The organism is Pseudomonas sp. C9 (assembly GCF_002000165.1).
In the GTDB taxonomy this organism is placed as follows: Bacteria; Pseudomonadota; Gammaproteobacteria; order Pseudomonadales; family Pseudomonadaceae; genus Aquipseudomonas.
The window spans coordinates 4111583-4545576 of sequence record NZ_MPAK01000001.1; the positions used below are offsets into that span (position 1 = coordinate 4111583).

A 433994-nucleotide genomic window follows, 5' to 3' on the forward strand; every position below is an offset into this window, starting at 1 on the left:
TATTAAATCCTTTAAAAACAAAGAATTAACTTATCTTTGAAAACAGCCTGCGTTGCAAATTGCAATGATGGCATTTTGAGAGGATGCAATTTGCACGGTAAACGAACCCGCCGCCATACGGGCGTCTGCCTACAGTTAAAAAGCCCTACGGACGACATGACAAACGCAGGCCTGCCCGTTAACATGCAGGCCCTCCATCGCACCGCGATGCGTGCGACTTGTGTCCCAGTAGCTCAATTGGATAGAGCATCCCCCTCCTAAGGGGAAGGCTGGCAGTTCGAACCTGCCCTGGGACACCACCTTCCTTTCCACACCGATGACGTTCCTTTTGCCGCTCCGGCCAAGGTCAGAAATCGTATTTCACCCCCAGCATGCCCTCATAGCTATGGCTGTCGCCATCAAAGGCCTTCTGATAGCCGGCTGAAATATAGAACGTGACTTTCTTGTCGGCCTGATAATCGACACCCAGGTTGGCCTCCCACCAACTCCCGCCAATATCCGCCTCGAAGGGCACGAAGCCGTCGGCCGAGGAGAATTCGGTTTTGGGTTGCCCCTTGAACTCATGCCAGACACTGGGACGCAGCCAGCCATTGGTGCGCAATGTTTCTCCTTTGTCATTTTCGCGGAACCAGTCTTTGGCAAGGCGCACGCCCAGGCGGCCAATCAGCGAGTCGACATCCCTGAAACGTACGTCGGCAGCAATGTCATTGCTGTCATCGAGGTCGATGTGCGAATAGATCAATTGGGCCTGCGGTTCGAGGTAGAGGTTTTCGTATTTGTCCTCACCTTCGCCCTTATCGATCAAGAACGGGTAGCCGCCTTCCAGTGAGGCTGTATAACCCCGGGATTGACGGCGTTGACTGTCACGGTTGTACCGACCGGTACTGTGCAGTTCGTGTTATTGGCCACCGCCGGTGACGGACAATCAACCGGCCATGCCGGCGCAACCAGGCCACCCAGCAGCGTCACGACGGTCGCGAACTGCCCTGGCAGGCGTATCTCTGGAGTAATGCTCGAGTCGGCGGACTTCGCCGGGAGGAGGTCTTCGTTTATACGCGTCGGGCCGGGGGGCGGTGGGGTTCTGACCACTCGCTCAAACATTTAGCCGACACTTGAGGCCTACTAATTCTCAAGGTAACGCCAGTGCTGGCCGATAACCCGAACGGTCACGCTCTTCTTCTTAAAATTGCCTGGAAATCTTCGATGCTGTCGTATCACCAAAAGAGTTTTCTGATCGTCGATGATTTCTCGGATTTCCGCAGTTCCGTCAGGTCCATGCTGCGTGAACTGGGCGTCAAGGACGTGGATACCGCAGATTCTGGCGAGCAGGCGCTGCGCATGTGTTCGCAGAAGTCCTACGATTTCATCCTGCAGGATTTCCACCTCGGCGACGGCAAGAAGAACGGTCAGCAAGTGCTTGAAGACTTGATGATCGAGAAGCTGATCAGCCATGAAAGTGTGTTTGTCATGGTCACTGCTGAAACCAGCCAGGCCATGGTCCTCAGTGCGCTGGAGCACGAACCGGATGCCTACCTGACCAAGCCGTTCAACCGCTCGGGCCTGGCTCAGCGCCTGGAGCGCCTGGAGCAACGCAAGAACCTGCTCAAGCCGATCCTGCAAGCACTCGACCGTGGCAAGCCACTTGAAGTGCTCAATGCCTGCATCGAGCTGTGCAAGAAAGACATCCGTTATTCACCACTGTGCTTGCGCTACCGTGCGGATGCGTTGCGCGACTTGAATCAGAACGAAGCGCTGGAGCGCCTCTACGACAGCATCATTGCTGATCGACCGTTGCCGTGGGCGTTTGCCGGGTTGGGCCAGTTGCTGTTCAAGCGCGGCCAGGTCAGCCAGGCCAAGGGCATCTACGAAAAAGCCCTGAAAGTGTTTCCGTTGATGCCTGCGTTGTATGACGGCATGGCCGACGTGCTGGTGGTCGAAGGCGACAACAAGGGCGCCCAAAAAGTACTGGAAGAAGCCATTCGTCTGTCGCCGCTGGCGGTTCGCCGACAAGCGCTGCTGGGCAAACTGGCGATGGCCAACGAAGATTTCGACACCGCCTCCCGAGCTTATCGCCAGGCGGTGAGCCAAGGGGCCCAGTCGCGTTTCAAGGATGCGGAAAGCAACCTGGGCCTGGCTCATGCCTTGATCAGCAAAGGCAGCGAGAAAGGCCTGGATACTCGCACCCGCCTGGAAATCAACACGACCCTGAGCCTGGTGGCCAAGGAAAATCCGAGCGACCCTGGCCTGCAGATTCGTGCGCGCCTGATGAAAGCCACCAGTCTGTTGCTCAACGATGCCGAAACTGCCGAGAAGCTCACCGAGCAAGCGATGATGCGCCTTGATGGCATGGAGCAATTCATGAGCGCCGAAGCGGCGCTGCTGGTGGCCAAACAATTGCAAATGCTCGGTCAGGCGAGTGCTGGCGCATCGATGTTGAAAAACTGCGCGGAAATCTACGGTGACGATCCGGTCGTGATGAAGGGCATCGCCAAACTGACTGACGACCCGACGATCCTCAGTTCCAGCAACGCCGCCGCCGAACTGAACCGCCAAGGCGTGCGGGTGTACAAGACCGGCAACCTGGTGGAAGCCCGCGCGGTGTTCCGCAAAGCGCTGGCAATGCAGCCGAAAAACATCAGTATCGCCCTGAACATGGCGCAGTCGCTGTTGCACGGCACTGACACCAGTGTGCCGTCGGCGGAAATAGAAGAATGTCGGGTTTGCCTGAAAATGGTCGGCTTGATGCCCGATACCGACGCGCGTTATCCGCGCTATCAGAAACTCAAAATCAAGGCGTTCAACGGATGAGCCAAGACAGCCCGGCATTGGATTTCTCGACGGTGATTGCCTCCACCGTGCATGACATGAAGAACTCGCTGGCCATGGTGATGCAGGCACACAGCCATTGGCTGGCGCGCTTGCCTGATCCGCAGCAGCACTGCCCGGAGCAGGGCGTCATCGAGTATGAGTTCGCGCACCTCAACGGCATGTTGGTGCAGTTGTTGGGCCTGTACAAACTGGGCGTCAATCAGCTACCGCTGCAGCCGGCCTACCACGATCTGGATGATTTCCTTGAGGCGCAACTGGCCAGTCATCAAGAAGTGTTTGCCAGTCGCGGCATCATCGCGACCTACGAAGTCGACCCGTTGAGCCCGCTGGGTTTCTTCGATCGGGAACTGGTCGCCTCGGTGCTGGGCAACATCATCAACAACGCCATTCGTTACGCGCGCGAGTCGCTGCTGATCAGCGTCAGTGACGAGGGCGGTCAACTGGTGCTGAGCATCAACGACGATGGCAACGGCTATCCGGCCGAGATGATCGAGTGTCAGGCGGATTATGTGCAGGGCATCAACTACAGCAGCAGTAGCACCGGGCTGGGCCTGTATTTTGCCGGGCGGATCGCCGCGCTGCACCAGCGCAATGGCGTCGGCGGACGCACCCTGCTCAGCAATGGCGGCCCATTGGGCGGCGGTATGTTCACCCTTTATCTGCCCTGACCGTTCTTTATTGTGTGGCACTGCTTGAAATTCTGAACAGGCGGAGCCTATTTTGTACGGGTCGCCGTTCGCGGCTCGCACAACAAAGGATTGCGTCATGACAACCGATGGCCATCGTTCACTCGCACAGCGATTGGCGGGCATTGATGAGATTGAATGTGTCACCCCGGACTTGAATGGCGTACCCCGGGGCAAAGTCATGACGGCCGAGGGTTTTCTCGAAGGACGACGCTTGCAGTTGGCGCGGGGTGTGCTGCTGCAATGCATCATGGGCGGCTATCCGCCGGCACGTTTTTACGGCAGCGATGATGGCGACCTGGCCTTGGTGCCGGACGTTGCGCACATCTATCGGTTGCCCTGGAGCCAGCAGCCTCGGGCGCTGGCCATTTGCGATGCGGACGAATTGAGCGGCGAGGGTTCGCGACTGTCGACCCGTGGTCAGCTCAAGGCTGTGATCGCGCGCTATGCGGCTCGTGGCCTGGCGCCGGTGGTAGCGACCGAGCTGGAATTCTTCGTGTTCGCGCCCAACCCCGATCCGACACAACCGTTCCAGCCTCCCGTGGGCCTGGACGGTCGTCGCGAGGACGGTCAGTCGGCGTTCAGTGTCAGTTCCAATAGCGGCTTGCGGCCGTTCTTCAGTGAAGTCTACGAATGCATGGCGGCGCTGGGTTTGCCGCGCGATACCTTCATGCATGAAATGGGTGTCAGTCAGTTCGAGATCAACCTGCTGCATGGTGATGCGCTGCTGCTGGCCGACCAGACATTGCTGTTCAAGCACCTGCTCAAGGAAGTCGCGCTCAAGCATGGCCTGACCGTGGTCTGCATGGCCAAGCCGCTGGCGCACACGCCGGGCAGTTCGATGCATATTCACCAAAGCATCGTCGACATTGCCACCGGAAAGAATGTGTTCAGTGACGAAGCCGGTCAGCCGACCGCCGCTTTCCGTCACTTCATCGGCGGTCAACAGGCCGGCATGGCTGATTTCACGGCACTGTTCGCACCCAACGTGAACTCTTATCAGCGCTTGTGCCATCCGTATGCGTCACCAAATAATGCCTGCTGGTCCCACGACAATCGGGCTGCCGGGTTGCGCATTCCGGCCAGTGCGCCGGTTGCTCGTCGGGTCGAGAACCGTTTGCCGGGGGCTGACGCCAATCCGTACCTGGCCATCGCCGCCAGCTTGGCCGCGGGCTTGTATGGTATTGAAAAAGAACTGGAGCCGAGTGAGGCGATCCAGGGTGAATTCGAAGTGCCGGATAATCTTTCGCTGCCGTGTACCTTGCATGCGGCTCTTGAGCGTCTGAAACGTAGTCAATTGGCGAAGGAACTGTTTGGCGCCGAGTTCATCGAAGGCTACGTCGCTTCGAAGTCCATGGAGCTGACCAGCTTCTTTGATGAAATTACCCCCTGGGAACGGCGTGTTTTAGCCGCCCAGGCCTGACGCTTCGTCGTCTTCGGGCTATCGTTTGGTTAGCCCGATCTTCACTGCAAGGAGCCGCTCGGAACGCCGATGCGCCAAATCTGGAAATCCTTTCGAGCGTTGTATTTCGCCTCGCTGATGATGTTGATCGGCTCGGGCCTGTTAAGCACTTACCTGGCCTTGCGCCTGGCCGCCGACCATGTCGACAGCCTGTGGGTGGGTGCGTTGATGGCGGCCAACTATTTCGGCCTGGTGCTGGGTGGCAAGATCGGTCACCGGCTGATTGCCCGGGTCGGGCACATTCGTGCGTATGCCGCGTGTGCCGGGATCGTCGGGGCGGCGGTGCTCGGCCACGGCTTGATCGACTGGCTGCCGGCCTGGCTGTTTCTGCGGGTAATCGTCGGCCTGGGCATGATGTGCCAGTACATGGTCATCGAGAGCTGGCTCAACGAACAGGCCGACGCGAAGCAGCGCGGCATGGTGTTTAGCGGCTATATGATCGCCTCGTACCTGGGCTTGGTGCTGGGTCAACTGATACTGGTCATGCACCCCGGCCTGGGCCTGGAACTGCTGATGCTGGTCGCCTTGTGTTTCGCCTTGTGCCTGGTGCCGGTGGCCCTCACTCGAAGGATTCACCCGGCGCCGTTGCACCCGGCCCCGATGGAGCCGCGTTTCTTCATCAAACGCGTGCCACAGTCGCTGAGCACGGTATTGGGTGCGGGGTTGATCGTCGGCTCGTTCTACGGTCTGGCGCCGCTGTATGCGTCCCAGCAGGGACTGTCCACCGAGCAGGTCGGTCTGTTCATGGGTAGCTGCATTTTTGCCGGCCTGCTGGTGCAGTGGCCGCTGGGTTGGCTGTCTGACCGTTATGACCGGGCGCTGTTGATCCGTTGTTTTGCCTTCAGCCTGGCACTGGCCGCGCTGCCGCTGGCGATTCTGCAGAAAGTGCCGTTGGAGGTGTTGTTCATCTCCGGCTTCCTTTGCTCGCTGGTGCAGTTCTGCCTGTATCCGTTGGCCGTGGCGTTCTCCAATGACCACGTTGAAGGTGATCGTCGGGTTTCGCTGACGGCGATGTTGCTGGTGACCTACGGTGTCGGCGCCAGTATCGGGCCGTTGGTCGCCGGGGTACTGATGAAGCTGTTCGGCAGCCAGAGTCTTTATGCGTTTTTCAGTTTCTTCGCGTTGGTGCTGGTGTGGCGGATCCGCCCGAAAGCGGTCACCAACCTGCATCAGGTCGACGATGCGCCGCTGCATCACGTGGCGATGCCGGACAGCATGTCGAGCTCGCCGCTGGTGGCGTGCCTTGACCCGCGTGTCGATGAGCAGGTAGTGCAGGAGCAGATGCACAGCCCGGTTCATCCTGAAGCGGAGCCGGACCCGACTCCTGAGCCCGAATCGACGCCACCGGAAGACCCGGACTCAGGTCGCGAGCCAAGTTTTACTGAGGCCAGGCCCTAACCTTGATGCATAAAAAAACGGGCAGTTCCGCAAGGGACTGCCCGTTTTTTGTTGAAGCGCTGGATCAGATATCGTCTTTGTCGAAGCGTCGGGCTTCACGCTGAAGCTGGTACACGAAGCGCTCGACCTGGCGCTGCTCCAGCCCGCTCATATTGTGAAAGCGGAGTCCGGCGAAGGTGGTGGAGATCTTTTCTTCGAAGTGCAGGTAACGCAATTCCACCGGTGTGGTCATGCTGCCGAAGGGCAGGGCGGCAACGAAGCGCTCGTAGACCTGGCCCAATTGCAGGCGGCTGGTGATGTCGCCCTCAAAACGCAATTTGCAACCGGTGGCGGAAATATCCAGCAACTTGCCACTGACCGGCGACTTGAGCTTTTCACCGCCCAGTTCGACATTGACCAGTTGCGCCAACTTCAACGCAGCCCGGAAGGCATTGCGGCGCTGGTGGTAGACCACTTGGTCGGGGAGTTTGCCGCGATAGCAGCGTGTGTTGCCGGATTCGTCGATGTTCAGCAGACCGTTGCTTTCCCAGGCGATGCGCACGCCCTCATGGAAGCCTTCGATCCGAAACGACTCGCCCGCCAGCAGATAGCGTTCGCCATCGCGGGGCACCATCTCGTCCAGGGCAATCATGTTGTTGTCACGGTCAACGTCCACCAGATAGCTCTGGAAGCGCTGTTTACGCTCGTGGAATGTGATGATCAGCGGATCATGGCTTTCTTGCAGTTGCCGCAGGTTACCCGCGATCTCCATGGGTGTGGAGAGTACCTTCGGTGGCTGCGGAGCATCTTCCGCGGTTAAGGCATTGGACACGGTTCATCATTCTCCGGACAAAATATGACTGCGCATAGCCAGCATATTGCCAGCATGTGACGCGTCTTGATAGAGCGAGCTATTCAACAGAATCAAGCCTGACTGAGCGGGCGCGGCTTCGCTAATTTGGAGGTTGATCCGCGGGCATCGTAAAGCGCAGGTGGTTCGCCGCCGGTGAGGATCTTCAGCTGATTGGCCGTGGCGGCCTGTTGTATCAGGATCGACTGACCATTATTGACATTGATCGCCTGGCACTGAGCCAAAAGGTCTGTCAGGGCATCGCTCTGCGCCAGCAATTGCTCACCCACGCTCGACTGGCTGGCGAGTTGCTCCAGGCCTTGGCGATTGGTGGGCAGGTTGAGGCTGGCGAGGATTTCGCTGCGCTTGCGGCCATGCTGTTCGAGCAGAATGATCATTGCCTGTTTGCGCGCCAGAATGTCTTCGAGCAGCGGCATGTCGCGACCATGCAAGGCGAGGGACTCGGTTTGCAATAACTCCAGCAAGTGTTGCGCTGGAGCAAAGTCGTCGATGATCAGTTGCAGTAAATTAGTGTCGTGCATGACTGGCCTTGGGGTTTAAGCGTCCAAAAGCCTGGCGCAGGCCGTGGCCTAGCGCTGGGCTTCGAAGTTGAGCAGTTTGCTGGCTACACGGTTGCTGTCGACTTTATAGCTGCCATCGGCAATCGCTGCTTTCAACTCGGCCACGCGGGCGTTGTCGACGGCAGGTTGATCGCGCAGCTTGTCAGTGACCTTCTGCAACTGTTGAGCCTCATCGCTGAGGTGTACCGATTCCCCGATATTGGCGGTACTGGCCTGTTGAGCCGCCGTATTCAGCGGCGCGGATTTGCCGGCTTCGGCAGCTTCCTTGTTGGCGCTGGTACGCGTACTGCCGGGCAGTGGCGAGGAACTGTTCAAACGGCTGAAATCGATGACCATGATAAAAAACCTCTGGGTATTTGGACGCTTGCCATGTTTTCGGCTCTCCCTGCAAAAACTTTAGACCCATTTATCAATGAGCTTGCATGCGCCAGCGCATTTCCTGCGTGCGGCACAGTTTAGGGAACAGCCAGGCAGCGCGCCATAGCTTTACCAAACAGAGCGCCTTACATGGAGACCTCCACCTGTCCCGGCGCGATCACCTGCGCCTTGATAACCCGTTGGGAGTTAAGGTTTTTCACCCGGATCTGTTCACGCAAGCCGCCGTTCGACAGCGCTTCGCCCGGCATGCGCACACTGAGCGTACCGCTGCGAGCGGTAATCACCACCTGGTCGCCCTTGGTGATGACTTCGGCCTGTTCGAGGTGGACCAGCGTCAGGACCTGATCAGCGACCGTTGGTCGGGTTAGTTTCTGTCCGATCGTTTGATCCGTAGAGGTGAAGTAGCCCTGGCCGATCAGGCTGATGTCTCGTTCGCGCAGCATGACGTCGCCCGGCTCGATAAAGCCGGCTCGCTTGAGTGGCCGAGTGGTGGTGACGACGTCTCGAAACAGGCGGACTTGAGCGGGCACGAAGACCGTCCAGGGGGAAGTGCTGTCACAACGAACCTTGACCGTGACGCGACCAATCGGGATCGCCGGGCTCTCCAGCGTGGCTGTCAATTCCTTGTCGCACATGGGCATGCGCAGGCGTGGATCGAGCTGCTTGACCTCAATCTCATAACGACCTTCGGTTTGACTGGTCGCCAAATAGTCTTCTACGGTGAACTCAAGAAAGCCCTGAGTGACGCCGATAAGCATGTCAGGCAAGGTAACTGCGTCAGCAAGGGCAGGGCTGCCAGCGTTGAACAGGCAGACGGCAGACACCGCGCAAAGCACTTGGCGAGCGTGTGATGTCAGGCGTCGGAAAAATGTCGGTTCTGTGTTCATAAGAGTTAAAAAGCAAGCGCCGTGCCGTTTAGCAATTAACGTGCGTCGCAACACACTTAGGCGTTGGTGTAGGAGTCTGTGCATGGCTGGTGTAATGGATGCGGTAAACCAGCGCACGCAACTGGTAGGGCAGAATCGCCTGGAGCTGTTGTTGTTCCGTCTCGACGGCCAGCAGCTTTACGGGATCAACGTGTTCAAGGTTCGGGAGGTGCTGCAATGCCCCAAACTCACGCTGATGCCAAAATCCAGTCCTGTCGTGTGCGGTGTGGCAAACATCCGGGGGGCGACCATTCCGATTCTTGATCTGGCGATGGCGACCGGTTCCGGCGCGCTGAAAGATCAAAGCAATCCGTTCGTGATCATCACGGAGTACAACACCAAGACCCAGGGTTTCCTGGTGCGCTCGGTGGAACGCATCGTCAACATGAACTGGGAAGAGATTCACCCGCCGCCCAAGGGCACGGGGCGCGATCATTACCTGACGGCTGTGACTCGGGTCGACAATCAGTTAGTCGAAATCATCGACGTCGAGAAAATCCTCGCGGAAGTGGCCCCGACACCGGAAGTGATTTCGGTCGGCGTGGTGGATGTCGAAACCCAGCACAAGGCCTTGTCCTTGAAGGTCCTGACGGTCGATGACTCGTCGGTGGCACGCAAGCAGGTGACCCGTTGCCTGCAAACCGTCGGTGTCGAAGTGGTCGCGTTGAACGACGGCAAGCAAGCGCTGGACTATCTGAAAAAGCTGGTCGACGAAGGGAAAAAGCCGGAGGAAGAGTTCCTGATGATGATTTCCGACATCGAGATGCCGGAAATGGACGGGTACACCCTGACGGCCGAGATCCGCAACGACCCGCGCATGCAAAAGCTTCATATCATCCTGCATACTTCGTTGTCGGGTGTATTCAATCAGGCGATGGTCAAGAAAGTCGGTGCCGATGACTTCCTTGCCAAATTCCGTCCTGATGACCTGGCATCCCGGGTAGTCGACCGGATCAAAGCAGCAGATATCAGCTAGGGGCCTTCTGCCCCTGGTGGTTAACACGATTTAAGAGGCGGCATCATTGTCTACGGGTAATTTGGATTTCGAACAGTTCCGGGTGTTCCTGGAAAAAGCCTGTGGCATTTTGCTCGGTGAAAACAAGCAGTACCTGGTCTCGAGCCGTCTCAACAAACTGATGGAACAGCAAGGCATCAAATCCCTGGGTGAGCTGGTCCAGCGCATCCAGACCCAGCCGCGCAGCGGTTTGCGCGAAATGGTGGTGGATGCCATGACCACCAACGAAACCCTGTGGTTTCGTGACACCTATCCGTTTGAAGTCTTGAAGAACAAGGTATTGCCTGAAGCGATCAAGGCCGCTCCCGGTCAGCGTCTGCGGATCTGGTCGGCGGCGTGCTCGTCGGGTCAGGAACCGTACTCGCTGTCGATGTCCATCGATGAGTTCGAGCGCGTCAACATGGGCCAGTTGAAGATGGGGGCGCAGATTGTAGCCACCGACTTGTCCGGCACCATGCTGACCAACTGCAAGACCGGCGAGTACGACAGCCTGGCCATCGGCCGAGGCCTGTCGCCCGAGCGTCTTCAGCGTTACTTCGACCCAAAAGGGCCGGGACGCTGGGCGATCAAGGCGCCGATCAAGAGCCGGGTGGAGTTTCGCTCGTTCAACCTGCTGGACAGCTACGCGGCCCTTGGCAAATTCGACATCGTGTTCTGCCGCAACGTGCTGATCTACTTCTCCGCAGAGGTGAAGAAAGACATCCTGTTGCGCATTCACAGCACGCTCAAACCGGGCGGCTATTTGTTCCTCGGCGCGTCCGAAGCGCTGAACGGTTTGCCGGATCATTACCAGATGGTCCAGTGCAGCCCGGGGATCATTTACCAGGCGAAGTGATTGTTCACCGGCAATACAAGAACGGGAGTCCTCAGGGGCTCCCGTTTTTTTTTGCCTGATGATTTCCCACCAACACCGCTAACCCCTGTAGGAGCCGGGCTTGCCCGCGATGGCGGTATGTCAGTCAAATTAACTTTGTCAGATATACCGCCATCGCGGGCAAGCCCGGCTCCCACAGTGTATTTCGGTGTTCTGAAAACCGGTGATAAGCGGCAGAAAAGCGGCAGCCAGCGGAAACCGGTTGCCGCTTTTCTGGCATTGCCGCTTTGCCACCGCCCGCAAAGCCCCTGTTTTCGGGCTTTTTCGAATTGGCACGCCGCTTGCTATGTCTCTGGTTACGAAAAATCAGGTCACCCGAAGGTTTCCCGACATGAGCATCAGCTTCGATAAAGCGCTCGGTATCCACGAACAAGCCCTGGGCTTCCGCGCTCAGCGTGCCGAAGTCCTGGCCAACAACATCGCCAACGCCGACACCCCGAACTACAAGGCTCGGGATCTGGAATTCTCCAAAGTGCTCGCTGCACAGAACGAGAAAACCAAGAACGGCACCTTTGCCTTGAACATGACCAACAGCCGTCATATCGAAGCTGAAGGCCTGGGCAATGGCGACGAGTCGCTGATGTATCGCACGCCGATGCAGCCATCGATCGACCAGAACACCGTGGACGCCCAACTGGAACAGTCGAACTACGCGGAAAACGCGGTCGGCTTCCAGGCCAGCTTCACCCTGCTCAACAGCAAATTCAAAGGGCTGGTGTCAGCCCTGCGCGGAGAGTAAGTCATGTCTCTATCCAGTGTTTTCAACATTGCCGGTAGCGGCATGAGTGCTCAAACCACTCGCTTGAACACCGTGGCCTCGAACATCGCCAACGCCGAAACCGTCTCATCGAGCATCGACCAGACCTATCGCGCCCGTCACCCGGTATTCGCCACCATGTTCCAGGGCGGCCAGAGCGGCGGCAGCAACTCGCTGTTCCAGAGCCAGGACGCTGCGGGTCAAGGCGTGCAAGTGCTGGGCGTGGTCGAAGACCAGAGCAACCTTGAAGCGCGCTACGAGCCGAACCATCCGGCTGCCGATGCCAAGGGCTACGTCTACTACCCGAACGTCAACGTCGTCGAAGAAATGGCCGACATGATTTCCGCGAGTCGTTCGTTCCAGACCAACGCTGAAATGATGAACACCGCCAAAACCATGATGCAGAAGGTCCTGACTCTCGGTCAGTGATAAGGGGCGACTCAGATGAGTGTTATCGATACCACCAGTGGCGTGAGCCTCAAGGATGTCCTGGCCAACTCTTCGGTCAAGGCCAATAAATCCAGCAGCGATGGCCTGGCTGCCGCAACCGGCAGCGCCACGGGCAAGAAAGCGTTGGGCAAAGACGCGTTCCTGCAGTTGCTGGTGACCCAGCTGAAAAACCAGAACCCGTTGGAGCCGCAGGACAACGGCGCGTTCGTCGCGCAGTTGGCGCAGTTCAGCAGCCTGGAAGGTATCACCACGCTGAACGATACCGTCAGCGGCATTGCCGGCAACTACAACTCCTCGCAAGCGCTGCAAGCGTCTTCGCTGGTGGGGCGTTCGGTGGTTGCCCAGACCGATACCGCAGTGGTCGATACCTCCAAGAGTTTCAACGGTACGGCGGTCGTACCGGCTTCGACGAATCCGGTGACGATCAAGATCACGGATACCGATGGCAAAGTCGTTCGCACCATCGATCTTGGCAGCCAGCAGGCCGGCAACGCCGGTTTCATCTGGGACGGCAAGAACGATGCGGGCGAAGTGGCCAAGGCTGGCACTTACAAGTTTGCAGCTACCGCGACTTACGACAGCAAGGCGACCTCGCTGGTGACTTACCTGCCGGCAACCGTCAACAGCGTGACCATCAGCCAGACCGGCGGTGAGTTGATGCTGAACCTGGCAGGCCTGGGCAGTGTTGCCCTGTCCAAAGTACAGACCATTGGTATATAGAGCCGACTAACACGGCACAAAGGAGTGGAATATGTCTTTCAATATCGGCCTTAGCGGTCTCTATGCAGCCAACAAACAACTGGACGTAACCGGCAACAACATCGCCAACGTCGCGACCACCGGTTTCAAATCGTCCCGTGCAGAATTCGAAGACGTGTACTCGGCCACGCGCCTGGGTACCGGCAGCAAGACCGTCGGCAACGGCGTGCGTCTGGCCAACGTTTCCCAGCAGTTCGGCCAGGGCGACGTGAACAACACCGGCAACGTGTTGGACATGGGTATCCAGGGCAACGGTTTCTTCGTCATGAGCGACAACGGCTCGCTGAGTTACACCCGTGCCGGTGCGTTCAAGACTGACGCCCAGAACTACGTGGTCGACAACAACGGCCGCCGCTTGCAGGGTTTTGGCGTAGACGCCAACGGCAAGATCATCAACGGCGTGCTGACCGACCTGAAAATCGACACCTCGAGCCTGGCGCCGCACGCGACCACTCGTGTCGACCAGACGATGAACCTGAACTCCTCGGACCCACTGCCAACAGTGACCCCGTTCAACGTCAAAGACACCAACAGCTACAACAAGACCATTTCCACCCCTGTGTACGACACGCAGGGTAACCAGCACACGATGGATCAGTTTTACGTTAAAAATGCGGCGTCCAACTCCTGGACTGTTTACACCTACATGGACGGCCGTAGCCCAACCAACCCGCTGACTGAGCCACCGGTGCCGATCCAGGCTGATATCACCTTCAATCCAGATGGCACCATCAAGACGCTGACGGGCGGTGCTGGCTGGACGCAAACCGGTACCACCCTGACCATGACAGGCTGGAAGCCGGGCGTGATGGTTAACGCCAACACCAACCCGCCGACCTGGGCCCTGAACGGTTCGGACGCAGCCGCGGCCGGTATCGCGTTCGACATGACCAAAACCACTTCTTACGCTTCGCCAACCGCACGTACTGCGCAGTATCAGGACGGTTACGCGACCGGCCAGATTTCCAGCCTGACCATCGACGAAAGCGGTGTCATGACCGCCAACTTCACCAACCAGCAAACCAAGGCCATCGGCCAGGTAGCCATTGCCAGTTTCGCCAACGAACAAGGCCTGCAGCCAATCGGTGGTACTGCCTGGAAAGAAACCTTCGCTTCAGGCGTGCCTGGCATCGATGCACCGAAAACCGGTACGCTGGGTTCGGTTGTATCCAACTCCCTGGAAGAGTCCAACGTCAACCTGACCAACGAACTGGTTGACTTGATCAAGGCGCAGAGCAACTACCAGGCGAACGCCAAGACCATCTCCACCCAGAGCACCATCATGCAGACCATCATTCAGATGACTTGATGCCTGATTGCGCTGCATAAAGACCCCCTCGAAAGAGGGGTTTTTTATGGACGGGATTTGTCTCAGGTGCTGACATTTTGGTTGTCTGTATTGGCCTCATCGCGAGCAAGCTCGCTCCCACAGGGGACCGAGTTGGCCCGGAGGAATGCGATCAACTGTGGGAGCGGGCTTGCCCACGATTGGGTGGCACAGTCGACGCTTTACTTGAGCCAAAAGAAAACCCCCGATCAATCCAGAGGAGTGATCGGGGGTTTTCGAGTAGCGTCTTGCGACGCCTACCGGCTCAGCTTATTGGCAAGCTTCGCAATCCGGCTCGTCGATGGCGCAAGCCTTTGGCACTGGAGCAGGGCCGGCAGGTGCTGCCAGGACCGAATCTTCACCGTGGTTGCCGCCGCTGGAAACAGCGTTCAGCTTGCCGGTGTTGATGGTCGACTTCTCGGTGCTGGTCGCAGCCAGGGCACGGAGGTAGTAAGTGGTTTTCAGACCACGGTACCAGGCCATGCGGTAGGTCACGTCCAGCTTCTTGCCCGAAGCGCCAGCGATGTACAGGTTCAGCGATTGAGCCTGGTCGATCCACTTCTGACGACGGCTTGCCGCGTCAACGATCCACTTGGTGTCCACTTCGAATGCAGTCGCGTAGAGCTCTTTGAGTTCTTGCGGGATGCGCTCGATTTGCTGCACCGAACCGTCGTAGTACTTCAGGTCGTTGATCATGACCGAGTCCCACAGACCGCGAGCCTTCAGGTCGCGAACCAGGTACGGGTTGATCACGGTGAATTCGCCCGACAGGTTCGATTTCACGTAGAGGTTCTGGTAGGTCGGTTCGATCGACTGCGATACGCCAGTGATGTTGGCGATGGTCGCGGTCGGTGCGATGGCCATGATGTTGGAGTTACGAATGCCTTTCTGTACACGGGCGCGAACCGGTGCCCAGTCCAGGGATTCGTTCAGGTCAACGTCGATGTACTTCTGGCCACGCTGTTCGATCAGGATCTGTTGCGAATCCAGCGGCAGGATGCCTTTGGACCACAGCGAACCCTGGAATGTCTCGTAGGCGCCGCGCTCGTCAGCCAGGTCGCAGGAAGCCTGGATCGCGTAGTAGCTGACCGCTTCCATCGACTTGTCGGCGAACTCGACGGCAGCGTCGGAACCGTAAGGAATGTGCTGCAGGTACAGCGCATCCTGGAAGCCCATGATGCCCAGGCCGACCGGACGGTGCTTGAAGTTGGAGTTCTTCGCTTGTGGCACCGAGTAGTAGTTGATGTCGATCACGTTATCGAGCATGCGAACGGCGGTGTTCACGGTGCGTTCCAGCTTGGCGGTGTCCAGCTTGCCGTTGACGATGTGGTTCGGCAGGTTGATCGAGCCCAGGTTGCAAACGGCGATTTCGTCCTTGTTGGTGTTCAAGGTGATCTCGGTGCACAGGTTCGAGCTGTGAACCACGCCCACGTGCTGCTGCGGGCTACGCAGGTTGCACGGGTCTTTGAAGGTCAACCATGGGTGGCCGGTTTCAAACAGCATGGACAGCATTTTGCGCCACAGGTCTTTGGCCTGGATGGTCTTGAACAGTTTGACCTTGCCTGGGTATTCGGTCAGGGCTTCGTAGTACTCGTAACGCTCTTCGAAGGCTTTACCGGTCAGGTCGTGCAGGTCCGGTACTTCGGATGGCGAGAACAGGGTCCACTTGCCGTCATCGAAGACACGCTTCATGAACAGGTCAGGGATCCAGTTGGCGGTGTTCATGTCGTGGGTACGACGACGGTCATCACCGGTGTTCTTGCGCAGCTCGATGAACTCTTCGATGTCCATGTGCCAGGTTTCCAGGTAGGCACAGACAGCGCCTTTGCGCTTGCCACCCTGGTTAACGGCGACGGCGGTGTCGTTCACGACTTTCAGGAACGGAACAACGCCCTGGGACTTGCCGTTGGTGCCCTTGATGTACGAACCCAGTGCACGAACCGGAGTCCAGTCGTTGCCCAGGCCGCCGGCGAATTTCGACAACATGGCGTTGTCGTGGATCGCGTGGTAAATGCCCGACAGGTCATCCGGCACGGTGGTCAGGTAGCAGCTGGACAGCTGTGGACGCAGGGTACCGGCGTTGAACAGGGTCGGGGTCGACGACATGTAGTCGAAGGACGACAGCAGGTTGTAGAACTCGATCGCACGGTCTTCTTTGTGCTTCTCTTCGATCGCCAGGCCCATGGCCACGCGCATGAAGAAGATCTGCGGCAGTTCGAAGCGGATACCGTCCTTGTGGATGAAGTAACGGTCGTACAGGGTTTGCAGGCCCAGGTACGTGAACTGCTGATCGCGCTCGTGGTTGATGGCCTTGCCGAGTTTTTCCAGGTCGAAGGACGCGAGGACCGGGTTCAGCAATTCGTATTCGATACCCTTGGCGATGTAGGCAGGCAGGGCCTTGGCGTACAGGTCGACCATCTCGTGGTGGGTCGCGCTTTCGGCAACGTTGAGGAAGCTCAGGCCTTCGGCACGCAGGGTGTCCATCAGCAGGCGGGCGGTTACGAACGAGTAGTTCGGCTCACGCTCGACCAGGGTACGGGCGGTCATCACCAGGGCGGTGTTGACGTCGGTCAGGGCCACGCCGTCGTACAGGTTTTTCAGGGTTTCGCGCTGGATCAGGTCGCCGTCGACTTCTTCCAGGCCTTCGCACGCTTCGGTGACGATGGTGTTCAGGCGACCCATGTCCAGAGGGGCCAGGCTGCCATCGGCGCGGGTGATGCGGATCGACGGGTGAGCGTTGACGGCTTCTTCGGCCGGGGCGTGGGCGGCGCGTTGTTTCGAGCGACCGTCGCGGTAGATCACGTAGTCGCGGGCTACTTTCTGCTCGCCGGCACGCATCAGGGCCAGTTCAACCTGGTCCTGGATTTCTTCGATGTGGATGGTGCCGCCCGATGGCATGCGACGCTTGAAGGTCGCGGTGACTTGTTCGGTCAGGCGGGCCACGGTGTCATGGATTCGCGACGAGGCGGCAGCGGTGCCGCCTTCAACTGCGAGAAACGCTTTGGTGATGGCGACGGTGATCTTGTCATCGGTGTAAGGAACGACAGTGCCGTTACGCTTGATCACACGCAATTGACCCGGCGCGGTGGCGGACAGATCCGAAGTCGAATCAGCGGCCTGCGGCAAGGTACCCTGCGGGTTCTCGCGAGTTGTGTCGGTTTGCATGGGGGGTTGTCTCCACATTCTCTATGTTTGTTTGGGCACCATTACGGCGCCCACCGTTCTGTCCTGAAGCACTACAACCGACGTGGTGTCGGGCATAACAACTTCGGGACAGTAGGAAAAAGGCTAATGATGCCGCTTCCTTGCCGAAGTCTTTGGCCGCGAGCCTGGGCTCGAAGCCGGATTCCTTTCAAGGGTGCCAGTTATGACTGCAACACCCGTACCGTTTCGGCTGTTCTGGCCTGAAAAAACGGTGCCATCCGCACGTGCGGTTTGGTCTTGTAAAATCGTGCTTGGTTCAACCATAAACAGGCAATAAAGCGCTTGAGTTTCTGGTCTGAAATGTGGTTGGGCTTTTAAGCTAAAACCCTACATGTAGGGGTTTTTTGGCGCCGGGGTACAAGATAGTGCGTTTTTGGAGGTGTTGCAACGTACTGCCTGTGGATAAACCTGTGTGTAAATTGTGCGTGAAAGGTGGAACGAGCGTGTAGGCCGCGACCTAGCTGGATCGAGCCGTTTTTCATCGTTTTTCAACGATCGAAAACAGCCGTTTGGATTTTTAAGGGCGCGAACCCTATCACAAAAAACCGGGTTGTCCGAACGCATTTGCCGGCTTGTGTTCTCGGCGGGCGGCGTTTATACAATCGGCCAGTGTATAAGCATTCTTATCCTCCCCAATCATTACAAAAAGACGGGCGGATCCTTCCTTATTAGTGTTGTTGGCAAGCAGAGGTCACCGTGGAGCAAGAAGCCTGGCAGGTATTGATTGTGGAGGACGACCGGCGTCTGGCCGAACTGACCCGCGACTACCTGGAAGCCAATGGCCTGCGCGTCTCGATCGAGGGCAATGGTGCGCTGGCGGCGGCACGCATCATCAAGGAGAAACCGGACCTGGTGATCCTCGACCTGATGCTGCCCGGCGAAGACGGCCTGAGCATCTGCCGCAAAGTCCGCGACAAGTATGACGGGCCGATCCTGATGCTCACCGCCCGCACCGACGACACCGATCAGATCCTCGGTCTGGACCTCGGTGCCGACGACTACGTGTGCAAGCCGGTTCGTCCGCGTCTGTTGCTGGCGCGCATCCAGGCGCTGTTGCGCCGCAGTGAAGGCCCCGAAGCCTCCCCGGAAAAACAACGGCGCCTGCAGTTCGGCCCGCTGGTGGTGGACAACGCGTTGCGTGAAGCCTGGTTGCATGACAACGGCATCGAACTGACCAGCGCCGAGTTCGACCTGCTCTGGTTGTTGGTGGCCAACGCCGGGCGGATCCTGTCTCGCGAAGAGATTTTCACCGCGCTGCGCGGTATCGGCTATGACGGCCAGGACCGTTCCATCGATGTGCGGATCTCGCGCATCCGCCCGAAAATCGGCGATGACCCGGAACACCCGCGGCTGATCAAAACCATCCGCAGCAAGGGCTATCTGTTTGTGCCTGAAGCCTGTGTAGATCCGTCGCTGTGAATTCGATCTTCCTGCGCATTTATGGTGGCATGTGTGCGGCGCTGGTCCTGGTCGCCGTGCTGGGCGTGCTGGCGTTGCACTTGCTCAACGAAGTGCGCAGCGAGCAATACCGCGAGCGCCTGGCCCACGGTACGTTTTCGCTGATGGCCGACAACCTCAAGCCGATGAACGAAACCGAGCGCCACCGCGCCTTGCTGGTGTGGGAACGCTTGCTCGGCATTCCGTTGGCGCTGACCACATTTGCCCAGACCGACCTCGACCTCACTCAGCGCACCCGCGTGCTGCGCGGGCAGGCGCTGGTGGAACAGACCGGCCCGCATGCGGCGAAGGTCTACCGACTGGTCAACGACAAGGAACAGTTGGTGCTCACCGGCGAGGTTCAGCAGATCAGCGAGCAACTGGCCCGGGCCACTATTTATTTGCTGGTCGATGAACTGGTGCGCTACCCGGTGGCTGAACAGCCCGAACGGCTGGCGCTGTTGAAAGAAGACAAAGGGTTTGGGTTTGACCTGCGCCTGGTCAAGGTCGAGCAGGCGGACATGGACGAGGACCAGAGCCGTCGTGTGTCCGAGGGTGACACCGTGATGGCGCTGGGCAAGGGCGGCGACTCGATCCGCGTGTTTGCCGGCATGGTCGGTACACCGTGGGTGCTGGAGATTGGCCCGCTGTACCAGATGAATCCTTATCCGCCCGAATGGCTGGTGTTGATCGCCGCCCTCGGTTTGAGCCTGATTGGCCTGATCGTTTACTTGTTGGTGCGGCAACTGGAGCGCCGATTGCGCGGGCTGGAAGCGGCCGCCACGCGCATCGCCAAGGGTAGCCTGGAAACCCGCGTACCGGCGCGCGGTGCCGACTCGGTGGGGCGACTGGCCGCCGCCTTCAACGGCATGGCCGAGCACTTGCAGCAATTGCTGGCGATCCAGCGTGAACTGGTGCGCGCCGTGTCCCACGAGTTGCGCACACCGGTGGCGCGCCTGCGTTTCGGCCTGGAGATGATCGGTTCGGCCACCACGCCACAGCAGCTGGAAAAATACTGCGAGGGCATGGATCACGACATCGAGGACCTCGACAAACTGGTCGACGAGATGCTGACCTACGCGCGGCTGGAGCAGGGCTCGCCGGCGCTGAATTTCCAGCGGATCGATCTGGATGCGTTGGTCAATCAAGTGATCGAAGAACTGGCGCCGTTACGCGCCGAGGTCACGGTGCAGCGCGGCTTGTGTTTGTCGGCCGCCGATTGCGACGACGCCTGGGTCGAGGCCGAACCGCGTTACTTGCATCGGGCCCTTCAGAACCTGGTCAGCAACGCCATGCGTCACGCCCACTCACGGGTGACCGTCAGTTATCAGGTGGGGCAGCAGCGTTGTCGGGTGGACGTCGAGGATGACGGGCCGGGGGTGCCGGAGTTGGCCTGGGAGCGAATTTTCACGCCGTTCCTGCGTCTTGATGACAGCCGTACCCGCGCCTCGGGCGGGCATGGATTGGGGTTGTCGATCGTGCGGCGGATTATCCATTGGCATGACGGGCGGGCGTTGATCAGCCAGAGTAAAAGCCTGGGTGGGGCGTGTTTCAGCCTGAGTTGGCCGCGCAATCAGGAGAAGCGTTGAGAGTTGTGGTGATAGTCAGGCCGCCATCGCGAGCAAGCTCGGCTCCTACAGGTGATCTTTGGTGTGTCAGAGATCCAATGTGGGAGCCGAGCTTGCTCGCGATGAGGCCAGTACAAACCCTGCAATTCTTCAGGCCTTGATACTGACCAGGCTCAACAACTGCCCATCCATCACCCCGAACTGCGCCTCAAGCTCCGTGCCATTGCGCCACTCGGCGGACAGGTCCGTCAGCATCCGCAACCGCACCTCACCGGCCTCGGTCCACTCCAGCACCTCGGCATGTTCAAAATAAAAGCGCTGCTGGACAATCGGGTACAGCGCCTTGAACAGACTTTCTTTTACCGAAAACGTCAGCGTCACCAGCAGTGCGAGGTCATCGCGACAACCGGCTGCCATGCGCTGCAACTCCGGCGGCGTGAGAATTTCCCCTGCCAGACGTTCGGCCCGGTCTGGGTTGAGCAGGTTTTCCAGGTCCATCCCCAAGCCGCGCCAATCAGTTTTTTTCGCGACGATGGCGGCCGCCCGGCCAGTGCTGTGGGTGATCGAGCCGGCGATGTGCACCGGCCAAACCGGCGCCCGGTCTTCGCCGATGGCCGGGCTGACACTCAGGCCTTCCAATTGTTGCAACGCCGCCCGGGCGCAGACTCGCCCAGCCAGAAATTCCGCCTGACGCTTGGCGACCGAACGCTGAATGCTCGCGGGCGGCTCAATGGCGCTGCGCTGGAAATCATCGCTGGCCAGTTGCGAACTATCAAAGCGGGTGCTCAGCAGCACCGTATTGGGCAGCACAAACGGCAGCGGCCAACGGGCGTCGAGCGGGGTGCAGCAAACGGGGAGGGCGGGGACGGAGTTCATGTCGGCATTTTGCCGGGTTGCCTTCTGGCTGGGTAGTAGCAAGATCGTTCCTACGCTCTGCGTGGGAATGCATCCAGTGACGCTCTGCGTCACATTCGCGAGGGACGCGCAGCATCCCGGGCTGCATTCCCACGGGGACCGTGGGAACGATCGCTGCGCTAACCAAATATCTTTTTGAAAAACGCCTGCATATCCGCCCAGGACTGTTCATCCGCCGCCTTGCTGTAGCCGATGTCCGGCCCGCCATGATCGCCGTGGCTCAGACGATCCGCATCAGGATTACTGAACCCATGCTTGGCGCCCTCAAGTCTGACGAACGTGTAGTCGGCGCCGGCCTTGTCCATTTCAGCCTTGAACGCGGCCACGTTATCCGGCGTGACCATGCTGTCCATCGCCCCATGCTCGACCAGGATTTTTGCCTTCACATTGCCCGGCGTCGCCGGTGACTGGGTGGCCAGCGCACCGTGGAAACTCACCACGCCCGCCAGTGGCACGCCCCGGCGAGCCGCATTGAGCACCACGCCGCCACCGAAGCAGTAGCCGATGGCGGCGATTTTATCCGGATTGGTCTGTGGCTGTTTCTTCAGCAAATCGAGCCCGGCCTGGAAGCGCGCGCTGGACGCGGCACTGTCTTTCAACGCGGCTTGCATGAAGGCCATGGCGTCCTTTGGATGTTCGGTGTTCTTGCCATCGCCATACATGTCGATGGCCAGAGCGCTGTAACCCAGGCCGGCCAGATCACGGGCGCGGCGCTTGGTGTAGTCGTTGAGCCCCCACCATTCGTGCACCACCACCACGCCTGGACGCGGGCCTTTGATGGCGTCGTCGTAGGCGTAGTAGCCAATCAGTTTTGTACCGTCGGCACTTTGGTAGGGAATCTCTTGAGTCTTGATGGCGGCTTGGCTGAACCCGCTCAAGGCCAGTAATACGAGGGCGAGGAAAACGCGCATGGTCGAATCTCCTGCAAAAAGTCAGCAAAACAGCTGGGTGGATTTGATTCAGCTCAGGTTCAGTGTGCGTTCAGGGGGAGTTCAGGGCGGGGTGGGTAACCTTGCCCCGTACCCAAAAAGCAAATAGCGCATGAGGAAACTCCCCAATGACTACTTTCAAAAAACTGCTTCTGGCCTTCGCCGTGATGGGCGCCAGTACCGCGGCTATGGCGACCGACGATAATTTCGCCAGCCTTACTCTTGGACAGACCAGCGACAAAGTCAAAAAATCCCACGCCCTGAACGACAACCTCAACCATCCGAACGCCGACGGCGTGATCGGCAAGGACACCACTTATGGTGTGCGTCTGGGCAAGCAAAACAGCGAGGGCCGCTACTACGCCACTTACGACAACGTGTCGGGCTCGCACAATGGCATTAAACTGCGCCAGGAAAACCTGCTGGGCAGCTACGATCTGTTCTACCCGGTGGGCGGCAGCACCAAATTGTTTGGCGGTGCCACGGCCGGTTTGACCAAGATGACGCAGGAGTCACCAGGCTTCAGCCGCGACAGTGACATCGGTTACGCGATTGGCGGCCAGGTCGGTGTGTTGCAACAGGTTTCGCAAAACACCTCGGTTGAACTGGGTTACCGTTACCTGCGCAGCAACGCCAGCACCGAGATGAGCGAGCGCGGCGGCAGCAAACAGGGTTCGCTGGACCTGACCAGCAGCGCCCAGACTTACCTGTCGGCAAACTACGCTTTCTGAACAGGTTGTGGGCATGTGCCAATGCCTTCAGATAAGCGAACCCCCTGTGGGAGCGGGCTTGCCCGCGATAGCGGCGGCACATTCACTATTGATGTGTCAGCCAGATCGCTATCGCGGGCAAGCCCGCTCCCACAGGTTCTGCGGCCTGACTGAAAACTGTGCTGTTGGAGATAACGATTTGCCTGGGAGAGCGTTATGAAACTGTTGGTCGTCGAAGATGAAGCGCTGTTGCGCCATCACCTGCAAACCCGCCTGACGGAAAGTGGCCATGTGGTCGAGTCCGTGGCCAATGGCGAAGAGGCGCTGTACCAGACCGGGCAGTTCAACCATGACCTGGCGGTGATCGACCTCGGCCTGCCAGGCATGAGCGGGCTCGATTTGATCCGCCAACTGCGCGCACGGGGCAAGACCTTTCCGATCCTGATCCTGACCGCGCGCGGCAACTGGCAGGACAAGGTCGAAGGCCTCGCCGCCGGGGCTGATGACTATGTGGTCAAGCCGTTCCAGTTCGAAGAACTCGACGCCCGGTTGAATGCCTTGTTGCGCCGCTCCAGCGGTTTCACCCAGTCGACCATCGTTGCCGGGCCACTGCTGCTGGACCTCAATCGCAAACAAGCCTCTCTTGATGATCAGCCGCTGGCGCTGACCGCGTATGAGTACCGGATCCTCGAGTACCTCATGCGTCATCACCAACAAGTGGTGGCCAAGGACCGCTTGATGGAACAGCTCTACCCGGATGACGACGAGCGCGATCCGAACGTGATCGAAGTGCTGGTCGGCCGTCTGCGCCGTAAACTCGAAGGCCCGGCCGGCTTCAAACCGATCGACACCGTGCGTGGCCTCGGCTACCTCTTCAATGAGCGCTGCACTTGATCCGTTCCCTTCGCGTCCGGTTGATGCTCGCCGCCACCCTGTTGGCGGTGTTGTTCATGCTGGCATTGCTGCCGGCGATGCAGGGCGCGTTCAGTCTGGCGTTGCAAGATTCCATCGAGCAACGTCTGGCGTCGGACGTCAACACGCTGATTTCCGCCGCACGGGTGGAAAACAACACCCTGCAAATGCCGGAGCAGTTGCCGGATGAGCGCTTCAACCTGACGGACAGCCGTTTGCTCGGCTACATCTTTGACCGCGATGCTCACCTGGTCTGGCGTTCGAAGGGCACCGGGCAGGAGATGATCAACTACAAACCGCGTTACGACGGACGTGGTAATGAGTTCGCGCGTATCCGCGAGGCCAGTGGCCAAGAGTTCTTCGTCTATGACGTCGAAGTCAAACTGCTCAGCGGCAAAAGCGCTGCGTTCAGCATCGTCGCCCTGCAACCGGTGAGCGAATACGAAACCACCGTCGAAGGTCTGCGCGAAAACCTTTACCTCGGTTTCGGCGCGGCGTTGTTGGTGCTGCTGGCGTTGCTGTGGATCGGCCTGACTTGGGGCTTGCAGGCGTTGCGCCGGCTCAGTCAGGAACTCGACGAAATCGAAAGCGGCGCCCGTGAAAGCCTCAGCGAACAGCACCCGCGTGAACTGTTGCGCCTGACCGGCTCCCTCAACCGCTTGCTGCACAGCGAGCGCGAACAGCGCAGCCGCTACCGCGACTCCCTCGACGACCTGGCCCACAGCCTGAAAACCCCGTTGACCGTGCTGCAAGGCGTCAGCGAAGACATGGCCCAGCGCCCGGAAAACCGCGAACAGGCCAGGGTTCTGCAAACCCAGATTGAGCGCATGAGCCAACAAATCAGCTATCAACTGCAACGCGCCAGCCTGCGCAAAAGCGGTCTGGTGCGCCATCAGGTGCGCCTGCAACCGGTGCTCAAAAGCCTGTGCGACACACTGGACAAGGTCTATCGCGACAAGCGCGTGCGGGTCGCTTTCGATCTGCCAGACCCATGTGATGTGCCGATCGAGCAAGGCGCCTTGCTGGAAATGATGGGCAACCTGTTGGAAAACGCGTATCGGCTGTGTCTGGGTGAAGTGCGCATCAGCGTGCGTGAAACCCTGAGCGGCGTTGAGTTGTGCGTCGAAGACGACGGCCCGGGTGTGCCGATGGATCAGCGCGCACGGATTCTCGAACGCGGCGAGCGGCTGGACCGTCAGCACCCTGGGCAGGGGATCGGGCTGGCGGTGGTCAAGGACATTATCGAAAGCTACAGCGCGAAGCTGACGCTGGGGGATTCGCCAATGGGCGGTGCGGCGTTCCGGATTCATTTTCCGGTGGTTTAGTGGTTGGCATTGCGGGCCCCATCGCGGGCAAGCCCGCTCCCACAGGTATCTTTGGTGAGCTCGCTATCTGTGAGCGATGAAGTTAATTGTGGGAGCGGGCTTGCCCGCGATGAGGCCCGAGCATCAAACACAAAACTGACAGATGCTCTGTAATAAACGGAGCTGTTTAAAAGACACCTCCAGACACTCTCTCAGGCTACACATCCTTGCGCCGCTGCCTACGACTACGCCAGAATCCGCCGGCTTGTGCGTCTAGGGCGTGGGTTCTATCGTTTGCGGGTCGCTGACGAATCAGCGATCGGGTTTAGCGATCCGATCCCCTACACAGACGCAAAGCTGCAGTTCGCGTAATGGCGGCTGTGCGTGGGAGACCTTCGAGGTCTACCCGGGGTTTCTGTGTCCCGGATCGCTAACCTGCGTACAGCCGCCACCTTTACTTGTTTAGCGATAGGTCGTGGCGGCTCAACCAACCACGGAGCTTCACATGTTCAAGATCACGCCCAACCCGCCCGAAACCGACGACGTTTCCCCCTACGAAACCCCCGACTCCAAAAAACTCAACAAAGCCGCCGACCGCGCCCTCGATTACTACCTCAAACCGGTCATTCCCAAAGACACCCCGCGCAAACCCAGCACCATCTACTTCGTCGGGGTCGACACCCATGATGAAACCCTGCTGGTCAGCGCCTGTGAAACCATGGCGTCGGCGAGTGTGATGCTCAATGAATTTGCGGGGCAGGTAGAGGGAACCCAGCGCAACACGGTGCTGGGGATTGCTCAGGTTGTGATGCTTGGGGAGTTGGCGGTGAACCGGATGCTGGATAACCTCGATCCACAAGGCTAGCCAGAAAAAGCAAAATCAAAAGATCGCAGCCTTCGGCAGCTCACAGGCGATTGCATTCCAAATGGGGAGTTGCCGCAGGCTGCGATCCTTTGATCTTCATGTTCGACTACCGTCCGTCGGAGACAGCCGCTGACCTGTTAGTTCTTACAGTAGTCAGCAAGGAGGCTTGGGTGTCTGATCCTTTTTGTCCAGGTGCATTGCACGCCTGTCCAGCAAGGAGCAAGTCCGATGACAAGCGATCAGCCAAACGCAGAGATTCTCATCAATTACCCACTGAAATTTTCCGGAGCTACCGCCGGCGTGATCGTCACTCCGCCACCGCCTGCCGATGTGCCGGTCGAGGGGCTGCCGCAGGCCAGTTTCAAAGTGGTCACACGGCGCGATGGCAGCCGGGAAGGGGCGGTGCTGGCAGTGGTTGATCCACCGCAGGGAGGCCTCTATCTCAATATTGCCCTTTATATGCAGGGCCCAGGCGATTCGCAGCCACAACTGCTCGAGCGTAAACCGGTGGCGCCGGCCGAGCAGAATGATGGGGTGTATTTCGACGTGTACCAGTCATTGTTCACTGACGGGGTGCACGTCTTTACTTATGAGGTGGAGCGCTCCAGTGGCAACAGCGGTCCCTCCACGGAGTCGTGGGCTCTCTACCATCGCGACCTGCCCGGCGAAAACGGAGTGCCAGGTAGCGGGGATCACCCCTACCTTTTCATTAGCTTGCCGGCGGAGTTGGGCGACCCGCCGCAGATCGGCAAAGACGAAGTGGACAACGGTGTCGTGTGCACGTTGTTCTACCCGTTCCTGAGGGCTTATGACCGGATTACCCTGGAACTCAATCGCGAACGGTTCTACTTCAACGTGCAACCCGGGGTTGACGATCAGCCTTACGAAATAATCATTACCCGAGCCATGTTCGAACAGGCCGGCAGCAATCCCAGGTTTGCAATTTCTTACACGGTGGTCGATCAGGTGAACAACCCGACGGACAAGCGGCGGTGGTCGCGGACGATTGAGGCGAATGTCGATACAGAGCGTGTCTTTCTGACGGCGCCGGATCTGAGTGAAGACCCTGATGACTCTGCGGATGATCCTGGCACCATCGATCTGGGCAAAGTGAAAGACTTTCTCTACGTACAGGTTCACGTGTTCAAGCCACTCTGGGCAGAAGGCGACGTGGTCAGGGTCAATTACACTTGTACGCCGCAAACCGGGCCTGCGGTGACGCACAGTGCCGAGGAGTCCGTCGGGCGATTGCCTTTCACGCACAAACTGAAGGTGCCTGTGGACAAGGTTCTGCTCGACAGCCGGGTGTCGGCGTTTTATGAGCAGGTCCGTGGGAGCGATGTGCTTGCCACCTCGTTTACCGCAACGGCTCAAGTGTTTGGCAGGGCGACAGGGCCGGTGGGAAACATCAATCTGGGGCTTACGCAAAGAGCCAATGGCATCAGCCCGGACGGGTTACGCGTTTATGTCGGGCACGTCGGGGCGATATCAGTGATCGACACCACGACCAATCGACGGACGGACACTATTGTCACCCCCAACACAAACTTTTTTATGGGCTTCGTCTTTACCCCCGATGGAACCAAAATGTACGGAGCTGCCTATGGGACGAATGAAATTCTGGTCATTGATACCGGATCGAACAGGTTGATCAAACGCATCGCGGCTGGAGGGCCTCCGCACTCGATTGTCATGACCCCGGATGGGAGGCGGGTCATTTTTCATTACGTCAGCTCTGTCAACGGGGCAGTCAGGGTGATCGATACGGGGTTGGACCAAATCATCAGTACCTTTCCTACCGGGAGCGACACCAGCGGTGGTGCAATCAGCCCGGATGGACAGCGTTTCTACTACCTCGAATACAAAAATCGGAATCTGGTTGCCATGGATCCAGCCACTGGCCGTCGGCTGAGTGCCAGTGCCATGCCGAACTACCGGGGACAGGTTTACGTGAGCCCGGATGGCCTGCGGCTTTATCTTCCTTCGTACAATGACACCTCCTTCGCTTTACTTGAGGTGGAGGCCAGCACCCTGAAATTGGTTCGTACCTTCAACCACCCCTACCCAGCTGATCAATACACGGCGGCACTCAATCCCGAGGGTTCACGGTTATATCTGTGCGGTTGGGGACTGCGCAACAATCTGATATTGGATACGGCTTCGGGAGCAATCATTCACGCCTTTCCATCTGGGGTTGCTCCTTGGGGAGTATCTTGCACACGTGATGGCAAGCGTCTGTATGTCTGTAATGCGGGAAGCAATTTCGTGACGGTGGTAGCCGCTGATTGAAGGTGCTTATTGCATTGGACAAAAGCCAAGGTACAGGGGCATTGAGCTTGGCACTCACTGCTCCTGCGCGCGATAGGCGCCGGGTGTCAGCCCCGTCCACTTCTTGAACGCCCGGTGAAACGCCGACGGTTCTGAAAACCCCAACTGTTCAGCAATCTGCTGCAACGATAAATCCGCGCGCCCCAAGTGATAAATCGCAATGTCGCGCCTTAGCTGGTCCTTCAATTCCTGAAAACTCGTGCCTTCCTCACGCAAGTGCCGGCGCAACGTCTGCGGGCTGATGTGCATATGCGCGGCCACGGCGTCGAGGTCCGGCCAGCGTGCGCTGTCGCGGCTGAGCAAGCGGCGCAACTGGCTGCTCAGGCTGTCGCCGTCATCCGGGCGCGAGAGCAGGTCGGCGGGGGAGTGTTCGAGGAAATGTTTGAGCGTCCGTTCGTCCTGCAACAGCGGCATGTTCAGGTAGCGACTGTGAAACAGCAGGCTGCTCTGGGTCGCAGAAAATTCGAGTGGGCAAGAGAACAACAAGTCGTATTCCGCGCCGTGCTCGGGCCTCGGGTAACTGAAGGTCGCCTGCTCCAGGCGAATGCGTTGGCCGATCATCCAGCTGCCCAGCCGATGCCAGACCAACAGTTGGCTTTCGGTGAGAAAATGGTCCGGGTCCTGGAGCTTCGAATCATCGAGGCACAGGCGGATCAGGTCGCCTTCATGGGTCAGGCTCAGACGCGGACTGCCGGGGAATAAGCTATAAAACAATAAGCCGCGATGCAGCGCTTTTTCCAGATTGCGGCAGTGGATCACCGCATGGCACATCATCGCGAAGCTCCCGGTTTTGCTCGGAGCGGGCCCGAATCCCAGGTATTCGTCGTCCAGGGCCTGCCACAAACCCTGGATCAATCGGGTGAATTGTTCAGGCGCAAGTCGCGCACGTGGCTCGTCCAGCAACTCGAGGCTGATGCCCAGTTGCTGTAACAGGTCTGAACAGTCGACACCCAGCCGGCGCGCGCCACCGAGGGCGGCGCGGGCGAAATGACTGGCGATGGTGCGTTCGCGCATAAGCAGGCAAGTCCGTCCATTGAGCGACGGATGGTAGCCGTGGTGGCTGGCAACGGACAAGGCGGATATCCGCCAAATTGTAGGACGAGGTTTGGCCGATGGGCGGAAACCCGCCACATTGTGCGAGCCGATGGATGACCACGACAAACCTGCAACCCTTGATGTCAAAAGGCTTGCCGGTGATTTTGTGAAGGTGGCACGGGCCTTGCGATACAACGAGCAGAAGCTTGCCTTCGCGCAGCTCGAAAACAAATCCCTCCAGAAGCAGGAGGGTTCGCAATTCAGGTGTCGTGGACAACAGATGGATGTTGTCACCGGGCACTCTTGAGGAACTTTGCAATGACGACTCGTCAGCCACTGTACAAATCCCTGTATTTCCAGGTGATCGTTGCAATTGTTATCGGTATCGCGCTCGGTCACTTCTACCCACAAGTTGGTGTGGCGGTTAAACCACTGGGTGACGGGTTCATCAAACTGATCAAAATGATCATCGCCCCGATCATCTTCTGCACCGTCGTCAGCGGTATTGCGGGCATGCAGAACATGAAGTCGGTCGGCAAGACCGGCGGTTACGCGCTGCTCTACTTCGAAATCGTTTCGACCATCGCTTTGCTGGTCGGTCTGCTGGTGGTCAACATAGTCCAGCCGGGCAACGGCATGCACATCGACGTGGCCACGCTGGATGCTTCCAAAGTCGCTCAATACGTCGCCGCGGGTGCGGATCAAAGCGTCGTCGGCTTCCTGTTGAATGTGATCCCGTCGACCATCGTCGGCGCGTTCGCCACGGGCGATATCCTGCAAGTGCTGATGTTCTCGGTGATCTTTGGTTTCGCCCTGCATCGCCTGGGTGCCTACGGCAAGCCGATCCTGGACTTCATCGATCGCTTCGCCCACGTGATGTTCAACATCATCAACATGATCATGAAGCTCGCGCCAATCGGTGCCTTCGGTGCCATGGCGTTCACCATCGGTGCCTACGGTGTGGGTTCGCTGGTGCAACTGGGTCAGTTGATGGCGTGCTTCTACATCACTTGCGTGCTGTTCATCCTGGTTGTGCTGGGCGGTATCGCTCGCGCTCACGGTTTCAGCGTGCTGAAAGTGATTCGCTACATTCGTGAAGAACTGCTGATTGTGCTGGGTACTTCCTCGTCGGAATCGGTACTGCCACGCATGCTGATCAAGATGGAACGTCTGGGCGCGAAGAAGTCGGTAGTGGGTCTGGTGATCCCGACCGGTTACTCGTTCAACCTCGACGGTACGGCGATCTACCTGACCATGGCGGCCGTGTTCATCGCTCAAGCGACCGACACCCACATGGACATCACCCATCAGATCACCTTGCTGGTGGTGTTGCTGCTGTCCTCCAAAGGCGCTGCTGGCGTAACCGGCAGTGGCTTCATTGTGTTGGCGGCGACCTTGTCCGCTGTTGGCCACCTGCCGGTTGCCGGCCTGGCGCTGATCCTCGGTATCGACCGCTTCATGTCTGAAGCCCGCGCCCTGACCAACCTGGTGGGTAACGCTGTGGCCACCCTGGTCGTGGCCAAGTGGGTTAAAGAACTGGACACCGACGTGATGAACGCTGAACTGGCGTCTGGCGGTCGCGGTATCGCTGATACCCGTCCTGAAGATGACCTGGGCGTGGCCGAAGGCCCTACCCCAAGCAACGTCAAGTAACCCTCGCTGCACTGAAAAACCCGCTTCGGCGGGTTTTTTCTTGCCTGGGATTTGAGCGCAACGGTCACCTTTGCTGACACTTCGGGTGATTGCTGCAATGCCATCGGCTGCCTAGTCTGGAGGCATCGTTCACGGAGATCACTCATGCCCGGTCCATTGGCATCACTCAAGGTTCTGGATTTCTCGACACTGTTGCCGGGGCCGTTTGCCTCGTTGTTGCTGGCGGACATGGGCGCCGAAGTGCTGCGCATCGAATCGCCGACCCGCCTGGATTTGCTGCGGGTACTGCCGCCTCACGATCAGGGTATTTCCGCCAGTCACGCCTACCTCAATCGCAACAAGCGCAGCCTGGCGCTGGACCTCAAGCAGCCCGAGGCGCTGGAGGTGATCAAGCAGTTGCTGGCCGATCACGACATCGTGCTGGAGCAGTTCCGCCCCGGCGTGATGGAGCGCCTGGGGTTGGGGTATGAGGCCTTGAAGGCGATCAATCCCAAACTGATTTATGTGTCGATTACCGGTTATGGCCAGACCGGCCCCTACAAGGACCGCGCCGGCCACGACATCAACTACCTGGCGCTGGCGGGGCTGGCCAGCTACACCGGCCGCGCCGACAGTGGGCCGCTGCCGTTGGGCGCCCAGGTGGCCGATGTCGCCGGTGGTTCGCTGCATGGGGTGATCGGTCTGCTGGCGGCCGTCATCGCCCGGCAGCAGACCGGGCAAGGCCAGCATCTGGATGTGAGCATGACGGACTGCGCGTTCAGTCTGAACGCGATGGCGGGCGCCGGGTATCTGGCCTGCGGCGTGGAGCCGGGGAGGGAAGACCAGGTGCTCAATGGCGGCAGTTTCTACGACTATTACCGTTCGCGGGACGGGCGCTGGTTGTCGGTGGGCAGTCTGGAACCGGTGTTTATGCAGCAACTGTGTACGGCGCTGGGGCGGCCGGAACTGGCGGCGCAGGGGTTGTCAGCGAAACCGGCGCAGCAACAGGCGTTGAAGAACGAGTTGAAGGTTGAATTCGAGAAGCATGACTTTGCTCAACTGTGCGAGCTGTTTGCCGGGGTGGATGCGTGTGTGGAACCGGTGTTGAGCATGAGCGAAGCAGTTCTGCATCCGCAGTTGCAGGCTCGGGCTTTGGTGACTGAAGTGCCGCGCGGGGACGGGACGAGTCAGGCGCAGATGGCGTGCCCGTTGAAGTTTTCGCAAGGGTTGCCAGCGCCTCGGTACATTGGCGCGACGCTGGGGCAGCATACCGATCAGGTGTTGGGGGAGTTGGGGTTCAGTGCGCAGCGGATCGAAGAACTGCGTCGTGCCAAGGTCATTGCATAGATCGTTCCCATGCTCCGCGTGGGAATGCTTCCCGTGACGCTCTGCGTCACAGTGGACGCAGAGCGTCCATGGCGGCATTCCCACGCAGAGCATGGGAACGATCATCCAACTACTCGACCCGCATCTCCCCACTGAACACCAAGGTGCTGCGGCAGCGCCGACACAAATACCGCCGCCCCTGCCGCACCAGGCCATGGCGTTGGGCCGAGAACGGAAAGTCGCTGTCCGCGCACGGGCATTTGTAGATGTAGCGCGTCACGCTGCGGCGTTTGACATCGTAGGTGTGGCAGCGATTGGGCGGCAGTTCGTACACGCCGCGCATGATCAATTGCCACTCTTCACCATGGGGCGCAATGCGGTCGCCAAACAGTTGATGAGCGATCAGGTGCGCGACCTCATGGGCCACGGTTTGCTTGAGAAAGTCTTCGGTGTTTTCCCGATACAGTTGCGGGTTGAAGCGCAGCAAGTTCTCGTGCAAATGCGCGACACCGGCTTTTTGACCGCGCAGCTTGAGGCTCACCACGGGGCGTTTGAAAGTTCGTTTGAAAAAGGATTCGGCGAGTTGGTAACAGTCTTCGACGCGGGTATTGAGTTGCTCGGGCATGCTTGATGGATCTCCAGAGACGTCGAGTATGCCGCAACCCTGTTGGCTTGCGAATCGCCGAGGCGCCGAATGGTCGCCGCCCCGCCTGCCCTGGACATTAGAAGGCCGCCTTGCGGCGGCCTGTATTGGCAGATCTGGTTATTTTGGGTGCAGAGTTTTTAATTCGTATAGACCGGCCCCACGCCGAGTCCCCAGACAATGACTGTGAACGCCATGATGGCTACGAGCACCACCAGGCCTACCGCAAGCACCGAACTTGAAAAAAGAAAGCCCTCGTCTGTTGGAATGTTCATGAAAGTGGGTAGCCCCACATACAACAGGTACACCGTGTAGCAGATGGCAGCCGTCCCGACGACCATCCCCAACCACATGTGTGGGTACAGCGCCGCCAGACCGCCAACGAACAGCGGGGTCGCGGTGTAGGTTGCAAACGCAACGCAACGGGCCAGGCTCGGGTTGGCGTCATAGGTGCGAGCCATCCAGTGGATGAACGCGCCCATCACTGCAACACCACCGAGCATCGCCACGTACGACATGATCGTCATCCATAGCGCGCTTTCTTGCGTCAACATCACCGGTGCACGGCTGCCAATCACCCAGCCGACCTGCGTGGTGCCGATAAACGCCGACACGGCGGGGATCGCCGCCAGAATCAGCGTGTGGGTCAGGTACATGTGGCTGATACTTTCCTCTTGGTCGCCACGGATTTCTTTCCATTCCTGGTCGGGGTGGGTGAAGAGCCCCACTACGTGATGGATCATGCCAGTCACTCCTCTTGTTTTTACCGTCGCCCCCCAGTGGAGCGCCTACCGGCCAAAGTGGCCACGTAAGTAAAGGTCTGGATTTAAATGCGACCTTATGTCGCAGTATAGAAAGGACTTAACCGCACAGGTGATAGGGGCTTAGAGCAAATCGCGCTGTAAAGATCTCTGTTAATCGCCGACGGGTCTGTGCACGCAGATCCCTACAGGAGACGGTGGGCACTTCGCCCCTGATGTGTTTTTGCGTAAAATGCCGGCCTTTCGTCACACCTCACGGATTTCGCGTCATGGGCACTCTTACGGTCAACCAGAACAAACTGCAAAAGCGCCTTCGCCGCCAGGCCGGCGAGGCTGTTGCCGATTTCAACATGATTGAAGACGGCGACAAGGTCATGGTCTGCCTGTCTGGTGGCAAGGACAGCTACACCCTGCTCGATGTGCTGATGCACTTGCAGAAGGTCGCACCGATCAAGTTCGAGATCGTGGCCGTGAACATGGACCAGAAGCAGCCAGGTTTCCCGGAGCACGTGCTGCCGGCCTACCTCAAAGAGCTGGGCATCGAGTACCACATCGTCGAGAAAGACACCTACTCGGTGGTCAAGGAGTTGATCCCGGAAGGCAAGACCACCTGCTCGCTGTGCTCGCGCCTGCGTCGCGGTACGCTCTACACGTTTGCCGATGAAATCGGCGCGACCAAAATGGCCCTCGGTCATCACCGTGACGACATCGTCGAGACGTTCTTCCTGAACATGTTCTTCAACGGCTCGCTCAAGGCCATGCCGCCCAAACTGCGCGCCGACGATGGCCGCAACGTGGTGATCCGCCCGCTGGCCTACTGCAACGAAAAAGACATCCAGGCTTATTCGGACTTCAAGCAATTCCCGATCATCCCGTGCAACCTCTGCGGTTCTCAGGAAAACCTGCAACGTCAGGTGGTCAAGGACATGCTGCAAGACTGGGAGCGCAAGACCCCGGGCCGCACCGAAAGCATTTTCCGCAGCCTGCAAAACGTAATCCCGTCGCAACTGGCGGACCGCAACCTGTTCGACTTCACCAGCCTCAAGATCGATGAGACGGCGGCTTCGCGCTTCGTCAATGTGGTGAACCTCTGACAGTTGCAATAGCTCTGACACACGGCGCTTGCGGGCGCCGTTTTCATTTCATTCTTTAGGAGAGGGCATGCGCGACTACAAGTGGCTGCACGAATACTGTCTGAACCGTTTCGGCTCGGCAGCTGAACTGGAAGCCCATCTGCCCGTTCCGAAAACCCCGGCACAGTTACGCAAGATCAGCGACGACCGTTACCTCTCGACCATGGCGCTGCGTGTGTTTCGCGCCGGGCTCAAGCACAGTCTGGTGGACGCCAAGTGGCCGGCCTTCGAAGAAGTGTTCTTCAAGTTCGACCCGGAAAAAGTCGTGCTGATGAGCGCCGAACACCTCGAACGCTTGATGCAGGACGCGCGGATCATCCGCCATTTGGGCAAGCTCAAGAGTGTGCCGCGCAATGCGCAGTTCATTCTGGACGTGGCGCAGGAGCACGGCAGCTTCGGCGCGTTGCTCGCCGATTGGCCCGTGACCGATATCGTCGGGTTGTGGACGACCCTGAAAAAGCGCGGCCACCAATTGGGCGGGCTGTCGGCGCCACGCTTCTTGCGCATGGTCGGCAAGGACACGTTTGTGCCGAGCTACGATGTGGTCGCAGCGTTGAATGCACAGAAAATCGTCGACAAGGTGCCGACCAGTTTGCGCGACCTGGCGACAGTGCAGGGCGTGTTTAACCAGTGGCATGAAGAAAGTGGCGGCCGGCCGATGAGCCAGATTTCAATGATGCTGGCTTACACAGTGAATCATTGACACCGAGTTGAACCCATCGCGGGCAAGCCCGCTCCCACACGGACCGCGTAAACCCTGTGGGAGCGGGCTTGCCCGCGATGGCGTCAGGTCAGGCGACGGAAATCTCACCTTCGCCCGCAAGCTTGCGATTGAGCTGAAACCGCCACCGCACATACAGCAACGCCGAACAGAACACTGCCAGGCTCGCGCCCATTTCCAGTAATCCGAACAGCTGCCGGTTGGGGTCATACGCCGCCAATGCGCCTTTGATGAAATACAGGTTCACCACAAAACACATCCACGAATGCCCGCGCGGGCTACCGATCAGCATCCCAGGTGCCAACAGCAGCAGCGGCACCAATTCGATCAGCAGAATTACCCACGGCCGTGCGCCATGCAGATCGGCAAACACCAGATAGTAGGCGCACAACAGCCCGACCAGACCGAAAAAGCACAGCAAGCTGACGGCGCGCATTGCCCGAACCCGCGGTTCAAGCCATTCGATGGAGGGCAGAATCTTCGGCTTCTTGGCCACGTCAGTTCCCCAGCTTTTGCGCAGTCTTCGCCAAGCGCAGGCCCAAGGCCCGGCACAGCGCGACTTCGTGTTCGTTCAAACCACTTTTGCCATCGGCCCCGGCGTGATGGCTGGCGCCGTAGGGCGTGCCGCCACCACGGGTTTCCAGCAAGGCCGACTCGCTGTAAGGCAGGCCGGTGATCAGCATGCCGTGGTGCAGCAGTGGCAACATCATCGACAGCAGAGTGGTTTCCTGGCCGCCGTGCAGGCTGGCTGTGGAGGTGAACACGCCAGCCGGTTTGCCCACCAGCGCACCGGTCAGCCACAGGTTGCTGGTGCCGTCGAGAAAGTACTTGAGCGGTGCCGCCATGTTGCCGAAACGGGTCGGGCTGCCCATGGCCAGGCCCGCGCAGTTCTTCAGGTCGTCGAGGCTGGCGTACAGCGCGCCTTCGTCCGGGATGTCTGGCGACACGGCTTCGCATTCAGTGGAAATCGCCGGCACGGTGCGCAGGCGCGCTTCCATTCCGGACTGCTCGACGCCACGGGCAATCTGGCGGGCCATTTCATTGGTCGAGCCGCTGCGGCTGTAATACAGAACCAGAATGTACGGTGCACTCACGGTAGCAACTCCAGCACGTTCTCCGGCGGCCGGCCGATGATGGCTTTGTCGCCGACTTCGAGAATCGGTCGCTCCATGAGTTTCGGATGAGCCGCGATGGCCGCGATCACTTGTGCTTCGCTCAGGCTGGCGTCAGCGAGGTTCAGGGTCTTGTATTCGTCTTCGCCCGTGCGCAGCAATTGCCGGGCACTGATGCCCAGCTTGCCCAGCAGACTCTGGATTTGTGCGGCGTCCAGCGGGGTTTCCAGGTAACGGACCACGGTCGGCGTCAGGCCACGAGCTTCGAGCAATTCGAGCGCACCGCGGGATTTCGAGCAGCGCGGGTTGTGATAAAGCGTCAGATCGGTCATGTGCGGGTCGCTTCTTGCGTAAGGTGGCGGCTATTCTAACTGGGCAGCGCGTAATCCAGAACCTTGCGAGGCGATGGGTCGCAGGCGCATTCAATTTTGAACAAGGATCACGACATGACAAGGCGACTGGCAGCGGCATTGGCGATTTTCGGGGCGTTGATGCTGGGGGGCTGCGGCAATGACTATGGTATTGACCAGGACGGTCACAAGGTTGCTGCCAATCGCCTGGATGGCAAATGGCTGGTGCTTAATTACTGGGCTGAATGGTGTGGCCCTTGCCGCACCGAGATTCCGCAGTTGAACGCCTTGGCCGATCAATTGAAGGACAAGAAGATCGGCGTGTTCGGGGTCAATTTCGACAACGTGCAGGGTGAAGAGCTGAAGAGCGCCAGCGAGAAACTGGGCATCAAGTTCACGGTACTGGCTTCAGACCCGGCCGATCTTTTTGAATTGCCGCGCAGTGAAGCCTTGCCGGTGACGTACATCATCGATAACAAAGGCAAGGTGCGTGAACAACTGATGGGCGAGCAGACCGCGGCGGGGGTGATGGCCAAGCTGGAGGCGTTGCAGGCGAAGAACTAGCCGTAACGCGATTTGTAGCAGCTGGCGCAGCCTGCGTCCGGCTGCGCAGCAGTCGTAAACCCTGAAAATGCAGTCGTTCTGTATGACCGCATAGCCTGATTTCACGGCAGCTTCGCAGCCAGACGCAGGCTGCGCCAGCTGCTACAGGGAGCTGCGTCGTCTTCAATCCTCACCTTGATAGTTCCCACGCAGAGCATGGGAGCGATCATCAGCGGGGGATCAACCCTCTTCGAGCCACAAACGCAGCGGCTTTCCTTCCGCCGGCCAGAAGCGCATCTGGTCGATCGGTGAAATATCCCAGCGTTGCACACCTTCCAGCGCCTCCAGGAAGCGCTTTTCCTGCTCCATGAGCGCGGGTGCGCAGAGTTTGCGGGTGCTGCCGATTTTGCCGAAGGTCAGATTGTCGCCATCCAGGGTATACGGCGCGAACCAATGGTTGCAGCCGCCATTGCCATAGGCCCGACCGTCGTCACCCAGGGTAATGGTCAGGTGGCTGTAGTCGATCAACGGACGATCGCCGATCCATTCCAGAATGTAGCTACGATTTTGTTGCAGTTGCACCGGCTCGGCGGCGCAGCCCAGCAGGCTGGCACCGACCATAGTGGTCAGGGCGAGGCGTTTCATCACACAGGCTCCTGGCATTTCGGGCACAGGTGTTTGTCGCTAACGGTGGCCCAGCCCAATTCGGCAATCCGCGCGGTGGCAGCGGGCTTTTCAGCCTTGTTGCCGAGCTTGGCGTCGACCGCGAACTCGAAGCTCAGTGCCTTGGCGCAACTGTCGCAATTGACTTCCCACGTGTGGATCCCCAACTCGCCGAACACCGGACCACTGCTCACCGCGACCCATTGGCCCGGCGGGTTGATCAAGTGACGAACAGTTTCGACGGTCAGGCGCATGGACAAGTCCTTGCTGCCTTTAAGGGTGACTACCAGCACATCGCCAATCCGGATCGAGCCGCCGTTGCCGGTGACTTGATAACGCCCCGGCACCAGGGCGCGGCATTCGGTAAGGGTGTGTTGCGGGCTCATCAGGGTGTAGCGGAAATCGTGTTCGACCATGGGTCCTCCAAATATGCGCGGTATGCTATCACGGGCCTGCACGCAGCATGGCGCGGGTAGATGACCTTCGATCAGGTTCAAATGACTTGCCGACTCATGGCACACTGCCGCTTTTGCATCTCTAAGGAACGGACATGGCGTTAATCGAATGTTATGAGTGCAAGCAGAGCATCAGCTCCACGGCGCCTGCTTGCATTCATTGCGGTGCACCCGCGGCAACGGTGCAAGCGGCCACTTCGACGGCAACGCCTGTGCAGGCGCCTCTTTCGTTCGGGCGTTTACCGACGGACGAGAAAGTGGCCCGGGTGACCCCGGCCGCGTTCGGGCGTAAGCGCAAAACCGCGGTCGAAGCCGACGTTCAGTCGCCGGCATCCGCACCGACACCGGCACTCGATGGGACACGTCCGGTAGAGCTGTGGCTGAAACTGATGATTTTCTTTCTGCCGCCGTTTTTTGTCTGGTTCCTGCTGCGCCGCGGGCATTCCCTCGGGCAGCGCCTGCTGGGTTTCGGCTGGCTGGCGTTGATGATCCTGTTGTCGAAGGCCTGACCCGGTCAGCCCTCGACCCGATTCTGCGGCGCACCGGCAGCCCAGGTTGCGATGTTCTGCAGGGTCGTCGCGGCAATCGCGCCCAGGGCTTCACGGGTCAGGAAGGCCTGGTGCGCGGTGATGATCACGTTCGGAAAGGTCAGCAGCCGCGCCAGCACATCATCCTGCAACGGGAGGTCCGAGCGATCCTCGAAAAACAGCTGCGCCTCTTCTTCATACACATCCAGCCCCAGATAGCCCAATTGGCCGTCCTTTAACGCGTCAATCAGCGCCGGCGTGTCCACCAGGCCACCACGCCCGGTGTTGATCAGCATCGCGCCGGGTTGCATGTGTGCCAGTGACTCGCGATTGATCAGGTGTTTGCTCTGCTCGTTGAGTGGGCAATGCAGGCTGATGATCTGCGACTCGGCCAGCAGCTGCGGCAAACTCAGATAACGCGCGCCCAGGGCTTCGACTTGCGGGTTGGGGTAGGGGTCATAGGCCAGCAACTGGCAGCCGAAACCATTCATGATCTTGGCGAACGTCGCGCCGATCTGCCCGGTGCCGACCACGCCGACGGTCTTGCCCACCAGATCGAAGCCGGTCAGCCCGTGCAGGCTGAAGTCGCCTTCGCGGGTGCGGTTGTAGGCTCGGTGCAAGCGGCGGTTGAGTGCCAGGATCAGCGCCACTGCGTGTTCGGCCACGGCGTGTGGGGAGTAGGCCGGGACACGCACGATCGTAAGGCCCAGGCGTTTGGCCGCAGGCAGATCGACATGGTTGTAACCGGCCGAACGCAGGGCGATCAGGCGCGTACCGCCCGCGGCAAGACGTTCAAGCACCGGGGCGCTGAGGTCGTCATTGATGAAGGCGCAGACCACCTCGTGCGCGTCTGCCAGCGCCACGGTATCCAGGCTCAGCCGCGCTGATTGAAAGTGCAGCTCGATTCCGGCGGGCAGGTCGGCGCCCAGAAAGCTGTCACGGTCGTAAGTCTGGCTGCTGAAAAGTATCGTGCGCATGTAATCCTCCATTTAACTCATGCTGTAGGTAGCAGCTGGCGAAGCCTGCGTCCGGCGGCGCAGCCGTCGTAAATCCGGCAAACGCGGTTTCCCTGAAAGAGCGCAGTGCCTGATTTTACGACGGCTGCGCCGCCGGACGCAGCCTTCGGCAGCTGCTACACGGGCCAGCTTAGCGCCGATGGTGATCGGCGCCATTGCGCTGTGTCAGGCATTGATCCGGGCGTGAGCGGCCAAGCGATTGATCGCTCGTTCGAGCTCCTCCAGTGCGCCGGGCGCTTTCGGGTCCTGTTGCTTGAGCAGTGTTTCACTGCGCTGGCAGGCGGCGCGCAGTTGCGGGACGCCACAGTAACGGGTGGCCCCGTGCAGGCGATGGACACGCTCGATCAATGCCGTCTGGTCGTTGCTGTCCCGGGCAATGCGAATGGCCTCGCGGTCGGCTTCAAGCGAGGCCAGCAACATCGCAAGCATGTCCGCCGCCAGATCCGCCTTACCCGCCGCCAGGCGCAAACCTTCTTCGGGGTCGAGTACCTGCAAGTCATGTGCGCTGCCGTGGCTGTCGCTGGAACGTTCCGGCCCGTGGTTGCGCAATGCCAGGCCTGTCCACTTCAGCACCACTTGCGCCAGTTGCCGCTCGCTGATGGGCTTGGTCAGGTAATCGTCCATGCCGCTTTGCAGCAGCGCACGTTTTTCATTGGCCATGGCGTGAGCGGTGAGGGCCACGATCGGCAGCGGTGTGCAATGCCGTTCACTTTCCCACTGACGAATCGCTTCGGTGCTTTGGCGCCCGTCCATGCCGGGCATTTGCACGTCCATCAACACCAGGTCGAAGGTTTCGGTCTGCACGGACTTGACCGCCGCGTAACCGCTGTCCACGGCCAATACCTTGGCGCCCATGTCTTCGAGCAGGGTTTGCACCAACAGCAGGTTGGCCGGGTTGTCGTCGACGCACAGCACCTTCGGCGCACGACTCGACACCGGTTCGCCGGGTTCGCTGCGCTGCTGGCGCGGGTTGACCAGATCGGACAAGGCACGACGCAGTTTGCGGGTGCAGGCCGGTTTGGCCTGAAGCTGACTGTGCGGGTTCGGCACCGAGAGATGGAACAGCGTCTGCTCGGTGGTCGGGCACAGCACCAGGACTTTGCAGCCCAGGTGTTCGAGGTCCCAGATGTGCTGGTTCAGTCGCTCCGGTGGCATGTCGTTGCTGGTGATGCCAAGTACCGCCAGGTCGATGGCCTGATCGGTCTGGTGCGCGCCGGTCACGCCATTGGCCAGGCTTTCCAGGGTGTTGAACGGCGTTACGCTCAGGCCGCAGTCTTCCAGTTGGTGCTGCAACGCCTGCCGGGCCAGTTCATGGTTTTCCAGCACGGCCACCCGACGCCCGAGCAGGGGCGCGGCAGGCAGGTCTTCGGCGTCATCGCGAGTCTTGGGCAGGCTCAGGCTGATCCAGAATTCCGAACCTTCACCCGGTGTGCTGTCGACGCCAATTTCGCCACCCATCTGTTCGATCAGTCGCTTGGAAATTACCAACCCCAGGCCCGTGCCGCCGGGTTGCCGGGACAACGAGTTATCGGCCTGGCTGAAGGCCTGGAACAGTGCGCGCACATCCTGGTTCGACAGGCCGATGCCGGTGTCCTGAATGCTGATGCGCAGTTGCACGCTGTCTTCATGCTCTTCTTCAAGCATGGCGCGGGCCACGATGGTGCCTTCGCGGGTGAACTTGATCGCGTTGCTCACCAGGTTAGTGAGGATCTGTTTGAGTCGCAGCGGATCGCCGACCAGCGACAGCGGCGTGTCGCGATACACCAGGCTCACCAGTTCCAGCTGTTTGGCATGGGCCGCCGGGGCGAGAATGGTCAGGGTGTCCTGGAGCAGGTCGCGCAGGTTGAACGGAATATTGTCGAGCACCAGTTTGCCGGCCTCGATTTTCGAGAAGTCGAGGATTTCGTTGATGATCCCCAACAGGCTGTCGGCGGATTTTTCGATGGTGCCCAGGTAGTCGAGCTGGCGCGGCGTCAGTTCGCTTTTTTGCAGCAAGTGCGTGAAGCCGAGAATGCCGTTGAGCGGCGTGCGGATTTCATGGCTCATGTTGGCCAGGAACTCGGATTTGATCCGGCTTGCTTCCAGGGCTTCCTTGCGCGCCAGGTCCAGCTCGATGTTCTGGATCTCGATGGTTTCCAGATTCTGGCGCACGTCTTCGGTGGCCTGGTCGACGCTGTGCTGCAATTCTTCCTGAGCGTTTTGCAATGTGCCGGCCATGCGGTTGATGCCGGAGGCCAGTTCATCCAGTTCCTGGCTGCCGAGCGGCGGCAGGCGGGTTTCCAGATGCCCGTCCTTGAGTTGCGCCACCGCCAGTTTGATCTGGCTGATCGGCCGGTTGATGGTCCGGCCCATCCGAAGGGCCAGCAGCGCCGCGCCGGCCAGGCCTGCGGCAATCATCAGCAGGCTGGCGAACAGGCTGCGGTAGCCGCGTAACAACATGCCGTTGTGGGATAACTCGATTTCGACCCAGCCCAGCAGGCGGTCGGCTTCTTCGGGGATCAAATCGCCGGCCAGGTTGCGGTGTTTGCCGAACACCGGCAGCAAGTAGCGCGTCGCATCATTGCCGCTGCGGCGCAGCATCTGCGAACCGGTGCCCAACGGTGCGCTGTTGAGCATGGTCGGGCCGGCATGGGCGAGCGACGTGCGGTCAGGGGCGAGGAACGTCACTGCGCGCACGTCCGCGGTTTCCAGCGCCTGGGTGGCAATGCGCTCCAGCAGTTCACTGTCCTTGTGACTCATGGCCGGAGCCACCAGGGGCGCCAGTTGTTCGGCAATCATTTCGCCGCGCTGCAACAGTTGGGTTTGCAGGTCGGATTGCTGCATCCAGGTGAAATAGCCGCCCAGGACCAATGCCATCAGAGTGGTTGGCAACAGGGTCAGCAACAGCACGCGGCCTTTAATTCCCAGTTTCGTGAGCACGCATCTCTCCTGCATCCAGCGATTGATTGACCTGCGTGTACGTCCGGTACGCGCCACCCGGGCAGTGTAGCGATTTGCAGGCAGGCAATCTTCGTAAAATTGATGTCGTCATTCGTCGGCTGGCGGGCGGCTTTTGCCTCAAAGGCAAACCTTGGGTTGCCCATCGATGGGCAATCTTGAATAATCATCAACTGAGAATTATTTGCAGATACTCATGACTCCCATCTCTATCGGCCACCCCCGAATCCTTTCCATCGAAGACGACCTGGTGCTCGGGGCGTATGTGCATGAGCATTTGGGCCGTTGCGGCTTTCAGGTGACCTGGTGCCAGAACGGCCAGGAAGGTCTGGCCATCGCGCGTCAGCAGGCCTTCGATGTGGTGTTGATGGATATTCTGTTGCCGGGCCTCGACGGGCTCAATGTATTGACGCAGTTACGCCAGAGCCACTCCACGCCTGTGGTGCTGATGTCCGCGCTGGGCGCCGAAGAGGATCGTATCAGCGGTTTTCGCCTGGGCGCCGATGATTACTTGCCGAAACCCTTCAGCATGGCCGAATTGCGTGTGCGCATCGAAGCGATCCTGCGCCGGGTGGCGCTCGACCGTCGACCGCCACCGGTGCCGTCAGCGGTTGAAAGCGAGACGGGCGGCCTGCGTTTTGACGATGAGCTGTGCGAAGTTTTTCATGGCAAACACGCCGCCGGCCTCACCCGCAGCGAGTATCGATTGCTGGAAACGCTTAACCGCAGCGGTGATGAAGTACTGAGCAAAGCCTTCCTTTATCAACACGTACTGCAACGCGGCTACGCGGCCCATGACCGCAGTCTCGACATGCACGTCAGCCAGATTCGCCGCAAGCTCAAAGGTATCGGCTACACCGCGCGCGAAGTGCGAACGGTGTGGGGCAAAGGCTACGTATTGAGTGCGGCCGATGAAGTGGTCTGACCTGCCGGGGCGGCACTCACTGTTCTGGAAACTGGCGTGTTTGCTGGTGGCGTTCTGTTTGCTGATGATCTGGCTGAGCTGGTCGTGGGGCCGGTACATGGAGCAGCGCAACCAGTTTCTGTCCGATGAGGCCCGACGCACCCTGGCGGGTTATGCCGTCGAGGCTGAACAGGCGTGGCGCCAGGGGCAAAGTGACGGCGTCGATCGTTGGCTGCAGGGGATGCAGGAACGCGAAAAGGGCTGGGTTGGCGTCATTGGCGGTGATTTGCAGACATTGAGCAATCAGCCACTGACGGGCAAGGAAATCGAGCGTCTGACCTTTCTGCGTGGCCTCGATTGGCCTATTCACAAGCAAGGCCGACCTTGGCTGCGCATACCGTTTCCCAGTGATCCAAGCGTCGGCAATCTGGTGATCGAACTGCCCCAGCGGTTCTTGCCCGGGCGTTACAGGACCTTCTGGCGCGTGATTACCAACGGGGTGATTCCAGGGCTGTTTACCTTGCTGCTGTGTGTCGGCCTGTATCGACTGCTGGTGGTGCCGTTGAACAGTCTGCGTGAACAGGCCAACGCCTGGCGCGCCGACCAGTTGAATGTGCGCTTGTCGAGCAGCACCACCAATCGTTCGGATGAACTCGGTGAGCTGGGCAGGGCCTTCGATCACATGTCCGAGCGCCTGCAAAGCACGGTGGCCCTGCAGCAACAATTGTTGCGCGACCTCTCCCACGAACTGCGCACGCCGCTGAGCCGCTTGCGGGTGGCCAGCGAAAGCGAGCAGGAGCTGACAGCGTTGCGTGAGCGCATTGGCCGGGAAGTCGATGGCATGCAGCGTCTGGTGGAAGACACGTTGCAACTGGCCTGGCTCGACACCGAGCGATCACCGCTGCCCGATGAGGCGATCCAGATTCAGGCTCTGTGGGAAATGCTCACGGAAAACGCCTGCTACGAAAGCGGTTGGCCGGTCAGTCAATTGCGCTGCACGGTGGACTCGACCTGCTGGGTTCGCGGCAACCTCAACACCCTGGCGCAGGCACTTGAAAACATCCTGCGCAACGCTATTCGTCATTCGTCCGAGGGCGGCGTTGTAAGTCTCGGTGGGCAGCGCGATGGCGATTTCTGGCATGTGTGGCTGGAAGATCAGGGCGGTGGGGTGGCCGAGGCGGATCTTGAACGGATCTTTTCGCCGTTTACTCGGCTAGACGGTTCGCGACCGGGGGATGGCGGGTTTGGCTTGGGATTGAGCATTGCCAGGAATGCGGTGCAGCGTCAGGGCGGGCAGCTTTGGGCCGAAAACACCGGGGTTGGGTTGCGACTAAATATGCGGTTGGTGGCTGAAATTGATGGTGTGAGTGATGACGCCATCGCGAGCAAGCTCGCTCCTACAGTACAGGTGTGTCGCCCACAAAGGGTGTGATCACCCCGATCCCCATGTAGGAGTGAGCCTGCTCGCGATGAGGCCCTCCCAGCCACCAAGAAGCTGGTTTTTCCGGAGTGTTCCCGTTCTTTTGTACGACCTTTCCTAAAGGGTATTGCCGACACCTACTGCCTGACTTAACGCAATAGACTCGCGTTTTTTCTCGGCCTCAAGGAGTTCGGCATTAATCCATCCAGCGTCCCCGACGACCGCTTCAATGAAGTGCTTGCACTGATTCAAAGTGCCAAACAGCAGGCGATGCAGGCGGTGAACACCCAGCTGATCGAACTGTATTGGTAGGTCGGTGCTTACATCAGTCGCAAGCTCGAAAAAGCCGAATGGGGCGATTCTGTGGTCGGTCAGTTGGCGGGACATCTGGCTCAGACTCAACCTGGGTTGCGCGGATTTACCCGGTCGAATTTGTTCCGCATGCGCCAATTCTATGAGATTTATTGTACGGAGGAGAAAGTCGCACCACTGGTGCGACAATTGTCCTGGTCGCACAACCTGATCATTTTCGGCCAGAGCAAACGCTCGGAAGAGCGGGAGTTTTACGTCCGTCTGTCGGTTCAAGAAAAATGGTCGAAGCGCGAACTGGAGCGTCAGTTCAAAGCAGCACTGTTCGAGCGAAGCGTGACCCAACCAGCAAAAACCTCAGCGATGCTGAGACAAACCCACCCGGCAGCACTTGAGATATTCCGTGACGGCTACATGCTCGAGTTTCTCGACCTGCCCGGTGGCCATGCCGAGACCGATCTGCAAAAAGGGTTACTGGCGCGCCTAAAAGAATTCCTGAGCGAGCTCGGTCGCGACTTCTGCTTTGTCGGTTCCGAGTATCCGCTGTAAGTGGGTGGGTGTGATTTTGCATTGGATCTGCTGTTCTTCCACCGTGGCCTTAATTGTCTTGTAGCCATTGAGCTGAAGGTCGGTCGTTTTAAGCCGGAGTACCTGGGCAAGCTGGACTTCTATCTGGAAGCGCTGGATCGCAATGTACGCAAGCCCCACGAAAATCCGGCCATTGGTGTGTTGCTGTGTGCCAGCAAGGATGACGAAGTGGTGGAGTACGCCCTGAACCGCAGCCTCTCACCAGCATTGATCGCCGAATATCAAGTCCAGCTTCCAGACAAGCAATTGTTGCAGGCCAAGTTGCATGAGTTCTATGCGTTGAATGTCGCGCATGAAGAGCAATGCTGAGGCAGCCGCTTATTCCCATAAGCCATAAGCACCGCACTTTGCGTGATATGGCCTGCGAACGTTTGCCGGTATGATAGGCGCCCCCGCAGTCTGGATTGCGAATACGCCATGACCTTGCAGTACCCAACCATCGCCGATTGCGTCGGCAACACTCCGCTGGTCCGTTTGCAGCGCCTGCCCGGCGTCACCAGCAATACCCTTTTGCTCAAGCTCGAAGGGAATAACCCGGCGGGTTCGGTCAAGGACCGTCCGGCGCTGTCGATGATCACCCGCGCCGAGTTGCGCGGGCAGATCCACGCCGGCGATACGTTGATCGAAGCGACTTCGGGTAACACCGGGATTGCGTTGGCCATGGCCGCCGCGATCAAGGGTTACAAGATGATCCTGATCATGCCGGATAACTCCAGCGCCGAACGTAAAGCCGCGATGACGGCTTATGGCGCCGAACTGATCCTGGTCACCCAGGAAGAAGGTATGGAAGGCGCCCGCGATCTCGCTCAGCGGATGGAAGCCGAAGGCCGTGGCAAGGTGCTGGACCAGTTCGCCAACGGTGACAATCCGCAAGCGCACTACACCACCACCGGCCCGGAAATCTGGCGTCAGACCGAGGGCACCATCACCCATTTCGTCAGTTCGATGGGCACCACCGGCACCATCATGGGTGTCTCGCGCTACTTGAAAGAGCAGAGCGAGAGCGTGCAAATCATCGGCCTGCAACCGATGGAAGGCTCGGCGATCCCGGGCATCCGCCGCTGGCCGCAAGAATACCTGCCGAAGATTTATCAGGCTGATCGCGTAGACCGCATCGTCGACATGGCGCAAAGCGAAGCCGAAGACGTGACCCGTCGTCTGGCCCGCGAAGAAGGCATTTTCTGTGGCGTGTCCTCGGGCGGTGCAGTGGCAGCGATGTTGCGACTGTCCAAAGAAGTTGAAAACGCGGTGATCGTCGCGATCATCTGCGACCGTGGCGACCGTTACTTGTCGACCGGCATTTTCGACGCGCCCAACTGATGGCCAAGCACGAGAGAGGCCTGCGCTTCCAACCCACGGGCGGCAGCAAGGCCCCACAAATCCCGACCGGCAAAAAGCAGCGTTTGACCATCGAGCGCCTGGCCAATGACGGTCGCGGTATCGCATTTTTCGAAGGTCGCACCTGGTTCGTCATCGGCGCATTGGCCGGTGAAGACGTCGAGGCGCGGGTGTTGGGCGCCCACGGCAAAGTGGTCGAGGCACGCACCGAACGCGTGTTCCAGGCCAGTGAACTGCGACGCCCGGCGCCGTGCCCGCATGCCGGTCGTTGCGGCGGTTGCAGCGTGCAACATCTGCCACACAACGAACAATTGGCCCTGAAACAGCGCATGCTCGCCGAGCAGCTGTCGAAGGTCGCCGGTGTCGAACCGCAAGAATGGGCGGCGCCGTTGAGTGGCCCGGAATTCGGTTACCGCCGTCGCGCCCGGGTTGCAGTGCGCTGGGACATGAAGGCGAAAAAGCTCGAGGTAGGTTTCCGCGCGGCGGGCAGTCAGGACATCGTCGCGATTAACGAATGTTCAGTGCTGGTTCAGCCATTACAGCCGATCATGACCCGCTTACCGGAAATGCTGCGTCGCTTGAGCAAGCCTCAGGCGCTGGGGCATGTGGAATTGTTCAGCGGCTCGTCGCTGGCGGTCTTGCTGCGGCACATGGCGCCGTTGTCTGACGCTGACCTGACGATCCTCAAGGATTTCTGCGCGTTCCACGAAGCGCAGTTGTGGCTGCACGGTGACGGCGAGCCGCAACCGGTCGATGCCGATCAGTCGCTGGGTTATCGTCTGGCGTCGTGGGATCTGGATCTGGCGTACCGGCCGGGAGATTTCATCCAGGTCAACGCCGGCGTCAACGAAGCGATGATCGCCCAGGCGCTGGAATGGCTGAAGCCGCAACCGGATGAGCGCGTTCTCGACCTGTTCTGCGGGTTGGGCAATTTTGCATTGCCGCTGGCCAAAGCCGTTCGCGAAGTGGTGGCGGTCGAAGGTGTGCAGACGATGGTCGAGCGTGCTGCCGCGAACGCCGCTAGCAATAATCTGAATAACGCGAAGTTTTTTCAGGCCGATTTATCCCAGCCTTTGGCTGATGCCGAATGGGCCCGCGAAGGCTTTTGTGCGGTACTCTTGGACCCACCGCGTGACGGTGCTTTCGAGGTGGTGCGCAAGCTCAAGACCTTGGGCGCCGAGCGATTGGTGTATGTGTCGTGCAACCCGGCAACGCTGGCGCGCGACACGGTTGAGTTGATCAAGCAGGGCTACCGGTTAAAACGTGCCGGGATTCTCGATATGTTTCCTCAAACGGCACATGTCGAGGCCATGGCGTTATTTGAAGCGAGCTAGGATGGCTCGTCTGGTCCGACTGGCCCGCCCGTGCAGCGCTCGCATGAGCCCCGTGAGCGCAATCGGGCAACGAAGGTCAGCGATTTGACGCATTGAATCTGCGTCGTAGGGAAGGTAAGCAAGATGGTACAGGTGAGAGCACACCAGCCGATCAACACAGACGGCAGTATCAATCTCGAGGCTTGGCTCGATCATGCGGTCAGTGTCGATCCGGCACTGGATCGCGAAGCCTTGAAGGAGGCGTGCGAGTTCGCTCGCATGTCGGAACAACAGGCCAATGCGGCGAAGAATCTCTGGTCCGAAGGGACCTCGAGTTTCCGCACGGGCCTTGAGATCGCCGAGATTCTCGCCGACCTCAAACTCGATCAGGATTCACTGGTCGCCGCGATCTTGTACCGTGGCGTGCGCGAAGGCCAGATCGAGTTGCCTGCCATCAGCCAGCGCTTCGGCCCGGTGGTGGCCAAGTTGATCGATGGCGTGCAGCGCATGGCGGCGATCAGCGACAGCTTGAGCCCGCGCAAATCCCTGGTGCTGGGCACTCAGGGCCAGGTCGAAAACCTGCGCAAAATGCTGGTTGCCATGGTCGATGACGTACGCGTCGCACTGATCAAGCTGGCTGAACGCACCTGCGCGATTCGTGCGGTGAAAACCGCCGACGACGAAAAGCGCAATCGCGTCGCCCGCGAAGTCTTCGACATCTATGCGCCACTCGCGCACCGTCTCGGTATCGGTCACATCAAGTGGGAGCTGGAGGACTTGTCCTTCCGTTACCTTGAGCCTGACCAGTACAAGCAGATCGCCAAGCTGTTGCATGAGCGACGTCTGGATCGCGAACGCTTCATCAGCGACGTGATGACCCAACTCAAAAACGAATTGCAGGCCACCGGCGTCGATGCCGACATCAGCGGCCGGGCCAAACACATCTATTCGATCTGGCGCAAAATGCAGCGCAAGGGTCTGGAGTTCAGCCAGATCTACGACGTGCGCGCCGTTCGCGTGCTGGTGCCGGAAATGCGCGATTGCTACACCGCGCTCGGCATCGTCCACACCTTGTGGCGGCACATCCCGAAAGAATTCGACGACTACATCGCCAACCCGAAAGAGAACGGCTATCGCTCGCTGCACACGGCGGTGATCGGGCCTGAGGGCAAGGTGCTGGAAGTGCAGATCCGCACCCACGCCATGCACGAGGAAGCCGAGCTGGGCGTGTGCGCGCACTGGCGCTACAAGGGCACCGACGTCAAATCCGGTTCGAACCACTACGAAGAGAAAATCTCCTGGCTGCGTCAGGTCCTCGAGTGGCATGAAGAGCTGGGCGATATCGGCGGCCTGGCGGAACAGCTGCGGGTCGATATCGAACCGGACCGGGTCTACATCTTCACCCCCGACGGTCATGCCATCGACTTGCCGAAAGGCTCGACGCCGCTGGACTTCGCCTACCGGGTGCACACCGAGATCGGCCACAACTGCCGTGGCGCGAAGATCAACGGCCGGATCGTGCCGCTCAACTACAGCCTGCAAACCGGTGAACAGGTCGAGATCATCACCAGCAAGCACGGCACGCCGAGCCGCGACTGGCTGAACCCGAACCTGGGCTACATCACCACCTCGCGGGCACGGGCGAAGATTGTCCACTGGTTCAAATTGCAGGCGCGTGACCAGAACGTCGCGGCCGGTAAAACCCTGCTCGAGCGTGAACTCAATCGTCTGGGCTTGCCGGCGGTGGACTTCGAAAAGCTGGCCGACAAGGCCAACATGAAGACCGCCGAGGACATGTTCGCCGCATTGGGCGCCGGTGATTTGCGCCTGGCGCAATTGGTGAACCTGGCGCAGCAACTGGTCGAGCCGGAACGCGGCAACGAACAGCTAGAGTTGATACCGCGCAAAGCCACCGGCTACAAACCGGGCAAGCGTGGGGACATCCAGATCCAGGGTGTCGGCAACCTGATGACGCAAATGGCCGGCTGCTGCCAGCCATTGCCGGGCGATGCCATCGTCGGTTACATCACCCAGGGTCGTGGCGTGAGCATTCACCGTCAAGACTGTGCCTCGGTGCTGCAACTGGGCGGGCGCGAGCCAGAGCGGATCATCCAGGTCAGTTGGGGGCCGGTGCCGGTGCTCACTTACCCGGTGGACATCATCATCCGCGCCTACGACCGCTCCGGGTTGCTGCGTGACGTGTCGCAGGTGCTGCTCAACGAGCGGATCAACGTGCTGGCGGTCAACACCCGCTCGAACAAAGAGGACAACACCGCGTTGATGTCCCTGACCATCGAGATTCCGGGACTGGATGCGCTGGGGCGGTTACTGGGGCGGATTTCCCAGTTGCCGAACATCATCGAAACCCGCCGTAACCGGACGCCGTGAAACCGATCCCTGTAGGAGCCGAGCTTGCTCGCGATGGCGATTTACCTGATGTACCGCTATCGCGAGCAAGCTCGGCTCCTACGGGTTTTGCGATTCAGATGCAGAGAATGATTGATGTATTCACTTGAAGACTTGCTGCACTTGATGAACCGGCTGCGCGACCCGCAGTTCGGTTGCCCGTGGGACATCAAGCAGACCTACGAAACGATCGTCCCGCACACCCTTGAGGAAGCCTACGAAGTCGCTGACGCCATTGAGCGCGGTGACTTCGATCACTTGCAGGGTGAGCTGGGGGATTTGCTGTTCCAGGTGGTTTATTACAGCCAACTGGCGCGCGAAGAAGGGCGCTTTGAATTCGCCGGCGTGGTCGACAGCATTACCCGCAAGCTGATCCGTCGTCACCCTCATGTGTTTCCTACCGGTGATCTGTATGCGCCGGTGGACATCCCGCGACTGAGTGAAGAGCAGGTCAAGCAGCGCTGGGAAGAGATCAAGGCCGAAGAGCGCGCCGAGAAGTCAGCGGCACCGTTGCAATTGTCGTTGCTCGACGATGTACCGGCCGCGCTGCCGGCATTGTCGCGCTCGGCGAAACTGCAGAAGCGCGCCGGGCAGGTCGGTTTCGACTGGCCAGACGCGTTGCCGGTGCTGGACAAGGTCCGCGAAGAGCTCGATGAAGTGCTCGAAGCGATGGCCGACAATGACTCGGCAGCGATTGCCGATGAGGTCGGTGACCTGTTGTTTTCGGTGGTCAATCTGGCGCGTCATCTCAAGGTCGATCCGGAAACCGCACTGCGTGGCGCCAACGGCAAATTTGAAAGACGCTTCCGTTTTATCGAACAGGCATTGCGCGACACCCACCGTCCCATAGAAGATTGCACCCTCGAAGAGTTGGACGCCCTGTGGGGTGAAGCCAAACGTCAGGAAAAGAATTTGACCAGCTGCGGTTGAGCAGTTGCCTAAGTGAGAAACAAGCACCATGAGCATTTCCCTTCGCGACCAGTTACTCAAAGCAGGGCTGGTCAACCAGAAGCAGGCCAAGCAGGTCAGCAAAGACAAGCAGAAACAGCAGCGCCTGGCCCACAAGGGCCAGATCGAACTCGATGATTCCCAGCAGCGTGCAGCGCAGGAAGCCATGGCCGAGAAGGTCAAGCGCGACCAGGAGCTGAACCGCCAGCAACAGGAAAAGGTCGAGGCCAAGGCTCGCGCCGCTCAGGTCAAGCAATTGATCGAAGTCTCGCGTCTGCCAAAGCTGACCACCGAGGACTACTACAACTTCGTCGACGACAAGAAGGTCAAGCGCCTCTGCGTCAATACGCTGATGCGCAACAAGCTCAGCAACGGATCGCTGGCCATCGTGCACCATGCTGGCGGTTACGAAGTGATCCCGCGTGAAGCGGCACTGAAGATTCAGGAGCGCGATCCACAGCGTATCGTGCAGATGAACGTGAAGACTGAAGAAGTGGCGGCCGAGGACGATCCGTACGCGGCCTATCAGATCCCGGATGATCTGATGTGGTAAGCCGTTAAGGGCTTCATCAACGACAAACCCCGCTCATGGCGGGGTTTGTCGTTTTCAATGCTGTAGTTGCTCAGGCGCAGCGGTCAGGCGGATAGCAGCGCTCTTTGCTGTTCCAGTGTTTCGAGTTCCGCTTTGTAGTTATGCGCGTCAGTCTCGGAGTGAAACATCCCCACCAGCATGTCTTGTTGGTGGACATCCCAAATGCGGATACCGGCGGCTACACCCTCATGGGATTTATGTGAATCGTCGCGTTCAGTTACTTTTACAGTCATCTGCTAGCTCCAATCTCAATTACCTGCACCAAGGCATGTGCAGGCCTCTGTTATATGAGTTGTTAGCTTGCTAAGTAAACTGACGGATCTGGAAACAGACTTTTGCAGATTTGAATAAAATCCTGCAGCCCTTTAAGTGCGCGACATTCGGTCGCAGGCCCGTTGGTTTCATGACAAAAGCTTCATGTTCGACGGGCTCTTTGTAGCAGCTGGCGAAGCCTGCGTTCGGCTGCGCAGCAGTCGTGAATCAGGCAATGCGGTGTGCCAGGAAGACTGGATGCTCAGGTTTACGACTGCTGCGCAGCCGAACGCAGGCTTCGCCAGCTGCTACAGGGGATATGTCAGGCACAAAAAAAACGCCCCGAACCAGTCGGGGCGTTTTTCAATACAGCGAAACGGCGGGTATTACTTACCAGCCCAGCGCTTGAGTACCAGCGTGGCGTTGGTGCCACCGAAACCGAAGCTGTTGCTCATCACGGTGTCGATGGTGGCGTTTTCGCGAGTCTTGGTCAGGATTGGCATGTCTGCCACTTCTGGGTCCAGCTCGTCGATGTTGGCGGAGCCTGCCATGAAGTTGCCTTCCATCATCAGCATGCAGTAGATCGCTTCGTGAACGCCGGCGGCGCCCAGGGAGTGACCCGACAGGCTTTTGGTGGAGCTGATGGCCGGAGCCTTGTCGCCGAACAGTTCGCGCACACCTTTCATTTCCATGACGTCGCCGACCGGAGTCGAAGTGCCGTGGGTGTTCAGGTAGTCGATCGGTGCGTCAACGGTGGACATGGCCATCTGCATGCAGCGGATGGCGCCTTCGCCGCTTGGGGCGACCATGTCGTAGCCGTCGGAGGTCGCGCCGTAGCCAACGATTTCCGCGTAGATCTTCGCGCCGCGCGCCAGAGCGTGTTCCAGCTCTTCGACCACGACCATGCCGCCACCGCCAGCAATGACGAAACCGTCACGCTTGGCGTCGTAGGCACGGGAAGCTTTTTCCGGGGTTTCGTTGTACTGGCTGGACAGTGCGCCCATGGCGTCGAACAGGAACGATTGGCTCCAGTGTTCTTCTTCGCCGCCGCCAGCGAATACGATGTCCTGCTTGCCCATCTGGATCTGTTCCATGGCGGTACCGATGCAGTGAGCACTGGTGGCGCAGGCAGAAGCGATGGAGTAGTTCAGGCCCTTGATCTTGAACGGGGTGGCCAGGCAAGCGGAAACGGTGCTGCTCATGGTCCGCGTTACGCGGTATGGGCCAACGCGCTTCACGCCTTTCTCGCGCAGGATGTCCAGCGCTTCCATCTGGTTCAGCGTGGAGGCACCACCGGAACCGGCGATCAGGCCGGTACGCGGGTTGGAAACTTGTTCGTCGCTCAGACCGGAGTCAGCGATGGCGTCTTTCATGGCCAGGTAGGCGTAAGCCGCCGCGTGGCCGACGAAGCGATAGATCTTGCGATCGATCAGCTCTTCGAGGGGAAGGTCAATGGAGCCGGAAACCTGGCTACGCAGACCCATTTCGGCATATTCCGGGTTGAACCGGATGCCAGGGCGGCTTGCACGCAGGTTAGCGGAGACGGTCTCTTTGTCATTGCCCAGGCACGAAACGATGCCCAGACCAGTGATAACGACGCGGCGCATGCGAATAACCCTTAGAAGTTGTCAGTGGAGGTAAACACGCCGACCCGAAGGCCTTCGGCGGTGTAGATTTCGCGACCGTCGACAGTGACCGAACCGTCGGCGATGGCCAGGTTCAGCTTGCCCTTCAGGACGCGCTTGATATGAATGTTATAGGTGACTTTCTTGGCGGTCGGCAGGACCTGGCCGAAGAATTTCACTTCGCCCGAACCCAGCGCACGGCCACGGCCCGGCAGACCTTGCCAGCCCAGGAAGAAACCGACCAGTTGCCACATGGCGTCGAGGCCCAGGCAGCCCGGCATCACCGGATCGCCCTCGAAGTGGCAGGCAAAGAACCACAGGTCCGGATTGATATCCAGCTCGGCGACCAATTCACCTTTGCCGTACTTGCCACCTTCTTCGCTGATCAGGGTGATGCGATCAACCATCAGCATGTTCGGGGCGGGCAGTTGCGCGTTACCTGGGCCGAACAGCTCACCGCGACTGCAGCGCAGCAGGTCTTCCCGGGTAAAGGCGTTTTGTTTGGTCATGCGAGCTCCTCAATAGTCCCATGCGGCAGGTGGGGCAAATCTTCCCGGCCGATCGAAGCGTTCATGCCTCGAACCGGCAGCCTACTCATAGACTATTGCGTTGTGGTGAAAGTCACAGCACCAAGGACATGAATGTACACTTGTGCACTGAAATTATTATTCAAGCCCCTTTTCGGGCCTGTTCGGGTGCCTAAGACTGCCGCACTTTCGCCTTTCACGCCAGTCGCAGATGGTCGAAAGGCCTGTACTACTGCACCCAGCGCTGCAGAATTTGCTGCAAATCAGTACGTTTGAAGGGCTTGGCCAGATAATCGTTCATGCCAGCCGACAAGCAGGCTTCGCGGTCGCCCTGCAACGCATTGGCCGTCAATGCGATGATCGGCAAGTCGGTGCAGCCGGGCAATTGGCGGATCTGACGGGTTGCTTCGTAGCCATCGATGATTGGCAGGCGGCAGTCCATCAGAATCGCTTCAAATACCAGGCTCTCGGCACTGCGCACCGCTTGCGCGCCATCGGTTGCGACGCTGACAGTAAAGCCCAGGCTGCGCAACATTGCTTCGATGACGGTCTGATTGACCGGGTTGTCTTCGACCAGCAGCACATTGCGCCCTTCGCCATCATCGTTGCCGGTCTGTGCCCGGGGTGTCAGTACGGGCAGCGGCTGTTTGTACAGTGCCAGCGGGATTTCCAGCGTAAACACCGAGCCCAGGCCTTCTTCGCTCTGAGCCCGCAAGGTGCCGCCCATGCGTTCAGCCAAAGTACGGGCAATCGGCAAGCCCAGGCCGGTACCACCATAGCGTCTTGAAATAGAGCTGTCGGCTTGCTGGAATGCATTGAACATCAGCTCCAGGCTTTCAGCGGAAATACCGATGCCACTGTCGCGCACGGTGCAGGTGAACCACAGCAGTTCGTGATCCAGCGATTGCCACTGCGGTTCGATGCTCACGCGGCCGTGCTCAGTGAACTTCAAGGCATTACCGACCAGATTGACCAGAATCTGCCGGATCCGCGTCGGATCACCCTGCACTTGAAGGGCGCGCATGTCCTCGGGGATTTGCAACTGCAGGTCGAGGCCGCGCTGCAACGCGCTGTGCTGGAACGATTGGGCGCAAGTGCTGATCAAGTCCGCGAGGTTGAACGGGATGTGCTCCAGTTCCAGTTCCGAGCGCTCGATGCGCGAGAAATCGAGAATATCGTTGATGACCTTGAGCAGGTGTTCGGTGGACTCCGACGCCAAAGCTGCGTATTCGATCTGCTCCTCGGTCATGTCGGTGGTTTCCAGCAATTGCAGCATACCGAGCACGCCATTCATCGGCGTGCGCAGTTCATGGCTCATCATTGCCAGGAAGTCAGACTTGGCATTGTTGGCCTTTTCCGCTTCCTCACGCGTCTGGATCAACTGTGCCATTGCCTGATGCTGTTCGCGGCTGGCTTGTTCGAGGCCGGCGGCGAGGTTGTTGATGTGTTGCGACAGGGCGCCCAACTCGGTGTCGTCGACAATCGGCAGGGGTGTTTTGTAATCGCCTTCCTGAATCGCTTTCACCGCGTCGCCAATATCGCGGATCGGTTGGGAGAGGCTGCCCGCCAGGCGTCGGGCAACGAGAAAGGTAAACAGCAGGGCGAACAGCGCGAGGATGGCAGCCTTCAACAAGATTTCCTGCTGGCGCTGGTTGAAGGCGTCGTTCGACAAACCGACGATCACCCGGCCCAGGTAGTCCTCGGAGGGGGTTGTGCTCGCCGCTTTGGAACCCTGGAAAAAATCATTGTTGAGCGCAATCCGCTGTAGCCGCACCGGTGCCTGAAACACTTCGACTTGCTGCGAGCGTCTGTAGGTTTCCGACGGCTGCTCGACATACACCAATATCCGGTTGGCGTTGTCCTGGACCTCCAGAAATCGCACGTTCGGCGTGGCGAGCGTGGCCTTGAGCAAACTTTCGAGCACCTCGTTGTTCCCCGAGATCACTCCGTACTCGGTGGCGGGTGCGAGCTGGTTGGCGATCAATTGCCCGGTGTGGTTGAGCTCCTGGCGCAAGTCCTGGATCCGCACAAAGGTAAAGAAGCTGATCAGCAGCAACGTCAGCAACAGGGCAGGGCCGAGACTGATCATCTGGGTGCGCGTACTGATGTCCCAAGAGCGTCGGAGGGTCATGGACGGCTTTCTCCTTCAGCCAACTGGGTGGCGACAGATGTTTCATTCACCTGTTCAATTCCTAATGAACGAGCCACTTGCGGATTGCTTAACACTTTGAAGTGCTGCGGATAGAGAGCACGCGGCCAGCTCGGGGGTGGCAGGTCGAGCACTTCGTCGAGCACTTGCAGCCAGTCGCTCTGATCGCTGTAAGTGCTGGCCAGGCTGCCCGCCTTGACGAACGCGGCGTTGGGGCCGACTAATGCCAATTGCCGGGAATAGCTGCTCAGCAGCAGATTTTTTGCAGTTTTCGGGTTGTAAAGGTCGGGATCGTCAAGACCCAGCAATACGTCGCAATTTTTCAGCAGGGCCTGCAAAGGACGGCTGTCGTTGATGTTATCCCAACGCTCGGTGACCACTTCAAGGCCCAGCCCAAGGGCGGCCTCCCGTAATTCATTGAGCAGGAATTCGCTGTGACTGTCGTACAGCACACCGATGCGCCTGGCCTGGGGCAGGATGAGCCGGGTCAGGCGCAATTGCCGATCCAGCGGCGGATCGCTCCAGAGCAGGCTGAGGTACGGTGGAACGTTACTCCCGAAACGTTGCCGGGCTTGCAGGCGGCTGATGCGCAGCACCAGCGTCGCCGGGCCCTGGGCCTCTTGCTGGCGCCAGTCGAGGCTCGGCAGGTCGAGCAGAATCAAGCGAGTGCCAGCGGGTAATTTACCGGGCATTGGAAGGCTCGCCAGTGGCTGGAAACGCACACTGTCGGCCGGGCGCATTTCACTCAGCGCATGGACGAAGGATTGCACACCGGGGCTGTCTTCGGCACCGGTCAATAGAATGTCGGCGGCTTGTGCCGGCACGGCGCCCAACAGGCAACCAACCGCCAGGCACAACCCGACCAGCAGGCGGCCCAGTGGCGGCGATTTCCATGCCAAGCGCTGCAGCATTTAAAACGTCAGCTCCGCACTGAAGTAAAGCACTCGACGCTCGTCGTAATTGTTGTCGATGAACGTGGTGGGCTGGTTATCCAGACGTTGTTGAAGGACACCGGCCAGTTCCAGGTTGGCCTTGCCCAAGCCGATGCGTTTGGCGATGCGCGTGTCGACGCGCTCGAAGCGGTAACCGTTGAGCGCATCGTCGCCATAGTAGAAGAGCGCGCTGTTCCAGCCATAGCCCCAATCGCGCAGCCAACCGGCAGAACCGCTGTTGCGCGCGGTCTGCTGCTCATCCAGCGGGTTACTCGCGTCGGCGTCGACATAGGCATAAGTCAGGCGTAGGCGGTCAGCGTTATCAAGACGCCAGTCCAGTTGCGTTTCAGCCCCGGAAAACCGCGCGTTGTTCGAGTTGCTGGCGATGTACTGGTTGTTGCGCAGCGGCTCGCTGATCATGTCGCTGATTTCGTCGTAGAACAGCTTCACATCGACGCTCAGCCCCAGTTTGGCGAAGTAGCCGTTGTAACCCAGCTCTCGCGAGCGCATGTGTTCCTTGTCGAGGTCACCCGGACCTCGGGTCTTGACGAAATAACGGGCGCTGGTCTGACCGTAGGCCGTGGGCCGCAGATTGGTCACCTGGTAACTCCAGTTGACGTTGTTTTCGAACATGTTCGGTGAGCGGATCGCTTCAGAGTATACGGCGCGCAAACCGTGACGCGGAGTGATCAGGTAATTGACCGCCACCCTCGGGGTCAGTGAGCTGCCGGTCAACTGCGTGTCCTCGAACATCGCCCCGCCCTGCAACAACCAATGCTCTGTGGCACGCCATTCGAGTTGGCCAAACGTGCGCCAAGTCGTGTCGTCGAGCGTGCCATTGAAATAGGTCTCGGAATCTGCCCGGTCATAACGATAGTTCATGCCGCTGACCAGTCGCAGGCTGTCGGACAGGCTGAGGGTGTCTTGCACTTCGAGGTCGTAGCGCGATTCACGGGCGCTCTGATCGATGTCACCACAGAGTGTTTGCCGCGCGCCGTTTTTCCATTGCGCCAGCACCTGATTGGCCAGCGCTTGTTCCGCTGGCGTGCCGCGAGGTGCGCCGGAACCGGTGAAGCGATCCATGTTGCGCGCCAGGCGTTCGGTGTAGTTTGGATTGAGCTGCCAGAGTCGGGTCAGTTCCGGGCTGAATGACACCTCGGCATCACAGGCGCGCCAGGTTTGCTGGCGATCCCAATGCTGGGCCGAACCCTGGATATAAAGGCTGTGCTCGGGATTCAAGTCCAGGTTCCAGCGCAAGGAGCCGGCGTAGTCTTTGGCGGTGACGTCAGAATTGTCCCCGGCGGCAGTAATCCCGGGGAACACCGGGCGGTAGGTATAGGGCCGCTGGTTGGTGCCTTCCTTCGCATTCAATTGCCAGTCGATGCTCTGGCTTTGCGTGAGCGTCTGGCTGACCGCGAGGTTAAAGCGGTTCAGGCGACGGCTGTCACGATAATCGGCCTCGTTGCGGTCCGAATCGAAACCGTCGTCTTGCTGGCCTGACAGGGACAGACGCAGGTCGCCACCGTCCCAACCGGTACCCTGGCTGGCGTAATAGTCGTTGATGCCGCGTTGGCCACGGGTCACTTTCACTCGCGTGCCATGGCTGTCGGCCGGGTTGCGCGTGATGATGTTGACCACCGCCATCAGCGCATTGGCGCCATAGCTGACGGTGTTCGGGCCGCGAAACACTTCGATGCGCTCGATGTCTTCCATGGCGACCGGGATATCACTCCAGTCCACCGTGGCGAGGCCCGCGCGGTATACCGAGCGACCGTCGATCAGCACTTGCATGCGCCGGGCCCCGGTGACGTTGGTGCCGTGGTAGTTCACGGCGGCTTGGTTGCCGCTGAGGTTGCCGACCATCATGCCGGGCACCAGCCGCAGTAACTCGCTGATGTCGCGCGCGCCGCTGTCGTTGATCAGTTCGCTGTCGATCACCGTCATGCTGCCCGGAACCGCCGCCGGCGACTGCTTCAGGCGGGTGGCCGTCAGCACTTGCGGGAGCGGTTCGTTGTCGAGAAACAAGTCGTCGGCCAGCAAGGACGGGCTGAAAATCAGCGCCAGGACCAGCGGCGAGCGGGGTGAAGGAGAAGCAAACGTCACGTCATACCCTTGATCGCGATAGGTTGGCGCGCATGTTAACCGAGCTTGTCTACTTTTCCATTGGCGATACCGGCATTTTCCTAGGATTTATCGGCCTTCTTCCTACATTTGTGGGTAATTGACGCAGGGGCTGGCCGCCACTGGGACGCTCCGTATAATGCCGACATCGCCACTGGTATGGATTAACGGATTGCATATGACTGAACAGCGCCCAATTGCGGTCCTGGGAGGCGGAAGTTTTGGTACCGCCGTGGCTAATCTATTGGCCGAGAACGGGCATCAGGTCCGGCAGTGGATGCGTGACCCCGAACAGGCCGAGGCCATTCGGGTCAATCGTGAAAACCCGCGTTACCTCAAAGGCATCAAGATTCTCCCGGCGGTAGAACCGGTGACTGACCTGCAAGCCACGCTGGATGCCTGCGACCTGTGTTTCGTCGCGCTGCCCTCCAGCGCCCTGCGTTCGGTCCTGGTTCCGCACGCCGAGCGGTTGAGTGGCAAGTTGCTGGTCAGCCTGACCAAAGGCATCGAAGCCCACACGTTCAAGTTGATGAGCGAGATCCTCGAGGAAATCGCTCCGCAAGCGCGCATCGGCGTGCTGTCGGGGCCGAACCTGGCCCGTGAAATCGCTGAACACGCATTGACCGCCACTGTGGTCGCCAGCGAAGACGAAGAACTGTGCCAGCGGGTCCAGGCTGCGCTGCACGGCCGGACGTTTCGCGTGTATGCCAGCGCCGACCGTTTTGGTGTCGAGTTGGGCGGAGCGCTGAAAAACGTTTACGCGATCATTGCCGGCATGGCGGTGGCGCTGGGCATGGGCGAAAACACCAAGAGCATGCTGATCACCCGGGCGCTGGCGGAAATGACGCGTTTTGCGGTGAATCAGGGGGCCAACCCGATGACCTTCCTCGGTCTTGCCGGCGTGGGCGATTTGATCGTTACCTGCTCGTCACCGAAAAGCCGCAACTACCAGGTCGGGTTCGCCCTCGGCCAAGGCCTGAGCCTGGAAGACGCGGTCACGCGTCTGGGCGAAGTGGCCGAAGGCGTGAACACGCTCAAAGTGCTCAAGGCCAAGGCTCAAGAGGTCGGCGTCTATATGCCGTTGGTCGCCGGGTTGCACGCAATTCTGTTCGAGGGGCGCACGCTTGAGCAGGTGATAGGGCTGTTGATGCGCGGCGAACCGAAAACCGACGTCGATTTTATTTCCACCAGCGGTTTCAACTAAGCACGCTTTAAAACAAAGCAGGGGACAGCGACATGAACGATCCGAAAACCGAGTCCAAGTACGAATCCATCCTGCTGCGGGTGCTGTGGATGATCGTCTTCCTGCTGGTCTGGCAAGTGGCGCAGTTCATCCTTGGCGCGGTGGTGCTGGTTCAACTGATCTATCGTTTGTTTTATGGCGCCCCGAGCGCCAGCCTGATGAACTTCGGCGACAGCCTGAGCCAGTTCCTGGCCCAGATCGGTCGGTTCGGCACCTTCCACAGCGACCAGAAGCCCTGGCCGTTTGCCGATTGGCCGGCGCCGCGTACACCGGAAGGTGAAGCGCCGCACGTCGTGGCACCCGCACCGCATCCGGTCAGAGATGAGGAACCCAAGCTATGAAACTCTGGGTATTGCGTCATGGTGAAGCTGAACCATATGGCTCCCGTCCTGATTCGGAACGGGAGCTGACCGACCACGGTCGCGAGGAAGTGTTGCGCACTGCTGCGCTGCTGATCGGGCAACCGCTGACGGCGATCTATGCGAGCCCCTACCTGCGAGCGCAGCAGACCGCGCAAGTGGTGCGTGAAGCGTTGGGTTTCGAGCCGGAGATTCGTACGGTCGAGTGGCTGACCCCGGAAACCGACCCGGACAAGGTGGCCGAGCAACTCGTGTCGGTGAGCAATGTGCTGCTGGTCAGTCATAACCCGTTGATCGGTCACTTGTTGAGCTACCTGCAACATGGCGCCGGGCATCCGCCGGAGAAAGTCAGCACCGCCGGGCTGGCCGAGCTCGACGCCGATGAGCTGCTGATTGGTTCGATGAAGCTCAACGGCATCAAACACCCATAAAATTTGCCGACGGGAAAATTTTGTACGAAATAGTCAACCAAGCACTTGCTTGGTTGGCTACGCTTGCTCCAGAACAAAAATTCAGGAGCGAGTCGCATGTCTGCTGCTTTTCGATTGCCGCTGGATGTTTTCTACGAGCGTGAGGCCCGCCATCCACGCCAGCGTTTCCTGGTCCAGCCCACGGGTGGCGGGCAGGTCGAGACCCTGACCTGGGCCGACGTCGGCCACCAGGCTCGCTGCGCCGCGCATTGGCTGAGGGCTCGCGAACTGCCACAAGGCAGCCACATTGCCCTGATCTCTAAAAACTGTGCCCACTGGATCATCGCCGACCTGGCGATCTGGATGGCCGGGCACGTCTCAGTCCCGTTGTACCCCAACCTGACCGCCGAATCCGTGGCCCAGGTGCTCGATCATTCCGAAGCGGCACTGGCGTTTATCGGCAAACTCGACGACTGGCCGAACATGTCCCGTGGCGTCAAACCTGACCTGCCGATAATCAGTCTGCCGCTGCACCCGCCCGGTACTTTCGACTTCAGTTGGGCCGACCTGCAGCGCAGTTCGCCCATCCAGGATGACCCCAAGCCCGGCGCCGATCAGTTGGCGACCATCATTTACACCTCCGGCACCACCGGGTTGCCCAAAGGCGTGATGCACAGCTTCGGTAATCTGGGCTTTGCCACCACGCGGGGTACGCAACTGTTTGGGCTCAACGAGTCGGACCGACTGCTGTCCTACTTGCCGCTGTGCCACGTGGCCGAACGGATGTTCGTCGAGCTGGCATCGATCTACACCGGGCAGACGGTGTTCTTTGCCGAAAGCCTCGATACCTTCCTGACTGATTTGCAACGTGCGCGGCCTACCGCATTGTTTGGTGTGCCGCGAATCTGGACCAAATTCCAGATGGGCGTGTACAGCAAGATCCCGGCAAAACGCCTCGATTTTTTGCTGGGCCTGCCCATTATCGGCAAGCGGGTCGGGCACAAAGTCCTCGCCGGGTTGGGGCTGGATGCGTTGCGTGTCGCCTTGTCTGGCGCGGCGCCTGTGCCGCAGACCCTGCTGCTGTGGTACCGCAAACTGGGGCTGGATGTGCTTGAGGTCTACGGCATGACCGAGAGCTGCGGTTATTCCCACATTGGCCGGCCCGGCGAGAATAAGCCCGGCTGGATCGGCAAGCCCTGCCCGGAGGTTGAAGTACGAATCGACGACTCGGGCGAGGTCATGGTGCGCAGTGGTGCGACCATGCTCGGCTACTTCAAGGAACCGCAGAAAACTGCTGAAACCATCACCGAGGATGGCTTCCTGCGCACCGGCGACAAGGGCGAACAGGACGCTGAAGGCAACCTGCGCCTGACCGGGCGGCTGAAAGAAATCTTCAAGACCAGCAAGGGCAAATACGTCGCGCCGGCACCGATCGAAAACCGCCTGGCGGTGCATTCGCGGATCGAGCAAGTGTGCGTGGTCGGTGATGGTCTGAGTGCGCCCCTGGGGCTGTGTGTGTTGTCGGCAGTCGGGCAACAGGATGCCACTGGAACGGCGAGGGCAGGGCTGCACTCAAGCCTGGAAAAACTGCTGGACGAGGTCAATGGCGTGCTCGATAAACATGAGCGCCTGCGGCGTCTGGTGGTGGTCAAGGACAGCTGGGCCGTGGACAACGGCTTCCTCACGCCGACCCTGAAGATCAAGCGTAACGTGATCGAAGCGGCTTACGGCGCCCGCTTCGAAGAATGGAGCGAGCGCAGTGAGACCGTGCTGTGGCAGGATTGAGCGACGAACAACACCTACAAAGGAAAGCAGCGATGAGTCTGTGGCGTACCACTCCCAACATCGAGCAGTTGAACGCAATCCAGAAAAACACCATCGGCGAAGTGCTGGATATCCGCTTCGAAGCGTTCGACGAAGAGTCCCTGACCGCGAGCATGGTCATTGACCACCGCACTCACCAGCCTTACGGCCTGCTGCACGGTGGCGCCTCGGTGGTGCTGGCCGAAAGCGTCGGTTCCATGGCCAGCTACCTGTGCATCGATGCCAGCAAGTTTTACTGCGTGGGCCTGGAAATCAACGCCAACCATTTGCGCGGCCTGCGCAGTGGGCGAGTGACCGCCGTGGCCAAGCCGATACACATTGGCCGCACGACTCACGTTTGGGATATCCGCTTGAGCAGTGACGAAGGCAAGGCCAGTTGTGTGTCGCGCCTGACCATGGCGGTTGTTCCATTGGGCGAACAACCGCCGTCTCGTTTGTAGCGTAAAGTCGTTTCGTTTACATATGCGTCATCATATGGCGCAGATTGGATCTCGAATAACTGCGTTGCCTGCGCGTCGTTTCGCTGGTGATGTAGAAAATTTCGGTGGCTGCCGGGTCATAGGCCTCATCGCTAGATGTCGGTATGCCTTCTCGGGTAATGCCGGCGCCGACCGTGTTTTTTTCCAGATCCCAGGATGTTTGCCCCAGTTCTGCACTTAAGCCGGGTGTTGCGGTGGTCACGAAGGTCGATCGCAAGTCGCCGATGGCACTGCCGACAGCTCGTGTCACCGCCGTTCGAGTGTTTTCGTCCAGTGTGTTGTATCCAGGTATCTGTGCGACGGCCAGATTGGCTAATTGTCCCAGAGAGCTGAAGAAGTGCCGACTGCTGGATCCGACAACAGCTTTGGCCGAGTCGAATGTCGGCCCACTGCCTTTGGACTGTTTGGTTGGCGTTCCACGCAACCCCCTCACGGCAGAGGCGCCGGCCGCACCGGCCGCCGTCGCCGTAGAGGCCGCGACGATGCTTTGCAGGGCTTTCCCCGCAGGTTCAGCTCCGAACAGCAGCGAGCCACCAAAGCCCACTGCACCTCCAATGCCTGCGACGGCGCCCATGCTGCCAAGTCCGGTTACGAAGTCTGCACGGCCGACGGAGGGATTGCTCGGGCCGGCATCGGCAAAATACTGGGCGCTCAATTCGCGAAACGCTGTCCCGAAAGCGCTGCCGATTTGAGAGGCAGCAGCTGTATTGCCTTTGGGATTGAGCATCCCTAACAGGGAGGGTGCTGCCCCCAGAGCGGCACCAAGAACAGCACCACCGACTTTCGCGGCAAGAGGCCCCCAGCCGGACGGATCGTCGACGGACACTCGGGATTGCGTCCAGTTCGCGCTCGCATACCCGCTGACGCCGCCTGAAATCGCGCCGGCCGTGGCGCCGGCAACTGTCACGGCCATGCTCATAGGCGACATAAACGCTATCATTGCATATTGCACGGCGGCGGCGATCAAGGCGCTTGGAAGTTCTCGGGCCGCGGTTGCACTGGCCGCGAAGACAGTGTCGACCCCTGCCAAGCCTTGAACATCGACAAATCTGACAGGATTGCCGTGCACCATCGTAAACAGGTTCAAGCCGTCGGCACTCCCTGCCGGGTCGGCATTGAGCCAGCGTTCCAGCCAGGGAGCGTAGTAACGTTGTCCGTAGTAATACAGGCCAGTGGCATCACGTTCCTGGCCTGAGAATCGCCGGGTTCTATAACTCGCTTGCACTTTGTCCCGGCCAGCCCACCATGAAGTGCCACCATAGGGGTAGTACATTTCCTCGCTGATCAGTTCTGCCAGTTGATCGAGTTCCAATGTACTGGAGCCCAGGTGATTGCTCAGGCTGTAACGATACTGATCGTCCTTGCCACCGCCCGGTTCCCAATGCAGAACCTGTACCGCACAGCGACCGGCCTGCACTGAAATAACGTGTAGAACTTCTTCGGGAGATGTGCGGATTTCCAGCCCTGGCAAATACCGCACTTCGTGCGTTCGCGTTGAGGAACCGGCTTGAGCAATGCGGATTTTTCGCTTTCGTTGGCCAGATTCGTCATAACGGTAGATTTCACTGTCATTGGGGCCATTCTCACGCGTCACTTGATCGACCTGCCGCAGGTGGTTGCTCAGGCTCCAAATCAGATCCTGACCCGCCATCAATTGCCTTTTGTTGCCGTTGGCATCGAATCCGGCGGTGATCTCACTCTCTCCGGGCAGCTCGCCGTCAGCCTTTTGCGCCAGTCCCCGATTGCTGTATTTAGATATCGCCGTCTGCTGTGTCCAGCTGTGGCTGGCAGCGCTGTGAACCAGTTTCTTGAGGTTGCCCGCACAATCGTAGGTAAAGGTCTGGCGGTAATTTTCCAGTTGTCCAGGGTCAGGAGGGGAAACGAAGACCGGCTCCTGAGGACCGTTGTGGCTATTGATCCGTTGCCAGCCGTTTGCCTCTATCAACTGATACAAACTGTTGTAGGTAAAGGTGTTGATCGGTTCGATCTTCTGGTTGCGAAAAAAACGGGTGCGCTGAGCCGCGTTTTTGATGCTGAGGATATTGCCGACCCGATCATAGTCGTACACCAAGTGTTGAAGCGGTGGCTGGCTGGGAAGTCCAGCCAGGAGTTCCAGTAATCGGCCGTCCTTCGGGTCGTATCGGGCTTCACTGATCACGCCGTTGCCGGCGGTCTGGCGCTCGATGTTGCCAAATGTGTTGTAGTGGATGTCGCTCAGCAGCGATATGTCTTGCGATCGCCCGGCGATTCTCAAGCGAACCCGACTCAGTTGGCCTGCGATGTCCAGATCCGAGAACCGTGCGTTGCCGTGCGCATCTTCCTGGCAGACCTGTATCCCCAGGGCGTTGTAGAGGGAGCGGGTGGTCGCGCCGTTGCCGGTTTCGTTCAACTGGTTTCTTTCAGTTTCGTCAATGGGCCAGTCTGGTTCGTCCAGCTTTTCGAGAAAATGTCGAGTCTGTGAGCTGACTCCGCCCGTCAGTGCGAAGTCGGTGAAGTGTAGGGTGCCGGCACTGTCGTCATGGCGGATCAGCTGACCGCATTGATTATGCAAGGCAGCTTCCGGGGTGTTGTCACCATAGGTGTAGAACGAACGGTTTCTTGCGGGTCTGCCATGAGCCTGCTCGACAGTTTTGATCGGGCGCAGCAACAGATCGTATTCGGTTCGAACCTGAGTGAGCAGACTGTCCCAGCCGAAGAGGTTTTGACCGGCCACACCGGGTAGGGTCAACCGGCTTCCCGCATCCACGCTCTCACTGTAGAGGGGCGCACCAGTGAGACTGAAAACTGTCATCAGGTTTGGCCGGGCGTCCGGCTCAGTCTCGAGCAGCTTGAGCAGGCGAGGGTCGCAGCTGATCGTCGGTTGACCTGCGCCATTGAAGGACTGGCGGTAAATCCAAGGTTCTGCTGGCTCGCCGGGTGTTTCACGGTAATAGGACACAGTGGCGACGTTTAACCCTCGCGGATCATTCACAGAGACTGTCGGGGTATTCTTGTGCATGGAAACAGCCTCACGAAAGAACTTCGGGTGGGGAATAGTTATTCGCGATTGCTCCCTCGCAGTCAACTGTCAGAAATAACAGGTAAGTTCGGTGTTCGACGCAGGCCCGGACTGTTTTTCATCGATGGAACGATGCTGTCATCATTCCTGTCTGTTACGGTCATTGCTGTCAGCCGTCGTCTTACGGACAATCAACACCTTGTCTCGCTCATGGATTTGCCGGTATGTCGCAACAGATATTTTTCGCCCACGCCAATGGCTTTCCTTCAGGGACCTACGGCAAGTTGTTCGCGGCGCTCGCGCCCGAGTACCAGGTGACGCATCTGGAGCAGCACGCTCATGACCCGCGTTTTCCGGCGGACGACAATTGGTACAACCTGGTGGACGAGCTGATCCATCACCTCAAGCAACAAGCAGAACCGGTGTGGGGCGTCGGCCATTCCTTCGGCGGTGTGCTGCACTTGCACGCGGCACTGCGTTGCCCAGAGTTGTATCGTGGCGTGGTGATGCTGGACTCTCCGGTCCTGACCCGCACCGATCAATGGGTCATCCGCGCCGCCAAGCGATTCGGTTTTATCGACCGCTTGACCCCGGCCGGTCGTACCTTGGGGCGTCGGGAAGAGTTTGCCGACCTGGAAAGCGCCCGCCGCTATTTCGCTGGTAAAACCCTGTTCCGCAGTTTTGATCCGGAATGTTTTGACGCCTACCTGCAACATGGTTTGCACAAGGTCGGCGATAAACTGCGCCTGCGCTTCGATCCTGCCACGGAAATCAGCATCTACCGTGGCGTGCCCCACACCAGCCCCGGTCGCACTCGGCAATTGAAAGTACCGCTGGCGGTGGTGCGCGGGCACAAGAGCCGCGTGGTAATGCGTCATCACGCCAGCTCCGTCGGACGCATGCCGCAAGGTGAATCCCTGACCCTGCCTGGCGGCCACATGTTTCCGCTTGAACGTCCACACGACACGGCCACGTTGCTGAAGACCTTGTTCAGTCGCTGGGACGGTCGCCGCCAACAGGATTGCGCATGAGCAACGCCGTCGAAGAAGTCCGCCTGAGCCTGCCGCACATCGAGCTGGCGGCGCATTTGTTCGGTCCTGAAGACGGCCTGCCGGTCATTGCGTTGCATGGCTGGCTGGACAATGCCAACAGCTTTGCCCGGCTCGCACCCAAGCTTAATGGCCTGCGCATCATCGCCCTGGACATGGCCGGTCACGGTCATTCCGGGCATCGCCCGCCCGGTGCCGGCTACGCGATGTGGGACTACGCCCATGACGTGCTGCAAGTCGCCGAACAGCTGGGCCTCAAGCGTTTTGCGCTGATGGGGCACTCCATGGGGGCAATCGCTTCGTTGATCATTGCCGGATCGATGCCGGAGCGTGTCACGCACCTGGCCTTGATCGACGGCATCATTCCTCCTACAGACAAAGGCGAAAATGCTGCCGAGCGAATGGGCATGGCCCTGCAAGCGCAGCTGGACCTGCGGGAAAAACGCAAACCGGTCTACACCACCCAGGACCGTGCCATCGAAGCGCGCATGAAAGGCTTGGTGGCCGTCAGCCGAGAAGCCGCCGAGCTGCTGGCCCAGCGAGGCTTGATGCCGGTGCCGGGCGGTTACACCTGGCGCACCGATAACCGGCTGACGCTGCCTTCACCGTTGCGCCTGACTACCGAACAGGCCATGGCCTTTGTCCAGCGGGTCAGTTGCCCGGCAAAACTGGTGGTCGCAGCGGATGGCATGCTCGCCAAACATCCTGAATTGCTGGAGCGTCTACCCTTTAGCCGTGAACAGCTGCCAGGCGGTCATCATTTGCACCTGAATGACGAACCCGGCGCCGACCTTGTCGCAGACTGTTTCAATCGGTTCTTCGCCGTTCCTTGACTTGCGCCGGGCAACTGTCGAGGCTGGGCGGGTTGAAATGGGAGACAACCATGATAGATCTCTACACCGCTGCGACCCCGAATGGCCACAAGGTCTCTATCGTGCTCGAGGAACTCGGCCTGCCCTACACGGTGCAAACCCTGAGTTTCGACAAGAAGGAACAGAAGTCCGAAGACTTCCTCAAGATCAATCCCAATGGCCGGATTCCGGCCATTGTCGACCGCGGCAATGGCGATTTCGCCGTGTTCGAATCCGGCGCCATCCTGATTTACCTCGCTGAAATGACCGGGAAACTGATGCCTTCCGACCCGAAAGGGCGCTCGGTGGTGTTGCAGTGGCTGATGTTCCAGATGGGTGGGATCGGTCCGATGCAGGGGCAGGCCAACGTGTTTTTCCGCTACTTTCCGGAAAAACTCCAGGGCGCCATCGATCGTTATCAGCATGAAACCCGGCGCCTCTATGAGGTACTCGATACGCGCCTGCAAACCGAAGAGTTTCTGGCCGGCGAATACAGCATTGCCGATATCGCGACCTTCCCGTGGGTGCGTGGCTATGAGTGGTCAGGTGTTTCCGTGGACGGCCTGACGGCGTTGCAACGCTGGATGGCGACCATGGAGGCGCGTCCGGCGGTGCAGCGTGGGTTGCAAGTGCCCCCACGCTCCGATGAAGCCAGTGTCATCAAGGGTGCCCAGGCCATGCTGATCCGATGAGTCTGACCATGCGTTCACTCAGTCTGTTGGTGCTGTGCTGCATCAGTCCCTTATCGTTTGCCGCCGATGTCCCGGGCAGTCAGGACCTGCCGATCCTGCCGCGTATGGAAGATGCGCAGATTGTCGACTTTCGCCCGGCGGCCGAGCTGGAGCGGATCTACCCGTTGGGTTCGATCCGTAAAATCAGCGGTCAATTGCGTTTCGATGGTCAAGTCAGCGCTCGTGGCACGGCCACTTCGGTGACCTACGAATTACCACCGGAACATTCTTCAACCGAGGCTTTCACTGCCGCTCGAGAGGCATTGCAGAAGCAAGGCGCGCAACTGTTGTTCTGGTGCCAGTCTCGCGATTGCGGTGAAAGCAGCCTGTGGGCCAATGAGGTTTTCGGCAACGCCAAGCTGTATGGCGCCGACGATCAGCAGGCGTACTTGCTGTTGCGTCTGGCGGCCCCTCGGGACAATTCGTTGGTGGCGCTTTACAGCATCACTCGCGGCAATCGCAAAGCGTATTTGCACGTCGAACAGTTCGACGCCGCGGCGCCGCTGGGGGAATTGCTGCCGACGTCGGCCACGTTGCTGCGCGAGCTCAAAAACACCGGTGAGCTGGATTTCCTCACGCTGACCGCCGAGCCTGATGAAACCTGGCTGCGTCTGATCTCCCGTGGGTTGAACCTGGACACCACGTTGCGGGTCAGTGTCTCTGGGGCGAACGCCGAAGCCTGGCGTCAGGCCCTGATCCAGCAGGGCGTGCGTGCGGCCCGACTGGAAACCGGCAACGTCGAAGGCTCTGGCCTGCACATCGAACTGTTGCGATAAGCTCTATCAGGCGAACGTGTCTTGCACGTTCGCCTATTCTTTTTGCGGACTGACTTTTTCGAGATTTAGATGATCAATAACGATCGACTGGTGGTGCAGATTCTGCTCCTGGTGTTGTTTGGCGCGAGCTTCTGGGTGATGGCGCCTTTCTGGTCGGCGATGTTCTGGGGCGCAGTGCTGGCGTTTGCCAGTTGGCCGCTGATGCGTTTGCTGACCCGTTGGCTCCATGGTCGCGAATCCCTGGCGGCCGCTTTGCTGACCCTCGGCTGGATGTTGCTGGTGGCGGTGCCGCTGGTCTGGCTGGGTTTCAACCTGGCAGATCATGTGCGAGATGCCACGGTGTTCATCAAGGATGTACAGGTTGATGGCCTGCCCGAAGCACCGGCGTGGCTGGGCGGTATTCCGCTGGTTGGCGCACGGCTGGTAGGAATCTGGAACAGTATCGACCAGCAGGGCGCGGCGATGATGGCGTCGCTGAAACCTTATGTCGGGCAGATGGGCAACTGGTTGCTGGCGCGCAGTGCGCAGATTGGCGGCGGGATTCTCGAACTGACGCTGAGCATTGTCTTCGTGTTCTTTTTCTACCGTGACGGCCCCCGGTTGGCGGTATTTGTACACGGGTTGCTGGAGCGGCTGATCGGCCACCGTGCCGGGTACTACATCGAACTGGTGGCCGGTACGGTACAACGAGTCGTCAATGGCGTGATCGGGACGGCGGCAGCGCAGGCCGTGCTGGCCCTGATCGGCTTCCTGATTGCCGGTGTGCCCGGGGCTCTGGTACTGGGTATTGTGACGTTCCTGTTGAGCCTGATCCCGATGGGGCCACCGCTGGTGTGGATCCCGGCCACGGCCTGGCTGGCCTGGAAGGGTGAGTACGGGATGGCGATATTCCTCGGTATTTGGGGCACGTTCATCATCAGCGGCGTCGACAACGTACTCAAACCGTACCTGATCAGCCGGGGCGGAAACTTGCCGTTGGTGATCGTTCTGCTGGGCGTGTTTGGCGGGTTGATTGCGTTTGGCTTTATCGGTCTGTTCATCGGCCCGACATTGCTGGCCGTGGCCTACAGCTTGCTGACCGATTGGAGCAAGGGGCCGACGCGGCTGGAAGATCCCCGGCTCTGAGTGATGATTGCGCCATGACAAAAAGCCCACTGGACCTGCGAAGGTCAGTGGGCTTTTTGCTTAGGTCGCGACGTTCAGGTACTTGCCCACCGTTGCCACGTTATCGAGCGAGTACTGCTTGCTCAAGTTGGCAATCATCTTGTTCAACGCTTCGTTGACATTGAACTGATCGGTGGAGCTGTCGCTGCTTTGTTCTCGGCCGGCTTGCAGGGCTGCTTTCAGCTCATCGCTGCTGACACCGCCGCTGCTATCTCTGTCCAGAACCTTGAGCAACGCGGCGCTGGTGTCCGTGCTGGTCGATGACGTGCTGTCGCTCGCCTGCAACGCGTTGCTCAATTCGGTGGCGGTCACGCTGCCATCGCTGTCCGAATCCAGTTGGCTGAACAGTTCCTCGCTGGACACCTGTTGTGGCGGCGGTGGCGGCGGGGTCAGGCTGGCGGCGAGTTCGTCCTTGCTGACGGTGCCGTCCTGGTTCTTGTCCAGGGCCGAAAAAATTTCTTTGCTGTCGGCACTGCTGCCGGCGCTGGTCAAGCCGGTGCTCAGCTCGTCGTTGCTGATGGCGCCGTCACCGTCGGTGTCCAGGGCGCTGATCAGCGCATCGGCCAGTTCCGTGCTCGGAGGTTGATCATGCGGCGGAGGCGGCGGTGGCGCCATCGCGGCCATTTCTTCGCTGCTCAAGTTGCCGCTGCTGTCGCTGTCGAGGTCGGCGAAGTTTTTGCTCAGGCTGACCAACAGACCGTCATCGGTTTTTTGTGACAAGGCACTGTTCAGCTCGTCCTGATCCACCGCACCGTCGCTGTTGCTGTCGAGCTTGGCGAGCAGTTCTTTCTGGAACTGCTGGCTGCGGGCGCTGTTGGTCGTGGTGCTGCTGGTGCTGCCGGTATAGCTGGTGTAGTTGCTGACGCTACCAATCATTGTGCTCACTCCCTGGAATGGAAAACCGGTGGGTGCACCGGCTTATGCAGCCTCAAGGGGCAAGGTGTCGTGGGTATGTGGGGTTTGTACCGGTCAGTACACACAGGTCTCATGCCTGGCATAGACCCTGTGGGAGCGAGCTTGCTCGCGATGGCGGTGTGTCATTCATTAGTGAGTGGGCTGATATACCGCTATCGCGAGCAAGCTCGCTCCCACAGGGATTTATGTGCGACTCAGATTCGGGGCAGGCGGATAATCGCGGTCAAGCCACCGCCCTGAGTTTCTTCCAGGCTCAATTGTCCACCCAGCCGTTCGGCGGCCTCGCGGGCGATGGTCATGCCCAGGCCGACACCGCCGGAGTTGCGGTTGCGTGAACCCTCCAGCCGAAAGAACGGCTCGAACACGGCTTCACGTTTGTCTGCCGCAATGCCCGGACCGTGATCAATCACTCGGATCACCAGGGTTTCGCGGCTGTCTTCGAGTTTGATCAATGCCTGCCCGGCATAGCGCAACGCGTTATCCAGCAAGTTGTTGATGCAAGAACGCAAGGCCATCGGTTGTACGTGCAGCGGGGCGCAGTGACCACTGGCCTGAACATCGGCGCCCTGGTCCTGGGCGTTTTCGCACAGGGACTCCACCAACGCTTGCACGTCCATCCATTGCAACGCCTCGCTGGTGCGCTGTTCGTGCAAGTAAGTCAGGGTGGCGTCGAGCATGTTGATCATGTCGTCCAGATCCTGACGCATCTGACCTTGCAGTTTTTCGTCGTCGATCTGTTCCAGGCGCAATTTGAGCCGCGACAGTGGGGTGCGCAGGTCATGGGACACCGCGCCCAGCATCCGCGAACGCTGCTGCACCTGTTCGATAATGCGTTTCTGCATCAGGTTAAAGGTGTAGGCCGCTTGCCGCGCTTCCCGTGGTCCCGATTCATCGAGTGGCGTGCTGTCGAGGTTTTCGCTCAAGCGCTCGGCGGCATCGCTCAGGCGCTGGATTGGCCGGCTCAGCAGTTTGGCGCCGTACCAGGCCGCAATGATCAGCGAAATCAATTGAAAGGTCAGCGGCACTAACGGTCCGCCGAACCACGGCCGAGGCGGCCGGGTTTCAAAGCGTGGGTCCATCGGCGGGCGTTTCCCGTCAACGCTTTCGGAAAACTCCGGTGGCGGTGGCGGAGGAGGTGGGCCGTAGTGGTGAAACCAGGCAAACGCCAGCAAGTGCGCGAGGACGATCGCCAGCAACAGCACACCGAACAGGCGGCCGAACAGCGTATCGAAGCGCGCACGCATCAGCCGATGTCTCTCGCGTCGAACAGATAACCCTCACCGCGAACGGTCTTGATCAGTTGTGGCGCTTTGGGGTCATCACCGAGTTTCTGGCGCAGGCGCGAGACCAGCAGGTCGATGCTTCGATCAAAGGCCTCAATCGAGCGGCCGCGAGCGGCGTCCAGCAATTGCTCACGACTGAGCACCCGGCGCGGACGTTCGATGAACACCCAGAGCAGGCGGAACTCGGCGTTGGACAGTGGGACCACCAGGCCGTTGTCGGCAATCAACTGTCGCAACACGCTGTTCAGGCGCCAATTGTCGAAGCGAATGTTCGCACGCTGTTCGGTGCGATCATCGCGCACTCGACGCAGAATGGTCTGAATCCTGGCCACCAGTTCACGGGGCTCGAACGGCTTGGCCATGTAATCGTCGGCGCCCAGCTCCAGGCCGATAATTCGGTCGGTCGGTTCGCAACGCGCAGTGAGCATCAGGATCGGAATGTCCGATTCGGCACGCAGCCAGCGGCACAATGACAAACCGTCTTCACCGGGCAGCATCAAGTCGAGCACCACCACATCGAAATGCTCGGCTTGCAGCGCCAGGCGCATCTCGGTGCCGTCGGTGACGCCGCTGGCGTGGATATTGAACCGGGCGAGGTAGTCGATCATCAGTTCGCGAATCGGGACGTCATCGTCGACGATCAGGGCGCGAATGCTCCAGCGCTTGTCGTCGCCGGGCGCTTTTTGATCGTCCTTCAAAGGGGCTTGGGAGTTGTGCATGCGTGCGTTCATCTGCCAGAGAGGCTGCCAACCACAAAGATGGGCTGCGAGGTTGTGGCTTCAGCATAGGCGTCCGGCCCGGAGGCGGGAAGTGCTGTAAGGACGTGTTGCGGCTGCCGAGGGTAGTGATGAACGATGTTGTGGACGTGTCGGGAGTGTATCGGGCTCGACACAATTGGCCAAAGGACTAGTCTTGCCTGAGCGCCGATGACGAATTACCGATCATCGGGTCCCGCAGCGTCGCTGGTTCCGCTACAATGCGCGCCGATTTCGTCCTGCCTGAGAGCCCGCACATGTCCGTCTGCCAGACTCCTATCATCGTCGCCCTGGATTTCCCCACCCGTGACGCCGCACTGAAGCTGGCCGATCAGTTGGACCCGAAACTGTGCCGGGTAAAAGTCGGCAAGGAACTGTTCACCAGTTGCGCGTCGGAAATCGTCGGCACCCTGCGTGACAAGGGCTTCGAAGTGTTCCTGGACCTCAAGTTCCACGATATTCCGAACACCACCGCCATGGCCGTCAAAGCCGCTGCGGAAATGGGTGTGTGGATGGTCAACGTTCACTGCTCCGGCGGTCTGCGCATGATGGCGGCCTGCCGTGAGGTGCTGGATCAGCGTACCGGGCCGAAGCCGTTGTTGATCGGCGTGACCGTGCTGACCAGCATGGAGCGTGAAGACCTGGCCGGTATCGGTCTGGACATCGAGCCGCAAGAGCAGGTGCTGCGTCTGGCCGCCCTGGCGGAAAAAGCCGGGATGGACGGTCTGGTGTGCTCGGCGCTGGAAGCCCAGGCCTTGAAGTCGGCTCACCCGTCGTTGCAACTGGTGACGCCAGGCATTCGTCCAGCGGGCAGCGCGCAAGACGATCAACGCCGTATCCTGACCCCGCGCCAGGCACTGGACGCCGGTTCCGATTATCTGGTGATTGGCCGTCCGATCAGCCAGGCGGCAGATCCAGCCAAGGCACTCGCCGCCGTAGTCGCCGAACTCGCCTGACCACCGCTACCCCTGTGGGAGCGAGCTTGCTCGCGATGAGGGCCTGTCAGTCGACATATTCGTTGTCTGATACGCCGCAATCGCGAGCAAGCTCGCACACATTGGTTTTGGGGTTGCTGAAAGTTTTGGGTTAAACCTTCAACACCAACTTCCCGAAGTTCTCGCCGCTGAACAATTTCATCAGCGTTTCCGGGAATGTCTCCAGTCCTTCGACAATGTCTTCCTTGCTCTTGAGTTGCCCCTTGATCATCCAGCCGGCCATTTCCTGCCCGGCGGCGGCAAACTGGGCGGCGTAGTCCATCACCACAAAACCCTCCATGCGCGCGCGGTTGACCAGCAGCGAGAGGTAATTGGCCGGGCCCTTGACCGCTTCCTTGTTGTTGTATTGGCTGATCGCGCCGCAAATCACTACGCGGGCCTTCATGTTCAGTCGGCTCAGCACCGCGTCGAGAATGTCGCCACCGACGTTATCGAAATACACGTCGACCCCTTTCGGGCATTCGCGTTTAAGACCGGCGATGACGTCTTCGTTCTTGTAGTCGATGGCGCCATCAAAACCCAATTCATCGATCAGGAACTGGCACTTGTCCGCGCCGCCGGCAATCCCGACCACGCGGCAGCCTTTGATCTTGGCGATCTGTCCGGCAATGCTGCCCACTGCGCCGGCAGCGCCCGACAGCACCACCGTGTCACCGGCCTTCGGCGCGCCGACATCGAGCAGGGCGAAGTAGGCGGTCATCCCGGTCATGCCAAGGGCGGACAAATAGCGCGGCAATGGCGCCAGTTTCGGATCAACTTTGTAGAAACCTCGTGGTTCGCCGAGGAAGTAATCCTGCACGCCGAGGGCACCGTTGACGTAGTCCCCGACCGCGAACCCCGGATTGTTCGAGGCAATGACTTGGCCTACACCCAATGCGCGCATGACTTCGCCCAAACCCACCGGCGGGATGTAGGACTTGCCCTCATTCATCCAGCCACGCATGGCCGGGTCCAGGGACAGGTATTCGTTTTTAACCAGAATCTGCCCCGACGCCGGGTCGCCGACCGGTACTTCCTGATAGGTAAAAGTCTCGCGGGTGGCCGCGCCCACGGGACGTTTGGCGAGCAGGAACTGGCGATTGGTCTGGGTAGTCATGACAGGCACTCAAGATGAATGAAGCCTTGTTGATAGCCCTTCATGATCAATGCCGCAAGTCTGGCTGATGCGGCGAATGCACCTCGATCCAGTGCAGTGATAGTCGGGGTCGGCGTTCTATCACTGTCACTCATGGGTACCCAACCGGCCACTTGATAGTGCTGCCGTGGCGCAGCCCTCTGTGGCTAGACTGAAAACAGTCAATCCCCCGCATTCTTCTCTTCGAGGACATAACAATGAGCATGACGTTTTCCGGCCAGGTGGCAGTGGTGACAGGCGCGGCGGCCGGTATTGGCCGTGCGACCGCCCAGGCGTTCGCCGCCGAAGGGTTGAAGGTCGTGGTCGCCGATCTGGACACCACCGGTGGCGAAGACACCGTGGCGCTGATTCGTGCAGCGGGCGGCGAAGCGACCTTCGTGCGTTGCAACGTGACGCTGGAAAGCGATGTAAAACATCTGATGGACGAAGTGGTAAACACCTACGGGCGGCTGGACTATGCCTTCAACAACGCCGGCATCGAGATCGAGAAAGGCAAGCTCGCCGAAGGCACGCTGGATGAGTTCGACGCGATCATGGGCGTCAACGTCAAAGGCGTCTGGCTCTGCATGAAATATCAACTGCCGCTGTTGTTGGCCCAGGGCGGCGGTGCCATCGTCAACACCGCTTCGGTGGCGGGCCTGGGGGCTGCACCGAAGATGAGCATTTACGCGGCGTCCAAACATGCGGTGATCGGCCTGACCAAGTCAGCGGCCATCGAATATGCCAAGAAAAAGATTCGCGTGAATGCGGTATGCCCGGCGGTGATCGACACCGACATGTTCCGTCGTGCGTATGAGGCGGACCCGAAGAAGGGTGAATTTGCCAACGCGATGCACCCGGTGGGTCGCATCGGCAAGGTGGAAGAGATCGCCAGCGCGGTGTTGTATCTGTGCAGCGACGGTGCCGCGTTCACCACCGGCCATTCGCTGGCGGTGGATGGCGGCGTTACAGCGTTCTGAAGTCAGGCACTTCACGTAGGAAAAAACCCGCATTTATGCGGGTTTTTTTACAGTTTCGTGATGGTGCCGGGCAATGTGTTTCAAAGGGTTAGAACCGAGGGTTTTAGCGGCGTTGTCGCACATTCCCATCGACGCTCCTGTGCTTAACTGTTTCCCGCAAAACAGACAGGAGTTTGCTTGCTCATGGAGTTGAGAATCGATCGACAGGCATTGGTGCCGGTCGTGCAGCAAATCGTCGATGCGCTGGCCGATTGGCTGCGTCAGGGCGATGTGTTGCCGGGAACGCGTCTGCCGTCCGCACGGCAAATCGCGCGGGTCAATCTGCTCAGTCAATCCTGCGTCGTCGAAGCCTGCGAGCGTCTGGTGGCGCAAGGTGTGCTGGCGCCGCGTCAGGGCACCGGTTTTGTTGTTGCCCTTCCAGCATCAATCGCGCAGAAGCGACAGGATGGCCTTTGGTTCGAAGGGGCGGACGTGACGCAGGGTGACGTCACGGGCGCACTCAAGCTGGGCTGTGGTTGCCTGCCGGAAAGATGGCGTGAAACCGACGATTTGAGCTACGCCATTCGCCAGGTGAGCCGCACCGACATGGCCGCTTTGTTCAACTACAGCACCCCCCTGGGGTTGCCTGCCTTGCGTGAGCAGATCCGCAAGCGTCTGCATCTATTCGACATCAACGTGGACGATCGACGGATTATGACCACGGCAGGGGCGACCCATGGGCTCGATCTGATCATGCGCACGTTGCTCAAAGCCGGCGACTGCGTGGTGGTCGAAAGCCCGGGGTATTCGTTGTTATTCGATCTGCTCAGGCTGAACGGCGTGACGATGATCGAGGTACCGCGTACCCCGCGCGGGCCTGACACGCAGGCGCTTGAAGCGCTATTGCGCAAGCACAAGCCTCGTGCGCTGTTTATCCATAGTTTCTGCCACAACCCGACGGGCAGTAGTCTCACGGCACTGGTGGCACAGCAGGTGCTGCAACTGACCAAAGCCCATGGCATGTTGCTGATCGAGGATGACGTCCATGCCGATTTGCACAGCGGCCCAGGCACGCGCCTCGCGGCACTGGGGATTGACGACAATGTGATCTACCTTGGCAGCTACTCCAAAACCCTCAGCAGTTCATTGCGCATCGGCTTCATTGTGGCCAGTGACGCGGTTGTGTCACGACTGGCCCAGGTCAAGATGACCAGCAGCATGGGCGCCTCGATGTTCTGTGAGGCGGTGTTGGCTAGCCTGTTGGCCAGCGGCGCCTATCGCAAGTTGGTGCAGCGTCAGCGCCAACGATTGCACGCCGACAGAGAGGCCGCCTTGCAAGTGCTCGAAGACGCCGACTGGGAGGTTTTCGGCAAACCGGTGGGAGGGCTGTTCATCTGGGCGCGATCACGCTTGTCCAGCTACGCTCAGGTGCGCACACAGGCCCGGCGCTTTGGTGTGTTGCTGTCTTCTGCCACAGCATTCAGTCCCGACGGTGAGGCCACGGACTGGCAACGCATCAACGTGGCTTACGCCTGTGATCCTCGTGCCCGGGCATTCTTTCAGGCCACTGCTTTGAATCGACCTCAAGCGTTCTGAAAACGACGCAGGCGTAGCTTTTTGCCATTATTCCGACGCCAGAGACTTGTGCTGGCGTATGCCCGTTGCGAATCTGCGTCAACAGACTATGTCAGGGGACTAAGTGCAATGATTTCGGCCGTGCAAGGACGTTTTGCCAACCTCGGTATGGCAAAAAAAATGGGTGTGGGATTTGTACTGGTACTGCTGCTGACAGCATTGGTCGCTGCCATCGGTGTATGGTCCCTGCAAACCATCAGTCATCGCTTCGACGGACTCAAGCAGATGTCGTCGCTCAATAGCGGTTTGCTCAAGGTGCGACTGCTTGAGCAGGAGTACGCCTTGCATGGCAACCCGAAAACCGCCGATGCCCTGCACGAGGGCGTTGATGGCCTGATTGCTCTGGCGACCCAGCTCAAGGCTGCATCGGCCGCCAACGTACCGGTGATGAATGACGTCGAACAGTCGCTGGGCGCTTATCGAAAGGCGTTCGATGAGTTCGTCTCGCTGAGTCAGGCCAAGGACCTGGCACTGGAAATGGCCAGTTGGTCGGTGTCCAGCGTGGCCAATAACCTTGATGTGTTGCAATCCGGTCTGGCCGATGACGGCGCCTATACCTTGAAGCAATCCGAAGGCAAGGACGGTGGGCAGTTCATCGAGCAGGCCAGCCAGGTCAGCCAGGTCTCGCGATTGATGTTGCAGGCGATGAACGAAGCGCGCGTGCGTCTGGACCAGAGCCGCAAGGGCGACGACAGCGCAGGCCAGGGCAAGATCGAACAGGCGGATCAAGCGCTGACCCAGGCCGAGCAGCTGAAAACCACGGTCAAGGACGAGGGCTATCAGACGGTCCTTAATGAAGTGACAGGCCACATTGGTAGTTTCAGCGAAAAACTGACGGAGTACACCGGCCTGTTGGCCCAGGAAAAAACCGTCTACGAACAACTGCATCAGCGCGCCGCGCAAGTGGTGGAGCGGGTCGATCAGGCCTATGTTGCCGAAGATCTGTCGATGCAGGCCGAACTGAAAAAGAACTCGTTGTTGATCCTCGGTTCCTCGGCCCTGGCGTTGCTGGTCGGCCTGGTGGCCGCGTGGGTGATTACCCGGTTGATCGTGGCGCCGTTGCGCAGTGTGATCCGTGTCGCCCAGCAGATCGCTGCGGGTGATTTGAGTGCGACTGTTGAAGTGACCCGCCGTGACGAGATCGGCCAGTTGATGCAGGCGATGCAGCAGATGGGCGCCGGGCTCAGCCGTATTGTCAGTGGCTTGCAGGCCGGTATCGAGCAATTGGCGAGTTCAGCGCATTCACTGTCGGCGGTGACCGAACAGACTAACCTGGAAGTCAGCAGCCAGAAAGAAGAAACCGAGCAGGTCGCCACCGCGATGAACCAGATGACGGCGACGGTGCACGACGTTGCGCGCAACGCCGAGGAGGCCGCACAGGCTGCACAGACGGCGGATGGCAAGGTTGAAAGTGGTCAGCATGTGGTGCGCCAGAGCATGGCGCGTATCGAGCAGTTGGCGGATTCCGCGACTTCGGCCAGTTCCAGCATCGAAAGCCTGAGCGCAGAGATCCAGAACATCGGCACGGTGCTCAGCGTGATCAAAAGTGTCGCCGAGCAGACCAACCTGTTGGCGCTCAACGCGGCGATCGAGGCCGCACGGGCGGGTGAGCAGGGCAGGGGCTTTGCCGTGGTGGCCGATGAAGTTCGGGCGCTGGCCAAGCGTACCCAGCAATCGACCGAGGAGATCGAGCGGCTGGTCAGTGCCCTGCGCTCGGCCGCTCAGTCGTCGGTGCAGCAGATTCAGAACAGCGGCGAACTGGTGAAGTTGGCGGTCAGTGATGCGTTGCAGACCGAAAGTGCACTGGGAAGTATTGCCGCTGCAGTCTCGTTGATTCAGCAGATGAACCAGCAGATTGCCGCGGCAGCCGAGGAGCAAAGCTCGGTGGCCGAGGAGATCAATCGCAGTGTCACGAGTATTCGTGCCAGCGCAGATCAGTCGTCGCTGGCGATGCAAGGCAACGCAGCGTCGAGTATTGAGCTGGCTCAATTGGGGCTTGAGCTGAAAGGGATGGTGGGGCACTTCCGGCTCTGAAGGTTCTCCCGGTCACCCATCAAACACAGTCCAAAAAAAAGCCACCTTCTCAGGTGGCTTTTGTGTTTTTGCTGATCAGTCGTAGATCACTCTCTTCTTCCAGTCGGCATCGGCGTCGACTTGTTTGAGGCCGGTGTTCAGCTGGTTTGCCTCGCTCTCAACGGCTGCGATGTTGTCCATCACCAAGGCATTGGCGCGAGCCAGGAGTTTCTCCAGGTACTCAAGCTGCTCGGAATAGGCCTGCGGGTCCTGCTGTTTGCGCAGGTATTGCACGCCGCGTTCGAACGCCAGGCGCGCCTGACCTGGCTGGTTCTGTTGCAAGCAATGCTGCCCGAGGTTGTTGAAGAACTCGATGTGCAGCAGCACCAGGATATGACGGACTTCGCGGATCCAGCGCTTCGCTTCGTTGGGTGGCAGGAAGCCGTCTTGTGCTGCGCGTGTGATCTGGCCATGCAGGGCTTCGAGCAGGAAACGTACGTCCTTGGCCTTGGCTTCGGTCTGGATGGGGGACGGCGGGTTGTTGACCGGGATCGATTGACCTTGGGCTGCCAGTGCTTCCAGCTCGGTAATCCGCGCCCTGAGGTTGGCGCTGGTTTTTTCCAGGTTGAGCAGGCGTTGGCAGACGTTGAGCTCCAGGCGGGTCAACAGCAGCTTGAGCGCAGGTGTCATCAACTGACCGGGGAAGGTCTCGGTGATTTCACCGCAGCGGCGCAGGCGGTCGTTGAGTTCAACCTTGGTGCGGGCCTTTTCCAGCTTGTTGTTTTCCACCACATGGTTCATGTAGCCAATGGCGATCAATAGTGCGATCCCGGCTACAACTAGCAGGGTGATCATGAGTGGTGTCACCGGTAAGACCTCTTTATAGGGTTTGCGTTCGAGTGTAGTGGCTTGCCATTGGGGCGCATAGGCCACTCGACGACTTGAATCAGCTATGGCCATAAATGTATCGGCCGTTGTTCTGCTTATATAAATGGTGGCGAAGATGTTTCAGATTGCCATCATCTTGATGGCGTGGACTATAACGTCTTGAAGGAGACCGGAATATAGGCGTCGGAGCCCAGGCTGCGCAAAAGCCCGAAACGCGTCTGAAAGCAGGGCGAAGTCATTGATTTAAATAAATTTATATCTGGGGGTTGACGACCCCTCAATCCATCCATAGAATGCGCGCCACTTACAGCGTAAAGCACACAGCGAAACGCGGTAGGGAGTGAATGTTGTACGTGTGTCCCCTTCGTCTAGTGGCCTAGGACACCGCCCTTTCACGGCGGTAACAGGGGTTCGAGTCCCCTAGGGGACGCCAATGCGGGAATAGCTCAGTTGGTAGAGCACGACCTTGCCAAGGTCGGGGTCGCGAGTTCGAGTCTCGTTTCCCGCTCCATTTTTAAGCAGCGTTGCTTTCGGGCGGCGTTGAGTGAAACCAGAACCGACATCTTCGGATGCGGATTTGGGCACTGAAATACACACCATGTGTTTCAGTTAGCGTGTCCCCTTCGTCTAGTGGCCTAGGACACCGCCCTTTCACGGCGGTAACAGGGGTTCGAGTCCCCTAGGGGACGCCATTTGCGGGAATAGCTCAGTTGGTAGAGCACGACCTTGCCAAGGTCGGGGTCGCGAGTTCGAGTCTCGTTTCCCGCTCCATATTTAACAAAAACGCCGCTCAGCAATGAGCGGCGTTTTTGTTTGTGCGTTTTTTATGGCATAGCAGGCGACAACGCACTTTGTAGCAGCTGGCGAAGCCTGCGTCCGGCGGCGAAGCAGTCGTAAAACCTGTGTGCGGTCTTTCTGAAACACCGCGTCATTTGATTTCACGACTGCTGCGCCGCCGGACGCAGGCTTCGCCAGCTGCTACAGATTGTGTCGTTCTCCGGTTTTGTGGTTTTGACCCGCCAGCAGGGCTGGTCCAAGAGGCGATCAGAGCTTCGGCAACTGCCCGATGCGCCCCATCATTTCGGTCACGATCTGCAGGTCCAGCAGGAACTGGTCGACCGTCTTGAACTCATTGTCGGTGTGGCCGGTGTATTTCACCTCGGGCCGGGCCAGGCCAAACTGCACGCCATTGGGCAGTTCATGGACCGAGGTGGCGCCGGCAGAGGTGCCGTACTTGTGCTCCATGCCCAGGTTTTCACTGGCCACGGCCAGCAAAGCCTTGACCCATTCACCCTCAGGGTTGCGGTACATCGGCTCGGCGATCGAGATATCGAAGGTCGGTGCGATGTGGCTTTTCTTGCTCCAGGTGGCCAGCTTATCGGTGATTTCGCTGTTCAGCGCTTCCGGGGACTTGCCCTTCGGTACACGCAGGTTGACCGCCAGTTTGAAAGCCTTTTCATCCATCCCGACAAAAGTCAGGGACGCGGTGAGTGGCCCCATGAATGAATCGGAAAAACCGACACCCAGTTTGCCGCCCAGGTAGTCCAGCCCCCAGTTGTCGGCGGCGTAGCGGGCGGCGTCAGTGATGTGGTTATGTTTGAGCGCGACCTTGCCGTCGAGGCTGTTGATGAAGTCCAGCATCCTGGCCACCGGGTTGACGCCTGACTCAGGCTCGGAGGAGTGGGCGGAAACGCCGGTAACCGTGAGTTTCACGTCCTTGCCGACGACCTTGGCCGTCACCTCAAAATTGCCGTCATTGCGCTTCGCATACTCAGTACCCGCTTTGTGCAGGCTGGCGGCCAATTCGGCAGGTTTGTCACTCACCAGGGTGGCAGCCGATGCCGACGGAATCTGGTTGGTGGCCAGTCCGCCCGTCATTGAGACGATTTCAGCACCCTTGCCCTCGGCATTACGTCGGGCAAAACTGGCCATGACGGTGCCGTAGCCTTTCTCGGCAATCACCACCGGGTAGCCGCCATCCAGCGCCAGGTTGTAGTTGGGTGTCGGATTGTGTTCGAAGTAGTAGGGAATGGCGTCCCCGGTGGTTTCTTCGGTGGTGTCTACCAGCAGCTTGAAGTTCCTCGCCAGCGGCAGCTTCTCTTCCTTGATGACCTTCATCGCATAGAGCGACACCACGATGCCGTTCTTGTCGTCCTCGGTACCCCGACCATACATGCGATCGCCGATCAGGGTGACCTTGAACGGATCGAGTCGGGTGCCGTCTTTCAGTACCCAGTTCTCCGGCGTCACGGGCACCACATCGGCATGCGCGTGAATGCCCACCACTTCATCGCCGCTGCCCTCAAGGGAGATTTCATAGACGCAGTTGTCGATGTTGCGAAAATTCAGGTTGAAGGACTGGGCCAGGTCTTTGATCTTGTCGGCGATCTTGATGAATTCAGGATTGTCGTGCTGAGCCACGCCGTCCACGCGGAAGGTCGGGATGGCCACCAGCTCACGCAGGGTCTCGGTGGCCGCGCTGCCGTATTTCAATCGTGCATAAAGGCCAAGCAGGCGATGGATTTCATCTTGCTGTTCAGAAGAAAGTGCCTTGTTATCGAGAAAGGCGCTGATGGCCGGGTCGAGGTCGCCTGATTTGGCGACGTCACTCTGGGCCAGGCGTCCCAGGAACTCCCTGAAATCGGTGACCGATGTTTCATTGAACGTCTTGAGGATGGCCGCGCTCTGTTGCGCCGTGATGTTGGCAAATGCAGAAGGGGTGAACGACGAAAGGCTGGCGATCATCAGGGTGGTCGCGGCCAGGTGCTTGAGTGAAAAGTCCATTGCTGGGGCATTCCTTTGCAGGCAGTTTGTGAGAAATATCTGATCGATTAATCAGAAACATTTCAAAGCTAACACCCGAAAGGCTTGATGCAGAGCCCTTGATGCAGGATCTGTCGCACAAAAATGCAAAAGCGACGCACAAATGAAAAAGGCCCGTCAGTCAGACTGAACGGGCCTTTTGGTTTATGCAGGTTTTACATCGACAAGATCAATCGACCGGCAAACAGGATCAGAATGACTCCCATCGTCCGTTCGAACCAATGCCCCATGCGCATGAACAGCAAGCGAACCCGGGCACTGGAAAAAAACAGGGCGACGATGACAAACCACAGTGCGTTCACAAAACACATCCACACGCCGTAAAGCGCCTGGACCTTCAACGGTGTCGTGGCACTGATGATGGTGGTGAAAATCGCCAGGAAAAACAGGGTCGCCTTGGGGTTCGTCGCGTTGGTCAGAAACCCGGTGGTGAATGCCTTCAATAGCGTTTGTTTGACGACAGGTTCGTCCACGGCCTGGTCGCCCTCAAGCGCGGACTTGGGTTTGCTGCGCAACAGGCTGACCCCGAGGTACAAAACGTAAGCGCCGCCCACGACCTTGGCCACGGTCAACAACCAAGGCGTTGTATGCATCAGCGCGCCGACCCCGAGCAGCGTGTAAAGCACGTGCACGGAAATCCCCGCGCCGATGCCCAGCGCCGTGCAAATGCCCACCAGCCGACCGAAGCGCACGCTCTGACGAATCGTGACGGCAAAATCCGGCCCGGGTGCGACCACGGCCAGAAAGTGAATGGTTGCCAGCGCCAGAAACTCGCCCAAGTAACTCGAAAGCATTTCAACTCCAGAAGGTAAGGGGTGAAGCATTGCCGCGATAGCCGACAAAGAACGAAAGGCTCAATCGTGGATCTGCCACACCCGGTGTCACCGAGTGCATGCAGCGCGAATTGAACATGATGAAATCACCCGGCTCGGGACGTATCTCAAGTGTGGGAGGGCCAAGCAGGGCAGGGTCGATGCCGTAACTGTCGCCGCGCATTTCGTCGAACTGGTCCGGCGAAATGTCGTCGTCCCACATCTGCAGCGCGCCGCCTTCGGTGGGCATGTTCAGGTAAACGTTGCAGGCGAACTGCGCTTCCAGGCTTCGGGCCTGGTAACTGTCCGGGGCGTCCTTGGCGAAAATGTCATGGTGGGCGAGGAAGCACACCCCCGGTTTCACTACCCGTGACAGCCCGACATACATCTTGCGACCGTAGAGGTTTTCCAGGTGAGCGCCTGCCGGCCAGGATTCGTCGAGCATGCAGCGCAGGGTGTCGACCGGGGACGAATAGGGCGCGCAACGGTTACGTAATTCCGCGATATTGCGGGTGGCGCGTTCGAAGTAGTCCTCGATCAGCAACGGCTGGTTTTCCGCCTCATAAAACGCCATGCCGATACGACCGATACTAGGCGCATTGATATAGCCTTCGAAGCCCGGGGCGAGGATCTTGTCGCCAATCTGAATCGCCAGCGGCTGGGGCAGCAAGCCTTTGACGCGGATGGCGAGGACTTCTTCGTTGGCCAGTTTTTTTATGCACGTCTCATCGAGACGCTCGACGTCAAGCATCATGTCTTAGGTCCATCTATCAGATAGTCAACAGAACCCGCGAGCGCAGGCTCCCCCGGCGTCAGGCGATGACGTTGCCGGCATCGCCCAAATGCTCAATCCACGGAGTAGTGGACTGACAGCGTTCCCTTTTTCAATGAAAGGGAAGCGATCGTGACCGTGCCTAATTCCTTCAGGCTACGTACATGGGTGCCGCCGCAGCCATAGGCGGGCAGTTCACCGAAACCGATTTCCCGGGCGCCTTCACGCAATGACGTCAGGCGCGGCCAATCCTGGCCAATAAACTGTGCGATGCCGAGTTGAACGGATTCGATATCGAGGTCCTGGGCACTTTCCAGCGCTTTGAACTGCACCCGACCTTCGCCCGGCCAGTGATGCGCCTTGGTCGGCATCCAGCCTCTGGCCTGGACGAAATGACCAATCAAATGCCCGGCGGAATGCATGCGCGTATTGAACTGGCGCCGCTCTTCGTCGATACGAATCTGGGTCATGCCGGGTTTAACCGGTTGATCGACGAAATGAATGATCCGGTCGGGATCCTGGACGACACGCAGTACCCGACTATCGCCGATCCAGCCGGTATCAAAAGGCTGGCCGCCACCTTGCGGGTGAAACAGCGTGGCGCGCAGCACCACGGCAAATTCGTTCTCGTGGGGCGTGCACTCCAAGACTTCCACATTAGCCTTGAGGTCATCACTATGGAAAAAGAGGCGAAGCGTCATATTCCATGCCCTGATTAAAGTTTCTTTTTTTATTATATGAAGCGTGGAATTGCGTGATAATCCGTTCAAACATCAAAGGACTGTTGCGCTGTGAGCATAAATCTTCCACTGCCGCTGCTCGGTGAAATGGCGATTTTCGTCAAGGTTGTCGAGACTGGCAGCTTCTCCGAAGCCGCCCGCCAACTGGGGGCTTCACCCTCGGCAGTGAGTCGTAGTATTTCGCGACTGGAGAAGGCCCTGGCCACGCGTCTACTGCAACGCACCACGCGCAAACTGCGCCTGAGCGACGGTGGCGAAGAGGTGTTCAAGCGTTGTCAGGAAATGGTCAGCGCGGCCAAGTCAGTGATGGAAATCAGTGGCCAGTTCACTGACGAACCCGAGGGGCTGGTGCGTATCAGCGTCCCGAAAGCGGTAGGCCGGATCGTGATTCACCCGCATATGCCGGAGTTTTTACGCCGTTATCCAAAAGTGGACGTGGAGCTATTGCTTGAGGACCGGCAGGTTGATTTGATCGACGACAACGTCGACCTGGCGATTCGCATTACCGACCGGCCGCCAGCAGGGCTGGTGGGTCGGCAGTTGCTCACCATCGACCATTTGCTCTGCGCGACACCGCAGTATCTGGCTGAACACGGTACACCGACTCACCCCCATGACTTGCTTAATCACAGTTGCATTTACCTGGGTGAAACCCCGAGCGATGCGCGCTGGAAATTCAGGAAGGGCAGCAAATCGGTGACCGTTGGTGTGCGTGGGCGATATGCCGCCAATCACACCGGCGTACGTTATGGCGCGGTGTTGCAGCATATCGGCATTGGCAGCTTGCCCTATTTCACTGCGCGCCATGCCCTGGAGAAAGGGTTGATGGTGCAGGTGCTGCCGGACTGGACCTTTCTGGCGTCCTACCACGGAGGTGCCTGGTTGCTGCATTCGCCAACCCGGTACCTGCCGCCCAAGATACGGGTGCTGATTGATTACCTGGTGGCGTGTCTGGAGAAGGAACCGACGCTGGGCAAGCCCGGTAAGTCCAATGGTCCGGTTTGGTCTTCATCGGAATATGAAATGCCAGAGAGTGACGGCTTGTTCTGAGCACAAAAAAAGGCCCGCATGTTAATCATGCGGGCCTTTTTCATTGCAGGACCGGGATCAGTGCTTGCTGTCTTCGTTCGACATCGACAGCAGCTGTTTTTCCTGATTCCAGTCGAACGGCTCGTCGTTTTGTTCCGCTTCGAAGCGACGCTCTTCCAGCGCCTGATACATATCGATTTCATCATCGGGCATGTAATGCAGACAGTCACCGGCGAAGTACCACAGCAGGTCGCGCGGGACCAGGTGGGCAATTTGCGGGTAGCGGGTGATCACCTGGCAGAGAATGTCCTGGCCCAGGTATTGGCTTTCGATCGGGTCGACCGGCAGCAACGCACGCAACTCGTCGAAGCGCTCCAGGAACAAGGCATGGCTTTCTTCGGGAACCTGCTCGGCCTCACCCACGGCGACCAGGATGCTGCGCAAGTGGTCAAGCAAGACGAGATGATCGGCAACGACATTGGACACGAGATAAGTCCTCAAGAGCAAAACGGGCGCGGGAGTATAAAGCGCCTGCGCCCTTTTTGCATGGACCGACATGTTCGGCTGGATCAGCGGACCTTTCCTTGAGCCAGTGCCAGCTCCTCTTTGTCGAAATCATCGACATCAATCACCTTGCGTCGGGCCGCTTCGGCGATACGCAGAGTCTGCGCTTCCATTGCCTGCAAAACACCGGCCTCCAGCGCGGCATCGATGATGTGTTCCCCGGCGGCCGGTTTGACCTGGCCACTTTTGAGGGCTACGTGCAGCTTTTTCTGCAGCGGCTGCGCAGCGTTGAGCAAATCGCAGGCATGTTGCAATGCGCCGACGGCATCATCGGCCGATTGCGGACGGTAGCAACCGCCCAGCAACTCCTCCAGGGTCGGGTCGCCCTTGGCGCGGCCAATCACGGCGGCCACGTCGGCGCCGAGCTTGTCCGATGGGCCTTTGTGTCGTCGGCCGAACGGAAACACGATCACCCGCATCAGGCAACCCAACACCTTGTTCGGGAAATTGGTCAGCAGCTCATCCAGCGCACGCTCCGACTGACCCAGGCTTTCTTCCATGGCCCAAGTGAACAACGGCGCCATGTGTTCCGGGGAGTCGAGATCGTGGTAACGCTTGAGGGCGGCAGAGGCGAGGTACAGGTTGCTCAGTACATCCCCCAGTCGTGCTGACAGGCGCTCGCGACGTTTCAGTTCGCCGCCCAGCAGCATCATGCTCAGGTCTGCCAGCAGGGCGAACGCCGCAGCCTGACGATTGAGGGCGCGGAAGTAACCCTGGCTGAGCTTGTTGCCCGGTGTGTGTTCGAAGTGCCCGAACCCCAGGTTCAGCACCAGTGTGCTGGCGGCGTTACTCACGGCAAAACCGATGTGCTTGAACAGCAGGCCATCGAACTCGGTGAGTGCCTGATCCTTGTCCTCACGACCGGCGAGGGCCATTTCCTTGAGCACGAACGGATGGCAACGAATCGCCCCCTGGCCGAAGATCATCAGGTTGCGCGAGAGAATGTTCGCGCCTTCGACGGTGATGAAAATCGGCGCGCCATTCCAGCTGCGACCGAGGTAATTGTTCGGCCCCATGATGATGGCTTTGCCGCCGTGAACATCCATCGCATGGCTGATGCACTCGCGGCCGCGTTCGGTGAGGTGGTACTTGAGAATCGCCGACAGCACCGACGGTTTCTCCCCCAGATCCACCGCGTTGGCGGTCAGCATGCGCGCCGCGTCCATCATCCAGGCGTTGCCGCCGATGCGCGCCATGGCTTCCTGAATCCCTTCGAACGCCGACAGCGGTACGTTGAATTGTTCGCGAACCTGAGCGTATTGACCGGTCACCAGGCTGGTGAATTTGGCGGCGCCGGTGCCGACGGCAGGCAATGAAATCGAACGCCCGACCGACAGGCAATTCATCAGCATCATCCAGCCTTTGCCGAGCATGTCCTGGCCGCCGATGAGGAAGTCGAGCGGCACGAACACATCCTTGCCAGCGTTCGGGCCGTTCATGAACGCGGCCCCCAGCGGCAGGTGACGGCGACCGATTTCAACACCGGCAGTGTCAGTGGGAATCAGGGCCAGGCTGATGCCAAGGTCTTCCTTGTCACCCAGTAAATGGTCCGGGTCATAGGCCTTGAAGGCGAGGCCGAGCAGGGTCGCCACCGGGCCGAGGGTGATGTAACGCTTTTCCCAGTTCAGGCGCAGGCCCAGCGTTTCCTTGCCTTCCCATTCACCTTTGCAGATGACCCCGGTGTCGGGCATTGCCCCCGCGTCGGAGCCGGCCAGTGGGCCGGTCAATGCGAAGCAGGGAATGTCGTCACCACGGGCCAGGCGAGGCAGGTAATGGTTGCGCTGTTCATCGGTGCCGTAATGCAGCAGCAACTCGGCGGGGCCGAGGGAGTTGGGGACCATCACGGTGGACGCAAGGTCGCCGCTGCGGGTCGCCAGTTTCATGGCGACCTGTGAGTGGGCATAGGCGGAGAAGCCCTTGCCGCCATATTCCTTGGGAATGATCAGCGCGAAAAAGCCGTTGTCCTTGATATGCGTCCAGGCTTCGGCGGGCAGGTCCATGTCTTGCCCGATCTGCCAGTCGGTGACCATGGCGCACAGTTCTTCGGTCGGGCCATCAATGAATGCCTGTTCCTCTTCGCTCAGTTGGGCTTTGGGATAGGACAGCAGTTTGTTCCAGTCGGGGCGACCGCTGAACAGCTCACCGTCCCACCACACCGTGCCGGCATCGATGGCGTCGCGTTCGGTTTGCGACATCGGCGGCAGGGTCTTCTGGAACCAGTTGAACAGCGGCGCGCTGAAGAACTTGCGACGCAGGTCGGGTAGCAGCAACGGCGCGGCAACGGCTGCGATCAATACCCAGAGCAACAGCAGCAGCCAGCCGGGCGCGCGGCCGAAAGCGCCCATGGCCACTACATAGACGGCAACGATGCAGAGAGCGGGCAGTGGGGCGATGCGACGATGGGCTAACCAGGCGATCCCGACAACCAGAACCAGTATCCACAACAGCAGCATATTTAATCCTCCGTGAACCAGGGTAAAACCAACCTTCAGAGCTTAGACGGCATCCGCCAAACAGGGTGGTCAGAGCGATGTGATTGAATTCGTGGGAAACCTTGGGTGTGTTTTGTAGGCTCGGTTGGCAACACGCTCGGGAAATGGTTCGTTTCCTACGCGACAATGCGCCCAAGTTTGGCCGAAACGTCGTTATCTCTGTGCTGAAGCTGTCGCTAGACTCGAGGCTTCCCCTGGAGATTATCCTCATGCACGAGTACCTGAACCCCGGCCGCTTCATCGATAGTGACCACCCCTCGGTGGTGGAGTTCGCCGAAATACATCGCGGCAGCCGTCGAGATCCGATCGAGCAGGCGATCAACCTTTATTACGCCGTGCGTGAGGCCGTGCGCTACAACCCCTACACGTTCAGCCGCGATCCGCAGACGTTGTGCGGCAGTTATGCGCTGGAAACCGGGGAAAGCTATTGCGTGCCCAAAGCCACGCTGCTGGCGGGCGCTGCCCGGCATTGCGGGATCCCGGCACGCATTGGTCTGGCTGACGTTCGCAATCACCTGTCGACGCCACGCTTGCTCGAATTGCTCAAGAGCGATGTGTTCGCGATGCATGGCTACACGGAGTTGTATCTGAACGACCGCTGGGTCAAGGCGACACCGGCGTTCAATCAAAAACTCTGTGAACTGTTCAATGTTGCGCCGCTGGAATTCGACGGCATCAACGACAGCGTCTTTCATCCGTTCAATCGCGATGGCGCGCAGTTGATGGAGTACCTGGTTGATCACGGCCAGTTCGCCGATGTGCCGGAAACGTTCTTTTTCGAGCACCTGGAAAAGTGCTATCCGCACCTGTTCAGCGACAAGCTACCCACGTTGCTGGGTGATATGCAGAGCGATTTGAGTCGCGCCTGATCCGGCGTATGCTGCCTGCCCACTTATCGAAAAAGAGGCGGTCATGCTGAAGATCTGGGGTCGGAAAAACTCGTCGAATGTCAGAAAGCCTTTGTGGGCCGCCGAAGAGCTGGGGCTGGCCTACGAGGCCATCGATGCGGGCGGTGCTTTTGGTGTGGTCGATACGCCGCAGTACCGTGCAATGAACCCCAATGGTCGCGTACCGGTGATCGAAGACGACGGTTTTGTGTTGTGGGAATCCAACGCCATCGTGCGTTACTTGATGGCCCGCCATGCCAACAGCACGTCTTGGTATCCAGCGAACCTGCAAGCCCGCGCCACGGCTGACAAGTGGATGGACTGGACCACTTCAAGTTTTGCCGGCCCGTTCCGCACCGTATTCTGGGGCGTGTTGCGCACGCCGGCCGACAAGCAGGACTGGCCTGCCATCAAGGCTGCGATTAAGGAGTGCGACGAGTTGCTGTCGATGGCCAATCAAGCGTTGTCGACCCAATCCTACCTGTCCGGCGATGAGATCGGCATGGGCGACATCCCCCTCGGCAGTTTTATTTATGCCTGGTTCGAGATGCCAATCGAGCGCGCGTCGCAGCCGCACCTCGAAGCCTGGTATGCCCGGTTGAAACAGCGTCCGGCCTATCAAAAAGCAGTCATGACCGCGTTGACTTAATACTCACTATCGACACACTTGACTGTACTTGTGTGGCGGCGACAAGCACCATTGCGCCCATGTGCCGCGGTGGTACCTGTCGCCGCCAGCCGTCTTTTATTCCTTTTTTCCTTCTTGGTGCGTAATCCGATATGAGTTCCGCTCTGTCCATCCGGCAGCTAACCAAAACCTACGGCAACGGTTTCCAGGCCCTGAGTGGTATCGATCTGGACGTTGCCGAAGGTGACTTTTTCGCCTTGCTCGGCCCGAACGGCGCAGGCAAATCCACGACCATCGGCATTCTCTCGACCCTGGTGAACAAGACCAGCGGAACGGTGAATATCTTCGGCCACGACCTGGACAAAAATCCCGCGCAGCTCAAACGCTCCATCGGCGTGGTGCCCCAGGAATTCAACTTCAACCAGTTCGAAAAGACCTTCGATATCGTGGTGACCCAGGCCGGTTACTACGGCATTCCGGCGAAAGTCGCCAAGGAACGCGCCGAGCAATACCTGACCCAACTGGGGCTGTGGGATAAGCGCGATACGCCGTCACGCTCGCTGTCCGGTGGCATGAAGCGTCGATTGATGATTGCGCGCGCGCTGGTTCACGAACCGCGTTTGCTGATCCTCGACGAACCGACGGCAGGTGTGGACATCGAGCTGCGTCGTTCGATGTGGACCTTTCTCACCGAGCTGAACAAGAAAGGCATCACCATCATCCTCACCACGCATTACCTGGAAGAGGCCGAGCAGTTGTGCCGCAACATCGGCATCATCGACCACGGCACCATCGTCGAGAACACCAGCATGAAACAGTTGCTCAGCCAGCTGCATGTGGAGACGTTCCTGCTCGACATCAAAAACACCCTGAACAGTGCGCCGCAGTTGCTCGGCTACCCGACCCGGCTGCTTGACGGCCACACGCTGGAAGTCCAGGTCGACAAGGCCATGGGCATCACTGCGCTGTTTACCCAGTTGGCGCAGCAGAACATCGAAGTGCTGAGCCTGCGTAACAAAACCAATCGCCTAGAGGAGTTGTTCGTGTCCCTGGTGGAGAAAAATCTGTCGAAGGTGGCGGTATGAGTTCCGAGCTGCAGCCCAACCTCGTTGCCCTCAATACCATCGTTTACCGTGAGGTCCGGCGCTTTACCCGGATCTGGCCGCAGACATTGCTGCCGCCGGCCATCACCATGGTTTTGTACTTCGTGATCTTCGGCAACCTGATCGGTCGCCAGATCGGTGACATGGGCGGCTTTACCTACATGGAGTACATCGTGCCGGGGCTGATCATGATGTCGGTGATCACCAACTCCTATGGCAACGTGGTGTCGAGTTTCTTTGGCAGCAAGTTCCAGCGCTCCATCGAGGAATTGATGGTGTCGCCAGTGTCACCGCATACGATTCTGATCGGCTACACCCTGGGCGGCGTGCTGCGCGGGTTGATGGTCGGGATCATCGTGACGATGCTGTCGCTGTTCTTTACGCATTTGCAGGTGCATCACCTGGGCGTGACTATTCTGGTGGTGGTGCTGACGGCGACGATCTTCTCGCTGCTGGGCTTCATCAACGCTGTGTTTGCACGCAACTTCGATGACATCTCGATCATTCCGACATTCGTACTGACACCGCTGACCTACCTGGGCGGGGTGTTCTACTCGATTTCCCTGTTGCCACCGTTCTGGCAGACCGTGTCCCTGGCGAACCCGGTGCTGCACATGGTCAACGCCTTCCGTTATGGCATCCTCGGTGTGTCGGACATCAAGATCAGCATCGCCATCACCTTCATGCTGGTGGCGACTGTCGTGTTGTACATCGGTTGCGCACGTTTGCTGGTCAGCGGTCGCGGGATGCGTACCTGATTCAGGATCGCCAAGACGCTTACCCAGACACCGCATAAAAAACGGCCTCCACATTGGAGGCCGTTTTGCATTCTACAGCCGGCTTTTCTTGCGCCGTTTCCACTGCCGCGCCACCCACCAGCGCCAGTACAGCATGGTCAGGCAGTAGGCGAGGGCGCCCAGCACCAGTCCGGTGACGACCGAGCCCAGCAAAAATGGTTGCCACAGTGTCGAGAGTTCGCTGCTGACCCATTCCCAGGTCAATGCATCTGGCAACTGCCGAGCGGGCACATCCAGCAGCCAGGCACCGGTCTGGTAAGTGCAATAAAACACCGCTGGCATGGTGATCGGGTTGGTCAGCCAGACCAGGCTCACCGCAATCGGTATGTTGCCCCGCACCATGATGGAAAGCACGGCCGCCAGCAGCATTTGAAACGGGATCGGCAGAAACGCCGCGAACAGGCCGACCGCCATCGCCCGGGCCACAGAGTGGCGGTTGAGGTGCCAGAGGTTGGGGTCATGCAGCAAGGTGCCGAGAAAGCGTAAGGACTTGTGTTCCCTGATGCTGGTCGGGTCTGGCATGTAACGTTTGAATAAGCGCCGGGGCATAAGGCTTCTCGGTCGGTTAAGGCGGCAAGTATGTCTGGATTCTACGAAGCGCCCATTCAGACTTTGTGACAATTAATAACGGCGCCTGTGCGGTTAGCCGGCTATGCCTAGGGAGGAACTCTCAAGGATGAGCGTATGCGCATAGGGATGATAGCGCTGGCGTTGGGTTTGCTGGCCCTGAGGTTTTTGCCGGAACTACCGCCGGTTGGGTTATGGGGGTTGCTGCCGTTAGTCGGTTTGATGGTGTTGCCGTTTCGCTCGTATCCATTGGCGTTTTTCCTGTTCGGCTTCAGTTGGGCGTGCGCGAACGCGCAGTGGGCGCTGGATGATCGGCTGCCACACACACTCGATGGCGAGACGCGCTGGGTCGAAGGGCGGGTAACGGGCCTGCCGCAACAGGCAGACGGCGTGGTGCGTTTCGAGCTGACGGACAGCCAGTCACGCCGAACCAAACTGCCCCGACACCTTCGTCTGGCCTGGTATGGCGGGCCGCCCGTCAATAGCGGCGAACGGTGGCGGCTGGCGGTCAAATTGAAGCGTCCTGCCGGGCTGCTCAATCCGCATGCGTTCGATTATGACGCCTGGCTGCTGGCTCAACGCATCGGTGCGACCGGCACGGTCAAGGACGGCGAATTGGTCGCCGAAGCCCGATGGGCCTGGCGCGACGGCATCCGCCGGCGTTTGCAAGCCGTAGATGCCCAGGGCCGAACCGGGGCGTTGACGGCGCTGGTGCTGGGCGATGGCGCCGGGCTGAGCCGTGAGGAATGGCAAGTGCTGCAAGACACCGGCACCGTGCATCTGCTGGTGATTTCTGGGCAGCACATCGGCTTGCTGGCGGGATTGGTCTATCTGCTGATCGCCGGGTTGGCGCGTTTGGGGCTGTGGCCAGGGCGTTTACCCTGGCTGCCATGGGCGTGCGGGCTGGCGTTCTCGGCAGCGTTGGCTTATGGGTTACTGGCCGGTTTCGACGTACCGGTGCAACGCGCGTGCGTGATGATCGGTCTGGTGCTGTTATGGCGGCTGCGTTTTCGTCACCTCGGTGCGTGGTGGCCGCTGTTGCTGGCGTTGAATGGCGTTTTGCTGCTGGATCCGCTGGCCAGTCTGCAACCAGGCTTCTGGCTATCTTTTGCGGCCGTGGCGGTGTTGATCTTCACCTTTGGCGGGCGGTTGGGCCCCTGGCGATGGTGGCAAACCTGGACTCGGGCCCAGTGGCTGATTGCAATCGGTTTGTGCCCGTTGTTGTTGGTGCTGGGCTTGCCGATCAGCATCAGCGGGCCCGTGGCCAATTTGCTGGCGGTGCCCTGGATCAGTCTGCTGGTGTTGCCACCAGCCTTGCTCGGCACATTGTTATTACCCGTCCCTTATGTGGGCGAAGGGTTACTGTGGCTGGCGGGCGGGTTGATCGACTGGCTGTTCAGGGCACTGGCATTAGTGGCCGGGCAACTGCCCGCGTGGTTACCGGCGGCGGTACCGCTGTGGAGTTGGGCGCTCGGCACATTGGGGGCCTTTCTACTCTTGATGCCGCGAGGCGTTGCGCTACGCCCTTTGGGTTGGCCGCTGCTGTTGATGCTGGTGTTTCCACCTCGGCCGTTGTTGCCTGAAGGCCGGGCCGATGTCTGGCAACTGGACGTCGGTCAAGGATTGGCCATCCTGGTGCGTACTCGCTATCACACGCTGCTGTATGACACCGGGCCTCGTTTCGGCGATTTCGACCTCGGTGAGCGGGTGGTCCTGCCTTCGTTGCGCAAACTGGGGGTGAAGGGGCTCGACCTGATGCTGATCAGCCACGCCGATGCCGATCACGCTGGTGGTGCGCGAGCAGTGGCCAATGGTTTGCCGGTCAGTCGGGTACTCAGTGGCGATCCCGAGGGGCTGCCTGCCGAACTGCACGCCGAGGGCTGTGAAAGTGGTCGGCAATGGACCTGGGACGGCGTGCACTTCGAACTGTGGCAATGGACGTCAGCCCATGATCGCAATCAGAAATCCTGCGTATTGCAAATAGAAGCCAGCGGCGAGCGACTGTTGCTGACCGGTGATATCGACACCGCTGCCGAGCGGGCGTTGCTTGAAAGTCCTCTCGCACAAAACACCGATTGGTTGCAGTCACCTCATCATGGCAGCCGCAGTTCCTCGTCGATGGCGCTGTTGAGCGCGCTGCAACCCAAGGCCGTGCTGATTTCCCGTGGGCAAGGCAATTCCTTTGGCCATCCGCACCCCACCGTGGTGGCGCGCTATAAAAAGCTCGGCATGATGATCTACGACAGCGCCGAGCACGGCGCCATTCATCTGCAATTGGGCCGTTTCAAACCGCCGTGGACGATGCGTCTGGATCGGCGTTTCTGGCGCGATCCGCCACCGCTCAACAAATAGCCGAGAGTTATTAAAGCCCGACCGGATGCGACATCACGGTCTTCGGTGCGCTCGGCCCCTATGTTAGAGTGGCGCACTTTTTCGAGGGGACTGTCACTGTGTGGGAATTGGTCAAATCCGGCGGTTGGATGATGCTGCCGATCATTCTGAGTTCCATCGCGGCCATGGCGATCGTCGCCGAGCGTCTCTGGACCCTGCGAGCCAGCCGTGTGACCCCGGAGCATCTGCTCGGGCAGGTCTGGGTGTGGATCAAGGACAAGCAACTCAATAAAGAAAAACTCAAGGAACTGCGCGCCAACTCACCGTTGGGCGAGATCCTGGCCGCAGGCCTTGCCAACTCCAAGCATGGTCGCGAGATCATGAAAGAGTGCATCGAAGAGGCCGCCGCCCGGGTCATCCATGAACTGGAGCGCTACATCAACGCCTTGGGCACCATCGCCGCCATGGCCCCGTTGCTCGGATTGCTGGGGACGGTGCTGGGCATGATCGATATCTTCAGCTCGTTCATGGGCACGGGCATGACCACCAACGCCGCAGTGCTGGCCGGCGGTATTTCCAAAGCCTTGATCACCACGGCTTCGGGCCTGATCGTCGGCATCCCGTCGGTATTCTTTCACCGGTTCTTGCAACGGCGCATCGATGAACTGGTGGTGGGGATGGAGCAGGAAGCCATCAAGCTGGTTGAAGTGGTGCAGGGCGACCGTGACGTTGATCTGGCTGAGGGCAAAGCGTGAAATTCCGCCGCAAGCAACGGGAGAACGTGGACATCAATCTCGTGTCGCTGATCGACGTGGTGTTTGTCTTGCTACTGTTTTTCGTTGTGACCACCACCTTTACCCGAGAAACCCAGTTGCGCGTCGAACTGCCGGAAGCGGTCAGCGGCTCGCCGGCCGAAGATCAGCAAGTCAAGCAACTGGACATCACCATCAACGCCGAAGGCGTGATCTCGGTGAACAATCATGTGTTGCCCAAGAGTGATCTGGTGACCTTGATGGAAGCGCTGCAAAAAGAATCCAACGGTGACACCAATTTGCCGCTGTCTATCAGCGCTGACGGCAAGACCCAACATCAATCCGTCATCACCGCCATGGACGCCGCCGGGAAACTCGGTTTCAGTCACTTGCGCATGACCACCGTCGAGGCGGCGCCCGCGCCCTGATGGCCATGTCTGATCGCTTGCTCGCCGCGTGGTACGAAGGTCATCCGGCCCTGAAGCTGTTGCAGCCACTGGAGTGGTTGTACCGGCAGGTGGTCATGAACAAGCGCAAGCGGTTTCTGGCGGGTGAGGGCGAGATCTATCAGCCGCCCGTGCCGCTGATTGTGGTCGGCAATATCACGGTGGGCGGCACCGGCAAGACGCCGCTGATTCTGTGGATGATCCAGCATTGCCAGCGCAGCGGCTTGCGGGTCGGCGTGGTCAGTCGCGGTTACGGTGCCAAACCGCCGCAGCTACCCTGGCGAGTCGAAGCCGATCAAAGCGCCGATGTGTCGGGCGATGAACCGCTGTTGATCGTCCAGCGCACCGGCGTGCCCTTGATGATCGACCCGGACCGCAGCAGCGCCATCAAAGCACTGCTCGCGAGCGAGCCGTTGGACCTGATCCTGTCCGATGACGGCATGCAACATTACCGGATGGCCCGTGACCTGGAACTGGTATTGATCGACGCCGCACGAGGTCTGGGCAATCAGCGTTGCCTGCCCGCCGGGCCGTTGCGTGAACCGGTCGAGCGCCTGCAAAGCGTCGACGCGGTGCTGTACAACGGCGCTAGCGATGATCGCGACAACGGTTTTGCCTTCCAGCTCCAACCCACCGCCCTGATCAATCTGCAAAGCGGTGAGCGGCGCCCCCTCGACCACTTTCCCGCAGGCCAGGCGGTGCACGCAGTGGCCGGGATCGGCAATCCGCAGCGTTTCTTCAAAACCCTCGAAACGCTACACTGCAAGCCAGTTCCGCATGCGTTTGCCGACCACGCCGAGTACAGCGTGCAGGCCTTGAATTTCACACCGTCATTGCCGTTGGTGATGACTGAAAAGGACGCGGTGAAGTGCCGTGCCTTTGCCGCCGCCGATTGGTGGTACCTGGCGGTCGATGCTGTGCCATCGCCGGCCTTCGTGGCCTGGTTCGATACGCAGCTGATGCGCCTGTTGCCGGATCGTCTTTTGCCTTAAAACCGTTTTTATCCAGGGAATGCTCATGGACACCAAATTGCTCGATATCCTCGCTTGCCCGGTCTGCAAAGGCCCACTCAAGCTCAGCGCCGACAAGACCGAGCTGATCAGCAAGGGCGCCGGTCTGGCATACCCGATTCGCGACGGCATTCCGGTGATGCTCGAAACTGAAGCGCGCACCCTGACCACCGACGAGCGTCTGGATAAATGACCACAGCCTTTACCGTTGTCATTCCATCGCGTTTTGCCTCCACCCGCTTGCCGGGTAAGCCGCTGCTGCTGATCGCCGGCAAGCCGATGATCCAGCATGTCTGGGAACAGGCCAGCAAAAGCAGCGCACAGCGTGTGGTGGTTGCCACCGACGATGCGCGCATTGTCGAGGCGTGCAACGGGTTCGGTGCTGAAGTGGTGCTGACCCGCGAAGACCACAATTCCGGCACCGACCGTCTGGCCGAGGTCGCAGCAAAACTCGGCTTGGCGCCCGACGCCATCGTGGTCAACGTCCAGGGTGACGAACCGCTGATCCCGCCGAGCGTGATCGATCAGGTCGCCGCCAACCTCGCTGCTCACACCGAAGCGCGCATGGCCACCCTGGCCGAGCCGATCGAAGACGTGGAAACACTGTTCAACCCCAATGTGGTCAAGGTCGTCAGCGACCTTAATGGCCTGGCACTGACCTTCAGTCGCTCGACCTTGCCGTGGGCCCGGGACGCGTTCGCCAAGAGCCGCGAGCAATTGCCGGAAGGCGTGCCATACCGTCGCCACATCGGCATTTATGCCTATCGCGCCGGTTTCCTGCAGGACTTCGTCAGCTGGGGCCCGTGCTGGCTGGAAAACACCGAGTCGCTGGAACAGCTGCGAGCCTTGTGGCACGGCGTGCGGATTCACGTCGCCGACGCGCTGATCGCACCACCGACCGGTGTCGACACCGTTGAAGACCTTGAGCGCGTTCGTCGCCTGCTGGAGGCCTGATGCGCGTTTTGTTCGTGTGCCTGGGCAACATCTGCCGTTCTCCAACGGCCGAAGGCGTGTTGCGGCACAAACTGCGCGAAGCGGGGCTGGCCGATCAGGTTGAAGTCGCCTCCGCCGGCACCGGTGACTGGCATGTCGGTAAGGCGCCGGACAAACGCAGCCAGGCCGCGGCCAAGTTGCGCGGTTACGACTTGTCCGCCCAGCGCGCCCAGCAAGTCACCCGTGCCGATTTCGCCACTTACGACTTGATTCTGGCGATGGACAACAGCAACCTGCGCCACCTCAAGTCGCTGCAACCGGCCAAGGGCAAAGCCGAGCTGGATTTGTTCCTGCGTCGCTACCAGTCGGAACTCGATGAGGTCCCGGACCCGTACTACGACGGTGACCAGGGCTTCGAACAGGTGCTGGACCTGATCGAGCGCGCCAGTGATTTGCTGGTGATCGAATTGAAGGGACGGCTATGAGTTTGCAGGTTCAATCACAGGTTTCGCTCAAACCGTTCAACAGCTTCGGTGTCGACGTTCAGGCTCGTCTGTTTGCCGAAGCCCACAGCGATGCTGACGTGCGCGAAGCCCTGGCGTATGCGGCGGCGCATGATGTGCCGCTGCTGGTCATCGGTGGCGGCAGCAACTTGCTGCTGACAGCGGATATCCAGTCGCTGGTGCTGCGCATGGCCACGCGCGGGATTCGCATCCTCAGCGATGACGGCAGCAAAGTCGTGATCGAAGCCGAGGCCGGCGAGCCTTGGCATCCGTTCGTGCAGCACACGCTGGCGCAAGGGTTGTCGGGCCTGGAAAACCTCAGCCTGATTCCCGGTACCGTCGGTGCGGCGCCGATGCAAAACATTGGCGCGTACGGGGTCGAAATCAAGGACGTGTTCTCCGGCCTGACCGCGCTGGATCGCCAGACTGGCGAGCTGCGGGATTTCACTCTCGAAGAATGCAATTTCGCTTATCGCGACAGCGTGTTCAAACAGCAGCCGGGGCGTTGGTTGATCCTGCGGGTGCGTTTTGCGCTGGACCGCGCCGCGCACCTGCATCTGGAATACGGCCCAGTGCGCCAGCGCCTGACCGAGCAAGGCATCGAGCAACCGACGGCGACGGATGTCAGCCTGGCCATTTGCAGCATCCGCAATGAAAAGCTCCCGGACCCGGCCTTGCTGGGCAATGCGGGCAGTTTCTTCAAAAACCCGTTGGTGCCCGCGGCACTGGTCGCACAGCTCAAGGGCGAATACCCGGACCTGGTCGCCTACGCACAACCGGACGGTCAAATGAAGCTGGCTGCAGGCTGGTTGATCGAACGGGCAGGGTGGAAAGGCTTCCGCGATGCCGACGCTGGCGTGCACAAGTTGCAGGCGTTGGTGCTGGTCAATTACGGCAGCGCGACGGGCCTGCAATTGCTCAGCCTGGCGCAGCGTATCCAGAAAGACATATCGGAACGTTTCCATGTCGACCTGGAAATGGAGCCCAATCAGTACTGAGGCTACGCTTTCAAGACTGATCTCAAAGCCCTGTACGCCTTCAACCGTACAGGGCTTTTTTGTTAATGCTGGGTTAACTTAGCCACCTAACGATGCTAGCACTTGCTCCACTAAAGGCCCGGTGCAGACGTTCCCGTCGCAAAAGAGAGCCTCAGCTTGAGTCGATCTGCGTGTTACGAACCAAGACCCAACGGCAGATTGCTCGACCCCATACCTCAAGAACTATGCGGGCGTGCCCATGAATACCCTGATTCTCAACGGACAACCTTACAAAATGGATGTGGCGGACGAGATGCCGTTGCTCTGGGCTATCCGCGATGTTGCGGGCGGCCATCCTGGCACGAAATTCGGCTGCGGCATGGGCCTGTGCGGCGCCTGTACGATTCATATCAACGGTCAACCCGCACGGGCTTGCATCACGACCGTCGGTTCCGCATTCGGGCAAAACGTCACGACCATCGACGAATTGCACAACGACCCGATAGGCAAGATTGTCCAGCAAGCCTGGCTCGACACCGCAGTGGCCCAGTGCGGTTTCTGCCAGGGCGGGCAGATCATGTCCGCGACGGCACTGCTCAAGACCAATCCCGATCCCACCGACGCGCAAATCGAAGAGGCAATGGTCGGCAACATTTGCCGCTGCGGCACTTACAACCGCATCAAGACTGCCATCCGTCAGGCTTCCATACACTTGAAGGAGGCCAAGGCATGAGCCAGTTACCGAATGATTTTGCCCTGAGTAATCTCAGTAATTTGAGTCGCCGGGGTTTTCTCAAGGGTGTGGGCGCCACCAGCGCATTGGTGCTGGCTGCGAGTTGGGGTTGGCAAGACGCTTTGGCCGAGGAGCCGAAGCAGTTTGGCGCCGAGGGCATGCCGCACGGTTGGGTCGATGATCCGAAGGTGTACATCAGCATTGCTGCCGACGGCATGGTGACGGTGGTCTGCAACCGTTCGGAAATGGGCCAGGGCGTGCGCACCAGCCTGACGATGGTGGTGGCCGATGAACTCGACGCCGACTGGTCGATGATGAAGGTGCAGCAGGCGCCGGGCGACGAAGTACGTTTCGGCAATCAGGACACCGACGGTTCCCGCAGCATGCGTCACTGGTTCGAACCGATGCGCCGTTGCGGTGCCGCCGCGCGAACCATGCTGGAACAAGCCGCTGCCGCGCAGTGGAAAGTGCCGGTCGCCGAGTGCCGAGCGCAATTGCATAAAGTGATTCACCAGCCGACCGGGCGTGAGCTGGGCTATGGCGCCCTGGCCGCAGCGGCGGGTGCGCTGGCCGTGCCGGCCCGTGACAGTCTGCGGCTCAAGCAGCCGTCAGAGTTTCGCTACATCGGCAAGGAAGGAATCAAGGCCATCGATGGCGCCGACATCGTCAATGGCCGCGCCATTTACGGTGCCGACGTGCATTTTGACGGCATGCTCTACGCCACCATTGCGCGTCCGGCGGTGTACGGCGGCAAGGTCAAATCCGTTGATTCCAGCGCCGCGCTGCAAGTTCCGGGCGTGATCAAAGTCCTGCAGATCGAAGGCAGCCCGCTGCCGTCCGAGTTTCAACCCTTGGGCGGTGTGGCCGTGGTGGCCAGCAACACATGGGCCGCGATCAAAGGGCGTGATGCGCTGAAGATCGAGTGGGACGACGGTCCGAACGCCAGTTATGACTCCATTGCCTATCGCAAGGAACTGGAAGCGGCGTCCCTCAAGCCCGGCAAAGTGGTACGCAATACCGGCAACATCGAAGAGGCTTTGAGCAGTGCCGACAGTACTTTCGACGCGTCTTACTACTTGCCGCACCTGACGCAGGCACCCATGGAACCGATGGTCGCCATTGCCCGCTTCAAGGACGGTGTCTGCCAAGCCTGGGGGCCGAGTCAGGCGCCGCAGGTGACCCGCACCAGGATCGGCGAACGCCTGGGCATTCCCTTCGATAACGTGACGTTCAACGTGACCTTGCTGGGGGGCGGTTTTGGTCGCAAATCCAAACCTGACTTCATCATTGAAGCCGCCATCCTCGCTAAAGAGTTCCCCGGCAAGGCGGTGCGGGTGCAATGGACCCGTGAAGACGACATCCACTGTTCCTATTTCCACACTGTGTCGGTCGAGTACCTCAAAGCCAGTCTGAACAAGGACGGCCTGCCATCCGCCTGGCTGCACCGCACCGTGGCCCCGAGCATCACCGCGCTGTTTGCACCAGGCATGAACCACGAGGCGGCGTTCGAGCTGGGCATGGGGTTCACCAACATGGCCTACGCGATTCCCAACGTGCGCCTGGAAAACCCGGAAGCCACGGTTCATACCCGCGTCGGCTGGTATCGCTCGGTATCGAATATCCCGCACGGCTTTGCGATTCAAAGTTTTGTCGATGAGCTGGCGCACAAGGCCGGGCAGGATCCGCTCAAGTACCAGATCAAGCTGATCGGCCCTGACCGTCAGATCGATCCAAGAACGTTGAGTGACGGGTGGAACTACGGCGAATCCCCCGAGCGTTATCCAATCGACACCGCGCGCCTGCGCACAGTGCTGGAAACCGCGGCCAAAGCCGCCGGTTGGGGCCGTGAAATGCCCAAGGGCCGAGGCCTGGGCCTGGCCGTGCATTACAGCTTTGTCACTTATGTGGCTGCCGCGATCGAGGTCGAAGTCAAAGACGACGGCACGCTGATTGTGCACAAGGCCGACATCGCCGTGGATTGCGGGCCGCAAATCAACCCTGAGCGTATCCGCTCGCAGTTCGAGGGCGCTTGCGTCATGGGCCTGGGCAACGCGGTGCTGGGAGAAATCAGCTTCAAGGACGGCAAGGTCCAACAGGACAACTTCCACATGTACGAAGTGGCGCGCATGTCCCTGGCGCCCAAGGAAGTTGCCGTTCATTTGGTCACGCCGCCAGGGGTTGTGCCGTTGGGCGGTGTCGGGGAACCAGGTGTGCCGCCGATTGCGCCGGCACTGTGCAATGCAATCTTTGCCGCCACCGGCAAGCGCATCCGCAACCTGCCGGTACGCTATCAACTGCAAGGTTGGCAGAAGGCTACCACCTGATGGATAGCGTCGATCTGAACGTCCTGCGCAGCGTGCTTGAATGGCGCCGCGCCGGTCAGCGAGTGGTGCTGTACAGCGTGGTCCAGACCTGGGGCACCGCGCCTCGGGCACCGGGTGCCATGTTGGCGTTGCGTGAAGATGGGGTGGTGATTGGCTCGGTGTCGGGCGGTTGTGTCGAGGATGACCTGATTGCCCGTCTGCACGACGGGCGTATCCCGGCCGACGGGCCGCCCGTTCAGTTGATCACTTACGGTGTCACTCGCGAGGAGGCCGCGCGGTTTGGTTTGCCGTGCGGCGGTACGTTGCGCCTGACCGAAGAGCGGGTCGGCGACCCGGCCTGGGTCGCTGAGTTGCTGGCGCGCTGCGAAGCCCATGAAATCGTCGCACGTTCGCTGGATATCGCGACCGGCGAAGTGGCTTTGCAGGCGGCGGACAAGGCCGATGTGCTGAGTTTTGATGGCCATACGCTGCGCGCTATTTATGGCCCGCGTTGGCGCCTGTTGCTGATCGGTGCGGGGCAATTGTCCCGTTACGTCGCCGAAATGGCGCGGCTGCTGGATTTCGAAGTGTTGATCTGCGATCCACGCACCGAATTCGTCTACGGTTGGGAAGCACAACACGGACGCTTCGTACCGGGCATGCCGGACGAAGCGGTGCTGAACATCCAGACCGACGAGCGCACGGCCATCGTTGCCCTGACTCACGACCCGCGTCTGGATGACATGGCACTGCTCACGGCCCTCGACTCCAAGGCCTTTTATGTCGGCGCACTGGGCTCGCGGGTCAACAGCCTGAAGCGCAGGGAGAACCTCGCTCAGTTGGGCTTGTCGCCACAATCCATCGAACGCCTGCACGGGCCGATCGGGTTGCACATTGGCAGCCACAGTCCGGCAGAAATCGCCTTGTCGCTGATGGCGGAAATTGTCGCGATCAAGAACGGCGTTGAACTGAAGCAGAAAAAGCCGTTGCGGGAGGCTTTATGAATGAACCCATCGGCGTGATTGTGCTGGCGGCGGGGCAGGGCAGTCGTTTTCGTCAGGTGGCGGGGGCTGAGAAGGACAAGTTGTTGGCCGATTGCACGGGGCGCGACGGTGCTGTTCGCTCGGTGATCGAGCAGGTATTGGTGAACCTGCCGGCTTCGCTGGATAAGCGCGTGTTGGTGACGACTGCGGATCGCCCGCAAGTGATTCGCATGGCTCAGGCGTATGGCTGCGAGATTGTACTGATCGAAGCGACGGGCATGGGTGACAGCATCGCAGCCGGCGTGGCGGCGTGTGCGCAGCTCAGTGGCTGGCTGATGGTGTTGGGGGATATGCCGTTTATCCTGCCGTCCACGATTGAAGCAGTGCTGGCGGGCGTGACTGACGATGCGATCAGCGTGCCGGTGCTGGAGGGTGAGTTTGGGCATCCGGTGGGATTTGGTCGCATCTTTTGCTCGGCGTTGATGGCGCTGTCGGGAGATCGTGGGGCCAAGCCGTTGTTTGCGCAGGGCAGGGTGATCGAAGTGGCAGTGGATGATCCAGGGGTATTGTGGGATGTGGATGTGCCTGAAGCGCTGATCTACAAGCCGGGATAGATCGCCTGTGGGAACGAGGCAACAGACATAAAAAAGCCCCGCCTGGATCACCAGGCGGGGCTTTTTAATAACCGAGGATGTTAGACGAGTGGTTTAGGCTCGTGCTCTTTTTCCTGGGCTTGTTCGTGTTGCTCTACTGCTTCCTGAACGGAGCGAGGTGCTTCCTCGATGACCGATTCGGCAGGTGCCGCTTCGACCACTTCAGCAACAACCGGCGCTGGATCTGCAGCGACAGGCGCTTCAACCGGAGCAGCAGTGGCAGCCAGTTCGGCTTCCCTCTGCAGACGCTCTTCTTCACGCTTGCGACGACGCACTTCACGCGGGTCGTTCGGTGCACGGCCGCTTGGCGTCAGGGCGCTGACTGGGGCCACTTCAACAGCAGGTTCAGCCACTTCGGCAACAACCGGAGCCGGTGCTTCAACCACTGGAGCAGGTTCGGCAGCCACGACTACTGGCTCGGAAACCATCGCTTCAGCCACTTCAGCTTCAGCCACCGGTGCTGGCGCTTCAACAGCAACCGGCTCGGCAACCCAGTTGAACGCGGTTTGTTCTTCACGAACTTCGCGAACAGCTTCGGTCACGGTTTCAGTGACGGTTTCGGCAGCAGGCTCGGCAGCAACCACTGGCTCGGCGACGACAGTCGCTTCAACTACAGATTGGGCTTCTTCACGAACGAACGCTTCACGAACCGGAGCCACTTCGATTTCCGGAGCGGCAGTCGCTTCGACCGGAGTCGTTGCTTCAACCACTGGCGCTTCAACCGGAGCCGTTTCCTGAACAGATGCAGTGGCACGTTCAGCTTGCTCGTGAGCTTGTGCTTCAGCCGGTGCGCTGATCACGGTGCTGGCAACGGCTGCGGTAACAGCCAGGCCGGCGGCCAGATCGGCAGTGGTTGGTGCTTCGTTGCTTTCGCCCGCTTCGTTACCTTCGGATTCTTCCGAACCTTCGATCACGTTGCCGTTGGCATCGCGTTGACGCTCGCGACGGTTGCTGCGACGACGCTGGCCACGGGAGCGGCGGCGTGGACGATCGCCTTCGGCGCCTTCCTGACCGCCTTCCTGCAGTTGCTCTTCGTTGGAGGTCAGCTCTTCTTCAGCAACGGCGGCAGCAGCTTGTTCTGCACGTGGCTGACGTTCTTCACGCGGTGGGCGTGGTGCGCGTTCTTCACGTGGCTGACGAGCCGGACGCTCTTCAGCGGTAGCCGCAGCGGCCGGAGCAGCATCCAGAGGCTCGCGCAGTTCACGAACCGGGCGTTCTTCACGATCGCCACGTGGCTTGCGGTCTTCGCGTGGAGCGCGCGGTGCACGTTCTTCGCGAGGGGCGCGTGGTGCGCGTTCTTCGCGTGGAGCACGTTCTTCACGAGCTACGGCCGGGGTTTCTTCACGGACTTCGCGTGGCTCACGTGGTGCGCGTTCTTCACGCGGTGCACGTTCCTCACGAGGCTTGCGCTCTTCGTCGCGGCGACCATTACGGTTGCGGCTCTGCTGACGACCGTTGCGACGTTCTTCGTTACGGGCCGGGCGCTCGGTGGTCGCTGGTTTTTCAACCACAACCGGAGCAACAGGCTCTTCCTTGGTCGCGAACAGGCTGACCAGTGACTTCACCAGGCCTTTGAACAGGCTTGGTTCTGGCACGGCAGCCGGTGCGGCTACTGGAGCGGCAACGACTTCGGTCGGAACCGGAGCGTTGGCGCGGGCCGGAGCGGTCTTGACTGCCGCTTCCTGGCGAACCAGGGTGCGGGTCGCAGCGGCTGGCTGGACTTCTTCGACTTCGGCAGCGGCAGCAGCGATTTCGTAGCTGGACTGATTGATGCCGGCTTCCGGGCTGTCATCGCGCAGACGCTGAACTTCGAAGTGCGGCGTTTCGAGGTGATCGTTCGGCAGAATGACGATGCGGGCACGGGTGCGCAGTTCGATCTTGGTGATCGAGTTGCGTTTTTCGTTGAGCAGGAACGCTGCAACCGGGATCGGCACTTGTGCGCGAACTTCGGCGGTGCGGTCTTTCAGGGCTTCTTCTTCGATCAGGCGAAGAATGGCCAGCGACAGCGATTCAACGTCACGGATGATGCCGGTGCCGTTGCAACGCGGGCAAACGATGCCGCTGCTTTCGCCCAGCGATGGACGCAGGCGTTGACGGGACATTTCCAGCAGGCCGAAGCGCGAGATGCGACCGACTTGCACGCGAGCACGGTCGGCTTCCAGGCATTCGCGGACTTTCTCTTCCACGGCGCGCTGGTTCTTGGCAGGGGTCATGTCGATGAAGTCGATGACGATCAGGCCGCCGATGTCGCGCAGGCGCAACTGACGGGCGATTTCTTCGGCGGCTTCAAGGTTGGTCTGCAGTGCGGTTTCTTCGATGTCGCTGCCTTTGGTGGCGCGCGCCGAGTTGATGTCGATGGACACCAGGGCTTCGGTCGGATCGATAACGATGGAACCGCCGGAAGGCAGTTCAACGACGCGCTGGAAAGCGGTCTCGATCTGGCTTTCGATCTGGAAACGGTTGAACAGCGGAACGCTGTCTTCGTACAGCTTGATCTTGCTGGCGTACTGCGGCATCACCTGGCGGATGAAGGTCAGGGCTTCGTCCTGGGCTTCAACGCTGTCGATCAGCACTTCGCCGATATCCTGGCGCAGGTAATCGCGGATGGCGCGGATGATCACGTTGCTTTCCTGGTAAATCAGGAACGGCGCGGAGCGATCCAGCGAGGCTTCTTTGATGGCGGTCCAGAGTTGCAGCAGGTAATCGAGGTCCCACTGCATTTCTTCGCTGCTGCGGCCAAGGCCGGCAGTGCGAACGATCAGGCCCATGTCGGCCGGGGCAACCAGGCCGTTCAGGGCTTCACGCAATTCGTTGCGCTCTTCACCTTCAATGCGACGGGAGATACCGCCGGCACGCGGGTTGTTCGGCATCAGAACGAGGTAACGACCGGCCAGGCTGATGAAGGTGGTCAGGGCGGCGCCCTTGTTGCCACGTTCTTCTTTTTCGACCTGAACGATGACTTCCTGGCCTTCGCTCAGGACGTCCTTGATATTGACGCGGCCTTCGGGGGCTTTCTTGAAGTATTCGCGGGAGATTTCTTTGAGGGGCAGGAAGCCGTGGCGCTCGGAGCCGAAATCGACAAAGGCAGCCTCAAGGCTTGGTTCGATGCGAGTAATCCGGCCTTTATAGATGTTGGCCTTCTTCTGCTCGCGTGCACCGGATTCGATGTCCAGGTCGTAGAGGCGTTGGCCATCTACCAGTGCAACACGCAACTCTTCGGGTTGAGTTGCGTTAATCAGCATTCTTTTCATGTAGTACCGTCGGTTTCCGGGCTGCCGGAAACGGCGTTCGGCACACACGACTTCTCACGGTCGGTGTCAGGTGCGTCAGGAGTGGTTGGCCACTCCAGTGTCTAGCGAACCCCGACCAATTGGGTCGGTGTCGCGACGTACGCGTCCTGCTTGCTGTGGCTACTTAAGCACTCAGTCAGGAGGAGGAATCAACCAGCGGCTGTGGACGAGATGAAGCGTCTTGATAAAGCCTATTGCTACACAGTCCAGCGGTTGTGCATCTCCACCCTACACGTATCCCTGATAATTCGGGTGCTGCCGCGCGCAGAATCCGCAGCGGGTTGGCATTTACCGTGAGCTCCGAAGGGGGAGGTCACGCATCATGGCTAATTTAGGCGTTGTTTCCGAAGCGTTCGCTCGGGGTCGTTCGTCGCTGACTGCACTTTGTGAACTGGCCGTGAATATTGGCTCGCAAGGCGAGTGAAAACTCTGCTTTGCGGCTTGATTCAGGCCTCATGTCACCTGCGCTCGTTACAGCTGCAAACTCCACCGTTACGTAGCGAAAGCCCCGTAGGACGGCCTCACGTCCTGGTGAATTGCGTTGGTCAGGGCCGGTTTTTGACCGTTGGTCCGCTGTCCAGGCCGCTTTTGGCGGCGTTCGCGACTATAGCAGCAATGATTAAGTGCTTCAATTCCATAAAAAATTGTTATCATCCGCGCCATGACGACTACAACCCCTCCGACCCCAGCGGTACAGCTGCTGGAGGTCTCGCCGGAATATGCCGGCCAACGTATTGACAACTTCCTTCTCGCTCGGCTCAAAGGCGTGCCCAAGACCTTGATTTACCGCATTTTGCGTAAAGGCGAAGTGCGTGTAAACAAGGGGCGGATCAAGCCCGAATACAAGCTGCAGGCGGGCGATATCGTGCGCGTGCCGCCGGTTCGCGTGCCTGAGCGCGACGAGCCGGTGCCGCTGGCCCAAGGCCTGCTGCAGCGCCTCGAAGCCTCGATTGTCTTCGAAGACAAGGCGCTGATCGTGATCAACAAGCCTTGCGGCATTGCGGTTCATGGCGGCAGCGGCCTGACTTATGGGGTGATCGAAGCCTTTCGTCAGTTGCGTCCCGATTGCAAGGAGCTCGAACTGGTTCACCGTCTCGACCGTGACACCTCCGGCCTGCTGATGATCGCCAAGAAGCGCAGCATGCTGCGTCACTTGCACACCGCGTTGCGGGGTGACGGCGTCGACAAGCGCTACATGGCGCTGGTCCGCGGTAACTGGGCGGCCTCGATCAAGCAGGTTCGTGCTTCGCTGGGCAAGAGCAATCTGCGCTCCGGCGAGCGCATGGTCGAGGTCGACGAGGAGGAGGGGAAGGAGTCGGTGACCGTGTTCAAGGTCCTGCGCCGCTTCGGCGACTTTGCCACCCTGATCGAAGCCAAGCCGATCACCGGCCGCACTCACCAGATCCGCGTCCATACCCTGCACGCCGGGCATTGCATTGCCGGCGACACCAAGTACGGCGATGACGATTTCAGCAAAGAGATCCGTGATTTGGGCGGCAAGCGCCTGTTCTTGCACGCCTACATGCTGACTGTGCCGCTGCCCGATGGTGGCGAGCTGAAATTGCAGGCGCCGGTGGATGAGATGTGGGCCAAGACCGTGGAGCGATTGAGTGAGCCCCTCTGATTACAAACTGCTGATTTTCGATTGGGACGGCACGCTGGCCGATTCCATTGGTCGGATTGTCGAGGCGATGCATGTCGCGTCCGAACGCTCCGGGTATCCGTTGCGTGACGACTTTGCCGTCAAGGGCATTATCGGTCTCGGTTTACCGGAAGCGATTCGCACCCTGTATCCGGAGATTGGCGACGCCGAACTGGTAGCGTTTCGTCAGCACTATGCCGATCACTACATCGCTTCGGAGGCGGTGCCTTCGCCGTTGTTCGAGGGGGTCGTCGAGTCGATGGAGGCGTTCCGTGCCGAGGGGTATCATTTGGCTGTGGCGACCGGCAAGGCGCGTCGCGGGCTGGATCGGGTGCTGAAGTCTCACGGGTGGGAAGACTATTTCGACATTACCCGTGCCGCCGACGAAACCGCGAGCAAGCCTCATCCGCTGATGCTTGAGCAGATTCTCGCCCACTGCGAGGTTCGCCCTGAGCAAGCGTTGATGGTCGGCGATTCGTCCTTCGACTTGCAGATGGCGCGCAACGCCGGCATGGATTCGGTTGCAGTCAGCTATGGCGCGCAATCGATCGAGGCGCTGAAAGTGTTCGAGCCGGCGCTGGCCATTGATCGTTTTTCAGAATTGCATGCCTGGCTGAATCAGCGGGCTTAACAGGTTTTTGCTGGGGTAGATGTCATGACCGACGAATGGAAGGCGCCTGACAAGTCGAGTGCGCAGAGCGGTGACGAGAAAAGCTGGAAGCTGCTGGAAAAGACTCTGCTGGCGGGTGTGCAGGAACAACGCAGGTCTCGCCGCTGGGGGATATTCTTCAAGCTGCTGACCTTCGTGTACCTGTTTGTCGCGCTGATCCTGTTTACGCCGCTGATGGACATGGAAAAGAGCGCGACCCGCAGCACCAACTACACGGCATTGATCGATGTGACGGGCATGATCGCCGACAAGGAGCCGGCCAGTGCTGACAACATCGTCGGCAGCCTGCGTGCTGCCTTTGAGGACGAGAAAGTCAAAGGCATCGTGCTGCGCATCAACAGCCCGGGCGGCAGTCCGGTGCAGTCGGGTTATGTGTATGACGAAATCGTCCGCCTGCGTGGCCTGCATCCTGATACCAAGGTGTATGCGGTGATTTCGGATCTGGGGGCTTCGGGTGCTTACTACATCGCCAGTGCGGCGGATCAGATCTACGCCGACAAGGCGAGCCTGGTGGGTTCCATTGGTGTGACGGCGGCCGGCTATGGTTTTGTCGGTACCATGGAGAAGCTGGGTGTCGAGCGTCGTACCTACACCTCGGGTGAGCACAAGTCGTTCCTCGATCCGTTCCAGCCGCAGAAGCCTGAAGAAACTCAGTTCTGGCAGGGTGTGCTGGACACCACGCACCAGCAATTCATCAACAGCGTGAAGAAGGGTCGTGGCGATCGCCTGAAGGACAAAGAGCATCCGGAGCTGTTCTCCGGGTTGGTCTGGAACGGTGAGCAGGCGCTGCCGCTCGGTTTGATCGATGGTCTGGGCAATGCCAGTTCGGTGGCCCGTGACGTGATTGGCGAGAAGGAGCTGGTGGACTTCACCGTTCAGGAATCGCCGTTCGATCGCTTCTCGAAAAAGCTCGGTGCCAGCGTCGCAGAGCAATTGGCGATGTGGATGGGGTTTCACGGTCCATCAATGCGCTGATCTCCTTTGGCATTAAAAACCGGCCCAGGTGGCCGGTTTTTTAATACCTGTGCGGTCTCTGTAGCAGCTGGCGAAGCCTGCGTTCGAGTGCGTAGCGCTCGCAAATCCGGATTTCGCGGTTTGCCTGACAGGTCGCGGCATATGGTTTGGCGAGCGCTGCGCACTCGAACGCAGGCTTCGCCAGCTGCTACACGATTGTGGTGGTCAGGGGATTTGCACGCCTTCGGCCAGCAACATATCGATCAGGCGGATCAGTGGCAGGCCGATCAGGCTGGTAGCGTCAGGGCCTTCTGTGCTTTGAAACAGGCTCACCCCCAAGCCTTCCGCCTTGAAGCTGCCAGCGCAGTCGTAGGGCTGCTCGGCGCGCAGGTAGCGTTCGATGCGCGCCTGATCCAGCGTGCGCATGTGCACGGTGAACGGCACGCAATCAACCTGGCATTCGCCTGTCTGGCTGTTGATCAGCGCCAGGCCGGTCAGGAAGGTCACGCTGGCACCGCTGGCGGCCAGCAATTGCTCGCGGGCCTTTTCGAAGGTGTGGGGTTTGCCGATAATCCGCTCGCCGAGTACCGCGACCTGGTCGGAGCCGATGATTAGGTGAGCGGTATGGCTGTCCATCAGTGCCAGGGCTTTTTCTTTGGCGAGGCGCTTGACCAGTTCAATGGCGGGCTCGCCCGGACGATGGTTTTCGTCGATATCCGGCGAGCTGCAGGTGAATGGCAGCTGCAGGCGGGCCAGTAATTCCCGGCGATACACCGAGCTTGAAGCGAGTAGTAAAGGCAGCATGCGCAACTCCAAAAGTCAGGTCCGGATTCTAGCGGAGGCTTGCAAGTGACGGACAGGGCTGAATTTCCTTTGACATGGCCGGGGGCATCCCTATAATGCTGCGCCTATGTTGAATGACCCGATTCCACCTCACGTTGACCCGCGCAAATTGGCTGACCGTGGCACCACCCTTCAAGGTGAACTGCTGCTGGCCGATTTGGAGAGACTCTGCGACCCGCTTTCCGATACTGTCGGTACGGTGCAGGCTAAATTCGTTTTTGAACGAGATGAACGTAAATCTGTGGTCATCCACAGCTTTATCGACACCGAAGTCAAAATGGTTTGCCAGCGTTGTCTTGAGCTGGTCACCCTGCCGATCCATAGCGAATGCAGTTATGCTGTGGTGAAGGAGGGTGCGAATACCCAGTCGTTGCCGAAAGGTTATGACGTGCTGGAACTGGGCGAAGATCCTTTGGATCTGCAGTCACTGATCGAGGAGGAGCTTCTGCTCGCCTTGCCCATTGTGCCTGCTCATCATCCGGAAGAATGCCAGCAGCCGGCGGGTCTCGATGAGCCCGAACCGAGCGAGGACGAGGTAACGCGGTCCAACCCGTTCAGTGTATTGGCGCAGTTAAAGCGTGACCCAAACGTTTAGGAGTTAATCAATTATGGCTGTTCAGCAGAACAAAAAATCCCGCTCTGCCCGTGACATGCGCCGTTCGCACGACGCTCTCGAGGCTAGCACCCTGTCTGTAGAAAAAACCACCGGTGAAGTTCACCTGCGTCACCACGTATCGCCAGAAGGCGTATACCGTGGTCGTAAAGTGATCGACAAGGGCGCTGACGAGTAATCCTTGTCTGCTCAAGTCATCGCGATTGACGCAATGGGCGGGGACTTCGGTCCCCGCAGCATTGTTCAGGCCAGCCTTGCTTGCCTGTCTGCAACACCCTCGCTGCACCTGACCCTCGTCGGTCAACCCTCTCTTCTTGAAGAATTGCTCTCTGGCCAGTCGGCTGTGGATCGCTCGCGCCTGTCGATTGTGCCTGCGTCTGAAGTCATCACCATGGACGAGAAGCCTGCGCAGGCCCTGCGCGGCAAGCCCGACTCGTCGATGCGCGTGGCGCTCGAGTTATTGCGCGATGGCAAGGTTCAGGCCTGTGTCAGCGCTGGCAATACCGGTGCGCTGATGGCGTTGTCGCGGTTTGTGCTCAAAACCTTGCCGGGTATTGATCGTCCGGCAATGGTGGCGGCGATTCCGACTCAGAAGGGTTATTGCCAGTTACTCGATCTGGGTGCCAATGTCGATTGCAGCGCCGAGCACTTGCTGCAGTTCGCGGTCATGGGGTCGGTGGCGGCCGAAACGCTCGGTATTGTCCGGCCGCGTGTGGCGCTGCTGAACATCGGCACCGAAGACATCAAGGGTAATCAGCAGGTCAAGCTGGCCGCCACTTTGTTGCAGGCGGCCCGTGGCATCAATTACATCGGTTTTGTCGAAGGTGACGGCTTGTACCGTGGCGAGGCCGATGTGGTGGTGTGTGACGGTTTTGTCGGCAATATCCTGCTTAAATCCAGCGAAGGTCTGGCGACCATGATTGCCGGGCGCATTGAAGCGCTGTTCAGGCAAAACCTCGCCTCGAAATTGGTCGGCGCCCTGGCGCTGCCGTTGATGAAGCGCCTGCAAGCCGATCTGGCGCCCGCCCGGCACAACGGTGCAAGCTTTCTCGGGTTGCAAGGAATTGTCGTGAAAAGTCACGGATCGGCCGGAGTTCAGGGGTTCCAGAGCGCCATTTCCCGAGCACTGATCGAGATTCAGGAAAACCTGCCGGAGCGTATTCACGGTCGGCTGGAGGATTTGTTGCTTTAGGTGTTTTCGTCGGACAATGCTTAAATGTGACCGCTCAGTTCATTTGGCCATCCAACTGTCAGTTTCTTGCGTCCCCCATAGCGGGACGTCAATTCTCCGACGACAAGATCATTAGGGGCTTGTTACATGTCTGCTTCCCTCGCATTCGTCTTTCCAGGACAGGGTTCGCAGTCCCTCGGCATGCTGGCCGAGTTGGGCGCGCAACATCCGGTTGTCCTCGAAACATTCAAAGAAGCTTCCGATGCCCTGGGTTACGACCTGTGGGCGCTGACCCAGCAAGGGCCGGAAGAGCAACTCAATCAAACCGATAAAACCCAACCGGCCATTCTGACCGCCTCGATCGCCTTGTGGCGTCTGTGGCTGGCTGAAGGTGGCGCGCGTCCGGCTTATGTTGCCGGTCACAGCCTGGGCGAATACAGCGCCCTGGTCGCTGCGGGCAGCTTGAGTCTGGGCGACGCGGTGAAGCTGGTTGAAACCCGGGGCAAGCTGATGCAAGAAGCCGTTCCGGCCGGGCAGGGCGGCATGGCCGCTATCCTCGGTCTGGACGACGCTGACGTGCTGGCAGCCTGTGCCGAAGCGGCGCAAGGCGAAGTGGTCAGTGCGGTGAATTTCAACTCCCCGGGCCAAGTGGTTATCGCCGGTGCCAAGGCCGCGGTCGAGCGTGCCATTGAAGGCTGCAAGGCTCGTGGTGCCAAGCGCGCCATGCCGTTGCCGGTCAGTGTGCCGTCCCACTGCGAACTGATGCGCCCGGCCGCCGAGCGTTTCGCTGCGTCGATCGCCGCGATCGACTGGCAGGTGCCGCAGATTCCTGTGGTCCAGAACGTCAGTGCCGATGTGCCGGCCGATCTGGAAACCCTCAAGCGCGATCTGCTTGAGCAGCTCTACAAGCCTGTACGCTGGGTCGAATCGGTCCAGGCGCTGGCAGCCAAGGGCGCGACCAATCTGGTCGAATGCGGACCTGGCAAAGTGCTGGCCGGCCTGAACAAACGCTGCGCCGAAGGCGTATCGACATCCAACCTCAATACCCCAGACGCTTTCGCTGCCGCCCGTGCAGCGCAGGCCTGAATCAGGAGAAACTTGCATGAGTCTGCAAGGTAAAGTTGCACTGGTCACCGGTGCGAGCCGCGGTATCGGCCAGGCTATCGCCCTGGAACTGGGTCGTCAGGGTGCCATCGTTATCGGCACTGCGACCTCTGCCTCGGGTGCCGAGCGTATTGCCGCCAACCTGAAGGAAAACGGCGTTCAAGGCACCGGTCTGGAACTCAATGTCACCAGCGACGAATCCGTTGCCGCGGTGCTGGCAGAGATCACGGCACAGTTCGGTGCGCCGGCGATCCTGGTCAACAATGCCGGTATCACCCGCGATAACCTGATGATGCGCATGAAAGACGACGAGTGGCATGATGTCGTCGATACCAACCTGAACAGTCTGTTCCGCCTGTCCAAGGGCGTTTTGCGCGGTATGACCAAAGCCCGTTGGGGACGAATTATCAGTATTGGCTCGGTAGTGGGTGCCATGGGCAACGCTGGCCAAGTAAACTACGCAGCCGCCAAGGCCGGTCTGGAAGGTTTCAGTCGTGCACTGGCACGTGAAGTCGGTTCGCGGTCGATTACGGTAAACTCGGTGGCCCCAGGGTTCATCGATACCGACATGACCCGCGAACTGCCCGAGGCACAGCGTGAAGCCTTGCAGACGCAAATTCCGCTGGGCCGTCTGGGGCAAGCACAAGAGATCGCGTCTGTGGTCGCTTTTCTTGCATCCGACGGTGCGGCTTACGTTACTGGGGCTACAATCCCGGTGAACGGCGGGATGTACATGAGTTAAATGTGACGGATCGCTTCAAAAAAATGTCATACGAGCTGTCTAAAATCCGTTATAAAGCTGCAATCTATTTATAGGCAGAGGGCTGACGGGTTTGAGGAGTGAAGCTTTCAGTTGAAAAGCTGAAAAGTCTTTCTATACACTTACCCACTGGCCAGCTGCCTGAATTTGTCCATTAGGAGTGAAAACAAGGTATGAGCACCATCGAAGAGCGCGTCAAGAAAATCGTTGCTGAGCAACTGGGCGTTAAAGAAGAAGAAGTGGTCAACACTGCTTCCTTCGTTGAAGACCTGGGTGCCGACTCCCTTGACACCGTTGAGCTGGTGATGGCTCTGGAAGAGGAATTCGAGACCGAAATCCCTGACGAAGAAGCTGAGAAGATCACTACTGTACAAGCCGCAATCGATTACGTTACTAACCACCAGGCTTAATAGCTTGTAATCGTTGCTTGCTGTCATGGAAAAACCGCACTGCCATCACGGCGTGCGGTTTTTTCTTTAGGCCTGATGCAAAGTCGTCATTTGAAAAAAGGAGAGTGCTGTGTCGCGTAGACGCGTCGTAGTCACCGGTATGGGTATGTTGTCGCCACTGGGCACGGATGTGCCGAGCAGTTGGCAGGGCATTCTGGCTGGCCGCAGTGGCATTGGTCTGATCGAACACACCGACCTTTCTGCCTATTCCACCCGTTTTGGCGGCTCGGTAAAGGGCTTCAATGTCGAGGAATACCTGTCGGTCAAGGAAGCTCGCAAGCTCGACCTGTTTATTCAATACGGTCTGGCCGCAGGTTTTCAGGCTGTGCGTAACGCAGGTCTTGAAGTCACCGATGCCAATCGCGAGCGCATCGGCGTGGCCATGGGTTCGGGTATTGGCGGTCTGACCAACATCGAAGAAACCAGCCGCACTCTGCATGACTCTGGCCCACGACGGATTTCTCCGTTTTTCGTGCCTGGCTCGATCATCAATATGATTTCCGGTTTTCTGTCCATCCACTTGGGTGTACAGGGGCCTAACTACGCCATCGCCACAGCGTGTACCACCGGTACGCACTGCATCGGCATGGCTGCTCGCAACATCATGTATGACGAAGCTGACGTGATGATTGCCGGCGGCGCCGAAATGGCGGCATGCGGTTTGGGCATGGGCGGCTTTGGTGCTTCCCGTGCGCTGTCGACCCGCAACGACGAGCCGACCCGTGCCAGCCGTCCTTGGGACAAAGGCCGTGATGGCTTCGTGTTGTCCGACGGTGCCGGTGCTCTGGTGCTCGAAGAGCTGGAACACGCCAAGGCGCGTGGCGCGACCATCTATGCCGAGTTGATCGGCTTTGGCACCAGTGGCGATGCTTACCACATGACCTCGCCACCGGCGGACGGTGCGGGTGCCGCACGTTGTATCACCAATGCCCTGCGCGATGCCAAGGTCAATGCCGATCAGGTTCAGTACATCAATGCCCACGGTACCTCGACGTCGGCCGGTGACCTGGCTGAAGCCTGTGCAATCAAGTCGGTGTTTGGCGATCACGCCTACAAGCTGGCAGTCAGTTCGACCAAATCCATGACCGGTCACCTGTTGGGTGCGGCGGGTGCAGTCGAAGCGATCTTCAGCGTGCTGGCGATCAACAGCCAGGTAGCGCCGCCCACCATCAACCTCGATGAGCCGGACGAAGGCTGTGACCTCGATTTCGTGCCGCACACTGCGCGCAACATGGACATCGATGTGGTGCTGTCGAACTCCTTCGGGTTTGGCGGGACCAATGGCTCTTTGGTGTTCCGTCGGTTCGCTGACTGATGGAGAGCTGGGTCGACGGTCAGCCGGCTGACGCTCTGTCGCTGAAGGATCGCGGCCTGGCTTACGGCGATGGTCTGTTTGAGACCATTGCCGTGCATGGTGGGCAACCGCTGTTGCTGGACCGGCATCTGGCGCGTTTGGCGCAAGGTTGCACGCGGCTGGCTATCACCGCCAATCACGAACTGATCCGCAACGAACTGTTGGCCTACGCCGCCACATTGGGTGAGGGCGTGCTCAAGCTCATCCTCACGCGCGGCGACAGCCTGCGTGGTTACGCCCCCGATCCTTCGGCCCAGGCCCGACGTATTCTGCAAGGCAATCCTCCTGCTGCTTATCCGGCTGTTCATGCAGAGCAGGGCGTTCGCCTGTTCCCCTGCACCACACGACTGTCCAGGCAACCGCTGCTCGCCGGGCTCAAACACCTGAACCGTCTTGAGCAAGTGATTGCCCGTGCCGAATGGCAAGACACCGAACATGCCGAAGGCTTGATGCTCGATCAGGCCGGGCGTGTCATTGAAGGTGTGTTCAGCAATCTGTTCCTGGTGCGCGATGGCGTGTTGATCACGGCCGATTTGAAACGCTGTGGCGTGGCTGGTGTGATGCGTGCGGAATTATTGTCTCAAGCCGAGTCGTCGGGAATTCCCACACAAATTACTGACATCACGCTCGAACAGCTGCAATGGGCCGATGAAGTCTTTGTCTGCAACAGCGTGTATGGCGTTTGGCCGGTGCGCGCCTATGCTGCGCTGAGCTGGCCGGTTGGGCCGCTCACCCGTAAACTCCAAACCATTGCCCGCGCGCTACTGGATGCTTGATACGTGAGACGTAAATTCTTGCTGCTGCTGGAAACCGGATTGGTACTGGCGGGGCTGTGTCTGGGCGCTTCTGCCTGGAAAATTCATTCGGCGCTGGAACAACCGCTAAACATCACCCAGGAAGAATTGCTGGAAGTGCTCAAAGGCACGACACCCACCCGCACCTTCTATCGACTTGAAGCCGACGGCGTCATCAAGGACGCGTTCTGGCTGCGTGTTTACTGGCGCTTCAATCTCCCCAAACAGCCATTGCACAGCGGCGAATACCGCATGACGCCGGGCATGACGGTCGAGGGGTTGATCGACCTGTGGAAGCGTGGGGAAATGGTTCAGTACAGCCTGACCCTGGTCGAGGGCTGGAATTTCCGTCAGGTCCGCGCAGCCCTGGCCAAAGACGAAAAACTTGAACAGACCCTGGACGGGTTGAGCGACACCCAGGTGATGGAGAAGCTCGGTCACCGCGGGATTTTCCCGGAAGGTCGATTCTTTCCAGATACCTATCGGTTTGTGCGTGGCATGACCGACGTCGATCTGCTGAAAAAAGCCTATGACCGCCTCGACGAAGTTCTTGCCAAAGAGTGGGATCAACGCGCTGCCGACGTGCCATACACCGAACCCTATCAAGCGCTGATCATGGCTTCGCTGGTGGAAAAGGAAACCGGCGTGCCGCAGGAGCGCGGGCAGATTGCCGGTGTTTTCGTTCGCCGCATGGCGATCGGCATGTTGCTGCAGACCGACCCGACGGTGATCTACGGCCTGGGTGATCGCTACAGCGGCAAATTGACCCGCGCCCATCTCAGGGAAGCGACCCCGTACAACACTTATGTGATCTCCGGGTTGCCGCCGACGCCGATTGCCATGGTTGGCCGCGAAGCGATCCATGCCGCGTTGAACCCGGTGGCAGGCAACAGCCTGTACTTCGTCGCGCGCGGCGATGGCAGCCATGTGTTCTCCGATGACCTGGACGCCCATAACAACGCGGTGCGCGAGTTCCAGCTCAAGCGTCGTGCCGATTACCGCTCCAGCCCGGCGCCGATCCGTGCGCCTGAGGCGGCGAGTGCCGAAACGTCGGATACCGAGGCGCCGATTCCGGCGGCTTCGCCTGATCCCGATCCCGAGGCAATGCCCCCGGTAGCACCGCAAGAAACTGCACCTGCACCGACGCCTGCACCTGAATCCGAGCCGGCTCCCGCACCTGAGCCCTCGCCGGATGCAGTCGCGCCGCAAAGCCCGCAATAATTCTGACTAAGGACTGCCTGTGACTGGCTTGTTTATTACCCTGGAAGGCCCGGAAGGCGCCGGCAAAAGCACCAATCGCGAATACCTGGCCGAGCGTCTTCGCGCTGCCGGTATCGAGGTGGTGCTGACCCGCGAACCGGGCGGCACGCCGTTGGCCGAGCGAATTCGCGAAGTGCTGCTGGCGCCGGTTGATGAAGTCATGAACCCCGACACCGAATTGCTGCTGGTGTTCGCCGCGCGCGCCCAACACCTGGCCGAGGTGATTCGCCCGGCGCTGGCGCGTGGTGCGGTGGTGTTGTGCGATCGCTTTACGGATTCAACCTACGCCTACCAAGGTGGCGGTCGCGGTTTGTCGATGGAGCGCATCGCAACCCTGGAAACGTTCGTCCAGGGCGATCTGCGCCCGGACCTGACGCTGATCTTCGACTTGCCGGTAGAAGTCGGTCTGGCCCGCGCCAGCGCTCGCGGTCGACTGGATCGATTCGAACTCGAAGGCCGAACCTTTTTTGATGCGGTGCGCAGTGCGTTCCTCAAGCGCGCGAAAGCGGATCCTGCGCGGTATGTCCTGGTTGATGCCGCCCAGCCACTGGCACAGGTTCAACAGTCCCTGGACGCCTTGTTGCCGCGCCTGCTGGAGTTGACCCGTGGCTGAGGCCTATCCGTGGCAGGACGGTCTCTGGCAGCAGTTGGCCGGTCGTAAGCAACACGCTCACGCCTATCTGCTGCATGGCCCGGCCGGGATCGGCAAGCGCGCGCTGGCCGAACGCTTGATGGCCAGCCTGCTGTGTCAGCGGCCCACCGCGCAGGACGCTTGCGGCGAATGCAAGTCCTGCCTGCTGCTGAAGGCTGGCAGCCATCCCGACAATTACATCCTGGAACCGGAGGAGGCCGACAAGGCGATCAAGGTCGATCAGGTGCGTGAACTGGTCAGCTTTGTGGTGCAGACCTCGCAGATGGGCGGGCGCAAAGTCGTGTTGATCGAGCCGGTCGAATCGATGAACGTCAACGCCGCCAACGCCTTGCTCAAAAGCCTTGAAGAGCCGTCGGGCGATACCGTTTTGCTGTTGGTCAGTCACCAGACCAGTCGCCTGCTGCCGACCATCAAGAGCCGCTGCGTGCAGCAAGCCTGCCCCTTGCCGAGCGAAGCGATGAGCTTGACCTGGCTGGCGCAAGCCTTGCCGGATTGCTCGCAAGAGGAGCGTATCGAACTGCTGACCCTGGCTGCGGGTTCGCCACTGGCGGCGGTTACCTTGCAAGCGCAAGGCGTGCGCGAGCAGCGGGCGCTGGTGGTCGATGGGGTGAAGAAGTTGCTTAAGCAGCAACAGTCGCCGACGCAATTGGCCGAAGGCTGGAATGCGATCCCGTTATTGCTGTTGTTCGACTGGTTTTGTGACTGGTCGAGCCTGATTCTGCGTTATCAATTAACCCAGGATGAAGAAGGCCTGGGTCTGGCGGACATGCGCAAGGTGGTTCAGTACCTGGCGCAGAAAACCAGTCAGGACAAAGTCCTCGGTATTCAGGACTGGATCCTCGCCCAGCGCCAGAAGGTGATGAGCAAGGCCAACCTGAACCGGGTGTTGTTGCTGGAAGCGCTCCTGGTGCAATGGGCATCCCTGCCTACCCAGAAGTGATCGTCCGGGCCTAGACTCTGTTCATCAGCAGTGGAGGTCAGCATGAATGAACTCGTCAACCCTGGGCCGCGTAACGGCATTTTGTCCCTGACCATCAAGGACAAGTCGGTGCTTTACGCGGCCTATATGCCATTCATCAAGAACGGTGGCCTGTTTATCCCGACCAACAAAAGCTACAGGTTGGGCGATGAGGTCTTCATGCTGCTGAACTTGATGGACGAAGCCGAGAAGATTCCCGTCGCTGGCAAAGTGACCTGGGTCACCCCCAAAGGCGCTCAGGGCAACCGGGCCGCCGGGGTCGGCGTGCAGTTCAACGACGGCGACAACACTGCGCGCAGTCGAATCGAAAACCACCTGGCCGGAGCCTTCAAGTCCGACCGTCCCACTCATACGATGTAAGTTGCAGCCCTTTTATGCTCGTAGATTCCCATTGTCACCTTGATCGTCTCGACCTCGCCGCCCACGACGGCTCTCTGGATGCTGCGCTCGATGCAGCCCGTCAGCGCGGGGTAGGGCATTTTCTGTGCATCGGCGTCAGCGTCGACAACGCCGCCGAGGTCAAAGCCCTGGCCGAACGTTATGACGACGTCGATTGCTCGGTCGGCGTGCATCCGCTGGATGTGCAACCGGGCGCAGCGCCGGCGCTGGATTGGTTGTTGCGCGAACTCAATCACCCGCGCGTCGTCGCGATCGGTGAAACCGGTCTGGATTATCACTACGAACCGGAAGCGGCCGAGTTACAGCAGGAGTCGTTTCGCCTGCACCTGCAAGCGGCCCAACAGACTGGCAAGCCGGTCATCATCCACACCCGGGGCGCTCGCGCCGATACCTTGAACCTGTTACGTGAAGCGGCGTTGCCTCAGGCTGGCGTGTTGCATTGCTTTACCGAGGATTGGGACATGGCCAAGGCGGCTCTGGATATGGGCTATTACATTTCCCTGTCCGGTATTGTCACTTTCCGCAATGCCGATGCGCTGCGCGATGTGGCCAGCAAGGTGCCTGCCGACCGGTTGCTGGTGGAAACCGATTCGCCGTACCTCGCGCCGATCCCGTATCGCGGCAAGCCGAACCTGCCGCAGTACGTGCGTGAAGTCGCGGAGTTTCTGGCAATGTTGCGAGGCGAGCCTTACGAGCGATTTGCCGAGCAGACCACGGCGAACTTCAAGCGGCTGTTCCCGCTGGCGCATGTGAAAGGTTAAATCGCAGGCAAAAAAAACCCGGGTTCTGGGGGGTGAATCCGGGTTAAGACCATTAGGAGTAAAACAATGGCACGCGGTCCGTTGGTACCAATATCGGCGCAACACTTGGGGGAGATGTCCCGCCGACATTTCAAGTATTGATCACTATTGCGCCTCGTCCAGTTTCCCGGCCAAGGTTTTTAAACAATTTTGGAATACGCCCGCTTCGGAAGCGTTCTCATCCACTGGCGACTCTGCGGGAAATCATCAAGAAACACAGATATGGTCGGATGATCCGTGCATTTTTGCGTAAGTTAGGCATAATACGCGGCTTCGAATTTTGACCCCAACAGACCTTTTCTTATGCATAAAGAACCTCGTAAGGTCCGTGAGTTTCGTCGCCGCGAGCAAGAAATTCTCGATACCGCGCTCAAGCTGTTCCTCGATCAAGGTGAAGACAGTGTCACCGTCGAGATGATTGCTGATGCCGTCGGTATCGGCAAAGGCACGATCTACAAGCACTTCAAGTCCAAGGCCGAGATTTATCTGCGCCTGATGCTCGATTACGAGCGTGATTTGAACGAGCTGTTGCATTCGGCCGATGTCGACAAGGACAAAGAAGCGCTGTCCCGGGCTTACTTCGAATTCCGCATGCGCGACCCGCAACGCTATCGGTTGTTCGACCGGCTGGAAGAGAAGGTGGTCAAGGGCAATCAAGTGCCGGAGATGGTCGAGGAACTGCACAAGATCCGCGCCTCTAACTTCGAGCGCCTGACCCTGCTGATCAAAGGCCGGATCAGCGAAGGCAAGCTCGAAGACGTGCCGCCTTACTTTCACTACTGCGCTTCCTGGGCGTTGGTGCATGGCGCCGTGGCGCTGTATCACTCGCCGTTCTGGAGCAATGTGCTGGAAGATCAGGAAGGTTTCTTCCAGTTCCTGATGGACATCGGCGTGCGTATGGGCAACAAGCGCAAGCGCGATACCGACACCCCGAGCAGTTGAACCATTCAGCCGCCTGATTGCGCCATGATTTAGCTATATGGCGCAGTACCGCAGGAATATACTCAGGCATGGGACTTGCTAAAACTTGATTTGTGAGTCAAGTTTTAAGCGTTCTATTACTTTCGCCGGAGTGATCCATGATCGTTGACCGTCAAGGCAGGCGTTTTCGCAATTTGCGGATCAGTCTGACCTCCGCCTGCAACTACGCTTGTACCTACTGCGTGCCTAACGGCAAGCGGCTGGTGGCTGCGCAGGATGAGTTGTCGGCCGAGGCCATGGCACGCGGCGTAGCTTATCTGATCGAAGCAGCGGGCATCGAACGCTTGCGCATCACCGGCGGCGAGCCGCTGGTCAGCCCCAAACTAGAAGCCTTCATGACGGCCGTCGGCAAGATGGGCCTGGAAGACATCAGCCTGACCACCAATGGTCAGCTCCTGGCGAAAAAGCTGCCGTTGCTGGTGGATGCCGGCATTCGTCGTATCAACGTTTCCCTCGACACCCTGGACGCTGGCGCCTTTCGCAGCATCGCCCGTGGGGGCGATCTGGCGACCGTGCTCGATGGCATGGATCAAGCCAAGGCCGCTGGCCTGAAGATCAAGGTCAATATGGTGCCGCTGCGTGGCCAGAATCTTGATCAGGTGATGCCGCTGCTCGATTACTGCCTGGAGCGCGGCTATGAATTGCGTTTCATCGAGCTGATGCGCATGGGCCATCTGGCGACCGACTCCAATGCGTTCCTGCAGCAGTTCGTCAGCCTTCAGCAGTTGCTGAGCCTGATCGGCGAGCGTTATGAGTATCTGCAAGCCGATGCGCCGGTCGATGCCACGGCGGTGCGTTACGAGATTTCCGGCCTGGGCCATTTCGGCGTCATCGCCAACGAGAGTGTGCCGTTCTGCCGCACCTGCTCACGCTTGCGTCTTTCGTCCACGGGCTGGCTGCATGGCTGCCTGTCGTCGAGCAATCGCCATTATGTCGGCGACTTGCTGGACAAACCGCGTCATCAAGCGCTGCCCGCCTTGCAGCGCCTGCTGGTGAAAGCCTTGGGCGACAAGCAGGAGGTGGCGTTCTCCGGTGGTGCAACCATCATGAAGATCATCGGCGGCTGAGCAGGCTCCCCTGTAGCAGCTGCCGAAGGCTGCGTCCGGCTGCGAAGCAGCCGTAAATCCTGTAATCAAAATATATCTGGAGCACCGTATCGCCTGATCTTGCGACCGCTGCGCAGTCGAACGCAGGCTTCGCCAGCTGCTACAGGGGCGTGCTTCTCCCGAGCTGGCGCGGAAGCTGCATCCCATGGCCATTCGCCGGTTTTCCGTCACCGGCCTCTGGAGGGTAGGATGCGTAGCCTGGTTTTGCTGCTGGCCGTTTTGGCGCTTGGTGGCTGCATGAAAGTCAGCGACATGGCTGAAGAGACTCACTACCAGATGAGTGACGTGGGACTGCTGGATCACAGCGACAGCCGTCGGGTGAACAATCTGCGCATTCAGCCGGACTCGTTCATTTACATCGCCCAAGGTCCTTTCGCGCCACCAGGTATCGTTTATCCGCGACCAAACGCGGTGGCTGAAGAAGCTTTCAACGGCTTTATCGAATACTTCCCGATGGTGCGCCGCGCCCAAACTCCCGAAGGCCTCGACCAGGCTATGGCGGACGCCCGTGCCGCCGGTGCGCATTACTTGCTTTACACCCGGTTCGCCAAGGCGGACGACCGTATTGGCAACACCGATGAGTGGATCGATCAGGAGTATGTGGACCGTCTCGGCATCGACAGCGGCGTGATTCAGATCATGTTGATCGAGACCAGCACCCAGTATTTGATTGATACTGCACGCATCAAGAGTCGTGGCGGTTTACTGACGTTCCACGACAACAAGCCAGAAGACCTGATTGGCCCACCGCTAGAGCAATATGCGCGCAGCCTGATCGGGATCAGTAACCAGTAATCCAGGGAGAACGCCATGAGTGGCCCGCAAAAAGCCAACGACTTGTTGGGGCAAATCCCCAAAACCAAAGGCTTGCCGCCGGTCCATCTGTGGAACCCCGATTTCTGTGGCGACATCGACATGCGCATCGCCCGCGATGGCACCTGGTATTACCTGGGCACGCCAATCGGGCGCAAGCCGATGGTCAAACTGTTCTCCACCATCATTCGCCGCGATGGCGACGACTATTTCCTGATCACACCGGTCGAGAAGGTCGGGATCAAGGTCGATGATGCACCGTTTGTGGCAGTTGCCGTTGATGTGGAAGGCGAGGGCGAGGCTCAGATCCTGAACTTCACCACCAACGTCGACGAAACTGCGCAGGCGGGTGCCGAACATCCGATCCGCGTGGTGATCGACCCGGTCACGCAAGAGCCTGCGCCTTACGTTCATGTGCGTACTAACCTCGAAGCCTTGATTCACCGCAATGTGTTCTACCAATTGGTGGAGCTGGCAGTGAGCCGTGAGATCGACGGGCAGCGCTGGTTGGGTGTGTGGAGTGGCGGGGAGTTCTTTCCCATCGGCCTGGAGCCTTGACGCTCCCAGTGTTCATCCAAAAATCAAATTGACACCTAATCGTATGATGATTAGCGTGGGGCTCCATCGCGCCCGGTTCTGAGGTATCCATGTCCAGCAGTTTTCATGCGTCGACCGTCGATTGGCTCGGTTGCTGGATTGCCGCAGGCCAGGTGAAGCCCGGCGAAACCCTCAAGGTAGAAGCCGATCTGGGCGAGCAATTAGGTGTCAGCCGCACGGTCATCCGCGAAGCTATCAAAACCCTGGTCGCCAAAGGCCTGCTCGAAGTCGGGCCGAAGGTCGGCACGCGAGTGTTGCCGGTGCGTCGCTGGAATCTCTTCGATCCGCAAGTCGTCGGCTGGCTGTCACGCAGCGGTTTGCCGGAAAACTTCGTCGACGACTTGCTCGACCTGCGCCGCACCATCGAACCCATGGCCGTACGCTGGGCCTGCGAGCGGGCCACTGTCGAACAGGTGCAAGCCGTGCTGTTAGCCTATAACGCGCTGGCGCGGGCGGTGGACAGCGGCGTCGATTACAACCGCGCCGACCGGATATTCCACGAGTGCATCCTCGCCGCCAGCCACAATCAATTCATCGAGCAAATGGTCCCGGCCCTCGGCGCGCTGCTGGCGGTATCCTTCGAGGTTTCCGCCGCTGATCCGGATGAGCTGCGTCGTACGTTGCCGATTCACAAAGACATGGCCGATGCCATCGCCGCCCGCGATGCTGCGCGCGGGGTGTGGGCCTGCATGACCCTGATCGACAACGCGGAGCTGGCGATCAAGCGTTACTACCCGCAAGTCATGGCCGACAAAAAGGTCAGCTGATCACATAAAAGCAATAAGAATGGAGGTTTCATGGCGTTGAATGCGGTTACCCAGCACCGTGCACGGCTTGGCGAAGGCCCGTTCTGGGACGTGCGCACGCAAGCCTTGTACTGGGTCGACATCGCCGGCAAACAGGCGTTGCGGCTGATCGGTGCCAACGTACAGATCTGGGAAATGCCGGAACACATCTCCGCGTTCATCCCCTGCGAAAGCGGTGATGCGTTAGTCGCGTTGAGCAGTGGCGTCTATCGGCTGGACCTCGACTCCCCAGGCCTTGAGCCACGCCTGACCTTGTTCTGCGTCGCCGACCCGCAACCCGGCAATCGCCCCAACGAAGCCCGTTGCGATGCGCAGGGTCGGCTCTGGCTCGGCACCATGCAAAACAACATCGGTGAAAACGGCGAAGACTTGCCCGTCACGCGTCGCTCCGGCGGTCTGTTTCGCATCGACCGCGATGCCCGGGTCACGCCGCTGCTGCGGGGGTTGGGGATTCCCAACACGCTGTTGTGGAGCGAAGACGCCACGACGCTGTACTTCGCCGACAGCCTCGACGCCACGCTGTACCGGTATTTCATCCATGCCGACGGCAACCTGGACACCGCTTATGTCTGGTTCGGTCCCGACAAACGGGGCGTTCCCGACGGCTCGGCCATGGATGCCGAAGGCTATGTGTGGAACGCCCGCTGGGACGGCAATTGCCTGATCCGACTGACGCCGGACGGCCATATTGATCGAGTCATCGAACTGCCGGTCAGCCGGCCCACCAGTTGCGTGTTTGGCGGCGAAGACTTGAAAACCCTGTACATCACCAGCGCTGCGAGCCCGCTCAACCACCCGCTGGACGGCGCGATGTTGTCCATTCGAGTGGACGTGGCTGGAAAGCCTTGTACGCGCTTCGCTGGATAAATCCCAAAATATGGGATGCAAAATTATATATTGAGATTTTTTATCGGGCAGGTTTATAGTCGGCCATCAGTTACACGCACTCACACTTAAAAAAACAAAACAGGTGAAGTGATGCAGCGATTTTCCATACAGCCTTTTGACCGGACATCGACAGATGCCCGGTTTTTTTCGTGCCCGAAAAAGGAGTCTTGATTCATGGCTGAACCCCTTTCCTTGCCGCCGGTGCCTGAGCCGCCCAAAGGCGAGCGTCTTAAAAACAAAGTGGTCCTGCTGACCGGTGCCGCCCAGGGTATTGGCGAGGCCATCGTCGCGACGTTCGCATCGCAGCAGGCCAAGCTGATCATCAGCGACATCCAGGCCGAAAAAGTCGAGAAAGTCGCGGCGCATTGGCGTGAGCAGGGCGTCGATGTAGTGGCGATCAAGGCCGACGTGTCGAGCCAGCAAGACCTGCACGCCATGGCCAGGCTGGCGATCGACCTTCACGGGCGAATCGACGTGTTGGTCAACTGCGCCGGGGTCAACGTGTTCCGCGATCCACTGCAAATGACTGAAGAAGATTGGCGCCGCTGCTTCGGCATCGACCTCGACGGCGCCTGGTACGGTTGCAAGGCTGTGCTGCCGCAAATGATCGAGCAAGGCATCGGCAGCATCATCAACATTGCCTCGACCCATTCCACCCACATCATTCCGGGCTGCTTCCCGTACCCGGTGGCCAAGCACGGCTTGCTCGGCCTGACACGCGCACTCGGCATCGAATACGCGCCCAAGGGCATTCGCGTCAACGCCATCGCGCCGGGCTATATCGAAACCCAGCTGAACGTTGATTACTGGAACGGTTTCGCCGATCCACATGCCGAGCGTCAGCGCGCCTTTGATTTGCATCCACCACGCCGCATCGGTCAGCCGATTGAAGTGGCCATGACCGCTGTTTTCCTGGCCAGTGATGAAGCGCCGTTCATCAATGCGTCGTGCATCACCATCGATGGTGGTCGCTCGGTGATGTACCACGACTGAACAAAACGGCTTTCAGGCGCGGAATTACGCCTGAAAGCCAATCATCATACGATATGACTATTAGCTTCACCGTTTGCACCGGCTTTCAAATAACGCTCAAAAAAAATAACAAGGAGTCTGCTTATGAATCGTCGTCGTGGGATCCGTTCCCTGTGCTGTGCCGCTTTGGCGGTTACTGCGGTCAGCCTGAGCAGTACGTTGCTGGCGGCCGAGGAAGTGAAAATCGGTTTTCTGGTCAAGCAAGCGGAAGAGCCCTGGTTCCAGACGGAATGGGCGTTCGCTGAAAAAGCCGGCAAAGAGAAGGGCTTTACCCTGATCAAGATCGCCGTGCCGGACGGCGAGAAAACCCTCTCCGCCATCGACAGCCTGGCCGCCAACGGTGCCAAGGGCTTCGTGATTTGCCCGCCCGACGTGTCCCTCGGCCCTGCGATCATGGCCAAGGCCAAGCTCAACGGCTTGAAAGTGATCGCCGTCGATGACCGCTTTGTCGATGCTGGCGGCAAGTTCATGGAGGACGTTCCGTACCTCGGCATGGCCGCCTTTGAAGTCGGTCAGAAACAAGGCCACGCCATGGCCACCGAAGCGAAAAAACGCGGCTGGGACTGGAAAGACACCTATGCGGTGATCAACACCTACAACGAACTCGACACCGGCAAGAAACGCACCGACGGTTCGGTCAAGGCGCTGGAAGACGCCGGCATGCCCAAGGACCACATCCTGTTCTCGGCGCTGAAAACCCTCGACGTACCGGGCAGCATGGACGCCACCAACTCGGCACTGGTGAAACTGCCGGGTGCGGCGAAAAACCTGATCATCGGCGGCATGAACGACAACACCGTGCTCGGCGGCGTGCGCGCCACCGAAAGCGCCGGTTTTGCCGCGGCCAACGTCATCGGAATCGGCATCAACGGCACCGACGCCATCGGTGAACTAAAGAAACCTGACAGCGGTTTCTTCGGCTCGATGCTGCCCAGCCCCCACATCGAGGGCTACAACACCGCCAGCATGATGTACGAGTGGGTCACCACCGGCACCGAACCGGCAAAGTACACCGCCATGGACGACGTGACACTGATCACGCGCGACAACTTCAAGCAGGAACTGGAAAAGATCGGCCTCTGGAATTAACGGCTGGTTGAGTTCAACGGCGGCCCTGGCGACGGGGCTGCCTGACCTGTGTGAAGAGGTGGTTTTATGCACGCGCAACTACAGACACACGAACACAGCGTTGGCGGCAGCCTGCGTTTCAACGGGATCGGCAAGACCTTTCCCGGCGTGAAGGCGCTGGATGGCATCAGCTTCGTCGCGCATCCGGGGCAGGTTCACGCCTTGATGGGCGAAAACGGTGCCGGCAAATCCACGCTGCTGAAAATACTCGGCGGCGCCTACTCTCCAAGCAGTGGCGCCCTGCAGATCGGCGAGCAGACGATGGTCTTCAAGTCCACCGCCGACAGCATCGCCAGCCGCGTCGCGGTGATCCATCAGGAGCTGCACCTGGTGCCCGAAATGACCGTCGCGGAAAACCTGTTTCTGGGGCATCTGCCTGCCAGTTTCGGCTTGATCAATCGCGGCGCCTTGCGCCAACAAGCGCTGGCCTGTCTTAAGGGGCTGGCCGATGAAATTGATCCGCAAGAGAAGGTCGGGCGCCTGTCCCTTGGTCAGCGCCAATTGGTGGAGATCGCCAAGGCACTGTCCCGCGGCGCTCATGTGATCGCGTTCGACGAACCCACCAGCAGCCTGTCGGCGCGAGAAATCGACCGATTGATGGCGATCATCGGGCGCCTGCGCGATGAAGGCAAAGTGGTGCTCTACGTCTCCCATCGCATGGAAGAAGTGTTCCGCATCTGCAACGCCGTGACGGTGTTCAAGGATGGCCGTTACGTACGCACGTTCGAAGACATGCGCGAGCTGACTCACGATCAATTGGTCACGTGCATGGTCGGTCGCGATATTCAGGACATCTACGATTACCGACCCCGGAAACGGGGTGCAGTGGCGCTTAAAGTCGAGGGACTGCTGGGGTCAGGCTTGCGTGAACCGGTCAGTTTCGAGGCGCACAAAGGCGAGATCCTGGGGTTGTTCGGCCTGGTCGGCGCGGGGCGCACAGAGTTGTTCCGCTTGCTCAGCGGACTGGAGCGCAACACCGCCGGGCGCCTGGAATTACGGGGCCATGAATTGAAACTGCGTTCACCCCGCGATGCCATCGCCGCCGGTGTGCTGCTGTGCCCTGAGGACCGTAAGAAGGAGGGGATCCTGCCGCTCGCCAGTGTCGCCGAGAACATCAACATCAGCGCTCGCGGTGCGCACTCCACCTTCGGCTGCCTGTTGCGCGGCTTGTGGGAAAAGGGCAATGCCGACAAACAGATCAAGGCGCTGAAGGTGAAGACGCCGAGCGCCCAGCAAAAAATCATGTACCTGTCCGGCGGCAATCAGCAGAAGGCCATTCTGGGTCGCTGGCTATCGATGCCGATGAAAGTCCTGCTGCTGGATGAACCGACTCGCGGTATCGACATTGGTGCTAAAGCCGAAATTTACCAGATCATCCATAACCTGGCCGAAAGCGGCATCGCGGTGATTGTGGTGTCCAGCGACCTGATGGAAGTGATGGGCATTTCCGACCGTATTCTGGTGCTCTGCGAAGGCGCGATGCGCGGCGAGGTGTCTCGCGCCGAGGCCAACGAATCCAATCTGCTGCAACTGGCTTTGCCGCGCCAACGCGCTGACGGCGTGGCGAACTGAGAGGTGACTATGATGACAACCCAAAACAACACTTTGCCGACCCAGCGCAAACCGCTCGACCTGCGGCGCTTTCTCGATGACTGGGTGATGCTGCTGGCGGCGGTCGGGATTTTCGTGCTGTGCACGTTGCTGATCGACAACTTCCTCTCGCCGCTGAACATGCGCGGCCTGGGCCTGGCGATTTCGACCACCGGGATTGCCGCGTGCACGATGTTGTATTGCCTGGCGTCCGGGCACTTCGACTTGTCGGTGGGCTCGGTGATTGCCTGCGCCGGCGTGGTGGCGGCAGTGGTGATGCGCGACACCAACAGCGTATTTCTCGGTGTGGTGGCGGCGCTGTTCATGGGGCTGATTGTCGGGCTGATCAACGGGATCGTGATCGCCAAGTTGCGGGTCAACGCGTTGATCACCACGCTGGCAACCATGCAAATCGTTCGCGGTCTGGCGTACATCTTCGCCAACGGTAAAGCGGTCGGCGTTTCGCAAGAGCAGTTCTTCGTCTTCGGTAACGGCCAGTTGTTTGGCGTGCCGGTGCCGATCCTGATCACCATTGTCTGCTTTTTGTTTTTCGGCTGGCTGTTGAACTACACCACCTATGGGCGCAACACCATGGCCATCGGCGGTAACCAGGAAGCGGCCTTGCTGGCAGGGGTCAACGTTGATCGGACCAAGATCATTATCTTTGCCGTGCATGGCGTGATCGGGGCGTTGGCCGGGGTGATTCTGGCTTCGCGCATGACCTCCGGCCAGCCGATGATTGGCCAGGGTTTTGAGCTGACGGTGATTTCGGCCTGTGTGTTGGGCGGCGTGTCGCTCAGTGGCGGGATCGGCATGATCCGGCACGTGATTGCCGGGGTGCTGATTCTGGCGATCATCGAGAATGCGATGAACCTGAAGAACATCGACACGTTTTACCAGTACGTGATTCGCGGTTCGATTTTGCTGCTGGCCGTTGTCATCGACCGCCTCAAGCAACGCTGACTGATCCGACGTCATCGCGAGCAAGCTCGGCTCCCACAGGTTATATGTCGGTCGCATAATCCGTGCACGACACAGGTCCTGTGGGAGCGTGGCTTGCCCGCGATGGAGGTGTACCTGACTCACCCCGCTATCGCGAACGACCGCATCCTCCCGTCACTTCCCTGAAATATCCCTTGCCCGCCGTCGCCCGTTTCGGTTATCACTTTGTACATGATTAGACAGGTACGATTTGACAAGAAACAACGGGTGGTCGACGAACTCATCCGGCGCATCGAAAGCGGCCTCATGGAGGACGGCTTTCTGCTGCCGGGCGAGCATCAGTTGGCTCAAGAATTCAAAGTCAGCCGAGGTACGCTGCGTGAAGCCCTGGCCGAGTTGAAACGGCGCAACTACATCGCGACGCAAAGCGGGGTCGGTTCCATCGTCACCTTCGACGGTGTGGTGCTCGATCAGCGCAGTGGCTGGGCGCAGGCACTGGCCGACAGCGGCGCGCTGATCAACACCGAAGTGCTGCGGCTGGAGGCGGTCACCCGTCCCGATCTGCTGCCACGCTTTGGCACCGACCAGTTCATCACCCTCGACCGTCGTCGCCGCTCCAACGACGGCACGCTGGTTTCCCTTGAACGCTCATTGATGCCCGCCACCGGAGGCCTGGAAAGCCTGCCGCGCGTTGGCCTGATCGACAACTCCCTGACCATCACTCTGGCCGCTTACGGCTACATCGGCGAGCGCGGCGATCAATGGATCGGCGCAGAACCCTTGAATGCCGAAGACGCCGAGTTGCTGGGCCGTCCGGTCGGCACGGTGTTCCTCAAAGCGTTGCGCACCACCTACGACCGGCAAAACCGCTTCATGGAACAGGTCGAAAGCCTGCTCGACCCCGTGCATTTTCGCCTGCACCTGCAATTTGGAACGTCACAATGACCGCGCTCAATCGTGCCCTTGGCGCGTTCTACGGACTGGCCCTGGGCGACGCGCTGGGCATGCCGACCCAGTCGCTGAGCCGTACCGAGATCAAGGCCCGCTTCGGCGAAATCACCGATTTGCAGGATGCCGGCCCCGATCAACCCATCGCCGCCAACATGCCCAAAGGCTCAATCACCGACGACACTGAACAGGCGATGCTGGTCGGGCAGTTGCTGGTTGAAGGCAAGGGCAGGATCGAGCCGTCGATGCTTGCGCAACGCCTGATCGAGTGGGAAGCCGAGATGCAGGCCAAGGGCTCGCAAGACTTGCTCGGGCCTTCGACCAAACGAGCGATCGAGATGATCCTGGCGGGTCATTCGCCTGAAGAGGCGGGGCGCTATGGCACCACCAATGGCGCCGCGATGCGTATTACGCCCATCGGGATTGCGGCGGATGTCGCCGACCCTGAGCGCTTTATCGACGCCGTGGTGCAGGCCTGTCAGGTCACCCACAACACCACGCTGGGCATCTCCAGCGCAGCGGCGGTGGCGGCGGTGGTTTCGGCCGGGATCAATGGCATGGACCTGGGCGAGGCATTGAACCTCGGTCAGCAAATCGCTCAAAAAGCCGAAGGTCATGGCCACTGGGTGGCGGGCGGGCGGATGGCTTCGCGCATCAGTTGGGCGCGCAGCATCAGTGTCGACAGTGACAAGGCGTTGCTGGCGGATCTGCTGTATGACGTGATCGGTACTTCGGTGGCCTCGCAGGAGTCGGTGGTGGTGTCGTTTGCCCTGGCTCAGCAAGTGGCCATCGGCGAGATGAGCGCCTTCGAAGCCGTGTGCATGGCCGCCGGTTTAGGCGGCGATACCGACACCATCGCGGCGATTCTCGGCGCCATGCTCGGGGCCTGCCTGGGCCTTGAGAGTTGGCCAGCGGCAATGATCGATACGGTCAAAGCGGTCAACGATCTGGAGCTGGAACCGTTGGTGCAGGGGCTGTTGGCCTTGCGCTGACCGCGCTGACGCCTTCGCGGGCAAGCCCGCTCCCACAAGTACGATGCATCCCCTGTGGGAGCGGGCTTGCCCGCGATGGGCGCGCCACCTATTTGAATTTTCCACCGCAACTTCCGTCATTGCCCACAACCACAAAAATGGCAACAGGAGTATTTTCATGAGTTCATCGACCGCCGGGCAAAGTGCCGGGCAACTGGAAACACGCGGCATCGAACCGGTGCCGGAAGCGGAGTGCAACGGTCATCCGCTGCAACTGTTCTGGGTCTGGTTCGCCGCGAACATTTCCATCCTCGGCCTGCCGCTGGGTGCCACGCTGGTGGCGTTTCGGGGGCTGGCGATCTGGCAGGCGATCATCGTCGCGATCCTTGGCGCCGCCGGTTCCTTCGCCGTCGTCGGGATCATCTCCATCGCCGGCCGTCGTGGTCGCGCACCGAGCCTGACCTTGTCGCGCGCGATCTTCGGTGTGCGCGGCAACATCGGTCCGACCCTGGTCTCGCTGATGTCGCGTCTGGGTTGGGAAACCGTCAACACCACCACCGCCGCGTTCGTGCTGTTGTCGCTGAGCTCGATCCTGTTCGGCTCGCCGGTAGAAGCCAAAAGCGCGCCGGTCCTGACGTTGGTGTTTATCGCGATTTTCGTGCTGCTGACGTTGTCGGTGTCCGGCCTCGGCCACGCGACGTTGCTGGTGATCCAGAAGTGGGCGACTTACGTGTTCGGCGCGTTGAACATTCTGGTCGGCGGTTTCCTCTGCGCCACCATCGACTGGAGTGCGGTGTTCAACGCCACGCCGGCGCCGTTGAGCGCGATGATCATCGGCGTCGGCACCATGGCCGCCGGCACCGGGATCGGTTGGGCCAACGCCGGTGCCGACATGTCGCGCTACCAGCATCGCAGCGTCAAAGCCGTGCGCCTCGTGGCCTCGGCAGCGTTCGGCGCGGGGATTCCGCTGGTGTTGCTGATCACCCTCGGCGGCCTGCTGTCGGTGGGTAACAACGACCTGGCCTCGGCCACCGACCCGATCGTCGCGATCCGCGACATGCTGCCGACCTGGATGGCGGTGCCGTACCTGATCACCGCGTTCGGCGGGTTGCTGCTGTCGAACAACCTGTCGGTGTACTCCGCCGGCCTGACCACGTTGACCCTCGGTCTGAAGGTCAAGCGCGTGCACGCCGTGGTGGTCGATATCGTCGCGATCTTCGCCGGTTCGATCTACTTCATGCTGATTGCAGACAGCTTCTACGGCCCGTTCATTACCTTCATTTCCTTGCTGGCGGTACCGATCACCGCGTGGGTCGGGATCTTCGTCGTCGACCTGATTCACCGTCACTACTACAGCCCCAAAGATCTGCTCGACGTCAGCCCGGGCAGCGCTTACTGGTACAGCGGCGGTATCGAATGGCGCGCGTTCGGGGCGTGGGCGGTGGCGATCGTGCTGGGCTTCAGTTTCACCACCATCGGCACCACCGAACAAACTGTGTGGTTCCGCGGCTTCCTGTCCGATTCGTGGCTGGGTCATAACGGCCTGGGCTGGATCGTAACCTTCCTGGTGGCCGGCGGGATCTACTGGGTACTCGGCGGCGCAAAAGATCGCCGCGCCGCCATGACCGAGAATGCTCATGCCTAGATTGCTGCACACCGGCCAGGTCATCATCGACCTGGTCATGGCCGTGGATAAACTGCCGCAGGCGGGCGGCGATGTATTGGCCCAGTCCGCCAGTTTCGAAGCCGGCGGTGGCTTCAATGTGATGGCTGCCGCGCAGCGTAATGGCCTGGCCGTGGTTTACCTCGGACGTCACGGCACTGGTCGTTTCGGCGACCTGGCGCGTGAGGCGATGAGCGCTGAAGGCATCCGGATCGGCATCGCCCACCGCGCTGAACGGGACACGGGATTGTGCGTAGCGGTGACGGAAGCGTCGGCCGAGCGCAGTTTCATTTCCTACATCGGTGCCGAAGGCGAGTTGACTGCTGGCGACCTGGCAAGTGTGCCGGCGCAGGCGGGCGACTTTGTCTACGTCAGTGGCTACAGCCTGCTGCAGGTTGGCAAGGCTCAGGCGCTGGTGGATTGGGTGTTGGAACTGCCGAAAGAGATCACGGTGATGTTCGATCCGGGCCCGCTGGTGGATTCGCCGGATGAGCCATTGATGCAAGCCTTGCTGGCGCGCATCGATATCTGGACCAGCAACAGTGTCGAAGCGCTGCGCTTTACCGGCGCGCCGGACATTGCCGAGGCGCTGGATCGCTTGGTCGATCATCTGCCGGCCGAGGTGCTGATGGTGGTTCGCGATGGCCCGCAAGGGTGCTGGATCAGCCAGCGTGGCGATCGTCAGCATGTGCCGGGTTTCAAGGTGGCGGCCATAGACAGCAACGGCGCCGGTGATGCACATGCCGGGGTGTTTGTTGCCGGATTGGCGCAAGGCTTGTCGGCGCTGGAGGCGGCACGCCGGGCGAATGCGGCCGCGGCGTTGGCGGTGACACGGTGGGGGCCGGCGACTTCGCCGATGGCGGATGAAGTGGATGCGTTGATTCGCGAGACGTTCGGCGCCTGATTTTTCGCCTTCGCGGGCGAGCCCGCTCCCACAATGAACGTCGTCGTACACAATTCTTGTGTTCACAACCAAACCTGTGGGAGCGGGCTTGCCCGCGAAGGGGCCAGTAAACTCAACATCAATCCTGGCCTTAACACGTCTTGCGTAACGCCTCGATCAGGGTATGTCTTTGCTTCCACGCTTCAGGGATGTTGATCGTTATGGGCTGAGGCCACCTTTTTTACCCGAACTATCACTCGAACCGAGACCGCCTTCGCTGGGTGTCTTGGTGTCCGGTAAATTCAACCCGCCCTGGCGGCCGGCATCATTGCCCTGAGTCCTCGGGTCCGTCCCGGTGGAGGGCGGCAGGCTGCTGTCGACACCTGTGCCATTGGTGTTCATGCCGGGGGCGCTCTGGATAGCGGGTGCCTTCGGGCCCTCGACCGGGTTGGTCGGGCCTGTGCCTTCAGCGAAGGTGGCGGCGAATGTGGCGCAGGACATCAGCGTGGCGAGAGCGAGGGCGGTCAACCTGGACAGGATCATGGCATCGTCTCCGTTTAATAGAGTCCTTACCTGATGTTGGTCCGCCCCAATCTGGATTGGTGCCTCATGAACGACGAATGGTCTAGGCCTGCTGCACGACTTTAGGTGCTGCCACCCGGCGCCAGATCAACCGGCCCACGGTGATCGACCAATTGACGAAGGCCACTGCCAGCACGGTCCTCAGCAGCGCCGGCATGCCTTGTTCGACGATGATTTTCCCCGCCAGCAACGGAAAGCCAAACACCCCGATAAAGTAGCAGAGGCTGAACAGCAACAAGGCTTGCGACGTGGTGCCATGCGGTGCTTCGTTGGCCGCGAGGCCGTTGATCACCGAATAGGTCAAGCCGTAACCGATCCCGAGCATCACGGCCGCCAGCACATAGCTGAACCCGCTGTCGACGACGAAACCAAACATCACTATCGACCCCATCATCAGGCCCGACAACAGGCAGGAGGCCCGCAACGGATCGCGCTTGACCACGATCCCGGCAATCAGCATCCGGCTGCTGATCGCCGCGCCCATGAAGCCGAAAAAGAACAGCGAGTAGTCCAGTGAGCGCGATGCGGCGTAACTGGTCTGGAAGCTCGACAGCCCGCCGAACACGCACCCGCCGAGGCCGACCATGATGATCGGGAACACCGCTTTGGACGACAGCACGTGCGCCGTCGCCCGCCAGGAAATCCTGGCGACCGAAGTGGACGGCGCGGGCGTTTTTTTCAGCTGTGCATCCAGTCGCCAGAACAGCAAAACACCGATCAGGCTGGCCAGCGCAGCAAGGTAAAACGCTGCCGTCACCGGATAGCCGAGCGCGCTGGCCGCCCGGCCGAGCAACGGCCCGCTGCCGATCCCGGTCATCATGCTGCCCGACAGCAGCGCAAAGTATTTCGCGCGTTGGGCCGGCGTCACCAGACTGGCGACAATGATCGGCCCGAGGGTATAGAACACGCCCCAACCCAGTCCCAGCAGAAGTCCGAAAAACAACAGCAGATTGCCGAAGCCAGGCGTCAAGGCGAAACCAAGGCTGGCCGCTGCCAGCAACACGCCAAACACGGCAATCGAACGCGCAGCGCCGAGCGCATCGGACAAGTGCCCGGAGACAATCACCGCAGCGAAGGTACTGAGCATGGCGGCCGAAATCACACTGCCGGCATCGTGTTCATTGCCGCCGCGTGAGCCGATCAGCAACGACAGCAAAAAGGTCGAGCCATAGGACAGCGACAGCAAATAGCTGGCGAGGCAAAACAAGCCGAACAACCGGCCGGAGACTGGGGGTGTTGCGCTGGACATGAAACGGTTCCTTGACCCGAAAGAAGTGAGCGTCCTCTATCTATCACGCATGGCGTCGATGTTAGGTCCCTGGTTACCGATTTCAGGGTTAGTGCTGGCCGGAGTATTGCCGTCAGCAGGCGCCGATCTCTTCCTTGAACTGCTCCATGAAACCCTTCAATCGTGCATGTCGGATCTGCGCCAGGCCTTGACCGGTCGGGGTCTGGAAACCGTCCGCCAGGTGCAGCAGCTTGGTCTGGAAATGGTCGAGGCAAAAACGCGTGTCGTCGTAGTCGCGGTGCTTCGCCTCTGGGTCGAGCGGGTCATACAAAGCGCTGCCCATGCGCCCGGCCACGTAGAACGTGCGCGCTACACCGAGCATGCCGAGGGAGTCGAGGCGGTCGGCGTCCTGCATGATTTTCGCTTCGAGCGAGGTGGGGGGGATGTTGGCGCTGAAGCTGTGCGCTTCGATGGCGTGGGCCACTTCGCTGACTTTTTCGTTTGGCCAATGCAGGTCGGCCAACACGGCGCACGCCTTCTCGGCAGCCATTCGCGACGCTTGCGATCGCAATGGCGAGTTCTTCTCGATCGCCACGCAATCATGCAAAAGCACCGCTGCCAGCAGCACCTCAAGATCACCCCCTTCCTGCGCGTGAAGTGTGCGCACGGTGTGCCAGACCCGCTGCAAATGCGACAGATCGTGGGCGCCGTCCTCCGAGGGTTCCAGCGCATGGGGCAGCAATTGAGCGGCAAGGGTTTGCAGAGGGGAGAAAGCATGAATTGTCATAACAGTCCTTTGAAGTGAAAGTGTTGTAGCCGCTGGCGAAGCCTGCGTTCGGCTGCGCAGCAGTCGTGAGATCAGACAATGGGGTATTACAGGACAACCGCGTGCTCAGGTTTCACGACTGCTGCGCAGCCGAATGCAGGCTTCGCCAGCTGCTACACATGCTCTACAGATCAGCTTTGAATTTCCAGTGTGACGAGCGCCGCGAGGCGACTTAGTATGGCGTTTTTCAACCTTTGACGAAGGCACGTCCCCATGACGATCGAGATCCGCCCGGCGACCCCCAGCGATGCTCCGCAAATCCTCGGGTTCATCACTGAACTGGCCGACTACGAACGTGCCCGCCATGAAGTCATCGCCAGCGTCGCCGACATCGAGCGCAGCCTGTTCAGCGAAGGGGCCACCGCTCACGGCCTGATCTGCCTGCGCGACGGCCTGCCGATCGGCTTCGCGGTGTTCTTCTTCAGCTATTCCACGTGGCTTGGCAGCAACTGCCTGTACCTCGAAGACCTCTACATCACCCCCGAACAGCGCGGCGGCGGCGCCGGCAAAACCTTGCTGCGCCACCTCGCAAAAATCGCCTGCGCCAATGATTGCGGACGGTTTGAGTGGAGCGTGCTGGACTGGAACAAACCGGCCATCGAATTCTATAAATCGCTGGGCGCGCAGCCGCAGGAGGAGTGGGTGCGGTATCGGATGGATGGGGCGGTGTTGCGAGACTTTGCCGAGGGTTAGTCACTGTCCTCCCAGTTGCCATTGATCATGCCATCGAGTGTTTTACTGACGCTGATCGTGAAAACCCCGGCCTTTCCTTCATCGAAGGCCGCTCTCCATGCCTCATAGCCCTGACTAAATTCGGGGATTTCAGTGGCATTTCCCACACGGTGGGTAATGCTGCGTTCTATCGCCTTTGCTTGGAATGGCAGGTGAGGCATGTCGTTGAACTCAGTGCCTGTCACTGGGTTGATCATTCGAAAACCGTCCACCCTGATGTGAACGACTTTACCCAGTTTCGGATACTCCTCGATTTTCAGGATCGTTAGTGTCGATCCATCCTCGCCCGGCCGGTGTTTGTAGGCCCAGATATCGCCCACCTGCAATTCTTTCGATGCGCTAAATGCTGCGACGGACCAGAGTGCGCTGCAGAACAGCATTGCCTTCAAGATTTTCATTTTCTTCCTTGGGGTGGCGGGTGGCTCCAATGGCGCGGCATTTTAAAGCGTTCGCAGACAAAGTCCTGTCATACTTGTTAATCCCTATATATGGGAGTGATATTTATATATTGAGATTATCCCGCTTCCGGGTTTATAGTCCCGCTCACTCACTGCCAATAAACAAAACAGGTGAAGCGATGCTGGCGCAATTGATCGCGCTCGATTGGGGGACAACCTCATTACGTGCTTACAAACTCGCCGACGGTGGCCAGGTGCTCGAACAGCGTGCGCTGTCGTCGGGGATCATGCAGTTGCCCAACACGCCGCGAGTGATTGCCGGTCAGGTGTGCGCTGACGGTTTTGAACTGGCTTTCGATGAGGCCTGCGGTGACTGGCTCGATGCGCAGCCGGATTTGCCGGTGATTGCCTGTGGCATGGTCGGCAGCGCCCAGGGGTGGCGTGAAGCGGCTTACCGCGATACGCCAGCGAACGTCGCCGCTCTCGGAACTTCCCTGCAGACGGTTCGCAGTCTTCGCGGTGTCGATGTGCACATCGTGCCGGGTGTGATTCAGCGGTCGCGATTGCCGAACGTGATGCGCGGCGAAGAAACCCAGGTGCTGGGTGTTCTGCAAACCCTGTCGAGCGAGGCGGGCAACGATCTGTTGATCGGCCTGCCGGGCAGTCATTCGAAATGGGTGGAAGTGGCCGATGGCTGCATCGTGCATTTCGATACCTTCATGACCGGCGAAATCTTCGCCGTGCTCAGCGAACACAGCATTCTGGGGCGCACCCAGCAGCAAGGCGCGTCCTTAGATGGCCAGGCTTTTGATCGTGGGGTGCAAGTGGCGTTGTCGGCGGACGGCGAGATCGGCCCGCTGTCGACGGTGTTCAGTGCCCGCAGCCTCGGACTGACCGGCGAACTGAGCGCCACGGCCCAGGCGGATTATTTGTCGGGCTTGTTGATCGGTCATGAGCTGGCGGCGCTGGCGACGGCCCAGCGGCGTCGACGCAACAGCGTGCACCTGCCTTCGATCGTCCTCATCGGTAATGCCCAACTCTGTGCCCGCTACAGCCGGGCCCTCGACGCCTGCGGATTTGCCCGGGTGACGCTGGCCGAACAAGCCACCGAACGCGGATTGTGGCAACTGGCACTCGCCGCCGGACTGATCACTTCCAACCCATCCCGTTAAACCTGACTGGAGGTCTGACATGCTCAAACACGCCTTGGCGCAAAACGGCCTGATCGCGATCCTGCGCGGCCTGCGCCCCGAAGAAGCGGCGGCCATCGGCGAAGTCCTGTACGCCGCCGGATTTCGCGTCATCGAAGTGCCGCTCAATTCCCCTGAACCGTACGAAAGCATCCGCATCCTGCGCAGTACCTTGCCCGCCGATTGCCTGATCGGCGCGGGCACGGTGCTGACACCGGAGCAGGTCGAGCTGGTGAAAGCCGCTGGCGGCCAAGTGATCGTCATGCCGCACAGCGATCCGAAAGTGCTGCGCGCAGCGAAAGCGGCGGGGTTGTTCCTGTCGCCGGGTGTGGCGACACCGACCGAAGCGTTCGCCGCACTGGCCGAAGGCGCCGACGTGCTGAAGATGTTCCCCGCCGAGCAGATGGGCCCGGCGGTCGTCAAAGCCTGGCTCGCGGTGTTGCCGGCCGGGACCATTCTGGCGCCGGTTGGCGGGATCACGCCGGACAACATGCAGGTGTTTATCGACGCGGGCGTCAAAGGTTTCGGTCTCGGTTCCGGTTTGTTCAAACCGGGAATGACCCCAGAGGACGTGGCGGTCAACGCCAAGGCCTACGTGGCTGCCTGGAAAGCCCTTCGCTAAGACTGTTTGGCGCTGTGAGCGCTGCCTCTAATAAGAGCTGCATCTACAAAAAGAGAGCACAAGATGAAAATCACCAAACTGACCACCTTCATCGTTCCGCCGCGTTGGTGCTTCCTCAAGGTCGAAACCGACGAGGGCGTGACCGGTTGGGGCGAACCTGTGGTTGAAGGTCGCGCCCACACCGTTGCGGCGGCCGTTGAAGAGTTGTCCGACTACCTGATCGGCAAAGACCCACGCAATATCGAGGACATCTGGACCGTGCTCTATCGCGGCGGCTTCTACCGTGGCGGCGCGATCCACATGAGCGCGTTGGCCGGTATCGATCAGGCGCTGTGGGACATCAAGGGCAAGGCCTTGGGCGTGTCGGTCAGTGATTTGTTGGGCGGTCAGGTGCGCGACAAGATTCGTGTGTATTCATGGATCGGCGGTGACCGTCCGGCGGACACCGCTCGTGCGGCGAAAGAAGCGGTTTCCCGTGGCTTTACCGCCGTGAAAATGAACGGCACCGAAGAGCTGCAATTTCTCGACTCCTTCGAGAAAGTCGACCTGGCCCTGGCCAACGTCGCGGCCGTGCGTGATGCGGTCGGGCCGAACGTCGGCATCGGCGTGGACTTCCATGGCCGGGTGCACAAACCCATGGCCAAGGTGCTGATGAAGGAGCTTGATCCGTACAAACTGATGTTCATCGAAGAGCCGGTGCTCAGCGAAAACTATGAAGCGCTGAAGGAACTGGCGCCGCTGACCAGCACCCCGATTGCCCTCGGTGAGCGGCTGTTCTCGCGCTGGGATTTCAAGCGTGTGCTGAGCGAAGGTTACGTCGACATCATCCAGCCGGATGCGTCCCATGCCGGCGGCATCACCGAGACCCGCAAGATCGCCAACATGGCCGAAGCCTACGACGTGGCGCTGGCGCTGCATTGCCCGTTGGGGCCGATTGCGCTGGCGGCGTGCCTGCAACTGGACGCGGTTTGCTACAACGCGTTCATCCAGGAACAGAGCCTGGGCATCCACTACAACGAGAGCAATGACCTGCTCGACTACGTGAAAGATCCGCGGGTGTTCGACTACGACAAAGGCTTCGTGAAGATCCCTAATGGCCCGGGCCTGGGGATTGAGATCAATGAGGAATACGTGATCGAACGCGCAGCGGTCGGCCACCGCTGGCGCAACCCGATCTGGCGCCATGCCGATGGCAGTTTTGCCGAGTGGTGATTGATCCCTGACACCACACCGCCCCTGTAGGAGCACGGCTTGCCTGCGATGGCGTCAGTACTGACGCCGCTGACCATCAGCTGGACCGTGTAAGGCCCAATCGCGGGCAAGCCTTGCTCCTACAGGGGTACGTTGCGCCCACTGACCTCAATAACCATAAGAAGAGGCACTCCTCATGCAACCGCAAACCCTCACTGGGCAAGCGTCGTTGGTGACGCCCAGTCGCAAGCGATTTTTCATCATGGTCCTGCTGTTCATCACGGTGGTGATCAACTACCTGGACCGCAGCAACCTGTCCATCGCGGCCCCGGCGCTGACCAGCGAATTGGGGATCGATCCGATCCACGTCGGGTTGATCTTCTCGGCGTTCGGCTGGACCTATGCCGCGATGCAAATCCCTGGCGGCTGGCTGGTGGACCGTGTGCCGCCGCGCATCCTCTACAGCGTCGCCTTGCTGCTGTGGTCGATCGCTACGGTGATGCTCGGTTTCGCCGCCAGTTTCATCGCGTTGTTCGTGTTGCGCATGGCGGTCGGTGCTCTGGAAGCACCGGCGTACCCGATCAACAGCCGCGTGGTCACCACCTGGTTTCCCGAGCGCGAACGCGCCACGGCCATCGGTTTCTATACCTCCGGGCAGTTCGTCGGCCTGGCGTTCCTGACGCCGGTATTGGCCTGGCTGCAACACGCCTACGGCTGGCACATGGTGTTCGTCAGCACCGGCGCAGTGGGGATTCTATGGGCGGTGATCTGGTATGCGGTGTACCGCGAGCCCCGGGATTTCAAAGGCGCCAACGACGCTGAAATCGACTTGATTCGCGAGGGCGGCGGGTTGGTGGATATCCAGGCTGAACAAGCCAAAGTCAAAGCGAAATTCAGCTGGACGGACCTCGGGATTGTTCTGACCAAACGCAAACTCTGGGGCATCTACCTCGGGCAGTTCTGCCTCAACTCGACGTTGTGGTTTTTTCTGACGTGGTTCCCGACCTACCTGGTGAAATATCGCGGCATGGACTTCATCAAGTCCGGCCTGCTGGCGTCGCTGCCGTTTCTCGCGGCCTTCGTCGGCGTGCTGTGTTCGGGTTTTTTCTCGGATTTTCTGATTCGTCGTGGTTACACCGTAGGCTTCGCCCGCAAGCTGCCGATCATTGGTGGCCTGCTGATTTCCACCTCGATCATCGGCGCCAATTTCGTCGAGTCGACGCCGTTGGTCATTGCATTCCTGGCGTTGGCCTTTTTCGGCAACGGCCTGGCTTCGATCACTTGGTCGCTGGTATCGACCCTGGCCCCGGCACGGTTGCTGGGACTGACCGGCGGGGTATTCAATTTCATCGGCAACCTGTCGGCGATTGCCACGCCCATTGTCATCGGCTTCCTGGCGACCGGTGATTCGTTTGCCCCGGCGATTACCTACATCTCGGTGCTGGCGTTGATGGGCGCGCTTTCCTACATCTTGCTGGTCGGCAAAGTCGAGCGTATCAAGTTGTAGTCGCAGGCATCGGGCGACCATAATGCCGCCCGTTCACTCGCTCAACGGTAAAGGCTGGATATGCAGGAAGACGCCCCAAAAATCGCCAAGGACGCCGCACCGACCGGCACCCAGACACTGCTTCGTGGTCTGGGTGTGGTTCAGGCCGTGGCCAGCGGCGCCCGCGATCTCAAGGAAATCGCCCGGCTGATCGGCACGACGCGCAGCACCACCCATCGTCTGGCCAGTTGCCTGGTGGACGAACGTTATCTGCGCGTGGTGCCGCAGGTCGGTTACCTGTTGGGGCCCAAGTTGATCGAACTGGGTTTCCAGGCGCGCGAAGAGTTGCCGTTGGTGACGCTGGCCGGGCCGTATCTGGATGAGTTGTCGGCGTTGACTGGCGACACCGTGCACCTGGCGATTCGTGAAGGTGACGAAGTGCTGTACCTGCACAAGAATCCGGGGCGCAATGGCCCGGAAATGCGTTCGCGGGTCGGCCATCGCATGCCGTTGGCGCGCACCGGGATCGGTAAGGCGTTGATGCTCGATGACACGCAGCAAGAGTGGCAACGGCTGTACGAAGTCAGCTTGCCGGCGGGTGGGAAAAATCAGTTCTGGCCGCTGCACCCGGAGCAGTCCTGGGAGCAGTTTCAGCAGCGCATGGTCGAGTACGTGGCGGGTGGTTACGCCTTTGACCTGGAAGACAACGAACCGTCGATCCGTTGCGTGGCGGCACCGATCCGTGATGCGAGCAAACGCATCGTCGCCGGCATCAGCATCGCCAGCACCGTGCCGTACATGCCGCTGGAAAAAATGGCCGAGCTGATTCCCCTGATCAAAGGGGTCACGGCCCGGCTGTCGGCGGAGCTTGGCCTGAAGGTTTAAACCTTGAGGGTCGCCATGTCGATCACGAAACGGTACTTGACGTCACCGGCGATCATGCGGGCGTAAGCCTCGTTGATCTGGCGAATGTCGAGCATTTCGATGTCGCACGTGATGTTGTGCTCGGCGCAGAAATCCAGCACTTCCTGGGTTTCGGCAATGCCGCCAATCAACGAACCAGCCAGCATGCGACGGCCCAACACCAGTTTGGCGGCGTGCACGGGCGGGTCCACCGGTTCGATCAAGCCGACCAGAATGTGCACGCCGTCGAAGCGCAGGGTGTCGAGGTAGGGATTGAGGTCGTGCTGCACCGGAATGGTGTCCAGCAGGAAGTCGAAATAGCCAGCCGCTGTTTTCATCTGCTCGGCATCGGTGGACACGATCACATGGTCCGCGCCCTGACGCCGGGCTTCTTCAGCCTTGCTCGCCGAACGGGTGAACAACGTGACTTCGGCGCCCATCGCCTTGGCGAACTTGATGCCCATGTGGCCGAGGCCGCCCATGCCGAGAATCCCGACTTTGTCGCCAGGCTTCACGCCGTAGTGTTTGAGCGGCGAGTAGGTGGTGATGCCGGCGCACAGGATCGGCGCGGCGCAGGCCAGCGCAAGTTTTTCCGGGATGCGCACCACAAAGTGTTCGCTGACGACGATGCTGTCGGAGTAGCCGCCCATGGTGTTGCTGCCATCGACCCGGTCCGGGGTGGCGTAGGTCATCGTCGGGCCTTCCAGGCAATATTGCTCAAGGTTGGACTGACAGGCTTCGCAGCTGCGGCAGGAGTCGACCATGCAACCGACACCGACCAAATCGCCGACTTGGTGTTGGGTAACGTTCGCACCGATGGCAGTGACTTTGCCTACGATCTCGTGGCCGGGCATTAGCGGGTACACGGCAATGCCCCACTCGTTTCGCGCCTGGTGGATGTCGGAATGGCAGACGCCACAGTAGAGAATCTCGATGGCAACGTCGTCGGCGCGAGGGCTGCGGCGTTCGAATTTCATCGGGGCGAGGGGAGTGGAGGGCGACTGGGCGGCGTATCCGATGGCGGTGTACATGAGGAACCTCGCAAAAGCAGTGACAGGTGAAGCGGCGCATTTTGGGCGCCACGCCGATCACCGGCCATGGCGATTCCTCCGGGTGTCATGCCTATTCCTCCGGCATCAGCCTTTGACCGATCCCATTGGTAACCAGACCTGCGATGATGCTTTCATCCCTTTTCTCGCGACTTTTTTGTGAAGAGCTTCCATGCAGTTGACCCGTCACCTCGATGCCAATGCCTCCCTGGTTTCGCTCATCGAGCCACTGTCCACCCGTGATGGCTTCGTGCCGACTGCATTGCCGGGCGTGCAGGTTTTACGCGCCAGTTGCGATGTCGCCCGTGGGCCACAGATCTATGAACCGAGCCTGGTGATCATCGCCCAGGGCAGCAAACTGGCGTATCTGGGGCCGCGCACCCTTGAATATGGCGCCGGGCATTATCTGATTCAGGCGCTGCCGGTGCCGTTCGAGTGTGAAACCTTTGCGGCACCCGGCGGGCCGATGCTGGGGGTGTCGGTCGCGATCGACAGGGTGATGCTGGGCGAGTTGGTGCTGGCAATGGGGTTGGCGCCGGGGCGTCATATTGCGGCGCAAACGCCAGAGTCCATGACTTCGGCGGTGCTCGATGATGAGATGCGCGGATGTGTCGAGCGGCTGCTGCGTTGTCTGCACGATCCGCTGGAGAGCCGGATCATGGGCCCGGCGAGATTGCGTGAATTGTTGTTTGTGGCGCTGCGTGGACCTCAGGCCGACGTGTTGCGGGCGCTGGTGGAGCAACAGGGGCAATTCGCCCGGATTGCAGCATCACTCAGTCATCTGCATGCGCATTACACCGAACCGTTGAATGTCGAGACCCTGGCCAGTTGCGCGAACATGAGTGCGTCGACGTTCCACGAGCATTTCAAGCGCAGCACATTGTTGTCGCCGGTGCAGTATCTCAAGCGTTTGCGGCTGCTCAAGGCGCAGGCGTTGCTGATGTCGGAGGGACTGGGCGTCGCGCAGGTGGCGCACCGTGTGGGGTATCAAAGCACGTCGCAATTCAGTCGCGAGTACAAGCGGTACTTCGAGCGTAATCCTGGGGAAGAACGTGTCGCCTGAGTTGGCAATGGATCCGCCTGTAGGAGCCGAGCTTGCTCGCGATAGCGGATTGTCATCCGACATCATTGTTGTCAGACACACCGCTATCGCGAGCAAGCTCGGCTCCTACAATATTAGCGGGCAACAAAAAGGCCCCCATTCGGGAGCCTTGATGTTCAGGCGTTCGGCTTACATATTCGGGTAAGTCGGGCCGCCAGCACCTTCCGGTGTGACCCAGGTGATGTTCTGTGCAGGGTCCTTGATGTCGCAGGTCTTGCAGTGAACGCAGTTCTGGGCGTTGATCTGGAAGCGCTTTTCGCCGTCTTCCTTGGTGATCACTTCGTACACGCCGGCCGGGCAATAACGTTGAGCGGGTTCATCGTACAGCGGCAGGTTTTTGCCGATCGGGATGCTCGCATCAGCCAGTTTCAAGTGGCACGGCTGCTCTTCTTCGTGGTTGGTACCGGAGATGAACACCGAGCTGAGTTTGTCGAAGCTGATCTTGCCGTCCGGTTTCGGGTAGTCGATCTTCTTGCAGTCGACCGCGAGCTTGAGGCAAGCGTAATCCGGCTTGGTATCGTGCAAGGTGAACGGCAGTTTGCCGCCGAAGATGTTCTGGTCCAGCCAGTTGAAACCACCGCCGACGATCGCGCCGAACTTGTGGATCGCCGGGCCGAAGTTACGGCTGGCGAACAGTTCGTCGTAGAGCCAGCTCTTCTTGAAGGCGTCGACGTAAGTGGTCAGCTCTTCGGTGCCGTCTTTCTCGGCGAACAGCGCTTGGGCCACGGATTCAGCGGCGAGCATGCCGGATTTCATCGCGGTGTGGCTGCCTTTGATCTTGGCGAAGTTCAGGGTGCCGAGGTCGCAACCGATCAGCGCGCCGCCCTTGAAGACCATTTTCGGCAACGAGTTCAAGCCGCCTTTGCAGATAGCACGCGCGCCGTAGCTGATGCGCTTGCCGCCTTCCAGGTACTGCTTGAGCACCGGGTGATGCTTGAGGCGCTGGAACTCGTCGAACGGCGACAGGTAAGTGTTGCTGTAGGAGAGGTCGACGATCAGGCCGACGACCACCTGGTTGTTTTCCAGGTGATAAAGGAACGAGCCGCCGGTGTTCTCGGTGCCCATGATGTCCAGCGGCCAGCCAGCGGTGTGAACCACCAGGCCCGGCTGATGCTTGGCTGGATCGATTTCCCAGATCTCTTTCAGGCCGATGCCGTAATGCTGGGCATCGGCTTCGCTGTCGAGGTTGAAGCGCTTGATCAGTTGCTTGCCGATGTGGCCACGGCAGCCTTCGGCGAACAGCGTGTATTTGCCACGCAGTTCCATGCCAGGGGTGTACAGGCCTTCTTTCGGATTGCCTTCACGGTCAACACCCAGGTCGCCGGTGATGATCCCGCGAACCACGCCGTTCTCGTCGAACAGCGCTTCCTGAGCGGCGAAGCCCGGGTAGATTTCCACGCCCAGGTTCTCGGCTTGCTGGGCCAGCCAGCGGCACAGGTTACCCAGGGAGATGATGTAGTTGCCTTCGTTGTGCATGGTCTTGGGCACAAAGAGGTCCGGAACTTTTTGCGCGCTTTCAGCGTTCTTGAGAACGAAGATGTCATCGCGGGTGACCGGCGTGTTCAGTGGGGCGCCGAGTTCTTTCCAGTCCGGGAACAGTTCGTTCAGAGCCCGAGGTTCGAACACCGCGCCAGAAAGAATGTGTGCGCCGACTTCGGAGCCTTTTTCGACCACGCAGACGCTGATTTCCTTACCGGCTTCGGCGGCCTTCTGCTTCAAACGGCAGGCGGCGGAAAGACCAGCGGGGCCGGCACCGACGATGACCACGTCGAATTCCATGTATTCGCGTTCCACAGGTTATCTCCTACTCAAGGCTCAACAGTTTTTTTTCTAATTGGAGGTTTGGTGTCGCATCCATGAATCCCGGCACAATGCCAGGAGAGGATAATCGATGAGCCACCTTTCTCTCTGGGTGGCGCATTATATCTACACCACTCTCAGCGTCCAATACAAACGTTTGTTTGAATTGGCTCAAAGCCAGAGAAATCAAAGTCACGCGGCTTACGAACGGCCATTTTGCCGTATTGACCGGAATAGGCGTTCCGGTCAAGATACGGTCGGTTTTGCGCTCGCCGTAGGCTGGCTGTTGGTTTCAAGAGCACTTCTAAAGACAGGGCGAAGGCCGTACAAGGTGATGCGTAGCGCAGGTTTGGCGCGCAGTTTACACGCCGCGATAATGAATGACTCCTCAGTCACTACTGACGAACGGTCATCATCATCGTGAGCGAAGGTCACTTGACACGATTGCCGGCGTTTTTAGAGGTGCCCTTGCGCCCGATGAGCATCAACCGCCAGGTTCGCCTAGGCGACTTTCTTTTCACCGGAGAGTAACGAGGAATCCATGAAGGTTCTTGTAGCTGTCAAACGCGTTGTGGATTACAACGTCAAGGTTCGCGTCAAGGCGGACAATTCCGGCGTCGACCTCGCTAACGTGAAGATGTCGATGAACCCGTTCTGCGAAATCGCAGTGGAAGAAGCCGTACGCCTAAAAGAGAAAGGTGTTGCGACTGAAATCGTCGTCGTCTCCGTCGGCCCGTCCACCGCTCAAGAGCAACTGCGCACCGCGCTGGCTCTGGGTGCCGACCGCGCCATCCTCGTCGAGTCCGCCGAAGACCTGACTTCCCTGGCCGTTGCCAAACTGTTGAAAGCGGTTGTCGACAAGGAACAGCCTCAGCTGGTGATCCTTGGCAAACAAGCCATCGACAGCGACAACAACCAGACTGGCCAGATGCTCGCTGCATTGAGCGGCTACGGTCAGGGCACGTTCGCTTCGAAAGTCGAAATCAGCGGCGACAGCGTTGCCGTGACTCGCGAAGTCGACGGCGGCGCGCAGACAGTTTCCCTGAAACTGCCGGCCATCGTCACCACCGACCTGCGTTTGAACGAGCCGCGTTATGCGTCCCTGCCAAACATCATGAAAGCCAAGAAGAAGCCTCTCGAAGTGCTGACTCCGGATGCTTTGGGCGTTTCCACCGCCTCCACCAACAAGACCGTGAAAGTCGAAGCGCCTGCTGCACGCAGCGCGGGTATCAAGGTCAAGTCGGTGGCTGAACTGGTCGAGAAACTGAAAAACGAAGCGAAGGTAATCTAAATGACTATCTTGGTTATTGCTGAACACGACAACAAAGTGCTGGCCCCGGCCACGCTGAACACCGTTGCTGCTGCTGCCAAAATCGGTGGCGACATCCACGTTCTGGTTGCAGGTCAGGGCGCTGGCGCCGTGGCTGAAGCCGCTGCGAAAGTCGCTGGCGTGGCTAAAGTGCTGCTGGCCGACAACGCCGCTTACGCTCACCAGTTGCCGGAAAACGTTGCTCCGCTGGTCGCTGAATTGGGCAAGGGCTACAGCCACATCCTGGCTGCCGCGACTTCCAACGGCAAAAACATCCTGCCGCGCGTTGCTGCCGCGCTGGACGTTGACCAGATCTCCGAGATCATCTCGGTTGAAAGCGCTGACACCTTCAAGCGCCCGATCTACGCCGGTAACGCTATCGCTACCGTTCAGTCGACCGCTTCGGTGAAAGTCATCACCGTGCGTGCTACCGGTTTCGACCCGGTGGCTGCTGAAGGTGGTTCTGCTGCTATTGAAGCCGTTGCTGCTGCTCATGACGCTGGCACTTCGAGCTTCGTTGGCGAAGAACTGGCCAAGTCCGATCGTCCGGAACTGACCGCTGCCAAAATCGTCGTTTCCGGCGGTCGCGGCATGCAGAACGGCGACAACTTCAAACACCTGTACGCCCTGGCCGACAAGCTGGGCGCTGCTGTCGGAGCATCGCGCGCCGCAGTCGACGCAGGTTTTGTACCCAACGACATGCAGGTCGGTCAGACCGGCAAGATCGTTGCTCCACAGCTGTACATCGCCGTCGGTATCTCCGGCGCGATCCAGCACCTGGCCGGCATGAAAGACTCCAAAGTGATCGTTGCGATCAACAAGGACGAAGAAGCGCCGATCTTCCAGGTGGCCGATTACGGCCTGGTGGCGGACCTGTTCGAAGCCATCCCCGAGTTCGAGAAGCTGGTTTAATCCAGCGGCCTGACTTATAAAGAGCCCGACCTTTTGGTCGGGCTTTTTTTTTGTTCTTCTGTAGGAGATGTCGAGTGAAACGAGGCTGCGATCTTTTGATCTTCCGCTTGGGATTCGAGTGGACCTGAAAATTCGCAGCCTCGTTTCACTCGACAGCTCCTACAGGCGATAACAGGGTTTTAGTGGAGAGTGTCGCCATGGATCTGCGCTGCGTAGTTGGCTGGTCATTACTGCTGGGCTTGACGGTGTTGCCGGCGTTGTCCAGTGCCGCGGGCAAGTGCGAGCGGCTGGTGGTAACCGGAAGTCCGGATGCGCCGCCGTACCTGTGGCAAGACCCGCAAGATCCAAAGCACCTGATCGGTGCCAGTGCTGATCTGTTGCAGCACGTGGCGGGGGAATTGGGCATCAAAGTCGAGTTGCTCTACGCCGGCAAACGCTCCCAGGCGCTGGACGAAGTGCGCAGCGGGCGCATGGACCTGCTGGCGGACACGCCATTGACGGTCACTGAGCTGGAAACCCTCGATTACATTCATCCGCCCCTACTGGAAAACGACTACCTGGTCTGGACACGTAAAGACTCGAAACTGGTCTACAACAACGTGCAAGACCTTCACGGCCATCCCGGCGCATTGTCGGAAAAGTCTCGAATGACCCCGGCATTCAGCACTTTTGCCGAGCAGCAACTGACGCTCAGCCGCACGCCCAACCTGACCCAGGCGTTTCAGAAACTGCTCTTGGGTGAAGTGGAGTTTGTTCTCGCGGGCCGCTATTCAGGCATGGCGGCCGCGCAGGCATTGAGCATGGCCAACGACCTGATCGCCCATGCCGAACCCGTCGACAAACCCGGCCTGTTCCTCGCGGTGTCTCATAACTCCGCCTGCAACGATCCTTGGTTGCGCGGACAGCTGGCCAAAAAGATGACAGAATTGCCCGCCTCAGGACTGGCGGACACCGCATTGCAGCGCAATATCGAGCGTTGGAAAGCGCAGCAACAGCAACAACCTGTCAGCGCCCCAAAACAGTAGGGATTTTTAGTGAGTATTCGACCTCTTTTCGCTGCCCTGGCCGTTCTGGCTCTGGCGGGTTGTGCAGCTGACCCTGCGCCGAATGAACAGATTCGCCTGACCGAACAGGCACTCGTACAAGCCAAAGCCGTGGGTGCCACCGCCGAAGACGTGCCGGAAATGAAGCTGGCCGAAGAAAAATTCGCCCGTGCCCAAGGCAACATGGCTGACCAGTCCTACAAACATGCGCGCATGCGGGCCGAGCAGGCCGAGCTGGACGCGCGTCTGGCTGAAGCCAAAGTGCTGACCCTCAAGAGCGAGGAGCAATTGAATGTGCTCAACACCCGCATCACTCGTTTGCGCAAGCAACTGGGAGATGTCCAATGAGCCTCAAGTCAACAGTTCTCGGCGGCTTGATCCTCGCCGGTTGTGCAAGCCTGTATGGGTGCGCCGGCCAACACAGTGAAGCCGCCTTGCAAGAGGCTGGCGCAGACTTCCAGAAGGTCAAGGAAGACTCCAATGTGCTGCGTATCGCGCCCAAAGACGTGATCCGCGCCGGTGAATCCCTGGCCCGCGCCGATCGTCTGTCCAGCTATTGGGGCAGTGGTTCGGACGTCGTGCATTACGCCTACTTGAGCCAGCGCTACAGCGAAATTGCGCGTGAGCACACCAATCAAGTGCTCAACGAAGAGCGCGCGGCGAAGCTCGAACTGGAGCGCCAGCGTCTGCAATTGGCTCTGCGTGAATCCAAACTGGTTAGCGTGCAACAGCAAGGCAAATGGCTCGAAGAACAGATCCTCGCATTGACCACTACTCAGACCGACCGCGGTCTGGTGATGACATTGGGCGATATGCTGTTCGATACGGGCGAGGCGGAGCTGAAGAACTCGGCCAACCGCGTGGTATTGAAGATCGTGCAGTTCCTGCAGCTTAACCCCAACCGCGTGGTGCGGATCGAGGGGTATACCGACAGCACCGGTGGCAAGCAGGACAATATCAAGCTGTCCCGTGACCGTGCACAGTCGGTAGCCGATGTGCTGATGGATCTGGGGATCGATGAAAAGCGCATTCATGTCGAAGGGTACGGGGATGAATACCCGGTGGACGTGAACGCCTCCGAGCGCGGTCGTGCGCAAAACCGCCGCGTGGAAATTGTTTTCTCCGACGAAAAAGGCCAATTGGGCGCTGCTCGCTAAGGGCTGCGTCATTGGAAAGCCCGGCCTGCCAGTCAGCGCCGGGTTTTTTTACGCCTGCAAACGGCTTCACGTTCTCCCAAAAAGCAGTACAGATTTTGCTGACACTGCACTGTATGGTCGACTATTGTGGCAACTGTCCCAGTACACTTCTAAACTGTTCCGGTATTGTTCCCCACAAGAATAAAATGCCCGTGAAATCGAGTGCTGCGTCATGACCAATCTTTTGCTCTACCAACGTATTGCTCAACAACTGGCCGAAGACATCCGCCGTGGTGTCTATCAACCGGGAGAGCGCGTGCCTTCGGTGCGCAAGATGAGTTCGCAGCTCAACGTCAGCCATGCGACGGTGTTGCAGGCGTATGCCAATCTTGAAGATCAGGGCCTGATCCGTGCCCGGCCGCAGTCGGGTTATTACGTTCACCAGACACCGGCCCTGACCGCGCCAACTCCCGACATTGCCCGGGTCGAGCGTCCAGGCCTGGTCACGCGCAGCAGCATCATTCAACAAGTGTTGGTCGAATCCCGCCGCGAAGGCGTTTTTCCGCTGGGCGCCGCAGTGCCCAGCGTCGATTACCTGCCGGTGCGGGCGCTGCATCAGCAATTGGCCAAAGTCACCCGATTCCACAGTCCGCGTGCCTTCAGCTACATGTTCAGCCCAGGTTTTGAACCGTTGCGCCGGCAGGTGGCGATCCGCATGCGCGATGCCGGTGTGGTGGTTGATCCCTCCGAAGTGGTCATCACCCACGGCTGCGTCGATGCATTGCAGATGTCATTGCGGGTACTGACTCGGCCCGGCGACCTGATCGCCGCCGAATCACCGACTTATTATGGTCTGCTGCAACTGGCCGATTTGCTCGGTCTCAAAGTGATCGAAATCCCTAGCGACCCCGCTACCGGCATGAGCCTGGAAGCCCTGCAACTGGCGGCCAATCAATGGTCGATCAAGGCGCTGGTGTTGACCACGCGTCTGAGCAATCCATTGGGCGGAACCATGCCCGAGGAACGCCAGAAACAATTGCTGCGCCTGGCGTCGGATTTCGACATCCAGATTGTCGAAGATGATATTTACGGCGAGCTGATGTTCGAGCAGGGGCGCACCAAATCGCTCAAGGCCTACGATCGGCTGGATCGGGTCATCTATTGTTCCAGCTTCTCCAAGACCTTGTCGCCGGGCGTGCGGATCGGCTGGATGATCGCTGGCAAGTACCAGCAGGAAATCCAGCGCTTGCAGACGTTCAGTACCCATTCGGCCTGCAGCGTCACGCAAATGGGCATTGCGGCTTATCTGGAAAACGGCGGTTACGACCGGCACTTGCGCTACATCCGTCAGGAATACCGCAAGAACCTCAGCGCCTTTCAGCTCGCAGTCCAGCAATACTTCCCGGAAGGCACGCAGATGACCCGGCCTACTGGCGGCTTCATTCTGTGGGTCAGTTTGCCGGGACGGGTAAACACACAGGAACTGCACGTACGGGCGTTGCAGCAGGGCATCAGCATCGCGCCGGGGCTGATCTTCAGTAACACCGAGCAGTTCAATCACTGCATTCGGCTGAACTGTGGCATCCCCTGGAATCGAGAAGCCGAACGTGCCTTGATGACCTTGGGGATGTTGGCGACGCAACTTTGCCAGGAGATGGCCGGCGGCTTCTAAGCCGTCGTGCGGTCGTTTTGCGCGGTGCTTGTCATGTGACGTGCAACAGGCGAGCATATGGCCCTCTGCCGTTAGCGCTGTTGGGTTCATGAAGCCGATTTTTCCTGCCGTCTGCCTGTCTTTTTGCCTGTTGATGACCGTTCAAGCCGAAGGCGTCATGGCGGCGGCTGGTCAGGAAAAACCGGCAGTCAGCGCAACGTCGAAAAAGCCGGCGCCCGCCAAGAAAGCCGCGCCAGCCAAAAAGAATGCGGCTGTGGTGAAAAAGCGACCACCCATTGCCTCCAAGTCGAAACCGGCCAGTGAAGTGGTGAAAACCCAGCTTCCTTCCGCCAATCTTGATTTGAGACTGCCCCCGCAAATGGCAGAAGAATTCAAACCGCTCGGCACTGTGCCTTTGCCCAGGCACGATCCGTTGTTGCCGCCCATGTTTGGCGAAAAAAAGCCGGACAGCAGCCCTTTTCAATTGAACGGCCGTTTGCTCAGCAACGAAATGCAGTTGCAACTGCGCAATGAAGAGCGCCGGGAAGTCGAAGGGGCGGCGCTGGATTTCGAGTTCAAGCAGTAAATCATTCCCATCCGTGACCCGCAGGCCAGACGCTTTGTCGGAGACTGGTCAGTCACGTTGATTTGAACGAAAAAACCCCGGTTCAGGTAATTTTAAACAACTGTTTTAGCGGTTACTCTGTGCCCCGTCCTTTTACATATCACACCTCGTGAGGAGCTCGTCGTCATGAAATGCCGTGAAGGCTGTGGCGCCTGTTGCATTGCCCCTTCCATCAGTTCACCGATTCCCGGTATGCCCAATGGCAAAGCCGCGGGCGAACGTTGCGTACAACTTTCGGTCGATAACCTGTGCAGCATCTTCGGCAACCCGGAGCGCCCCGCGGTGTGTTCGGCATTTGAAGCCGACGTCGAAGTGTGCGGAAGCAGCAGTGACGAGGCGATCAAATTGCTGGGATGGTGGGAGCAAATGACCGCGGCGTGATGTGTTCAAACAACGGAACTTCAACAATAAGGAATAAGACTATGGGTTCGCTGCATCGTATTGCTGTTTTGTGTGGACTGACCGCCGCGTTGGCCACCACGGCCGTTCAGGCTGAAGACTGGAAAGTCGCCAAGAACGAGGACGGCATCAAGGTCTCCCTGAGTGAAGTGCCTGGCTCGGACTACAAGGCCTACCAGGGCGTCGTATTGATGAAGACCACTGTTGCCAAACTGCGCGCACTGCAGGAAGACGTGTCCGGTGCCTGTGCCTGGATTCACGAATGCAAAACCCAAAAGCTGCTCAAGCATGAAGGTGACCAGAGCTGGACCTACACCCAATTCAATACCCCATGGCCGGTTACCCCGCGTGACTCGGTGCTGCACGTCACCACCGTCGAAGGTACCGATGGCAGCCTGACCCGCAAGCTCGAAGGCGTACCGAAATACGTCCCGGAAGAAAAAGGTTTCGTGCGCGTCACCAAGGTCGACGGCTTCTGGAAGTTCGTACCCAAGGGTGACCAGGTTGAAGTGACCTATCAGGTTCACACCGAGCCAGGCGGCAGCGTGCCGTCGATGGTTGCCAACAAGTTTGTGGTCGATGCGCCGTTCGATACTTTGAAAGCCCTGAAACAACGCGCCGAGAAGTAATCACAGCGTTGTTCTACAAAACGCCCCGACTGGTTCGGGGCGTTTGCGTTTTAACGCAGGCCCCGGTTTTATTGTGTTTCCGGATATGCGTTGCACAAAATTTTCACAATGGCTCCAAGACAATCCGCCCGCACCCGCCAGTCAAACAGTAATCAATGGCAATGAGGCGGGTGATCGTGCAACATTTGCGCACCGCGCAAGCCCCGGGGCCAGGTATTGGCTAACAGAGGGCAGGGCGCCGCAGTATTTTTTGAAACTTCAACTTCCAATGGGTCCTAAAACGACATGGCAAACCCGGACGCCCTGAATCAGCAGCGAGCTTCTAGTCGCCTGCTGCAACCGACCGTCAAATCGCACCTGGCCTACACGCTGCTGTGCGCCTTGATCATGATGGTCATGTTCAGCCTGCTGCGTGTTGCGCTGCTGGTCTACAACCGCTCGATGATCCTCGACACACCGGCTTCCACTTTCCTTGAAGCATTCGCCAACGGTCTGCGTTTCGACCTGCGACTGGTGGTCTACCTTTGCGTTCCGCTGTTGCTGGCACTGTTCAGCGCGCGGGCCATGGCTGCGCGCGGCTTCTTCCGTTTCTGGCTGACCATCGCGTCGAGCATCGCGCTGTTCCTCGGCCTGATGGAGATGGACTTCTACCGCGAGTTCCACCAGCGCCTCAACGGTCTGGTCTTCCAGTACGTGAAGGAAGACCCGAAAACCGTGATGAGCATGCTCTGGTACGGTTTCCCGGTGGTTCGCTATCTGCTGGCCTGGGCCTTTGGCACATTGATTCTGACCCTGGCGTTCAAGGGCGCTGATCGTGCGACCCGTCCTCGCGGCCCGTTCAGCGGCGGCAGCATCGGCACTCGCCAGATCGCCCCGTGGTATGCACGCATCGGCGTGTTCGTCGTTTGCCTGCTGATCTGCGTAGTGGCCGCTCGTGGCACTTTGCGTCAGGGCCCGCCGCTGCGCTGGGGTGACGTTTACACCACCGACTCGAACTTCGCCAACCAGTTGGGCCTCAACGGCACACTGTCGTTGATCGCGGCGGCCAAGAGCCGGATGTCCGAAGATCGCGACAACATCTGGAAAGCTACGCTGCCGCAGCCTCAGGCTCAGCAGACCGTGCGTGACATGCTGGTGATGAAAGACGAAAAACTGGTGGATGCCGACATCGCCGCCGTGCGTCGCGATTACATGCCACCGGCCGACAAGACCCTGCCGATCAAGAACGTGGTGGTGATCCTGATGGAAAGCATGGCCGGTCACTCGGTCGGCGCGTTGGGCGGCCCGGGTAACATCACCCCCTACCTCGACAAACTGTCGAAGGAAGGCCTGTTGTTCGACCGCTTCTTCTCCAATGGCACCCACACCCACCAGGGCATGTTTGCCACCATGGCCTGCTTCCCGAACCTGCCGGGTTTCGAATACCTGATGCAAACCCCGGAAGGCAGCCACAAATTGTCCGGCCTGCCGCAGTTGCTCAGTGCCCGCGACTTCGACGACGTATACGTCTACAACGGCGATTTCGCCTGGGATAACCAGTCGGGTTTCTTCAGCAACCAGGGCATGACCAACTTCATCGGGCGTAACGACTACGTGAACCCGGTGTTCTCCGACCCAACTTGGGGCGTGTCTGACCAGGATATGTTCGACCGTGGCCTGGTAGAGCTAAAGGCTCGTGAAAACGGCAAGCCGTTCTATGCCTTGCTGCAGACGCTGTCGAACCACACGCCGTATGCCTTGCCGACGCCATTGCCGGTTGAACGCGTGACTGATCGCGGCAACCTGAACGAACACCTGACCGCCATGCGCTACTCCGACTGGGCGCTCGGGCAATTCTTCGAGAAGGCGCGTAAAGAGCCGTACTTCAAGGAAACCCTGTTCGTGATCGTGGGTGACCATGGTTTCGGCAACGAACAGCAAATCACCGAAATGGACCTGGGCCGCTTCAACGTTCCGATGCTGATGATCGCGCCGGGTATCCAGGAAAAGTTCGGCCAGCGTGACCACACCGTCGGCACTCAGATCGACATCGTGCCGACCATCATGGGCCGTATCGGTGGCGAAGTGCGCCATCAGTGCTGGGGACGTGACCTGCTCAACCTGCCTGAAGGCGATGCCGGTTTTGGCGTGATCAAACCGTCGGGGAGCGAGCAGACTACCGCCATCCTTACGGCTGACCAGATCCTGGTGCTGCCAAAAGAAAAGGAAATGGAGCCGAAGGTGTACCGCTACGAACTGGGCGCCAACCCGCACGCCGAGATCGTTCCTAACGATCCGCGCACTGCCGAGTTGAAACTCAAGCTCGAGTCGTTCCTGCAAACGGCGACCAAAAGCCTGCTCGACAACACCGCCGGTGTGGTTGACGGCAAACCGGACTAAGTTTCCAGCGCATTAAAAAGAGGCCCTTTTCAAGGGCCTCTTTTTTTGCCTGTTAAACCGTTATATCCGGCCAAGCAAGAGCAAAATCAACAGCACCACCAATACCACGCCGATGATACCCGACGGGCCATAACCCCAACTTCTGGAGTGCGGGAAGACCGGCAGACCACCGATCAGCAAGAGAATGAGAATAACGATCAAAATTGTGCCCATGTCTATTACCTTGTTGGAAGTGTTATGGAAAGACCTGACTTTTAACTGTCTGCTGGAAGGTTAAAATTTCAAGCTGCTTACAAAGTCCGACTGATGCGCGAGTCGGAAAATTCCATGTTTTTTTAATGTTTTTTGAAGACCCGGCTATTTCTTTTTCACAGGATTAGTTGGAGCACACGCGCCCGCGGTTTGCTCGGGCCATTCAGCAATCTGATACAGCGTGGGTCGGGTTATGTCCTTCGCTACACTCAGCGCATCTTCCCCGGAACCACAAGGCTGTTTGCTATGCAAAATCGCATGATGATCACTGGCGCGGGCTCGGGCCTGGGTCGCGAAATCGCGCTGCGCTGGGCGCGTGAAGGCTGGCAACTGGCCTTGTCGGATGTCAGCGAGCCTGGCCTGCAAGAAACCCTCAAACTCGTTCGCGACGCCGGCGGTGATGGTTTTATCCAGCGTTGCGATGTACGCGACTACAGCCAACTGACGGCCTTCGCCCAGGCGTGCGAAGAGAAGCTCGGCGGCATCGATGTCATCGTCAACAATGCGGGCGTGGCGTCGGGCGGCTTCTTCAGCGAACTGTCCCTGGAGGATTGGGACTGGCAGATCGCGATCAACCTGATGGGTGTGGTCAAGGGCTGCAAGGCGTTCTTGCCGCTGCTGGAGAAAAGCAAAGGCAAGATCATCAACATCGCGTCGATGGCCGCCCTGATGCAAGGCCCGGCCATGAGCAACTACAACGTGGCCAAGGCCGGCGTTGTGGCGTTGTCGGAAAGCCTGTTGATCGAACTGGCACAACAGGAAGTAGGCGTGCATGTCGTATGCCCGTCGTTCTTCCAGACCAACTTGCTCGACTCTTTCCGCGGCCCGACCCCGGCGATGAAAGCCCAGGTCGGCAAATTGCTGGAAAGTTCGCCAATCACCGCCACCGACATTGCCGACTACATCTACAAGCAGGTGGCCGCCGGCGAATTCATGATCCTGCCTCACGAACAAGGCCGCATGGCGTGGGCGATCAAACAGAAGAACCCGCAACTGCTCTACAACGAAATGACCGTCATGGCCGACAAAATGCGCGCCAAGGCCAAACAAAACGCTGACTGAACTTGCCCATGGGTGTCAGCGTCGTTAGGGTGGCCGCCATCGGCCATCCTCACGAGGCATCTGCATGCTCAATTACCTGTGGTTTTTCCTCGCGGCGCTGTTCGAAATCGCTGGCTGTTTCGCGTTCTGGATGTGGTTGCGCCAAGGCAAAAGTGTTTGGTGGGTCGTGCCGGCACTGCTCAGCCTGACCTTGTTCGCGCTGCTGCTGACCCGCGTCGAAGCCGCCTACGCCGGTCGCGCCTACGCGGCCTACGGTGGCATTTACATCATCGCTTCAATTGGCTGGCTGGCGGTCGTCGAGCGGATTCGTCCATTGAGTTCGGACTGGATCGGCGTGGCGTTGTGCGTGATCGGCGCGAGCGTCATTTTGTTCGGCCCGCGCTTCTCGGTTTCCTGAAGGATTGTTCCTGCGTCCGAACGATTTGTCGGATGTTTCCGTCAGTGGTGGTCGTCCGGTGCTGTAGGGCCGGACTGATTTGTCGTCATCGCATTGAAGCCCTTCGATGCGCCGGGCATCTTCAAGGACCGGTAATCCTGAAGGACCAATGCCATGCTTGTACTCAGTCGTGTTGTGGGCGAGATGATTTCCATCGGTGACAACATTTCAGTGCGTATCCTCAACGTCAACGGCGCCAATGTGCGCTTTGGCGTCGAAGCGCCGCAAAACGTCAATGTGCATCGCGCCGAAGTCTATGAGCGCATCCAGGCCAAGCGGGCAAAGGCCAAGGGCCGCTGAACCGTTCAGTCAAACAGATGCTTGGGCACATCGTGCTTGAGCATCAATTGGCACTGCTCGCTTTCCGGATCGAAGACAATCAGCGCCTGGCCCTTGGTCAATGCCTGGCGAACCCGCAAAACGCGGGTTTCCAGCGGTGTATCGTCACCGTTGTCGGTGCCGTCACGGGTCACGAAGTCCTCGATCAGGCGGGTCAGGGTGTCGACTTCAAGTTGGTCGTGGGGAATCAGCATGGGCACCTCGGCTAAAACAATGTCAGGATGCTACGGCGAATGACCGCTTGCGACTAGCCTCGGCCTCATGCGTTGCCTGTGCGGACACCTTCGCGAGCAAGCCCGCTCCCACATTCAATTGCGTTCCTTCAGGAGGAACTCGGTCAAATGTGGGAGCGGGCTTGCTCGCGAAGGCGATCTGTCAGCCACTAAAGATACCAGGCCTGGAGTCAGCTATCGTTGCGCTGCCCGACAAGGCTATCCACCGAAGGCACCCGCGTATCACTTTCCATCTGCGTCTCATGTTCAAGCTGATGACTGAACCGGTCCAGCGAGCCCTTCGCCGGTTGCGCATCACTGGCAAACACTGGCGGACTCAAGATGTAGGCGCCGAGCAATCGACTCAACGCCGCCAAACTGTCGATGTGCGTACGCTCATAACCGTGCGTGGCGTCGCAACCAAAGGCGAGCAGGGCGGTGCGAATGTCATGCCCGGCGGTTACCGCCGAGTGCGCATCGCTGAAGTAGTAACGGAACAGGTCGCGGCGCACGGGCAGTTCATTGTCACTGGCCAGTCGCAGCAAATGACGCGACAAGTGATAGTCGTAAGGTCCGCCGGAATCCTGCATCGCCACACTGACGGCGTGTTCGCTGGAGTGCTGGCCGGGTGCGACGGGCGCAATGTCGATTCCGACGAATTCGCTAACGTCCCACGGCAACGCTGCCGCCGCGCCACTGCCGGTTTCCTCGGTAATGGTGAACAGTGGATGACAATCGATCATCAACGCTTCACCACTGTCGACGATGGCCTTGAGCGCCGCCAGCAGTGCGGCGACACCGGCCTTGTCGTCGAGATGGCGGGCGCTGATGTGGCCGCTTTCAGTGAATTCCGGCAACGGGTCGAAAGCCACGAAATCGCCCACGCTGATCCCCAGCGAATCGCAGTCGGCGCGGGTGGCGCAGTAGGCATCCAGGCGCAGTTCAACGTGATCCCAGCTGATCGGCATTTCGTCCACGGCCGTGTTGAAAGCATGCCCGGATGCCATCAGCGGCAACACGCTGCCGCGAATCACCCCGTTATCGGTGAACAGGCTGACCCGGCTGCCCTCGGCAAAACGGCTGGACCAGCAACCGACCGGCGCCAAGGCCAGGCGACCGTTATCCTTCACGGCACGAACCGCCGCACCGATGGTATCCAGGTGAGCGCAAACCGCACGGTCGGGGCTGCTTTTTTTGCCTTTGAGGGTTGCACGGATGGTTCCGCGCCGGGTCATTTCGAATGGAATGCCCAACTCTTCCAGGCGTTCGGCGACGTAGCGCACGATGGTGTCGGTGAACCCGGTCGGGCTGGGAATGGCGAGCATTTCCAGCAGGACTTTTTGCAGGTAATCGAGATCCGGTTCAGGGATTTTACTGGTCATGGAAACTCCTGATGGGTACAGAACATCGATGGTTTCGATGAGGGGGATAAGTTAGATTTTTGGTGCCTGGCACGCCGCCTTCGCGAGCAAGCCCGCTCCCACATTTGACCGAGTATCCCTGTGGGAGCGGGCTTGCTCGCGAAGGGGCCAGTTCAAGCACTACAGATCTAAAGGGCCGCCGGCTGACTGTGCGGAAACAACAAATCCACAAACCGCTCAGCCGTCGGCTGCGGTTCATGGTTGGCCAGCCCGGCGCGTTCATTGGCCTCGATAAACACATACTCAGGCTGGTCGGCGGCTCGCACCATCAGGTCGAGCCCGACCATCGGGATATCCAGCGCCCGTGCCGCCCGCATCGCGGCGTCGGCCAGGGTCGGATGCAGGATCGCCGTGACGTCCTCCAGAATCCCGCCTGTATGAAGATTCGCTGTCTTGCGTACGAACAGTTGCTCGCCCGCTGGCAGGACGCTGTTGTAGTCGTAACCCGCCGCATGCAACGTGCGCTGGGTTTCATGATCCAGCGGGATTTTGCTTTCACCACGGGTGGCGGCCTGCCGACGCCGGCTCTGGGCTTCGATCAATGCGCCGATGGCATGCTGACCATCGCCGATCACTTGCGCCGGGCGCCGAATCGCCGCCGCCACCACCTCAAACCCGATCACCACAATCCGCAGGTCCAGCCCTTCGTGGAAGCTTTCCAGCAGCACGCGACTGTCGAATTGGCGGGCGGCTTCGATGGCGTGCTGCACCTCTTCAATCGTGCGCAAATCCACGGCAACGCCCTGGCCTTGTTCGCCATCCAGTGGTTTGACCACCACGCGCTCGTGCTCATCGAGAAACGCCAGATTGTCATCGGCGTTACCGGCCAATTGTTGCGCAGGCAGGTTCAGCCCTGCGGCCTTGAGCACTTTGTGCGTCAGGCTTTTGTCCTGACACAAGCTCATGCTGATGGCGCTGGTCAGGTCGCTCAACGATTCGCGACAACGCACCCGGCGTCCGCCATGGCTGAGGGTGAACAGGCCCGCATCGGCATCATCCACCTGTACGTCAATGCCGCGCCGATGGGCTTCTTCGACGATGATTCGCGCATATGGATTGAAATTGGCCTGCGGCCCCGGTCCGAGAAACAGCGGCTGATTGATGCCGTTCTTGCGCTTGATGGCGAAGGTCGAGAGGTTGCGAAACCCGAGTTTGGCGTAGAGGCTTTTCGCCTGTCGGTTGTCGTGCAAAACGGACAAGTCCAGGCAACTGAGCCCACGGCTCATGAAGTGCTCGATCAAGTGACGCACCAACACTTCGCCCACACCCGGTCGTGAACACTGCGGGTCGACCGCCAGGCACCACAGGCTGCTGCCGTTTTCCGGGTCGTTGAACGCCTTGTGGTGGTTGAGGCCCATGACACTGCCAATGATTGCGCCGCTGTCTTCGTCTTCGGCCAGCCAATACACCGGGCCGCCCAGATGCCGTGGGGTCAACAGACTTGCATCGATCGGCAGCATGCCGCGCGCCTGATACAGCTGGTTGATGGCCTGCCAGTCCGCCTCGCTTTGTGCCCGACGAATGCGAAAACCACGAAACACGCGAGTGGCCTGACGGTAATCGCTGAACCACAAGCGCAAGGTGTCCGAGGGGTCGAGAAAAAGCTGTGCCGGCTCCAGCCCGAGTATTTGTTGAGGCGCGGCGACGTACAGCGCAATGTCGCGCTCGCCCGGCTGCTCGTTGAGCAACGCTTGGGCGAGGCTGGCCGGATCAGGAAAGGTGTGCCCGATCAGCAACCGGCCCCAGCCGCAATGCACGGCAATCGGCGCGGCGCTCAAGGCGCTGCCATCTTCGGCCAGACGCGCCTGCAAGCGTTCATAAGAAGGTGGCTGGCCGCGCAGCAAGCGTTGGCTATAAGCCGTGGCGTGGGGTTTCATCGATCAGATTCCTTGCTCGCTGAGCCACAGGTTCAGGGCCGCCAGTTGCCACAGCTTTGAGCCGCGTAACGGAGTCAATTGACCCTGCGGATCCGTCAGCAACCGGTCGAGCATGGCCGGGTTGAACAGGCCGCGATCCTGACTGGGGTCGAGCAACAGGTCGCGTACCCAGTTCAGCGTGTCACCTTGCAAATGCTTGAGGCCTGGCACTGGGAAGTAACCTTTCTTGCGGTCGATGACTTCGCTCGGAATCACCGATCTCGCGGCTTCTTTCAAGACGTGTTTGCCACCGCCCGGCAGTTTGAATTTGCCCGGCACGCGGGCCGACAATTCCACCAGGCGATAGTCAAGAAACGGCGTGCGTGCCTCCAGCCCCCAGGCCATGGTCATGTTGTCGACGCGTTTGACCGGGTCGTCCACCAGCATCACCGTGCTGTCCAGACGCAAGGCCTTGTCCACTGCCGCCTCGGCACCGGGCTGTGCGAAATGTTCCTTCACGAAGTCACCGGCGGCGTCATTCGCCGTCAGCCATTTCGGCTGCACAGTGGCTGCGTACTCCTCATGGCTGCGGTCGAAGAACGCCTCGCGATAAGCCGTGTACGGATCGCTTGCGCCATCGACCTGCGGATACCAGTGATAACCGGCGAACAGCTCGTCCGCACCTTGGCCGCTTTGCACCACTTTGCAATGCTTGGCCACTTCGCGTGAGAGCAGATAGAAGGCGATGCAGTCATGACTGACCATCGGCTCGCTCATGGCGCGGAACGCCGCCGGCAGTTGCTCGATGATCTCTTTTTCATCAATGCGTAATTGATGATGCCGGGTGCCGTAGTGGGTGGCGATGAGGTCCGAATACTGGAACTCGTCGCCGCGTTCGCCGCCGGCATCCTCAAAGCCAATGGAGAAGGTCGACAGGTTTTCCACGCCGACTTCACGCAACAGCCCGACCAACAGGCTTGAATCCACGCCGCCCGAGAGCAGAACGCCGACATCGACCGCCGCCCGTTGGCGGATCGCCACGGCGTCGCGCGTGCTATCGAGGACACGGTCACGCCAGTCTTCGAGGGTCAGGTCGATCTCGTCGGCGCGTGGACCATAGGGCAGCGTCCACCAGGTTTTCTGTTCGGTGCTGCCGTCCGCTTCGATGCGCATCCAGGTCGCCGGTGGCAGTTTTTCAATGCCGGCCAGCAGGGTACGCGGCGCCGGGACCACAGCGTGGAAGTTCAGGTAATGATTGAGCGCCACCGGGTCGAGAATCGGGTTGATGTCGCCACCCTTGAGCAACGCCGGCAACGCTGAGGCAAAGCGCAGGCGCTGACCGGTGCGCGACAGGTACAGCGGCTTCACACCGAGTCGGTCGCGGGCGATGAACAATCGTTGGGCGTCGCGCTCCCAAATGGCGAACGCAAACATGCCGTTTAGCTTGGGCAGCAAGGCTTCACCCCAGGCGTGATAGCCCTTGAGCAGCACTTCGGTGTCCCCGCCGGAGTAGAACGCATAACCGAGATTTTCGAGCTCGGTGCGTAACTCGGGGAAGTTATAGATCGCGCCGTTGAAGGCCAGGGACAGGCCCAGTTGATTGTCGATCATCGGCTGCGCCGAGCCGTCCGACAGGTCCATGATTTTCAAGCGCCGATGGCCCAGGGCAATCGGTCCTTGAGCATGAAAACCCCACGCGTCAGGGCCACGAGGGGCCAAGTGATGGGTGATTCGTTCAACGGCCGCGAGGTCCGCAGGTTGATGATCGAAGCGTAACTCGCCAGCTAATCCGCACATAAAATCCTTACCGGTTTTTCCGTTGGGGAGGGTCAATCGATACCCGGCCAAATCGGCGAGTACTCAGAAACTGACCCAGTGGGACTGTGGGAGTTTTAGATCGATAAGTAATAAGCCCGTGTGGTGGACGGGGCGGTCTTACCCGAAAAAAGGTGGGGGCGTGCGGTACATATTGCTGCCAAACATTGAAAATCCTGCTGTATCAACCACTGAACAGACCAGATTTTCGTGCTGTTAATCGGTCATTGAACGAGCTACTTCGGGGTCATTGACCCCGAATCAAACGCCGCAGCGCAAAACGGTTGGGATGACAGGCTTCGGCCACGGCCCTGGGCAGTGGCAGGGGTTCGTCATCGAGCCAGGCGGCAAGCAATTCGCCTGCTAACGGCGCGGTGATCAATCCCCGTGAACCATGGCCGCTGTTGACGTACAAGCCGTCCAGCCATGGGCAAGGGATGTCCGGCGTTTGCCGGGCATCCTTGCTCAGGGCGATGTAAGCGTCGGCGAAAGCCAGGCTATCGGCCAAGGGGCCGACAATCGGCAAGTAGTCCGGGCTGGTGCAGCGAAACGCCGCGCGACCTTCAAGTGCTTCAGGTTGCAGGGTGTGCGCGCCGAGCCGTGTGACCAGATCCGCCGAAATCTCTTCGAGCATGTTCAGGTTGCCGGCATGCTCGGCCGCCGTGGGTGTCAGGTCATCGCTGTTGAAATCGAAACTGGCGCCCAGTGTGTGTTCACCCATCCGGGCCGGCGCGACATACCCTTCGGCGCAGACCACAGTACTCAGGCTTTGGCTGCCAGGTGTCTGATGCAGACGAGTGATCTGTCCGCGAATGCGTTTGAGCGGCAGTTCGCTGCTGTAGGGGAAACGCTTGATCTCGGCTGCGCCGGCCAGCACCACGACCGGTGCGCTCGCCAGCAAGGTCTCGCCATCCCAGGCTTGCCACTGATTATCCTGGCGACGCAGTTCCAGGACCTCGTGGTGCATCAGGAGCTTGATATTCGGTTGCCCGGCTTGCCATTGGCACAAGGCGGGCGGGTGCACCCAACCGCCTTCGGGATAAAACAGGCCGCCCGATTGCAGGCCGATGCCGGCACGGCTCTGGGCCTGCTCTCGATCCAGTGTGTGCAATAAATCCTCGGGGAACGCCGCCGCCAGTTGCGCCTGACGCTGCGCTTCCTTGGCATTGAACGCCAGTTGCAGGACACCACAACCGTCCCAGTCGAGGCCCCGCTGCAAATGCTCAAGCAAACGTCGGGTGTAGCCAAAACCGCTGACAATCAATTGCGACAGCGCCGTGCCATGGGCCGAAAGCTTGAGGTAAAGCACGCCCTGTGGATTGCCCGAGGCTTCCTGCGCCAGCGCGTCGTGGCGCTCCAGCAGGCTCACCTGCCAACCCCGCGCCGCCAGGCTGGCAGCGCTTGCACAACCGGCCAGGCCGGCACCGATGACCAAGGCATGACGCTCGCCCGTCAACGGCGCCGGACGCGTAAACCAGGGTTTTACGGCAATGGGCGCAACGGCGTCCTCGGGCCATCCGAGGAACACGCCCCGCAGGATTTCCCACTTGTGGCCGATGCCCGGCGTGCGCTTCATCTTGAACCCTGCGCCATTGAGCAAGCGTCGCACCCAACCGGTACTGGTGAACGTGCTGATGGTCGAGCCGGGCGCTGCCAGCCGTGCCAGTTCGGCAAACAGTTCGGCGGTCCACATGTCGGGGTTTTTTGCCGGGGCGAAACCGTCGAGAAACCAGGCGTCAATCTGTGCGTCCAGCTGCGGCAACTGTTCAAGCGCATCGCCAATCAACAGGGTCAACGTCACGCGACCGTTATCCAGAATCAGGCGCTGGAAGCCTTGATGAATGGCCACGTACTGGGCGAGCAATTGATCGGCGAACGGTTTGAGTTCTGGCCACAACGCCAGGGCTCGCTGCAGGTCGGGCAAGCTCAGAGGGTACTTTTCGACGCTGACGAAGTGCAGCCGTGCACCCGCCACGGCGTGCTGTTCGAACAATTGCCAGGCACACAGAAAATTCAATCCGGTGCCGAAGCCCGTCTCGCCAATCACCAGTCGGCCGCCGTCCGCCAACGTGCTGAAACGCTCACGCAGAGCGTTTTGCTCAAGGAACACGTAGCGGGTTTCTTCGAGGCCCGACTTGTCGGAAAAATAGACATCGTCGAACACTCGCGAGTACGGACGACCCTGGTCATCCCAGTCGAGTTGGGCGTGAGGCAATACAGGTTTCATGGCAGGCTCGGCAACGGCAAGGCCGCCATTCTAGCCGATCGACGGGACGCTGCCTGATCCATGGCAAGGTCCATGGCGGTCCCGACAGTGAAAATCGGATTTCTCCCCCGCTGGAGGAATCAATCCGCTAGTCTTGCTCACATCTGGAAGGGAGCCGCCCATGTTTGAGTCTGCTGAAATCGACCACGCCATTGACAAAGAAACCTATGACGCCGAAGTGCCGGCACTGCGCGAAGCCTTGCTCGAAGCTCAGTTTGAGCTAGGCCAGCAGAGCCGGTTTCCGGTGATCATTCTGATCAACGGCATCGAAGGTGCCGGCAAGGGCGAGACGGTCAAGTTGCTCAACGAATGGATGGACCCGCGCCTGATCGAGGTCCGCACGTTCGACCAGCAAACCGACGAAGAGCTGTCACGGCCACCGGCCTGGCGCTATTGGCGGATGCTTCCCGCCAAGGGACGCATGGGGATTTTCTTCGGAAACTGGTACAGCCAGATGCTTCAGGGCCGGGTCCATGGCGAGTTCAAGGACCCACGACTCGACCAGGCCATCAACGCGGCCGAGCGTCTGGAGAAAATGCTGTGCGATGAAGGCGCGTTGATCGTCAAGTTCTGGTTCCACCTCTCCAAGAAACAAATGAAGGCCCGCCTTAAAGCGTTGGCCGACGACCCTTTGCACAGCTGGCGCATCAGCCCGCTGGATTGGCAGCAATCGCAAACGTATGACCGGTTCGTGAAGTTCGGCGAGCGGGTATTGCGTCGCACCAGTCGTGACTACGCGCCGTGGCATGTGATCGCCGGGATGGACGCGCGCTATCGCAGCCTGGTGGTGGGCAAGATTCTGCTCGATAGCCTGCACGGCGCACTGAAGCGGCCGAAGATACACCCGGAAAAAGTCAGTGCCGCGCCCGTATTCCCCAGCGTCGATCAAGTGAACCTGCTCGACAGCCTCGACCTGACCCAGCAACTGGACAAAGACGACTACGAAGAGCAGTTGGTAACTGAACAGGCGCGGTTTTCCGGGTTGATGCGTGACAAGCGCATGCGCCGACATGCGCTGGTGGCGGTGTTCGAAGGCAACGATGCGGCGGGCAAGGGCGGGGCGATTCGCCGGGTGGCGGCGGCGCTTGATCCGCGTCAGTACAGCATCGTGCCGATTGCCGCGCCCACTGAAGAAGAGCGGGCGCAACCCTATTTGTGGCGTTTCTGGAGACACCTTCCGGCGCGGGGCAAGTTCACAGTGTTCGATCGTTCCTGGTACGGACGGGTGCTGGTAGAGCGCATCGAAGGATTCTGCAGCCCGGCGGACTGGCTGCGCGCCTACAGCGAAATCAACGATTTCGAAGAGCAGGTCGCTGATGCCGGGGTGATCGTGGTCAAGTTCTGGCTGGCCATCGACAAACAGACGCAGCTGGAACGCTTCCAGGAGCGCGAACAGATCCCCTTCAAGCGGTTCAAGATTACGGAGGATGACTGGCGCAATCGCGACAAATGGGACGCGTACCGCGCCGCGGTCGGCGACATGGTTGACCGTACCAGCACGGAAATCTCTCCCTGGACCCTGGTCGAAGCCAATGACAAGCGCTGGGCGCGGGTCAAGGTGCTGCGCACCATTAATCTGGCGCTGGAAGAGGCGTTCGAAAAGTCCGACAAGAAGGCGAAGAAACACAAGGACTGAGTCGATGGTTACGCATACGCGGGATGAATGATTGTCGCGGTCGATTGTGAGGTGGACATATGCTCGGTCCACTCTCAACCGATAACAACAATGAGGTATGCCATGCGTGAAGTGGTGATCGTCGACAGCGTGCGGACCGGCCTGGCCAAGTCCTTTCGCGGCAAGTTCAACCAGACCCGTCCGGACGACATGGCGGCGCATTGTGTCGACTCGTTGCTAGCGCGCAACGGCATCGACCCGGCCAGCGTCGAGGATTGCATCGTCGGTGCGGGCTCCAACGAAGGCGCGCAGGGCTACAACATCGGGCGCAATGTCGCCGTGCTCTCGCGCTTGGGCATTGGCACCGCCGGCATGACCCTCAACCGCTTTTGCTCCTCGGGCTTGCAGGCGATTGCCATTGCCGCCAACCAGATTGCTTCGGGGTGCAGCGACATCATCGTGGCCGGTGGCGTCGAATCCATCAGCCTGACCATGAAAAGCGTCAACACCGATAACCTGATCAACCCGCTGCTCAAGGAGCAGGTGCCGGGCATTTACTTCCCGATGGGGCAGACCGCCGAAATCGTCGCCCGTCGTTACAACGTCAGCCGCCAGGAGCAAGACCTGTACGCCTTGCAAAGCCAGCAGCGCACCGCCCAGGCGCAGGCCGCCGGTCTGTTCGATGATGAAATCGTGCCGATGGCGGTGAAGTACCGCGTGGAAGACAAGGCCACCGGTGCGATTCAAATCCTCGATGGCATCGTTGATCGCGATGACTGCAATCGGGCGGACACCACGCTGGAAAGCCTGGCGGGACTGAAGCCGGTGTTTGCTGAAGACGGCTCGGTGACGGCGGGCAACTCCTCGCAGCTGTCCGACGGTGCCTCGATGACGCTGGTGATGAGCCTGGAAAAAGCCCTGGAACTGGGGCTCAAGCCGAAGGCGTTTTTCCGTGGTTTCACGGTCGCCGGGTGCGAGCCGGATGAAATGGGCATCGGCCCGGTGTTCTCGGTGCCGAAGTTGCTCAAGGCCAAGGGCTTGCAGGTTGCCGACATTGATCTGTGGGAGCTCAACGAAGCGTTTGCCTCGCAGTGCCTGTACAGCCGAAATCGGCTGGAGATCGATAACGAGAAGTACAACGTCAATGGCGGTTCGATTTCCATCGGGCACCCGTTCGGCATGACCGGCTCGCGTCAGGTCGGGCATCTGGTGCGTGAGTTGCAGCGCCGCAATTTGCGCTACGGCATCGTTACCATGTGCGTGGGCGGCGGGATGGGCGCGACGGGGTTGTTTGAGGCGGTGCGTTAAATTCGCAAAGCTGTGTCGCCTGATCAACCGCTATCGCGGGCAAGCCCGCTCCCACATTGGAATGCGATCAACTGTGGGAGCGAGTCTGCTCGCGAAGGTAGCGCCTCGGTCTAAAGCTGGGCACTCGATGCCTGCATCCGCTCGATGTACGCCTGAATCTCGCGCTGCGCCGCCTCTGCATTATTAAACGGCCCCTCCAGCGTGTTTTCACGGGTACTGAAAAACAACTCCCCATTCACGCGACACAACCGGTCACTGCGAAAGTGTGTCGCGGGGGCTTTGTCCTGGGCGCGCATGCCGTACATGGCGATTCTCCTGAAAGTGATCCGATGAGCTTATGCACGAACCCCTTGGCACGCCTGAGCAACTGATCGACGGCCGATCGTCAATTAGTTGCTGCGACCTGCACAGTTTCATTTGCGCCTGCTCGCCAACTGTCCCTGTGTGCCAGGCCTCTCTGCGCCTAGAATGACGATTCTCGCCATCTGGCTGTTGGGGTTCGCATGCACATTTCATCCGGTCGCTGGGTTTACGGTCTGTTTCTGGCCCTGCTGACTGCGCTGCTGTGGGGAATCCTGCCGATCAAACTCAAGCAAGTGCTGCTGGTGATGGACCCGGTGACCGTCACCTGGTTTCGCTTGATCGTATCCGGCGGGTGCCTGTTCGTTTATCTGGCGGCGACCAAACGTTTGCCGAGCCGCAAAGTGCTCGGCCCGCGCGGTGGCTGGCTGGTGCTGATGGCGGTGCTCGGTCTGGTCGGTAACTACGTGTTGTACTTGATGGGTTTGAACTTGCTCAGCGCCGGCACCGCGCAATTGGTGGTGCAGATGGGCCCGATCATGTTGCTGATCGCCAGTCTGTTTGTGTTCAAGGAACGCTTCAGCGTGGGGCAGGGGGTTGGGCTGCTGGTGTTGCTGGTCGGTTTCGCCCTGTTTTTCAATCAGCGCCTGGCCGAGTTACTCACTTCGTTGACCGAATACACCACCGGCGTGCTGCTGGTGTTGCTGGCGTCCACGGTCTGGACCTTCTACGCCTTGGGGCAGAAGCAACTGCTGACCGTGTGGAATTCGTTGCAGGTGATGATGGTGATCTACCTGTTCTGTGCGCTGTTGCTGACGCCGTGGGTGCACCCACTGGAAGCGCTGCAACTGAGCCCGCTGCAAGGCTGGCTGCTGCTGGCGTGCTGCATGAATACGCTGATTGCCTATGGCGCGTTTGCCGAAGCGTTGGCCCATTGGGAAGCTTCGCGGGTGAGTGCGACGCTGGCGATCACGCCGTTGGTGACGTTTGCCGCGGTGGCCGTGGCGGCATGGTTGTGGCCTGATTTTGTGCATGCCGAGACGATCAACGGTCTGGGCTATGGCGGGGCGGTGCTGGTGGTGCTGGGGTCGGCGCTGGTGGCGTTGGGGCCTTCGTTGATTGCCGGGCTCAAGGCCCGGAAGGTGCGGATGGCGGCCGGTTAAACCGCGTCATCGTTCATCGCGGGCAAGCCATGCTCCTACGGGTTTTGTGTCGATACCGGACATTTTGATCGACGCAAAACCCGTAGGAGCATGGCTTGCCCGCGATGGCTGACTGTCAGGCGCTACACATCTCAGCCCTTGGCCCCGGCCTCCAGCATGTTTTCCGGCCGCACCCACGCATCAAACTGTTCATCGGTCAGATAACCCAACTGCAACGCCGCCTCCCGCAACGTCAGCCCCTGCGCATACGCCTTCTTGGCAATCTCTGCCGATTTGTCATAGCCGATGTGCGGGTTCAACGCGGTCACCAGCATCAAGCCCCGCTCCAGATGTTCAGCCATTTGCTCTGCGTCCGGCTCAAGTCCGGCAATGCAGTGCTGCTGGAAGTTGCTGCAGCCATCGCCCAGCAGGCGGATAGATTGCAGCAGGTTGTGGATGATCACCGGTTTGAACACATTCAATTGCAGATGGCCCTGGCTCGCCGCAAACCCGATGGCGACGTCGTTGCCCAAGACCTGGCAAGCCAGCATCGATAGCGCTTCGCACTGCGTCGGATTGACCTTGCCCGGCATGATCGAGCTGCCCGGTTCGTTGGCCGGTAATTTCACTTCAGCAAAACCGGCTCGTGGCCCGGAGCCCAGCAGGCGCAAGTCGTTGGCGATTTTCATCAGGGTCACCGCCAGGGTTTTCAGTGCACCCGACAGGGTCGTCAGCGGCTCATGACCGGCCAGCGCGGCGAATTTGTTCGGCGCCGTGATGAAAGGCAGGCCGGAGAGGGCGGCCAGTTCGGCGGCAATCGCTTCGCCAAAACCGTGAGGCGAATTCAGCCCCGTGCCGACCGCGGTACCGCCCTGGGCCAGCTCACATACGGCTGGCAACGCGCTGCGGATCGCCCGTTCGGCGTAATCCAGTTGCGCGATGAACGCCGAAACTTCCTGGCCGAACGTGATCGGCGTGGCGTCCATCATGTGCGTTCGGCCGGTCTTGACCAGTTTCATGTGGCGCGCTGCCAGCTCGGCCAGGCCTCCCGACAATTCACTGATCGCCGGTAACAACTGCTGCTGAACGGCCTGCGCCGCGGCGATGTGCATGGCGGTGGGGAAACAGTCATTGGAGCTCTGGGAGCGATTGACGTGATCGTTGGGGTGCACCGGCGACTTGCCGCCGCGTGGGTTGCCGGCCAGCTCGTTGGCGCGGCCAGCGATCACTTCATTGACGTTCATATTGCTTTGGGTGCCGCTGCCGGTCTGCCAGACCACCAGCGGGAACTGGTCGTCATGGTTGCCATCGAGCACTTCGTCCGCCGCCTGTTCGATCAGCCGGGCGATGTCGGCGGGCACGTCGCCGTTACGGTCGTTGACTCGCGCCGCGGCTTTTTTGATCAGTGCCAGGGCATGCAGCACCGCCAGCGGCATTTTTTCGTTGCCGATGGCGAAGTTAATCAGCGAGCGTTGCGTCTGAGCGCCCCAGTAAGCTTCATCGGGGACTTCCACCTGGCCAAGGCTGTCGGTTTCGATACGGCTCATCATGCACACTCCTGTAGGTCTGATAGCGCAGTTTAGGCCGTGATCGTCGGCCGTGGTTCCATCTGACAGGTTTTTGAGCCTTCAACCCCTCTAATTCAGGCCCGACAAGGCTTGGGGTTGAGCGACACACTTTTTTAGGCGCAGAATGGACGCCCTTGGGGTTTTACCTCGCCTGCTAGAAAAGGAAACTCGATGACTCGTCTTCGTGCCATCTGTACCGCGGTTGCACTGGTTTGCGCCAGCGGCCCTGTTTTTGCCGATACCGCCAGCCATAACGCCAGTGCCGAAGCTTTCCTGACCCTGGCGCACGCTGACAAATTGGGCACTCCGGTGTACATGCAAGTGCAGCAAATGTTCGCTCAGCGCTTTGAACAGACCAAAGCCCCTGAATCGAAAAAAGCGTTGCTGGAAACGTATCAGGCCAAAGCCAACGCTGCGCTGGACCAAGCCATTGGCTGGAACAAGCTGAAACCGGAAATGGTCAAGCTCTACACCGCCAACTTCAGCGAGTCCGAGCTCAAAGACCTGGTTGCGTTCTACCAGTCGCCACTGGGCAAGAAAGTCCTGGAAAAGATGCCACAGCTGACTCAGCAATCGGCCCAGATGACTCAAGCCAAGCTGGAAAGCGCAGTGCCTGTAGTCAACAAGCTGCTGGCTGACATGACGGCCGAGCTGGAGCCGAAAGGCGCCGCCGCTCCAGCCAAGAAAAAGCCTTAAGCGGAGTTCGGTATGACCATGCAACAACGCATCGAATCGACACTGGGCCTGTTACAGCCGCAACACCTGCAAGTGCTGGATGAAAGCCACATGCACAGCCGTGGGGTGCAGACTCACTTCAAGGCCGTGGTGGTCAGCCAGCAGTTCGAAGGGCTGAATCGCGTCAAGCGTCACCAGAAAGTCTACGGCACGCTCGGCGAGTTGATGGGCGAGTTCCATGCGTTGGCGCTGCATACCTACACGCCCGAGGAATGGGCACAGATCGACGCGGCCCCGGCCTCACCGACCTGTGCTGGCGGCAGCAAGCATTAAACCCGCGTTTTTTGCTAGAATCCGCAACGCGCCGCTCACCCGGCGCGTTTTTTTTGAATCCGGTTCACCCTTTGCGAGGGTAGCCACCTGGAGAAACACCCATGACACAACAGATTGTCGTGGCGGCACTGTATAAGTTCGTCACCCTGCAAGATTACGTCGCCCTGCGCGAGCCACTGCTGCAAGCCATGGTCGACAACGGCATCAAAGGCACACTGCTGATCGCTGAAGAAGGCATCAACGGCACTGTGTCCGGTACCCGCGAAGGCATCGACGGACTGATGGCCTGGCTCAAGAACGACCCACGCATGGACGACATCGATCACAAAGAGTCGTACTGCGACGATCAGCCGTTCTATCGCACCAAAGTCAAACTCAAGAAAGAAATCGTCACCCTGGGTGTTGATGGCGTGGACCCGAACAAAAAGGTCGGCACCTACGTTGATCCGCAGGACTGGAATGCATTGATCAACGATCCGGAAGTGCTGTTGATCGACACCCGCAACGATTACGAAGTATCGATTGGCACCTTCGAAGGCGCCATCGACCCGAAAACCACCAGTTTTCGCGAATTTCCCGACTACATCAAAGCCAACTTCGACCCGGCCGTGCACAAGAAGGTCGCGATGTTCTGCACCGGCGGCATCCGTTGCGAGAAAGCGTCGAGCTACATGCTCAGCGAAGGTTTCGATGAGGTCTATCACCTCAAGGGCGGTATCCTGAAGTACCTCGAAGAGGTGCCGCAGGAAGAAACCAAATGGCAGGGCGACTGCTTTGTGTTCGATAACCGTGTGACCGTTCGTCATGACCTCAGCGAAGGTGATTACGATCAGTGTCATGCCTGTCGTACACCAGTCAGCGTTGAAGACCGCGCCTCAGAGCACTACGTGGCCGGCATCAGTTGCCCGCATTGCTGGGACACCTTGAGCGAAAAAACCCGGCGCAGCGCCATTGATCGGCAGAAGCAGATCGAACTGGCCAAGGCGCGCAACTTGCCTCACCCGATCGGCTACAACTACAAGCAAACTCCTTCCGAGGCTTGAACCATGTCAGCGCGCCGCCTGCTCTATGTGATGGATCCGATGTGTTCTTGGTGCTGGGGCTTTGCGCCAGTGGCTAACGCCTTGGTCGCGCAAGCACAGGCGGCGGGCGTCGACGTGCATTTGATCGTCGGTGGTTTGCGCACCGGCAGCGGGGCGGCGCTGGAGCCCACCACCCGGCGCTACATTCTTGAACATTGGCAAGCGGTCACCGAGGCCACCGGCCAACCGTTCAAGCTTGAGGGGGCGCTGCCCGACGGTTTTGTCTACGACACCGAGCCCGCGTGTCGGGCTCTGGTAACTGCGCGCAGCCTGGCGCCGGATTGCGCGTGGAAGCTGCTGGGCCTGATTCAGCACGCGTTCTACGCCGAAGGTCGCGACGTCACCCGCGCCAGCGTGCTGGTCGAACTCGCCGAGCAGGCCGGTTTGCCGCGCATTGAGTTTGCCGCCGCGTTCGACCGTGCCGATATGCACGCCGCCACGGCGGCCGACTTCACCTGGGTCCAGGACTTGGGCATCGCCGGTTTCCCAACCTTGCTGGCTGAGCGTAATGGTCAATTGGCGTTGCTGACCAACGGGTATCAGCCTCTGAGTGAACTGTCCCCGTTGCTCGGCCGCTGGCTGGAGCGTGCTGCCTGTGCATGATGTGCCCGATGACGTCCCGGCGCCCAAGCCTGTCGATCGATTGAGCTGGGCCGAAATCCGCCGACTGGCCTTGCACCATAAAAAATCCCTGTGGATCGCCAACGGCGTCGCCGTGCTGGCGACCTTGTGCAGCGTGCCGATTCCATTGCTGCTGCCGTTGCTGGTGGACGAAGTATTGCTGGGGCACGGTGACGCCGCGCTGAAGGTCATGAACCACGCCCTGCCCGAAGGCTGGCAGAAAGCGGCGGGCTACATTGGCCTGATGTTGCTCGTGACCTTGGTGTTGCGCTGCGGGGCCTTGTTGTTCAACGTCGTGCAGGCAAAGTTGTTCGCGGCGCTGGCCAAGGACATCGTCTATCGCATTCGCACCCGGCTGATCGAGCGGCTCAAGCGAATTTCCCTGGGCGAATACGAAAGCCTGGGCAGCGGCACCGTGACCACGCACCTGGTCACCGACCTGGACACGCTGGACAAATTCGTCGGCGAAACCCTCAGTCGTTTCCTCGTGGCGATGCTGACCCTGGTGGGTACCGCGAGCATTCTGATCTGGATGCACTGGAAGCTGGCGCTGCTGATCATGCTGTTCAACCCGTTGGTGATCTATGCCACGGTGCAGTTGGGCAAGCGGGTCAAACACCTGAAAAAACTCGAAAACGACAGCACCTCGCGCTTCACCCAGGCACTGACCGAAACCCTCGATTCAATTCAGGAAGTACGCGCCGGTAACCGCCAGGGGTTCTTCCTCGGGCGCCTTGGCCTGCGAGCCCGGGAGGTGCGCGATTACGCGGTGAACTCTCAGTGGAAAACCGATGCTTCGAACCGCGCCAGCGGCCTGTTGTTCCAGTTTGGCATCGATATTTTCCGTGCCGCGGCCATGCTCACCGTGCTGTTTTCCGACCTGTCCATCGGCCAGATGCTGGCGGTGTTCAGCTACCTGTGGTTCATGATCGGTCCGGTGGAACAACTGCTGAACTTGCAGTACGCCTATTACGCCGCCAGCGGCGCGTTGTCGCGGATTAACGAACTGCTGTCCCGGGCCGATGAGCCGCAGTACCCGGGTGGCGTCGACCCGTTTCAGGGCCGTGACACCGTGGGCATTGAAGTCCAGGGCCTGAGTTTCGGTTATGGCGACGAGTTGGTGTTGAACAAGATGGACCTGTCCATCGCCCCCGGGGAAAAAGTCGCCATCGTCGGTGCCAGTGGCGGCGGTAAAAGCACCTTGGTGCAGTTGCTGCTGGGTTTATACACGCCGCTGGCCGGGACCATTCGCTTCGGTGGTTCGACCCAGCAAGAGATCGGCCTGGAAACGGTCCGCGAAAACGTCGCTGTCGTCCTGCAACACCCCGCGCTGTTTAACGACACCATTCGCGCCAACCTGACGATGGGCCGTGAGCGCAGTGACGAAGCCTGCTGGCAAGCGCTGGAAATTGCGCAATTGCAGCACACGGTTCGAGAATTGCCTGACGGCCTCGACAGCATCGTCGGACGCTCCGGTGTGCGTTTGTCCGGCGGCCAGCGCCAACGCCTGGCGATTGCGCGGATGGTACTGGCCGATCCCAAAGTGGTGATCCTCGACGAGGCCACTTCCGCACTGGATGCTGCCACTGAATACAACCTGCACCAGGCGCTGGCACGGTTCCTGAGCAACCGCACCACGCTAATCATCGCGCACCGCTTGTCGGCGGTGAAACAGGCCGACCGGGTACTGGTGTTCGATGGCGGGCAGATTGCCGAGGATGGCGACCATCAGCAGTTGATTGCCGATGGTGGTTTGTACGCCAAGCTTTATGGGCATTTGCAGCAGTTGTAGCTTAGCGCCAAAGGACGTTAAGGGCGTTTTCCCCGCCGTCGTAACCGAACTCCTTCATCACCACTGAGCACGATGTGCAGGGCGGCATGGTGGTGGCGATGTTCACCGATTTGATTGCTTTTGGATCAGGGTATTTCTCGCGAATCACTCTGATCAATTTACTTTCGCTGTCCAGGGAAGTTGGCGCGCTGGTCAATGCTGGATGATAGGTTCCAATGTCTTTGATGGTGGGCGGCACAGCGAGTATTTTTCCGGTGTCAGTCACTTCCAGAGCGGTGCGCGGGAACTGCTGATTGATGTCGATATTGAAATAAGTTGTTGTGCCGACGTTGACCCGATCCGCGCCTAGATTATTCCTGAACAAGGGAAGATGTCCCGTCGCCCCTTGCGCTCCCGAAACACTCACGTAGATCTCCCGGTTTCCGGTGCTAGTGGTGACTTCGGCATAGGCGATATTCCTCGGATTGTAAGAGCGCTGATGACGAGGGATCAGTGCATGGAGCTTTCTCATCGTCTCGTCGATCCTCAAAGAGCTGGTCGTATTCTTCAGATTGATGGTTGGCTCAAGAAACAATGTATCGAAAATTTCTACTGTTCTTTGACGAAAGGCCTCGGGCGCTTCCTTGCTACGGGACCAGGTTGTTGCACCCTCTGGTAGTCGGGTGACAATCATTCGGGTCGAGTGATCAAACATCAATGCCTCACCCGGGCTTGTATCAACCTTCAACCATTTCATGTAGTTCGCAGGCGTGGCGGTCGTTCCAATGGGGATGGCGATTTTATCCATAGTCTTCATCGCGCGTTCAAGTGCAGGGAGGCCGTGGATACGTGCGATATTGTTAGCGTTCAGGGAGCCTGTGTACACGCGCAGCAGTTCTTCGCCGACAGTGCCATCGGCCAGTTCACCCTTCAACATCCGTTTCAGTGTCAGCGGCTCACGCAGACTTTGCTCTTTTGACAACGTCGCAACGTAGTACTTGTCTGTGTTGAATCGGCTGAAAACGTAGGTCGTCGATTCATCGGCGGACTGCACGATAATGGCGCCGACCTTATGCGAATCGGTAGCGCCTTCATAGGTTCCCCCGACCATGATGCGTCCGTAGATTCCTTTCTGAAACTCCAGTGCTGCCGGGATGGTTTTTTTAGGAACTGGCCATGACTTGGTGAAGCCCAGTGTTGTCAGGTCTGCGTCGAACTTCTTCAGTGTGTCTCCCGCCCCTTGATAGACGGCGCCGTCAATGACCAGGAAAGGCTCAGCGTGGCCGCCCCTGGCACCCGGTGTAGATATCCGGTCGCCGAACCAGGGGGCGTAGTCTTTTGTTTCATCGAATGAGCCAACGGCAGGGGTGGCAAAGGGGTCTCCGTTGACGTAGCTGACAGGACAGGTGGTCTCCCCTGGCGCACGACGCAGGCGACAGGGAACCAGCTTCCGCGCAAGGCTGTCGTCAATCAAACCGATGCGTCGCAGTTTGTCGCGATCGAGCCGATAAGGCACATCGTCGAAGAAAAAGGTCGTTCGGCCATCGACCTCAAGTATCTCCTGCACTCGAGTATCTTCCGGGATTTTAACCAGTAGGGAGTCGCCGCTCTTTCCAATGGGCGGATACAACGATGGCCCAATAGACAGTGCGTTTTCAGAAGTTGTCAGAGGATGTCCGTAGGGTTTGGCAGAAACAGGATCGATCAGATAGTGGACTGGTTTGGTCGTTGATCCGATATTGCGTACAGGGACATCGTCGAGTCCGCGAAAGGTCGCCAATTGATCGCTCTGTGTGAGGGGGCGCCAGCGGCCTGGATCATTGACCTGAGGCAAGCCTTCGATGAAGTTGTACGTGTTTGCTCTACCGAGTGCAGGCTTCAAGCTGTTGTAAGACTTTTTGGCTGCGAATTTAACGCCTGCATACAAACCTCTCAGAGTTCCGCGTGAGAGCCGTAGTGCCAGCGTCGGAAGGCCATAGAAAGGAATTGCGTTTTGTACGGATGAAATAAGCAGTTTTTCAGCCAGTGCGCCAAATCGCGGAAGTGCAGCGCGTACACCCGAGCGGACTGCAATGGAGGCCAGCTTCACTGAGCCCGATACGAATTTCCCCAAGGGAAGCGCGAACGAGACCGCATCCACAATCAAACCAAAAATGGCCCATACCCTTTTTTTCGGGTCGCCTGAAAGCAGGTCCTCTATGCCTCCCCAAAACGGTATGAATCCTTTGACGGAGACCAGCCAATGAGGGCGCGCGGCGATACGCTCAATCTCGGTTTCGCCCTTGGCCGAAGCATGAAGCAGTTTTTCGTCATGGTAAAAAAAGTGGTCGGCAATGTAGTTTGAAAGTTCCGTTGCTCGGGAACTCGTTACGCTTGGGCGCGCCGATTGCTCATTCTCGATGCCAATGGAAGGGGCGGTAAATGTTTTACCAAACTGATCAATAATTGCCTCACACGCTGCATCTTTCTTTGGAAAACTACCGGCTTCATGAGCTTGCCAATCAAACGGCACTCTTGTTTTATGGCGAAAAGAAACGGCTTTAAAGTTAACGAGGGGCACTGGGGTTAGCTGGGAGCTTACTGTTCCGCCAAGCATGGATAATAAAAAATCCGTACGCAGTCTAATAATTCCTGCACGTGGTAAACATTCGTAATAGGCAACCCGGTTCTTGTAAGAGATCTGCAAAATAAAGCCCATTCGAAGCCGAAGCGGTAGCGTGATGGCGGGTGTCTCGTCTTCTAGCTCTATCTCGTTGGTGGATTTTCTCAAGGTGTAGATCTTTACCTCGCCCAACTCTATGGCTTGGCGTTCATCATGGGGGAGTGATGTCAGCAGGCTTTTCAGCAGTGTTTGATACGCGCTTTTACTCAAATCGAGATAGCTTTTGAATTCCGCCTCAAATAACTGCGTCGCATCTGGCAGGGGTTTTCGCTTCAGTGCGGCAGGAAAACTGGGATCATTGGAGTTAATTGTACGGTCTGTGTTGAGGCTGATTCGATACGCGCTTTTGCGTGTTCCATCCTGCTGGGTGATGTGCCAGCTTCTGTTCAGCCTCCCTGACATGTAGACGTCTTGAAAGGTGTAGATTTTGTCCCGTAGCGGTGGTGTTCGTAAAAACCCACCTGCTTCACTGGATTCGAAGTCTTCAATTAACTTTCGCCCGTCAGAGATGAACGGAAAGTGGGTTCGGTTGCCAAAGACTTCTCTGAATCCTACAGGCGTCCAGCGTAAAGAGTCCCTGAAATACGTCCTCATCTCCCTCTCGGCGATAGAAGATCTTTTTGGGTAGTCGACGTCCAGTTGAATGATCGCTTTTCTCAAGGCGTCGGTGTGTTCGTCGAGTGACTTGATAGATTGAGTTTTTTCCTCAAGTGAGTAATCCGCGTCGGTTCTCTCAGTAACAACACCATTGGTAATCGCCCATTCGAGAGTTGCAGGCATTCTGCACAGGGTGATGAGTTCCAGCTCTTGTGGACTGGCTTGCATAGACTGCCGAAGCGGCAAATCCACCAATTGCTGGAAGCTCATGCGCTGGATCAAGTCCGGCTCCATGGCTTCAGCGAGCGTGACTCCGTGAACGAAATTGACCCAGACGACGGAGCTTCTATAGGGCAGGCCGGGCGGGATGTCGCAGACTTGAAACTCTGTTGGAAATTCGGTTTGGAACAAGCGAGCGAGCAAGATGGCCTCAACCATTGAGGACGCTCGTTTGCTGTCGAATAGATGCTGCTCGAATTCAGCCCAGATGTTCTGGTAACTCTTTCCCCAGTTTGAGCGCTGTTGCCAAGGGTACCCGGAAATGTTTTCTGGCTTGTCGTTCCTTGATGCATTTGTCCAGAGCCGAATGGCTTTACTGATCAATTTGATTCGTACCCCTGCAGAGGCATCCTCACCCGGTTTTCCGCCGTACCAGTTCAATCCTTCCAGCAATAAACTCCCTAGTCGCTGGGACTCCGCAGAGCGCAGAATTTTTTCGAGAAAAACCATAGGCGTCGCGCGAACTTGCTCGATGGTCGGGCGAGGGGAGGTGTTTTTTTCGAAGTGGCTAAAGAGTGAAGTTTGTGATTCGGGGAGGAATCGCTTAACGATGTCGATAATGTCCCGATCCGTCAGTTGAGCGATCAGGCTATCGAGGGTCATGCCATCTTTCGGTGAGGCCTTCTGGATGGTTGCCAGGAGCTTAAGGTCTTTTTTGTCTGGGGTGCGATTGATCGCTTCGATATCAACACCACTGTCCAGTTGCAGCGAGTAGCGGGCGCGCTTTTCTTCCAGGGTGTGAATCGTCGCACGATGTTCAGCGGCGTTTCCCGGATCCCAGGGGGAAATGCCGTAATGGTTGATCATTTGTACAAGCTTGAGGGTGCCTGGTTCTTTATCTTGGGCGCGGAGGAGGGAAGTAGATTGGAGAACTATGAAGGTTTCCAGGTCTTTTGATGAGAAATCGGGCTTTCTCAGAGCGGCGATAAGTGTGTCGTAGTCGGACAACACTTCTTGGTACTCCATGGCCGCGGAGAATGGTAGATGTTGTTCTTCTGATAAGTCACTCGGTGATGTTGTAGGTAACGGCATGTTCATGGGTGTCTCTCTATTATTGGCTGGACTCCTGTAAGGCGATGTTCAAGTTGTAAGCGCTTACAGAAAGACGAGCAGTTTTACGCCGGCAAAAAATAATAGTGAGGTACATATGTATCGCTCCAGATTCTTGGCATGAGGCCCCGACGAGAGCGGTTCATAGGTCGATATCCAGAGTGACTGTATTGGTTTGCGTGCATTGGCTTTTTAGTGTTTGAGAATGCGTCCACATGCCTCTGAGGGAGCACGGAGGGTGAAATGTCGACTCTGGCTTGCCTGTAGGGGCAACGCACCCTAGTCTTGGAGGAGCGATCACATTGGGATGATGATCTGGTAGTGCTAAAACAAGGGACCTCATGAATCAAACCCGGACTCTCGGAACGCCGCGGCTATTGGGCATTGTCTGGCCATTTATTGCCGTCGTGCTGTTTCAGGCCCTGTTGGGTGGCGTCAGCCTTTACGTTCTGTCGGCAGTGCGCGGCTATGTGGCCGGTGAAAGTTTGTGGTCGAAGGGGCAAAAAGACGCCATCTATTACCTCAACCTTTACGCGGACAGTCGCGACGAGGCAATTTTTCTCAAATACCAGAAAGCCATTGCTGTACCTCAGGGTGGCCACGAGTTGCGCCTGGCGCTGGACCACCAGCCACCTGATATCGAAGCCGCGCGAGTGGCGATCCTCAAGGGCGGCAACCACCCGGACGACGTTTCCAGTCTGATCTGGCTCTACCTCAACTTTCGGCACTTCAGTTACCTTGAAAAAGCCATCGACCGCTGGACGGTGGGGGACGCGTACCTGCTGCAGCTCGATGACGTTGCGCAAGAGATGCACCGGCGCGTGGCCGACAGTCAGGTCACATCTGCCGATATCAAACGCTGGAGAGACCAGATACTCGCCATCAACGATGCCGTGACGCCAGCCGCCAAAGCGTTCAGCGACGCATTGGGCGAGGGCTCTCGCTTGATTCTCCGGTTATTGCTGGTGACCAACCTCGCCACGGCGCTGGGCCTGATTGCCCTTGCGTTGCTGCGTACGCACAAGTTGCTCAAGCAGCGCCATGAGTTCGCCGAGGCGCTGCAACTGGAGAAAGACCGGGCTCAGATCACCTTGCAATCGATCGGCGACGGGGTGATCACCACGGATGTCGAAGGCGCTATCGCCTACATGAACCCCGCCGCCGAGGCCCTGACCCACTGGAAAGCCGAACAGGCGACGGGTTTGCCTCTGGCGGCGCTGTTCAACTTGCTGGACGAAAACGCCCAGGCTGACGGGTTCACCCTGATCGAACATATTCTGAGTGGTCAACTCAGTGGGGGCAGCGAACATTCCAAACTGATTCAGCGGCTCGATGGCAGCACGGTGTCGGTGACGCTGGTCGGTTCGCCGATTCGCAATGCGGGCAAGGTCAGCGGCACCGTTCTGGTGTTGCACGACATGACGCAGGAGCGCCAATACATTGCCAATCTGTCCTGGCAGGCGACACATGACGCCTTGACCGGGCTCGCCAACCGGCGTGAGTTCGAGTTCCGACTGGAGCAGGCACTGCACAACCTGACACGGCATTCCGGGCGCCATGCCCTGATGTTTCTCGATCTGGATCAATTCAAACTGGTCAACGACACCTGCGGCCACGCGGCGGGCGATGAGTTGCTGCGGCATATTTGTGCCTTGTTGCAATCCGGTTTGCGTGAAGGAGACACCCTGGCTCGGCTGGGGGGCGATGAGTTCGGTATCTTGCTGGAAAACTGCGCACCGGAGGCGGCCGAGAAGATTGCCGAAAGTTTGCGTCAGACCGTACAGAACCTGCATTTTGTCTGGAAGGGGCGACCCTTTGTCACCACGGTGAGTATCGGGCTGGTGCATGTCGCGCAACCGCCTACAACCCTGGAGGCTTCCTTGCGCGCCGCGGATATGGCGTGTTACATGGCCAAGGAAAAAGGGCGCAATCGGGTTCAGGTCTATCACGCCGATGACTCGGAACTGTCACTGCGTTTTGGCGAGATGGCGTGGGTGCAGCGCCTGCACATGGCGCTGGAAGAGAACCGGTTTTGCCTGTACTCCCAGGAAATCGCGCCGTTGGGGCATACCGAGCGCGGTGGCGGGCATATCGAGATTCTGTTGCGCCTGCATGATGAAGCCGGTCGTATGATCCTGCCGGACAGTTTTATTCCGGCGGCGGAGCGTTATGGACTGATGACCGCTCTCGATCGCTGGGTGGTGGAGAATGTCTTTAAGATCATTGCCCAATGCAAAGCCGAAGAGCGCAAGGGGCCGTACGCGATGTGTGCGATTAATCTGTCAGGCACAACTATCGGAGATGAGGCGTTTCTGGACTTCCTGCGTGAACAGTTTGTTAATTATTCAATTCCGCCTGAAATGATTTGTTTTGAAATCACTGAAACAAGTGCAATTTCCAATTTAGGCAGTGCAATTAGATTTATCAATGAACTCAAAGGTTTAGGCTGTCACTTCTCGTTAGATGACTTTTGTGCCGGAATGTCCTCGTTCGCTTACTTGAAACATTTGCCTGTAGACTTCCTGAAGATCGATGGGAGTTTCGTAAAGGATATGTTGGACGACCCGATTAACCGCGCCATGGTCGAAGTGATCAACCACATCGGCCATGTCATGGGTAAGCGCACGATTGCCGAGTTTGTAGAGTCACCCCAGATTGAACAGGCATTGCTGGAGATCGGGGTCGATTTCGCTCAAGGGTATGTGATTGAACGCCCGCATCTGTTTACCTGCGATAGTTTGCAAAGTCGTCCTGCCAGGCCCCAGCCTCTGTTGTTCAAGGCCCCGGGCACGTTCCGTTGAAATCTCTTGTTGATCCGAACAATCACAATCAAAAGGAGCCCGACAGTGATCGACACATTCAACCGAACCGGACCACTCATGGAAGCTGCAAGTTATCCCGCCTGGGCGCAACAGCTCATCAAGGATTGCAGCGAGAGTAAGCGCCGGGTTGTCGAACACGAGCTGTATCAACGCATGCGAGACAACAAGCTCAGTGCAAAAACCATGCGCCAGTACCTTATCGGTGGCTGGCCGGTGGTTGAACAGTTCGCGTTATACATGGCACAAAACCTGACCAAGACCCGCTTTGCCCGCCATCCAGGTGAAGACATGGCGCGTCGTTGGCTGATGCGCAATATTCGCGTCGAGCTGAACCACGCCGATTACTGGGTGCATTGGAGCAGGGCTCATGGTGTCAGCCTGGAGGATCTGCAAGCGCAACAAGTCGCTCCCGAACTTCATGCCCTGAGCCATTGGTGCTGGCACACCAGTTCAGCAGACTCGTTGATCGTCGCCATCGCGGCCACCAACTACGCGATTGAGGGTGCCACTGGGGAGTGGTCGGCGCTGGTGTGCTCCAGTGGCATCTACGCCGCAGCGTTCCCTGAAGAAGATCGCAAACGGGCCATGAAGTGGTTGAAGATGCACGCTCAGTACGACGACGCGCATCCATGGGAAGCGCTGGAAATCATCTGCACCCTGGCGGGCATGAACCCGAGCGCATCCCTGCAAGTGGAATTGCGCCAGGCCGTCTGCAAGAGCTACGACTACATGCATCTGTTTCTGGAGCGCTGCATGCAACTGGAACATTCAGAAAAAGCTGCGGTGGTGCGTGAGCGCATGGCGTTGGCGGAAAGTTGATCTGACGGTTGTGCACAAAAAAGGGGAGCCGATTGGCTCCCCTTTTTTTGAGTTTTCAAAGGCTTAACCCGCCATCGCCAAACGGTTACGTCCTTCGCGCTTGGCGACATACAACGCACTGTCGGCGCGCCGCAACAGGCTTTCGGCAGACTCACCTGGCAACAGGGTCGAGCATCCAAGGCTGACGGTCAGTTCAACGGCATTACCATCCGCCTGATAGTCCTGGGACTGGGCCGCAATCCGCAGTCGCTCGCCGACCATGGCTGCTGCTTCCCGAGTGGTGTTGGACAACAGGATCAGGAACTCTTCGCCCCCAAACCGAAACACCATGTCGACATTGCGCAGCTGGTTTTTGATTGCGCCGGCGACTGTCTTGAGCACTTCATCGCCAGCATTGTGACCGTAGCTGTCGTTGACGTTTTTGAAATGATCGATGTCCAGCATCAGCAACGACAAAGGCATCAAGTGGCGCCGCGACATCTCGATTTCGCGCTCGAGGGTCTGGTCCATGGCAATGCGGTTGCCGGTATCGGTCAAGGGGTCGCGTAATGCACTTTGGGTCGCCGCCCGGTACAGCAAGGCGTTGCGTATCGGAAAGAGCAGTGCGGACAGCAGCGACTCCAGGTTGCCCTGATCAAGTTCACTGAAACGTTGATTACGACGGAATACCAAGTCACCAAGGGGCTCGCCTTCATGGCTGAGGCTGTAACTGACCGAGTGATGGCCGCGCTGGCCAAACTCCAGGCGCAGGTCACTGGCCTGATGCTCGTATTTCAAGGCATCCAGCGGCACCAGGCGCTGAACTTCGCGAAAGAAAAGTCCGAGTATCCGTTGGGGCTCAAGACTGGTTTGCAGCTGCTGGCCCAGTTGCTGACGCAATTGCGCAAGGCTGACGGGCCGCTCCAGAAGGGGTGGCTGCTGACCAAGTCCCAGGCGTTGCAATTTCGCGCTATCGAAGTCAATTGCGTTGGTCTGGGGAGGTGATTTCATATGGCGTGAGCCCCTAAAGCAGTAAGACTGTCTTACAGGCTGGGTGAGAGCGGCTTTGGGCTGCGCGTCGTACTGGTCCATCAGTCCCGTAGGACATTTGGCGCAAGTTTAGTCTGCTTTGCCGAAGATTAGTAACCTATCGACTCAGACATCCCCCCGACTGCTTTCACACTGCGTGTTTGAGCAACGTTAGATCGAAAGTCGTGCCATTCGGTTCATTCAGATAAAAGGCTATTAAATTCAGCAGGTTGAACTTTGCAGGGAAGACGGCTGGCAAAGTGGGTGGCGGTTGTTTGACAGCTGAGGGAGTGTTTACGACGGGCTTTAAGTGCCGCGACGGGAAGTCGGCGCGGCACGTAAAAGCGACGTGTGGTTATTACTGCGCGTTAAAAGCCTGACCATTGATGCCGGTACTGTCCGGGCCCATCAAGTAGAGATAGACCGGCATGATCTCCTCCGGGGTCGGATTGTTCAGCGGGTTTTCCCCCGGATAGGCCTGGGCTCGCATGCTGGTGCGCGTGGCGCCCGGGTTGATGCTGTTGGAGCGAACGGGGGCCACGGTGTCTACTTCGTCCGCCAGGGTTTGCATCAAGCCTTCGGTGGCAAACTTGGACACGCCATAAGCGCCCCAATAGGCGCGCCCCTTACGGCCGACGCTGCTGGAGGTGAACACCACCGAGGCGTCCTGCGACAGCTTGAGCAGTGGCAGCAGGGTGCTGGTGAGCATGAACATGGCGTTGACGTTGACTTGCATGACCCGCATGAAGTTTTCGCCGGACAGCTGTTCGAGCGGCGTGCGCGGACCAATGATCGATGCGTTGTGCAGCAAGCCGTCGAGATGGCCGAATTCGGTCTCGATCATCGCCGCCAGTTCATCGTACTGGTGGGGCAGGGCGGTTTCCAGGTTGAACGGGATCACCGCTGGCTGTGGGTGCCCGGCCGCTTCGATTTCGTCATAAACCTGCGTCAGGTTCGCTTCGGTCTTGCCCAGCAACAATACGGTGGCGCCATGGGCTGCGTAGGTTTTCGCAGCGGCCGCGCCGATGCCACGGCCTGCACCGGTAATCAGAATGACCCGGTCCTTGAGCAATTCGGGGCGGGCGGAATAATCAAACATAAGAAACCTCTACGAGAGTTAGATCGTTCCCACGCTCCGCGTGGGAATGCAGCCAGTGACGCTCTGCGTCGTCGCTCAGCAGCCACACAGCGCGCTATCGAGCACCTTGCGCAACTCCAGCGGATGATCGACCACTACATCCGCACCCCAATGCCGCGGGTTATCGTCCGGATGAATGTAGCCATAGGTCACGGCGGCCGTCTTGGTGCCGGCGTCGCGCCCCGACTCGATATCACGCAGGTCATCGCCGACAAACAACACGCTGGCCGGGTCCAGATCGAGCATCTTGCACGCGAGAATCAGCGGCTCCGGGTCGGGCTTGCTGTTCTTCACGTGATCCGGGCAGATCAGCAGCGCGGAACGCTCGGCCAGCCCCAGCTGTTGCATGATCGGCTCGGCGAAACGCAGCGGCTTGTTAGTGACCACGCCCCAGATCAGGTTGCTCTTCTCGATGTCGGCCAGTAATTCGCCCATTCCGTCGAAGAGCTTGCTGTGAACCGCACAACCGGCGAGATAGCGCTCCAGGAATTCCAGTCGCAGCTCTTCAAAGCCTGGTGATTCCGGGTCCATCGAAAAGGTCACGGCGACCATCGCCTTGGCGCCACCGGATATCTCGTCACGAATGTGCTTGTCATTCATGGGGGGCAAGCCACGGTCGGCGCGCATTGCCTGGCAGATGGCAATAAAGTCCGGCGCGGTGTCGAGCAGCGTGCCGTCCATGTCAAAAAGGACTGCTCTGATACGCATCGGCTTACTCCTCGCGCAGGGTCTGGATCATGTAGTTGACGTCCACGTCGGCCGCCAGTTTGTAGTGTTTGGTCAGCGGGTTGTAGGTCAGGCCGATGATGTCTTTGACGGTCAGGCCGGCCATTCGACTCCAGGCGCCGAGCTCGGAAGGGCGGATGAACTTCTTGAAATCATGGGTGCCGCGCGGCAGCAGTTTCATGATGTATTCCGCGCCGACGATAGCGAACATATACGCCTTCGGGTTGCGGTTGATGGTGGAGAAGAACACTTGGCCGCCGGGCTTGACCATGCGGAAGCAGGCGCGGATGACCGAAGAAGGATCGGGCACGTGCTCGAGCATTTCCAGGCACGTGACGACGTCGAACTGCTCGGGCATTTCTTCGGCGAGGCCTTCGGCGGTGATCTGGCGGTATTCGACGTTCACGCCCGATTCCAGCTGATGCAGCTGGGCGACCGCGAGCGGTGCTTCGCCCATGTCGATACCCATGACGGTGGCACCGCGCTGGGCCATGGCCTCGCTCAGGATGCCGCCGCCGCAACCGACGTCCAGCACCTTCTTGCCGGCCAGGTTGACCCGCTCGTCAATCCAGTTGACCCGCAGCGGGTTGATGTCGTGAAGCGGCTTGAACTCGCTTTCACGGTCCCACCAGCGATGGGCCAGGGCTTCGAATTTGGCGATTTCGGCGTAGTCGACGTTGCTCATGATTCAGTCCTCTAAAACTTGAAAAATCCTGTTGCCCCGGTTTTCGGTCCGGGGATCTTACGATTCGGTACGGCCACTGATGCGCTGGCCCCAGGCTTTGGCGGTGGCACAAAGCTGTTCTTCATCCAGGCGGGTCAGGCGTCGGTCATCGAGCAGTTGCTTGCCAGCGACCCACAGGTGTTTCACGCAATCGCGGCCGGTGGCGTAGATCAGTTGCGAAACCGGGTCGTAGACCGGTTGTTGCGCCAGGCCTGACAGGTCGAAGGCAACGATATCTGCCGCTTTGCCGACTTCCAGTGAGCCGGTTTCAGACTCGATGCCCAGCGCGCGAGCGCCATTGAGCGTGGCCATGCGCAAGGCACGATGAGCATCCAGCGCAGTGGCGGAGCCGGCAACGGCCTTGGCCAGCAAGGCAGCGGTGCGGGTTTCGCCCAGCAGGTCGAGATCGTTGTTGCTGGCGGCGCCATCGGTGCCCACGGCCACATTGACGCCCGCCTGCCACAACCGCTCGACCGGGCAAAAACCACTGGCCAGCTTGAGGTTGGACTCCGGGCAATGAATCACACTGGTGTTGCTTTCTACCAGCATCACCAGGTCTTCATCGCTGATCTGGGTCATGTGAACGGCCTGGAAGCGTGGCCCGAGCAAGCCCAGGCGCCCGAGTCGGGCCAAAGGACGTTCACCACGCTGCTCGAGGGACTGCTGCACTTCGAAAGCCGTCTCATGGACATGCATATGGATCGAGGCGTCCAGCTCTTCGGCAATCACCCGGATTTTTTCCAGATTGTCATCGCCCACGGTGTAGGGGGCATGGGGCCCGAAGGTGACTTTGATGCGCTCGTGATGCTTGAGATCGCCAAACAACTCCACGCCCTGACGAATGGCTTCGTCCGCCGTGCTGGCGCCCGGGATCGGGAAATCGAGAATCGGAATGGCGATTTGCGCGCGTATACCGCTGTTATGCACGCGCTCGCTGGCAACCTTCGGGAAGAAATACATGTCAGAGAAGCAGGTGATGCCACCTTTGATCTGTTCGGCGATGGCCAGGTCCGTGCCGTCACGTACAAACGCTTCATCGACCCATTTGGCTTCTGCGGGCCAAATGTGGTTCTCCAGCCAGGTCATCAGCGGCAGATCATCGGCCAGGCCACGAAACAGCGTCATGGCGGCGTGGCCGTGGGCATTGATCAGGCCGGGGCTGAGTAGCACGTCTGGCAACTCGCGTACTTCAGTTGCGTTAAGCTTCAGCGCAGCCGAGCGTGGGCCGATAAACACGATGCGTCCGTCACGGATGCCCAGGCCATGCTCTTTGAGGACAACGCCAGCGGGTTCGACGGGTACCAGCCAGGTCGGCAGCAATAACAGGTCGAGCGCAGCGGCTGTGTTCGGCATCGAAGATCGGTTCCAGTGCTTTTGTAAAGGATGGCGAAGTATACCCGAGCGTCTTCGCGGGGGGATCGCTATAATCGGCGGCTTTTGTGCTTGAGTGCGGGGTGTGGGATGCGCGATCGACTGTTGGCTGCGGAGAAAGTGAAGGCCATCGATTGGCGTGATGGTGCCCTGTACCTGCTGGATCAGCGTATTTTGCCCTTCGAAGAGACCTGGATTGCCTACACCAGCGCAGCCGGTGTGGCCGAGGCCATTCGTTCGATGGTGGTGCGCGGTGCGCCGGCGATCGGTATCAGTGCGGCCTATGCCATGGTGCTTTCCGCCCGCGCCCGAATTGCCGAGGGCGGTGACTGGCAGGCCTCGTGGGAAGAGGATTACGCGTTGCTGGCCGATTCCCGTCCAACGGCGGTGAATCTGTTCTGGGCCTTGAGTCGCATGCGTGACCGCCTGGATCGCCTCAAGGAAGATGCTGATCCGCTGGCGGCACTGGAGGCGGAGGCTATCGCCATTCACGAAAGTGATCGCGAAGCTAACCTGACCATGGCCCAACTGGGTGTGGACCTGATCCGCAAACATCAGGGCAATGCCCAGGCAATCCTGACCCATTGCAATACCGGCGCACTGGCCACCGGCGGCTTCGGCACTGCTCTGGGTGTCATTCGCGGCGCTTTTATTGAAGGCATGGTCGAGCGCGTTTACGCCGATGAAACCCGTCCGTGGCTGCAAGGTTCGCGTCTGACGGCGTGGGAGCTGGCCAACGAGGGGATTCCCGTGACCCTGAATGCCGATTCAGCCGCCGCGCACATCATGAAAACCAAAGGCGTGACCTGGGTGATCGTCGGCGCCGACCGGATCACCGCCAATGGCGATGTCGCGAACAAGATCGGCACCTATCAGTTGGCGGTCACCGCCATGCACCACGGCGTGCGCTTCATGGTGGTGGCGCCGAGCTCGACCATCGACATGAACCTGGCCAGTGGTGATGAAATTCCTATCGAGGAACGTGACGGTCGCGAGTTGCTGGAAGTCGGCGGCAAGCGGGTCGGGGCGGACGTCGATGCGTTCAATCCGGTGTTCGACGTCACCCCGGCGGACCTGATTGATGCGATCGTTACTGAAAAAGGCATCGTCGAGCGTCCGGATACCGCGAAGATGGCGCAGTTGATGTGCCGCAAGCGCCTGCATTGACGCTTTGTGTTGTCGGATAAATTGCTGTCGCGAGCAAGCTTTGCTCCCACAGGTTTCACGTTCCTGTAGGAGCAAGGCTTGCCCGCGATGAACGATTACTCGGTCTACCCCCGCATTTCGCCTGCAAATCCGGACTTGGGATAGCTCTGAGCCTCTCTCGTCTCCTTCAAGCCTGTCATCGGTCAACTAACTATGCTCCATGCGCATCTGGGGGATAGGTGCGTGGCGGCTCTTGTGATAACATCCGGCGTTTTCCGAGGCTGCCCCACGGGGTTGTCTTTACTGCGCAAATCCAGGGTTCAACTTGTTGATTTGTCGTAAGTCGGTGTATGGCACTCAGCCTGCAGCGGCGAGCTTCGTTCGTCCCATATGGATGTGACGAAGTTTCACCAGAAAAAGGAATCGAGCTTCTCATGGGCGAACTGGCCAAAGAAATCCTCCCGGTCAATATCGAAGACGAGCTGAAGCAGTCCTACCTCGACTACGCAATGAGCGTAATTGTCGGGCGGGCCTTGCCGGATGCGCGCGATGGCTTGAAGCCCGTGCACCGGCGTGTGCTGTTCGCGATGAGCGAGCTGGGCAACGACTTCAACAAGCCGTACAAGAAATCTGCCCGTGTTGTCGGCGACGTTATCGGTAAGTATCACCCGCACGGTGATACCGCGGTATACGACACGATCGTCCGGATGGCGCAGCCATTCTCGCTGCGCTACCTGCTGGTAGACGGTCAAGGCAACTTCGGTTCGGTGGACGGCGACAATGCCGCGGCCATGCGATACACCGAAGTGCGCATGACCAAGCTGGCGCACGAGCTGCTGGCTGACCTGCACAAGGAAACCGTGGACTGGGTGCCGAACTACGACGGCACCGAAATGATCCCGGCGGTCATGCCGACCCGTATTCCCAACCTGCTCGTCAACGGCTCCAGCGGTATCGCCGTGGGCATGGCGACCAACATTCCGCCGCACAACCTCGGTGAAGTCATCGACGGTTGCCTGGCACTCATCGACAACCCCGAGTTGACCATTGATGAGCTGATGCAATACATCCCTGGTCCGGACTTCCCGACGGCCGCGATCATCAACGGTCGCGCCGGCATCATCGAAGCCTATCGCACCGGCCGTGGCCGCATTTATATGCGCGCCCGCTCGACGATCGAAGACATCGACAAGGTCGGTGGCCGCCAGCAGATCGTCATCACCGAACTCCCTTACCAGCTCAACAAGGCGCGTCTGATCGAGAAGATCGCCGAGCTGGTGAAAGAGAAGAAACTTGAAGGCATCACCGAACTGCGCGACGAGTCCGACAAGGACGGTATGCGCGTCGTGATCGAGTTGCGCCGTGGCGAAGTGCCTGAGGTGATCCTCAACAATCTCTACGCCCAGACTCAGTTGCAAGCGGTTTTCGGTATCAACATTGTTGCGCTGATCGACGGCCGTCCGCGGATCCTGAACCTCAAGGACCTGCTGGAAGCCTTCGTTCGTCACCGTCGCGAAGTCGTTACCCGCCGTACCGTGTTCGAACTGCGTAAAGCCCGCGAACGTGGTCACATTCTGGAAGGTCAAGCGGTTGCCCTGTCGAACATCGACCCGGTCATCGCCCTGATCAAGGCCTCGCCAACGCCGTCGGAAGCCAAGGAAGCGCTGATCAGCACTGCCTGGGAATCCTCCGCCGTAGTGGCGATGGTCGAGCGTGCCGGTGCCGACTCTTGCCGTCCAGAGACCCTGGACCCGCAATACGGTCTGCGCGAAGGCAAGTACTTCCTGTCGCCAGAGCAGGCGCAAGCCATTCTGGAACTGCGTCTGCACCGCCTGACCGGTCTGGAACACGAAAAGCTGCTGGCCGAGTATCAAGAGATCCTCAACCAGATCGGCGAGCTGATCCGCATCCTCAGCAGCGCCACGCGCCTGATGGAAGTGATCCGCGAAGAGCTGGAAGTGATTCGCGCCGAATACGGCGATGTGCGCCGCACCGAGATTCTCGATGCCCGTCTCGACCTGACCCTGGGTGACATGATCCCGGAAGAAGAGCGCGTCGTGACCATTTCCCACGGTGGCTATGCCAAGACCCAGCCTTTGGCTGCGTACCAGGCTCAGCGTCGTGGCGGTAAAGGCAAGTCGGCGACTGGCGTCAAGGATGAGGACTACATCGCTCACCTGCTGGTCGCCAACAGCCACACCACGCTGCTGCTGTTCTCCAGCAAGGGCAAGGTGTACTGGCTGAAAACCTATGAAATTCCGGAAGCGTCCCGCGCTGCCCGTGGTCGTCCGCTGGTCAACCTGCTGCCGCTGGACAGTGATGAATACATCACCACCATGCTGCCGGTCGAGGAGTACACAGAAGGTCATTTCATCTTCATGGCCACTGCCAAAGGCACCGTGAAGAAGACCCCGCTGGAATCCTTCAGCCGTCAACGCAGCGTAGGTCTGATCGCGCTGGAGCTGGACGAAGGTGACGTGCTGATCTCTGCCGCGATTACCGATGGCGAGCGCGAAGTCATGCTGTTCTCCGACGGTGGCAAGGTCACTCGCTTCAAGGAAACCGACGTTCGCGCCATGGGCCGTACCGCTCGCGGTGTTCGCGGCATGCGCCTGCCGGAAGGTCAGAAGCTGATTTCCATGCTGATCCCGGAAGAAGGCAGCCAGATCCTCACCGCTTCGGCGCGTGGTTTCGGCAAGCGTACGGCGATCACCGAGTTCCCTGAGTACAAGCGTGGCGGCCAGGGCGTTATCGCCATGGTCAGCAACGACCGTAACGGTCGTCTGGTCGGTGCAGTCCAGGTGCTCGACGGCGAGGAAATCATGTTGATTTCCGACCAGGGTACCTTGGTTCGTACCCGTGTCGACGAAGTCTCCAGCCTGGGTCGAAACACCCAGGGCGTGACCCTCATCAAGCTGGCCAGCGATGAAACGCTGGTCGGTCTGGAGCGGGTTCAGGAGCCGTCGGAAGTCGAAGGTGAAGAACTGGAAGGTGAAGAGGGTGTTGAGCTGGAAGGAACCGTAATCGGTGCCGAACCGGACGATGCTGTCGACAACCTGCAGGCGGACGCCGCAGACGAAGAAGAGCCGCAAGACTAACCAAAATCGTAGCAGGGCAGAGTGTTTGCTCTGTCCGCTACCGTGATTGCATAGCGAGAGTGGATGTGAGCAAACGAGCCTATAACTTCTGCGCAGGTCCTGCTGCGCTTCCTGAAGCTGTCCTGTTGCGTGCCCAGTCCGAGTTGCTCGACTGGCATGGTAAAGGTCTGTCGGTCATGGAAATGAGCCATCGCAGCGATGAGTTCGTGTCCATTGCCACCAAGGCCGAGCAGGATCTGCGTGATCTGCTGAATATCCCCTCGAACTATAAAGTGCTGTTTCTGCAAGGTGGCGCCAGCCAGCAATTTGCTCAGATTCCTCTGAACCTGTTGCCGGAAAACGGCTCTGCCGACTATATCGACACCGGTATCTGGTCGCAGAAAGCTATCGAAGAGGCTTCGCGCTTCGGCCACGTCAACGTTGCCGCTACCGCCAAGCCTTACGACTATTTCGCCATTCCTGGCCAGAACGAATGGAAGCTGTCGAAAGACGCGGCCTACGTTCACTACGCACCAAACGAAACCATCGGTGGCCTGGAATTCCAGTGGATCCCGGAAACCGGCGACGTTCCGCTGGTCGCCGACATGTCTTCGGACATTCTTTCGCGTCCGGTCGATGTTTCGCGTTTCGGCATGATCTACGCTGGCGCCCAGAAAAACATCGGTCCGAGCGGTATCGTGGTGAACATCGTTCGCGAGGACCTGTTGGGTCACGCCCGTTCCATTTGCCCGACCATGCTCAACTACAAGGTCGCCGCCGATAACGGCTCGATGTACAACACGCCTCCAACCCTGGCCTGGTACTTGTCTGGTCTGGTGTTCGAGTGGCTCAAGGAGCAAGGTGGTGTTGAAGCCATCGGCAAGCTCAACGAAGTGAAGCAGCGCACGCTGTACAACTTCATCGATGCCAGCGGCTTGTACAGCAACCCGATCAACACGCCTGACCGCTCGTGGATGAACGTGCCGTTCCGTCTGGCGGACGACCGTCTCGACAAGCCGTTCCTGGCTGGTGCCGACGAGCGTGGCTTGTTGAACCTCAAGGGCCACCGCTCCGTGGGTGGCATGCGCGCCTCCATCTATAACGCCGTCGATATCGTTGCGGTCAACGCATTGGTTTCGTACATGGCAGAGTTCGAGAAGGAACACGGCTGATGTCTGAGCAAGAACTCAAGGCACTGCGCCTGCGCATTGATGCCCTGGACGAAAAAGTCCTTGAGCTGATCAGTGAGCGCGCACGTTGCGCCCAGGAAGTTGCGCGAGTAAAGATGGCCTCGCTGGCCGAAGGCGAAGTGCCGGTGTTCTATCGTCCTGAGCGTGAAGCCCAGGTGCTCAAGCGCGTAATGGAGCGCAATCAGGGGCCGTTGGGCAACGAAGAGATGGCGCGGTTGTTCCGTGAAATCATGTCCTCGTGCCTGGCGCTCGAGCAGCCGCTGAAAGTGGCTTACCTCGGCCCTGAAGGCACGTTCACTCAAGCGGCGGCCATGAAGCACTTCGGCCACGCCGTGATCAGCAAGCCCATGGCGGCGATCGACGAAGTGTTCCGCGAAGTGGCGGCCGGTGCGGTGAATTTTGGCGTGGTGCCGGTGGAAAACTCCACCGAAGGTGCGGTCAACCACACCCTCGATAGTTTCCTGGAACACGACATGGTCATCTGTGGCGAAGTCGAGTTGCGGATTCACCACCACCTGTTGGTCGGTGAAAACACCAAGACTGACAGCATCAGCCGCATCTACTCCCATGCCCAGTCCCTGGCCCAGTGCCGCAAGTGGCTGGACGCGCACTACCCGAATGTCGAGCGCGTGGCGGTGTCCAGCAACGCCGAAGCGGCCAAGCGAGTAAAAGGTGAGTGGAACTCGGCGGCGATTGCCGGCGACATGGCTGCCGGCCTGTACGGGCTGACCCGCCTGGCCGAGAAAATCGAGGATCGCCCGGATAACTCCACGCGATTCCTGATGATCGGTAGCCAGGAAGTGCCGCCGACCGGCGACGACAAGACTTCGATCATCGTCTCCATGAGCAACAAACCCGGTGCGCTTCACGAGTTGCTGGTGCCGTTCCACGACAACGGAATCGACCTGACGCGAATCGAAACGCGTCCATCGCGCAGCGGTAAATGGACCTACGTGTTCTTCATCGACTTCGTCGGCCACCACCGTGATCCATTGGTCAAAGGTGTGCTGGAAAAGATCAGTCAGGAAGCAGTGGCACTCAAAGTGCTGGGTTCCTACCCGAAAGCAGTTCTCTAAGGGGTAGCAAATGAGTGGTGACTTCCTCGCTCTGGCACAGCCGGGCGTGCAACAACTTTCGCCTTACGTTCCGGGCAAGCCTGTGGATGAGCTGGCACGCGAGCTGGACCTTGATCCGGCGAGCATCGTCAAGCTGGCCAGCAACGAAAACCCGTTGGGCGCTAGCCCCAAGGCGCTGGCCGCGATTCGTGATGCACTGGCCGAGCTGACCCGCTATCCGGACGGCAACGGCTTTGCACTTAAGTCCCTGTTGGCCGGGCAGTGCCGTGTCGAACTGAACCAGGTGACGCTGGGCAATGGCTCCAATGACATTCTTGAGTTGGTCGCGCGTGCCTATCTGGCGCCGGGCCTCAACGCCGTGTTCAGCGAACACGCGTTCGCGGTTTATCCGATCGCGACTCAGGCTGTCGGCGCGCGGGCCAAGGTGGTTCCGGCCAAGGATTGGGGGCATGACCTGCCTGCAATGCTGGCGGCCATCGATGCCAATACTCGTGTGGTGTTCATCGCCAACCCGAACAACCCGACCGGGACCTGGTTCGATACCGAGGCGCTGGACGAGTTCCTGCAAGACGTGCCGGAGCACGTGCTGGTGGTGCTGGATGAGGCTTACATCGAGTACGCCGAAGGCAGTGATCTGCCGGATGGCCTGGATTTCCTCGCGGCTTACCCGAACCTGCTGGTTTCGCGCACGTTCTCCAAGGCCTATGGCCTGGCATCGCTGCGCGTTGGTTATGGCTTGTCCACTGCCGTCGTCGCTGATGTGCTGAACCGTGTCCGCCAGCCGTTCAACGTCAACAGCATGGCCCTGGCCGCGGCGTGTGCTGCGTTGCAGGATGTCGAGTACCTGGCTGAAAGCCGTCGCCTGAACGAATCCGGTATGCGGCAACTGCAAGCGGGTTTTCGTGAACTGGGGTTGAGCTGGATTCCATCCAAGGGCAACTTCATCTGTGTCGATCTGGGTCAAGTGGCCGCGCCGGTGTTCCAGGGTTTGCTGCGTGAAGGTGTGATCGTGCGTCCTGTGGCCAATTACGGTATGCCGAACCATCTGCGCATCACCATCGGTTTGCCGGCTGAAAACAGTCGCTTCCTTGAGGCGCTGACCAAGGTTCTGGCTCGTGGTTGATGTCACTGCACTGCAATCTGCTGCACCTATGATCGGTCGCCTGGTGGTGGTCGGTCTGGGATTGATCGGTGGTTCGTTCGCCAAGGGTTTGCGTGAAAGTGGCCTGTGCCGCGAAGTGGTGGGGGTCGATCTCGACCCGCAGTCGCGCAAACTGGCGGTCGAGTTGGGCGTGGTGGATCGCTGCGAAGAAGACCTGGCTGTTGCGTGCCAGGGCGCTGACGTGATTCAGTTGGCCGTGCCGATCCTTGCCATGGAAAAAATGCTGGCGCGCCTGGCTGCAATGGATCTGGGTTCTGCGATTCTGACTGACGTCGGTAGTGCCAAAGGCAATGTGGTGCGTGCGGCAACTGAAGCTTTTGGCGGCATGCCGTCGCGTTTCGTGCCGGGGCATCCGATTGCCGGTTCCGAGCAGAGCGGGGTGGAAGCCTCCAATGCCGAGCTGTTCCGTCGTCATAAAGTGATTCTGACGCCGCTGGATCAAACCGATCCGGCCGCGCTGGCAGTGGTCGACCGTTTGTGGCGCGAATTGGGCGCCGATGTCGAACACATGCAGGTCGAACGCCACGATGAAGTGTTGGCGGCGACCAGTCATTTGCCACACCTGTTGGCGTTCGGTTTGGTCGATTCGTTGGCCAAGCGCAATGAAAACCTTGAGATCTTCCGTTACGCTGCCGGCGGTTTCCGCGATTTCACAAGAATCGCGGGAAGCGACCCGGTCATGTGGCACGACATCTTCCTCGCCAACCGCGAAGCTGTCCTGCGCACACTCGATACATTTCGCAGCGACCTCGACGCCTTGCGCGACGCGGTCGATGCAGGGGATGGGCACCAATTGTTGGGCGTGTTCACGCGCGCCCGGGTTGCCCGCGAGCATTTCAGTAAAATCCTGGCCCGCCGGGCCTATGTGGACGCTATGAATTCCAACGATCTGATTTTCCTGGCTCAACCTGGTGGCCGCTTGTCCGGTCGGATTCGCGTACCAGGTGACAAATCGATTTCCCACCGTTCGATCATGCTCGGCTCCCTGGCTGAAGGCGTCACCGAAGTCGAAGGCTTCCTTGAGGGCGAAGACGCTCTGGCGACCCTGCAGGCCTTCCGTGACATGGGCGTTGTGATCGAAGGTCCGCACCATGGTCGCGTGACCATTCACGGCGTTGGCCTGCATGGCCTGAAACCTGCGCCAGGCCCGATCTATCTGGGTAACTCCGGTACGTCGATGCGCCTGCTGTCCGGCCTGTTGGCTGCGCAGAACTTCGACAGCACGCTCACGGGCGATGCTTCGCTGTCCAAGCGCCCAATGAACCGCGTGGCCAACCCGCTGCGTGAAATGGGGGCGGTGATCGAGACCGCTGCTGAAGGTCGTCCACCAATGATCATCCGTGGCGGCAATAAGCTCAAAGGCCTGACCTACACCATGCCTATGGCCAGCGCTCAGGTGAAATCCTGCCTGTTGCTGGCCGGTTTGTATGCCGACGGCAAGACCACCGTTACCGAGCCGGCGCCGACTCGTGACCACACCGAGCGCATGCTGCGCGGCTTTGGCTACCCGGTCACCGTCAATGGCGCGACCGCATCGGTTGAATCCGGTCACAAACTCACTGCAACCCACATTGAAGTGCCGGGCGATATCTCTTCCTCCGCATTCTTCCTCGTGGCGGCGTCGATCGCTGAAGGTTCGGAGCTGGTACTTGAGCACGTTGGAATCAATCCGACGCGTACTGGCGTAATCGATATCCTGCGTCTGATGGGCGCCGATATCACGCTGGAAAACCAGCGTGAAGTCGGCGGCGAGCCCGTTGCAGATTTGCGCGTTCGTGCAGCTAAACTGAAAGGTATCGAGATTCCCGAGGCGCTGGTTCCACTGGCTATCGACGAATTCCCGGTGCTGTTCGTGGCTGCAGCCTGTGCCGAAGGGCGCACGGTACTGCGAGGCGCTGAAGAGCTGCGGGTCAAAGAGTCGGACCGGATTCAGGTCATGGCTGATGGCTTGCTGGCGCTGGGCGTCAAATGCGAACCGACCCCGGATGGCATCATCATCGACGGCGGCCAGATCGGCGGCGGTGTGGTGCATGGTCATGGTGACCACCGGATCGCCATGGCATTCAGCGTTGCATCGCTGCGCGCGACTGCGCCGATCCGCATTCATGACTGCGCCAACGTTGCGACGTCGTTCCCGAACTTCCTCGCGTTGTGCGCACAGGTCGGTATCCGGGTTGCTGAAGAGGCTCAGTCGTGATCAACAAGTCGCCAGTCATTACCATCGATGGTCCGAGCGGTTCCGGTAAAGGCACCATCGCCGGGATATTGGCAAAGCGTCTGGGCTGGAATCTGCTGGATTCGGGCGCGTTGTACCGATTGCTGGCGTTCGCCGCGCACAATCATGGTGTTGATCTGACCAATGAAGAGTTGCTGAAAGCGCTCGCCGCTCATCTGGACGTGCAATTCATCGCTGCGACCGACGGTCAGTTGCAGCGAATCATTCTGGAAGGCGATGAAGTCAGTGATGTGATTCGCACTGAAAGTGTCGGCGCCGGAGCATCCCAGGTTGCGGCGCTGCCCGCTGTACGCGAGGCGCTGCTGCAGCGCCAGCGTGCTTTCCAGGAAATGCCGGGCCTGGTCGCTGATGGTCGCGACATGGGCACGGTGGTTTTTCCGGACGCGCCCTTGAAGATTTTCCTCACCGCCAGTGCCGAGGAGCGTGCGCGCCGTCGATACTTGCAGTTGAAGGGCAAAGTCGATGGTGTTAGTCTGTCGAGTCTGCTAGATGAGATACGTGTTCGCGATGAGCGTGACACCCAGCGAGCGGTAGCCCCGCTCAAACCGGCGGCTGACGCCATACAGCTGGATTCCACGGAATTATCCATCGATCAGGTGCTGGAACGCATCATGAGCGAGATCGCCATTCGCGATATCGCCGGGTGACCAAGAAGGCCGCAGGGGACCAGTCATAGTCCTGTGGTGGCTTCTTTTAAATGAAACTAACCCATACCGTCTGGGGTGTGGAGATGGGCGTAGTCTTCGCCCTCATCAACAGGAATTAAAATGAGCGAAAGCTTTGCGGAACTCTTTGAAGAAAGCCTAAAAACCCTGAACCTTCAGGCAGGCTCCATCATCACCGGTGTTATCGTTGATATCGATTACCAAGCTCGCTGGGTAACCGTTCACGCTGGCCTGAAGTCTGAAGCACTCATCCCGCTTGAGCAGTTCTACAACGACGCTGGCGAACTGAACATCAACGTCGGTGACGAAGTTCACGTTGCTCTGGACTCGGTTGAAGACGGCTTTGGTGAAACCAAGCTGTCCCGTGAAAAAGCCAAGCGCGCTGAATGCTGGATTGTTCTGGAAGCAGCCTTCGCAGCCGAAGAAGTGGTCAAGGGCGTTATCAACGGTAAGGTTAAAGGCGGCTTCACTGTCGACGTTAACGGCATCCGTGCGTTCCTGCCAGGTTCTCTGGTTGACGTCCGTCCTGTGCGCGATACTACGCACCTGGAAGGCAAAGAGCTGGAATTCAAGGTCATCAAACTCGACCAGAAACGCAACAACGTTGTCGTTTCCCGTCGCAGCGTCCTCGAAGCCGAGAACTCCGCCGAGCGTGAAGCTCTGCTGGAATCCCTGCAGGAAGGTCAGCAAGTCAAAGGTATCGTCAAAAACCTCACCGATTACGGCGCATTCGTCGATCTGGGTGGCGTGGATGGCCTGCTGCACATTACCGACATGGCTTGGAAGCGTATCAAGCATCCTTCCGAAATCGTCAACGTTGGCGACGAGATCGATGTCAAGGTTCTGAAGTACGATCGCGAACGCAATCGTGTTTCCCTGGGCCTCAAGCAACTGGGCGAAGATCCATGGGTTGCTATCAAAGCCCGTTACCCAGAAAGCACTCGCGTTACCGCTCGTGTAACCAACCTGACCGACTACGGCTGCTTCGCTGAGCTGGAAGAAGGCGTTGAAGGTCTGGTACACGTTTCCGAAATGGACTGGACCAACAAAAACATCCACCCTTCGAAAGTCGTACAAGTCGGCGACGAAGTGGAAGTTATGGTTCTGGACATCGACGAAGAGCGTCGTCGTATCTCCCTGGGCATCAAGCAGTGCAAATCTAACCCATGGGAAGATTTCTCTGGCCAGTTCAACAAGGGCGATAAAATCTCCGGCACCATCAAGTCGATCACCGATTTCGGTATCTTCATTGGTCTGGACGGCGGCATCGACGGTCTGGTTCACCTGTCCGACATCTCCTGGAACGAAGTGGGCGAAGAAGCCGTTCGCCGCTTCAAGAAGGGCGACGAGCTGGACACCGTTATCCTGTCGGTTGACCCAGAGCGCGAGCGTATCTCCCTGGGTATCAAGCAACTGGAAAGCGATCCGTTCTCCGAGTACGTTCAAGAGAACGACAAAGGCGCAATCGTTAAAGGCATCGTGAAAGAAGTTGACGCTAAAGGCGCCATCATCACTCTGGCCGACGATATCGAAGCGACTCTGAAAGCCTCCGAAATCAGCCGTGACCGCGTTGAAGACGCGCGTAACGTTCTGAAAGAAGGCGAAGAAGTAGAAGCCAAGATCATCAGCGTTGACCGTAAGAGCCGCGTAATCCAGCTGTCGATCAAGTCGAAAGACGTTGAAGACGAGAAAGAAGCAATCCAGAGCTTGAAAGACAAGCCTGCTGCTGACGTCGCTGCTGGTCCTACCACTCTGGGCGACCTGTTGCGTGCACAAATGGAAAAGCAGAACTAAGTTCTGTCAGACCATAGAAAAAGGGCGACTTCGGTCGCCCTTTTTTGTGCCTGCGATTTGGTGGGATTGCCGATGCATTTTGGGGGGGGGCAGTGATGTGATTGCTTGTGAAACCAACATCCCCTATAAACGGTCTTTTTGTATAGTCGGATCAAACGTTTGTTTGCAGCTAACCTTTAGCTTGAAGTGAACGACAGCCGGGCAGGGCGTCCGGCATAAGGAAGTGAATGAACAAGCTCATTGTCGCTATAGCAGTACTGACATTGGCGGGTTGTACTACTAATGCCAAGACTCACGTCGTGCGCGGGGTGAGTGGTATCGAGATTGATTGTTCCGGACTGGGGTCTGGGTGGGAGAAGTGTCGCAAGCGAGCAGACAAGGAGTGCAAAAAGCAGGGTTACAAGGTCCTGGCCCGATCTGATGATGTCAAGGATGATGAATTCCCCTTTGGTTTCAACCCGGCGGGATACCTCACGCGGACCATGCTTGTAATTTGTCGGTGAGGTTGAGTGTCTTGAGATCGCTTGAATTTGGGTGAGTTGTTTTGATAACGATTTGTCAAATCCTGGGCTGTTCAAATTCTTCCGGGCGTGCTAAAACCTCTGAAGCGATTTTCCTAGCTGCTTGAAAAAGAAGGGAAAAATATGACGAAGTCGGAGTTGATCGAACGAATTGTCACCCATCAAGGGCTGCTCTCATCCAAGGATGTGGAGTTGGCCATCAAGACCATGCTTGAGCAAATGTCCCAATGTCTGGCCACTGGCGATCGTATCGAGATCCGTGGTTTTGGCAGCTTCTCCCTGCACTACCGCGCACCGCGCGTAGGTCGCAATCCGAAAACCGGTCAGTCCGTCAGCCTCGACGGCAAGTTCGTTCCACATTTCAAGCCAGGTAAAGAACTGCGTGATCGTGTGAACGAGGATGAGGAGGAGGGGCTTTGACGGCTGCCATCTTTCAAGGAGCCATTCATGCGTAATCTCAAGCGTGTATTGCTCGCCTTGTTTGTGTTGTTGCTCGTATTGGTGATTCTGGCGTTTGTTTTAGAGAATCAACAATCGGTTTCCCTGCTATTTCTTGGCTGGGCAGGGCCGCAGCTACCAGTGTCGCTGGTGGTGGTTCTTGCGTTGCTGGTCGGCATGGTTATCGGTCCGATGCTTGGCTGGTTTCTGGGGCGCGCGGCCCGGGCTTCACGCAAGCGCCTGGCCTGACAGTCGAAACTCTGGCGAGTTGCTGAGGTATCGAGAGTGTTATCTCGGCAGCTGTTCGTCACATTCCCAACGATATCATTGACGCGGCCCTTAACGCCGATAGACTCATCCGTGGCCGATGGTTAGGGGGTGTCGGGCATGATCCTGCAACAACTTGGTTGTGGAAACCGTAATAGACAAATCTGCTTGCCATGAACACAACGCGCTCGTTATTCAGAAGCGGTTCGGCGTTCGCGGCTGAAGAGTAATGGAAGTTTTCAGGATGAATGTGGTGGGCAAGAGCAAATGAGTTGTTCAAAAGTCCTGGTGACGGGCGCGAGTGGGTTTGTCGGGTCCGCGGTTGTAACCAAGTTGTTGTCGAGTGAGAAGTTTTCCGCGGTGTGCGGTGTTCGCGGGTCGTCCCAAACGGACTTTCCCTGTGAGCATATCTTTTTTGAGTTGGGCGCCAACATTCCTGTAGATGCATTGGCAGGTGTTACGGCGGTCGTGCATGCAGCTGCGCGTGTGCATGTGATGACTGCGCAGGGGGCGGATGACCTTAGTGCCTTCCGGGCAGCCAATGTCGATGGAACAATCAAATTGGCGGCCATTGCCGCGCAGGCGGGCGTAAAGCGCTTTGTTTTCATCAGTTCAATCAAGGTCAATGGGGAGCATACCCTTCCTGGCCAGCCATTTACTTCGATTGATTTGCCGGCACCAGTCGACGCCTATGGCATCTCCAAGCGTGAGGCTGAGGACGCTCTAATGGAGTTGGGGGCGCGCACCGGAATGGAGATTGTGATAATTCGTCCTCCTCTGGTCTATGGCCCGGGCGTAAAGGCCAATTTCCTCAATATGCTTCGATGGGTCGAACGAGGAGTACCGCTGCCATTTGGTTCGATCAACAATCGACGCAGCATGGTTGCACTGGATAATCTGGTTGATTTGATCGTACGTTGCATTGAGCATCCCGCGGCCCCGGGTAATACCTTTCTCGTCAGTGATGGCGAAGATCTTTCCACGACACAGTTACTTCGACGTGTGGCGCAATCACTTGGCGTGCGCTCTGTACTGATCCCTTTCCCGCAAAAAATACTGTCTCTGGCGTTGGTTTTGATGGGGAAGCAGGCTCTTTCCGTACGCTTGTGTGGTTCGCTTCAGGTCGATGTGCGGCGAACATGTGAGTTGTTGCAGTGGGCGCCGCCTGTCGGTATTGAACAAGCGCTAGCAGGTGTGGCGAAACATTATCTGGATACGAAAACCAAATGATCTTTCTGTTGTTGGTAGGGGTGTTTGTCGCATCCTGGTTGATGACGTTTTATTTGCGACGCTACGCCTTGCGTAACAGTCTCATTGATATTCCCAATGCCCGAAGTTCGCACTCGATCCCTACTCCTAGGGGGGGCGGCGTATCGATAGTTGTTTCGTTCCTTGGAGCATTGTGTGTTTGCGTTTTATCCGGGGTGGTTTCGTGGGGCGCGTTTGCGGGATTGTTTGGGGCTGGTGCTGTCGTGGCCTTGATAGGGTTTGCTGATGATCATGGTCACATTGCGGCTCGATGGCGGTTGCTCGGGCACTTTTCAGCGGCCGCGTGGTTTTTGTTTTGCATTGGGGGGCTCGCCCCTCTGAACCTGTTTGGATTTGTTGTCGACCTGGGTTGGTGGGGAGGTGCGCTGGCTGCAATCTATCTGGTCTGGCTCTTGAACTTGTATAACTTCATGGATGGGATCGACGGTATTGCGGGGGCTGAGGCTATCTGTGTCTGCCTGGGTGGTGCATTTCTATACTGGTTGGGCGGCTTTACAGGTGAGTTGTGGGTGCCTCTTTTGCTCGCCAGCGCTTGTGCGGGTTTTTTGATCTGGAATTTTCCGCCTGCGAAAATTTTCATGGGGGATGCCGGCAGTGGGTTTCTTGGATTGATTCTCGGCGGCCTGGCTTTGCAGGCGGCTTGGGTTGCCCCGCAATTGCTGTGGAGTTGGCTGATTTTTGCGGGTGTTTTCATCGTGGATGCGACCTACACAATGCTGCACCGCTTGATTCGGGGAGAGAAGGTGTATGAGGCGCATCGTAGTCATGCCTATCAATATGCGTCTCGACATCACCTCAGCCACAAGAAAATCACCCTCGCGGTCGTTTTGATCAATGTTCTTTGGTTGGCTCCGCTCGCGATATGGGTTGGGATTGGGTCGCTGGATGGGGGGATCGGTCTGTTGGTCGCCTATTTGCCTCTTGTTGTGTTGGCGGTGAAGTACAACGCAGGCAAAGCCGAGACCTGATTCGAGCGGTGTTTGGCGCGAAGCTGTTTGTATGGGCTTATAGATGGCCACTGTCAAGCGCAGATCTTTGAGTAAGGTGCGCTTGCGACGATGGTGGTCACTTGGTCGCCAAGGCACAGAATCCGCGGATGGACGTACTGTAGCCGCCACTCAATTGCACAAAATTGTATGGTAAACTTCTCTGGTTTTTGCGGAGTGATGGCATAAAGCCAATACTCCGCTGGCAGATGTGATTCTCTTGCGTAGCCAACGCAGCATTGCTATGCGCAAGGGTGATGTGTTCGTTCGGGTGTAATGGGGTGGGTAACCTCCTTCGGGTTACGCCGGTCTATCCCGCAGTTCCTGGGTAGCATGGATGAGCAGTGAGCACTTGCTGGCGATCCTGTTGCAGGTATTCGAACATCGTCATTGTTTTTCAGGCATTGACGGTGAGCGGGGCTGCAAGAATGGATCGCTGCGCAAGAGGGCTCCAGCCCGTGTTGAGTACAGATTCGCGATATGTCCCCCTTTTGTTGCTCCTCTGGATGCAGCGGGTGTAGACGTTCAACTGATGAGTGGCAACCGGATGATGGAATCGGGTTTTTGGTCCGGGAAGTGAGGAGTAGGGCAATGAGAGTTATGGTGTTGGGTGTTTCCGGAATGCTGGGTAACGCAGCCTACCGAGTGTTGTCGGCTAACCCCGATTTGACCGTTTACGGTACTGCTCGGAGCGAGGGTTCCCGGAAATTTTTCTCAGAGGCCTTGGCCGAGAAAATCATTCTTGGCGTGGATGTCGAAAGTCAGGATTCGCTGATCAAGGCTTTCGGGACGATAAGACCTGATGTCGTGATCAACTGTGTGGGACTGGTCAAGCAATTGGCCGATGCAAATGATCCTCTTCAGGCTGTGCCAATCAATACATTGCTGCCTCACCGTCTGGCTGCCTTGTGCAAGGCGACTGGCGCGCGCCTGGTCCATATCAGCACCGATTGCGTTTTCTCGGGTGAGAAGGGTGGGTATCTGGAATCCGATTTCCCTGACGCTTACGACCTGTATGGGCGTTCCAAGCTGTTGGGCGAGGTTGATTATCCTCACGCCATTACATTGCGCACTTCGATTATTGGCCGGGAGCTGTCTGGACATCGCAGCCTCGTCGGTTGGTTCCTTGCGCAGCAAGGGACCGTTCAAGGATTTACCGGCGCTATCTTCTCCGGTTTGCCAACCATGGAGTTGGCACGAGTGATCAACGAGTACGTTTTGCCGCGCCCTGATCTGCATGGTCTGTATCACGTAGCGACCCAGCCTATAAACAAGTACGACTTGCTGAAGCTTGTGGCGAAAACTTATGGAAAAGACACTGAGATTGTCCCTTCGGACAGGTTGACGATCGACCGTTCGTTAAACGCGGACCGCTTCCGGGAGGCAACTGGTTACGTTGCCCCTGAGTGGCCGGTTTTAGTACAAAACATGCATGACTTCAATTAAGCGCAAGGTTTAGATAATGTTCGATAATAAAGTTTTGATGATTACCGGCGGTACAGGCTCTTTCGGTAACGCTGTTCTGAATCGTTTTCTGAAGACAGACGTCAAAGAAATTCGCATCTTCAGCCGTGATGAAAAAAAGCAAGAAGACATGCGGATTGCCTTGAACAATCCAAAGCTGAAATTCTACATCGGCGACGTTCGTGACTACGACAGCATCCGCGATGCGATGAAAGGCGTTGATTACGTCTTTCACGCGGCCGCGCTGAAGCAGGTTCCTTCCTGCGAGTTCTACCCGATGGAAGCGGTACGCACCAACGTCCTGGGTGCGGATAACGTCATGAAAGCGGCAATCGCGAACCACGTTGATCGCGTTATCGTGCTCAGTACCGACAAAGCGGTGTATCCGATCAATGCAATGGGCATCTCCAAGGCAATGATGGAGAAGCTCATGGTGGCCAAGGCCCGCATGCAGTCCGAAGGCGAAACCGTATTTTGCGCGACGCGTTACGGCAACGTCATGGCCTCCCGTGGCTCGGTTATTCCGTTGTTCATCGAGCAGCTGCGCGAAGGCAAGTCGATCACCATTACCGACCCGACCATGACCCGCTTCCTGATGTCGCTGGAAGACTCTGTCGACCTGGTATTGCATGCATTCGAACACGGCCGTCAAGGCGACATCTTCGTTCAGAAGGCCCCGGCATCGACCATCGAGGTGTTGGCTCAGGCGCTGAAGGAATTGTTCGCCAAAGAAAACGACATTCGCGTCATTGGTACTCGTCATGGCGAAAAACTCTACGAGTCGCTGGTTTCACGTGAAGAGTTGGCAAAAGCCGAGGACATGGGTCAGTACTATCGTGTACCTGCCGATAATCGTGACCTCAACTATGCAAAATTTGTCGTTGAAGGCGAGCTGGAAATCACCCAGTTCGAAGACTACACCTCTCACAACACGACTCAACTCGATGTCGAAGGCGTGAAGCAATTGCTCCTGAAACTGTCCTACATCCAGGAGCAACTCAATGCTTAAGGTAATGACCATTGTCGGGACTCGTCCCGAGCTGATCAAAATGTCGCGGGTTATTGCCGAGTTCGATGCTCATACCCAGCACATCCTCGTTCATACCGGACAGAACTTCGACTATGAGTTGAACCAGGTATTCTTCGATGACCTGGATATCCGCAAGCCGGATTACTTCCTCGGAGCAGTAGGCGCCAACGCCGCGCAAACCATCGCGCGCGTAATCGAGAAAGCCGACGAAGTCCTGGAGGCTGAGAAGCCGGACGCTCTGATGCTGTACGGCGATACCAACTCCTGCCTGGCAGTGATTGCAGCCAAGCGTAGAAAAATTCCGGTATTCCACATGGAAGCTGGTAACCGCTGCTTCGACCAGCGTGTTCCGGAAGAACTCAATCGCAAGGTTCTGGATCACCTCAGCGACATTAACCTGGTATTGACCGAGCACGCTCGTCGCTACTTGCTGGATGAAGGGATTCCACCCGATCGTATTATCAAATCGGGCTCTCACATGCAGGAAGTGCTGGAGCATTTCGAACCCAAGATCGTGGGCTCGCAAATCCTCGAAAAACTTGAGCTGAAGTCGAAGAACTTTTTCGTTGTCAGCGCGCACCGTGAAGAAAACGTCGATACGCCGGCCAACCTGCAGGACCTGTTGAATACGCTGCAGGCTCTGGTTGAAACCTATGACATGCCAGTCATTGTTTCTACCCACCCGCGTACACGTCAGCGTCTGGAAGCATTGGGGCTCGACGGTCTGGATTCGAGAATTCAGTTCCTCAAGCCATTCGGTTTCTTTGACTACATCAAGCTGCAGATGGAAGCGTTCTGCATTCTGTCTGACAGCGGCACCATCACCGAAGAGGCTTCGCTGCTGGGCTTGACCGCCGTGACGATTCGTAATGCACACGAGCGTCCAGAGGGTATGGACCAGGGCACACTGATCATGAGCGGCCTGAAGTCGGAGCGGGTTCTGGATGCTGTGCGTATTGTCACCAGCCAGGATCAGGCCGGTGCTATTCGTCGTGTGGTACCAGACTATGAAGGTGGGCTGGTGTCGCAGAAAGTGCTGCGGATTGTTTTGAGTTACGTAGATTTTATCAATCGGACCGTTTGGTCGAAGTAAATCCGAATTTAGCGCAAGCAAAAAAAATAGCGAGAGAAAAAATGAGCACGAATACTCAGACGTTGGACGCAATTTACAATGCAGGTGAACGTCTGGTTCCGGGAGAGACTCACGGTCGAGATGAAGTGGTTCGTCATAAAAGCAGTTATCAACTGTTTCGTGATGTTATTGAAGCCGACATCTTGCGTGATCCGTCAATGCTTGTGTCTGGTATCACTATCCTGGACATCGGCTGTGGCACAGGGCATGGGACCTTCATGCTCGGTGAAATTCTGGGCGCACAAATCGTGGGCATCGATCCAAGTATCGAGTCGGTTCAGTACGCAAAAGATAACTACGGCGCGAAAAACATTCAGTATGTGAACGGCGATGCCGAGTCATTCGTGCGCGATGCCCATTCATTCGACTACGTCGTCTCTCGCCATGCGCTAGAACATGTCGTGGATGGCCTGAACTTTGCGCTTAAAGTTCATTGCCGGAAACGTCTGATGGTTAACGTTCCATTTAACGAGGGGGATGGTAACGTCCACCACCTCGTTCACTGGATCAAAGAAGAGCATTTCGAAGCCTATCCGAATAAAGAGTTCTTTTACGAAGGACTGGATGGCGTTACCGAACTGACGCGTACCGAAGAAAATCCGCCAAACTCGATTCTTTGCATTTCCAGTGCTCCTGAACTGAAGCCTGTGCGCGAGCTTTTCGAGTTTCCGATCGCAGAATGGAAGCCTGAGTTCCTGCAGAACCTGGGTATTGAAAGTCTTGAGTCGGATCTTGAACAGCGCGAGTTGAACATTCAGCAGCTTCATGCGCAGATCCAGCAGCGTGAGCAGTATTTCATTGAGAAAGAAGCTCAACTTGACGCGCATCACTCAAATTTGCGCGACCTGGAAAATGACATTCGTCGTCGTGAAGCGTGGGTCGCAGAGAAAGAAACTCAACTCGCTACTCATGAAGCAAACCTGGCTGGTATGCAGGCAGACCTCGTACGTCGCGAAGAGATCATTGCCAATAGCAAGATTGCTCGTCTCGCACTGAAAGCAGGTTCTTATCGCAAATGAAGGTACTTCAGGTCAATGGTTACGAGTCACCAGGTCGTCGATTTAATGGTCTATCCATTACGCCGCTTCTGAAAAAATACGATGTCGAATCTCGACACCTTATTTGGGAGAAGGATACTCAGAACCCCGAAGTCCTGACTTTCGAGGGAAAGAACACAAGGAAAATCAACCGGATTATCAATCGGGTTGAACGCCTGACTTCAATGCAGTCGGTGTTGTATCCGCACGCCAAGCAGATGATGAAAATGCCTGCCTTCGAGGAGGCAGATGTACTGCATTTGCACATCATCCACTCGGGTTACATGAGCCTCGGCGACCTGCCGGAAATCACCCGTCGCAAACCGACGGTGTGGACGCTGCATGATCCGTGGGCAATGACCGGGCATTGCGTCTACCCGTTTGAATGCAAGCGCTGGATGACTGGCTGCGGTAAGTGTCCTGACCTGGATATTCACTTTCCACTGCTGATGGATACCACGCGGTTTTTGTTCAAATACAAAAAACGCGCTTACAACAAATCGAAGTTTGACGTAATCGTTGCCTCGAAGTGGATGCGCGATATGGTCGAGGCTTCTCCTCTTTTCGAGGATGTTGATATCCACCAGGTACCGTTTGGCCTGGACCTTGATTTCTTCAATCCCAAAGCCTCGCCGGATGCGCGTAAACGCTTCGGTATTCCCGATGATGCGTTGGTCATTTGCTTCAGGGCTGTGGATAACCAGTTCAAAGGGCTGCCATACATCATCCAGGCACTTGAGCGTATTAGCGCCAAACAACCGGTCTGTCTGCTGACGCTCAATAGCAAAGGTTTGATGGAGCAGTTTGCCGATCGATTCCAGTTGGTTGAGCTTGGCTGGACCAACGATGAAGAGCAGGCCCGGGATGCTTTTGTCGCGTCAGACATCTTCCTGATGCCGTCGATCGTAGAAGCCTTTGGCGTAATGGCCATTGAAGCGTTCGCTTGCGGCAAGCCGGTGATCGTGTTCGAAGGGACTTCGTTGCCAGAAGTAACTTTCGCTCCGGAGGTCGGGGTGTCCGTACCGATGCACGATGGAGAAGGACTCTACCGTGCCCTGCAACACCTGATCGACAATCCGGCCGAACGTGAAGAGCGTGGTCGCAAGGGACGAGAGATTGCCGAGTTGCACTATGGTGACGACTTGTATGCCCAGCGACTGGCGGAGATATACAAAACGGTTGCTGCTAAATGAAAGTACTGCTTTTAACTGATATTCCACCTTGCCGTAACTTTACTGCAGGTTTGGTACTGGATCGGTTGGTCGGTTTTTTGCCCAAGGACCAGATCGCAATTTGTGCGGTTGTTAATCCGGCGCTGAACCCGGAGATTCCGGCGGAACTTGACGCAGTCCCCAAGCTGATTTTAAAGAAGCCACGAGAAGCAGCTGTTCGAGTGTTGCCTCGTAAAGCAGGGATACTGTCGGCGTTTCCGTTTGAATTGGTACAGGCTGGTCGCGTTAGCAAAGAGTTGCTGCCGCAGATCGTCGAGTTTGCCAAGGCGCAGAAAGTTGATGCGGTGTGGGTCGTATTGCAAGGCCAGACGATGGTGCGTCTGGCCCGTCAATTGACCAAAGCCCTCAATGTGCCGCTACTGACTCAGGTCTGGGATCCCTTCGGTTGGTGGTTGCAAGCGAACCTCATCGATGGGTTTACTCGCCGTCGTTTGCTCAAGGAGTTCGACGAAGTCATCAAGGGTAGCGTTTCCTGTGCCACCGCGTCGTGGGCGATGTCCGAAAACTACACGAGCAAGTACCGCGTCGTTAATGCGCCGGTAATTGCCGGCCTGCCTCGTGAACTGGCATTGCCGCCCGCAACCCGCGCGCATGATAGCGATGAATTTATCATTGCCATGGCCGGGCAATTCTATGCACAGACAGAGTGGGAGTGCCTGCAACACGCCCTGAATGCCTGCAACTGGAAAATTGCCGGTAAACGGATTCGTGTGCGTGTCATGGGTGGGGCTTTCAAAGTATTCACTCAGAGTCCGTCAAACTTCGAGTACCTGGGTTGGCAAAGCCAGGAAGAGACCATTCGACTGTTGTCCGAGTCGGACCTCCTCTATTTGCCTTACTGGTTCTCGGGCGAGTACCACGAAGAATCCAGCAACAGCTTCCCGTCGAAGGTCGTCACTTACTTTGCCGCGGGCCGGCCGGTGTTTTGTCATGCGCCGACTTACGCCTCTCCAGCAAAGTACATCAAGGCCAATGATGCTGGCTTCCTTTGCGAGTCACTCGATACTTCGGCGATCATCAGCCAATTGGAGAGAGCCGTTCAGGACACCGAGGCGTACGGTCGTTTTGCCGCCAATGGCCATTCATGCTTCATGAAGGATTTCACTCTGGAACGCATGAAAGAATCCTTTCTTGCGTTTTTGGGAAATCACACCAAAGCATCAATGGGGCTTTCTAATTGAGTCAGAATATCCTCACCGCTCATGTAAGGCACTTCGATCTAATCAAGCAACTGATCAAACGCGATGTTGATATGCGATTCAAAGGGGCGCTGTTGGGCGTCCTTTGGCCGCTGATCACGCCATTGATGACGTTGGCGATGTATGCCGTAGTGTTTGGCTACTTTTTGCCTTCTCGTTGGCCTGGTGTCGAAGGCATCACTGGTTTTGCGTTGATGTTGTTCCCCGGTCTGATCGTATTCACGTTTTTTGCTGAATGCGTAAACCGCGCGCCCAACCTGATTACCTCAAATCCCAATTTCGTCAAGAAAGTGGTGTTTCCGGTCGAACTATTGGTTTGGGTACCCATCGGCTCAGCCGTGTTCCAGCTGTGCCTGAGTGTGGTCGCGTGGGCGGCTATTGCGTTGTTCGTCAACGGCGGACTGCAATGGACCATTGTATTTCTGCCAATCGTCATCGCCCCAATGGTTTTATGCCTGTTAGGCATTACGTGGTTCCTCAGTGCCCTCGGGGTTTTCCTGCGGGATATCGCGCAGTTGACCATCGTGATCACCCAGGCCTTGATGTTTTTCTCCCCAGTGCTCTATCCACTCGACAAGCTCCCTCAGTGGGCCAGTCAGTTGATCATGCTCAATCCGCTGTCGTTCATCGTTGAGCAGGCGCGATTGGTAATGATTAATGGCGTGCTTCCCAACTTTCAAGGGTTGTTGATCTACGCCTGCGTGAGCCTGGTCGTCTGCTGGCTCGGCCTTCGCTTCTTCAGATCTGTCAGACACGGCTTTGCGGACGTTTTATGAGTATGGACATGACTACAGAAGTAAAACCGCAACCGGTCATCGAAGTTGTTGGTCTTGAAAAGGCCTACCACATTTATGACGCGCCCCATGACCGCCTGAAACAGATCTTTCTCGGTTGGAAGCGCAATTACTATCGCGATTTCCTCGCACTGAAAGACGTCAGCTTCGAAGTGCTGAAGGGGCAATCAGTCGGTGTGATCGGTCGCAACGGTGCCGGTAAAAGCACTTTGCTGCAACTGTTGACCGGGACACTGACACCGACCAAAGGCTCGGTGAAAATTAACGGGAAGGTCGCCGCAGTCCTGGAGCTGGGTTCGGGGTTCAATCCAGAGTTCAGCGGGCGCGAAAACATCTACCTGTACGCCAGTTTGTTTGAACTGAAGAAGTCTTGCATTGAGGAACGGTTCCAGAAGATTGTCGACTTCTCGGAACTGGGCGATTTTATCGATCAACCTGTAAAGGCCTACTCCAGTGGTATGCAGGCTCGATTGGCGTTCTCCGTAATTGCTCATGTCGACGCAGATATTCTGATTATCGATGAAGCCTTGTCTGTCGGGGACGCGTTCTTCGCGCAGAAGTGCATGCGATTCCTGAGACAGTTTCAGGAGCAGGGCACGATTCTATTCGTAAGCCACGATCTTGCTGCAGTAACGGCTTTTTGCGATCACGCTATCTGGCTTGAAGGTGGTGTTGTTCGCGATGCTGGCAGCGCGAAAGACGTCTGTGAGAAGTACTTTGCGCAGCTCTACATGCAACATACCGGTGCCGAGGGCGCGGCTCCGGTGGCGGTTGAGGCAGGCGTCGAAGAAGAGATCGAAGATGTAGTCGAAGAAGAACCAATCGACGAAGTTATCGAGCAACGTATCGTCATGCATGACGATGAGTCCATCGCCAAAGGGGCTCAAGAAATCGAGAGCTTTGGCTTCAACCCACAGTCTTCAACATTCGGGACCGGTGGCGCAGAAATACAAAAAGTCAGTTTCACCAATGCCAACGGTCGCCAGCTCACGGTCTGTGAGGGGGGGGCTGAAGTTGTCGTCAAGGTTTCAGCCAAGGCGATCCACGATGTGGATTTGCCGATTATCGGTTTCATCATCAAAGACCGTTTGGGGCAGCCTTTGATCGGTGGCAATACCTACCACTCCTATAAAGAGTCACCGGTCAGGGTTGCTGCAGGCAAGCGAATTGATGCCGAATTCCATTTCAAGCTACCGATTCTGGCCGTTGGTGACTATTCGATCGTGGCCGCTATCGCCAACGGTACTTTGCATGAACACGTGCAACTGCATTGGATGCACGACGCCGTATTGTTCAAAGTAGTTGCTACGAGCATCGACGGCGTCATCGTCGGAGCGCCGTTGGACAAAATCATTCTTACCTCTAAGGCCTGACCCGACCATGACACAACAACAAGATCCAGGGCGGTTAGCCTGGGCGGATGCTTGCCGACTGATTGCGATGTTTGGGGTGTTGCTCATCCATATTTCGGCACCGATCTTTTACGATTATCGAAATATAGAACTCAATAGTTTCCTGGTCGCTAACGCCCTCGACTCGATCGCGAGGGTTTCTGTGCCGCTGTTTGCAATGCTTTCCGGGGCATTGTTGCTGGGGCGAGACATGTCCAAAGGGCTGGGCGGGATTGTGTCCAGGGTTCTGAAGGTCGCTATCCCACTCGCGTTCTGGAGTGTGCTGCACGTTTTCTGGCTTAACTACTGGACCGGGAAACCGCTCGATGTTCCGAATGCGCTGTTCCAAGCCCTGCAAGGACCGGTGATGTATCACCTGTGGTTTGTCTACATGACCATCGGTGTTTACATTCTGCTGCCTATTCTCCAACCGATTTCGGTAGCTCTACTGGCTAGCAAACGATTCGCGGCTTATTTCTTCGGCGTTTGGTTTGTGATCAACGCGGTGACAGTTTACTTTCCGGTCAACATCCTCACGCATCTAACGCTCTCCAACTTTTTGAGTTGGCCTGGCTACTTCCTGCTGGGGTTCTATCTCATTCGCTCGGATATTCTGAGTAAGTTTCCTGTCTGGTGCAGCGGGGTCGTCTTTTTCCTGGCGAGCCTGGCGACGTTCCTGATCAGTTGGCGCCTCAATTCGTTGTCACCCGTTCCGAACGAGACCGCCTTCCTGTATTTCAGTCCTAACGTATTGATTGCAGCGTGCGCCGCATTCCATATGATCAGGAAAATCCGGGTGACCGCTGTGTTGATCCGCCCTGTGGCGTTTTTGTCGAGCATCGTCTTCCCAGTCTATTTTATGCATTTGTTGGTAATCGACCTGATCAAGGCAGGGATGTTCGGATTTACCTTGAACCTTGCCGCCATGTCGACATTCACGGCAATTTTCAGTCTGTCGCTGGCAACCTTTGCCGTTTGTCTAGTTCTGGCTGCGTTGACTCGCGTGATACCTTATTCGTCAAAACTGGTTGGCTGACTATAAAATTTTGATAAAAGCCGCTTGAAGACGGCTTTATACGAGGGGGCAAAATGACCGTAAACGAATCGATGGGCTCATTGCAGCAGGATTCCTCGGTAGAGGATCCTATAGATCTCACCATTGTTATTCCTTGCTTGAACGAAGCGGAAAACATTGTCGGTATTCTTGATAGTGTGAAAGCAGCAGTCGCCGGGCAGCCGTTCACCACTGAAGTCATCGTTGTCGACGATAAAAGTGATGATGAAACGTACAGCCTTGCATCCGCCTGGGGGGATGCCAACAAAGTCCAATTGCCGGTTCGAGTGATCAGCCGTTCATTGCATCGTCGCGGCTACGGTGCCGTTGTTCGGTACGGTGCAGCCCACGGCATCGGTCGGTATTGCATATTTGTCTCCGCAGATGCCGTTGACCCGATTCACTTGATTCCAGCGCTCTACAATGAGATGCAGAAGGGCGCCATCCTGGCTCAGTGCTCGCGTTATATTCAAGCTGGTGATGACGGAACCATTCCATTCAAATACAAATTCTTTCAATTCTTCTTCCGAATTGGAGTGCGTGTAGCGTTGGGTCAATATATTCCGGACTCGACCTACGCATTCAAAATGTTTCGCAGAAGAGAGACCCTGGGCGTTGGGCTTAGCCAAAACAGATTCAGCATTAGCCCGGAGATCACCTTTAAATCTATTTTGATGGGCGGCGAAGTCAAATATATCGCTGGTGCGCAAGGTGTGCGCGAACGTGGGGTGTCAAAGTTTATCTTCCGAAAGGAAGGACTGGGTTTTGGGTATTGCTTGATTAGGGCTTTTTTGCACAAAACGAAATTAGTTTATTGGTTTTGATGTATTTATAGTCAATGTATTTGGAATCCCAGTGCCTAATTTTATTGTTTCGTTCTTCAGATGTTTGCCTGTAAGTCGTCGTGTTCTTGAGGCTTATTTAGTAGCGTTGATTCTGATCGTTGCTGCTTTTCCTGACGTGATTTTCAATCAGGCTAGCTTGCGATTAACGGATCAGATAACGGGTGCTTTTAATGGGGTTCCTTTAAAGCCTTTTTACCCTATTCCAAACTCGACTGGATGGTGGGCGGGCTACAATGATAATGGGGGGGCTACTTATCAATCGGAACCCATGATCCAGTTCATGGCAAACAGTATTAAAAATGGAGAGTCGCCTTATTGGAATCCTTATTCGGCGGCAGGGGCTCTAGGTCCAGAAGCGCTTGTTGATCAGAAATTTTCTTTTTTGACCCTTCTCAATGCGGTGATGGGTGGCAGTTCAATTGTCTATAATCTCGTTATCTTGGGGTTTGCCTATTTCGCGGTGTTCTTTGTTTACCGGATTGTCAGAGAGCGATTTGGCCTGACAGCACTGGCAGCGACGTCTGCCTGTATTTTTTACTTGTTAAATGGATACATCACTGCAAATTTTGGCTCGAATGTCACTCAGAGCTATTTTCTCGTTCCGCTGTGCTTGTATGCGGCGTTGTCGTTTGTTCAGTTTACGTCTGTGTTGAGATGGATTTCGGTAGTTCTATCCTTCGCATTGTTTTTTTCGTTTACATTTATGCCGACTACTATTACCTCGATCATTGCGATGGGGGTCGTAGTGATTGGTTTTATTGTGCAGGCGATGAGAGAAAGAGACTGGTCAATCAAGCATGTCACTTTACTGTTGTCCTTGCTGGCGGGCGGGCTGTTGGCGTCGTTGCTGTTGTTGGCGCCGCTGTATTTTCCGTTTGTGGAGAGCCTCTCCAGTCTCGGAACATTGGATGATTATTCGAAGCGCGTATTTTGGTCGCTAAATTTTCCCTATGCACTCGCATCGTTCTACTCTCCTTCACACTTGATTGAGTCTTATAATGCGATGGAGCCCGCGGCGATTCTTTGGGACACGGGTGCCAGCTCTAGCTCTATCATGGGGAATACTGTCTACCACAGCGGAGTCATCGCTATTGCGTTAGCGGGATGTGCTCTGTTTCGAAAGACGGATCACTTCAAGTGGCTGGTTCGATTGAGCTTCATCGGTATTACGCTTGTGGTGGTCAGATTGTTTGATCCGCTGTGGATCAACTTTATTTTTAAGTATTTGCCTGTTGTCGGTAATATTGGAAGCCAATATTGGTGGCCAGTCATCATGACGTTGATGACGTTTATGGTAGGTTTTGGTGTTGCTGCAATTCAGGCACAACGGTTCAGGTTGTTTCCCGCTTTCATCCTGATGCTGATTTGTTGTGCTTCTGTTGCAGTCATGTTCAAGGTTTACGGGCTTCGCGAGCCTCATATTGACTACAAAACCAACTCCTTGATATTTTTGGTTGGGTTGTTGATATTCATAATGTTTAGTCTACTGTTGATTAGGGTGTTTAATAATTCACGCTTTTCAAATCTGCTGATCGGAAGCGCTCTGATTGTAATGTTTACAGAGTTGCTGGTGGGTGGGAAGATGATTCGTTTTGAAAGAAATGATCTATTTACGAATATTCCTGTCGCATTGAAGTATGTAAAAGATAACGCCGGTTTGTACAGGTCGTTAAACTTTGGTCAAGGCGGGCTGTATCCTGAGTTGGGCTCTGCGTTTGGGATTCAAGAACTTACAACTATCAACCAAGGTTTATTGCCTGCCTTTAAGGACTACTTCTACGCGTCCATAAATCTGGAGAGTCGCCAGCGACTCGGCTTCCATCCGACGTTAGCACCGGAGGGAGCCTTTCCTTCATTGATACTCATTCAAGACACCCCCTCGAGTAATAAAATTGACTGGGCGGCTGTCAGTCTATTGGGCGTTAAATACCTGATCCTGCCTACCACTTACACTTCCTATCGAGCCGAACTAAGGTCGCTTGGCTTCTCGGAGGTTTTCGCAAGTGATGCAAGTGTGATTGTGGAAAATAAAGGTGTGTTGCCTCGGGCTTTTTCAATCGATAAACCAGTCGGGGACGCTGGCGCATTCAGTCTGGCGCGTGGTTTCGAGAGTACCTTGGCTCCGGCATCCATTGACTCTTATCGTAACGGGATGGTGTTGATCTCGGGAGCAGTCAGTCGCGAATCCCTGGTGGTACTGACGGATAACTGGCACAAAAACTGGTCCGCAACCTTAAATGGTAAAAAAGTACCTATCCTCAAGATCAACGGCACGCTGCGTGGCATTGTTGTTCCAGCAGGAGATTATCAAATTCGAATGGACTATCAGCCTGCTTCCTTGTCCGTGGCGATTGGCTCTTCTCTTTTTATTATCCTGTTTCTGATTGTCATTGGTTTCAAGCGAAGAGGTCTTGACACCGCAGTGCGGGCCCGCCTTGTCTCATGAGATGTGCTGGTCGTGGCAACCATCAGTTCAACAGGCAGATTCTGTTGTGGACAGTATTTGCGCTGCAAAGCTAGTTGTTTTCAAGCGCTCCTCTTTTTTGGATGAAAAGGGGAGTGGATCACCCTATACTCCCGCGCAGGGACGGGGTTTCAGAGTAATCCTGGCTGACAGATCAGTAGTATGAGTCAGTAAATCATTGTTTCACAAAGCCAGAGTTGAGAGTTGAGTTTTATGCGCCATATAAAAAAAGGCCACATCTTTTTACTTTTGAAAATTTTGGTAGCCGTTGCGTTGGTTGTCGTATTGTTAAATAGCGGCCAACTAGACTTTGGCTCGATTGTCGTTGTTTTCGATAATCTTAATTATTTCGTTCCGGCGTTGATTTGTCTTTTTTTAGGCATAGTGATCAGCGGGTTTCGTTGGTGGTTGCTGTTACGCGCAACGGGTAATAATATTCCGCTGGGGACGGTGATTAACCTTCAACTTATCGGTAGTTTTTTCTCTACCTGGTTGCCCGGGGCTGCGGGAGGAGACGCTGTCAGAGGGGTGCAGGTTTTTCGGTTGTTAAATAATGGCAGGTCCACGGCATTGTTATCTATTGTTACAGACCGTGTTTTTGCAATGATCGGTCTGATTTCAATCGCAGCGTTAATTAGCTTTTTTCTATCAGCTGCCATTTCTGCCGATGCGACTGTGTTTGAATACATGGGCTTACTCAAAGTTCTTGTTTATCTCTCCGTTGCAGGCGTGGTATTCGGCGTGCTTGGTGTGTATTTGGCATTGCGCTTTTCTGTGATTGGTTACTTCCCTGCGAAGGTTCGTCATTACCTGCATCCTTTCGGTGTCACCATTCTTATGTATCTTCGTGCATGGCCAACTTTGCTTCTGTGTTGGCTGGTGTCAGTGTTGGCAACGGGTATTGTCATCATTGGCATGGTCACAATCGCGTCTATTTTCCCCTTCGCCGCGAACCCACAGATCACGGCCATCGCAGGTGTTTTTGGTAACTTGTTTTCTGTCATCCCTATCACGCCTGGTGGGTTAGGGGTTGGCGAGTCCGTATTTTCCAAGGTTTGCGTCGAGCTTTCTGCTCGGATAGCCCCCTTCGCTACGATTTATTTCAGCTTCCGGGTAGGGATGCTGATCGTGAACATCCCCGGTATGATTGTTTCCTTGTTCTACAACACTGCAAAGCATCGAGAAAAAGCGGATTCTTTGAGTCGTATTCAGTGAGCTCTATTTTCAACGTCGGGCAAGGGCAGGGCGGTAGCTGAGATGAGTTTTTCCCCAGAGGCGGGTTTTGTTTCTGACCGATTTAATCCGTTGGTGACGATTGTTATACCGGTGTATAACGGCGCTGAGTTTCTGGCGGATGCTATTCAAAGTGCGCTAGACCAAACCTACAGTGCTATCGAAATTATTGTCGTCAATGACGGCAGCAATGACAGTGGCGCAACTGAACGTGTAGCCAGGTCCTTTGGCAATGCTATCCGCTATTTCTCAAAGAGTAATGGCGGTGTTGCATCAGCGCTAAATCTGGCCATTCTGGAAATGTCCGGCGATTATTTTTCCTGGCTCAGTCATGATGACCTCTACGTCGCGGACAAGATCACCAATCAAGTCGCGTTTATATCGGCGCATGGCGATTCTCAGACTATTGTTTACTCCGATTTCTCTATTTTCACGGATAATCGGGTGGACGGTGCTGTGCCTGTCGTTATGCCGGGTGTGCGTGCGGAACACTTTCGTTACTGGATCACGGCTGAAAGCGCATTACATGGCTGCAGTCTGCTAATACCGCGGTCGGCGTTCGACAGCGTTGGCCCTTTCAACGAAAGCTTACGAACTACACAGGACTACGAGCTTTGGTTTCGGATGGCGGCTCACTATCGCTTCGTCCATCTTCCTCAGGTCTTGATGGGCGCTCGTAGCCACGCCAATCAGGACACGCATAAGATTGCCGATGTCGCTTTTAAAGAGGCCGGGAATCTGTATCTCGAATTTGTAAAGTTGATTGAGCCTTGCGAAGTACCTGGTAATTCGCCGGTGGAAATAGGCATCAGCTATTTGCGGTTGGCTTCGAGTCTGTGGCAACGAGGTTTTGACGATGCAGCGGCTCATTGTGCCGCAATGGCGCGCCACTACGGCGCTTCTTTCGTTCAGGTTGTTGTCGCACAATTGATCGCTTACAGCGCCAGGATTGCCAGGCGAGTCGCCCGCACGTTATTTTCACCTCAAGCCAGACAGGTTATACGCCGATTTGTCGCTCGTATGCCTCCTTTCCAGCGAGGCCGATAGTTTCCTTGAACAATCCTCAAAAGCTGTTTTTGCATGCGCCTAACGTGCATGTCGGTGGCGGTCTGACGCTTCTGAAGGCTCTTTACTCAGCGCCTGAGTTGAGCATTTATTTTGAGCAGGTGGATACCCGAGCGATACAGCAACTGCCGCCATCACTTGGTGAAAGGCACTACGTCCGTCCATCCCTTTTTTCCCGATTGGCGGCAGAGGTTCGCCTGTGGCGCCGTGTCGCCAAAGACGATCTGGTGCTGTGTTTCCACGGATTGGTGCCTTTATTTCCATTGAAGGGCGAGGTAGTTGTTTTTCTGCAGAATCGAATTCTGCTTACTGAGGACAGCCTGCAAGATTACCCTCTTAAAACGAGAGTGCGCCTTTCGGTTGAACGCTTGATGGTCAAGAGACTGGCCCGCAGAGTGAAGAGGTTTATCGTCCAGACGCCTTCGATGGCGGTGCAGGCCCAATCCTTCCTGGGGCCTGGGGCAACTGTTGTGATCTGTCCTTTTGTTGTTGCGACTCCGGCGTCCGTTGAGACGCTTCAGGATAAACGCTTTGATTATGTTTACGTGGCCAGTGCCGATCATCACAAAAATCACCACAAGCTTTTAGAGGCTTGGTGTCTATTGGCACAACAAAATGTTCGACCCCGGTTGGCGCTCACCGTATCGCATGGCTCATCGCTGGCAATGGAAATTGAAAGGCTAAAAGAACAATGGCAGTTGAACGTGGTCAACTTTGGGCATGTAAGCCCGCTCGAGGTTACAGCGTTGTATGACCAATCAACTGCGTTAATTTATCCCTCTACCACCGAGTCCCTTGGATTGCCATTGATCGAGGCCAATGAACGAGGGCTGCCGATTATTGCTGCTGAACTTGATTATGTTCGAGACGTCGTTGAGCCGGTTCAGACCTTCGATCCCGATTCTCCTGTGTCCATTGCTCGCGCAGTGAAGCGGCATCTTCGAATAGTCGAATGCCCTCAACCGGTGCATGGACCTGAAGTGTTTTTGAAAGAAGTCCTTCGATGAAAGTTTTGGTGTGGACACAGTATTTTTGGCCTGAGAATTTTCACATTAATCAGGTAGTTGCCGAACTACGTGAACAGGGGATGGACGTCACCGTACTGACGGGTAAACCAAACTACCCCGATGGAGAGATTTTCTCGGGTTATCGCGCTTTGGGTATTCAGACCGAGCATCGCGAAGGCGTGGAAATTATCAGATTACCCTTGCGGCCTAGAGGTAAGAGTTCGGCCAAGGGGCTGATACTGAATTATCTTTCGTTTATTGCGTCGGGCTATGTACTGGGCCCATGGGCATTGCGCGGGCGATCTTTCGATGTGGTGTTTGTCTATGCCCCGTCGCCGCTGCTTCAAGCGTTGCCGGCAATATTTATTTCCTGGACAAAGCGTGCCCCTCTTGCATTGTGGGTACAGGATATTTGGCCTGAATCCTTGCAGGCGACAGGTTTTATCAATAATCGTCGTATTCTAAAATTAATTGAGTACGTTGTTCGTTATATTTACCGTTTTTCCGATTCGATACTTATTCAATCCGAAGGTTTTCGGAGCTCTGTTCAGCGGTTATCCAACGATACGAGCAAAATAAAATTTTTCCCGAATTCTGCTCAAGACTCCGCTGTTACGGTCGAGCCGAGTTCGCTGGACATGAGTCGTGTTTCTGGTCAGTTCTCGGTTGTTTTCGCCGGGAATGTTGGTATCGCTCAGTCATGTACGACTATCGTCGAGGCCGCGAGGATTTTGCAGGCCTACAAAGATATTCGGTTTTTTATTGTCGGCAGCGGAAGTATGGAGAATACGATTGCTGGCATGATTCACGATGAGCAGCTGGATAACATCGAGTTGATCGGGCGTGTGTCGCCTGAGGAAGTGGCAAGCATTTATGCTGCGTCCTCTGTGCTGCTGCTGACCCTGAGAGACGATCCGACATTGGCGGCCACAGTGCCTAGCAAGTTTCAAAGCTACCTGGCCGCGGGCAAGCCCATTATTGCATGTTGTAATGGGCAGACAGTGCAACTGCTGGCAGAAGCGAAGGCCGGGTTGAGCTGTGCCGCGGAGGACTCCCGGCAATTGGCTGAGTCAGTGCTTGAGTTGTATGGCAGTGAGGCTGCCCAGCTCGAAAAAATGGGTAAAAACGGACGCGATTTTTTTCTCGGTCAGTTCCATTTGCCGGCCAAGGTTTCTCAATTGATCAAGCACTTCAAAAGCTTGGTAAACAAACCCAGGGATTGAATCTGTAAGTAGCGCAGTGGGGAGAGGAAATACCTTTTCCCCACTTTCTGACGGCCTCAGGAAACCAGTTCTGGTTTGACTGATCGAGTCTGTACCGGTGCATTTTCGCTGTTGAGATATTTGTTCGCTTTGGCGATGCCGCGTTTGCGTAACGGGTTTTCGATCAGACGATAGTTGGCTTCGCAAAGTACCACGATGAGTACGATGGCGGTTGCCAGGAATCGTACAGTGTCCGAGCCGTTAAACTGTGCCTCGGGCCCTTCGATACGGAACCAGATTTCGCGTGTGGCCCAAAAGACAGGGTTGTGAATCAGATAGATCGCAAAAGAGCGAGTACCAATGTAAGCGAGAACTTTGCGGTACGTTCCCGACGGGAAAAGGTAGCCTGCGTTATAAGAGCCAACCCATACCAGAATCACACACATGATGCTGACCAGAGTAAACACGAACGGCACCACACCACCGTACGCAGGGATCATCAGAATGCAGAGCACCAGGAAGGGCGCCGCCACATACTTCATGATGCCATTCTTGAGAAAGGTAGGCTGGATAAGATGATATGTTTTGGTGTTCTGGAATATGGCGAGGCCTACACCCAGTAGAATGCCGTCAACCCTGCTGAACAATACATAAGTCATTGGTGTGATCATGTAGTACATGATGGCGGTGGCCAGCAGAATCACCCCGGTCAGAATTGAGATCCAACGAATTCTCAGAAAGAAGAGGAAAGGAAATAGAAAGTAAAATTGCTCTTCCAGGGAAACACTCCAATAAATTGAGTTGTTTCCACATAACTTGTCACCCAGCGTGTGGACATAGCAGCTTGCGAAGTGGAAGTTGGACAAGCTTAATACGATTGACAGGGCGTCAAACAAGTTTGCCTTCAGTGCGCCAAAGATTCCGGATTGGTTAAAGAAAACGGAGCACACGCAAACAACCGCAATCCATAACCACGCGGATGGCAGGATTCTGTAGGCGCGACGTATGTAAAAGGAAACTACTTCTTTCACAAAACGTGTTTTGTCTTCGCGTCTGGCGGTGGAATAAAATGTCTTGTAAAACGCGTTGGCAATCACGTAGCCGGAAATACAAAAAAAGATGTCAACCCCGGCCCACAACCCTAGCGTTATCTGGCCAATTGTCGGATTCCAGTAGAGTAGATTCCCCATATGGCCCAGAACTGGTAGAAATACGGCGATGGCGCGAAGCGCCTCGATTTCATGGTTTTTTTTATTCGCTGACATGGATGTCATGTGTAAACCTGTGGGGTTGATTTTCAGAATCGGTGTTTCTCTTTCGCGTGAAAATGACGCAAAAACCACGCCTCTGTTTTCAAGAGGTATGCTGCACGTCCGTTAGGGGCGTGTCGTCCGAGAGTTTCCCTTTTTATTTCTGCCCGATGAAGGCGTTTCAAAATGAGAGTGCTTTAATAGCATCATGCTCGTAATGTTAAAACGCCTGTCTCCGGGCGCGCGATGCTATCACTGACTTATCCTCTCGTCGTTTTTTTTCTGTGATGGCACACCCGACCTACGTACAATGAATTTTACCGGACCAGACAAGGGAGCAGGCAGATTGGGACAGGGGTATATGGATAGACTACGCATGTTTTTGCTGGAACTGCCGCGTCGACAGAAGCGGTTGATTCAGGTGCTGACAGACGTTGTTCTCGTTTGGATTGCCCTGTGGATGGCATTCATCGTGCGCTTGGGGATTGACGAGATGATCAATCCTTTCAAAGTCCATTTCTGGCTTTTCATTTGTGCTCCCGTAGTCGCTATCCCCCTGTTCATTCGATTCGGGATGTACCGGGCGGTCATGCGGTATTTTGGCAACGATGCGCTCGTCGCTATTATCAAGGCGGTCAGCCTTTCGTCGTTGATCCTGGCGCTGGTGGTTTACTGGTACAGCAACCACGAGGCCGTCGTCCCGCGCTCCATTATTTTCAACTACTGGTGGCTCAGCCTCGTGATCATCGGCGGCTTGCGTCTATGCATGCGCCAGTATTTCATGGGCGATTGGTTTACCGCTGCGCAGCATGTCCCCTTCACCAGTCGCGATGATGGCTTGACCAAGGTAGCGATCTACGGTGCCGGCGTGGCGGGCAATCAGTTAGTAGCCGCGTTGCGGATGGGCCGGGTGATGCGCCCGGTCGCGTTTATCGATGACGACTCCAGTATTGCCGATCGTTCTATCTCCGGGCTGCAGGTCTATAAGCCCAAGCATATCCAGCAGATGATCGATGTGACCGGTGCCCAGGAAATCCTCTTGGCGTTGCCGTCTTCGACGCGAGCCAGACGCCGGGAGATTCTTAATTTGCTGGAAGGTTACCCGCTGCATGTGCGCAGCGTGCCGAATTTCACCGATCTGGCCAGTGGTCGTGTGAAGGTCGAGGACATTCAGGAAGTCGACATCGCCGATTTGCTGGGGCGCGATGCAGTACCGGCGCAGCCTGATTTGCTTGAACGCTGTATTAAAGGCAAGACGGTCATGGTGACCGGGGCGGGTGGTTCGATTGGCTCTGAGCTTTGTCGTCAGATTTTCTCTTTAAGACCGACCACGCTACTGTTGTTTGAACACAGTGAGTTCAACCTTTACAGCATTCTCTCGGAATTGGAGCAGCGTGGTATTCGTGAGTCGGTTTCGATCAAGTTGTTGCCAATCCTTGGCTCCATCCGTCACCAGCACAAGCTTCTCGATGTCATGAAGACCTGGCGCGTGGACACCGTCTACCACGCCGCCGCCTACAAGCATGTCCCTATGGTGGAGCACAACATAGCCGAAGGCGTGCTGAACAATGTGATCGGAACGCTCAACACGGCCCAGGCGGCATTGCAGTCGGGTGTTTCCAACTTTGTGTTGATCTCCACTGACAAGGCTGTCCGCCCTACAAATGTGATGGGTAGCACCAAGCGTCTTGCCGAGTTGACCCTTCAGGCACTGAGCCGTGAAATTGCCCCTGTCCTGTTCGGCGATAAGGCAAATGTGTCACGCGTCAACAAAACGCGCTTTACGATGGTTCGTTTCGGCAATGTGCTGGGGTCGTCGGGGTCAGTCATCCCGCTGTTCCACCGCCAGATCAAAACCGGTGGCCCGTTGACGGTTACCCATCCGAAGATCACTCGTTATTTCATGACGATTCCCGAAGCTGCCCAGCTGGTGATCCAGGCCGGCTCCATGGGACAAGGCGGCGATGTGTTTGTACTGGACATGGGCGAGCCGGTAAAAATTGTCGAGCTGGCAGAGAAGATGATCCACCTGTCTGGCTTGAGCATCCGGTCAGAAAGGAATCCCCAAGGCGATATCTCCATTGAGTTTACGGGCCTGCGTCCAGGCGAGAAACTGTACGAGGAGTTGCTGATCGGCGATAACGTATCGGCCACCCAGCATCCAATGATCATGAGTGCCAATGAAGACCACCTGCCATGGGACGTCCTCAAAGGGCGCTTGACCGAACTGCTGGTTGCCGTAGAACAGGACGACTATTCCCGTGTCCGCCAGCTCCTGCGCGAAACCGTCAGCGGCTATACCCCTGATGGCGAAATCGTCGACTGGATCTACCAGCAACGCCGTCTCGAACCCTGATTGTTTCACATCCTGCAATAGACACATTTTTGACAGTTCCACCACATCGCCTAAGTTTGGAGAGCAGCTTCGGAAAAGCTGCTTTCTCAAACGATGTCATGGAGCTTCAATTATGCGTACTGGCTATTTCTACTCCCTGGTTTTTGCCCTGCTTACCAGCGCTTCTGTTGCCACCATTGCCGCGCCTGCGGCAAAACCGGAAGCTGTCACCCCTCCGTTGGTACTGGACGTTTCCGCCAAGGCGCAATCTGGCAAAGTCGATCTCAATGAAGCCGATGCCCCGACACTGCAGCGTGAGCTGGCCGGCATCGGTGAGGCCAAAGCCAAGGCGATTGTTGCTTATCGTGAGAGTAATGGGCCATTTTCATCCGTAGATGAACTGTTGGAAGTGAAGGGGATAGGTAAAGCGATCCTGGACAAGAACCGCGAAAAACTTCAAGTGAACTAAGCTTGTAACTCAACGCCAGAGGCCGGTCATTGACCGGCCTTTTTACATTCTGGCGACTGTGGTGGCGGGGAGCATTTCATTGCTCAGTAAAAAATTATGTCTATCATATTGCTCTTAAATTATGCCTATAATCCATTTGTCATGCGCCACGACGTGCTGGCATTTAGACGCTAACTTCCCTCAAGCCTCTCCCAGGAGCACAGTCATGACTTCTCCCCAGTCCCAAGGTACGGCCCTCGTCACCGGAGCGTCTTCCGGTATCGGTGCGATTTACGCTGAGCGGTTGGCAGCGCGTGGTTTTGATTTGCTTTTGGTGGCTCGCGATGAGCAGAGGCTAGAGGCTGCGGCGAGTAAATTGCGCGCCGAACATGGCGTTCAGGTGGAGGTGCTCAAGGCAGACCTGACGCAAAAGGATGATGTGTTGAAGATCGAGCAGCGTCTTCGCAGCGATTCAAGTATCAGCCTGTTGCTGAATAACGCTGGCGTCGCGGCGGATGGGCTGCTGGCGAATGCCGATATGGAACAGCTGGAGAAGTTGATTCAACTGAATGTCACCACGGTCACTCGATTGGCATCGGCGGCAGCCGCCAGTTTTGCCAAGGCAGGTCGGGGGGCGATCATCAATATCGCGTCGGTGGTGGCCTTGTTTCCAGAGCGCTTCAATGCGACCTACAGCGCCAGTAAAGCTTATGTGTTAAGCCTGACACAGTCCCTGAATGCCGAACTGGACGGGACCGGGGTCAAGGTTCAGGCCGTGTTGCCCGGCGTTACGCGTACCGAGATCTGGGAACGTTCAGGTATCGACGCTAGCCAGATTCCGGCGGACATGGTCATGGAAGCAAGTGAAATGGTCGATGCCGCCTTGTCGGGGCTGGACCAGGGTGAATTGATCACTATTCCTTCGTTGCCAAACGCGTCCGAGTGGGACGACTTTGTAAAGGCTCGCCTGGTAATGGCGCCCAATCTTTCCAAAAGTAAGGCCGCCGCACGTTACAAATGAGGCACCTTCCATCGGCTTGAGGTAATAACGGCATGAGTGATCGTCGAGTAGTTGTAACCGGCATGGGCCTGGTGTCTCCGCTGGGTAGCGGTGTGGAGACTGTCTGGGAGCGTCTGCTGGCTGGGCGTTCGGGATTACGAAATTTGCCGGACGAGGTGGTCGCCGATCTGCCGGCGAAGGTCGGCGGAGTGGTGCCGACGTTGGCGGAGGATGCCGAGGCGGGTTTTGACCCGGATCGAGCGACCCCCCCCAAAGAGCAGAAGAAGATGGACCGCTTCATTCTGTTTGCCATGGAGGCCGCGCGCCAGGCGTTGGAGCAAGCCGGTTGGCAAGCGCTGGAAGCACAAGCTCAGGAACGCACGGCCACTATTATCGGTTCGGGTGTCGGTGGGTTCGGTGCCATTGCCGATGCGGTGCGCACCACCGACAGTCGTGGTCCACGACGATTGTCGCCCTTCACCATTCCTTCGTTTCTGGTCAACCTCGCGGCGGGACATGTGTCGATCCAGCACGGATTCAAGGGCCCGCTGGGCGCCCCGGTGACGGCATGTGCGGCCGGGGTGCAAGCGATCGGTGATGCCGCTCGGTTGATTCGTTGTGGTGAAGCGGACATTGCCGTGTGTGGCGGCGCCGAGGCTTCGATTGATCGGGTCAGTCTGGCCGGGTTCGCGGCGGCGCGGGCCTTGTCCAGCGGTTACAACGACACCCCGGAGCGCGCTTCCCGGCCGTTCGACAGTGGGCGTGACGGCTTTGTGATGGGCGAGGGCGCGGGCCTTCTGGTGATTGAATCGCTGGAGCATGCCTTGGCTCGCGGGGCGCAGCCAATAGCCGAGTTAGTCGGCTACGGCACCAGTGCCGACGCCTTTCACCTGACAGCAGGCCCCGAAGATGGCAATGGTGCGCGCCGAGCGATGTCGCTGGCGTTGGCGCAGGCCGGGATTTCACCGTCTCAGGTGCAGCATCTCAATGCACACGCAACTTCGACGCCGGTTGGCGATCTCGGCGAGTTGGCCGCGATCAAATCGTTGTTCGGTTCTGACAATAAGGTGGCGGTGACATCGACCAAGTCGGCGACGGGGCATTTGCTCGGTGCGGCCGGTGGGATTGAGGCGATTTTCACGTTATTGGCGATTCGCGATCAAATCGTGCCGGCCACCCTGAATTTCGAGAATCCGGACCCGGCGGCTCAAGGCGTGGACATCGTCCATGGTCAGGCGCGGCCAATGGCGATCGAGTATGCGTTGTCCAACGGCTTCGGGTTTGGCGGAGTCAACGCCAGTGTGCTGTTCAAGCGCTGGCAGGGTTAATCCTGTGATCGCTTGAGGTAGGCGCGAGTCACGTCGAGGATCCGCTGAGCCAGTTCCGGATTCTCGACACTACGCGATAGCAGAAGCGCCCCGACCAGCGTCGACATGATGACAATGCTGTGGTCGGCGGCGTCATCTCGGTCCAGGGTTCCCTGGATTTGATCGAGCCGGGCGTGGAGCACCACATCACTGGTCGGGCTCGGCTGCCCGCGCAAGCCAAGTTCCGACGACATGGTTGGCAACGGGCAACCTTCTTGAGGTGAGGTCTGGTGCCATTCAGATAAGTAAGCGTCGATGAAGGCGTCCAGCGGGCGATCCTGGGCAAACAGCTCGGCACATTTGACGTCGACCTGATCGCCAGCGGCCTGGAGCGCCTTTTCCACCAGTTCGTCTTTCGATTTGAAGTGCGAATAAAAACCGCCGTGAGTCAACCCCAGCGCTTTCATGAGTGGTTGCAGGCCAGTCGCACCAATACCGTCACGACGAAATCGCGCCGAAGCTTCCTTGATGATGCGTTTGTGGGTCTGGGCTTTATGGTCCTGCGAGTAACGCATGTGAAATCTCCGCAACAATGCGCCATCTTAACCAATGAAAATTGAATGGTGACTGTACTTCTACTTCTAAAAAGCATGCAGATGCGTCCAACTCCGTCCTGAGTGCGACAAAAACATGGCATGAATAGTGATTACTCGGTAACTGGAGATTGTTGAACAATCAAGGGCGAAGAGCATGAGCAACGGACAGTCCCTGGCCGACCAGATCACATTGGAATTGCGCGCCGACATCATTGGCGGTCGTTTGCTACCCGGCATGGCATTGGTCGAAAACGATCTTGTGCTTGCCTACAGCGCGTCCCGCAACACGATCCGCGAAGCCTTGCATCGGTTGGGGCAGGAAGGGTTGACCGTGTATGTACGCAACAAAGGTGTGAGGGTGCGCAGGCTCGGTGTCAAGGATGTGGTGGACCTGTTCAAGGTCCGTCGCACTCTGGAGTTACAGGCCATCAACGTCAGTCAGCCGTTGGGCGATGACCAGTCCGACCAAATGCTCCTGGCCCTTGAAGCGACTGAATTGGCCAGGGAGCGCGAGGACTGGCGTGCGGTCGGCACCCACAGCCTGGCGTTTCATCAACACATTGTCGGGTTGTTGCGCAGTCCACTATTCGATGAGTTCTTCACCAACGTTGTCGCGCAATTGCGCCTGGTGTTTTTCGTCGCCCCCGATGAGTCGCGTTTTCAATCACCTTGGCTTGCGCGTGACCAGCAGATCCATCAATTGCTGGCCGAAGGCGACCAGCGTGCGGCGATGGAGGCCATGAGCCTTTATCTCGACGACTCCGAACACCTCCTGTTGCAAATGCTTGCCTCTTCATCCCATCACTGATCGAGGACTCGTGCCATGTACAAAGACTATCCGGCGGCCTATCAAGTCAGCAAAGGCTCGGCACTGCAGGTGGACAAGCCGTTCTACGAACGGATTCGTGACGCAAAGGAGGGGCGCACACTGATCGAGCAGTTCGAAGTACCCATCCGCACCGGCCGCGCCTGGAACGTGCCGGCAGGGCATGTGTTTCGGGTGACCACACCGGTGGGCCCGCAAGTGGGAGACTTCAATGTGTGGAATGCACACGACCCACGGGAGCGCTTGTGGGCGGCGCGAACCCGTCAATTGCAAGGTGCCCACGTCAGCACCCATGACCGGCTCTGGTCGAACCTGCCTTTTTTGCGCCCTTTGGTGACCATTACCGACGACAGCCTGGCCAGTTATGGCATCGACGAACATGGCGGGCGCTTGCACGATTTACTCGGCACCCGCTGCGATCCTTATGTGAACAAAATGCTCACTGGCGAGGACTTTCATCATCACTGCCACTCCAACCTGACCCGCGCCGTGTTGCCCCATGGCCTGACCGAGTTCGACGTGCACGACGTGCTGAATATTTTCCAGTGCACGGGCCTGAACCACGACGACCTGTACTTCATGAAAGCCTGTCCGGCGCAGAAGGGCGATTATCTGGAGTTTTTTGCCGAGATCGATTTGCTGTGCGCACTCTCGACCTGCCCCGGCGGTGACCTGTCGCTGGCCATGTGGGGGCCGGATGCGCAGGATCCGCTGACCGTGTGCCGGCCACTGGGCGTGGAGATTTATCGGTTGGAGGATTCGTTGTTGCAAGGCTGGAGCCAGCCGGAGCGTGCGGCCTACAAGGGGCTGCATGGCTTGCACATCGCCAAGGCCGATTGGGAGCAGTAGGCACGTAAAACCCTGTCATTCACTGAGAATGACAGGGTTTTTGGTTTAACGGTCCTGCGCTTCCTTGGCATCCATTTCCGCATTGCGTTCAGCGACGCGTTTACGTTGTTCGTCGCTCAGTTCGACCTTGTTGGCGGTGTCGCGCAACATCATCAATCCGCCAACGATCGAGCCGATGGCAACGATCAGAATCAACCAGGCATACCAGGGCATAGGGCTCTCCTTGAGGGCAGGCCGATTGGCGGAGATCGTCAATCGATCGTGCATACCACTTTGAGCGATGAGGTTTCGCCGTGGTTCCATTCTATGCCTGATCTGGCCAGTGCACCTGCGCCGTTTATAGCCCGGTCAACATGGCGTCCGCCGGTGCATCCGCGCGCAACTGCGCGGTCATCAGGAAGTACACGAAACCCACCGCCATGAAACCGAGGAAAATCAGTCCGATCAAGGTGTTGAACCAGGCCATGGCCACCAGGCAGACCACTGCCAGCAACAACGCGATCATGGGGACCAGCGGATAGCACGGCGCACGGAAAGTGCGTTCCAGGTTCGGTTCGGTTTTACGCAACTTGAACAGGCTGAGCATGCTCATGATGTACATCACGATCGCGCCGAACACCGCCATGGTGATCATCGCCGCGGTCAGCGTCATGCCACCGAGGTTGATCAGGCCATCGCTGTAAATCGCGGCGATTCCGATCACGCCGCCCACGATAATGGCTCGATGCGGGGTCTGGAAACGCGACAGTTTGGCCAGGGAGGCCGGCAGATAACCGGCCCGGGCCAACGCGAAGAACTGCCGCGAGTAGCCGAGAATGATCCCGTGGAAACTGGCCACCAGGCCGAACAGGCCGATCCACACCAGCATGTGCAACCACCCGGAGCTTTCGCCGACCACGGTTTTCATGGCTTGCGGCAGTGGATCGTTGATGTTCGACAGGGTGCGCCAGTCACCCACGCCGCCAGCAAAGAACATCACGCCCATGGCCAGCAATACCAGGGTCAGAATGCCGCTGATGTAGGCTTTTGGAATCGTGCGTTTCGGGTCCTTGGCTTCTTCGGCCGCCATGGCCGCGCCTTCGATGGCGAGAAAGAACCAGATGGCGAAAGGGATTGCCGCGAACATCCCGGCTATTGCCGGGGCGCCAAACACGTCGGAACCGGCCCAGCCATTCAACGCGAAGTTACTGAAGCTGAACGCCGGGGCGACCACACCCATGAACACCAGCAGTTCTGCCACGGCCAATACGCAGACGACCAGCTCGAAGGTGGCCGCGAGTTTCACCCCGAGAATGTTCAGGCCCATGAACACAATGTACGCGCCGACCGCTGCGTGCTTAGGGTCCAGCGCCGGGAATTGCACGTTCAGATACGCACCAATCGCCAAGGCAATCGCTGGCGGCGCGAAGACGAATTCGATCAGCGTCGCCAGCCCGGCGATCAATCCGCCTTTTTCACCAAAGGCGCGACGACTGTAGGCAAATGGGCCGCCGGCATGGGGAATCGCCGTGGTCAGTTCGGTGAAGCTGAAGATGAAGCAGGTGTACATGGTGGCGACCATAAAAGAAGTCACCAGAAAGCCCAATGTCCCCGCCACGCCCCAGCCGTAACTCCAGCCAAAGTACTCGCCGGAAATCACCAGCCCGACGGCAATGCCCCACAGGTGCAACGTGCCCAGCGTGGGTTTGAGTTGTGTGTTCATGCGCTTGCTCCCTGAACGGTTTGGAATGCTCGGGGGAGGGCGTGTGCAGCGGGCGTGCCAGTGTTGTGATTGCAGTCGTAAAGCGCAAAAAGGTGTCGTATCGGGGGATGTTCGCAGCTGGATGGGGGCATTTTTATGCGCTAGTTGGGTGCGATGTTGTTAGAACTGCCGCCATCGCGGGCAAGCCCGGCTCCCACAGGATTTGTGCCAACCGCATCATCTGTTTCCACCGCTGAACCTGTGGGAGCCGGGCTTGCCCGCGATGAGGCCCGTCGAGACACCGAAAAAACGGCCTGTAACAAACCCATAAACCCACTCTTTACGCTTTCTTTATGCCCCGCACACACCCTCGATCTCGTTCCTTTACAGCCTTCCTTCCGACAATGACTCCACACGCGGCAATACGCCGTAACACGGAGAACTTCCATGAGCGTTCTGGACGGAGTGTCACTGCTACTGGCAGTGGGGCTGTTCATTTATCTGTTGGTTGCGCTGTTGCGCGCGGACCGGAACTAGGAGCGGCTATGCACAGTTATGACTATTGGCTGATCCTCGCGTTTTTCGCGGTGGTATTGGTCCCGGCGCCGTTTCTAGGGCGCTTCTACTACAAGGTAATGGAAGGTCAGCGCACGTGGCTGACACCGATTCTCGGGCCGGTGGAGCGCGGCTGTTATCGCGTGGCCGGCGTTGATCCGCAGGCTGAACAGAGCTGGCAGAAATACACGCTGGCCTTGCTCGCCTTCAATCTAGCGGGCTTCTTGCTGTTGTTTGCGATCCTGTTGTTCCAGGATCACCTGCCGCTGAACCCGCAAAACCTGCCGGGTCAGGAGTGGACATTGGCGTTCAACACCGCCATCAGCTTCATGACCAACACCAACTGGCAGGCCTACAGCGGTGAAGCGTCCCTGAGTTACTTGAGTCAGATGGCCGGCCTCACCGTGCAGAACTTCGTCAGCGCCGCCACCGGCCTGGCGGTATTGGTTGCGCTGTGTCGCGGTATTGGTCGCAAGTCGACCAAGACCCTGGGCAACTTCTGGGTCGACATGACCCGCGCCACCCTCTACGGCTTGTTGCCGCTGTGCCTGCTGCTGGCGCTGTACCTGGTCTGGCAGGGCGTGCCGCAAACCTTCGCTCAGTACGTGAATGCCGTGACGATGCAAGGTGTCGATCAGGTGATCCCACTCGGTCCTGCCGCCAGCCAGATTGCGATCAAGCAACTGGGCACCAACGGTGGCGGCTTCTTCGGCGTCAACTCGGCGCACCCGTTCGAGAACCCGACGGCGTGGAGCAACTTGTTCGAAGTGGGCTCGATCATCCTGATCCCGGTCGCGCTGGTATTCACCTTCGGCCACTACGTCAAAGACTTGCGTCAGAGCCGCGCGATCATCGCCTGCATGTTGGCGCTGTTCCTGATTGGTGGCGCGACTTCGCTGTGGGCCGAGTACCAACCGAACCCGGCGCTGAACAACGTCGCCGTCGAACAGACCGCGCCGCTGGAAGGCAAGGAGGCACGCTTCGGCACCACCGCCACAGTGCTGTGGTCAGTGACCACCACGGCGGCGTCCAACGGTTCGGTCAACGGCATGCATGACAGCCTTAACCCGCTGAGCGGCATGGTCGCGCTGGTCAACATGATGGTCGGCGAAGTGATCTTCGGCGGTGTCGGCGCTGGCCTCTACGGCATGTTGCTGAACGTGTTGATCGCGGTGTTCCTCGCCGGCCTGATGATCGGGCGCACGCCGGAATACCTCGGCAAGAAACTGCAAGCCAAAGAAGTGCAGTTGCTGGTGGTGACGTTGCTGGTGATGCCGGTCGGCGTGCTGGTGCTCAGCGCGATTGCGGCGAGCCTGCCCGGTCCTGTCGCCGCTGTCAGCAACCCCGGCCCGCACGGTTTCAGCCAATTGCTTTACGCCTACACCTCGGCCAGCGCCAACAACGGTTCTGCGTTCGGTGGCTTCGGTGCCAACACGCCGTTCCATAACCTGATGCTGGGGCTTGGCATGTTGATCGGTCGCTTCGGTTACATCCTCCCGGTACTGGCCCTGGCCGGCAGCCTGGCGATGAAGAAATCCGCACCGATCGGCCCGAACAGCTTCCCGACCCATGGCCCGCTATTTGTGACGTTGTTGACCGTGACCATTTTGCTCGTGGGTGGTTTGACCTTCTTGCCGACGTTGGCGCTGGGTCCGATTGCCGAACACTTGAGCTTGGGCTTCTGAGGAATCAATGATGAATATGCCCGCAACTAAAGCCGCTGCCGTCAAAGCGCCGGAACAACCGAAAACCGCGATCTCGGCCCTCTGGCGGCCGGCGCTGGTGCAAGCCTTCGTCAAGCTCGACCCACGGCAATTGCAGCGTGCGCCGGTGATGCTGGTGGTCGAACTGACAGCCATCCTGACCACTGTGCTGTGCTTCATTCCCGACAGCAGCGTGCCGACCTTTGTCGCCGCGCAAATCGCCTTGTGGCTGTGGTTCACCGTGCTGTTCGCCAACTTCGCCGAAGCCTTGGCCGAAGGTCGTGGCAAGGCCCGCGCCGACAGCCTCAAGGCCGGCAGCGAAGGCTTGAGCGCCCGTCGTAAAACCAGCAACGGCACATTCCAGGTCGTGCCGGCCACGAATCTGCGCAAGGGCGATGTGGTGCGCGTCGAAGCGGGGGAAATGATCCCCGGTGACGGCGAGGTCATTGAAGGCATCGCGGCAGTCAACGAAGCGGCGATTACCGGTGAATCCGCACCGGTGATTCGTGAGTCCGGGGGCGACCGCTCGGCCGTCACCGGCAACACTCGCCTGGTGTCCGACTGGTTGCTGGTGAAGATCACCGCCAACCCCGGCGAGTCGACGCTGGACCGTATGATCGCGTTGGTCGAAGGCGCCAAACGCCAGAAGACACCCAACGAAGTCGCGCTCGATATTTTGCTGATCGGCCTGACCCTGATCTTTCTGCTGGTGGTCGTCACCCTGCAACCGTTCGCCCACTTTGCCAATGGCAGCCTGCCGCTGGTATTCCTCGTGGCGTTATTGGTCACGCTGATCCCGACCACCATTGGCGGTTTGCTGTCCGCCATCGGCATCGCCGGGATGGACCGTCTGGTGCGCTTGAACGTGATCGCCAAGTCCGGTCGGGCCGTGGAAGCGGCGGGGGACGTGCACGTCCTGTTGCTGGACAAGACCGGCACCATCACCTTCGGCAACCGTCGTTGCACGGCGGTGCATCCGGCACCGGGTGTCAACGCCAGGGAACTGGCCGAGGGCGCGTTGTTCGCCTCGCTGGCCGATGACACGGCCGAAGGTAAATCCATCGTCGAGTACCTGCGCGGCACTCAGCCTCAACCTGAACCCGCCACCGAATTGCTGACGGCCGTACCGTTCAGCGCTGAAACCCGCTTGTCCGGTGTCGACTATCAGGGCCGTGTGTATCGCAAGGGCGCGGTGGATTCGCTGCTGGCGTTCCTCGACCTGAAGCGCGCCGACCTGGCCGCGCCGCTGTCCCGGGAAATCGACAAAATCGCTCAGAGCGGCGGCACCCCGTTGCTGGTCTGTGCCGACGGTAAATTGCTCGGCGTGATTCACCTCAAGGACGTGGTTAAACCCGGCATCCGTGAGCGTTTCGCCGAGCTGCGCAAACTGGGGATTCGCACGGTCATGGTGACCGGCGACAACCCGCTGACCGCCGCCGCGATTGCCGCCGAAGCGGGCGTCGATGACGTGTTGGCCGAAGCCACACCGGAGAAAAAACTCGCGCGAATCCGCCATGAGCAAAACGACGGTCGCCTGGTCGCCATGTGCGGCGACGGTGCCAACGACGCCCCGGCCTTGGCCCAGGCGGACGTTGGTATGGCGATGAACGACGGTACACAAGCGGCGCGCGAAGCGGCGAATATGGTCGACCTCGACAGCGACCCGACCAAGCTGCTGGACGTGGTGCAGATCGGCAAGGAATTGCTGGTGACGCGCGGTGCGCTGACGACGTTTTCCATTGCCAACGACGTGGCCAAATACTTCGCGATTTTGCCGGCGCTGTTTGCCTCGATCTATCCGCAACTGGGTGTGCTGAACGTCATGCACCTGACCAGTCCGCAGAGCGCGATTCTGTCGGCCATCGTATTCAACGCCCTGATCATCGTGGTGCTGATTCCTCTGGCATTGCGCGGCGTACGCGTGCAGGCGGCCAGTGCGGCGGCGTTGCTGCGACGCAATCTGCTGATTTATGGGCTGGGCGGGATCGTGGTGCCGTTCGTGGGCATCAAGGCGATCGACATGCTGCTGACGGCGTTGCATCTGGTTTGACCGTGGCGAGCGCTTCGCGCTCGATCGCGGGCAAGCCTTGCACCTGCGACGCCAACCCGTAGGAGCAAAGCTTGCTCGCGATGAATGCACCTCGGTGCACCTGACTGAACGTTGTATTTGTTCTGCGAATTCGAGGATTTTGAAATGACCACAATGATACGTCCGGCCTTGAGCCTGCTGGTGCTGATGACCCTGATTACCGGCGTTGCCTACCCATTGGTTGTCACCGGCGTCGCGCAGGTCGCGTTCCCGGATCAAGCCAATGGCAGTCTGGTGCGCGATGCCGACGGCAAGGTCCGGGGTTCGTCGCTGATTGCCCAGGACTTTGTCGGTGACGCCTGGTTCCACCCGCGTCCATCGGCCGGTGCCTTTGCCACGGTGTCGAGCGGCGCCAGCAACCTGTCGCCGAGCAATCCGGCGCTGGCCACTCGGGTGATCGACGAGGCCAACAAGCTTCTGGTGCCAGGGCAGGGACCCGTACCGTTGGCCTTGTTGACCACCTCGGGCAGCGGCCTCGATCCGCACTTGCCACCGGCCGCGATTGCCTATCAACTGGCGCGAGTTGCCGCAGCGCGTAATCTGCCGGTGTCTACGCTGCAACAATTGTTGGACGCGCACATTGAACAGCCGTTGGTGGGGCCGCCGGTGGTGAACGTGTTGGCGCTGAATATTGCGCTGGAAAAGTTGTAAATCGGTGGCGCTGTCAATCGCAGGCAAGCCCGCTCCCACATTGGAATGTATACCCTTTTTGTGGGAGCGGGCTTGCCCGCGATGACGGTAGAAAGGTCACCCCATCAACACCTGAATAAAGAGAGCAAGCATGAGTGACTCCGGCCGCGCCGACGCGCTGTTAGCAGACCTGCCCCGCGATGGTCGAGGCCGGCTCAAGGTCTTCCTCGGCGCCGCGCCCGGGGTCGGCAAAACCTACGCCATGCTGCAAGCGGCACACACTCAATTGCGCCAGGGTGTGAAGGTCATGGCCGGTGTGGTCGAAACCCATGGCCGCGCCGAAACCGAAGCGCTGCTCGGCGGTTTGCCGCAGCAGCCGTTGGTGCGCTCGGAATACCGTGGGGTGATGCTCGAAGAAATGGACCTCGACGGTTTGCTCGCTGCCAAACCGAAACTGGTGCTGGTCGATGAGCTGGCCCACAGCAACGCCCCCGGCAGCCGCCATACCAAACGCTGGCAAGACATTCAGGAATTGCTCGCCGCCGGCATCGATGTCTTCACCACGGTCAACGTCCAGCACCTCGAAAGTCTCAATGACCAGGTCCGTGGCATCACCGGCGTACAGGTTCGTGAAACCCTGCCGGACTGGGTGCTGCAAGAGGCCTACGAACTGCTGCTGATCGACCTGCCTCCGCGCGAGCTGCTTGAGCGCTTGCGTGACGGCAAAGTCTACGTGCCGGAGCAGGCGCGAGCGGCCATCGATGCGTTTTTTACCCAGACCAACCTGACCGCCCTGCGCGAAATGGCGATGCAAACCGCCGCCGCCCAGGTCGACAACGACCTGGCCCAGGGTTATCGCCAACTCGGTCAGGCGGCGCCAGCGGTGCGTGGGCGATTATTGGTCGGCGTCGATGGCGATGCACAGGCCGAGCGCCTGGTGCGCCACGCCAGCCGCGTTGCCCAGCGCCGGCATTTACCGTGGAGCCTGGTGCATGTCGACAACGGCAGCGTGCGCGACGAGCAATCGCGCCTGCGTCTGCAAAGCGCCCAGCAATTGGCCGAACGCCTCGGGGGCGAGGTGGTGTTGTTGCGGGCAGGCGAGGTCGCAAAAACGCTGATCCAGCACGCCGCCGAACGCCGCGCCAGCCTGGTGTTGGTTGGCCAGTCCCGGCAACGTTTACGTCGGCGGTTGTTCGGCGGCGGCTTGGCGTCACGCCTGCTGCGTGATGCGCGCGGGCTGGAAATCAACGTCCTCGACAGTGCTCACACACCGCATCAGCCGCGCCAGCGGTCGGCGCAGACGCTGGTGTGGTTCGACTACGCGCTGGCGATGGTGGCGACGGTGTTGGCCAGCGCCTTGGCCTGGGGTGTGGCGAGTGTTTTGCCGCTGCCCAATATCTCGCTGGTGTTTCTCGCCGCCGTATTGCTGGTGGCGGTGCGCAGCAGCCTCGGCCCGGCGCTGGCCTGTGCGGCGCTGTCGTTTTTGACCTATGACTTCCTGTTCATACCACCGAACTTTTCCTTCAGCATCCAGCGCGAAGAAGACGTGCTGACGTTGCTGTTCTTCCTGTTGATGGCGGCGCTTACCGGCAACCTCGCGGCCCGGCAACGGCGGCAATTGCAGGCGCTGCGTGACACTCAGGAAGAGACCACCGAACTGCTCGACCTGTCGCGCAAGCTGACCGCCGCCACTGACCGCCAAGCCGTGGTCAGTGCCGCCGCACAACACCTCAATGGCTGGAGTGATCTGCAATTGTGCCTGCTCAATCAAGACGGGCAGGGTGGCTGGAAAGTTGAAACCGGCGGCCCGCTGGAGTTTTCCGAAGCCGAGCGCGCGGCCGCCGATTGGGCCTGGCAGCACGATCAACCCGCCGGTGCAGGCACCGGAACATTGCCAATGGGGCGTTGGTGGTGGTGGCCGTTGTCGGTGGAAGACGGGCCGTTGGCGTTGCTCGGCGTGTGCGCCAAAGAAGGCCAGACTTTAAGTGGCCAACGTCGGCGTTTGTTGACCGCGTTGAGCCAGCCGCTGGCGCAGGCGCTGGCCCGTGCGCAACTGGCCGAGGACCTCGAAGCGGCGCGACTGCATGGCGAAACCGAGCAACTGCGCAGTGCGCTGTTGGCCTCGGTGTCCCACGATTTGCGCACACCGCTGACGTCCATGCGCGGTAGCATCGACAGCCTGTTGGCCCTCGGTGAAGCCATTCCACTGGAGGATCGCCAGGAATTGCTCGAAGGCACCCGCGACGAAGCCGAGCGCCTGGATCGCTATATCCAGAACTTGCTGGACATGACCCGCCTCGGTCACGGCGCGCTGAAACTGGCGCGCGATTGGGTGTCACCGGCCGACATTGTCGGCAGTTCGCTCAATCGACTGCGCGCAGTGCTGACGCCATTGCAGGTCAGCACTGAAGTGCCGGCAGAGTTGCCATTGCTGTTCGTCCACGCGGCGCTGATCGAACAGGCACTGGTCAACGTATTGGAAAACGCTGCACGATTTTCACCGGCGCATGGGCGTTTGCAGTTGCGCGCCGGGGCCGACGACAGTGAGCTGTTTTTCTCGGTGAGTGATGAAGGGCCGGGGATTCCGCAGGAAGAGCGGGCGAAGATTTTCGACATGTTCTACACCGCCGCGCGCGGTGATCGGGGCGGGCAGGGCACCGGGCTGGGGCTGGCGATTTGTCAGGGGATGGTGGGAGCGCATGGTGGGCGCATCAGCGTCGGCGATGGCATCGATGGGCGTGGGACCTGCATCACCCTTCACTTGCCGTTGCAGGAACAGCCTGCATTTGAGGGTGAGCGATGAAAGTGAAGCCTGATACCCTTTGGACATCTTCACGCCGTGATCAGAAACCATGAGCCAGACCGCGACCATTTTGGTCATCGACGATGAGCCGCAAATCCGTAAATTCCTGCGTATCAGCCTGGTCTCCCAAGGCTATAAAGTGCTGGAAGCCGGCACCGGCACCGAAGGCCTGGCGCAAGCCGCGCTGAACAAACCGGACTTGCTGGTACTCGACCTCGGTCTGCCCGACATGGACGGCCAGCAAGTGCTGCGCGAGTTTCGCGAATGGTCGACAGTGCCGGTGCTGGTGCTGTCGGTACGCGCCAGTGAAGGGCAGAAAGTCGAGGCACTGGATGGCGGTGCCAATGACTACGTGACCAAGCCGTTTGGTATTCAAGAGTTTCTGGCACGGGTGCGCGCCTTGTTGCGTCAGGCACCGGTCGGGGAGGCTCAGCAAGCGGCGTTGACGTTCGGCCCGTTGACCGTAGACCTGGCGTATCGACGGGTGCTGCTCGATGGCAGCGAAGTCGCGTTGACCCGCAAGGAGTACGCAGTGCTGGCGCAGCTGGCGCGACATCCGGGGCGGGTGATTACGCAGCAGCAGTTACTCAAGGATATCTGGGGGCCGACCCATACCGAGGACAGTCATTACCTGCGGATTGTGGTGGGGCATTTACGCCAGAAGCTGGCGGATGATCCAACACAACCGCGGTTTATCGTGACCGAGGCGGGGGTTGGGTATCGGTTGCTTGATACCTGATCGCTGATCGTTCCCACGCAGCGCGTGAGAACAATCCTCAGAATCTCAGGGCTCGCGCTCATTCTCATAGCGGTCCAGCGTATCCCGCGCAATCTCCCGTCCCAGCGCGATCAGCTCCGGCGCCTTGTAGAACTCGAAAAACCGGCAGACCCGCTTCGGCACGTTGATCAGAATATCCGGCGGGTAACCGGCGATCTTGTACTGCGCCAGCGACGTTTGCATCACCTCGAAACTCTGGTTGATCAGGTCAAGCAGCGAGGCGGGGCCGACGTTGTCGATGATGAATGAGCCGGTGGCCGATTTCGGCGCACCGTCGCGTTCAGGGGCCGCGGCCGGTTGCTGCGCTGCGGGCTCGGCAGATTCGACCCAAGGGTTGATCTCGGCCGCTTCTGCCATCAGAGCTTCCTTCTCCAGCAGCAGCAATTGTTCGGCCTGTTTGCGGCGGAAGGGCAATTTGGAACCCAGCGAATTGATCAAGCTGTCGAAGCGGGTCTTGAACGCCGCCGGGCGCTGAATGACCGGCAGTTGATAATGGCGCTGGTTGGTGGAGTTGAGATTGACCGCGATGATCAGGTCGCAATGACTCGACACCACCGGCACGATCGGTAAAGGGTTGAGAATGCCGCCATCGACCAGCATCCGGTTGCCCTGCATCACCGGGGTGAAGAGGCTGGGGATCGCCGCCGAGGCGCGCATGGCCTGGTGCAGGCAGCCTTCCTGGAACCAGATTTCCTGCTGGTTGGTCAGGTCCGTGGCCACGGCCGTGTAAGGAATGCGCAGGTCTTCGATATTGATCTCGCCGACGATCTTGCGGATCTGCCCGAAGACCTTCTCACCGCGAATCGCGCCAAGCCGAAAGCTGACGTCCACCAGGCGCAACACATCGAGGTAATCCAGGCTTTCGATCCAGTTGCGATACTCGTCAAGTTTGCCAGCGGCATAAATCCCGCCGACCACCGCGCCCATGGAACAACCGGCGATGCAGGCGATGTCGTAGCCACGCCGTTCGATCTCTTCAATGACACCGATATGGGCATAGCCTCGGGCTCCACCTGAGCCCAGTACCAGTGCGATACGCTTTTTCATGAATCGCCCTCGTCTGACAAGGTTCAACAATGCACCCATTGAAGGGCGGGCTTCAATCGCCAAGGTCGCTCGATGGGCCGGGCGCGTCGTTTTTTCGACACTCCGTGGCGGCACATGGCTATTCTTCGCACGCTATAGTTTTGTTTGCCTTGTGTGGCCAAGGCACTTTTCACGTGCCGGACCGTCATACCTGCACGACTGTTGACCTATCTTGAGGTGGTATTGATGAAAGCCTGGATTTGCGTACCTTTGATTGCATTGGCGCTCGCCGGTTGTGCCGGTAAAACGGCTTACCGCGAAAGCTGTGGAAGCCAGATCGATGCGGCGTGGCATGAGCTAGACTTGGCCAAGGCCGAAGGTTTCGCCGGGACCGTCAGCTACTCCAAGGCTCTGTCGTTGCTGACCGGTGCCAAGACCCAGCAACAATTCGAAGCTTACGAAGGCTGTGCCAGCAAGGCCCAGAAAGCACGGTTCTATATTCGTGAGTCTCGTGCCGGCCGTTGAAGGCATGACGTAGGCAAGAGGGGAAGTTCGACTCAGGGAGCAAGCGATGTCTGATTTGGTTGATCGGTTGGTGGCTCATGTCCTGGGCCTTGAAGTCCGCTTGTTGGCCTGTCAGGCACGCTTGAGTGCTCGCACTGACCCTGAAGCGTTACACGACCTGCGCACCACGGTTCGCCATTTGCGCAGCCTGTTGCGACCCTTGCGTGGGCTGCCCGGCGTCGAGCAGGTAGAGGCAGCGGCGGCGCGGGTCGGCGAACTGACCACGCCGTTGCGCGATCGTGAAGTACTGGCGGCCTATTTGCTTGAACACGGTCAGTCCGAAGCCGCACATTGGCGGTTGGCGCAAATGGTCGAGGCTTATCCGGCGGTGGCGGTCAGCCCCGAGCTGGCGCAGCTGCTGATGATCTTCGACGCCTTTCCGCGTTTTTTACGCGCGTCCCAGCGTCAGGGTTTGCTCAAGGGTTTGCGTAAGCGCATCGAAAAACGCTTGGGCAAACAGTGGAAGAAACTGGACGTGGCGTTGCACGATCCGGCCCATGACCGACACCGTTTGCGCCTGTTGATCAAGCGCGTGCGCTATGGCATCGAAGCCTATCCCGAGCTCGACCGTTTGCCGAAGTCCGCGTTGTCCCGATTGAAGTCGGCGCAGAGTGCCTTGGGTGATTGGCACGACAGCTGGCAATGGCTGGCCAGGGCGCAAGAGGAAGCTGATTTGCAGCCGTGTGTCGCCGTCTGGAAAACCACCTTGGCCGAGGCCGAAAGCCGCGCCGATCGCGTTCTCGACAAACTAAGCGCCCGCTGTTTCAAATCCTGAAAGCACAACCGATCAAAAATGTGGGAGCGGGCTTGCCCGCGATGGCGGCAGCACAGACACCTTAATAGTGACTGTCAGACCGCTATCGCGGGCAAGCCCGCTCCCACATTTGTTTTGTGTTGGGTGTGCAATCCGTGTTCGCACCAGTCACGGCCCTTCTGTCAGTGCTTTTGGCCGGAATAAGTGCTGTATCCACGTCGCTGGCTGGTTAAGATCCCTCTCTACTTTTTTCCGTCTCTGAGGTTTTCATGCGCTTTTGCGATCTGCTCGACGCCGTCCGCCGGCAACCGCTGGAGCTGTCTATTCCGGCCGGATGGGCGCAGGGGCGTGCCAGTTTCGGTGGCCTGGTGGCGGCGTTGCAATACGAAGCCATGCGCGCAAAAGTCCCGGCAGACCGGCCGGTGCGTTCGCTGGCGATCACCTTTGTCGGCCCCGTTGAGCCTGAAGTGCCTGTCAGCTTTGAAGTCGATGTATTGCGCGAAGGTAAGGCTGTCAGCCAGGTGCTCGGCCGGGCGATGCAGAAGGGGCAAGTGGTGACGTTGATTCAGGGCAGCTTTGGTGCCTCGCGGCCTTCCGAAGTGGCGATCGCGGCAAAACCGGCACCCGACATGAAGCACTGGGACGAATGCCAGGAGTTGCCCTTCATTCCCGGCGTGATTCCAGAGTTCATGCAGCATCTGGCGATGCGCTGGGCGGTAGGTGGCATGCCGTTCACCGGCAACGACTCTCGCGAAATGGGCGGCTGGGTGCGTTTGCGTGGGGACGTGAAGGAGGAGGCTGTCACTGAGTCACATATTCTCGCGCTGGTGGATGCCTGGCCGCCGTCCTTGTTGCCTCATTTGAAAAAGCCGGCAATGGGCAGCACGCTGACCTGGACCATCGAATTCGTCCAGCCATTGCTGCCATTGAGCACGCTGGACTGGTGTAAATACCGGGTGGAAACCGAGCACGGCGCAGACGGCTACGGCCATGCGGCTGCAAAACTCTGGAGCGCGGACGGTCAGTTGATCGCCATGAGCCGGCAGACGGTCACGATTTTCGCCTGATCAGTGCCGACGGTGGCGCTCACGCCAGGCGCGCCACCAGCCACCGCTCAGAAAAAACCGTGGGAACGTCAGGAACTGCTCGACCAGCAAGCGTGACACCGCGTCTTTGCGATCACTGAACGGCTCGGAGGCTTGCGCCTCCAGACGGTGACCGTGACGTTGCAGGGCCAGGGCCGCGAACAGGCCGACCACACCGATGGCGATGTTTGCCAGGCTCAGGTTGAACACACCGGAAACAATCAATAGAAACGCCACAATGAACAGCGGCACGGCAATCAGGTGCAGCACCAGGTTGGTCGGGTGCTGATGATTGTTGGGGTACGCTCGCCATTGCCAGGCGGGTAGGTTGGGGTGACGTTTGCCCATGTTGGAACTCCTCAATCCGTGTTGACCATATGATTGAAGAATAGGCGGGGGGAGGACGGTCGGCGAATCGAGGTTGGCTATAGGGTTAATAGGTGGGCATGGCCAGGTTTGATGTGCCCCGGCAAACGCTATCGTCGGATCGCCGCCCGGACCAGGCCCGCTCCCACTGTGTATGTGTGTTGTCACCTAACGAGTGGTCACTGAAATCACATGTGAGAGCGGGCGTGCCCGCGATGGGGCCCTTACAATTTGAGCTGTCCGATCGCCTTACTCAATTCCCCGGCCAACGCCGCCAGTTCATGACTGGTGGTGGCTGAGTTTATGGTCTGCTGCACGGTGTTCTCCGTCACATCCCGAATACTCACCACCGCCCGGTTCATCTCTTCCGCCACATGGCTCTGCTGTTCGGCTGCCACCGCAATCTGCGTGTTGCTTTCACGCATCTGCGCCACGGCGCCGGTGATCTCCGCCAGCGCGGCGCCGGCCTCTTGAGCCTGCTGCACGCAGTCGTCGGCCTTGAAGGAGCTTTCCTGCATGAAGTCCACCGCGTCCCGGGTCCCGGCCTGCAAGGCGGACACCATCAAGGTGATCTCGTCGGTGGAGGTCTGGACGCTTTTGGCCAGGTTGCGCACCTCATCGGCGACAACGGCAAAGCCCCGGCCCATTTCACCGGCCCGTGCCGCCTCGATGGCCGCATTCAGGGCCAGCAGGTTTGTTTGCTCGGCGATGCTGTGAATCACGCTGACCACACCGTTGATTTTCTGGCTGTCCTCGGCCAGACGTTGAATCATCTCGGCCGTCTGCTGCACGCCGCTGGACAGCCCGGCAATCGACTTCTGTACCCTGATGACCACTTCCTGCCCGCTGCCGGCCAGGGTGTCGGCGGTTTGCGAGAGGTCGCGGGTCGCGCCGGCATGCTGGGCGATGTGGTGGACCGTCGCGGTCATTTCGTTGATCGCCGTGGCGGCCTGATCGGTTTCGCTTTGCTGGCCGAGCATGCCGTGGCGCACGTCGTTCATGCTTGAGGCCAGGCGTGCGGCGCCGATATCCAATTGCCGAGCCGTGCTGGCGACGGTGGTTACCACCCGTTGGTAACCGGCCTGCATCGCGTTGAAGGCATGCGCCATCTGCCCGACTTCGTCCTTGCTAGCCAGTGGCACACGGGCTGACAGGTCGCCGGTTTTCTCGACGTGAAGCATCACATCTTTCAGAGTGTTGAGCTGACTCAGCAGGAAGCGGATGAGCAGTTGCGATGCCCCCAGCATTGCCAGCATCAGGATAAAAACGGCGACCGCATAGTGGGTGAAACGCTCGCTGAATACTTGGTTCAGGCTCGGGCCAAAAGCGAGCAGCGCCACTTGCTGGCCATCGGGACGAGCGAACACTTCGGCGCCCATCAACGGGTTATCACCGAACAGCGGCATTGAGTTGATCTCGACCCAGCCATGGCTATCCGTCAGTTCCAGCAGCGGCTGACCGTTCAGCAGCGGCGCCTGCCCGCGCCCGAAGGTCAACAGGTTGTCGGCCTTGGGCAGCGGTTGCCCGGATGGCCAGGCGCTGAGCAATCGCACTTGCGCCTGAGCGCTCGCCTGAGCGGCATGACTGCGCGCCTGTTGTTCGAGCTGCACGGCGTACAGCACCAGCAACAGGGTCGTGAAGAAGGCGACCGCGTTGACCGCCCAAAATTTGTATTTCAGCGAGATGTTGCTAAGCCAGGCACCCATGGAGGTCTTCTCTGATAGCGGAAACAGCATTGGCAAGGTGCCAGCATTGTGTCGCTATCGAGGGGTTCTGCATTTGATATGGATCAACAACCCTCACCGTCCCCTGTAGGATTGGTGGTTACTGGGCGATGGTGGGCAGACCGAAGAATGCTCGTGCACAGGCGGTGCTGTGGGCGGCGAGATCTTCTTCGCTTTCCCCGCGATGCAACGCCACTTCCCGTAAAACTTCAGTCAAATACGCCGGTTCATTACGTCCATTTTTTGGCTTGGGCCGCAGGCTGCGTGGCAGCAGATACGGTGCATCGCTCTCCAGCATCAAGCGTCCGCGCTTGATCTCCTTCACCAACGGATGCAGGTGCGTGCCGCGGCGTTCATCGCAGATCCAGCCGGTGATGCCGATGTGCAAATCCAGATCGAGGTAGCTGAACAAGGCTTTCTTTTCGCCGGTGAAGCAATGCACCACGGCGGCCGGCAATTGGTCACGGTAATCACGCAGGATTTCCAGCAGTCGCTGACTGGCGTCGCGTTCATGCAGGAATACCGGCAACTGCAACTCGACTGCCATCGCCAGGTGTGCTTCCAGGACTTTTTCTTGCTGTGGGCGGGGCGAGAAATCACGATTGAAATCCAGCCCGCATTCACCCACGGCCACCACGTTCGGCTCCTTGAGCAAACTGCGCAGACGCTGCGCGCTGTCAGCATTCCAGTCAGTCGCCGCATGGGGGTGAATGCCAGCAGTGGCGAACAGCCGTTGAGCTGTTTCGTCCAGTTGTTGGCACAGCTCCAGGGCTTGTTCACTGCCCTCGACATTGGTGCCGGTCAGTACCAATTGGCAGACCCCCGCGGCATACGCGCGGTCGAGTACGGCCTGGTGTTTGTCGGCAAAACTGGGGTTGGTCAGGTTGACGCCGATATCGATGAGTTGCATGGTGCTACCTCGGACCAAAGGCCGGAAAGCATATCAGAGCTGTAGATTTATAAGAAAAGCCAAGAACTACAACGAGTTGAAGCTGTCTCTTGATGCCGCGAGACAGGTCAGGGTGGTCAAGGTGCCATCACTGTGCCAGTCTTTCGCACTTTGCCAGCGCTCATGGCGCTCTGTTTCTGTCGTTCGATTCCATGAAACTTGAGGAGTCGGCCCAGTATTCTTTCCGGAGAGTGGATGATACGTCCCTCGATATTGCTATTGCTGTGCTGTTCGTTGCTGCTGCCGATGCCGGCGGTTGCGCGTCTGGCCGGGCCGCTGCAAGCCGTGCCGGCGGCGCAGGTGCGCGACCTGGCAGAAATACGCAGCAGCCGCATATTGCGGGTGCTGGTCAACCAGAGCCGCAACAGCTCCGGCGAAGTCCAGGGCCAGGCCATCGGTGTCGAATACCACCGCTTGCGCGCCTTCGAGCAATACCTCAACGGTCATGCCCGTGACGGTCAGGAAGTCACCCTCAAGATCATCCCCAAAGCCAAGGATCAATTGCTCGGTGCCCTGCAGCGTGGAGAGGGGGATCTGGTCGCACCGGGGGAGTTGCTTGATTTACAGCCGGGCCACGCAGTCAGCAGCAGTGAGCCGATCGCCAGCAACATCCCGTTGGTGCTGGTGGGGATTAAAGGCGAGCGTCGCTACACCAAGGTCGAACAACTCTCCGGCAAAACCCTGGCGTTGCCCACGGGCAGTGCGGCCGGGGATGCGGTGAGCCAGATCAATTCCAAACTCGCACTGCACAAGCTGGCACCGATTACGATCGAGTGGGTCGATCCCAGTCTTGCCGTCGAAGATGTGCTGGAGATGGTTCAAGGCGGGATCTTTCACCTGACCATCGTCGAACAACCGATTGCCGAGCGCTGGGGCAAGATCCTGCCCAAATTGCGCTTCGACAAACAGGTGCTGATCAGCGACCCGGGCGAAGAGTTCTGGTTTGTGCGCCGCGATGCGGCAATGTTGCGGGCAAGCATCGATCGGTTTTTGACGACGTACAAGAAGCCTTCAGACCAGGACGTGGCGTTTCTGCGGATCTATCGGCGTCTGTACCAAGTGCACTATCCACTGGCCAAGGCCGATCGCCAACGCCTGGAAAAACTGCGGCCGGTGCTGCAGAAACACGCCGATGCCCAAGGCATGGACTGGTTGAACCTGGCGGCGCTGGCGTTCAAGGAGTCAGCCTTGCAGCCCAATGCCCGCGGCAGTGGCGGTCCCACCGGCCTGATGCAAATCACCCCGTCCGCCGCGCAGCGGGTCGGGGTCAACAACATTCAGGAGCTCGACGCCAATGTCCAGGCCGGTGCCAAGTACCTGGCCATGATCCGTCGCAAGTTCTTCGCCAGCCCCAAACTCAACGAACGTGAGCGCATGGCGTTTGTACTGGCGGCCTACAACATTGGCCCGGAGCGGGTTCAGGGAATGCGCGCCGAAGCCCGGCGGCGTGGACTTAACCCTAATCAATGGTTTTTCCAGGTCGAGCGCATTGCCATGGAGCAGGTGGGAATGGGACCCGTCAGCTACGTTAATAGCGTCAACAAGTACTACTTGGCATTCGATCGTGAGAGGGAATCGCTGGAGCCGCAGGGGCAAAAAGTTGTTTCTCGTAAATGATCGACTAAGCTGATTGTTATGGTGCAATTATTGCGCTTTTAGCATTCGTTTTATCGATTAATATGGCGCCCAACGAACACACACTGACAATGGATGACACAGCATGAGCTCACTGATCAACAAGGTACTGTTTACCCGCGCCGGTTTCGGCCTGACCGCCATACGGATCGTTGTCGGGATCATTTTTGCGGCTCATGGCGCACAGAAACTCTTCGGCATGTTTGGTGGCTACGGCATCGCCGGCACCGCGCAATACATGGAAAGCGTGGGCCTTGCACCGGGTCATCTGATGGCGATTCTGGCCGGGGGGACGGAGTTCTTTGGCGGTCTGGCCCTGATTATCGGTCTGCTGACACGTCCTGCGGCACTGGGGCTGAGCATCCTCTCGCTGGTTGCGATTTTCTCCGTGCATATCCATAACGGCTTGTTCATGGCCAACAACGGCTATGAATTCGCCCTGGCCCTGCTCGGTGGCAGTATCGCGGTATTGATCGAAGGTGCCGGCAAGCTGTCGCTGGACGGTGCCATCACCGACTGACCGCTCTGGCTCAACTAAAAGGCTCGCACTGCGCGGGCCTTTTTTGTTGCGCGTGATTCTTGACACTGCTGTGTCAGCTTCTCTAGGATGCTGCTCATGCGCCGATTTAAACAGCTACTTGCGGGGCGCCAGGTGACTCATTCAGTTGCCGATAGAAGCTTGAAACAAGCTTCGAAATACCGCTAAAGCGCTGGTTCGGTGTTGCCTCTCACCTGCCATGCAGACTTTTGAGGCAGAGACACGACTCGATGAACGCACTTAGCCCCGTTGTACGTCCCGCGCCGATCACGGCACATCTCACCCAGCGCAATCCAAAAATCCTGCTTGGCGGTCAACATCAGCCGACACTTCTGCGTTATCTCGATGGCTGGCCACGCCGTACCGGCGGCCCTGCGGCATTTCTGATCCAGTTTGTCGAAGACGGTGAATCCCTGGCTCGATTTGCCAACGACAGCTTTGATCTGGCAGTGATTCAATCGCCGAGTCTTGAAGACGCCCCTGAAGTGATCAGGCAACTGACTCGCGTTGCCCGGCAAGGTTTGATTACCCGACGCTAAGGTTCAAAGGTACTCAATCGCCACGATATACACGCATTGCTCACCGGTAGGTGTCTGGACGCGAACTTCGGCGTCCAGCGCCTTGCCGATCAGCGCGCGAGCGAGCGGTGAGTCGATGCTGATCAGCCCCAGTTTCAGGTCCAGCTCGTCCGGGCCGACGATGCGGTAGCGCGACTCTTTGCCGTCCTCGTCTTCGATGGTGACCCAGGCGCCAAAATAGACTTTGTTCGGGTCGCTGGGTTTCTCGCTAACCACTTTGAGCGCTTCCAGCCGTTTGGTGAGGAAGCGCACACGGCTGTCTATTTCGCGCAGCATTTTTTTGCCGTAGGTGTATTCCGCGTTCTCGGAACGATCACCTTGAGCCGCGGCCTCGCTCACAGACTGCGTTACTTGCGGTCGCCGTACATGCCAAAGTTCGTGAAACTCGGCCCGCATCCGCGCTTCCCCTTCGGGGGTGATCAGCGCGGTGCCAGCGGTGCGGGGGGGGCGATAGCGGCTCATGACAACTTCTTGTGATGGAGAAGCCTTGAGTCTATCAACCCTCGCGCAACACTGTCAGTGGGCTGGCGTTCAAGGCTCGACGCGTACCGAACACACCGGCGCTGCCAATCAGCACTGCGCCGATCAATGGCAGCACCAACAACCACGGATGCGGATGCCACGGCAGGTCGAAGGCATAGCGATAGAGCACCAGGCTCACCAGTTCCGACCCCAGTGCTGCCAATAGCCCGCTGACTGCGCCGAGTAATCCGAACTCGATCCGTCGGGCTTTCACCAGCAATTGCCGTTCGGCCCCCAGTGCTCGTAACAGGGCGCCTTGACGAATGCGTTCATCGAGTGTCGCCTGCAAGCCGGAAAACAACACCGCCATCCCCGCCGCCAGTACAAACAGCAACACATATTCCACCGCCAGCGTGACTTGGGCGAGGATGCTGCGTAGCTGCTGCAGCAAGGCTTCGACTTGCAGAATGGTGACCGCCGGGAAGCTGCGCGACAGGTCGACAATCTGCTGGTCATGCCCGGCCGCCAGATAGAAACTGGTCAGGTAAGTCGCTGGCAAATCCTTCAGAGTGCCGGGCTGGAAGATCATGAAAAAGTTTGGCTGGAAGTTGTCCCAGTTGATGTCTCGCAGGCTGGTGACTTTCGCTTCACGGTTGACCCCGCCCACAGTAAACACCATGTGATCGCCGAGCTTGAGTTTTAGGCTTTCGGCGACTTTGCCTTCAACAGAAACGCCAGGTACGGCTTCGAGTGCCTGTTCGCTCCACCAGTTGCCCGCCGTCAGTTTGTTACCTGCCGGCAAGTCGGCCGCCCAGGTCAGGCTCAGGTCGCGCTGAATCGCTCGATCACCCGCTGAATCCTTGCTGACGATGTCTTGCACGGGCACGTCATTGATGCTGATCAGTCTCCCTGGCACCACGGGATAGAGCGGCGCGGACTGCGCCGACAGTTCGATCAGGCGATCAGTAAAGGCCTGTTTGTCCGCCGGCAGAATGTTCAGCGCAAAATAGTTCGGCGCATTTTTCGGCAGTTGATTTTGCCAGGTATCCAGCAGTTCGCCCCGCAGCAACGCGATCAGCGCCATGGACAGTAGAATCAGGCCGAAAGCCAAGGCTTGTCCCGCGGCCGCCAATGGATGACGCAGCAGTTGGCCGAGCCCGAGGCGCCAGGGTAGCGAAGCACGGGCCAGCAGCCGCCGTAAGCTTTTCAGCAGCAGCAGGAGCAAGCCGCCGAGCACCAGCGCGGCGATCACGCCACCGCCGAGCAGAGCGAAGGTCAGCACCAGGTCGAGGCTCAGGCGCCACATGATCAGGCCTAGGGCACCCAACGCAGCGCCATAAACCATCCAGGTGCTGGAGGGGATCGGCAGCATGTCCCGACGCAGCACCCGCAGCGGTGGCACGCGACCGAGTGCGGCGAGCGGCGGCAAGGCGAAACCGGCGAGCGCCACCAGCCCTGTACCGATCCCGGCGATGGCCGGCAGCAGACCTCCCGGTGGCACATCGGTCGGTAACAAGTCATGCAGCAGTGCAAATAGCCCAAGCTGTGCCAGCCAGCCCAGGAGAGCGCCACTGAGGCTGGCGAGCAGTCCCAGTACCGTCAACTGCAAACTGAACAGCACCATGGTTTCCCGGCGCGACAGGCCCAGGCAGCGCAGCAAGGCACTGGCATCGAATCGGCGGGTAGCGAAGCGTGTTGCCGACAGCGCGACTGCCACGCCGGACAAAAGAACGGCCACCAGGCTCGCCATGTTGAGGTAGCGCTCGGCCTTGCCCAATGCGCCGCCAATCTGTCGGTTGCCGTCGCGGGCATCCTGCAGTCGCTGGTTGGCGGCCAGTCCTGGCTTGATCAATTGACGATAGGTTTCCAGCGCCTCGGCTTTGCCGCGCCAGAGTTCACGGTAGCTGACCCGGCTACCCGGTTGCACCACGCCGGTGGCGGTAAGGTCGTCGAGGTTGATCAGCACGCGTGGTGTCAGGCTGTAGAAGTTGCCCGCCCGGTCGGGTTCGTAGGTCAGCACGCGTGCCAGCTTCAGGGTTTTCAGGCCGACGTCGATGCTGTCGCCGATCTTCAGGTCCAGTGCTGTCAGCAAGCGTGCTTCGACCCAGGCTTCACCGGGTTTCGGTCCGCCACCGGGTTCTTCCGGGGCAAAGGGTGTCGGGGCGCTTTTCAGTTCGCCGCGCAGTGGGTAGACCGCGTCGGCCGCCTTGATGCTGGACAGTTGAATGCCATTGTCGGTGGCGATGACGCTGGAGAACTCCACCACTTGAGCGTGTTCGAGCCCCAATTCCAGGCCACTGTTGATCTGTTCGGGACGCGCCGGTGAACTGCCTTCGAGCAACAGGTCGGCACCGAGAAACTCGGTGGCACGCAACATCATGGCGCCGTTCAGGCGGGCGCCGAAGTAACCGATGGCGGTGCTCGCCGCCACGGCCACCAGCAAGGCGAAGAACAACACCCGCAATTCACCGGCGCGGGCGTCGCGCAGCAGTTGGCGGATGGCAAGGCTGAACAGGCGCAACAGCGGCAGGCGTGCCATCAAGGCTCCAGAGGGGCGACCAGCAGGCCGGCTTCAAGGCGGATCAGACGCCGGCAGCGATGTGCCAGGCGTTCGTCGTGCGTCACCAGCACCAGCGTCGTGCCGCGTTCCTGATTGAGTTCGAACAACAGATCGCTGATGCGCTCGCCGGTGTGGCTGTCGAGGTTGCCGGTGGGTTCATCGGCAAACAGCACGTCGGGTTCGGCGGCAAACGCCCGGGCAATCGCCACACGTTGCTGTTCACCCCCCGAGAGCTGGCGCGGCGAGTGCGTGAGGCGCTGGCCCAGGCCGACCCGTTGCAGCAATTCGGTGGCGCGCTCGCGGGCGTCTTTTCGACCATCGAGTTCCAGTGGCAACATGACGTTTTCCAGCGCGTTGAGGCTGTCGAGCAACTGAAAGGACTGGAAAACAAAACCGACATGCTCGGCCCGGATGCGTGCACGTTGATCCTCGTCGAGTGTGCTCAGCCCTTGCCCGGCCAGCGTGACTTCGCCGCTGCTGGGCAGGTCGAGGCCGGCCAGCAGGCCGAGGAGGGTGGATTTGCCGGAACCGGAGGCGCCGACGATGGCCAGGCTGTCGCCCTTGTTCAGTTCCAGGCTGAGTTCGTGCAGGATAGTCAGTTCACCTTCCGCGCTGGGGACCACTTTGCTGAGGTTCTTCGCGGTGAGAATGCTTGCGCCCATGGAGAATCCGATGCGTGTGTGGTTTTTGAGTGCTGGCCTGGCCTTGATGTGCATGGCCCAGAACGCAGCGGCGGGTACTGTCCTGATCGTTGGCGATAGTATCAGCGCCGGTTTCGGGCTGGATACCCGGTTGGGGTGGGTCTCACTGCTTGAACAACGGCTCAAGCGCGAAGGTTTCGACGACAAAGTGATCAATGCGTCCATCAGCGGCGACACCAGTGCCGGAGGCCAGGCACGCCTGCCCGCGCTGCTTGCAGAGCATAAGCCTGAGTTGGTCATCCTTGAGTTGGGCGGCAATGACGGTCTGCGTGGATTGCTTCCGACGCAATTGCAACAAAACCTTGCGGCGATGATCGACAGCTCTCAGGACAGCGGTGCCAAGGTGTTGCTGTTGGGCATGCAATTGCCACCCAATTACGGCGTTCGATACACCGAGGCCTTTGCCAAGGTCTACAGCAACCTGGCCAACGAGAAGAAAATCCCGCTGGTGCCGTTTTTTCTCGACGGTGTGGGCGGTCATCCAGACCTGATGCAGGCCGACGGCATACACCCGGCGGCCGGGGCTCAGGACAAGTTGCTGGAAAATGTCTGGCCTACGCTAAAACCGCTGTTATGAGACTTTTCTAGAAGCAGGCTTTCGGCTAAGGTGGCGCCCCCGATTTGGAGCCCCCGATGCCGCGTCCCGCCTGGTCACTTTTTGCCTACCAACTGATCGAGCCTGACGAACAGCTGGATCTGTTCGCCTGCCAGGAAGTGCGGGTGCATCTGGTGACGCGTCAGCTGGAACTGGGCGGCTCGGCGGACCGAACCTTGTGCGGCAGCCTGTTGCCGGCACAGCCACGCTGGTCGAGCGTCGACCGTCGTGTGTTTCAGGATCAGCGACTGTGCTCGCTGTGCCGAGCCATTCTGGAATCGCAAAAGCGCGGCACTTCGCCCATCTGGCCAGAGCTGCGATTCGAGCTCTAAGGCGTCAAGGATAGCTTGCTATCGACCAACTCCCCGAATTTACGGGCGGCGGTGTACAATCGCGCTTTTACCCTAGTCGACCTGCGAAGGACTTTCCGGATGTTGCCGCGTTTTCCTGCCGTTACCCGCTGCCTGACTCTTGCTGCGTTGTTTGCGGCCGGTCCAGTTGCAGCATTGGAGTTTCCCCTGCCACCGCCCGGTGAAGACATCATCGGTCAGGTGCAAGTGATCAAGGCCAAATACGAAGATACCTTCGCCGACCTTGGTACCGCCTACGACCTGGGCTACACGGAAATGGTCGCGGCCAACCCTGGAGTTGATGCATGGTTGCCGGGCGCCGGCACCGAAATCATTCTGCCAACACGTTTCATCCTGCCACCGGGACCGCGTGAAGGCATCGTGATCAACCTGGCCGAGTACCGCCTCTACTACTACCCGAAAGGCAAGAACGTGGTGTACACGTTCCCGTTGGGTATCGGTCGTGAGGGCTGGGGTTCGCCGATTGCCCACACCAGCATCACCGCGAAGACGCCGAACCCGACCTGGACGCCTCCAGCGTCGATCAAGGCCGAGCACGCCGCCGACGGCGATCCGCTGCCTAATGTGGTGCCGGCAGGCCCAGACAACCCTCTGGGGCCGTTCAAGTTCACTCTGGGTACACCGGGCTACCTGATCCACGGCTCTAACAAGAAGTTTGGCATCGGCATGCGTACCAGTCATGGCTGCTTCCGCATGTTCAACAACAACGTGCTGGAAATGGCTGGCATGGTGCCAGTCGGTACGTCGGTGCGGATCATTAACGACCCGTACAAGTTCGGTGTGAGTGCCGGCAAGGTTTATCTGGAAGCGCACACGCCACTGGATGACAAGGGCAACCCTTCGGTGGTCGACAAGCACACTGCGGTTATCAACGCGATGCTCAAGCGTGAAGACATCACTAACAACCTACGTATGAATTGGGATGTGGTGCGCGACGTGGTAGCCGCTGAAGATGGCCTGCCGGTGGAAATCGCTGTGCCGAACGGGGCTGCGCCAATGATGTCGAGTGCACCGCTCGATCCATTGCAGTAAGGCTTGAAAGAAACCCGCCGACGCAGGTTGCGTCGGCGGGTTTTTTATTGCCGGAAGAAAACACCCGGCAATAAAAAAGCCGACCCATAAAATGGGTCGGCTTGATAACAATCCCGAGGGATTATTACTTGCGGCTAGCTTTGTCCAGCATGCGCAGAGCACGCTCGTTAGCTTCGTCAGCAGTCTGTTGTGCTTTTTGAGCAGCAGCCAGAGCTTCATCAGCTTTACGGTAAGCTTCGTCTGCACGAGCTTGGGAGCGAGCTGCTGCGTCTTCAGTAGCGGTCAGACGTGCTTCTGTTTCTTTCGATGCGCTGCTGCAACCGGTAGCCAGAACTGCGGCCAGAGCCAGAGCAGAGAATTTCAGAACGTTGTTCATCGTGTTCCCCTTCAAGGACTTTCAATTAAGTAGCTGTCTCCTCAGAGTGAGGAAATAGCCGGCGTACATACTACCCATTACTACTCGTAAGTAAACTGACGTAAAGCAAGAAGCAAAAAAAATTGTAGGCGTTGATTCTTTTTCGAGCAACTTTTAACTGCATTGTTTAAAAAATATCCAGCTACGAGGCCCGAGCCTGAGCGAATCGTCGAGGAAAAGTTCCCGGCACTCACGGCGTTTTTTTTCAGTCTTGGCTAAAGTCTGGCTAGATGAACTCGTCCATACTTTCGTTCGAATTTTGCGCAGCGGCCCTCATAATCTTTATCCATGTAGAGGTGACTTTAAAATCGCGGGTTCGTCTTAAGTCTCAACATCCGGCAATGTTCAGGCTTTCGACCCGCAAAGACCGCCGGTCGAGCCGTCCCTGCGTTCCCTGAAGCAGCACCCGCCAGTTGAGCATGATGACGAGCGTACCTTGAGCATTTTTGCCAATGGTGCCTACTATTTGATACGTGCTCGGTTGCGCGAGATCGGTGCAGTTCTTCTCGGTGTCCATTGGCACGGGGTGGCGTAGATGTTCCTTCGCCGGAAAAACATCGGTAAGGTAGGGGTCAGAATTCAAGACCCGCGAGGAGTAGTGATGAGCGAGGCGTTGTCCATCCACCATGACCAGGCTGGTCATCAGTTCGAGACCAGTGTGGACGGTCATCGTGCCTACCTGACCTATATGGATCTGGGGAAACAGACCCTGGATATCTATCGCACATTCGTGCCCAACGCATTGCGGGGACGCGGCATTGCAGCAGCCTTGACCGAGAAGGCGTTGGAGTACGCAGACGAAATGGGTTACACCGTCATTCCATCGTGCTCCTACGTTGAGCGCTACATGGAGCGTCACCAACGGCACGCTGCCAAGCTGTGATCAAAACGAACGCATAAAAAAACGCCAGGTTTAAGCCTGGCGTTTTTGTGTGCGCTAAACGTTGATCAGTTGCGGTCACGTTTTGGCAGCACGTCCTTGAGCTTGGCATGCATGCTGCGCAAGGTGTTTTCGGTGGCGGACCAGTCGATGCAGGCGTCGGTGATCGACACGCCGTATTGCAGGTCGGCGAGGTCTTTCGGGATGGCCTGGCAGCCCCAGTTCAGGTGACTCTCGACCATCAAGCCGATGATCGACTTGTTGCCTTCCAGAATCTGGTTGGCGACGTTCTCCATCACCAGTGGTTGCAGGGCCGGGTCCTTGTTGGAGTTGGCGTGGCTGCAATCAACCATGATGTTTGGCTTGATCTTCGCCTTGTTCAGCGCTTGCTCGCAGAGCGCGACGCTGACCGAGTCATAGTTCGGCTTGCCGTTGCCGCCGCGCAAGACTACATGGCCGTAAGCATTGCCCTTGGTGGTGACGATCGACACGCCACCCTCCTGGTTGATACCCAGGAAGCGGTGCGGGCTGGATACCGATTGCAGGGCGTTGATCGCCACTGTCAGGCCGCCGTCGGTGCCGTTCTTGAAGCCGACCGCCGAAGACAGGCCGGAAGCCATTTCGCGGTGGGTCTGGGATTCGGTGGTGCGTGCGCCGATGGCCGACCAACTGATCAGGTCCTGCAAGTATTGCGGGGAGATCGGGTCGAGGGCTTCGGTGGCGGTCGGCAGGCCTTTTTCGGCCAGGTCCAGCAACAACTGGCGACCGATGTGCAAGCCGTCCTGGATCTTGAACGAGTCATCCAGGTAGGGGTCGTTGATCAAGCCTTTCCAGCCGACGGTGGTGCGTGGCTTCTCGAAATACACGCGCATGACCAGATACAGGGTATCGGACACTTCGGCGGCGAGCACTTTCAGGCGCTCGGCGTATTCGTGGGCGGCCTTGATGTCGTGGATCGAGCAAGGCCCGATGACGACGAACAGGCGGTGGTCGGTGCCATCCAGAATGTTGCGAATGACTTCGCGGCCCTTGGTGACGGTGCGCAGGGCAGCGTCGCTCAGGGGAATATCGCGCTTGAGCTGATCAGGAGTGATCAGAGTCTCGTTGGAGGCGACGTTTAGGTCGTTGATCGGTAAATCAGCCATCGTTTACTCGTCAGGTCACGGGTGCCGGCCGCCAGCGAACCCGCGCGGCGGAGCACAGCAAATTAAGCGCGTCGGGGAGCCGAACCTTAGCGCGTTATCCGCCTGCTCGACAATGGGTTTAATCCAGCATTGGCTGCGCAAATGCCTTGCGTACGGTGTCGTGAGAGAACTCGTCGGCGTGCTGCTGGACCCATTCGAGGGCCAGCGCCTGAATACCCTGCAAGTCGTCATGCGCGTCATGCAGGCGGCAATAGCGTTCGATCTGGCACACCTGCTCGCCCATCCGGGCGCTGAACAGCATCTGTTCATCGACGAAGGCAATACCCACCAGATAGCCGCGTTTGCGTCGCAGGCACCAAGCCACATAGCCCAGATAACGCATGTCGGGGTTCAAGGTGGGCATGCGCACTTCCAGCGCCGTGCCGTGGCGCCAGGCCCGGTGATAATTGCAAGCCATGCCCCCGAGGCTGATAGTGTGCAAGCGCTGTCGCGAGATGCACTCATGCGTCAGTAACGTTAATTCGACGGGCACATCGTCAGGATGAGGAATAAAACGTCCCATGAACACGGACTCCCTGTGTCGGCCATCTGACATTGTTTCCCCCAGTATAGTGGTCGAATTGGAGCTGACCGATTTCGATGCCGACCAACGGCTGCTGGCGATGAGCGGCGTATCCCTGGTGATTTTCACCAGCGTCGGTTGCGCCAGTTGCCGATTTGCCCGTGAGCAACTGCCAGGGCTCGATCTGAACGTTGATCGACTGTGCTGGATCGATGCCGGGAACAATGGCGGGGTGGTCGAGCGTTATCAGGTTTTTCATTTGCCAGCGCTGTTTGTCGTGCGCGACGGCGAGTTTTTCGGGGCACTAAAATCGCGCCTGACCGGTACCGAACTCAATGAGGCGGTCGGGCGGGCGCTGATGAAAACAGCAGAGGAGTTGCCATGATGGGGGCAGTCACCAAGCCGACAATCGGTGTAATCGGAACCGGTGCAATCGGCGGGTTCTACGGGATGATGCTGGCGCGTGCCGGTTTCGATGTGCACTTCTTGCTGCGCAGTGAGTTTTCAGCGGTGGCCGAGCGCGGGCTGCAACTCGACAGCGCGGTTCATGGCGCGCTGACATTGAACCCGGTGCAGGCCTATTCGTCGGCCGAAGACATGCCGCCCTGCGACTGGTTGCTGGTGGGCGCAAAAACCACCAGCAACGCGGACCTGGCACCGGCGATCCTTCAAGCCGCAGCACCCAACGCCAAGGTATTGGTGTTGCAAAATGGCCTGGACGTTGAAGACAGTCTGCGTGAGAGGCTTCCCGATTCGCTGCATGTGCTCGGTGGGCTCTGTTATATCTGCGTACATCGCGAGGGCCCGGGTGTCATTACCCATCAAGCCCTTGGCGCGGTGCATGTCGGTTACCACAGCGGCCTCGCGGCCGATGAGTTAACGCGCACCGCAATTGTCGAGGAGGGTGTTGGCCTGTTCCGTACGGCCGGCATCGATTCCCAGGCCATGGCTAACCTGCACCAGGCGCGCTGGCAAAAACTGGTCTGGAATATCCCTTACAACGGCCTGTCGGTGTTGCTGGGAGCCAGCACCTCGCCTTTGATGGCCGATGCCGACAGCCGGGAACTGATCAAGGCCTTGATGGCCGAAGTGGTTCTGGGGGCAACCGCCTGTGGACACGACGTGCCGGCCGGTTACGCCGACCATCTGTTCATGGTGACCGAGAAAATGCCGGATTACTGGCCGAGCATGTACCACGATTTTCTGCACAAACGACCGCTGGAGCTGGCCGCGATTTACGCACGGCCCCTGGCGGCTGCCAAAGCGGCGGGGTGCGAGTTACCGCTTATCGAGGCCTTGTATCGCAGTTTGAGTTTTATCGATCGACGTAACACCTGAGTCGATCAATCCGGGGGGAAGGGCATGGTAAAGGGCATAGACGACAAACTGGTGCTGGCGATTTCTTCGCGAGCACTGTTCGACCTGAGCGAGAGCCACAAGGTGTACCTGTCGAGTGGCGTCGAGGCTTACCGGCAATATCAGATTGAACACGAAGACGAAATCCTCGAGCCCGGTGATGCCTTCCCTCTGGTGCAAAAACTCCTGAACCTCAATACCCATCTCGGCCGCGCACGGGTCGAGGTGATCCTGGTGTCGCGCAACAGCGCCGACACCGGTTTGCGGGTGTTTAACTCGATTCACCATTATGGGCTGGCGATTTCCCGCGCGGCGTTTGTCGGCGGGCGCAGTCCTTATCCGTATCTCAAAGCCTTTGGCTGCGACCTGTTTCTGTCGACGCATGCCGAAGACGTGCGCAGTGCGCTGGACGCCGGTTTCGCGGCAGCAACCATTTTGTCGGGCGGTGCCAGCCGCGCGGCCAGCGATGAATTGCGGATCGCCTTCGACGGTGATGCGGTGCTGTTTTCCGACGAGTCGGAGCGTGTCTACCAGTCTGGTGGCCTGGAAGCGTTTCAGGCCAGCGAGCGCGAAGCCGCCCGTGAGCCGTTGCGCGGAGGGCCGTTCAAAGGCTTCCTGGCGGCTCTCAATCTGTTGCAGCGCGAGTTTCCCGACGACGACTGCCCGATTCGCACGGCGTTGGTCACCGCGCGTTCGGCGCCGGCCCATGAGCGAGTCATTCGCACGTTGCGTGAATGGGACATCCGGCTGGACGAATCGCTGTTTCTGGGTGGCCTGACCAAATCGGCCTTTCTCGAAGCCTTTGCCGCCGACGTGTTTTTCGACGATCAGGCCGGTCACTGCGAATTGGCCCGCGAAGTCGTCGCCACCGGTCATGTCCCGCATGGCATAAGCAACGAGCAAAAGATTTAAGCCCATCGTTCAACGCGTTACGCAGAGCATCGCACTCGCCAAGGCACTGCTAAGCTGAATCAATCTCCACCATGTTGGCTCGCGAGGAGGTCATATGATTCGGTCGATGCTGTATGCCACTGACCTCGGCCTGTACGCACCGTTTGTAATGCAGCACGCCTTGGCGCTGGCGCGGACATTCAATGCCGATTTGTATGTGGTGCATGCGGTTGAACCTATGGGCCTGTTTGCCGAGTCGGTGCTTCAGAGTTATCTCGATGAGCAGGCGTTGAACGAGTTTCACAGTCAGGGCCTGAGCACGGTGATTGCCAATATCGAGCAGCGGGTGCTCGACAGTTTTCGCGAAGAGTTGGGGGACGAAGGGGAGCAGGACCTGGCGCGGATTCAAGCCGTGCGGGTGCTTCAGGGGGATCCGTCGCAAGTGATTCTCGACCAGGCGCAGAAACTCTCGGTGGATTTACTGATCGTAGGAAGTCATAGCCATGGGGCCGGCGCGGAAACGCCTTTGGGCAGGACCGCAGCGCGCGTGTTGCAGCTGGCGAGAGTGCCGGTCTATCTGGTGCCGCTGGTGGAGCGTCGCCGGCAAGGTGATCGCTAGAACACGAATAATAGTGGCAATTTGACAAAAAAGTTCTAGATTTATTCTTCACGCCATTAATATAGTTATATACCGTCGCTGATGCCCGTGGCGTCTACCTGCTTTGAGGGATTCATATGAAGCTTCAACAATTGCGCTACATCTGGGAAGTGGCGCACCACGACCTCAACGTTTCCGCTACCGCCCAAAGCCTTTACACCTCGCAACCGGGTATCAGCAAGCAGATCCGTCTGCTGGAAGACGAATTGGGGGTTGAGGTTTTCGCTCGCAGCGGCAAGCACCTGACCCGTGTCACCCCGGCCGGCGAACGCATCATCACGACCGCTGGCGAGATTTTGCGCAAGGTTGAAAGCATCAAGCAGATCGCCCAGGAATTCTCCAACGAGAAGAAGGGCACCCTGTCGATCGCCACCACGCATACCCAGGCGCGTTATGCGTTGCCGCCGGTGATCAGCAGTTTCATCAAGCAGTATCCGGACGTTGCCCTGCACATGCACCAGGGTTCGCCGATGCAGATCGCTGAAATGGCCGCTGACGGCACTGTGGATTTCGCCATCGCCACCGAAGCACTGGAGTTGTTCGGCGACCTGGTGATGATGCCGTGCTATCGCTGGAACCGCTGCGTCGTAGTGCCCCAAGGCCACCCGTTGACCAAGCTGTCGAAGCTGACCCTCGAAGCGCTCGCCGAATACCCGATCGTGACTTACGTGTTCGGTTTTACCGGCCGCTCGAAACTCGACGAAGCGTTCAGCCATCGCGGCCTGACACCCAAAGTGGTATTCACCGCCGCCGACGCTGACGTCATCAAGACGTATGTGCGCCTGGGCCTGGGCGTGGGTATCGTGGCGAAAATGGCGGTCGATGCCAAACTCGACAGCGATCTGGTGGTGCTCGATGCCAGTGAGCTGTTCGAATCCAGCATCACCAAGATCGGCTTCCGTCGCGGCACTTTCCTGCGTGGCTTCATGTGCGACTTCATCGAGAAATTTGCCCCGCACCTGACTCGCGAAGTCATGGCTAAAGCCATTGCGTGCCACAACAAGCAAGAACTGGAAGAGCTGTTCGACGGCGTCGAACTACCGGTTCACTAGACCACCTCGGTAACAGAAAACTGTTGCCGGGCACCCGCCACCAGAATCTCCACGTCATCCCCTTCGAATTTGCCCAGCAGGCTTTTGCCCAGCGGCGAACGGGGGGTGATGACGGTAATCCATTGCCCCACCAGATCGACCTTCAGACCAGCGGCATCGGGGGCCAGAAACAGCCATTGCTCGCGGCCTTTTTCGTCTTCCAGGCCAAGCAATGCGCCGACCTCGATGCCGCGCTGATCGTCATAGGGGCGCAATGTCAGGTTCTGGCACAGCGTCAGTGACTGCCTGATTTCTTCCACCCGTCTGGCCTGTCCGGCCGCCAGATAGGAGGCTTCCAGGCCCAGGGTGTCGTACTTGTTTTCGGCGATGTTCTCTTCGTGGGTCGCGGTTTCGTACGCGGTTTGCGCGGCACGTTCGGCGATGTCGAGATCAACCCGCAGCTTGTCGAGAATCAATTGGTGGACAGTCTGTTTGTTCATGGTCAATCGCAGAACTGCAGGACATTGGCGCGGCTCTTTTCGCTCGGCGCAGTGTGGTCCTGTTGCAGCCAGAACTGGCATTTTGGGTTGGACAGATTGCGGCTGCTGCTGCGGGCCTGATCCATGCGTACCTGCTGCTCGTTCTTGCGCAGGTTCTCTTCATATTGTTCGAACAGCGGGCTCTGCGGCGGAATGTCCGGTACCGGTTGCACCACGGGCGGTTTGGCCAATTGCTCCACGGCGGCGGCCACTGGCGCCAGTTGCTCGCTGAAAAACAGGCGAGAGACGAGCCAGCAAGTCAGCGCGATGGCGAGAAATCCCAGCCACAATCCGAGGGCAATGCTGCCGATCAGTTGCAAGGCATTAGGCTGGATCTGCAACGTGCGGCGCGGAGTGGGACGAAAGGGCATGGCTGCCTCCTGGCGGATGGTCGCGGGATAGTGGCGATTGTCGCACGAAGATTAATCGCCGTCGGCTCTTCTGCGCGAGGTAATTTATGCGGACAATTGGTGCCTTTGCCAACGGGAATCCGCAATGCCTGAACTGAAAACCCGCTGGGATATTTTTTGCACCGTGGTCGACAACTTTGGCGACATCGGCGTGACCTGGCGCCTGGCACGACAACTGGTGGCCGAGTACCCGGTCGACGTGCGTTTGTGGGTCGATGACCTGCGCGCCTTCGAACGCCTGTGCCCCCAGATCGATATCCATGCCGCGCAGCAATCGCAGGCCGGTGTCGACGTGCGCCAATGGCCAGTAGCGTGGTTGGCCACAGAGGCGGCGGATGTGGTCATCGCCGCGTTCGCCTGCCAGTTGCCAAGTGCCTACATGGACGCCATGGCCGCACGGGAAAAGCCGCCGCTGTGGATGAATCTTGACTATCTGAGCGCCGAGGATTGGGTGAGCGGTTGCCACGGTTTGCCGTCGGTGAAATACAAAACGGTGCAGAAGTACTTCTTCTTCCCGGGATTCCAAAAGGGCACCGGTGGTTTGTTGCGTGAAAGAGGATTGCTTGAGCGTCGTCGACAGTTTCAGCAAAGTCGCGAGGCGCAACGAGAATTCCTTCAAGGCCTGGGAATAGATCCGGCCCCGAATGCCCAACTGATTTCGCTGTTTGCCTATGAAAATACCGGGCTGTCGAGTTGGCTGGATGTGATGGCGGCTGATCCGTTGCCGACCCATTTGCTGGTGCCCGAAGGGCGCATTCTCGGCGATGTCGAACGCTGGCTCGGTGTTGAAGGGTTGGCAGCAGGCGCCCGGCATGTCCGCGACGGATTGACCGTTCAGGTGCTGCCGTTCGTCCGACAGGATCAATACGATCATTTGCTCTGGTGCTGCGATTTCAACGCCGTGCGCGGTGAAGATTCCTTCGTCCGCGCCCAGTGGGCAGGCCGGCCAATGCTCTGGCACATCTATCAGCAGGAGGAAGACATCCACCTGGACAAGCTTGACGCCTTCCTCGAGTTGTACACAAAAGGCCTGTCCGCCCCTGCCAGCGAGGCGATCAGCGGTCTTTGGCGCGCGTGGAATGCGGGGCATGATATGTCCGCCCACTGGCGCATGGCCCGCAAACACTGGCCCCAGCTGCAAAAACACGCCGAGGCGTGGTGTCTGGAACAAGCCTTGCAGGCCGATCTTGCCGCGGCGCTGGTACAGTTTTATGTAAATTGGATATGATACGCGGCCTAGATTTTTGTAAATCCCATCCAAATTCGGATATTCGTAATGAAAACTGGTAAAGAACTGAAACCCGGGATGGTGATCCGTCTCGAAAACGATCCTTGGCTGGTTCAGAAAGCTGAATTCACCAAGTCGGGTCGTAACAGCGCGATCATGAAGACCAAGCTGAAAAACCTGCTGACCGGTTACAAGACCGAAATCGTTTACAGCGCCGACGACAAACTGGACGACGTAATCCTCGACCGTAAAGAAGCGACCCTGTCCTTCATCAGCGGCGACGCCTACACGTTCATGGACACCACTGACTACACCATGTACGAGCTGAACGCTGAAGACATCGAAGCCGTTCTGCCTTTCGTTGAAGAAGGCATGACCGATGTTTGCGAAGCGATCTTCTTCGAAGAGCGTCTGGTTTCCGTAGAACTGCCGACCACTATCGTGCGTCAGGTTGACTACACCGAAGGTTCCGCTCGCGGTGACACTTCCGGCAAGGTGATGAAGCCTGCCAAACTGAAGAACGGTACCGAGCTGTCGGTTGCTGACTTCATCGAAATCGGCGACATGATCGAGATCGATACCCGCGAAGGCGGTTCCTACAAAGGTCGTGCTAAATAAGCACTGCTTCAGGAATGAAAAAGCCCGGCCATTGAGCCGGGTTTTTTTATGCCTGAAAGGTAAAGATCATAAGATTCGCAGCCTCGTTTCACTCGACAGCTCCTACAAGGAAATGCAAAAACCATGTAGGAGCTGTCGAGCGAAGCGAGGCTGCGATGCTTTACTTCATTTCAAATGTTGCTTGAGCTCTTGCGACGCCTGCAGCATCGCGGAGCGCACCGCTGGCACCTGACTCACCACGTTAAGCAAACCGTAGTCGTGGATCATGCCGTTGTAGCGAACCGACGTGACCGGCACCCCGGCTTCATCGAGTTTACGGGCGTAAGCTTCACCTTCATCGCGCAGAACGTCGGCGCCCGCTGTCTGCACTAGCGCAGGTGGCAAGCCCTTCAGTTGTGCGGTGGTAGCCCGCAACGGCGAGGCGTAAATCTCATTACGCTGCTTGGCGTCGGTGGTGTAGTTGTCCCAGAACCACTTCATCATGTTTTTGGTGAGGAAGTGCCCCTCGGCAAACTGGTTGTAAGACGCCGTCTCGAAGCTCGCATCCGTCACCGGCCACAACAACACCTGGTATTTGATAGCCGGCGTGCCCTTGTCTTTGGCCATCAGCGCAACGACTGCCGCCATGTTGCCACCGACACTGTTGCCGGCCACGGCCAGGCGTTTGCCGTCGACGTTGATCTCTTTACCGTGCTCGGCCACCCATTGGGTCGCCGCATAAGCCTGATTGATCGCCACCGGGTAGTGCGCTTCCGGGGACGGGGTGTAATTGACGAACACCGCCGCAGCCCCTGAGCCGACTACCAGATCACGGACCAGTCGTTCGTGAGTCGGGAAGTCCCCCAATACCCAGCCACCGCCGTGGAAGAACATGAACACTGGCAACTCGCCCTTGACTCCGGCCGGCCGGACGATGGTCAGGCGCAGCGGTTGGCCGTCGACTTGAATGGTCTTCTCGCTGACATCGGCTTTTGGCAGCGTCAGTTTTACCCCGGATTGCGCACCCACCAGTACGGCGCGCGCGTCTTTGGGGGTGAGCTGTTCCATCGGTTTGCCGGTGCCGGCATTCAGAGCGTCGAGGAATGCCTGGGTGTTGTGTTCAACACCGTCGCCTGCGAACGCGTTACCGATGGACAGGGCGAGAAGGGTGCCGGTCAAGACTTTGCTGAAAGTGTTCATGTTCGTTTCCTGTACGGGCCTTGGGATCAACGGTTAGACGGTAACGTGCAGGCGCACATCGACGTTGCCACGGGTGGCGTTGGAGTACGGGCAGACCTGGTGGGCGGCGTCGACCAGGGCTTGCGCATCGGCTTGTTCCAGGCCTGGCAGGCTGATGTGCAGGTCGATGTCCAGGCCGAAACCGCCAGGGATTTGGCCGATGCCGACATGGGCAGTGATCGAGGCGTCGTTCGGGATGCTGCGTTTGGTCTGGCTGGCGACGAACTTCAGTGCGCCGATGAAGCAGGCGGAGTAGCCGGCTGCGAACAGTTGTTCAGGGTTAGTCGCTGCGCCGCCGGCACCACCGAGTTCTTTCGGGGTGGCAAGTTTGACGTCGAGGATGTTGTCGCTGGAAACAGCACGACCATCACGGCCACCGGTGGAAGTTGCGATTGCGGTGTAGAGAGTTTGCATGGTGTGAGCCTCATTTTGGTTTGGGTGTTTTGCGCTAAATGTTTGCGCGCTAAGTAAGTGCGAAATGAATGTACAGCGCAAGTATTTAGTGCGCAAGATAAAATTTTGAAAAAGTTGTGTTCGAAATTTTGGCGGGTGATGTGAAGGGCCGAGCTAGAGCGGTTGAGGCGGGATTTTCAGGGGTGAAAATTTTTTCTGGGAGGGGGGCGAACGTGGCTGGAAGGGTCGCCACAAAACCAATGTGGGAGATTCTATGTTGCAGGGGAACCCTGCAGCCTTAAATTTGGCTGGTATTCGCTCTGGTTTTTCATGAGAGCGAATGCCACCCGGCATAGCTTGCGGGCGAGGATCACCAGGGCTTGGGTTTTTGCCAAGCCTCTGACGAGATAGGACTCATAGTACGGTTTCCAGGTGGCAGACCGACAAGCCGCCATCGCCGCGTTGTGAGCCAGGCGCCGCAGCTCCGTATCGCNTAATGTGGGAGATTCTATGTTGCAGGGGAACCCTGCAGCCTTAAATTTGGCTGGTATTCGCTCTGGTTTTTCATGAGAGCGAATGCCACCCGGCATAGCTTGCGGGCGAGGATCACCAGGGCTTGGGTTTTTGCCAAGCCTCTGACGAGATAGGACTCATAGTACGGTTTCCAGGTGGCAGACCGACAAGCCGCCATCGCCGCGTTGTGAGCCAGGCGCCGCAGCTCCGTATCGCCTTTTTTGGACAGGTGGCGAGGGCTGTTCTTCTTGCCTGAATCCTTTGCTCGCAAGTCCATCCCCAAAAAAGCAATGAATGCATCGCCGTTGGCGAAGTGACCGCGCATGAATGCGGTCGCCAAGCCCATAGCCGTAAGCTCACCGATCCCCTCAATGGCTTTGCAGCGCTTGATGTTTTCGGTGATGCCTGCCTTTTTGCTGACTTTGTGCAGTAATTTCTGRATGGCTTGCTCCGCTTGTTTGAAGGACTTCAATTGCCGGGCCAATTCATCCTTCAGAAGCGGCTCACCTGACCAACTCAGCGTCATGCCCACACGCACATTGATAAGCTCTGCGCGTCTATGAAGCAGACTTTTCAACACCTTGTAGGCCTGCGGAGGTGGACTCCAGAGGCGCAGTCGATCCTGCTCGCTAGACAGGTAACGCGCGAGCAGGCGCGCATCACAAGGGTCGGTTTTCGCCCGTTGGCCAATGCTTTCGCGGTAGTGGCTCAGACGATAAGCATCCACAACGTAAACCCGGTGTCCCATTTCATGGGCCAGTTCGACCGTGTCCAAGTGGTAAATGCTGGTGGCTTCCAAAGCAATTGAGCTTTGCGCAGGCAGAGCTTTGAGCCAACGCCCAAGAGTCTCTCGGTCGTTGTTGATGTGTTGAGTGGTTTGCATGTCTTCGCGGTAAGCGACGATTTCGGCCTTGGCTACATCGATACCGATTACCGTTGGCGAGGTAAGGATTGTCATGACGAATCCTCGGAGCTAGGGTTTAAGGGCTTGTCGGGGTTTACCCTTGCGCTGGCTTGCCTCTATCGTCGGTTTTACCGATGAATTCCTTATCGGCGCTTCGGGTAGAAGGGGCGGGACGAGAAGTCTCCCACGGTCCGTACTGGCTAGAGTCGGAATCGAGCTTTTAGTCCCGCCCACCCCTTCAAGTCTAAACATACAAGCGGATTACCGTTGGCGAGGTAAGGATTGTCATGACGAATCCTCGGAGCTAGGGTTTAAGGGCTTGTCGGGGTTTACCCTTGCGCTGGCTTGCCTCTATCGTCGGTTTTACCGATGAATTCCTTATCGGCGCTTCGGGTAGAAGGGGCGGGACGAGAAGTCTCCCACGGTCCGTACTGGCTAGAGTCGGAATCGAGCTTTTAGTCCCGCCCACCCCTTCAAGTCTAAACATACAAGCGGGCTTGCTCGCGATAGCGGTGTATCAGTCAACATCAATGCCGAATGTCAGACCGCTATCGCGAGCAAGCTCGCTCCCACAGGGGATCTATGTTGACTGGGGAATTAGAGGCTGTCTTGCAGATTGCTGCGCAGCACTTGCAGTTCCGCCTGCAGCTTTTGCAGTCGCTCCAGCGTCATTCCGCTGGCGCCGAGGATGCACTGAGGAATGCTGCGCGCTTTTTCCCGCAAGGCGCGGCCCTGTTCGGTGAGTTCGACGATCACCACCCGTTCGTCTTCGCGACTGCGGGTGCGGCTGAGCAAACCTTCGACTTCCAGGCGTTTGAGCAGTGGCGTCAGGGAGCCGGGATCGGTCAGCAGGCGCGTGCTGATTTCACCTACGGTCAGACCATCGCGTTCCCACAACACCATCATCGCCAGGTATTGCGGATAGGTCAGGCCCAGCGCTTGCAACAGCGGCTTGTAGACCTTGGTCATCAGCAACGAAGTCGAGTGCAGGGCGAAACACGCCTGATTATCCAGCAGCAGGTGGTCGCAGTTGTCCAGGGTGTCGCGTTCGGTGGTCATCTCAAAAGCCTTGATCGGTAATCTTCATGAATCTAGCGGGCGAATCTTTAATGCGCCAGATAATTTTCGACTAATGGCGGTCCAGCGTGCTTTGCAGCGCCAGGTCCCACGGTGGAATCGGGCTGAAGCGCGTCTTCAAGTATTCCAGCAGCAAACGGCTGCGTGAGTTGGGCTGTTGCGCCAGCCGCAGCGCATAGATGCCGGCGGACTCCGGTTTGGGCAGGCCCTTTTCGCAGAACAGCGGCAGCAGTTCACCCCGCAGCAAGTATTCGCTTGCCAGCCAGGTCGGCAGGTGGGCAATACCCAGTCCGGCCAATGCGCCGCAGACCAGCGCCTCGGCATTGTTGGCGCTCATGCGGATCCGCGCCGGGCGGTGCAGATGCATCTGCCCATCGCGTTCGAAGCGCCAGGCGAAGGGCGGGGTCAGGCCGTCCCAATCGAGGCCGTCGTGATCGACTAACTGCGCAGGCTCGGTCGGCACTCCGCGGCGTTGTAAATAGTCCGGGCTGGCGCAGGCAATACGCACCATGCTTGCCAGCGGTGTGGCGACCAGGCGGGTGTCGGCCATTTGCCCGGCGCGCAGCACCAGATCGACCTTGCCCAGGTTCAAGCCTTGCATGTCGACAAAGCTGTCGATCAGGTGCAGTTGCACATCGAGGCCGGGGTAAAGCATCAGGAAGTCGGCAATCACCGGTGCCAAATGCCGGCGTCCGAACGCCGCGGGCGCATCCACTCTGATCAAGCCTTCCGGGGCACTGCTCAGGGACACCGCTTCGGCCCGGGCCAGCCGAAGCTCGGCGACAATTCGCCGCGCGCGCTCGGCAAAGGCCAGGCCTGCCGGGGTCGCCATGACGGCATGTGTACTGCGAATGAACAGCTGGCTACCGACGGCCTTTTCCAGGCTGTCGATGCGCCGCGCCACGGCCGAAGGGGTCAGCGGATGTCGGCGCGAGGCAGCAGAAAAACTCCCGGATTCCAGCACATCCAGAAAAAGCCCGAGCTGTTCGGTCAATTGATTGGGGTTCATGGGGTGTCCGCGCTTGTGCGAAGTTGGCACAGCCATTGTGCGTTGCTGTGCGTTTCCGCGCTATCGCCGACTGCGTAGGATGAACACCCTGACAAAAGGGAAATCGCTTGTGATCGAGTTCGTGATGTATCTGGTGTTTGGCGCGGCGTTGGGCACCCTCGGCGGGTTGTTCGGCATTGGTGGCGGCTTGATCGCCATTCCATTGTTGGGTGTGCTGTTCGGTCTTGATCAACAGATCGCCCAAGGCACGGCGCTGGTGATGGTGGTGCCCAATGTGATGCTGGCGCTGTGGCGCTATCACCAACGCAATCGCATCGAATTGCGTCACGCCTTGCCTTTGGCGTCGATGGGGTTCTGTTTTGCCTGGATCGGTTCGATCTGGGCGGTCGGCATTGATGCGCAAACCATGCGGATCGGTTTTGTCGCGTTCCTGGTGGCCTTGTCGGCCTACAACCTGGTGCGAATGTTCGCTGCCAGCACGCCGGCCTCGGCGCAAATGCATTTCGCATGGCCATGGCTGGGCGTGCTTGGCGCCGCCTCCGGGACCATGGGCGGCTTGTTTGGAGTGGGTGGGGCGGTGGTGGCGACGCCGGTGCTGACCAGTGTGTTTGGCACCAGCCAGGTGGTGGCACAAGGCTTGTCGCTGGCGCTGGCCTTACCCAGTACCGGCGTCACCCTGGTGACCTACGCGGCGCACCATCAGGTGGACTGGCTGATCGGTGTGCCCTTGGCCGTCGGCGGTTTGATGAGCATCAGTTGGGGCGTGAAAATCGCCCACGCCCTGCCGGAGCGACTGCTGCGCGGGTTGTTCTGCGGTTTTCTGGTGGGCTGTGCGGTGATGCTCGCGTTTAAAGTTTGAAGCCATCGACGATGTGTTCGGCCAGACACTCGGTGATCGGTGACGGGTTGTGCAGGTTGCGCACGAGCATGATGCAGGCTTCCGGCAACAGCGGCAGGTCTTCGGCGGCACCGAGAATGCGCATGTCCGGCGTGATCAGGCTTTCAAGTTGCGCGGTCACGGCCAGGCCGGCACTGACCACGGCCATCAACGCTGACAGGCTCGAACTGTTGTAGGCAATGCGGTATTCGCGGCCCATGGCATCCAGCGCATTACACGCCCACAAGCGGCAGAAACAATCACTGTTGAACATCGCCAGGGGCAGGGGCGTCTGCTCATGGGCGTTGAAACATTGCGCCTCGGCCCAGACGAAGCGCTCCTTGCGCAGCAACTGGCCAATTTCGGTGCCGGGCTCGCGGGTTACGATGGACAGGTCCAGATCCTGACGTTGCAGCAATTGTTTTGATGATTCGCAGTGAACCTCGATCTGGATCAGCGGATAGCTCTTGGCGAAGCGCGACAAAATGCCCGGCAGAAAGCGCATCACGTAATCGTCCGGCGTACCAATGCGCACGGTGCCAATCATGTGCGGTTCGCGCAGCGTATTGAAGACTTCGCTGTGAAGTTTGAGGATGCGCCGCGCATACCCCAGCAAAACCTGGCCTTCGGCGGTCAGTTTGACCTGACGCCCATCGCGTTCGAACAACTGGCGCTGCAAGACGTCTTCTTCCAGACGCTTCATTTGCATGCTAACCGCCGACTGCGTGCGATTGACCATTTCACCGGCGCGGGTAAATCCGCCCTGGTCGGCGATCGCGACAAAGGTGCGCAGCACATCGGTATCGATACTGGGGTACGCCGACATCCATCAATCTCCGAGATGGTTACCATCAGAAACATTCGTTGGATTGATCTTAACGCTGGCGCGAGACTTGGGCCATCCCCAACGGAGGACAACGAGATGAAAGGTCATAACGAGGTTGTAACTGAACAAAAATTCTCAACCCATGTGGTATCTGATCTGCTGCACAAGTTTAGTCGCTGGTACGAACTTCATCGTGAACGCGAGCTGCTGGCGAGTTTGAGCGATGAAGCACTGAAGGACATCGGTATGAGTCGTGCGGATGTGGAACATGAATCGGTCAGGCCGTTCTGGGATGATCCGATGCATAAATGATGAGGCCATTGCTACACAAACTCCTCTCTGGTGAGGTAGGTTGCGAGCAGACACGGAGGTATTCATGCCCGCAACGCTGTCCTTTTCCAACCAACAGGCTCGACGTCTGGCACTGGCTGCCCAAGGGTTCAACGGGCGCCAGCCGCCAGCGACGATCAAACCGGTGCAACTCAACCGACTGATCGAGCGGTTGGGCATCCTGCAGATCGATTCGGTCAATGCGTTGGTGCGTTCGCACTACCTTCCCTTGTTTTCCCGCCTCGGTAACTACTCCTCCGATTTGCTAGACCAGGCCGCCTGGAGTCAGGGTCGACGTCGCACGCTGTTTGAATATTGGGGACATGAAGCCTCGTTGCTGCCGTTATCACTGTATCCGTTGATGCGCTGGCGCATGCAGCGCGCGACGCGTGGTGAAGACATCTATCAGCAACTGGCGAATTTCGGGCGCGAGCAGCAGGACACGATCCGCCGGGTATTGGCCTCGGTTGAACAACTGGGGGCGTTGGGTGCGGGAAGCTTGTCAACCCGTCAGGAACGGGCAGGACCGTGGTGGGACTGGAGCGCTGAAAAGCATGCCCTGGAATGGCTGTTTGCCGCCGGAGAAGTGACGGTTGCCGGCCGCCGTGGTTTCGAACGACTTTATGATTTGCCCGAGCGGGTGATTCCTTCGGCGATTCTGCAGCAGCCATTGCTCAGTGAAACCGAGGCTCAGCGTGGGCTGTTATTGCACGCAGCGACGGCGTTGGGTGTCGGTACGGAAAAGGACCTGCGCGACTATTTTCGTTTGAACCCGACCGACAGCCGTCCGCGTCTGGCGGAACTGGTCGAGGCCGGGGAGTTGCTGACTTGCCAGGTGCAAGGCTGGCGGCAACTGGCTTATTGCCTGCCTGAGCCGAAAGTACCGCGCAAGGTCGAGGCCAGCGCGTTGCTTTCACCGTTTGACTCGCTGGTCTGGGAACGCAGTCGCACCGAGCGGCTGTTCGACTTTCGTTATCGGCTGGAAATTTACACGCCGCAAGACAAGCGTGTTTACGGGTATTACGTGCTGCCGTTCCTGCACAACGAACGGATTGCCGCACGCGTGGATCTGCGGGCTGAGCGGGCGTTGGGGCGGCTGGCGGTGCACGCCGTGCATGAAGAAGAGCCGGGGCTGGATGACGAAGGGATGCACGCTTTGGCTATCAATCTGCGGCAGATGGCGGATTGGTTGGGGCTTGCGCAGGTGCAGTTGAATTGTCAGCGGGTGAGTGCCAGCAGGTTAAGAGTGGCATTGGCTGGAATTGGCGGTACCTGAGCTAGCGCCTTCGCGAGCAAGCCCGCTCCCACATTCGACCGAGTTGCCCAGACGGACGCGGTCGAATGTGGGAGCGGGCTTGCTCGCGAAGGGGGCGACGCGGTTTAGCGCCGAACCTGCTTCAAGGTCTCAGCAATCAAAAACGCCAATTCCAGCGACTGATCAGCGTTCATCCGCGGATCGCAATGGGTGTGATACCGATCCGACAGCCCGTCCTCGGTAATCGGCCGAGCGCCGCCAATGCATTCGGTGACGTTCTGCCCGGTCATCTCGATGTGAATACCACCGGCATAACTGCCTTCAGCTTCGTGCACCTGGAAGAACTGCTTCACCTCGCCCAGGATCTGGGCGAAGTCGCGGGTCTTGTAGCCGCTGCTCGCCTTGATGGTGTTGCCGTGCATCGGGTCGGAGCTCCACAGCACCTGCTTGCCTTCGCGCTGCACGGCGCGAATCAGCTGCGGCAGGTGATCGCCGACCTTGTTGGCACCCATCCGCGCAATCAGGTTCAGGCGGCCCGGATCGTTGTCCGGGTTCAGCACATCGATCAGGCGAATCAAGTCTTCAGGGTTCATGCTCGGGCCGACCTTGACCCCGATCGGGTTATTCACCCCGCGCAGGAACTCAACGTGCGCACCATCGAGCTGACGGGTGCGATCGCCGATCCACAGCATGTGCGCCGAGCAATCGTAGTAATCGTTGGTCAGGCTGTCGCGACGCACGAAGGCTTCTTCGTAGTTCAGCAGCAACGCTTCGTGGGCGGTGAAGAAACTGGTTTCGCGCAGCTGCGGTGAAGTGTCCATGCCGCAGGCGCGCATGAACGCCAGGGTTTCATCGATGCGATTGGCCAGGTGGCTGTACTTCTCGGCCAGCGCCGAGTTGGCGATGAAGTCCAGGTTCCACTTGTGCACCTGATGCAGGTCGGCAAACCCGCCTTGAGCGAACGCGCGCAACAGGTTCAGGGTGGCGGTGGACTGGTGGTAGGACTGGAGCAGGCGCTCCGGGTCCGGCACGCGGCTTTTCTCGTCGAAACCGATGCCGTTGACGATGTCGCCACGGTAAGCAGGCAGTGTCACGCCGTCGATGGTTTCGTCATTGGCGGAGCGCGGTTTGGCAAATTGCCCGGCCATGCGCCCGACTTTGACCACCGGGCAACCGGCGGCAAAGGTCATGACGATCGCCATTTGCAGCAAGACTTTAAAGGTGTCGCGAATTTTCGCGGCCGAGAACTCGGCGAAACTTTCGGCGCAATCGCCACCTTGCAACAGGAACGCGCGGCCTTGGGTGACCTCGGCAAACTGACGGCGCAACTCCCGGGCTTCACCGGCAAACACCAGTGGCGGATAGCTGGCCAGGGTTTGCTCTACCTGCTGCAAATGCGCAGCGTCAGGGTAGAGGGGTTGTTGCTGGATCGGCAAGGCGCGCCAGCTGTCAGGGCTCCAGGGTTGGCTCATCACGTTCTCTAGTGTTTTACGCTCGGACGGTCATGTTATCAGCAATTAGTGCGTGACCTGTTCCCGTTGCTTCGCGGACAATCGCGCCTTTGCCGCGCGCCTCGCGGTTTAAGTGCGCTGCTGTTTATTGCATGCAGGCCCGGTAACGATTCTGGAGACGAAATGACTGAGGAGCGCGTCGAGCATTTGCTCGCCGAGGTACAGGATGAGTTCGGCGTGATACGCGTGCTGGAAGTGGCCGATTACCGCTTTCTCGAGTTCGGTGACGCCATTGAACAGAGCTGCGTGTTTACCGCTGATCCGAGCTGGCTCGAGTACGACTACACCCGGGCGATGCTGATTGGCGCGTTGTGCCACGAACAACCGGAAAGCGCACTGTTTCTGGGCCTTGGTGCGGGCACGTTGACCCAGGCCTGCCTCAAGTTCCTGCCGCTGGAAGATGTCGAGGCGATCGAATTGCGCCCCGACGTCCCGCGCCTGGCAATCGAATACCTTGGGCTGGATGATGATCCGCGCCTGTATATCCGCGTCGGCGATGCCCTGGAACTGCTCGATACCGCTGAGTCGGCGGACTTGATTTTCGTCGACCTTTATACCGATGTCGGGCCTGGTGTCGGGCATCTGGCCTGGAGCTTCCTGGAGAACTGTCAGAAACGCCTGAATCCGGGTGGCTGGCTGGTGATCAATCAGTGGGCCACCGATGACGGCAAACCGTTGGGTGCGGCGTTGCTGCGCGGGCTTTATCACCGGCACTACTGGGAGCTGCCGGTGAAGGAGGGCAATGTGATTTTGATCGTGCCTTCGGAGCTGGATCAGGTGCTGGACATGGACGGCTTGATGGCCCGGGCGGAAGGATTGGCGCCGCAATTGGGTTATTCGTTGCAGTCGTTGATCAAGGCGATTCGTCCGGCGACATAACGTGTTGTCTGCAATGGCCTCATCGCGGGCAAGCCTTGCTCCTACAGGGGGACGCGCAACCTGTAGGAGCATGGCTTGCCCGCGATGGCATTTTCCGCATCAACACAAATCTCAGACTCCTTTGAAGATCCCGGGTCGCTTCTCAATCATCGATCGCACACCTTCCTTGGCATCCTCACTGTTCAACAACTTCTTCACCATCGCCGGCAAGCCCTGTGCCGCAGCGGTTTCTCCTTCATAGCGCGCCTGCCGGGCAGACATCAGCGTCGCCTGTACCCCGAGCGGTGCCTGTCGGGCAATCCGCTCGGCCAATTCAATCGCCCTTGGCAGTAAGTCCTCGCTGGCCATGACTTCCTGCACCAGCCCCAGACGCAAGGCGTCATGCGCATCGAACTCATCCCCGGTCAGCAACCAGCGCATGGCATTGCCCCAGCCAGCCAATTGATGCATGCGCAAAGTGGCACCGCCGAACGGGAAGATTCCGCGCTGGACTTCCATTTGGGCGAACCGGGTGTTGCTGGCGCACAGGTTGATGTCGGCGGCCAGCATCAACTCGATGCCGATGGTCAGGCAATAACCCTGAGCGGCCACTATCACCGGTTTGCTGACGCGGGGGCCGGCAAAAACACCCCACGGATCGCAGCCTCCTGCCGGTGCTTGCCAGCCTTCGGCCAATGCCGCGCTGGCGTTGACCAGATCGAGCCCGGCGGTGAAGTGTTCCCCATGGCCAAACACCACAGCCACCCGCGCCTCGTTGTCCGCTTCGAACTCGCCATAGGCCAGGCTCAGCTCGTTGAGCAGGTCGAGGTCAAAGGCGTTGCGTTTGGCGACCCGATCCAGGCCGATCAGCAGCACATGGTCACGTCGTTCACGGGTTACACGACTGGAACAGGGCTGATTCATGCTGCATTTCCTCGGGAGGGAAGGGTGTGTCAGACCTCAGGTCTGCGTGATAACAGTGAACCGTTTTAGCGCCATCGCCAGCAGGGCCGGGCCTTTGCAAAATAGACTGCTGCACGATTATCCGCAAAGCCTGTGACACAACGGTGTATCCGTCAGTTTTCCGACAAATAATGCTCCCTTTTTGGGCGAATTCCGGTATAGTGCGCGCCGGCCTTTAACCGGGCCGCGTTTAGGTAGCGCAATTCCCCGAAGTCAGCTTCGGCTGCACGTCCGCACAGCGGACTCTTCCTTGACGAATCTTTTTCATTCATTCGTTTTCGCAAATCCCCGCCGACAAAGCAGCCAGGGCGACTCTTGAGTCTTACACGGCATGCGCAGCTTTGGAGCATGGGTCTTTGCGGATGCACTTAGAGGCAGACCCATGACCCAGGAAACCGGCGGCTTCGCCGCTTTTAATCTTAATCCGAATATTCTTGCAGCCGTCATTGCGACTGGCTACGAAGAGCCTTCGGCTATTCAGCAGCAATCGATCCCGATCATCATGGCCGGCCAGGACATGATTGGTCAGGCGCAAACCGGTACGGGTAAAACCGCCGCGTTCGCTTTGCCTATCCTGCATTGCATCGATCCTGCCAAGCGCGAGCCGCAAGCCCTGATCCTGGCGCCAACCCGTGAGTTGGCGCTGCAAGTAGCAACCGCTTTCGAAACCTATGCCAAGCAAATGCCGGGCGTTACCGTTGTGGCCGTTTACGGCGGCGCCCCTATGGGTCCACAACTGAAAGCAATCCGTAATGGCGCACAGATCGTTGTCGCCACTCCGGGCCGTCTGTGCGACCACCTGCGTCGTGACGAAAAAGTCCTGTCGACCGTGAACCACCTGGTCCTCGACGAAGCTGACGAAATGCTCAAACTGGGTTTCATGGACGACCTCGAAGTTATCTTCAAGGCCTTGCCTGCAACCCGTCAGACCGTATTGTTCTCGGCCACCCTGCCGCAGTCGATCCGTGCCATTGCCGAACGCCATCTGCGCGACCCGCAACACGTGAAGATTCAGACCAAGACTCAGACCGTTACCGCGATCGAACAGGCTCACCTGTTGGTTCACGCTGACCAGAAGACCTCGGCTGTATTGAGCCTGCTGGAAGTGGAAGATTTCGACGCCCTGATCATGTTCGTGCGCACCAAGCAAGCGACCCTGGACCTGGCCAGCGCCCTGGAAGCCAAAGGCTACAAAGCCGCTGCGCTGAACGGTGACATTGCTCAGAACCAACGTGAGCGCGTGATCGACTCCCTCAAGGATGGCCGTCTGGACATCGTTGTGGCGACCGACGTTGCTGCTCGTGGCCTGGACGTTCCGCGCATCACTCACGTGTTCAACGTTGACATGCCGTACGATCCGGAATCCTACGTTCACCGTATCGGCCGTACCGGTCGTGCCGGTCGCGAAGGTCGTGCACTGCTGCTGGTGACTCCACGTGAGCGCCGCATGCTGCAAGTGATCGAGCGTGTAACCGGTCAAAAGGTTGCCGAAGTTCGCCTGCCGGACGCTCAGGCCGTTCTCGATGCCCGCATCAAGAAACTGACCAACAGCCTGTCGCCGCTGGTTGGCGATGCCGAATCGACTCACGGTGATCTGCTGGATCGCCTGACTGCCGACATTGGTTGCACCCCGCGTGCACTGGCCGCAGCCCTGCTGCGCAAGGCAACCAACGCTCAAGCCCTGACCCTGGCCGCGATCGAGAAAGAACGTCCATTGGTGCCGAACAACGCTCCGCGCGGTGATCGTCCAGAGCGTACTGGTGATCGTCCGGACCGTGGTGATCGTGAGCGTCGTGCTCCGGTTCCATTGGCTGAAGGTCGTGCTCGTTGCCGTACCGCGCTGGGCGCGCGTGACGGTATCGCTGCCAAGAACCTGCTGGGCGCCATCCTGAACGAAGGTGGCCTGGCTCGTGAAGCGATCGGTCGCATCCAGGTGCGCGACAGCTTCAGCCTCGTCGAGTTGCCGGAAGATGGTCTGGAGAAGCTCCTGACCAAACTGAAGGACACTCGCGTTGCCGGTAAGCAGTTGAAGCTGCGTCGCTATCGCGAAGATTAATCCGCTCTTGAGCTGATTGATCGCACATAAAAAATCCCCGACTGGTTCGGGGATTTTTTTTGCCTGCGTGATCAGCCGAAGCGATAAATGTCCATGCCCAGCGCCCCCATGGTGAAACCCTGGTGGGCAACGCTGAACTCGCCCCCGGCACTGCGGGCGAAATAAAGTGGCAGTAAATGCTCGTCGCTAGGGTGGTTGCGCACTGCGTTTGGCGCTTGCTGGCGATAATCGTGCAGGGCCGTTTCGTCGTTGGCGGCCAGTTTCTCTACGATCCAGTCGCGAAATGCCTTGGCCCAGGGCTCGACGCTTTCCGGGCCGGCCTGCCAATCCAGTTCGCGCAGGTTATGGGTGATGCTTCCAGAGCCGATCAGCAGCACGCCGTGTTCACGCAGGCTGGCCAGCGCGTGGCCAACACGGGTTTGCAGGGCAGGGCCGCCACGGGTGGGCAATGAGACTTGCACCACCGGGATATCGGCTTGCGGGTACATCAAGGTCAAAGGCACCCACGCTCCGTGGTCGAAGGGGCGCTTGGTATCGATGCGCGCCGGCAGGTCGGCGGCCTTCAGCAATTCGACGACGTCCGCTGCCAATTGAGGATTTCCGGGGGCCGGGTATTGAACGTCGAACAGCGCCTGTGGGAAGCCACCGAAGTCGTGCCAGGTTTCCGGTTGTGGATGGCCGCTCACCAGCAGTTCGTGGCTTTCCCAATGTGCGGAAACAATGACGATAGCCTTGGGTTTCGGTAATTCTGCGGCCAGGCGCGCAAGGGCTGGCCCGCTGGCGCCGGGTTTCAGGGCCAGCATGGGGGAGCCGTGGGATATGTACAGGCTAGGGAACATGAATCAGCTCCTGAGAGTAAGATGGCATCATCTTCAGTCAGATCATTGATCTAAATCTAATATAAGTTTTAGCGTCTTTTGATCGAATTTTTGGGATTAATTATGCAGCCGGAGTTTTGGCACAAGCGGTGGACGACGAATCAGATCGGCTTTCATCTGCCGGAAGTGAATCCTTATCTGCAGCGGCACTGGCCGCAATTGGGCCTGGAAGCGGGCGCGCGCGTATTGGTGCCACTGTGTGGGAAAAGTCTGGATCTGTTGTGGCTGGGAAAATGCGGTCACGAGGTGTTGGGCGTTGAGTTGTCCGAAAAGGCGGTGGAAGACTTTTTTCGCGAGCATCAATTTGATCCGGACGTCAGCGATCAAGGCCCCTTCACAGTCTATCGGGCTGGTTCGATCGAGGTCTGGTGCGGTGATTTCTTCGCATTGACCGCCGGCGACGTTGCTGACTGTGGCGCCTTGTACGACCGAGCGGCGTTGATTGCACTACCACCGGTGATGCGTGAGCGATATGCAGCGCACCTGATACGAATTTTGCCGAAGGAGTCTCAAGGGTTGTTGATCACCCTGGATTACGACCAGGCGCAAATGGACGGCCCCCCGTTTGCTGTGCTGGATGACGAAGTGCAGCGCTTATTGGGCGGATCGTGGGACCTGAAGACTCTGGAAGATCAGGATGTTTTGAGCGAGAGCGGGAAGTTTCTCGACGCAGGTGTCACTCGACTTGAAGAGCGGGTGTATCGAGTGTCCAGTCGAGGAATAAAATAGACAAAAAAAGGCCCGCATTTCTGCGGGCCTTGATTTATTGCTGAACGATCAGCGCTGAAGACGATGCAGGGCGTTGATACGTTCTTCCAGCGGTGGGTGGCTCATGAACATCCGGGCGAACCCTTGTTTGATGCCACCGTTGATGCCGAAGGCGTTCAGTGTGTCCGGCATGTGCACCGGCAGGCCCTGTTCGGCGCGCAGGCGTTGCAGGGCGCCGATCATCGCGGCAGTACCGGCCAGGCGTGCACCGGCTTCGTCGGCACGGAATTCACGCTTGCGCGAGAACCACATGACGATGGAGCTGGCCAGAATGCCCAGGACCAGTTCGGCGAAGATGGTTGCCACGTAGTAGGCGATGCCTTGGCCTTCTTCGTTCTTGAAGATCACCTTGTCGACAAAGTTGCCGATGATCCGTGCGAAGAACATTACGAAGGTGTTCACCACGCCCTGAATCAACGCCAGGGTGACCATGTCGCCGTTGGCCACGTGGCCAATTTCGTGGGCCAGAACGGCTTTCACTTCATCGGGCGAGAAACGCTCCAGTAACCCCTGGCTGACCGCGACCAGTGCGTCGTTCTTGTTCCAGCCCGTGGCGAAAGCGTTCGCCTCATAGGCCGGGAAAATCCCGACTTCAGGCATCTTGATCCCGGCTTCCCGGGACAATTGCTCGACGGTTTGCAGCAGCCATTGCTCGTGACGGGTGCGCGGCTGGGTGATGATCTGGGTGCTGGTGCTCATCTTCGCCATCCACTTGGAGATGAACAGCGAGAACAGCGAACCGGCAAAACCAAAGACCGCACAGAAAATCAGCAGCTGATTGAGGTTCAGATCAACCCCGTTGGCCGCCATGAACCCGTTGAAGCCAAAAAGGCTCAGGGTGATGCTGGCAATCAGCACGACCGCCAGGTTAGTGGCCAAAAACAGCAGGATGCGCATCATGGTTGTAGAAGTCTCCTCGTGCTAAAGATGTAGCGTACTGCGGGGTATATAAGGTGATGCACCGGGCTATTCAACCGGGTGACTATTTCAAACTGTGTCCTACATCAACACTTTAGTCAGTTGCAGGGCTTTTCCGACTTTTTTGCAGGAGATTTTTGTAGGCCTAATGCAGTCGCTACCCCCGCCATTGTTAGGCGAGAGCGGGAGGTGTGTCATCAGCCGTCGGTTCGAGTGGTGAAAGCCGGCCGGGACAGCAGATATGTTGCTGAATCAATCAACGTGCGACTTTAACCCAAAGTCGCACGTAGACCCGCCGCTTACTGGCGATAGGTCTTGAGGAAGCTGCCGATACGTCCGATGGCCATCTCCAGCTCATCCACTCGCGGCAAGGTCACCACACGGAAGTGGTCCGGCCAAGGCCAGTTGAAGGCCGTGCCCTGAACAATCAACAGCTTCTCGGAGAGCAGCAGGTCGAGGACGAACTTCTCATCGTTGTGGATCGGGCAGACTTTCGGGTCGATCCGCGGGAACGCATACAGCGCGCCCATCGGCTTGACGCAGCTCACGCCCGGAATGTCGTTGAGCAGTTCCCAGGTGCGATTGCGCTGTTCCAGCAAGCGGCCCTGTGGCAGTACCAGATCATTGATGCTCTGGTAGCCGCCCAATGCGGTCTGGATCGCGTGCTGGCTCGGCACGTTGGCACACAGGCGCATGTTCGCCAGCATGTCGATGCCTTCGATGTAGCTTTGGGCGTGGTGTTTCGGGCCGGAGATGGCGATCCAGCCGGAACGGAAACCCGCCACGCGATAGGACTTGGACAGACCATTGAACGTCAGGCACAGCAGGTCCGGAGCCAGGGAGGCGGTGCAAATGTGCACGGCATCGTCGTACAGGATCTTGTCGTAGATTTCGTCGGAGAACACCACCAGGTTGTGCTGGCGGGCCAGCTCCAGCATGCCCAGCAGGACTTCCTTGGAATAGACGGCGCCGGTCGGGTTGTTCGGGTTGATGATCACCAGGGCCTTGGTATTCGGCGTGATCTTGGCCTTGATGTCGGCCAGGTCCGGCCACCAGTTGGCTTGCTCGTCGCACAGGTAATGCACCGGGTTGCCACCCGACAGGCTGACCGCGGCCGTCCACAGCGGATAGTCCGGGGCCGGCACCAGTACTTCGTCGCCATTGTTGAGCAGGGCCTGCATCGACATCACGATCAGTTCGGAAACGCCGTTGCCCAGGTAGATGTCTTCGATGCCGACGCCTTCCACCTGCTTTTGCTGGTAGTACTGCATCACGGCCTTGCGCGCACTGAACAGGCCCTTGGAGTCGCTGTAGCCCTGGGCCGTCGGCAGATTGCGGATTACGTCCTGAAGGATTTCATCCGGCGCTTCGAAACCAAACGGTGCCGGGTTGCCGATGTTCAGCTTGAGGATGCGATGACCTTCCTCCTCCAGGCGTTTGGCGTGCTTGAGCACTGGGCCGCGAATGTCGTAGCAGACGTTGGCGAGCTTGTTCGATTTGCTGACCTGCATGGCGATGTGTTCCCGAAAATGAACGATCCAGGCGGCGTATGAACAACCGTGCTGGGAATCCTGCGTATTCACACAGGCCTGACGCCTTCAGTGGCGGCACTCATAAATCCGTTTGAATGCGCGTGGTCTGGCTGCCAGACTGGCGTTTGACGAGGCGCAATCATACGTGCCGCCCGATCCGTGGAAAAGGTACAGATCGGGCTTTTTCAGCTGCTGAGGTGTGATGATGGAAAAGTTGGAAAAAACCCTGGAAGAATGGAGAGCAATGCTCGATCCAGAGCAGTACAACGTCTGCCGTCTCAAAGGCACCGAGCGACCGTTCTCGGGCAAATACAACGCAACCAAAACTGACGGTGTCTACCACTGCATCTGCTGTAACGAGCCGCTGTTCGACTCCAGGACCAAGTTTGACTCTGGCTGCGGCTGGCCGAGCTTCTACGCGCCGATTGGCGACAGCGCGATGACCGAAATCCGCGATGTCAGCCACGGCATGATCCGCACCGAAGTGGTCTGCGCCAAATGCGATGCACACTTGGGACACGTATTCCCGGATGGCCCGCCGCCGACCGGCCTGCGTTATTGCATCAACTCGGTGTGCCTGGACCTGGTGCCGCGCGAATAATGTGAGCCCTGTAGGAGCACGGCTTGCCGGCGATGGCAATCTCAAGGACGCCATCGCCGGCAAGCCGTGCTCCTACAGGGGGGTTTCGTGCTCCCATTGATTTATTAAATTGCACACAATTCAATTGCTCGCTATGTTTGTCTCAATCTATCCCATACAGAGTCAGAAACCATGAGCGACAACCTGCTGAACATCCCTTGCACCACCATCAAGGGTGAACAAAAGACCCTGGCTGATTTCGCCGGTAAAGCAGTGCTGGTGGTCAATACGGCGAGCAAGTGCGGCTTCACTCCGCAATACAAAGGGCTGGAAGAGTTATGGCAAACCTACAAGGACCAGGGGCTGGTCGTCCTTGGTTTTCCGTGCAACCAGTTCCGTAAACAGGAGCCAGGCAACGAAGAGGCGATTTCCGAATTTTGTGAGTTGAACTTTGGTGTCAGCTTCCCGCTGTTCAAGAAGATTGAAGTCAACGGTGCAGGCGCCCATCCGTTGTTCGTTCAACTGAAAAAACGTGCTCCGGGGGTGCTGGGCTCGCAGGGCATCAAGTGGAACTTCACCAAGTTCCTGATCGGCAAGGACGGTCAGTTGGTCAAGCGCTTTGCTCCGGCGACCAAACCGCAGGACTTGAGCCGCGAGATTGAAGCTCTGCTCAAATGAACAGCGTGTCAGTTGATTCGTTGAAGCTGGACAGCCAGCTCTGCTTCAAGCTGTACGCCGCGTCCCGGGCGGTGATCCGGGCCTACAAGCCGATGCTCGATCAGCTCGGCCTGACTTACCCGCAATACCTGGCCATGCTGGTGTTGTGGGAATGGCAGGAGGCCGCCCCCGAGCAACCGACGGTCAAGGCGCTGGGCGAGCGTCTGGCGCTGGATTCCGGCACCTTGACGCCGTTACTCAAACGTCTTGAGCAACTGCAACTGGTGCAGCGTCAACGTTCGGCCCGGGATGAGCGAGAGGTGCACCTGAGTCTGTCGCCTTCTGGCAAGGCATTGCGTGATCAAGTCGGCCCACTCAAGGCGAGCCTGCTGTGTGACAGCGGAGTGGATCTGGACCGCCTGAATGATCTGCGCGAGGGGCTTGACCATTTGCTGGGGCAGATCAAAGCGCTGTCGTAGTGGGAATCCACAAATCGAGCAGGGCGGCCAGCTCTTCGCGGCGGAAGGGTTTGGCCAGGTAGTCGCTCATGCCCGCCGCACGGCAGCGTTCGCGTTCTTCGGACATGGCGTTGGCGGTCAGCGCGACGATGGGCAATTGTGGCCAGCGTCCGCTGTGGCGAATTTGCCGACTGGCTTCGTAGCCATCCATCACCGGCATGTTGCAGTCCATCAACACCAGATCGAAATCGCTGTATTCAAGCTGATCCAGGGCTTCGGCGCCGTGAGCGGCGACGATGACCTCGCAGCCGAGTTTTCCGAGCATGCCCTTGGCCACCAACTGATTGACCGGGTTGTCCTCGACCAGCAACACGCGCCCGCGCCGCTGATGGGGAAGGGCTTCGATGCGCGCTCCATTGATTGTCGTGGTTTGCGCAAACAAGACCCGTTGCAAGGCTTGGTATAGCGCATTGCGCGCCAGCGGACGTGCCTGTTGCTGCAGCGGCGCGAGGGCGCTCACCTGTTCGCTGGGCATGAAGTTGCCATAAGCGGTCACCAGCAGAATCGGCGCGGCAAGGGTAGGGCGCAGGCCAAACAGGCATTCGGGGCAGTCGGTGATCAGTACATCAGGCTCAAGCCCCAGTAACGAGTCATCAATGGAGCGCTGTTGATAGTCGAGCCCCCAGGCGGGTAACAGGGTTTTCAGCAGTTCAGCCAGACCGCTGCTGGCGGCGGCGGTGATCGCAATGACCTTCCCGGGCAGCGGTGCCGGAGATACTGCGCGGGTGTGGACGGGCAGCGGCAGGTCGGCGCAGAACTGGCTACCGAAACCGGCTTCCGAGCTGATGGTCAGACGTCCCTGCATGGCTTCGCAGAGGTTATAGGTGAGGGCCAGGCCCAGTCCCGTACCGCCGAACTGTCGGGTAATACCTGCGCCTGCCTGGGTAAACGGCTGGAAGATCTTGACCTGGGCATCGTGGGCGATCCCGATACCGGTGTCGCAGACTTCGATTCTGACGCCGTCTTCGAACGTGGACAGGCGTAAATCGACCCGACCGAAGCGGGTGAACTTGAGCGCGTTGGACAACAGATTGCTGACGATCTGCCGCACGCGAGTCGGGTCCCCCAATACCAGCGCCGGAAATTGCGGCTCGATCAGGCACGTCAGCTCTACACTTGGCGCCGCATTCTGAGACAGCAGGTTGGCGGTGTCTTCGACCAAGGCGCCAAGGTCGAACGGAATGTGTTCGAGTTCCAGCTGACCGGCATCGAACTTGGACAGGTCGAGAATATCGTTGAGCAGTTCCACCAGCACTTTGCCCGAGTCATGGGCAATCGACAGTTGTTGCTGTTGCTCGGCCGTAAGTGGACCGTCCAGCGACAACGCGATCATCCCCAACAGGCCGTTAAGGGGGGTGCGAATTTCATGGCTCATGTTGGCCAGAAATACCGAGCGTGCTTCTGCCATCTCGATGGCGGTGGTGCGAGCGGTTTCCAGTTCCTGATTGGATTGGCTGAGCCGGGCATTGATCGCCTTGAGTTCCGCTGTGCGTGCCGAGACGATGTTTTCGAGTTGACTGAGGTAGTCGGTCAGGCGGTTTTCGGCGTTGCGTCGTTGCTGGATTTCGGTGGCGATGTTTTCGAATTGTTGGTTGGCGACTTTGACCAACACACCGATTTCGTCGTGTTCATGCCCCGCCGGGTATTCCAGCCAGGTCGGCTGCGCGCTACGCGGATCGCGGCCACTGAGTTCGCGAATAACCCGCACCAAGGGCTTGGTCAGCATCACGTAGAACAGCGCCAGAAGAATGCCTGTCAGGATCAGGCTTCGCGCAAAACCGTTGAGTAGCGTCACCTCGGCCCGACGCAGGAAGCGGCTGCCGAAGGCATAGGTATCGACTTCAAGTTGCAAGGTCCCAAGGGATTCGTCAGGCAGATGATCGAGAAAGAGGCGGTCTTCGAACTGCCGGTTGGCCCCAAACAGGAAGTCGCTGATCACTCGATAACCGCTTTGCAGACCCGGGCGCTTGACGCTGGCGAGCACGACATTGTTGTTGTCGGTCAGTTTCGCGCCGATGATTGCCGGCGAGCGCATCAGGCCCATGGCTAGTTCCTGGGCGAGTTCGGCGTCGATGTTGTAGGCGATGCGTGAGGCTGGGTTGTGGCTGATTTCCAGCAAAGACAATATTTCGCGGTTGATGGAGGCGTCTTCGCTGGCATAATCGATGCCTATTTGCAGCAGGCTGAGCAGCGTGCCCAGAATGAAACCGACCAGCACAGTCAGCCGGGCTTGCTTGTATGACAGCCGGTGGGTGAATTTGATATCCATGGGGTGTTGAACCACTTCCGTTTCCTTTCGCTGCTCAAGCATAGTCGATCATGCATGGATTCCGATGTTCTCGCGAACCCCTGAGCCTGGGATGAACCGGGCACCGAACGCTGTGTAGTCGTCGCTGTATCGCCATCATTACTGTGAACGTGCCCGAGGAGAAGACGTGGACGCCCGATTGAATGCTTTTCTTGAACGCGCCGATGCCGTCCTGGCCCGTATCGAACCGCTGTTGCCGGCCCACCGGCAAGCCATCGACTGGAATCAGTGCCTGGCGGCGCGCTGGCAACGAGAGGGGCGCAGCGGTTTTCTGTTGCCGCTGCACGTCAGCCTCGACATGCGCCTGTCCGACCTGATCGGCGTGGATCGTCAATTGGAGCAGTTGGGTCGAAATACCCAACAGTTCCTCGACGGCATGCCGGCCAACCACGCCTTGCTCTGGGGCTCGCGCGGCACCGGTAAATCGTCGCTGGTGCGTGCCTTGCTGGCCGAGCACGCCAACGCCGGCCTGCGCCTGATCGAGATCGAGCGCGATCACTTGGCCGACTTGCCGCGAGTGGTCGAGCAGATCGCCAAGTTGCCGCAGCGCTTTGTGCTGTTCTGCGATGACCTGTCGTTTGAGTCGGGTGAGGGCGACTATCGCGTGCTCAAGAGTGTACTCGACGGTTCCCTCGAGCAAGCGCCGGACAACGTTTTGCTGTACGCCACTTCCAACCGTCGCCATTTGGTACCGGAGAAGGAAAGTGATAACGAAAACTGGAAGCGCGTCGACGGCGAACTGCACCCCAGCGAGGCAGTGGAAGACAAGATCGCGTTGTCGGACCGCTTCGGCTTGTGGTTGTCGTTTTATCCATTTACTCAGGAACATTTCCTCAACGTCGTTGAACACTGGATCGGTCAACTGGCCGGCAAGGCCGGCCTTGAGTGGCAGCGTGACGAAGCACTGGACATCCTCGCGGTGCGTTGGGCCGGCGGCCGAGGCAATCGCAATGGACGTTGCGCTTATCAATTTGCCCGCTATTGGGTCGGGCTCAAGCTGTTGGAGCACAAAGCATGATTGATTTACAGAAGAGCGGCCAAGGGCTGGATGGTTACGGCATGTTGTGGGCGCAGCTGGAATCATTGCTGGCCGATGAGCGTGATTTCATTGCCAATGCGGCACAGTTCTCGGCATTCCTGTTCAACCAGCTCGATGACTTGAACTGGGCCGGTTTCTACCTCAATCGCAATGAAGAACTGGTGCTCGGTCCGTTCCAGGGCCAGATCGCTTGTGTGCGCATTCCATTCGGCAGGGGGGTGTGCGGCACAGCAGCGGCAACATTGCAGACCCAGCTTGTTGAAGATGTGCACGCATTTCCCGGTCACATCGCTTGTGACAGTGCGTCGAACAGCGAGTTGGTGGTGCCCTTGGTCAAGGACGGTCGATTGATCGGTGTGCTGGACCTCGACAGCCCGAAGCTTGCGCGTTTTACCGCTGAAGATCAGGCCGGTATCGAACGGTTGGCAGCGATATTCCTGCGCCTGACCGATTGCTGATCACGCTGGCAGGCCTGCCTTGGCCAGCAGGCTTGACGAGTCGACGGCGTCAATCTGCGCCGGATCGAGAAATCGTTTCGCGTACTGCAAATAGATTTGTGAGTTGATGAATAGCCCGAACAGCTCTGGGTCAATGTGGGCGTCACGGCACATGAAGGCCATGATGCCCAGCGCTTCGCTCAGGGTTTTGGCCTTCTTGTAGGGGCGGTCGGCAGCGGTCAGCGCTTCGAAAATATCGGCAATCGCCATCATCCTCGCCGGCAGGCTCATTTCTTCTCGTTTCAATTGTTTTGGATAACCGGTGCCGTCCATTTTCTCGTGATGGCCGCCGGCGATTTCCGCGACGTTGTTGAGGTGCGCGGGGAAGGGCAGGTGGCTGAGCATCAGGATCGTTTGCACCATGTGATGATTGATGATGTAACGCTCCTCGCGCGTCAGCGTGCCTCGAGTAATGCTCAGGTTGTAGAGTTCGCCGCGGTTGTACTTGTAGTGCGGTACATCGAGTTTGAAACCCCATGGGTTATCAGCCGGGATCAGCTCGCTTTCGGCGCGTTCGAACACGTGCTCGGGTTTGTCCGCCAGCAATGGCTCGCTGACCGGTAGCGTCGGCGCCGGAGTACGTGACTGGCGGCGATTCTCCTCCCATGAAACCCCGAGCCGATCATCCAGGGTTCGGGTCCAGGTGCGTTCAGCAATGCTGCGCAAACGTTGCAGGTCGGATTCAGCCATGGCCTCGCCGCCCAGATTGCAGTGGGCGATGAAGGCAAAATCATCATCCAGTTCTGCCAGGCGAGTATCGCGCAATTCGCTAAGCTGGCGTTCGTCGCCGCCCTGGACGATGGCCTGCCAGTAGTTGACCCAGGCATCGCGCTTGAGCACTTCGAAACGCGTGCGGATTTCGTGGATGCGGTCGTTCAGGGTTTCAAGTTTGGTGGCTTTGTCGACCACGTACTCAGGGGTCGTGACCTTGCCGCAATCGTGTAGCCAGGCGGCAATGTGCAGGGCTTCCCATTCATCTTCCGTGGGCTGATAGCCACTGAAGGCCGGCTCCTGACTGGCGGCGGCAGCCTGAGCGAGCATCAGCGTCAACGCGGGCACCCGCTGACAATGCCCACCGGTGTAAGGACTCTTGGCATCGATGGCGCCAGCCAGCAGTTGAATAAAGGAGTCCAGCAGCTGTTTTTGTCTGGCCTGCAGGCGCTGGCTTTCAATACTCACCGCCGCTGCGCCGGACACTGCCTGGAGAAACGCGATGCGGTCAGGACGAAGCTTTTCCAGGTCGCTTTGTGTGCCGCTGTCGGCCAACAGGAAGATCAGCAGGCCTACGGTTTCGTTATGCCGATTGTGCAACCGGATGCCGATCAGATGAACCCGTGGGCATTCCAGTACGAGCATCACTTTTTGCAGGTCGGCGGCATTTTCGTAGCCCAGGCTAGTGACGACGTTGTCGGCGCTCGACAACTGCTGCATCCACTGAGGGCTCTGTGGGTCATGAAGTTCGTGGCCTTCAATGCCGAACGCCTGCAACGCCTGGGAGGTATCGTTGATCACCAGACCATGAGGCTCCATGCGATCGCCATCCTGTTCGCGCAGGTAGATCAGACCCGCCTGGGCCTGCCCGATTTTCACGGTTTCGAACAACACTCGTTGCAGCAGTGGGGCGAAACGGGTCTCGGCGCTCAAGCTGTCAGTGATCTGGAAAAAGCTCGCCAGGGTGTCCTTCATGCGCGCCATCGACACACTCAATTGGTCAACTTCAAGTACTGGCGAGCGCCGGCTGACGGGAAAGTTGAAATCGAAACTGCGGATCGCATCGGCTTCCTGCACCAGTGCGCGCAGGGGCTTGACCAGAATCCTCGAGGTAAGCCAACCCAGCGGCAGGCACAACAGCAACGTGGCCAACGTCACCAGCGCCCCTTGCCAGCGCATGCGGTAGGCATCGACGAGCAATTCATCTTCCGGCACCAACAGCGCCAGCTGCAATCCTTCAGGCCCGCCTTCCTGCATGCTGCTGCGGGCCACGATCCATTGGCGACCGGCCGCGTCCAGGCGATTACCTTCGGGTGGATGGGTGAGAAAGGCAGCGAGTGCCGGGTTCAAATCGGTCGCCTTGATCAAGCGTGCGGTCTGGTCGTCGACGATCAGCCTGCTGCTATCGGGGTAGGCAACGGCATTGCCCTTGCTATCGAAGAGGACGATCTCGGTATGCGGCGTCACCACATGCTTGGCCAGCGTCGCGGAGAGTTCGGCGAGGGTAAGGTCGGCGCCCATTACCGCGTTCTCGCCACTGCGCAGGGCGAGGGTGGTGCCGACATTGTGGGTGGAGAAAAACACATAAGGTTCGGTCGTGATCTGGCCTTCATCACGGCGCGCGCTGGTAAACCAGGCGCGAGTGCGCGGATCGTAGGTTTCGTCGGGGTTATCCTGGCGGTTGATGAGGGCCAGCTTCTGATCAAAAAACAGTGACAGGGACCGCGCTTTCTCACCGCTAGCCGGACGCTCGATGCTCCAGACTTGATAGGCCGCCGAGTCCGGGGCATTAGTGAGTGTTCTCAGGGCCGGGGTTCGCAGGGGGCGTACCATGAAAAAGTCGCCATTGCTGTATCCCAGGTACAGCGAGGCCAGGTTGGGATTGCTTTTGAGCGACTGGCTAAAGGGCTTGAGCAGTGCGAGTCGTTGCTCCAGCGCGGGCGCCTCGGTTGCCGGATTGTCCACCAACAAGCTCAGCAGGTGGCGAATCGGTTCATAGGTGCCTTGCAGGTCCAGCCGGACATCCTGCTCGATGCGGTTGAACAGTTTTTCGCTGCTGGACAGGATGATCTGCGTGGTTTGGTGGTAATTAAAAATGCCCAGCACCACGCCCGTGAGCAGCAGCAGGAAAGTAAACATCACACTGATATGGACGTGCAGCGGAAGCCGTCGTTGATCGGTGCGCAGTGGGCTGGACATTACTGGTCTCTCCGTGATGGTTAACACACTGCTCAGCGCTCAAGCATAGTTAAGGCTCTTTCTTTCTGCTTCGGTCGTTGTGCCCTATTTGTTGCTGCAATGCCTGCTCCAGTTCGAGCATGGTGAGCTCTATGGCCTTGGTGCAATTGGCGACATCTTCGGGGTGGAAAACATCATGGCAGGCGCTTTCGAGTGCCTCACAACTGTCGATCACTCGACTCGCCTGGACGATGCGGGCCGCGCCCTTGATTTTGTGAGCGACGTCCAGGAACGACTGGCGGTCTTTGCATTGTGATAGCGCCAGCAATTCCTGGCGGTCCAGTCGATTGCTGTTCAGCAGTTCGGACAACAAACGCTGGTCCAGCTTCGGATTGCCGCCGGTCAGCAGTTGCAGCCCTTCGAGGCTGAATGCCGGCTCGCGGGCGATCGGTTTGATGCGCTCAATCCATTGCCTCAACGCCATCAAGCTGAGGGGCTTGAACAGGCAGTCGTCCATTCCGGCATTTTTGCAGCGCTGTATTTCTTCCGGCTGCGCGTTGGCGGTGAAGCCCAGCAAGGTGCAGGCCGCGCGCGGCTGTTGCCGTTCATGTTGGCGAATCAGACGGGCCAGTTCATAGCCGTTCATGACCGGCATGTTGCAATCGACAATCACCAGATCGAACCCTCCGTTTTTCCATGCGTCCAGCCCGGTCTGGCCATCCGTTTCAGCGCAGTAGTGGTGCCCCAGAAACTCCAGTTGCTGACACATGAGCAAGCGATTGGCCGGGTGATCATCGACCACCAGGACATTCAAGGGGGATGAGGTGGGGGGAACAGGCGCTTCGGCGGTGTTCGTTACCGGCTCGGGTGGCAACGTGGCCATTTGCAGCGAAATCTCGACCTGAGTACCGACACCGGGCTGACTGCGCAATTGCAGGCTGCCACCCATCATCTCGCACAACGTGCGGCTGATCACCAGACCCAGCCCCGCCCCCCCACGAGTCGACTGCGCGCTATGGGTCGCCTGAGCGAAGGGTTCGAACAGGCGCTGTTGATCCTGTTCGCTGATGCCGATTCCGCTGTCCTGAACCTGCAAACGCAACAAAACCCGATCGGTTTCGTCAGTGGCATGCAACTCACTCACAATCCGGACCTGACCTTGTTCGGTAAACTTGATGGCGTTGCTGACCAGATTGGACAGCACCTGCTTGAAGCGCATCGGGTCTAACAGGACGTCGGTTGGCATTTGGGCAGGGTTGAAGTCGAGCAGCAGGCGTAGGTTTTTCTGGCGGGCAAGGCCGTCGAAGATCCTGACCACCGAAGCCATCGTTTCGCCCAGGTTGACGCGTTCCGGGTTCAAACTCAGGTGCCCGGATTCGATTCGCGCTATATCAAGAATGTCCCCGATCAGTTCCAGCAGATCTCTTGCCGAGTTGTAGGCGACGTCGATGGCGGGTCGGTCTGGATGATTCGCTTCGATACGTTTGAGGGTCAGTTCCAGCATGCCGATGATTGCATTCATCGGGGTGCGAATTTCATGGCTCATGGTCGCCAGGAAGGTGCTTTTGGCCCGGTTCGCTTCATCGGCACGTTCCTTTGCGGCGCGAAGTTCATCGAACAGTTGTCGCCGTTCGCTGATATCGATCCAGCCGCCGATGATGCCCTGCACTTCACCGCTGGAGTCCCGGTAAGGCAAAACCCAGTGATAAATCGTCATCTGGCGATTGCCGATGTGCAGCGTGCGATCGAGAATCAGCGGTATCCCTTCACTCATGACGCGCTGGTAATCCGTCTCGTATTCACGCGCTTCGAAAGCATTGCTCATCTTGCCCTCAATGACGCTTTTGCCGATCACGTCTTCGTATTTCGCACTAAAGGCCTCCAGGTAACTGTCGTTGCAGCTTTGCAGTAACCCCTGCCGATCACGCACGTAGATTGGATGCGGCGTTCCATTGACCAGCGACCGCATGAACTCAAGTTGATCATTCAGCGCGAGCTCGGCCGACTGACGCTGTTTTATCTGACGACGCATGTAAGCGTTCCAGGCAATGGAAATCAGCAGCAGCACGCCTACCCCCAGGACCACCTGATAGAACACCCGGTGATAGCTTTGCCAGGTGTTTTGCGAAGTCGACGCGTAACCCCGCCAGCGGCTGTTGATGATGCCCAACTCTTCCGGGGTAATGCTCAGCAGCGCCTTGTCGAGGATGGCACTCAATTCCTTGGCATCACGCCCGGTCGCCAAAGAGAACGCCGCCTGCTGAGTGCCAAGAGTGGAAGTGATCTGAAGGGTGTCTTCGAAGATTCTGGATGAAACAAAGTAGTTGGCGATCACCAGTGAATTGACCGCACCGTCAGCCTGGCCCTCTGCAACTAGTTGCACGGCACTGAAAGTGTCCGGTGTTTCGATCAGATTGATGTGCGGATACTGATGGCGCAGGTAATCCACCATCGGGTTACCTTGGGCAATCGTCAGGCGCTTGCCTGAAAACTGTGTGAGGTTTGTCGAGCTGCCAGCCCCTTTGCGCGTCAGCAGGACAAAGGAGTTTTCCAGATAGGGACGGCTGAAGTTCAGCAGCGTTTCACGTTGTGTGCTGGGTAGCAGCGCGGCAATCAGGTCGGCCTGATGGTGACTGACTCGCTCGATCATCTCGTCATCGCTTCGAGTTCGATGGATCTCGAAGCGCAGTCCGGTGCGTAACCTGATCAGCTCCAGCAGGTCGGCGGTGACTCCCCGGAAATTGTCGTCGTTATCGAAAAACGTCAGCGGCGCAAACGCTTCATTGACCACTACGCGCACGACCGGATGTTGCGCCAGCCAGCGTTCTTCGCGACCGGTCAGTTGCAGCTTGTGATCGGTGAGAAGAATGTCACTGCCGGCACTCCAGCGCTTGGCGATGTTTTCTCGCTCGCTGGTGGGCGTGGCAATCAGTATCGCGTTGATAATCCCAAGAAGGTCCGGGTTGTTCCTGTGCACGGCAAAACTGAAGCCGTGGACTTCGTGCTTACCGAAGTTCGCCATCCGGATGTTGTTCAGGTAGCCCTTGTTGATCAGGTAATGGGTGGAAATGGTGTCGCCAAGAAAGACATCGGCCTGGTCGAAAGCAACGGCGTTGATTGCATTCTGGTAAGACGGGTAGGACGTGATGATCGCCTTTGGATACAGGGCTTTGACTTCTTCCATGGGCAAATAGTGGTACACCATGCTCAACCGCAACCCGGCAAGGCCATCGGTCAGGGATCGGGTTTCACCTTCCCGTGTCACCAGAACAGGTTGATCCGCGGCGTAAGGTGCTGAAAGCACAATATTGGCGTTACGTGCCTCGAATCCGTTGGCACTGCCGAGCATGTCGACTGCGCCGCTTTCCAGTGCCTCGATCGCGTCTTCCCGGGAGGCATAGCGCTGAACCTTGACTGGCAGGCCGGTGGCCTTGCCAAGGATACCCGCATAATCGGCGGTGAAGCCTTCATAGTCGTTGCCACTTTGCGTCAGGTCGAATGGCGGGTAGTCGGGGGCTGAAGTACCCAGGATCAGTTCACGTTTATTGTTGATCCATTGTCGTTGTGATGAATCCAGTTGGACTTCCATGTGCCCGACCATTGATCGACTGAGCAAGGTGAAATGTTCGCTGGCGGAATGTGCCGCAGACACTGAGGGGCTCAGACAAAAGCCTGCGGTTATCAGTATTAGATAGTCCTTTAAACGACTGGGCATCCGGTCTCTCACACTAAGGCGTTACGTTTTGCCATATCGATGAGTTCAACCAGTGATTTGGCTTTGAGTTTTTGCATCAGGCGCTTTTTATAGGTGCTGACCGTCTTGTTGCTCAGGAACATGCCCTTGGCAATTTCCTTATTGGTGCGACCTTGTGCAAACAGTTGCAATACCATCAACTCCCGGTCGTTGACCGACTTGAAGAGTTCCAGATCGGCGTATCGCGAGTCATCGCTACGGACAGGGTTCAAAGCCTGGCTGGGAAAGTAGTTGTAGCCCGAGAGCACCGCTTTGATTGCACTCACCAGTTCACTGAGGTCTTCCTGTTTGCATACATACCCCGAGGCACCGGATTGCATGCAGCGAATACCGAACAGTGTCGGGCACTGAGCGGTTAACACCAGCGTTTTTAACGGGGTGCACATGGCGTTGAAACGCGAGAGGACTTCCAGTCCATCCAGTTTGGGAATGCTGATGTCGAGAATCACCAGGTCCGGCATGCATTCGCGAACCATCTGCATGGCGTCGACCCCATTATCAGTTTCGCCGACGACTTTATACCCCTCATGTTCGAGCAACATTCGGACGGCAAGACGGATAACGGGGTGATCGTCGACAATAAATACGGAGTTCATAATCAGATCCCATGCGAGCTCAAATAAAGCGCGCACCTTAGCTCAGATAGTTGAGGGGGCGCATGAACTGACAAGCCGATAGCAGTGATATAGGACAAATCCTACAATCAAAGAGGATATGGACTACACCTCAACTAGGTTTTTAATGAAGATCAATGGAAATGCTATATGTGTGAGCAGGACTCTAAATCTATAGTTAGTGTATTAAGTGTGTTGGATTAAAGGACTTATAGTGAGGCCAGGGTCAACAAGTTTCTAAAATCTGATTGTTGCAATGGTTTTATCAAGTAACCCAGTAAGGGGAGATCATGTTCGTCGGCTATTTTTTTGAGCTCGTCCAGTTCTCGGGGTGTCAGACTGCTTAGAAGTATCGCTTGCTTGATCATTCCCTGGTGGCTGGCGAACTCGATCAAATCAAGGCCCGGGAGATCCGGCAGGCATTGATCACACAGAAGAATGTCGAAGGGCTGTGAAGACTCGAGCATCCGGCGTAAAGCGCTCGCGGCACTGTCCGAGGCGGTGAGTTGGGTGAAGCCATACGTCATCGTTCAGCAGATTCGAAGGTCACAAGCGTTGTTTTCATACGCTTTGCTTGATAGCGTGCAGTAGGCGGGAGATCGGACAGTTAATAGAAATGAGATTTTCCGGAAATCGCATAATCTGATGCGAGATTTTTCGACAGTAAGTATATCGATCTTGGGGCTCGCGGAGTAAATTTAACTTAGCGAAAGGTAATGGGGATATTATAGGTCGAAAAAATACTATTTTTATTTTTCGGGCGCATTTTTCCCGAATTCATTTTACGGAGTTTGGTGGCGTATTAGGTGATATTAGAGCTAAGCTGCAGGGTGATAATGCCTTTTGGTTTTTTAAAATCATTATGAGTTTTTGTCCGGAGCGAGTAAATAAAGGTGTTCCTGTTTTAAGTGCTCTTTTTTCGATAAGCAAATAAATAGTCTTACTTGTAACAGTAAGTGCGTCGGCCGCTTGTTTGACTGAATAATAACGGAAAAGATGATCTTTCATTCGGGCTACATCATCGGAGTGTATGTAGTTTGTTAGACCCCATGTTTCGGTGTTGATATAGTTAGTAGATTGAAATCTAGATCCTATTATCTCGTAAGTTATTCCTAATTCCCCGATTACCTCCGCGTATGAGTGGTGACAGCTTCGCCAAGTATCGATCAAGCTAATTTGATTCTCGCTCAGTCTGAAATAAGGAGGTCGCCATTTGAAGCGATTACGAATCAGATCTTTGAGCGTTCGGAAATCTAATGATAGCGACTCCGATTTTTTTGAAAGCCACTCTTCATCCACAGGACGCCCATAAGAATAAGTGCGAGGTGTAGGAATCGGATGATGAGTAAGTATTTCATATATCTCACTTCTGAAATATAATGAAGGAATCCAGTGCGTCAGTGATTCTAAGATGGGATATATGTCGAGTTTTTTCAGAAAGTTGGTGATGGTTTTGCTTGAGATACTATATTCTCTAGCGATCTCGTTTGCTGTGATATAGTTAGAATGGATGTTCTCAACTGAAGATTTCGGCATGTAATAAGTTCTATAGCTTATAAATGAGCCTTCAAAAAAACCCATATTAAATAGCTTTAAAACAGAGGTTTTAGTGGTTCTTAATATTTCGGCAGTCTGCGTTGCGTTTAAATAGATTGTCTCACCTATCTTTGCGACGTTGCTCTCTGTTTTTTTAGTTAACTCTCCTTGGATGATCGCGCATAGGTTGGGTGAGCTATAATAGATTTGACTGGAACTTGGTGTGGTATTAGTCTCAACTATTCCGTCCTGGATCATTTGTCTAACTCTAGCGCGTCCAGTATGGCAAGCATATCTAAGTTCTGTAAAATTTAGTCTGACTGTGCTACAGCAATTGGCAGTTTGGCATTCGACTACGTTACGTTTGAACTGGTGCACATATTTTAGAATTTCAGAGCGTAGCTTCTCTTCTCTTAATCGACGCCAAGGAGCCTCGAAGGCGCTTAGGGGCAATTTGCAATAAGTATTGAGTTCTTCTTTGATTAGATTTTCGATAGAGTGAATAGCAGGGAGTGCCAGAGTTGGATGGTCAGTACAGTTTGAAAAACTACACCTAAGAATGTGGTCATCAAAATGCTTATTAAAACATTTTGTGACATTGTTCTGCCCAAAGCTTGATGTCAAAGGGAAGAACAATGGCTTGGTTGTTGTGTTGTCTACACTGTCTTTGAAATTAAATCCACATCGGCACGTAAAACCATTTATTTCATACCAATGATTGCGTGCAGAGCATATGGGGCACTGAGTTAAATAAGGGATGTTGTGATAAGGGCAGTTTTCAAAAAAAATTAGATCTTGCGGCGATCGCGTATAACCCTCCTTAATGCATTGCGGGCACGGACGAAATATTGTCGCGAGGGAGTTTTTTGGAACTTCATTGCCGTCAACCAGTATTGCAGTGCTACGAGAAAAAGACTGTCTGGGCTGATCGAAAAAAATTTTTCGGAAGTCTTCTGCTAGATCGGGTGTTTCAGTGCAGAGTAATCTAAATAGCGGCCCTGATTGAAGGCGTAAGTTTAACCAGCGAGTGGCCCCAGTTTCTAATACATTAATTGACATGTGGCGTACGCTCAGGAAACCGTTTTTTTTCGCCGCGCGAATTAGTAAACTAGTGGGGCTTTCCAACGGCATTGGATGGGGGATGAATAAGAACCGATTCATGATGCCTTATCTAGTATGCGGAAGAGTTCAGAATCGTCTGTGACAAAAGGATTAATATCAGGCCGAATACGGCCCATAAACGCAATTTGGTCTGCCGTTTTTATAAAGTCTTCGCAAGTTAGAGTTCGGTCTCCTCGGATTAGTGCCTTCTTGAATGCGCCGTTTAGGAGGAGGCGCAAGCCGCGCATGTTGCCGGCGCAATAAACGTAGGTTGCCAAAGCGAAATGTTCATCGGCCAAAAAAACATAATCTTCTAACTTGCCAAGTTCACACATTGCGACACTGAACTTAGATAATACCATTTTCCATTCAGAATGCATCTGATCGGGTTTGCTGTAGTGATATTTCAAGTTTTGCAATCGAGTACGGTAAGGGTATCTTTGAGAGAGTTGTTCGTTGTCGTCTACGATGGCCTCTAACGACGGTATACCAGAAAGCAAAATCGCGATATGACTTTCGTTGAGTAACGTTTTAATACAATCACACACTGCGGATTTAGTCTTAGCTGCGCCTTTTTCAGCGAGAGTCTGAAATTCATCGATTATCACGAGTTTGGTTTCGCAGGTGCATAATAGTGTTATAACAGTGTCTAACAATGTTCGATTGCTTTTGGGTTGTTGAAAGTGTCCGAGACCGCAAAGCATTTGTTCGGCGAGTTTTTTAGTTGTGGGGTTAGATTGTATATTGCAGTATAAGCAAGGCATTGTTTTTATACGACCTTCGAACCGGTCTTCCTCGCGTGGATCGCCCAACAAATTCCTTATGCGTTTACAGACGCTGGACTTTCCGGTTCCTGGTTCGCCAAGCAACATTGCCGAAGCCGGTTCGCCCAGTTCGGACGTGGTTTCTATGCTTTCCATGACTCGCAAGATGGCCAGCTTGTACGCTGGGTGTTGAACAGTAAATCGACTAAATTCACTAAGTATTTCGGCAACGCTTTTCATGGTGTTTTGCTCCGTAAGGATTTTGGGGGCATCAGTTTTTTCAGTATGCGTCCAATTGAGTGCGGCGACGAGGCGCCAGTTGGTAGTTTCTAAATTTATATCTGATGAATTAAGCTGATATTCGATATGCTGTGCACAACGACTCGTATGTAGTCTTATTCAAGTCTTGGAATGTAGAAAGTTTCATAAGTGTTTTTATCAACTAAATGCTGTTCATCAATATCGATTGTTTGGGTGTGTTGTTTTTTTTCTAAAGTCAAAGCAGGGTTAACTTTGGAAATGTCTTTTGAATTGTTTCTCTTGTGTGAGGCGAACTGTGTTTTTGCTTCTATCAATTCTAAACGAATTTCATACAATGCATTGATTGCAAGCTTGGCTGTGAAGCTCTCTTGATGTTGTGTCATCCAAAGATTAACTAGCTCATGTTCGTACAGTGTTAAGTCATTCTGATAGGTAGGGAGAACTCCGGCAGCGCGAAATAGTTCTTCCATTCGGTCCGGTAGTGCGACATATATTTCACCAAGATTACAAGTGTTCACATAAATCACAGCTTTTTGTCCAGGTCTGAGGCGGCGTTCCATTTCAGCAAGTCCAGGTCCCGTCCATTGCAACCCGAACAATTTGACGCGACCGCCACAGATGGTGCGCCTGTGAACCTCGCGAAGGAGTTGGTCTAAGTCTCGCTCCGAAAATTTCTCGGGTGGCAACTGCTTTACGATTGTTCGATCCCATTTTTCATTAGGGGATGTTTTTTGATTGCCTTGAGGGTTGTTATGGTAGAATTCCTCCAACCATTTAGTAAAGAAATAGTGAAGTTGTTCCATTGTGAGGCACGCCTTGGACTTCGAATTGTAATCCCCTAGTTGTGTTATATTTGAGAAAGTCGTGCCAGGTAACCGATGAGTAAATTGGGTATTCATTGTATTGAAAAAACGTTCAATGTGCGGTTTAGCGTCCGGCGTCCTAGGGGGGACATAACGAATCTGAATACCCAAGACTTGTGCAGCGTTCTTAACCGTATTGTTGACCACCTCAGTACCATTATCGACAATCAATTCTTGCATTTTACCGCGTTGCAGTTCCTCTCCGGGCTGGACTTGAAATGCCATCTTCATGACGCGAAGTGTTTTTTCCGCGCAAGGGGGAGTGGCGGACAAGTCATAAGCAATAATCTTTTTCGACTTTATTTCTATCATGGCGGATAAGTGTGCAATTCGACCAATGGACTTCCCTTTATCATCAACCAGATGTATATCCATGGGCGTAGAGTCCATCTCAACTTGCTCTAGCAAGTTGACTGGCTCTGTCCACATTTTTCCAAATTTGTTGTTTTTTTGGGCGAGATGGTGGCCCAATCTACAACTGTCTGTACGAAATCCACATTGTTTTAGGATATGACGACGAACCGTGCTGAGTGACGGCTCTTGAATAAGTTTTATATTGTTTTCACTTCGAGCAATGTTGTCGTGGATGATCTGTCCTCTGATGAGTTTATGTACCAAGGCAATAGTATTTTTTTGATCTGATAGATAGGTTTCTTTTATATAACGCTCAATAATTAAATTGGTGCTTGTGGGCATTGATTTTCCACGTGATTTAGAGCTGTGCGATTTGATAAGTGCAAAAGGTGACCAGTTGTTTCTCATGCAGAGCTTGGTCCATTTGCAAACAGTAGAATAGCCCGGCGTGGATTTGTCACTAATTTTATTAGCCAGCTTTTTTATTTCAATGGTACTGGCTTTTCGAGGAAGTGATCCGTGAAACAGAGATTTTAATCCTGAGACGTAGTGGTATTTTCGCCTAGCCTCGAGTACATGAGGGTTTTCTGAGATGGTAAACAGTACTGCAATAGATTCTTGTAACGGCGCAGATTGATACAACGAAATGTGTTTATGAAAAAGCGCTCCCTGGAAATCATCCGGGCTAAAATACTGAGCGCGTTTTCCACGTATATCACGTAGCGAGATAAGAAGATTCGTAATATTGATGACTTCATAGGTACGGCCATCAATTAAATACTGCGCGCCGACCTTAACTTCGGTTGAGTTGTTCATGTTCAGGCCTCATGATTAATACGCTCTGGAGCGTTAAAGGTTCTCTCAAATTAGTTGACAGTTCTCCTTTAAACAGTGCCCTCGACAAGGCCCTAATAGTTGGTGGGTTTTGGGATGATAAGCACTCTTCGATGGTCAGGTTGCCGGGATGAGTAAGGATGAACTCATTGAGATGGCTAATTTCCCATTTTGAATAGCTGTGCATTCGGTTATATAGTAATTTTAAATTATGCAGACGGATGGGTTGCTGGATGCTTATACGGTCTGCTAATTTTAGATGCACGTTCTGGTGTTCTTCGTGCATCATAAAAGAGTCGAGGGTAAGTTTGAATTTTTTCGTGATCATATCAAAGTTTGGTTTGATCTCGGTAAAATGATTGGCCGAAGTTAGATGAATGACATAGAAGTCTGGTGTGTAGCGCATCTTTTCTTGGTGATCTATCCATCTAAAAGTATAGGGCTGTGGATAAAAAGCTATGACGTCACTGTCCCATTCCAGCCAAATACAATAATCGGCTTCTAGCGCACTTTCGCACACCAGTTGCGCGTTGTTCTTGATAGAAGGGAAATAAATCGTGTTACGCCCGAATCTACCGCGTCGGATATTTCGAGACGGAGTCGAGCCCTCGGCCAGCCAATTCTGTTCATTGAACATGAAAGTTGCCCTCCAATGCTGTCCTTTGCATGGTCAAGGGGAGAGTGCTGTGGCTCTCGCTGCGTGCCTATGACTACAGGCGCAGTGACTTTTGTGCTTCAAGACAAGGGTAATGCAAGCGCAAAATAAACCACTTGGTACGTATTAAAGCCTATACCTTTTGTGTACATCGTCTACTACAAAGCGACAATCGGAAAAAACTGAATAAATACAACTAGTTTCTTTATTTAAAAAAATTGCAGTTCATACTTAAGTGTATACTCTTGCATACGAAATATAGGGGTTTCGTGATGGTGATAATGGAAAAATCTTCGGACGATGCGTTCAACCATCCGTGAGAATTTTGCTCGAACGCACCTCTTGTCTACCTCCACTGGCAGGTGCCATCACTCCTATAAAAGTGTCGACACTTCTTGCGGTCGCCGAGTCTCACGCCATGTATATCAGTTAGGATCCGAAGGTTTTACTGGAATGCTCGAGATTGGAATCGATCACTGGGAGTGTTGGTGTCACGACCTTTTGGTGAGTGAGGGCTGAGTAGGTAAGCACGATACCTTGTTCGATTGAAATTGCGATCAACATGGAAATCAGCATAGAGCTCTATCAGCATTTTTGCTGAGGTTCTTCTACCGTTCAATGGAGATAGAGCGTGGTGGGGTAATCAAAAACTCTCACTTGAACTCCGTGCATGACCTTCCAAGTAATTCAAACTGTAGCGTCAATGTGAAATATTCTTTTACGATTTATTGGTGTAATCGTAGAAACTGTTGAACGTTTGTAATAGGCAGCAATCTCTCCATGAGGTTTTAACAGTGTTTTTTCTTATTAATTTGTCTGTCAATGTGGTGGGATGTTTTTCTTTCAAGTGCACCCCTATTAGGGCATATTTTTTTGCTAAAAGGCTTCTTGGTAATTAGGTGGGCTTGGTTGGCTGCTCTAAGGTTTTATTATAAGGCAAGTGCTGATTGTTAAGCATTGCAATCTGTGTGTATTTTTCCTGAAAAAACTTTGTTAGTTTTTCCGTCCGTTGTTTTACCAAGAGTACCTCAGCGGTCTATTGGATTTACCGAGCCGTTGCTTCCTGCCGTAGATACTGCTCGCTGAGCAGCCTGGCCTCCAGAATTCACGGGGAGTTGTTGTTGCTCTAGGCGTCTCTCCGAACTTTTCGACTGTAATTTCAGATAGTTTTTTCCATGGAAAATTGCGCCTGAGCCCAGGTCAATTGCTCATCGGCTTCAACCTGCAACTGTTCGCTCAAACCGTGGACCTACCGTGCCAACGGCTCGGTTAGACGCTCGAGGGTGGCTTTTGGTTTTTCCTCGAGTTCCTTGAGGTAGTGATAGATCGTGGATTTGAATTCCATATTACCGAGTGCGACGCGCACGGCGTCGATGGTAGGGCGCTTGCCTTGGGCCAGTAACGTCGTTTTGGCTTGTTGCACAAGTTGTTTATTGATGCCTTCACGAGCCATCATGTCCCCCTACTATTTTGTACTGTATTACGTTGCATGTAATTACAGTGTACAAAATCAGCAATCGAACGTTTGTATGTTTTAATCGCTAACGCGGGATAATCTAAAGTTACCCAAGGTGATGACCGTTCATCGACTTTGGAGGCGCAGTTTCCTGCAATTGAGGCGTTCGCCAGCGACTTTTGCCCTATCGGAAGTCAGTCTTGGCCAATGCCCTTATAACTGCCGTCGCTAATAAGGACTTCCTTTCATACTTCTTGGGTGATTAAAAAGTAGGTATCCCTGAATAACAGCCCGGAAAAGTTACGTATAATAATACGATACGGTGCAAAATTTTCGGAGAATAATTACGAGGGCGCTGATGGCTTGGTGCTCTTCAACCTTTTGATAGTCGGGGGATCATGGGGGGCACTGCGGCGAGTTGACCAATCGCACCTGAGCGTCACGGTAGGTGCGACCTTGACCAGCCAATGGGTTGATGCCCGGCGTTCCGAGGAGGAGGGCGGCAGTGCTACGCGTTGGGCAGTAATCAGCGTGCGTGCAAAATTGCTTCGGCAAAGTCGTCCAGTGAGGCATAGGTGCTGCGGCCCTGTCGGTCGAGCCAGTAACCGTGCATACCGTATGCGGTGGGGCCCTCACAGTCACAGCGTTTTGAATCGCCAACCATCCAGGCGTCAGCCGGCGAAACCGCTACCTGTTGCGTCGCATGCCGGTAGATGTCAAAGGAGGGCTTGATAGCGCCCACGGCAAAGCTGTAGCTGTAGCCGTCTAACCCCGGATATAGGCGCTCGATGGCAGCGGCATAGGGTTTCGCCAGATTGGAGCACACCCCGACTTTCACGCCGGCGGCCTGCAGCCGTTGTACTGCGCGCAGACCATCCGGGTACGCTCGGATATCAGCCAATTCACTGCACAGGTCTAACTCCCATTGCGCCATCACATCTGGATCGACTTGTATGCCAAACAAGTTGGCGGCTTGGCGCAGGCCTAGTGGCAACGACAGTAGCGCTTCCGCATCCGTAGGTTGGGGGCGGCGCCCCTGTTCAATCCCCAGCTTGAGGATTTTTCGATAAGGGTGGGAGCCTTCGCTGATTTTCACCAAGGTGCCGAAGGCATCAAAAATAGCCGCCAATACAGGCATACAAAAAATCCGCTCACAGGGTGGGTGGGGCGCGGCCGCTTGCGATGCCGGAATTTGAGGCGCCCCGCCGCCGCGAATGCCTCAGGCCCTTTTAATCAGAACAATCCCGCGGTTGATCCCGGTGTGGGCCATCTCTATGAATGAGCTTTTTGCCTGCTAACGGTCCTAAGGGCTCGAGCGATGGCTTGTTTGTCTGCAGATGTGCGATCAGCCAAAGATCGGTGCGGCTAGGCCTTCTGAGCCTGCGTTCCATCGACTCAAAAGCCCGTTGCAAAGCCCTTGCACGCTGTTTTTTGAGGGAGCCGACCATGGTCCTACGCATCGCATTCTTCCTCGGCAGTGTCCTAGCGTTGACTAGCTCAACAGTCACGCGTTTTCGCCCACGATTTTTGATACACGAGAAAGGCTTGAGGTAGATCGGCAATAAGGTTCCCATCGGAGCGAGAGTATTCTCTGCTTCAACTCATCGGCCGTCACCGAAAAAATCATCTTTAGTGATCAGGCCGAAATTGTTCCCGGCCATAGCCGTATCCGCACGTCCGTCATCGCTGAGCAGACACTGAGTACGTCGCTCCTGTTTCAGATTTGCAATTGTTTGAAAGAAGCAGTCTTCACACAAGTGCAGCTCGTAGCGCTCACCGTCATGTTTGGCGCCGTATCCCCAATGCGCTTGCAGCATCGCAAACTGAAGCCTACCGGTTACCACACGGGTGGAGAGTTGGCAGACGTCACACACCACGTCCATGACGGCTTCGACTTCTACCTTACGGTAATTTTCATTTCTACCTCTCACCCAAGTGCTCCTAGTACAACCATAAGCATACAGTCTGTGTTGCTGCTGACCGAAAACTGCCCCATTAGAGGCTGTTCTGCCGACTGAAAACTGACCTAGCTGTTCAACTGCTTCTGCTCACTTTTCGAGCAGGAGAACACAGGGTGATCAGCGTGGAAATGTTGGGAAAATCGGGCGGATGTATTTCCGCGACAAGCTCTCGCTGCGCCAGATAGCCAAACGCCCCTTAACCACATGAACTCGATTGCGCTCGGCCTCACGCTCAAGCCGGCGGCTGGACTGAATCCGATTGAGATAGCCGTAGATATAGATCTTCAGCAACACCGCTGGGTGATAGGCCGAACGACCAGTGGCGGCAGGATCGACGTCCTCAAAACCAAGTTCGCCCAGGTCGAGTTCATCGACGAAAACGTCGACCACACGGACTGGATTTTCTTGGGGTACGTAATCGTCCAGGCACTCCGCTAGCAAGGTGACTTGCGTCCGAGCCTAACCTTCAATAAATCGCTTCATGATCGCCCCCGCTATGATCTCGACGATCAGAAGATTAGACAATTGCGGGTGTTTTCACACAGCCTGGACCCAAAGCGGACGGTGGCGACAGGCAGCTATCGGCTAAATCTTGCTACTGTTGATAATGAGCGCGACCAGACTTGCCTTTGCTGGACGGTTTTCCCAGTAATGCCGGCGGTTGCCAAAAGTACGATTCGAACGCAGCATGAGTGTTATGACTTCGGACAACGATGGCTCGGGGCTTATAGATATGCGCGAAGACGAACGCTGGTTTTCGACATGCCAAGACGCTGGGGACGGAAGTGGCGACCTTGTCATCGACTTACCGTCCGAGTTGCTTTCAAAAATGGGCTTAAGCCTCGGGGACGAGTTGAATATCGAAGTGGTGGATGGGGTAATCGTCCTTACACCCATACGTCAAGACCATCGGTAAACTGAAGTTCCTACTTCCTCCTGTAAAATCGCATTTCCAGGTATCAACCTTATTTTGTCGCTACCCAACGTCGTAGGCAGAAATCGATTGTGAGCGGCTGCATTTGATCGAACTCTGCGGCTGCTGACCGGCTGTGGGTCGGATGCAGCCCTCCGCGACCAGCAGCAATCGGCCGATTCTGTTGAAAAAGTCGAGCGTGGTTTTCACGGCAGAAAAGTACGCGCCTGAGATTGAAGTCTAGAATCGGCGCAGAGGTACTCGGACTCAGATTTCACGTAGCAGCGCACAAAAAAGATGCTTTCGCCGATCAATATTCTGGCAGTTTGGGAAAACCGACTTTTTCAACAAAATCGGCCAAAAGTAGTCAGTCTCGATAGCTGCGGTCGACCCAATACGAATTTTCTCGTAGATAACTAATGATCTGTAGCGCTCATCGTTAGATGCAATAGACTTAATGTAGGTTGAGAGTTCGGATCTTTCCTTCATTGCCAAATTAAGTAAACGTAAACAATTGATTTTCCTAAAGAAAGTCAGGGGTTTGTGGTTTTTGGCGTCCAAAAAAAGGCTATATGGTGTCGGCGCTGATTGAAAACTGACCCACCCTGCCAACTTTAGACGCCCTAAGGCGGTCTGTGAAGGCACGCATAAGACCATCGATTACCGAGTATTCAGGTAGTTCAACGATTTCCGGCAGCCTGGGTCAAAACCGCATCAGCGCCAACATATTCGTGGAGATCGAGTGCATTCGTGTTGCTGGCGGCCCTGATTTCTATCGCCTTACCCAGGCATGCCGAGGCGATAGGAGACGGTCAGAAAGGACGGAGTGTGCCTCTTCGCGCTATACGCGTTGGAGGAGTACGTCCCGAGTTAACCGAAAACGCACTCCACAATCAAATAAACGAGCCAATGCCTACTGTCCAGGCTTGGCCGGTGGCTGCCCTTGCATGTAGTTTTGGTGCCTCATAATGTTATCCATCATCATCTGTTGCATCCCCGTGTACCTGTCCATCATGTACTGGCGTTGACTCTTTTGCTCCGGGGTCAAGTTTGAGTAGTCCTGCCACCCCATCATGTGGCTACCACCCATCATGTGTCCTTTGCCCATCATTCCCGGCCCCCACATACCGTTCATCATACTCATTCCATTTTGCATCGTACTCCAATGTTCCTGAAGGAGCTTCTGCCGCTGCTGGGGATCTTGGGTTTGCTGAATTTTCTCCATCTGTGTCTGCATCTTCTTAAAGGTGTCTTGTGCCTGAACCATCTGTTTATCGAACTCGGCAACACTCGGAGTTTGTTGCTGCGTCTGTGTCACTTGAGATTGCTCTGCTGCTGACGCCCATAGGGGGGTTAACAATGCGGCGAAGAAGAGCACGGTCAACCTGGTAATTTTCATGACTAGCTGCCTTAGTGGGGGTGAGCTGAACGAAATTCTGAATTAACCGATTGCGGTGTTTGCGTTAGGCCGCATTTGCCAGAATCAAAGACTTCAGCATGACCACTGAGTAATTAGCAGAGCTGTCACAAGCGACCTTGACATATATCAGATGCTGAAGTGTTTCCCCGGAATTTACATTTGCGGCGAGCACGAAAGGAGCCCCGTTGGGAGCGCGCACAGCCCGCCGATACACATGTCGACGGTGTCCAACATCCCCTCCCGCTAACAGCCCGCCGTAACCGACCAACCACAGCCTTGGCTCTTTGGTCGAGTGGGTGCCTTCGACCTCAACGCGGCCCTCGGTGTTGACCACCTCCAGTGAGTCCAGATGCTGTAGGGCTGGCCTGAATCCTGTGCACCAAATCACCGCGTCCACCGCAGATTCGGAGCCATCGCCCCAAGTAACCCCGCGGTGAGTGAAACTTTCGAAAACTCGTACAGACTTGAGAACATTGCGCTCTCGGGCTTCGACAACGGGCGGAACCATGACTATATCGCCCAGCCCACCCACTGGCTGCTCAATGACCCGCCCCTCCAATTGAGCTTTCCAGCGCTCGGTTGCGCGCTCGAATAATACCCGCCCATCCACATCGTCAGGCAAGAACATCGGTTCAACGGGGGTTCCCCACCTGGTCTCAGCGATCTTTGAGACTTCGGCCAGAATTTGTGCGCCTGAATTGCCGCCACCTACCACCAACACCTTCTAGCCCGCGAACGGTTGTGCTTCGACAACTCCAGGTGGACGGGGAGAATAGACGCAGCGAGTTCCAGCCATGTCGCCAGGCACCACCAGGCTCTTCCTGCGCATCAAGGATAACGAATGAAAGATGAGTTCGACGCAGGAAATACGCTACCGCCAAGCCTGATTGGCCCCCACCAACAATGACTACGTCTAATGTGCTGGCGAGTGAATGAGTCATAAGGAAAATCCTGGAGGGCAGAAACGGAAAATGCCAGTGCCCGGCGGCACTAAACCAATCCGCCCCCAATCGCCGATCACGCTGGGCAGACTGAGGCCAATGTGACGCAGGCCAGCGACAATGCGCAGGCTACGGTCAATGGTTCCAGTGTTTGCTTTCATGGCGATCTGCCGATCAATGGCTGCGCCGGCTCTCCAGCGCAGTAAACAACAACATGCCGGCCAGCGTGGCCAACATGAATACGATCACTTGCCAGTGTCCTGTCAGCAGAATTGCCACTGCGGGGCCCGGACAGATGCCCGCTATTCCCCAGCCGATGCCGAACAACAGGCTCCCGCCAATCAAGCGCGGGTCCAACTCACGTTTGATCGGTAGCTGCATTGGCCTTCAAACAACAACATGCCGGCCAGCGTGGCCAACATGAATACGATCACTTGCCAGTGTCCTGTCAGCAGAATTGCCACTGCGGGGCCCGGACAGATGCCCGCTATTCCCCAGCCGATGCCGAACAACAGGCTCCCGCCAATCAAGCGCGGGTCCAACTCACGTTTGATCGGTAGCTGCATTGGCCTTCCCAGCAGCGAACTGGATTGTTGTCGCGCCCAGGTTAGCGGGCCAATGGCCCCGACCATGACCAACGCCAAGGAAGGGGCCCAGGCACCGGTTAAATCCAAGAAGGACAATACTTTTACCGGATTGGCCATGCCTGCCAGAAGAAGGCCGAAGCCGAACAGTAAGCCTGCAATGAATGCACTCAGTTTGATCATGTTCACCCCCCCAGCAGATGACGCAAGACAAACACCGTGGCGAAACCACTGAACATGAAACACGCAGTGGCGACCATCGATCGCGGCGAAAGGCGCGAGATGCCGCAGACCCCATGGCCACTGGTGCAACCTGATCCGTATCGGGTACCGATGCCCACCAATACACAGGCGACGATCAGCCCGACCCCGCCACTTTTGAACTCGATCTATGGCAGCGTGGCGAACAAGCCCCATAGAAGCGGCGCGATGAGCAGGCCCAGGAGAAAAAGTGCTTCTCACTTACTCCCTCGCTCCCACGCTGTAAAAGACTGCCGATCAGGCCGCTGATGCCTGCGATGCGCCCGTTGGCGACGACGAATAGACTGGCTGCCAGGCCAATCAATGCGCCACCGGCAAGGGATGACCAGGGAGTGAAGTTGAGCCAGTCGACATTCATGAGATTTCTCCGGCGCAAAAATGTTGATACAGGGTTTGGATCACTGCCAATGCTGCGGGACTGCTGATGCGATAGAACACTTGCTTTCCGTCACGGCGGGTCTCCACCAGTCCTTCGCGACGAAGCACTGCCAGCTGTTGAGAAAGACCGAATAAGAATGATGAGCGTCCAAGCAACTTTGATCGTGGATACAATCAAGCCGTAACGATTTTCGATAGGTCGAATGCACTTTCCAATCACAGGAATCTTTGCCACACTGATGTTCATAGTGAGAGTGGTTCGTAGTGCCGAGCCAGCCCTGTCCGGATGGTAGGGTTATGATCGATATTGACGATTTCCGGTTCAAGTCTCACCACCTATTGTTGGAACTTGATGCAGCCACAAATCACTTGATGATGTTGGTGGTGGCAAAAGAAGTTTCAGGAAGTCGTTGGGACGAGGCTGCGTCGCGTCAGAAGGTGGCTTACGAGGCTTGGGCCACGATGCTTTATGCGATTGAAACAGATCCGATGCCTTGCTTTGATGGTCGCCTATCTGATGGCCTGGGGCCACTCTCAGAGTAACTTTTTGCTGATGGTTTCTCTGCATTTTTAATGCTCTGACGAAGCACCGCAGCTTCTCCAAGACCCCGATTGATCCAATGTAAGACCTTGGATGCACGCACCCAATCTCAGGAAAACAATAATCAACGCCTTGGTAGCATCCGATGGAGCAGGGACTGAACCGCCTGTGCCTATTGATCTGGTCCGCACCGATCGGGACAGCCAGATTCAGTTGACGCCCTGGTTGCTGAGTAAGGGGCTTGACCTGGTTTTTGATGTCTGCGACAACATCAGCCTTGCCAAAGTCGACCCCGCCGCGATCAATATTGTCTTGAACAACCTGATGACCAATGCGGCGAATTTCTCCCCCCGCAAACCAGCTACGAACTGTCCGTCGAGGAGGAGGGGCCGGGCATCAATGAGCGGGATCGCGATCGGCTTTTCGAGCGTTTCTACAGCCGCGGAAATGATCAGGGGACAGGGTTGGGGCTGACCATTGTCAAGGTCATTGCTGGGGCGACATCGAAACCTTGGTTTGCGTTGATTGCCAGTTAAAACTTTACACAAAATTTACGAGGCTTCGGGGGGCATTCGATACTGTGCGCGCTAATTTTGACAGGTTATTTTTATGTCTCTCTCGGCAATGCGGCTCATCGGTTTCATTTTAGGCATTTTTCTGATCACGCTGGCTGTCAGCATGGCTATTCCCATGATCACATTGGTGGCCCATGAGCGTAACGACGATCTGTCAGCCTTTCTCTGGTCGAGTTTGATTACCTTCATTTGCGGCCTCCTGTTGATCGTGCGTGGGCGCCCGGAAAGTGGCCAGCTTCGCCCTAGGGACATGTATCTGCTGACGACTGGCAGTTGGGTCGTTGTGTGCACCTTCGCTGCATTACCAATGGTGTTCATCAGCGATATCAGCTACACCGACGCGTTCTTTGAAACCATGTCCGGCATCACCACCACAGGCTCGACTGTAATCACTGGTCTGGATACCGCATCTCCCGGTTTGTTGATATGGCGCTCCATGCTGCATTGGTTGGGCGGCATCGGTTTTATCGGCATGGCTGTGGCGATCCTTCCACTATTGCGAGTGGGCGGCATGCGCCTGTTCCAGACAGAATCCTCAGACTGGTCGGAGAAAGTGACGCCACGCTCCCATGTAGCAGCTAAATATATCCTTTTGCTTTATCTGGGACTTACTGGCTTCAGTGCCCTGGCACTCTGGGTCGCCGGGATGACACCTTTTGAAGCGGTCAACCACGCTATGTCGTTGATTTCTACCGGGGGATTCTCAACTTCCGACGCCTCACTCGGGCATTGGACGAAACCAGCGATTCACTGGGTGGCGGTGGCCGTCATGATTCTGGGCAGTCTGCCCTTTACCTTGTACGTTGCGACATTGCGGGGCCATCGGCTTGCGCTGATCAAGGATCACCAGGTACGTGGATTCATTGGGTTCTTGACCGTTACATCGCTGGTCGTGGGTACCTGGCTTTGTTTTCGCAGCGATTACGGATGGTGGGATGCGTTTCGTATCGTGGCAGTGAATGTGACCTCGGTTGTCACGACCACCGGAATTGCGGTTGGTGACTACACGTTATGGGGCAGCTTCGCCGTCTTGCTGTTTTTCTATCTGACCTTCGTCGGTGGATGTTCCGGCTCCACTGCAGGCGGTCTCAAAATCTTCCGTTTTCAGGTTGCCGCCGCTCTCCTAGTCAGTAGTTTGAAGCAGTTGATCCATCCTCGAGCAGTGATTCAGAAGAAGTACAACGGTCATCCCATTGATGAGGAGATCGTGCGCTCGCTTTTGACCTTCTCGTTTTTCTTCACCATCACGATTGCCGCCATCGCCCTGGGGCTGGCGCTCATCGGGCTTGATTGGACAACCGCGTTGAGCGGGGCCGCTACTGCGGTGTGTAATGTCGGGCCAGGGCTTGGCACGATCATTGGGCCGGCCGGCAATTTCTCGACATTACCGGATGCCGCTAAGTGGCTACTGACCGTGGGAATGCTTTTGGGAAGGCTGGAAATCCTGACGGTGCTGGTGCTCCTGACGCCCGTTTTCTGGAGATACTGATCTTCAACCGAGACGCCAAAAAGCGTTTCCTGTGTCTTCTCTGAATGGATTTCGCAAGACTGTGAAACATTGACCAACCCTGCCCGCTCACTCGTGATGCTCGAAGAATGTGCGGGTATCGTTTGCGTTGGCGTCCTGATCGCGCGGCTTGCCAGTGTTATATGTCGCCGCTGCCTGAATCGAGCTAAGCCGGTACTAGCATCGTTCAGAGTACTTCTGGGGAAACCACCCACACGCTGCAGGGCAACTTGTACAATAGATGTTCCACCGTACTGCCAACCAACCGCTCCATACCGCGGTGACCTATGCGTCCCATGACAATCACATCGGTGTCGTAGGCCTGCGCGTAGCTGGAAAGCACCTTTGCCGGATTGCCCATGATCATGTGCTGGTGCTCCGGCGGGATGCCGTTGCGCTCAGAAAGCTTGCGAAACGCATCAGCTTGCGCCTCGAACAGGGTCTTGGCTTTTCCCGAGGAGAACAACGCCGAGCCATTACTGAAACCGAATTCTTCCGCACTGATGCTGGAAAGGTCATGGGCGTAGATTACGTCCAGTTCTGCATTGCAGGTGCTCGCCAGTTTGGAGGCCTCACGCAGAATTCTGTCGTTGAAGCCTTCGTATTGGCCATCGCAATGAAAAGGGTCAACGGCGGCGACGATCTTGCGCGGCAAAGCGTTGTGCAAATGACTGACAAAGTGCAGGGGAACCGGGCATTCACGTAGCAGGTGGATATCCAACGGCGTAAACATCAGGCGTGACAGCAGCGATTCGTGTTCCAGCGCCTTGATCAATACAGCCATCGGTTGTTCTTTGAGATGAATGAGGATTTCCTGCAAGGGCCTTTCGACCCAGACGACTTCCGTGGTGACGTGCACACCGATCTTGCGCAAGGGGCGAGCCTGGTCTTCGAGCCACTGGCGATGGCGATCGACATAGCCCAGTCGCATCTGTTCCAGCGCCTGTTCGTTGACCATTCCGGCAGTCGCCAGCCCTTCAAGATAATCAAACGCCACGATGTGCAGGGCAGCACCTGAAGCCTTGGCAAGGGCTGCGGCCCGGTCGAAGGCGGGGCTGTTTTCCATCAACGGCGAGACGACCAGCATGAAGCGTAATTGATTAGACATGACAGATCTCCGGTAGGTAATCGTGCAATCGCTTGGCCCAATGACGGCCGTGTTATTGGGTGAAGCCTTGTACCTAGCCTGCCGCTGTTCAGGGCGCCGGGTTTGATCTTTGTCAAATCGAAGGGAAAGGATGGTATTGCCCGACGTGCGGTAATCCAGGCTTCGTCCCTTGACGAAATTGTTGACCATTATCAATCTTTCGTCCGGCTCCTCAGCGCAGTCTTTGGGCTCGTACAGACTTTGGTCCGCATAAGTAAAGGAGGGATCACCATGACGACCATGAGAGCGGCTGTTTTCGTCGAAAAGAACCGGATCGTACAAGAAGACAAGCCCGTCCCCGAAGTCGGACCACTGGACGCGTTGATCCGTATCACCACCACAACTATTTGCGGCACCGACGTACACATCCTGCGCGGTGAGTATCCGGTGGCCAAAGGGCTGACGGTGGGCCACGAGCCGGTGGGCGTGATTGAGCGGCTGGGGTCGCAGGTGCGCGGTTTTGTCGAAGGGCAGCGGGTGATTGCCGGCGCCATCACGCCCAGCGGACAAAGTTACGCTTGCCTGTGTGGCTGTGGCTCCCAGGATGGGCCAGATACCCGCCATGGCTTTCGTGCTTCCGGCGGCTGGAAGTTCGGCAACAGCATTGACGGTTGCCAGGCCGAGTACGTGCTGGTACCGGACGCCCTTGCCAATTTATGCCCGATTCCCGACGGTCTCAGCGACGAGCAGGTACTGATGTGTCCAGACATCATGTCCACCGGTTTTTCCGGTGCAGAGCGGGGCGAGGTGAACATCGGCGATACCGTTGCCGTGTTTGCCCTGGGTCCAATCGGCCTTTGCGCGGTGGCTGGAGCACGGCTCAAAGGCGCGACGACGATTATTGGCGTCGATGCCGTGGCCGAGCGGATGAGCGTCGCGCGACAGTTGGGTGCGACTCATGTCGTCAACTTCAAGGACGGCAATGTGGTCGAGCAGATCATGGCGCTGACCGATGGCCGTGGTGTCGATGTGTCCATTGAGGCATTGGGCACACAGGGCACTTTCGAATCCGCGTTACGCGTGCTGCGCCCGGGTGGTCGACTATCCAGCCTTGGCGTTTACTCCAGCGATCTGCACATTCCCCAGGATGCCTTTGCCGCAGGATTGGGCGACTACAGCATTGTCACCACCCTGTGCCCGGGGGGGGGAAAGAGCGTATGCGCCGCTTGATGGCCGTGGTGCACAGTGGTGGTGTGGACCTGTCGCCGCTGGTGACCCACCGCCTCAAACTCGATGATATTGAAGCGGCCTATGAATTGTTTGCTCACCAACGGGACGGTGTCATGAAGGTCGCGATTACGCCGTGAGGCTGTGCGCACTGATTCTCTAAGTAGTACGGAGGTTTCTATGATCATTGATATCACGGAGAAGCCGGCAAGCCATTGCTGGATCGTGTGCATGGATGCCTTGAAAGTGAACTTCAACAGTCTGGGAGAAGCGCAGGCGTTTGTTGGCCAGCTCAAGGCACGTATCGAGGCGCCCCATGTCTGGCCAGGTGGTGTTTGCCTGGCAGACGACACAAGACGGATGCCTGACCGTCAAACTGCTTACCCCAATGGCAAACGGTTTTGCGTCGACCGCGTGGAGTAAAAACGTGGACCAGTGCGGGGCGCAGTTCAAGCAGATGACGATCCAATGAGCGGAGCCATCGGGCTGGCAGGAGCAGCCGCAGCTCTGGGGATTGGCATGCTCATCGGTCTTGAACGCGAACGGCACAAGGATCAGGGCGAGACCCGCGCTTGTGCCGGTTTACGGACGTTCGCCATTACGGCGTTGCTGGGTTATGTGGCGATGCAGGTCGGTGGCGGTTTGCTGGTGAGCATCGTGGCCATCGCTCTGGGATTGCTCGTCACCGTGGCTTACTGGCGAAGCCTGAGCGACGACCCCGGGGTGACCAGCGAAGTAGCATTATTTACGGTGTTGGTATTGGGGGCGTTGTGTGGCAAGAACCCCGAGCTGGCGATTGCTATCGGCGTGGTGATGGCAGGGCTGCTGACTTATCGAGAGAAGCTGCACCACTTTGCCCGCAGCCAATTGACTGATGCGGAGTTAGGCGACGGCCTTATCCTCCTGACGGCTGCGCTGGTCGTGCTGCCCTTGGCACCGGACCGCTTTATCGGTCCCTACGCTGCCATCAATCTGCGTACCATTTGCAGCCTGACCGTATTGCTGATGGCAGTGGGGGCAGTTGGGCATATCGCCGTTCGGACCCTGGGGACCCGGTACGGATATGCGATCAGCGCCATTGCCTCAGGTTTCGCTTCCAGCACCGTGACGATCGCTGCCATGGGGCATCTCGTCGCCCGGCAGCCTGACAATATCAAGGTCCTGAGCGCGGCCGCGATCCTGTCCAACATGGCCACCGTTACGCAGGTCGGCTTGATTCTGGGGGCGGTTGACCCTGGTTTGCTGCGCCATATGTGGGGGCCATTGATGTCCGGAGCCGCCGCCACGGCGTTGTATGGGGTATGCCTGATGTTTCCCAAGTCAGCGACCGAGGCCAACCAGCCGATTAAAGTCGGTGGGGCGTTCAACCTCAAGCTGGCCCTGATCGTCACATTGACCATGACCGGCATTACCTTTGTTTCGTCAGTGATGCTCAGCCATTTCGGCCAGGTTGGGGTGATGTTGACGGCCACATTCAGCGGTTTTGCCGATGCGCATGCTTCCACGGCGTCGATTGCCACGCTGGCCAAGTCCGGTCAGTTGCCCTTCGATGCCATTGTCGGGCCTGTGTTGATTGCGATCAGCAGCAACTCCGTCAGCAAATGCGTGGTGGCGTGGGTCAGCGGCGGGCGACGCTTCGCCGCTTACGTGATCCCAGGCCAAGTGTTGTTGACCATGGCGTTATGGGCGGGAATGGGGCTGTTCTGATGGATATCGCGGGCGTAACTGATAAAAATCAAGTGCTCGGAACAAGGAGCAATCAATCTGTGATTCTACTCCTGGATTGAATTGGCCGTATGCCGAGGTGCCCCATGTCGCAATCTCAGCGTTTACTCTTGATCGCTCCTTCAGCCATGACTCGGACACCGGCATTCGACCGGGCTGCTGCGCTTGCGCTCGCGATGCAATTGCCGTTGCACATCGTCGCGTTCGACTATTCACAGGCCCTGGCGGTGGCCGGGATGTTCGACCCGGAACAATTCAGCCAGGCTCGGGATGGCTACCTGAAAACCCATCGCCAATGGCTCGTGGAGCAGGCCGAATTGATGAGCAAGCATGGCGTCGAGGTCACCAGCGAAGTGGTGTGGGTACAGCATCCTTATGAGGAGACTCTGAACTTTATCAATGAGATGCCGCTGATACTGATCATCAAGGACGCCCAGGAAGAGTCGGCGTTCAAGCGTGTTTTTTTTACCCCGCTGGATTGGCAGCTGCTGCGCGATTGTCCTGTGCCGGTGCATCTGGTGACGACTCCGCTGAATGCCCGGCCACACAACGTACTGGCCATCATTGATGTGTTGCGCGATGAAGATCAGGACCGTGTGTTCAACGATCAGATTGTCGACGCCGCGGCGAAATTGGCCGCGGTCTGTGATGCCAGTCTTGAGTTGCTGCATGTGTATGACTGGACGGCTGTATACGTCCAGGACATGGGCTTTGCCGCATTGCCACTGGCCAGCGGGATTTATGAAATGTTGGGAGCGGCTCAGCATGAGGCATTTGCGGCTATCGCTGAACGCCACGGCGTGTCACCGGAGCGTCGTCACTTCATAGAGGGGGCACCCGTGCCGAGTATCTGTGAATTCGTCTCAGACCACCGTACCGATGTCATTGTCATGGGCACGGCGCAGCACAAGGGCTTGAGCAAATTACTCGGAACCACGGCCGAGCAACTGCTGCATCGGGCGCCGTGCAGTGTGCTGGCGATAAAGCCAGGAAGAATGCTGCAATCCTGAGGGCTTGATTGCCCCGCGATGAGCCGTTGGCTGGAATATCGCGGGGGCGATTTTCTACAGGTAAATTTGATGAATCACCTGACGGCTGTCGTCGGGATCATTGTGCGTTTCGAATCCGAGCGCCTTGGCAAGGTCACGCATGGGTGCATTGCTGGAGGAGTCCACTGAATACATCTGGCGAAAGCCGTTTTTGCGGGCCGCTTTGATCAGATGTTCCATCAGTAATGTGCCCAGACCCAGGTACTTCCATTCATCGGCGACCGTTACGGCACATTCACACTCATACGCGCGAGTGGCCGCGTAACGGCTGATACCGATCTCGACTAGTTGCCCGTTGTCATGGACCAGGGCGATATAGGCCACACGCTGTTGATTGTCAGTGTCCATCAATTGATTGAGCATCGCAGCGCTGGGTTCATTGATCTGCGCGAGAAAACGCATGTGTCGGGATTCGGGAGACAGCCGTTTAATGAACGCATATTCACGGTCGCGATCTTTCTCCGACAGTGGCCGAATCAGCACGTGGCGACCGTCCCTGAGCGCTTCGATCCAGTATTGGCCGTCGACTGCGACATAGGCGGCCGCAGCCCGATCATTGTGGTCTTTGACGGTAAGCATGGGGTGTTCCTCCAATGCGTTTAGAAAGATTAGCGCTCGGCAAAAGAGCCGCGTTTGATTTCGTTCTACGCCGTTGTCAGTCCCTAAATCTGATCTGGATCAGACACCCGTGTCGGCGGCGTTGATTCGTGCATGCTTGATGTAAATCAAACTGCGCAAGGTGATGGAGTGCAGTCTTGAAACATACCGGCACTGTATGACCGGAGTCGAACGGAGGTGTGTGATGGGGCGATATCAACGTTTTCTGCTGATCGCTGACCAAACCCTGCATCAGTCTCCCGCTCTACTGCGTGCCGTCGCCTTGGCCAAGGCAGCCGGGGCCGTACTGGATGTGCGGGTCTTTGTCGAACCGGCACCAGTGGTTCATTTATGGCAAGAAAAAGTCGATGACGCAGAGCAACAGCGCTATTTGCGTCGCTACCGTCGCTGGGAGGCGGAAGAGCTCGATCGGCTCAGCGACCTGGGGCTGGAGGTGACGGTCGAAGCCGTCTTCACCACCCATCCGCTGCTGGACATTTTGAAGACGGTCGAAGATCTGAAGCCCGACCTGTTGATCAAGGATGTAACCCTTGAACCTGTGCTCAAGCGGGTGTTCATTACCCCGCTTGATTGTCACTTACTGCGTGAATGCCCGATCCCCGTGCATCTGGTCAATCACGTCCGCTACGCCTTGCCGCACAGGATCGTGGCGGCAGTGGACCCGTTCGATCCGTCGACACAAATCAGCGGATTGAACGACATAATCATTCAGATTGCTAACGCCCTGGCCCTGCAATGCGATGCACCGTTGCACCTGCTTTACGCATTTGATTTATCGCCCGCCTTCAACAGCGATGCGCCATTGGCTGGGGGCGGTTGGGGCGTGGATCTCAGCGAAGAACTGCGTCAATCCTTGCACCAGGCGTTTATTACATTGGCAGAGCGCTATGGCGTGCCACCGGAGCGACGGCATTTCGAAATGGGGTTGCCGGTACCGGTGATCAATGAGTTTGTCGAGCAATACCTGGCCGATGTAGTGGTGATGGGCACGGTGCACCGTGAGGGGATCGACCGGTTGATCGGTAGCAACACAGAGCGAGCGCTGTACTCTGTGCCAGGCAGTATTTTGGTTGTCAGGTCGCGTGTCAGGGAATGAGCACTATCGTGCCGTTGAGCTGGCCGGCTGTAACAGTGCCAGTCAGAACCATGAGCGCTTCAATTTCTCAGTGTTGAAGAAAAACCTACTGTTTCTCGGGCGGAAAAGTCCATGAGTGATTTTTTGGGCACCGAGCAACTGGTGGGGACGACGTCCAGGCTGAAACGGCAAAGGACATTAGTGGCCAATCGCTGACGTCTACCCATTAGCAGTTTGCGTCGAATATCGACCTCACGGGAGATTTATCATGAGCCAGTATCAAAGCCTGTTACTGATCATCAACCCGGCCTTGCGCCATTCTCCAGCCATGAATCATGCAGCGGCGCTGGCCAAGGCCAGCGGTGCAAGTTTGCATATCGCGGCGCTTATCCCGTCGTTCAAATGGTTATCGCTGCTTGAAGAGGGTGATCGAGAATCGGCACGGGAGCGCTACCTGCAGGACCATCGCGGCTGGCTTAAGGCTCAGGCCGAAAATTTGCGTGACAGGGGGATAGAGGTGACCACCGAGGTGGCCTGGGCTGAGGACGTGAAGCAAGACATCATTGATCACGTCACGGACCTGCGGCCCGACTTGTTGATCAAGGAGGTTCAGCATGAGTCCGTGCTCAAGCGAGCCTTCTTTACCCCGTTGGATTGGCACTTGTTGCGTCACTGTCCGGTGCCGGTCTACCTGGTGGGCGGGAGCAGCTTCGTTTTGCCCCGCAAGGTTGTGGCAGCGGTCGAGGTATCGGATGTCGAGTCAACCGACAATGAACTGAACGACCGAATCATCAAGCAGGCTTGCGTCCTTGCAATGCAGTGCAACGCCGAGCTGCATTTACTGTACGCCTGCGATATCTCGGCTGCTTTTCTGGCGGACATGGGCGGCCTGACACTGGCTGACCTGACCAAAGCGCTTCGCAGAGACCTGGAAAATTCTTTCCTGGGGTTGGCAGGTCGGTTCGGAGTGCCCTCCGATCATCGACATTTGATTGAGGGAAACCCGGTCACGGCGTTGAGTGGGTTTGCTAATGAACACAACGTGGATGTGATCGTAATGGGCAGAGTCCACTCCCATGGTGTGGATAAGCTTCTGGGCAGCACGACCGAGCATATTCTGTATCAGGTGCCATGCTGCGTTCTGGCGGTCTAGATCGAGTCTGTATATGGCTTGATCGCCGACAGTTGAGTCTGATACGAGTGGGAAAAGGGATTATTTGCGCTTCCAGTACTTTTGCATTTCCAGAAACAGGAAGGATGCGGTCCATGTGATGAGCACCAGTCCGGTCAGGGCTTGCAGGCCGGTCAAGTATTTGAGTTTGCCCACAGGCGAAATATCGCCGAAGCCGATCGTCGTGTACGTCGTAAAGGAAAAGTAAACGCAGTCCATCAGCGTACCGTCGAAGTTGCCCGTCAGGCTGCCCCAACTCCCTGAGTGCACCATCAGGTAATAGACCAGCGCAAAGTACCAGACCTCTATTGCGTGGGCCAGGAGGGCGCCGAATACTCCAACTACGATTCTGAAGCGGCTCCACACTTTGAGCCGGGGCAGCCAATCATTCAAACGTAACAGGCATTCGTAGTGGATCAGTACGGCGATGATGACCACCAACGTATTGATCAGCGTGACTGCCAGCATGGCAAATCTCCAGCGAAAGGGGAGGCGGTGAATCAGAGTATTTCTACGCCAGGAAGCCGGAAAGTCGTTGAGCTGAATCAACAAGGGTTTTAGTAATCGAAAGCCAGTCGTTCCATTAACGATAGCTGCTGATTAGTTGATAAAAGTCAGGTCCCCCACGGCATAGCGCCAAATAATCGAACTGCCGCTTTCCAGTCGCAACAAGTCGACATGACGATTATGAAAACGTACTTGTTCGGTGTATTGCGGGATATTTTGCTGGCTGCAGTCACGAGCCTGCTCGAAGTCACAAGCGTTTGACTCAAGGCCCCGACAGCCAGGCGGGTTTGCACTCAGGCAGGTTTCAGGGCGAGGTATGTGATGCTCAAACTCAAACGCATTCTATTGATAGCTCCCAGAGAAATGACCCTGACCCCGGCGTTTGAGCGTGCGCATGCCTTGGCTTGTGCAACCGGTGCCTTATTGCACATTGTCGCGTTCGATTATGTCCAGGTCCTGGCGGTCGCCGGTCTGCTTGACCATGATGCGATGGCTCAGGCACGAGAAGGCTATCTGCAGGTGCACCGCCATTGGCTGGAGCAGCAGGCCCGATTTCAGCGATTCGGCGGCATACAGGTGACCACCGAAGTGGTCTGGGCCAAGTCGAGCCTGACAAACCTGCTTGAGTACGTGAACGACTTTCTTCCGGACCTGGTGATCAAGGACACCCATTACGTGCCGGCCCTAGATCGTGCCTTTCACCGGCCATTGGACTGGCGACTGCTGCGGGAATGTCCGACCCACCTGCATCTGGTTACCAGTGCCAGAAATCCCAAACCATTGAAAATTCTTGCGGCGATCGATCTGTCCCATCTGGAGGAGCTGACGCAGGGTTTAAATGACCGAATACTCGATCTGGCATCGACTCTGGCGGCCAGCTGCGGTGCCGCACTGCACTTACTTAATGTCTGTCGTTGGTCAGAGATGAGCGATGCGCCGATGAGTTTGCCAACGGGCAGTCTTGATGACAGTTTGAGGGACGCGATCGAGGATGCCCAGCAAGAGGCTTTCGATGTGCTTGCCGAGCGCTATTGCATCAACACCACGTGCCGACACTCACTGACGGGCGTCCCCCACAAGGTCATCGGACTTTTCGCTCAACAGAATGCCTTCGACATGGTGGTGCTGGGCACGGCTTATCACCATGGTCCTGACCGGTTTATCGGCGATACCGCCGAGAGCGTGTTAAACCGGGCGCCGTGCAGTTTGATGATCGTCAAGCCATTGGCCTTGCGCGATTGAATGGAACGCCGTCGAGCTTGCAGTTGATAAAAATCAACTGGCTTTGAGCCAAAAGGAGCGATCAATAGCGTTCCCCTGAATGCGCAAGGAAAACCGCCGTGCGAATCACATTTCTAGGTGCCGCGGGTACGGTGACGGGAAGCAAGTACTTGCTGGACCATCGCAACCAACATGTGCTGATCGATTGCGGTCTGTTTCAGGGCTATAAGCAACTGCGACTACACAATCGCGACCCGCTCCAGTTCCCGGTCAGCGATCTCGACGCCATTGTCCTGACCCATGCCCATCTCGACCACAGCGGCTATTTACCTGTCCTGGTGCGCAATGGGTATCGCGGCCCGGTCTACGCCACGCCCGCTACCTGTGAACTGGTGAAAATTCTGCTGCTGGACAGTGGCCGCCTGCAGGAAGAAGAGGCTGAGATTTGCCAATCTGCATGGCTTCTCAAAGCACACCCCGGCGTTGCCGCTTTACACTGAGCAAGATGCGGAGCGAGCACTAAACTGTTGCGGCCGGTGGAGTTGCACCACAAGGTGAAAATTGCCACGGATATGACCATCCAACTTCATTGCGCCGGGCATATCCTGGGTGCCGCGACGGTGGAGGTGATTGCTGGCGGCCAGGCCTTGGTGTTTTCAGGGGATTTGGGGCGGCCTGACGATCCTTTGATGTTCGCTCCGGAAGCTGTTGAGCAGGCGGATTATCTGCTGGTGGAGTCTACCTACGGTGATCGCCAACACCCGGACGAGTCGCCACAGGCGCAATTGGCCGAGGTCATCACCCGCACGACGCTTCGCCGAGGGATTACCCTCGTGCCATCGTTCGCGGTTGGACGTGCTCAACTGCTGATGTATCACCTGTATCACCTGTATCAGTTGAAGCGCAAACGGGCGATTCCCGATATTCCAATCTACCTCAACAGCCCGATGGCCACCGATGTCACGTTTTTGTACCAGCGTTTTCGGACCGAGCACAGACTGTCTATGGAAGATTGCGAAGGCATGTGCCATGTAGCGCAATTCGTACACTCCGTCGATGATTCGAGAGCACTTGATCAGCAACGCACCCCAGCGGTAATTATTGCCGCCAGTGGCATGGCGACAGGAGGGCGGGTGGTCCATCACCTCAAGGCACTGGCTCCCAATCCGATTAACACGCTGCTGATGCCTGGCTTCCAAGCCGGTGGCACGCGTGGCGCGCAAATTATTGCGGGAGCGTCTTCGGTTCGTATCCACGGCAAAGACGTGCCAATCGGTGCCGAGGTAGTTCCAATGCAAACACTGTCCGCACACGCCGACGCCGATGAAATCATGCAGTGGCTGCGTGGATTCAAGCGACCTCCAAAACATACCTTTGTCGTTCACGGGGAACCAAACGCGTCGGACGTGCTACGTCGGCGCATCAGTCTGGAGTTGGGATGGTCGGTTTCAGTGCCGGAGTATCGCGATAGCGTTGAACTCTCTAGCATTGATCTCGCTGCAAGCTCATCAAGGTAACCAAAAAAGCCACCGCCGTTTGAGGCATTGTTCCTTTGCAGGTCAAGAAGAAGGGACCCGGTCGCATACGGGTTGATCCAGATCAAACGGCACTTTTTGGTCGGCGCCATTGTTTTGATAAAAATGGCGAGAGAACCAGTCATGACAAACAATAAGCTTTTCAGCGGATATCGAGCGGTTCAGGACTGGAGCAGAGTTGCGGTGCACAGGTGCTTGCACCGGATGGGCACAAGTTCCTGGAAACGTGAGGCAGCCATCCTGCTGTCGGTCTTGGTGGTGGTGATGGCGGGATATCTCACGGTGTTTCACTTCGCCTCCCGCGCGGTGCAGGATTTGGTTGGCACGTGCACTGCGCGTTTAGAGAGCGAGCTTGAGAATGCCGGCACAGATTCCCTCACAAAAGCCCTGGCTCGGCCCTTGTGTGAATGTGTTGCATATTCCTTCCTCGACAAAAACGGTATTGTGCGTTTGGCCATGGTCAGCAAGCGCATGTTTGATCCGATGGATCTTGAACCCGTGACAGAAGAGGACGAGGAGGACTGCATCAGCGCCCTGTGGCTGCCCAATGCCGAACTGGCCAAGCGCCTGCCCTTTTGAATAGGGGGATTGTGTTTCGCTGGCAGCGATGTCCGGTTGACCGGGATCAATAGATTGGAGGGCGGTGGCAGCCGGCGATCAACTGTTTGAGGCCTTCAAGATTAAGAATTTTGACGTCACGGCCAGAAACTTCCACGAGTGCTTGATCCCGCAGGTGTGCGATGCCCCGACAAATGGTTTCCAGGCGCAGCCCCAGGTAGGAGCCGATTTCCTCGCGGCGCATTTTCAACACGAAATCCGTCGATGAATATCCACGGGCGTTCAAACGTTGCGACAGGTTCAGTAAAAAGGCTGCCAGACGCTCGTCCGAGTTCATGTTGCCCAGCAGCATCAGCATGTCGTGATCGCGTACGATTTCGCGGCTGAGAACTTTATTCAGATTGTGCTGCAGGGAAGGCAACTCATGGGCAAGTTCTTCCAGGTGAGCAAAGTGGATGGGGCAGACCTCGCTATCTTCAAGGGCAACAGCATCGCACGCATGCCGGTCCGTGCTGATCGCGTCAAGGCCGAGCATTTCACCAGGTATCTGAAAGCCGGTGACCTGCTCACGACCATCGACCGAAAGTACGCTGGTCTTGAATGAGCCGATTCGCACCGCATAAAGCGAGCGCAGCGGATCACTTGCACGGTAAAGTGCCACGCCCTTTTTGACCTTGAAACGTTGAATGATCAATGTGTCCAGGCGCTCGATTTCCTGCCCGGTCATGCCGATGGGCAGGCATAGCTCCATCACGCTGCAGCTTGAGCACACAGCCTTCAGGAAATGGGCTTGCAGAAAGCGGACGTCTGGCATGAGAAGTGAGGTCAATTGGGAGGACTCACTAAGAATAGGCGGTGCGGCATCTGACACGCACCGGATTCTCAGGATTGCCGGTGTAATCGACGAACGGAAACAGCCTTTACGGACATCGCTCCGAATGCCGATCCGGGAGTTTGATGTCAATCAAGTCTTATGCGCCTCAGATTCTCATAGTCGGTTATAAGCTATCAATAACCGGGTCTTTTGGCGGAGAAGTTCATGAGCAATTTCCTGAACACTGAGCAACTGGAGGGCCTGGATGCTTATTGGAGGGCATCCAATGATCTGGCCGTCGGACAGATTTTTCCGAGAAGCAACCCGCTGCTCAAACAACCTCTGACCCTGGCGCACATCAAGCCTTGATTAAGCGTTGTTGATCGTTCCTCAAGAACCTCGATTTTGATTGACTGACTTCCTCAGGGCGTGAGGCTGCCTGTCAGGTTCAACCCTCTTACAGATATTCGCGACTAGAGTTTCACTCCCAACTATTCTGAAGCAAGATCAGAATTCACCCGTGCAACGTCAAGTATCGAGCGTTACTTCGGCCTCAGGGAAGCCGGTATGACAAATCTGCAAGATAAAGCCGAATCCGACGCGGATTTAGCTCAGATGGTGATAGGACTGGGGCCCTGCACTTATCTGTTGCTGCTCTTGCTAGGGTTGATCCTTCTGTTGCCCTTTCTTGAGGAGGGTCTGATTGCTCGCATGTGGCTCGGCATTCTGTTTTCGGTCGTGCTGCTCGTGGGCGCTTTCGCCACCAGGCAGACCCGGTCGGGGTTCATCCTCAAACTGTGCCTGGCGTTGCTTGGGATTGGCCTTCAATGGGCGGCCTTGTGGACTGAGAGTATCGGGACTCTTGAACTTGCCGGGATAACCTATGCGGCGTCTCTTGCGGTTTCGTTCAGCGGAGTGCTTCGCTACCTTCTCAAGCGCGGGCCAATTACAGCCGACAAGCTGCATGGCGCGCTTGCGGGCTACATCATGTTGGCCTTCGTTTGGTCCTTCATCAATGCCCTGGTCGAGATTTCCGCCACTGGCTCATTCGGCCCTGGCAACTTCGATTTCAGACAACCCGGCACTTTCTTCAATCTGATCTATTTCAGCTTCACGACGCTTACGACCACCGGTTACGGGGATGTTATCCCGTTGACCAACCACGCCCGCTCACTGGTGATGGTCGAAGAGTTTTCAGGCGTCTTTTACGTGGGGGTCGTGATAGCGCGGCTTGCCGGTATTTATCCGTCGCATCAGGCCAGGTGATGCCCGATTTGCCAGAGCCATCTACGGGCATTGGTAAGCAACCGGCATCAGACAAATGTCCCACGAACGCATGAATGGAACGTAGCGTAAATCCTATGTTTCAAAGCCCTGCGCCGAAGCGATACATGCCAGACCATGCCAACAGCATCGTATTCGCTGCCCGTGCGGGTATGTCCGCCATTGCTCGCATTGAGCTTTATCGAATGGTTACGGTTCAACGGCAGCGTGAGGGTGCATCCGTAGCGGGTGTTTTCCTGAAAATCGTGGTTACTGACCCCATCGACCGAGCTGCTGCCGCCAGCGAAGTAGGTCGAATCCAGCGAAACCCAGACACCATTGCTGAAGGCGTAGATAAGATGCCCCTGTATCTGGTAAATCGGGTCCTGAGAAAGCACTTGGTTGCCGAGTAACTCGTCATTGTCGGTGAAAAAGGTTCCCGCGCCGGATAATTCCAGGGTCACTTGCCCCACACGTTTGGAAATCCCGAGTTCAGGCTTGAATGACCAGCGATTGTTGCCGAGATTTATCAGTCTGCTGTCGTCGAATTGCCCGAGTGGCGCCGATAATTACATCCTGTTGGTAGCTGGGGAACTCAGCCAGGGACATCGCCAGGGCGCCATACAAGTTGGCCGAGAAGCGAAATCTTGGATCGATCAACCCAGTGACATCACGCTCCTTGGGTTCACCGGCAAGCAAGGCTGAGCCGGTCAATTTTGCCTCGGGCACGACGATATCGAACTTCCCCGAGCGGCCCCAGACGTCCAGGGATCTGGCAAAGGCAAACACGACCGTCTTGATGTTGAGCTTGGCATCTTCGAGGGGGATCGAGGGGTTGGCCGTTACGGTGCCATGGAGATCGCTGTAGCCTATAAGCAGGAAATTGATACCGACCGGTGTATTGGCGTAGGACCTTGGTTCGAGATCCTCTGCCACTGCACCGGTGGCTAGCATGATGAGCGAAGCGGATGCGAACTGAACCAGCCTGACGACGCAGAGATTGTGTCTCATCCACATTCGCTCGCTTCTGTGAGGCCCCCGGAGTTCTATGAGTTGTAGCGCATCTGCATTTGTTTGGCACATGCAGCAGCATTGCGTGGTTGCACTTACAGTTTGATCGAATACTCTTGGCCGATCAGTGCCTGGGCACACTGTTTATTGGATGGGGTTTTTCCCCTAGTTTCGTGGACAACTCGAAGTCTTGTATCAAGGCGCTGCAATAGACAGGAAGTCTGGGTTTCCTCGGGCGAAATCGACAGGCAGCTGTGGCTGATTTCTGCCGCTGGAGAAGGGTGCCTGACGCCCCAGAGTTGCCGGTGGAGCGCAGCTATCGGTTGAGCCGTGTAAGCCCTCAGATCAGTCAACGAAACCAGGCGTGGCTCATCTGCCTAAAACATGGTCACAAGAGATTTGTATCATCACCCGCGGTTCCCCCAATAACCCCGTGGCCGGATTCTCCGTAGGCGGCTAGAGATCTATAATCGAAATAATACGATTAGCCGAAACGCTTGCTCCACGTTTGGCGAATGTGTGGTTGTAAGGCTTACAAATTATCTCGTGTGTAATTCAATATAAGTAATCCTACAAGCCAGTGGCGTATCATTAGGCGCCCACGCAAAGAATTTGTCAGGTCGAGTATTAAGTAGCCGCCTGGCTTTTAAGTAAGACGGTTGAAGCTCGTATTAATGCCACTGGTGCTTTATTTCCTGCCACTGGATATCTGACAACCACTTATCTGCCACCGGAAAGAAAATATTCTCCTCAGCATCCATATGATCGTAGTATTTCTTGATGAAGTCATCGATAGTGTCAGCGATTACTCTCACCTCCTGAGTTGAGTCCTCCAACATCTTGAGCTGTCCGGCAATGCGCGCAAATGCTTGATGATCTCGCTCGATATCCTTGACCCGTTGGTGGATCGGTGCCTCAGTCGCTAGTAAGGCCCGCCGAATAAGCTCTTCATTTTCATGGTGGTGTAGCTCTGCATCACCATGCAAGGCTTCCAGCAGCTTAAACAACAGCTTGCAGTCATCGGCACCAGCGGATTGATGCCTAACCCTCCCCAGCAATCCTTTGATCTGAGTGATTTTGATCGCCACCTCATGATGATAGGTGTGCAGCTCTTTCAACAAGGCGTTCATATAAAATCCTCACCACTACACCAAATCATCACAGGGAAAATATCATTAACCACCAACCTTCAGAACTATCCATGCATATCAATTCCCATAATTTTTAATACATCCATTCAGCAGCTATCACTCGTACGTATTTAACCTGTTTATTATAGTCGTGCTCAAAATTCTCGTCCCAATAAATTTGCCACCTTTGGATGAATTTGAAATATCAGGTGAATGTTTATATGCGCTATTTGTTTTACTTATGGCGACGCGAAAGAGAAAGCTAGCCGCTCCCTTGGCACACCGAAGCACTGTCAACCAGTCACCCTATCCGTGTGCCTTGTTGCGCGCCATGTAGAAGAACTTATCCAAACTCAAATACACCGGCAAGAAAAAGCAGACTCACCAAGATCGCTTCCTCGCTGACCTTGAACAACTGGTGTCCTGAGCACAGCTGGAGATGCAAGTGGCTTGGTTCTATAGCGACATCACAGGCAATCGCGGGCACCTTGCAATTGGGTTGCCGAGCAGACCAACCTACTGGCGCTCCGCCATCGAAGCAGGCCGGGCGGGGGAGCTGGGGCGAGGCTTTGTCGTGGTCGCCGACGAAGTTCGCTCTCTGGCACCGCGTACACCGACAGGCAGCTTTTGGCTAAGCTGTCGGTCGTACAGGATTTACAATCGCAGGCTCGGATGAGCTGCCCGGTAGCCTTCAAGACGGTGCATCCAAAGCGGCCACATCGAACAGGCAATTCAATCGCGATCTGAGCAAGCACGGCTAGGCGCGGGCACGCCGCTATAGGCGACTCTATTGCCTACCGTATTTCCCGGAGCCTCCATCCAGTGCCTGACTTGCCGAGCAACGCCGCCTACACAAAACGCTTCGACCTGGTACTCGCCTACATCGACGCCAATCTTGAAGGTGACTTGTCCGTGAAGACGTTGAGTCAAGTCGCGAATTTTTCGGCGTTTCACTTCCATCGACAATTCACCGCGTTCGTGGGCGTGCCTGTTTCACGTTATGTGCAACTGATGCGACTACGACGCGCGGCGCATTGCTTGTCTTCCCTCGCGGATTACTCGGTGCTGGACGCCGCTTTCGGTGCGGGTTTTGAAAGCCTCGAAGCATTTTCCAGGGCGTTCAGGCGGGCGTTTGGCATGACGCCGAGTGCATTCAGGAAGCAACTGAATTGGCAGGTCTGGAGTGCGGTGTTCACCATCCCTCATTTTTCCAGGAACATCATCATGCAGATACGAATTGTGGATTTTCGCGAAGTCAGGGTTGCAGCACTCGAGCATTGCGGAGCGCCCGGGCTAATTAATGAGAGCGTGCGTAAATTTATCGAGTGGCGCATGCAGAGAGGACAGTCGCCGGTGGCATCCAGTCGCAGCTTTGGTATTCCTTTCGGCAACCCCGATACGACCCCGGCCGAAGCGTTCCGGTTTGCAATCTGCGGACAGCATTGTTACGTGACGAAGCTTGAAGCCCTGCGCCAATTGGCCACTCGAATCCTTGGAGTTCGGGCTAATCATTGGTTTTTTTCTCTGCTGATCGACATTTAAGCGAATGTATGGGGGCAACGGATCATCATCGTTTCCTGCTGCCGCTTCCTGAAAGTGGCACCCTTCAAACGCTGTAGTTCTTATCAAACCCATCGTCGCGATGTGGTTATTTCTATGAAAAGAAGGCGCCACCTTACCCGGCTTGTTCGACAATTCAGTAGCCTGTTCACGCCACCTCCTTGCCTGATATCGACACGTGCCAATTTAGCGTTCACGGCTAAAACCAATTGGACACGAAATGGCCAAGTGCAATTATTTTGTTTTTTTGAGGATTCTGCTACAGCAGCAACGGATGGGGATTACTTGGAAGGTTCAAGCGGGCGAGAAGGTTTCGGGACGAGGGCGGCGAGATCTCTCTGGGAAGAGCGAACTGGATGATTACTGCCTGTCGCGACTTGTTGAAAACGACCCAAGGCCGTCATTAGGAGTATGTGGTATTGCGGCTCTGGCCACTGCCAAGCCTGCATTATTCACTCAGCATAACTGCGACTCTGCTTCATCAAATTTATCGGCGACTTTCAAAAAGTGTTGTCCACCCGCTGCTGAGACAGATTTCTTGCAGCGGGCTGTTGGGGAATGTAAAGCAAAGCGAATTTTTTCGGGAAGAACCCCAGCCCTGAGCGAGTTGATCAACCCAGCACGGCCCTTGATTGCTTAATGCTTTGACGAAGTACCGTTGCTCCCGAGTGTCCATTAATGACCCAACGCAAGCCCATGGACACACGCAGCCAAAATCAAGGCAAAGCCAGTTAACGCCTTGGTAGCAGCCGGGATAAAGTGTTGTCACCTACGTAATAATGATGCAATAGCCCTGCCGTTGCATGCAGGCCGATCAGCCAGTAACCGGCACTGCCGAGCAGTTCGTGCCAGTACTTGAATTGCTTGGCCAGGTCAGGATTGACCGCTAACGGCGCCGGCAGGAAAAACTCGAAGTAAGGTATCGGTTTATCTGCTGCTACCAGCATCAGCCAAGCCAGTAACGGAGTGACAATCATCAGCAGATACAGTGCCGTCTGCATCAGACGCGAAACCCCGGTCTGCCAGGCAGATGGCGCCGGAGTGATCGGTGGGCGCGGTGTCAGCCGTCCGAACAGGCGGACCCAGACCAGGGCGAAGATGCTCATGCCGAACAAACTGTGCAACCCGAGAAACATACCCCTCAAGGTATTTCCGCGGGGCAACAACCCCTTGATTTCGATGCAGGCGTATACGCCAACAAATAGCGCCAGCATCAGCCAGTGCAACGTGATCGACAGTGTGCCGTAGCGCTGTGGGATTTTATCGCGGGTCATCGTAGGCCTCGTGCAAGTCATTGGCCGCCGAGTCATTCGAGCGGCCTGGTTCCGGCTATCACCGAAACGAAGGTCGCCAAGCTGCCCGCGCAGCCTTAAGGCAATCTGAAGACCGCATTTGGTCAATCTTTTTGTCATCTTCAGACTTCGTTAAGACATGCCTTTGATAATTCTCCCCAATTGATATGGGGAGGCGTTTTCCAATGTCCGATTTCAACTGGAATATTCAGTTGCCGCTGCACTTCGGTAATGCCGAAACACCGAAGTCGCATCTCGTCAGAGCATTGCGGGACGACCCGCAACGGTCTGCCTTCGAAGCCTTTATCCAGCAACGTTTTCGCAAGGCCCACGGTGCCGACATTCGCCATTTCATGCCGGAACTCTTTGGCATGTGCGATGCGTCCGGCGTGCTGTGCGCGGTAGCCGGTGTACGTCTGGCAAGCGCCGAACCGCTGTTTCTGGAGGGTTACCTCGACGAGGCGATTGATCCGCTGATCAGTGATGCTGCCGGCCAGGCCGTAGATCGATCAGCCATTGTCGAGGTAGGGAATCTGGCAGCCAACGACACCGGCAGTGCACGGATGAGCATCATTGCAATGACCTATCTGCTAGCCATGGGTGGATTGGAATGGGTGGCCTTTACCGGAAACCTGGGGTTGGTGAACAGCTTTCATCGCTTGGGTTTGAAGCCTGTGACGCTGTGCGCTGCCGACCCTGCGCGACTGGGTGAGGACCGTCACGCCTGGGGCAGCTATTACGAAAGCAAACCCTGGATCCACGTTGGCAACATCCGCGCCGGATTCATTCATTTACGCAATATCGGCCTGTTTAGTCGCCTCGGTTTACCAACCTCTGTTGAGGGATCTTGCCATGTCGCCTGAAATGGAACGTTTTAGACAAACCCTGCGCAACCATGCCGAGCGTAAAACCAATGCTACCGCGTTGTGGGACGATCAGTTGAAGGTGGACTACTCCACGCTGTATGCCGAAGTTGTGTATCGCCAACAGCGCTTGCGCGATGAAAAGGTCAAGGTCGTTGCATTGGCGCTGGATAATGGCGTCGAAGCCATGCTCTGGGACTTGGCCGCGTTGTTCGAAGGCTTGACCTGCGTGACCTTGCCGCCTTTTTTCAGTCCGGCGCAACGCAAGCATTGCCTGGAACAAAGCCAGGCCGAACGGGTGATTGCCGGGCCGTCACTGCACGACGAACTGCAAGCGGCCGGGTATCAGAAGGTCGGCGAGTTCTGGCGCCGCACCTTCAGTGGCTCAAACCGGATGCATGAAGATACGGCCAAACTCACCTTCACCTCGGGTACTACCGGCACCCCCAAAGGTGTGTGTTTGAGTGCCGAGAGTATTTTGCGAGTCACCCGTGAGCTGGATCTGGCCAGCAGTCCCACCAATCCACAACACCACTTGGCCCTGCTGCCGTTGGCCATTTTGCTGGAGAACATCGGTTGTTATGCCGCGTTGTACGCGGGCGCGACCTTAAGCCTGCCTAGCCAGAAATCCTTGGGCATGCAGGGAGCCAGCGGTGTGGATGTGCAGCAACTGCTGGCATGCCTGGCCAGCCGATCCCCCCAGAGCCTGATTCTGGTGCCGCAGTTGCTGCTGGTGTTGGTCAGCGCAGCCGAACAGAAAGCTTTCGATCCACAGCACCTGCGTTTTGCCGCAGTGGGTGGTGCCCGGACTTCCGAAGATTTGCTCCAGCGTGCACAGCGCGTGGGAGTGCCGGTCTACGAAGGTTACGGACTGTCGGAATGTGCGTCGGTGGTATGCCTCAGTCAGCCGAAAGCACGGCGCCTGGGCAGTGTCGGACGGCCATTGCCCCATGTGACCATTCGTCTGGACAGTGACGGCGAAGTGCTGATCAAGGGGGCCACTTTGCTGGGTTACCTGGGCGAAGCGCCGCACACCGCCGAGTGGTGGCCCAGTGGCGATCTTGGTGAGTTCGACGCCGACGGTTTTCTCTACATCAAGGGACGCAGGAAGCATCAGTTCGTCACCAGTTTCGGTCGCAACGTGAACCCTGAGTGGGTTGAAGCAGAGCTGACTCAGCGTCGTCATATCGCTCAGGCCTTCGTCTATGGCGAAGCCATGCCACACAACCATGCATTGCTCTGGCCGCACCGCGCGGACTGCACGGATGAGCAACTGGCCGCCGCCGTGGCTCAGACCAACGAGGCGCTGCCCGATTATGCCCAGGTCCATCACTGGACCCGCTTGACTCAACCCTTCACGCCTACCAATTGCCTGCTGACTGCCAACGGCCGCCCTCGCCGTGACGCCATCGTCGAGCGCTATCTGGCACAACTGACCCCATCTGCATTTTCCGAGGAGTCCGCGCTATGAGTTTTTTCGAGACGCTGCAAGAAGCCACTGAACAAGAGCGCATTGAGTTGTTCAACTTGCCGATCATCCGAGATGCGCTGGAAGGTAACGTCAGTCTTGAAAGCTATCGGGCCTTTCTGACACAGGCCTATTACCACGTGCGCCATACCGTGCCGTTGATGATGGCCTGCGGTGCGCGCCTGCCGTTACGTCTGGAATGGCTGCGTGAAGCGGTGTGCGAGTACATCGAGGAGGAATATGGCCACGAACAATGGGTACTCAACGATATTGAAGCGTGTGGTGGTGACAGAGGGGCAGTGCTCAACAGGCGACCGTCCTTGCCCATCGAATTGATGGTCAGCTTCCTCTATGACCTGATTGCCCGGGACAACCCGGTGGGGTTGTTCGGCATGGTCAACGTACTCGAAGGCACCAGCATCGCCCTGGCTACCCACGCCGCCGGCAGCATTCGCGAACGCCTGGATCTGCCGGAAAGCGCCTTCAGCTACCTCAGTTCCCACGGCTCACTGGATATCGAACATATGCAGACCTACCGCCGACTGATGAACAGACTGGAGGATCCGGACGATCAGGCTGCCGTCGTTCACGCTTCCAAAGTGGTCTACCGGCTCTACACCGCTATGTTCCGTGGCTTGCCGCGGGACGGGGAGAATCTGCATGCGCTTGCCTGAAGCACGTGTCGTATTGACGGGTGCCAGTGGCGGCATTGGGCTGGCCATCGCCACAGCGCTGTGCGTCAGTGGCGCCCAAGTGTTGGCAGTGGCCCGGCATCGAGAACCGTTGGAACCTTTGCTTAAACGCTACCCCAAAAACCTGTGCTGGGTAGGCGTCGACCTGACCTTGCTCGCCGAGCGCCGCGAGGTGCTGGCAGAGGCCGAAAGCATGGGGGGCATCAACCTGCTGATCAATGCCGCCGGGGTCAATCATTTCGCCATGCTCGAACAATTGGATGACGGCGAGATCAATGCGATGTTGGCGGTAAACATCAGTGCGCCGATTTGCCTGACCAAAATCCTGCTGCCACTGCTCAAGCAGGCTGATAGCGCCATGGTGGTGAACGTCGGCTCCACGTATGGCTCCATTGGCTACCCCGGCTACGCCAGCTATTGCGCGACCAAATTTGCCCTGCGCGGGTTTTCCGAAGCCCTGCGCCGGGAGCTGGCAGACACACGAGTCAGTGTGCTCTATGTCGCCCCGCGAGCCACCCGCACTAGCATGAACAGCCCAGCAGCCCAAGCGCTGAATGATGCGCTCAAAGCCAATGTCGATGATCCGCAAACCGTGGCAGCCGCTGTGATGCATGCCATTGCCGGTGATCGTCGCGACTTGTACCTGGGCTGGCCCGAGCGTTTTTTTGTACGCCTCAACAGTTTGCTGCCCCACTTGGTGGACCGTGGCTTGCGCAAGCAGTTACCGCTGATCCGCCGCCTGAGCCAGAAAACAGACCCGGAGAATCTCAAACCATGAAAAAGCTCATCGTATGTCTGCTATTCGGAGCCTTGAGCCAAAGTGTCTGGGCGCTGGATGCTGCCGATCAGCAGCGCCTGAATGGTATCCAGCAAAGTTGGGCGCACATTCAGTACGAATTGCCGGAGGGGCAACGAACCGCCGCATTTGAAAAGCTTGCCGCGCAAGCTTCAAACTTTACTCAAGAACGCCAAACGTTGGCTGAAGCGTGGATTTGGTCCGGCATCGTCACCAGCAGTTGGGCCGGCGCCCAAGGCGGGCTCGGGGCGCTGAGCAAGGTCAAGGATGCGAAAGCGGATCTGGAAAAAGCGCTGGCCCTGGACCCCAAGGCCCTACAAGGCTCAGCCTACACCAGCCTCGGCGCCCTGTATGACCGTGTGCCGGGTTGGCCCATCGGGTTCGGCGACTCGGACAAAGCCGGACAGTTGCTCGAACTTGCCTTGCGAATGAACCCGAATGGTATCGACCCCCTGTACTTCTGGGGTGATCACCTCTACCGTCAAAAGCGCTACCCTGACGCCAAAGCTGCCCTGCAAAAAGCCCTGCTGGCTGCCCCTCGTCCTGGCCGAGAAACTGCCGATGCCGGGCGCCGCAAAGAGATTGAATTGCTGTTGGTCGACGTTAACAAGAAACTCAGCTGACAGGAGTCCGTGTGCGCTTACTACTGATAGAAGATGACGTGGCTCTCGGCGAGGGCATTGATCAGGCCCTCAGCCGTGAAGGTTACACCGTCGACTGGTTGCAGGACGGCAGTAGCGCTTTGCACTCGATGCTCAGTGAAACCTTTGATCTGGCAGTACTCGACCTTGGCCTGCCGCGCATGGACGGTCTCGAAGTACTGAGACGATTGCGTGACAGTGGCTCCGATCTGCCGGTGCTGATCCTTACCTCACGTGATGCCACCGAAGACCGCATCGCTGGACTGGATGCCGGGGCCGATGATTACCTGATCAAACCTTTTGACCTGGCAGAACTGAAAGCCCGTATACGTGCGCTTTTGAGGCGCAGTGCTGGCCGCGCGCAATCGTTGATCGAACACGCAGGCATCACCCTGAACCCGGGCACCCAGCAAGTGCGTTATAAGGGCGAGCCGGTAGCGCTGACACCCAAGGAATACCAGTTGCTCCACGAATTGCTCTCGCCACCCGGCCGGGTGATGACCCGTGATCATCTGATGCAATTACTGTACGGTTGGAGCGAAGAAGCCGAGAGCAACACACTGGAAGTGCATATTCATCACCTGCGCAAAAAATTTTCCACCGACCTGATCCGCACCATCCGGGGTGTCGGCTACCTGGTGGAGGAGACGTAAATGACTTCGATCAGGCGTCGCACTCTGACATTAATCATTAGCCTGATGCTCGCCGGTCTCGCGGTGATTAGCCTGTTCAACCTGCATGACAGCAACCACGAAATTGCCGAAGTCTATGATGCCCAGTTGGCCCAAAACGCTCGCCTGCTGCAAGGCATCATGCGCATGCCAATGGCCGGCAAAGACCATGCTGATCTCTATCAAGCCTTCAATCAGGCCCTGAGCGAGGCAGAGCCCAGAGTCGACGGGCATCCCTATGAAACGAAAATTGCCTTTCAGGTCTGGAATCGTAAAAGTGAAGTGCTGGTGCATACCGCCAGTGCACCCTCATTCAACGCTCCCCCGTCGATAACCGGCTTCAGTGATGTGGTGGACCTCAATAACCGCCACTGGCGTGCCTTCCTTCTGGTAGACAAGCAGAACGGTTTGCGCATCTGGGTGGGCGAACGAGATGACGTCCGATCGGACATGGTGGACCGGATCGTACGCCACACCTTGTGGCCAAATATTCTGGGAAGTCTTTTGCTGGCCGCCATGATTTGGCTCGCCATCGGCTGGGGACTGAAACCTTTGGTCAACATGGCTGCAACGTTGCGGGCCCGGCAGCCCGGCTCACTCGAACCCTTGCAATTGACGCCGTTACCCACTGAGCTTGAACCCATGCAGGCAGCCCTCAACCGAATGCTCGCGCAGATTCAGGAAGTCATGGGGCGTGAGCGGCGCTTTATCGCTGACGCCGCACACGAAATGCGTACACCGCTCGCCGTGCTCAGGGTGCATGCCCAAAACCTGATGGAGCCGGGGAGTGAAGAAGATCGTCGGGCATCGCTTGAACACTTGATTTCTGGCGTGGACCGTACCAGCCGATTGGTTAATCAATTACTCACGATGGCGCGCATCGAACCTCAAGCAGAAACACGCCCCCCTGCAGCGATTGATCTGACAGCCACCGTTCGCGACAGTCTGGTTCAATTAACGCCCTGGCTACTAAGCCGGGATCTCGAACTGGTTTTTGATGTCAGCGATGACATTAATCTGGTGAAAGTCGACCCGACAGCCATCGATATTGCCTTGAACAACCTGGTAACCAATGCGGCGAAGTACTCCCCTGCGCATGGATTGATCACTGTAAGGCTGACCAAAAAAGAAAACTGCTATGAATTGTCTGTTGAGGACGAGGGACCGGGTATCAACGAAGAAGATCACGATCGGCTTTTTGAGCGTTTTTACAGCCGCGGAAATGACCAAGGTGCAGGATTGGGACTGACCATTGTTCGGGCCATTGCGGAACGCTTTGGCGGCCAGATTGAACTAGAGAATCGTACCCCCACAGGATTGCGCGCCACGTTAGAGTTTTGCCGGTTTTGACGCTGCCATTCTTTTTTGAGCGACCGCTTTTGGCCGATTGTGTTGAAAAAGTCGGCTTCGGTTTTTGGGTCAGAAAAGTACGCGTCTGAGATTGAAATCCACACTACGCACAGAAGGATCAGGACTCAGATTTTACGTAGCAGCGTACAAAAATGAAGTTTTTACCACTCAATGCATTACCCATTTGATCCGGTCGACTTTTTCAACACAATCGGCCGTTTTCTGCCTGTCACGAAGGGTTGAATCCACAACCCTTTGCCGACGTTCATAACGCACCGTTGATGAAGGGGGGGAAAGCGTCTCTGGTCGACTTCTGCCTCTGACGAGGAACGCTAGCGAACCAGGCTGTGAAAACGTATGCGCCGTTGGTTCATGGTGAGTCTGGGATATCCCGACTAACCTGTTCTCTGCCTTCTACGCGAAGGGGGACAACTCGGACTGACAGGCGACTGGCTGCACTGCGCATGACGCGATCAGTTGCCCTGTTCTAACGGAGGAGAGCAACGTGGCGCGTTATCTACCTATCCTGGTGTTCACGATCGGATTAGCGCAGGTGTCACCGGTATTTGCCGAAACTTTCGTCTGGACGGGGTTTGGTTGTTATACGTGCCCCGGGTCTTGGACGCCTCAAGGTCCCCCCGATACAGCGGGAGAGGACGCTCTGTTTCGCGAGTTCGGCGCTAACAGGGTCGAAATGGCCTTCCCGCCAGGGGTAGGCCCATCATCTTGGGTATTCGCAGCCAACGGTCAAGATTACGTAATAGTAGGCTTTCCAATTGCCTTCAGCGGCCCCGGCCTGATCAGCAACTCTTCCGACCTGATCGTCATCGGTAATAACCTCATGGGGAACGGTGGTGTGACCCAGAACGGCGGTGGGACGCTGGTACTGAACGGAGACAATACGTACACCGGCGGCACCACCATCAACGCCGGTACTCTTTCAGTCAACGCGGATAACAACCTCGGGGCCTCAACTGGGTCGTTGACCATCGGCGACGGCAGACTCAACACCAAGCAGACTTTTGCGACAAGCCGCTCGGTCACCCTGACCGGCAACGCCACACTCACACAATCTGTCGATACCGGCTTCACCCTGAACGGCGTAATCAGTGGCTCCGGCTCTCTGGCCCTGGACGGTGATGGCGGTCCAGGCGGGCTGGTGACTCTCAATGCTGACAACACCTACACAGGTACGACCAACCTGAACAGCGGGTTGCTGTTCGTCAATGGCTCAATCGCAAGCTCCAGTCAGCTGATAACCAACTCGGGAACCCTCCTCGGCGGCACCGGCACACTACCGAGCAGCACCATCGGCGGCGTTGTTTCACCAGGCCCCGCCCGCAACTCTACCGGCACCCTCAGCATCGCCGGAAACCTGACCACCGCCCCCACGGCCAATTACATCGTGGACTTCAATCCAAGCGGCGCGCACGACCTGATTCACGCCACTGGCGTCGCTACGCTGAACAATGCCAACGCCACCACCGTACTCAACGGCTTTATCCCGGTGGTGAACCAGCGGTATGCGATCCTCACCGCCGACGGCGGCGTCAATGGCACGTTCAATTACCCGACCCGACAGCTGCCGCTGTCGACCGTCAGCCTCACCTACGACCAGAACAATGCCTACTTCCTCGTCGCCCGCAATCAGGTGCCTATTGGCGGCACACCACAACCGCCGATAGCGATCACCCCACCTCAAGAATCAACAGGGGGCGCCGTGGATGAGTTACCGCCAGACAACCCGATCCTCGGTGGGATCATCCTGTTGCCCACCGTGGGTGAAATCCGGGTTGCTCTCGATCAATTGTCCGGTCAACTCAACCCATCGCTCATGACCGTGATGCTGGAGGACAGCCACTTCGTACGGGACGCGGTCTTTGACCGTCTCAACACGCCATTGGGTGCGCCGATCACTCCCCACCAAGCGTCGGGCAACACGGTGCAACTGGCTCCGAACCTGACCGCATGGTTGCAAGGTGTCGGTGCCCACCGCGAACAAGGTGACCTGTCGGTTGATACCGGCGGGACGTTCCTGGGGTTTGACTCGCGCATCACCGACACCACAACACTGGGCGTTTTGCTCGGTTACACGCGGTCCAATGCAGACGCGCACTACGGCTCGGCCGATGGCGACAATTACACCCTCGGCGCGTACGTCGGTACGCTGCTCGGGCCGTGGTCGCTCAAGGCAGGCACCAGCTACACATTCAATGAGATCGATACTCGCAGGACGGTGAATTTCAACAGTTTCAGTGACTCTCCTCACGCCGATTACTCAGCCAATACCACTCAGGTTTTCAGCGATGTCGGGTACAAATTAAACGCGGGGCCCGTGGTGCTGGAACCGTATGTCGACATCGCATGGGTAAAGGTGAGCGCCGATGGGTTTACCGAACAAGGTGGGCCTGCCGCTCTCACAGTGGACAGCAGCAACAACGACGTGACGTACAGCACCTTGGGGGTGCGACCCAGCTACGCCTTCCTCGCCAATAACGTGCCCATGAGAGTGAAGGGCGGGTTGGGCTGGCGCCACACGTTCGGTGACCTCGAACCCTCCGACAAAAACGCATTCGCCCGGACCACCAATATATTCGCGATCCCCGGGGTACCGCTGGCCGAGGACGTGACGGTCGTCAATTTGGGGGTAGAAGCCGCTCTGACCCCGAGTACCAGCCTGGGCCTGATCTACAACGGCCAATTAGCCAGCGACACGCATGAGAACGGTCTCGTGGGTTTGTTGCGGGTAACGTTCTAATAGCCTCCCAAGTGTGCAGGTTGGCCGGAAGGTGGAGCGAGTGATCGGCAACGGCTGGTGAGCGCTCAACGTCTGGCCCGTCACGTAGCGTTCATTGCGAGCCTCAATTAACACCACATGAGAATCTTCGACAGGTTGAATCCACAGCCGAAAGCCGCCACCCCGGTGGCACCATCACCGCAAACGTCATCTCTTGAAGGAAGCCCTCGAACCCTGGTCCTTGGGTGGTTTAGCCCAAAATTTTGGGTGAGCGAACCCCTTGTAGGGGCATTTTTCACGACTCGAAGATACCGTTTGAGTGCAATTACTGAGCCCGGACTTTACCTATGCCAAATGGCTTGGATTTTGCTCAAGTGCTCATACTCAAGCATTCATTGAATGCGGTATCCGGAGATTCGAGCCATGTGGGCAAAAACTCTGCTTCTCGGCCTGATGTTTGGAATCGGGATCGTTACTAGCGGCTTGGCTACAAGCATGATCCTGTTTTGGTGCGAGTTGTGTTAGCCACCACTCCTTCCGCTGTTGGTCGCTTTCTTGGTTCGACCGTGCTGGTCAGGCCGGATGAAGGCAGTTGTCAGATCGGATGCAAATGACCGGTCAGATCAAGCACGCGGTCAAGTCAGTGCTTTTTCTGATCCATAAAGAGCTGTCCGTACGGTCTCGACCAAATCTATCAGAGCGCCATCGTACGCTGCGTTTGCTGCGCTCAACTCCTGGACGCGGACTATCCGCGTCGATTCATTCGCCGTACTCGCGGCATTCTCTAGCGCGTCCATAGCATCCAACACTGCTTGCTGAGCGGTGTCGACTATGGCGAGTTGGTCAGCCAACACTTTCGGATCAATCGTCAGCATCGCGTGGTTTCCTTTCCTATGTATGCGCACCGTTGTACGGTTCTGGCCCGGTGAATAATGTTTCCGGTTAGGGGTAAGTTTAGAGCGTGATGGGCTAAACGAGCGTACCGTGATACCAGACCAATAAAATCAACGTGATAAAACTGCGGTGAACGGAGCGGCTCTCATGACTCCTGTCGATAGGCTCACGTCGTGGCATGGAGTCTGGGTTCTCTCGGGCAATACCGTTATGTGCAGATCTTGCGGCGTTTGGCAGCCCGAATCAGAAAGAGAAAAGCTTTTTCCTCATACCCCGGAATGCCCGCGTTTAGGCGACAACCCATGGATAGGGCTGGATGAAGTTCAAGTCGGATTCAAAACTCAATGATGCATCAGGCCGCTTATGGCCGATTTCTACCTGTCGCGAAGGGCAGAAAATAACCCTTTGTCGCCTCTCGACTCATCACACCTTTAAGGGTGTCTACTTCTAGGTAGGCCCTGTAATTACAAAGAGGAGCGCGCGATGAGCGACGAACAGGCAGCACCTGAGACGAAAGGCGTTACGGTGAAGTTACTTTCAACGGTTGACCTTGGTCCTGAGATCGAGGGTATGGCAGGGCGCCAACTGAGAATGCGTATGGTGACCATCGAGCCTGGAGGCGTCTTCGGCCCGACTCACAACCATAAAGACAGGCCAGGCATCGTCTACATACTGCAGGGAACGATCACAGATCATCGTAGTGGAGTCGCCAGGGATTATGGGCCGGGAGTGGGTTGGCCCGAGGATAGAAACACCACACACTGGCTTGAGAACAGAGGCACGATTGCGGCGGTGGAGATCTCGGTCGATATTGTTAGGCAAGAGTAAGCTTTGATCCAACTGAAGTGGACCGGGTTTTATAGACAGATCCAAACGTCGAATTATGTCTGAAAACAACTTGGACTGACCGACTGCTCCTGGCCGTTTTCTGCCTGTCACGAAGAGCCGAAATCGACCAGCAGCAAGCGCTTGGCGCCCCCAGAAAACCATGAATCTGACGAATGGAAGCGGCTTGATTCAGTGACGGTGCGCTCGCATCTTCGTGATGCAAGTATTGGCGCCTCACACAGGAGCCGGCCGGAACTCACCATAAATTCCACGTGTAATCGATGTTAACCCGCAGCTCATTGTCATCTCGATGGCTGGCTTGTGCGCTGAAGTCGTTGCGGTACCAGGCGTTGCGCAACCGCAGCGCCAAGCCTTTCAGTTGGCCGCTCTGCAGCACATAGGACAGCTCGAAATCCTTTTCGCTCTCTGTCAGGTTGGAGCCTCCCAGCTTGGCTAGTTCGATATTGTCTCCACTTACGTAGCGCAGCATGCCATTCAGTCCCGGCACGCCAAGGCCTGCAAAATTGTAGTCATACCGTACCTGCCAACTGCGCTCTTTAGGGTTGAGGAACTCAGAGCTCAGAGTGCCTTCGGTGATCACTAACGGTTCGGTGCCGAACAGGTATGGCATGGCTGTCTTGCCTGTCAGTTGCATGTAGCCGGCACCGAATTTGTGGGCACCCAGGGCATACGTCAGCATCAGTGCCGCATTGCGGTTGTCCACCGGGCCGGCCCTGGCTGCACCGTCTTCACCGGTAACGAACAGACGAAAGTCGCTTTTCAGGCTGCCGGGGCCGATCGGGCGATTATCGACAAAGCCGTAGAAGTCCTTGCGGTACAGGTCAGCGAGCTCTGCGTGGTAGTACTTAAATGTCAATTGCGGCGACCAGGCATAGTCGCCGCCGAGGAAGGAAAAACGGTCCGACTCGGCGGCACCATTGAAGCGTCCATTGGGTGAGCCTACCGACATTTTCTGATAGTCGGTGGAGTCGCGCAGGTTGATGCGGTCCAGCCAGCCGACGTGCAGGGTCAGGTTGTCGATTTCCTGGGACTTGAGGTATGCGCCACGAAAGGTCTGTGGTAGCAGTCGGGTAGGGCTGGCGAAAGCGATCGGAAGAAACGTGCTTATGGTGCCCAATTGCAACTCGCTTTTCGATGCCCTGACCTTGGTCGTCAGACCCAGCTCCGAATATTCATCGGCCGGCTCACGGGTGGTGGCGCTGTACGGCAGCAGGCCGGTACCGGTGCGAGCGCGTGAAGAATCCAGGCGCACTCCCAGCAAACCTTGGGCGTCGAGGCCGAACCCCACTGGCCCTTCCGTATAACCTGAACGCACGTTGAGAATGAACCCCTGGGCCCACTCGCGGGCGGCGGCCTGGGGTGTGGCGTTCACGTAGTTACGATCGAAGTAAAAGTTTCGCATCGTCAGATCGGCGTGGCTGTCATCGACAAAACCGCTGGCACACGCCTGGCCAAAGTATAAAACGCAGGTGCAGGCGCTGAGCGCCCGAAGAGTAGTCTTGAGCATGCCGGTGTTCACTTTTATTGTTGTTGGGGATGAACCCGCACCGTTTCCGGCACGGGGTATTACGCGGGAGTTGTCAGTCAGGCTGAGCGCCGTTGCGGCGCACTGACAGGTAAAACATCGCGACTGCGGCGATGACGATTCCCGGCGCCGAAGCCAGCATCACTCCGGTCGTGCCGGTGCCCAAGGCGAGCATCTTGCCGGCCACCAGCGGGCCGCTCATTGCGCCGAGTCTGCCGATGGCCACCGCGCTGCCCACGCCCGTGGCGCGCACAGACGGGCTATAGAAATGCGGTGCCAAGGCATACAGCACGCATTGCCCGCCGGTGGCGAAAAAGCCCGCAATGAAACCGGCTGCCAGCATGCTTTCCAGTTGGCTGGCCATACCCAGAGCGGTCAGCGAAGCGAGAATGCCAATATAGATCAGGGCAGACAGGACCCAGGCTGGCAGTCGGTCCATTACCCAACCCAGCAGCAAGGTACCGACCGCAGCACCAAGCTGCAGAGCAAACATCACCCAACTGGCCTGTCGGCCGCTGAAACCCTGGCCGACCAACAAGCTGGGCAGCCAGTTGATCAATATGTACACGACCATGAGCGTAAAGAAATAACTCACCCAGATCATTGCGGTCGGCAGGGCCGCGCCCTCGCGGAACAGGCCCCGGACCACGCCGATGGGGGCGGTGTCCTGGACGCTGCGAAACTGCGCCGATTCCGGCAGATAAAGCCCTAGCAGAGGGACGATCAACAGCGGTACCAGACCACCGACGTAGAACACCACTTGCCAGCCACCGGCCAGTTGAGCGATGCCAATGCCAGCCGCCACCGCAGCACCCAGTGGCACGCCGCAATACATCAGGCTCACGGCCGTGCCGCGCAGACGCGGACCGGCCACTTCACTGGTCAGCGCGATCAAGTTGGGCAATGCGGCGCCCAAACCTATGCCCGTGAGGCAACGGGCAACCAGCAAGCTGTTGAAGTCCCAAGCCATGGCCGTGACTAGCGAGAACAGTCCGAACATCGCTACCGATGCCATCAGCACGCGCTTGCGGCCGATGCGGTCAGCTAGCAGGCCGCCCAGGAACGCACCGGGCAGCAGGCCGAAAATTCCGGCACTGAACACCCAGCTCATGTGCAATTTATCCAGTTCGAACGCGGCCGCCATGCCTTGGGCAGCGATCCCGGAGGCCTGTAGGTCAAGGCCCTCCATTAGGGCCACGAGGAAACACAGACCGATGGTCCGCGTGATGTGCAACGGTGTTGTCGGTTTTAGCGCAGTCATGGGTAGTACCCGTTTTATTGTTGTGTGGGCAAAGCAGGGCCGCCCGACCGCTGCGTGGGCGGTCAGTCGGTGTGGTGCTTGGTGTCAGCGCTTGAGCAGATCCAGCGCAACGTCGACGATCATGTCTTCCTGACCGCCGACCATCCGCCGTTTGCCCAGTTCGACGAGGATGTCGAGGGTCTTGAGGTCATACTTTTCAGCGGCAATTTCGGCGTGGCGCAAGAAGCTCGAATAGACCCCGGCGTAACCCAGTGCCAGGGTTTCGCGGTCGACCCGCACCGGACGGTCCTGCAACGGCCGAACGATGTCATCGGCCGCGTCCATCAGTGTGTAAAGGTCGGTACCGTGGTTCCAGCCCAGGCGCTCAGCCGCGGCGATGAACACCTCCAACGGTGCGTTACCGGCGCCGGCGCCCATGCCGGCGAGGCTGGCGTCGATGCGGTCGCAACCTTCCTCCACTGCGGTGATCGAGTTGGCCACGCCGAGCGACAGGTTGTGGTGAGCGTGCATGCCGGTTTCGGTGTCCGGCTTCAGCACAGCCTTGAACGCGCGGAATCGATCACGGATGTCCTGCATGTTCATCGCGCCGCCCGAGTCGGCCATGTACACGCAGGTCGCGCCGTAACTCTCCATCAGCTTGGCCTGGGCGGCCAACTGCTCGGCAGGGATCATGTGGCTCATCATCAGGAAACCGACGGTGTCCATGCCCAACTCGCGGGCGTATTCGATGTGCTGCTTCGACACGTCGGCCTCGGTGCAATGGGTGGCTATGCGCACCACCCGGGCTCCGGCGTTGTAGGCCGCTTTCAGGTCATGCACCGTGCCGATGCCGGGCAACAACAGCGTGGTGATTTTGGCGTGGCTAATCACATCGGCGGCGGCCTCGATCCATTCAAGATCAGTGTGCGCAGCAAAACCGTAGTTGAAACTCGACCCTTGTAGGCCATCGCCGTGGGCGACTTCGATACTGTCGACCTTGGCCTTGTCCAATGCGCGGGCAATGTCCTGCACATTCTGGATCGAATACTGGTGGCGAACGGCATGGCTGCCGTCGCGCAGGGTCACGTCGGAGATGTAGAGTTTTTTACCGGGATTGAAAGTCATTTCGGTCTCCTCAGGCGTTCAGCATCGACTGCGCCATCCGCTCGGCGGTGGCCAAGGCAGCGGAGGTCATGATGTCGAGATTCCCGGCGTAAGCCGGCAGGTAATGGGCGGCGCCTTCAACCTCGAGGAACACCGAAGTCTTCAGCCCGGAGAATTTTCCATGACCAGGAATGTTCAGCGGCGCATCTTCATGAATGACGTCGAACTGCACGTGTTGCTTCAGTCGATAGCCCGGCACATAAGCCTGCACGGCGGCCGCCATCTCGACGATGGAGGCCTCGACCAGCGCCTGGTCAGCCGCTTCGGACAATACAAACACGGTGTCGCGCATCATCAGTGGTGGCTCGGCCGGGTTCATCACGATGATCGCCTTGCCCTTCGCGGCGCCGCCGATCACTTCGATGGCCTTGGAGGTGGTTTCGGTGAATTCGTCGATGTTGGCACGGGTGCCGGGACCGGCGGATTTACTGGCAATCGAAGCGACGATTTCGGCGTAATGCACCTTGGCCACGCGGGACACCGCCGCGACCATCGGAATGGTCGCCTGGCCGCCGCAGGTGACCATGTTGACGTTGAGCTGGTCCAAGTTCTGTTCCAGATTGACCACTGGCACGCAATACGGGCCGATGGCAGCCGGCGTCAGGTCGATCAGGCGAATGTCGGGTTTGATCGAGCGCAGGAACGCATCGTTCTTGACGTGGGCACCGGCCGAGGTGGCATCGAAGACGAAGTCGATGTCCTTGAACACATCCATGCGGGTCAAGCCTTCAACGCCTTCGTGGGTGGTGGCCACCCCCATGCGCTGAGCGCGGGCCAGGCCGTCGGAGGCCGGGTCGATGCCGACCATGACCGCCATTTCCAGGTGCCTGGCGTTGCGCAGGATCTTGATCATCAGATCGGTGCCGATGTTTCCGGAACCGATGATGGCGACTTTGAGTTTGTTCATTGTTGTTGCCTCATTTGCACGCAAGTCACCGATCACTCGGCGGTGAACCCAATACCAACCCGACCAATGCCTTCGATCTCTGCCTCGAAACGATCACCGGCGGCGACCGGCACCATCGGCCCTAGTGCCCCGGTGAGAATGATGTCGCCCGCACGCAGCGGATCGCCCAGGCGAGCCATGGTGCAAGCCAGCCAGACGGCCGCATTGAGTGGATGACCGAGGCATTCGGTGCCACTGCCGCTGGACACTTCTTCACCATTGCGTGTCATGCGCATGCTGGCCTGGCGCAGGTCGAGCCCATCGATACGTCGAGCCGGGCCACCCAATACAAAGCAGCCACTGGAGGCGTTGTCAGCCACGGTATCAACGAAGCGGATGTTCCAGTCCTGGACCCGGCTGCCAACGATTTCCAGTGCCGGGACAACCCAGCCGGTGGCCGCCATCACGTCGGCAAACGTGGTGTCGGCGCGGGGCAGATCGTGTTCGAGGATCAAGGCTATTTCCGCCTCGATCTTCGGTTGCAGCACGCGACCTACTTTCACGCTTTCGTTGTCGCCGTAGCACATGTCGGCGAACAGGGTGCCGAAGTCCGGCTGGTCGACGCCCAGTTGCTGTTGAACCTTGGGGTTGGTCAGGCCGATCTTGCGCCCGACCACACGACGGCCGTTGGCCACGCCGTGGGTGACGTTGAGTCGCTGGATGGTGTAAGCGGCCTCGGCGCTGTCTTCACCAATCTGTTCGCGCAGAGGGGCGATGGCTTCGCCATCGGCCTCGGCATGGCGCAGGTCAGCGGCCAGTCTTTCCAGGGTGTGTTGAGTCAGGGTCATGTCAGCCTCGGTGGTCAGTGGGTCAGGAAATCCAGGACCATGCGGTTGAAGGTTTCGGCGTGTTCCCACTGGGCCCAGTGGCCGCAGCGATTGAACACGTGCAGTTGTGCATGGGGCAGGCCGGCCAGAAGGCGCAAGCCGGTGTCCATGGGCACGAAGCGATCTTCGCGGCCCCAGACGAGCAGCGTCTGGGCGGTGATTTCGTGCAGGCGGTGGCTGAAATCCGGAAATTGCTTGGGATTGAGAATGCTGCTCTTGACGAAATTTTCCAGGTGATCGCGGCGCGCCAGGATGTTGTCCAGGCGGGTCTGGAACAGTTCGTCGGTCAGACTGCTGGCGTCGAAGACGAAGACGTTCATCATCTTCTTCAGGTTTTCAATGGTCGGTTCGCGGTACAGCGCGCCGATCAGTTTGATGCCTTCGGTAGGTTGCGGCACGAAGGCGCTTGGGCCGCCGGTGCCGCCGCCCATCAGTATCAGTTTGCCGATGCGCTCAGGGTAGGCGAGGGCGAAGGCTACGGTGCTGTGACCGCCCATGGAGTTGCCGATGATGTGCACACGGTCCAGATCCAGTGCATCAACCAGCCCCTTGAGGGCACGGGCGTTGAGGTCTGAGCGCGAGCTGTCGCAAACAATCGGGTCACTTTTGCTCCAGCCCGGGCAATCCATCAGAATCACTCGGTAACCGGCGGTCACCAACGGTTCGATGTTGCGATGGAAGTTGGCCCAACCGCTGGCGCCGGGTCCGGAACCGTGGAGCATGACCACGGTTTCGACTCCCTGACCCACGTCGTTGTAATGCAGTCGCAGCTTCAACTCGCCTTCGCTGATGTCGACAAAACGGCTGGTAGAGGCTTCGGTGAAAGCTGGCGCAGTGGCAGTCATGGCAGTGTTCCTCGGAATCAGTGGTTGTTGTTCAGCGGCTGGGCGCCAAGGGCGGCGAAGCCTGCGATCCATTCGGGAATTGGGCGGTAGTAGCGCCCTTCGGTCTGATAAGGGCCGAAGGCGCAAAGGGCAGCGAAGGCGGCGACCCAGGTTTTCACTTCGTGAGTGGACTTGCCGGCCAGTTCCGACAGTTCGTCATTGCCCAGGTCATCGAGGTCGCTCAGGCGGCCCTGTTGGAGGGTGTCGAGAAAATGCTGATCCCACGCGGGATTAAGCGGATGCAGACTGTGTGGGTCTTCAACGAAATCCCGGGCGGCCTGGATTACTCGTTTTTGGCGCGCCTGTCGCTCATCAGCCGGCAATTGGCGACCGCTGCCCATCAGTCGATCGGCCATACGTGCATCGACTTTGGCCAGTTCTGGTACCGGAGGTTGATGGGACAGTCCCCCGGAAGCCAGGAACAGCACGCGCTTGTTCAGCGACTGCGCCCACTGGCCGATCGCTTCACCGAGCAGACGGGAACGCTTGAAGCCGGGCAACGGCACGGCGACCGAATTGATGAACACCGGAATCACTGGGCATTCCCTTAAACCGCCAAGTAACAGCTCCAGCGGTTGGGCGAACGCGTGATCGACCTGCATGCGATAGGAAACGGCAGCGTCGACACCGGCATCCAGGACCGCTTGGGCGCAGGACTCGGCCAGCGCTTTGGGTACGTCCAAAGGGCCGGCGGCGGTGTCGAAATCACCGATGGCGTGAGCGGCCATGCCGATGCAGAAGGCCGGCATCACGTCGTAGAAAAAGCCGTTGTAGTGGTCGGGGCCGAACAGGACGATCAGCTCCGGGTTGAAGCGCGCGATGCGCTCACTGGCATCAGCGATCATGGCGTCAACCTCGGCCAACACCTCAGGCGTCGGGTCGACGTAGCCCACCAATGGCGTGTGAGACAAGCAGTGCAGATAGGCGCTCATGTCAGGCCACCTTGCTGGCGAGGATCGCCACTTCGGGTTGCGGCAGCGCCTTGAGCGCCAGGGCCAAATCATCACAGGCCTGGCCGACGGTTTGCGGAATGGCCAGGCCGGCGAGGAAGCGATCCGGACGCACCAGGGCGATGGAGGCCGAGCCGCGGGCGAACCATTCCTTGAGGCGGCCGGTGCTGTCACCAATGCGGATCACACCATGGCTTACGTCACTGGCAGCTTTGAGCTGGACGTCCGGCAGCACCTGGATAAAACGCGTGCCCAGTGCTTGCCATTGAGCGATCTGTGCTGGCGTCAGGCCCCAAGTCGGGTCGCAGCCCCAGGCGATAATCGCGAAGTTCTCGCCGATCACCTCATCCAGCAACACGGTTTTGCCAGCTTCGGTCAGTACCTGGGGCTGAATGAACATCTTGCCCACCGGTGAGCCTTTTTCGCTAGGTACGATCAAGGCGCCCTGAGCGTATTTCGGCATTGGCTTGAAGCGCATTTCCACGAAGTAGCGTTTGACGGGCGGCACATAGTTGAGCAACCACGACACACCGTCACGCAAAGTGCCTTGCCAGCGCTTGGGCGGTGCCAGCACGTGGCCGGCCAGCACAGAAAGGTCGATCATCGCCTTGGCGTGGTCGCGGCGTTCTTGTTCATAGCTGTCGAGCAGGCTGTCGTCGGCCAGGCCTTTGATCACCAGTGACAATTTCCAGGCCAGGTTGGAGGCGTCGCGCATACCGCTGTTGTAACCCTGACCCTGCCATACCGGCATGATGTGCGCGGCATCGCCGGCCAGCAGCACCCGGCCCTCACGGAACCGACCGGCCAGGCGAGCGTTGTGGGTATAGACGCGGCTGCGGATCAATTCGATGCGATCCGGATTCGGCAGCACCTTGGCCAGCAGCTTGCGCATGTTCTCGGGTTTGCTCAGTTCGGCTTCGGTCTCGCCAGGCATGACCATGAATTCAAAACGACGCACGCAATGGGGAAGGGCGGCGGAAACGTACGGACGTACCGGGTCACAGCACAGGTAAACATGGGGTGTGCTCAAGGGGTCGTTGGCGATGTCTACGACGATCCACTGATTAGGCGCAGTCTTGCCTTCGAAACTGATGTTCAGACTGCGTCGCACCAGGCTGTTGCCACCGTCGCAACCAATCAGATAACGGGCCTGAAGACGTTCGCCGCGTCCGTTCTGATCCTTGAAGTTGAGCACCACGGCACTGTCACTTTGTTCGAAGCCTTCGAGCTCACGGCCGAACAACACCTTGACGTTATCAAAACGCTGCAAGCCTTCGAACAATACGCGATCGGCCAAGGGCTGGATGAAGGCGTTGCGGCGCGACCAGCCGAACTCATCCGTCTTGGGCTGTATATCGGCAAAGCAGCGACCTTTGGGGGTCAGGAATCGCATGGCGTGCCAGGGTGTGGTGTGCGGCAGCACGGCGTCGGCCAAGCCAACAGCCTGGAAGGTGCGCAGGCTTTCGTCGTCCAGGCCGATGGCGCGGGGGTAGTTGATCAGGCTGTCGAGCTTTTCCACCAAGGTGACGTTCACACCACATTGGCCCAGGTAATTGGCAATCATCAAGCCGACAGGACCGGCGCCGACAATGGCAACGTCGGTGGTCAGGTCCAATGTGGATGGAGTGGGTGCAGGACTCATGGATATCTCCGTACAGCGCTTTTGGATTTCTTGTTGGGCGCAGTATGGAAATCACGAAGCTGGTCGACAACGACAACAGTTGTTAGTGTGCACTAGGTGCACATCGTTGATTCATAACAATAATTGAGCAATTCATGAGCGAAACAGAATACAAGTCCGTCCGTGGGCTGATGCGCGGCCTGGCTCTGATCAATAGCTTGAACCGCTTCGATGGCGGGGCCAGCACGGCGCAACTGGCCGAGCAGAGCGGACTGCATCGCACCACGGTCCGACGGTTGCTGGAGACCTTGCAGGCAGAAGGTTATGTGCGGCGCAGTGATTCAGATGATAGCTATCGACTGACGTTGAAGGTACGCGAACTCAGTGAAGGTTTTCGCGATGAGCAATGGATCTCCTCAATCGCCGCACCCTTGCTCGGTGAGTTGCTGCAGAAAGTCGTCTGGCCCACCGACCTGTGCACACTGGACGGTGACGCCATGGTGATTCGCGAGACCACTCATCGCTTCAGCCGCCTGTCGTTTCACCGCTCCATGGTCGGCCGGCGTCTGCCCTTGCTAATGACCGCGACCGGTCGTGCGTACTTTGCATTCTGTCCGCCCGCCGAGCGGGAAGAGCTGATCGAATTGATGATCAGCCGCGAAGATGAACAATCGGCGCTGGCCGCGGATCGTCGTTTTGTCGATCGGCTGGTGGAGCACACTCTTACCAAGGGGTATGGCGAAAACAACTCGCACTGGGGGTTGGAACGCAAGATCGCCGCCATTGCCATACCGGTCATGCACGAGGATCGGGTGATGGGCTGCCTGAATCTGGTGTACATCGCTAAGGCGATGCCCATTGAGGAAGCCGCCCGCCGCTATTTGCCTGCGATGCAGGGCGTGGTGAAACAGATCCAGGCTCAATTGGGCTGATGTCGCCTGCGTCTGAAAGCCAGCTTACTGGGTAAGGCTTATTGGTTTTGGGGTAGCAGAACATCGACTAAGTCGCCCCTGATTAAGTAGGCAGTCGGGACCGTCCACTTTTGGCCCGATTTCTGCCTTTGGCGTTGGGTAGCCACAAAATAAGGTTGATACCTGGAAATGCGATTTTACAGGAGGAAGTAGGAACTTCAGTTTACGGATGGTCTTGACGTATGGGTGTAAGGACGATTACCCCATCCACCACTTCGATGTTCAACTCGTCCCCGAGGCTTAAGCCCATTTTTGAAAGCAACTCGGACGGTAAGTCGATGACAAGGTCGCCACTTCCGTCCCCAGCGTCTTGGCATGTCGAAAACCAGCGTTCGTCATCGCGCATATCTTTAAGCCCCCTGCCATCGTTGTCCGAAGTCATAACACTCATGCTGCGTTCGAATCGTACTTTTGGCAACCGCCGGCATATAGCAAAATTTAGCCGATAGCGGCCTATGGCGAACGCCCGCAATGGGTCCAGGCTGTGTGAAAACGCCAGCAATTGTCTAACCTTCTGATCGCCGAGATCGTATCGGGGGCGATCATGAAGCGATTCATTGAAGGTGAGGCTCGGACGCAAGTCACGTTGCTGCCGGAGTGCCTGGACGATTACGTAGCTGAAGAAAATCCAGTCCGAGTGGTCGACGTTTTCGTCGATGAACTCGACTTGGGGGCACTTGGGTTTGAAGGTGTTGATCCTGCTGCAACGGGTCGACCGGCCTATCATCCAGCGGTCTTGCTGAAGATCTATATCTACGGCTATCTCAATCGGATTCAGTCCAGCCGTCGACTAGAGCGTGAGGCCGAGCGCAACGTCGAGTTGATGTGGCTGACAGGGCGTTTGGCTCCAGATTTCAAAACCATCGCCGACTTTCGCAAGGACAACGGCAAGGCTATTCGCAGTGTCTGCCGGCAATTTGTGGTGCTTTGCCGCAACCTCAATCCCTTCTCCCAATCAATCATCGCCATCGACGGCAGCAAATTCAAAGCCGTGAACAACCGCGACCGTAATTTCACTCAGGGCAAAGTGAAGGCACGCATGCAGCAGATCGAGCCGAGCATCGATCGATATCTGGCGGCAATGGATTCGGCGGATCGGGCAACGCCCGAAGTAGCCGAAGCCAAGGCTGAGCGGCTTAAAGAAAAGATAGAAACACTGAAAAAGCAGATGCAGAAACTCAAGGACATCGAGGCACAGCTTCACGAAAGTCCAGACCAACAAATCTCTCTTACCGATCCAGATGCACGCTCAATGGCCACGAGTGGCCGAGGCACCGGAACGGTTGGCTACAACGTACAAACAGCCGTCGACGACAAACACCATCTGATCATCGCCCACGAGGTGACTAACGTAGGCAATGATCGTGGGCAGTTGAGCAATATGGCGAACCAGGTGCGTGAAGAAATCGAGGCTGAGTCGCTAACGGTGGTGGCCGACCGAGGTTATTACAAAGGTCTGGAAATCCTTGCCTGCGAGCAGGTGGGCATCACCACTTTCGTGCCGAAACCCCTGACATCAGGCAGCAAAGCCGAAGGCCGATTTGGTAAGCAGGACTTCATCTACGTTGCAGCATCGGACGCGTAGGGGCGCGCTCGGCGAGGCTGCGCGATCCTCCGACGAGCTTCGTGAGTTGGGTCTGGAAAACCAACGTCTGGTCGTGAACGCTGTGTTCAAACGCAGCGACTTGAATGATCCGATCGCCGAGGCCATCGAAGCGATTGGCCAGCAGGCACTCGACGAGATGCCAGCTTCGCTCCGCCAGCTTGCAGCCGACTACATCCCGCTCAAAGCCGTGGATTGCGTTGGCTTGCCCGCGCTACGCGGGCTGCTTGCCCCGGAACTTGCTCGGCCAGCAAGCACTGCAACCCACGAGCCCTCGCGCCTCGAACATCCCAAGCTCTCGGAACTGGTTGCCGAGCTTGCGAATGATGAGCGTGGGTTGATCATGGTCATGGGCAAAGGTGGTGTTGGCAAAACCACCATTGCTGCAGCCATCGCGCTGGGTCTGGTCCAGCACGGCAAATCCGTGCATCTGAGCACGACGGATCCTGCGGCGCATCTGGCTGTGACCCTCAACGCCGATGTGCAAGGGCTCAGCGTCGGCCGCATCGACCCTAAGGTCGAGACCCAAAAATACGTGGACAAGATCGTAGCTTCCCGCTCTTCGACCCTGACGGAAGATGAAATAGCTTTGCTTATTGAGGATCTGCGTTCGCCCTGCACCGAAGAGGTCGCGGTTTTCCATGCTTTCTCCCGCGTGGTTTCTCAAGCTAGAACCTCGTTCGTGGTGCTGGACACCGCCCCCACCGGTCACTCGCTGCTACTGATGGATGCCACAGGCGCCTATCACCGCCAGATGGTTCGGGAATTCAAAGGCAAAACCTCGGACCACATCGTCACGCCATTGATGCGTCTGCAAGATGCGGACTACACCAAAATCATCTTGGTAACCCTGCCTGAAGTCACGCCGGTGTCCCAGGCGGCAGGGCTGCAGGATGACTTGCGCAGGGCCAACATCGAACCGTTTGCCTGGGTGGTCAATAAGTCTCTGCTCGCCACAGACACCGATGACCCGCTGCTGCGAGCGCGCTTGGATAGTGAGCGCAAGCAGATGACGCGGGTAGCCGAAAAAACCAACCATGCTGTCATCGTGGTGCCCTGGGCCGCGGAGCCGCCCGTTGGCGTCGCTGCGCTAAAGCGCCTGCTGGATTGAAGCGCCAGCGTCGACTCAATCACAAAGCCAAATGCCATCAGCGAAAGGCTGGTTCGGTTCCATGCCGGCAACGTTCGCTTTCATGGCGATCTGCCGATCAATGGCTGCGCCGGCTCTCCAGCGCAGTAAACAACAACATGCCGGCCAGCGTGGCCAACATGAATACGATCACTTGCCAGTGTCCTGTCAGCAGAATTGCCACTGCGGGGCCCGGACAGATGCCCGCTATTCCCCAGCCGATGCCGAACAACAGGCTCCCGCCAATCAAGCGCGGGTCCAACTCACGTTTGATCGGTAGCTGCATTGGCCTAAACAACAACATGCCGGCCAGCGTGGCCAACATGAATACGATCACTTGCCAGTGTCCTGTCAGCAGAATTGCCACTGCGGGGCCCGGACAGATGCCCGCTATTCCCCAGCCGATGCCGAACAACAGGCTCCCGCCAATCAAGCGCGGGTCCAACTCACGTTTGATCGGTAGCTGCATTGGCCTTCCCAGCAGCGAACTGGATTGTTGTCGCGCCCAGGTTAGCGGGCCAATGGCCACGCCAATTGCCCCGACCATGACCAACGCCAAGGAAGGGTCCCAAGCACCGGTTAGATCCAGGAAAGCGAGTACTTTGCCGGGGTTGGCCATGCCTGCCAAAAGCAGACCTAAGCCGAACAGCAGGCCAGCAATGAACGCAGTCAGTTTGGTCATGTTCAACCCCCCAGCAGATGACGCAAGACAAACACCGTGACGAAACCACTGAACATGAAACACGCAGTGGCAACCATCGATCGCGGCGAAAGGCGCGATATGCCGCATACCCCATGACCACTGGTGCAACCTGATCCGTATCGTGTGCCGATGCCCACTAATACACCGGCTACTATCAGTCCGAACCAGCCACTTTTGAACTCGATCTGTGGCAGCGTGGCGAACAAGCCCCATAGAAGCGGCGCGATAAGCAGGCCCAGGAGAAAAAGTGCTTTCTCACTCACCCCCTCGCTCCCACGCTGTAAAAGACTGCCGATCAGGCCGCTGATGCCTGCGATAAGCCCGTTGGCGACGACGAATAGACTGGCCGCCAGGCCAATCAATGCGCCACCGGCAAGGGATGACCAGGGAGTGAAGTTGAGCCAGTCGACATTCATGAAGCTTCTCCGGTGCAAAAATGTTGATACAGGGTTTGGATGACTGCCAATGCTGCGGGACTGCTGATGCGATAGAACACCTGCTTTCCGTCACGGCGGGTCTCCACCAGTCCTTCGCGACGAAGCACAGCCAGCTGTTGAGAGAGAGTCGGTTGCTGTATCCCCAGTAGTGACTCGAGATCGCTGACATTGCGCTCGCCTTGAGATAACTGGCATAGGAGGACCAAACGATCCGGATTGGCCAGAGCTTTAAGGAATTGGCTGGCAGAATCGGCATTGGCGTGTAGCTGCTGGAGATCTAATTCGGGCATACGACTGATCACTAATTGGTCATTTATCTAAATTATAATATATAAATAAATATAATGTATGGCTGCACTGATTTCAGCTCGTCACTGGCAGGACAGGTCGGGGGCAAGTCACGGGCTATAGGCGAGGCTTGGGTAGTCCTTGAAGTGGATGGCTGATGTACAGGACTAAATAGCTTTCACCAGCAAAGCCACCGCCACCACCATGGAAACTGCGGCGAAACCTTTTTGTAAGTGTGGACCCGCGAGCCGTGCCGCGATCAGACGTCCGCCGACCATTCCGACCAATGCGCCAGTGGAAAACGGAATGGCGACTGCCCACTGCAAGTGCCCGGCTGCGGAACTTGCCGCTACGCCGGAAATTGAAACCAGCGCAATAACGGCAAGAGACGTTGCCAGCACCGACTGCGCTGTCAAGTTGGTGTATCGCTGGAGCGCCGGCACCATCACAAAGCCGCCGCCCACACCGAGCAAGCCGGAAAGCCCTCCCGCAACAATGCCAGAGAGGGTGAGTGCCCATGCACACGGCCCCGTCCAGTTGAGCTTTCCTCGGTTCACGTCCAATAGACAAGGCGGTGGCTTGGACGTGACGGGGGTCTTCGACTCCGTGGAGGGAGGTAGCGATCGTTGATATACCCGCAATGCAACGTACATCAGCACGAAGGCAAACATGATCGTCAACGGACGGTTAGGCGTGCGCTGCACCAGCCAAAGGCCAAGTGGAGAACACACGATCCCCGCTCCTGCAATTAGAAGCGCAGCTTTATAGCGGACGGTGCCGTTTTTAAGTCCCATCACGGCACCCAGGGTCGCGGCTAAACCGACAGCCAGTAAACCAAATGGCCCTGCCTCGGCCATGCTCAACCCCACTCCAAACACCAGCAATGGAACAGCCAGTACTCCTCCTCCGGCGCCGGTCAGAGCCAGAATGACCCCGACAGTAAGCCCGAGCAGTAAGACAACGATCATCTTAATCTCCTTGCTTTCAGGCCTGGTTTCATACGTTAGCCATCTCAGGTTTCGCCATCCACTCGTGGCCCTTGAGCATTCCCTTCCAATACAGCGGTGGAAGAATCCGCTCCTTGAGCGGCCATGCCAGCCTCGATGGCCGGGTACCGTCAATCAGCCAGGATGGAAAACTGGGGGCGACTTTGCCGCCATAGGTGAACTCAGCCAGGACGATCTTGCCGCGTTCAACCGTCAGCGGGCAGGAGCCGTAACCGTCGTAATGGGCGCTGCCTTTCGCTTTACCCATTGCCGCCAACACATTATGGGCAACGACGGGCGCCTGCTTGCGTGCCGCTGCCGCGGTTTTGGCGTTGCTGGAGTTGGTAGCGTCTCCCAGTGCGTGAATATTGACCCAAGTTTTATGGCGCAAAGTGGCGGGGTCAACATCGATCCAGCCCGCGGTGTCAGCGAGAGGGCTGACCCGAACGAAATCCGGCGCAATCTGCGGTGGCACCACATAGAGCAGATCGAAGTCGCGCGTAACAAGACGGGAGCTGCCATCCGGATTGACGCAGTTGAACGTTGCAGTCCGTGCGGGTCCATTCACGCGGGTGAGTGTGTTGCCGAAATTCAGGTCGACACCATAGGCCGTGATGTATTCCATCAGTGCGGGCACATAGTCGGGAACTCCGAACAGCTCCGCGCGGGCGCTGCAAAACTCAATCTCAATGTTGTCCAACACTTTGACGGGCGCGGGCGCTGACGTAGCCGCCGCTGTACAACGGGATGTTCAGCGCCACCCCGGTGGAACTGTGGCGGTTGCGCTGGTTTTGGGTGGACAGGGTCTCGCTGTCGGCGGCGGTGTAACCGAGTACCAGATCAAGGGTTGACCAGTCACCGGCTTTGGCCTTGGCGACTTCTTCGTCGGCTGTGTTGACGTTCAAACGCCGGGCGCGGATCGAGGGGCTGTCGGTGCCGGCGCGGATGATCCATTCCTGCAGGTTGTCCGGTTGCTGGGGCGGCGTCGGGAAGGTGTCCTGCAAGGTGGCAATTTCATCGGGCGTCTGGCCCTGGTACTCCTGCAACAGACGTCGGGCCACGGTCACGCTGTCCTCGGACTCAATCAACTCGGCCCGGGCCAAGTCGCGCCGGGCCACCGCTGGTCGACGTCGGTGACCGTGCCGTCTCCCAGGTCCTTGCGCCGCTGGATTGAGGTCACTTGTTCGTAAACAACGGTACTGGCGCCGATTGGCAAATTGATCTGGTCGGGCACGTCGCCCTGACTGCGAGCGATTTCGTCGGAGTGGTTTAGGTCGTCAACCTGTATAGGGCGCCCCTTTGGCTGGCGGGCGCCCTCTGTTTTTGGAGGGCGCGGCCGCTAGACCACTGCGCCAAACAAGTGCCCCACCAGTGCCGTAATGCCCATGGCCAGCGCCCCCCAGAATGTCACTCGCCAGGCGCCGGTCATGACTTTGGCCCCGCCTGCCTTGGCGGCAATGGCGCCCAATGTCCCGAGAAACACCAATGACATGCCCGATATCCAGGGCACCACGCTGTACTCCGGCACGACAAACGTCACCGCCAGAGGCAACGCGGCACCCACCACGAAACTAGCGGCGGAGGCCATGGCGGCCTGCAAGGGTTTGGCGGTGAGAGTGGAGCTGATGCCCAACTCGTCCCGGGCGTGGGAGCCCAATGCGTCATGGGCCATCAATTGATCGGCCACTTGATGTGCCAGTTCGGGTGATACCCCGCGATGCATGTAGATGTTGGCGAGTTCGATGTGTTCGGCTTTCGGGTCGCTGGCCAATTCTGCCCGTTCGCGGGACAGATCGGCCCGCTCGGTATCGGCCTGGGAGTGTACGGAAATGTACTCGCCAGCGGCCATGGACATGGCCCCGGCCATCAACCCCGCCATTCCGGTGACCAGCAACGTGGCATGGCTGGCGTTGGCGGCAGCGACGCCGATCAGCAGGCTGGCGGTAGAGACAATCCCGTCGTTGGCCCCTAGGACGGCGGCGCGCAGCCAGCCAATTCGATCGCTTCTGTGTGCCTCGGTGTGCCTGTGCATGAATTTCATTGTTTAACGGGACTCCCTGTCATTAGGCGGTTCAAATCGGACGGGGTCAGAGCGGTCCGGAAAACGGCGTCAGCGAGATTCAATCTGCGCCTGCAACTGACCGCCGACAATGGATATTTCTTTGAATTGTTCACCCTCGCGCAGCACGAACAACGCGTCCATCCCGCGTTCCTGAGCCAGACGTGGGCCCTCGGTTTCGCCCAGGACCATTAGCGCCGTGGCCCAGGCATCGGCGAGCATGCACGAGGCCGCCACCACGGTGACGGCGGCGAGCGGGTTGCACAGCGGCGCGCCGGTGGCTGGGTTCATGGTGTGAGCATAAGACTGACCGGCCACGTCGACCCAGTGTCGATAGTCCCCGGAGGTCGCGATTGCGGCATCGCTGAGTTCCATCACGCCCATGACTTCACGCACGCCCCGGTTGGGCTTTTCCAGGGCCACGGCCCAGCACTGGCCGTCAGGTTTGACGCCCCGGGCGCGCATCTCACCATCGATGCCGACTAGGTAGCGGGTGATGCCCAAACCCTCCAGGCAACGGGCCAGTTCATCCACGCCAAACCCTTTGGCGATGCCACTCAAATCAAGGTTCAGCGGCACGCGCTTGCGCACCTGATTGCGTTGCGGCTCAACCACCAATGCGGCGCTGGCTAACAGCCGGGCCCGCGGCGCAATCGTGCCGATCGCCTGCTCTGTGACCGTCTGCTCCCCTGGGCCGAAGCCCCAGGCGTTCACCAGGTCACCGACAGCGATGTCGAAGGCGCCGCCGGATTGCTGACTGACGCGCAATGCCGCAGACAGCACCGTGGCCAGTTCCTTGGGCACCGACACCCATTCCTGCTCGGGGGCGGCATTGAGGCGGTTGAGGTCCGAGTCGGGTTTCCAGGTGGACATTTGCTGGTCCACCCGGGCCACGGCGCGGGCCAGGCACTGACCAACTTCGTCGGTATCGATCCCGGCCCCGTCATAAAACAGGGCGGTGTAGCGGGTGCCCATGGTTTCGCCGTTCAGGCTATAACGCTGCAACTCAGTAGACATCTTCACGGTAGCGTCCTTGTGCCTTGAGGGTCAGCACACTCAGGTTGAGAGGCGCCAACACTTCATCAAGGGCCTGCATCACGCCTTTGGCCATTTCGCGACTGCCACACACCAGCACTTGGGCACCTTTTTCAATCAGCCGGCGCAAGGCCAGGGCATCGCTGATAAGCCGGTCTTGCACGTAGCTTCGGTCCTGAACCTGAGAAAAGGCGGCGCGCAATGCCGTGAGGCGGCGGTCCGACAAGTATTGGTTGAGCTCCGGTTCATAGAGAAAGTCCGAGGTCGGGTTGCGCCCGCCCCAATACAAGTGCATCGGGTGTCGGGCCTTGTTGTTGCGGATAAAACCGGCCAGAGGACCGATGCCGGTACCGGCGCCGATCAGGATCACGGGGTGCGTGCCCGATGCCGGACGAAATTGCGGGTTGGGCTGGATGAAGGCTTCGATCTGCGCGCCGATGTCCAGGCCATGAAGAAATTCCGAGCACATGCCACCGTTGTGTTTACGCACACAGATCTCCAGCACGCCGTCCTGGGAACCGCTGGCCAGCGAGTAGAAACGCGGTATCGGGCTGTCCGGGGGCAGAATCCCAACCAGGTCGCCGGCCAGAAAGTCCGGCAGCTCGCCGCAGGCTTTGAAGCGCAGTATGTGGGTCGGCGCATTTACCTGTTCACCATAGGCAATCCGCTCTGTCAGCTCCAACTGATGGGTACGCGGCTGCTGCGGGGTGTGAACCAGCGCCAGCTCCTGCCCCAACACGTCGCCCAATGCGTGACCCCAGCGCGCAAACTCCTGAGACGACTGGCGGTTGACGGTTTCCAGCCCCAGTAACGGCGAGCCACCGGCCTGCAACATCGCGTCCTGCACCTGATGGGCGTACTGACAGAACTGCGCAAACTGCCGATCACCAAAGCCCAGGACGGCAAAGGGCAGGCCGGGCTTGAGGCCGGTTTTCGCCAGCCGCGCCAGGAACTGCGAAGCCGAGGCCGGCGCATCGCCGTCACCGTGGGTCGCGGTGAGGATGAACACGCGCTGGGCGTTGCTGTAATTATTGGCGTATTGATTCATTGTCGCGCTGTGCACCCGGTGTCCCGCCAGGTGCAAAGCGTCATGCAGGGTTTTTGCAAAGCCCCAGGTGCTGTTGTTTTCACTGCCCACCAGAATCACGCTGTCGGCGGAGTGGGCCGGGCTGTTGTGGCGAAGGGTCGGGCTCGCCTTACGGCGGCGCCACCACAACACCATGCCGGTCACGCTCATCAACGGTACGCAGAGGGCGCAGAGCCCGAGCGGCAGGCCCAGCCACCAGAGGCCTTCGCCGGTGTGCAATTGATAGATCAACTCGTAGAGGTTGTGCATCGAGTCGTGGGCCTGATAGGACAGCAAAGCACCGCTGGCCTGGTCCACGTAGCCGTCGCCCTGGGCCGTGCGCAGAGAAAACACATCCTGCGCATTATTGGGGCTGGGGTAGACCAGTTCGCGCAGGTCATTGAGGTCGGTGGCCTGCAAGGCTTGCAGCTTCGCCACGGGCAGGGCCGGACCCGCACTGACGTGGGCGGGGAAGGCGGGTTCACTTTGACTACCGTCGGCGATAAAACCAAAGGTGGTGGCGGACATGTAGAGCCCGCTCAATGCCGACAGCAGCAGCCCCAGCAAGGCCAATCGCCCGACTTCCGCGTGCCAGCGCTGGCTGAAAGTGCCCCGCAATGGCCGCAGCAGGTTGCGCCAGCCACCCAGGCGCCGGGCCAGCAACATGGCGCCGGATACCGACAACACCAGCATGAACAGCGCGCCGACACCTGACACGCCATGGCCCGGCGTGCCAAGGAACATCGAGCGGTGCAGCTCTTTCACCCAGCGTGAGAACGCAGATGGCTCGTAGGGCGCGAGGCCTTGGCCGGTCATTGGGTCGACCTTTTCCGCCCCGGCCTGGCCATTCTGGTTGTAATAGACGATGACCGTGCCGGACGCTGTGCGCTGGATCTGCTCCACGCCCGGAAAGTGGCTGGCAACGCGCCCGGCCAGTTGGCCGACGTTGAGTTGTCCGGCAGGAGTGGACGTGCTGTGCAAGCGTTCCAGCGCCGGGTTGATAGACAGGATCGCGCCGCTGATGGCCAACAGCATGACCAACAGGGCAGCGATCAGGCCGGGGAGGGAATGGGACTGGCGAAGCATGTTCAGCCTCCAGAAAGGGCAGGTGCTACAGATCGTAAGTAAAGGAGTCGACGTAGGCGCTGCCGGGTGCAGGCTTGCCTGAGCCTTTGGACGACAGGGGCACGCTGACATCGGCACGGGCGTCGCGTTTGTCCTCGACGGCACTGTCGATGCGGATCTGGTACCCGGCATCAATCAGGGTGTCTGCCAGTTCGACGCTGACTTTGAGCGTGCGCCCACTGCCGACACTGGCGCCGCTGACCCCGTCAAACTCGCTCGGGTTCATCCCGCTGCCACGGGCCCAGTCACCCAGGTGCTTGTAGTACTTGGCCTTTTTGCCGGCCACCCACAGGGTTTTCTGATATTGGCCATTGGCGTCGGTGACGTAGATCGCCAGGTAGGCGTCGTTGCCGCTGTAGTCCTTGAGCTGAGTGGTCAGGGTCACTTCACGGGCCTGGGCCAGACCCGGCAAGGCAATGGCGCTGGCGAGGCAGGTAGCTGCGATGATCTTTTTCATGAGGGTGTCCTGTTGATCGTTAGGTCGAGAGACTGGACCTGCTGGCTGACAGCAACCTGAAGCGCAGGAAAAATTCATCGACAGATGCGGCGTCATTCGGTGAGCGGGCTGCCGAGGTAATCCCTGGCATCGCCGTCGTCGCGGAAATGAATCTCAAGTGTGTGCAGGCGCAGCGAGGCCGGTGAGTAACTGGCTTCGATGGCATTGCCTTTGCGGTCCAGGCCCTTGAGCTCGTAACAACCGTCGTCGACCTTGATGCGCTGCACGCTCCAGCCGTATTGCCGCTCTACCTGCTGACGCAGGGTTTCGCGCGGTTGCCAGTCGCTCACCGGGTCGCTGCAGTCGTCACCGGCCTGGGCATAAACGCTGAGCAGCAGGCTCAACAGCGTGGCATTGGCAATAAAACCTGATTTCATGATCTGTCTCCTGCCGAGTTCGGCGTTTGTGGCATACCCTAAGGTGCATTCCTGACAACCAGCTGAATCTTCAGATTCACGTCAGGTAAGGCGATTAAGGTGCTGCACGACAACCATCACAGGAGGTGCCAGATGCGGGTCTTATTGGTCGAGGACGCTCCAGGCTTGGGGGAGGCGGTGCGCGAGCAGATTGCCGATGACGGCCACGCCGTCGATTGGGTGCAGCGCCTGGACCTCGCGCGCAACAGCGTCCGCACCACGCCTTACGACCTGATCCTGCTGGACCTGATGCTCCCGGACGGTCGCGGGCTGGATTTTTTGCGCCAGCAACGCTCGGCAGGGGACGTGACCCCGGTGATTATCCTGACCGCCCAGGATCAGATTTCCGATCGAATTGCCGGCCTCAACGCCGGCGCCGACGACTACCTGGTCAAACCGTTCGACCTGTTTGAGCTCTCGGCCCGTGTGGCGGCGGTGGCCCGGCGTTATAGCGGCAACCCCAATCCACAGATCAAACTCGGTGATTTGCAGGTCGATATGAGTGCCCGCACGGTGCTGCGGGGCGGTGCGACGGTGGACCTCACGGCGCGGGAGTGGGCGCTGTTCGAGGCGTTTGTGCAACGCCCCAGCGCGCTGCTGTCCAAGTCGCAGCTTGAAGAACGGCTGTATGCCTTCGGCGCCGAAATCGAGAGCAATACCATTGAGGTCTACATCAGCCGTCTGCGTAAAAAACTCGGGCGCGATCTGATTGAAACCGTGCGGGGCATGGGCTACCGGTTGATGTCCGAATGAAGCCGTCTTCGAGCCTGCAAATACGTCTCGGTCTTGGGTTGACTCTTGGTATGACTTTACTCTGGCTGGTGGCGACAGTCGGCGCCTGGCTGGTGGTGCAACATGAGTTGAACGAGGCATTCGACAGCGCGTTGGAAGAGACTGCACAACGCATCCTGCCCTTGGCCGTGCTGGAAATCAGCAACCGGGAAGAACCACGGACTGCGCAACACGTCGCGACCCTGAAAATGCACAACGAATACCTGACCTACCTGGTGCGCGATGCCACGGGAAAAATTCTGATGCAATCTCACGACGCCAACCCGGAGATTTTCAATCGACAACCGACTGAAGGTTTTTCCACCTCTGAAAAGTACCGCTTGTATGGCGCTAGTGCATTGCACCAGACGCTGTTCATCGAGATAGCCGAACCGCTTGGTCATCGTCGCGAAGCAGCGCGGGAGGCATTATTTGCCTTGTTGTTGCCTCTATTGGTGTTGATTCCTGTCAGCCTGTTGGGCACCTGGTTATTTGTGCGTTTCAGCCTACGCAGCGTGTTGGCTTACCGTCGTGCTATTGAAGCGCGCGGTGTGGGTGATCTGTCGCCGATCAAGGTGGTGCGCCTGCCGGCAGAAATCGACCCGTTGGCTGAGGCGGTCAATCACCTGCTGGAGCGCTTACGCAACGCCCTTGAGGCCGAGCGCAGCTTTACCGCCAACAGCGCCCATGAACTGCGCACACCATTGGCCTCGACCTTGGCGCAGATCCAGCGGTTACACCACGAAGCGCCCGAAGGTCCGTTGCGAGTGCGTGCGCAGAAGATCGAGAACGCGTTGCGCGAGCTTTCACGGCTTTCAGAAAAACTCATGCAGCTGGCCAAAGCCGAGGGCGGCGGGTTGTTGTCCGAAACGGCACAAGACCTGATTCCGTTGCTTGCCCACGGAGTGGACGAGTGGAACCAACGTAGCGGGCAGCGCATTGAGTTGCAGCTGCCAAGCCAGGCCGGCGTGTACTCGACCATTGACCCGGACGCCTTTGGCATCCTGTTGCGCAACCTGATTGAGAATGCGCTGAAGTATGGTGCAGCGGATCAACCGGTCGAAGTCAGTCTCTCCGAACAGGCACAGCTACGGGTTGTCAATAGCGGCCCGGCGGTGCCACAGTCGATATTACAGCACCTGACTGAGCGTTTTGTGCGCGGTCACAGTGAGATCAGTGGTTCAGGACTGGGCTTGGCGATTGCCAAAACCATAGTGCAGGGGGTAAACGCCAGAATGAAATTGTTCTCCCCGGCAACAGGTCGACAAGATGGGTTCGAAGTCTGCGTCTGGTTACCGCTTGCCCCATCATAAAAGACTGAGGGGCTCGCCAACGTTCTTTTATCGATGTGAATCTTGCAGCCATTACCTGGGCAGAATGGTGTTCAACGCACAGAATGCTGACGGTTTTGTTCTAAAGTATTGAGGGCGATCGAAAAATTCGCTGTCTCATGCATTTGATGACAATTTGCCTTAGTTGTAAATGTGATCGAATAGGTTCAATGCAGTGACTGCTTTTGGCTGAGCAGCCACTCACGGACGTCCACTCCCGACCGAGGCTGTGTGAAAACGCACTGAATACGTCGAAAACTATGAGTCGCGAGGGTTGCCTGTGGAATCAGCGGGCGGAAGCGCGAATTACCTTAGCCAGCGACATAGACGCTCATAATGCCGTTTGGGCCGCGTCAGCGGCCCAAACGGCTACTAACGGCTGAGCAAGCGGCTGGACTCACGCTCTGATCGCCTCAAGCAGTCCTGCGATGCCGAAGATGCTCATCATTCGTTTGAGGTTGTAGGCCAGCACATGAAGGCTCATCTCAGTGCTTACCCTCGGCAGGGTTTTGGTCAGGAAGTGGGTACTTCCCATCCAGTATTTGAGCGTTCCAAACGGATGTTCAACGGTCTGTCGGCGACGCCTCATCATCGTTGGATCATTTTCCAGCCGTACCTGCATCGCATCGACTACGGCTTCATGTTCCCAGCGCTTTACCCGGCGCTCCTTACCCGTCGTACACTGCTTCTGCATTGCGCAGGACTGGCGACCCGAGAACCAGTAACAGTGCAGTAGCATGCCGTCTTCCACCGAAGAATGCCGCCGGGTCAGTAACTGTCCCGCAGGGCATCGATACTCGTCCGACGCAATAAGATAGATGAAATCCTGCTTGCTGAATCTGCCTTCGGCTTTGCTGCCTGATGTCAGGGGTTTCGGTACGAAGGTAGTGATGCCCGCTTGCTCGCAGGCAAGAATTTCCAGACCTTTGTAGTAGCCTCGGTCGGCCACCACCGTTAGCGATTCAGCCTCGATTTCTTCACTCGCTTGGTTCGCCATATTGCTCAGTTGCCCACGATCATTTCCAACGTTGGTCACCTCATGGGCAATGATCAGATGGTGTTTGTCGTCGACAGCTGTTTGTACGTTGTAGCCGACCGTTCCGGTGCCTCGGTCGCTCGTGGCCATTGAGCGTGCATCTGGATCTGTGAGAGAGATCTGCTGGTCTGGACTTTCGTGGAGCTGCGCCTCGATTTCCTTGAGTTTCTGCATCTGCTTTTTCAGTGTTTCTATCTTTTCTTTAAGCCGCTCTGCTTTGGCCTCGGCCACTTCGGGCGTTGCCCGATCCGCCGAATCCATCGCCGCCAGATATCGATCAATACTCTGCTCGATCTGCTGCATGCGTGCCTTCACCTTGCCTTGGGTGAAGTTACGGTCGCGGTTGTTGACGGTTTTGAATTTGCTGCCGTCGATGGCGATGATCGATTGGGAGAAGAGATTGAGGTTGCGGCAAAGCACCACAAATTGCCGGCAGACGCTGCGAGTAGCCTTGCCGTTGTCCTTGCGAAAGTCGGCGATGGTTTTGAAATCTGGAGCCAAACGCCCTGTCAGCCACATCAACTCGACATTGCGCTCGGCCTCACGCTCAAGCCGGCGGCTGGACTGAATCCGATTGAGATAGCCGTAGATATAGATCTTCAGCAAGATCGCTGGGTGGTAGGCCGGACGACCCGTTGCAGCAGGATCGACACCCTCAAACCCAAGTGCACCTAGGTCAAGTTCATCGACGAAAACGTCGACCACGCGCACTGGATTTTCTTCAGCTACGTAATCGTCCAGGCACTCCGGCAGCAACGTGACTTGCGTCCGAGCCTCACCTTCAATGAATCGCTTCATGATCGCCCCCGATACGATCTCGGCGATCAGAAGGTTAGACAATTGCTGGCGTTTTCACACCGCCTGGACCCATAGCGGACCTCCATCGATGACTGCTTTCGGTAACAGTGCCCATTCAAGTATCAATGTCTGGATAAGTACATTAGGGCCGATTCGCGAACAGCTTTCTTACTGAGCTACGGCAATATCTGTCCGCGTCAATCTGCCAGTACCGATGTATGCGGAACATCGGTACTGGCTTCGGCGCTACTTGACCTCCTCAACCTCATAATTCACATAGCCGAACTCGTTGCTGCGAGCCGCCATGTATTTGCCGTTTTGTTCGAGTATTGTGGCCTCGAAGGGGGAGCCGCCGAGTGTTGTCACTAGATGCCCGTCCTTGATTTCATATTTGGCCGGCACGCCAAACTGGCCGCCATGCAGCATGTTCAGATATTCCCCTTGCGTAGGTGGCTTGCCATCGACGCTGGTCACCAGGCGTTGGCCTTCGGTGCCATAGACGATCTCGAACGTCTGGCCGGTGACGGTATTGCGCACCTTGATGGTTTTGCCCACCACGTAGGCTTGCAGCTGCTCGTTAGTGAGCGCTTTGGCGCCTTCGGTTTTCAGCTGGTCGATGGTTTTGCCAGCAGCGACAAGCTTGCTGTCCTCAACGGTCGGCGTGTACCAGATCGGCGAAGTCCACGCACGTTCCTGGACGGTGGCCGAGACATCGGCCGGCGGCGGCACTTGCAACTTGGCCGCGTCATAGGTGCTCCAGCGCGGGGTCGGAATCTGTAGCACGCGGGCGTAGTAGAACGCGTGCAGGGCCGGATCGAAATCCGGATCGACCCAGACTTTTTTCAGCTCGGTGGCACCAATGGTATTGGTGTAAGTTGCCTTGGAAACATCGACTGTGGAGCCCACCGGTGGGATTTTGCCGGTGGCCTGGTCCAGTTGGCGATCACCGGACCAGGCGACATCGTAGATTTTCTCGAAGGTCTGGCCGTTTTGGGTCCAGCCCTTGATGATCTGGATTCGGTCGAGGTTGCCATCGTCGGCATCCTTGACCGCCCACACCACGAAGGATGGCGCCTGTTTACCCTGTTTTGCCGGCAAGTCGCCACCCATGGGAACGCCCTTGGCGTAGGCAGCATGCACCCAGTCTTTTTCATTCCACACACTGCTGTCGAAACCCCAGCCACCAAACATGCGCACGGGGATGCGCACGCCGCTGGTGCCATAGACTTCTTTGCGCTTCATGGCATCGAAGATCGATTCACGGGTGTTCTCTTCGGCCCAGACACCGGCCAAACCGGAGGTGCTGGTTTGCAAGGCAATCATCCCCGAGTTCTGTTTGCCGGAAAGACGCGCCGCCGGGGTGCTGTCGGTAAAACCGTGGGAGCCGAAGTTGTAGCTCTGCGAATAAGGAATCACCCCGTTGTGCGAGTCGCTGGCGCCGACCACGCCCATTTTGTAAGGGTTGTATCCACGAGCTTGCTGCAAAGCCATGCCGTTTTGCCAGGCTTGCCTGATGTAACTGCCATTGAGTTTCGACGTGCTGTTGTCGATGCCGAGCAGGAAATTCATGATTTCATAATTGGCAAATTCGTCTGTCGGCGACAGTTCGGGGTGGGTTTCCGAGGTGCCCTTTACCTGGTGAATTTCGGTGAGGGATTCATTGCGCATCCGCGACTCGGCCCAGGCAGCATCGATGGGGCGGCCACGGTCATCTACGTCCACCGGAAACATCAGGCCGTTGCTGAGGTTGGCATTGTGGGAGATCGCCAGCACCTCGTTGCCTTTTTTGCGTTGGTCGTCCATCCAGCCCCACAAATCCTCCGGTTTGTCCGAATCGAGGGCCGTGAAGGGCAGGTCCGGCACCTTCTTCGAGTCGCGGAAAAACACATTGCGGTGCATGTTTTGATTGTTGGGGGCTGAGGTCCATTCATAGGCGACAAACGTGGTGAACTTGCCGGGTTTGTAGTACTTGTCGGCGATGGCGATGTTCTGCTGCCAGATATTGCCGGCAACCTTCGGATCAATCAGCTCCTTGATCGGGTGGCTCAAGCTGCCGGCGATCCATTTGAACACCCGGTTGAAATCTTCCGGGGTTTTGACAATCAGCTTTTGTGCGATGGGCAGCTTGCTGAAGTCTGACTTCGGATCGTTGGCCAGGGCGATCACGCCCACGTATTCCGAGTGGTCGGTCACGCCATGGAAATCCAGCGGGCGACCCTTGAGTTGCACTTCAAATCCCATTGGATGCTTGATCGGCATCCCAAGTGAGTATTGGTACGTCTGCTCGGGATCGACCTGGTGGTTGCCGATCAGGTAGGCATCAATCGACCAGGAGCTGTGCGAGTGCGTCTGGCCAAAGTAAACCTCGCGATCCGGGTTGCCCTCTGCCAATGCCAGCACGCTGACAATTAACACTGCGCAACCGAGCAGTGTTGGCGCGGTGAAGTGTGTAGGGGTTTTCATATTCCACGTCTCCGGAATACGGCAATGACAGGGGGCAACTCAGGACAAGAAACTCGAGACTCTTTCGAAAAACCAGAAGGCAGCCAGCGTACCCAACCCGTAAGAAGCAATCGGTCGGGCATACAGGATTGCAGGCTGTGGCAGTCGACAACGCAGCAGCAGCAGTGCGCGCAGGCCCAACACGACGGCGACGAACAGCAGTTGGCCGATCTCGACGCCGACATTGAAGGTGAACAGCGCCAGCGGCAGGTCGCGCTGCGGCAATCCGATTTGCGCCAGCGCACCGGCAAAACCGAAGCCATGCAACAAGCCAAAACAGAACGCCACCACCCATGGCCACTGGAGGGTGAAACCGGTTTTGTCACGGTTCTTGCGGGCGATTTCCACTGCCAGCAACAGAATGCTTAGCGCAATCGTCGCTTCCACAGGTGGGCCGGGCAGCCGCACCGCACCCAGTGTAGCGAGTGCCAGAGTGATGGAATGGGCGAGGGTGAATGCGGTGATGGTCTTCACCAGCATCCAGCCATTACCCACCAGCAGCAGGAGCCCGAAGACGAACAGCAGGTGATCGAAGCCCCCCAGGATGTGTTGGATGCCATGAACCAGAAACGCACCGGCCACCGAGAACGTTCCGGGCGCGGCAGCGATCTCTATCCAGGGTTGCGCAGGGTGGATCAGAGTGGTCGTCAGGCTGCCGTCCAGGCGCGAGACACGCACCAGCACATCGGTGATGCTCGCTTGCAGACCGATGAATTCAATACGTTGCCCGACCAGTCCTGCGGGACCGGCATCAATGACTCGACGCTCGAGCAGTGAGTCGTTCAGTTCGCTTTCCACGGGCTCTACGACCGTGTGCACACCGTCGGAAAACCGAAGCGCAACCGGCAATCGCATGCCTGAAAGCACAGGCGTGCGCCACAGTATGTCAAAGCGCCCGGCGGCCGTTTCGCTGAGTTCCAGGTAAGCGGGGCGCGACTCATGGGCCATGGCCGTCAGCCCCACGAACCAGAGCACTAACAGCAGCCATACCGTGCACCTCATCACGGCCGCTCCTTGTGTGTGGCGGCAATCGCACCGGCGGAGGCAGGTATCATCACCACGACCTCATAGCGTGCTTTCAATGCATCGAAATTCGCGCGTTTCGATGCGCTGCGTTGTTCGGACAACCAATCGGACTTGACCTGCAGGGCCACGGCTTCGAAGGGCGGGGGAGGTGATTTGGCCAGCGCATCAATCCACACCAGGTGCCAGCCAAAACCCGACTCCACGGGCCCCACCCAGCTACCTGGCGTTTGCTTGAACAATGAAATGGCGAACGTTGAACCAAAGACTCGCGCCACCTGATCCTGGGATTGTTCTGTGTAGGCGTTTTTAAACATAAACGCATCGCCTTCACCACTGTTCTTGTCAGACAGCCCTCTGAGTGCGGACTGGGCCTGCGCTTGCGCATCCGCACCCCGTTTGTCCAAGGCGAAAAACAAATGATGGAAAGTCAAAAGTGGCGGCGGGGCATATTGGTCCTGATGATGGTTGTACCAGGCCTCAAGTACACCGGGTGCCGGCTCGCGAAGTGACGCCACATCTTCGGCAAGGAAATCCATTTTTTGCGCCAGTCGGCGGCGAATAATAGTGTCGTCTTTATCCAGGCCAAGTTTCAGTGCTTCGCGATAGAGGATTTCCTCTTTCACATATTCATCAATCAGTCCCTGCAACTGTTGTTCCGATGCGGGCCGTTGCCATCGCGCCAGCCAGGAAATCGCGATCCGCTGAACAACTTCTTGGGTGATTTCAATGCGTTGCGGATCTTGATCAAGGGTTGATCGGTGTAAACCGCCGTACAGCACAAAGAGTGCAAAACCGGCGATTAGAAAGTGCAATAACGGTTGGCGAATGCATCGTTTGATTAACGAAAGTCGAGATTCTTTCGCTTCGCAGACGCTTAAGTTCATGACTTAGTGCCCCACGCTATACTGCGAATAGTTTTCGCGGTCGAGTGGAGTATGGCTGCTGTACCGGAACTTTCCACCAAGGCTAATCACGATAAGCACTAAGGAAACTCTGAAGAAGACTTCCTGATTTTGGCAAAATACCAGGACTCCACCCGCCGAGTTTTCCGATGAAACAGATGACCTTCGCTGACGCCGAGTACGCAGGCAAGCGTAAGCAGACCCGCAAAGAGTTGTTCTTGATCGAGATGGATCAGGTGGTGCCGTGGAACGGCTTGATCAAACTGATCGAGCCGTTCTACCCGAAGGGTGAAGGCGGTCGTCCGGCTTATCCGTTGATGACGATGCTGCGTGTACATTTGATGCAGAGCTGGTTCGGTTACAGCGATCCAGCGATGGTGGAAGCGCTGTACGAGACCACCATCCTGCGGCAGTTCGCCGGGCTGAATCTGGAGCGTATTCCCGACGAAACCACCATCCTCAACTTCCGCCGACTGCTGGAGAAACACGAGCTAGCTGCCGGCATCCTGGCCGTGATCAATGGCTATCTGGGTGACCGAGGGTTGTCGTTGCGCCAAGGCACCATTGTCGATGCCACGCTGATCAATGCGCCCAGCTCGACCAAGAACAAGGACGGTAAACGCGATCCAGAAATGCACCAAACCAAGAAGGGCAACCAGTACTATTTCGGCATGAAAGCGCACATCGGTGTGGATGACGAGTCAGGTCTGGTGCACAGCGTGGTGGGCACAGCCGCCAACGTGGCGGATGTCACTCAGGTCGACAAACTGCTGCACGGTGCGGAGAACGTGGTCTGCGCCGATGCCGGTTATACCGGCGTCGAGAAACGTACCGAGCATGATGGGCGCGAGGTGATCTGGCAGATCGCGGCACGCCGCAGTACTTACAAGAAGCTGGGTAAGCGTAGCGCTCTATACAAAGCCAAGCGCAAGATCGAGAAGGCCAAGGCCCAGGCGCGCGCCAAAGTCGAGCACCCGTTTCGGGTGGTCAAGCGCCAGTTCGGTTTTGTGAAAACGCGCTTCCGTGGCTTGGCCAAAAACACCGCGCAACTGGTGACGCTATTCGCGCTGTCGAATCTGTGGATGGCACGCCGACATTTACTGAACAGTACAGGAGAGGTGCGCCAGTAATGTGGGAAATGACCGTTGCGAGGTGCTCGCGGCGGCTAAAAGCTCAGAAATAAGCGGATGATCTGATCGTTTTGGTCGATTCGCCGTTTTCAAAATTAGCGGAGGCTGAAGTCAGCCAGAAAAGCGTGACTACTTCAGACCATCCCTAAGGCTTAGTAGTAATCGGATTAACCAATTCCCCATGGCTGTCCAGTCTTGCACCTATACAGCCCGGGACGGAGCGCCCATGTCATGAAAGGACTGCTTGTTTTCGCCGCGATCATCGAGGCCGCCACTGGCATGTCGCTGATACTTGTCCCGTCGCTGGTCGGGCAACTTCTGTTTGGCTTCGAACTGACGGGCGTCATCGTCCCCTTGGCCGGCATTGCCCTCATCGCATTGGCCGTCGCCTGCTGGCCCGGACCCGCAATACTCGGGATGTTGACCTATAACGCTGGCACTACGCTTTATCTCGCCTACATTGGCATCTCGGGGGGATCGAGTGGGGTTGTATTATGGCCAGTGGTCGTATTGCACGGGATCATGACGGTACTTTTGATTCGAGCAATGACAAGCCAGACGGGGAGCTCACAGACGTAGTCAACGCCTGGCTAGTAGGCGTTTTCAGGCGCCGGCAAATCCTGCGGTTTAAGGGGCACGCTCATCTACTCTTTGTAGGTTGCAGTACTCCTGATGATTCGAAGTCGGGGCAACAGTTCAACGACTGCTTTTTGCCGATTGTTGCCTGTCGCGACCGGGAAAACCAACCCAAAGTAGTCGGTAAGGGTGGGACGAATTACGATCTGTAGAGCGACGAACTTTTATGGTCCCTTCCTGTAAACAGTTTGGCAGGCCTAGTCGACTAGGGAAGCAATCATCGTTTCCTACTAGCGCCTCGTGCGTAAGCTGCTTCGTCGAAATGATGAAGATACGCAGAGGCTACTTGAACGTTCCTAAGCTCTAAAAATATTATTCATTTTTTGAATTTATTTCCATTTATGTTCAGATTTACTGAGTTGGTTCTCATTTTTAATGAATTCGTTCTCATTTCTGGTGAACTTTGACGCCATAACTCTCTAGCAGGCATTGGGTCGCTTTGAGCTGAAAGGGATGATCTTCCACCAGCAAGATGCGCCAATCGTGTTTGAACCTGACATTTTTCATGCTTCATGTGTCGAGCAGAGTGGACGGTGATTATTGCGCCAGCAGGGCAGGCAGTCGATCAGCCAGCGCTGCGCACGATGTAGGGCGATTCTGTTTGCGAGTGAACATCAACCAGCTCTTCAGGCAATCTGAACAGCTGGTCGAGGGGGATTCACCCGCGGCTTGAACGACCGGTCATTTCCAGGGCCATTTCACTGGCGTAGCTGTCGGTCATACCGGCGATGAAGTCGATCATGCGCAAGAAAGACGTATGCAAAGGCCCGCGAGGATCGGGTGCATTGTTCCCCAATAGATCAAGGATGCGACGACTTTTGAACGAGGGCGTTCGACCGTTGTGTTGTTCCAGCGCCGCTCCGCAAAACGCGTTCAGAAGAATTTCAAGCGTGGTGTAGGCGCCGATTTCGTGCAGCGTCTTGCGTTTGTCCTGGAAAATCTTTTTTCTGGCCATGTCTTTGGCATTCAAGACGCAACGCTTGGCCGGGCCATGCATGTGCTCCACCAGATCACCGGGCAGTGTGCCGGCCAACAGGGCGTCCTGTTGTTCGACGAAGGCGCGCGCCGCAGCATTGGTCAAGTGTTCGATGGCTTTGCCCCGCAGGATGGCCAGTTTGCGACGCCGCGAATCCAGTGGACCGAGTTGGCGATAGGTTTCCGGAAGGTCGTCGCCCACAAGGTTGAGTAGCAAAGACTCGACTTCGGCGTATTCCAGCAACTCCATTTCCAGACCGTCTTCCAGGTCGATCAGCGCGTAGCAGATGTCATCGGCGGCTTCCATCAGGTACACCAATGGATGGCGCGCCCAGCGCTGCTCTTCCAGTTGTGGCAGGCCGAGTTTGTGAGCGATCTGCTCCAGCAACGGCAGTTCGCTCTGATAACAGCCGAACTTGTGCTTTTTGTAACCCAGTGAGTCCGCGTGCTTCGCCGTCCAGGGATATTTCAGGTACGTACCCAGCGTGGCATACGTCAGCCGCGTACCACCGTCGAACTGATGGTACTCAAGCTGAGTGAGCACCCGGAAGCCTTGGGCGTTGCCTTCGAAATTGAGGAAATCGTTGCGTTCGACTTCGCTCATGGCATCCAGCCAACCACGACCTGCGGCCTGCTGGAACCAGTGTCGGATGGCGTCTTCGCCGGAGTGGCCGAAGGGTGGGTTGCCAATGTCATGGGCCAGGCAGGCCGATTGCACCACCATTCCCAGATCGCTCGGGTCGCACCAGTCGGGCAGGGCGTCGCGAATGGTTTCGCCCACACGCATGCCCAGTGAGCGGCCGACGCAGCTGACTTCCAGTGAGTGGGTCAGGCGCGTATGGATATGATCGTTGCTGGTGACCGGATGGACTTGGGTCTTGCGTCCAAGCCTGCGAAAAGCGCCTGAGAAAATAATGCGGTCATGGTCTTTATGGAAAGGGCTGCGGCCGAGTTCTTCCGGGCTGTGCAGAGGTTTTCCGAGGCGTTCGCGGGTAAGCAGGGTTTGCCAATCCAAGGCGGGTCTCTCCGTCAGGTGACTGAGCCCTTAGCTTCCGGGTTCGCGCCGGTGCCTGCAAGTGGAACTGGCGCCCGGCGGCGTCGATGTCGATGGACACACAGGATCGAACCTCTCGATAAAGAGGTTCGTCCCGCGGGTGTTGCAAGCATGCCATTCAGTCTTTACGCGAATTGCTTTGCAGGACCAGTTTGATCAAGGGTGCCAGGCTGGTGCCCAGCCGTACCAGGCGAGTCAGGCTGCTGACGCCACCGCGTCTGGCGCCTTTGCCGGTCAGGAAGCCCAGCAAAGTGACAGCCGCCACGCCCCAGAGCGGAGCATGCTTGATGCCAAAATTCTCCTGCAGGTTTTGCGTCATCCCGCGCATCCGCTGCAAGGGCAGCAGCAGTTCCCTGGATTCATGGCGAATTTCCTGACGGTGCATTTCCATGCGCAGGCGAATCAACGCCTTGCGCATTTCCGCGCGCGAGCTGTTATGAGGCAGTTCAGGCAGGCTCATGGCAGCAGACGCTCCCGATCGTTGGCCAATTCTTGCAGGGTGCCATGGAAAGGCGAGGACTCATCGAAGACCGCTGCTTTCAAACGCAGCCCACAGAATATGGCGGCCAAGGTATAGAACACGCAGAGCCCGATGATGGCGGCCAGGCGATAAGTGTCCCAGAACACGATCAACACCAGTGTCGACAACCCCACCAGCAGCAGTAATGCAAAGACCAGCGCCAGGCCCGCAAACAGCAGCAGGCTTACGGTGCGCGCTTTTTGTTCCTGCAACTCGATGCCGAACAGTTCGACATGGCTGTGCAACAGTCCAAGAAAAGCGGCGCCCAGGCGTCGTGATGTAGCGCTTGTGCCCGTCGCAGACGAGCTGGATTCGCCGATAGACATATCAGCGCCGAGAAGCCAGCAGGCCAATCAGGAAGCCCACCCCGGCGGCGATCCCGACCGATTGCCATGGGTTGGCCTGAACATAATCCTCGGTCGCGGTGACCGCTGCCTGGCCGCGCTCTTTCAATGAGTCTTCGGTCAACTTCAAGGTTTCCCGGGCACGCAACAGGCTGTCGTGGATCTGGTTACGCAGCTCATCAGCCTGATCGCCAGCCAGGGTGGCGGTGTGTTCCAGCAACCGTTCGGTGTCGCTGACCAGAGTCTGAAAATCGTTCATCAGGATTTCTTGAGCAGTCTTTGCCTTGATGCTGGCCATGGGTGGATCTCCGTCTGTGGCTTCTGATGGGTTCGAGTATGAGCCTTGCGCGAAGGTTCATTACAAATGACTGGTACAACTTTTGCTGTGTCGTGGTGCGTTTGCCGGTGCTGATGCGCTGTTGCCGGGCATGATTTCAGTAATGCCCTGACGCAAACAATCAAAACTCGCGCGAGGGTGACGCTTCTATGCGCCAAAACGGTTCGCAGGGATCAGTGATTCGATCCAGGTGAGCCGCAAACTGGTGCATCGTTTGCTTGCGCGAACTGCTTTGGTGCTTTTTTCAGCCTTAAGGTCTGCCAAACTCCATGGAAAATCTGCAAAGCGCGGTGGACAGTCTGGTCCACAGCTCCAATACATTGTTCATCCTTATCGGCGCAGTCATGGTGTTGGCCATGCACGCCGGTTTCGCCTTTCTTGAGGTTGGCACGGTTCGGCAAAAGAACCAGGTCAACGCCTTGTCGAAGATTCTCAGCGACTTCGCCATTTCGACCCTAGCCTACTTCTTTATAGGCTATTGGATTTCCTATGGCGTTACCTTCCTGCAACCGGCAGCGGTGATCAACGCCGACCATGGTTACGCACTGGTGAAATTCTTCTTTTTGCTGACCTTCGCCGCGGCGATTCCGGCGATCATTTCCGGCGGCATCGCCGAGCGCGCCAGGTTTGTCCCGCAGTTGTGTGCGACAGCGCTGATCGTGGCGTTCATCTACCCCTTCTTTGAAGGCATGATCTGGAATGGCAATTTTGGTTTGCAAGCCTGGTTGCTGGTCCATGTGGGGGCCAGCTTCCATGATTTTGCAGGTTCTGTAGTGGTTCACGCCATGGGCGGCTGGCTGGCGCTCGCGGCGGTGTTGTTGCTCGGGCCAAGACAGGGGCGCTATCGCGACGGTCGTCTGGTGGCGTTTGCGCCGTCGAGCATTCCATTTCTTGCGTTGGGTTCGTGGATCCTGATTGTCGGCTGGTTTGGCTTCAACGTCATGAGCGCTCAGACGCTGCAAGGCGTGAGCGGACTGGTGGCGGTGAATTCGTTGATGGCCATGGTCGGCGGAACCATGGCGGCGCTGATTGTCGGACGCAATGACCCTGGCTTCCTGCATAACGGCCCATTGGCCGGTCTGGTGGCCATTTGCGCTGGCTCCGACCTGATGCACCCGGTGGGTGCGCTGGTGACGGGGGGCATCGCGGGCGCGCTGTTTGTCTGGTGTTTTACCGCGGCGCAGGGCAAATGGCACATCGACGATGTGCTGGGGGTTTGGCCGTTGCACGGTCTGTGTGGTGCGTGGGGTGGCATCGCATGCGGCATTTTTGGTCAGACCGCGCTGGGCGGTTTGGGTGGGGTGAGCCTGATCAGCCAGTTGATCGGCACCTCTTTGGGTGTGGTCGTGGCGCTGGCCGGTGGCTTTGCCGTGTATGGGACGATCAAGGCGTTTCACGGGCTGCGCTTGAGCCAGGAAGAAGAGTATTACGGCGCGGATTTGTCGGTGCACAAGATTGGCGCCGTCAGTCAGGACTGAATCAGTTCTCTTCATCTACAGCCCCGGGATAGAAACCGTGGAGCATCCGGTAGCGATCGTGCCGTATCTGATCGACTCGTTCCTGTACCTGATGGGCGGGTAGCCCCAGCATGATCAGCGCATGGGAGGCGAGCATCAGGCTGGACTCCAGCAATTCGGGCACGACTTCGTTGGCGCCGGCCTCTTTCAATTCGGCCAGCTGACTGTCGTCCCGGGTGCGGACCAGAATCGGCACACTTGAATTGAGCCGGCGTGCCTCCTTGAGGATCTCCAGCGCGATTTCAGCCTGGTCCACGGCGATCACCAGCAGTTTGGCGCGCGCCAACCCGACGGCCTCCAGCAGTTCGCCGCGTCGGGAGTCTCCGTAATGTACGCAGCTTTCACTGACGGCCGCTTCTTCGATCCGTACTGAATCGTGGTCCAGCGCAATGTAAGGTTGTTGCTGTTGGCGCAGGCAGCGACCGATGGACTGACCAACGCGACCGTAACCACAAATGACGACATGCTTGTCCAGCTCTGCGTTCAAGGCGCTGATTTCTTCAAGTTTTGCTTCCCTGTTGGACTTGCGGTGCAGGCGCTTGGCAATAGTCGGGGCCGCACGTAGCATCAATGGCGTGACCAGCATCGAACAGAAGGTGGCGGCCAGCAGCAGGCCGCTAAGTTGTGCGGGAATCAGATCGTTTTGTTGCATTTGCGCCATCAGTGCAAAGCAGAACTCACCCCCCTGGGCCAGTGCCATGCCGCTGCGCCAGGCGGTTTCGCCATCGCTGCCACGCCATTTGACCAACAGCGCCACCACGGTGCCCTTGATCAGCAGTAACCCCAGTGTCATAGCGAGGATCAGCGGGGCGTGACTGGCAAACAAATTCAAGTCGATGAGCATGCCAATGCTGACGAAGAACACCCCGAGCAGAATGTCGCGAAACGGACGGATATCCGCCTCGACCTGGTGTCGGTAATGACTTTCACCTAACAGCATGCCAGCGAGAAACGCGCCCAAGGCCGGGGAAAGGCCCAGCAAGTGAGTCAGCCAGGCGGTCAGCAGAACAATGACCAGCGCCAGCAGTACGAACAGTTCGGGAGAACGGGCAGCAGCGACTTCGTGGAACAACCGTGGCAGCAGCCAGCGACTGACCAGCATCAGACCACCAAACAACACCACGGTTTTTACCAGTGTCAGGGGCAGCGCCCAGTACCAGGCTTGATCGCTGCTGCCGGCGAACACGGGCACCAGGGTCAGCAGCAAGACGGCCACAACGTCCTGGAACAGCAGTACCGCGATGGCATTCTGGCCATGACTGCTGAAAATTTCGCCGAGGCTGCTCAACTCCTTGCTGACAATGGCGGTGGACGACAGCGACAGTCCCGCGCCCAGTAATAAAGCAGGTGTGGTCGGCATCCCGAACATTATCAACAAAACACCCAGCAAGAGTCCGCTGACCAGCACTTGCAAACTGCCAAGACCAAACACCACACGGCGTAATGCGATCATTTTCGTCAAGGAAAACTCGAGACCGAGCGAGAACAGCAGGAACACCACACCGAGCTCGGCAAGGTATGGCAACCCTTCGCTTTCATTCACCCAGTCGAAGGCGGTCGGACCAATCATCAACCCAACGCACAGATAGCCCAGAACCGGTGGCAATCGCAGGCGCTGGAACAGCGCGATGACCACCAGAGAGGAAACGAGGATTATCAAGAGATTGGCAAACACGAATAACTCCGCTGATAGACACTGGCTACTCAAGCGTAGAAGCAAAAAAAACCAGCATCGCTTAAATGGCACCGATCACGAGTGATATGCGTCAAACCGTCGTCATTACGGTTCATGTTCCAGAGCAGAGGAATCAACGGCTCGACGGTTTTTCAGGGCAGGCCTAGAATAGACACTTAATTTTTTCGGTTGAGCGCACATGCTTCCTGAATGTCAGCTGTTCGGCACTCTTGGGTGCCACCTCTGTGAAGTCGCCGAAGCCATGCTGATGGAGTTTGTCGAACGTGGCCTGTTGGTCGAGCTGGTCGATATTGCTGACGACGAAACCTGGTTCGCCGCCTACAGCCTGCGCATTCCGGTGTTGCGACGAGTCGATACCGGCGCTGAATTGGGGTGGCCATTCAGTGCCGATGAGGTAGTGGCGTTCTTGCGTTAAGCGTTTTTTGTGTGGTCGGCGGTCCCGCCCGTCGAACTTTGCGATTGATCCCCTTGGCTTAATCGATACTCTTCGGATACTGTATGCGCATACAGCTATTCGTAATACTGCCATTCCATCCCGGGTTTTCGGGGATGGGCAGGCGGTTCGGGGTATGAGAGGGATAAATCGTGGTCAATGTCGAACAACTGAAAAACAGCGTGAACCGGATGTCGGTCGATGTTGTGCGCGAGGCCGTCCTCGAATTGCGTCTGGACGGTCTGGTGACGGAAGGCAAAACGCCCTTCAATAAAGTGCATTTCAATACCTGTTTTGCCGAAATCGAGGCGTTGTTCCAGCGTGCGGGTTACCACCGGCAGCTGGATGTCGTGGGCTATCAGGGGTTGTTGTACGCGCTTTACGATCCTGCTCGCTGGGAAGCCGTCGATGTATTGCGCTGGCTCAAGGAGTTCACCGAAGCGGCGGCGCGCGCACAAATTCCAGCATGAGGATTCTCTGCTAGGTTCGACTCGGCTGCTGTTGGATAATGCCGGCTTGTATCGAGGGTCAGAACGTTCGTATGTCCACTTCAACTTTTTCTGCGGCACACAACCAGGCCAGCACACTCTACCTGCCGCCTGGTTCGTGGCAGACCGTCATCGATTGCCTGTGCGAACACTTCAGCGCTATCGGCCGTGACCAATGGCTGGACAGAGTGGCGCGTGGTCGGGTGCTGGACGGGCACGGAATGCCGATCACGCTTGATCTACCCTACAAGGAAGGCCTGCGGATTCATTATTTTCGTGAGGTGCCGGACGAGAAGCCGATCCCGGTAGTCGAGACGATTCTCTATGCCGACGAGCACTTGGTCGTCGCAGACAAGCCGCACTTTCTGCCAGTGACGCCGGCTGGCGAATACGTGGAGCAGACGCTGCTGCGCAGGCTGATTCGTCGACTGGATAACCCTCATCTGGTGCCGTTGCATCGCATTGACCGGCATACGGCGGGGCTGGTGCTGTTTTCGGCCAACCCTCAGAGCCGTTCAGCGTATCAGTCGTTATTTCCAACACGACAAATCGAGAAACGCTACGAAGCAATCGCCCGTGCCTTGCCTGGGCTGACTTTTCCTTTGGTTCATAAAAGTCGTCTCATCGATGGCGAACCGTTTTTTCGCATGCAGGAAGGTCCAGGTATCTGCAACACCGAGACAGCAGTCGAGGTTCGGGAGAAGAACGGAGATCTGTGGCGATATGCGCTTTACCCGGTGACGGGCAAGAAACATCAATTGCGGGTACACATGACTGCGCTGGGTGCGAGTATCTGCAACGACCCGTTTTATCCGCAGGTGCTCAAGGACATTGAAGATGACTATGCCAATCCGCTGAAATTGCTCGCGCAGGGCTTGCGGTTTCTGGACCCGGTCACCGGCCAGGAAAGAGTCTTTGAAAGCACTATCACGTTGCAGTGGTGAAAAATATCGCCCACGAAAAAGCCCGCATTAAGCGGGCTTTTTGTATCCGGTCGGAGCGGCAAAGATTACAACTCTTTAACGGTGCGAACCTGATCCTTGTTGATGCGGGTTTGCTTGCCGTCCAGCTGTTCGAATTCGTAGAAGCCTGATTCTTCATCGTACCGTGGCGAGTCGACGGCCTGGATTTCGCGACCGTCATTCAGGGTAATCACTGATGGCGATGCGCAGCCGGCGAGGGTCGCGATGCCCGCGGCGAGCATGAAAGTGGCGAGGATCCGTTGAGTCATGAGAGTGTCTCCAAATATGAATTCTTTTGATTACTGAGCTTGAGACGTATACAGCGCACGCAAGTTCCTTGGCTAGAGTCGTTCTGACTCGGGGCTATGCGCGCTTAACAGTTCCGGGGTATTCAGGTTGGCCAGGCGAGGGTCGTTTTCGGCGCATTGCAGAGCGCTGGCCCCCAGCTTGCGCATAATGCGCCCCGGACTGCGTTCACCGTCATTCCATGCGGAGTCGAACGCCGCGCAAAGCGCGACCGGGATGATACACAGCAGCGGCTCCCAGTGTTCGCCCTGGCGCAGCATCAGCGGTTTGTCCGGATGCTGGTTGGCAGTTTCGCGCATGCTCTGGAGCAGGGCGGCGCTAATGCGAGGTACGTCGCACGGCAACACCAGCAGATGAGCGTGGCGCGCAGCTTTGAGACCCGCGCGAATCCCGGCCAACGGTCCAGGGAAATCACCTTCGTCGTCATGGACCAACTGATCGGCATACGGCGCGTACATGTCCAGGTTCCTGTTGCACGAGATGATCAAGTCATCGCTCAGGCCACGGGTTTTTCGATGTAGGTGCGCAATCAGCGGCTCGCCATGCCATTTCAGCAAACCTTTGTCCTGACCGCCCATGCGTTGGCCGCGACCACCTGCCAGGAGCAGAATGGAGCAGGGTGGCAATGGTGAATTCGAGGTCATGGCAGGTCTCCATGGGACGCTGAAAAATTGAAGCGCTGTGATATAACACCGAGCTGTTTTTCCTACAACTGGACGAGCCTATGAAAGCCAAGGCTGATGTACCGTTCGCACCGCTTAACATCGCGGTGCTGACGGTCAGCGATACTCGAACTCTGGAAACCGATACGTCAGGCCAGGTATTTGTCGACGGCTTGAGCGCAGCCGGCCACAACTTGGCCGCTCGAGTGTTGCTTAAAGATGATCTCTACAAAATTCGTGCGCAAGTCGCCAATTGGATTGCCGATGAAGTGGTTCAGGTGGTGCTGATCACTGGCGGTACCGGGTTTACGGGGCGCGACAGCACGCCAGAGGCGGTGAGTTGCCTGTTGGATAAGCAAGTGGATGGTTTTGGTGAACTGTTCCGGCAGATTTCCGTTGCCGATATCGGCACCTCGACCGTGCAGTCCCGGGCTCTGGCCGGTTTGGCCAACGGGACGCTGGTCTGCTGCTTGCCAGGTTCTACCAATGCCGTTCGCACCGGCTGGGATGGCATTCTCGCCGAACAGCTGGATTCTCGTCATCGTCCCTGCAATTTCGTGGCCCACTTGAAGCAGGCGGCACCCTGTGAATCCCGCGGGTAAGCCAGGTAAAAGCGGTAGCCTGATGCCTGTCGAGGTGGCGCTGGCGCGTCTGCTGGAAATGGCGGACGCCTCGCCCATCCACGACCGTGAACGTTTGCCGGTGGCACAGGTTCAGGGGCGTGTGCTCGCCGATGACCTGGTCTCGACACTCGATCTGCCGCCTTGGCCGAACAGTGCCATGGACGGTTACGCCTTGCGAGTTGCTGACTGGACGGGAGAACCGTTGGTGGTCAGCCAGAAGGTATATGCCGGTCAGGCGCCTGAACCGTTGAAGCCGGGTACTTGTGCCCGAATCTTCACCGGTGCGCCCGTGCCAGCAGGCGCCGACTGTGTCGAAATGCAGGAGAATGTCGAGGTTCTGGCAGATGAACGGATCCGCTTCATCGAACCGATGAGCCCCGGTCAAAACATCCGGCCACAAGGTCAGGAAACGACGGTCGGCGAACTGATTTTGCCGGCCGGCACGCGACTTGGGGCTATCGAACAGGGGCTGGCGGCATCGCTGGGTTGTGCTGAACTGGACGTGGTTCGCAAGGTTCGTGTTGCGGTTCTCTCCACCGGAGATGAATTGGTTGAACCGGGTCAGACCCTGGGCCCGGGACAGATCTACAACAGCAATCGGGTGTTGCTGTGCAGTTGGTTGCAGCGGCTGGGCTGTGAAGTCATCGATGCCGGCATTCTTCCTGATGATCTGGCGATCACCCGTGCCCGTTTGGGCGAGTTGAACGATGTCGATTTGATCCTCTCTACGGGAGGGGTATCTGTAGGTGAAGCGGATTTCCTGGGCATGGCGCTGCGCGAAGCGGGCGAACTGTCTCTTTGGAAACTCGCCATCAAACCTGGCAAGCCGCTGACATTCGGGCATTTCCGGGGTGTACCTGTGATCGGGTTGCCCGGCAATCCGGCGTCGACACTGGTCACTTTTGCTTTGTTGGCAAAACCCTATCTGATGCGCCGCCAAGGTGTAAAAGAGGTCGAGCCATTGAAGTTTCAGGTGCCCGCAGGGTTCGACTGGCCTAAAGCTGGCAATCGCCGAGAATACTTGCGTGGGCGCCTGGAGAACGGCCGGGCAATCATTTACAAGAATCAGAGCTCTGGCGTACTTCGTAGTGCTGCCTGGGCCGATGGTTTGGTTGAGGTGTTGGAAGGGCGGACGTTGATCTCGGGTGAATATGTCGTGTTCATTCCGCTGAGCGAAATCCTGAACTGACCTCAAAGCACGCTCTTGCCGCAAGCCCGGTGAAACTGCCGGGACTTGCGTGCATGTCCAACGCTTAACGGACCAGAAGTGTCACGACCTGGTCAAAGCGGCTATTGGCGACCCAACCCAACAACCCGAGAACTACTGCTGCGCCGCCAGCCGAGTAGGCAAGCCTGTGCTTGATGGATTTGACGTCACTGCGCACTTCATCCATGTCTCTTCGGATGTATTTCAGATGGGTCTCCAGCTCAATGACGCGAGGTTCCATATCAACTGCTCCAGCGGGTTTTGCGTTTTTGTTGAATTCAGTCTGATGATTGGCGCGGCTTTCCGAGAACGGCATCACCGGGCTCATCGGTAACGTGATGTCATGAGCTTGCATGGAGAAAAACGCTCCTTGCATCAATGCCCTTCGGGTCGCCGAAACTCGAATTGATTGTGTCTTTTAAGGCCCTTGAAGGGTGTCTACTCATTGCTTGCACATCCCTGTGTGATTGCTGTTGATGGCTGATATTCGCCGACACCAAAGTGTACCAATCGTCCAGGTTGGTCAATTGAGCCGATTCCTCACATGTCGTAAGAAAATATCCCGCCCTGTAGGAACACAAACCTGTGCGCGTCGAAAAAACTCAATACGTTGCGACCTTTCCAGGGCTCTGTGAGGTCAACATCTCCAGAATGAATCCCAATCAGGAGTGACAACAATGGGTGAGCGCAAGGCGCTATTGATTCTGCATGGCAAGCAGGCACTCAATGAGGCAGTTCGTGCGGCCGTCGAAGGCAAGCGCGAACAGGGCTGGGATCTGGCCGTCCGATTGACCTGGGAGGCGGGCGACGCACAGCGGATGGTGGAAGAGGCGTTGAGCGCAGGCTATAAGCAACTGATTGCCGGTGGCGGCGATGGCACTTTGCGCGATATCGCCGAGGCCATGTCGATGCACCCGAATCAGGCCAGTCTGGTCTTGATGCCGTTGGGCACCGCCAACGATTTTGCTTGCGCCGCCGGTGTGCCGCTTGTGCCGGTACTGGCACTGGAACTTCTGGATGTTGCGCCGCACGCTATCGATTTGGGGGAGGTGGGGGGGCAAATCTTTCTGAATATGGCCACCGGCGGTTTCGGCAGTCAGGTCACGGCCAATACATCGGAAGAGTTGAAAAAAGTTCTCGGCGGCGCAGCCTACCTGTTTACCGGTCTCTCACGCTTCAGTGAGTTGCATGCCGCTTATGGCGATTTGCAGGGGCCAGGTTTTCATTGGAGCGGCGAACTGTTGGCACTCGGCATCGGCAATGGTCGGCAAGCGGGGGGTGGGCATGTGCTATGCCCGGAAGCGCTGGCGGACGATGGTTTGCTGGACATCAGCATTTTGCCGGCGCCACAGGAAGTGATCGGGACCTTGAAAAACCTGCTGGCCGATGGTTTTGGCATCGACAACATGTTTGTGCGCGCTCGATTGCCCTGGGTCGAGATCAAGGTTTCGGAAGGACTGCACATCAACCTTGATGGCGAGCCTCTGGAAGGCGACAGCTTGCGTTTTTCTGCGCGTCCAGCGGCATTGCGCGTGCATTTGCCGGAGAATTCACCGCTATTGCGAGCATCGCGGTAGCTAATCGTCCAGGCTGATGATTTGCTCGCGTACCGCGAACAGGACCAGGCCAGCCACGTCGTAGATCTGCAGGCGTTTCATGATCTGCGAGCGGTGGGTTTCAACGGTCTTGATACTAAGGCCCAAGCCGTTGGCGATTTCCCGGGTGGATTTTCCGCGAACAATCAGTCGCAGGATTTCCAGTTGCCGTGCCGTCAGGTTGTGTGAGTCGGGTACTTCCGGTTGCTGCTTCTGGTTGCGGATCAGCGCCTGGTTGATAACTGTGTGGGCGATGGCAGGGCTCAGGTAGCGTTCGTTGTTGCGCAAGGCATCCAGGGCGTGTTCCAGCTCGGTGGCTGTCGTGTCTTTGAGCAAATAGCCATGAGCGCCGGACTCCAGGGCTTGCATGATCAGTGCAGGATCAGTGTGCATCGACAGAATCAGTACTTTGCTTTGAGGGCGCACTTGTTTGAGTCGCTGCAAGGCTTCAAGGCCGCTGGTCTCCTTCATGGAAATATCCAGCAGAACAATGTCAGGGGACAGTTTCTCGACCATTTCGAGCAACTGTGCGCCGTCGTTGGCCTCGCCAATAACTGCATAGCCGGGAATATCCAGCACCAGAGCGCGCACGCCTGCCCTGATAAGCGAGTGGTCATCCACCAGAAGTAAGTTACAAGTCAATGCATAACCTTATTCGTACTGGCCCGTTCGAGCGCGCGGGGCGCCCAGGGGAAGAGTGCTTCGATTTGAGTACCTTTACCCGGCTCGCTGGTCACGGCCAACGTTCCGCCCAACTGATCGATCCGCTCCCGCATCCCGGCCATCCCACGCTGGCCCTCTCGACCAGGATCCGCCGCCGGTGCGAAACCCTGGCCGTCGTCGCTGATCAATAATGACAGGCCTTGGGGCATACGTTGCAGGCGAACCAGCAGATTTTTTGCTTCAGCGTGACGCTGGATATTGGTCACTGCTTCCTGGGTAATTCGAAACGCTGCCACCGCCATTTCCTCTGGTATGCCGGTCAAGCGTTGATGGCATTCCAGGCTCCAGTGCATTGATGTATTGGCCAGGGTCTTGAGCAGGTGCGCACGAAGGCTGGCTTCCAGCCCGAGACTCGTCAACTGCCTGGGATTGAGAATGGCCGAGACGTCACGAACCTTGGTCAGGGTTTCTTCCAGTGTGTCGCAAAGCACTGAACACTGGCCCTGCATGTCTTCTGGCATCCGGCGCTTGAGCCATTCACTTTGAAGTTTTGCAGCGGTCAGCAATTGGCCAATATCGTCGTGCAATTCTCTGCTCAGCCGATGGCGTTCGTTTTCCTGTACTTCCAACAGGCGGTCCGCCAGCTCTTGCGGCTGAAATTTTATTGATGTGCTCGAGAGGCGATGCTGCACCCAGACGCTGGTCAATGCCGCGATATTGAGCAGCAGCAAGCTCAATGGAAGGGGGGCGGACAAACCGAAGACCAGCAGGGTGCCAAGGGTCGAGCAAACGCACAGCAACAGCGTGAACCGTCGCGCGTTATTTTGGGAAGGTGGCCATTGGGTGAGTGACTTGAGGCTGGCGTACATAGCGGATGGAGCCAATGAATGTTCGCTGCGGGCAGACCGGCCATAGTGGCTGACGGGTCTCTGTCTGAAAAACTGTAGTGGTCGTCTTGAACAGGGCGCGGTCCAGTGGTGGAACTTCAACCTTTATCGGCCTGCTCTCATCTGGCGTCACTTTGCCATTAATTGGCGTCAACTAATGGTCGGCATAATACCACCTAAGATACCGTTGGTCGCGTTTGGTATATATGTCCACAGAGTCAGGAAACAAGAAGGCTGGACGATAGTTCCACAATAGAAAAAGTTTTACGGAGGGGGGCGATTAATGACTGTCGTTTGCAGGTACGAAGTATTCAATTGCGACATGAGCGCTCATATAGGGAGCTGCATCAGGGCAATAAGAATGCGCACTGCAAAGTTGTCTGACTAATTTAAGCCTGTCGTTCCGAATAGGTAACGAGCGTAAAGGGTTTGGAATTAACCGGTAACTGAAAATGACTTTGTCCGATCTGGACCGCAAAGGCTTCGATCAGGGACGTCTGTTCACTGTCATCAAGGCTGAGTTGGCCGGTGGTCTGGTCAATGAGTTCGAGCTGCCAGGCCATCAGCGTGAAGCAGTCCTTCAGTGCACCCAGTGCCTGCTCGTGCAGGTCAATGTGGTTGTGGCTCAGGTTGAGCAAACCGTGGATATGCAGGGAAAACTCCGACACGGCTTGCAGTGCGAGGGCGTCGGCCCGGCTCGCCAGTTTGAGCAGGCTGCTGAGCATGCAATCGATTGCGTCCTGGTCATTACTGATCAGTTGCAAGTGGTTCAGGCACTCCTCCGATTTGGCCAGGAGGGTTTCCGCCTCAACAAGAAACTCGGGTAGACGCTGAGCCCACTGCTTCGATTTGTTCGGCATGCTTATCTCCACAACGTCATGTCAAATGAGGGGATGTCGCGTATGTCGACGAGGACGTCTTGCGTCCCGGCGCTGCCATGCCGGCATGAGATCGCGCTCCGGCAGGCCTGGGCTAAGGCTGGGGAACTCGAGCGGGTGGGTGGCCACTTACCTGCGATCGCACACAAAAGCCTGACTCCGTTCATGCAATGAGAATGGCGTCACATTAATGGCTATTGGATATTGCGAATATCAGGTTGGGCCTGATTGTTACTAGGGGAATCCCTTACGTGAGGGAACCTAACGTGCAAACCGTGGTCGCGCCGCAGGGAGTAAAGCTGATTGAGTGCGGATGCAGTAAAGCATGATGTTAATGTGACATCAATGCTCGATCGTGGCATTTTGTCTCAAGGTCAAGATCTGGCAATAACAGCCGATAAACCCTTTTAGTGAATTAATCAGAACAAGCCCAGGAGTCATTAATGGCCGGCATTCTCGACACGGTAGACCAACGCACGCAACTGGTGGGTGAGAATCGCCTGGAAATTCTCATGTTTCGCCTGGCCGGCCGGCAATTATTTGCGATCAACGTTTTTAAAGTGCAGGAGGTGCTGCAACTGCCGAAACTGACCCTGATGCCGCAACGCCATCCTTTTGTTTGTGGCGTGGTCAACCTGCGTGGCCAGACTTTGCCGGTGATTGATCTGTCCCAGGCCATCGGCATGCGTCCGCTGGTGCCGAGCCCGACCAGCACGATCATCGTCACTGAATACAACCGGTCGGTGCAGGCGTTTCTGGTCGGGGGCGTGGACCGCATCGTCAACATGAACTGGGAAGCCATCCTGCCGCCGCCGACCAGTGCCGGTCGCCAGCATTATTTGACGGCGATCAGCAAGGTTGACGACCAGTTGGTCGAAATCATCGACGTCGAAAAAGTCCTGGCCGAAATCGTGCCGTACAACGCCAAAGTCTCTCGCGAAAAACTCGAAGACCCGGTGCTGGAACGCGCCCGTGGCCGGGAAGTGCTGCTGGTCGACGACTCCAACGTCGCCCTGTCGCAATTGCGCGACACCCTGGGTCAGTTGGGCGTGAAGATGCACATTGCCAGCGACGGTCTGAAGGCACTGAACATGCTCAAGGCCTGGGCTGATACGGGCGTATCGATGACCGACAAATTGCTGATGGTGTTCACCGACGCAGAGATGCCGGAAATGGACGGCTATCGCCTGACCACAGAAATTCGCAATGACCCACGTCTACGCGGCCTTTATGTCGTCCTGCACACCTCGCTGTCGGGCAGCTTCAACGACTCGATGGTCAAGAAAGTCGGTTGTGACAACTTCCTCTCCAAATTTCAGCCGGACAAACTCGTCGACGTGGTGCGCCAGCGCCTGATGCTCGACGAAGTGCCAGCCTGATTCCGGAGCGACAGGCTGGCGGTTACGTCAGCCTTTGATTCGGCGATCAAGCTCGTATAGGGTGGGTTTTTTTGCCCACCAAGGAGCTGGCCATGCTGCGTCTGAGCGCGCTTTATCGTTATCCGTTGAAATCCGGCAAGGGCGAACCCTTGCAGCGCGTCGGCCTCGACAAGCTGGGTTTGGACGGTGATCGACGCTGGATGCTGGTCGATGAGGCCAGCGGGCGCTTCCTGACCCAGCGCGCGGTAGCGTCAATGAGCCAGTTGTCGGCGTTGTGGAATGCCGATGGCGGGCTGACCCTCAATGCACCGGGCCACACGTCAATCGATATCGCCTTGCCCGGTAACGACGCGCCACTGCGTGGTGTGACTATCTGGCGTGACACCTTGCGTGTGCCGGATGCCGGTGACGCAGCAGGTGCCTGGGTCAGCGAGTTCATTGGTAAACCGACGCGGCTGGTGCAAGTTCCTCTGGATCGTGCACGCACCACGGAGGCCGGTTACGGCAACGACGATGACCAGGTTGCGTTCGCCGACGGCTACCCGTTATTGCTGATCGGGCAGGCGTCCCTGGAAGACTTGTCGCAAAAGGTCGGGCGTCCACTTGAGATGCTGCGCTTTCGACCGAACCTGGTCATCGAGGGCAGCGAAGCCTTTGCCGAAGATGGCTGGAAGCGTATCCGCATCGGCGATGTCGAGTTCCGGGTGGTCAAGTCCTGTTCACGCTGCATTCTGACCACCATCGACCCGCAAACCGGCGAGCGAAGCGAAGACCGGGAACCACTGGCCACGCTGCAGAAATACCGCGCTGAAGCCGATGGCGCAATGTTTGGGCAGAATCTGGTCAACGACAGCAGCGGTCGTCTCGAAGTCGGAATGCCGGTGACGATTCTCGAATAAAAGCCCCCTGAACGAAAAATGCCCGTGTCCAAGGACACGGGCATTTTTTGTGTTGAGAACCCGGGGGGGGTTAGCCGCGGTATTCACACAGGTAAGCGGTGTCGACGGCCACTTTCAACTGGAACTTGCTGTTGGCAGGCACATTGAACTGGCTGCCGGCCGCGAAGGTTTCCCAGTCGCTGCTGTCAGGCAGTTTGACAGTCAGGGCACCACTGACCACGTGCATGATTTCACGCTGGCTGGTGCCGAACTCGTACTCGCCCGGAGCCATGACGCCGATGGTCGCAGGACCTTCAGCGGTGCCAAAGGCGATCGACTTGACGGTGCCGTCGAAGTACTCGTTGACTTTAAACATGGGCGATTCCTCGAAAAGGGCTAAAAGGGCCGGCCAGTATGCACAAGGCCTCGAACGCCGTCACCTCTCTAGGTGGGGAAAACCAGCGGCAGCAAGCGTGCTGTATTGCGCGCATCTTCCAGTGCCCGATGTTGCTGCCCGGTGAACTGCAGGCCCGCCAGTTGCAAGGCGCCATTGAGACTCAGCGGACGCTCCAGTCGTCTGACCTTGGCAAAGCGCTGCTTGAGGTTCATGTGCGGTACCCGGCTCAGGGCGCTGTCAAGTTGCAGGCGCTCCCACTCCTGAACCAATTGTTTGCGATCGTAATCGCCCCAACTCGCCCAGCCTTCCAGACGAGAATGATGCGGGTCCAGCCAGCGCTCGAATGACGGCCAAACCTCGGTCAGCGGTTGTGCGGTATCAATATTGCCTTGGGTGATGTGAGTCAGCTCCCGGCAAAACGGAGTCAGCAATGGCCGACGCAGCGGTTGCACGAAACGCTGGAAGTGATCCAGCTCGCGACCTTTGCGGTCCACCAGGGTGGCACCGATTTCGATGATTTCCATTTCCGTTACTGGCCAGCCACCTTCATCGGTGGTGGCTTCCAGATCTATCACCAGCCAGTGAGGCATCGCAGGGTTCCTGGTATCCGCGTCCTGATAGGGCTTGAGCGTAGCCAAACCCGGCGGATCCGCCTAGCGTCTTATTCGACCTCCAACAAAATCTGACGATTTTTGACCTGATCGCCGACCTGCACCTGCAAGCGTTTCAGCACGCCGTCGATGCCTGACTTGAGCGGATGCTCCATTTTCATGGCTTCGAGCACCACCAATAGCTGGCCTTTGCTGACCTGGCTGCCCTCACTGACCAGAACGTCGACGATGGCACCGTCCATAGGTGCCTTGAGCGTGCCGTTACTGACGCTGGCCTGAGCGCTGACCAGTGCCTGGGTCCGATCCACCAGTTGCAGGCTGCCGGGGCGGGTGAACAACCACAGTTGCCCGGCTTGGAGACGATAGGCATGACGCTGGCGGATGCCGTTGATGTCCAGCGTTGCCCAGCGCCCGTCGCTCTGGATGATCTTCAATTCCAGCGCTTGCCCGGCGACACGAATGCGCATGGGTGCGTCAGGTGTGGCGTTCAGTTCCACCGGCCAATCCTGTTCATTCAGGCCGATGCGGTAGTGCAAGGGCACACTGGCATTGTTGCGCCAGCCAGTCAGTGGTGCCGGGTGAGCCTGTGCCGAGGCGTGATAGAACAGTGCGGCAGCGATGGCCAGTTCTGAGGCGTTCGGGACATAGGCCTGCAAGCACGGATGGTCAACGAAGCGGGTCGGTATAAAACCGGTGCTGAATTCACCGCTGATGAAGTGCGGGTGGTCGAGCAGGCTGGCGAGCAAACGCTGGTTGCTCTGCACGCCCAGCAACACGCTGTCCTGCACGGCCCGCAGCAACTTGCGCCGCGCCTCTTCGCGAGTCGCGCCGTGGGCGATGATCTTGCCGAGCATCGGGTCATAAAACGGGCTGATGCTCTGGCCTTCTATCAGGCCATGATCGATCCGTACACTGCCCGGCAATGCGGGTTCCCAAGCCATGACCTGACCGGTTTGCGGCAGAAAACCGTGGGTCGGGTCTTCGGCATACAGGCGCACTTCCATGGCATGCCCGTTGAGCTGTACCTGTTCCTGTCGTAACGGCAGTGGTTGTCCTTCGGCGACGAGTAACTGCCAGGCCACCAGGTCCAGCCCGGTGATCAATTCAGTGACCGGGTGTTCCACTTGCAACCGGGTGTTCATTTCCAGAAAGTAGAATTGCCCGCGCGCATCCAGCAGAAACTCCACGGTGCCTGCGCCGACGTAATTCACCGCCCTGCCAGCCTTGAGCGCGGCCTCGCCCATGGCCTGGCGCAACTCGCTGGTCATCACCGGGCAGGGCGCTTCTTCGATGACTTTTTGATGGCGGCGCTGGATCGAACAGTCGCGTTCTCCGAGGTAGATGAGGTTACCGTGTTGATCGCCGAACAGCTGAATCTCGACGTGGCGCGGGTCGATCAACGCTTGTTCGAGGATCAGTTCGTCGCTGCCAAAACCATGCTGCGCTTCGGAGCGTGCGGTGCGCAGTTGTTCCAACAACTCGCTGGCATCCGGCACCAGGCGCATGCCACGTCCGCCCCCGCCCGCACTGGCCTTGATCATCAACGGATAACCAATGCGCTCGGCTTCGCGGCTCAGGGTGGTGTCGTCCTGTTCGGCACCTTGATAGCCTCTGACACACGGCACGCCGGCCTCGATCATGGCGATTTTCGACAGACGTTTACTGCCCATCAGCTTGATGGCTTCGGGGCTGGGGCCGATGAAGGTGATGCCGGCGTCGCGGCAGGCAAGGGCGAAGCCGGCGTTTTCCGAGAGAAAACCGTAGCCGGGGTGGATCGCATCGGCCCCCGTGCGCCGGGCGGCGTCGATGATGGCCGGGACGTTCAGATAAGACTGCTGCACCGGGGCAGGGCCGATGTTGATGGCTTCGTCGGCCATGTGCACATGCAGGGCATCGGCGTCGGCATCGCTGAACACTGCAACCGTGCGATAGCCCAGCGCTTGCGCAGTACGCTGGATACGGCAGGCGATTTCACCGCGGTTGGCAATCAGGATTTTTCTGAGTCCGGGCATATTCTGTTCCCTTGGTTTGCGGTGAATGTGATGACCCCATCGCGGGCAAGCCCGCTCCCACATTGGATCTCTTTATGCTGAAGATCTCTTGTGGGAGCGGGCTTGCCCGCGATGCTTTCAGGAGGCCCATCCCGGTTTACGCTTTTGTACGAAAGCCATCGTCCCCTCGACACCTTCCGCCCCGGTCACTGCCTCGCTAAACCATTGCGCCGCTTCATCCAGCAACGCATCCGACGGTTGCCCGGCACTCGCCAGCAGCAGTTTTTTAGTCGTCGCATTAGCACCCGGCGCGCAGCACAGCACATGGGCGAGGATTTCATCGAGGCGCTCGGCCAGTGCTTGCGCGTCATGTTCGACAAAATGCACCAGGCCCATGCGCCGCGCCTGCGTACCGTCGAAACGCGCGGCAGTCAGCGCCAGTCGCCGGGCCTGGGTCAGGCCGATGCGCTGGACCACGAAGGGGGCTATTTGCGCGGGCAGCAAACCGAGGCTGGTTTCCGGCAAACCGAATTGCGCCAAGTGATCGGCCAGGGCGACATCGCTGACGCATGCCAGCCCCAGGCCGCCCCCTAACACCGCGCCTTGCAGCACCGTGATCACCACTTGTGGCGCGTGTTGTACTTCTTGTAGCAGGGCGCCGAACGCCCGATTCAACTCGCGGTAGGCGCTCGGGCCTTGAGCGCGAGCGTTGGCCATGTCCTTGATGTCGCCACCGGCACAGAAATGCCCGCCGGCGCCGCCAATCACCAAGGCCCGAACCGCGCGATCATCGCGCACCGCCCCGAGTACCGAGCGCAGTTCGGCGACCATCTGCAAACTCATGGCATTGCGACTTTCCGGGCGATTGAGGGTGATGTGCAGCACGCCGTTATGCGGCTCCAACAGCAACGTCTGGCAATCGGGCAGGGGGCTCATTTCTTTTTCCCCGGCAGAATGCCCATGAGTTTGCAGATGATCCCCAACATGATTTCGTCGGCGCCGCCGCCAATCGACACCAGTCGCACGTCACGGTAAGCACGGGCGACCGGGTTGTCCCACATGAAACCCATGCCACCCCAATATTGCAGGCAGCTGTCGCTGACTTCGCGGCCCAGACGCCCGGCCTTGAGTTTGGCCATGGAGGCAAGGCGAGTGACGTCCTGGCCTTTGACGTATTGCTCGGTGGCCTGATAGACCAGCGCCCGCAGGCATTCGATTTCGGTTTGCAGCTCTGCCAGGCGGAAGTGAATGACCTGATTGTCGATCAGTGCACTGCCAAAGGTTTTGCGTTCCTTGCAGTACTCGATGGTGCTGTCGACGCAATACTCCAGGCCCTTGATCATGTTTGCCGCGCCGAACAGGCGTTCTTCCTGGAACTGCAGCATTTGCATCATGAACCCGGCCCCTTCATGGCCGACGCGGTTACGCTGAGGCACCCGCACGTTGTCGAAAAACACTTGGGCGGTTTCCGAACTGCGCATGCCGAGTTTGTCCAGGTGCGAACTGAGGCTGATGCCTGGCGTGTTCATCGGCACCATGATCAGCGATTTGTTGATGTGCGGCTTGTCGTCCGAAGTGTTGGCCAGCAGGCAGATGAAATCGGCGCTTGGCGAGTTGGTGATCCACATCTTGCTGCCGTTGATCACGTAGTCGTCGCCGTCCTTGCGGGCGGTGGTTTTCAGCCCGGCGACGTCGGAACCGGCACCGACTTCCGAGACGCCGATGCAGCCGACCTGTTCACCGGTAATGGCCGGGCGCAGAAACTCGTCGCGCAATTCATCGGAACCGAACCGCGCCAGCGCCGGGGTGCACATGTCGGTCTGCACGCCGATGGACATCGGAATGCCGCCGCAATGGATAGTGCCGAACTCTTCGGCGGCGACAATGGAGTAGCTGTAGTCCAGCCCCATGCCGCCGAATTTTTCCGGTTTTGATATGCCCAGCAGGCCGAGATCGCCGGCCTTGCGGAAGATCTCGTGGATCGGAAAACGACCGGCCTTTTCCCATTCTTCGACGTGAGGGTTGATCTCGTGATCGACGAATTGGCGGACGGTGCGGCGCAGTGCTTCGTGTTCCTGGGTGAAGATCATTTTTGTTGTTCTCCTGATCGTTCCCACGCTCCGCGTGGTAATGCCTCTATGGACGCTCTGCGTCCGCTTTGGGACGCAGAGCGTCCCGGGCTGCGTTCCCACGCAGAGCGTGGGAACGATCCATCAAAAACGCGCGACGCCAAAACTGTTGGCTTGCAATGGCCGCACTTCGGCCTCGTGGCAGATATCCAGCAAGTAACCCAGCAACGTCCGGGTGTCCCGCGGATCGATCAGCCCGTCATCCCACAGATTGGCGCTGCCATAGAGAGCGGTGGACTGGCTGTCGAGTTTTTGCGCGGTGACCTGTTCCAGCATGTCGAGCATTTTCGGGTCGGGCACCAAGCCGTCCTTGAGCTGCTTGGCCTCGGTGACGATTCGCAGCACCTTGCCGGCCTGGGTGCCGCCCATTACGGCGGTGCGACTGTTGGGCCAGGCGAAGATGAAACGCGGGTCGAGGCCGCGACCACACATCGCGTAGTTGCCGGCGCCATACGAGCCACCGACGACAATCGTCAGTTTCGGCACCCGAGCGTTCGCCACGGCTTGAATCATCTTGGCGCCGTGCTTGATCACGCCTTGTTGTTCCGATTCGGTGCCGACCATGAACCCGGTGGTGTTGTGGAAAAACAGCAGCGGCGTCTGGCTTTGGTCGCAGAGCTGGATGAACTGCGCAGCCTTGCTGGCGCCCTTGGGTGTGATCGGGCCGTTGTTGCCGATAAAACCGCAGGCTCGCCCCTGAATTTTCAGTTGGCCACAAACGGTCTGTTGATCGAACTCACCCTTGAACTCAAGGAAATTCGAACCGTCGGCGATACGGGCAACGATGTCGCGCACGTCATAGGGTTTTTTCGGGTCGTCAGGGATCAGGCCCAACAGCTCATCGATGGGGTAGAGCGGTTCTTCATATTGACGTTCGGGTAACCAGGGCAACTGTTCGTTCCACGGCAGCAGGCTGACGATTTCGCGCACGTGTCGCACACCGTCGGCATCGTTCTCGGCCAGGTATTCGGCGGTGCCGGCGGTTTGCGCATGCATCTCGGCGCCGCCCAGTTCTTCATCGGTGGCGACTTCGCCGGTCGCCGCTTTGAGCAGGGGCGGGCCGGCGAGAAACAACTTGGCCTTGCCGCGTACGACCACCACGTAGTCCGATAAGCCCGGCTGATAAGCACCCCCCGCAGTGGCCGAGCCGTGCACCACCGTGATCTGGGGCAAACCCATGGCCGACATCCGCGCCTGGTTGGCGAAGCTGCGCGCGCCTTCGACGAAAATGTCCGCGGCGTAGTTCAGGTTGGCGCCACCGCTTTCGGCGAGGGTGATCACCGGCAGTTTGTTCTCCATGGCGATCTGTTGCAGGCGCAGGGACTTTTTCAATCCGCTGGGGGAAATGGTGCCGCCCTTGATCGCGCTGTTGTTCGCCACCACCAGCACCCGTACGCCGGACACGTAACCGATCCCGGCAATCAAGCCACCGCCGGCAGCACTGCCATCCTTATCATCGTGCAGCTTGTAGCCGGCCAGGCTCGCCAGTTCGAGGAACGGAGCACCGGGGTCGAGCAGCAGGTTGAGACGTTCGCGCGGTAGCAGTTGCCCGCGTTTGTCGAATTTTGGTTTGGCTTCGGCGGCCTTGTTCAACAGGTTCTGTTCGAGCTGGCGGACGTGTTCGATCACGGCCAGCATCGCGTCACGGTTCTGGGCGAACTGGGCGCTGAACGGGTCCACATGCGATTGAATCACCGGCATGGCTTATTCCTTGTCCTTGAGCACTTCTGGTAAGTACGCGCGGTGAAAACCGTTGTACGACTCACTGTTGGTAGCCTTGTGGATCGGCCAGGCGCGACCGCCCAGGCTCGCGGCACCGTCGATGCGCAAGGTGCTGCCGCTGACAAATGCCGCGGCCGGGCTGAGCAGGAACACAATCGCCGCGCTCACTTCCGATTCCGTCCCGATGCGTTTCAGCGGCACGTGTTCGCGCAAGGTCGGAATCACCGCTTTGAAAGCGCCTTCGTAAGTGTCCATACCGCTGGACGCGACCCACCCCGGCGCCACCGCGTTGACCCGCACCCCGGCGTAACCCCATTCGAATGCAGCGGTCTTGGTCAGGTTGTCCATGCCCGAACGCGCAGCACCGGAATGCCCCATACCAGGCATGCCGCCCCACATGTCGGCGAGCATGTTGACGATGGCGCCGCCATGCTTGCTCATGGATTGATTGAACACTTCCCGGGCCATCAGGAAACCGCCCACCAGATTGGTGCGCACCACGGTCTCGAAACCTTTCTGATTGATCGAGGCCAGGGGTGACGGGTATTGCCCGCCGGCATTGTTGACCAGCCCGTGGATCGGCCCGTGTTTGCGAATCAGCTCGCTGACCAGGTGCTTGACCGCTTCTTCCTCACGAATATCGCAGGTGGCCCAATCCGCCTTGCCACCGTCTTCGGCAATCTCGGCGGCGACGCTTTTCAGCTTGTCGGCCTTGCGCCCGACCAGCAGCACGTGCGCGCCGAGGGCCGCCAGTTCATGCGCGGTACACCGGCCGATGCCGCTGCCGCCGCCGGTGACAATGATGGTTTGGCCCGCAAACAAATCGGCTTTGAAAATCGAATCGTAAGCCATGGCGACAGTCCTCTAGTTGACCTGGTCGGCGATGCGCTGAGGCACCGGAATCTGGATCTCCAGCAGCTGCTGGGCGAAGGCTTTGCCTTGCGGATCGATCCGCAGGCTGGCCACGCCACCGCCGCCGAGGGCGTTTTCCAGTAGAAAATTCAGGCTGTGGGTGCCGGGCAAATACCAACGTTCCACGCGCCCGTGAAGAGGATCGAGGACGTGGCTCATCCAGTCGACCATCACCTCGGGTGTCAGCGCTTCGGCGATCCACGGCAGGTACTCGGGGTCGCGGGCCATGACGCCGATGTTGCTGTGATTGCCCTTGTCGCCAGAGCGGGCCACGGCGAGTTTGACCAGGGGCACGCTGGCATCGGCGCGGTCTGTGGGTGTGGGCGGTTCGAAGGCGACGGGCAGGTCTGCGGTGTCGAGCACATCGAGCGCGGGCAGGGCGCAGGCATAGCGCTGGCCGTTGAGGTTAATGTCCAGCGTGCAGACGGTTTTGTCGATAAGGAAGGAGAACAGGCGGATCAGCGGATACACCGTTGGCCGTCCACCGACGATTCCGGTCAGCCCCGGCGCCATGCCCGTTGCGGCTTGGGCGATTTCCCGGGAGAACATGATCAATGCTTGTTTGTTCGGGTGGCGCACGGCGAGTTTGATCACCACTTCGCGGCTGTCCCGGCGCTGGCCGTGGGGGCCGTAAGTGGCTTCGCTGCCGAGCAGTTCAATGTTCACTTCGCTGTAGGGCGCCCACCCACGCTGGCTGAACATTTGCGAGGTCTTGTTGATGATCGCTTCGCTGACCCGATGTGCCTTGGCGACTGCATCGATGCCCGCGATCAGGCAACTGGCGGTGCAGCGGAAGCCGTCCGGATACGTCGCGCTGACTTTGTACTGACCGGTCGGCGGCAGGCCTTTGGCACCGTGCACATGAACCGCGTTTTTACCGTGTTGCCGGAGTTTGACCTGGGTGAAATCGCACACGACATCGGGCAACAGGTACGCCCGTGGGTCGCCGATTTCATAGAGCATTTGCTCGCCAACGGTCAGGGGCGTGACCAGGCCACCAGAGCCTTCGGGCTTGCTGACGATGAACTGGCTGTCGGCACCTACCTCGACGATGGGGAAGCCGATGTGTTCGTAATCGGGTACGTCGCGCCAGTCGGTGAAATTGCCGCCGGTGCATTGGGCGCCGCATTCGATGATGTGGCCGGCCAGCGCGGCTTGCGCCAGCTTGTCGTAGTCATGCCAGGACCAACCGAACTCATGCACCAGCGCAGCGCTGACCACGGCACTGTCGACCACGCGACCGGTGATGACGATGTCCGCGCCCAGGCGCAAGGCTTCGACGATGCCCGGCGCGCCCAGGTAGGCGTTGGTCGAGACGCACATGGGCGGCAACGGTGCGCCGCTGAACATTTCATGAATGCCGCTGTTGCTCAGTTGTTTGAATTGCGGTTGCAGGTCATCACCCAGTAGCACTGCGATTTTCAGGGCGACGCCGGCCTTGTCGCACGCCGCCTGAAGCGCGGCAGCACACGCTTGCGGATTGACACCGCCGGCATTGCTGATGACGCGAATGTTCTGTTCGGCGAGGCGGGTGAGCAGTGGGCTGAGCACTTCGATGAAGTCGCCCGCATAGCCGGCTTGCGGATCTTTCATCCGCGCACCGGCCATGATCGACATAGTGATTTCAGCCAGGTAGTCGAAAACCAGATAGTCCAGGCGTCCACCTTCCACCAACTGCGCGGCGGCGGTCGAGGTGTCACCCCAGAAGGCGCTGGCGCAGCCGATGCGAATCGTTTTAGGCACAGTCAACTCCATAGCCACCTCCCACTGAAGTGGATCGAGACTACCAAGCAAGCGCTTGGTTTGTAAACGTCTGAAATATCTTCTGCCCGAGCGCTTGCTTGGTTGCCGCGGCCAGCTTAAATTGCCCGCGCAACCCCGCAGTTTTAGCGGCGAGCGGTGTATTTGATTGATCGACTGTAGGAGAGAACGGGTGGACGAGCAAAAAGCCCTGAGGGTCATGCGCGAATTGGTCGGCAACGGCCAATTGACCGACCCGGACAGCGCCCGCGGCAAACTGCTGCAAGTGGCGGCTCACCTGTTCCGCAACAAAGGTTATGAACGCACCACGGTGCGCGACTTGGCGGGGGCCGTGGGCATACAGTCAGGCAGCATTTTTCATCATTTCAAAAGCAAGGATGAAATCCTGCGGGCCGTGATGGAAGAAACCATCCGCTACAACACGGCATTGATGCATGCAGCCCTGGCCGACGCCGGTAATGTGCGCGAGCGCGTGCTGGCGCTGATCCGCTGCGAATTGCAGTCGATCATGGGGGGCAGCGGCGAGGCCATGGCGGTGCTGGTGTATGAATGGCGCTCGTTATCCGAAGAAGGGCAGGCGCAGGTGTTGGCGCTGCGTGACATTTATGAAGAGCTCTGGCTGCAAGTGCTGGGTGAAGCCAAAGAGGCGGGTTTTATTCGCGGCGATGTGTTCATCACGCGTCGTTTCCTGACGGGCGCGCTGTCCTGGACCACGACCTGGTTTCGCGCTGGCGGCAGCATGAGCCTCGATCAATTGGCCGATGAGGCACTGATTCTCGTACTCGAAGAAAAGCAGTAAGGTTGTGCCGGACCAGGGAAACTGGCTAAGTGGCTGAAACCGCCTAGCTTGAATGCATTGATGCGTATTTTTGGGGAGTGGTTGTTTTGATGTCTTCGCCAATCAGGACGGCTTCGCGGCTTTTGCTGGCGTCGCTTGCGGCGCTCTGGGTTTTGCCGTCCCAGGCTGCGCAACTGGTGCGGGTGGGCGCCGCCCATTTTCCGCCTTACACGATCCGTCCGGAATCCGGTGCCGACACCGGCCTGCTGCCACAATTGGTCGAGGCGTTGAATCGAGAACAAAGTGACTATCATTTTGTCCTGGTACCCACCTCCATTCCCCGGCGCTTCGGTGATTTCAAGCAGGGCCGGGTCGACATGGCTATTTTCGAGAACCCGCAATGGGGGTGGCAGGACATTCCCCACACCAACGTTGACATGGGCCTTGAAGACGCCGAGATTTTTGTCGCGCAACGCCTGCCGGATCGACAGCAGAGTTATTTTACCGACCTCACCGGCAAGCGCCTGGCCCTGTTCAGCGGCTATCACTACGAATTCGCCAACTTCAACGCCGAGCCTAAATTCCTCGCGCAGAACTACAACGCTACGCTGACCTATTCCCACGACAGCAATTTGCTGATGGTGCTGCGCGGTCGAGCGGACATCGCCTTGGTGACGCGCTCTTATCTGAGCGATTACCTGCTGCGCAACGATAAAGTTGCCGATCAGTTGCTGGTGTCCCAGCGCATCGATCAGGTCTATCACCACTACGCCATCCTGCGCCCGACCGCACCCATCAGTGGCGAGGCATTCGGCAAGTTGTTGCAAGGCCTGCGGGACAATGGCGAGATGCTGAAGATTTTCGACCCGTACAAGATCGCGGTGGTGCCGGTGCCGCGAACCTGATGACGCGCGCCACGGGTGGCTGAAATTCAGATGTTAGCGACGGATAAATGTATCCGCCTGACGCCCCGACACTTTGCGGCAGTGCACCAGCGCATCGCGGATCATGAAGTTCACCAGGGTCGGCGAAACGCCGAGTTCCTTGGCAATATCCTTTTGCGGTACTCCGTGCAGCCGGTACATCTCGAAAGCGTAGCGGGTACGGCTCGGCAGTTCCGTCAGCGCGTCGGCAATGTGCTCAAGGGTCGAGAAATTGATGTGCGAGGTTTCGGGTGACGCACCTTGAATCATCACGTTCAAACCTTCCTCTTCAGGGCCGGAATACTTCTGCTCCAACGCCTGTTTGCGGTAGTGGTCGATCGCCAGGTTGCGCACGATCTGGAACAGATAGCTGAGTTGGGCCTTGAATGAAGTCGTGATCGGCGGCGCTGATTGCAACCGGAAAAACGCATCCTGCACGACGTCTTCAGCACGTGACCTGCAACCGGTGATGCGAGCGGCAATCTTGACCAGTATCAGTCGATTCTCGACGAAGGCCTGAAGTAGCGGTGAGTCGCACCTGCTTGTGAATACTTGTTCCGTCATGGAAATCACCTTGCTGCCAATAGGTTGGTGGGACGGCACGCAGACTTGAGCCGTCCGACACATTGAGCAATAAGCTAGGCTTGATGATAATGATTGTCAATTGGGAAGAAGAATTGATACTGAGACTGGGTGCGACGTGCGAACACCGGCATGCGGTGTCCTCGTTTGCAGCCACTGGCCTGTCAGCGCCTATTTCGGCGCGATGCAGTACGTGCCGCAAAACGTGCCATGCCGTCGGACTGGCGCACCAGTGGGTTCACTTCGGCCCGAGGATTTTCGCCAGTTTTTCCGGCGAAGGCGCACCTTGCTGTTGTTGCAGTTCACCCTTGTCGTCCATATAGAAAATCGCTGGCGTGGCCTGCAACTCCAGGTCTTCCATCAACTGCATGTTCGCCGCCAGTTTTGCCTGAATCGCTGGAGGGACTTCTTTCAGCGCTTTGAGTGAGCTGTCCTTGCCAGCCTTTTCGTGTTCTTCCAGCGCTTTGCCCGGGTCTTTGGCCGCCAGCAGTGCAGCCGATTTACCCGGGCTGTCTTCGCGAATGATGCCGACCATGATGTGGCGCAATTGCACCTTGCCAGCCTTGACCCACGGCCGCGCCTGCGCCCAGAAGACGTTGCAGTAAGGGCAGTTCGGATCGCTGAACAGGTAGACAACACGCGGGGCATCTTTTTTGCCGTCGCCGATCCAGTTACTGGCTTCCATCTTGCCCCAGACTTCCTTCGACATCGGTGCGTAGACCAGCTTCTGCAACGGCGCGGAGGTCAGGTCGTTGCCGTCAGCATCGTAGAGATTGCCGAGCAACACATGCTTGCCATCCGGGGTCAGGTACAGCGCCATGCCACGGTTTTGGTATTGCGCCGCATAACCGCGCAAGCCGTCAGGCGCGTCGAACTGGCCGACGATTTTCGCACCCTTGGCTTCGATCTTCTTGATCGCTTCAGGCAGTTCTTCGGCGGCCTGTACCGACGGCAGGTGCAGCAGGGCTGCGCCCAGGGTGAGCGTCAGCAGGTGGCGGAGGCGTGGCATGGCAGTTTCCTTGAAGGGGTGGACGGTGTGGCAGAAGGAGGGGTGTCGAAGTTTTCCAGGGCACGGGCCAGGCTGGCTTGCGAGAGTTCGCCCAAATGGCTGCCCAGCAGGCGACCGTCATTGCTATAGAACAGCGTAGTCGGCAATGCCATGGAACCCACGGCTTGGCCCAGGCGACCGCTGCCATCGAACAACACGTTGCTCAGGCTCAGGCCCTGGGTTTCCAGGAACGTGCTGACGCTTTGCATGCTTTCGGCCTGATTGACGAACAGGAAGGTCAAGTCCGGGCGTTGCTGCTGGGCGTTTTCCAGCACCGGCATTTCCCGACGGCAGGGCGGGCACCAGGTCGCCCAGAGATTGATCACCAGCGGGCCACCCTTGTAATCGGCCAGTTGCACAGTTTCGCCGGCGGCATTGCGCAAGGAGATTTCAGGCAGGCGCGTGCCTTGTTCGTAAATGCTCAGGGAGAACGTTGCCAGCAGCCAGAACGCCAGGCCGCTGCCTACGCCAAAGCCCAGCGGCCGGCGTAAACCCGGACGGCGCCAGCCGCGATACAGGCTGGCAAGCAGCAGCACAATCACGCCAGGCCAGGCCAGGAAACCACCGTCGCGCAGGTCGATGATCTGCCACGGATCGTTGCGATAGTGTGCCCAATACACCGCCACGAAACTGACCCTGGCCGCCAGCATGCCGATCAGGAACAGGCTGAACAGCACCGACTCGGGATTATCGCCACCGCGCTTGGCCACCCGCCAGCCGACAAACGTTGCCAGCGCCAGAGCACTGATCAGCAGCAGGTGGTTAAGCGCGATGGCAAAGGTGCCGAGGGTGAAAGTCAGCATTAACGGGCGTCTCGGGTAGTGGTCCAGCGTTGCAGGAAGGTGTCGGCATCGACCTCGCCGGTGATGCGCTGGCTGCGACGCTCTTCGCCGTCGGCGCCGATCCACAGGAAACTCGGTGGCCCCGGCACTTTATAACGGCCGAGCAGTTCGCGGCTGGCGGCATTGTCGGCGGTGACGTCGAGCCGGAGCAAGCGCACATCGCTCAACGCTTGCATCACGTGGGCTTTACCGAAGACCTGTTTTTCCATGACTTTGCAGGAGGTGCACCAGTCGGCGTAGTAATCGAGCAGCACCCATTGGCCCTGCGCCCGCGCCGCGTCCAGTTCCTGTTGCAGCGCATTGGGGTCTTTGATCGTAGTGAATGCCTCGTGGCCGGTCGATGTAGAGGCACTCGCCGTGTTGGAGCCGCGATAGACCTGCAGCGGTTGAAACAGGTCATCGCTGCCACCTGCAGCGCCTATCATCAGCAGGCTGCCCCACAAACCGAGCAGCAATGAACCGGCGCCGAACACCTGCGCCGTTCGACCAAAACCACCGGACTGGCGCCAGGCACTGTAAGCGGCAATCAACAGCAGCGCGCCGCACAAACCGATCCAGAGCGATTGATCCAGTACCGGGCGCAACATCAGCAGTGCAGTGGCGAGGAACAGGAAACCAAACACGCCTTTGAGCAGGTTCATCCAGGCGCCCGGTTTGGGCAGGAAGCGGTTGCCGATCGTCACCAGCAACAGCAGTGGCACACCGATGCCGATGCCCATGGCAAACAGAATCAGTCCGCCATGCAGTGCATTACCACTTTGCGCGATATAGAGCAGGGCGCCGGCCAACGGCGCGGTCATGCACGGCCCCACCAGCAGACCAGACAAGGCGCCCAGTGCACCGGCACCGACCAGACTGCCGCCACGCTGATTGCGTGAAACATTTTCCAGGCGGTCGCGCACGGCCACCGGCAGTTGCAGTTCGAAGAAACCGAACATCGGCAATGCCAGCAACACGAACACCGCCGCGAAACTGCCCAGCAGCCACGGGTTTTGCAGCAACGCTTGCACGTTCGCACCGAGCAGTGCGGCCAATACGCCCATCGCCGCATACACCAGCGCCATGCTGACCACATAGCTGCCCGCCAGGGCAAAACCACGTTTAGAGGTGGCGCCGCTGCCCACAATCAAACCAGCCAGGATAGGCAGCATCGGCAACGAGCAAGGGGTGAACGCCAGCAACAGCCCCAAACCGAAAAACACCAGCAAACTCCAGCCCAGTGCCCGCTGTTGCAGGTCGCTGGCCAAGGCTTGATCCGGTGCTTCGTTTGCGGCAACCGTGACGTTGCCGCCCAAATCCACCACCTGCGTTTGCGGCGGGTAACACAAGCCTGCATCGGCACAGCCCTGGAAACCGACTTTGATCTGACCGGTCGCGCCGGCCGGGATCTTCAGTTCCAGGCCCTGGCGGTAAACCTGTTGTTCGCCAAAGAACTCATCACTGTGCGCTTCGCCTTCAGGTAGCACGGGGTGCTGCTCAGCAGGCAAACCGTCGAATTTGAGGCGCTTCTGATAAAGGTAATAACCGTCCGTGATCTGCCAATAGAGCTGGGTCTCACCCGTCTCAAGGCGTTCAGAGGTGAAAGCGAACGCCTTTTCCACCGGCAGAAATTCAGGTTTGGTATCGAACGGATTGGTCCCTGCCTGGGCCAGACCCGAGATCAAGAGGACAAAAAATAGAAACAGACGACGCATGGGTAAGCCTTATCCCTGTGCAGGTGAGGTGCACAATGGGAGGTGGCGATTAACCAGTGATTAACCGTGCCGGCCTTGTTGTCATGGTGCTTGCGGCATAATGTCCGCTTAATCGGCCAACGGCTTAATCACCTTTTTTCTGCGGGGCTCCCATGCACGTACTGGTTTGTGAAGACGATGAGCTGATTGCCAGCGGCATTGTTGCCGGGCTCACCGCACAGGGCCTGACGGTCGAGCACGTCGCCACCGCGTCGTCGGCGCGAGCGATGCTCAAAGTCGCGGAGTTTGACGTCATGGTGCTCGACCTCGGTCTTCCCGATGAGGATGGCCTCAAGCTGCTACAACAGCTGCGTCACAATGGCCTGGAGATTCCGGTGCTGATTCTCACCGCGCGCGATTCAGTAATGGATCGCGTCGATGGCTTGCAAGCCGGTGCGGATGATTACCTGCTTAAACCTTTCGATCTGCGTGAGCTTGCCGCGCGCCTGCACACCTTGTTGCGACGCGTGGCGGGGCGCAGTGTCAACTTGATCGAGCACGGTCGCCTGACGTACGACCCCAGCAGTCGCGAAACCTTGCTCGGCGGACAACCCGTCGACCTGTCGCGCCGCGAGCAGGCGTTATTGCAGGCTTTGTTGCATAACCGCGGGCGCGTGCTCTCCACCGAGCAACTCAAGGACAGCGTCTACGGTTTCAACGACGAACTGGAAAGTAACGCCCTCAACGTGCACATCCATCACCTGCGGCGCAAACTCGGCAACGGCATCGTCGAAACCGTGCGCGGCCTGGGCTATCGCCTGGGGCCGGCTGATGGCGGAGAACAGTCGAAGTGATGAGCCTGCGTTTGCGCCTGAGCCTGACTCTTGGCGCCGCTTTTGCCTTGATCTGGGCCCTGGCGGCAGCCTGGATGCTCAGCGACTTGCGTAACCAAATGATGTTTTCCCTCGACCAGCGGCTGGTGGCTTCAGCGCGGATGGTCGCCGGGTTGCTGGAACAATTGCCGGCATTGCCGAGCAAAGGCGAGGGCACCCATTTCAGTGCGGAGCAACTGAACATTCCGGGTGGCATGGCCTGTCAGGTCAGTTCATTGCGTGGGGAAATTCTCGCTCGCAGTCACAGCGATCCCGAACAAAAACTGGAAGCTGAAAAAATGGGTTTCCACGATCAGATGATTGATGGTGCGCCGTGGCGCAGTTTCACGTTGGCCCGGGGTGACCTGCGCATTACCACGGCCGACCGGCAAATCGAGCGCGAGGCATTGAACATGTCGATTCTGCTGGCGGCGTCGGTGCCTGTCGGGGTGGCGTTGCTCGGTTGTCTGTGCCTGTTGTGGCTCGGTATCGGACAAGGTCTGGCGCCGCTCAACCGGATGCGCGATGCCTTGATGCGCCGCAGCGCCGACTCCCTTGAACCCTTGCAGATTCAGCCGCTGCCGAGTGAACTGCAACCGCTGCTGGAAACCCAGAATCAGCTGTTGCAGCGCATCGGCAAGACCATCGAGCGCGAAAGACGCCTGACCGGCGACGCGGCGCACGAACTGCGCAGCCCGCTGACCGCCATCAAGACCCACCTGCAAGTGGCGCGCATGACCGACGGCGCGTCTCGGGATCAATCACTGGCCCGGGCCGAAGAGGGCGCTGACCGCATGCACCGCACCCTTGAACAATTGCTGTTGCTGGCGCGGGTCGAGGGCAGCCTGTCGTTTGACGACGGTGTGCAGTGCAGCGCCGAGCAAGTGGCGAAACTGGCGATTCAGGATGCGGCCAGCGGTGATCGCCAACGCATCAGACTGCAGATGCCGAGCACATTCTCCACTGCGCCGGTGCAGATGCCCGCCGTGTTGTCGATTGCTGCGTTGCGCAACCTGCTCGATAACGCCTTGCGCCACACCCCTGGGGATGGGGCGGTGGAGTTGAGCCTGGAAACCACCGGCAACCGTGTGCGTTTTCTGGTTCGCGACCATGGCCCGGGTATCGCCGAAGAGGACTTGCAACACCTGACCCAACGCTTCTGGCGCAACGGTCAGAGCACCGGTTGCGGGTTGGGGCTGGCCATTGTCCAGGCGATTGTCCAGCGTTGCGGCTGCACCTTGCATTTCAACAGTCAGCCGGACGGGTTGCGGGTTGAGCTGACCATGCCGTTGCAGTCCATCTGACTCGCATGGGTTCCATGTTGCGCGTAAAAAAAGCCCGCTGAACCGGTGGCCCGTCAGCGGGTTTTTTTCAGGTCTGAAATGTGTGTTGACGGTGAGGCCTCTTTCGCGAAGGGGCCAGAAGTGGCAACAACGATCTCAACCCTGCTGAAACATTTCCTTAGCCCGCTGCTCAATCTGCGCTTGAGTCAAATCCTCCTTGCGCGTGGCCAGGAACCACAAGTGCCCATACGGATCTTTCAACGTCCCGGAGCGGTCGCCGTAAAACTGATCCTTGACCTCGGACACCACCGTGCCGCCCGCGTCAATCGCCTGTTTATAGGACTTGTCCACGTCCGTCACATACAGATGCAGGCCCACCGACGGTGACTTGTCCGGGTTGCTCAATGGACCCTGGTCGCAAGGTGTGCCGAGCATGACCGGGCAGTCGCCGATCCGCAGTTCGGCATGCCCGATCCCGCCGTCCGGCATGGCCAGGCGCATGACTTCGATGGCACCGAAGGCCTTCTTGTAGAACTCGATGGCTTCGGCGGCTTTTTGAATGCCCAGGTACGGGGTGATGCTGTGATAACCCTCTGGAATGGGTTTAACGCTCATGATGAATCTCCCTGTTTGTTGTTGTGGGTGAAAAGGTGTCCTGTGCCGATTTCCGACCGGATAAATATAGGTCACTCCCTTGTTGGCATCCGCGCACCCGACGAGCAGCAACACTGTTCAGCCATCAACAGCGAAGCAGCAGATTGCTGGGCTGCGTGACGCCAGGACTTGAAAAACCCCGTCAACTGCCCGAAAACATTGGCGCGGGACCTCGGCACAGAAGCTGCAATGGCTCTGATAAACACTGCTGCCCGGAAGCCCAAATGCCTGAATCTGCCGTTTATCCGATTAACCCGCCGGCCGCCCATCGGATCGGCGATGACGCCGAAGCCTTGCGCGTCGCCGAGCGTGTCGCCGCTGTATTACTGGAGCAGGACGCCGAACGCGACCGCACCCGGCAGGTGCCCGTCGAGATCGTCGATCTGTATTCCAACAGCGGACTGTGGGGCATCAGCGTGCCGAAGGCATTTGGTGGTGCGCAGGTGTCCTGTGCGGTGCTGGCGCAGGTCATCGCGATCATCTCGGCCGCCGATCCGTCGCTGGGGCAGATCCCGCAAAACCACTATTGCCTGCTCGAAGACATCCGCCTGCAAGGCACACCCGAACAGCAGGCGCATTTTTTCGAGCTGGCGCTGCAAGGGCATCGCTTTGCCAATGCCTTGTCGGAAACCGGCGGCAAAAACGTGCAGGACATCCAGGCGACGATCCGCCGCTATGGCGATGGTCATGTGATCAACGGGCGCAAGGGTTATTGCACCGGTTCGCTCTATGCTCACTGGCTGGCGGTGCTGGCGCTGGATGAAGAACAGAAGGGCCAGTTGGCCTTCGTCGAACGCGGATCAAAAGGGCTGGTGATCGTCGATGACTGGGACAGCATCGGTCAGCGCACAACGTCCAGCGGCACCGTGCTCGCCGAAGACTTGCACGTGTCGGCGTTCAATCTGTTCCCGACCTATCGGTCCTATGAAACGCCAACGCTGGCCGGCCCCTTCGCGCAATTGACCACGGCGGCCATCGACGCCGGCATTGCCCGTGCGGCACTGCGTGACACCATTGCTTTCGTTCAGCAATACGCTCGGCCGTGGATCGACGCGGACGTGGAGAAGGCCAGTGAAGATCCGCTGACCATCATTCAGATCGGTGGCCTGGAGATCCGTCTGGAAGCCGCCGAAGCCTTGCTGGAACGGGCAGGGCGAGCGCTGGATGCGGCGCGTCCGGCGCCCGATGAAGACAACATCGCCCAAGCCTCCCTGGCGGTGGCCAAGGCCAAAGTGCTGACCACCGAAATCGCCATCGAAACCAGCAATAAACTCTTCGAGCTCGGTGGCACCCGCTCGACCTTGAAGAAGCACAATTTCGACCGGCACTGGCGCAACGCCCGGGTCCATACCCTGCACGACCCGGTGCGCTGGAAGTACCACGTCGTTGGCAACTGGCTACTCAACGGCGTGAAACCGCCGCGCCACGACTGGTCGTGATTGATGGCCGAGTTGCTGAAAAATATCTATTGGGCCGACATCGCCCAGGCCTGCCTCGACACCCTGAGCATGCTCGGCGCGGCGCTGGGGTTCACCGTGCTGCTGGGGTTGCCGTTGGGGGTGGTGCTGTTTCTGACCGGCAAGCGCCAGTTGCATGAAGCGGTCGGCGTTTACCGTGTGCTGTCGGTGGTCGTGAACATGCTGCGTTCGCTGCCGTTCATCATTTTGCTGATCGTGTTGATTCCCCTGACCACACTGCTGGTCGGCACCTCGCTCGGTGTGCCGGGGACCATTCCGCCATTGGTGGTCGGCTGCACGCCGTTTTTTGCACGGTTGGTGGAAACCGCGTTGCGCGAAGTGGATCGCGGTGTCGTGGAAGCGACCCAGGCGATGGGCGCGAATACGTGGCAGATCATCCGCCACACCTTGTTGCCCGAAGCACGGGGAGGGCTGCTGGCGGCGGTCACCGTGACTGCGATCGTGCTGGTCGATTACACGGCGATGGCCGGTGTGATTGGCGGTGGCGGACTGGGCGATCTGGCGATTCGTTACGGTTATCAGCGTTTTCAGACTGACGTCATGGTGGTCACGGTGGTGCTGTTGCTGATTCTGGTTCAGGCCCTGCAAATGACCGGCGACCGACTGGTGGCGCGTTACAGCCGACGTTAAATATTCGATCCAAAAAAATACAACAGGCCCCACGTCCACCCCACGACGGCCACTTAATCTGTCTAGGAGCAAAGCATGAAAAAGACCCTGGCCATTCTGGCTGCCTTAGTGTCGTTGAGCGCTCACGCCAACGAAAAACTCATCGTCGGCGCGACCCCGGTGCCGCACGCGGAAATCCTCGAGTTCATCAAACCGACCCTGGCCAAGGAAGGCGTGGACCTGGACATCAAAGTCTTCACCGATTTTATCCAGCCCAACCAGCAATTGGCCCTGAAGAACCTCGACGCCAACTATTACCAGTACCGCCCGTTTCTCGATGACTACAACAAGACTCGCCACACCGATCTGGTGCCGGTCGTCGGCGTGCACATTGAACCGTTCGGTGCCTACTCGACCAAAATCAAAAACATCGCCGAGCTCAAGGATGGCGCCACCGTGTCGATCCCCAACGACCCGGTGAACACCGGCCGTGCGCTGGTGCTGTTGCACGAAGCCGGGCTGATCAAACTCAAGGACCCGAGCAACACCTTGGCCACCCAGCGGGACATTATCGAAAACCCCAAACACCTGAAGATTCGTGAGCTGGAAGGCGCATTGCTGGCGCGCTCGGTGAGTCAGGTCGACCTGGCCTTTGTCTTCGCCAACTACGCACTTGAAGCGGGGATCGACACCAACAGCGCGTTGATCGTCGAGAAGGGCAAGAGCTTGTACATCGAGTTTCTGGTGGCGCGGCCAGACAACATCAATGATCCTGGCTTGCAGAAACTGGCAAAAGCATTGAATTCGGATGAAGTGCGGCAGTTCATCCTGACCCGGTACAAAGGGCAGATTGCACCGGGGTTTTAAACACTCTCCGACTAGTAAGTCACCTTCGCGAACAAGTTCACCACTGTACCTGTGGGAGCGGGCTTGCCCGCGAAGGCCGCGTCGCTATTTCGGTTCTGCAGCGGATTCCAGCAGCTGCGCGCCCGGCCCACGCTCCCCCAGCACATCGCCAAAATTGCGCAGTGGACACGCCTCCATCGACAGACACCCACACCCGATGCAGCCATTGAGCTTGTCGCGCAGCAACATCAACTGATTGATCCGCGCGTCCAGATCCCGGCTCCACTGCGCTGACAACGACTTCCAGTCTGCCGCCGTCGGCGCCCGGTTATCCGGCAACGATTTCAGCGCCTCACCGATCTCCACCAATGGAATTCCCAGACGCTGGGCCACTTTGATCAACGCCACCCGCCGCAACACTTCTCGTGGATAGCGCCGCTGATTGCCCTGATTGCGGTTGCTTTTGATCAAACCCTTGGACTCATAAAAGTGCAGCGCCGTGACCGCCACACCGCTGCGGGCGGCCAGTTGGCCGACGGTGAGTTCTTTATGCAGATTTTCCGGGGTGATCATTTGAACATTGCCTGTTGACCTCTAGTTAACTAGAGGTTTTACCCTGCAGGCCTTCGGATCGCAACAATCGGTTTACACATGAAGGGGACTGTTCATGCAATTGTCAGCAAACAACCGCGGCTTCACCCAATTGATCGAATTCGAGATCGAGCCCCATCGGCAACCGGCGCTGGTGACGGCCCTGTCCCTGCAGACCGAGCGCCTGGCCCGGGATTTCAGTGGCTTCTTGAGTGCGAGTATCCAGGCCAGCGATGATGGCCGGCGGGTACTCAACTACTTGCAATGGCAAACGCGCGAAGCCGGTGAAGCCGCATTTCGCAGCTTTGAGCGGGGTGAGCAGGATTTCTGGGGTTTGATCCGCGCCCACCAGGCGAAAACCGTGACGTTCGGTTCGTTCCAGGTGCTGCACAGCTTGGCGCTTGGCCCCGATGATGCGCTGCACTGCAATCTGGTGGGCTAAATCGACAACTGCATCACGCGCTCGCCCTGGACATTCTCCGTGGCCCGACGCTTGTTGACTGCCAGTTCGCCGATTTTGATCAGCCGCGTGCGGGTTACGTTACGGCTCAGACCCAGCAGGGCAGCGGTGTGCACCTGATTGTAATGACAGAAGCGATAGGCTGCGCGCAACAACGCATCTTCGACTTTTTCATGCAGTGCACCGGCCTGTTCTGCGAAGAGTTTTTGAAAGGCCTGATTCAGCATGGCTTCCGGTGAATCATCGGTGCCGACGTGTTGGTCATCCTGACGCTCGATGCGCATGTTGGACAGGCGCAGGTCATCGCGTTCAATCACGCCGTTACGGCAGATCAACAGCGTGTGGTGAATAACGTTTTCCAGCTCTCGGATGTTGCCCGGCCAACTGTAGCCTCGCAGTTTCAGTTCGGCATCTTTGCTGAGGGTGATGCTGCCGTAACCCAAGCGTTGACTGTAGACCTGGATGAAATGCCGGGTCAGCGGCAGGATGTCGCCGGGGCGTTCGCGCAACGGGCTGAGGTCCAGGCTGACCACGTCGAGTCGGTAATACAGGTCCTCGCGAAAATGCCCGGCATTGATGGCCTTTTCCAATTGCACGTTAGTCGCCGCCACTACGCGCACATCGATGGGAATGCTCTTGCGCGAGCCGAGTCGGACCACTTCACGCTCCTGCAGCACCCGCAGCAGCTTGACCTGGATCGCCATTGGCAGGTCGCCAATTTCATCGAGAAACAGCGTGCCGCCGTGGGCCTCCTCGAACCAGCCGGCCTTGGCGTTCAGCGCGCCGGTGAATGCACCTTTTTCGTGACCGAACAATTCGGCCTCAACCAGCGATTCGGAAAATGCGCCGCAATTCACCGCCACGAAGGGCCGGTTGCGTCGGGTACTCAGGTTGTGGATGTGCCGCGCCACCAACTCCTTGCCAGTGCCGGTTTCGCCACTGATCAGTACGCTGGCTTCGCTGGGCGCGACCTGCTGCACATGGGCAAGCAAGGCTTGGGATTTCGGATCTTCGAACACCTGCGCGGTGGCGCGGATCGAGGTCGCCAGCGCGGGTGAGGGCGGCAAGGTCAGCAGTTGCATGGGGGTCGCTCCATGAGGAAATGGCTATGAAAACAAGTCCTGACTCAGCCTCTCGTTTGAAAGACATGGGACGCGGGCCAGTCGGCAGTGGGTGAGGCGCTGGAGGTGTTATAAAGAGAGTCTGTTATTCCGTAAAAGAACATAAATAAATATTTATAGATCTTTTGGAGATATGAAGGTTGAGAACAGAACGACGTTTGCCAAAGTTGATAGCCACTATCGAGAGCGTTGATTTCTGCCCTTGAAGCCGCGCAGGTAGCCTGTGTTCATTGCCCCGAACCCAGATGCCAGGACGCTAACAATGAACACTCTCACCGCCACTTTCCTGCTGCTCGCGCTCTCTGTTCTCGCCGGTTGTGCCAGCCATGTGTCTCCGGAATTGCGGCCATATACCGCCGAAGAATCCAAGGAACTGGCGCTTGAGGAATTGAACCGTCGTGGTCTGTCTTTTGAGGAGTACCACGCCAGGAAAGCCGCCTTGCTCGGGCAGCCGCAAAAATCCTTTGGTTTCGATAAACAAGGCGAGATGAACGCCGAGCGTGCTGTACAGCTTCACGGTCGACCAAGCTGATCAAGAACTGTACCGCTCGAAGTTTTCCGTAACTGTCCGTGGGTTTCCCGCAAGGCGTGCGATAGGGTCTTAACACCCGATTGACCCTTATGGACTGCCGCTCATGACGCTTTCACTCGATCTGCTGATGGGCCTGGCCCTGTTTGCGCTTGTCACCTCGATTACTCCCGGCCCCAACAACACCATGTTGCTGGCATCGGGTGTGAACTTCGGCTTTAACCGCACCATCCCGCACATGTTGGGCGTCACCTGTGGTTTCTTTGTCCTGGTGGTCGCCGTCGGGTTCGGCCTCGGCGCCGTGTTTCAAACCTATCCTTTGCTCTACACCGTGTTGCGCTACGTCGGCGCGGCGTATTTGCTTTATCTGGCATGGAAAATCGCCCATTCAGGTCCGGTCTCCGAGAGCGAGAACGGCGAAAGCAAACCCATCACTTACCTGGGCGCAGCGGCGTTCCAATGGGTCAATCCCAAGGCGTGGATCATGGCCATCGGTGCCATCAGTACCTACACGCCGATGCAGGGCTATTTCACCAATGTGATCATCATTGCGGCGGTGTTTGCCGTGATCAACCTGCCGAGCGTTGGTATCTGGGCCGGGTGCGGCACGTTGTTACGCAATGTGTTGAAGGACCGCCGCTGGTTGCGCCTGTTCAATTGGGGCATGGCCCTGCTGTTGGTGGCTTCTCTGTATCCGTTACTTCTTGAAAGCTTTAGCTGACGCATTGCTTCATCCGGTTGCCCGATGCCTGTTAAGCTCGACTTCAGGAGCGTTCCTACGCACTTTTAAATGAAGTTGTTCTTCTTTAACGGCTTCCGATCAGGTATTTCTAACGTGCTGAAGTATCGGCGCAGCTCACAAGGCTGCGCTTTGACGTTTCCGTTATGAGCTTCCTGATCCCGGAACACGCTCTGCGAGTCTTTTATGAATAAACGTCCGTTGTATTTCGACTACGCCGCCACCACGCCGGTGGATGAGCGGGTCATCAAGGTCATGGTCGAGTGTCTGGGTTTTACCGGCAACTTCGGCAACCCGGCGTCCAGCTCCCATGCTTATGGCCAGCAGGCTCGGCGGTCGGTGGACCACGCACGGCAGCAGGTCGCCGAACTGGTGGGCGCTACCGCTGACCAGATCGTCTGGACCTCCGGCGCCACCGAATCGAACAACCTCGCGCTCAAGGGCGTGGCCCCGGCACGCGGCGTCAGTGGCGGGCACCTCATTACCAGCCAGATCGAACACAAGGCGATTCTCGACACGGCCAAACAGTTACAGGACGCCGGTGTGGCGGTGACGTATCTGGTGCCAGACACCGACGGTTTGATCACGGCGCAAGCGGTCAGCGAAGCGATGCGCGAAGACACCTTTCTGGTGTCGCTGATGCTGGTCAACAACGAACTGGGTACGCTCAATGACATCGCGGCCATCGGCGAAATCGTACGCGCCCGCGATGCGCTGTTTCACGTTGACGCCGCTCAAGGTGCAGGGAAAGTTGCCATCGATCTGGCCCACCTGCCCGTGGATTTGATGTCGTTTTCCGCCCACAAAATCTACGGCCCCAAAGGCATCGGCGCGCTGTACGTCGGCCCGCGCGCGCAACCACGCTTGCAGGCGCAGATTCACGGCGGCGGTCACGAGGGCGGTTTACGTTCCGGCACCCTCGCGACTCATCAGATCGCAGCGATGGGGGTGGCCTTCGCCTTGGCTGGCGCTGCGTTCGATGAAGAGAAAGCCACGATCGTCCGGTTGCGGGAGCGCTTGCTTGAGCAACTGCTGAGCCTTCCCGGCGTTCGTCTCAATGGCAGCCCGACCCAACGCATTCCCCATACTCTGAGCCTGACCTTCAGCGAAGGCGAGTTCAACTCCGCGGCATTGAGCCATTCGATCGCATTTTCCGCGACATCGGCCTGCAACTCTGCCAGCAACGTTCCATCCCATGTGTTGCTGGCCCTGGGGCATGACGCCCGCTCGGCGAGCCGCACGATTCGCTTGAGTCTCGGGCGGTTCACCACCGAGCAAGACATCGACCAAGCGGTGCACCTGATCAAAGCCGCCTGCGCCAGTGCCCCGGCATTCTGGCAGTAGCGCCTTAAAGCGCCGACTCAGATCGGCACTCAACAATAAGCTGAAGTGATTAGCAGGAGACATGATGAGTACGCAGCCTTCGATCAATGGATCGGTGCCCCAGCGCCTGGCGCAAACCCGCGAACTGATGAGCCGCGAAGGCATTCATGCCTTGCTGGTGCCGTCGGCCGATCCGCACCTCTCGGAATACTTGCCAGGCTACTGGCAGGGACGGCAGTGGTTGTCGGGCTTCCATGGCTCGGTCGGCACACTGATCGTGACGCCGGACTTTGCTGGCGTCTGGGCCGACAGCCGTTATTGGGAGCAAGCGACCAAGGAGCTCAAAGGCAGCGGCATCGAGTTGGTCAAGCTGCAGCCGGGCCAGCCAGGCCCGCTGGACTGGCTGGCCGAGCAAACCCCTGAAGGTGGCGTCGTCGCGGTGGACGGTGCGGTCATGGCCGTGGCCTCGGCGCGAACGCTGGGTGGCAAGCTCGAAGAGCGTGGCGCCCGCCTGCGTACCGATATCGATTTGTTGAGCGAAGTCTGGAGCGATCGCCCGACGTTGCCGAACGAGCCGATCTATCAACATTTGCCACCGCAAGCGACGGTCAGCCGTGGCGAAAAGCTCGCGAAGGTGCGCGAGGTAATGAAAGATCGAGGCGCTGACTGGCATTTTGTCGCCACCCTCGATGACATCGCCTGGTTGTTCAACCTGCGCGGCGCAGACGTGTCGTTCAACCCGGTCTTCGTGTCCTTCGCCCTGGTCAGCCAGGAGCAGGCAACCCTGTTCGTGGCACTGAGCAAAGTCGATGCCGAGCTGCGTGCGGTACTGGAACAAGACGGTGTGATCCTGCGTGATTACAGTGAAGTGGACGCTGCCTTGCGCGCCGTTCCGAGCGGCACGAGCCTGCTGGTAGACCCGGCGCGTGTCACCGCCGGTTTGCTGGACAACCTCGATGCCGGCGTAAAACTGGTCGAAGGCCTGAACCCGACCACGCTGGCCAAATCGCAGAAAAGCCTGGCCGATGCCGAGCACATTCGCCAGGCCATGGAGCAGGACGGTGCCGCCCTCTGTGAATTCTTCGCGTGGCTGGACTCGGCCTTGGGTCGTGAACGCATCACCGAGCTGACCATCGACGAGCACCTCACTGCCGCGCGTACCCGACGTCCCGATTACGTGTCGCTGAGCTTCAATACCATCGCCGCGTTCAACGCCAATGGCGCGATGCCGCATTACCACGCGACCGAAGAAGAGCACGCGGTGATCGAGGGTGACGGCCTGTTGCTGATCGACTCCGGCGGTCAGTACCTGGGTGGCACTACCGATATCACGCGAATGGTGCCGGTGGGGACTCCGACGGATGAGCAGAAGCGCGACTGCACGCGAGTACTTAAAGGTGTGATTGCACTGTCCCGCGCGCAATTCCCCAAAGGGATCTTGTCACCGCTGCTGGATGCCATCGCACGCGCTCCAATCTGGGCAGAAAACGTCGACTACGGTCACGGCACTGGCCATGGCGTTGGCTATTTCCTCAATGTTCACGAAGGCCCGCAGGTCATCGCCTATCAGGCCGCTACTGCGCCGCAAACCGCGATGCAGCCGGGCATGATCACTTCCATCGAGCCGGGCACTTACCGTCCGGGGCGTTGGGGCGTGCGGATCGAGAACCTGGTGCTGAACCGTGAGGCGGGCAAAAGCGAGTTCGGAGAGTTCCTCAAGTTCGAAACCCTGACGCTATGCCCGATCGACACCCGCTGTCTGGAGCCGTCGCTGCTGACTCTGGAAGAGAAACAGTGGTTCAACGCTTACCACGCCGAGGTGCGCGAACGCTTGAGTCCATTGCTCGATGGCGCCGCCCTTGAGTGGTTGAATACCCGCACCGCGGCTATTTGACGGGTTGGAGGTCAGGCGCTTGGTCGAGCGCCTGACTCATGTAGTCGACAAATGCTTTGACCCTGGCGGATTGGCGACGATTCGCCGGGGACACTGCATGAATCGGCAGCGACTGCGTCGTGTAGTCTTGCAAAATGGCTTTCACCCGGCCGGCCTTCAGATCCTCACTGAACAGCCAGACTGGCGACAACGCAATCCCCAATCCCCCCAGCACCATTTCGCGGATCGCCTCGGAGTTGTTGCTTTGCGCGTTACCCTTGATGCGTACTTCGTGTTGCTGGGCGCCTCTTTTGTAAATCCATAGGTTTTGACTGTTCAGCAAGTTGAATTGCAGGCAGTTGTGCGCGCCGAGGTCTTCCGGGGTTTGGGGCTGGCCGAATTGCTTGAGGTACTCAGGCGCTGCAACGGTTATCCGGTGGGTGGTGCCGATGTGGCGTGCGAGCAGACCGCTGTCGCTCAGCTCACCGATTCTGAATGTCACGTCCAGCCCTTCACTGACCAGGTCCTGGTTTTGATCGCTGAGTTGCAGGTCAATTTGAACCTGAGGGTGCGTTTTTAGAAAGTCGGGGAGGCGCGGTGCGATCTGTAGGCGCCCGAAACTCACGGATGAGCCGATTTTCAAGTTGCCGGAAATGGATTCGCGTCCTGATTGAAAACGATGTTCTGCCGCGTCCACCGCTGCAAGGATTTGGCGACATTCGTCGTAGTACCTCTGACCTTCATCCGTCAGTGACAGTTGACGGGTGCTGCGGCTAATCAGCTTTGCGCCGAGTTTGGTTTCGAGCGCTCTTAAAATTTTGCTGATGGTCGGCTGGCTGGTCTGCATCTCCCGGGCGACGGCCGAAAAGCTGCCGCGTTCGACGACACGGACGAAGGTTGCCATTGCGTTGAGTGTGTCCACGGGAGTTCTCATTGATGCCAAATGGGCATACGTACTATAGCTATATGGTGTCTTATCGGCATGAGTGATCTGGACGAAGATTAATCCCGCACACACACTTCTGACGGGAATCTGCGAAATGACTGACTCACTTGAAATGCGCGCTCTGATTGTTGACTCGGCCAATGGGCCTTTACGCTTGGTTCTCCTGTCGCGGCCCGTGCCGGGAGTGGGTCAGGTGCTGATCAGGATCAAGGCCAGCGGGGTGAACCCTTTGGATGGAAAGATTCGTGCGGGGCAAGCTGCTCATGCGCGTCAGCCATTACCGGCCGTATTGGGCATGGATTTAGCGGGGACAGTTGAGGCGCTGGGAGAGGGCGTCAGTGGATGGATGCCTGGTGATGAAGTCTTCGCGATGGCGACCGGTATCGGTGGCGCGCAGGGTTCCCTGGCGGAGTTCGCGGTGGTCGATTCGCGGCTTCTGGCACGCAAACCGGGCAACTTGAGTATGCGCGAGGCCGCAGGGCTGCCTTTGGTATTGATCACCGCGTGGGAAGGGCTAGTTGATCGGGCTCGGGTGCGGGCCGGTCAGAAGGTGCTGATCCATGGTGGCGGCGGCGGTGTCGGACATGTGGCTGTGCAAATTGCCCGGGCGTTCGGTTCTGACGTGTTCGCAACCGGTTCAGCGGGGCAGCGGGCAACTATCGAAAGTTTCGGTGCAACGTTTATTGATTACCGTGCGTCTTCGGTTGAAAGCTATGTGGCTGAATTCACGGCCGGGGAGGGCTTCGATATCGTCTATGACACAGTGGGTGGCGCGGTGCTGGATGACTCGTTCAAGGCCGTTCGGGTTTATGAGGGGCATGTAGTGAGCTGTCTGGGTTGGGGGCAGCACAGCCTTGCGCCGCTCTCGTTTCGTGGGGCGAGTTATTCCGGGGTGTTTACGCTATTGCCGTTGCTGACGGGGAAGGGACTTGAACGTCATGGCCAGATTCTTAATGAAGCGGCGCGGTTGATTGAGGCGGGTCAGTTGAAGCCGTTGCTCGATTCTCGGCAGTTCACGCTGGAAACTGCCGAGGCTGCTCATGAACTGCTCGTTTCGGGAGCAGCGAAGGGGCGGTTAGTGATCGAGATTTAACTCAGGGCTTCAATCACGAAGTCCAACCGATCCTGGCCGAAGAACAGCTGATCGCCGACGAACATACTCGGTGCGCCGAATACACCGCGCTGTATGGCCTTCTCGGTATTGTCCTTGAGAGCGGCTTTGACCTCCTCATCGGCCGTCAGGGCGAGGACTGTTTGCGGGTCAAAACCGTTTTGAGTCAACACGGCGGCAACGGTGGCAGGATCATCAAGGCTACGGCCTTCGACCCAGAGGGCAGTGAACAGGCAGTCGATAAACGCCGGGAAACGTTCGGGCTGACGTAACTGAATTCCAGTCACTGCGCGCATGAGCATCAGTGTGTTGATGGGGAAGTGCGGATTGAATTTCAGTGGTACACCGTAACGTTTTGCGTAGCGGTCGAGATCTTGAAACATATAACGACCCTTGGCCGGGATGGTCGCCGGTGAAGCGTTGCCGGTGGCTTTGAACACGCCGCCCAGCAGCATTGGCTTGTAAATCAGTTGGCTGTCGGTTTGTTCGCAGATTTTCGGTAGCTGGGTATAAGCCAGGTAGGTGGCCGGGCTGCCGAGGTCGAAAAAGAACTCCACGGTTTTGCTCATGGTCGGTGCACTCTGTTTATTGTTGTAGGGGAGGGCTTACCAGCGTTCGCTCCAGGGGCGTAAATCCAGCTCGAATGTCCAGGAGTCCCGCGGCTGGCTGTGCAGATACCAATAGTTTTCGGCGATGTGCTCGGGGTTAAGAATGCCGTCTTCGTCCTTGGTTGCGTACTTTTCCGGAAAGCTCTCGCGGATGAAGTCAGTATCGATGGCGCCGTCGACAACGACGTGAGCAACGTGAATATTCATCGGGCCGAGTTCTCGCGCCATGCTTTGCGCCAAGGCACGAATGCCATGTTTGGCACCAGCGAACGCAGCAAAGCCTGCGGCACCGCGCATGCCTGCTGTAGCCCCGGTGAACAGGATCGTGCCCCGCTGACGCTTGGCCATGCGCTTGGCGACTTCGCGAGCATTGAGAAAACCTGAGAAACAGGCCATTTCCCAAATCTTGAAATACTTGCGGGCGGTTTCTTCAAGAATGCTGCAGGGCACGTTGGCGCCGATATTGAAGACAAACGCTTCAATGGGCCCAATCTGGCTTTCGATTTGTTCGACTAGCGCTATTACATCTTCTTCCTTGCGTGCGTCGCAGGCAAAGCCATGGGCATCTCCGCCATCAGCTTTGATGGCATCGACCAATGGCTGAAGTTTGTCTGCGCTGCGCCGGGTGACACAGGCGACGAAGCCTTCCTGTGCAAAACGCTTGGCAATGGCGCCGCCGGTAGCATCACCAGCGCCGACAACCAGTACGACTTTCTTATTATTCATAGGTGGTCCCTTTGCTAAACGATCGTTAACTAAACGAACGTTATGCTACGATTCCACAGACGTCAAGACGATCAATCCTGAGGACTTGCAATGCGCTACTCGGCCAATCACAAGTTGGAAACCAAACAAAAGTTGCTGGAAAGCAGTTCGGTGTCTGCCAAGAAGTCAGGTTTTTCCACGGTCGGCGTCGACGGATTGATGAAGGCAATCGGTTTGAGCGGCGGGGCTTTCTACAGTCACTTCTCATCAAAGGATGAACTGTTCTCTTCAATCGTCGAGCGTGAACTGGGCCAAAGCGTGGAACGATTAGGCACCGATGGAGGGAGCGAAAAACTTGAGCGATGCCTGAAGCATTACTTGAGCATGGCGCATGTCGAGCATCCGGAATCCGGATGCGCGCTGCCCGCATTGGGCGCGGAAATTGCTCGTTCGGACATGGTGGTTCGCAAGCAGGCAGAGCGCTGGATTTGTCAGCTACAGGAGAGTTGGGCGCGTATTCTGGAAAGCGACAGCCTGGCTTGGGCAATTCTGTCGCAATGCATCGGTGCTTTGGTTGTCGCACGGATGCTGGCAACGCCAGACATCCAGCGCAATGTGTTGAAATCTAGTTACGACGAGATTGGCCGTCAGATTGCGGGGCGGCATCAGCCTATTTGCAAATGACGATCATGCTGCGGCTGGTGTAACCGGCAGGGTTGAGGCCGAACGGATAATCGCCTGGCTCCTCCACCGCGTCCCCCGACTTGGCAATGACCTTGTACCCTTTGGGTGCGCAAGAGTTGGCGGCGCTGGTGTAGCACTTTTCCCACGAGGATGAGAGCCCCGAACAGTTGATATGCAGCCCTTTCTTGCCATGTTTGACTTGTGTTTTCGAGGTCGCCGCACAACCCGCAACTGCCAGAACGGCGATCAATATCAAAATTCGTTTCATTGCTGTCCTTACTAGCGTTCCCGGATCTTGTGCCCGGGTCTGGCTGCATTCGCTTTCGCTTAAGCGTTTTGGTATCCCTATCCTGAAAAATCCATGTCTGGCGCTGGGTTACGGGCCTAAACATGGCCTAATTGAGCGTCAATTACCAGACCTGCGTTAAATCCTGTATCAATCTGCCGCAACTGCTGGCTTGGCAGCACTGCCCATAGTCATGGTTGCGCCCACGGAAGCCAGAATGATGCACAAGATAGCCATCCACTGTGACAGCGATAGATACTCATGCAGGAACAACAAGCCTGACAAGGCGCCAATCGCAGGTTCGATGCTCATCAATGTGCCGAAAGTCCGTGCGGGCATGCGGGTGAGGGCGACCATCTCCAGCGTGTAGGGCAGGGCGGTGGATAAAATGGCGACGCCTATGGCCACGGGGATCAACGAAGGGGTCAGCAGCGCGGTCCCTGCATGGACGATGCCGATAGGGGCCACGAACAATGCGGCAATCATCACGCCCAGTGCGGCGGTCTGTACACCATTGTCGGCACCGGCCTTCTGGCCGAACAGAATGTAAAGGGCCCAGCAGACTCCCGCCCCTAGGGCGTAACCGGCCCCTACCAGGTCGATTCCGACGGTTGATGCGTCTGTGGGGATTAATAGCAGCAAGCCCGCAGCCGCCAGCGCTATCCACAAAAAGTCGATTGCCCGGCGCGAAGCATAGATCGCCACTGCCAATGGCCCGGTGAACTCCAGGGCTACTGCAATTCCCAAAGGGACAGTGCGTAAGGACATATAGAAGAGGAAATTCATGCCGCCCAGTGCCATACCATAGATGATGACGGTGCGCAGGGATTTTGCAGTGAGCTTCGCCCGCCATGGACGAAGCAGGAGCAGCATGATCACGCTGGCGAAAATGAGGCGTAGGGTGGTGGTTCCTTGAGCTCCGATAACCGGGAACATGCTTTTAGCCAAAGAAGCTCCGGACTGGATCGACGCCATGGCTATTATGAGCAGGCCTACCGAGAACAAGGTCGAGGCAAGGCTGCGGGGTTGATCGTTCATTGCGTGGAGTCGTCCGAAGTAGGAAGCGGAAGTTCTTTGTTGTGCAGTTGGGCAATATAGTGCGCATTCGTGGCGTGTACGTCTATATATGGCGATGATTTTGGGCTGTTTGATAGAAAAGCCAAATCAGTGCTTGACGGCAGATTCAGGATGTCTATAATTCGCCCCACTTCCGGCGCAGTCGAAACGGAAAACTCCTTGGTAAACAAAGAGTTACGCAGTTTTCGGCAGTGAGTGGCTTCAGTTCATCGAAGTCCGAAAGGAGTTGAAAAAGAGGTGTTGACAGCAGCGTGTAACGCTGTAGAATTCGCCTCCCGCTACCGAGTGATCGGAAGCGCAAGTGGTTGAAGTTACAAAGGAAACTTTGA

402 protein-coding genes, 5 tRNA genes and 20 pseudogenes are annotated in these 433994 nt (G+C 58.0%); 254 read left to right on the forward strand and 173 right to left on the reverse strand.

The features are described from left to right. Nucleotides 1-222 precede the first annotated feature (222 nt). Nucleotides 223-299 (forward strand) — tRNA-Arg (locus tag BMS17_RS19185). 47 nt (nucleotides 300-346) lie between these two features. Here the strand turns inward: BMS17_RS19185 and BMS17_RS19190 are convergent. Next, a complete protein-coding gene (locus BMS17_RS19190) occupies nucleotides 347-892 on the reverse strand; it encodes an autotransporter outer membrane beta-barrel domain-containing protein (protein WP_077431449.1) in 546 nt (181 codons plus the stop codon). 311 nt (nucleotides 893-1203) lie between these two features. On the opposite strand from BMS17_RS19190, the gene BMS17_RS19195 reads away from it, so the two are divergent. The 4 genes from BMS17_RS19195 (at nucleotide 1204) to BMS17_RS19210 (ending at nucleotide 6375) form a co-directional block, all read left to right on the forward strand. Next, entirely contained in the window at nucleotides 1204-2808 is a 1605-nt protein-coding gene (locus BMS17_RS19195; RefSeq protein ID WP_077431451.1) for a tetratricopeptide repeat-containing response regulator, read from the forward strand. Then, on the forward strand, nucleotides 2805-3497 hold the full coding sequence (locus tag BMS17_RS19200; RefSeq protein WP_046031546.1) for a sensor histidine kinase KdpD: 693 nt from the start codon (nucleotides 2805-2807) through the stop codon (nucleotides 3495-3497). The genes BMS17_RS19195 and BMS17_RS19200 overlap by 4 nt, the downstream gene beginning before the upstream one ends. A 199-nt stretch (nucleotides 3498-3696) precedes the next feature. After that, nucleotides 3697-4938, forward strand: coding sequence for a glutamine synthetase family protein (locus BMS17_RS19205; RefSeq protein ID WP_175649042.1), 1242 nt, complete (start codon nucleotides 3697-3699; stop codon nucleotides 4936-4938). Between the two features lie 69 nt (nucleotides 4939-5007). After that, nucleotides 5008-6375 (forward strand): MFS transporter, encoded by a 1368-nt coding sequence (locus BMS17_RS19210; RefSeq protein ID WP_046031548.1) that lies wholly within the window; start codon nucleotides 5008-5010, stop codon nucleotides 6373-6375. A gap of 64 nt (nucleotides 6376-6439) precedes the next feature. On the opposite strand, the gene BMS17_RS19215 is transcribed toward BMS17_RS19210, so the two are convergent. From BMS17_RS19215 to flgA, 4 genes are all read right to left on the reverse strand, one after another. Continuing rightward, nucleotides 6440-7186, reverse strand: a complete 747-nt coding sequence (locus BMS17_RS19215) for a flagellar brake protein (RefSeq protein ID WP_077431454.1) — start codon at nucleotides 7184-7186, stop codon at nucleotides 6440-6442. 92 nt (nucleotides 7187-7278) lie between these two features. Further along, the gene (locus BMS17_RS19220) at nucleotides 7279-7746 is read right to left on the reverse strand and encodes a flagella synthesis protein FlgN (RefSeq protein WP_077431456.1); all 468 of its coding nucleotides are present in this window, start codon (nucleotides 7744-7746) and stop codon (nucleotides 7279-7281) included. Nucleotides 7747-7794: 48 nt separating this feature from the next. Then, a complete protein-coding gene (flgM, locus tag BMS17_RS19225; protein WP_046031551.1) occupies nucleotides 7795-8121 on the reverse strand; it encodes a flagellar biosynthesis anti-sigma factor FlgM in 327 nt (108 codons plus the stop codon). 167 nt (nucleotides 8122-8288) lie between these two features. Beyond that, complete coding sequence (gene flgA / locus BMS17_RS19230; RefSeq protein ID WP_077431458.1) at nucleotides 8289-9050, reverse strand: flagellar basal body P-ring formation chaperone FlgA; 762 nt, start codon at nucleotides 9048-9050, stop codon at nucleotides 8289-8291. Between the two features lie 82 nt (nucleotides 9051-9132). Between flgA and BMS17_RS19235 the strand changes: the two genes are divergently transcribed. The 6 genes from BMS17_RS19235 to flgE all read left to right on the forward strand — a co-directional run bounded on the left by BMS17_RS19235 (nucleotide 9133) and on the right by flgE (nucleotide 14253). Continuing rightward, entirely contained in the window at nucleotides 9133-10065 is a 933-nt protein-coding gene (locus BMS17_RS19235; RefSeq protein WP_077431459.1) for a chemotaxis protein CheV, read from the forward strand. A gap of 46 nt (nucleotides 10066-10111) precedes the next feature. Continuing rightward, nucleotides 10112-10939: a protein-glutamate O-methyltransferase CheR gene (gene cheR, locus BMS17_RS19240; RefSeq protein WP_010457158.1), complete on the forward strand. Its 828-nt coding sequence runs from the start codon at nucleotides 10112-10114 to the stop codon at nucleotides 10937-10939. 370 nt (nucleotides 10940-11309) lie between these two features. Next, a complete protein-coding gene (flgB, locus tag BMS17_RS19245) occupies nucleotides 11310-11717 on the forward strand; it encodes a flagellar basal body rod protein FlgB (RefSeq protein WP_046031554.1) in 408 nt (135 codons plus the stop codon). Nucleotides 11718-11720: 3 nt separating this feature from the next. Then, nucleotides 11721-12164, forward strand: a complete 444-nt coding sequence (gene flgC, locus BMS17_RS19250) for a flagellar basal body rod protein FlgC (RefSeq protein ID WP_046031555.1) — start codon at nucleotides 11721-11723, stop codon at nucleotides 12162-12164. Between the two features lie 15 nt (nucleotides 12165-12179). Continuing rightward, on the forward strand, nucleotides 12180-12905 hold the full coding sequence (flgD, locus tag BMS17_RS19255) for a flagellar hook assembly protein FlgD (RefSeq protein WP_046031556.1): 726 nt from the start codon (nucleotides 12180-12182) through the stop codon (nucleotides 12903-12905). Between the two features lie 31 nt (nucleotides 12906-12936). After that, complete coding sequence (gene flgE, locus BMS17_RS19260; RefSeq protein WP_046031557.1) at nucleotides 12937-14253, forward strand: flagellar hook protein FlgE; 1317 nt, start codon at nucleotides 12937-12939, stop codon at nucleotides 14251-14253. 288 nt (nucleotides 14254-14541) lie between these two features. Here flgE and BMS17_RS19265 read toward each other — a convergent pair whose 3' ends face one another. Then, nucleotides 14542-17436 (reverse strand): ribonucleoside-diphosphate reductase subunit alpha, encoded by a 2895-nt coding sequence (locus BMS17_RS19265; RefSeq protein ID WP_077431460.1) that lies wholly within the window; start codon nucleotides 17434-17436, stop codon nucleotides 14542-14544. Between the two features lie 735 nt (nucleotides 17437-18171). Between BMS17_RS19265 and BMS17_RS19270 the strand changes: the two genes are divergently transcribed. Together BMS17_RS19270 and BMS17_RS19275 are read left to right on the forward strand one after the other, a co-directional pair. After that, a complete protein-coding gene (locus tag BMS17_RS19270) occupies nucleotides 18172-18894 on the forward strand; it encodes a response regulator (protein WP_046031559.1) in 723 nt (240 codons plus the stop codon). After that, on the forward strand, nucleotides 18891-20501 hold the full coding sequence (locus tag BMS17_RS19275) for an ATP-binding protein (protein WP_077431462.1): 1611 nt from the start codon (nucleotides 18891-18893) through the stop codon (nucleotides 20499-20501). The genes BMS17_RS19270 and BMS17_RS19275 overlap by 4 nt, the downstream gene beginning before the upstream one ends. 129 nt (nucleotides 20502-20630) lie before the next feature. On the opposite strand, the gene BMS17_RS19280 is transcribed toward BMS17_RS19275, so the two are convergent. Together BMS17_RS19280 and BMS17_RS19285 are read right to left on the reverse strand one after the other, a co-directional pair. Beyond that, a complete protein-coding gene (locus BMS17_RS19280) occupies nucleotides 20631-21356 on the reverse strand; it encodes a 4'-phosphopantetheinyl transferase (RefSeq protein WP_046031561.1) in 726 nt (241 codons plus the stop codon). A gap of 158 nt (nucleotides 21357-21514) precedes the next feature. After that, complete coding sequence (locus BMS17_RS19285; protein ID WP_077431464.1) at nucleotides 21515-22306, reverse strand: dienelactone hydrolase family protein; 792 nt, start codon at nucleotides 22304-22306, stop codon at nucleotides 21515-21517. A 146-nt stretch (nucleotides 22307-22452) separates the two neighbouring features. On the opposite strand from BMS17_RS19285, the gene BMS17_RS19290 reads away from it, so the two are divergent. From BMS17_RS19290 to BMS17_RS30390, 5 genes are all read left to right on the forward strand, one after another. Continuing rightward, nucleotides 22453-23055, forward strand: coding sequence for a membrane protein (locus tag BMS17_RS19290; protein ID WP_046031563.1), 603 nt, complete (start codon nucleotides 22453-22455; stop codon nucleotides 23053-23055). A 195-nt stretch (nucleotides 23056-23250) separates the two neighbouring features. After that, nucleotides 23251-23928 carry a response regulator transcription factor gene (locus BMS17_RS19295; RefSeq protein WP_046031564.1) on the forward strand — a complete coding sequence of 226 codons (678 nt, stop codon included), beginning with the start codon at nucleotides 23251-23253 and terminating at the stop codon, nucleotides 23926-23928. After that, on the forward strand, nucleotides 23925-25271 hold the full coding sequence (locus tag BMS17_RS19300) for an ATP-binding protein (protein WP_046031565.1): 1347 nt from the start codon (nucleotides 23925-23927) through the stop codon (nucleotides 25269-25271). Before BMS17_RS19295 ends, BMS17_RS19300 begins: the two co-directional genes overlap by 4 nt. 484 nt (nucleotides 25272-25755) lie before the next feature. After that, entirely contained in the window at nucleotides 25756-26115 is a 360-nt protein-coding gene (locus BMS17_RS19305) for a DUF6124 family protein (RefSeq protein ID WP_046031566.1), read from the forward strand. Nucleotides 26116-26343: 228 nt separating this feature from the next. Next, on the forward strand, nucleotides 26344-28404 hold the full coding sequence (locus BMS17_RS30390; protein ID WP_175648980.1) for a YncE family protein: 2061 nt from the start codon (nucleotides 26344-26346) through the stop codon (nucleotides 28402-28404). Nucleotides 28405-28458: 54 nt separating this feature from the next. Here BMS17_RS30390 and BMS17_RS19315 read toward each other — a convergent pair whose 3' ends face one another. Continuing rightward, complete coding sequence (locus BMS17_RS19315; RefSeq protein WP_046031567.1) at nucleotides 28459-29457, reverse strand: AraC family transcriptional regulator; 999 nt, start codon at nucleotides 29455-29457, stop codon at nucleotides 28459-28461. Between the two features lie 130 nt (nucleotides 29458-29587). Here BMS17_RS19315 and BMS17_RS19320 point away from each other — a divergent pair, with 130 nt between their 5' ends. The 3 genes from BMS17_RS19320 (at nucleotide 29588) to BMS17_RS19330 (ending at nucleotide 32457) form a co-directional block, all read left to right on the forward strand. Then, the gene (locus BMS17_RS19320; RefSeq protein WP_046031568.1) at nucleotides 29588-29785 is read left to right on the forward strand and encodes a hypothetical protein; all 198 of its coding nucleotides are present in this window, start codon (nucleotides 29588-29590) and stop codon (nucleotides 29783-29785) included. Nucleotides 29786-29796: 11 nt separating this feature from the next. Further along, a complete protein-coding gene (locus tag BMS17_RS19325) occupies nucleotides 29797-31131 on the forward strand; it encodes a dicarboxylate/amino acid:cation symporter (protein WP_046031569.1) in 1335 nt (444 codons plus the stop codon). A 144-nt stretch (nucleotides 31132-31275) separates the two neighbouring features. Next, nucleotides 31276-32457 carry a CaiB/BaiF CoA-transferase family protein gene (locus tag BMS17_RS19330; protein WP_077431465.1) on the forward strand — a complete coding sequence of 394 codons (1182 nt, stop codon included), beginning with the start codon at nucleotides 31276-31278 and terminating at the stop codon, nucleotides 32455-32457. A 109-nt stretch (nucleotides 32458-32566) separates the two neighbouring features. Here the strand turns inward: BMS17_RS19330 and BMS17_RS19335 are convergent, their stop codons facing one another. Together BMS17_RS19335 and BMS17_RS19340 are read right to left on the reverse strand one after the other, a co-directional pair. Next, nucleotides 32567-33061, reverse strand: a complete 495-nt coding sequence (locus tag BMS17_RS19335) for a SprT family zinc-dependent metalloprotease (protein WP_046031571.1) — start codon at nucleotides 33059-33061, stop codon at nucleotides 32567-32569. A gap of 158 nt (nucleotides 33062-33219) precedes the next feature. Then, a complete protein-coding gene (locus BMS17_RS19340; RefSeq protein WP_046031572.1) occupies nucleotides 33220-33822 on the reverse strand; it encodes a Yip1 family protein in 603 nt (200 codons plus the stop codon). Between the two features lie 287 nt (nucleotides 33823-34109). Here BMS17_RS19340 and ttcA point away from each other — a divergent pair, with 287 nt between their 5' ends. Both ttcA and BMS17_RS19350 read left to right on the forward strand, forming a co-directional pair. Next, nucleotides 34110-34934, forward strand: coding sequence for a tRNA 2-thiocytidine(32) synthetase TtcA (gene ttcA, locus BMS17_RS19345; RefSeq protein ID WP_077431467.1), 825 nt, complete (start codon nucleotides 34110-34112; stop codon nucleotides 34932-34934). A gap of 67 nt (nucleotides 34935-35001) precedes the next feature. Further along, nucleotides 35002-35676, forward strand: coding sequence for a DNA-3-methyladenine glycosylase I (locus BMS17_RS19350; protein ID WP_046031613.1), 675 nt, complete (start codon nucleotides 35002-35004; stop codon nucleotides 35674-35676). An 88-nt stretch (nucleotides 35677-35764) separates the two neighbouring features. Here BMS17_RS19350 and BMS17_RS19355 read toward each other — a convergent pair whose 3' ends face one another. Genes BMS17_RS19355 through arsC form a run of 3 tightly spaced genes read right to left on the reverse strand, consistent with a single transcriptional unit; the run spans nucleotide 35765 to nucleotide 37138 of the window. Then, nucleotides 35765-36190, reverse strand: a complete 426-nt coding sequence (locus BMS17_RS19355; protein WP_046031614.1) for a DUF2069 domain-containing protein — start codon at nucleotides 36188-36190, stop codon at nucleotides 35765-35767. A gap of 1 nt (nucleotide 36191) precedes the next feature. After that, nucleotides 36192-36788, reverse strand: coding sequence for an NAD(P)H:quinone oxidoreductase (gene wrbA / locus BMS17_RS19360; protein WP_046031615.1), 597 nt, complete (start codon nucleotides 36786-36788; stop codon nucleotides 36192-36194). Continuing rightward, complete coding sequence (arsC, locus tag BMS17_RS19365; RefSeq protein ID WP_046031616.1) at nucleotides 36785-37138, reverse strand: arsenate reductase (glutaredoxin); 354 nt, start codon at nucleotides 37136-37138, stop codon at nucleotides 36785-36787. Before arsC ends, wrbA begins: the two co-directional genes overlap by 4 nt. A 114-nt stretch (nucleotides 37139-37252) precedes the next feature. On the opposite strand from arsC, the gene BMS17_RS19370 reads away from it, so the two are divergent. After that, a complete protein-coding gene (locus BMS17_RS19370; RefSeq protein WP_077431469.1) occupies nucleotides 37253-37720 on the forward strand; it encodes a TlpA disulfide reductase family protein in 468 nt (155 codons plus the stop codon). A gap of 219 nt (nucleotides 37721-37939) precedes the next feature. On the opposite strand, the gene BMS17_RS19375 is transcribed toward BMS17_RS19370, so the two are convergent. Both BMS17_RS19375 and BMS17_RS19380 read right to left on the reverse strand, forming a co-directional pair. Then, a complete protein-coding gene (locus tag BMS17_RS19375; protein ID WP_046031618.1) occupies nucleotides 37940-38344 on the reverse strand; it encodes an META domain-containing protein in 405 nt (134 codons plus the stop codon). Continuing rightward, on the reverse strand, nucleotides 38344-38778 hold the full coding sequence (locus tag BMS17_RS19380; RefSeq protein ID WP_046031619.1) for a hypothetical protein: 435 nt from the start codon (nucleotides 38776-38778) through the stop codon (nucleotides 38344-38346). The genes BMS17_RS19375 and BMS17_RS19380 overlap by 1 nt, the downstream gene beginning before the upstream one ends. Before the next feature lie 134 nt (nucleotides 38779-38912). On the opposite strand from BMS17_RS19380, the gene BMS17_RS19385 reads away from it, so the two are divergent. Beyond that, nucleotides 38913-39326: a hypothetical protein gene (locus BMS17_RS19385; protein WP_046031620.1), complete on the forward strand. Its 414-nt coding sequence runs from the start codon at nucleotides 38913-38915 to the stop codon at nucleotides 39324-39326. Between the two features lie 5 nt (nucleotides 39327-39331). Here the strand turns inward: BMS17_RS19385 and BMS17_RS19390 are convergent, their stop codons facing one another. Together BMS17_RS19390 and BMS17_RS19395 are read right to left on the reverse strand one after the other, a co-directional pair. Then, nucleotides 39332-40321, reverse strand: coding sequence for a 2-hydroxyacid dehydrogenase (locus BMS17_RS19390; protein ID WP_046031621.1), 990 nt, complete (start codon nucleotides 40319-40321; stop codon nucleotides 39332-39334). Nucleotides 40322-40525: 204 nt separating this feature from the next. After that, nucleotides 40526-43279, reverse strand: coding sequence for a response regulator (locus tag BMS17_RS19395; protein ID WP_077431471.1), 2754 nt, complete (start codon nucleotides 43277-43279; stop codon nucleotides 40526-40528). A 214-nt stretch (nucleotides 43280-43493) separates the two neighbouring features. Here BMS17_RS19395 and BMS17_RS19400 point away from each other — a divergent pair, with 214 nt between their 5' ends. The 8 genes and pseudogenes from BMS17_RS19400 to BMS17_RS19435 all read left to right on the forward strand — a co-directional run bounded on the left by BMS17_RS19400 (nucleotide 43494) and on the right by BMS17_RS19435 (nucleotide 53076). After that, complete coding sequence (locus BMS17_RS19400) at nucleotides 43494-44222, forward strand: response regulator transcription factor (RefSeq protein WP_046031623.1); 729 nt, start codon at nucleotides 43494-43496, stop codon at nucleotides 44220-44222. Then, complete coding sequence (locus BMS17_RS19405) at nucleotides 44209-45633, forward strand: sensor histidine kinase (RefSeq protein WP_046031624.1); 1425 nt, start codon at nucleotides 44209-44211, stop codon at nucleotides 45631-45633. The genes BMS17_RS19400 and BMS17_RS19405 overlap by 14 nt, the downstream gene beginning before the upstream one ends. A gap of 183 nt (nucleotides 45634-45816) precedes the next feature. After that, nucleotides 45817-46827: pseudogene (locus BMS17_RS19410) on the forward strand (YhcG family protein). A gap of 108 nt (nucleotides 46828-46935) precedes the next feature. Continuing rightward, nucleotides 46936-47838 (forward strand): cysteine synthase CysM, encoded by a 903-nt coding sequence (gene cysM, locus BMS17_RS19415; protein ID WP_046031625.1) that lies wholly within the window; start codon nucleotides 46936-46938, stop codon nucleotides 47836-47838. After that, on the forward strand, nucleotides 47838-49190 hold the full coding sequence (gene rlmD / locus BMS17_RS19420; RefSeq protein WP_077431473.1) for a 23S rRNA (uracil(1939)-C(5))-methyltransferase RlmD: 1353 nt from the start codon (nucleotides 47838-47840) through the stop codon (nucleotides 49188-49190). Before cysM ends, rlmD begins: the two co-directional genes overlap by 1 nt. 123 nt (nucleotides 49191-49313) lie before the next feature. Continuing rightward, nucleotides 49314-51557, forward strand: a complete 2244-nt coding sequence (relA, locus tag BMS17_RS19425; protein WP_046031627.1) for a GTP diphosphokinase — start codon at nucleotides 49314-49316, stop codon at nucleotides 51555-51557. Between the two features lie 114 nt (nucleotides 51558-51671). Next, on the forward strand, nucleotides 51672-52505 hold the full coding sequence (gene mazG / locus BMS17_RS19430) for a nucleoside triphosphate pyrophosphohydrolase (protein WP_046031628.1): 834 nt from the start codon (nucleotides 51672-51674) through the stop codon (nucleotides 52503-52505). A gap of 28 nt (nucleotides 52506-52533) precedes the next feature. Beyond that, nucleotides 52534-53076, forward strand: a complete 543-nt coding sequence (locus BMS17_RS19435; protein WP_046031629.1) for a DUF2058 domain-containing protein — start codon at nucleotides 52534-52536, stop codon at nucleotides 53074-53076. A gap of 83 nt (nucleotides 53077-53159) precedes the next feature. Here BMS17_RS19435 and BMS17_RS19440 read toward each other — a convergent pair whose 3' ends face one another. The 6 genes from BMS17_RS19440 to BMS17_RS19465 all read right to left on the reverse strand — a co-directional run bounded on the left by BMS17_RS19440 (nucleotide 53160) and on the right by BMS17_RS19465 (nucleotide 60703). Further along, nucleotides 53160-53348: a hypothetical protein gene (locus BMS17_RS19440; RefSeq protein WP_046031630.1), complete on the reverse strand. Its 189-nt coding sequence runs from the start codon at nucleotides 53346-53348 to the stop codon at nucleotides 53160-53162. 405 nt (nucleotides 53349-53753) lie between these two features. Continuing rightward, entirely contained in the window at nucleotides 53754-54974 is a 1221-nt protein-coding gene (gene fabB, locus BMS17_RS19445) for a beta-ketoacyl-ACP synthase I (protein ID WP_046031631.1), read from the reverse strand. An 11-nt stretch (nucleotides 54975-54985) separates the two neighbouring features. Then, nucleotides 54986-55501 carry a 3-hydroxyacyl-[acyl-carrier-protein] dehydratase FabA gene (fabA, locus tag BMS17_RS19450; RefSeq protein WP_003227150.1) on the reverse strand — a complete coding sequence of 172 codons (516 nt, stop codon included), beginning with the start codon at nucleotides 55499-55501 and terminating at the stop codon, nucleotides 54986-54988. 247 nt (nucleotides 55502-55748) lie between these two features. Further along, nucleotides 55749-57650, reverse strand: coding sequence for an ATP-binding protein (locus tag BMS17_RS19455; protein WP_077431474.1), 1902 nt, complete (start codon nucleotides 57648-57650; stop codon nucleotides 55749-55751). Continuing rightward, nucleotides 57647-58579 carry an ABC transporter substrate-binding protein gene (locus tag BMS17_RS19460; protein ID WP_077431476.1) on the reverse strand — a complete coding sequence of 311 codons (933 nt, stop codon included), beginning with the start codon at nucleotides 58577-58579 and terminating at the stop codon, nucleotides 57647-57649. The genes BMS17_RS19455 and BMS17_RS19460 overlap by 4 nt, the downstream gene beginning before the upstream one ends. Continuing rightward, nucleotides 58580-60703 carry a TonB-dependent siderophore receptor gene (locus BMS17_RS19465; protein WP_077431478.1) on the reverse strand — a complete coding sequence of 708 codons (2124 nt, stop codon included), beginning with the start codon at nucleotides 60701-60703 and terminating at the stop codon, nucleotides 58580-58582. A gap of 196 nt (nucleotides 60704-60899) precedes the next feature. On the opposite strand from BMS17_RS19465, the gene BMS17_RS19470 reads away from it, so the two are divergent. The 5 genes from BMS17_RS19470 to BMS17_RS19490 all read left to right on the forward strand — a co-directional run bounded on the left by BMS17_RS19470 (nucleotide 60900) and on the right by BMS17_RS19490 (nucleotide 64997). After that, a complete protein-coding gene (locus BMS17_RS19470) occupies nucleotides 60900-61925 on the forward strand; it encodes an NAD(P)H-dependent glycerol-3-phosphate dehydrogenase (protein WP_046031635.1) in 1026 nt (341 codons plus the stop codon). Nucleotides 61926-61957: 32 nt separating this feature from the next. Continuing rightward, nucleotides 61958-62305, forward strand: coding sequence for a DUF4389 domain-containing protein (locus BMS17_RS19475; protein WP_046031636.1), 348 nt, complete (start codon nucleotides 61958-61960; stop codon nucleotides 62303-62305). Next, a complete protein-coding gene (sixA, locus tag BMS17_RS19480; protein ID WP_046031637.1) occupies nucleotides 62302-62754 on the forward strand; it encodes a phosphohistidine phosphatase SixA in 453 nt (150 codons plus the stop codon). Before BMS17_RS19475 ends, sixA begins: the two co-directional genes overlap by 4 nt. Nucleotides 62755-62850: 96 nt before the next feature. Continuing rightward, the gene (locus tag BMS17_RS19485) at nucleotides 62851-64518 is read left to right on the forward strand and encodes an AMP-binding protein (RefSeq protein ID WP_077431480.1); all 1668 of its coding nucleotides are present in this window, start codon (nucleotides 62851-62853) and stop codon (nucleotides 64516-64518) included. Nucleotides 64519-64550: 32 nt separating this feature from the next. Then, nucleotides 64551-64997: a hotdog fold thioesterase gene (locus tag BMS17_RS19490; protein ID WP_046031639.1), complete on the forward strand. Its 447-nt coding sequence runs from the start codon at nucleotides 64551-64553 to the stop codon at nucleotides 64995-64997. Nucleotides 64998-65013: 16 nt separating this feature from the next. Here BMS17_RS19490 and BMS17_RS19495 read toward each other — a convergent pair whose 3' ends face one another. Continuing rightward, nucleotides 65014-68034: an RHS repeat-associated core domain-containing protein gene (locus tag BMS17_RS19495; RefSeq protein WP_077431482.1), complete on the reverse strand. Its 3021-nt coding sequence runs from the start codon at nucleotides 68032-68034 to the stop codon at nucleotides 65014-65016. Nucleotides 68035-68258: 224 nt separating this feature from the next. On the opposite strand from BMS17_RS19495, the gene BMS17_RS19500 reads away from it, so the two are divergent. From BMS17_RS19500 to BMS17_RS19520, 5 genes are all read left to right on the forward strand, one after another. After that, nucleotides 68259-69065 carry an alpha/beta fold hydrolase gene (locus BMS17_RS19500; protein WP_046031641.1) on the forward strand — a complete coding sequence of 269 codons (807 nt, stop codon included), beginning with the start codon at nucleotides 68259-68261 and terminating at the stop codon, nucleotides 69063-69065. Further along, a complete protein-coding gene (locus BMS17_RS19505; RefSeq protein WP_077431484.1) occupies nucleotides 69062-69916 on the forward strand; it encodes an alpha/beta hydrolase in 855 nt (284 codons plus the stop codon). Before BMS17_RS19500 ends, BMS17_RS19505 begins: the two co-directional genes overlap by 4 nt. Before the next feature lie 50 nt (nucleotides 69917-69966). Next, nucleotides 69967-70626 (forward strand): glutathione S-transferase family protein, encoded by a 660-nt coding sequence (locus tag BMS17_RS19510; protein WP_046031643.1) that lies wholly within the window; start codon nucleotides 69967-69969, stop codon nucleotides 70624-70626. Nucleotides 70627-70634: 8 nt separating this feature from the next. Beyond that, on the forward strand, nucleotides 70635-71441 hold the full coding sequence (locus BMS17_RS19515) for a DUF4892 domain-containing protein (RefSeq protein WP_046031644.1): 807 nt from the start codon (nucleotides 70635-70637) through the stop codon (nucleotides 71439-71441). A gap of 69 nt (nucleotides 71442-71510) precedes the next feature. Then, a complete protein-coding gene (locus BMS17_RS19520; protein WP_046031645.1) occupies nucleotides 71511-72566 on the forward strand; it encodes an AI-2E family transporter in 1056 nt (351 codons plus the stop codon). A 60-nt stretch (nucleotides 72567-72626) separates the two neighbouring features. Here BMS17_RS19520 and xopAW read toward each other — a convergent pair whose 3' ends face one another. The 3 genes from xopAW to BMS17_RS19535 all read right to left on the reverse strand — a co-directional run bounded on the left by xopAW (nucleotide 72627) and on the right by BMS17_RS19535 (nucleotide 75522). Next, a complete protein-coding gene (gene xopAW, locus BMS17_RS19525) occupies nucleotides 72627-73481 on the reverse strand; it encodes a XopAW family type III secretion system calcium-binding effector (RefSeq protein WP_077431486.1) in 855 nt (284 codons plus the stop codon). A 233-nt stretch (nucleotides 73482-73714) separates the two neighbouring features. Continuing rightward, the gene (locus tag BMS17_RS19530) at nucleotides 73715-74764 is read right to left on the reverse strand and encodes a HAMP domain-containing sensor histidine kinase (protein ID WP_046031647.1); all 1050 of its coding nucleotides are present in this window, start codon (nucleotides 74762-74764) and stop codon (nucleotides 73715-73717) included. After that, complete coding sequence (locus BMS17_RS19535) at nucleotides 74764-75522, reverse strand: response regulator (RefSeq protein WP_046031648.1); 759 nt, start codon at nucleotides 75520-75522, stop codon at nucleotides 74764-74766. The genes BMS17_RS19530 and BMS17_RS19535 overlap by 1 nt, the downstream gene beginning before the upstream one ends. A gap of 293 nt (nucleotides 75523-75815) precedes the next feature. On the opposite strand from BMS17_RS19535, the gene pyrF reads away from it, so the two are divergent. Continuing rightward, complete coding sequence (pyrF, locus tag BMS17_RS19540; RefSeq protein WP_027924005.1) at nucleotides 75816-76514, forward strand: orotidine-5'-phosphate decarboxylase; 699 nt, start codon at nucleotides 75816-75818, stop codon at nucleotides 76512-76514. Nucleotides 76515-76644: 130 nt separating this feature from the next. Here the strand turns inward: pyrF and BMS17_RS19545 are convergent, their stop codons facing one another. Continuing rightward, nucleotides 76645-77649 carry an NADP-dependent oxidoreductase gene (locus tag BMS17_RS19545; protein ID WP_046031650.1) on the reverse strand — a complete coding sequence of 335 codons (1005 nt, stop codon included), beginning with the start codon at nucleotides 77647-77649 and terminating at the stop codon, nucleotides 76645-76647. A gap of 236 nt (nucleotides 77650-77885) precedes the next feature. Between BMS17_RS19545 and BMS17_RS19550 the strand changes: the two genes are divergently transcribed. From BMS17_RS19550 to BMS17_RS30985, 4 genes and pseudogenes are all read left to right on the forward strand, one after another. Beyond that, nucleotides 77886-78647, forward strand: a complete 762-nt coding sequence (locus BMS17_RS19550; protein ID WP_077431488.1) for an SDR family oxidoreductase — start codon at nucleotides 77886-77888, stop codon at nucleotides 78645-78647. Between the two features lie 183 nt (nucleotides 78648-78830). Then, a complete protein-coding gene (locus BMS17_RS19555; protein ID WP_046031652.1) occupies nucleotides 78831-80222 on the forward strand; it encodes a PLP-dependent aminotransferase family protein in 1392 nt (463 codons plus the stop codon). A gap of 987 nt (nucleotides 80223-81209) precedes the next feature. Continuing rightward, nucleotides 81210-81434: pseudogene (locus BMS17_RS30980) on the forward strand (HAMP domain-containing protein); the annotation flags it as partial. Then, nucleotides 81432-82295: a methyl-accepting chemotaxis protein gene (locus BMS17_RS30985; protein ID WP_371916732.1), complete on the forward strand. Its 864-nt coding sequence runs from the start codon at nucleotides 81432-81434 to the stop codon at nucleotides 82293-82295. The pseudogene BMS17_RS30980 and the gene BMS17_RS30985, both read left to right, overlap by 3 nt. 75 nt (nucleotides 82296-82370) lie before the next feature. Here BMS17_RS30985 and BMS17_RS19565 read toward each other — a convergent pair whose 3' ends face one another. Then, complete coding sequence (locus tag BMS17_RS19565; protein WP_077431491.1) at nucleotides 82371-83141, reverse strand: hypothetical protein; 771 nt, start codon at nucleotides 83139-83141, stop codon at nucleotides 82371-82373. Nucleotides 83142-83519: 378 nt separating this feature from the next. On the opposite strand from BMS17_RS19565, the gene BMS17_RS19570 reads away from it, so the two are divergent. The 4 genes from BMS17_RS19570 (at nucleotide 83520) to BMS17_RS19585 (ending at nucleotide 83933) form a co-directional block, all read left to right on the forward strand. After that, a tRNA-Glu gene (locus BMS17_RS19570) sits at nucleotides 83520-83595 on the forward strand. 2 nt (nucleotides 83596-83597) lie between these two features. After that, nucleotides 83598-83673, forward strand: a tRNA-Gly gene (locus tag BMS17_RS19575). Nucleotides 83674-83778: 105 nt separating this feature from the next. Then, nucleotides 83779-83854 (forward strand) — tRNA-Glu (locus BMS17_RS19580). Nucleotides 83855-83857: 3 nt separating this feature from the next. Then, nucleotides 83858-83933 (forward strand) — tRNA-Gly (locus BMS17_RS19585). A 273-nt stretch (nucleotides 83934-84206) separates the two neighbouring features. Here BMS17_RS19585 and BMS17_RS19590 read toward each other — a convergent pair. The 4 genes from BMS17_RS19590 to BMS17_RS19605 form a co-directional block, all read right to left on the reverse strand. Then, entirely contained in the window at nucleotides 84207-85946 is a 1740-nt protein-coding gene (locus BMS17_RS19590) for a dipeptidase (protein WP_077431493.1), read from the reverse strand. Between the two features lie 194 nt (nucleotides 85947-86140). Further along, the gene (locus tag BMS17_RS19595; RefSeq protein ID WP_077431495.1) at nucleotides 86141-86779 is read right to left on the reverse strand and encodes a LysE family translocator; all 639 of its coding nucleotides are present in this window, start codon (nucleotides 86777-86779) and stop codon (nucleotides 86141-86143) included. Nucleotide 86780: 1 nt separating this feature from the next. Continuing rightward, nucleotides 86781-87551, reverse strand: coding sequence for a 2OG-Fe(II) oxygenase (locus BMS17_RS19600; RefSeq protein WP_046031657.1), 771 nt, complete (start codon nucleotides 87549-87551; stop codon nucleotides 86781-86783). Nucleotides 87552-87643: 92 nt separating this feature from the next. Then, nucleotides 87644-88270 (reverse strand): serine-tRNA(Ala) deacylase AlaX, encoded by a 627-nt coding sequence (locus BMS17_RS19605; RefSeq protein ID WP_046031658.1) that lies wholly within the window; start codon nucleotides 88268-88270, stop codon nucleotides 87644-87646. A 90-nt stretch (nucleotides 88271-88360) separates the two neighbouring features. Here BMS17_RS19605 and BMS17_RS19610 point away from each other — a divergent pair, with 90 nt between their 5' ends. Continuing rightward, nucleotides 88361-89359 carry a LysR family transcriptional regulator gene (locus tag BMS17_RS19610; RefSeq protein WP_046031659.1) on the forward strand — a complete coding sequence of 333 codons (999 nt, stop codon included), beginning with the start codon at nucleotides 88361-88363 and terminating at the stop codon, nucleotides 89357-89359. 57 nt (nucleotides 89360-89416) lie between these two features. Here BMS17_RS19610 and BMS17_RS19615 read toward each other — a convergent pair whose 3' ends face one another. Together BMS17_RS19615 and BMS17_RS19620 are read right to left on the reverse strand one after the other, a co-directional pair. Further along, nucleotides 89417-89824 carry a PA2817 family protein gene (locus BMS17_RS19615; RefSeq protein WP_046031660.1) on the reverse strand — a complete coding sequence of 136 codons (408 nt, stop codon included), beginning with the start codon at nucleotides 89822-89824 and terminating at the stop codon, nucleotides 89417-89419. An 83-nt stretch (nucleotides 89825-89907) separates the two neighbouring features. Further along, complete coding sequence (locus BMS17_RS19620; protein ID WP_046031661.1) at nucleotides 89908-92355, reverse strand: acyl-CoA dehydrogenase; 2448 nt, start codon at nucleotides 92353-92355, stop codon at nucleotides 89908-89910. A gap of 248 nt (nucleotides 92356-92603) precedes the next feature. Between BMS17_RS19620 and BMS17_RS19625 the strand changes: the two genes are divergently transcribed. From BMS17_RS19625 to BMS17_RS19640, 4 genes are all read left to right on the forward strand, one after another. After that, nucleotides 92604-93263, forward strand: a complete 660-nt coding sequence (locus BMS17_RS19625) for a transglutaminase family protein (protein WP_077431497.1) — start codon at nucleotides 92604-92606, stop codon at nucleotides 93261-93263. A gap of 43 nt (nucleotides 93264-93306) precedes the next feature. Next, nucleotides 93307-93930 carry a glutathione S-transferase family protein gene (locus BMS17_RS19630; RefSeq protein ID WP_046031663.1) on the forward strand — a complete coding sequence of 208 codons (624 nt, stop codon included), beginning with the start codon at nucleotides 93307-93309 and terminating at the stop codon, nucleotides 93928-93930. 131 nt (nucleotides 93931-94061) lie between these two features. Then, complete coding sequence (locus BMS17_RS19635; RefSeq protein WP_046031664.1) at nucleotides 94062-94994, forward strand: ABC transporter ATP-binding protein; 933 nt, start codon at nucleotides 94062-94064, stop codon at nucleotides 94992-94994. Then, nucleotides 94991-95770: an ABC transporter permease gene (locus BMS17_RS19640; protein WP_077431499.1), complete on the forward strand. Its 780-nt coding sequence runs from the start codon at nucleotides 94991-94993 to the stop codon at nucleotides 95768-95770. Before BMS17_RS19635 ends, BMS17_RS19640 begins: the two co-directional genes overlap by 4 nt. Nucleotides 95771-95842: 72 nt before the next feature. Here the strand turns inward: BMS17_RS19640 and BMS17_RS19645 are convergent, their stop codons facing one another. Continuing rightward, complete coding sequence (locus tag BMS17_RS19645; RefSeq protein WP_046031666.1) at nucleotides 95843-96358, reverse strand: DUF2062 domain-containing protein; 516 nt, start codon at nucleotides 96356-96358, stop codon at nucleotides 95843-95845. A gap of 135 nt (nucleotides 96359-96493) precedes the next feature. On the opposite strand from BMS17_RS19645, the gene BMS17_RS19650 reads away from it, so the two are divergent. The 12 genes from BMS17_RS19650 to BMS17_RS19705 all read left to right on the forward strand — a co-directional run bounded on the left by BMS17_RS19650 (nucleotide 96494) and on the right by BMS17_RS19705 (nucleotide 107961). Beyond that, entirely contained in the window at nucleotides 96494-98728 is a 2235-nt protein-coding gene (locus tag BMS17_RS19650) for a DNA internalization-related competence protein ComEC/Rec2 (RefSeq protein ID WP_077431501.1), read from the forward strand. Nucleotides 98729-98826: 98 nt separating this feature from the next. Next, on the forward strand, nucleotides 98827-99462 hold the full coding sequence (locus BMS17_RS19655; protein WP_046031667.1) for a MotA/TolQ/ExbB proton channel family protein: 636 nt from the start codon (nucleotides 98827-98829) through the stop codon (nucleotides 99460-99462). Continuing rightward, nucleotides 99459-99887, forward strand: coding sequence for a biopolymer transporter ExbD (locus tag BMS17_RS19660; protein WP_077431504.1), 429 nt, complete (start codon nucleotides 99459-99461; stop codon nucleotides 99885-99887). The genes BMS17_RS19655 and BMS17_RS19660 overlap by 4 nt, the downstream gene beginning before the upstream one ends. Beyond that, on the forward strand, nucleotides 99887-100897 hold the full coding sequence (lpxK, locus tag BMS17_RS19665) for a tetraacyldisaccharide 4'-kinase (protein WP_077431505.1): 1011 nt from the start codon (nucleotides 99887-99889) through the stop codon (nucleotides 100895-100897). The genes BMS17_RS19660 and lpxK overlap by 1 nt, the downstream gene beginning before the upstream one ends. 25 nt (nucleotides 100898-100922) lie before the next feature. Next, on the forward strand, nucleotides 100923-101108 hold the full coding sequence (locus BMS17_RS19670) for a Trm112 family protein (protein ID WP_007945752.1): 186 nt from the start codon (nucleotides 100923-100925) through the stop codon (nucleotides 101106-101108). Beyond that, a complete protein-coding gene (kdsB, locus tag BMS17_RS19675; RefSeq protein WP_077431507.1) occupies nucleotides 101105-101869 on the forward strand; it encodes a 3-deoxy-manno-octulosonate cytidylyltransferase in 765 nt (254 codons plus the stop codon). Before BMS17_RS19670 ends, kdsB begins: the two co-directional genes overlap by 4 nt. Next, nucleotides 101869-102333: a low molecular weight protein-tyrosine-phosphatase gene (locus tag BMS17_RS19680; RefSeq protein WP_077431509.1), complete on the forward strand. Its 465-nt coding sequence runs from the start codon at nucleotides 101869-101871 to the stop codon at nucleotides 102331-102333. The genes kdsB and BMS17_RS19680 overlap by 1 nt, the downstream gene beginning before the upstream one ends. After that, nucleotides 102330-103349: a UDP-N-acetylmuramate dehydrogenase gene (gene murB, locus BMS17_RS19685; RefSeq protein ID WP_046031672.1), complete on the forward strand. Its 1020-nt coding sequence runs from the start codon at nucleotides 102330-102332 to the stop codon at nucleotides 103347-103349. The genes BMS17_RS19680 and murB overlap by 4 nt, the downstream gene beginning before the upstream one ends. A gap of 238 nt (nucleotides 103350-103587) precedes the next feature. Then, entirely contained in the window at nucleotides 103588-104061 is a 474-nt protein-coding gene (locus BMS17_RS19690) for a (2Fe-2S)-binding protein (RefSeq protein WP_046031673.1), read from the forward strand. Continuing rightward, nucleotides 104058-106385, forward strand: a complete 2328-nt coding sequence (locus BMS17_RS19695) for a xanthine dehydrogenase family protein molybdopterin-binding subunit (RefSeq protein ID WP_077431511.1) — start codon at nucleotides 104058-104060, stop codon at nucleotides 106383-106385. The genes BMS17_RS19690 and BMS17_RS19695 overlap by 4 nt, the downstream gene beginning before the upstream one ends. Continuing rightward, nucleotides 106385-107368 carry an XdhC family protein gene (locus tag BMS17_RS19700; RefSeq protein ID WP_077431513.1) on the forward strand — a complete coding sequence of 328 codons (984 nt, stop codon included), beginning with the start codon at nucleotides 106385-106387 and terminating at the stop codon, nucleotides 107366-107368. The genes BMS17_RS19695 and BMS17_RS19700 overlap by 1 nt, the downstream gene beginning before the upstream one ends. After that, nucleotides 107365-107961 carry an NTP transferase domain-containing protein gene (locus BMS17_RS19705; RefSeq protein ID WP_046031676.1) on the forward strand — a complete coding sequence of 199 codons (597 nt, stop codon included), beginning with the start codon at nucleotides 107365-107367 and terminating at the stop codon, nucleotides 107959-107961. Before BMS17_RS19700 ends, BMS17_RS19705 begins: the two co-directional genes overlap by 4 nt. Nucleotides 107962-108041: 80 nt before the next feature. Here BMS17_RS19705 and rne read toward each other — a convergent pair whose 3' ends face one another. After that, nucleotides 108042-111251, reverse strand: coding sequence for a ribonuclease E (gene rne, locus BMS17_RS19710; protein WP_077431515.1), 3210 nt, complete (start codon nucleotides 111249-111251; stop codon nucleotides 108042-108044). Nucleotides 111252-111951: 700 nt separating this feature from the next. Between rne and rluC the strand changes: the two genes are divergently transcribed. The 3 genes from rluC to sppA are packed head-to-tail and all read left to right on the forward strand — an operon-like array spanning nucleotide 111952 to nucleotide 114577. Beyond that, the gene (gene rluC / locus BMS17_RS19715) at nucleotides 111952-112914 is read left to right on the forward strand and encodes a 23S rRNA pseudouridine(955/2504/2580) synthase RluC (protein ID WP_077431517.1); all 963 of its coding nucleotides are present in this window, start codon (nucleotides 111952-111954) and stop codon (nucleotides 112912-112914) included. After that, the gene (locus BMS17_RS19720; protein ID WP_077431519.1) at nucleotides 112901-113563 is read left to right on the forward strand and encodes an HAD-IA family hydrolase; all 663 of its coding nucleotides are present in this window, start codon (nucleotides 112901-112903) and stop codon (nucleotides 113561-113563) included. The genes rluC and BMS17_RS19720 overlap by 14 nt, the downstream gene beginning before the upstream one ends. A 24-nt stretch (nucleotides 113564-113587) precedes the next feature. Then, the gene (gene sppA, locus BMS17_RS19725) at nucleotides 113588-114577 is read left to right on the forward strand and encodes a signal peptide peptidase SppA (RefSeq protein WP_046031680.1); all 990 of its coding nucleotides are present in this window, start codon (nucleotides 113588-113590) and stop codon (nucleotides 114575-114577) included. A 204-nt stretch (nucleotides 114578-114781) separates the two neighbouring features. Here sppA and BMS17_RS19730 read toward each other — a convergent pair whose 3' ends face one another. Next, nucleotides 114782-115360, reverse strand: coding sequence for a nucleoside triphosphate pyrophosphatase (locus BMS17_RS19730; RefSeq protein ID WP_077431521.1), 579 nt, complete (start codon nucleotides 115358-115360; stop codon nucleotides 114782-114784). A gap of 106 nt (nucleotides 115361-115466) precedes the next feature. Here BMS17_RS19730 and BMS17_RS19735 point away from each other — a divergent pair, with 106 nt between their 5' ends. The 27 genes from BMS17_RS19735 to BMS17_RS19865 all read left to right on the forward strand — a co-directional run bounded on the left by BMS17_RS19735 (nucleotide 115467) and on the right by BMS17_RS19865 (nucleotide 140103). Next, complete coding sequence (locus tag BMS17_RS19735) at nucleotides 115467-115994, forward strand: YceD family protein (RefSeq protein ID WP_004371317.1); 528 nt, start codon at nucleotides 115467-115469, stop codon at nucleotides 115992-115994. Nucleotides 115995-116007: 13 nt separating this feature from the next. Further along, a complete protein-coding gene (gene rpmF / locus BMS17_RS19740; protein ID WP_003179396.1) occupies nucleotides 116008-116190 on the forward strand; it encodes a 50S ribosomal protein L32 in 183 nt (60 codons plus the stop codon). A 3-nt stretch (nucleotides 116191-116193) separates the two neighbouring features. After that, entirely contained in the window at nucleotides 116194-117204 is a 1011-nt protein-coding gene (plsX, locus tag BMS17_RS19745) for a phosphate acyltransferase PlsX (RefSeq protein ID WP_077431523.1), read from the forward strand. 126 nt (nucleotides 117205-117330) lie between these two features. Continuing rightward, complete coding sequence (gene fabD / locus BMS17_RS19750; RefSeq protein ID WP_077431525.1) at nucleotides 117331-118269, forward strand: ACP S-malonyltransferase; 939 nt, start codon at nucleotides 117331-117333, stop codon at nucleotides 118267-118269. A 16-nt stretch (nucleotides 118270-118285) separates the two neighbouring features. Then, complete coding sequence (gene fabG, locus BMS17_RS19755; RefSeq protein WP_046031684.1) at nucleotides 118286-119029, forward strand: 3-oxoacyl-ACP reductase FabG; 744 nt, start codon at nucleotides 118286-118288, stop codon at nucleotides 119027-119029. A gap of 191 nt (nucleotides 119030-119220) precedes the next feature. Further along, nucleotides 119221-119457 (forward strand): acyl carrier protein, encoded by a 237-nt coding sequence (gene acpP / locus BMS17_RS19760; protein WP_003442511.1) that lies wholly within the window; start codon nucleotides 119221-119223, stop codon nucleotides 119455-119457. Nucleotides 119458-119566: 109 nt separating this feature from the next. Then, on the forward strand, nucleotides 119567-120811 hold the full coding sequence (gene fabF / locus BMS17_RS19765) for a beta-ketoacyl-ACP synthase II (RefSeq protein WP_046031685.1): 1245 nt from the start codon (nucleotides 119567-119569) through the stop codon (nucleotides 120809-120811). Further along, nucleotides 120811-121626, forward strand: a complete 816-nt coding sequence (pabC, locus tag BMS17_RS19770) for an aminodeoxychorismate lyase (RefSeq protein WP_077431527.1) — start codon at nucleotides 120811-120813, stop codon at nucleotides 121624-121626. The genes fabF (BMS17_RS19765) and pabC overlap by 1 nt, the downstream gene beginning before the upstream one ends. A 3-nt stretch (nucleotides 121627-121629) precedes the next feature. Further along, on the forward strand, nucleotides 121630-122865 hold the full coding sequence (gene mltG, locus BMS17_RS19775; RefSeq protein ID WP_077431529.1) for an endolytic transglycosylase MltG: 1236 nt from the start codon (nucleotides 121630-121632) through the stop codon (nucleotides 122863-122865). 19 nt (nucleotides 122866-122884) lie between these two features. Next, the gene (tmk, locus tag BMS17_RS19780) at nucleotides 122885-123517 is read left to right on the forward strand and encodes a dTMP kinase (RefSeq protein ID WP_046031688.1); all 633 of its coding nucleotides are present in this window, start codon (nucleotides 122885-122887) and stop codon (nucleotides 123515-123517) included. Continuing rightward, nucleotides 123510-124496 (forward strand): DNA polymerase III subunit delta', encoded by a 987-nt coding sequence (locus tag BMS17_RS19785; RefSeq protein ID WP_077431531.1) that lies wholly within the window; start codon nucleotides 123510-123512, stop codon nucleotides 124494-124496. The genes tmk and BMS17_RS19785 overlap by 8 nt, the downstream gene beginning before the upstream one ends. A gap of 42 nt (nucleotides 124497-124538) precedes the next feature. Further along, nucleotides 124539-124895: a PilZ domain-containing protein gene (locus BMS17_RS19790; protein WP_077431533.1), complete on the forward strand. Its 357-nt coding sequence runs from the start codon at nucleotides 124539-124541 to the stop codon at nucleotides 124893-124895. Nucleotides 124896-124909: 14 nt separating this feature from the next. Further along, nucleotides 124910-125695, forward strand: coding sequence for a TatD family hydrolase (locus BMS17_RS19795; protein ID WP_077431535.1), 786 nt, complete (start codon nucleotides 124910-124912; stop codon nucleotides 125693-125695). Between the two features lie 342 nt (nucleotides 125696-126037). Then, nucleotides 126038-126676, forward strand: coding sequence for a TetR/AcrR family transcriptional regulator (locus tag BMS17_RS19800; protein WP_008152317.1), 639 nt, complete (start codon nucleotides 126038-126040; stop codon nucleotides 126674-126676). 137 nt (nucleotides 126677-126813) lie between these two features. Further along, nucleotides 126814-127782 (forward strand): GTP 3',8-cyclase MoaA, encoded by a 969-nt coding sequence (locus tag BMS17_RS19805; RefSeq protein ID WP_077431537.1) that lies wholly within the window; start codon nucleotides 126814-126816, stop codon nucleotides 127780-127782. A gap of 228 nt (nucleotides 127783-128010) precedes the next feature. Then, the gene (locus tag BMS17_RS19810) at nucleotides 128011-128616 is read left to right on the forward strand and encodes a DUF4823 domain-containing protein (protein WP_077431539.1); all 606 of its coding nucleotides are present in this window, start codon (nucleotides 128011-128013) and stop codon (nucleotides 128614-128616) included. A 15-nt stretch (nucleotides 128617-128631) separates the two neighbouring features. Further along, nucleotides 128632-129192 (forward strand): DUF1285 domain-containing protein, encoded by a 561-nt coding sequence (locus tag BMS17_RS19815; RefSeq protein ID WP_046031694.1) that lies wholly within the window; start codon nucleotides 128632-128634, stop codon nucleotides 129190-129192. Between the two features lie 89 nt (nucleotides 129193-129281). Beyond that, the gene (locus tag BMS17_RS19820; protein ID WP_046031695.1) at nucleotides 129282-129998 is read left to right on the forward strand and encodes a FadR/GntR family transcriptional regulator; all 717 of its coding nucleotides are present in this window, start codon (nucleotides 129282-129284) and stop codon (nucleotides 129996-129998) included. A gap of 30 nt (nucleotides 129999-130028) precedes the next feature. Next, entirely contained in the window at nucleotides 130029-130904 is an 876-nt protein-coding gene (locus BMS17_RS19825) for an SMP-30/gluconolactonase/LRE family protein (RefSeq protein WP_046031696.1), read from the forward strand. Between the two features lie 195 nt (nucleotides 130905-131099). Then, a complete protein-coding gene (locus tag BMS17_RS19830; protein ID WP_077431541.1) occupies nucleotides 131100-131918 on the forward strand; it encodes an SDR family oxidoreductase in 819 nt (272 codons plus the stop codon). Nucleotides 131919-132041: 123 nt separating this feature from the next. After that, entirely contained in the window at nucleotides 132042-133046 is a 1005-nt protein-coding gene (locus BMS17_RS19835) for a substrate-binding domain-containing protein (protein ID WP_046031698.1), read from the forward strand. A gap of 66 nt (nucleotides 133047-133112) precedes the next feature. Then, nucleotides 133113-134657, forward strand: a complete 1545-nt coding sequence (gene araG, locus BMS17_RS19840) for an L-arabinose ABC transporter ATP-binding protein AraG (RefSeq protein ID WP_077431543.1) — start codon at nucleotides 133113-133115, stop codon at nucleotides 134655-134657. 12 nt (nucleotides 134658-134669) lie between these two features. Further along, entirely contained in the window at nucleotides 134670-135638 is a 969-nt protein-coding gene (gene araH / locus BMS17_RS19845; protein ID WP_046031830.1) for an L-arabinose ABC transporter permease AraH, read from the forward strand. A 210-nt stretch (nucleotides 135639-135848) separates the two neighbouring features. Then, on the forward strand, nucleotides 135849-136562 hold the full coding sequence (locus BMS17_RS19850; RefSeq protein WP_077431545.1) for a GntR family transcriptional regulator: 714 nt from the start codon (nucleotides 135849-135851) through the stop codon (nucleotides 136560-136562). Next, the gene (locus BMS17_RS19855; protein ID WP_077431547.1) at nucleotides 136559-137557 is read left to right on the forward strand and encodes an ADP-ribosylglycohydrolase family protein; all 999 of its coding nucleotides are present in this window, start codon (nucleotides 136559-136561) and stop codon (nucleotides 137555-137557) included. The genes BMS17_RS19850 and BMS17_RS19855 overlap by 4 nt, the downstream gene beginning before the upstream one ends. A 157-nt stretch (nucleotides 137558-137714) precedes the next feature. Then, nucleotides 137715-139181, forward strand: coding sequence for a cytosine permease (locus BMS17_RS19860; protein WP_077431549.1), 1467 nt, complete (start codon nucleotides 137715-137717; stop codon nucleotides 139179-139181). Beyond that, nucleotides 139174-140103, forward strand: coding sequence for a PfkB family carbohydrate kinase (locus tag BMS17_RS19865; RefSeq protein WP_077431551.1), 930 nt, complete (start codon nucleotides 139174-139176; stop codon nucleotides 140101-140103). The genes BMS17_RS19860 and BMS17_RS19865 overlap by 8 nt, the downstream gene beginning before the upstream one ends. Before the next feature lie 198 nt (nucleotides 140104-140301). On the opposite strand, the gene BMS17_RS19870 is transcribed toward BMS17_RS19865, so the two are convergent. From BMS17_RS19870 to BMS17_RS19880, 3 genes are all read right to left on the reverse strand, one after another. Then, the gene (locus BMS17_RS19870; RefSeq protein ID WP_077431553.1) at nucleotides 140302-140625 is read right to left on the reverse strand and encodes a hypothetical protein; all 324 of its coding nucleotides are present in this window, start codon (nucleotides 140623-140625) and stop codon (nucleotides 140302-140304) included. A gap of 82 nt (nucleotides 140626-140707) precedes the next feature. Further along, nucleotides 140708-141913, reverse strand: a complete 1206-nt coding sequence (locus tag BMS17_RS19875) for an MFS transporter (protein WP_077431555.1) — start codon at nucleotides 141911-141913, stop codon at nucleotides 140708-140710. Between the two features lie 112 nt (nucleotides 141914-142025). After that, nucleotides 142026-142679, reverse strand: coding sequence for an HD domain-containing protein (locus BMS17_RS19880; RefSeq protein ID WP_077431557.1), 654 nt, complete (start codon nucleotides 142677-142679; stop codon nucleotides 142026-142028). Between the two features lie 252 nt (nucleotides 142680-142931). On the opposite strand from BMS17_RS19880, the gene BMS17_RS19885 reads away from it, so the two are divergent. After that, entirely contained in the window at nucleotides 142932-143411 is a 480-nt protein-coding gene (locus tag BMS17_RS19885; protein WP_046031707.1) for a GNAT family N-acetyltransferase, read from the forward strand. On the opposite strand, the gene BMS17_RS19890 is transcribed toward BMS17_RS19885, so the two are convergent. Beyond that, a complete protein-coding gene (locus BMS17_RS19890) occupies nucleotides 143408-143848 on the reverse strand; it encodes a hypothetical protein (RefSeq protein WP_046031708.1) in 441 nt (146 codons plus the stop codon). The genes BMS17_RS19885 and BMS17_RS19890 overlap by 4 nt on opposite strands. Nucleotides 143849-144027: 179 nt before the next feature. On the opposite strand from BMS17_RS19890, the gene BMS17_RS19895 reads away from it, so the two are divergent. The 5 genes from BMS17_RS19895 to BMS17_RS19915 all read left to right on the forward strand — a co-directional run bounded on the left by BMS17_RS19895 (nucleotide 144028) and on the right by BMS17_RS19915 (nucleotide 149222). After that, nucleotides 144028-145020, forward strand: coding sequence for a 2-dehydro-3-deoxygalactonokinase (locus tag BMS17_RS19895; RefSeq protein ID WP_046031709.1), 993 nt, complete (start codon nucleotides 144028-144030; stop codon nucleotides 145018-145020). A 19-nt stretch (nucleotides 145021-145039) separates the two neighbouring features. Continuing rightward, nucleotides 145040-145660 (forward strand): 2-dehydro-3-deoxy-6-phosphogalactonate aldolase, encoded by a 621-nt coding sequence (locus BMS17_RS19900; RefSeq protein ID WP_046031710.1) that lies wholly within the window; start codon nucleotides 145040-145042, stop codon nucleotides 145658-145660. A gap of 63 nt (nucleotides 145661-145723) precedes the next feature. After that, the gene (gene dgoD, locus BMS17_RS19905) at nucleotides 145724-146872 is read left to right on the forward strand and encodes a galactonate dehydratase (RefSeq protein WP_007903915.1); all 1149 of its coding nucleotides are present in this window, start codon (nucleotides 145724-145726) and stop codon (nucleotides 146870-146872) included. A 175-nt stretch (nucleotides 146873-147047) separates the two neighbouring features. Continuing rightward, entirely contained in the window at nucleotides 147048-148358 is a 1311-nt protein-coding gene (locus BMS17_RS19910) for an MFS transporter (RefSeq protein WP_046031711.1), read from the forward strand. Between the two features lie 60 nt (nucleotides 148359-148418). Then, nucleotides 148419-149222, forward strand: a complete 804-nt coding sequence (locus BMS17_RS19915) for an IclR family transcriptional regulator (protein ID WP_046031712.1) — start codon at nucleotides 148419-148421, stop codon at nucleotides 149220-149222. Here the strand turns inward: BMS17_RS19915 and BMS17_RS19920 are convergent. Continuing rightward, nucleotides 149219-150271: an NAD(P)-dependent alcohol dehydrogenase gene (locus BMS17_RS19920; protein WP_077431559.1), complete on the reverse strand. Its 1053-nt coding sequence runs from the start codon at nucleotides 150269-150271 to the stop codon at nucleotides 149219-149221. The genes BMS17_RS19915 and BMS17_RS19920 overlap by 4 nt on opposite strands. A gap of 190 nt (nucleotides 150272-150461) precedes the next feature. Between BMS17_RS19920 and BMS17_RS19925 the strand changes: the two genes are divergently transcribed. Further along, on the forward strand, nucleotides 150462-151352 hold the full coding sequence (locus BMS17_RS19925; protein WP_046031714.1) for an AraC family transcriptional regulator: 891 nt from the start codon (nucleotides 150462-150464) through the stop codon (nucleotides 151350-151352). Nucleotides 151353-151520: 168 nt separating this feature from the next. Here the strand turns inward: BMS17_RS19925 and BMS17_RS19930 are convergent, their stop codons facing one another. Further along, a complete protein-coding gene (locus tag BMS17_RS19930) occupies nucleotides 151521-153185 on the reverse strand; it encodes an electron transfer flavoprotein-ubiquinone oxidoreductase (protein WP_046031715.1) in 1665 nt (554 codons plus the stop codon). A gap of 547 nt (nucleotides 153186-153732) precedes the next feature. On the opposite strand from BMS17_RS19930, the gene BMS17_RS19935 reads away from it, so the two are divergent. From BMS17_RS19935 to BMS17_RS19980, 10 genes are all read left to right on the forward strand, one after another. Further along, nucleotides 153733-154482 carry an electron transfer flavoprotein subunit beta/FixA family protein gene (locus tag BMS17_RS19935; RefSeq protein ID WP_007945693.1) on the forward strand — a complete coding sequence of 250 codons (750 nt, stop codon included), beginning with the start codon at nucleotides 153733-153735 and terminating at the stop codon, nucleotides 154480-154482. Further along, nucleotides 154483-155412 carry an electron transfer flavoprotein subunit alpha/FixB family protein gene (locus BMS17_RS19940; protein ID WP_046031716.1) on the forward strand — a complete coding sequence of 310 codons (930 nt, stop codon included), beginning with the start codon at nucleotides 154483-154485 and terminating at the stop codon, nucleotides 155410-155412. It abuts the gene before it with no gap. 197 nt (nucleotides 155413-155609) lie between these two features. Beyond that, complete coding sequence (locus BMS17_RS19945; protein WP_046031717.1) at nucleotides 155610-156437, forward strand: ABC transporter substrate-binding protein; 828 nt, start codon at nucleotides 155610-155612, stop codon at nucleotides 156435-156437. A 9-nt stretch (nucleotides 156438-156446) separates the two neighbouring features. Then, complete coding sequence (locus BMS17_RS19950) at nucleotides 156447-156803, forward strand: DUF4398 domain-containing protein (RefSeq protein ID WP_077431561.1); 357 nt, start codon at nucleotides 156447-156449, stop codon at nucleotides 156801-156803. Then, complete coding sequence (locus BMS17_RS19955; protein ID WP_046031719.1) at nucleotides 156800-157612, forward strand: OmpA family protein; 813 nt, start codon at nucleotides 156800-156802, stop codon at nucleotides 157610-157612. Before BMS17_RS19950 ends, BMS17_RS19955 begins: the two co-directional genes overlap by 4 nt. A gap of 211 nt (nucleotides 157613-157823) precedes the next feature. Further along, a complete protein-coding gene (locus BMS17_RS19960) occupies nucleotides 157824-159263 on the forward strand; it encodes a PLP-dependent aminotransferase family protein (RefSeq protein ID WP_046031720.1) in 1440 nt (479 codons plus the stop codon). Nucleotides 159264-159351: 88 nt separating this feature from the next. Continuing rightward, a complete protein-coding gene (locus BMS17_RS19965) occupies nucleotides 159352-159828 on the forward strand; it encodes a hypothetical protein (RefSeq protein WP_046031721.1) in 477 nt (158 codons plus the stop codon). 165 nt (nucleotides 159829-159993) lie between these two features. Continuing rightward, nucleotides 159994-160248 carry a YkgJ family cysteine cluster protein gene (locus BMS17_RS19970; RefSeq protein WP_046031722.1) on the forward strand — a complete coding sequence of 85 codons (255 nt, stop codon included), beginning with the start codon at nucleotides 159994-159996 and terminating at the stop codon, nucleotides 160246-160248. Between the two features lie 41 nt (nucleotides 160249-160289). Next, nucleotides 160290-160895 carry an START domain-containing protein gene (locus BMS17_RS19975; RefSeq protein ID WP_046031723.1) on the forward strand — a complete coding sequence of 202 codons (606 nt, stop codon included), beginning with the start codon at nucleotides 160290-160292 and terminating at the stop codon, nucleotides 160893-160895. A 285-nt stretch (nucleotides 160896-161180) separates the two neighbouring features. Further along, nucleotides 161181-163274 (forward strand): LTA synthase family protein, encoded by a 2094-nt coding sequence (locus BMS17_RS19980; protein WP_077431563.1) that lies wholly within the window; start codon nucleotides 161181-161183, stop codon nucleotides 163272-163274. A gap of 60 nt (nucleotides 163275-163334) precedes the next feature. On the opposite strand, the gene BMS17_RS19985 is transcribed toward BMS17_RS19980, so the two are convergent. Then, nucleotides 163335-163493 (reverse strand): DUF3309 family protein, encoded by a 159-nt coding sequence (locus BMS17_RS19985; protein ID WP_172825980.1) that lies wholly within the window; start codon nucleotides 163491-163493, stop codon nucleotides 163335-163337. Nucleotides 163494-163772: 279 nt separating this feature from the next. Between BMS17_RS19985 and BMS17_RS19990 the strand changes: the two genes are divergently transcribed. The 3 genes from BMS17_RS19990 (at nucleotide 163773) to csrA (ending at nucleotide 165324) form a co-directional block, all read left to right on the forward strand. Next, complete coding sequence (locus tag BMS17_RS19990) at nucleotides 163773-164588, forward strand: SDR family oxidoreductase (protein WP_046031725.1); 816 nt, start codon at nucleotides 163773-163775, stop codon at nucleotides 164586-164588. Nucleotides 164589-164652: 64 nt separating this feature from the next. Then, nucleotides 164653-164985 (forward strand): YnfA family protein, encoded by a 333-nt coding sequence (locus BMS17_RS19995; protein ID WP_077431565.1) that lies wholly within the window; start codon nucleotides 164653-164655, stop codon nucleotides 164983-164985. Between the two features lie 153 nt (nucleotides 164986-165138). Next, nucleotides 165139-165324, forward strand: a complete 186-nt coding sequence (gene csrA, locus BMS17_RS20000) for a carbon storage regulator CsrA (RefSeq protein ID WP_077431567.1) — start codon at nucleotides 165139-165141, stop codon at nucleotides 165322-165324. 5 nt (nucleotides 165325-165329) lie between these two features. Here csrA and BMS17_RS20005 read toward each other — a convergent pair whose 3' ends face one another. The 5 genes from BMS17_RS20005 to mnmC all read right to left on the reverse strand — a co-directional run bounded on the left by BMS17_RS20005 (nucleotide 165330) and on the right by mnmC (nucleotide 172894). Then, on the reverse strand, nucleotides 165330-165557 hold the full coding sequence (locus BMS17_RS20005) for a YheU family protein (RefSeq protein ID WP_003199186.1): 228 nt from the start codon (nucleotides 165555-165557) through the stop codon (nucleotides 165330-165332). Nucleotides 165558-165766: 209 nt separating this feature from the next. Further along, the gene (locus BMS17_RS20010; RefSeq protein ID WP_046031728.1) at nucleotides 165767-166957 is read right to left on the reverse strand and encodes an osmoprotectant NAGGN system M42 family peptidase; all 1191 of its coding nucleotides are present in this window, start codon (nucleotides 166955-166957) and stop codon (nucleotides 165767-165769) included. 167 nt (nucleotides 166958-167124) lie between these two features. Beyond that, a complete protein-coding gene (ngg, locus tag BMS17_RS20015; RefSeq protein ID WP_077431569.1) occupies nucleotides 167125-168873 on the reverse strand; it encodes an N-acetylglutaminylglutamine synthetase in 1749 nt (582 codons plus the stop codon). Between the two features lie 3 nt (nucleotides 168874-168876). Further along, nucleotides 168877-170649 carry an N-acetylglutaminylglutamine amidotransferase gene (locus tag BMS17_RS20020; RefSeq protein WP_077431570.1) on the reverse strand — a complete coding sequence of 591 codons (1773 nt, stop codon included), beginning with the start codon at nucleotides 170647-170649 and terminating at the stop codon, nucleotides 168877-168879. A gap of 265 nt (nucleotides 170650-170914) precedes the next feature. Continuing rightward, complete coding sequence (gene mnmC / locus BMS17_RS20025) at nucleotides 170915-172894, reverse strand: bifunctional tRNA (5-methylaminomethyl-2-thiouridine)(34)-methyltransferase MnmD/FAD-dependent 5-carboxymethylaminomethyl-2-thiouridine(34) oxidoreductase MnmC (protein WP_077431571.1); 1980 nt, start codon at nucleotides 172892-172894, stop codon at nucleotides 170915-170917. Nucleotides 172895-173054: 160 nt separating this feature from the next. Here mnmC and pap point away from each other — a divergent pair, with 160 nt between their 5' ends. After that, complete coding sequence (pap, locus tag BMS17_RS20030; protein WP_077431572.1) at nucleotides 173055-174569, forward strand: polyphosphate:AMP phosphotransferase; 1515 nt, start codon at nucleotides 173055-173057, stop codon at nucleotides 174567-174569. A 102-nt stretch (nucleotides 174570-174671) separates the two neighbouring features. After that, nucleotides 174672-175856, forward strand: a complete 1185-nt coding sequence (locus BMS17_RS20035) for a thiolase family protein (RefSeq protein ID WP_046031733.1) — start codon at nucleotides 174672-174674, stop codon at nucleotides 175854-175856. A gap of 110 nt (nucleotides 175857-175966) precedes the next feature. Here BMS17_RS20035 and BMS17_RS20040 read toward each other — a convergent pair whose 3' ends face one another. Continuing rightward, nucleotides 175967-176161: a DUF6316 family protein gene (locus BMS17_RS20040; RefSeq protein ID WP_046031734.1), complete on the reverse strand. Its 195-nt coding sequence runs from the start codon at nucleotides 176159-176161 to the stop codon at nucleotides 175967-175969. Nucleotides 176162-176359: 198 nt separating this feature from the next. Between BMS17_RS20040 and BMS17_RS20045 the strand changes: the two genes are divergently transcribed. Further along, nucleotides 176360-177319 carry a DMT family transporter gene (locus tag BMS17_RS20045; protein ID WP_077431573.1) on the forward strand — a complete coding sequence of 320 codons (960 nt, stop codon included), beginning with the start codon at nucleotides 176360-176362 and terminating at the stop codon, nucleotides 177317-177319. A 131-nt stretch (nucleotides 177320-177450) separates the two neighbouring features. Here BMS17_RS20045 and BMS17_RS20050 read toward each other — a convergent pair whose 3' ends face one another. Continuing rightward, complete coding sequence (locus BMS17_RS20050; protein ID WP_046031736.1) at nucleotides 177451-178845, reverse strand: class II fumarate hydratase; 1395 nt, start codon at nucleotides 178843-178845, stop codon at nucleotides 177451-177453. Between the two features lie 192 nt (nucleotides 178846-179037). Between BMS17_RS20050 and BMS17_RS20055 the strand changes: the two genes are divergently transcribed. The 5 genes from BMS17_RS20055 to BMS17_RS20075 all read left to right on the forward strand — a co-directional run bounded on the left by BMS17_RS20055 (nucleotide 179038) and on the right by BMS17_RS20075 (nucleotide 183369). After that, nucleotides 179038-179562, forward strand: coding sequence for a DUF2059 domain-containing protein (locus BMS17_RS20055; protein WP_046031737.1), 525 nt, complete (start codon nucleotides 179038-179040; stop codon nucleotides 179560-179562). A gap of 12 nt (nucleotides 179563-179574) precedes the next feature. Next, complete coding sequence (locus BMS17_RS20060; protein WP_077431574.1) at nucleotides 179575-179874, forward strand: BolA family transcriptional regulator; 300 nt, start codon at nucleotides 179575-179577, stop codon at nucleotides 179872-179874. Between the two features lie 101 nt (nucleotides 179875-179975). Beyond that, nucleotides 179976-180917, forward strand: coding sequence for a rhodanese-related sulfurtransferase (locus BMS17_RS20065; protein WP_046031738.1), 942 nt, complete (start codon nucleotides 179976-179978; stop codon nucleotides 180915-180917). A gap of 39 nt (nucleotides 180918-180956) precedes the next feature. Then, nucleotides 180957-181559, forward strand: a complete 603-nt coding sequence (locus BMS17_RS20070; protein ID WP_175649043.1) for a DsbA family protein — start codon at nucleotides 180957-180959, stop codon at nucleotides 181557-181559. Next, complete coding sequence (locus tag BMS17_RS20075; protein ID WP_077431575.1) at nucleotides 181552-183369, forward strand: ABC transporter ATP-binding protein; 1818 nt, start codon at nucleotides 181552-181554, stop codon at nucleotides 183367-183369. Before BMS17_RS20070 ends, BMS17_RS20075 begins: the two co-directional genes overlap by 8 nt. 1 nt (nucleotide 183370) lies before the next feature. On the opposite strand, the gene BMS17_RS20080 is transcribed toward BMS17_RS20075, so the two are convergent. After that, the gene (locus BMS17_RS20080; protein WP_077431576.1) at nucleotides 183371-187924 is read right to left on the reverse strand and encodes a hypothetical protein; all 4554 of its coding nucleotides are present in this window, start codon (nucleotides 187922-187924) and stop codon (nucleotides 183371-183373) included. A gap of 353 nt (nucleotides 187925-188277) precedes the next feature. On the opposite strand from BMS17_RS20080, the gene BMS17_RS20085 reads away from it, so the two are divergent. Both BMS17_RS20085 and BMS17_RS20090 read left to right on the forward strand, forming a co-directional pair. Further along, nucleotides 188278-190737: an EAL domain-containing protein gene (locus BMS17_RS20085; protein ID WP_077431577.1), complete on the forward strand. Its 2460-nt coding sequence runs from the start codon at nucleotides 188278-188280 to the stop codon at nucleotides 190735-190737. Between the two features lie 78 nt (nucleotides 190738-190815). Beyond that, nucleotides 190816-191577, forward strand: coding sequence for an iron-containing redox enzyme family protein (locus tag BMS17_RS20090; RefSeq protein ID WP_263295453.1), 762 nt, complete (start codon nucleotides 190816-190818; stop codon nucleotides 191575-191577). A 63-nt stretch (nucleotides 191578-191640) separates the two neighbouring features. On the opposite strand, the gene BMS17_RS20095 is transcribed toward BMS17_RS20090, so the two are convergent. The 5 genes from BMS17_RS20095 to BMS17_RS20115 all read right to left on the reverse strand — a co-directional run bounded on the left by BMS17_RS20095 (nucleotide 191641) and on the right by BMS17_RS20115 (nucleotide 196526). After that, on the reverse strand, nucleotides 191641-192567 hold the full coding sequence (locus tag BMS17_RS20095) for a GGDEF domain-containing protein (RefSeq protein WP_046031743.1): 927 nt from the start codon (nucleotides 192565-192567) through the stop codon (nucleotides 191641-191643). Between the two features lie 376 nt (nucleotides 192568-192943). Continuing rightward, complete coding sequence (locus tag BMS17_RS20100; protein ID WP_046031744.1) at nucleotides 192944-193684, reverse strand: YciK family oxidoreductase; 741 nt, start codon at nucleotides 193682-193684, stop codon at nucleotides 192944-192946. 75 nt (nucleotides 193685-193759) lie between these two features. After that, entirely contained in the window at nucleotides 193760-194431 is a 672-nt protein-coding gene (gene mupP, locus BMS17_RS20105; RefSeq protein WP_046031745.1) for an N-acetylmuramic acid 6-phosphate phosphatase MupP, read from the reverse strand. Between the two features lie 4 nt (nucleotides 194432-194435). Continuing rightward, entirely contained in the window at nucleotides 194436-195134 is a 699-nt protein-coding gene (gene ubiG, locus BMS17_RS20110; RefSeq protein WP_046031746.1) for a bifunctional 2-polyprenyl-6-hydroxyphenol methylase/3-demethylubiquinol 3-O-methyltransferase UbiG, read from the reverse strand. A 57-nt stretch (nucleotides 195135-195191) separates the two neighbouring features. Next, nucleotides 195192-196526: a TRZ/ATZ family hydrolase gene (locus tag BMS17_RS20115; RefSeq protein ID WP_077431578.1), complete on the reverse strand. Its 1335-nt coding sequence runs from the start codon at nucleotides 196524-196526 to the stop codon at nucleotides 195192-195194. 108 nt (nucleotides 196527-196634) lie between these two features. Between BMS17_RS20115 and mtnA the strand changes: the two genes are divergently transcribed. The 28 genes from mtnA to BMS17_RS20255 all read left to right on the forward strand — a co-directional run bounded on the left by mtnA (nucleotide 196635) and on the right by BMS17_RS20255 (nucleotide 230541). Then, on the forward strand, nucleotides 196635-197711 hold the full coding sequence (gene mtnA / locus BMS17_RS20120; protein ID WP_077431579.1) for an S-methyl-5-thioribose-1-phosphate isomerase: 1077 nt from the start codon (nucleotides 196635-196637) through the stop codon (nucleotides 197709-197711). A gap of 413 nt (nucleotides 197712-198124) precedes the next feature. Next, on the forward strand, nucleotides 198125-200788 hold the full coding sequence (gene gyrA / locus BMS17_RS20125; protein WP_046031749.1) for a DNA gyrase subunit A: 2664 nt from the start codon (nucleotides 198125-198127) through the stop codon (nucleotides 200786-200788). A gap of 65 nt (nucleotides 200789-200853) precedes the next feature. After that, the gene (serC, locus tag BMS17_RS20130; RefSeq protein ID WP_046031750.1) at nucleotides 200854-201939 is read left to right on the forward strand and encodes a 3-phosphoserine/phosphohydroxythreonine transaminase; all 1086 of its coding nucleotides are present in this window, start codon (nucleotides 200854-200856) and stop codon (nucleotides 201937-201939) included. Further along, complete coding sequence (pheA, locus tag BMS17_RS20135) at nucleotides 201939-203033, forward strand: prephenate dehydratase (RefSeq protein ID WP_007899727.1); 1095 nt, start codon at nucleotides 201939-201941, stop codon at nucleotides 203031-203033. Before serC ends, pheA begins: the two co-directional genes overlap by 1 nt. A 10-nt stretch (nucleotides 203034-203043) precedes the next feature. Further along, on the forward strand, nucleotides 203044-204156 hold the full coding sequence (gene hisC, locus BMS17_RS20140; RefSeq protein ID WP_077431580.1) for a histidinol-phosphate transaminase: 1113 nt from the start codon (nucleotides 203044-203046) through the stop codon (nucleotides 204154-204156). Between the two features lie 28 nt (nucleotides 204157-204184). Further along, nucleotides 204185-206392, forward strand: coding sequence for a bifunctional prephenate dehydrogenase/3-phosphoshikimate 1-carboxyvinyltransferase (locus tag BMS17_RS20145; protein ID WP_256577251.1), 2208 nt, complete (start codon nucleotides 204185-204187; stop codon nucleotides 206390-206392). After that, nucleotides 206389-207078: a (d)CMP kinase gene (gene cmk, locus BMS17_RS20150; RefSeq protein WP_027924112.1), complete on the forward strand. Its 690-nt coding sequence runs from the start codon at nucleotides 206389-206391 to the stop codon at nucleotides 207076-207078. The genes BMS17_RS20145 and cmk overlap by 4 nt, the downstream gene beginning before the upstream one ends. 120 nt (nucleotides 207079-207198) lie before the next feature. Then, complete coding sequence (gene rpsA / locus BMS17_RS20155) at nucleotides 207199-208890, forward strand: 30S ribosomal protein S1 (protein WP_046031753.1); 1692 nt, start codon at nucleotides 207199-207201, stop codon at nucleotides 208888-208890. A gap of 227 nt (nucleotides 208891-209117) precedes the next feature. Continuing rightward, entirely contained in the window at nucleotides 209118-209393 is a 276-nt protein-coding gene (locus BMS17_RS20160; RefSeq protein WP_046031754.1) for a hypothetical protein, read from the forward strand. A 141-nt stretch (nucleotides 209394-209534) separates the two neighbouring features. Beyond that, a complete protein-coding gene (ihfB, locus tag BMS17_RS20165; protein ID WP_003369729.1) occupies nucleotides 209535-209831 on the forward strand; it encodes an integration host factor subunit beta in 297 nt (98 codons plus the stop codon). A gap of 27 nt (nucleotides 209832-209858) precedes the next feature. Then, nucleotides 209859-210098: a lipopolysaccharide assembly protein LapA domain-containing protein gene (locus BMS17_RS20170; protein WP_046031755.1), complete on the forward strand. Its 240-nt coding sequence runs from the start codon at nucleotides 209859-209861 to the stop codon at nucleotides 210096-210098. A 285-nt stretch (nucleotides 210099-210383) separates the two neighbouring features. After that, the gene (locus BMS17_RS20175; protein ID WP_046031756.1) at nucleotides 210384-211346 is read left to right on the forward strand and encodes an SDR family oxidoreductase; all 963 of its coding nucleotides are present in this window, start codon (nucleotides 210384-210386) and stop codon (nucleotides 211344-211346) included. After that, the gene (locus BMS17_RS20180) at nucleotides 211343-212353 is read left to right on the forward strand and encodes a glycosyltransferase family 4 protein (RefSeq protein ID WP_046031757.1); all 1011 of its coding nucleotides are present in this window, start codon (nucleotides 211343-211345) and stop codon (nucleotides 212351-212353) included. The genes BMS17_RS20175 and BMS17_RS20180 overlap by 4 nt, the downstream gene beginning before the upstream one ends. A gap of 609 nt (nucleotides 212354-212962) precedes the next feature. Beyond that, a complete protein-coding gene (locus tag BMS17_RS20185; protein WP_046031758.1) occupies nucleotides 212963-213817 on the forward strand; it encodes an SDR family oxidoreductase in 855 nt (284 codons plus the stop codon). Nucleotides 213818-213833: 16 nt separating this feature from the next. Then, on the forward strand, nucleotides 213834-214844 hold the full coding sequence (locus BMS17_RS20190) for a polysaccharide biosynthesis protein (protein WP_046031759.1): 1011 nt from the start codon (nucleotides 213834-213836) through the stop codon (nucleotides 214842-214844). Next, a complete protein-coding gene (gene wecB, locus BMS17_RS20195) occupies nucleotides 214837-215958 on the forward strand; it encodes a non-hydrolyzing UDP-N-acetylglucosamine 2-epimerase (RefSeq protein WP_046031760.1) in 1122 nt (373 codons plus the stop codon). Before BMS17_RS20190 ends, wecB begins: the two co-directional genes overlap by 8 nt. A 41-nt stretch (nucleotides 215959-215999) precedes the next feature. After that, the gene (locus BMS17_RS20200) at nucleotides 216000-217016 is read left to right on the forward strand and encodes a class I SAM-dependent methyltransferase (RefSeq protein WP_077431582.1); all 1017 of its coding nucleotides are present in this window, start codon (nucleotides 216000-216002) and stop codon (nucleotides 217014-217016) included. Further along, nucleotides 217013-218227, forward strand: a complete 1215-nt coding sequence (locus BMS17_RS20205; RefSeq protein WP_046031761.1) for a glycosyltransferase family 4 protein — start codon at nucleotides 217013-217015, stop codon at nucleotides 218225-218227. The genes BMS17_RS20200 and BMS17_RS20205 overlap by 4 nt, the downstream gene beginning before the upstream one ends. Beyond that, entirely contained in the window at nucleotides 218224-219447 is a 1224-nt protein-coding gene (locus BMS17_RS20210; RefSeq protein ID WP_077431583.1) for a glycosyltransferase, read from the forward strand. The genes BMS17_RS20205 and BMS17_RS20210 overlap by 4 nt, the downstream gene beginning before the upstream one ends. Continuing rightward, nucleotides 219444-220241, forward strand: coding sequence for an ABC transporter permease (locus BMS17_RS20215; RefSeq protein WP_046031763.1), 798 nt, complete (start codon nucleotides 219444-219446; stop codon nucleotides 220239-220241). The genes BMS17_RS20210 and BMS17_RS20215 overlap by 4 nt, the downstream gene beginning before the upstream one ends. Nucleotides 220242-220249: 8 nt before the next feature. Further along, entirely contained in the window at nucleotides 220250-221632 is a 1383-nt protein-coding gene (locus BMS17_RS20220; protein WP_046031833.1) for an ABC transporter ATP-binding protein, read from the forward strand. Between the two features lie 7 nt (nucleotides 221633-221639). Next, nucleotides 221640-222686 carry an acyltransferase gene (locus BMS17_RS20225; RefSeq protein WP_077431584.1) on the forward strand — a complete coding sequence of 349 codons (1047 nt, stop codon included), beginning with the start codon at nucleotides 221640-221642 and terminating at the stop codon, nucleotides 222684-222686. A 53-nt stretch (nucleotides 222687-222739) separates the two neighbouring features. Further along, entirely contained in the window at nucleotides 222740-223528 is a 789-nt protein-coding gene (locus BMS17_RS20230; protein WP_218191592.1) for a glycosyltransferase family 2 protein, read from the forward strand. A 31-nt stretch (nucleotides 223529-223559) separates the two neighbouring features. Then, the gene (locus BMS17_RS20235; RefSeq protein ID WP_139348101.1) at nucleotides 223560-225995 is read left to right on the forward strand and encodes a hypothetical protein; all 2436 of its coding nucleotides are present in this window, start codon (nucleotides 223560-223562) and stop codon (nucleotides 225993-225995) included. 231 nt (nucleotides 225996-226226) lie between these two features. Further along, a complete protein-coding gene (locus BMS17_RS20240; RefSeq protein ID WP_077431586.1) occupies nucleotides 226227-227228 on the forward strand; it encodes a lysylphosphatidylglycerol synthase transmembrane domain-containing protein in 1002 nt (333 codons plus the stop codon). 42 nt (nucleotides 227229-227270) lie between these two features. Then, complete coding sequence (locus tag BMS17_RS20245; RefSeq protein ID WP_046031766.1) at nucleotides 227271-228293, forward strand: glycosyltransferase; 1023 nt, start codon at nucleotides 227271-227273, stop codon at nucleotides 228291-228293. A gap of 5 nt (nucleotides 228294-228298) precedes the next feature. Then, nucleotides 228299-229318, forward strand: a complete 1020-nt coding sequence (locus tag BMS17_RS20250; protein ID WP_139348102.1) for a glycosyltransferase — start codon at nucleotides 228299-228301, stop codon at nucleotides 229316-229318. Beyond that, entirely contained in the window at nucleotides 229315-230541 is a 1227-nt protein-coding gene (locus tag BMS17_RS20255) for a glycosyltransferase family 4 protein (RefSeq protein WP_046031767.1), read from the forward strand. The genes BMS17_RS20250 and BMS17_RS20255 overlap by 4 nt, the downstream gene beginning before the upstream one ends. A gap of 56 nt (nucleotides 230542-230597) precedes the next feature. Here BMS17_RS20255 and BMS17_RS20260 read toward each other — a convergent pair whose 3' ends face one another. Beyond that, nucleotides 230598-231794 (reverse strand): acyltransferase, encoded by a 1197-nt coding sequence (locus tag BMS17_RS20260; protein ID WP_046031768.1) that lies wholly within the window; start codon nucleotides 231792-231794, stop codon nucleotides 230598-230600. Nucleotides 231795-232131: 337 nt separating this feature from the next. On the opposite strand from BMS17_RS20260, the gene BMS17_RS20265 reads away from it, so the two are divergent. The 4 genes from BMS17_RS20265 (at nucleotide 232132) to fabF (BMS17_RS20280) (ending at nucleotide 236881) form a co-directional block, all read left to right on the forward strand. After that, nucleotides 232132-234126 (forward strand): nucleoside-diphosphate sugar epimerase/dehydratase, encoded by a 1995-nt coding sequence (locus tag BMS17_RS20265; protein WP_046031769.1) that lies wholly within the window; start codon nucleotides 232132-232134, stop codon nucleotides 234124-234126. Between the two features lie 112 nt (nucleotides 234127-234238). Further along, nucleotides 234239-234574 carry a helix-hairpin-helix domain-containing protein gene (locus BMS17_RS20270; RefSeq protein ID WP_046031770.1) on the forward strand — a complete coding sequence of 112 codons (336 nt, stop codon included), beginning with the start codon at nucleotides 234239-234241 and terminating at the stop codon, nucleotides 234572-234574. 205 nt (nucleotides 234575-234779) lie between these two features. After that, nucleotides 234780-235574 (forward strand): SDR family oxidoreductase, encoded by a 795-nt coding sequence (locus BMS17_RS20275; protein ID WP_046031771.1) that lies wholly within the window; start codon nucleotides 234780-234782, stop codon nucleotides 235572-235574. 32 nt (nucleotides 235575-235606) lie between these two features. Continuing rightward, nucleotides 235607-236881 carry a beta-ketoacyl-ACP synthase II gene (fabF, locus tag BMS17_RS20280; RefSeq protein WP_046031772.1) on the forward strand — a complete coding sequence of 425 codons (1275 nt, stop codon included), beginning with the start codon at nucleotides 235607-235609 and terminating at the stop codon, nucleotides 236879-236881. Here the strand turns inward: fabF (BMS17_RS20280) and BMS17_RS20285 are convergent. Continuing rightward, complete coding sequence (locus tag BMS17_RS20285; protein ID WP_077431588.1) at nucleotides 236878-237435, reverse strand: TetR/AcrR family transcriptional regulator; 558 nt, start codon at nucleotides 237433-237435, stop codon at nucleotides 236878-236880. The genes fabF (BMS17_RS20280) and BMS17_RS20285 overlap by 4 nt on opposite strands. Nucleotides 237436-237610: 175 nt before the next feature. On the opposite strand from BMS17_RS20285, the gene BMS17_RS20290 reads away from it, so the two are divergent. Continuing rightward, complete coding sequence (locus BMS17_RS20290; protein WP_046031774.1) at nucleotides 237611-238264, forward strand: GntR family transcriptional regulator; 654 nt, start codon at nucleotides 237611-237613, stop codon at nucleotides 238262-238264. Nucleotides 238265-238279: 15 nt separating this feature from the next. Next, entirely contained in the window at nucleotides 238280-239131 is an 852-nt protein-coding gene (locus BMS17_RS20295) for a DUF1989 domain-containing protein (protein ID WP_046031775.1), read from the forward strand. A gap of 45 nt (nucleotides 239132-239176) precedes the next feature. On the opposite strand, the gene BMS17_RS20300 is transcribed toward BMS17_RS20295, so the two are convergent. Both BMS17_RS20300 and eat read right to left on the reverse strand, forming a co-directional pair. Continuing rightward, on the reverse strand, nucleotides 239177-239344 hold the full coding sequence (locus BMS17_RS20300; RefSeq protein ID WP_077431589.1) for a DUF2897 family protein: 168 nt from the start codon (nucleotides 239342-239344) through the stop codon (nucleotides 239177-239179). Between the two features lie 124 nt (nucleotides 239345-239468). After that, entirely contained in the window at nucleotides 239469-240833 is a 1365-nt protein-coding gene (gene eat / locus BMS17_RS20305; RefSeq protein WP_077431590.1) for an ethanolamine permease, read from the reverse strand. 426 nt (nucleotides 240834-241259) lie between these two features. On the opposite strand from eat, the gene kdpF reads away from it, so the two are divergent. The 6 genes from kdpF (at nucleotide 241260) to BMS17_RS20335 (ending at nucleotide 249331) form a co-directional block, all read left to right on the forward strand. Then, entirely contained in the window at nucleotides 241260-241349 is a 90-nt protein-coding gene (kdpF, locus tag BMS17_RS20310) for a K(+)-transporting ATPase subunit F (RefSeq protein WP_007899818.1), read from the forward strand. Between the two features lie 8 nt (nucleotides 241350-241357). Beyond that, entirely contained in the window at nucleotides 241358-243052 is a 1695-nt protein-coding gene (kdpA, locus tag BMS17_RS20315; RefSeq protein WP_046031777.1) for a potassium-transporting ATPase subunit KdpA, read from the forward strand. A 10-nt stretch (nucleotides 243053-243062) separates the two neighbouring features. Continuing rightward, nucleotides 243063-245120, forward strand: coding sequence for a potassium-transporting ATPase subunit KdpB (gene kdpB / locus BMS17_RS20320; RefSeq protein ID WP_046031778.1), 2058 nt, complete (start codon nucleotides 243063-243065; stop codon nucleotides 245118-245120). Nucleotides 245121-245264: 144 nt separating this feature from the next. Further along, nucleotides 245265-245810 carry a potassium-transporting ATPase subunit KdpC gene (kdpC, locus tag BMS17_RS20325; protein WP_046031779.1) on the forward strand — a complete coding sequence of 182 codons (546 nt, stop codon included), beginning with the start codon at nucleotides 245265-245267 and terminating at the stop codon, nucleotides 245808-245810. 130 nt (nucleotides 245811-245940) lie between these two features. Beyond that, nucleotides 245941-248592, forward strand: coding sequence for a sensor histidine kinase KdpD (locus tag BMS17_RS20330; RefSeq protein WP_077431591.1), 2652 nt, complete (start codon nucleotides 245941-245943; stop codon nucleotides 248590-248592). Between the two features lie 49 nt (nucleotides 248593-248641). Then, nucleotides 248642-249331: a response regulator gene (locus BMS17_RS20335; RefSeq protein WP_046031781.1), complete on the forward strand. Its 690-nt coding sequence runs from the start codon at nucleotides 248642-248644 to the stop codon at nucleotides 249329-249331. A 45-nt stretch (nucleotides 249332-249376) separates the two neighbouring features. Here BMS17_RS20335 and BMS17_RS20340 read toward each other — a convergent pair whose 3' ends face one another. Then, the gene (locus BMS17_RS20340; protein WP_046031782.1) at nucleotides 249377-250417 is read right to left on the reverse strand and encodes a patatin-like phospholipase family protein; all 1041 of its coding nucleotides are present in this window, start codon (nucleotides 250415-250417) and stop codon (nucleotides 249377-249379) included. Nucleotides 250418-250642: 225 nt separating this feature from the next. On the opposite strand from BMS17_RS20340, the gene BMS17_RS20345 reads away from it, so the two are divergent. The 3 genes from BMS17_RS20345 to BMS17_RS20355 all read left to right on the forward strand — a co-directional run bounded on the left by BMS17_RS20345 (nucleotide 250643) and on the right by BMS17_RS20355 (nucleotide 252781). Next, entirely contained in the window at nucleotides 250643-250921 is a 279-nt protein-coding gene (locus BMS17_RS20345) for a hypothetical protein (protein ID WP_046031783.1), read from the forward strand. Between the two features lie 46 nt (nucleotides 250922-250967). Next, a complete protein-coding gene (locus tag BMS17_RS20350; protein ID WP_046031784.1) occupies nucleotides 250968-251735 on the forward strand; it encodes a CHAD domain-containing protein in 768 nt (255 codons plus the stop codon). Nucleotides 251736-251983: 248 nt separating this feature from the next. Next, nucleotides 251984-252781, forward strand: a complete 798-nt coding sequence (locus BMS17_RS20355) for an acyl-CoA thioesterase II (protein ID WP_077431592.1) — start codon at nucleotides 251984-251986, stop codon at nucleotides 252779-252781. Here the strand turns inward: BMS17_RS20355 and BMS17_RS20360 are convergent, their stop codons facing one another. The 3 genes from BMS17_RS20360 to BMS17_RS20370 form a co-directional block, all read right to left on the reverse strand. Next, nucleotides 252782-253147 (reverse strand): Mpo1-like protein, encoded by a 366-nt coding sequence (locus tag BMS17_RS20360; protein WP_046031786.1) that lies wholly within the window; start codon nucleotides 253145-253147, stop codon nucleotides 252782-252784. It abuts the gene before it with no gap. 242 nt (nucleotides 253148-253389) lie between these two features. Further along, complete coding sequence (locus BMS17_RS20365) at nucleotides 253390-254871, reverse strand: methyl-accepting chemotaxis protein (protein WP_077431593.1); 1482 nt, start codon at nucleotides 254869-254871, stop codon at nucleotides 253390-253392. Between the two features lie 118 nt (nucleotides 254872-254989). Then, nucleotides 254990-255799 carry a TatD family hydrolase gene (locus BMS17_RS20370; RefSeq protein WP_077431594.1) on the reverse strand — a complete coding sequence of 270 codons (810 nt, stop codon included), beginning with the start codon at nucleotides 255797-255799 and terminating at the stop codon, nucleotides 254990-254992. Between the two features lie 234 nt (nucleotides 255800-256033). Here BMS17_RS20370 and BMS17_RS20375 point away from each other — a divergent pair, with 234 nt between their 5' ends. The 3 genes from BMS17_RS20375 (at nucleotide 256034) to BMS17_RS20385 (ending at nucleotide 258550) form a co-directional block, all read left to right on the forward strand. Continuing rightward, a complete protein-coding gene (locus BMS17_RS20375; protein WP_046031789.1) occupies nucleotides 256034-257455 on the forward strand; it encodes a transglycosylase SLT domain-containing protein in 1422 nt (473 codons plus the stop codon). 103 nt (nucleotides 257456-257558) lie between these two features. After that, nucleotides 257559-257993, forward strand: coding sequence for a DoxX family protein (locus BMS17_RS20380; RefSeq protein WP_046031790.1), 435 nt, complete (start codon nucleotides 257559-257561; stop codon nucleotides 257991-257993). Nucleotides 257994-258241: 248 nt separating this feature from the next. Further along, nucleotides 258242-258550, forward strand: a complete 309-nt coding sequence (locus tag BMS17_RS20385) for a hypothetical protein (protein WP_046031791.1) — start codon at nucleotides 258242-258244, stop codon at nucleotides 258548-258550. A 3-nt stretch (nucleotides 258551-258553) separates the two neighbouring features. Here BMS17_RS20385 and greB read toward each other — a convergent pair whose 3' ends face one another. The 3 genes from greB to BMS17_RS20400 are packed head-to-tail and all read right to left on the reverse strand — an operon-like array spanning nucleotide 258554 to nucleotide 262273. Further along, complete coding sequence (gene greB / locus BMS17_RS20390; protein ID WP_033057207.1) at nucleotides 258554-259051, reverse strand: transcription elongation factor GreB; 498 nt, start codon at nucleotides 259049-259051, stop codon at nucleotides 258554-258556. 34 nt (nucleotides 259052-259085) lie between these two features. Further along, nucleotides 259086-261590, reverse strand: a complete 2505-nt coding sequence (locus tag BMS17_RS20395; RefSeq protein WP_077431595.1) for an ABC transporter permease — start codon at nucleotides 261588-261590, stop codon at nucleotides 259086-259088. Then, nucleotides 261590-262273, reverse strand: a complete 684-nt coding sequence (locus BMS17_RS20400; protein ID WP_007943616.1) for an ABC transporter ATP-binding protein — start codon at nucleotides 262271-262273, stop codon at nucleotides 261590-261592. Before BMS17_RS20400 ends, BMS17_RS20395 begins: the two co-directional genes overlap by 1 nt. Nucleotides 262274-262283: 10 nt before the next feature. Between BMS17_RS20400 and BMS17_RS20405 the strand changes: the two genes are divergently transcribed. The 3 genes from BMS17_RS20405 to BMS17_RS20415 all read left to right on the forward strand — a co-directional run bounded on the left by BMS17_RS20405 (nucleotide 262284) and on the right by BMS17_RS20415 (nucleotide 264310). Next, nucleotides 262284-262889 carry an arylesterase gene (locus BMS17_RS20405; RefSeq protein WP_046031794.1) on the forward strand — a complete coding sequence of 202 codons (606 nt, stop codon included), beginning with the start codon at nucleotides 262284-262286 and terminating at the stop codon, nucleotides 262887-262889. A gap of 56 nt (nucleotides 262890-262945) precedes the next feature. After that, a complete protein-coding gene (locus BMS17_RS20410; RefSeq protein WP_003226812.1) occupies nucleotides 262946-263239 on the forward strand; it encodes a hypothetical protein in 294 nt (97 codons plus the stop codon). Nucleotides 263240-263338: 99 nt separating this feature from the next. Further along, nucleotides 263339-264310, forward strand: coding sequence for a L,D-transpeptidase family protein (locus BMS17_RS20415; RefSeq protein WP_046031795.1), 972 nt, complete (start codon nucleotides 263339-263341; stop codon nucleotides 264308-264310). Nucleotides 264311-264434: 124 nt separating this feature from the next. Here BMS17_RS20415 and oprI read toward each other — a convergent pair whose 3' ends face one another. After that, on the reverse strand, nucleotides 264435-264686 hold the full coding sequence (oprI, locus tag BMS17_RS20420; protein ID WP_003199355.1) for an outer membrane lipoprotei OprI: 252 nt from the start codon (nucleotides 264684-264686) through the stop codon (nucleotides 264435-264437). Nucleotides 264687-265326: 640 nt separating this feature from the next. Here oprI and BMS17_RS20430 point away from each other — a divergent pair. Beyond that, a complete protein-coding gene (locus tag BMS17_RS20430) occupies nucleotides 265327-265608 on the forward strand; it encodes a GNAT family N-acetyltransferase (RefSeq protein ID WP_046031797.1) in 282 nt (93 codons plus the stop codon). Between the two features lie 65 nt (nucleotides 265609-265673). Here BMS17_RS20430 and BMS17_RS20435 read toward each other — a convergent pair whose 3' ends face one another. After that, nucleotides 265674-266750, reverse strand: a complete 1077-nt coding sequence (locus BMS17_RS20435) for a 3-deoxy-7-phosphoheptulonate synthase (RefSeq protein WP_046031798.1) — start codon at nucleotides 266748-266750, stop codon at nucleotides 265674-265676. A gap of 118 nt (nucleotides 266751-266868) precedes the next feature. Continuing rightward, nucleotides 266869-267312 (reverse strand): PilZ domain-containing protein, encoded by a 444-nt coding sequence (locus BMS17_RS20440; RefSeq protein WP_046031799.1) that lies wholly within the window; start codon nucleotides 267310-267312, stop codon nucleotides 266869-266871. Between BMS17_RS20440 and BMS17_RS20445 the strand changes: the two genes are divergently transcribed. From BMS17_RS20445 to cysB, 5 genes are all read left to right on the forward strand, one after another. Continuing rightward, nucleotides 267311-267697 carry a thioredoxin family protein gene (locus tag BMS17_RS20445; RefSeq protein WP_046031800.1) on the forward strand — a complete coding sequence of 129 codons (387 nt, stop codon included), beginning with the start codon at nucleotides 267311-267313 and terminating at the stop codon, nucleotides 267695-267697. The genes BMS17_RS20440 and BMS17_RS20445 overlap by 2 nt on opposite strands. Continuing rightward, on the forward strand, nucleotides 267694-268650 hold the full coding sequence (locus BMS17_RS20450) for a putative 2-dehydropantoate 2-reductase (RefSeq protein ID WP_077431596.1): 957 nt from the start codon (nucleotides 267694-267696) through the stop codon (nucleotides 268648-268650). Before BMS17_RS20445 ends, BMS17_RS20450 begins: the two co-directional genes overlap by 4 nt. A gap of 24 nt (nucleotides 268651-268674) precedes the next feature. Further along, nucleotides 268675-269580 carry a 5'-nucleotidase gene (locus BMS17_RS20455; RefSeq protein WP_046031802.1) on the forward strand — a complete coding sequence of 302 codons (906 nt, stop codon included), beginning with the start codon at nucleotides 268675-268677 and terminating at the stop codon, nucleotides 269578-269580. A 94-nt stretch (nucleotides 269581-269674) separates the two neighbouring features. Next, entirely contained in the window at nucleotides 269675-270178 is a 504-nt protein-coding gene (locus BMS17_RS20460; protein WP_046031803.1) for a universal stress protein, read from the forward strand. A gap of 116 nt (nucleotides 270179-270294) precedes the next feature. Beyond that, on the forward strand, nucleotides 270295-271269 hold the full coding sequence (gene cysB, locus BMS17_RS20465; RefSeq protein WP_046031804.1) for an HTH-type transcriptional regulator CysB: 975 nt from the start codon (nucleotides 270295-270297) through the stop codon (nucleotides 271267-271269). On the opposite strand, the gene BMS17_RS20470 is transcribed toward cysB, so the two are convergent. Together BMS17_RS20470 and BMS17_RS20475 are read right to left on the reverse strand one after the other, a co-directional pair. Further along, nucleotides 271266-271748, reverse strand: a complete 483-nt coding sequence (locus tag BMS17_RS20470) for a GreA/GreB family elongation factor (RefSeq protein WP_077431597.1) — start codon at nucleotides 271746-271748, stop codon at nucleotides 271266-271268. The genes cysB and BMS17_RS20470 overlap by 4 nt on opposite strands. A 2-nt stretch (nucleotides 271749-271750) precedes the next feature. Further along, nucleotides 271751-272158 carry a hypothetical protein gene (locus BMS17_RS20475; protein ID WP_077431598.1) on the reverse strand — a complete coding sequence of 136 codons (408 nt, stop codon included), beginning with the start codon at nucleotides 272156-272158 and terminating at the stop codon, nucleotides 271751-271753. A 124-nt stretch (nucleotides 272159-272282) separates the two neighbouring features. Between BMS17_RS20475 and earP the strand changes: the two genes are divergently transcribed. Further along, on the forward strand, nucleotides 272283-273425 hold the full coding sequence (gene earP, locus BMS17_RS20480) for an elongation factor P maturation arginine rhamnosyltransferase EarP (protein ID WP_046031805.1): 1143 nt from the start codon (nucleotides 272283-272285) through the stop codon (nucleotides 273423-273425). A 48-nt stretch (nucleotides 273426-273473) separates the two neighbouring features. Further along, nucleotides 273474-274043: an elongation factor P gene (locus tag BMS17_RS20485; protein WP_046031806.1), complete on the forward strand. Its 570-nt coding sequence runs from the start codon at nucleotides 273474-273476 to the stop codon at nucleotides 274041-274043. A gap of 165 nt (nucleotides 274044-274208) precedes the next feature. On the opposite strand, the gene BMS17_RS20490 is transcribed toward BMS17_RS20485, so the two are convergent. From BMS17_RS20490 to BMS17_RS20520, 6 genes and pseudogenes are all read right to left on the reverse strand, one after another. Next, a complete protein-coding gene (locus BMS17_RS20490; RefSeq protein ID WP_077431599.1) occupies nucleotides 274209-275222 on the reverse strand; it encodes an alpha/beta hydrolase in 1014 nt (337 codons plus the stop codon). 33 nt (nucleotides 275223-275255) lie between these two features. Continuing rightward, on the reverse strand, nucleotides 275256-275675 hold the full coding sequence (locus BMS17_RS20495; protein WP_046031808.1) for an organic hydroperoxide resistance protein: 420 nt from the start codon (nucleotides 275673-275675) through the stop codon (nucleotides 275256-275258). Between the two features lie 251 nt (nucleotides 275676-275926). Then, nucleotides 275927-276085: pseudogene (locus BMS17_RS30680) on the reverse strand (IS110 family transposase); the annotation flags it as partial. Between the two features lie 77 nt (nucleotides 276086-276162). Then, entirely contained in the window at nucleotides 276163-277125 is a 963-nt protein-coding gene (locus tag BMS17_RS20500) for an IS110 family transposase (protein WP_046031124.1), read from the reverse strand. Between the two features lie 543 nt (nucleotides 277126-277668). Further along, the gene (locus tag BMS17_RS20515; protein ID WP_046032417.1) at nucleotides 277669-278130 is read right to left on the reverse strand and encodes a MarR family winged helix-turn-helix transcriptional regulator; all 462 of its coding nucleotides are present in this window, start codon (nucleotides 278128-278130) and stop codon (nucleotides 277669-277671) included. Between the two features lie 70 nt (nucleotides 278131-278200). Continuing rightward, nucleotides 278201-279157: a LysR family transcriptional regulator gene (locus BMS17_RS20520; RefSeq protein ID WP_077431600.1), complete on the reverse strand. Its 957-nt coding sequence runs from the start codon at nucleotides 279155-279157 to the stop codon at nucleotides 278201-278203. Nucleotides 279158-279266: 109 nt separating this feature from the next. Between BMS17_RS20520 and BMS17_RS20525 the strand changes: the two genes are divergently transcribed. Beyond that, on the forward strand, nucleotides 279267-280016 hold the full coding sequence (locus tag BMS17_RS20525; protein WP_077431601.1) for a sulfite exporter TauE/SafE family protein: 750 nt from the start codon (nucleotides 279267-279269) through the stop codon (nucleotides 280014-280016). On the opposite strand, the gene BMS17_RS20530 is transcribed toward BMS17_RS20525, so the two are convergent. Next, entirely contained in the window at nucleotides 280006-280860 is an 855-nt protein-coding gene (locus BMS17_RS20530; RefSeq protein WP_046032414.1) for a LysR substrate-binding domain-containing protein, read from the reverse strand. The two genes, BMS17_RS20525 and BMS17_RS20530, sit on opposite strands and share 11 nt — an antisense overlap. Before the next feature lie 96 nt (nucleotides 280861-280956). Here BMS17_RS20530 and BMS17_RS20535 point away from each other — a divergent pair, with 96 nt between their 5' ends. Beyond that, nucleotides 280957-281172 carry a DUF1127 domain-containing protein gene (locus BMS17_RS20535; RefSeq protein WP_046032413.1) on the forward strand — a complete coding sequence of 72 codons (216 nt, stop codon included), beginning with the start codon at nucleotides 280957-280959 and terminating at the stop codon, nucleotides 281170-281172. Between the two features lie 64 nt (nucleotides 281173-281236). Further along, nucleotides 281237-282466, forward strand: a complete 1230-nt coding sequence (locus BMS17_RS20540; protein WP_046032412.1) for a winged helix-turn-helix domain-containing protein — start codon at nucleotides 281237-281239, stop codon at nucleotides 282464-282466. A gap of 104 nt (nucleotides 282467-282570) precedes the next feature. Here BMS17_RS20540 and BMS17_RS20545 read toward each other — a convergent pair whose 3' ends face one another. Continuing rightward, a complete protein-coding gene (locus tag BMS17_RS20545; RefSeq protein WP_046032411.1) occupies nucleotides 282571-283917 on the reverse strand; it encodes a class II 3-deoxy-7-phosphoheptulonate synthase in 1347 nt (448 codons plus the stop codon). 162 nt (nucleotides 283918-284079) lie between these two features. Here BMS17_RS20545 and BMS17_RS20550 point away from each other — a divergent pair, with 162 nt between their 5' ends. Continuing rightward, nucleotides 284080-284835 carry a spermidine synthase gene (locus tag BMS17_RS20550; protein WP_046032410.1) on the forward strand — a complete coding sequence of 252 codons (756 nt, stop codon included), beginning with the start codon at nucleotides 284080-284082 and terminating at the stop codon, nucleotides 284833-284835. Between the two features lie 111 nt (nucleotides 284836-284946). On the opposite strand, the gene BMS17_RS20555 is transcribed toward BMS17_RS20550, so the two are convergent. Beyond that, entirely contained in the window at nucleotides 284947-285738 is a 792-nt protein-coding gene (locus tag BMS17_RS20555; RefSeq protein WP_046032409.1) for a crotonase/enoyl-CoA hydratase family protein, read from the reverse strand. Nucleotides 285739-286159: 421 nt separating this feature from the next. Here BMS17_RS20555 and BMS17_RS20565 point away from each other — a divergent pair, with 421 nt between their 5' ends. Continuing rightward, entirely contained in the window at nucleotides 286160-287833 is a 1674-nt protein-coding gene (locus BMS17_RS20565; protein ID WP_046032408.1) for a DEAD/DEAH box helicase, read from the forward strand. A gap of 71 nt (nucleotides 287834-287904) precedes the next feature. On the opposite strand, the gene BMS17_RS20570 is transcribed toward BMS17_RS20565, so the two are convergent. Next, nucleotides 287905-288672, reverse strand: a complete 768-nt coding sequence (locus BMS17_RS20570; protein ID WP_046032407.1) for a class III extradiol ring-cleavage dioxygenase — start codon at nucleotides 288670-288672, stop codon at nucleotides 287905-287907. Nucleotides 288673-288774: 102 nt separating this feature from the next. Between BMS17_RS20570 and BMS17_RS20575 the strand changes: the two genes are divergently transcribed. Continuing rightward, nucleotides 288775-289440: a thiopurine S-methyltransferase gene (locus BMS17_RS20575; RefSeq protein ID WP_046032406.1), complete on the forward strand. Its 666-nt coding sequence runs from the start codon at nucleotides 288775-288777 to the stop codon at nucleotides 289438-289440. Nucleotides 289441-289488: 48 nt separating this feature from the next. Here the strand turns inward: BMS17_RS20575 and htpX are convergent, their stop codons facing one another. Then, nucleotides 289489-290379 carry a protease HtpX gene (gene htpX / locus BMS17_RS20580; protein WP_027925729.1) on the reverse strand — a complete coding sequence of 297 codons (891 nt, stop codon included), beginning with the start codon at nucleotides 290377-290379 and terminating at the stop codon, nucleotides 289489-289491. Between the two features lie 317 nt (nucleotides 290380-290696). After that, nucleotides 290697-291908: a pyridoxal phosphate-dependent aminotransferase gene (locus BMS17_RS20585; protein ID WP_046032405.1), complete on the reverse strand. Its 1212-nt coding sequence runs from the start codon at nucleotides 291906-291908 to the stop codon at nucleotides 290697-290699. A gap of 226 nt (nucleotides 291909-292134) precedes the next feature. Here BMS17_RS20585 and msrB point away from each other — a divergent pair, with 226 nt between their 5' ends. The 3 genes from msrB to BMS17_RS20600 all read left to right on the forward strand — a co-directional run bounded on the left by msrB (nucleotide 292135) and on the right by BMS17_RS20600 (nucleotide 293645). Next, nucleotides 292135-292530 (forward strand): peptide-methionine (R)-S-oxide reductase MsrB, encoded by a 396-nt coding sequence (msrB, locus tag BMS17_RS20590; protein ID WP_077432199.1) that lies wholly within the window; start codon nucleotides 292135-292137, stop codon nucleotides 292528-292530. Between the two features lie 171 nt (nucleotides 292531-292701). Further along, the gene (locus tag BMS17_RS20595) at nucleotides 292702-293187 is read left to right on the forward strand and encodes a glutathione peroxidase (protein WP_046032403.1); all 486 of its coding nucleotides are present in this window, start codon (nucleotides 292702-292704) and stop codon (nucleotides 293185-293187) included. Continuing rightward, nucleotides 293184-293645, forward strand: a complete 462-nt coding sequence (locus BMS17_RS20600; RefSeq protein ID WP_046032402.1) for a MarR family winged helix-turn-helix transcriptional regulator — start codon at nucleotides 293184-293186, stop codon at nucleotides 293643-293645. The genes BMS17_RS20595 and BMS17_RS20600 overlap by 4 nt, the downstream gene beginning before the upstream one ends. Here BMS17_RS20600 and BMS17_RS20605 read toward each other — a convergent pair. Next, nucleotides 293629-295953: a response regulator gene (locus BMS17_RS20605; protein WP_077431602.1), complete on the reverse strand. Its 2325-nt coding sequence runs from the start codon at nucleotides 295951-295953 to the stop codon at nucleotides 293629-293631. The two genes, BMS17_RS20600 and BMS17_RS20605, sit on opposite strands and share 17 nt — an antisense overlap. Nucleotides 295954-296119: 166 nt before the next feature. On the opposite strand from BMS17_RS20605, the gene BMS17_RS20610 reads away from it, so the two are divergent. Both BMS17_RS20610 and BMS17_RS20615 read left to right on the forward strand, forming a co-directional pair. Further along, nucleotides 296120-297010 (forward strand): ATP-binding protein, encoded by an 891-nt coding sequence (locus tag BMS17_RS20610; RefSeq protein ID WP_046032400.1) that lies wholly within the window; start codon nucleotides 296120-296122, stop codon nucleotides 297008-297010. Then, nucleotides 297007-297489, forward strand: a complete 483-nt coding sequence (locus tag BMS17_RS20615) for a GAF domain-containing protein (RefSeq protein ID WP_046032399.1) — start codon at nucleotides 297007-297009, stop codon at nucleotides 297487-297489. The genes BMS17_RS20610 and BMS17_RS20615 overlap by 4 nt, the downstream gene beginning before the upstream one ends. Here BMS17_RS20615 and BMS17_RS20620 read toward each other — a convergent pair whose 3' ends face one another. From BMS17_RS20620 to BMS17_RS20670, 12 genes and pseudogenes are all read right to left on the reverse strand, one after another. Further along, nucleotides 297490-300438: an HD domain-containing phosphohydrolase gene (locus tag BMS17_RS20620; protein ID WP_077431603.1), complete on the reverse strand. Its 2949-nt coding sequence runs from the start codon at nucleotides 300436-300438 to the stop codon at nucleotides 297490-297492. Nucleotides 300439-300487: 49 nt separating this feature from the next. Beyond that, nucleotides 300488-304132, reverse strand: coding sequence for a transporter substrate-binding domain-containing protein (locus BMS17_RS20625; RefSeq protein WP_046032397.1), 3645 nt, complete (start codon nucleotides 304130-304132; stop codon nucleotides 300488-300490). A gap of 8 nt (nucleotides 304133-304140) precedes the next feature. Continuing rightward, nucleotides 304141-304767, reverse strand: a complete 627-nt coding sequence (locus BMS17_RS20630) for a response regulator transcription factor (protein ID WP_046032396.1) — start codon at nucleotides 304765-304767, stop codon at nucleotides 304141-304143. A gap of 227 nt (nucleotides 304768-304994) precedes the next feature. After that, nucleotides 304995-305309, reverse strand: a pseudogene (locus BMS17_RS30685) (response regulator); the annotation flags it as partial. A 253-nt stretch (nucleotides 305310-305562) separates the two neighbouring features. Further along, complete coding sequence (locus tag BMS17_RS29995) at nucleotides 305563-307482, reverse strand: hypothetical protein (protein ID WP_139348103.1); 1920 nt, start codon at nucleotides 307480-307482, stop codon at nucleotides 305563-305565. Beyond that, nucleotides 307479-308426: a TniB family NTP-binding protein gene (locus tag BMS17_RS20640; protein WP_077431604.1), complete on the reverse strand. Its 948-nt coding sequence runs from the start codon at nucleotides 308424-308426 to the stop codon at nucleotides 307479-307481. The genes BMS17_RS29995 and BMS17_RS20640 overlap by 4 nt, the downstream gene beginning before the upstream one ends. A gap of 155 nt (nucleotides 308427-308581) precedes the next feature. Then, nucleotides 308582-310480 carry a DDE-type integrase/transposase/recombinase gene (locus tag BMS17_RS20645; protein ID WP_077431605.1) on the reverse strand — a complete coding sequence of 633 codons (1899 nt, stop codon included), beginning with the start codon at nucleotides 310478-310480 and terminating at the stop codon, nucleotides 308582-308584. Next, entirely contained in the window at nucleotides 310458-311135 is a 678-nt protein-coding gene (locus tag BMS17_RS20650; RefSeq protein ID WP_077431606.1) for a TnsA endonuclease N-terminal domain-containing protein, read from the reverse strand. Before BMS17_RS20650 ends, BMS17_RS20645 begins: the two co-directional genes overlap by 23 nt. A 1267-nt stretch (nucleotides 311136-312402) precedes the next feature. Next, entirely contained in the window at nucleotides 312403-312609 is a 207-nt protein-coding gene (locus BMS17_RS20655) for a DNA-binding protein (protein WP_077431607.1), read from the reverse strand. A 526-nt stretch (nucleotides 312610-313135) separates the two neighbouring features. Then, on the reverse strand, nucleotides 313136-313747 hold the full coding sequence (locus BMS17_RS20660) for an HAD family hydrolase (protein WP_077431608.1): 612 nt from the start codon (nucleotides 313745-313747) through the stop codon (nucleotides 313136-313138). Nucleotides 313748-314210: 463 nt separating this feature from the next. Beyond that, nucleotides 314211-314492, reverse strand: coding sequence for a hypothetical protein (locus BMS17_RS20665; protein WP_077432200.1), 282 nt, complete (start codon nucleotides 314490-314492; stop codon nucleotides 314211-314213). A 269-nt stretch (nucleotides 314493-314761) separates the two neighbouring features. Further along, nucleotides 314762-315011: pseudogene (locus BMS17_RS20670) on the reverse strand (transposase); the annotation flags it as partial. 292 nt (nucleotides 315012-315303) lie between these two features. On the opposite strand from BMS17_RS20670, the gene BMS17_RS30990 reads away from it, so the two are divergent. After that, entirely contained in the window at nucleotides 315304-315486 is a 183-nt protein-coding gene (locus BMS17_RS30990) for an AbrB/MazE/SpoVT family DNA-binding domain-containing protein (RefSeq protein ID WP_077432201.1), read from the forward strand. A 910-nt stretch (nucleotides 315487-316396) separates the two neighbouring features. Here the strand turns inward: BMS17_RS30990 and BMS17_RS20685 are convergent. From BMS17_RS20685 to BMS17_RS30690, 7 genes and pseudogenes are all read right to left on the reverse strand, one after another. Continuing rightward, nucleotides 316397-316882, reverse strand: a complete 486-nt coding sequence (locus tag BMS17_RS20685; protein WP_077431610.1) for a hypothetical protein — start codon at nucleotides 316880-316882, stop codon at nucleotides 316397-316399. 274 nt (nucleotides 316883-317156) lie between these two features. After that, nucleotides 317157-317844 (reverse strand): annotated as a pseudogene (locus BMS17_RS20690) (FAD-dependent oxidoreductase); the annotation flags it as partial. Further along, the gene (locus BMS17_RS20695) at nucleotides 317841-318005 is read right to left on the reverse strand and encodes a DUF2892 domain-containing protein (protein WP_077431611.1); all 165 of its coding nucleotides are present in this window, start codon (nucleotides 318003-318005) and stop codon (nucleotides 317841-317843) included. The gene BMS17_RS20695 and the pseudogene BMS17_RS20690, both read right to left, overlap by 4 nt. A gap of 13 nt (nucleotides 318006-318018) precedes the next feature. Next, a pseudogene (locus tag BMS17_RS20700) lies at nucleotides 318019-318228 on the reverse strand (DUF6691 family protein); the annotation flags it as partial. After that, a complete protein-coding gene (locus tag BMS17_RS20705; RefSeq protein WP_077431612.1) occupies nucleotides 318186-318611 on the reverse strand; it encodes a DUF6691 family protein in 426 nt (141 codons plus the stop codon). The gene BMS17_RS20705 and the pseudogene BMS17_RS20700, both read right to left, overlap by 43 nt. A 2-nt stretch (nucleotides 318612-318613) precedes the next feature. Then, nucleotides 318614-319047: pseudogene (locus BMS17_RS20710) on the reverse strand (YeeE/YedE family protein). Next, nucleotides 319044-319193 (reverse strand): annotated as a pseudogene (locus tag BMS17_RS30690) (transcriptional regulator); the annotation flags it as partial. The pseudogenes BMS17_RS30690 and BMS17_RS20710, both read right to left, overlap by 4 nt. A gap of 171 nt (nucleotides 319194-319364) precedes the next feature. Here BMS17_RS30690 and BMS17_RS20720 point away from each other — a divergent pair. From BMS17_RS20720 to BMS17_RS20730, 3 genes and pseudogenes are all read left to right on the forward strand, one after another. Continuing rightward, nucleotides 319365-319610 carry a hypothetical protein gene (locus BMS17_RS20720; RefSeq protein WP_077431613.1) on the forward strand — a complete coding sequence of 82 codons (246 nt, stop codon included), beginning with the start codon at nucleotides 319365-319367 and terminating at the stop codon, nucleotides 319608-319610. Nucleotides 319611-319758: 148 nt separating this feature from the next. Further along, nucleotides 319759-320102 (forward strand): annotated as a pseudogene (locus BMS17_RS20725) (sensor histidine kinase); the annotation flags it as partial. Between the two features lie 115 nt (nucleotides 320103-320217). Further along, on the forward strand, nucleotides 320218-321672 hold the full coding sequence (locus BMS17_RS20730; protein WP_077431614.1) for a TrkH family potassium uptake protein: 1455 nt from the start codon (nucleotides 320218-320220) through the stop codon (nucleotides 321670-321672). A 205-nt stretch (nucleotides 321673-321877) separates the two neighbouring features. Here BMS17_RS20730 and BMS17_RS20735 read toward each other — a convergent pair whose 3' ends face one another. Next, entirely contained in the window at nucleotides 321878-322798 is a 921-nt protein-coding gene (locus tag BMS17_RS20735) for a universal stress protein (protein WP_077431615.1), read from the reverse strand. Nucleotides 322799-323068: 270 nt separating this feature from the next. Between BMS17_RS20735 and BMS17_RS20740 the strand changes: the two are divergent. The 4 genes and pseudogenes from BMS17_RS20740 to BMS17_RS20755 all read left to right on the forward strand — a co-directional run bounded on the left by BMS17_RS20740 (nucleotide 323069) and on the right by BMS17_RS20755 (nucleotide 326739). Then, nucleotides 323069-324144, forward strand: a pseudogene (locus BMS17_RS20740) (NAD(P)-dependent alcohol dehydrogenase). 40 nt (nucleotides 324145-324184) lie between these two features. After that, nucleotides 324185-324427, forward strand: a complete 243-nt coding sequence (locus BMS17_RS20745; protein ID WP_077431616.1) for a hypothetical protein — start codon at nucleotides 324185-324187, stop codon at nucleotides 324425-324427. Nucleotides 324428-324472: 45 nt separating this feature from the next. Beyond that, nucleotides 324473-325711 (forward strand): DUF4010 domain-containing protein, encoded by a 1239-nt coding sequence (locus tag BMS17_RS20750; RefSeq protein WP_077431617.1) that lies wholly within the window; start codon nucleotides 324473-324475, stop codon nucleotides 325709-325711. Between the two features lie 104 nt (nucleotides 325712-325815). Further along, complete coding sequence (locus tag BMS17_RS20755) at nucleotides 325816-326739, forward strand: universal stress protein (RefSeq protein WP_077431618.1); 924 nt, start codon at nucleotides 325816-325818, stop codon at nucleotides 326737-326739. A 54-nt stretch (nucleotides 326740-326793) separates the two neighbouring features. Here BMS17_RS20755 and BMS17_RS20760 read toward each other — a convergent pair whose 3' ends face one another. Further along, the gene (locus BMS17_RS20760) at nucleotides 326794-327357 is read right to left on the reverse strand and encodes a GNAT family N-acetyltransferase (RefSeq protein WP_077431619.1); all 564 of its coding nucleotides are present in this window, start codon (nucleotides 327355-327357) and stop codon (nucleotides 326794-326796) included. 223 nt (nucleotides 327358-327580) lie between these two features. On the opposite strand from BMS17_RS20760, the gene BMS17_RS20765 reads away from it, so the two are divergent. Then, a complete protein-coding gene (locus tag BMS17_RS20765; protein ID WP_077431620.1) occupies nucleotides 327581-328492 on the forward strand; it encodes a universal stress protein in 912 nt (303 codons plus the stop codon). Nucleotides 328493-328739: 247 nt separating this feature from the next. Beyond that, nucleotides 328740-329624, forward strand: coding sequence for a universal stress protein (locus BMS17_RS20770; RefSeq protein WP_077431621.1), 885 nt, complete (start codon nucleotides 328740-328742; stop codon nucleotides 329622-329624). 60 nt (nucleotides 329625-329684) lie between these two features. Here the strand turns inward: BMS17_RS20770 and BMS17_RS20775 are convergent, their stop codons facing one another. Next, nucleotides 329685-330110: a potassium channel family protein gene (locus BMS17_RS20775; RefSeq protein ID WP_077431622.1), complete on the reverse strand. Its 426-nt coding sequence runs from the start codon at nucleotides 330108-330110 to the stop codon at nucleotides 329685-329687. Between the two features lie 360 nt (nucleotides 330111-330470). Between BMS17_RS20775 and BMS17_RS20780 the strand changes: the two genes are divergently transcribed. The 3 genes and pseudogenes from BMS17_RS20780 (at nucleotide 330471) to BMS17_RS20790 (ending at nucleotide 333484) form a co-directional block, all read left to right on the forward strand. Next, a complete protein-coding gene (locus BMS17_RS20780) occupies nucleotides 330471-331391 on the forward strand; it encodes a universal stress protein (RefSeq protein WP_077431623.1) in 921 nt (306 codons plus the stop codon). A 98-nt stretch (nucleotides 331392-331489) separates the two neighbouring features. Next, a pseudogene (locus BMS17_RS20785) lies at nucleotides 331490-332887 on the forward strand (MBL fold metallo-hydrolase RNA specificity domain-containing protein). Between the two features lie 72 nt (nucleotides 332888-332959). After that, entirely contained in the window at nucleotides 332960-333484 is a 525-nt protein-coding gene (locus BMS17_RS20790; protein ID WP_256577200.1) for a hypothetical protein, read from the forward strand. A gap of 46 nt (nucleotides 333485-333530) precedes the next feature. On the opposite strand, the gene BMS17_RS20795 is transcribed toward BMS17_RS20790, so the two are convergent. Continuing rightward, nucleotides 333531-334277 carry a helix-turn-helix domain-containing protein gene (locus BMS17_RS20795; protein WP_077431624.1) on the reverse strand — a complete coding sequence of 249 codons (747 nt, stop codon included), beginning with the start codon at nucleotides 334275-334277 and terminating at the stop codon, nucleotides 333531-333533. 225 nt (nucleotides 334278-334502) lie between these two features. On the opposite strand from BMS17_RS20795, the pseudogene BMS17_RS30005 reads away from it, so the two are divergent. Beyond that, a pseudogene (locus BMS17_RS30005) lies at nucleotides 334503-334643 on the forward strand (hypothetical protein); the annotation flags it as partial. Nucleotides 334644-334844: 201 nt separating this feature from the next. Continuing rightward, a complete protein-coding gene (locus tag BMS17_RS20800) occupies nucleotides 334845-335543 on the forward strand; it encodes a potassium channel family protein (RefSeq protein WP_077431625.1) in 699 nt (232 codons plus the stop codon). Between the two features lie 47 nt (nucleotides 335544-335590). Here the strand turns inward: BMS17_RS20800 and BMS17_RS30700 are convergent, their stop codons facing one another. The 3 genes from BMS17_RS30700 to BMS17_RS20810 form a co-directional block, all read right to left on the reverse strand. After that, nucleotides 335591-336073 (reverse strand): transporter, encoded by a 483-nt coding sequence (locus BMS17_RS30700; RefSeq protein WP_371916733.1) that lies wholly within the window; start codon nucleotides 336071-336073, stop codon nucleotides 335591-335593. Next, complete coding sequence (locus BMS17_RS30705; RefSeq protein ID WP_256577201.1) at nucleotides 336033-336551, reverse strand: hypothetical protein; 519 nt, start codon at nucleotides 336549-336551, stop codon at nucleotides 336033-336035. The genes BMS17_RS30700 and BMS17_RS30705 overlap by 41 nt, the downstream gene beginning before the upstream one ends. Before the next feature lie 671 nt (nucleotides 336552-337222). After that, nucleotides 337223-337681, reverse strand: a complete 459-nt coding sequence (locus tag BMS17_RS20810) for a hemerythrin domain-containing protein (RefSeq protein WP_077431626.1) — start codon at nucleotides 337679-337681, stop codon at nucleotides 337223-337225. Nucleotides 337682-338018: 337 nt separating this feature from the next. On the opposite strand from BMS17_RS20810, the pseudogene BMS17_RS30395 reads away from it, so the two are divergent. From BMS17_RS30395 to BMS17_RS20825, 3 pseudogenes are all read left to right on the forward strand, one after another. Next, nucleotides 338019-338183 (forward strand): annotated as a pseudogene (locus BMS17_RS30395) (IS5/IS1182 family transposase); the annotation flags it as partial. Next, nucleotides 338180-338294: pseudogene (locus tag BMS17_RS30710) on the forward strand (methyl-accepting chemotaxis protein); the annotation flags it as partial. The pseudogenes BMS17_RS30395 and BMS17_RS30710, both read left to right, overlap by 4 nt. Before the next feature lie 209 nt (nucleotides 338295-338503). Continuing rightward, nucleotides 338504-339121: pseudogene (locus tag BMS17_RS20825) on the forward strand (GyrI-like domain-containing protein); the annotation flags it as partial. Between the two features lie 851 nt (nucleotides 339122-339972). Here BMS17_RS20825 and BMS17_RS20830 read toward each other — a convergent pair. Then, entirely contained in the window at nucleotides 339973-340515 is a 543-nt protein-coding gene (locus tag BMS17_RS20830) for a cytochrome b (RefSeq protein WP_077431627.1), read from the reverse strand. A gap of 203 nt (nucleotides 340516-340718) precedes the next feature. On the opposite strand from BMS17_RS20830, the gene BMS17_RS20835 reads away from it, so the two are divergent. The 8 genes from BMS17_RS20835 to BMS17_RS30480 all read left to right on the forward strand — a co-directional run bounded on the left by BMS17_RS20835 (nucleotide 340719) and on the right by BMS17_RS30480 (nucleotide 349772). After that, complete coding sequence (locus tag BMS17_RS20835) at nucleotides 340719-341396, forward strand: thermostable hemolysin (RefSeq protein WP_077431628.1); 678 nt, start codon at nucleotides 340719-340721, stop codon at nucleotides 341394-341396. Then, a complete protein-coding gene (locus BMS17_RS20840; protein WP_077431629.1) occupies nucleotides 341386-342867 on the forward strand; it encodes an AMP-binding protein in 1482 nt (493 codons plus the stop codon). The genes BMS17_RS20835 and BMS17_RS20840 overlap by 11 nt, the downstream gene beginning before the upstream one ends. Continuing rightward, nucleotides 342864-343538, forward strand: coding sequence for a TenA family transcriptional regulator (locus BMS17_RS20845; protein WP_077431630.1), 675 nt, complete (start codon nucleotides 342864-342866; stop codon nucleotides 343536-343538). Before BMS17_RS20840 ends, BMS17_RS20845 begins: the two co-directional genes overlap by 4 nt. After that, nucleotides 343525-344334 (forward strand): SDR family oxidoreductase, encoded by an 810-nt coding sequence (locus BMS17_RS20850; protein WP_077431631.1) that lies wholly within the window; start codon nucleotides 343525-343527, stop codon nucleotides 344332-344334. Before BMS17_RS20845 ends, BMS17_RS20850 begins: the two co-directional genes overlap by 14 nt. After that, entirely contained in the window at nucleotides 344331-344975 is a 645-nt protein-coding gene (locus tag BMS17_RS20855; RefSeq protein ID WP_077431632.1) for a hypothetical protein, read from the forward strand. Before BMS17_RS20850 ends, BMS17_RS20855 begins: the two co-directional genes overlap by 4 nt. 11 nt (nucleotides 344976-344986) lie before the next feature. Then, the gene (locus tag BMS17_RS20860) at nucleotides 344987-345646 is read left to right on the forward strand and encodes a response regulator (protein ID WP_077431633.1); all 660 of its coding nucleotides are present in this window, start codon (nucleotides 344987-344989) and stop codon (nucleotides 345644-345646) included. Then, nucleotides 345647-347014, forward strand: a complete 1368-nt coding sequence (locus BMS17_RS20865; protein WP_077431634.1) for an ATP-binding protein — start codon at nucleotides 345647-345649, stop codon at nucleotides 347012-347014. It abuts the gene before it with no gap. Between the two features lie 856 nt (nucleotides 347015-347870). Next, nucleotides 347871-349772, forward strand: a complete 1902-nt coding sequence (locus BMS17_RS30480) for an autotransporter domain-containing protein (protein ID WP_218191605.1) — start codon at nucleotides 347871-347873, stop codon at nucleotides 349770-349772. 614 nt (nucleotides 349773-350386) lie between these two features. On the opposite strand, the gene BMS17_RS20875 is transcribed toward BMS17_RS30480, so the two are convergent. Beyond that, nucleotides 350387-350626 carry a hypothetical protein gene (locus BMS17_RS20875; RefSeq protein WP_077431636.1) on the reverse strand — a complete coding sequence of 80 codons (240 nt, stop codon included), beginning with the start codon at nucleotides 350624-350626 and terminating at the stop codon, nucleotides 350387-350389. 502 nt (nucleotides 350627-351128) lie between these two features. Here BMS17_RS20875 and BMS17_RS20880 point away from each other — a divergent pair. Next, nucleotides 351129-351473 (forward strand): cupin domain-containing protein, encoded by a 345-nt coding sequence (locus BMS17_RS20880; RefSeq protein ID WP_077431637.1) that lies wholly within the window; start codon nucleotides 351129-351131, stop codon nucleotides 351471-351473. Nucleotides 351474-351729: 256 nt separating this feature from the next. On the opposite strand, the gene BMS17_RS20885 is transcribed toward BMS17_RS20880, so the two are convergent. From BMS17_RS20885 to BMS17_RS20920, 8 genes are all read right to left on the reverse strand, one after another. Beyond that, a complete protein-coding gene (locus tag BMS17_RS20885) occupies nucleotides 351730-353001 on the reverse strand; it encodes an OprD family porin (RefSeq protein WP_077431638.1) in 1272 nt (423 codons plus the stop codon). Nucleotides 353002-353074: 73 nt separating this feature from the next. Next, nucleotides 353075-354280, reverse strand: a complete 1206-nt coding sequence (mhpT, locus tag BMS17_RS20890) for a 3-(3-hydroxy-phenyl)propionate transporter MhpT (RefSeq protein WP_077431639.1) — start codon at nucleotides 354278-354280, stop codon at nucleotides 353075-353077. 84 nt (nucleotides 354281-354364) lie between these two features. Then, nucleotides 354365-355384 (reverse strand): 4-hydroxy-2-oxovalerate aldolase, encoded by a 1020-nt coding sequence (gene dmpG, locus BMS17_RS20895; RefSeq protein WP_077431640.1) that lies wholly within the window; start codon nucleotides 355382-355384, stop codon nucleotides 354365-354367. Between the two features lie 10 nt (nucleotides 355385-355394). After that, a complete protein-coding gene (locus BMS17_RS20900; RefSeq protein ID WP_077431641.1) occupies nucleotides 355395-356330 on the reverse strand; it encodes an acetaldehyde dehydrogenase (acetylating) in 936 nt (311 codons plus the stop codon). 32 nt (nucleotides 356331-356362) lie between these two features. Beyond that, nucleotides 356363-357157 (reverse strand): 2-keto-4-pentenoate hydratase, encoded by a 795-nt coding sequence (mhpD, locus tag BMS17_RS20905; protein WP_077431642.1) that lies wholly within the window; start codon nucleotides 357155-357157, stop codon nucleotides 356363-356365. 14 nt (nucleotides 357158-357171) lie between these two features. Continuing rightward, nucleotides 357172-358041 carry an alpha/beta fold hydrolase gene (locus BMS17_RS20910; protein WP_077431643.1) on the reverse strand — a complete coding sequence of 290 codons (870 nt, stop codon included), beginning with the start codon at nucleotides 358039-358041 and terminating at the stop codon, nucleotides 357172-357174. Nucleotides 358042-358058: 17 nt separating this feature from the next. Then, on the reverse strand, nucleotides 358059-359012 hold the full coding sequence (mhpB, locus tag BMS17_RS20915; protein WP_077431644.1) for a 3-carboxyethylcatechol 2,3-dioxygenase: 954 nt from the start codon (nucleotides 359010-359012) through the stop codon (nucleotides 358059-358061). A 1-nt stretch (nucleotide 359013) separates the two neighbouring features. Then, the gene (locus tag BMS17_RS20920; RefSeq protein WP_077431645.1) at nucleotides 359014-360672 is read right to left on the reverse strand and encodes a bifunctional 3-(3-hydroxy-phenyl)propionate/3-hydroxycinnamic acid hydroxylase; all 1659 of its coding nucleotides are present in this window, start codon (nucleotides 360670-360672) and stop codon (nucleotides 359014-359016) included. A gap of 134 nt (nucleotides 360673-360806) precedes the next feature. Between BMS17_RS20920 and BMS17_RS20925 the strand changes: the two genes are divergently transcribed. Continuing rightward, nucleotides 360807-361583, forward strand: a complete 777-nt coding sequence (locus BMS17_RS20925) for a DNA-binding transcriptional regulator (protein ID WP_077431646.1) — start codon at nucleotides 360807-360809, stop codon at nucleotides 361581-361583. A gap of 202 nt (nucleotides 361584-361785) precedes the next feature. On the opposite strand, the gene BMS17_RS30995 is transcribed toward BMS17_RS20925, so the two are convergent. Beyond that, nucleotides 361786-362013: an AbrB/MazE/SpoVT family DNA-binding domain-containing protein gene (locus BMS17_RS30995; protein WP_371916701.1), complete on the reverse strand. Its 228-nt coding sequence runs from the start codon at nucleotides 362011-362013 to the stop codon at nucleotides 361786-361788. Between the two features lie 153 nt (nucleotides 362014-362166). On the opposite strand from BMS17_RS30995, the pseudogene BMS17_RS20935 reads away from it, so the two are divergent. Beyond that, nucleotides 362167-363201 (forward strand): annotated as a pseudogene (locus BMS17_RS20935) (IS1182 family transposase); the annotation flags it as partial. A gap of 373 nt (nucleotides 363202-363574) precedes the next feature. Continuing rightward, nucleotides 363575-364336 (forward strand): ArsA-related P-loop ATPase, encoded by a 762-nt coding sequence (locus tag BMS17_RS20940; protein ID WP_305879765.1) that lies wholly within the window; start codon nucleotides 363575-363577, stop codon nucleotides 364334-364336. On the opposite strand, the pseudogene BMS17_RS30860 reads toward BMS17_RS20940, so the two are convergent. From BMS17_RS30860 to BMS17_RS20995, 12 genes and pseudogenes are all read right to left on the reverse strand, one after another. Continuing rightward, nucleotides 364330-364374, reverse strand: a pseudogene (locus tag BMS17_RS30860) (hypothetical protein); the annotation flags it as partial. The gene BMS17_RS20940 and the pseudogene BMS17_RS30860 sit on opposite strands and share 7 nt — an antisense overlap. 59 nt (nucleotides 364375-364433) lie before the next feature. After that, complete coding sequence (locus BMS17_RS31000) at nucleotides 364434-365036, reverse strand: DUF6691 family protein (protein WP_077431647.1); 603 nt, start codon at nucleotides 365034-365036, stop codon at nucleotides 364434-364436. A gap of 2 nt (nucleotides 365037-365038) precedes the next feature. Continuing rightward, a complete protein-coding gene (locus tag BMS17_RS20950) occupies nucleotides 365039-365473 on the reverse strand; it encodes a YeeE/YedE family protein (RefSeq protein ID WP_077431648.1) in 435 nt (144 codons plus the stop codon). Further along, nucleotides 365470-365784: a metalloregulator ArsR/SmtB family transcription factor gene (locus BMS17_RS20955; RefSeq protein WP_077431649.1), complete on the reverse strand. Its 315-nt coding sequence runs from the start codon at nucleotides 365782-365784 to the stop codon at nucleotides 365470-365472. The genes BMS17_RS20950 and BMS17_RS20955 overlap by 4 nt, the downstream gene beginning before the upstream one ends. 165 nt (nucleotides 365785-365949) lie before the next feature. Then, entirely contained in the window at nucleotides 365950-366750 is an 801-nt protein-coding gene (locus tag BMS17_RS20960) for a sulfite exporter TauE/SafE family protein (protein ID WP_077431650.1), read from the reverse strand. Between the two features lie 28 nt (nucleotides 366751-366778). Continuing rightward, a pseudogene (locus tag BMS17_RS20965) lies at nucleotides 366779-367471 on the reverse strand (FAD/NAD(P)-binding oxidoreductase); the annotation flags it as partial. Beyond that, nucleotides 367455-367886, reverse strand: a complete 432-nt coding sequence (locus tag BMS17_RS20970) for a TolC family protein (protein ID WP_077431651.1) — start codon at nucleotides 367884-367886, stop codon at nucleotides 367455-367457. The pseudogene BMS17_RS20965 and the gene BMS17_RS20970, both read right to left, overlap by 17 nt. A gap of 221 nt (nucleotides 367887-368107) precedes the next feature. After that, nucleotides 368108-368809: a VIT family protein gene (locus BMS17_RS20975; RefSeq protein WP_077431652.1), complete on the reverse strand. Its 702-nt coding sequence runs from the start codon at nucleotides 368807-368809 to the stop codon at nucleotides 368108-368110. A gap of 69 nt (nucleotides 368810-368878) precedes the next feature. Then, nucleotides 368879-369844 carry an FAD:protein FMN transferase gene (locus BMS17_RS20980; RefSeq protein WP_077431653.1) on the reverse strand — a complete coding sequence of 322 codons (966 nt, stop codon included), beginning with the start codon at nucleotides 369842-369844 and terminating at the stop codon, nucleotides 368879-368881. Beyond that, a complete protein-coding gene (locus BMS17_RS20985) occupies nucleotides 369834-372014 on the reverse strand; it encodes a PepSY domain-containing protein (RefSeq protein ID WP_077431654.1) in 2181 nt (726 codons plus the stop codon). Before BMS17_RS20985 ends, BMS17_RS20980 begins: the two co-directional genes overlap by 11 nt. 25 nt (nucleotides 372015-372039) lie before the next feature. Continuing rightward, nucleotides 372040-372510: a DUF2271 domain-containing protein gene (locus BMS17_RS20990; RefSeq protein WP_077431655.1), complete on the reverse strand. Its 471-nt coding sequence runs from the start codon at nucleotides 372508-372510 to the stop codon at nucleotides 372040-372042. A gap of 92 nt (nucleotides 372511-372602) precedes the next feature. Then, the gene (locus BMS17_RS20995) at nucleotides 372603-372926 is read right to left on the reverse strand and encodes a PepSY domain-containing protein (RefSeq protein WP_077431656.1); all 324 of its coding nucleotides are present in this window, start codon (nucleotides 372924-372926) and stop codon (nucleotides 372603-372605) included. A 132-nt stretch (nucleotides 372927-373058) separates the two neighbouring features. Here BMS17_RS20995 and BMS17_RS21000 point away from each other — a divergent pair, with 132 nt between their 5' ends. After that, entirely contained in the window at nucleotides 373059-373718 is a 660-nt protein-coding gene (locus BMS17_RS21000; protein WP_077431657.1) for a response regulator transcription factor, read from the forward strand. After that, nucleotides 373715-375049: an ATP-binding protein gene (locus tag BMS17_RS21005; protein ID WP_077431658.1), complete on the forward strand. Its 1335-nt coding sequence runs from the start codon at nucleotides 373715-373717 to the stop codon at nucleotides 375047-375049. The genes BMS17_RS21000 and BMS17_RS21005 overlap by 4 nt, the downstream gene beginning before the upstream one ends. 415 nt (nucleotides 375050-375464) lie before the next feature. Here BMS17_RS21005 and BMS17_RS21010 read toward each other — a convergent pair whose 3' ends face one another. The 4 genes from BMS17_RS21010 to BMS17_RS21025 all read right to left on the reverse strand — a co-directional run bounded on the left by BMS17_RS21010 (nucleotide 375465) and on the right by BMS17_RS21025 (nucleotide 381313). Beyond that, on the reverse strand, nucleotides 375465-376901 hold the full coding sequence (locus BMS17_RS21010; protein WP_077431659.1) for an IS1182 family transposase: 1437 nt from the start codon (nucleotides 376899-376901) through the stop codon (nucleotides 375465-375467). Nucleotides 376902-377147: 246 nt separating this feature from the next. Beyond that, entirely contained in the window at nucleotides 377148-379364 is a 2217-nt protein-coding gene (locus tag BMS17_RS21015) for a DUF3604 domain-containing protein (protein WP_077431660.1), read from the reverse strand. Between the two features lie 39 nt (nucleotides 379365-379403). Further along, nucleotides 379404-380405, reverse strand: coding sequence for a HupE/UreJ family protein (locus BMS17_RS21020; RefSeq protein ID WP_077431661.1), 1002 nt, complete (start codon nucleotides 380403-380405; stop codon nucleotides 379404-379406). Next, on the reverse strand, nucleotides 380405-381313 hold the full coding sequence (locus tag BMS17_RS21025; RefSeq protein WP_077431662.1) for a peptidyl-prolyl cis-trans isomerase: 909 nt from the start codon (nucleotides 381311-381313) through the stop codon (nucleotides 380405-380407). Before BMS17_RS21025 ends, BMS17_RS21020 begins: the two co-directional genes overlap by 1 nt. A gap of 167 nt (nucleotides 381314-381480) precedes the next feature. On the opposite strand from BMS17_RS21025, the gene BMS17_RS21030 reads away from it, so the two are divergent. Both BMS17_RS21030 and BMS17_RS21035 read left to right on the forward strand, forming a co-directional pair. Next, the gene (locus BMS17_RS21030) at nucleotides 381481-382461 is read left to right on the forward strand and encodes an IS5 family transposase (RefSeq protein ID WP_077431663.1); all 981 of its coding nucleotides are present in this window, start codon (nucleotides 381481-381483) and stop codon (nucleotides 382459-382461) included. Between the two features lie 231 nt (nucleotides 382462-382692). Further along, the gene (locus tag BMS17_RS21035) at nucleotides 382693-383040 is read left to right on the forward strand and encodes a hypothetical protein (protein WP_077431664.1); all 348 of its coding nucleotides are present in this window, start codon (nucleotides 382693-382695) and stop codon (nucleotides 383038-383040) included. Between the two features lie 465 nt (nucleotides 383041-383505). Here the strand turns inward: BMS17_RS21035 and BMS17_RS30715 are convergent. The 5 genes and pseudogenes from BMS17_RS30715 to BMS17_RS21055 all read right to left on the reverse strand — a co-directional run. Further along, nucleotides 383506-383604, reverse strand: a pseudogene (locus BMS17_RS30715) (response regulator); the annotation flags it as partial. 151 nt (nucleotides 383605-383755) lie between these two features. Next, nucleotides 383756-385087 carry a deoxyguanosinetriphosphate triphosphohydrolase gene (locus BMS17_RS21040; protein WP_046032394.1) on the reverse strand — a complete coding sequence of 444 codons (1332 nt, stop codon included), beginning with the start codon at nucleotides 385085-385087 and terminating at the stop codon, nucleotides 383756-383758. Nucleotides 385088-385244: 157 nt separating this feature from the next. Beyond that, nucleotides 385245-385586: a hypothetical protein gene (locus BMS17_RS21045; protein WP_046032393.1), complete on the reverse strand. Its 342-nt coding sequence runs from the start codon at nucleotides 385584-385586 to the stop codon at nucleotides 385245-385247. After that, entirely contained in the window at nucleotides 385583-385972 is a 390-nt protein-coding gene (locus tag BMS17_RS21050; RefSeq protein ID WP_046032392.1) for a phage holin family protein, read from the reverse strand. Before BMS17_RS21050 ends, BMS17_RS21045 begins: the two co-directional genes overlap by 4 nt. 1 nt (nucleotide 385973) lies before the next feature. Next, nucleotides 385974-386288 (reverse strand): YqjD family protein, encoded by a 315-nt coding sequence (locus tag BMS17_RS21055; protein WP_077431665.1) that lies wholly within the window; start codon nucleotides 386286-386288, stop codon nucleotides 385974-385976. Between the two features lie 308 nt (nucleotides 386289-386596). Here BMS17_RS21055 and BMS17_RS21060 point away from each other — a divergent pair, with 308 nt between their 5' ends. After that, entirely contained in the window at nucleotides 386597-387805 is a 1209-nt protein-coding gene (locus BMS17_RS21060; RefSeq protein WP_046032390.1) for an ammonium transporter, read from the forward strand. Nucleotide 387806: 1 nt separating this feature from the next. On the opposite strand, the gene BMS17_RS21065 is transcribed toward BMS17_RS21060, so the two are convergent. After that, a complete protein-coding gene (locus BMS17_RS21065) occupies nucleotides 387807-389519 on the reverse strand; it encodes a monovalent cation:proton antiporter-2 (CPA2) family protein (protein ID WP_046032389.1) in 1713 nt (570 codons plus the stop codon). Nucleotides 389520-389718: 199 nt separating this feature from the next. On the opposite strand from BMS17_RS21065, the gene BMS17_RS21070 reads away from it, so the two are divergent. The 3 genes from BMS17_RS21070 (at nucleotide 389719) to BMS17_RS21080 (ending at nucleotide 391405) form a co-directional block, all read left to right on the forward strand. Next, nucleotides 389719-389955 (forward strand): glutaredoxin family protein, encoded by a 237-nt coding sequence (locus BMS17_RS21070; protein WP_007973483.1) that lies wholly within the window; start codon nucleotides 389719-389721, stop codon nucleotides 389953-389955. 170 nt (nucleotides 389956-390125) lie between these two features. After that, entirely contained in the window at nucleotides 390126-390443 is a 318-nt protein-coding gene (locus BMS17_RS21075; protein WP_046032387.1) for a transcriptional regulator, read from the forward strand. Nucleotides 390444-390514: 71 nt separating this feature from the next. Continuing rightward, entirely contained in the window at nucleotides 390515-391405 is an 891-nt protein-coding gene (locus BMS17_RS21080; protein ID WP_046032386.1) for a pseudouridine synthase, read from the forward strand. A 65-nt stretch (nucleotides 391406-391470) separates the two neighbouring features. On the opposite strand, the gene BMS17_RS21085 is transcribed toward BMS17_RS21080, so the two are convergent. After that, the gene (locus BMS17_RS21085) at nucleotides 391471-391692 is read right to left on the reverse strand and encodes a YgdI/YgdR family lipoprotein (protein WP_046032385.1); all 222 of its coding nucleotides are present in this window, start codon (nucleotides 391690-391692) and stop codon (nucleotides 391471-391473) included. Between the two features lie 72 nt (nucleotides 391693-391764). After that, nucleotides 391765-392373, reverse strand: coding sequence for a molybdenum cofactor guanylyltransferase MobA (gene mobA / locus BMS17_RS21090; protein WP_077431666.1), 609 nt, complete (start codon nucleotides 392371-392373; stop codon nucleotides 391765-391767). 80 nt (nucleotides 392374-392453) lie between these two features. On the opposite strand from mobA, the gene moaB reads away from it, so the two are divergent. Next, a complete protein-coding gene (gene moaB / locus BMS17_RS21095; protein WP_077431667.1) occupies nucleotides 392454-392993 on the forward strand; it encodes a molybdenum cofactor biosynthesis protein B in 540 nt (179 codons plus the stop codon). Beyond that, nucleotides 392977-394203 carry a gephyrin-like molybdotransferase Glp gene (glp, locus tag BMS17_RS21100; RefSeq protein WP_077431668.1) on the forward strand — a complete coding sequence of 409 codons (1227 nt, stop codon included), beginning with the start codon at nucleotides 392977-392979 and terminating at the stop codon, nucleotides 394201-394203. The genes moaB and glp overlap by 17 nt, the downstream gene beginning before the upstream one ends. Before the next feature lie 64 nt (nucleotides 394204-394267). Here glp and BMS17_RS21105 read toward each other — a convergent pair whose 3' ends face one another. Then, complete coding sequence (locus BMS17_RS21105) at nucleotides 394268-394576, reverse strand: hypothetical protein (protein ID WP_046032381.1); 309 nt, start codon at nucleotides 394574-394576, stop codon at nucleotides 394268-394270. Nucleotides 394577-394898: 322 nt separating this feature from the next. Here BMS17_RS21105 and yegS point away from each other — a divergent pair, with 322 nt between their 5' ends. Beyond that, nucleotides 394899-395798, forward strand: a complete 900-nt coding sequence (gene yegS, locus BMS17_RS21110; protein ID WP_077431669.1) for a lipid kinase YegS — start codon at nucleotides 394899-394901, stop codon at nucleotides 395796-395798. On the opposite strand, the gene BMS17_RS21115 is transcribed toward yegS, so the two are convergent. The 3 genes from BMS17_RS21115 to BMS17_RS21125 form a co-directional block, all read right to left on the reverse strand. Beyond that, entirely contained in the window at nucleotides 395799-396458 is a 660-nt protein-coding gene (locus tag BMS17_RS21115) for a response regulator transcription factor (RefSeq protein ID WP_046032379.1), read from the reverse strand. After that, nucleotides 396455-397348: a sensor histidine kinase gene (locus BMS17_RS21120; protein ID WP_077431670.1), complete on the reverse strand. Its 894-nt coding sequence runs from the start codon at nucleotides 397346-397348 to the stop codon at nucleotides 396455-396457. Before BMS17_RS21120 ends, BMS17_RS21115 begins: the two co-directional genes overlap by 4 nt. 407 nt (nucleotides 397349-397755) lie before the next feature. Next, on the reverse strand, nucleotides 397756-398226 hold the full coding sequence (locus tag BMS17_RS21125; RefSeq protein WP_046032377.1) for a hypothetical protein: 471 nt from the start codon (nucleotides 398224-398226) through the stop codon (nucleotides 397756-397758). A 461-nt stretch (nucleotides 398227-398687) separates the two neighbouring features. Here BMS17_RS21125 and BMS17_RS21130 point away from each other — a divergent pair, with 461 nt between their 5' ends. Then, the gene (locus BMS17_RS21130; protein ID WP_046032376.1) at nucleotides 398688-399623 is read left to right on the forward strand and encodes a chemotaxis protein CheV; all 936 of its coding nucleotides are present in this window, start codon (nucleotides 398688-398690) and stop codon (nucleotides 399621-399623) included. Between the two features lie 92 nt (nucleotides 399624-399715). After that, nucleotides 399716-400522 (forward strand): MOSC domain-containing protein, encoded by an 807-nt coding sequence (locus BMS17_RS21135; RefSeq protein ID WP_077431671.1) that lies wholly within the window; start codon nucleotides 399716-399718, stop codon nucleotides 400520-400522. A gap of 70 nt (nucleotides 400523-400592) precedes the next feature. Here the strand turns inward: BMS17_RS21135 and BMS17_RS21140 are convergent, their stop codons facing one another. The 8 genes from BMS17_RS21140 to BMS17_RS21175 form a co-directional block, all read right to left on the reverse strand. After that, a complete protein-coding gene (locus BMS17_RS21140; protein ID WP_007940055.1) occupies nucleotides 400593-400877 on the reverse strand; it encodes a pyrimidine/purine nucleoside phosphorylase in 285 nt (94 codons plus the stop codon). Nucleotides 400878-400945: 68 nt separating this feature from the next. Beyond that, entirely contained in the window at nucleotides 400946-401488 is a 543-nt protein-coding gene (locus tag BMS17_RS21145) for an exonuclease domain-containing protein (RefSeq protein WP_077431672.1), read from the reverse strand. A 71-nt stretch (nucleotides 401489-401559) separates the two neighbouring features. Continuing rightward, entirely contained in the window at nucleotides 401560-403521 is a 1962-nt protein-coding gene (locus tag BMS17_RS21150) for an acetyl/propionyl/methylcrotonyl-CoA carboxylase subunit alpha (protein ID WP_077431673.1), read from the reverse strand. Nucleotides 403522-403638: 117 nt separating this feature from the next. Beyond that, nucleotides 403639-404436 carry an enoyl-CoA hydratase/isomerase family protein gene (locus tag BMS17_RS21155; RefSeq protein WP_077431674.1) on the reverse strand — a complete coding sequence of 266 codons (798 nt, stop codon included), beginning with the start codon at nucleotides 404434-404436 and terminating at the stop codon, nucleotides 403639-403641. Continuing rightward, nucleotides 404433-405590: a citronellyl-CoA dehydrogenase gene (gene atuD, locus BMS17_RS21160; protein ID WP_046032371.1), complete on the reverse strand. Its 1158-nt coding sequence runs from the start codon at nucleotides 405588-405590 to the stop codon at nucleotides 404433-404435. Before atuD ends, BMS17_RS21155 begins: the two co-directional genes overlap by 4 nt. Nucleotides 405591-405713: 123 nt before the next feature. Next, nucleotides 405714-407330 (reverse strand): geranyl-CoA carboxylase subunit beta, encoded by a 1617-nt coding sequence (atuC, locus tag BMS17_RS21165; RefSeq protein WP_046032370.1) that lies wholly within the window; start codon nucleotides 407328-407330, stop codon nucleotides 405714-405716. Between the two features lie 3 nt (nucleotides 407331-407333). After that, nucleotides 407334-408203 (reverse strand): SDR family oxidoreductase, encoded by an 870-nt coding sequence (locus BMS17_RS21170; protein WP_046032369.1) that lies wholly within the window; start codon nucleotides 408201-408203, stop codon nucleotides 407334-407336. A gap of 12 nt (nucleotides 408204-408215) precedes the next feature. Next, entirely contained in the window at nucleotides 408216-410006 is a 1791-nt protein-coding gene (locus BMS17_RS21175) for an acyclic terpene utilization AtuA family protein (RefSeq protein ID WP_175648981.1), read from the reverse strand. 190 nt (nucleotides 410007-410196) lie between these two features. Here BMS17_RS21175 and BMS17_RS21180 point away from each other — a divergent pair, with 190 nt between their 5' ends. Continuing rightward, the gene (locus BMS17_RS21180) at nucleotides 410197-410823 is read left to right on the forward strand and encodes a TetR/AcrR family transcriptional regulator (protein WP_077431676.1); all 627 of its coding nucleotides are present in this window, start codon (nucleotides 410197-410199) and stop codon (nucleotides 410821-410823) included. Between the two features lie 89 nt (nucleotides 410824-410912). Next, the gene (locus BMS17_RS21185) at nucleotides 410913-411707 is read left to right on the forward strand and encodes an ABC transporter substrate-binding protein (protein ID WP_175648982.1); all 795 of its coding nucleotides are present in this window, start codon (nucleotides 410913-410915) and stop codon (nucleotides 411705-411707) included. A gap of 33 nt (nucleotides 411708-411740) precedes the next feature. Here BMS17_RS21185 and BMS17_RS21190 read toward each other — a convergent pair whose 3' ends face one another. The 4 genes from BMS17_RS21190 to dsbD form a co-directional block, all read right to left on the reverse strand. Further along, nucleotides 411741-412289 carry an RNA polymerase factor sigma-70 gene (locus BMS17_RS21190; protein ID WP_077431677.1) on the reverse strand — a complete coding sequence of 183 codons (549 nt, stop codon included), beginning with the start codon at nucleotides 412287-412289 and terminating at the stop codon, nucleotides 411741-411743. Nucleotides 412290-412545: 256 nt separating this feature from the next. Then, nucleotides 412546-413316: a thiol:disulfide interchange protein DsbG gene (gene dsbG / locus BMS17_RS21195; RefSeq protein ID WP_077431678.1), complete on the reverse strand. Its 771-nt coding sequence runs from the start codon at nucleotides 413314-413316 to the stop codon at nucleotides 412546-412548. After that, on the reverse strand, nucleotides 413292-414158 hold the full coding sequence (locus BMS17_RS21200) for a TlpA disulfide reductase family protein (RefSeq protein ID WP_077431679.1): 867 nt from the start codon (nucleotides 414156-414158) through the stop codon (nucleotides 413292-413294). Before BMS17_RS21200 ends, dsbG begins: the two co-directional genes overlap by 25 nt. Beyond that, complete coding sequence (gene dsbD, locus BMS17_RS21205; protein WP_046032362.1) at nucleotides 414158-415891, reverse strand: protein-disulfide reductase DsbD; 1734 nt, start codon at nucleotides 415889-415891, stop codon at nucleotides 414158-414160. The genes BMS17_RS21200 and dsbD overlap by 1 nt, the downstream gene beginning before the upstream one ends. Before the next feature lie 152 nt (nucleotides 415892-416043). Here dsbD and BMS17_RS21210 point away from each other — a divergent pair, with 152 nt between their 5' ends. Together BMS17_RS21210 and BMS17_RS21215 are read left to right on the forward strand one after the other, a co-directional pair. Then, nucleotides 416044-416724 (forward strand): response regulator, encoded by a 681-nt coding sequence (locus BMS17_RS21210; RefSeq protein WP_046032361.1) that lies wholly within the window; start codon nucleotides 416044-416046, stop codon nucleotides 416722-416724. Further along, nucleotides 416721-418046 (forward strand): ATP-binding protein, encoded by a 1326-nt coding sequence (locus tag BMS17_RS21215; RefSeq protein WP_046032360.1) that lies wholly within the window; start codon nucleotides 416721-416723, stop codon nucleotides 418044-418046. Before BMS17_RS21210 ends, BMS17_RS21215 begins: the two co-directional genes overlap by 4 nt. Nucleotides 418047-418181: 135 nt before the next feature. Here the strand turns inward: BMS17_RS21215 and BMS17_RS21220 are convergent, their stop codons facing one another. Then, nucleotides 418182-418640, reverse strand: coding sequence for a VOC family protein (locus BMS17_RS21220; RefSeq protein WP_077431680.1), 459 nt, complete (start codon nucleotides 418638-418640; stop codon nucleotides 418182-418184). 263 nt (nucleotides 418641-418903) lie between these two features. Between BMS17_RS21220 and BMS17_RS21225 the strand changes: the two genes are divergently transcribed. The 3 genes from BMS17_RS21225 (at nucleotide 418904) to BMS17_RS21235 (ending at nucleotide 421633) form a co-directional block, all read left to right on the forward strand. Beyond that, nucleotides 418904-420118, forward strand: a complete 1215-nt coding sequence (locus BMS17_RS21225; RefSeq protein WP_077431681.1) for an SfnB family sulfur acquisition oxidoreductase — start codon at nucleotides 418904-418906, stop codon at nucleotides 420116-420118. 3 nt (nucleotides 420119-420121) lie between these two features. Then, nucleotides 420122-420787 carry a methionine ABC transporter permease gene (locus tag BMS17_RS21230; RefSeq protein ID WP_046032358.1) on the forward strand — a complete coding sequence of 222 codons (666 nt, stop codon included), beginning with the start codon at nucleotides 420122-420124 and terminating at the stop codon, nucleotides 420785-420787. Nucleotides 420788-420862: 75 nt separating this feature from the next. Further along, nucleotides 420863-421633 carry a MetQ/NlpA family ABC transporter substrate-binding protein gene (locus tag BMS17_RS21235; RefSeq protein WP_046032357.1) on the forward strand — a complete coding sequence of 257 codons (771 nt, stop codon included), beginning with the start codon at nucleotides 420863-420865 and terminating at the stop codon, nucleotides 421631-421633. Nucleotides 421634-421717: 84 nt separating this feature from the next. Here the strand turns inward: BMS17_RS21235 and soxR are convergent, their stop codons facing one another. Further along, nucleotides 421718-422185 (reverse strand): redox-sensitive transcriptional activator SoxR, encoded by a 468-nt coding sequence (gene soxR, locus BMS17_RS21240; protein ID WP_077431682.1) that lies wholly within the window; start codon nucleotides 422183-422185, stop codon nucleotides 421718-421720. 94 nt (nucleotides 422186-422279) lie between these two features. Here soxR and BMS17_RS21245 point away from each other — a divergent pair, with 94 nt between their 5' ends. Further along, nucleotides 422280-422645 (forward strand): antibiotic biosynthesis monooxygenase, encoded by a 366-nt coding sequence (locus BMS17_RS21245; protein ID WP_077431683.1) that lies wholly within the window; start codon nucleotides 422280-422282, stop codon nucleotides 422643-422645. Here the strand turns inward: BMS17_RS21245 and BMS17_RS21250 are convergent. Continuing rightward, nucleotides 422642-423745 (reverse strand): sigma-54-dependent Fis family transcriptional regulator, encoded by a 1104-nt coding sequence (locus BMS17_RS21250; RefSeq protein ID WP_077431684.1) that lies wholly within the window; start codon nucleotides 423743-423745, stop codon nucleotides 422642-422644. The two genes, BMS17_RS21245 and BMS17_RS21250, sit on opposite strands and share 4 nt — an antisense overlap. A gap of 301 nt (nucleotides 423746-424046) precedes the next feature. Here BMS17_RS21250 and BMS17_RS21255 point away from each other — a divergent pair, with 301 nt between their 5' ends. From BMS17_RS21255 to BMS17_RS21270, 4 genes are all read left to right on the forward strand, one after another. Further along, nucleotides 424047-424316 carry a hypothetical protein gene (locus tag BMS17_RS21255; protein ID WP_077431685.1) on the forward strand — a complete coding sequence of 90 codons (270 nt, stop codon included), beginning with the start codon at nucleotides 424047-424049 and terminating at the stop codon, nucleotides 424314-424316. A 103-nt stretch (nucleotides 424317-424419) separates the two neighbouring features. After that, nucleotides 424420-425034: a LysE family translocator gene (locus BMS17_RS21260; protein WP_046032352.1), complete on the forward strand. Its 615-nt coding sequence runs from the start codon at nucleotides 424420-424422 to the stop codon at nucleotides 425032-425034. Between the two features lie 204 nt (nucleotides 425035-425238). Next, nucleotides 425239-426396, forward strand: coding sequence for a cysteine desulfurase family protein (locus BMS17_RS21265; RefSeq protein ID WP_046032351.1), 1158 nt, complete (start codon nucleotides 425239-425241; stop codon nucleotides 426394-426396). Between the two features lie 64 nt (nucleotides 426397-426460). Beyond that, the gene (locus tag BMS17_RS21270; RefSeq protein WP_077431686.1) at nucleotides 426461-428269 is read left to right on the forward strand and encodes an aminopeptidase P family protein; all 1809 of its coding nucleotides are present in this window, start codon (nucleotides 426461-426463) and stop codon (nucleotides 428267-428269) included. On the opposite strand, the gene BMS17_RS21275 is transcribed toward BMS17_RS21270, so the two are convergent. Continuing rightward, the gene (locus BMS17_RS21275; RefSeq protein WP_175649045.1) at nucleotides 428262-429182 is read right to left on the reverse strand and encodes a LysR family transcriptional regulator; all 921 of its coding nucleotides are present in this window, start codon (nucleotides 429180-429182) and stop codon (nucleotides 428262-428264) included. The two genes, BMS17_RS21270 and BMS17_RS21275, sit on opposite strands and share 8 nt — an antisense overlap. A 106-nt stretch (nucleotides 429183-429288) precedes the next feature. Between BMS17_RS21275 and BMS17_RS21280 the strand changes: the two genes are divergently transcribed. Continuing rightward, nucleotides 429289-430287 carry a zinc-dependent alcohol dehydrogenase family protein gene (locus BMS17_RS21280; RefSeq protein WP_046032348.1) on the forward strand — a complete coding sequence of 333 codons (999 nt, stop codon included), beginning with the start codon at nucleotides 429289-429291 and terminating at the stop codon, nucleotides 430285-430287. On the opposite strand, the gene BMS17_RS21285 is transcribed toward BMS17_RS21280, so the two are convergent. Together BMS17_RS21285 and BMS17_RS21290 are read right to left on the reverse strand one after the other, a co-directional pair. Next, nucleotides 430284-430874, reverse strand: a complete 591-nt coding sequence (locus tag BMS17_RS21285) for a 2-hydroxychromene-2-carboxylate isomerase (protein WP_046032347.1) — start codon at nucleotides 430872-430874, stop codon at nucleotides 430284-430286. The two genes, BMS17_RS21280 and BMS17_RS21285, sit on opposite strands and share 4 nt — an antisense overlap. Nucleotides 430875-430910: 36 nt before the next feature. Further along, a complete protein-coding gene (locus BMS17_RS21290) occupies nucleotides 430911-431639 on the reverse strand; it encodes an SDR family oxidoreductase (RefSeq protein WP_046032346.1) in 729 nt (242 codons plus the stop codon). A 90-nt stretch (nucleotides 431640-431729) separates the two neighbouring features. Here BMS17_RS21290 and BMS17_RS21295 point away from each other — a divergent pair, with 90 nt between their 5' ends. Beyond that, nucleotides 431730-432302 (forward strand): TetR/AcrR family transcriptional regulator, encoded by a 573-nt coding sequence (locus tag BMS17_RS21295; RefSeq protein WP_046032345.1) that lies wholly within the window; start codon nucleotides 431730-431732, stop codon nucleotides 432300-432302. Here BMS17_RS21295 and BMS17_RS21300 read toward each other — a convergent pair. After that, entirely contained in the window at nucleotides 432289-432570 is a 282-nt protein-coding gene (locus tag BMS17_RS21300; protein ID WP_046032344.1) for a hypothetical protein, read from the reverse strand. The two genes, BMS17_RS21295 and BMS17_RS21300, sit on opposite strands and share 14 nt — an antisense overlap. A gap of 168 nt (nucleotides 432571-432738) precedes the next feature. Beyond that, complete coding sequence (gene rhtA, locus BMS17_RS21305; RefSeq protein WP_046032343.1) at nucleotides 432739-433626, reverse strand: threonine/homoserine exporter RhtA; 888 nt, start codon at nucleotides 433624-433626, stop codon at nucleotides 432739-432741. Between the last annotated feature and the right edge of the window lie 368 nt (nucleotides 433627-433994).

Coding starts and splice junctions, on each gene's coding strand:
- BMS17_RS19195 (WP_077431451.1), top strand. CDS start 1,204: ATGCTGTCGTATCACCAAAAGAGTTTTCTGATCGTCGATGATTTCTCG.
- BMS17_RS19200 (WP_046031546.1), top strand. CDS start 2,805: ATGAGCCAAGACAGCCCGGCATTGGATTTCTCGACGGTGATTGCCTCC.
- BMS17_RS19205 (WP_175649042.1), top strand. CDS start 3,697: ATGACGGCCGAGGGTTTTCTCGAAGGACGACGCTTGCAGTTGGCGCGG.
- BMS17_RS19210 (WP_046031548.1), top strand. CDS start 5,008: ATGCGCCAAATCTGGAAATCCTTTCGAGCGTTGTATTTCGCCTCGCTG.
- BMS17_RS19220 (WP_077431456.1), bottom strand. CDS start 7,746: ATGCACGACACTAATTTACTGCAACTGATCATCGACGACTTTGCTCCA.
- flgM (WP_046031551.1), bottom strand. CDS start 8,121: ATGGTCATCGATTTCAGCCGTTTGAACAGTTCCTCGCCACTGCCCGGC.
- flgA (WP_077431458.1), bottom strand. CDS start 9,050: ATGAACACAGAACCGACATTTTTCCGACGCCTGACATCACACGCTCGC.
- BMS17_RS19235 (WP_077431459.1), top strand. CDS start 9,133: ATGGCTGGTGTAATGGATGCGGTAAACCAGCGCACGCAACTGGTAGGG.
- flgB (WP_046031554.1), top strand. CDS start 11,310: ATGAGCATCAGCTTCGATAAAGCGCTCGGTATCCACGAACAAGCCCTG.
- flgC (WP_046031555.1), top strand. CDS start 11,721: ATGTCTCTATCCAGTGTTTTCAACATTGCCGGTAGCGGCATGAGTGCT.
- flgD (WP_046031556.1), top strand. CDS start 12,180: ATGAGTGTTATCGATACCACCAGTGGCGTGAGCCTCAAGGATGTCCTG.
- flgE (WP_046031557.1), top strand. CDS start 12,937: ATGTCTTTCAATATCGGCCTTAGCGGTCTCTATGCAGCCAACAAACAA.
- BMS17_RS19265 (WP_077431460.1), bottom strand. CDS start 17,436: ATGCAAACCGACACAACTCGCGAGAACCCGCAGGGTACCTTGCCGCAG.
- BMS17_RS19280 (WP_046031561.1), bottom strand. CDS start 21,356: ATGAACTCCGTCCCCGCCCTCCCCGTTTGCTGCACCCCGCTCGACGCC.
- BMS17_RS19285 (WP_077431464.1), bottom strand. CDS start 22,306: ATGCGCGTTTTCCTCGCCCTCGTATTACTGGCCTTGAGCGGGTTCAGC.
- BMS17_RS19290 (WP_046031563.1), top strand. CDS start 22,453: ATGACTACTTTCAAAAAACTGCTTCTGGCCTTCGCCGTGATGGGCGCC.
- BMS17_RS19295 (WP_046031564.1), top strand. CDS start 23,251: ATGAAACTGTTGGTCGTCGAAGATGAAGCGCTGTTGCGCCATCACCTG.
- BMS17_RS19305 (WP_046031566.1), top strand. CDS start 25,756: ATGTTCAAGATCACGCCCAACCCGCCCGAAACCGACGACGTTTCCCCC.
- BMS17_RS30390 (WP_175648980.1), top strand. CDS start 26,344: ATGACAAGCGATCAGCCAAACGCAGAGATTCTCATCAATTACCCACTG.
- BMS17_RS19315 (WP_046031567.1), bottom strand. CDS start 29,457: ATGCGCGAACGCACCATCGCCAGTCATTTCGCCCGCGCCGCCCTCGGT.
- BMS17_RS19320 (WP_046031568.1), top strand. CDS start 29,588: ATGGATGACCACGACAAACCTGCAACCCTTGATGTCAAAAGGCTTGCC.
- BMS17_RS19325 (WP_046031569.1), top strand. CDS start 29,797: ATGACGACTCGTCAGCCACTGTACAAATCCCTGTATTTCCAGGTGATC.
- BMS17_RS19330 (WP_077431465.1), top strand. CDS start 31,276: ATGCCCGGTCCATTGGCATCACTCAAGGTTCTGGATTTCTCGACACTG.
- BMS17_RS19335 (WP_046031571.1), bottom strand. CDS start 33,061: ATGCCCGAGCAACTCAATACCCGCGTCGAAGACTGTTACCAACTCGCC.
- BMS17_RS19340 (WP_046031572.1), bottom strand. CDS start 33,822: ATGATCCATCACGTAGTGGGGCTCTTCACCCACCCCGACCAGGAATGG.
- ttcA (WP_077431467.1), top strand. CDS start 34,110: ATGGGCACTCTTACGGTCAACCAGAACAAACTGCAAAAGCGCCTTCGC.
- BMS17_RS19350 (WP_046031613.1), top strand. CDS start 35,002: ATGCGCGACTACAAGTGGCTGCACGAATACTGTCTGAACCGTTTCGGC.
- arsC (WP_046031616.1), bottom strand. CDS start 37,138: ATGACCGATCTGACGCTTTATCACAACCCGCGCTGCTCGAAATCCCGC.
- BMS17_RS19370 (WP_077431469.1), top strand. CDS start 37,253: ATGACAAGGCGACTGGCAGCGGCATTGGCGATTTTCGGGGCGTTGATG.
- BMS17_RS19375 (WP_046031618.1), bottom strand. CDS start 38,344: ATGAAACGCCTCGCCCTGACCACTATGGTCGGTGCCAGCCTGCTGGGC.
- BMS17_RS19380 (WP_046031619.1), bottom strand. CDS start 38,778: ATGGTCGAACACGATTTCCGCTACACCCTGATGAGCCCGCAACACACC.
- BMS17_RS19385 (WP_046031620.1), top strand. CDS start 38,913: ATGGCGTTAATCGAATGTTATGAGTGCAAGCAGAGCATCAGCTCCACG.
- BMS17_RS19390 (WP_046031621.1), bottom strand. CDS start 40,321: ATGCGCACGATACTTTTCAGCAGCCAGACTTACGACCGTGACAGCTTT.
- BMS17_RS19400 (WP_046031623.1), top strand. CDS start 43,494: ATGACTCCCATCTCTATCGGCCACCCCCGAATCCTTTCCATCGAAGAC.
- BMS17_RS19405 (WP_046031624.1), top strand. CDS start 44,209: ATGAAGTGGTCTGACCTGCCGGGGCGGCACTCACTGTTCTGGAAACTG.
- cysM (WP_046031625.1), top strand. CDS start 46,936: ATGACCTTGCAGTACCCAACCATCGCCGATTGCGTCGGCAACACTCCG.
- rlmD (WP_077431473.1), top strand. CDS start 47,838: ATGGCCAAGCACGAGAGAGGCCTGCGCTTCCAACCCACGGGCGGCAGC.
- relA (WP_046031627.1), top strand. CDS start 49,314: ATGGTACAGGTGAGAGCACACCAGCCGATCAACACAGACGGCAGTATC.
- mazG (WP_046031628.1), top strand. CDS start 51,672: ATGTATTCACTTGAAGACTTGCTGCACTTGATGAACCGGCTGCGCGAC.
- BMS17_RS19435 (WP_046031629.1), top strand. CDS start 52,534: ATGAGCATTTCCCTTCGCGACCAGTTACTCAAAGCAGGGCTGGTCAAC.
- BMS17_RS19440 (WP_046031630.1), bottom strand. CDS start 53,348: ATGACTGTAAAAGTAACTGAACGCGACGATTCACATAAATCCCATGAG.
- fabB (WP_046031631.1), bottom strand. CDS start 54,974: ATGCGCCGCGTCGTTATCACTGGTCTGGGCATCGTTTCGTGCCTGGGC.
- fabA (WP_003227150.1), bottom strand. CDS start 55,501: ATGACCAAACAAAACGCCTTTACCCGGGAAGACCTGCTGCGCTGCAGT.
- BMS17_RS19455 (WP_077431474.1), bottom strand. CDS start 57,650: ATGACCCTCCGACGCTCTTGGGACATCAGTACGCGCACCCAGATGATC.
- BMS17_RS19460 (WP_077431476.1), bottom strand. CDS start 58,579: ATGCTGCAGCGCTTGGCATGGAAATCGCCGCCACTGGGCCGCCTGCTG.
- BMS17_RS19470 (WP_046031635.1), top strand. CDS start 60,900: ATGACTGAACAGCGCCCAATTGCGGTCCTGGGAGGCGGAAGTTTTGGT.
- BMS17_RS19475 (WP_046031636.1), top strand. CDS start 61,958: ATGAACGATCCGAAAACCGAGTCCAAGTACGAATCCATCCTGCTGCGG.
- sixA (WP_046031637.1), top strand. CDS start 62,302: ATGAAACTCTGGGTATTGCGTCATGGTGAAGCTGAACCATATGGCTCC.
- BMS17_RS19485 (WP_077431480.1), top strand. CDS start 62,851: ATGTCTGCTGCTTTTCGATTGCCGCTGGATGTTTTCTACGAGCGTGAG.
- BMS17_RS19490 (WP_046031639.1), top strand. CDS start 64,551: ATGAGTCTGTGGCGTACCACTCCCAACATCGAGCAGTTGAACGCAATC.
- BMS17_RS19495 (WP_077431482.1), bottom strand. CDS start 68,034: ATGCACAAGAATACCCCGACAGTCTCTGTGAATGATCCGCGAGGGTTA.
- BMS17_RS19500 (WP_046031641.1), top strand. CDS start 68,259: ATGTCGCAACAGATATTTTTCGCCCACGCCAATGGCTTTCCTTCAGGG.
- BMS17_RS19505 (WP_077431484.1), top strand. CDS start 69,062: ATGAGCAACGCCGTCGAAGAAGTCCGCCTGAGCCTGCCGCACATCGAG.
- BMS17_RS19510 (WP_046031643.1), top strand. CDS start 69,967: ATGATAGATCTCTACACCGCTGCGACCCCGAATGGCCACAAGGTCTCT.
- BMS17_RS19515 (WP_046031644.1), top strand. CDS start 70,635: ATGCGTTCACTCAGTCTGTTGGTGCTGTGCTGCATCAGTCCCTTATCG.
- BMS17_RS19520 (WP_046031645.1), top strand. CDS start 71,511: ATGATCAATAACGATCGACTGGTGGTGCAGATTCTGCTCCTGGTGTTG.
- xopAW (WP_077431486.1), bottom strand. CDS start 73,481: ATGATTGGTAGCGTCAGCAACTACACCAGCTATACCGGCAGCACCAGC.
- BMS17_RS19530 (WP_046031647.1), bottom strand. CDS start 74,764: ATGCGTGCGCGCTTCGATACGCTGTTCGGCCGCCTGTTCGGTGTGCTG.
- BMS17_RS19535 (WP_046031648.1), bottom strand. CDS start 75,522: ATGCACAACTCCCAAGCCCCTTTGAAGGACGATCAAAAAGCGCCCGGC.
- pyrF (WP_027924005.1), top strand. CDS start 75,816: ATGTCCGTCTGCCAGACTCCTATCATCGTCGCCCTGGATTTCCCCACC.
- BMS17_RS19545 (WP_046031650.1), bottom strand. CDS start 77,649: ATGACTACCCAGACCAATCGCCAGTTCCTGCTCGCCAAACGTCCCGTG.
- BMS17_RS19550 (WP_077431488.1), top strand. CDS start 77,886: ATGAGCATGACGTTTTCCGGCCAGGTGGCAGTGGTGACAGGCGCGGCG.
- BMS17_RS19555 (WP_046031652.1), top strand. CDS start 78,831: ATGGAGTTGAGAATCGATCGACAGGCATTGGTGCCGGTCGTGCAGCAA.
- BMS17_RS30985 (WP_371916732.1), top strand. CDS start 81,432: ATGGGCGCCGGGCTCAGCCGTATTGTCAGTGGCTTGCAGGCCGGTATC.
- BMS17_RS19590 (WP_077431493.1), bottom strand. CDS start 85,946: ATGGACTTTTCACTCAAGCACCTGGCCGCGACCACCCTGATGATCGCC.
- BMS17_RS19595 (WP_077431495.1), bottom strand. CDS start 86,779: ATGCTTTCGAGTTACTTGGGCGAGTTTCTGGCGCTGGCAACCATTCAC.
- BMS17_RS19600 (WP_046031657.1), bottom strand. CDS start 87,551: ATGATGCTTGACGTCGAGCGTCTCGATGAGACGTGCATAAAAAAACTG.
- BMS17_RS19605 (WP_046031658.1), bottom strand. CDS start 88,270: ATGACGCTTCGCCTCTTTTTCCATAGTGATGACCTCAAGGCTAATGTG.
- BMS17_RS19620 (WP_046031661.1), bottom strand. CDS start 92,355: ATGCTGCTGTTGTGGATACTGGTTCTGGTTGTCGGGATCGCCTGGTTA.
- BMS17_RS19625 (WP_077431497.1), top strand. CDS start 92,604: ATGCACGAGTACCTGAACCCCGGCCGCTTCATCGATAGTGACCACCCC.
- BMS17_RS19630 (WP_046031663.1), top strand. CDS start 93,307: ATGCTGAAGATCTGGGGTCGGAAAAACTCGTCGAATGTCAGAAAGCCT.
- BMS17_RS19635 (WP_046031664.1), top strand. CDS start 94,062: ATGAGTTCCGCTCTGTCCATCCGGCAGCTAACCAAAACCTACGGCAAC.
- BMS17_RS19640 (WP_077431499.1), top strand. CDS start 94,991: ATGAGTTCCGAGCTGCAGCCCAACCTCGTTGCCCTCAATACCATCGTT.
- BMS17_RS19645 (WP_046031666.1), bottom strand. CDS start 96,358: ATGCCCCGGCGCTTATTCAAACGTTACATGCCAGACCCGACCAGCATC.
- BMS17_RS19650 (WP_077431501.1), top strand. CDS start 96,494: ATGCGCATAGGGATGATAGCGCTGGCGTTGGGTTTGCTGGCCCTGAGG.
- lpxK (WP_077431505.1), top strand. CDS start 99,887: ATGGCCATGTCTGATCGCTTGCTCGCCGCGTGGTACGAAGGTCATCCG.
- BMS17_RS19670 (WP_007945752.1), top strand. CDS start 100,923: ATGGACACCAAATTGCTCGATATCCTCGCTTGCCCGGTCTGCAAAGGC.
- kdsB (WP_077431507.1), top strand. CDS start 101,105: ATGACCACAGCCTTTACCGTTGTCATTCCATCGCGTTTTGCCTCCACC.
- BMS17_RS19680 (WP_077431509.1), top strand. CDS start 101,869: ATGCGCGTTTTGTTCGTGTGCCTGGGCAACATCTGCCGTTCTCCAACG.
- murB (WP_046031672.1), top strand. CDS start 102,330: ATGAGTTTGCAGGTTCAATCACAGGTTTCGCTCAAACCGTTCAACAGC.
- BMS17_RS19690 (WP_046031673.1), top strand. CDS start 103,588: ATGAATACCCTGATTCTCAACGGACAACCTTACAAAATGGATGTGGCG.
- BMS17_RS19695 (WP_077431511.1), top strand. CDS start 104,058: ATGAGCCAGTTACCGAATGATTTTGCCCTGAGTAATCTCAGTAATTTG.
- BMS17_RS19700 (WP_077431513.1), top strand. CDS start 106,385: ATGGATAGCGTCGATCTGAACGTCCTGCGCAGCGTGCTTGAATGGCGC.
- BMS17_RS19705 (WP_046031676.1), top strand. CDS start 107,365: ATGAATGAACCCATCGGCGTGATTGTGCTGGCGGCGGGGCAGGGCAGT.
- rne (WP_077431515.1), bottom strand. CDS start 111,251: ATGAAAAGAATGCTGATTAACGCAACTCAACCCGAAGAGTTGCGTGTT.
- rluC (WP_077431517.1), top strand. CDS start 111,952: ATGACGACTACAACCCCTCCGACCCCAGCGGTACAGCTGCTGGAGGTC.
- sppA (WP_046031680.1), top strand. CDS start 113,588: ATGACCGACGAATGGAAGGCGCCTGACAAGTCGAGTGCGCAGAGCGGT.
- BMS17_RS19730 (WP_077431521.1), bottom strand. CDS start 115,360: ATGCTGCCTTTACTACTCGCTTCAAGCTCGGTGTATCGCCGGGAATTA.
- BMS17_RS19735 (WP_004371317.1), top strand. CDS start 115,467: ATGTTGAATGACCCGATTCCACCTCACGTTGACCCGCGCAAATTGGCT.
- rpmF (WP_003179396.1), top strand. CDS start 116,008: ATGGCTGTTCAGCAGAACAAAAAATCCCGCTCTGCCCGTGACATGCGC.
- fabD (WP_077431525.1), top strand. CDS start 117,331: ATGTCTGCTTCCCTCGCATTCGTCTTTCCAGGACAGGGTTCGCAGTCC.
- fabG (WP_046031684.1), top strand. CDS start 118,286: ATGAGTCTGCAAGGTAAAGTTGCACTGGTCACCGGTGCGAGCCGCGGT.
- acpP (WP_003442511.1), top strand. CDS start 119,221: ATGAGCACCATCGAAGAGCGCGTCAAGAAAATCGTTGCTGAGCAACTG.
- pabC (WP_077431527.1), top strand. CDS start 120,811: ATGGAGAGCTGGGTCGACGGTCAGCCGGCTGACGCTCTGTCGCTGAAG.
- BMS17_RS19790 (WP_077431533.1), top strand. CDS start 124,539: ATGAATGAACTCGTCAACCCTGGGCCGCGTAACGGCATTTTGTCCCTG.
- BMS17_RS19795 (WP_077431535.1), top strand. CDS start 124,910: ATGCTCGTAGATTCCCATTGTCACCTTGATCGTCTCGACCTCGCCGCC.
- BMS17_RS19800 (WP_008152317.1), top strand. CDS start 126,038: ATGCATAAAGAACCTCGTAAGGTCCGTGAGTTTCGTCGCCGCGAGCAA.
- BMS17_RS19805 (WP_077431537.1), top strand. CDS start 126,814: ATGATCGTTGACCGTCAAGGCAGGCGTTTTCGCAATTTGCGGATCAGT.
- BMS17_RS19810 (WP_077431539.1), top strand. CDS start 128,011: ATGCGTAGCCTGGTTTTGCTGCTGGCCGTTTTGGCGCTTGGTGGCTGC.
- BMS17_RS19815 (WP_046031694.1), top strand. CDS start 128,632: ATGAGTGGCCCGCAAAAAGCCAACGACTTGTTGGGGCAAATCCCCAAA.
- BMS17_RS19820 (WP_046031695.1), top strand. CDS start 129,282: ATGTCCAGCAGTTTTCATGCGTCGACCGTCGATTGGCTCGGTTGCTGG.
- BMS17_RS19825 (WP_046031696.1), top strand. CDS start 130,029: ATGGCGTTGAATGCGGTTACCCAGCACCGTGCACGGCTTGGCGAAGGC.
- BMS17_RS19830 (WP_077431541.1), top strand. CDS start 131,100: ATGGCTGAACCCCTTTCCTTGCCGCCGGTGCCTGAGCCGCCCAAAGGC.
- BMS17_RS19835 (WP_046031698.1), top strand. CDS start 132,042: ATGAATCGTCGTCGTGGGATCCGTTCCCTGTGCTGTGCCGCTTTGGCG.
- araG (WP_077431543.1), top strand. CDS start 133,113: ATGCACGCGCAACTACAGACACACGAACACAGCGTTGGCGGCAGCCTG.
- araH (WP_046031830.1), top strand. CDS start 134,670: ATGACAACCCAAAACAACACTTTGCCGACCCAGCGCAAACCGCTCGAC.
- BMS17_RS19850 (WP_077431545.1), top strand. CDS start 135,849: ATGATTAGACAGGTACGATTTGACAAGAAACAACGGGTGGTCGACGAA.
- BMS17_RS19855 (WP_077431547.1), top strand. CDS start 136,559: ATGACCGCGCTCAATCGTGCCCTTGGCGCGTTCTACGGACTGGCCCTG.
- BMS17_RS19860 (WP_077431549.1), top strand. CDS start 137,715: ATGAGTTCATCGACCGCCGGGCAAAGTGCCGGGCAACTGGAAACACGC.
- BMS17_RS19865 (WP_077431551.1), top strand. CDS start 139,174: ATGCCTAGATTGCTGCACACCGGCCAGGTCATCATCGACCTGGTCATG.
- BMS17_RS19870 (WP_077431553.1), bottom strand. CDS start 140,625: ATGATCCTGTCCAGGTTGACCGCCCTCGCTCTCGCCACGCTGATGTCC.
- BMS17_RS19875 (WP_077431555.1), bottom strand. CDS start 141,913: ATGTCCAGCGCAACACCCCCAGTCTCCGGCCGGTTGTTCGGCTTGTTT.
- BMS17_RS19880 (WP_077431557.1), bottom strand. CDS start 142,679: ATGACAATTCATGCTTTCTCCCCTCTGCAAACCCTTGCCGCTCAATTG.
- BMS17_RS19885 (WP_046031707.1), top strand. CDS start 142,932: ATGACGATCGAGATCCGCCCGGCGACCCCCAGCGATGCTCCGCAAATC.
- BMS17_RS19890 (WP_046031708.1), bottom strand. CDS start 143,848: ATGAAAATCTTGAAGGCAATGCTGTTCTGCAGCGCACTCTGGTCCGTC.
- BMS17_RS19895 (WP_046031709.1), top strand. CDS start 144,028: ATGCTGGCGCAATTGATCGCGCTCGATTGGGGGACAACCTCATTACGT.
- BMS17_RS19900 (WP_046031710.1), top strand. CDS start 145,040: ATGCTCAAACACGCCTTGGCGCAAAACGGCCTGATCGCGATCCTGCGC.
- dgoD (WP_007903915.1), top strand. CDS start 145,724: ATGAAAATCACCAAACTGACCACCTTCATCGTTCCGCCGCGTTGGTGC.
- BMS17_RS19910 (WP_046031711.1), top strand. CDS start 147,048: ATGCAACCGCAAACCCTCACTGGGCAAGCGTCGTTGGTGACGCCCAGT.
- BMS17_RS19915 (WP_046031712.1), top strand. CDS start 148,419: ATGCAGGAAGACGCCCCAAAAATCGCCAAGGACGCCGCACCGACCGGC.
- BMS17_RS19920 (WP_077431559.1), bottom strand. CDS start 150,271: ATGTACACCGCCATCGGATACGCCGCCCAGTCGCCCTCCACTCCCCTC.
- BMS17_RS19925 (WP_046031714.1), top strand. CDS start 150,462: ATGCAGTTGACCCGTCACCTCGATGCCAATGCCTCCCTGGTTTCGCTC.
- BMS17_RS19935 (WP_007945693.1), top strand. CDS start 153,733: ATGAAGGTTCTTGTAGCTGTCAAACGCGTTGTGGATTACAACGTCAAG.
- BMS17_RS19940 (WP_046031716.1), top strand. CDS start 154,483: ATGACTATCTTGGTTATTGCTGAACACGACAACAAAGTGCTGGCCCCG.
- BMS17_RS19945 (WP_046031717.1), top strand. CDS start 155,610: ATGGATCTGCGCTGCGTAGTTGGCTGGTCATTACTGCTGGGCTTGACG.
- BMS17_RS19955 (WP_046031719.1), top strand. CDS start 156,800: ATGAGCCTCAAGTCAACAGTTCTCGGCGGCTTGATCCTCGCCGGTTGT.
- BMS17_RS19960 (WP_046031720.1), top strand. CDS start 157,824: ATGACCAATCTTTTGCTCTACCAACGTATTGCTCAACAACTGGCCGAA.
- BMS17_RS19965 (WP_046031721.1), top strand. CDS start 159,352: ATGAAGCCGATTTTTCCTGCCGTCTGCCTGTCTTTTTGCCTGTTGATG.
- BMS17_RS19970 (WP_046031722.1), top strand. CDS start 159,994: ATGAAATGCCGTGAAGGCTGTGGCGCCTGTTGCATTGCCCCTTCCATC.
- BMS17_RS19975 (WP_046031723.1), top strand. CDS start 160,290: ATGGGTTCGCTGCATCGTATTGCTGTTTTGTGTGGACTGACCGCCGCG.
- BMS17_RS19980 (WP_077431563.1), top strand. CDS start 161,181: ATGGCAAACCCGGACGCCCTGAATCAGCAGCGAGCTTCTAGTCGCCTG.
- BMS17_RS19990 (WP_046031725.1), top strand. CDS start 163,773: ATGCAAAATCGCATGATGATCACTGGCGCGGGCTCGGGCCTGGGTCGC.
- BMS17_RS19995 (WP_077431565.1), top strand. CDS start 164,653: ATGCTCAATTACCTGTGGTTTTTCCTCGCGGCGCTGTTCGAAATCGCT.
- csrA (WP_077431567.1), top strand. CDS start 165,139: ATGCTTGTACTCAGTCGTGTTGTGGGCGAGATGATTTCCATCGGTGAC.
- BMS17_RS20005 (WP_003199186.1), bottom strand. CDS start 165,557: ATGCTGATTCCCCACGACCAACTTGAAGTCGACACCCTGACCCGCCTG.
- BMS17_RS20010 (WP_046031728.1), bottom strand. CDS start 166,957: ATGACCAGTAAAATCCCTGAACCGGATCTCGATTACCTGCAAAAAGTC.
- ngg (WP_077431569.1), bottom strand. CDS start 168,873: ATGAAACCCCACGCCACGGCTTATAGCCAACGCTTGCTGCGCGGCCAG.
- BMS17_RS20020 (WP_077431570.1), bottom strand. CDS start 170,649: ATGTGCGGATTAGCTGGCGAGTTACGCTTCGATCATCAACCTGCGGAC.
- mnmC (WP_077431571.1), bottom strand. CDS start 172,894: ATGAAACCTGTATTGCCTCACGCCCAACTCGACTGGGATGACCAGGGT.
- pap (WP_077431572.1), top strand. CDS start 173,055: ATGTTTGAGTCTGCTGAAATCGACCACGCCATTGACAAAGAAACCTAT.
- BMS17_RS20035 (WP_046031733.1), top strand. CDS start 174,672: ATGCGTGAAGTGGTGATCGTCGACAGCGTGCGGACCGGCCTGGCCAAG.
- BMS17_RS20040 (WP_046031734.1), bottom strand. CDS start 176,161: ATGTACGGCATGCGCGCCCAGGACAAAGCCCCCGCGACACACTTTCGC.
- BMS17_RS20045 (WP_077431573.1), top strand. CDS start 176,360: ATGCACATTTCATCCGGTCGCTGGGTTTACGGTCTGTTTCTGGCCCTG.
- BMS17_RS20050 (WP_046031736.1), bottom strand. CDS start 178,845: ATGAGCCGTATCGAAACCGACAGCCTTGGCCAGGTGGAAGTCCCCGAT.
- BMS17_RS20055 (WP_046031737.1), top strand. CDS start 179,038: ATGACTCGTCTTCGTGCCATCTGTACCGCGGTTGCACTGGTTTGCGCC.
- BMS17_RS20060 (WP_077431574.1), top strand. CDS start 179,575: ATGACCATGCAACAACGCATCGAATCGACACTGGGCCTGTTACAGCCG.
- BMS17_RS20065 (WP_046031738.1), top strand. CDS start 179,976: ATGACACAACAGATTGTCGTGGCGGCACTGTATAAGTTCGTCACCCTG.
- BMS17_RS20070 (WP_175649043.1), top strand. CDS start 180,957: ATGTGTTCTTGGTGCTGGGGCTTTGCGCCAGTGGCTAACGCCTTGGTC.
- BMS17_RS20080 (WP_077431576.1), bottom strand. CDS start 187,924: ATGAACATGCCGTTACCTACAACATCACCGAGTGACTTATCAGAAGAA.
- BMS17_RS20085 (WP_077431577.1), top strand. CDS start 188,278: ATGAATCAAACCCGGACTCTCGGAACGCCGCGGCTATTGGGCATTGTC.
- BMS17_RS20090 (WP_263295453.1), top strand. CDS start 190,816: ATGGAAGCTGCAAGTTATCCCGCCTGGGCGCAACAGCTCATCAAGGAT.
- BMS17_RS20095 (WP_046031743.1), bottom strand. CDS start 192,567: ATGAAATCACCTCCCCAGACCAACGCAATTGACTTCGATAGCGCGAAA.
- BMS17_RS20100 (WP_046031744.1), bottom strand. CDS start 193,684: ATGTTTGATTATTCCGCCCGCCCCGAATTGCTCAAGGACCGGGTCATT.
- mupP (WP_046031745.1), bottom strand. CDS start 194,431: ATGCGTATCAGAGCAGTCCTTTTTGACATGGACGGCACGCTGCTCGAC.
- ubiG (WP_046031746.1), bottom strand. CDS start 195,134: ATGAGCAACGTCGACTACGCCGAAATCGCCAAATTCGAAGCCCTGGCC.
- BMS17_RS20115 (WP_077431578.1), bottom strand. CDS start 196,526: ATGCCGAACACAGCCGCTGCGCTCGACCTGTTATTGCTGCCGACCTGG.
- mtnA (WP_077431579.1), top strand. CDS start 196,635: ATGCGCGATCGACTGTTGGCTGCGGAGAAAGTGAAGGCCATCGATTGG.
- gyrA (WP_046031749.1), top strand. CDS start 198,125: ATGGGCGAACTGGCCAAAGAAATCCTCCCGGTCAATATCGAAGACGAG.
- pheA (WP_007899727.1), top strand. CDS start 201,939: ATGTCTGAGCAAGAACTCAAGGCACTGCGCCTGCGCATTGATGCCCTG.
- hisC (WP_077431580.1), top strand. CDS start 203,044: ATGAGTGGTGACTTCCTCGCTCTGGCACAGCCGGGCGTGCAACAACTT.
- BMS17_RS20145 (WP_256577251.1), top strand. CDS start 204,185: ATGATCGGTCGCCTGGTGGTGGTCGGTCTGGGATTGATCGGTGGTTCG.
- rpsA (WP_046031753.1), top strand. CDS start 207,199: ATGAGCGAAAGCTTTGCGGAACTCTTTGAAGAAAGCCTAAAAACCCTG.
- BMS17_RS20160 (WP_046031754.1), top strand. CDS start 209,118: ATGAACAAGCTCATTGTCGCTATAGCAGTACTGACATTGGCGGGTTGT.
- ihfB (WP_003369729.1), top strand. CDS start 209,535: ATGACGAAGTCGGAGTTGATCGAACGAATTGTCACCCATCAAGGGCTG.
- BMS17_RS20170 (WP_046031755.1), top strand. CDS start 209,859: ATGCGTAATCTCAAGCGTGTATTGCTCGCCTTGTTTGTGTTGTTGCTC.
- BMS17_RS20175 (WP_046031756.1), top strand. CDS start 210,384: ATGAGTTGTTCAAAAGTCCTGGTGACGGGCGCGAGTGGGTTTGTCGGG.
- BMS17_RS20180 (WP_046031757.1), top strand. CDS start 211,343: ATGATCTTTCTGTTGTTGGTAGGGGTGTTTGTCGCATCCTGGTTGATG.
- BMS17_RS20185 (WP_046031758.1), top strand. CDS start 212,963: ATGAGAGTTATGGTGTTGGGTGTTTCCGGAATGCTGGGTAACGCAGCC.
- BMS17_RS20190 (WP_046031759.1), top strand. CDS start 213,834: ATGTTCGATAATAAAGTTTTGATGATTACCGGCGGTACAGGCTCTTTC.
- wecB (WP_046031760.1), top strand. CDS start 214,837: ATGCTTAAGGTAATGACCATTGTCGGGACTCGTCCCGAGCTGATCAAA.
- BMS17_RS20200 (WP_077431582.1), top strand. CDS start 216,000: ATGAGCACGAATACTCAGACGTTGGACGCAATTTACAATGCAGGTGAA.
- BMS17_RS20205 (WP_046031761.1), top strand. CDS start 217,013: ATGAAGGTACTTCAGGTCAATGGTTACGAGTCACCAGGTCGTCGATTT.
- BMS17_RS20210 (WP_077431583.1), top strand. CDS start 218,224: ATGAAAGTACTGCTTTTAACTGATATTCCACCTTGCCGTAACTTTACT.
- BMS17_RS20220 (WP_046031833.1), top strand. CDS start 220,250: ATGACTACAGAAGTAAAACCGCAACCGGTCATCGAAGTTGTTGGTCTT.
- BMS17_RS20225 (WP_077431584.1), top strand. CDS start 221,640: ATGACACAACAACAAGATCCAGGGCGGTTAGCCTGGGCGGATGCTTGC.
- BMS17_RS20230 (WP_218191592.1), top strand. CDS start 222,740: ATGACCGTAAACGAATCGATGGGCTCATTGCAGCAGGATTCCTCGGTA.
- BMS17_RS20240 (WP_077431586.1), top strand. CDS start 226,227: ATGCGCCATATAAAAAAAGGCCACATCTTTTTACTTTTGAAAATTTTG.
- BMS17_RS20245 (WP_046031766.1), top strand. CDS start 227,271: ATGAGTTTTTCCCCAGAGGCGGGTTTTGTTTCTGACCGATTTAATCCG.
- BMS17_RS20255 (WP_046031767.1), top strand. CDS start 229,315: ATGAAAGTTTTGGTGTGGACACAGTATTTTTGGCCTGAGAATTTTCAC.
- BMS17_RS20260 (WP_046031768.1), bottom strand. CDS start 231,794: ATGACATCCATGTCAGCGAATAAAAAAAACCATGAAATCGAGGCGCTT.
- BMS17_RS20265 (WP_046031769.1), top strand. CDS start 232,132: ATGGATAGACTACGCATGTTTTTGCTGGAACTGCCGCGTCGACAGAAG.
- BMS17_RS20270 (WP_046031770.1), top strand. CDS start 234,239: ATGCGTACTGGCTATTTCTACTCCCTGGTTTTTGCCCTGCTTACCAGC.
- BMS17_RS20275 (WP_046031771.1), top strand. CDS start 234,780: ATGACTTCTCCCCAGTCCCAAGGTACGGCCCTCGTCACCGGAGCGTCT.
- fabF (WP_046031772.1), top strand. CDS start 235,607: ATGAGTGATCGTCGAGTAGTTGTAACCGGCATGGGCCTGGTGTCTCCG.
- BMS17_RS20285 (WP_077431588.1), bottom strand. CDS start 237,435: ATGCGTTACTCGCAGGACCATAAAGCCCAGACCCACAAACGCATCATC.
- BMS17_RS20290 (WP_046031774.1), top strand. CDS start 237,611: ATGAGCAACGGACAGTCCCTGGCCGACCAGATCACATTGGAATTGCGC.
- BMS17_RS20295 (WP_046031775.1), top strand. CDS start 238,280: ATGTACAAAGACTATCCGGCGGCCTATCAAGTCAGCAAAGGCTCGGCA.
- BMS17_RS20300 (WP_077431589.1), bottom strand. CDS start 239,344: ATGCCCTGGTATGCCTGGTTGATTCTGATCGTTGCCATCGGCTCGATC.
- eat (WP_077431590.1), bottom strand. CDS start 240,833: ATGAACACACAACTCAAACCCACGCTGGGCACGTTGCACCTGTGGGGC.
- kdpF (WP_007899818.1), top strand. CDS start 241,260: ATGAGCGTTCTGGACGGAGTGTCACTGCTACTGGCAGTGGGGCTGTTC.
- kdpA (WP_046031777.1), top strand. CDS start 241,358: ATGCACAGTTATGACTATTGGCTGATCCTCGCGTTTTTCGCGGTGGTA.
- kdpB (WP_046031778.1), top strand. CDS start 243,063: ATGAATATGCCCGCAACTAAAGCCGCTGCCGTCAAAGCGCCGGAACAA.
- kdpC (WP_046031779.1), top strand. CDS start 245,265: ATGACCACAATGATACGTCCGGCCTTGAGCCTGCTGGTGCTGATGACC.
- BMS17_RS20330 (WP_077431591.1), top strand. CDS start 245,941: ATGAGTGACTCCGGCCGCGCCGACGCGCTGTTAGCAGACCTGCCCCGC.
- BMS17_RS20335 (WP_046031781.1), top strand. CDS start 248,642: ATGAGCCAGACCGCGACCATTTTGGTCATCGACGATGAGCCGCAAATC.
- BMS17_RS20340 (WP_046031782.1), bottom strand. CDS start 250,417: ATGAAAAAGCGTATCGCACTGGTACTGGGCTCAGGTGGAGCCCGAGGC.
- BMS17_RS20345 (WP_046031783.1), top strand. CDS start 250,643: ATGAAAGCCTGGATTTGCGTACCTTTGATTGCATTGGCGCTCGCCGGT.
- BMS17_RS20350 (WP_046031784.1), top strand. CDS start 250,968: ATGTCTGATTTGGTTGATCGGTTGGTGGCTCATGTCCTGGGCCTTGAA.
- BMS17_RS20355 (WP_077431592.1), top strand. CDS start 251,984: ATGCGCTTTTGCGATCTGCTCGACGCCGTCCGCCGGCAACCGCTGGAG.
- BMS17_RS20360 (WP_046031786.1), bottom strand. CDS start 253,147: ATGGGCAAACGTCACCCCAACCTACCCGCCTGGCAATGGCGAGCGTAC.
- BMS17_RS20365 (WP_077431593.1), bottom strand. CDS start 254,871: ATGGGTGCCTGGCTTAGCAACATCTCGCTGAAATACAAATTTTGGGCG.
- BMS17_RS20370 (WP_077431594.1), bottom strand. CDS start 255,799: ATGCAACTCATCGATATCGGCGTCAACCTGACCAACCCCAGTTTTGCC.
- BMS17_RS20375 (WP_046031789.1), top strand. CDS start 256,034: ATGATACGTCCCTCGATATTGCTATTGCTGTGCTGTTCGTTGCTGCTG.
- BMS17_RS20380 (WP_046031790.1), top strand. CDS start 257,559: ATGAGCTCACTGATCAACAAGGTACTGTTTACCCGCGCCGGTTTCGGC.
- BMS17_RS20385 (WP_046031791.1), top strand. CDS start 258,242: ATGAACGCACTTAGCCCCGTTGTACGTCCCGCGCCGATCACGGCACAT.
- greB (WP_033057207.1), bottom strand. CDS start 259,051: ATGAGCCGCTATCGCCCCCCCCGCACCGCTGGCACCGCGCTGATCACC.
- BMS17_RS20395 (WP_077431595.1), bottom strand. CDS start 261,590: ATGGCACGCCTGCCGCTGTTGCGCCTGTTCAGCCTTGCCATCCGCCAA.
- BMS17_RS20400 (WP_007943616.1), bottom strand. CDS start 262,273: ATGGGCGCAAGCATTCTCACCGCGAAGAACCTCAGCAAAGTGGTCCCC.
- BMS17_RS20405 (WP_046031794.1), top strand. CDS start 262,284: ATGCGTGTGTGGTTTTTGAGTGCTGGCCTGGCCTTGATGTGCATGGCC.
- BMS17_RS20410 (WP_003226812.1), top strand. CDS start 262,946: ATGCCGCGTCCCGCCTGGTCACTTTTTGCCTACCAACTGATCGAGCCT.
- BMS17_RS20415 (WP_046031795.1), top strand. CDS start 263,339: ATGTTGCCGCGTTTTCCTGCCGTTACCCGCTGCCTGACTCTTGCTGCG.
- oprI (WP_003199355.1), bottom strand. CDS start 264,686: ATGAACAACGTTCTGAAATTCTCTGCTCTGGCTCTGGCCGCAGTTCTG.
- BMS17_RS20430 (WP_046031797.1), top strand. CDS start 265,327: ATGAGCGAGGCGTTGTCCATCCACCATGACCAGGCTGGTCATCAGTTC.
- BMS17_RS20435 (WP_046031798.1), bottom strand. CDS start 266,750: ATGGCTGATTTACCGATCAACGACCTAAACGTCGCCTCCAACGAGACT.
- BMS17_RS20445 (WP_046031800.1), top strand. CDS start 267,311: ATGAACACGGACTCCCTGTGTCGGCCATCTGACATTGTTTCCCCCAGT.
- BMS17_RS20440 (WP_046031799.1), bottom strand. CDS start 267,312: ATGGGACGTTTTATTCCTCATCCTGACGATGTGCCCGTCGAATTAACG.
- BMS17_RS20450 (WP_077431596.1), top strand. CDS start 267,694: ATGATGGGGGCAGTCACCAAGCCGACAATCGGTGTAATCGGAACCGGT.
- BMS17_RS20455 (WP_046031802.1), top strand. CDS start 268,675: ATGGTAAAGGGCATAGACGACAAACTGGTGCTGGCGATTTCTTCGCGA.
- BMS17_RS20460 (WP_046031803.1), top strand. CDS start 269,675: ATGATTCGGTCGATGCTGTATGCCACTGACCTCGGCCTGTACGCACCG.
- cysB (WP_046031804.1), top strand. CDS start 270,295: ATGAAGCTTCAACAATTGCGCTACATCTGGGAAGTGGCGCACCACGAC.
- BMS17_RS20470 (WP_077431597.1), bottom strand. CDS start 271,748: ATGAACAAACAGACTGTCCACCAATTGATTCTCGACAAGCTGCGGGTT.
- BMS17_RS20475 (WP_077431598.1), bottom strand. CDS start 272,158: ATGCCCTTTCGTCCCACTCCGCGCCGCACGTTGCAGATCCAGCCTAAT.
- earP (WP_046031805.1), top strand. CDS start 272,283: ATGCCTGAACTGAAAACCCGCTGGGATATTTTTTGCACCGTGGTCGAC.
- BMS17_RS20485 (WP_046031806.1), top strand. CDS start 273,474: ATGAAAACTGGTAAAGAACTGAAACCCGGGATGGTGATCCGTCTCGAA.
- BMS17_RS20490 (WP_077431599.1), bottom strand. CDS start 275,222: ATGAACACTTTCAGCAAAGTCTTGACCGGCACCCTTCTCGCCCTGTCC.
- BMS17_RS20495 (WP_046031808.1), bottom strand. CDS start 275,675: ATGCAAACTCTCTACACCGCAATCGCAACTTCCACCGGTGGCCGTGAT.
- BMS17_RS20515 (WP_046032417.1), bottom strand. CDS start 278,130: ATGACCACCGAACGCGACACCCTGGACAACTGCGACCACCTGCTGCTG.
- BMS17_RS20520 (WP_077431600.1), bottom strand. CDS start 279,157: ATGAACCCCAATCAATTGACCGAACAGCTCGGGCTTTTTCTGGATGTG.
- BMS17_RS20530 (WP_046032414.1), bottom strand. CDS start 280,860: ATGTCGGCGTACCCCAGTATCGATACCGATGTGCTGCGCACCTTTGTC.
- BMS17_RS20535 (WP_046032413.1), top strand. CDS start 280,957: ATGAAAGGTCATAACGAGGTTGTAACTGAACAAAAATTCTCAACCCAT.
- BMS17_RS20540 (WP_046032412.1), top strand. CDS start 281,237: ATGCCCGCAACGCTGTCCTTTTCCAACCAACAGGCTCGACGTCTGGCA.
- BMS17_RS20545 (WP_046032411.1), bottom strand. CDS start 283,917: ATGAGCCAACCCTGGAGCCCTGACAGCTGGCGCGCCTTGCCGATCCAG.
- BMS17_RS20550 (WP_046032410.1), top strand. CDS start 284,080: ATGACTGAGGAGCGCGTCGAGCATTTGCTCGCCGAGGTACAGGATGAG.
- BMS17_RS20555 (WP_046032409.1), bottom strand. CDS start 285,738: ATGAATCAGCCCTGTTCCAGTCGTGTAACCCGTGAACGACGTGACCAT.
- BMS17_RS20565 (WP_046032408.1), top strand. CDS start 286,160: ATGACCCAGGAAACCGGCGGCTTCGCCGCTTTTAATCTTAATCCGAAT.
- BMS17_RS20570 (WP_046032407.1), bottom strand. CDS start 288,672: ATGTTCCCTAGCCTGTACATATCCCACGGCTCCCCCATGCTGGCCCTG.
- BMS17_RS20575 (WP_046032406.1), top strand. CDS start 288,775: ATGCAGCCGGAGTTTTGGCACAAGCGGTGGACGACGAATCAGATCGGC.
- htpX (WP_027925729.1), bottom strand. CDS start 290,379: ATGATGCGCATCCTGCTGTTTTTGGCCACTAACCTGGCGGTCGTGCTG.
- BMS17_RS20585 (WP_046032405.1), bottom strand. CDS start 291,908: ATGCAGGTCAGCAAATCGAACAAGCTCGCCAACGTCTGCTACGACATT.
- msrB (WP_077432199.1), top strand. CDS start 292,135: ATGGAAAAGTTGGAAAAAACCCTGGAAGAATGGAGAGCAATGCTCGAT.
- BMS17_RS20595 (WP_046032403.1), top strand. CDS start 292,702: ATGAGCGACAACCTGCTGAACATCCCTTGCACCACCATCAAGGGTGAA.
- BMS17_RS20600 (WP_046032402.1), top strand. CDS start 293,184: ATGAACAGCGTGTCAGTTGATTCGTTGAAGCTGGACAGCCAGCTCTGC.
- BMS17_RS20605 (WP_077431602.1), bottom strand. CDS start 295,953: ATGGATATCAAATTCACCCACCGGCTGTCATACAAGCAAGCCCGGCTG.
- BMS17_RS20615 (WP_046032399.1), top strand. CDS start 297,007: ATGATTGATTTACAGAAGAGCGGCCAAGGGCTGGATGGTTACGGCATG.
- BMS17_RS20620 (WP_077431603.1), bottom strand. CDS start 300,438: ATGTCCAGCCCACTGCGCACCGATCAACGACGGCTTCCGCTGCACGTC.
- BMS17_RS20625 (WP_046032397.1), bottom strand. CDS start 304,132: ATGCCCAGTCGTTTAAAGGACTATCTAATACTGATAACCGCAGGCTTT.
- BMS17_RS20630 (WP_046032396.1), bottom strand. CDS start 304,767: ATGAACTCCGTATTTATTGTCGACGATCACCCCGTTATCCGTCTTGCC.
- BMS17_RS29995 (WP_139348103.1), bottom strand. CDS start 307,482: ATGAATCGGTTCTTATTCATCCCCCATCCAATGCCGTTGGAAAGCCCC.
- BMS17_RS20640 (WP_077431604.1), bottom strand. CDS start 308,426: ATGAAAAGCGTTGCCGAAATACTTAGTGAATTTAGTCGATTTACTGTT.
- BMS17_RS20645 (WP_077431605.1), bottom strand. CDS start 310,480: ATGAACAACTCAACCGAAGTTAAGGTCGGCGCGCAGTATTTAATTGAT.
- BMS17_RS20650 (WP_077431606.1), bottom strand. CDS start 311,135: ATGTTCAATGAACAGAATTGGCTGGCCGAGGGCTCGACTCCGTCTCGA.
- BMS17_RS20655 (WP_077431607.1), bottom strand. CDS start 312,609: ATGATGGCTCGTGAAGGCATCAATAAACAACTTGTGCAACAAGCCAAA.
- BMS17_RS20660 (WP_077431608.1), bottom strand. CDS start 313,747: ATGCCTGTATTGGCGGCTATTTTTGATGCCTTCGGCACCTTGGTGAAA.
- BMS17_RS20665 (WP_077432200.1), bottom strand. CDS start 314,492: ATGGACGTGGTGTGTGACGTCTGCCAACTCTCCACCCGTGTGGTAACC.
- BMS17_RS30990 (WP_077432201.1), top strand. CDS start 315,304: ATGCGCGAAGACGAACGCTGGTTTTCGACATGCCAAGACGCTGGGGAC.
- BMS17_RS20685 (WP_077431610.1), bottom strand. CDS start 316,882: ATGAAAATTACCAGGTTGACCGTGCTCTTCTTCGCCGCATTGTTAACC.
- BMS17_RS20695 (WP_077431611.1), bottom strand. CDS start 318,005: ATGAAAGCAAACACTGGAACCATTGACCGTAGCCTGCGCATTGTCGCT.
- BMS17_RS20705 (WP_077431612.1), bottom strand. CDS start 318,611: ATGATCAAACTGAGTGCATTCATTGCAGGCTTACTGTTCGGCTTCGGC.
- BMS17_RS20720 (WP_077431613.1), top strand. CDS start 319,365: ATGATCGATATTGACGATTTCCGGTTCAAGTCTCACCACCTATTGTTG.
- BMS17_RS20730 (WP_077431614.1), top strand. CDS start 320,218: ATGTCTCTCTCGGCAATGCGGCTCATCGGTTTCATTTTAGGCATTTTT.
- BMS17_RS20735 (WP_077431615.1), bottom strand. CDS start 322,798: ATGTCTAATCAATTACGCTTCATGCTGGTCGTCTCGCCGTTGATGGAA.
- BMS17_RS20745 (WP_077431616.1), top strand. CDS start 324,185: ATGATCATTGATATCACGGAGAAGCCGGCAAGCCATTGCTGGATCGTG.
- BMS17_RS20750 (WP_077431617.1), top strand. CDS start 324,473: ATGAGCGGAGCCATCGGGCTGGCAGGAGCAGCCGCAGCTCTGGGGATT.
- BMS17_RS20755 (WP_077431618.1), top strand. CDS start 325,816: ATGTCGCAATCTCAGCGTTTACTCTTGATCGCTCCTTCAGCCATGACT.
- BMS17_RS20760 (WP_077431619.1), bottom strand. CDS start 327,357: ATGCTTACCGTCAAAGACCACAATGATCGGGCTGCGGCCGCCTATGTC.
- BMS17_RS20765 (WP_077431620.1), top strand. CDS start 327,581: ATGGGGCGATATCAACGTTTTCTGCTGATCGCTGACCAAACCCTGCAT.
- BMS17_RS20770 (WP_077431621.1), top strand. CDS start 328,740: ATGAGCCAGTATCAAAGCCTGTTACTGATCATCAACCCGGCCTTGCGC.
- BMS17_RS20775 (WP_077431622.1), bottom strand. CDS start 330,110: ATGCTGGCAGTCACGCTGATCAATACGTTGGTGGTCATCATCGCCGTA.
- BMS17_RS20780 (WP_077431623.1), top strand. CDS start 330,471: ATGCTCAAACTCAAACGCATTCTATTGATAGCTCCCAGAGAAATGACC.
- BMS17_RS20795 (WP_077431624.1), bottom strand. CDS start 334,277: ATGCCAGACGTCCGCTTTCTGCAAGCCCATTTCCTGAAGGCTGTGTGC.
- BMS17_RS20800 (WP_077431625.1), top strand. CDS start 334,845: ATGACAAATCTGCAAGATAAAGCCGAATCCGACGCGGATTTAGCTCAG.
- BMS17_RS30705 (WP_256577201.1), bottom strand. CDS start 336,551: ATGAGACACAATCTCTGCGTCGTCAGGCTGGTTCAGTTCGCATCCGCT.
- BMS17_RS20810 (WP_077431626.1), bottom strand. CDS start 337,681: ATGAACGCCTTGTTGAAAGAGCTGCACACCTATCATCATGAGGTGGCG.
- BMS17_RS20830 (WP_077431627.1), bottom strand. CDS start 340,515: ATGACCCGCGATAAAATCCCACAGCGCTACGGCACACTGTCGATCACG.
- BMS17_RS20835 (WP_077431628.1), top strand. CDS start 340,719: ATGTCCGATTTCAACTGGAATATTCAGTTGCCGCTGCACTTCGGTAAT.
- BMS17_RS20840 (WP_077431629.1), top strand. CDS start 341,386: ATGTCGCCTGAAATGGAACGTTTTAGACAAACCCTGCGCAACCATGCC.
- BMS17_RS20845 (WP_077431630.1), top strand. CDS start 342,864: ATGAGTTTTTTCGAGACGCTGCAAGAAGCCACTGAACAAGAGCGCATT.
- BMS17_RS20850 (WP_077431631.1), top strand. CDS start 343,525: ATGCGCTTGCCTGAAGCACGTGTCGTATTGACGGGTGCCAGTGGCGGC.
- BMS17_RS20855 (WP_077431632.1), top strand. CDS start 344,331: ATGAAAAAGCTCATCGTATGTCTGCTATTCGGAGCCTTGAGCCAAAGT.
- BMS17_RS20865 (WP_077431634.1), top strand. CDS start 345,647: ATGACTTCGATCAGGCGTCGCACTCTGACATTAATCATTAGCCTGATG.
- BMS17_RS20875 (WP_077431636.1), bottom strand. CDS start 350,626: ATGCTGACGATTGATCCGAAAGTGTTGGCTGACCAACTCGCCATAGTC.
- BMS17_RS20880 (WP_077431637.1), top strand. CDS start 351,129: ATGAGCGACGAACAGGCAGCACCTGAGACGAAAGGCGTTACGGTGAAG.
- BMS17_RS20885 (WP_077431638.1), bottom strand. CDS start 353,001: ATGCTCAAGACTACTCTTCGGGCGCTCAGCGCCTGCACCTGCGTTTTA.
- mhpT (WP_077431639.1), bottom strand. CDS start 354,280: ATGACTGCGCTAAAACCGACAACACCGTTGCACATCACGCGGACCATC.
- dmpG (WP_077431640.1), bottom strand. CDS start 355,384: ATGACTTTCAATCCCGGTAAAAAACTCTACATCTCCGACGTGACCCTG.
- BMS17_RS20900 (WP_077431641.1), bottom strand. CDS start 356,330: ATGAACAAACTCAAAGTCGCCATCATCGGTTCCGGAAACATCGGCACC.
- mhpD (WP_077431642.1), bottom strand. CDS start 357,157: ATGACCCTGACTCAACACACCCTGGAAAGACTGGCCGCTGACCTGCGC.
- BMS17_RS20910 (WP_077431643.1), bottom strand. CDS start 358,041: ATGACTGCCACTGCGCCAGCTTTCACCGAAGCCTCTACCAGCCGTTTT.
- mhpB (WP_077431644.1), bottom strand. CDS start 359,012: ATGAGCGCCTATCTGCACTGCTTGTCTCACACGCCATTGGTGGGCTAC.
- BMS17_RS20920 (WP_077431645.1), bottom strand. CDS start 360,672: ATGAGTCCTGCACCCACTCCATCCACATTGGACCTGACCACCGACGTT.
- BMS17_RS20925 (WP_077431646.1), top strand. CDS start 360,807: ATGAGCGAAACAGAATACAAGTCCGTCCGTGGGCTGATGCGCGGCCTG.
- BMS17_RS30995 (WP_371916701.1), bottom strand. CDS start 362,013: ATGAGTGTTATGACTTCGGACAACGATGGCAGGGGGCTTAAAGATATG.
- BMS17_RS20940 (WP_305879765.1), top strand. CDS start 363,575: ATGGGCAAAGGTGGTGTTGGCAAAACCACCATTGCTGCAGCCATCGCG.
- BMS17_RS31000 (WP_077431647.1), bottom strand. CDS start 365,036: ATGACCAAACTGACTGCGTTCATTGCTGGCCTGCTGTTCGGCTTAGGT.
- BMS17_RS20950 (WP_077431648.1), bottom strand. CDS start 365,473: ATGAATGTCGACTGGCTCAACTTCACTCCCTGGTCATCCCTTGCCGGT.
- BMS17_RS20955 (WP_077431649.1), bottom strand. CDS start 365,784: ATGCCCGAATTAGATCTCCAGCAGCTACACGCCAATGCCGATTCTGCC.
- BMS17_RS20960 (WP_077431650.1), bottom strand. CDS start 366,750: ATGATCGTTGTCTTACTGCTCGGGCTTACTGTCGGGGTCATTCTGGCT.
- BMS17_RS20975 (WP_077431652.1), bottom strand. CDS start 368,809: ATGAAATTCATGCACAGGCACACCGAGGCACACAGAAGCGATCGAATT.
- BMS17_RS20980 (WP_077431653.1), bottom strand. CDS start 369,844: ATGTCTACTGAGTTGCAGCGTTATAGCCTGAACGGCGAAACCATGGGC.
- BMS17_RS20985 (WP_077431654.1), bottom strand. CDS start 372,014: ATGCTTCGCCAGTCCCATTCCCTCCCCGGCCTGATCGCTGCCCTGTTG.
- BMS17_RS20990 (WP_077431655.1), bottom strand. CDS start 372,510: ATGAAAAAGATCATCGCAGCTACCTGCCTCGCCAGCGCCATTGCCTTG.
- BMS17_RS20995 (WP_077431656.1), bottom strand. CDS start 372,926: ATGAAATCAGGTTTTATTGCCAATGCCACGCTGTTGAGCCTGCTGCTC.
- BMS17_RS21000 (WP_077431657.1), top strand. CDS start 373,059: ATGCGGGTCTTATTGGTCGAGGACGCTCCAGGCTTGGGGGAGGCGGTG.
- BMS17_RS21005 (WP_077431658.1), top strand. CDS start 373,715: ATGAAGCCGTCTTCGAGCCTGCAAATACGTCTCGGTCTTGGGTTGACT.
- BMS17_RS21010 (WP_077431659.1), bottom strand. CDS start 376,901: ATGAAGCGATTCATTGAAGGTGAGGCTCGGACGCAAGTCACGTTGCTG.
- BMS17_RS21015 (WP_077431660.1), bottom strand. CDS start 379,364: ATGAAAACCCCTACACACTTCACCGCGCCAACACTGCTCGGTTGCGCA.
- BMS17_RS21020 (WP_077431661.1), bottom strand. CDS start 380,405: ATGAGGTGCACGGTATGGCTGCTGTTAGTGCTCTGGTTCGTGGGGCTG.
- BMS17_RS21025 (WP_077431662.1), bottom strand. CDS start 381,313: ATGAACTTAAGCGTCTGCGAAGCGAAAGAATCTCGACTTTCGTTAATC.
- BMS17_RS21030 (WP_077431663.1), top strand. CDS start 381,481: ATGAAACAGATGACCTTCGCTGACGCCGAGTACGCAGGCAAGCGTAAG.
- BMS17_RS21035 (WP_077431664.1), top strand. CDS start 382,693: ATGAAAGGACTGCTTGTTTTCGCCGCGATCATCGAGGCCGCCACTGGC.
- BMS17_RS21045 (WP_046032393.1), bottom strand. CDS start 385,586: ATGAGCCTGCCTGAACTGCCTCATAACAGCTCGCGCGCGGAAATGCGC.
- BMS17_RS21050 (WP_046032392.1), bottom strand. CDS start 385,972: ATGTCTATCGGCGAATCCAGCTCGTCTGCGACGGGCACAAGCGCTACA.
- BMS17_RS21055 (WP_077431665.1), bottom strand. CDS start 386,288: ATGGCCAGCATCAAGGCAAAGACTGCTCAAGAAATCCTGATGAACGAT.
- BMS17_RS21060 (WP_046032390.1), top strand. CDS start 386,597: ATGGAAAATCTGCAAAGCGCGGTGGACAGTCTGGTCCACAGCTCCAAT.
- BMS17_RS21070 (WP_007973483.1), top strand. CDS start 389,719: ATGCTTCCTGAATGTCAGCTGTTCGGCACTCTTGGGTGCCACCTCTGT.
- BMS17_RS21080 (WP_046032386.1), top strand. CDS start 390,515: ATGTCCACTTCAACTTTTTCTGCGGCACACAACCAGGCCAGCACACTC.
- BMS17_RS21085 (WP_046032385.1), bottom strand. CDS start 391,692: ATGACTCAACGGATCCTCGCCACTTTCATGCTCGCCGCGGGCATCGCG.
- mobA (WP_077431666.1), bottom strand. CDS start 392,373: ATGACCTCGAATTCACCATTGCCACCCTGCTCCATTCTGCTCCTGGCA.
- moaB (WP_077431667.1), top strand. CDS start 392,454: ATGAAAGCCAAGGCTGATGTACCGTTCGCACCGCTTAACATCGCGGTG.
- BMS17_RS21105 (WP_046032381.1), bottom strand. CDS start 394,576: ATGCAAGCTCATGACATCACGTTACCGATGAGCCCGGTGATGCCGTTC.
- yegS (WP_077431669.1), top strand. CDS start 394,899: ATGGGTGAGCGCAAGGCGCTATTGATTCTGCATGGCAAGCAGGCACTC.
- BMS17_RS21120 (WP_077431670.1), bottom strand. CDS start 397,348: ATGTACGCCAGCCTCAAGTCACTCACCCAATGGCCACCTTCCCAAAAT.
- BMS17_RS21125 (WP_046032377.1), bottom strand. CDS start 398,226: ATGCCGAACAAATCGAAGCAGTGGGCTCAGCGTCTACCCGAGTTTCTT.
- BMS17_RS21130 (WP_046032376.1), top strand. CDS start 398,688: ATGGCCGGCATTCTCGACACGGTAGACCAACGCACGCAACTGGTGGGT.
- BMS17_RS21135 (WP_077431671.1), top strand. CDS start 399,716: ATGCTGCGTCTGAGCGCGCTTTATCGTTATCCGTTGAAATCCGGCAAG.
- BMS17_RS21140 (WP_007940055.1), bottom strand. CDS start 400,877: ATGTTTAAAGTCAACGAGTACTTCGACGGCACCGTCAAGTCGATCGCC.
- BMS17_RS21145 (WP_077431672.1), bottom strand. CDS start 401,488: ATGCCTCACTGGCTGGTGATAGATCTGGAAGCCACCACCGATGAAGGT.
- BMS17_RS21150 (WP_077431673.1), bottom strand. CDS start 403,521: ATGCCCGGACTCAGAAAAATCCTGATTGCCAACCGCGGTGAAATCGCC.
- BMS17_RS21155 (WP_077431674.1), bottom strand. CDS start 404,436: ATGAGCCCCCTGCCCGATTGCCAGACGTTGCTGTTGGAGCCGCATAAC.
- atuD (WP_046032371.1), bottom strand. CDS start 405,590: ATGATCTTCACCCAGGAACACGAAGCACTGCGCCGCACCGTCCGCCAA.
- atuC (WP_046032370.1), bottom strand. CDS start 407,330: ATGCCGGTGATTCAATCGCATGTGGACCCGTTCAGCGCCCAGTTCGCC.
- BMS17_RS21170 (WP_046032369.1), bottom strand. CDS start 408,203: ATGGCTTACGATTCGATTTTCAAAGCCGATTTGTTTGCGGGCCAAACC.
- BMS17_RS21185 (WP_175648982.1), top strand. CDS start 410,913: ATGTCTTCGCCAATCAGGACGGCTTCGCGGCTTTTGCTGGCGTCGCTT.
- BMS17_RS21190 (WP_077431677.1), bottom strand. CDS start 412,289: ATGACGGAACAAGTATTCACAAGCAGGTGCGACTCACCGCTACTTCAG.
- dsbG (WP_077431678.1), bottom strand. CDS start 413,316: ATGCCACGCCTCCGCCACCTGCTGACGCTCACCCTGGGCGCAGCCCTG.
- BMS17_RS21200 (WP_077431679.1), bottom strand. CDS start 414,158: ATGCTGACTTTCACCCTCGGCACCTTTGCCATCGCGCTTAACCACCTG.
- dsbD (WP_046032362.1), bottom strand. CDS start 415,891: ATGCGTCGTCTGTTTCTATTTTTTGTCCTCTTGATCTCGGGTCTGGCC.
- BMS17_RS21210 (WP_046032361.1), top strand. CDS start 416,044: ATGCACGTACTGGTTTGTGAAGACGATGAGCTGATTGCCAGCGGCATT.
- BMS17_RS21220 (WP_077431680.1), bottom strand. CDS start 418,640: ATGAGCGTTAAACCCATTCCAGAGGGTTATCACAGCATCACCCCGTAC.
- BMS17_RS21225 (WP_077431681.1), top strand. CDS start 418,904: ATGCCTGAATCTGCCGTTTATCCGATTAACCCGCCGGCCGCCCATCGG.
- BMS17_RS21230 (WP_046032358.1), top strand. CDS start 420,122: ATGGCCGAGTTGCTGAAAAATATCTATTGGGCCGACATCGCCCAGGCC.
- BMS17_RS21235 (WP_046032357.1), top strand. CDS start 420,863: ATGAAAAAGACCCTGGCCATTCTGGCTGCCTTAGTGTCGTTGAGCGCT.
- soxR (WP_077431682.1), bottom strand. CDS start 422,185: ATGATCACCCCGGAAAATCTGCATAAAGAACTCACCGTCGGCCAACTG.
- BMS17_RS21245 (WP_077431683.1), top strand. CDS start 422,280: ATGCAATTGTCAGCAAACAACCGCGGCTTCACCCAATTGATCGAATTC.
- BMS17_RS21250 (WP_077431684.1), bottom strand. CDS start 423,745: ATGCAACTGCTGACCTTGCCGCCCTCACCCGCGCTGGCGACCTCGATC.
- BMS17_RS21255 (WP_077431685.1), top strand. CDS start 424,047: ATGAACACTCTCACCGCCACTTTCCTGCTGCTCGCGCTCTCTGTTCTC.
- BMS17_RS21260 (WP_046032352.1), top strand. CDS start 424,420: ATGACGCTTTCACTCGATCTGCTGATGGGCCTGGCCCTGTTTGCGCTT.
- BMS17_RS21265 (WP_046032351.1), top strand. CDS start 425,239: ATGAATAAACGTCCGTTGTATTTCGACTACGCCGCCACCACGCCGGTG.
- BMS17_RS21270 (WP_077431686.1), top strand. CDS start 426,461: ATGAGTACGCAGCCTTCGATCAATGGATCGGTGCCCCAGCGCCTGGCG.
- BMS17_RS21275 (WP_175649045.1), bottom strand. CDS start 429,182: ATGAGAACTCCCGTGGACACACTCAACGCAATGGCAACCTTCGTCCGT.
- BMS17_RS21280 (WP_046032348.1), top strand. CDS start 429,289: ATGACTGACTCACTTGAAATGCGCGCTCTGATTGTTGACTCGGCCAAT.
- BMS17_RS21285 (WP_046032347.1), bottom strand. CDS start 430,874: ATGAGCAAAACCGTGGAGTTCTTTTTCGACCTCGGCAGCCCGGCCACC.
- BMS17_RS21290 (WP_046032346.1), bottom strand. CDS start 431,639: ATGAATAATAAGAAAGTCGTACTGGTTGTCGGCGCTGGTGATGCTACC.
- BMS17_RS21295 (WP_046032345.1), top strand. CDS start 431,730: ATGCGCTACTCGGCCAATCACAAGTTGGAAACCAAACAAAAGTTGCTG.
- BMS17_RS21300 (WP_046032344.1), bottom strand. CDS start 432,570: ATGAAACGAATTTTGATATTGATCGCCGTTCTGGCAGTTGCGGGTTGT.
- rhtA (WP_046032343.1), bottom strand. CDS start 433,626: ATGAACGATCAACCCCGCAGCCTTGCCTCGACCTTGTTCTCGGTAGGC.